369 protein-coding genes and 59 pseudogenes (2 of these 428 running past the window's edge) are annotated in these 459,846 nt (G+C 70.2%); 192 read left to right on the top strand and 236 right to left on the bottom strand.

Annotated features, from left to right (window positions below):
* Nucleotides 1–655, bottom strand: a pseudogene (gene ltaE, locus QEG98_RS07830) (low-specificity L-threonine aldolase); it reaches 370 nt to the left of the window's first position.
* Nucleotides 656–684: 29 nt separating this feature from the next.
* Here ltaE and nth point away from each other — a divergent pair.
* A complete protein-coding gene (nth, locus tag QEG98_RS07825; protein ID WP_141257836.1) occupies nt 685–1,440 on the top strand; it encodes an endonuclease III in 756 nt (251 codons plus the stop codon).
* Here nth and def read toward each other — a convergent pair.
* The 7 genes and pseudogenes from def to galU all read right to left on the bottom strand — a co-directional run bounded on the left by def (nt 1,394) and on the right by galU (nt 12,598).
* On the bottom strand, nt 1,394–1,927 hold the full coding sequence (def, locus tag QEG98_RS07820) for a peptide deformylase (protein WP_090484493.1): 534 nt from the start codon (nt 1,925–1,927) through the stop codon (nt 1,394–1,396). The two genes, nth and def, sit on opposite strands and share 47 nt — an antisense overlap.
* Before the next feature lie 89 nt (nt 1,928–2,016).
* A complete protein-coding gene (locus QEG98_RS07815) occupies nt 2,017–2,436 on the bottom strand; it encodes a hypothetical protein (protein WP_316566270.1) in 420 nt (139 codons plus the stop codon).
* Between the two features lie 40 nt (nt 2,437–2,476).
* A complete protein-coding gene (locus tag QEG98_RS07810; RefSeq protein ID WP_316566269.1) occupies nt 2,477–7,672 on the bottom strand; it encodes a response regulator receiver protein in 5,196 nt (1,731 codons plus the stop codon).
* 15 nt (nt 7,673–7,687) lie between these two features.
* Nucleotides 7,688–10,074, bottom strand: a pseudogene (gene priA, locus QEG98_RS07805) (primosomal protein N').
* Between the two features lie 134 nt (nt 10,075–10,208).
* Nucleotides 10,209–10,835 carry a glutathione S-transferase family protein gene (locus QEG98_RS07800; protein WP_316566268.1) on the bottom strand — a complete coding sequence of 209 codons (627 nt, stop codon included), beginning with the start codon at nt 10,833–10,835 and terminating at the stop codon, nt 10,209–10,211.
* Nucleotides 10,836–10,943: 108 nt separating this feature from the next.
* Nucleotides 10,944–11,699 carry a hypothetical protein gene (locus tag QEG98_RS07795; RefSeq protein ID WP_090484501.1) on the bottom strand — a complete coding sequence of 252 codons (756 nt, stop codon included), beginning with the start codon at nt 11,697–11,699 and terminating at the stop codon, nt 10,944–10,946.
* Nucleotides 11,696–12,598 carry a UTP--glucose-1-phosphate uridylyltransferase GalU gene (galU, locus tag QEG98_RS07790; protein WP_316566267.1) on the bottom strand — a complete coding sequence of 301 codons (903 nt, stop codon included), beginning with the start codon at nt 12,596–12,598 and terminating at the stop codon, nt 11,696–11,698. The genes QEG98_RS07795 and galU overlap by 4 nt, the downstream gene beginning before the upstream one ends.
* Before the next feature lie 60 nt (nt 12,599–12,658).
* Here galU and QEG98_RS07785 point away from each other — a divergent pair, with 60 nt between their 5' ends.
* Entirely contained in the window at nt 12,659–13,507 is an 849-nt protein-coding gene (locus tag QEG98_RS07785; RefSeq protein WP_316566266.1) for a hypothetical protein, read from the top strand.
* 1 nt (nt 13,508) lies between these two features.
* Here QEG98_RS07785 and QEG98_RS07780 read toward each other — a convergent pair whose 3' ends face one another.
* From QEG98_RS07780 to QEG98_RS07770, 3 genes are read right to left on the bottom strand one after another with little or no spacing between them, the layout of a single operon-like run.
* Nucleotides 13,509–13,805 (bottom strand): hypothetical protein, encoded by a 297-nt coding sequence (locus tag QEG98_RS07780; protein ID WP_316566265.1) that lies wholly within the window; start codon nt 13,803–13,805, stop codon nt 13,509–13,511.
* The gene (locus tag QEG98_RS07775) at nt 13,799–14,308 is read right to left on the bottom strand and encodes a hypothetical protein (protein ID WP_316566264.1); all 510 of its coding nucleotides are present in this window, start codon (nt 14,306–14,308) and stop codon (nt 13,799–13,801) included. Before QEG98_RS07775 ends, QEG98_RS07780 begins: the two co-directional genes overlap by 7 nt.
* Complete coding sequence (locus tag QEG98_RS07770) at nt 14,239–18,036, bottom strand: hypothetical protein (RefSeq protein WP_316566263.1); 3,798 nt, start codon at nt 18,034–18,036, stop codon at nt 14,239–14,241. Before QEG98_RS07770 ends, QEG98_RS07775 begins: the two co-directional genes overlap by 70 nt.
* A 78-nt stretch (nt 18,037–18,114) precedes the next feature.
* On the opposite strand from QEG98_RS07770, the gene QEG98_RS07765 reads away from it, so the two are divergent.
* Nucleotides 18,115–19,080 (top strand): glycosyltransferase, encoded by a 966-nt coding sequence (locus tag QEG98_RS07765; RefSeq protein WP_316566262.1) that lies wholly within the window; start codon nt 18,115–18,117, stop codon nt 19,078–19,080.
* A 4-nt stretch (nt 19,081–19,084) separates the two neighbouring features.
* Here the strand turns inward: QEG98_RS07765 and QEG98_RS07760 are convergent.
* Nucleotides 19,085–20,016: pseudogene (locus QEG98_RS07760) on the bottom strand (RluA family pseudouridine synthase).
* A 173-nt stretch (nt 20,017–20,189) separates the two neighbouring features.
* On the opposite strand from QEG98_RS07760, the gene QEG98_RS07755 reads away from it, so the two are divergent.
* Nucleotides 20,190–21,710 (top strand): peptidase M3, encoded by a 1,521-nt coding sequence (locus QEG98_RS07755; protein ID WP_316566261.1) that lies wholly within the window; start codon nt 20,190–20,192, stop codon nt 21,708–21,710.
* Nucleotides 21,711–21,728: 18 nt separating this feature from the next.
* Here QEG98_RS07755 and QEG98_RS07750 read toward each other — a convergent pair whose 3' ends face one another.
* From QEG98_RS07750 to QEG98_RS07735, 4 genes are all read right to left on the bottom strand, one after another.
* On the bottom strand, nt 21,729–22,076 hold the full coding sequence (locus QEG98_RS07750) for a hypothetical protein (protein WP_316566260.1): 348 nt from the start codon (nt 22,074–22,076) through the stop codon (nt 21,729–21,731).
* A gap of 225 nt (nt 22,077–22,301) precedes the next feature.
* Nucleotides 22,302–22,547 carry a hypothetical protein gene (locus QEG98_RS07745; protein WP_316566259.1) on the bottom strand — a complete coding sequence of 82 codons (246 nt, stop codon included), beginning with the start codon at nt 22,545–22,547 and terminating at the stop codon, nt 22,302–22,304.
* Complete coding sequence (locus tag QEG98_RS07740) at nt 22,499–22,873, bottom strand: hypothetical protein (protein WP_316566258.1); 375 nt, start codon at nt 22,871–22,873, stop codon at nt 22,499–22,501. Before QEG98_RS07740 ends, QEG98_RS07745 begins: the two co-directional genes overlap by 49 nt.
* Nucleotides 22,846–23,334 carry a hypothetical protein gene (locus QEG98_RS07735; protein ID WP_316566257.1) on the bottom strand — a complete coding sequence of 163 codons (489 nt, stop codon included), beginning with the start codon at nt 23,332–23,334 and terminating at the stop codon, nt 22,846–22,848. Before QEG98_RS07735 ends, QEG98_RS07740 begins: the two co-directional genes overlap by 28 nt.
* A gap of 455 nt (nt 23,335–23,789) precedes the next feature.
* Here QEG98_RS07735 and QEG98_RS07730 point away from each other — a divergent pair, with 455 nt between their 5' ends.
* The 3 genes from QEG98_RS07730 to QEG98_RS07720 all read left to right on the top strand — a co-directional run bounded on the left by QEG98_RS07730 (nt 23,790) and on the right by QEG98_RS07720 (nt 26,921).
* Nucleotides 23,790–24,317, top strand: a complete 528-nt coding sequence (locus tag QEG98_RS07730) for a DUF2058 family protein (protein ID WP_316566256.1) — start codon at nt 23,790–23,792, stop codon at nt 24,315–24,317.
* 137 nt (nt 24,318–24,454) lie between these two features.
* Nucleotides 24,455–25,216 (top strand): SDR family oxidoreductase, encoded by a 762-nt coding sequence (locus QEG98_RS07725; RefSeq protein WP_316566255.1) that lies wholly within the window; start codon nt 24,455–24,457, stop codon nt 25,214–25,216.
* Between the two features lie 139 nt (nt 25,217–25,355).
* Nucleotides 25,356–26,921: a PQQ-binding-like beta-propeller repeat protein gene (locus tag QEG98_RS07720; protein ID WP_316566254.1), complete on the top strand. Its 1,566-nt coding sequence runs from the start codon at nt 25,356–25,358 to the stop codon at nt 26,919–26,921.
* On the opposite strand, the gene QEG98_RS07715 is transcribed toward QEG98_RS07720, so the two are convergent.
* Together QEG98_RS07715 and QEG98_RS07710 are read right to left on the bottom strand one after the other, a co-directional pair.
* On the bottom strand, nt 26,918–27,982 hold the full coding sequence (locus QEG98_RS07715) for a methyl-accepting chemotaxis protein (protein ID WP_316566253.1): 1,065 nt from the start codon (nt 27,980–27,982) through the stop codon (nt 26,918–26,920). The genes QEG98_RS07720 and QEG98_RS07715 overlap by 4 nt on opposite strands.
* Nucleotides 27,904–28,443 carry a hypothetical protein gene (locus QEG98_RS07710; RefSeq protein ID WP_316566252.1) on the bottom strand — a complete coding sequence of 180 codons (540 nt, stop codon included), beginning with the start codon at nt 28,441–28,443 and terminating at the stop codon, nt 27,904–27,906. Before QEG98_RS07710 ends, QEG98_RS07715 begins: the two co-directional genes overlap by 79 nt.
* A gap of 748 nt (nt 28,444–29,191) precedes the next feature.
* Here QEG98_RS07710 and QEG98_RS07705 point away from each other — a divergent pair.
* Nucleotides 29,192–29,659, top strand: a complete 468-nt coding sequence (locus QEG98_RS07705; RefSeq protein WP_316566251.1) for a hypothetical protein — start codon at nt 29,192–29,194, stop codon at nt 29,657–29,659.
* Here QEG98_RS07705 and QEG98_RS07700 read toward each other — a convergent pair.
* On the bottom strand, nt 29,599–30,342 hold the full coding sequence (locus tag QEG98_RS07700) for a PP2C family protein-serine/threonine phosphatase (RefSeq protein ID WP_011551529.1): 744 nt from the start codon (nt 30,340–30,342) through the stop codon (nt 29,599–29,601). The genes QEG98_RS07705 and QEG98_RS07700 overlap by 61 nt on opposite strands.
* A gap of 399 nt (nt 30,343–30,741) precedes the next feature.
* Here QEG98_RS07700 and QEG98_RS07695 point away from each other — a divergent pair, with 399 nt between their 5' ends.
* Nucleotides 30,742–31,887 (top strand): hypothetical protein, encoded by a 1,146-nt coding sequence (locus tag QEG98_RS07695; protein WP_316566250.1) that lies wholly within the window; start codon nt 30,742–30,744, stop codon nt 31,885–31,887.
* A gap of 5 nt (nt 31,888–31,892) precedes the next feature.
* On the opposite strand, the pseudogene QEG98_RS07690 reads toward QEG98_RS07695, so the two are convergent.
* The 3 genes and pseudogenes from QEG98_RS07690 to QEG98_RS07680 all read right to left on the bottom strand — a co-directional run bounded on the left by QEG98_RS07690 (nt 31,893) and on the right by QEG98_RS07680 (nt 35,399).
* A pseudogene (locus QEG98_RS07690) lies at nt 31,893–33,183 on the bottom strand (choice-of-anchor X domain-containing protein).
* 24 nt (nt 33,184–33,207) lie between these two features.
* Nucleotides 33,208–34,095 carry a hypothetical protein gene (locus tag QEG98_RS07685; RefSeq protein WP_316566249.1) on the bottom strand — a complete coding sequence of 296 codons (888 nt, stop codon included), beginning with the start codon at nt 34,093–34,095 and terminating at the stop codon, nt 33,208–33,210.
* A 184-nt stretch (nt 34,096–34,279) separates the two neighbouring features.
* A pseudogene (locus QEG98_RS07680) lies at nt 34,280–35,399 on the bottom strand (aminotransferase class I/II-fold pyridoxal phosphate-dependent enzyme).
* Between the two features lie 112 nt (nt 35,400–35,511).
* Between QEG98_RS07680 and QEG98_RS07675 the strand changes: the two are divergent.
* Nucleotides 35,512–35,985 (top strand): TlpA disulfide reductase family protein, encoded by a 474-nt coding sequence (locus QEG98_RS07675; RefSeq protein ID WP_316566248.1) that lies wholly within the window; start codon nt 35,512–35,514, stop codon nt 35,983–35,985.
* 15 nt (nt 35,986–36,000) lie between these two features.
* Nucleotides 36,001–37,047 (top strand): SDR family oxidoreductase, encoded by a 1,047-nt coding sequence (locus QEG98_RS07670; protein WP_316566247.1) that lies wholly within the window; start codon nt 36,001–36,003, stop codon nt 37,045–37,047.
* Between the two features lie 25 nt (nt 37,048–37,072).
* On the opposite strand, the gene QEG98_RS07665 is transcribed toward QEG98_RS07670, so the two are convergent.
* The gene (locus QEG98_RS07665; protein WP_011551521.1) at nt 37,073–38,170 is read right to left on the bottom strand and encodes an MJ1255/VC2487 family glycosyltransferase; all 1,098 of its coding nucleotides are present in this window, start codon (nt 38,168–38,170) and stop codon (nt 37,073–37,075) included.
* Between QEG98_RS07665 and QEG98_RS07660 the strand changes: the two genes are divergently transcribed.
* Both QEG98_RS07660 and QEG98_RS07655 read left to right on the top strand, forming a co-directional pair.
* Nucleotides 38,169–38,546: a hypothetical protein gene (locus QEG98_RS07660; protein WP_316566246.1), complete on the top strand. Its 378-nt coding sequence runs from the start codon at nt 38,169–38,171 to the stop codon at nt 38,544–38,546. The two genes, QEG98_RS07665 and QEG98_RS07660, sit on opposite strands and share 2 nt — an antisense overlap.
* Nucleotides 38,547–38,682: 136 nt before the next feature.
* Complete coding sequence (locus QEG98_RS07655) at nt 38,683–39,597, top strand: LysR family transcriptional regulator (RefSeq protein ID WP_090484544.1); 915 nt, start codon at nt 38,683–38,685, stop codon at nt 39,595–39,597.
* Here QEG98_RS07655 and rsmB read toward each other — a convergent pair.
* Genes rsmB through QEG98_RS07635 form a run of 4 tightly spaced genes read right to left on the bottom strand, consistent with a single transcriptional unit; the run spans nt 39,591 to nt 43,399 of the window.
* The gene (gene rsmB / locus QEG98_RS07650; protein WP_090484547.1) at nt 39,591–40,907 is read right to left on the bottom strand and encodes a 16S rRNA (cytosine(967)-C(5))-methyltransferase RsmB; all 1,317 of its coding nucleotides are present in this window, start codon (nt 40,905–40,907) and stop codon (nt 39,591–39,593) included. The two genes, QEG98_RS07655 and rsmB, sit on opposite strands and share 7 nt — an antisense overlap.
* A complete protein-coding gene (locus QEG98_RS07645; RefSeq protein ID WP_316566245.1) occupies nt 40,904–41,827 on the bottom strand; it encodes a type II 3-dehydroquinate dehydratase in 924 nt (307 codons plus the stop codon). Before QEG98_RS07645 ends, rsmB begins: the two co-directional genes overlap by 4 nt.
* Nucleotides 41,828–41,849: 22 nt before the next feature.
* The gene (gene fmt, locus QEG98_RS07640) at nt 41,850–42,788 is read right to left on the bottom strand and encodes a methionyl-tRNA formyltransferase (protein WP_316566244.1); all 939 of its coding nucleotides are present in this window, start codon (nt 42,786–42,788) and stop codon (nt 41,850–41,852) included.
* Nucleotides 42,789–42,817: 29 nt separating this feature from the next.
* Nucleotides 42,818–43,399 (bottom strand): HAMP domain-containing protein, encoded by a 582-nt coding sequence (locus tag QEG98_RS07635; RefSeq protein ID WP_043611740.1) that lies wholly within the window; start codon nt 43,397–43,399, stop codon nt 42,818–42,820.
* Between the two features lie 103 nt (nt 43,400–43,502).
* Between QEG98_RS07635 and QEG98_RS07630 the strand changes: the two genes are divergently transcribed.
* Both QEG98_RS07630 and QEG98_RS07625 read left to right on the top strand, forming a co-directional pair.
* Nucleotides 43,503–45,098, top strand: coding sequence for a HEAT repeat domain-containing protein (locus QEG98_RS07630; RefSeq protein ID WP_316566243.1), 1,596 nt, complete (start codon nt 43,503–43,505; stop codon nt 45,096–45,098).
* 40 nt (nt 45,099–45,138) lie between these two features.
* A complete protein-coding gene (locus tag QEG98_RS07625) occupies nt 45,139–45,381 on the top strand; it encodes a hypothetical protein (protein WP_316566242.1) in 243 nt (80 codons plus the stop codon).
* A gap of 311 nt (nt 45,382–45,692) precedes the next feature.
* Here QEG98_RS07625 and QEG98_RS07620 read toward each other — a convergent pair.
* The 7 genes and pseudogenes from QEG98_RS07620 to QEG98_RS07590 form a co-directional block, all read right to left on the bottom strand.
* Nucleotides 45,693–45,776, bottom strand: a pseudogene (locus tag QEG98_RS07620) (hypothetical protein); the annotation flags it as partial.
* Nucleotides 45,773–46,498, bottom strand: coding sequence for an FUSC family protein (locus tag QEG98_RS07615; protein WP_316566241.1), 726 nt, complete (start codon nt 46,496–46,498; stop codon nt 45,773–45,775). The pseudogene QEG98_RS07620 and the gene QEG98_RS07615, both read right to left, overlap by 4 nt.
* Entirely contained in the window at nt 46,471–46,920 is a 450-nt protein-coding gene (locus QEG98_RS07610; RefSeq protein WP_316566240.1) for an FUSC family membrane protein, read from the bottom strand. The genes QEG98_RS07615 and QEG98_RS07610 overlap by 28 nt, the downstream gene beginning before the upstream one ends.
* Nucleotides 46,917–47,123 carry a hypothetical protein gene (locus QEG98_RS07605; protein ID WP_316566239.1) on the bottom strand — a complete coding sequence of 69 codons (207 nt, stop codon included), beginning with the start codon at nt 47,121–47,123 and terminating at the stop codon, nt 46,917–46,919. The genes QEG98_RS07610 and QEG98_RS07605 overlap by 4 nt, the downstream gene beginning before the upstream one ends.
* 256 nt (nt 47,124–47,379) lie before the next feature.
* On the bottom strand, nt 47,380–47,571 hold the full coding sequence (locus QEG98_RS07600) for a hypothetical protein (RefSeq protein ID WP_316566238.1): 192 nt from the start codon (nt 47,569–47,571) through the stop codon (nt 47,380–47,382).
* Between the two features lie 88 nt (nt 47,572–47,659).
* Complete coding sequence (locus tag QEG98_RS07595; protein ID WP_316566237.1) at nt 47,660–48,823, bottom strand: hypothetical protein; 1,164 nt, start codon at nt 48,821–48,823, stop codon at nt 47,660–47,662.
* Between the two features lie 97 nt (nt 48,824–48,920).
* Nucleotides 48,921–49,760 carry a metal-dependent hydrolase gene (locus QEG98_RS07590; RefSeq protein WP_316566236.1) on the bottom strand — a complete coding sequence of 280 codons (840 nt, stop codon included), beginning with the start codon at nt 49,758–49,760 and terminating at the stop codon, nt 48,921–48,923.
* A gap of 186 nt (nt 49,761–49,946) precedes the next feature.
* Between QEG98_RS07590 and QEG98_RS07585 the strand changes: the two genes are divergently transcribed.
* Together QEG98_RS07585 and QEG98_RS07580 are read left to right on the top strand one after the other, a co-directional pair.
* On the top strand, nt 49,947–51,803 hold the full coding sequence (locus tag QEG98_RS07585) for an HSP90 family protein (protein WP_316566235.1): 1,857 nt from the start codon (nt 49,947–49,949) through the stop codon (nt 51,801–51,803).
* Nucleotides 51,803–52,927, top strand: a complete 1,125-nt coding sequence (locus QEG98_RS07580) for a hypothetical protein (protein ID WP_316566234.1) — start codon at nt 51,803–51,805, stop codon at nt 52,925–52,927. The genes QEG98_RS07585 and QEG98_RS07580 overlap by 1 nt, the downstream gene beginning before the upstream one ends.
* A gap of 12 nt (nt 52,928–52,939) precedes the next feature.
* On the opposite strand, the gene QEG98_RS07575 is transcribed toward QEG98_RS07580, so the two are convergent.
* The 9 genes from QEG98_RS07575 to QEG98_RS07535 form a co-directional block, all read right to left on the bottom strand.
* Nucleotides 52,940–55,291, bottom strand: coding sequence for a Tex family protein (locus QEG98_RS07575; RefSeq protein ID WP_316566233.1), 2,352 nt, complete (start codon nt 55,289–55,291; stop codon nt 52,940–52,942).
* Nucleotides 55,292–55,350: 59 nt separating this feature from the next.
* Nucleotides 55,351–55,908 carry a GNAT family N-acetyltransferase gene (locus QEG98_RS07570; protein WP_141253498.1) on the bottom strand — a complete coding sequence of 186 codons (558 nt, stop codon included), beginning with the start codon at nt 55,906–55,908 and terminating at the stop codon, nt 55,351–55,353.
* Nucleotides 55,909–56,110: 202 nt separating this feature from the next.
* Nucleotides 56,111–58,336 carry an alkaline phosphatase D family protein gene (locus QEG98_RS07565; RefSeq protein ID WP_316567846.1) on the bottom strand — a complete coding sequence of 742 codons (2,226 nt, stop codon included), beginning with the start codon at nt 58,334–58,336 and terminating at the stop codon, nt 56,111–56,113.
* A gap of 164 nt (nt 58,337–58,500) precedes the next feature.
* A complete protein-coding gene (gene recA / locus QEG98_RS07560) occupies nt 58,501–59,592 on the bottom strand; it encodes a recombinase RecA (protein WP_090484573.1) in 1,092 nt (363 codons plus the stop codon).
* 112 nt (nt 59,593–59,704) lie between these two features.
* Entirely contained in the window at nt 59,705–60,313 is a 609-nt protein-coding gene (locus tag QEG98_RS07555) for a hypothetical protein (RefSeq protein ID WP_316566232.1), read from the bottom strand.
* Complete coding sequence (locus QEG98_RS07550) at nt 60,301–60,489, bottom strand: hypothetical protein (protein WP_316566231.1); 189 nt, start codon at nt 60,487–60,489, stop codon at nt 60,301–60,303. The genes QEG98_RS07555 and QEG98_RS07550 overlap by 13 nt, the downstream gene beginning before the upstream one ends.
* A 230-nt stretch (nt 60,490–60,719) precedes the next feature.
* A complete protein-coding gene (gene glmS / locus QEG98_RS07545) occupies nt 60,720–62,555 on the bottom strand; it encodes a glutamine--fructose-6-phosphate transaminase (isomerizing) (protein WP_090484575.1) in 1,836 nt (611 codons plus the stop codon).
* A gap of 107 nt (nt 62,556–62,662) precedes the next feature.
* Nucleotides 62,663–64,075, bottom strand: coding sequence for a bifunctional UDP-N-acetylglucosamine diphosphorylase/glucosamine-1-phosphate N-acetyltransferase GlmU (glmU, locus tag QEG98_RS07540; RefSeq protein ID WP_410478062.1), 1,413 nt, complete (start codon nt 64,073–64,075; stop codon nt 62,663–62,665).
* Complete coding sequence (locus QEG98_RS07535; RefSeq protein ID WP_011551501.1) at nt 64,075–64,281, bottom strand: hypothetical protein; 207 nt, start codon at nt 64,279–64,281, stop codon at nt 64,075–64,077. The genes glmU and QEG98_RS07535 overlap by 1 nt, the downstream gene beginning before the upstream one ends.
* A gap of 214 nt (nt 64,282–64,495) precedes the next feature.
* On the opposite strand from QEG98_RS07535, the pseudogene ggt reads away from it, so the two are divergent.
* The 3 genes and pseudogenes from ggt to QEG98_RS07520 all read left to right on the top strand — a co-directional run bounded on the left by ggt (nt 64,496) and on the right by QEG98_RS07520 (nt 69,319).
* Nucleotides 64,496–66,302, top strand: a pseudogene (gene ggt / locus QEG98_RS07530) (gamma-glutamyltransferase).
* A 3-nt stretch (nt 66,303–66,305) separates the two neighbouring features.
* Nucleotides 66,306–67,088: a TatD family hydrolase gene (locus QEG98_RS07525; RefSeq protein WP_316566229.1), complete on the top strand. Its 783-nt coding sequence runs from the start codon at nt 66,306–66,308 to the stop codon at nt 67,086–67,088.
* Nucleotides 67,089–67,646: 558 nt separating this feature from the next.
* Nucleotides 67,647–69,319, top strand: a pseudogene (locus QEG98_RS07520) (M3 family metallopeptidase).
* 111 nt (nt 69,320–69,430) lie between these two features.
* Here the strand turns inward: QEG98_RS07520 and QEG98_RS07510 are convergent.
* A complete protein-coding gene (locus tag QEG98_RS07510; protein ID WP_316566227.1) occupies nt 69,431–69,709 on the bottom strand; it encodes a hypothetical protein in 279 nt (92 codons plus the stop codon).
* Nucleotides 69,710–69,958: 249 nt separating this feature from the next.
* Here QEG98_RS07510 and QEG98_RS07505 point away from each other — a divergent pair, with 249 nt between their 5' ends.
* The 7 genes and pseudogenes from QEG98_RS07505 (at nt 69,959) to QEG98_RS07475 (ending at nt 75,070) form a co-directional block, all read left to right on the top strand.
* Nucleotides 69,959–70,186 carry a hypothetical protein gene (locus QEG98_RS07505; RefSeq protein ID WP_090484587.1) on the top strand — a complete coding sequence of 76 codons (228 nt, stop codon included), beginning with the start codon at nt 69,959–69,961 and terminating at the stop codon, nt 70,184–70,186.
* A 14-nt stretch (nt 70,187–70,200) separates the two neighbouring features.
* The gene (locus QEG98_RS07500; protein ID WP_316566226.1) at nt 70,201–71,148 is read left to right on the top strand and encodes an amidohydrolase family protein; all 948 of its coding nucleotides are present in this window, start codon (nt 70,201–70,203) and stop codon (nt 71,146–71,148) included.
* Nucleotides 71,149–71,307: 159 nt separating this feature from the next.
* Nucleotides 71,308–71,685 carry a response regulator gene (locus QEG98_RS07495; protein WP_011551495.1) on the top strand — a complete coding sequence of 126 codons (378 nt, stop codon included), beginning with the start codon at nt 71,308–71,310 and terminating at the stop codon, nt 71,683–71,685.
* Nucleotides 71,686–71,774: 89 nt separating this feature from the next.
* The gene (locus tag QEG98_RS07490) at nt 71,775–72,596 is read left to right on the top strand and encodes an ABC transporter ATP-binding protein (protein ID WP_020477755.1); all 822 of its coding nucleotides are present in this window, start codon (nt 71,775–71,777) and stop codon (nt 72,594–72,596) included.
* Nucleotides 72,593–74,247: pseudogene (locus tag QEG98_RS07485) on the top strand (hypothetical protein). The gene QEG98_RS07490 and the pseudogene QEG98_RS07485 overlap by 4 nt, the downstream one beginning before the upstream one ends.
* Nucleotides 74,248–74,285: 38 nt before the next feature.
* Nucleotides 74,286–74,600 carry an alpha/beta fold hydrolase gene (locus QEG98_RS07480; RefSeq protein WP_316566225.1) on the top strand — a complete coding sequence of 105 codons (315 nt, stop codon included), beginning with the start codon at nt 74,286–74,288 and terminating at the stop codon, nt 74,598–74,600.
* Nucleotides 74,591–75,070, top strand: a complete 480-nt coding sequence (locus tag QEG98_RS07475) for an alpha/beta fold hydrolase (protein WP_410477977.1) — start codon at nt 74,591–74,593, stop codon at nt 75,068–75,070. Before QEG98_RS07480 ends, QEG98_RS07475 begins: the two co-directional genes overlap by 10 nt.
* Nucleotides 75,071–75,134: 64 nt before the next feature.
* Here QEG98_RS07475 and QEG98_RS07470 read toward each other — a convergent pair.
* Nucleotides 75,135–76,392: pseudogene (locus QEG98_RS07470) on the bottom strand (vWA domain-containing protein).
* 134 nt (nt 76,393–76,526) lie between these two features.
* Between QEG98_RS07470 and QEG98_RS07465 the strand changes: the two are divergent.
* From QEG98_RS07465 to QEG98_RS07420, 10 genes and pseudogenes are all read left to right on the top strand, one after another.
* On the top strand, nt 76,527–77,426 hold the full coding sequence (locus QEG98_RS07465) for a histone deacetylase (RefSeq protein WP_316566224.1): 900 nt from the start codon (nt 76,527–76,529) through the stop codon (nt 77,424–77,426).
* 75 nt (nt 77,427–77,501) lie between these two features.
* A complete protein-coding gene (locus QEG98_RS07460; protein ID WP_228558094.1) occupies nt 77,502–78,218 on the top strand; it encodes a hypothetical protein in 717 nt (238 codons plus the stop codon).
* Nucleotides 78,219–78,458: 240 nt separating this feature from the next.
* A complete protein-coding gene (locus QEG98_RS07455; protein ID WP_090484601.1) occupies nt 78,459–78,836 on the top strand; it encodes a peptide chain release factor family protein in 378 nt (125 codons plus the stop codon).
* Nucleotides 78,837–79,076: 240 nt separating this feature from the next.
* Nucleotides 79,077–79,484, top strand: coding sequence for a pilus assembly protein N-terminal domain-containing protein (locus tag QEG98_RS07450; protein WP_316566223.1), 408 nt, complete (start codon nt 79,077–79,079; stop codon nt 79,482–79,484).
* On the top strand, nt 79,481–80,185 hold the full coding sequence (locus QEG98_RS07445; RefSeq protein ID WP_316566222.1) for a prepilin-type N-terminal cleavage/methylation domain-containing protein: 705 nt from the start codon (nt 79,481–79,483) through the stop codon (nt 80,183–80,185). Before QEG98_RS07450 ends, QEG98_RS07445 begins: the two co-directional genes overlap by 4 nt.
* Entirely contained in the window at nt 80,182–80,736 is a 555-nt protein-coding gene (locus tag QEG98_RS07440) for a prepilin cleavage protein (protein ID WP_316566221.1), read from the top strand. Before QEG98_RS07445 ends, QEG98_RS07440 begins: the two co-directional genes overlap by 4 nt.
* Complete coding sequence (locus QEG98_RS07435; protein ID WP_316566220.1) at nt 80,733–81,920, top strand: PilW family protein; 1,188 nt, start codon at nt 80,733–80,735, stop codon at nt 81,918–81,920. The genes QEG98_RS07440 and QEG98_RS07435 overlap by 4 nt, the downstream gene beginning before the upstream one ends.
* A gap of 5 nt (nt 81,921–81,925) precedes the next feature.
* On the top strand, nt 81,926–82,423 hold the full coding sequence (locus QEG98_RS07430) for a hypothetical protein (protein ID WP_011551483.1): 498 nt from the start codon (nt 81,926–81,928) through the stop codon (nt 82,421–82,423).
* A 34-nt stretch (nt 82,424–82,457) separates the two neighbouring features.
* Complete coding sequence (locus QEG98_RS07425; protein ID WP_316566219.1) at nt 82,458–86,945, top strand: PilC/PilY family type IV pilus protein; 4,488 nt, start codon at nt 82,458–82,460, stop codon at nt 86,943–86,945.
* Nucleotides 86,946–87,006: 61 nt separating this feature from the next.
* Nucleotides 87,007–87,428 (top strand): annotated as a pseudogene (locus tag QEG98_RS07420) (GTP pyrophosphokinase).
* Between the two features lie 98 nt (nt 87,429–87,526).
* Here the strand turns inward: QEG98_RS07420 and acnA are convergent.
* The 5 genes and pseudogenes from acnA to QEG98_RS07395 all read right to left on the bottom strand — a co-directional run bounded on the left by acnA (nt 87,527) and on the right by QEG98_RS07395 (nt 95,348).
* Nucleotides 87,527–90,256: an aconitate hydratase AcnA gene (acnA, locus tag QEG98_RS07415; protein ID WP_316566218.1), complete on the bottom strand. Its 2,730-nt coding sequence runs from the start codon at nt 90,254–90,256 to the stop codon at nt 87,527–87,529.
* Between the two features lie 167 nt (nt 90,257–90,423).
* The gene (locus QEG98_RS07410) at nt 90,424–91,686 is read right to left on the bottom strand and encodes a phospholipase D-like domain-containing protein (RefSeq protein ID WP_316566217.1); all 1,263 of its coding nucleotides are present in this window, start codon (nt 91,684–91,686) and stop codon (nt 90,424–90,426) included.
* Nucleotides 91,687–91,824: 138 nt separating this feature from the next.
* Entirely contained in the window at nt 91,825–93,396 is a 1,572-nt protein-coding gene (locus QEG98_RS07405) for an FHA domain-containing protein (RefSeq protein ID WP_316566216.1), read from the bottom strand.
* A gap of 6 nt (nt 93,397–93,402) precedes the next feature.
* Nucleotides 93,403–94,331 (bottom strand): annotated as a pseudogene (locus tag QEG98_RS07400) (helix-turn-helix transcriptional regulator).
* Nucleotides 94,328–95,348: pseudogene (locus tag QEG98_RS07395) on the bottom strand (helix-turn-helix transcriptional regulator). Before QEG98_RS07395 ends, QEG98_RS07400 begins: the two co-directional pseudogenes overlap by 4 nt.
* Nucleotides 95,349–95,546: 198 nt before the next feature.
* Here QEG98_RS07395 and QEG98_RS07390 point away from each other — a divergent pair.
* Complete coding sequence (locus tag QEG98_RS07390; protein ID WP_090484625.1) at nt 95,547–96,131, top strand: hypothetical protein; 585 nt, start codon at nt 95,547–95,549, stop codon at nt 96,129–96,131.
* Between the two features lie 16 nt (nt 96,132–96,147).
* Here the strand turns inward: QEG98_RS07390 and proB are convergent, their stop codons facing one another.
* Entirely contained in the window at nt 96,148–97,281 is a 1,134-nt protein-coding gene (gene proB, locus QEG98_RS07385) for a glutamate 5-kinase (protein ID WP_316566215.1), read from the bottom strand.
* A 122-nt stretch (nt 97,282–97,403) separates the two neighbouring features.
* On the opposite strand from proB, the gene hflX reads away from it, so the two are divergent.
* Nucleotides 97,404–99,056, top strand: coding sequence for a GTPase HflX (gene hflX, locus QEG98_RS07380; RefSeq protein WP_194858388.1), 1,653 nt, complete (start codon nt 97,404–97,406; stop codon nt 99,054–99,056).
* A gap of 47 nt (nt 99,057–99,103) precedes the next feature.
* Nucleotides 99,104–99,529, top strand: a complete 426-nt coding sequence (locus tag QEG98_RS07375; protein ID WP_011551472.1) for a hypothetical protein — start codon at nt 99,104–99,106, stop codon at nt 99,527–99,529.
* 7 nt (nt 99,530–99,536) lie between these two features.
* Here QEG98_RS07375 and QEG98_RS07370 read toward each other — a convergent pair whose 3' ends face one another.
* The gene (locus tag QEG98_RS07370) at nt 99,537–100,544 is read right to left on the bottom strand and encodes an NAD(P)H-dependent glycerol-3-phosphate dehydrogenase (protein ID WP_141590345.1); all 1,008 of its coding nucleotides are present in this window, start codon (nt 100,542–100,544) and stop codon (nt 99,537–99,539) included.
* Nucleotides 100,545–100,555: 11 nt separating this feature from the next.
* Nucleotides 100,556–101,083, bottom strand: a complete 528-nt coding sequence (locus QEG98_RS07365) for a hypothetical protein (RefSeq protein WP_316566214.1) — start codon at nt 101,081–101,083, stop codon at nt 100,556–100,558.
* A gap of 30 nt (nt 101,084–101,113) precedes the next feature.
* Between QEG98_RS07365 and QEG98_RS07360 the strand changes: the two genes are divergently transcribed.
* Nucleotides 101,114–101,344 carry a hypothetical protein gene (locus QEG98_RS07360; protein ID WP_316566213.1) on the top strand — a complete coding sequence of 77 codons (231 nt, stop codon included), beginning with the start codon at nt 101,114–101,116 and terminating at the stop codon, nt 101,342–101,344.
* Between the two features lie 569 nt (nt 101,345–101,913).
* Nucleotides 101,914–102,447: a hypothetical protein gene (locus tag QEG98_RS07355; RefSeq protein ID WP_316566212.1), complete on the top strand. Its 534-nt coding sequence runs from the start codon at nt 101,914–101,916 to the stop codon at nt 102,445–102,447.
* Nucleotides 102,448–102,471: 24 nt separating this feature from the next.
* Here QEG98_RS07355 and QEG98_RS07350 read toward each other — a convergent pair whose 3' ends face one another.
* Nucleotides 102,472–104,481 (bottom strand): c-type cytochrome, encoded by a 2,010-nt coding sequence (locus QEG98_RS07350; RefSeq protein ID WP_090484638.1) that lies wholly within the window; start codon nt 104,479–104,481, stop codon nt 102,472–102,474.
* Nucleotides 104,482–104,730: 249 nt separating this feature from the next.
* Here QEG98_RS07350 and QEG98_RS07345 point away from each other — a divergent pair, with 249 nt between their 5' ends.
* On the top strand, nt 104,731–106,260 hold the full coding sequence (locus QEG98_RS07345) for a sensor histidine kinase (RefSeq protein WP_316566211.1): 1,530 nt from the start codon (nt 104,731–104,733) through the stop codon (nt 106,258–106,260).
* Nucleotides 106,257–106,955 carry a response regulator transcription factor gene (locus QEG98_RS07340; protein WP_316566210.1) on the top strand — a complete coding sequence of 233 codons (699 nt, stop codon included), beginning with the start codon at nt 106,257–106,259 and terminating at the stop codon, nt 106,953–106,955. The genes QEG98_RS07345 and QEG98_RS07340 overlap by 4 nt, the downstream gene beginning before the upstream one ends.
* Nucleotides 106,956–106,962: 7 nt before the next feature.
* On the opposite strand, the gene QEG98_RS07335 is transcribed toward QEG98_RS07340, so the two are convergent.
* On the bottom strand, nt 106,963–107,661 hold the full coding sequence (locus QEG98_RS07335) for a class I SAM-dependent methyltransferase (protein WP_186817798.1): 699 nt from the start codon (nt 107,659–107,661) through the stop codon (nt 106,963–106,965).
* 152 nt (nt 107,662–107,813) lie between these two features.
* Here QEG98_RS07335 and QEG98_RS07330 point away from each other — a divergent pair, with 152 nt between their 5' ends.
* Nucleotides 107,814–109,511 (top strand): hypothetical protein, encoded by a 1,698-nt coding sequence (locus QEG98_RS07330; RefSeq protein WP_316566209.1) that lies wholly within the window; start codon nt 107,814–107,816, stop codon nt 109,509–109,511.
* A 78-nt stretch (nt 109,512–109,589) separates the two neighbouring features.
* On the opposite strand, the gene QEG98_RS07325 is transcribed toward QEG98_RS07330, so the two are convergent.
* The 4 genes from QEG98_RS07325 to QEG98_RS07310 form a co-directional block, all read right to left on the bottom strand.
* Nucleotides 109,590–110,174 carry a hypothetical protein gene (locus tag QEG98_RS07325; protein ID WP_316566208.1) on the bottom strand — a complete coding sequence of 195 codons (585 nt, stop codon included), beginning with the start codon at nt 110,172–110,174 and terminating at the stop codon, nt 109,590–109,592.
* 131 nt (nt 110,175–110,305) lie between these two features.
* Complete coding sequence (locus QEG98_RS07320; protein ID WP_316566207.1) at nt 110,306–111,097, bottom strand: hypothetical protein; 792 nt, start codon at nt 111,095–111,097, stop codon at nt 110,306–110,308.
* Nucleotides 111,098–111,304: 207 nt separating this feature from the next.
* Nucleotides 111,305–111,466, bottom strand: a complete 162-nt coding sequence (locus QEG98_RS07315; RefSeq protein WP_316566206.1) for a hypothetical protein — start codon at nt 111,464–111,466, stop codon at nt 111,305–111,307.
* A 35-nt stretch (nt 111,467–111,501) separates the two neighbouring features.
* Entirely contained in the window at nt 111,502–112,083 is a 582-nt protein-coding gene (locus QEG98_RS07310; protein ID WP_316566205.1) for a hypothetical protein, read from the bottom strand.
* Nucleotides 112,084–112,382: 299 nt separating this feature from the next.
* On the opposite strand from QEG98_RS07310, the gene QEG98_RS07305 reads away from it, so the two are divergent.
* Both QEG98_RS07305 and QEG98_RS07300 read left to right on the top strand, forming a co-directional pair.
* A complete protein-coding gene (locus QEG98_RS07305) occupies nt 112,383–113,747 on the top strand; it encodes a sigma 54-interacting transcriptional regulator (protein ID WP_090484653.1) in 1,365 nt (454 codons plus the stop codon).
* A 139-nt stretch (nt 113,748–113,886) separates the two neighbouring features.
* Nucleotides 113,887–114,531, top strand: coding sequence for a DUF3332 domain-containing protein (locus QEG98_RS07300; protein ID WP_140788322.1), 645 nt, complete (start codon nt 113,887–113,889; stop codon nt 114,529–114,531).
* Nucleotides 114,532–114,637: 106 nt separating this feature from the next.
* Here the strand turns inward: QEG98_RS07300 and QEG98_RS07295 are convergent, their stop codons facing one another.
* Nucleotides 114,638–115,213, bottom strand: a complete 576-nt coding sequence (locus QEG98_RS07295; protein WP_316566204.1) for a hypothetical protein — start codon at nt 115,211–115,213, stop codon at nt 114,638–114,640.
* Entirely contained in the window at nt 115,210–116,556 is a 1,347-nt protein-coding gene (locus QEG98_RS07290; RefSeq protein WP_316566203.1) for a hypothetical protein, read from the bottom strand. The genes QEG98_RS07295 and QEG98_RS07290 overlap by 4 nt, the downstream gene beginning before the upstream one ends.
* Before the next feature lie 134 nt (nt 116,557–116,690).
* Here QEG98_RS07290 and QEG98_RS07285 point away from each other — a divergent pair, with 134 nt between their 5' ends.
* Together QEG98_RS07285 and QEG98_RS07280 are read left to right on the top strand one after the other, a co-directional pair.
* Nucleotides 116,691–117,347, top strand: a complete 657-nt coding sequence (locus QEG98_RS07285; protein ID WP_316566202.1) for a gluconate 2-dehydrogenase subunit 3 family protein — start codon at nt 116,691–116,693, stop codon at nt 117,345–117,347.
* Nucleotides 117,344–118,996 carry a GMC family oxidoreductase gene (locus QEG98_RS07280; RefSeq protein ID WP_316566201.1) on the top strand — a complete coding sequence of 551 codons (1,653 nt, stop codon included), beginning with the start codon at nt 117,344–117,346 and terminating at the stop codon, nt 118,994–118,996. The genes QEG98_RS07285 and QEG98_RS07280 overlap by 4 nt, the downstream gene beginning before the upstream one ends.
* A 2-nt stretch (nt 118,997–118,998) precedes the next feature.
* Here QEG98_RS07280 and QEG98_RS07275 read toward each other — a convergent pair whose 3' ends face one another.
* Nucleotides 118,999–119,505, bottom strand: coding sequence for a hypothetical protein (locus QEG98_RS07275; protein ID WP_316566200.1), 507 nt, complete (start codon nt 119,503–119,505; stop codon nt 118,999–119,001).
* Between the two features lie 31 nt (nt 119,506–119,536).
* Between QEG98_RS07275 and QEG98_RS07270 the strand changes: the two genes are divergently transcribed.
* Nucleotides 119,537–119,968: a hypothetical protein gene (locus QEG98_RS07270; protein WP_244171347.1), complete on the top strand. Its 432-nt coding sequence runs from the start codon at nt 119,537–119,539 to the stop codon at nt 119,966–119,968.
* A 62-nt stretch (nt 119,969–120,030) separates the two neighbouring features.
* On the opposite strand, the gene QEG98_RS07265 is transcribed toward QEG98_RS07270, so the two are convergent.
* The 7 genes from QEG98_RS07265 to QEG98_RS07235 all read right to left on the bottom strand — a co-directional run bounded on the left by QEG98_RS07265 (nt 120,031) and on the right by QEG98_RS07235 (nt 130,987).
* Entirely contained in the window at nt 120,031–122,424 is a 2,394-nt protein-coding gene (locus tag QEG98_RS07265) for a hypothetical protein (protein WP_316566199.1), read from the bottom strand.
* Between the two features lie 11 nt (nt 122,425–122,435).
* Entirely contained in the window at nt 122,436–124,184 is a 1,749-nt protein-coding gene (locus QEG98_RS07260) for a VWA domain-containing protein (protein WP_316566198.1), read from the bottom strand.
* Entirely contained in the window at nt 124,181–126,160 is a 1,980-nt protein-coding gene (mtsD, locus tag QEG98_RS07255; RefSeq protein ID WP_316566197.1) for a cell-cell cohesion protein MtsD, read from the bottom strand. Before mtsD ends, QEG98_RS07260 begins: the two co-directional genes overlap by 4 nt.
* A gap of 33 nt (nt 126,161–126,193) precedes the next feature.
* Nucleotides 126,194–127,543 carry a cell-cell cohesion MYXO-CTERM protein MtsC gene (mtsC, locus tag QEG98_RS07250; protein WP_316566196.1) on the bottom strand — a complete coding sequence of 450 codons (1,350 nt, stop codon included), beginning with the start codon at nt 127,541–127,543 and terminating at the stop codon, nt 126,194–126,196.
* A gap of 170 nt (nt 127,544–127,713) precedes the next feature.
* Nucleotides 127,714–129,303, bottom strand: coding sequence for a calcium-binding protein (locus tag QEG98_RS07245; protein WP_316566195.1), 1,590 nt, complete (start codon nt 129,301–129,303; stop codon nt 127,714–127,716).
* A gap of 182 nt (nt 129,304–129,485) precedes the next feature.
* Complete coding sequence (locus tag QEG98_RS07240; protein ID WP_316566194.1) at nt 129,486–129,743, bottom strand: hypothetical protein; 258 nt, start codon at nt 129,741–129,743, stop codon at nt 129,486–129,488.
* A complete protein-coding gene (locus QEG98_RS07235) occupies nt 129,728–130,987 on the bottom strand; it encodes a hypothetical protein (protein WP_316566193.1) in 1,260 nt (419 codons plus the stop codon). Before QEG98_RS07235 ends, QEG98_RS07240 begins: the two co-directional genes overlap by 16 nt.
* Before the next feature lie 1,041 nt (nt 130,988–132,028).
* Between QEG98_RS07235 and QEG98_RS07230 the strand changes: the two genes are divergently transcribed.
* The 9 genes from QEG98_RS07230 to QEG98_RS07190 are packed head-to-tail and all read left to right on the top strand — an operon-like array spanning nt 132,029 to nt 143,324.
* Entirely contained in the window at nt 132,029–132,406 is a 378-nt protein-coding gene (locus QEG98_RS07230) for a hypothetical protein (protein WP_228556538.1), read from the top strand.
* Nucleotides 132,407–132,445: 39 nt separating this feature from the next.
* The gene (locus QEG98_RS07225; RefSeq protein WP_316566192.1) at nt 132,446–134,716 is read left to right on the top strand and encodes an AgmX/PglI C-terminal domain-containing protein; all 2,271 of its coding nucleotides are present in this window, start codon (nt 132,446–132,448) and stop codon (nt 134,714–134,716) included.
* A gap of 52 nt (nt 134,717–134,768) precedes the next feature.
* A complete protein-coding gene (locus QEG98_RS07220) occupies nt 134,769–135,404 on the top strand; it encodes an outer membrane beta-barrel domain-containing protein (protein WP_141590363.1) in 636 nt (211 codons plus the stop codon).
* Nucleotides 135,401–137,017, top strand: a complete 1,617-nt coding sequence (locus QEG98_RS07215; protein ID WP_316566191.1) for a hypothetical protein — start codon at nt 135,401–135,403, stop codon at nt 137,015–137,017. The genes QEG98_RS07220 and QEG98_RS07215 overlap by 4 nt, the downstream gene beginning before the upstream one ends.
* Complete coding sequence (locus tag QEG98_RS07210; protein WP_316566190.1) at nt 137,014–140,283, top strand: tetratricopeptide repeat protein; 3,270 nt, start codon at nt 137,014–137,016, stop codon at nt 140,281–140,283. Before QEG98_RS07215 ends, QEG98_RS07210 begins: the two co-directional genes overlap by 4 nt.
* Complete coding sequence (locus QEG98_RS07205; protein WP_011551443.1) at nt 140,265–140,774, top strand: hypothetical protein; 510 nt, start codon at nt 140,265–140,267, stop codon at nt 140,772–140,774. The genes QEG98_RS07210 and QEG98_RS07205 overlap by 19 nt, the downstream gene beginning before the upstream one ends.
* On the top strand, nt 140,771–141,406 hold the full coding sequence (locus tag QEG98_RS07200; protein ID WP_316566189.1) for a hypothetical protein: 636 nt from the start codon (nt 140,771–140,773) through the stop codon (nt 141,404–141,406). The genes QEG98_RS07205 and QEG98_RS07200 overlap by 4 nt, the downstream gene beginning before the upstream one ends.
* On the top strand, nt 141,406–141,918 hold the full coding sequence (locus QEG98_RS07195; RefSeq protein WP_316566188.1) for a tetratricopeptide repeat protein: 513 nt from the start codon (nt 141,406–141,408) through the stop codon (nt 141,916–141,918). Before QEG98_RS07200 ends, QEG98_RS07195 begins: the two co-directional genes overlap by 1 nt.
* Nucleotides 141,840–143,324: a tetratricopeptide repeat protein gene (locus QEG98_RS07190; RefSeq protein ID WP_316567844.1), complete on the top strand. Its 1,485-nt coding sequence runs from the start codon at nt 141,840–141,842 to the stop codon at nt 143,322–143,324. The genes QEG98_RS07195 and QEG98_RS07190 overlap by 79 nt, the downstream gene beginning before the upstream one ends.
* A gap of 267 nt (nt 143,325–143,591) precedes the next feature.
* On the opposite strand, the gene QEG98_RS07185 is transcribed toward QEG98_RS07190, so the two are convergent.
* From QEG98_RS07185 to QEG98_RS07140, 10 genes and pseudogenes are all read right to left on the bottom strand, one after another.
* Nucleotides 143,592–143,732, bottom strand: a complete 141-nt coding sequence (locus QEG98_RS07185; protein ID WP_316566187.1) for a hypothetical protein — start codon at nt 143,730–143,732, stop codon at nt 143,592–143,594.
* The gene (locus tag QEG98_RS07180; RefSeq protein ID WP_316566186.1) at nt 143,723–144,439 is read right to left on the bottom strand and encodes a permease; all 717 of its coding nucleotides are present in this window, start codon (nt 144,437–144,439) and stop codon (nt 143,723–143,725) included. Before QEG98_RS07180 ends, QEG98_RS07185 begins: the two co-directional genes overlap by 10 nt.
* 587 nt (nt 144,440–145,026) lie before the next feature.
* Nucleotides 145,027–145,827: pseudogene (locus QEG98_RS07175) on the bottom strand (heme ABC transporter ATP-binding protein).
* Entirely contained in the window at nt 145,824–146,912 is a 1,089-nt protein-coding gene (locus QEG98_RS07170; RefSeq protein ID WP_316566185.1) for an iron ABC transporter permease, read from the bottom strand. Before QEG98_RS07170 ends, QEG98_RS07175 begins: the two are co-directional and overlap by 4 nt.
* Nucleotides 146,909–147,810: pseudogene (locus tag QEG98_RS07165) on the bottom strand (hemin ABC transporter substrate-binding protein). The gene QEG98_RS07170 and the pseudogene QEG98_RS07165 overlap by 4 nt, the downstream one beginning before the upstream one ends.
* Nucleotides 147,807–148,895: a hemin-degrading factor gene (locus QEG98_RS07160; protein ID WP_316566184.1), complete on the bottom strand. Its 1,089-nt coding sequence runs from the start codon at nt 148,893–148,895 to the stop codon at nt 147,807–147,809. The pseudogene QEG98_RS07165 and the gene QEG98_RS07160 overlap by 4 nt, the downstream one beginning before the upstream one ends.
* Before the next feature lie 27 nt (nt 148,896–148,922).
* Nucleotides 148,923–149,579: an HmuY family protein gene (locus QEG98_RS07155; protein WP_316566183.1), complete on the bottom strand. Its 657-nt coding sequence runs from the start codon at nt 149,577–149,579 to the stop codon at nt 148,923–148,925.
* 33 nt (nt 149,580–149,612) lie between these two features.
* Entirely contained in the window at nt 149,613–151,628 is a 2,016-nt protein-coding gene (locus tag QEG98_RS07150; protein WP_316566182.1) for a TonB-dependent receptor, read from the bottom strand.
* Between the two features lie 130 nt (nt 151,629–151,758).
* Nucleotides 151,759–151,950 carry a hypothetical protein gene (locus tag QEG98_RS07145; RefSeq protein ID WP_194858393.1) on the bottom strand — a complete coding sequence of 64 codons (192 nt, stop codon included), beginning with the start codon at nt 151,948–151,950 and terminating at the stop codon, nt 151,759–151,761.
* Between the two features lie 111 nt (nt 151,951–152,061).
* A complete protein-coding gene (locus tag QEG98_RS07140) occupies nt 152,062–152,700 on the bottom strand; it encodes a hypothetical protein (RefSeq protein WP_090484710.1) in 639 nt (212 codons plus the stop codon).
* Nucleotides 152,701–152,768: 68 nt separating this feature from the next.
* Between QEG98_RS07140 and QEG98_RS07135 the strand changes: the two genes are divergently transcribed.
* The 3 genes from QEG98_RS07135 to QEG98_RS07125 all read left to right on the top strand — a co-directional run bounded on the left by QEG98_RS07135 (nt 152,769) and on the right by QEG98_RS07125 (nt 155,192).
* Nucleotides 152,769–153,599: an LEA type 2 family protein gene (locus tag QEG98_RS07135; RefSeq protein WP_410477975.1), complete on the top strand. Its 831-nt coding sequence runs from the start codon at nt 152,769–152,771 to the stop codon at nt 153,597–153,599.
* 11 nt (nt 153,600–153,610) lie between these two features.
* The gene (aat, locus tag QEG98_RS07130; RefSeq protein WP_316566181.1) at nt 153,611–154,315 is read left to right on the top strand and encodes a leucyl/phenylalanyl-tRNA--protein transferase; all 705 of its coding nucleotides are present in this window, start codon (nt 153,611–153,613) and stop codon (nt 154,313–154,315) included.
* Nucleotides 154,316–154,406: 91 nt separating this feature from the next.
* On the top strand, nt 154,407–155,192 hold the full coding sequence (locus tag QEG98_RS07125; protein WP_316566180.1) for a hypothetical protein: 786 nt from the start codon (nt 154,407–154,409) through the stop codon (nt 155,190–155,192).
* Between the two features lie 45 nt (nt 155,193–155,237).
* On the opposite strand, the gene QEG98_RS07120 is transcribed toward QEG98_RS07125, so the two are convergent.
* The 11 genes and pseudogenes from QEG98_RS07120 to QEG98_RS41740 all read right to left on the bottom strand — a co-directional run bounded on the left by QEG98_RS07120 (nt 155,238) and on the right by QEG98_RS41740 (nt 163,521).
* The gene (locus QEG98_RS07120) at nt 155,238–156,020 is read right to left on the bottom strand and encodes a hypothetical protein (RefSeq protein ID WP_316566179.1); all 783 of its coding nucleotides are present in this window, start codon (nt 156,018–156,020) and stop codon (nt 155,238–155,240) included.
* A gap of 16 nt (nt 156,021–156,036) precedes the next feature.
* Nucleotides 156,037–156,618: an imm11 family protein gene (locus QEG98_RS07115; protein ID WP_316566178.1), complete on the bottom strand. Its 582-nt coding sequence runs from the start codon at nt 156,616–156,618 to the stop codon at nt 156,037–156,039.
* Between the two features lie 13 nt (nt 156,619–156,631).
* Complete coding sequence (locus tag QEG98_RS07110; RefSeq protein ID WP_316566177.1) at nt 156,632–157,222, bottom strand: imm11 family protein; 591 nt, start codon at nt 157,220–157,222, stop codon at nt 156,632–156,634.
* Between the two features lie 4 nt (nt 157,223–157,226).
* Nucleotides 157,227–158,093 carry an AHH domain-containing protein gene (locus tag QEG98_RS07105; protein WP_316566176.1) on the bottom strand — a complete coding sequence of 289 codons (867 nt, stop codon included), beginning with the start codon at nt 158,091–158,093 and terminating at the stop codon, nt 157,227–157,229.
* Complete coding sequence (locus tag QEG98_RS07100; protein ID WP_316566175.1) at nt 158,090–159,208, bottom strand: hypothetical protein; 1,119 nt, start codon at nt 159,206–159,208, stop codon at nt 158,090–158,092. Before QEG98_RS07100 ends, QEG98_RS07105 begins: the two co-directional genes overlap by 4 nt.
* Nucleotides 159,205–160,527, bottom strand: a complete 1,323-nt coding sequence (locus tag QEG98_RS07095; RefSeq protein ID WP_316567843.1) for a TIGR02270 family protein — start codon at nt 160,525–160,527, stop codon at nt 159,205–159,207. The genes QEG98_RS07100 and QEG98_RS07095 overlap by 4 nt, the downstream gene beginning before the upstream one ends.
* 17 nt (nt 160,528–160,544) lie before the next feature.
* Entirely contained in the window at nt 160,545–161,081 is a 537-nt protein-coding gene (locus QEG98_RS07090) for a DUF6484 domain-containing protein (protein ID WP_316566174.1), read from the bottom strand.
* Between the two features lie 19 nt (nt 161,082–161,100).
* The gene (locus tag QEG98_RS07085; protein ID WP_090484727.1) at nt 161,101–161,565 is read right to left on the bottom strand and encodes a DUF4150 domain-containing protein; all 465 of its coding nucleotides are present in this window, start codon (nt 161,563–161,565) and stop codon (nt 161,101–161,103) included.
* A 73-nt stretch (nt 161,566–161,638) separates the two neighbouring features.
* Nucleotides 161,639–162,043 carry a hypothetical protein gene (locus QEG98_RS07080; RefSeq protein WP_316566173.1) on the bottom strand — a complete coding sequence of 135 codons (405 nt, stop codon included), beginning with the start codon at nt 162,041–162,043 and terminating at the stop codon, nt 161,639–161,641.
* Nucleotides 162,040–162,639 carry a hypothetical protein gene (locus QEG98_RS07075; protein WP_316566172.1) on the bottom strand — a complete coding sequence of 200 codons (600 nt, stop codon included), beginning with the start codon at nt 162,637–162,639 and terminating at the stop codon, nt 162,040–162,042. Before QEG98_RS07075 ends, QEG98_RS07080 begins: the two co-directional genes overlap by 4 nt.
* A gap of 103 nt (nt 162,640–162,742) precedes the next feature.
* A pseudogene (locus QEG98_RS41740) lies at nt 162,743–163,521 on the bottom strand (pilus assembly protein N-terminal domain-containing protein).
* A 54-nt stretch (nt 163,522–163,575) separates the two neighbouring features.
* Here QEG98_RS41740 and QEG98_RS07060 point away from each other — a divergent pair.
* Entirely contained in the window at nt 163,576–164,943 is a 1,368-nt protein-coding gene (locus QEG98_RS07060) for a hemolysin family protein (protein ID WP_316566169.1), read from the top strand.
* A gap of 45 nt (nt 164,944–164,988) precedes the next feature.
* Here QEG98_RS07060 and QEG98_RS07055 read toward each other — a convergent pair whose 3' ends face one another.
* The 5 genes and pseudogenes from QEG98_RS07055 to glgA all read right to left on the bottom strand — a co-directional run bounded on the left by QEG98_RS07055 (nt 164,989) and on the right by glgA (nt 169,364).
* Nucleotides 164,989–165,852 carry a hypothetical protein gene (locus QEG98_RS07055; RefSeq protein ID WP_316566168.1) on the bottom strand — a complete coding sequence of 288 codons (864 nt, stop codon included), beginning with the start codon at nt 165,850–165,852 and terminating at the stop codon, nt 164,989–164,991.
* Complete coding sequence (locus tag QEG98_RS07050; protein WP_316566167.1) at nt 165,830–166,366, bottom strand: hypothetical protein; 537 nt, start codon at nt 166,364–166,366, stop codon at nt 165,830–165,832. The genes QEG98_RS07055 and QEG98_RS07050 overlap by 23 nt, the downstream gene beginning before the upstream one ends.
* A 133-nt stretch (nt 166,367–166,499) precedes the next feature.
* Nucleotides 166,500–166,673: a hypothetical protein gene (locus tag QEG98_RS07045; RefSeq protein WP_316566166.1), complete on the bottom strand. Its 174-nt coding sequence runs from the start codon at nt 166,671–166,673 to the stop codon at nt 166,500–166,502.
* A 313-nt stretch (nt 166,674–166,986) separates the two neighbouring features.
* Nucleotides 166,987–167,895, bottom strand: a pseudogene (locus QEG98_RS07040) (serine/threonine protein kinase); the annotation flags it as partial.
* Nucleotides 167,896–167,930: 35 nt separating this feature from the next.
* A complete protein-coding gene (glgA, locus tag QEG98_RS07035) occupies nt 167,931–169,364 on the bottom strand; it encodes a glycogen synthase GlgA (protein WP_316566165.1) in 1,434 nt (477 codons plus the stop codon).
* On the opposite strand from glgA, the pseudogene pdxH reads away from it, so the two are divergent.
* Nucleotides 169,365–170,026 (top strand): annotated as a pseudogene (pdxH, locus tag QEG98_RS07030) (pyridoxamine 5'-phosphate oxidase).
* 8 nt (nt 170,027–170,034) lie between these two features.
* Here pdxH and QEG98_RS07025 read toward each other — a convergent pair.
* The gene (locus tag QEG98_RS07025) at nt 170,035–170,724 is read right to left on the bottom strand and encodes an SDR family oxidoreductase (RefSeq protein ID WP_141590390.1); all 690 of its coding nucleotides are present in this window, start codon (nt 170,722–170,724) and stop codon (nt 170,035–170,037) included.
* Between the two features lie 79 nt (nt 170,725–170,803).
* Between QEG98_RS07025 and hemG the strand changes: the two are divergent.
* The 5 genes and pseudogenes from hemG to QEG98_RS07000 all read left to right on the top strand — a co-directional run bounded on the left by hemG (nt 170,804) and on the right by QEG98_RS07000 (nt 174,246).
* A pseudogene (gene hemG, locus QEG98_RS07020) lies at nt 170,804–172,212 on the top strand (protoporphyrinogen oxidase).
* A 115-nt stretch (nt 172,213–172,327) separates the two neighbouring features.
* On the top strand, nt 172,328–172,450 hold the full coding sequence (locus QEG98_RS07015) for a hypothetical protein (RefSeq protein WP_020478232.1): 123 nt from the start codon (nt 172,328–172,330) through the stop codon (nt 172,448–172,450).
* Nucleotides 172,451–172,481: 31 nt separating this feature from the next.
* A pseudogene (locus QEG98_RS07010) lies at nt 172,482–173,541 on the top strand (sensor histidine kinase).
* Entirely contained in the window at nt 173,538–174,056 is a 519-nt protein-coding gene (locus QEG98_RS07005) for a LytR/AlgR family response regulator transcription factor (protein ID WP_316567842.1), read from the top strand. The pseudogene QEG98_RS07010 and the gene QEG98_RS07005 overlap by 4 nt, the downstream one beginning before the upstream one ends.
* Before the next feature lie 52 nt (nt 174,057–174,108).
* Nucleotides 174,109–174,246 carry a LytTR family transcriptional regulator DNA-binding domain-containing protein gene (locus QEG98_RS07000; protein ID WP_316566164.1) on the top strand — a complete coding sequence of 46 codons (138 nt, stop codon included), beginning with the start codon at nt 174,109–174,111 and terminating at the stop codon, nt 174,244–174,246.
* Between the two features lie 126 nt (nt 174,247–174,372).
* Here the strand turns inward: QEG98_RS07000 and QEG98_RS06995 are convergent, their stop codons facing one another.
* The 3 genes and pseudogenes from QEG98_RS06995 to QEG98_RS06985 all read right to left on the bottom strand — a co-directional run bounded on the left by QEG98_RS06995 (nt 174,373) and on the right by QEG98_RS06985 (nt 178,339).
* Nucleotides 174,373–175,134, bottom strand: coding sequence for a hypothetical protein (locus tag QEG98_RS06995; RefSeq protein WP_316566163.1), 762 nt, complete (start codon nt 175,132–175,134; stop codon nt 174,373–174,375).
* 203 nt (nt 175,135–175,337) lie between these two features.
* Entirely contained in the window at nt 175,338–176,756 is a 1,419-nt protein-coding gene (locus QEG98_RS06990) for a hypothetical protein (protein ID WP_316566162.1), read from the bottom strand.
* Nucleotides 176,757–176,851: 95 nt separating this feature from the next.
* Nucleotides 176,852–178,339, bottom strand: a pseudogene (locus QEG98_RS06985) (glutamate-cysteine ligase family protein).
* Nucleotides 178,340–178,480: 141 nt separating this feature from the next.
* Between QEG98_RS06985 and rlmN the strand changes: the two are divergent.
* Nucleotides 178,481–179,560, top strand: coding sequence for a 23S rRNA (adenine(2503)-C(2))-methyltransferase RlmN (gene rlmN / locus QEG98_RS06980; RefSeq protein WP_316566161.1), 1,080 nt, complete (start codon nt 178,481–178,483; stop codon nt 179,558–179,560).
* 306 nt (nt 179,561–179,866) lie between these two features.
* Nucleotides 179,867–180,250, top strand: a complete 384-nt coding sequence (locus tag QEG98_RS06975) for a hypothetical protein (RefSeq protein WP_020478233.1) — start codon at nt 179,867–179,869, stop codon at nt 180,248–180,250.
* On the opposite strand, the gene QEG98_RS06970 is transcribed toward QEG98_RS06975, so the two are convergent.
* Entirely contained in the window at nt 180,240–181,835 is a 1,596-nt protein-coding gene (locus QEG98_RS06970) for an adenylate/guanylate cyclase domain-containing protein (RefSeq protein WP_316566160.1), read from the bottom strand. The genes QEG98_RS06975 and QEG98_RS06970 overlap by 11 nt on opposite strands.
* Nucleotides 181,836–181,869: 34 nt before the next feature.
* Nucleotides 181,870–182,723: pseudogene (locus QEG98_RS06965) on the bottom strand (metallophosphoesterase family protein).
* A gap of 169 nt (nt 182,724–182,892) precedes the next feature.
* On the opposite strand from QEG98_RS06965, the gene gluQRS reads away from it, so the two are divergent.
* From gluQRS to QEG98_RS06930, 7 genes are all read left to right on the top strand, one after another.
* Complete coding sequence (gluQRS, locus tag QEG98_RS06960) at nt 182,893–183,840, top strand: tRNA glutamyl-Q(34) synthetase GluQRS (RefSeq protein WP_316566159.1); 948 nt, start codon at nt 182,893–182,895, stop codon at nt 183,838–183,840.
* 139 nt (nt 183,841–183,979) lie between these two features.
* A complete protein-coding gene (locus QEG98_RS06955; RefSeq protein WP_316566158.1) occupies nt 183,980–184,957 on the top strand; it encodes a hypothetical protein in 978 nt (325 codons plus the stop codon).
* A gap of 140 nt (nt 184,958–185,097) precedes the next feature.
* Complete coding sequence (locus QEG98_RS06950) at nt 185,098–186,762, top strand: patatin-like phospholipase family protein (RefSeq protein WP_316566157.1); 1,665 nt, start codon at nt 185,098–185,100, stop codon at nt 186,760–186,762.
* A complete protein-coding gene (locus tag QEG98_RS06945) occupies nt 186,735–186,935 on the top strand; it encodes a hypothetical protein (protein WP_316566156.1) in 201 nt (66 codons plus the stop codon). Before QEG98_RS06950 ends, QEG98_RS06945 begins: the two co-directional genes overlap by 28 nt.
* A gap of 28 nt (nt 186,936–186,963) precedes the next feature.
* On the top strand, nt 186,964–187,617 hold the full coding sequence (locus tag QEG98_RS06940) for an AgmX/PglI C-terminal domain-containing protein (protein WP_316566155.1): 654 nt from the start codon (nt 186,964–186,966) through the stop codon (nt 187,615–187,617).
* Nucleotides 187,618–187,657: 40 nt separating this feature from the next.
* On the top strand, nt 187,658–188,494 hold the full coding sequence (locus tag QEG98_RS06935; RefSeq protein ID WP_316566154.1) for a DUF4081 domain-containing protein: 837 nt from the start codon (nt 187,658–187,660) through the stop codon (nt 188,492–188,494).
* Nucleotides 188,495–188,522: 28 nt separating this feature from the next.
* Nucleotides 188,523–189,146 (top strand): tRNA-(ms[2]io[6]A)-hydroxylase, encoded by a 624-nt coding sequence (locus tag QEG98_RS06930; protein WP_141620396.1) that lies wholly within the window; start codon nt 188,523–188,525, stop codon nt 189,144–189,146.
* Nucleotides 189,147–189,150: 4 nt separating this feature from the next.
* Here the strand turns inward: QEG98_RS06930 and QEG98_RS06925 are convergent.
* Nucleotides 189,151–191,012 (bottom strand): annotated as a pseudogene (locus tag QEG98_RS06925) (SLC13 family permease).
* Between the two features lie 210 nt (nt 191,013–191,222).
* Between QEG98_RS06925 and QEG98_RS06920 the strand changes: the two are divergent.
* From QEG98_RS06920 to QEG98_RS06910, 3 genes are all read left to right on the top strand, one after another.
* Nucleotides 191,223–193,016: a phosphoenolpyruvate carboxykinase (GTP) gene (locus QEG98_RS06920; RefSeq protein ID WP_316566153.1), complete on the top strand. Its 1,794-nt coding sequence runs from the start codon at nt 191,223–191,225 to the stop codon at nt 193,014–193,016.
* A 142-nt stretch (nt 193,017–193,158) separates the two neighbouring features.
* Nucleotides 193,159–193,977 (top strand): hypothetical protein, encoded by an 819-nt coding sequence (locus QEG98_RS06915; RefSeq protein ID WP_090484776.1) that lies wholly within the window; start codon nt 193,159–193,161, stop codon nt 193,975–193,977.
* Nucleotides 193,977–195,407: an ABC transporter substrate-binding protein gene (locus QEG98_RS06910; protein ID WP_316566152.1), complete on the top strand. Its 1,431-nt coding sequence runs from the start codon at nt 193,977–193,979 to the stop codon at nt 195,405–195,407. The genes QEG98_RS06915 and QEG98_RS06910 overlap by 1 nt, the downstream gene beginning before the upstream one ends.
* Nucleotides 195,408–195,419: 12 nt before the next feature.
* On the opposite strand, the pseudogene QEG98_RS06905 reads toward QEG98_RS06910, so the two are convergent.
* From QEG98_RS06905 to QEG98_RS06880, 6 genes and pseudogenes are all read right to left on the bottom strand, one after another.
* Nucleotides 195,420–196,585 (bottom strand): annotated as a pseudogene (locus QEG98_RS06905) (pyridoxal phosphate-dependent aminotransferase).
* Nucleotides 196,582–196,860, bottom strand: a complete 279-nt coding sequence (locus QEG98_RS06900) for a hypothetical protein (protein ID WP_090486935.1) — start codon at nt 196,858–196,860, stop codon at nt 196,582–196,584. The pseudogene QEG98_RS06905 and the gene QEG98_RS06900 overlap by 4 nt, the downstream one beginning before the upstream one ends.
* Nucleotides 196,861–196,992: 132 nt before the next feature.
* Nucleotides 196,993–197,676, bottom strand: a complete 684-nt coding sequence (bioD, locus tag QEG98_RS06895) for a dethiobiotin synthase (protein ID WP_316566151.1) — start codon at nt 197,674–197,676, stop codon at nt 196,993–196,995.
* Nucleotides 197,669–198,843 (bottom strand): annotated as a pseudogene (bioF, locus tag QEG98_RS06890) (8-amino-7-oxononanoate synthase). Before bioF ends, bioD begins: the two are co-directional and overlap by 8 nt.
* Nucleotides 198,844–198,850: 7 nt before the next feature.
* Nucleotides 198,851–199,891 (bottom strand): biotin synthase BioB, encoded by a 1,041-nt coding sequence (bioB, locus tag QEG98_RS06885; RefSeq protein ID WP_011551374.1) that lies wholly within the window; start codon nt 199,889–199,891, stop codon nt 198,851–198,853.
* A 139-nt stretch (nt 199,892–200,030) separates the two neighbouring features.
* Entirely contained in the window at nt 200,031–200,300 is a 270-nt protein-coding gene (locus tag QEG98_RS06880; protein ID WP_090484785.1) for a GlsB/YeaQ/YmgE family stress response membrane protein, read from the bottom strand.
* Nucleotides 200,301–200,483: 183 nt separating this feature from the next.
* On the opposite strand from QEG98_RS06880, the gene radA reads away from it, so the two are divergent.
* A complete protein-coding gene (gene radA / locus QEG98_RS06875) occupies nt 200,484–201,851 on the top strand; it encodes a DNA repair protein RadA (RefSeq protein WP_090484787.1) in 1,368 nt (455 codons plus the stop codon).
* 82 nt (nt 201,852–201,933) lie between these two features.
* Here the strand turns inward: radA and QEG98_RS06870 are convergent, their stop codons facing one another.
* On the bottom strand, nt 201,934–202,479 hold the full coding sequence (locus tag QEG98_RS06870) for a dihydrofolate reductase family protein (protein WP_316566150.1): 546 nt from the start codon (nt 202,477–202,479) through the stop codon (nt 201,934–201,936).
* Nucleotides 202,480–202,787: 308 nt separating this feature from the next.
* Here QEG98_RS06870 and QEG98_RS06865 point away from each other — a divergent pair.
* Nucleotides 202,788–204,278 (top strand): annotated as a pseudogene (locus tag QEG98_RS06865) (ATP-binding protein).
* Here the strand turns inward: QEG98_RS06865 and QEG98_RS06860 are convergent.
* From QEG98_RS06860 to QEG98_RS06845, 4 genes are all read right to left on the bottom strand, one after another.
* A complete protein-coding gene (locus tag QEG98_RS06860) occupies nt 204,262–205,224 on the bottom strand; it encodes a methyl-accepting chemotaxis protein (RefSeq protein ID WP_316566149.1) in 963 nt (320 codons plus the stop codon). The pseudogene QEG98_RS06865 and the gene QEG98_RS06860 overlap by 17 nt on opposite strands.
* On the bottom strand, nt 205,137–206,051 hold the full coding sequence (locus QEG98_RS06855) for a hypothetical protein (protein ID WP_316566148.1): 915 nt from the start codon (nt 206,049–206,051) through the stop codon (nt 205,137–205,139). Before QEG98_RS06855 ends, QEG98_RS06860 begins: the two co-directional genes overlap by 88 nt.
* A 219-nt stretch (nt 206,052–206,270) precedes the next feature.
* The gene (locus tag QEG98_RS06850) at nt 206,271–207,014 is read right to left on the bottom strand and encodes a TenA family transcriptional regulator (RefSeq protein ID WP_090484799.1); all 744 of its coding nucleotides are present in this window, start codon (nt 207,012–207,014) and stop codon (nt 206,271–206,273) included.
* Nucleotides 207,015–207,244: 230 nt separating this feature from the next.
* Nucleotides 207,245–207,826 carry an NUDIX hydrolase gene (locus tag QEG98_RS06845; protein ID WP_316566147.1) on the bottom strand — a complete coding sequence of 194 codons (582 nt, stop codon included), beginning with the start codon at nt 207,824–207,826 and terminating at the stop codon, nt 207,245–207,247.
* A gap of 163 nt (nt 207,827–207,989) precedes the next feature.
* Here QEG98_RS06845 and QEG98_RS06840 point away from each other — a divergent pair, with 163 nt between their 5' ends.
* Both QEG98_RS06840 and QEG98_RS06835 read left to right on the top strand, forming a co-directional pair.
* Nucleotides 207,990–209,399, top strand: a complete 1,410-nt coding sequence (locus QEG98_RS06840; protein ID WP_020478237.1) for a sigma-54-dependent transcriptional regulator — start codon at nt 207,990–207,992, stop codon at nt 209,397–209,399.
* A gap of 173 nt (nt 209,400–209,572) precedes the next feature.
* Complete coding sequence (locus QEG98_RS06835) at nt 209,573–210,064, top strand: hypothetical protein (protein WP_316566146.1); 492 nt, start codon at nt 209,573–209,575, stop codon at nt 210,062–210,064.
* 574 nt (nt 210,065–210,638) lie between these two features.
* Here the strand turns inward: QEG98_RS06835 and QEG98_RS06830 are convergent.
* Nucleotides 210,639–211,175 (bottom strand): hypothetical protein, encoded by a 537-nt coding sequence (locus tag QEG98_RS06830; RefSeq protein ID WP_316566145.1) that lies wholly within the window; start codon nt 211,173–211,175, stop codon nt 210,639–210,641.
* A 95-nt stretch (nt 211,176–211,270) separates the two neighbouring features.
* On the opposite strand from QEG98_RS06830, the gene QEG98_RS41735 reads away from it, so the two are divergent.
* Entirely contained in the window at nt 211,271–211,945 is a 675-nt protein-coding gene (locus QEG98_RS41735; RefSeq protein WP_410477974.1) for a hypothetical protein, read from the top strand.
* On the top strand, nt 211,846–212,334 hold the full coding sequence (locus tag QEG98_RS41730) for a hypothetical protein (protein WP_410477973.1): 489 nt from the start codon (nt 211,846–211,848) through the stop codon (nt 212,332–212,334). The genes QEG98_RS41735 and QEG98_RS41730 overlap by 100 nt, the downstream gene beginning before the upstream one ends.
* Before the next feature lie 9 nt (nt 212,335–212,343).
* Here QEG98_RS41730 and QEG98_RS06820 read toward each other — a convergent pair whose 3' ends face one another.
* The gene (locus QEG98_RS06820; protein ID WP_316566144.1) at nt 212,344–212,721 is read right to left on the bottom strand and encodes a tetratricopeptide repeat protein; all 378 of its coding nucleotides are present in this window, start codon (nt 212,719–212,721) and stop codon (nt 212,344–212,346) included.
* On the opposite strand from QEG98_RS06820, the gene rsfS reads away from it, so the two are divergent.
* The 6 genes and pseudogenes from rsfS to QEG98_RS06790 all read left to right on the top strand — a co-directional run bounded on the left by rsfS (nt 212,720) and on the right by QEG98_RS06790 (nt 217,480).
* The gene (gene rsfS, locus QEG98_RS06815) at nt 212,720–213,289 is read left to right on the top strand and encodes a ribosome silencing factor (RefSeq protein ID WP_316566143.1); all 570 of its coding nucleotides are present in this window, start codon (nt 212,720–212,722) and stop codon (nt 213,287–213,289) included. The two genes, QEG98_RS06820 and rsfS, sit on opposite strands and share 2 nt — an antisense overlap.
* A 1-nt stretch (nt 213,290) precedes the next feature.
* Nucleotides 213,291–213,755, top strand: a complete 465-nt coding sequence (locus QEG98_RS06810; protein ID WP_090484809.1) for a 23S rRNA (pseudouridine(1915)-N(3))-methyltransferase RlmH — start codon at nt 213,291–213,293, stop codon at nt 213,753–213,755.
* A 63-nt stretch (nt 213,756–213,818) separates the two neighbouring features.
* A complete protein-coding gene (locus QEG98_RS06805) occupies nt 213,819–214,976 on the top strand; it encodes an RNA ligase RtcB family protein (protein ID WP_316566142.1) in 1,158 nt (385 codons plus the stop codon).
* Between the two features lie 242 nt (nt 214,977–215,218).
* Nucleotides 215,219–216,760 carry a 2,3-bisphosphoglycerate-independent phosphoglycerate mutase gene (gene gpmI, locus QEG98_RS06800; protein ID WP_090484814.1) on the top strand — a complete coding sequence of 514 codons (1,542 nt, stop codon included), beginning with the start codon at nt 215,219–215,221 and terminating at the stop codon, nt 216,758–216,760.
* Nucleotides 216,761–216,779: 19 nt separating this feature from the next.
* Nucleotides 216,780–216,905 (top strand): annotated as a pseudogene (locus tag QEG98_RS06795) (double zinc ribbon domain-containing protein); the annotation flags it as partial.
* A gap of 53 nt (nt 216,906–216,958) precedes the next feature.
* On the top strand, nt 216,959–217,480 hold the full coding sequence (locus tag QEG98_RS06790) for a ComF family protein (protein ID WP_316566141.1): 522 nt from the start codon (nt 216,959–216,961) through the stop codon (nt 217,478–217,480).
* Between the two features lie 18 nt (nt 217,481–217,498).
* Here the strand turns inward: QEG98_RS06790 and QEG98_RS06785 are convergent, their stop codons facing one another.
* A complete protein-coding gene (locus QEG98_RS06785) occupies nt 217,499–217,732 on the bottom strand; it encodes a hypothetical protein (protein WP_316566140.1) in 234 nt (77 codons plus the stop codon).
* A gap of 138 nt (nt 217,733–217,870) precedes the next feature.
* Here QEG98_RS06785 and QEG98_RS06780 point away from each other — a divergent pair.
* The 8 genes and pseudogenes from QEG98_RS06780 (at nt 217,871) to QEG98_RS06745 (ending at nt 231,857) form a co-directional block, all read left to right on the top strand.
* A pseudogene (locus QEG98_RS06780) lies at nt 217,871–220,573 on the top strand (ERAP1-like C-terminal domain-containing protein).
* A 144-nt stretch (nt 220,574–220,717) separates the two neighbouring features.
* Complete coding sequence (locus QEG98_RS06775) at nt 220,718–221,335, top strand: peptidoglycan-binding protein (protein WP_316566139.1); 618 nt, start codon at nt 220,718–220,720, stop codon at nt 221,333–221,335.
* A complete protein-coding gene (locus QEG98_RS06770) occupies nt 221,328–223,991 on the top strand; it encodes a hypothetical protein (protein ID WP_316566138.1) in 2,664 nt (887 codons plus the stop codon). Before QEG98_RS06775 ends, QEG98_RS06770 begins: the two co-directional genes overlap by 8 nt.
* 602 nt (nt 223,992–224,593) lie before the next feature.
* Entirely contained in the window at nt 224,594–225,910 is a 1,317-nt protein-coding gene (locus tag QEG98_RS06765) for a hypothetical protein (RefSeq protein ID WP_316566137.1), read from the top strand.
* Complete coding sequence (locus tag QEG98_RS06760) at nt 225,844–226,605, top strand: hypothetical protein (RefSeq protein WP_316566136.1); 762 nt, start codon at nt 225,844–225,846, stop codon at nt 226,603–226,605. The genes QEG98_RS06765 and QEG98_RS06760 overlap by 67 nt, the downstream gene beginning before the upstream one ends.
* Nucleotides 226,606–226,636: 31 nt before the next feature.
* Nucleotides 226,637–227,290 (top strand): hypothetical protein, encoded by a 654-nt coding sequence (locus QEG98_RS06755; protein WP_316566135.1) that lies wholly within the window; start codon nt 226,637–226,639, stop codon nt 227,288–227,290.
* Nucleotides 227,291–227,302: 12 nt separating this feature from the next.
* The gene (locus QEG98_RS06750; RefSeq protein WP_316566134.1) at nt 227,303–228,058 is read left to right on the top strand and encodes an arylamine N-acetyltransferase; all 756 of its coding nucleotides are present in this window, start codon (nt 227,303–227,305) and stop codon (nt 228,056–228,058) included.
* 141 nt (nt 228,059–228,199) lie between these two features.
* A pseudogene (locus QEG98_RS06745) lies at nt 228,200–231,857 on the top strand (DUF3857 domain-containing protein).
* A 52-nt stretch (nt 231,858–231,909) separates the two neighbouring features.
* Here QEG98_RS06745 and QEG98_RS06740 read toward each other — a convergent pair.
* Nucleotides 231,910–234,078 (bottom strand): bifunctional alpha,alpha-trehalose-phosphate synthase (UDP-forming)/trehalose-phosphatase, encoded by a 2,169-nt coding sequence (locus QEG98_RS06740; protein WP_316566133.1) that lies wholly within the window; start codon nt 234,076–234,078, stop codon nt 231,910–231,912.
* Between the two features lie 14 nt (nt 234,079–234,092).
* Nucleotides 234,093–235,244, bottom strand: coding sequence for a hypothetical protein (locus tag QEG98_RS06735; protein ID WP_316566132.1), 1,152 nt, complete (start codon nt 235,242–235,244; stop codon nt 234,093–234,095).
* Between the two features lie 193 nt (nt 235,245–235,437).
* Between QEG98_RS06735 and QEG98_RS06730 the strand changes: the two genes are divergently transcribed.
* The 6 genes and pseudogenes from QEG98_RS06730 (at nt 235,438) to QEG98_RS06705 (ending at nt 241,642) form a co-directional block, all read left to right on the top strand.
* Nucleotides 235,438–236,586, top strand: coding sequence for a sensor histidine kinase (locus QEG98_RS06730; RefSeq protein ID WP_410478061.1), 1,149 nt, complete (start codon nt 235,438–235,440; stop codon nt 236,584–236,586).
* Nucleotides 236,583–236,849 (top strand): annotated as a pseudogene (locus QEG98_RS06725) (response regulator); the annotation flags it as partial. The gene QEG98_RS06730 and the pseudogene QEG98_RS06725, both read left to right, overlap by 4 nt.
* Before the next feature lie 80 nt (nt 236,850–236,929).
* Nucleotides 236,930–237,934: a sigma-54 dependent transcriptional regulator gene (locus tag QEG98_RS06720; protein WP_316566131.1), complete on the top strand. Its 1,005-nt coding sequence runs from the start codon at nt 236,930–236,932 to the stop codon at nt 237,932–237,934.
* 575 nt (nt 237,935–238,509) lie between these two features.
* Complete coding sequence (locus QEG98_RS06715) at nt 238,510–240,867, top strand: hypothetical protein (RefSeq protein ID WP_316566130.1); 2,358 nt, start codon at nt 238,510–238,512, stop codon at nt 240,865–240,867.
* Entirely contained in the window at nt 240,777–241,250 is a 474-nt protein-coding gene (locus QEG98_RS06710) for a hypothetical protein (RefSeq protein WP_316566129.1), read from the top strand. Before QEG98_RS06715 ends, QEG98_RS06710 begins: the two co-directional genes overlap by 91 nt.
* A 74-nt stretch (nt 241,251–241,324) precedes the next feature.
* On the top strand, nt 241,325–241,642 hold the full coding sequence (locus tag QEG98_RS06705) for a hypothetical protein (RefSeq protein WP_316566128.1): 318 nt from the start codon (nt 241,325–241,327) through the stop codon (nt 241,640–241,642).
* On the opposite strand, the gene QEG98_RS06700 is transcribed toward QEG98_RS06705, so the two are convergent.
* From QEG98_RS06700 to speD, 7 genes are all read right to left on the bottom strand, one after another.
* Nucleotides 241,626–243,983 carry an arylsulfatase gene (locus tag QEG98_RS06700; protein WP_316566127.1) on the bottom strand — a complete coding sequence of 786 codons (2,358 nt, stop codon included), beginning with the start codon at nt 243,981–243,983 and terminating at the stop codon, nt 241,626–241,628. The two genes, QEG98_RS06705 and QEG98_RS06700, sit on opposite strands and share 17 nt — an antisense overlap.
* A gap of 193 nt (nt 243,984–244,176) precedes the next feature.
* Nucleotides 244,177–245,811 carry an FAD-dependent oxidoreductase gene (locus tag QEG98_RS06695; protein WP_316567841.1) on the bottom strand — a complete coding sequence of 545 codons (1,635 nt, stop codon included), beginning with the start codon at nt 245,809–245,811 and terminating at the stop codon, nt 244,177–244,179.
* Nucleotides 245,802–247,298, bottom strand: a complete 1,497-nt coding sequence (locus QEG98_RS06690) for a polyamine aminopropyltransferase (RefSeq protein WP_090484842.1) — start codon at nt 247,296–247,298, stop codon at nt 245,802–245,804. Before QEG98_RS06690 ends, QEG98_RS06695 begins: the two co-directional genes overlap by 10 nt.
* 45 nt (nt 247,299–247,343) lie before the next feature.
* Entirely contained in the window at nt 247,344–247,571 is a 228-nt protein-coding gene (locus QEG98_RS06685; protein ID WP_002635242.1) for a DUF350 domain-containing protein, read from the bottom strand.
* The gene (locus QEG98_RS06680) at nt 247,571–247,732 is read right to left on the bottom strand and encodes a hypothetical protein (RefSeq protein WP_020478251.1); all 162 of its coding nucleotides are present in this window, start codon (nt 247,730–247,732) and stop codon (nt 247,571–247,573) included. The genes QEG98_RS06685 and QEG98_RS06680 overlap by 1 nt, the downstream gene beginning before the upstream one ends.
* Before the next feature lie 32 nt (nt 247,733–247,764).
* A complete protein-coding gene (locus QEG98_RS06675; protein WP_316566126.1) occupies nt 247,765–249,660 on the bottom strand; it encodes a DUF4178 domain-containing protein in 1,896 nt (631 codons plus the stop codon).
* Nucleotides 249,657–249,965 carry an S-adenosylmethionine decarboxylase gene (gene speD, locus QEG98_RS06670; RefSeq protein WP_316566125.1) on the bottom strand — a complete coding sequence of 103 codons (309 nt, stop codon included), beginning with the start codon at nt 249,963–249,965 and terminating at the stop codon, nt 249,657–249,659. The genes QEG98_RS06675 and speD overlap by 4 nt, the downstream gene beginning before the upstream one ends.
* 285 nt (nt 249,966–250,250) lie before the next feature.
* Here speD and QEG98_RS06665 point away from each other — a divergent pair, with 285 nt between their 5' ends.
* On the top strand, nt 250,251–251,120 hold the full coding sequence (locus tag QEG98_RS06665; protein WP_316566124.1) for a lipase: 870 nt from the start codon (nt 250,251–250,253) through the stop codon (nt 251,118–251,120).
* A 3-nt stretch (nt 251,121–251,123) separates the two neighbouring features.
* On the opposite strand, the gene QEG98_RS06660 is transcribed toward QEG98_RS06665, so the two are convergent.
* Nucleotides 251,124–252,221, bottom strand: a complete 1,098-nt coding sequence (locus QEG98_RS06660; protein WP_316566123.1) for a peptidylprolyl isomerase — start codon at nt 252,219–252,221, stop codon at nt 251,124–251,126.
* An 88-nt stretch (nt 252,222–252,309) separates the two neighbouring features.
* Nucleotides 252,310–253,278, bottom strand: a complete 969-nt coding sequence (locus tag QEG98_RS06655) for a hypothetical protein (RefSeq protein ID WP_316566122.1) — start codon at nt 253,276–253,278, stop codon at nt 252,310–252,312.
* A 443-nt stretch (nt 253,279–253,721) separates the two neighbouring features.
* On the opposite strand from QEG98_RS06655, the gene QEG98_RS06650 reads away from it, so the two are divergent.
* The 4 genes from QEG98_RS06650 to QEG98_RS06640 are packed head-to-tail and all read left to right on the top strand — an operon-like array spanning nt 253,722 to nt 255,365.
* Nucleotides 253,722–254,213 (top strand): peptidylprolyl isomerase, encoded by a 492-nt coding sequence (locus QEG98_RS06650; RefSeq protein WP_410477972.1) that lies wholly within the window; start codon nt 253,722–253,724, stop codon nt 254,211–254,213.
* A gap of 2 nt (nt 254,214–254,215) precedes the next feature.
* Nucleotides 254,216–254,482: a hypothetical protein gene (locus QEG98_RS41725; protein WP_410477971.1), complete on the top strand. Its 267-nt coding sequence runs from the start codon at nt 254,216–254,218 to the stop codon at nt 254,480–254,482.
* 52 nt (nt 254,483–254,534) lie between these two features.
* Complete coding sequence (locus QEG98_RS41720) at nt 254,535–254,948, top strand: alpha/beta hydrolase (RefSeq protein WP_410477970.1); 414 nt, start codon at nt 254,535–254,537, stop codon at nt 254,946–254,948.
* A gap of 3 nt (nt 254,949–254,951) precedes the next feature.
* Entirely contained in the window at nt 254,952–255,365 is a 414-nt protein-coding gene (locus QEG98_RS06640; RefSeq protein WP_090484856.1) for a secondary thiamine-phosphate synthase enzyme YjbQ, read from the top strand.
* On the opposite strand, the gene QEG98_RS06635 is transcribed toward QEG98_RS06640, so the two are convergent.
* From QEG98_RS06635 to QEG98_RS06625, 3 genes are read right to left on the bottom strand one after another with little or no spacing between them, the layout of a single operon-like run.
* A complete protein-coding gene (locus tag QEG98_RS06635) occupies nt 255,343–256,368 on the bottom strand; it encodes a L,D-transpeptidase (RefSeq protein ID WP_316566121.1) in 1,026 nt (341 codons plus the stop codon). The genes QEG98_RS06640 and QEG98_RS06635 overlap by 23 nt on opposite strands.
* Nucleotides 256,332–256,628, bottom strand: coding sequence for an SH3 domain-containing protein (locus tag QEG98_RS06630; protein ID WP_316566120.1), 297 nt, complete (start codon nt 256,626–256,628; stop codon nt 256,332–256,334). Before QEG98_RS06630 ends, QEG98_RS06635 begins: the two co-directional genes overlap by 37 nt.
* Entirely contained in the window at nt 256,625–257,116 is a 492-nt protein-coding gene (locus QEG98_RS06625; RefSeq protein ID WP_316566119.1) for a hypothetical protein, read from the bottom strand. The genes QEG98_RS06630 and QEG98_RS06625 overlap by 4 nt, the downstream gene beginning before the upstream one ends.
* 532 nt (nt 257,117–257,648) lie before the next feature.
* On the opposite strand from QEG98_RS06625, the pseudogene QEG98_RS06620 reads away from it, so the two are divergent.
* The 3 genes and pseudogenes from QEG98_RS06620 (at nt 257,649) to QEG98_RS06610 (ending at nt 260,069) form a co-directional block, all read left to right on the top strand.
* Nucleotides 257,649–259,228: pseudogene (locus QEG98_RS06620) on the top strand (SDR family NAD(P)-dependent oxidoreductase).
* A gap of 19 nt (nt 259,229–259,247) precedes the next feature.
* Nucleotides 259,248–259,739 carry a hypothetical protein gene (locus QEG98_RS06615; RefSeq protein WP_026114148.1) on the top strand — a complete coding sequence of 164 codons (492 nt, stop codon included), beginning with the start codon at nt 259,248–259,250 and terminating at the stop codon, nt 259,737–259,739.
* 6 nt (nt 259,740–259,745) lie between these two features.
* Nucleotides 259,746–260,069 (top strand): TerB family tellurite resistance protein, encoded by a 324-nt coding sequence (locus tag QEG98_RS06610; RefSeq protein ID WP_316566118.1) that lies wholly within the window; start codon nt 259,746–259,748, stop codon nt 260,067–260,069.
* Nucleotides 260,070–260,084: 15 nt separating this feature from the next.
* On the opposite strand, the pseudogene QEG98_RS06605 reads toward QEG98_RS06610, so the two are convergent.
* Nucleotides 260,085–261,427, bottom strand: a pseudogene (locus QEG98_RS06605) (sigma-54-dependent transcriptional regulator).
* A pseudogene (locus tag QEG98_RS06600) lies at nt 261,424–262,851 on the bottom strand (sensor histidine kinase). The pseudogenes QEG98_RS06605 and QEG98_RS06600 overlap by 4 nt, the downstream one beginning before the upstream one ends.
* 810 nt (nt 262,852–263,661) lie before the next feature.
* Here QEG98_RS06600 and QEG98_RS06595 point away from each other — a divergent pair.
* The 6 genes and pseudogenes from QEG98_RS06595 to QEG98_RS41710 all read left to right on the top strand — a co-directional run bounded on the left by QEG98_RS06595 (nt 263,662) and on the right by QEG98_RS41710 (nt 271,840).
* Nucleotides 263,662–263,904: a hypothetical protein gene (locus tag QEG98_RS06595; protein ID WP_090484869.1), complete on the top strand. Its 243-nt coding sequence runs from the start codon at nt 263,662–263,664 to the stop codon at nt 263,902–263,904.
* 286 nt (nt 263,905–264,190) lie between these two features.
* The gene (locus tag QEG98_RS06590) at nt 264,191–264,781 is read left to right on the top strand and encodes a GAF domain-containing protein (protein ID WP_090484871.1); all 591 of its coding nucleotides are present in this window, start codon (nt 264,191–264,193) and stop codon (nt 264,779–264,781) included.
* A gap of 115 nt (nt 264,782–264,896) precedes the next feature.
* Nucleotides 264,897–266,297, top strand: a complete 1,401-nt coding sequence (locus QEG98_RS06585; protein WP_410477969.1) for a protein kinase domain-containing protein — start codon at nt 264,897–264,899, stop codon at nt 266,295–266,297.
* Nucleotides 266,294–266,728 carry a hypothetical protein gene (locus QEG98_RS41715; RefSeq protein WP_410477968.1) on the top strand — a complete coding sequence of 145 codons (435 nt, stop codon included), beginning with the start codon at nt 266,294–266,296 and terminating at the stop codon, nt 266,726–266,728. Before QEG98_RS06585 ends, QEG98_RS41715 begins: the two co-directional genes overlap by 4 nt.
* Nucleotides 266,729–266,813: 85 nt before the next feature.
* Nucleotides 266,814–270,579, top strand: a pseudogene (locus QEG98_RS06580) (tetratricopeptide repeat protein).
* A gap of 115 nt (nt 270,580–270,694) precedes the next feature.
* Nucleotides 270,695–271,840: a hypothetical protein gene (locus tag QEG98_RS41710; protein ID WP_410477967.1), complete on the top strand. Its 1,146-nt coding sequence runs from the start codon at nt 270,695–270,697 to the stop codon at nt 271,838–271,840.
* Between the two features lie 13 nt (nt 271,841–271,853).
* Here the strand turns inward: QEG98_RS41710 and QEG98_RS06570 are convergent.
* Nucleotides 271,854–272,644: pseudogene (locus QEG98_RS06570) on the bottom strand (isoaspartyl peptidase/L-asparaginase family protein); the annotation flags it as partial.
* 217 nt (nt 272,645–272,861) lie between these two features.
* Here QEG98_RS06570 and QEG98_RS06565 point away from each other — a divergent pair.
* Nucleotides 272,862–273,524, top strand: coding sequence for a type 1 glutamine amidotransferase domain-containing protein (locus tag QEG98_RS06565; RefSeq protein WP_316566117.1), 663 nt, complete (start codon nt 272,862–272,864; stop codon nt 273,522–273,524).
* A 52-nt stretch (nt 273,525–273,576) separates the two neighbouring features.
* On the opposite strand, the gene sufT is transcribed toward QEG98_RS06565, so the two are convergent.
* From sufT to QEG98_RS06530, 7 genes and pseudogenes are all read right to left on the bottom strand, one after another.
* On the bottom strand, nt 273,577–274,119 hold the full coding sequence (sufT, locus tag QEG98_RS06560; RefSeq protein ID WP_316566116.1) for a putative Fe-S cluster assembly protein SufT: 543 nt from the start codon (nt 274,117–274,119) through the stop codon (nt 273,577–273,579).
* A 14-nt stretch (nt 274,120–274,133) separates the two neighbouring features.
* Nucleotides 274,134–274,592 carry a Fe-S cluster assembly sulfur transfer protein SufU gene (gene sufU / locus QEG98_RS06555; protein ID WP_090484882.1) on the bottom strand — a complete coding sequence of 153 codons (459 nt, stop codon included), beginning with the start codon at nt 274,590–274,592 and terminating at the stop codon, nt 274,134–274,136.
* The gene (locus QEG98_RS06550; RefSeq protein ID WP_090484884.1) at nt 274,589–275,812 is read right to left on the bottom strand and encodes a cysteine desulfurase; all 1,224 of its coding nucleotides are present in this window, start codon (nt 275,810–275,812) and stop codon (nt 274,589–274,591) included. The genes sufU and QEG98_RS06550 overlap by 4 nt, the downstream gene beginning before the upstream one ends.
* Nucleotides 275,809–277,148, bottom strand: a pseudogene (sufD, locus tag QEG98_RS06545) (Fe-S cluster assembly protein SufD). Before sufD ends, QEG98_RS06550 begins: the two are co-directional and overlap by 4 nt.
* Complete coding sequence (gene sufC / locus QEG98_RS06540) at nt 277,145–277,927, bottom strand: Fe-S cluster assembly ATPase SufC (RefSeq protein WP_316566115.1); 783 nt, start codon at nt 277,925–277,927, stop codon at nt 277,145–277,147. Before sufC ends, sufD begins: the two are co-directional and overlap by 4 nt.
* 2 nt (nt 277,928–277,929) lie before the next feature.
* A pseudogene (gene sufB / locus QEG98_RS06535) lies at nt 277,930–279,349 on the bottom strand (Fe-S cluster assembly protein SufB).
* Nucleotides 279,346–279,863 (bottom strand): annotated as a pseudogene (locus tag QEG98_RS06530) (SUF system Fe-S cluster assembly regulator). The pseudogenes sufB and QEG98_RS06530 overlap by 4 nt, the downstream one beginning before the upstream one ends.
* Nucleotides 279,864–280,047: 184 nt before the next feature.
* On the opposite strand from QEG98_RS06530, the gene QEG98_RS06525 reads away from it, so the two are divergent.
* Nucleotides 280,048–281,232, top strand: a complete 1,185-nt coding sequence (locus QEG98_RS06525) for an ABC transporter substrate-binding protein (protein WP_316566114.1) — start codon at nt 280,048–280,050, stop codon at nt 281,230–281,232.
* 25 nt (nt 281,233–281,257) lie between these two features.
* Here QEG98_RS06525 and QEG98_RS06520 read toward each other — a convergent pair whose 3' ends face one another.
* The 10 genes and pseudogenes from QEG98_RS06520 to QEG98_RS06475 form a co-directional block, all read right to left on the bottom strand.
* Nucleotides 281,258–281,437 (bottom strand): hypothetical protein, encoded by a 180-nt coding sequence (locus tag QEG98_RS06520; protein ID WP_011551270.1) that lies wholly within the window; start codon nt 281,435–281,437, stop codon nt 281,258–281,260.
* A complete protein-coding gene (locus QEG98_RS06515) occupies nt 281,434–282,288 on the bottom strand; it encodes a hypothetical protein (RefSeq protein WP_316566113.1) in 855 nt (284 codons plus the stop codon). Before QEG98_RS06515 ends, QEG98_RS06520 begins: the two co-directional genes overlap by 4 nt.
* On the bottom strand, nt 282,288–283,361 hold the full coding sequence (locus QEG98_RS06510) for a hypothetical protein (RefSeq protein ID WP_316567840.1): 1,074 nt from the start codon (nt 283,359–283,361) through the stop codon (nt 282,288–282,290). The genes QEG98_RS06515 and QEG98_RS06510 overlap by 1 nt, the downstream gene beginning before the upstream one ends.
* A 35-nt stretch (nt 283,362–283,396) precedes the next feature.
* Nucleotides 283,397–284,974, bottom strand: a complete 1,578-nt coding sequence (locus QEG98_RS06505; RefSeq protein ID WP_090484900.1) for a TadE/TadG family type IV pilus assembly protein — start codon at nt 284,972–284,974, stop codon at nt 283,397–283,399.
* Nucleotides 284,935–285,717 carry a pilus assembly protein gene (locus QEG98_RS06500; RefSeq protein ID WP_316566112.1) on the bottom strand — a complete coding sequence of 261 codons (783 nt, stop codon included), beginning with the start codon at nt 285,715–285,717 and terminating at the stop codon, nt 284,935–284,937. Before QEG98_RS06500 ends, QEG98_RS06505 begins: the two co-directional genes overlap by 40 nt.
* Before the next feature lie 176 nt (nt 285,718–285,893).
* Nucleotides 285,894–287,435: a DUF4388 domain-containing protein gene (locus tag QEG98_RS06495; RefSeq protein ID WP_316566111.1), complete on the bottom strand. Its 1,542-nt coding sequence runs from the start codon at nt 287,433–287,435 to the stop codon at nt 285,894–285,896.
* A gap of 16 nt (nt 287,436–287,451) precedes the next feature.
* Nucleotides 287,452–288,277 (bottom strand): annotated as a pseudogene (locus QEG98_RS06490) (hypothetical protein).
* Nucleotides 288,278–288,310: 33 nt separating this feature from the next.
* Entirely contained in the window at nt 288,311–288,643 is a 333-nt protein-coding gene (locus QEG98_RS06485) for a hypothetical protein (protein WP_316566110.1), read from the bottom strand.
* Nucleotides 288,610–289,515, bottom strand: a complete 906-nt coding sequence (locus QEG98_RS06480) for a coproporphyrinogen-III oxidase family protein (RefSeq protein ID WP_316566109.1) — start codon at nt 289,513–289,515, stop codon at nt 288,610–288,612. Before QEG98_RS06480 ends, QEG98_RS06485 begins: the two co-directional genes overlap by 34 nt.
* A gap of 13 nt (nt 289,516–289,528) precedes the next feature.
* Nucleotides 289,529–291,574, bottom strand: a complete 2,046-nt coding sequence (locus QEG98_RS06475) for a plectin 1 isoform 8 (RefSeq protein ID WP_316566108.1) — start codon at nt 291,572–291,574, stop codon at nt 289,529–289,531.
* Nucleotides 291,575–291,973: 399 nt separating this feature from the next.
* On the opposite strand from QEG98_RS06475, the pseudogene QEG98_RS06470 reads away from it, so the two are divergent.
* Nucleotides 291,974–294,570, top strand: a pseudogene (locus QEG98_RS06470) (M16 family metallopeptidase).
* A gap of 32 nt (nt 294,571–294,602) precedes the next feature.
* Here QEG98_RS06470 and QEG98_RS06465 read toward each other — a convergent pair.
* Nucleotides 294,603–295,514 carry a hypothetical protein gene (locus QEG98_RS06465; protein ID WP_316566107.1) on the bottom strand — a complete coding sequence of 304 codons (912 nt, stop codon included), beginning with the start codon at nt 295,512–295,514 and terminating at the stop codon, nt 294,603–294,605.
* The gene (locus QEG98_RS06460; RefSeq protein WP_244171364.1) at nt 295,511–295,747 is read right to left on the bottom strand and encodes a hypothetical protein; all 237 of its coding nucleotides are present in this window, start codon (nt 295,745–295,747) and stop codon (nt 295,511–295,513) included. Before QEG98_RS06460 ends, QEG98_RS06465 begins: the two co-directional genes overlap by 4 nt.
* 169 nt (nt 295,748–295,916) lie before the next feature.
* Here QEG98_RS06460 and QEG98_RS06455 point away from each other — a divergent pair, with 169 nt between their 5' ends.
* On the top strand, nt 295,917–296,783 hold the full coding sequence (locus QEG98_RS06455) for a 50S ribosomal protein L11 methyltransferase (RefSeq protein WP_090484932.1): 867 nt from the start codon (nt 295,917–295,919) through the stop codon (nt 296,781–296,783).
* Nucleotides 296,784–296,907: 124 nt separating this feature from the next.
* Here the strand turns inward: QEG98_RS06455 and QEG98_RS06450 are convergent, their stop codons facing one another.
* Nucleotides 296,908–298,029, bottom strand: a complete 1,122-nt coding sequence (locus QEG98_RS06450) for a metal-dependent hydrolase (protein ID WP_316566106.1) — start codon at nt 298,027–298,029, stop codon at nt 296,908–296,910.
* 92 nt (nt 298,030–298,121) lie between these two features.
* On the opposite strand from QEG98_RS06450, the gene QEG98_RS06445 reads away from it, so the two are divergent.
* The 4 genes from QEG98_RS06445 (at nt 298,122) to QEG98_RS06430 (ending at nt 300,281) form a co-directional block, all read left to right on the top strand.
* A complete protein-coding gene (locus tag QEG98_RS06445) occupies nt 298,122–299,003 on the top strand; it encodes an AraC family transcriptional regulator (RefSeq protein WP_316566105.1) in 882 nt (293 codons plus the stop codon).
* Nucleotides 298,897–299,157, top strand: a complete 261-nt coding sequence (locus QEG98_RS06440; protein WP_316566104.1) for a helix-turn-helix transcriptional regulator — start codon at nt 298,897–298,899, stop codon at nt 299,155–299,157. Before QEG98_RS06445 ends, QEG98_RS06440 begins: the two co-directional genes overlap by 107 nt.
* Nucleotides 299,158–299,264: 107 nt before the next feature.
* Nucleotides 299,265–299,756: a DUF962 domain-containing protein gene (locus QEG98_RS06435; protein WP_090486952.1), complete on the top strand. Its 492-nt coding sequence runs from the start codon at nt 299,265–299,267 to the stop codon at nt 299,754–299,756.
* Nucleotides 299,757–299,765: 9 nt separating this feature from the next.
* On the top strand, nt 299,766–300,281 hold the full coding sequence (locus tag QEG98_RS06430) for a DUF962 domain-containing protein (protein ID WP_316566103.1): 516 nt from the start codon (nt 299,766–299,768) through the stop codon (nt 300,279–300,281).
* A 22-nt stretch (nt 300,282–300,303) separates the two neighbouring features.
* On the opposite strand, the gene QEG98_RS06425 is transcribed toward QEG98_RS06430, so the two are convergent.
* The gene (locus QEG98_RS06425) at nt 300,304–301,593 is read right to left on the bottom strand and encodes an adenylate/guanylate cyclase domain-containing protein (protein WP_316566102.1); all 1,290 of its coding nucleotides are present in this window, start codon (nt 301,591–301,593) and stop codon (nt 300,304–300,306) included.
* A gap of 188 nt (nt 301,594–301,781) precedes the next feature.
* Here QEG98_RS06425 and QEG98_RS06420 point away from each other — a divergent pair.
* Together QEG98_RS06420 and QEG98_RS06415 are read left to right on the top strand one after the other, a co-directional pair.
* A pseudogene (locus QEG98_RS06420) lies at nt 301,782–302,514 on the top strand (16S rRNA (uracil(1498)-N(3))-methyltransferase).
* A 110-nt stretch (nt 302,515–302,624) separates the two neighbouring features.
* A complete protein-coding gene (locus QEG98_RS06415) occupies nt 302,625–302,891 on the top strand; it encodes a GlsB/YeaQ/YmgE family stress response membrane protein (protein ID WP_316566101.1) in 267 nt (88 codons plus the stop codon).
* 688 nt (nt 302,892–303,579) lie between these two features.
* On the opposite strand, the gene QEG98_RS06410 is transcribed toward QEG98_RS06415, so the two are convergent.
* Nucleotides 303,580–303,756 (bottom strand): hypothetical protein, encoded by a 177-nt coding sequence (locus QEG98_RS06410; protein ID WP_316566100.1) that lies wholly within the window; start codon nt 303,754–303,756, stop codon nt 303,580–303,582.
* Nucleotides 303,757–303,838: 82 nt separating this feature from the next.
* Between QEG98_RS06410 and QEG98_RS06405 the strand changes: the two genes are divergently transcribed.
* The 5 genes and pseudogenes from QEG98_RS06405 (at nt 303,839) to QEG98_RS41705 (ending at nt 310,499) form a co-directional block, all read left to right on the top strand.
* The gene (locus QEG98_RS06405) at nt 303,839–304,675 is read left to right on the top strand and encodes an RDD family protein (protein WP_316566099.1); all 837 of its coding nucleotides are present in this window, start codon (nt 303,839–303,841) and stop codon (nt 304,673–304,675) included.
* 205 nt (nt 304,676–304,880) lie between these two features.
* Nucleotides 304,881–305,096 (top strand): annotated as a pseudogene (locus QEG98_RS06400) (hypothetical protein); the annotation flags it as partial.
* Between the two features lie 694 nt (nt 305,097–305,790).
* Nucleotides 305,791–307,551 (top strand): hypothetical protein, encoded by a 1,761-nt coding sequence (locus QEG98_RS06395; RefSeq protein WP_316568084.1) that lies wholly within the window; start codon nt 305,791–305,793, stop codon nt 307,549–307,551.
* A gap of 21 nt (nt 307,552–307,572) precedes the next feature.
* Nucleotides 307,573–309,103: pseudogene (locus tag QEG98_RS06390) on the top strand (sensor histidine kinase).
* A pseudogene (locus QEG98_RS41705) lies at nt 309,100–310,499 on the top strand (sigma-54-dependent transcriptional regulator). Before QEG98_RS06390 ends, QEG98_RS41705 begins: the two co-directional pseudogenes overlap by 4 nt.
* Before the next feature lie 7 nt (nt 310,500–310,506).
* Here QEG98_RS41705 and QEG98_RS06375 read toward each other — a convergent pair.
* The 5 genes and pseudogenes from QEG98_RS06375 to QEG98_RS06355 all read right to left on the bottom strand — a co-directional run bounded on the left by QEG98_RS06375 (nt 310,507) and on the right by QEG98_RS06355 (nt 317,977).
* Nucleotides 310,507–311,878: pseudogene (locus QEG98_RS06375) on the bottom strand (WS/DGAT/MGAT family O-acyltransferase).
* Between the two features lie 28 nt (nt 311,879–311,906).
* On the bottom strand, nt 311,907–312,791 hold the full coding sequence (locus QEG98_RS06370; protein ID WP_316566097.1) for a hypothetical protein: 885 nt from the start codon (nt 312,789–312,791) through the stop codon (nt 311,907–311,909).
* Nucleotides 312,792–312,811: 20 nt separating this feature from the next.
* Nucleotides 312,812–313,807: a class I SAM-dependent methyltransferase gene (locus QEG98_RS06365; RefSeq protein WP_140860935.1), complete on the bottom strand. Its 996-nt coding sequence runs from the start codon at nt 313,805–313,807 to the stop codon at nt 312,812–312,814.
* A 145-nt stretch (nt 313,808–313,952) separates the two neighbouring features.
* Nucleotides 313,953–314,747, bottom strand: coding sequence for an ABC transporter ATP-binding protein (locus QEG98_RS06360; RefSeq protein WP_316566096.1), 795 nt, complete (start codon nt 314,745–314,747; stop codon nt 313,953–313,955).
* Between the two features lie 131 nt (nt 314,748–314,878).
* The gene (locus tag QEG98_RS06355; RefSeq protein ID WP_316566095.1) at nt 314,879–317,977 is read right to left on the bottom strand and encodes an aminotransferase class I/II-fold pyridoxal phosphate-dependent enzyme; all 3,099 of its coding nucleotides are present in this window, start codon (nt 317,975–317,977) and stop codon (nt 314,879–314,881) included.
* A gap of 241 nt (nt 317,978–318,218) precedes the next feature.
* Here QEG98_RS06355 and QEG98_RS06350 point away from each other — a divergent pair, with 241 nt between their 5' ends.
* From QEG98_RS06350 to QEG98_RS06335, 4 genes are all read left to right on the top strand, one after another.
* Complete coding sequence (locus QEG98_RS06350; RefSeq protein WP_316566094.1) at nt 318,219–318,629, top strand: hypothetical protein; 411 nt, start codon at nt 318,219–318,221, stop codon at nt 318,627–318,629.
* 434 nt (nt 318,630–319,063) lie between these two features.
* On the top strand, nt 319,064–320,182 hold the full coding sequence (locus tag QEG98_RS06345) for a hypothetical protein (protein ID WP_316566093.1): 1,119 nt from the start codon (nt 319,064–319,066) through the stop codon (nt 320,180–320,182).
* A 96-nt stretch (nt 320,183–320,278) separates the two neighbouring features.
* Nucleotides 320,279–321,283, top strand: a complete 1,005-nt coding sequence (locus tag QEG98_RS06340) for a rhomboid family intramembrane serine protease (protein WP_316566092.1) — start codon at nt 320,279–320,281, stop codon at nt 321,281–321,283.
* Nucleotides 321,277–322,248, top strand: coding sequence for a hypothetical protein (locus tag QEG98_RS06335; RefSeq protein WP_316566091.1), 972 nt, complete (start codon nt 321,277–321,279; stop codon nt 322,246–322,248). Before QEG98_RS06340 ends, QEG98_RS06335 begins: the two co-directional genes overlap by 7 nt.
* A gap of 120 nt (nt 322,249–322,368) precedes the next feature.
* Here the strand turns inward: QEG98_RS06335 and QEG98_RS06330 are convergent, their stop codons facing one another.
* The 5 genes from QEG98_RS06330 to QEG98_RS06310 form a co-directional block, all read right to left on the bottom strand.
* The gene (locus QEG98_RS06330) at nt 322,369–322,737 is read right to left on the bottom strand and encodes a DUSAM domain-containing protein (RefSeq protein WP_316566090.1); all 369 of its coding nucleotides are present in this window, start codon (nt 322,735–322,737) and stop codon (nt 322,369–322,371) included.
* 4 nt (nt 322,738–322,741) lie between these two features.
* Complete coding sequence (locus QEG98_RS06325) at nt 322,742–323,059, bottom strand: hypothetical protein (protein WP_316566089.1); 318 nt, start codon at nt 323,057–323,059, stop codon at nt 322,742–322,744.
* A gap of 675 nt (nt 323,060–323,734) precedes the next feature.
* Entirely contained in the window at nt 323,735–324,100 is a 366-nt protein-coding gene (locus tag QEG98_RS06320; RefSeq protein WP_316566088.1) for a hypothetical protein, read from the bottom strand.
* Nucleotides 324,097–325,071 (bottom strand): acyl-CoA desaturase, encoded by a 975-nt coding sequence (locus tag QEG98_RS06315; protein ID WP_316566087.1) that lies wholly within the window; start codon nt 325,069–325,071, stop codon nt 324,097–324,099. The genes QEG98_RS06320 and QEG98_RS06315 overlap by 4 nt, the downstream gene beginning before the upstream one ends.
* Before the next feature lie 451 nt (nt 325,072–325,522).
* Entirely contained in the window at nt 325,523–326,680 is a 1,158-nt protein-coding gene (locus QEG98_RS06310; RefSeq protein ID WP_316566086.1) for a site-2 protease family protein, read from the bottom strand.
* A 212-nt stretch (nt 326,681–326,892) separates the two neighbouring features.
* Between QEG98_RS06310 and QEG98_RS06305 the strand changes: the two genes are divergently transcribed.
* The 7 genes from QEG98_RS06305 (at nt 326,893) to QEG98_RS06275 (ending at nt 332,532) form a co-directional block, all read left to right on the top strand.
* Entirely contained in the window at nt 326,893–327,033 is a 141-nt protein-coding gene (locus QEG98_RS06305; protein ID WP_316566085.1) for a hypothetical protein, read from the top strand.
* Nucleotides 327,033–327,617, top strand: a complete 585-nt coding sequence (locus QEG98_RS06300) for a Coq4 family protein (RefSeq protein WP_316566084.1) — start codon at nt 327,033–327,035, stop codon at nt 327,615–327,617. Before QEG98_RS06305 ends, QEG98_RS06300 begins: the two co-directional genes overlap by 1 nt.
* Before the next feature lie 9 nt (nt 327,618–327,626).
* Nucleotides 327,627–329,189 (top strand): acyl-CoA carboxylase subunit beta, encoded by a 1,563-nt coding sequence (locus QEG98_RS06295; protein WP_090484980.1) that lies wholly within the window; start codon nt 327,627–327,629, stop codon nt 329,187–329,189.
* 118 nt (nt 329,190–329,307) lie between these two features.
* The gene (locus QEG98_RS06290; protein WP_090484982.1) at nt 329,308–329,922 is read left to right on the top strand and encodes a hypothetical protein; all 615 of its coding nucleotides are present in this window, start codon (nt 329,308–329,310) and stop codon (nt 329,920–329,922) included.
* Nucleotides 329,923–329,960: 38 nt separating this feature from the next.
* Nucleotides 329,961–331,478, top strand: coding sequence for an acetyl-CoA carboxylase biotin carboxylase subunit (gene accC, locus QEG98_RS06285; protein WP_090484983.1), 1,518 nt, complete (start codon nt 329,961–329,963; stop codon nt 331,476–331,478).
* Nucleotides 331,479–331,502: 24 nt separating this feature from the next.
* Nucleotides 331,503–332,012 (top strand): biotin/lipoyl-containing protein, encoded by a 510-nt coding sequence (locus tag QEG98_RS06280; protein ID WP_090484985.1) that lies wholly within the window; start codon nt 331,503–331,505, stop codon nt 332,010–332,012.
* Between the two features lie 4 nt (nt 332,013–332,016).
* Complete coding sequence (locus QEG98_RS06275) at nt 332,017–332,532, top strand: YfbM family protein (protein ID WP_316566083.1); 516 nt, start codon at nt 332,017–332,019, stop codon at nt 332,530–332,532.
* Between the two features lie 18 nt (nt 332,533–332,550).
* Here QEG98_RS06275 and QEG98_RS06270 read toward each other — a convergent pair.
* Nucleotides 332,551–333,263, bottom strand: a pseudogene (locus tag QEG98_RS06270) (TSUP family transporter).
* 198 nt (nt 333,264–333,461) lie between these two features.
* Here QEG98_RS06270 and QEG98_RS06265 point away from each other — a divergent pair.
* From QEG98_RS06265 to yhbY, 3 genes and pseudogenes are all read left to right on the top strand, one after another.
* A pseudogene (locus QEG98_RS06265) lies at nt 333,462–334,273 on the top strand (hypothetical protein).
* Nucleotides 334,274–335,037: 764 nt separating this feature from the next.
* Complete coding sequence (locus tag QEG98_RS06260; RefSeq protein WP_316566082.1) at nt 335,038–337,065, top strand: J domain-containing protein; 2,028 nt, start codon at nt 335,038–335,040, stop codon at nt 337,063–337,065.
* Nucleotides 337,066–337,107: 42 nt separating this feature from the next.
* Nucleotides 337,108–337,398, top strand: coding sequence for a ribosome assembly RNA-binding protein YhbY (gene yhbY, locus QEG98_RS06255; protein ID WP_090484996.1), 291 nt, complete (start codon nt 337,108–337,110; stop codon nt 337,396–337,398).
* 52 nt (nt 337,399–337,450) lie between these two features.
* Here the strand turns inward: yhbY and QEG98_RS06250 are convergent.
* Nucleotides 337,451–338,757: pseudogene (locus QEG98_RS06250) on the bottom strand (neutral/alkaline non-lysosomal ceramidase N-terminal domain-containing protein).
* A 144-nt stretch (nt 338,758–338,901) separates the two neighbouring features.
* Between QEG98_RS06250 and purF the strand changes: the two are divergent.
* On the top strand, nt 338,902–340,290 hold the full coding sequence (purF, locus tag QEG98_RS06245) for an amidophosphoribosyltransferase (protein ID WP_316566081.1): 1,389 nt from the start codon (nt 338,902–338,904) through the stop codon (nt 340,288–340,290).
* Nucleotides 340,291–340,329: 39 nt separating this feature from the next.
* Here purF and QEG98_RS06240 read toward each other — a convergent pair whose 3' ends face one another.
* Together QEG98_RS06240 and wecB are read right to left on the bottom strand one after the other, a co-directional pair.
* A complete protein-coding gene (locus QEG98_RS06240; RefSeq protein WP_316566080.1) occupies nt 340,330–341,346 on the bottom strand; it encodes an RluA family pseudouridine synthase in 1,017 nt (338 codons plus the stop codon).
* Between the two features lie 100 nt (nt 341,347–341,446).
* Nucleotides 341,447–342,577, bottom strand: coding sequence for a non-hydrolyzing UDP-N-acetylglucosamine 2-epimerase (wecB, locus tag QEG98_RS06235; protein ID WP_090485004.1), 1,131 nt, complete (start codon nt 342,575–342,577; stop codon nt 341,447–341,449).
* 107 nt (nt 342,578–342,684) lie between these two features.
* Between wecB and kdsB the strand changes: the two are divergent.
* Nucleotides 342,685–343,419 (top strand): annotated as a pseudogene (kdsB, locus tag QEG98_RS06230) (3-deoxy-manno-octulosonate cytidylyltransferase); the annotation flags it as partial.
* Between the two features lie 288 nt (nt 343,420–343,707).
* Nucleotides 343,708–344,382, top strand: a complete 675-nt coding sequence (locus tag QEG98_RS06225; RefSeq protein ID WP_316566079.1) for a hypothetical protein — start codon at nt 343,708–343,710, stop codon at nt 344,380–344,382.
* On the opposite strand, the gene QEG98_RS06220 is transcribed toward QEG98_RS06225, so the two are convergent.
* On the bottom strand, nt 344,375–345,223 hold the full coding sequence (locus QEG98_RS06220; RefSeq protein ID WP_090485010.1) for an aldo/keto reductase: 849 nt from the start codon (nt 345,221–345,223) through the stop codon (nt 344,375–344,377). The genes QEG98_RS06225 and QEG98_RS06220 overlap by 8 nt on opposite strands.
* Before the next feature lie 109 nt (nt 345,224–345,332).
* On the opposite strand from QEG98_RS06220, the gene QEG98_RS06215 reads away from it, so the two are divergent.
* The 6 genes from QEG98_RS06215 to QEG98_RS06190 all read left to right on the top strand — a co-directional run bounded on the left by QEG98_RS06215 (nt 345,333) and on the right by QEG98_RS06190 (nt 351,467).
* Complete coding sequence (locus tag QEG98_RS06215; protein ID WP_316566078.1) at nt 345,333–347,099, top strand: ABC transporter ATP-binding protein; 1,767 nt, start codon at nt 345,333–345,335, stop codon at nt 347,097–347,099.
* A 307-nt stretch (nt 347,100–347,406) separates the two neighbouring features.
* Nucleotides 347,407–347,640 carry a hypothetical protein gene (locus QEG98_RS06210; protein WP_020478920.1) on the top strand — a complete coding sequence of 78 codons (234 nt, stop codon included), beginning with the start codon at nt 347,407–347,409 and terminating at the stop codon, nt 347,638–347,640.
* An 85-nt stretch (nt 347,641–347,725) separates the two neighbouring features.
* Entirely contained in the window at nt 347,726–349,366 is a 1,641-nt protein-coding gene (locus QEG98_RS06205; RefSeq protein WP_316566077.1) for a CTP synthase, read from the top strand.
* Entirely contained in the window at nt 349,363–350,199 is an 837-nt protein-coding gene (gene kdsA / locus QEG98_RS06200) for a 3-deoxy-8-phosphooctulonate synthase (RefSeq protein ID WP_011551215.1), read from the top strand. Before QEG98_RS06205 ends, kdsA begins: the two co-directional genes overlap by 4 nt.
* Nucleotides 350,200–350,230: 31 nt before the next feature.
* Nucleotides 350,231–350,806: a KdsC family phosphatase gene (locus QEG98_RS06195; RefSeq protein WP_090485016.1), complete on the top strand. Its 576-nt coding sequence runs from the start codon at nt 350,231–350,233 to the stop codon at nt 350,804–350,806.
* Between the two features lie 40 nt (nt 350,807–350,846).
* The gene (locus QEG98_RS06190) at nt 350,847–351,467 is read left to right on the top strand and encodes a response regulator (protein WP_020478919.1); all 621 of its coding nucleotides are present in this window, start codon (nt 350,847–350,849) and stop codon (nt 351,465–351,467) included.
* Nucleotides 351,468–351,562: 95 nt separating this feature from the next.
* On the opposite strand, the gene QEG98_RS06185 is transcribed toward QEG98_RS06190, so the two are convergent.
* Together QEG98_RS06185 and QEG98_RS06180 are read right to left on the bottom strand one after the other, a co-directional pair.
* Entirely contained in the window at nt 351,563–352,006 is a 444-nt protein-coding gene (locus QEG98_RS06185; RefSeq protein WP_090485018.1) for an Hsp20/alpha crystallin family protein, read from the bottom strand.
* A gap of 210 nt (nt 352,007–352,216) precedes the next feature.
* Nucleotides 352,217–352,411, bottom strand: a complete 195-nt coding sequence (locus QEG98_RS06180) for a CPXCG motif-containing cysteine-rich protein (RefSeq protein WP_011551211.1) — start codon at nt 352,409–352,411, stop codon at nt 352,217–352,219.
* Nucleotides 352,412–352,471: 60 nt separating this feature from the next.
* Between QEG98_RS06180 and QEG98_RS06175 the strand changes: the two genes are divergently transcribed.
* Nucleotides 352,472–353,326 (top strand): hypothetical protein, encoded by an 855-nt coding sequence (locus QEG98_RS06175; RefSeq protein WP_316566076.1) that lies wholly within the window; start codon nt 352,472–352,474, stop codon nt 353,324–353,326.
* A gap of 9 nt (nt 353,327–353,335) precedes the next feature.
* Here QEG98_RS06175 and serB read toward each other — a convergent pair.
* The 3 genes and pseudogenes from serB to QEG98_RS06160 form a co-directional block, all read right to left on the bottom strand.
* Nucleotides 353,336–354,534 (bottom strand): annotated as a pseudogene (gene serB / locus QEG98_RS06170) (phosphoserine phosphatase SerB).
* 73 nt (nt 354,535–354,607) lie between these two features.
* Nucleotides 354,608–356,188, bottom strand: coding sequence for a serine/threonine-protein kinase (locus QEG98_RS06165; protein ID WP_316566075.1), 1,581 nt, complete (start codon nt 356,186–356,188; stop codon nt 354,608–354,610).
* A 65-nt stretch (nt 356,189–356,253) separates the two neighbouring features.
* The gene (locus tag QEG98_RS06160) at nt 356,254–357,003 is read right to left on the bottom strand and encodes a TIGR02266 family protein (protein ID WP_090485026.1); all 750 of its coding nucleotides are present in this window, start codon (nt 357,001–357,003) and stop codon (nt 356,254–356,256) included.
* A gap of 105 nt (nt 357,004–357,108) precedes the next feature.
* Here QEG98_RS06160 and nuoE point away from each other — a divergent pair, with 105 nt between their 5' ends.
* The 7 genes from nuoE to QEG98_RS06125 all read left to right on the top strand — a co-directional run bounded on the left by nuoE (nt 357,109) and on the right by QEG98_RS06125 (nt 365,404).
* Nucleotides 357,109–357,597: a complex I 24 kDa subunit family protein gene (gene nuoE, locus QEG98_RS06155; protein WP_011551206.1), complete on the top strand. Its 489-nt coding sequence runs from the start codon at nt 357,109–357,111 to the stop codon at nt 357,595–357,597.
* A gap of 35 nt (nt 357,598–357,632) precedes the next feature.
* Complete coding sequence (nuoF, locus tag QEG98_RS06150) at nt 357,633–358,973, top strand: NADH-quinone oxidoreductase subunit NuoF (RefSeq protein ID WP_013935739.1); 1,341 nt, start codon at nt 357,633–357,635, stop codon at nt 358,971–358,973.
* Nucleotides 358,970–359,476, top strand: a complete 507-nt coding sequence (locus QEG98_RS06145; protein ID WP_141594091.1) for an NADH-quinone oxidoreductase subunit J — start codon at nt 358,970–358,972, stop codon at nt 359,474–359,476. Before nuoF ends, QEG98_RS06145 begins: the two co-directional genes overlap by 4 nt.
* A 73-nt stretch (nt 359,477–359,549) precedes the next feature.
* The gene (gene nuoK, locus QEG98_RS06140; RefSeq protein WP_090485030.1) at nt 359,550–359,852 is read left to right on the top strand and encodes an NADH-quinone oxidoreductase subunit NuoK; all 303 of its coding nucleotides are present in this window, start codon (nt 359,550–359,552) and stop codon (nt 359,850–359,852) included.
* Between the two features lie 22 nt (nt 359,853–359,874).
* Complete coding sequence (nuoL, locus tag QEG98_RS06135; RefSeq protein ID WP_316566074.1) at nt 359,875–362,103, top strand: NADH-quinone oxidoreductase subunit L; 2,229 nt, start codon at nt 359,875–359,877, stop codon at nt 362,101–362,103.
* Nucleotides 362,100–363,827 carry an NADH-quinone oxidoreductase subunit M gene (locus QEG98_RS06130; protein WP_316566073.1) on the top strand — a complete coding sequence of 576 codons (1,728 nt, stop codon included), beginning with the start codon at nt 362,100–362,102 and terminating at the stop codon, nt 363,825–363,827. Before nuoL ends, QEG98_RS06130 begins: the two co-directional genes overlap by 4 nt.
* A gap of 17 nt (nt 363,828–363,844) precedes the next feature.
* A complete protein-coding gene (locus tag QEG98_RS06125) occupies nt 363,845–365,404 on the top strand; it encodes an NADH-quinone oxidoreductase subunit N (protein ID WP_316566072.1) in 1,560 nt (519 codons plus the stop codon).
* Between the two features lie 77 nt (nt 365,405–365,481).
* On the opposite strand, the gene QEG98_RS06120 is transcribed toward QEG98_RS06125, so the two are convergent.
* From QEG98_RS06120 to QEG98_RS06090, 7 genes and pseudogenes are all read right to left on the bottom strand, one after another.
* The gene (locus QEG98_RS06120) at nt 365,482–366,315 is read right to left on the bottom strand and encodes a GNAT family N-acetyltransferase (protein WP_316566071.1); all 834 of its coding nucleotides are present in this window, start codon (nt 366,313–366,315) and stop codon (nt 365,482–365,484) included.
* Nucleotides 366,316–366,728: 413 nt separating this feature from the next.
* The gene (locus QEG98_RS06115; RefSeq protein WP_316566070.1) at nt 366,729–368,174 is read right to left on the bottom strand and encodes a sigma-54 dependent transcriptional regulator; all 1,446 of its coding nucleotides are present in this window, start codon (nt 368,172–368,174) and stop codon (nt 366,729–366,731) included.
* A complete protein-coding gene (locus QEG98_RS06110) occupies nt 368,171–370,663 on the bottom strand; it encodes an ATP-binding protein (protein WP_316566069.1) in 2,493 nt (830 codons plus the stop codon). The genes QEG98_RS06115 and QEG98_RS06110 overlap by 4 nt, the downstream gene beginning before the upstream one ends.
* A pseudogene (selB, locus tag QEG98_RS06105) lies at nt 370,660–372,574 on the bottom strand (selenocysteine-specific translation elongation factor). The gene QEG98_RS06110 and the pseudogene selB overlap by 4 nt, the downstream one beginning before the upstream one ends.
* 19 nt (nt 372,575–372,593) lie before the next feature.
* Complete coding sequence (locus tag QEG98_RS06100; RefSeq protein WP_316566068.1) at nt 372,594–373,337, bottom strand: phosphoribosyltransferase; 744 nt, start codon at nt 373,335–373,337, stop codon at nt 372,594–372,596.
* Between the two features lie 62 nt (nt 373,338–373,399).
* Nucleotides 373,400–374,431: a Leu/Phe/Val dehydrogenase gene (locus QEG98_RS06095; protein WP_316566067.1), complete on the bottom strand. Its 1,032-nt coding sequence runs from the start codon at nt 374,429–374,431 to the stop codon at nt 373,400–373,402.
* A gap of 34 nt (nt 374,432–374,465) precedes the next feature.
* Nucleotides 374,466–375,350 (bottom strand): Hsp33 family molecular chaperone HslO, encoded by an 885-nt coding sequence (locus QEG98_RS06090; protein WP_316566066.1) that lies wholly within the window; start codon nt 375,348–375,350, stop codon nt 374,466–374,468.
* A gap of 262 nt (nt 375,351–375,612) precedes the next feature.
* On the opposite strand from QEG98_RS06090, the pseudogene QEG98_RS06085 reads away from it, so the two are divergent.
* Nucleotides 375,613–376,284 (top strand): annotated as a pseudogene (locus tag QEG98_RS06085) (succinate dehydrogenase); the annotation flags it as partial.
* A 130-nt stretch (nt 376,285–376,414) separates the two neighbouring features.
* On the opposite strand, the gene QEG98_RS06080 reads toward QEG98_RS06085, so the two are convergent.
* Nucleotides 376,415–376,912 carry a single-stranded DNA-binding protein gene (locus QEG98_RS06080; protein ID WP_090485051.1) on the bottom strand — a complete coding sequence of 166 codons (498 nt, stop codon included), beginning with the start codon at nt 376,910–376,912 and terminating at the stop codon, nt 376,415–376,417.
* Between the two features lie 210 nt (nt 376,913–377,122).
* On the bottom strand, nt 377,123–379,369 hold the full coding sequence (gene dacB, locus QEG98_RS06075) for a D-alanyl-D-alanine carboxypeptidase/D-alanyl-D-alanine-endopeptidase (RefSeq protein ID WP_316566065.1): 2,247 nt from the start codon (nt 379,367–379,369) through the stop codon (nt 377,123–377,125).
* A gap of 185 nt (nt 379,370–379,554) precedes the next feature.
* Between dacB and dtd the strand changes: the two genes are divergently transcribed.
* Nucleotides 379,555–380,016 (top strand): D-aminoacyl-tRNA deacylase, encoded by a 462-nt coding sequence (dtd, locus tag QEG98_RS06070; protein WP_316566064.1) that lies wholly within the window; start codon nt 379,555–379,557, stop codon nt 380,014–380,016.
* Here dtd and QEG98_RS41700 read toward each other — a convergent pair.
* The 12 genes and pseudogenes from QEG98_RS41700 to QEG98_RS06000 all read right to left on the bottom strand — a co-directional run bounded on the left by QEG98_RS41700 (nt 380,013) and on the right by QEG98_RS06000 (nt 389,813).
* Nucleotides 380,013–380,853: pseudogene (locus QEG98_RS41700) on the bottom strand (hypothetical protein). The gene dtd and the pseudogene QEG98_RS41700 sit on opposite strands and share 4 nt — an antisense overlap.
* A 33-nt stretch (nt 380,854–380,886) precedes the next feature.
* The gene (locus QEG98_RS06050; protein ID WP_090485059.1) at nt 380,887–381,348 is read right to left on the bottom strand and encodes a PTS sugar transporter subunit IIA; all 462 of its coding nucleotides are present in this window, start codon (nt 381,346–381,348) and stop codon (nt 380,887–380,889) included.
* A gap of 433 nt (nt 381,349–381,781) precedes the next feature.
* Nucleotides 381,782–382,450 carry a ribosome hibernation-promoting factor, HPF/YfiA family gene (gene hpf, locus QEG98_RS06045; protein WP_090485061.1) on the bottom strand — a complete coding sequence of 223 codons (669 nt, stop codon included), beginning with the start codon at nt 382,448–382,450 and terminating at the stop codon, nt 381,782–381,784.
* Nucleotides 382,451–382,661: 211 nt separating this feature from the next.
* Nucleotides 382,662–383,546 (bottom strand): SDR family oxidoreductase, encoded by an 885-nt coding sequence (locus QEG98_RS06040; protein WP_316566060.1) that lies wholly within the window; start codon nt 383,544–383,546, stop codon nt 382,662–382,664.
* Between the two features lie 111 nt (nt 383,547–383,657).
* Nucleotides 383,658–384,443 carry a hypothetical protein gene (locus tag QEG98_RS06035; protein ID WP_316566059.1) on the bottom strand — a complete coding sequence of 262 codons (786 nt, stop codon included), beginning with the start codon at nt 384,441–384,443 and terminating at the stop codon, nt 383,658–383,660.
* A gap of 13 nt (nt 384,444–384,456) precedes the next feature.
* Nucleotides 384,457–385,107, bottom strand: coding sequence for a GNAT family protein (locus tag QEG98_RS06030; RefSeq protein ID WP_316566058.1), 651 nt, complete (start codon nt 385,105–385,107; stop codon nt 384,457–384,459).
* 63 nt (nt 385,108–385,170) lie between these two features.
* A complete protein-coding gene (rpoN, locus tag QEG98_RS06025) occupies nt 385,171–386,688 on the bottom strand; it encodes an RNA polymerase factor sigma-54 (RefSeq protein WP_140860826.1) in 1,518 nt (505 codons plus the stop codon).
* Between the two features lie 248 nt (nt 386,689–386,936).
* Complete coding sequence (lptB, locus tag QEG98_RS06020) at nt 386,937–387,680, bottom strand: LPS export ABC transporter ATP-binding protein (RefSeq protein ID WP_141588199.1); 744 nt, start codon at nt 387,678–387,680, stop codon at nt 386,937–386,939.
* On the bottom strand, nt 387,677–388,075 hold the full coding sequence (locus tag QEG98_RS06015; protein WP_316566057.1) for an LptA/OstA family protein: 399 nt from the start codon (nt 388,073–388,075) through the stop codon (nt 387,677–387,679). Before QEG98_RS06015 ends, lptB begins: the two co-directional genes overlap by 4 nt.
* A 68-nt stretch (nt 388,076–388,143) precedes the next feature.
* Nucleotides 388,144–388,302 carry a hypothetical protein gene (locus tag QEG98_RS06010; protein WP_316566056.1) on the bottom strand — a complete coding sequence of 53 codons (159 nt, stop codon included), beginning with the start codon at nt 388,300–388,302 and terminating at the stop codon, nt 388,144–388,146.
* Entirely contained in the window at nt 388,299–388,745 is a 447-nt protein-coding gene (locus tag QEG98_RS06005) for a hypothetical protein (RefSeq protein WP_316566055.1), read from the bottom strand. Before QEG98_RS06005 ends, QEG98_RS06010 begins: the two co-directional genes overlap by 4 nt.
* 116 nt (nt 388,746–388,861) lie before the next feature.
* Nucleotides 388,862–389,813: pseudogene (locus tag QEG98_RS06000) on the bottom strand (lysophospholipid acyltransferase family protein).
* Between the two features lie 17 nt (nt 389,814–389,830).
* On the opposite strand from QEG98_RS06000, the gene astB reads away from it, so the two are divergent.
* Nucleotides 389,831–391,153 carry an N-succinylarginine dihydrolase gene (gene astB, locus QEG98_RS05995; RefSeq protein ID WP_090485075.1) on the top strand — a complete coding sequence of 441 codons (1,323 nt, stop codon included), beginning with the start codon at nt 389,831–389,833 and terminating at the stop codon, nt 391,151–391,153.
* A gap of 28 nt (nt 391,154–391,181) precedes the next feature.
* Here the strand turns inward: astB and QEG98_RS05990 are convergent, their stop codons facing one another.
* Together QEG98_RS05990 and QEG98_RS05985 are read right to left on the bottom strand one after the other, a co-directional pair.
* On the bottom strand, nt 391,182–391,907 hold the full coding sequence (locus QEG98_RS05990) for a double-CXXCG motif protein (RefSeq protein WP_316566054.1): 726 nt from the start codon (nt 391,905–391,907) through the stop codon (nt 391,182–391,184).
* 31 nt (nt 391,908–391,938) lie between these two features.
* The gene (locus QEG98_RS05985) at nt 391,939–392,592 is read right to left on the bottom strand and encodes a TIGR02269 family lipoprotein (RefSeq protein WP_316567839.1); all 654 of its coding nucleotides are present in this window, start codon (nt 392,590–392,592) and stop codon (nt 391,939–391,941) included.
* 228 nt (nt 392,593–392,820) lie between these two features.
* Here QEG98_RS05985 and QEG98_RS05980 point away from each other — a divergent pair, with 228 nt between their 5' ends.
* Nucleotides 392,821–393,357 carry a YbaK/EbsC family protein gene (locus QEG98_RS05980; protein WP_316566053.1) on the top strand — a complete coding sequence of 179 codons (537 nt, stop codon included), beginning with the start codon at nt 392,821–392,823 and terminating at the stop codon, nt 393,355–393,357.
* A gap of 21 nt (nt 393,358–393,378) precedes the next feature.
* Here the strand turns inward: QEG98_RS05980 and QEG98_RS05975 are convergent, their stop codons facing one another.
* The 4 genes from QEG98_RS05975 to QEG98_RS05960 all read right to left on the bottom strand — a co-directional run bounded on the left by QEG98_RS05975 (nt 393,379) and on the right by QEG98_RS05960 (nt 396,653).
* Nucleotides 393,379–393,894, bottom strand: a complete 516-nt coding sequence (locus QEG98_RS05975) for a hypothetical protein (protein ID WP_316567838.1) — start codon at nt 393,892–393,894, stop codon at nt 393,379–393,381.
* The gene (locus QEG98_RS05970; RefSeq protein WP_316566052.1) at nt 393,804–394,469 is read right to left on the bottom strand and encodes a hypothetical protein; all 666 of its coding nucleotides are present in this window, start codon (nt 394,467–394,469) and stop codon (nt 393,804–393,806) included. The genes QEG98_RS05975 and QEG98_RS05970 overlap by 91 nt, the downstream gene beginning before the upstream one ends.
* Entirely contained in the window at nt 394,399–396,003 is a 1,605-nt protein-coding gene (locus QEG98_RS05965) for an O-antigen ligase family protein (protein ID WP_316566051.1), read from the bottom strand. The genes QEG98_RS05970 and QEG98_RS05965 overlap by 71 nt, the downstream gene beginning before the upstream one ends.
* A 101-nt stretch (nt 396,004–396,104) precedes the next feature.
* Nucleotides 396,105–396,653 carry a hypothetical protein gene (locus QEG98_RS05960; RefSeq protein ID WP_316566050.1) on the bottom strand — a complete coding sequence of 183 codons (549 nt, stop codon included), beginning with the start codon at nt 396,651–396,653 and terminating at the stop codon, nt 396,105–396,107.
* 174 nt (nt 396,654–396,827) lie between these two features.
* On the opposite strand from QEG98_RS05960, the gene QEG98_RS05955 reads away from it, so the two are divergent.
* Entirely contained in the window at nt 396,828–397,118 is a 291-nt protein-coding gene (locus QEG98_RS05955) for a hypothetical protein (RefSeq protein WP_011551171.1), read from the top strand.
* Nucleotides 397,119–397,576: 458 nt separating this feature from the next.
* On the opposite strand, the pseudogene QEG98_RS05950 reads toward QEG98_RS05955, so the two are convergent.
* The 3 genes and pseudogenes from QEG98_RS05950 to QEG98_RS05940 form a co-directional block, all read right to left on the bottom strand.
* Nucleotides 397,577–398,320 (bottom strand): annotated as a pseudogene (locus tag QEG98_RS05950) (acyltransferase family protein); the annotation flags it as partial.
* Between the two features lie 65 nt (nt 398,321–398,385).
* Nucleotides 398,386–399,684: a UDP-glucose dehydrogenase family protein gene (locus QEG98_RS05945; protein ID WP_090485087.1), complete on the bottom strand. Its 1,299-nt coding sequence runs from the start codon at nt 399,682–399,684 to the stop codon at nt 398,386–398,388.
* A gap of 105 nt (nt 399,685–399,789) precedes the next feature.
* Nucleotides 399,790–400,761 carry a nucleotidyltransferase family protein gene (locus tag QEG98_RS05940; protein WP_186817672.1) on the bottom strand — a complete coding sequence of 324 codons (972 nt, stop codon included), beginning with the start codon at nt 400,759–400,761 and terminating at the stop codon, nt 399,790–399,792.
* A gap of 180 nt (nt 400,762–400,941) precedes the next feature.
* Between QEG98_RS05940 and QEG98_RS05935 the strand changes: the two genes are divergently transcribed.
* Nucleotides 400,942–402,906 carry an FG-GAP repeat domain-containing protein gene (locus tag QEG98_RS05935; RefSeq protein WP_410477966.1) on the top strand — a complete coding sequence of 655 codons (1,965 nt, stop codon included), beginning with the start codon at nt 400,942–400,944 and terminating at the stop codon, nt 402,904–402,906.
* Nucleotides 402,801–403,856 carry an HYR domain-containing protein gene (locus QEG98_RS41695; RefSeq protein ID WP_410478060.1) on the top strand — a complete coding sequence of 352 codons (1,056 nt, stop codon included), beginning with the start codon at nt 402,801–402,803 and terminating at the stop codon, nt 403,854–403,856. The genes QEG98_RS05935 and QEG98_RS41695 overlap by 106 nt, the downstream gene beginning before the upstream one ends.
* Here the strand turns inward: QEG98_RS41695 and QEG98_RS05930 are convergent.
* From QEG98_RS05930 to QEG98_RS05910, 5 genes are all read right to left on the bottom strand, one after another.
* Nucleotides 403,760–404,194 carry a YciI family protein gene (locus QEG98_RS05930; protein ID WP_090485091.1) on the bottom strand — a complete coding sequence of 145 codons (435 nt, stop codon included), beginning with the start codon at nt 404,192–404,194 and terminating at the stop codon, nt 403,760–403,762. The genes QEG98_RS41695 and QEG98_RS05930 overlap by 97 nt on opposite strands.
* A 340-nt stretch (nt 404,195–404,534) precedes the next feature.
* Entirely contained in the window at nt 404,535–405,374 is an 840-nt protein-coding gene (locus QEG98_RS05925; RefSeq protein WP_316566049.1) for a nucleotidyltransferase family protein, read from the bottom strand.
* Entirely contained in the window at nt 405,344–405,577 is a 234-nt protein-coding gene (locus QEG98_RS05920) for a hypothetical protein (protein ID WP_316566048.1), read from the bottom strand. Before QEG98_RS05920 ends, QEG98_RS05925 begins: the two co-directional genes overlap by 31 nt.
* Before the next feature lie 42 nt (nt 405,578–405,619).
* On the bottom strand, nt 405,620–407,107 hold the full coding sequence (locus QEG98_RS05915) for an MraY family glycosyltransferase (RefSeq protein WP_316566047.1): 1,488 nt from the start codon (nt 407,105–407,107) through the stop codon (nt 405,620–405,622).
* 128 nt (nt 407,108–407,235) lie between these two features.
* Nucleotides 407,236–408,381, bottom strand: a complete 1,146-nt coding sequence (locus tag QEG98_RS05910; protein ID WP_316566046.1) for a glycosyltransferase family 4 protein — start codon at nt 408,379–408,381, stop codon at nt 407,236–407,238.
* Nucleotides 408,382–408,475: 94 nt separating this feature from the next.
* On the opposite strand from QEG98_RS05910, the gene QEG98_RS05905 reads away from it, so the two are divergent.
* The gene (locus QEG98_RS05905; protein ID WP_410477965.1) at nt 408,476–409,585 is read left to right on the top strand and encodes an acyltransferase family protein; all 1,110 of its coding nucleotides are present in this window, start codon (nt 408,476–408,478) and stop codon (nt 409,583–409,585) included.
* On the opposite strand, the gene QEG98_RS05900 is transcribed toward QEG98_RS05905, so the two are convergent.
* A complete protein-coding gene (locus QEG98_RS05900; protein WP_186817671.1) occupies nt 409,539–411,440 on the bottom strand; it encodes an LTA synthase family protein in 1,902 nt (633 codons plus the stop codon). The two genes, QEG98_RS05905 and QEG98_RS05900, sit on opposite strands and share 47 nt — an antisense overlap.
* A gap of 160 nt (nt 411,441–411,600) precedes the next feature.
* Nucleotides 411,601–412,623, bottom strand: a complete 1,023-nt coding sequence (locus QEG98_RS05895; protein ID WP_316566044.1) for an ROK family protein — start codon at nt 412,621–412,623, stop codon at nt 411,601–411,603.
* A gap of 194 nt (nt 412,624–412,817) precedes the next feature.
* Here QEG98_RS05895 and QEG98_RS05890 point away from each other — a divergent pair, with 194 nt between their 5' ends.
* Together QEG98_RS05890 and QEG98_RS05885 are read left to right on the top strand one after the other, a co-directional pair.
* A complete protein-coding gene (locus tag QEG98_RS05890; RefSeq protein ID WP_316566043.1) occupies nt 412,818–413,132 on the top strand; it encodes a DUF2780 domain-containing protein in 315 nt (104 codons plus the stop codon).
* On the top strand, nt 413,041–413,439 hold the full coding sequence (locus QEG98_RS05885) for a hypothetical protein (RefSeq protein ID WP_316568083.1): 399 nt from the start codon (nt 413,041–413,043) through the stop codon (nt 413,437–413,439). The genes QEG98_RS05890 and QEG98_RS05885 overlap by 92 nt, the downstream gene beginning before the upstream one ends.
* Here QEG98_RS05885 and QEG98_RS05880 read toward each other — a convergent pair.
* The 3 genes and pseudogenes from QEG98_RS05880 to QEG98_RS05870 all read right to left on the bottom strand — a co-directional run bounded on the left by QEG98_RS05880 (nt 413,384) and on the right by QEG98_RS05870 (nt 416,713).
* Nucleotides 413,384–414,283 carry a glycosyltransferase family 2 protein gene (locus tag QEG98_RS05880; RefSeq protein ID WP_316566042.1) on the bottom strand — a complete coding sequence of 300 codons (900 nt, stop codon included), beginning with the start codon at nt 414,281–414,283 and terminating at the stop codon, nt 413,384–413,386. The genes QEG98_RS05885 and QEG98_RS05880 overlap by 56 nt on opposite strands.
* A gap of 1 nt (nt 414,284) precedes the next feature.
* Nucleotides 414,285–415,235 (bottom strand): glycosyltransferase family 2 protein, encoded by a 951-nt coding sequence (locus QEG98_RS05875; protein ID WP_090485107.1) that lies wholly within the window; start codon nt 415,233–415,235, stop codon nt 414,285–414,287.
* Nucleotides 415,236–415,256: 21 nt separating this feature from the next.
* Nucleotides 415,257–416,713 (bottom strand): annotated as a pseudogene (locus QEG98_RS05870) (oligosaccharide flippase family protein).
* A 258-nt stretch (nt 416,714–416,971) separates the two neighbouring features.
* Between QEG98_RS05870 and QEG98_RS05865 the strand changes: the two are divergent.
* The 5 genes from QEG98_RS05865 (at nt 416,972) to QEG98_RS05840 (ending at nt 422,542) form a co-directional block, all read left to right on the top strand.
* A complete protein-coding gene (locus QEG98_RS05865; RefSeq protein WP_090485111.1) occupies nt 416,972–417,640 on the top strand; it encodes a class I SAM-dependent methyltransferase in 669 nt (222 codons plus the stop codon).
* Between the two features lie 9 nt (nt 417,641–417,649).
* Complete coding sequence (locus tag QEG98_RS05860; protein ID WP_316566041.1) at nt 417,650–418,798, top strand: glycosyltransferase family 4 protein; 1,149 nt, start codon at nt 417,650–417,652, stop codon at nt 418,796–418,798.
* Between the two features lie 414 nt (nt 418,799–419,212).
* Nucleotides 419,213–419,971: a glycosyltransferase gene (locus QEG98_RS05850; protein WP_410477964.1), complete on the top strand. Its 759-nt coding sequence runs from the start codon at nt 419,213–419,215 to the stop codon at nt 419,969–419,971.
* Nucleotides 419,972–420,134: 163 nt separating this feature from the next.
* On the top strand, nt 420,135–421,394 hold the full coding sequence (locus tag QEG98_RS05845; RefSeq protein ID WP_316566040.1) for a glycosyltransferase family 4 protein: 1,260 nt from the start codon (nt 420,135–420,137) through the stop codon (nt 421,392–421,394).
* Entirely contained in the window at nt 421,391–422,542 is a 1,152-nt protein-coding gene (locus tag QEG98_RS05840; RefSeq protein ID WP_090485119.1) for a glycosyltransferase family 4 protein, read from the top strand. Before QEG98_RS05845 ends, QEG98_RS05840 begins: the two co-directional genes overlap by 4 nt.
* Before the next feature lie 13 nt (nt 422,543–422,555).
* Here QEG98_RS05840 and QEG98_RS05835 read toward each other — a convergent pair whose 3' ends face one another.
* From QEG98_RS05835 to QEG98_RS05815, 5 genes are all read right to left on the bottom strand, one after another.
* A complete protein-coding gene (locus tag QEG98_RS05835; RefSeq protein ID WP_316566039.1) occupies nt 422,556–423,698 on the bottom strand; it encodes a glycosyltransferase family 4 protein in 1,143 nt (380 codons plus the stop codon).
* Nucleotides 423,667–424,998: a hypothetical protein gene (locus QEG98_RS05830; protein WP_316566038.1), complete on the bottom strand. Its 1,332-nt coding sequence runs from the start codon at nt 424,996–424,998 to the stop codon at nt 423,667–423,669. Before QEG98_RS05830 ends, QEG98_RS05835 begins: the two co-directional genes overlap by 32 nt.
* 198 nt (nt 424,999–425,196) lie before the next feature.
* Nucleotides 425,197–426,258, bottom strand: a complete 1,062-nt coding sequence (locus QEG98_RS05825) for a glycosyltransferase (RefSeq protein ID WP_316566037.1) — start codon at nt 426,256–426,258, stop codon at nt 425,197–425,199.
* A complete protein-coding gene (locus tag QEG98_RS05820; protein ID WP_316566036.1) occupies nt 426,255–427,505 on the bottom strand; it encodes a glycosyltransferase in 1,251 nt (416 codons plus the stop codon). Before QEG98_RS05820 ends, QEG98_RS05825 begins: the two co-directional genes overlap by 4 nt.
* On the bottom strand, nt 427,502–429,694 hold the full coding sequence (locus QEG98_RS05815; RefSeq protein ID WP_090485129.1) for a GumC family protein: 2,193 nt from the start codon (nt 429,692–429,694) through the stop codon (nt 427,502–427,504). Before QEG98_RS05815 ends, QEG98_RS05820 begins: the two co-directional genes overlap by 4 nt.
* A 205-nt stretch (nt 429,695–429,899) precedes the next feature.
* Between QEG98_RS05815 and QEG98_RS05810 the strand changes: the two genes are divergently transcribed.
* The 9 genes from QEG98_RS05810 (at nt 429,900) to QEG98_RS05770 (ending at nt 441,644) form a co-directional block, all read left to right on the top strand.
* The gene (locus QEG98_RS05810) at nt 429,900–431,246 is read left to right on the top strand and encodes a bifunctional glycosyltransferase/class I SAM-dependent methyltransferase (RefSeq protein ID WP_141588228.1); all 1,347 of its coding nucleotides are present in this window, start codon (nt 429,900–429,902) and stop codon (nt 431,244–431,246) included.
* A 460-nt stretch (nt 431,247–431,706) separates the two neighbouring features.
* Nucleotides 431,707–433,029 (top strand): hypothetical protein, encoded by a 1,323-nt coding sequence (locus QEG98_RS05805; RefSeq protein WP_316566035.1) that lies wholly within the window; start codon nt 431,707–431,709, stop codon nt 433,027–433,029.
* A 264-nt stretch (nt 433,030–433,293) separates the two neighbouring features.
* Nucleotides 433,294–434,013 (top strand): hypothetical protein, encoded by a 720-nt coding sequence (locus QEG98_RS05800; protein ID WP_316566034.1) that lies wholly within the window; start codon nt 433,294–433,296, stop codon nt 434,011–434,013.
* A gap of 75 nt (nt 434,014–434,088) precedes the next feature.
* On the top strand, nt 434,089–438,459 hold the full coding sequence (locus tag QEG98_RS05795; protein WP_316566033.1) for a pilus assembly protein PilY: 4,371 nt from the start codon (nt 434,089–434,091) through the stop codon (nt 438,457–438,459).
* Nucleotides 438,456–438,992: a hypothetical protein gene (locus tag QEG98_RS05790; protein WP_316566032.1), complete on the top strand. Its 537-nt coding sequence runs from the start codon at nt 438,456–438,458 to the stop codon at nt 438,990–438,992. The genes QEG98_RS05795 and QEG98_RS05790 overlap by 4 nt, the downstream gene beginning before the upstream one ends.
* A complete protein-coding gene (locus QEG98_RS05785) occupies nt 438,989–440,194 on the top strand; it encodes a PilW family protein (RefSeq protein WP_316566031.1) in 1,206 nt (401 codons plus the stop codon). Before QEG98_RS05790 ends, QEG98_RS05785 begins: the two co-directional genes overlap by 4 nt.
* A gap of 1 nt (nt 440,195) precedes the next feature.
* On the top strand, nt 440,196–440,780 hold the full coding sequence (locus QEG98_RS05780) for a Tfp pilus assembly protein FimT/FimU (protein ID WP_316566030.1): 585 nt from the start codon (nt 440,196–440,198) through the stop codon (nt 440,778–440,780).
* A 164-nt stretch (nt 440,781–440,944) separates the two neighbouring features.
* A complete protein-coding gene (locus QEG98_RS05775; protein WP_090485146.1) occupies nt 440,945–441,274 on the top strand; it encodes a c-type cytochrome in 330 nt (109 codons plus the stop codon).
* Between the two features lie 52 nt (nt 441,275–441,326).
* Nucleotides 441,327–441,644: a hypothetical protein gene (locus QEG98_RS05770; RefSeq protein ID WP_090485148.1), complete on the top strand. Its 318-nt coding sequence runs from the start codon at nt 441,327–441,329 to the stop codon at nt 441,642–441,644.
* 21 nt (nt 441,645–441,665) lie between these two features.
* Here the strand turns inward: QEG98_RS05770 and QEG98_RS05765 are convergent, their stop codons facing one another.
* A complete protein-coding gene (locus tag QEG98_RS05765; RefSeq protein WP_316567836.1) occupies nt 441,666–443,105 on the bottom strand; it encodes an ATP-binding protein in 1,440 nt (479 codons plus the stop codon).
* Between the two features lie 271 nt (nt 443,106–443,376).
* Between QEG98_RS05765 and mfd the strand changes: the two are divergent.
* Nucleotides 443,377–446,940: pseudogene (gene mfd / locus QEG98_RS05745) on the top strand (transcription-repair coupling factor).
* 82 nt (nt 446,941–447,022) lie between these two features.
* Here mfd and argE read toward each other — a convergent pair.
* From argE to QEG98_RS05670, 15 genes and pseudogenes are all read right to left on the bottom strand, one after another.
* A pseudogene (gene argE / locus QEG98_RS05740) lies at nt 447,023–448,164 on the bottom strand (acetylornithine deacetylase).
* A 74-nt stretch (nt 448,165–448,238) separates the two neighbouring features.
* Entirely contained in the window at nt 448,239–449,771 is a 1,533-nt protein-coding gene (locus tag QEG98_RS05735; RefSeq protein ID WP_410477963.1) for a hypothetical protein, read from the bottom strand.
* A 72-nt stretch (nt 449,772–449,843) separates the two neighbouring features.
* Nucleotides 449,844–451,232, bottom strand: a complete 1,389-nt coding sequence (hutF, locus tag QEG98_RS05730) for a formimidoylglutamate deiminase (protein WP_316566026.1) — start codon at nt 451,230–451,232, stop codon at nt 449,844–449,846.
* 67 nt (nt 451,233–451,299) lie between these two features.
* A pseudogene (locus tag QEG98_RS05725) lies at nt 451,300–452,786 on the bottom strand (hypothetical protein).
* A gap of 78 nt (nt 452,787–452,864) precedes the next feature.
* Entirely contained in the window at nt 452,865–453,350 is a 486-nt protein-coding gene (locus QEG98_RS05720) for a ferritin-like domain-containing protein (protein ID WP_316566025.1), read from the bottom strand.
* A 121-nt stretch (nt 453,351–453,471) separates the two neighbouring features.
* Nucleotides 453,472–453,783, bottom strand: coding sequence for a hypothetical protein (locus tag QEG98_RS05715; protein ID WP_141588242.1), 312 nt, complete (start codon nt 453,781–453,783; stop codon nt 453,472–453,474).
* Between the two features lie 81 nt (nt 453,784–453,864).
* The gene (locus tag QEG98_RS05710; protein WP_316566024.1) at nt 453,865–454,275 is read right to left on the bottom strand and encodes a hypothetical protein; all 411 of its coding nucleotides are present in this window, start codon (nt 454,273–454,275) and stop codon (nt 453,865–453,867) included.
* 76 nt (nt 454,276–454,351) lie between these two features.
* On the bottom strand, nt 454,352–454,960 hold the full coding sequence (locus QEG98_RS05705; RefSeq protein ID WP_316566023.1) for an integrin alpha: 609 nt from the start codon (nt 454,958–454,960) through the stop codon (nt 454,352–454,354).
* Nucleotides 454,903–455,874, bottom strand: coding sequence for a hypothetical protein (locus QEG98_RS05700; protein ID WP_316566022.1), 972 nt, complete (start codon nt 455,872–455,874; stop codon nt 454,903–454,905). The genes QEG98_RS05705 and QEG98_RS05700 overlap by 58 nt, the downstream gene beginning before the upstream one ends.
* Nucleotides 455,841–456,239, bottom strand: a complete 399-nt coding sequence (locus tag QEG98_RS05695; protein ID WP_316566021.1) for a hypothetical protein — start codon at nt 456,237–456,239, stop codon at nt 455,841–455,843. Before QEG98_RS05695 ends, QEG98_RS05700 begins: the two co-directional genes overlap by 34 nt.
* Nucleotides 456,236–456,724 carry a hypothetical protein gene (locus tag QEG98_RS05690; protein WP_316566020.1) on the bottom strand — a complete coding sequence of 163 codons (489 nt, stop codon included), beginning with the start codon at nt 456,722–456,724 and terminating at the stop codon, nt 456,236–456,238. Before QEG98_RS05690 ends, QEG98_RS05695 begins: the two co-directional genes overlap by 4 nt.
* The gene (locus QEG98_RS05685; RefSeq protein WP_316566019.1) at nt 456,682–457,080 is read right to left on the bottom strand and encodes an FG-GAP repeat protein; all 399 of its coding nucleotides are present in this window, start codon (nt 457,078–457,080) and stop codon (nt 456,682–456,684) included. The genes QEG98_RS05690 and QEG98_RS05685 overlap by 43 nt, the downstream gene beginning before the upstream one ends.
* Nucleotides 457,081–457,150: 70 nt before the next feature.
* The gene (locus tag QEG98_RS05680; RefSeq protein WP_316566018.1) at nt 457,151–458,005 is read right to left on the bottom strand and encodes a hypothetical protein; all 855 of its coding nucleotides are present in this window, start codon (nt 458,003–458,005) and stop codon (nt 457,151–457,153) included.
* A gap of 109 nt (nt 458,006–458,114) precedes the next feature.
* Nucleotides 458,115–459,644, bottom strand: a complete 1,530-nt coding sequence (locus tag QEG98_RS05675; protein WP_316566017.1) for a hypothetical protein — start codon at nt 459,642–459,644, stop codon at nt 458,115–458,117.
* A 14-nt stretch (nt 459,645–459,658) separates the two neighbouring features.
* Nucleotides 459,659–459,846, bottom strand: partial view of a DUF1501 domain-containing protein gene (locus QEG98_RS05670; RefSeq protein ID WP_316566016.1) — the final stretch only. 1,243 nt of this gene lie beyond the right edge of the window; 188 of the gene's 1,431 nt are visible here — the last part of the coding sequence; its start codon lies off the right edge, out of view; it ends in the stop codon at nt 459,659–459,661.

Here is a 459,846-nt window from a genome sequence, read left to right as displayed (position 1 = left end):
CGAATGACGTCCGCGCGCCCCGCCAGGGCCGAGCCCACCGGAGCGCCCAGGCCCTTCGAGAAACACACGGACGTCGTGTCCGTCAGCGCGGCCCAGGCGGACACCGGCACGCCCAGGGCAACACCGGCGTTGAAGAGCCGGCTCCATCCAGGTGGACGGCCAGCCCCGCCTTGCGCGCCGCCTCCACGACGGCTCGGAAGCGCTCCACCGGCCACACCGAACCACCACCCCGGTTGTGCGTGTTCTCCAGCGACAGCAGGCGCGTACGCGGGTTGTGGATGTTGTCCTCGCGCACGGCCGCGCTCACGTCCTCCGGCGACAGCAGACCGCGCTGTCCTGGCAGCGGCTGCGGCTGCACGCCCCACAAGGCGGGCACCGCGCCCCCTTCGTAGTGGAGGATGTGGCTGCCTGCTTCGGTGAGCACCTCGTCGCCCGCCCGGCAATGCGCGCCGATGGCCAGTTGGTTGGCCTGCGTCCCCGAGGGCACGAAGACGGCGGCCTCCAAGCCGAGCCGTTCAGCCACCCGTACCTCCAGACGGAGCACGGTGGGGTCTTCGCCATAAACATCATCCCCCACTTCGGCTTCGGCGATGGCGCGCCGCATGGCGGCCGTGGGCTGGGTGACGGTGTCGGAACGGAAGTCGATGCGCTTCATGAATCTCCCCGAATGGGTGCGTCCAACCGGTGCTTGGGCTCGCAGCCGGTGTGACATACAACGGCGCCGTGCCTGGACGTGAGACAGTCGCCGAGAAGCGAAAGCGCGCGTTGCTGGTGATGGACCGCCTGGCCGCGGACATGCCGGATGCCCGCATCGAGCTGGACTATCGGACGCCCCTGGAGCTGCTGGTGGCCGTCATCCTCTCCGCGCAGTGCACGGACAAGCGCGTCAACATGGTGACGCCGGCCCTCTTCCAGCGCTTCTCCAACGCCCAGGCCTATGCGGAAGCAGAACCGTCGGACGTGGAGCCCTTCATCCGCACCTGCGGCTTGTACCGCGCCAAGGCGAAGAACATCGTCGCGGCCGCCCGGTCGCTGGTGCAGGAGCACGCCGGGCAGGTTCCCTTGAAGCGGGACGCGCTGGAGAAGCTGCCAGGCGTGGGCCGCAAGACAGCGGGCGTGGTGTGCATCCACCTGGGAGGCGACGTGGCCTTCCCCGTGGACACGCACGTGAAGCGGCTCGCCTTCCGGCTCGGGTTCACCACGAAGGCGGACCCGGACAAGGTGGAAGCCGACATGCAGGCCGTGCTGCCGTCGGAGCGGTGGGCCCTGGGCCACCAGCTCCTGGTGTGGCACGGGCGGCGGACCTGCTTTGCCCGCTCGCCCGCGTGTGAGCGCTGCGTCGTCGCGGACCTGTGCCCGAAGAAGGGCGTGAAGGTCCAGAAGGACGCCAGCGCTACGGAGACGCCGGCGCGCTCACCTCGCGCTCGCGCGAAGTCTTGAGGCGCTTCATCCGCTTGCGGATGAACTCGCGCTTCAGGGACGAGATGTGGTCCACGAAGACGGTGCCGTTGAGATGGTCCGTCTCGTGCTGCACCGCGATGGATAGCAGCCCGTCACAGCGCAGCGTCTGCTCCTGACCGTCCGGGTCCAGGAACTTCACGGTGACCACGGCGGCCCGGTCGACATCCGCGGCCTCGCCAGGGATGGACAGGCAACCCTCGTTGTAGGTCGTGTCGCCTTCCATGGCGATGATCTCCGGATTGATCATCGCAATGGGCTTCAGCTCCGGCTGGCTGTGCGTGGTGTCCAGCACGATGACGCGCTGGAGCACGCCGATTTGCGGGGCGGCCAGGCCCACGCCTTCAGCGGAGTACATCGTTTCGAACATGTCCTTCACCAGCGTGCGGGTGGAGTCATCCACCTTCGCCACCGGCTTGGCCTTCTGCTTCAGGACAGGGTCGGGCCAGATGAGGATCTCACGGACCATGGACGCCGTCTTAATCTCACCGGAGCGGACGGGCAACCGCTCCGGGTGGGCCGCCCTGCACTCCCGGGAGGCCGTCCGTCCGACGGGCGTCAGTCGAGCAGGCTCCGGGCGTACTCCGCGCGCAGCCGGTCGTCTCCCAGGGCCTGGGCGGCCTCGGCGAGCACGGTGCGAATCTGCTGCGCACGGTGCTGGAGCGCCGGGTCGGGATGCCCCGCGAAGCGCAGCGGGTGGAACTCGGCGGCCAGCAGCTCGTAGGCGCGTTTGACCTCCTCCCCCGCCGAGCGGGCCAGCCCCAGCACCGCGAAGTAGTCCGCGTCTTGAATCTCCTCGAACTTGGCTTCCAGGCGCCGGACGTCCAGCTCCGGCGGCAGGTCGCCCGCGTCTTCATCCGTGGCGGGCTCCAGCGAGACGAGCCCCAGCGTCCGCGCCACCGCGAGCGACTTCAAGGCCGAGTCCTGCGGCAGCCCCGCGCCCAGGAGCAGCGCCTCCAGCGTGTGCTCTCCGTCCACCTGGGACAGGAGCTGGAGGTCCCGCGAAGGCAGGCCGAAGTCATCCGGGGCGGTGGATGTCGCCGCGGGTGACGCGCGCGCGCAGGCTCCCGGCGGCCTCCAGCAGGGATTCGGAGGTGAGGGTGTTGCGCAGGGCCTCGGCCAACAGGTGCAGCGGCGGACGCGTGGCGGCGGCGAGCGCCACCTCGTGCGGCGCCGGCTCCGGCACCAGGCGGTAGAGCGTCGAGGGCTCCGCCAGTGCGTCCAGGAAGACCTGCTCGGTGTAGCGCTGGACCAGGGGCACGGCTTCGGACTCCCGCAGGTAGCCCCGGCCCCGCAGTGCGTCCAGCAGCGCGGCCGTGGTGGCGCTGCGCACCAGCCGCAACTCGCCTTCCTGCCGCGCGTCGATGAGCCCGTCCGCGCGGGCCCGGTCGACCAACGACTCCCCCTGCGCGGAGGAGACGGCCCCCACAAGCGCCCCGTCCCGCAGCCAGAGGACGCGCAGGGCGTTCATCACCTTCAGCTCCAACCGCATCTCCATGCGGGCCTCGCAGAGCCGGAGCACCAGCTTCGTCAGGCCGTCCTGGGTGACGCTGCCACTGCGGGCCACGGCCAGCTCGGGTCTGCCGGGAGGTGCTTCCAGGGGCAGCATGGATGCTCGGGCCTGGGCGGCGGCTTCCTCCGCGTCTCGGAGCGCGCGCTCCTCCAGCTCCAGGCGCTCGCGTTCGGAGCGGGCCCGCTGTTCGGCGGACTCGGTGCGCAGTGCCTCCAGGGATTGCTCGAGGGACTCGCGTGCTTCACGCTCTTTCGCCAGGTTTTCTCGGACCTGCTGGTGCTCCAGGCGGAGCTCGGCGAGCTCCTCGGAGATTCGGGTGTTCTCCGCGAGGAGCCGGGACTCGGACTCGCTGCGGGCGCGGGACTCTTCTTCGAGCCGGGACTCCAGCGTCGTGCGCTGCGTTGCCTCCGCGTCCAGGCGGACTTCAAGGGCCGTTCGGTGGCGGCCTTCGGCCTTCGCGCGAGCGGTCGCTTCGGCTTCGGCCTGGGCGGATTGCTGGACGCGAGCTTCGGCCTCGGCACGGCGCTTCGCCTCGGCTTCGGCTCGGGCCTCCGCCTCCTCGGCGGACTTCAGGGCGGCTTCGGCGCGGGCTTCCGCTTCGCGCCGTGCCTGCGACTCGGATTCAGCCTGGGCGGCGGCGGTGACGCGGTGTTCTTCTTCCGTACGGGCACGTGCCTTCTCGGCGGCGAGGGACTCTCCTTCTCGCCGGGCCTGTGCTTCTGCTTCGGCGCGCTGCTGGGCCTCCTGCTCGGCGCGAGCTTCCGCTTCAGCACGGGCCTGCGCTTCGCGCTCGGCGCGGGCTTCGGCTTCCGCGCGGGCCTGCGCTTCACGTTCGGCTCGGGCTTCGGCTTCCGCGCGGCGCTCCGCCTCCGCGGTAGCCTGTGCTTCCGCCTTCTCGCGAGCCTGGGTCTCCGCCTTCGCTAGCACCTCGGCTTCGGCGCGCAACGTGGCCTCGTGCTCGGCACGCGCCTCGGCGGCGGCTCGCGCCTCGGCCTCATGGGAAGCACGCGTGTCCGCATCGGTTCGCGAGGACGCCTCGCTCTCCGCACGGACCTCGATTGCCGCACGCAACTTCGCCTCGCGCTCGGCGCGGGCCTCTATTTCGGACCGTGCGGCGACCTCTGCTTCGGCGCGGGCCTCGGCTGCGGCTCGCGCCTCGGCCTCGGTTTCCGCGCGGGCTTCGGCTTCGCGCCGCGCGACGGCCTCGCTTTCGGCTCGGGCCTCCGCAGCTTGCCGCGCGACGGCCTCGCTTTCGGCTCGGGCCTCCGCGGCTTGCCGTGCGGCGGCTTCGCTCTCGGCTCGGGCCTCCGCGGCTTTCAGCGCGACGGCCGAAAGCTCAGCTCGAGCCCCGTCGTCCTTCAATGCGGCAGCCGCGCTCTCAGCTCGGGCTTCGGCTTCGTGCAATGCGGCTACTGCGCGCTCAGCTCGGGCTTCGGCTTCGTGCAATGCGGCTACTGCGCGCTCAGCTCGGGCTTCGGCTTCTTGCAATGCGGCTACTGCGCGCTCACCCCGGGCCTCGGCTTCTTGCAATGCGGCTACTGCACTCTCAACCCGAGCCTCGGCTTCTTTCAGTGCAGCTGTCGCGCGCTCAGCGTGGGCTTCGGCCTCAAGTCGTGCAGCGGCGTCTTGCTCCGCTCGGGCTTCGGCCTCCGCCCGGGCCGCAGCCTCGCGGTCAGCCTGCGCCTCTGCGTTTGCACGTAGCTCCGCTTCTTGCTGAGCCCGGGCTTCCGCCTTCTCCGCGCGGGCCTCTGCGTTTGCGCGGGCCTCCGCTTCCTGTCCGGTGCGAGCATCAGACTCGGAGGTGATGCGGGCTTCCGCCTCCTGGCGAGCCAACGCCTCGGATTCAGCACGCGCTTCAGCTTCCACGCGCGCCGTTGCCTCAATCTCGGCCCGGGCTTCTGCCTCGGCACGCGCCGTGGCTTCAATCTCGGCTCGGGCTTCTGCCTCGGCACGCGCCGTGGCGATGAACTCAAGACGCGCCTCGGCGTCCACGCGAGCCGCGGACTCAATCTCCGCTCGGGCATCCGCCTCAGCCAGAGCCGTCGCGACCGATTCCAACCGGGCGTCGGCTTCGGCGCGCGCCGTGGCCTCAATCTCCGCTCGCGCGGAGGCCTCGGCAAGCGCCGCCGCCGCTGACGCCAGCCGTGCTTCGGCATCCACGCGGGCCGCGGATTCAATCTCGGCTCGGGCCTCGGCCTCGGCCAGCGCCGTGGCCACGGACTCCACACGGGCACCCGCACCGAGCTCCGCCTGCACACGCGCCTCGGCGTCTGCCAGGGCCCGAGCAATCCGTTCCGATTGGGCTTCCGCCTCCGCCAACGCACGCGCCGCCAGCTCCGCGCGAGCCTCTGCCTCCGCCTGTGCACGCGCCGCCAGCTCCGCGCGTGCCTCTACTTCCTCAAGGGCTCGCGACAGGCTCTGCGCACGCGTGTCCGCTTCGAGCCGCGCCTGGGCCTCCACCTCGGCGCGGGCCTCCGCGGCCTCGCGGGCACGGGCCTCCGCGTCGATGCGCGCTTCCGACACCGCGGTCAGGTCCTCGGCGGACTCGACCCGGCTTTCCGCGGCCTGACGCGCCTTGGACTCCGACTCGGCGCGGGCCTCCGAAACGACTCGCCCCGCGGCCTCCGACTCCAGGCGCGCTTCGAGCGCCTGCAATGCCTGCGTGCTCGCCGCGGCGCGAAGCTCCGCTGCCTCACGGGCCTGCGTCTCGGCCTCCGCGCGGGCCTCCGCATCGATGGCCCGCAGCTCCGCCTCCGCGCAGGCATCCTCGAACCGGCGGACCTGGGCCTCGACCTCGGCGGTGAGCGTCTCCGCTTCCTCGCGGAGCCGGACTTGCGCTTCCAACTCCTCGCGCAGCGCCGCGAGGTCGCCAGTCTCCTGCGCGTCGCCCGCCAGGGCCGCCCTGGCGGCGCCCCTGGACGAAGGCGACTCCTGGTGACGGAGCCCTTCCAGCGCCGCTTCGGCTTCCGCCCGCAGCAAGGACTCCCGCGAGCGCTCCTCTTCTTCCGCCGCGAGCCGCTCCTGGAGCCCCTGGACCTGCTGCTCGAGTTCGCGGCGCAGCGCAGCTTCCCGCTCCAGCGCCTCGGTGACAGAGCTCACACGCGCGTGAGCTTCCTCGAGCTGGCGCTCCGCCTCCTCCTGCTGGGCCTGCCACTGCGCCATCAGCGCGGGGACCGCGAAGCCTCCGGCGCCTGGGGCGGGCGTCTCGACGACGGGCGGCGCCTCTGGCGCGGGGCTCGAAGCCTCCGCGTCCGAGTCGAACCAATCCTCCCCGATGCTGCGAGGCTCCTCCTTCGGCGTCTCGGTGGACTCCGCGTCGAACCAGTCATCCCCCACGCCCGACGCCTGCGGCGCCTCGTCATCCTGGGACTGGGCTGACGCGGCTTTCAGCTCCGCCTCCAGCAACTCCCAGTTGGACGCGGAGACCGCCGCCGCGTCCGACTCCTCAGCGGCCTGTCCCGGCTCCGGCGTGCTTGCGGGTTCACCGAGCGCCGCCTCCGTGCCCCACGTGTCTTCCGTCTCCGATGACGGCGCTTGCGGCTCGACGTCCACCGCCTGCTCGGGCTCCGTGGACGGCGCCTCACCGGATACATCGCCCGCTCCATCCGCCCCTGAGCCCACGCGCCCCGCGTGCTCCATCTCGGGGTCCGGAGGCAGCTCCGTCCAGGGCGAACCCTCCGTGCTCACGGAGTCGAAGGAGGGCCCGCCGCGCATCGCGGCCAGCTCCGCCTCCGCCGCGGAGAGGGCATCCCCCGCCGGGGCCTCCGGCGTGTCGACGTCGAAGAACCCCTCATCGCCCAACCGAAGCGCCAGGGCCGCCGTGCGCATCGACGGCTGAGAAACAGCCTCCTCCGTCCAGGCCAGCTGTCCCACTGGCGGCGCATCCTCGGCCGGCGCGGCGTCCTCTCCCTCAAGCCCCGCGGACGCTCCCTGCGCGTCGCCTCCGGCCGGCTCACCGTCCACCGCCGAGCCCCAGTCCTGCCCCTGCGAAGACTCGCCCCACCCATCCGCAGAGTCCGGAGCCAGCGCCGAGTCGATGGAGGCCATCGCCTGGGCTTCCACCTCCAGGTGCGCCCGCTCCATGGCGGTGTCCAGGTCGCGCGTGCTCTGACGCTCGCGTTGCTGCGCCGCCTCGTGGGCGGAGCGCTCCGCGTCCGTCATCGCCGCCAGCTCCCAGTCCGTCTGGTGCAGCGGCGCCAAATCCCCGAAGAGCGCATTCGCCAGCGCGGGGTCGCCCGCCACCGAGGGTGGCGGGGTCGCGTGCCAGGACTCCGTCTCCGCCCCCGTGGCCTCCGAGACACCTCCACCCGACGGAGGCAGCTCCCGGTTCTCCACCACGTGCCAGGCGTCCGCATCCGCGGGGGCCTTGACCAGCGAATCCACCAGCTCGACGAAGGCCGCCCCTTCCAGAGGCAACTGGGCCACGGGGGCGCTGAAGCCGGGGATGGACTCGCCCAGGAGCAGCACCCGGGCCGACTTGCCATCCGGATGCTGGAGCAACTCCTCCAGCACGAGGTGGCCCCGGCCACTCTCCACGCCGGGCGCGAGCACGAGCAGCACGGGCAGGTGGTGCCCGTACGCAATGAGGGCATCCGCGGCGGAGGTGGCGAGGATGACCTCGTACCCTTCACGCGTGAGCAGGCGCCGCACGGCGGCGATATTGGCGATGTCGTCGTGGACGAGAAGGACCGGTGCGCCCATGGGGGGGCACCGAGTCTACAGCATGGCCCCCGGATCCACGTCGATCACGACCTTCACCGTGGAAGGAACATCGACCAGGGCCGCTTCCAGCCGGGCGAGCAGCGGGGCGAGCGCCGTATGCGTTGGCCCCTTCAAGAGGAGCTGCCAGCGCGTCTTGCCACGGATGCGGGAGATGGGCGCCAGGGCCGGCCCCAGCATGCGGACCCCGGCGGACGCAGGGGGCATGTGCCGGGAGACGAGGTTCCCCAGGGAGCGCGCCACACTGGCCGTCTGTTCGGGGTGCTCCCCCTCCAGGCGGACGGCGGCCATGCGTGAATAGGGAGGGTAGGCCAGCGCCTTGCGCCACTCCAGTTCTTGATTGGCGAAGCCGTCGAAGTCATGGGCCAGCACGCGCCGCACCGGCTCCGCGTCCGGATTGTAGGTCTGCACCAGCACCCGGCCTGGGTCCTTGCCCCGGCCCGCGCGGCCGGACACCTGGGTGAGCAAATGGAAGGTGCGCTCGGCGGCACGGAAGTCCGGGATGGAGAGGGACGTGTCCGCCATCACGACACACACCAGCGTCACGCCTGGAAAGTCATGCCCCTTGGCCACCATCTGCGTGCCCACCAGGACATCCAGTTCCCGGCGCGCGAACGAGGCCAGCATCTCCGTCAAACGCTCGGCGCTGCTGGCCGAGTCCCGGTCCAACCGGGCGACGCGCGCGGTGGGGATGCGCTCCAGCACCTCCGCCTCCACACGCTCGGTGCCGATGCCCAGCTTGAGCATGGGGCCCGTGCACTCCAGACACTGCTCCGGCACCGGCATGGCCAGGCCGCAGTAGTGGCACACCACCCGGTTCTGCGAGCGGTGGTGCGTGAGGCACACGTCACACTCGCTGCACTTGAGCGACAGGCCGCACACCTCGCACAGGAGGACGGTGCTGTGGCCCCGGCGGTTGAGGAAGAGGATGACCTGCTGCCCGCGGCCAATCGTCTCCGCCATCGCCTCCAGCAACGGAGGACTGAGGATGGGCGCCTCTTCCGTCACCACGCCCTCGCGCGGACGCTCCACGCGCAGGTCCACCAGCTCGATGGTGGGCATGGGCCGGTCATCCACGCGGTGCTTCAACTCCAGCAGCTGGTAGCGCCCGCGCTTCACGTTCTCCAGCGTCTCCAGCGCGGGCGTGGCCGAGCCCAGCACCACCACCGCGCCGGCCTGCTTGCCGCGCACGACGGCCGGTCGCGCGCCTGGTAGCGCAGCTTCTCCTCCTGCTTGAAGGACGGGTCGTGCTCCTCGTCCACGACGATGAGCCCCAGGTTGTCCACCGGCGCGAACACCGCCGAGCGCACGCCCACGGCAATCTTCACGTCGCCGCGGCGCAGCGCCTGCCAGTGGAAGAGCCGCTCCCGGTCCTTCAGCGCCGAGTGCAGCACCGCCACCTCCGCGCCGAAGCGGCTGCGGAAGCGGCCCACCAGCTGCGGCGTCAGCGCGATTTCCGGCACCAGGATGAGGCTGCCCTTCCCCAGCGACAGCGCATGCTCGGCCGCGCGCAGGTACACCTCCGTCTTCCCGCTACCGGTGACGCCGTGCAGGAGGAAGGGCTGGAAGGTGGCCGCGTCCAGGGCCGCGCGCAGCACCACGCCCGCCGCGTCCTGCTCCGGCGTGAGGTGGTCCGGACGGCCCTGAATCAGGCCCTCCTTCACGCTGGCCTCCACCGTCTTCTCCTCCAGCCGGGCGAAGCCGCGCGTGGCCAGCTTCTTCAGCGTCTCTCGTGCGCCTGGAATCGCGTGGGCGACCTCTTCCAGCGGCGCGCTGCCTCCCACGGCCAGCAGATACGCGAGCGCGGCGGACTGGGCGGGCGCACGAGACAGCTCCGGCGGTACCTCGTTGACGAGCGCCACCGCGAAGTGCTGCACGTCCGGCCTGGCTTCCTTCTCATCCACGGCCTTCGACAGGCCGGGCGGCAGCGCGCCGCGAATCACCTCACCCAGCGGATAGCGGTAGTGCACGGCCGCGAAGCGCAGCAGCGCGATGAGGTCCTTGGGCAAGGACGGCGAGTCCTCCAGCACGCGCTGGACGGCCTTGAGCCGCACCTTCTCGCCAGTCGGCGGGGAGGCGGGCCCCAGGTAGAAGCCCAGCGCCGTACCCCGGCCGAAGGGCACCAGCACGCGCTGCCCCGGCTCCAGGCGGCCCGCCAGCTCGTCCGGCAGGGTGTAGGTGAACTCGCCCCGGACGGGGCGGCCAACGGCGATGGAGGCCAGGACGGGAGTGCTCACTTCGGCGCGCACTGTAGCGGCGGCGGCGGGCTCGGACAGTTCCCGGCGGCTATTCACACCGGAGGTGCGCACCGCCCTGGAACCCCGCGTCGTGGGGGCCTTCGCGGGCGCCGCGTCCGCCCCGCTCCACAAGGGTCGCTGTTCCATGTCACTCCCTTCAACCACCACCCCGGCCCCATCCGTCCTGCTACCGGGGTCCACAGTGCGCGAAGGGTCTGACATTCCCCGCCGGGTCCCGCCCATGGGACGGAACCCGGCGTGTCAGGAGGCCACTTCCGGGCTCAGGCCCCGGTGACCTTCTTCCACGAAGGACGGCTCCGGACGCGCTCCCACCAGGCCGCCACGTTCGGGTGCTTGCCGACGAGCTCCGCGCCGCCCGCGGCGACGAAGAAATCCATGTAGGGCATCCACGTCACCTCGGCGAGCGAGAAGCCGTCTCCCGCCAGGTACTGCTGCTTGCCCAGCACCGGCTCGATGATGCCGAAGACGCGCTCGACGCCCTGCAGGCCCTCGCTGATGCGCGCCTCGTCCGGCGCGCCGCCGCCCATCACCTTCTTGAAGAGGCGCTCCCAGATGACCTTCATCGCGGAGGGCGAGAAGTAACACTGCTCCACGCTGATGAACTGCTCCATGCGCGCGTACGCATGCACGTCGGACGGCGTCAGCGAGGGCCCCGGCAGCTTGCGGTCCAGATAGCGGATGATGGCGCGCGACTCGTAGAGCCGGAAGCCGTCATCGTCTTCGAAGGCGGGGATGACGCCGAAGGGGTGGCGCTCCATGTGCGCGGGACTCTTCTGCTCCCCCTTCGTGAGGTCGACGAGGACGAGCTCCGCCTCCTGGCCCTTCTCCGCCAGGGTGGTGAGGACCGAACGCGTGGCAGTGCTCATCGGGAGGCCGTACACCTTCATGGGACATTCCTCTGCGTGGCGGGCCGGGGAAAATCCCGGCCAGGCGGGGCCAGACTCTTCATGGCCGCCGCCAGCGCCGCAAGGAATTCAGGAAAGTGGCGGCATTGACTACAGGGTGAAGAGCGAGTCGGGCAGGCTGGCCCGGTTGTCCCCCTTCAAGGCGGTGAAGCGCAGGTTGCGCTGACCGCCGCGCCACACCTCGATGGTGCGGGGCAGCCACTCCCCCGTGGCGGGCGAGTTGTAGTCCAGGAAGCGGACGTCCCAGGCCGTCCCCGACGCGTCCGAGTAACGCAACCGGGCCGGGCGGAAGGAGTCCTTGTAGACCCAGAACTGCGGGCGGCCCTCGGCCATGTCGCCGATGACGTAGGCCACCTCGCCGCCGAAGCGCGCCAGTCCGGTGCGCCCCGTCTCGATGCCCAGGTTCTGGAGGTGGCGAATCACCGCTTCCTTCAGCTCCTGCACGTTGCCGCTGCCCGTGGCGAGCAGCGGGCACACCTGCGCGACGAGCGCCGACATGGAGGGAATCTCGGTCCCCTGCACGCGACGGCGGCCACCCGACTGGACCACCGCGGACTGGGCGTTGCCGTCGGGCACGGAGGCCTCGAAGCGGCAGCGGCCGGGCACGCGGATGGACAGCACGCCGTCCCCCTGCACCTCCGGGCGGTCCGTGGGCGTCCCCAGCGCGGCGCCGGCCTCCTTGACGGCCGGACCTCCGAAGCTGAGGGAGCCTTCCACGCGCAACGTGGACAGCCTCAGCTCGGCGCGCTCCGCCGACATGCGGCGGATGATGGAGCTGCCGGGCAGCACGTAGGCCGCCGCGGCGAAGGAGACCAGGACAGCGAGGAGTGCAACGGTGCGCTTCACGGCTTCTCCGTCTTCACGACTTCACGCATGTACTCGAGCAGCCCGGCACGCAGGTCCGGACGCTTGAGCGCGTAGGCGATGTTGGCCTTCAGGTACCCCACCTTGTCGCCCGCGTCATAGCGCTGACCCTTGAAGCGGTAGCCGAGCAGCCCCTTCGACTGCTGGAGCGTGGCCAGGCCATCGGTGAGCTGGATTTCGCCGCCCACACCCGGCGTCTGGTTCTCCAGGATGGGGAAGATGTCGGGCGGCAGCACGTAGCGGCCGATGACGGCGAGGTTGGAGGGCGCGGTGCCCTTCTTCGGCTTCTCCACGATGCGGTCGATGCGCATGACGCCATCACCCAGGTCCGTGCCCGCGGCGATGCCGTACATGTGCGTCTCACTCTCCGGCACTTCCATGAGCGCGATGACCGCCTGGTTGTACTGGCGATACACGCGAGCGAGCTGGCGGATTCCCGGCTCCTCGGCGTCAATCATGTCGTCACCCAGCAGCACGCCGAAGGGCTCGTCGCCGATGACGCTCTTGGCGCACAGCACCGCGTGGCCCAGTCCCTTGGGCTCCTTCTGACGGATGCTGACGACGCGCACGAGGTCCGCGATGGCGCGCAGCTTGTCGGCCTCGGCCTCCTTGCCGCGCGCACGCAGCGTCGTCTCCAGTTCGAAGCCGATGTCGAAGTGGTCCTCGATGGCGCCCTTGCCGCGGCCGTTGATGAGGACGACATCCTCGATGCCGGCGGATACCGCCTCTTCCACGATGTACTGGAGCGTCGGCGTATCGACGATAGGCAGCATCTCCTTGGGAACCGCCTTGGTCGCCGGCAGGAAGCGCGTGCCCAGGCCGGCTGCCGGGATGACACACTTGCGGATGAGGGGCTCTACCTTCGAGGTTTTGGAGGCCATGAGGGCTGGGAATCTATTGATGGCCCCTGACCCCATCAAGGCGGATAGGATGGACTTGTCATGTTGCTCCGCGCCTTGGTGCTGATTGCCCTTTGTGTGTCCACTACCGCTCTGGCGCAGCCCGCCGAGGACCTTCGCGATGTCATGAGCGCACGCGCCTATGGCATGGGCGGCGCCTACCGGGCCCTGGGGCTGGGCACGGATGCCATCATGGGCAATCCAGCGGCGATGGTCCTCTACCCGTCCTACCGGGTTGAAGGCACCGGCGCGTGGGATACGCGGCGGAAGGAAGGATTGCTGGGCGTCTCCGTCGTCGACGCCGCCACGAGCCGCCTGGGGATGGGCGTGGACTACCACTGGGTGAGCGTGGGGCGCGGCGGCGCGCGCGCCAGTGCCCACCTCAGCTCGATGGGCGTGGGACTGCCCATCAGTCAGGCGCTCATGCTCGGCGCCACGGTGCGATATCTGCGCATGAGCGGCCAGTCTCGGTTCGCCAACTCCGTCACCGGCGACGCGGGGCTGATACTCCGGCTGTCACCGTCACTGATGGCGGGCGTCTCCGCGCACAACATCGTGGACACTGGCAATGACGAGCTGACGCGCTACTACTCGGCGCACGTCGGGGTGATGACGGGGCTGCTGACGCTCGCAGGCGACGTGCGCGCGGACTTCACGACGAACGACACCAGGACGTTCACGTACCACGGCGGTCTGGAGTACATCCTGGGCCAGATGTTCCCGGTGCGCGTGGGCTACTCCTACGACGGCTTCACGCGGACGTCGCAAGTCAGCACGGGGCTCGGCTTCATGTCCGAGGGCGGAGGCGGCCTGGACTTCGGCTACCGCCACGACCTGGGCGGCCCCAAGGGGCGCATGCTGGCGCTCACCATCAAGCTGAACACGAACTGAGTCAGCGCGGCGCCCGGAGCGGCAGGTAGCGCTCCGACGCGGCGAAGCGCAGCAGCTCCACCAGCTCCGCCTCGTTGCCCCGGCGGGTCCGCAAGACGGACAGCGCGGGACCAATGCTTCCGCAGGCCACCAGGCCCGCGCGGTTGGCGGAATCCCGCGCGGCATCTGCGAGCGCCGAAGCCTTGAAGTTCTGGGTGCCGGGCTCCAGCAAGGCCATGGCGCGCTCCAGGGCGCGCGGCGACAGGGACTCGCGCACCACGCGGGCCTCGGCTCCGGACGCACGCGGGTCCTTCAGCACGGTGGCCAGCAGCGCCAGGGCGCGGAGGAGCTGGCCCCCTTGAGGGCCCGGAGCGCGAGCAGGTCCGGCGACAGGGACAGCAAGGCGCGGCCCACGTGGAAGCGCAGCTCCGGGAGCGGCATGGGCTCACGCAGCAGGAGCCGGCCCACGAGGAGGCGTGGGTGGCCCGCGTGCACGGCGGTGAAAGGCGGGCCGTCGTCCTCTGCGAGCACGAGTTCGGGCAGGTGGACGTCCAGCATCCGCGCGGCGGTGTGCAGCGCGTCGAGCACGGCCGGTGCGCAGGGGCCCGCGGTGGCGCGCAGCAGCTCCGAGGAGCCGGCGGCGCGGCCCTCCGCTGGGAACAGGCGGCAGAGCGCGATTCCGGTGCAGGCCAGCAGTTCGCCCGAGGGCGTGCGCAGGCCAGGGTGGCGCAGGCCAGCGCGCTCGTCGGAGGTCAGCGGTGGACGCTGGCCGCGCGGCGCGGGAGTTTCGAGCCCGTCGAGCGCATCGGCGATTTCGCGCATGAGCGAGGCGCGCGCCGGGTCTCCTCGCTGGTCGAAGTACTCGGCGAGGAGTCGATAGGGCTTCGCGTCGAGCGGGCGCTCGCGGATGTGCCGGAAGGCATCGGGCTCGGTGTCCGGTGGCGGCACATAGGCGGGCGCGGGTGATTCGCGCGGGTCCATGACGCCGGGGACAGGCCGAGGAGGCTCGGGCGCCGTGGGTGGCTTCGCGATGAACGTGCGCCCCGGCACCGGGGCGGAAACCGTGCCCTCCGGGCGCGCGCGGACGACGCGGCGCACCGGGTCCATCCGGCCGGGCGGCGCTTCCCAGGAGATGACGCGGGTCTCCGGGACGGGGGCATCACCGAGGTCCATGACCTCACCCGTGATGAGGTCGGTGGCCCGAGGACGCTGGGCTCGGACCTCCGCGTCGCGAGAAGCGGGCCCTTGCTCCGCTTCGCTTCCGGACGCGGCGGCGCGTGGCGCGGCCTTGTCTCCGCGTGAGGACGCGGGGGAGCGTTGAGCAGCCGGCGCCTTGGGGGAGATGGCGGCGTCCGCGGACTCAGCGGGAGCGCGTGGCGGCGGGGCAGCCGTGTTGCCCGGGGATGAAGGCGGGTTGCGGGCCTCGCCCCTGGGGGACGACGCGGCTGCACGTGCTTCTGCCTTGGGTGGCGATGCCGCGAAGGCTTCCACTGGAACGCGCGGTTCGCCTTGCGCAGGCGAGACGGTGGCGCGCGCCGCGCCCTTGGGAAGCGGCGCATCCGCGGCCAGCGCACGCGGTTCACCTCGCGCCCCGGCGTCCACTCCAGACGGGGCCTCGCGGCCGGAACGGGCCTCCCGCCTCCCCTTCCGCCCCGAAGGGACGGGCTCCGGCGAGCCCTTGCGGCCCTGCTCCACCGCGGCGCCCGGGGAAGCTCTCCCGACTTCATCGCGGGGTGGCTCCACGCTTTCGGACGCGGGGGAGCAACCCCGATGTCCGTGGTGGACGCCTCCTCGTTGGCGAGGCGCTGGAGGTTTCCGGACGATTGCGTCAGCACCGGGGACGCCGCGATGAGTGGCGCACGGGGGCCGCTCGACTCACGGCGAGGAGCCGCGGAGCGCGGCGGCTCGGGAGGCGGCACTTCACGCTCTGCGCGCGCCTGCCGGATTCCCTCCGCCCGGCGAGCGTAGACCTGCGCGCGCTCGGGATTGCCCATCACGTCGCGCCACAGACGCGCGAGCCGGTCCCAGGTGCGCTCCCGCTCCGCCTCGTCCTCCATGGCGGTGGCCGCGTGTTCCAGGGCCCAAGCCGCCTCGCCCAGGTGGTCCCGCTCGAGGAGACGCTCCACGAGCATCAGCCACGCTTCCTTGTGGCCCGGCTCGTAGCGCACGGCCTGACGCAACTCCTCGAGCGCGGCATCGGCGTCGCCCTGGGCATCCAACGTGGCGACCAGCTCCAGCCGGGCCTGACGCGCGGCGGGCCCTCGGGCTTCGCGGGTGAGCTGCGCACGCAGAAGCCGGCTGAGCACCGTCGTGTCGCCGAGCTTTCGCGTCAGCGTCGTGAGCTGCACGCGGGCCTGCTCGCTGTCGGGACTCTCCGTGAGCACCTCGCTCCAGGCCCACTGCGCGAGCCGCCAATCGCTCAGCGACTCCTCCGCGACCTGGGCCAGGACGCGCAGCGCTTCCACGCGGTCCAGCGCACGGCGTGGTGCCGCCGCCAGTGCCACCCGGAGCCGTTCCGCGATGGACGGACGCTCCGCGTCCGACACGCAGCGGAGCATCCCCGCGAGCACGGGAAGCAGCCCCGGCGCGGAGGACTCCGCCGCCTCGAAGTCCGCGCGAGCCTTCTGCAGCTCGCCCATGTGGAGCCAGCGCTCGCCCCGCGTGAGCAGAGCCCCCGCGCGTGCGCGGCCAGCGGGCGCGCGCCGGATGGCCTCGTCCAACGCGCGGCGCACGAGGGACGCGTCCCCTCTCGCGGCCAGCAACCGCACCTGATCTCGAAGCGCGGCGCGGTCCCCCGTCAGCTCCACGATTTCCCGGTACATGCGCGCGGCGCCCGCGGGGTCGTGGAGCTCGTTCTCCATCACCTCCGCGAGGCGCGCCAACGCATCGGCGCGCAGGGACGCGTCCTTCGCCCGGTCCGCCCGCTTGAGGTAGAGCTGAGCCAGCTCGGCCCAGGCCCGTCGAGCGATGAGCTGGGCCTCGACCTTCCGCGAGCGGGGCAGCTCCTCGGTGTCTTCTTCCCGAGGCCCCGCGCTCGCCTCGGAAGTGCGGCCATTCTTGTTCGGTGCATCGCCAGAAGCCGACGCGAGCGCGGCCTCCAGCTCCGCCAACGACACCTCCATGGTGCCAGAGCGGGCATCCGGCTCGGGTGCGGCGCGGGACGTGATGGGAGGTGGCAGCGCCTCGGACGGGGGCGGGGTCTTCCGCCGCTCGCGCTTCGAAGAGGCAGGCGTCTGCTGGCGCGGTGGAGGACGCGATACGTCAGCGCCGACGAGAAAGGGCTGTGCCTCCGAAGTGACTTCACTTTCGTCGGCGTCGTCGAAGCGAGCGACCGGCGGGGGCACGGGTGCGTCGTCGTCTGGGGCATCGGCCCAAGGCACGGGCAGTGGCGCGCGCCCCGGAGCAAACGTCTTGGCCACACCTGAAGACGGGGGCACGGCGACGTCCCCTAGCGCGGGCATCTCCACTTCCGTCTTGCGCGCCTCGAATTCAAATGCCCTCGGTGGCACAACCACCGCCGGCATTTCCACGACAGTCTTGGGTGCTTCGGAAGCAGAGGTACCGCGGGGAGTCACCGCGGGGAGTTCCACCGCCGGCATCTCCAACACCGTCTTGAGCGATTCAGTGGGTGGCGCCTTCACGGGCGACGGACGCGCATCGGCATCGGGCAGCGCTTCGCTCCCCTTGGACGAAGCCGTCGCGCGCGCATCAGGCCCAGGCGGTGAGAGCGAACTCGACACAGGCCCACGTTGCTCCGAGACGGGCGGAGCTTCCGCCTGAAGCCCATCCGCGCCACGCTCAGGCAACGCGGCCGCAGGCGCTCCTCCACCAGCCTCTGGGAGCTGCGACACCGAAGGCTGCGAACGTGCCTCCGCCGCACCGACCGTGGAAGCTGGCGCGGAGAGCGCCCTCGCGGAGAGCGGCGGCCCCACCACGGTTTCGATGAGGTAGACGGCGTCGTCGTTCTCCCAAGAGGCAGTTACCTGCGCGCCTTCTCTCCGCGCTGGGAGCTTCGCCAGCACACCCCGCTCGTCCACATCCACCATCGGGGCGCTCGCACCAGCGACAGGCACCGCCTTGCCCTCGATGCGCGCACGCAGCACCTGGAGCACGCGCCGAGCACGCCGGTCCTCGGGCCATTCCACCAGGAGCGCTTCGAGCGCGGCGGCGGCACGCGGCAGTTGGTCCACCCGTCGCAGGACCCGCGCGAGCTGACGCCGGACCGCGCGCCTGCTGGAGACCACCGTCGGCGCCACCTCCAGCAGGGTGATGGCCGCAGCCTCGGTGCCCGCCAGCAGCGCCATGCGCACAATCCCGGCGGCCAGGCGCGGCGTCATCGGCAGGGTCCTGCTGGCGCGCGCAAGCTCTCCGAACGCGCGCGCGGCGGAGCCCTCTCGTAGCTGCCGGGCCGCGGACCGGAAGTGCCGGTCCACCACTTCGCTGACATCCTCCGCGGGATTGACGTCGGACGCGCCGGGCTGCAGCGCCTCCTGTCGGACCGCTGCGGGCTCCGGCGTGCCGGCGTTCCTGCCGTTTCTCACGCCACCCATGGGTGCGGCAGTCTACACACAACGATGCCCGTTCCGGCTGTTACTGTCCTCCTCCCCGCGCGAAACGCCGAAGCCACCGTGGCCCGCGCCGTCCGCAGCCTCTTGACGGGCACCCTCCGCGACCTCCGTGTGTTCGCGGTGGACGACGGCTCCACGGACGGTACGCGTGAAGTGCTGACCGACCTGGCGGCGAGCGACTCCCGCGTGGAAGTCCTTGACGGCCGGGGCCGTGGCCTGGTGGCGGCGCTGAACCTGGCGCTGCGTGAAGCCACCTCCCCCTACGTCGCCCGGATGGACGCGGATGACGAAGCCCTTCCCAAACGCCTGGAGGCAAGCCTCACCGCCCTGGAAGCGGACCCCGGGTTGGCCGGCGTGGGCACGGCCGTGGAGCTGTTCCGGGATGACAAACCCGTGAGCCCCTCGCTCCAGGCCTATGCCACGTGGCTCAGCGGGCTGACCACCGCAGAGCGACTCGACCGGGAGCGCTTCATCGAAAGCCCCCTGTGCCACCCTTCCGTCTGCCTGCGCCGGGACGCCCTGGTGGCCGCGGGAGGCTGGCAGGACGGCGACTTCCCGGAGGACTACGCGCTGTGGCTGGAGCTGCTGGACCGGGGCTTCGGGCTGCGCAACCTGTCCGAGGTATTGCTTCGCTGGCGCGACAGCGACGGGCGGATGACGCGAACGGACCCGCGCTATGCCGTCAAGCGCTTCCTGTGGACGAAGGCGCGCTACCTGACGCGAGGCCGTGGCCCCCTGGCGGACGGGCGCCCCTGCACGGTGTGGGGCGCGGGCCCGAGCGGCAAGACGCTGACGCACTTCCTCCACCAGGAAGGCGTCCGCGTGCGGCGCTACGTGGAGGTCCACCCTCGCAAGGTGGGCACGCGCATCCATGGCATCCCGGTCATCTCCCCCCAGGAGCTCGGCGCGCCCGGGGATGGACACCTGTTGGTGTGCGTGGGCGTCCGCTGGGCCCGCGCGGAGATTCGCGAGGACCTCATCGGACGGGGCTGGGTGGAGGGCCGCGACTTCACCTGCGCGGCGTGAGGACTCACTCGGCGCCACGAATGGCGCCCGAGGGCGCCGACACGCCAGCGGCCAGGAAGAACCGCATCAGGTCCTCCGGCACCGGCGCCTCGATTCGCAGCAACTTCCCCGTGCGCGGATGTCCCAGCTCCAGTGCCTGGGCATGCAGCAAGCACCGCGGTGCCTCCACGCCTTCCGCCCGGGCCGCGCCGCCGTAACGCGCGTCCCCCAGAATCGGAGCGCCCAACGCCGTCAGATGCGCGCGGAGCTGATGCGTGCGGCCCGTGTGCGGCAGCAGCTCGACGACACAGAACGCCGGCCCCGATGACAGCGTGTGGAAGTCCGTCAGCGCGGGTACACCATTGGCCGCCCGGGTCGCCCGCCAACGGCCAGGGCGCGACGGGTCCTTGGACAACGGCAGGTCCACCGTGCCCGACGGGGGCAAACCCGGCCCGGTGGCCGCGACATAGCGCTTTCGCGCCCGTCCCTCCCGGAACTCGGCCGCCAGCGCCGACGTGGCCTCCGCCGTCTTCCCGAACACCGTCACGCCGGACGTCTCCCGGTCCAGGCGGTGCACCAGCCCCGCGGGGCGTCCCAGCTTCGCCCCCACCAGGTCCACCAGGCTGTCCCCCACGCGCCCCTCGGTGGGCTGCGCGGACACGCCGGCCGGCTTGTCTACCGCGATGACGTCCGCGTCCTCGTACAGCACTCGCAGCTCGGGCGCGGGGGCGCCTCGGACAGGGGGCTCTGCCCGCCCTCCTCCAGCACCACCGTCACCACCTGCCCAGCCGTCAGCCGCGCATTCGCATCCCGGCTCCGCTTGCCCGCCACGTAGACGGCGCCCACCTCCACCAGCCCCCGTGCCCCCGGCTCGGGCAGTCCCAATTCATCCGCGATCGCGCGGGCCACGGCCTTCCCCACCAACGCCCCTTCCACCCGGAACGTCCGGCGCTTCATGCCGCCACCTCGCCCACCGGGCGGACGGCCTCCGCGTACGAGCCCGCGCCATGCGCCACGTGCTCCGGCACACCGCCCCCCATCCCTGTGTCCACCGCAGATGTCATGCGGCGGCACTCTACGCGCGCATCGCCCTTTCGCGCCGCCCGCTTCCTGTTACCTTTCGCGCCCCCATGGACCGTCCCCTGCACTCCGTCCGTACGCGGCTGGACGACTTCCTCGCCGAGCTCGCCACGCTGAACTACCGGCAAGGCGCCGGGCTCGCGCTGGATGTTTCCCCCAGCCAGCTCCACGCCGCCTTCCCCGAGCTGTCGTCTCCGGACACCTTCGCCGCCGCCAACGAGGCGCTCGCCAAGGCCCAATCGAAGAACGAGCCCCTCACCGTCCGCCGCATCCGACTGGTGCGTGAGCTGGTGGCCTCGCACGTCGAGGACGCGCTCGCCGCCCGTCACGTGGAGGCCATTGCCTCGCTGGAGGCCCAGGCCCGGCTGATGGTGGACGACCAGACCTACTCCTTCGGCGAGGCGCTGGGCCGCATTCCCCACGAGTCCGCCCGGGGCCGCCGCGCCCTGCTGGAGCGCGCCACCGGCGAGTTCCTCTGGCAGAACCGCACCCGCTACGGGGACCGGCGCGATGCGGCCCTGCACACCGCGGAGCAGCTGGGCGCGAAGAACTACCCCGCCCTGCGCCAGGACGTCACCGGCATCGACTTCGCCAGGCTGGCCGAGTCCGCCGCGACGATGCTCGCGCGCACGGAGGACGCCTACCGCGACGTGCTCGCCTACGTCCTCAAGAAGGTGGACCCGCTGCTGCGTCCACTGCCCGGCGGAGAGGCCCGCAGGCATGACTTGCAGGCCGCGCTCCAGACCCCGTGGATGGACGGCTTCTTCCGGCGCGAGGACGCCTTCCCCGCCGTGGTGCGCTGGCTGGGCGAGTGGGGCCTGACGCCCAACGCCGGGGGCCGCATCCGCATCGACGACGAGGCCCGGCCCGGCAAGTCACCGCGCCCCTTCGTCGCCGTGGTGCGCGTGCCGGACGACATCCGCCTGGTGCTCCAGCCTCGCGGCGGCATCGACGGGCTGGCCAGCCTGCTCCATGAGATGGGCCACGCGCAGCACCGCGCCCATGTCTCCGACACGCTGCCCATGGAGCTGCGCCGGCTGGGCGACGCGTCCGTGACGGAGGCCCACGCCGCCGTCTTCGAACGGCTGCTCCTGTCCCCCGAGTGGCTCAAGCGCTACCTGGGACTGCCCACCGTGGCCGCGCGGGACACGGTGCGACTGGCCGCCTTCCAGGCCCTCACGCTGCTGCGGCGTCACGCGGCCAAGCTGACCTACGAGCTGTCCCTGACGCAGCGGGGCGCCTCCACGGAACGCGCGGACGAATACGCCGACGGGCAGCGCCATGCGCTCTTCGTCGAGCCACACCCTGGCTTCTTCCTCCACGACGTGGACCCGCAGCTGTACGTGGCGCACTACCTGCGGTCCTGGGCCCTGGAGACCCAGCTCACCGCGCGCATCACGGAGCAGTTCAACGAGGACTATTGGAGGAACCCCGCGGCCGCCGCCTGGTTGAAGGGGCTGTACGCGCGTGGGGGCACTGACGATGCGGAAGGACTGGCCACGGAGACGTCAGGCACGCCATTGGCGTTGCCCGAGGCCGGGGAGCGCCTCGTGGCCATCCTCAACCGGTAGGGGACACCCGCGAGACGACTACTTCTTCTTGCGGAGCGCCCGGACAATCTTGTCCTTGGTGGGATTGGCGGCGGCATCCCGCGCGCGCGTGGCGGCGACGGGCTTGCTGCTGGCGGTGACCGCGGGCTTGCCACCCGCGCGAGCGCGCATCGCCTTCATCAGCTGCATCTCGATGAGGAGCAGCTCGTCGCCCAGCTCCTGGTTGTCACCAGCGGCACGGGGCAGCGGTGCACGGGTGCTGGAAGCGCCAGCACCGTGGCGCATGCGCAGAACCTTCTCCTCTTCGGCCGAAAGCGTACGCGCCTTCTCCAGCGCCGCTTTGACCTCCTTGGCCGTCACCGTGCTACTTCCGACCTTGCGCTCCATCGCCGCTCCCTTGCTGTGAAGCCCCGCTGAACATCCGAGCATGTCGGACGCGTCCGGGCCGCAACCGTCGAGGATTGTAGAGGACGCAAGAGTCAGCGCAAATTTTCTTCCAACATCTCGCTGCCGAGATGTAGCGCCGCCCCCTCCACCCCCGTCCGGGATACCCCGGAGTCCTGGCCGGCCGTTCACCAGGCAACGGCGCCCGGAAAGAGCGCCGGAACCACGTCAGGTGCCCTCTTCGTCCTCGGGCTCCGGGGCAGACTCCGGGCTGGCCGAATCCGAGTCCGAGGGCTTCTTGCGCTGGATACCGAAGCTGTCGAGCGCGTCGGCGATGCCCTGGGGCTTGTCCGCGTCCGGGAGGAAACCCTCGGGCGGCTGGAGCCGTGGGTCCTTGCCTACCTCGGTGAGGGCGGCCTCCAGCGTCAGGCGCAGCTCGGCCGCCTCGGGCGTCTTGTCCCCGGGCACACCCATGCGCCCGTCCAGCCGGGCCTTGAGGACCACGGAGGTGGCGGAATCCACCAGCACCTCGCCGTCCAGCGAGCGCGGCAGGCGATGGGCGAAGAAGTTGGCCCGGCGGACCGTCGTCTCGTCCGCGCCCCCTTCTTGGCCTGGGGCATGGGCGGCAAGGGCCGGGACGCCTCCGCCTGGGCGGCGGGGGCCAGCGTCACCACGTAGCGCCAGGCCGTGCGGCCCTCGTGGGTGACGGTGCCCTCGGGCGTCAGCTTGATGCGCCCCTGGAAGAGGCTGTCGAAGTCGCGGATGGCGCCAGTCAGCTCCGCGCGGGTGCGCTCGGCCATGCCTCGGTCGCGCAGGCGCTGGCGGAAGGGGCCATACCGGTTGCGGGCGAACACCTGCCCCCCACACGCATCACCTCCAGGCCCTGGTCCCGGGAGTTCTCCAGCACGCCGTGGAAATCCCCGCTGACCCCGCCCGGGCCGGCGCGGAAGGTGCGCGTCTCGGTGAGCTTCACGGGGATGGAGGCCTCGGAGGTCCACTCGTACCCCAGCGTCGCCTGGTAGCGGTGGGGGCCCAGACGCTCGGTCACCTCGGCGGCGTCCATGCCCAGGATGCGGCGCGCCACCTGGGGGTTGTCCGCGACGTCCTCGGGGGGCAGCTTTTCCTTCGCGGACGCCACCACCTTGGGCGGGTCCTCCGGCGAGAAGATGCGTGCCTTGGCCGCCTTGTCGACCGGGTCCGAGCAGCCGACGGCGGCCAGCGCCACGGCAAGGGTGAAGGCGGACTTCTTCAGACGGCTCACGACTCCTCCGGGAGGGTACGACCAGGCCGGCAAGTTACGTGGGGCATACACGAGCAGCAAGCAGTGGCTTGCGTGCGGCCGTGCAAGGGATAGAACGCCCAACTCATGCAGAACCTGCGCGACAAGCTATTGAAGGCGGGCCTCGTCACCGAGGACCAGGCCAAGAAGGTGGAGTCGAAGCCCAGCCAGGCGGAAGCCCGGCGGCCCGGACCCCAGGAGGGCGGCCGTTCAGGCGGCAACCGTCCTCCCCCCCGCCGTGATGACAACCGGACACCAGGCGGCCCGCCCCGAGGCGAGGGTGGAGGCCGTCCGAGTGGCGGCCGTGACGCCGGCCGTCGTGAGGGCGGCGGGCGTCCAGGCGGCGGCTTCGGGGGTGCCCCCGGCACGGCGGAGGTCCCCAGCACGGGCGGCCGGCCGCGGCGGCGGCGGAGCGGGCCATCCCCAAGCTGCCCCCCATGCCGGGCTCCAAGGCCTACCAGCGCGCCGAGTCCAAGCGGCAGGTGGAGCTGGACCGCGCCCTGCGCGAGCTGGTGCTGGGCTCCCAGGTCCCCGTCGAGGCGGGGGAGACGGCGTTCTACTTCATGACCCGCAAGGGCAAGCTGCGCCGGCTGGAGCTGAGCCCCGCGCAGGCGAAGCAGCTCGAAGAGGGCGAGCTGGGCGTGGTGGAGCGCCCCGAGCCCGCGCAGATCGAGCACTCGCTGGTGCCTTCGTCGGCGGCGGAGCAGATGTTCGCGCTGTCGAAGAAGTCGGTGCGCTTCCTCAACCGCAAGGAGAACCCCGTCGGCTTCATGAACGACGAGGAGCTCAAGGCCCAGCAGGCCGCCGAGGCGGCGGGCACCGCGCCCGAGCTGCCCGACGAGCCCGAAGGCGGCTCCGAAGCTCCGGCCGAGACCGCAGCCGAGGCTTCTGCCGAGACCGCGTCCGAGGGCGAAGCGGCCCCGACCGAGCCGAAGGCCCGCAGCGAAGAAGCCCAGAACGGCTGAGCCGGACACCGGCGTCTTCCCACCCTCCCCGTCCCTCGTGGATGTGGGGAGGGTGGCGCTGCCGCCCGTGGCGGCAGCGCCACGCGGCCTTGGCACGTCCTGCTGCCAGCATGAGGGGCCGGCGCTAGGCTGGTCTCATGACGACGACCTCCAAGACGGTGGTGGTAACGGGCGCGAGCCGAGGCATTGGCCGCGCGGTGGCGCTGGCTTTCGCGAAGGCGGGCCATGACGTGTGGGCCCTGGCGCGTTCGACGGAAGCGCTGGAGTCGCTCCGACAGGAAGGCGGCGAGCGCATCCGGCCGCTCGCGGTGGACGTGTCCGACGAAGCGGCGCTGGTTGCCGCGAGCCAGCGCATCCTCGCCGAGGGTCCTCCGCGCGTGCTCGTGAACAACGCGGGCATCACCGTCTCCGCGCCCCTGACGAAGACGCGCACCGAGGACCTGGCCCGCGTCATGGCCGTCAACGTGACGGCGCCTTTCCTCCTCTGCCGCGAGCTGATGCCGGCCATGGCCCAGGCGGGCGGCGGACGCGTCATCAACATCGGCTCCATGGCCGCGGTGCGGGGCGTGAAGTACACGTCCGCGTATTGCGCGTCGAAGCATGCGCTGCTGGGCCTGACGCGCGCGCTCGCGGTGGAGTACGCGAAGAAGCAGATCACGGTGAACATCGTGAATCCGGGCTGGGTGGAGACGGACATGTTCGCCGGTGCGACCTCGGCCATCAGCGCCTCCACGGGCCGCAGCGAGGAGCAGGCGCGCGAGGCCCTGGCGTCCATGAACGCCATGGGCCGCATCATCACGCCGGAGGAAGTCGCCGCGCTGTGCCTGTTCCTCGCGTCGGACGCGGCGGGCGGCATCACCGGCACGGCGTACGCCATCGACGGTGGCGAGCTGGGCTGAGACTTCACTCCCATTCCGCCTGACTGCCTGCCCGGCCGCCACCCGTGGCCGGGTGCGTTGCGCAGCGGGAATCCCATCCCCACTGTGCGCGACCACCCCGGCGACGAGCCGCGCGGTGGCCAGCAATCGGGAGGTGGGCGTGAGTGGACTGCGAAGCATGGTGCTGGGCGCGTGTCTGTGGGTGGGCTGTTCGTCGTCCGTGGAGGACGGAGCGGCGCCCACCCTCGAGACACCCGCGGATGTGACGCAAACGCCCACCCCTGGCGCTGAGACGCCCGCTCCGCAGGAGCCCACACCGGAGCCGCAGGTGCCGCCACCGGCGACATCGGCGGCGTGCTCCGGACCGGATGGCACGGCGCGACTCGCGTGGAGCTACGACGCCGCGTGGAACCGCACCGTGGACTTCCGGGGGACCATGGACGGGGACGGGCACACCTACTGGACGGAGTGCGAGAGCAGCTATTGGGTGGACAAGGACCCGAGCCAGCTGGCGTGTCAGCTCGTCTCCGTCACGTCTGAAGGGACCGAGCGCTACCGGCGCGACCTTCCGCCCCCGGGAGCCTGGGGCGTTCACACGGTGGCGGGGGGACAGCTCTTCGTCACGGGCCGGCTGGCCCTGCTCTCCGCTCGGGACAGCGCCACCGGACAGGAGCGCTGGAGCGTGTCCCTGGGGGCCGTGAAGGACGAAGACCCGCAGGCGCACCATGGGCTTCGCATCGAATCGCTCGTGCTCAGCCCGCCCTATCTGATTGCGCTGGTACACGACACGTTTGGAGACGCGGGCGCCGAGGACCTGCTCGTCGCGGTGCACGCGGAGACCGGCGCGGTGGCGTGGAAGGAGCCCGTGCCGCCCGTCCATGCGCCGCTGGTGGTGGATACGGAGGGCAACGTCTACGGCGGCGCCTCCGATGTCCTGGAGCAGCGGACGGACCTCTTCTCGTACGCGGCGGATGGGCAGCTCCGCTGGCGGACGCAGCGAACGGGCGTGCTCGAGCCCACGGCCGTGGACGGAGGGACGTTGATGCTGGGCCGCGCGGAGCTGGTGGACGCGGCCACGGGAGCGCCAATCGCCACGCTGGCGACCGCTTCCGCTGAGTCCTTCTATTACTCGCTGGGCCGCTCCAGCTCGACCTTCGGCCGCACGGCGATGCAGGCGGACCGGCTCCTGGTCCTGCCCGACATGCGGTGCACCACCGAGGGCTGCCCCACCACCACGCATCCGGGGGCACGTTCCTCTATGGGCTGGATCCTCGAGCGGCGCGGTGCGCTGGCACCGGGCCGTGGGCACCGGCCGATGTCACCGCTCCTCACCCAGCGTGGCTCGCTGCTGCTGGTGGACCGGCCCGTGGCCGAGACATGCGGCGAGCACGCCTGCACCGGTGAGGATGCCGCGCTCGGTTCGTTCCTGCGGGAGCTGGACCAGGACGGGAACGAGTTGTCCGCCTGCGCGCTGCTGGGAAAGGCGCCGTACATCACCCCGCCCGCGCTGCACCGGGGACGCGTGGTGCTGGGGGCCTGGACGAACTGGAATGCCAGCAATGACTGGACGCAGCGGATGAGCATCCGCGCCTTCGACATGACGGCGCCCGATGAGCCTGCCTCCAGCGGCTGGGTGAGCGCGGGCGGCGGCAATGCCCGCTCAGGCCAGACGAAGCCCACTGGCGCGGCGGCGCAGGCGCGCGCCCCAGACCGAAAAGCGCGCTAGAGCTGGTACCTGCCGACGATGGCGCTCAGCTCGGCGGACGCCGCGGAGAGCTGGATGGCGGACTGCTCGCTCGCGGCCATCCGGTCGACAATCTGGTCCGCCAGGTCGGCCATCGAGCTGAGCGCGGCGAACAGCTCCGCGATGCCCGCGTCCTGCTGACTCACAGCCTCGGCGATGCTGCGCACCGTCTTGCCGTTGCTCTGGATGATGCCCGCCAGCGAGCGGAGGCTCTCGCCCGCCGCGCGCACCTGCTCCAGGCCACCTTCCACCTCGCGCGCGCCGCCCTCACTGGTGCTCACCGTCTGCGAGATGGCCCGGCCGATGTCGCTCAGGATGGACTGCACGCGCGTGGTCGCCCCCGCGGACTGGTCCGCCAGCGACCGCATCTGCCGTGCCACCACCGCGAAGGAACGACCCGAATCACCACTGCGCGCCGCCTCGATGGACGCATTGAGCGCCAGCACGTTCGACTGGTCCGCCAGGTCCTTCACCGTGCGGGTGATGTCACCCACCTGCCGCGTGCGCTGGTGCAGCTCCGCGACGGTGCGGCCAATCTGCTCCACGTGCGACCGGATGTGCGTGAGCCCACCCACGCTGCCGGACACCGCGGCCTCGCCCGCCTCGCCAAAGCCACTGGCCTTGTCCGCCTCCCGCAGGATGACCTCCACGCGCCGCGCCGCCGCGCGCGAGGCTTCCTGGAGCTGCTGCGCCGCAATCTGCGTCTCATGCAGCGCCACCGCCTGCTGCGACACCGCCTCGTTCTGGACGGACGCGGACTCGGTGAGGTGCGTGGACGCCGTTTCGAGCTGCTCGGCCGAATGGCGCAGCGCCATCAACAGCTCGCGCAGCTGCGACATCAACTCCGAGAACGAACTGGCGAGCTGGCCAATCTCATCCTTCGAGCGCACCGCCAGCGTCCCGCGGAAATCCCCCTCCGACACCATCCGCGTGGTGGCCACGGTCAGCTCGCGCAGCGGCTCCATCATCCGCCGCACCAGCAGGAAGACGGCCGTGCCCGCCGCCGCCGTGACGATGAGGCCCAGCAGCACCACGAGCAGCATCGACGCACGGAACTGCTCCGCTTCCTTCCCCCGTCACGCGTGAGCAGCAGCTCCACGCCCGGCCCCATCTCCACCCGGCGCAGCCGCAGCGACACGCCATTCACCGACACCTCGTCCGGCCGGCCCTTCCCCTCCAGTGCCGCGAGCAAGGCATCCTCAGGCACCGCGCCCAGCGCGTGCGCCACCGGCTTCCCGCCCACGTTCAACACGCCCTCCACACCGCGCTCGTCACGCAGCGCCTGGAGCTCCACCTCGCCCAGGACCCGCCCCAGCACCACGTACCCCACGGTACGGCCCTCGGCCGTCATCACGGGCTGCGCCACGGCCTGATGGGGCACCTCATCCACCAGGATGATGCGCGCGCCGCCCTCCTTCACCAGGGCCTCCATCCCCGACAGTGCCCCGGGTGGCGTGCCCACGCGCACACCCGCCGCGGTGTCCACCGCGAGCAGCAGGTCCACGCCCAGGAGCGACTGCTGCGCACGCAGCGAGGCTCGAGATGCTCCCCGACCCCGGAGCCGCTCGACAGCACGGTCTGCAAGGGCGTGCTGGCCGCGGCGACGCGGGCCAGGGCCGTCAGCGAACGCACCTCCTGGGACAGGACGCGGCTCCACGCGGCTTCGTCTTGCGCCAGACGGGACGTGACGGCTTCGTGCGACCACGTCCGAAGCGACACGCCCGTGAGCGCGACGCTCAGCGTGGAGAGACAGAGGATGACCAGGGAGAGCGCTGCGGTCAGGCGCGCGGCAAGGCTGTGCGTCATTCGCGACAAGGCCAGGGGATGGGCGGGGGGCGCCCAGTGGGGGATGGCGAGCCTACCGCGACAGCGCCCGGCTGTTGAGCGAGGAACAACAGGTGGCAGGAATGACCCGGCAGCCTGTCTCGCATGACACAAATCGAGACCTACACCGATGTCGTGCACCTACGTCCTCGGCGTCGACGCGCGCGGCCATGGACACTCACCCTGGCGTTGCATTGACCGGTGTGGAAGCGGCGCGATTGCGTGCGTGTCATGCGCTCGACCTCCATTCCAGCGGCACTGGCCCTGCTTGCCCTCGCGCCCAGCGGACTTCGCGCGGAGGAGGCCGCCGGAGAGGCGCGCGCGAAGGCCGAGCCGCCTCACACGACGCGCAACTTCGGCAACCTGCGCGTGGGGGCTCCACGGCGAACGGCAATGGCCGACCCGACCTGTGTCTGGAGTTGTCCCCCGTGGCGTTCCTGTCCGTGGAGAGCTGTGGCACGGGGAGCGGGTTCCTGCACGGCGACCCCGAGCCGGAGGTGGCGCACTTCCGCGCCAAGCTGCGGCTGGCCAGCTTCGACGTGGAGCGCTGGGGCACCTTCCAGCCCTTCCTCGCCGGGGGCTTCGCGGAGGCCCAGGTGGGCCGCGACGACCCAGGGTTCCAGTTCAAGGGGACCGACCGACGCCGCGTGGCCACGGCAGGGCCCGAGGGGGCCTCGGGCTGCGCTTCCTCCGCCCGCTGGCCGCGGGCTTCGAGCTGGTGGGCGACTTCAACTTCAGCCTGGCGTGGATGCCCCACGCCCCCGAGCTCATCCAGCCCGGGAACACGTGGCTGCCGTCCGCCAGCCTCTCCTTCGGCGTGGGCTTCTGACGCGCCTCACGCTTCCGCGACGCGCAGCACCACCGCGGTGATGTTGTCCTTGCCGCCCGCCTCGTAGGCGTCCGCGACCAGCGCGTCGCAGACCTCGCGCGCGGAGGACATCGTCAGGCGCTTCATCAGGCCCTCCACGCCCAGCGGCTCATAGAGCCCGTCCGAGCACAGCAGGAACACATCACCCGGCTCCGTCTGAAGCCGCTGCACAGTGGGCTCCGCGTTCTCCGTGCCCAGCGCGCGGGTGATGAGGTGGCGCAAGTTGCCCGAGCCTCCCGGCGGCTCCATGCCCGCGTCCCGCAGCTCCTCGATGAGCGAGTGGTCGCGCGTGAGCGACTCCAGCTTTCCGCCACGCAGCCGGTACAGGCGGCTGTCGCCCACGTGCGCCACCGCCGCGCCGTGCTCGCTCACCGCCAACGCCACCACGGTAGACGCCATCTCCCGCAGCCGGCCCACGCGCTGCGCCTGGAGGTTGCGCTGCGCCAGCGCCGAGCACGCCGCCAACAGGTTCTCTTCACGGCTGCGGCGAGGGTCCGGCACCGTGGGCCACGTCGAATCCCGGTCCTGCCCCAGGCGCAGGCCAAAGCCCACGAAGGTGTCCACGACACACCGGCTGGCGACTTCTCCCCCCTCTTGTCCGCCCAGCCCATCCGCCACGACGAACAGCCCCAGCTCCGGTGCGACGCAGAACGCATCCTCGTTGTGCGGCCGCCGACCGATGTGGGTCTGTCCCGCGCTGTCCATTCTCATGACTGCCTCCTCGGGCCTCCCACCAGCAAGCGAGAGGCCAGCGTCCTTCCCCCCGACGGACGCAAGGAACGGATACTCCGGTTCTGGGGATTCCTGGGAAGGGACCGCCACGGCGCCGTGACAACCACCCCTCCCCCGTCCACTGGCAGACGCTGCAAGTGCCCTCCACCCGTCAACAGCCCCCAGAGCGTGGGGTCACGACCCCACACCTCCGCCTGGCACCTGGGCCCCGTCCCCCCAGGGGGCGCTTGCCCGCCAGGACGCTCCCGTCAGGGTGCGCGAATGCCATGACAACGAAACGAGGAACCCAGCATGCCCGGGCCTGTTCCCTGGCAACTTCTCCGGTGACGAGGCGACAATTCCGATGCGGCCCGGTGTGCGCGCCGCAGGGAGCCTTTGATGTCGTCCATCCGCCGCATCACCGCGAGCATCTCCAGCGCCATCTCCCGCGCCCGGCTCGACACGAGCCTGGAGTCGGTGTCACCGCTCGCGCCCCGCGAGCCGCTGCAGCCGATCCCCGCGGTGCGGCGTGGCTATGCCGATGAGAGCGAGTTCCAGGCGGAGGTGGATGACCTGGACACGTCGCTCGCCGCGCATGCGCCGATGCTGGCCGGTGTGGACGCCGCGAATGCGGAAGCGCCCGAACACCTGCGCGTGTTCGCCGGCGAGAGCTCCTTCGAAGCGGCTCCGCCGCGGTATTCGCAGTTGCTGGGCTCGCAGCTTCCCGCCGCGCTCGGCGCGCCCCGGGAGCCGGTGAGTGGCGCGGCGCACCGGCCCTCCTTCCGAGAGGCCAGCGCCCAGGACATGGGCAGCGACCTGCTCTCGCCGGAGGCCGCCGCGTGGGAGTTGCAGAACCGGGACACCTCCACCGCGCCCACGCCCATGGAAGCGGAGGACGTGCTGTTCATGCTGAATGGCCCCGGTGCCGCGGCCGACCTGGAGCCGCCGCTGGAGCTGGGACTCGAGGACATCTTCGAGGAAGCCCCGCGACTGCAGGCCGCGGAAGACGCGCTCTTCATGGCTGGAGTCGATGACGCTTCAGCGGCCATCTCCGACGCCGCGGAGACCCAGCAGCCGAGCCTCGCCGCCGCTCGCTCCGGCGCGCCGGTGAACTTCGCGACCGAGGCCGCGGGCATCGATGCCGTTCCCGCCGACATGATGACGGCCGCGGCCGGTGACGCACGCGTGGATGATGCGCCCGCGGGCTACGCGCTGGGCAGCGCCTACGCGGCCACCTACGGGCAGCAGTTCGCCGTGAGGCAGGCGCTGGACCCGGCGGTCAGCCCCGCGGGGCCGGACGAGTTCCTCGCGGACCCGAATGACTTGAACATGCTGCTGCCGGAGGAGCCGTCCCTGGACGATGCCGCCGTGGCAGGCGTCCTGGGCTCCATCTCCGCCAACCCCGCGGCGGCCAGCGCGCCGGTGGCCGCCACCTTCGCCTCACAGGGCGTGGAAGTGGTCGCGGAGGCGTTGGAGCCGGAGCTGCGACCCGAGGCGAACCCTAGCACCACCGAGGCACCTGCGCCCGAGAATCCGCGGGCCTGAGCCCCTCACGGCCTGGGCGGCGCTTCTTCCTGGTCGATGCCGTCGAGGTACGTCTGCGTCTCGATGACCTCCCGGTTCAACTCGTCCAGATAGCGCCTCCGCTCCGGACTCTGCCACTCCGCGGCGGAGAAGGACGTGGAGGGATAGTCATTCGTGGTGTGCACGTACCCGCGCAAGCTCGTCATCAGCTCGCGATCCGGGTCTCCCCGCTCCTTGAGGAGGAAGCCCTCCACGTCGCGCAGCTTCAGGGGGAAGGTGGGCACTTCGTCCAGCACCAGGTTGCCGGCGATGGTGAGCTTCACCTCCTGCTCGCCGCGCTTCAGCTCCTCGTTGAAGGACACGTGCGCGAAGGGCATGCCGCTCTCGTCATCCACGCGGCCCGCCACCACGTACCGTCCGGCCTTCTGGACCTGAATCCCGAGGTAGAGCTGAAGCGAGCCTTGCTCCAGCACCTCCCGCACCCGGCCCGTGAAGAGCGCCGGAGGCGACGGCGTGTACATGATGTCGAAGAACGCGGTGCCCTCCGCGCCTCCCGAGCGCACCTGCACGTCCACGCGCAGCGTGCCCGAGTAGATGGGGAACCCCTGCTTCGACGGCTGGAAGCGCCCGGTGAAGGTGCCATCTCCAGAGAGCGCGTCGCCCGCGGCGCCGTCGTCCGAGAAGACGAGGGGGACCGCCGGCATGCCACCCGCGCCGGCATGTGCTCGGCCTCGTGCGCGGAGGCGGACACCACCGGCAGGGCCTGGGCATGCGGCGCGCGTCCTCGCAGCCGACGAAGAAGTGCACCACCTCGTCGCCGACGACGAAGACGCGGTCCTGCTTCAGCCGGAGCTGGATGTCGGAGCCGTCCTTGTTCAGCGGGCGCGTGCGCTCCGGCTCCGCCATCTCCATCTGGTCCGGGTGCTCACTGGCGGGACGCGACTCCGGCGGATAGCGCGTCGCCTTCATGTACGACTCCAGCGTCTGCTTCGCGCGCGCCAGCCGCTGCGCCCACAACTGGCGCCGCGCGTCCCGCTCCGCTTCCTCCGGGCTGCGGGCCGGGTCCTGCACGGCCACTCCTGGCACGCGCCCCGTCGGCCCGCCCAGGCCGCCTCCCGACTTCCGCGGCGCGGGGTTCGGCATTCCAGACGGCGAGGACGCTTCCCATGCACCGTCCTCGCCGGAGGACTCCGGGCCGGCACCTGCTTCCATCCACCACCACCCCACGCCCCCCAGCACCAGCGGGATGAGGGGAATGGCCCACAGGGCGCGGCGCATCCGGGACGCGGGGGCGGAAACGGTGCCAGTCGGAGTCATGTCGCTTCTTGCGGTGGAGGGGGCTCAGTACGCGTAGGTGACCACGTCCTGGCGAACCGGCGCGATGATGCCACCCCAGTTGCCTCCGGCGTAGTGGTTGTACGCCTCCCGGTCGTCGCGCAGCTCCACCGTGTGGTAGCTCCACTTCGCGCGCCCGTCGCTGGTCGCGGCCGTGCCCAGGTTCAGGGTGCCGCCACAGAACCAGTCACCGGGGTTGCACTGCGAGCTGCCCGCGCTGCCCGAAACGCCCCCCGTCGAGTGGTACGACACCGCCTCATCGTCCTGGCCGGGGAGCACGCCGGAGTACAGCGTGCCCTTGGCACCCGCGAACATGTAGAACCACACGTTGCGCGTGGTGTTGTGGTTGTACATGGAACGCGCGGTGGTGGTGACCAGGTCGCTCACCAGCGGCTCATTCACCGCCCACTCGCCAATGTCCGCCAGCTCGCTGCCGCCGCCCGCGCCCGACGCCACGTTCACCCAGCGGATGTTCCAGCCCGTCTGCTTCGCGCCGCCGCTCACGTTGCCACACACGCCGCTGGCGTTGGGGGTCGCGTTCTTCACCTCGCGCTGCGAGCCGCCATACATCGACAGCGCGTAGCCAATCTGGAGGTTCCCCGCGCTGTGCGCGGCGACGTAGCACCAGTTGTCCCCCGTGCAGAAGCAGTCCAGCGCGTCGCGGATGCGGTAGTTCTGCGAGCCGATGCGCTCACGGCCGTCCCAGTTGACGGCCTTCTTGTTCACGCCCGCCGCGACGCTCGCGGAGCCCCAGTAACTGAAGTCATTGTAGTTGCCGGGCTGCGTCGTGCCGCCGTTGCGGCCATGAATCCACAGCGTGTAGTTGGCTGCGGCGGCCTCCGTGCCCGCCAGCATCGTTGCGGCGACAATGACCGTACCGAAGAACTTCTTCATGTTGAGCGCCTCCAGCGCTGCATAGGGGGTACCTGCCCGGCGGGGGACCAGGCGGCGGGGCGTACTGTAGAGGCGCGGTGTGTAAAAGGTCGAGGTCACGGAAACCGTGAAGTGCGCGCGAAGACTGACGCAACGCATCACCCCGTGGACTCCCTTGAGGGAGGTGACACTCGAGGCGGCCGCGTCAACGCGATGTGTCGACCACGTAGCGCTCCAGTCGTTCCAGCGCGTCGGGCAGATTCGTGCGGCCCAGCCCCAGGCGGAAGTGGTTGCCGGGGAAGTCGTAGACGTCTCCGGGCAGCAGCAGCACGCCTTCGCGCTCGCGCAATTCCTCGGTGAAGCGGGCCACGGGCGTCTCACGCAGCAGCCTGGGAAAAGCCACGCTGCCCGCGCGCGGGCGCACCCACTGGAAGGTGTCCGGATGCCGCGCGAAGAAGCCATCCAACAGGGAGAGGTTCGCCGCGAGCAGCTCCCGGCTGCGCGCCAGCACCCGCGCCTTCGCGCGCAGCGCGATGAGTGACAGCACCTCGCTGGGCGCGCTGTTGCAGATGGTCGTGTAGTCCTTGTAGGCCGCGCAGCGCCGCAAGAGCTCCACGTCACGGCAGGCCAGCCACCCCACGCGCAGCCCCGCCAGGCCGAAGGCCTTGGACATCACCCCCAGGCTGATGCCGTGCGGCGTGTGGCTGGCCGCGGGCGGCAACGTGTCGCGCGTGTCGTACTCCAGCAGCCGGTACACCTCATCGGACAGCAGGTGGATGCCACGCTCGCGCGACAGCTCGCACAGCGCGTCGAAGGTGGCCCGGTCCAGCAACGCGCCCGTGGGGTTGTGGGGAAGTTCACCACCAGGAGCCGCGTCTGGGGCGTCAGCGCGCGGCGCAGCGCATCCAAGTCCAATGCCCAGCCGTCCTCCTCGCGCAGGCGCAGCAGCGTCACGTCCGCGCCCGTGGCGCGCGCCACCTCGTGCAGGGACTGGTAGCCCGGCCGGTGACGACGGCGTGGTCCCCGGGGCCCAGCAGCACGTTGATCAGGACGAAGAGCGCCTCCTCCGCGCCGGCGAAGGTGAGCACCTGCTCCGGAGAGAGCCCGGGGTACAGGGCGGCAATCTCCTCGCGCAGCGCGGGCAGTCCGGTGGATTCGGTGTAGCCCAGCGTCAGCCCCTCCCAGCGGGCCCGCTCGTCCGGGCCGGCGAGCGCCAGCAAGTCCGCCATCCGCCAGCCCTCGATGTCCGAGGAACACAGCAGGTACGGCGCCGCGAACTCCCAGCGCGCGAAGTACCGCTCCAGCTTGAAGTCGGGGATGCGCATGCCGTGAGTGTCTGCCTGCTTCGCGGCCTGCCGTCCAGCGGCGCCCGGAAACGGCCCCGCATGCCTAGCTTGAGTCGCGTCCTTTCCGAACCCTGGCCTTGTTGGAGCCCCTATGCCCACGCTCGACATTCCCATCACCCTGCTGGACCCGGACGGTGGGTGGATCAACACGCCCGTCCATGTCTCGGAGCTGGATGAGCTCCCCGTCCTCCTCCACTTCTTCTCCGCCAAGCAGCGCGGCGCTGACGAGGACATCGACGCGGTGAAGCGCATCATCGCGGAGTACGGTGCGCGGGGGCTGAAGGTCATCAGCGTGGATGTCACCCACTCCGACAAGGAGCTGCGGGACACCAACGCGGTGGAGGCCTTCGCGCGAAAGCACGGGCTCTACCACCCCATCGCCGTGGATGACGGCTCCATGGCGCGGGCCTACGACGTGACGGACACGCCCGCGTGGCTCGTGTTCGACGCGGACTCCGGCCGGCTGCGCCACCACTTCTCCGGAAAGAACGCGTCCCCCCACGTGCGGCAGGTGCTGGAGCGCTTCATCCAGGCCAGCGCCGCGGCCCCCTCTCCCGCCCCCTGACTCCAGGAGTCCACCATGCCAGCTCACCGCAAGGATTCTGACTCGTCCCACATCTCACTCGGCACCCTGGCCGCGGCCGGCATCGGCGCGGCGCTGGGACTGCGCCGCATCCTCCGCTCCCGATTCCAATTCAAGGACAGCACCGTCCTCATCACGGGCGGCTCTCGCGGCCTGGGGCTGGTGCTGGCGCGACAGCTCCTGAAGGAAGAGGCCCGGGTGGCCATCTGCGGCCGGGACGAGCAGACGCTGGAGCGAGCCCGCGAGGAACTGGAGCGCACCGGCGGAGAGGTCTACGCCATCCCCTGCGACGTGCGAAATCCGGTGCAGGTGGAGGCCATGGTCTCCGCCATCCACGAACGCTGGGGCGCGGTGGACGTGCTCATCAACAACGCCGGCGTCATCCAGGTGGGACCGCTGGAGTCCATGACGCTGGAGGACTTCCAGGAGGCCATCGACACACACCTGTGGGCGCCGCTGTACACCACGCTGGCCGTGCTGCCGGAGATGAAGCGGCGCGGAAAGGGGCGCATCGTCAACATCGCCTCCGTGGGCGGAAAGGTGAGCGTCCCCCACCTGGTGCCGTATTCGGCCAGCAAGTTCGCGCTGGTGGGCCTGTCGGACGGCCTTCGCGCGGAGCTGCGCCAGGACGGCATCGTCGTCACCACGGTGTGTCCGGGGCTGATGCGCACGGGCAGCCCGCGCAACGCGTACTTCAAGGGCAACCACGAGGCGGAGTACGCGTGGTTCGCCACCGGGGACTCCCTGCCCCTCACCTCGCTGAGCGCTGAACAGGCCGCACGCAAGATTCTGGACGCGTGCCGGCGGGGTGACGCCGAGGCGCTGCTGGGCGCACCGGCGAAGCTGGCCGCCGTGGGCCGCGCGCTGGCCCCCAACCTGACGGCCGCCCTCACCGCCTGGGCCAACCGCTTCATGCCCCAGGACAGCAGCCAGGACCGCTACAGCGGCAGCCAGAGCGAGACGCCGCTGACCCAGTCCTGGCTCACCGAGCTGACGCGGCGCGCGGCCGAGCGCAACAACGAGACCGAGGTGCCGCTGCACTGACGGCCCCCGGCGGCGAACGCGGGCGCTAGTCCTGCGCCCGCTCCATGGCCCAGTGGCCACGGTGCTCGTAGGCCAGGGCCAGCTGTTCGCGCAGGGCGGCCAGCATCCGCGTGTTGCCGTCCTGCTCGTACCCCTGGAGCGCCTGCTGGCAGCGGGGCACGCGCGTGAGGAACTCCTTCACCGCGTCCACCGTCAGCGCCTTCACGTACATGCCGTACCCCAGCTGCTCCAGGTACAGCGCGTTGATGACCTGCTCGAACTGCCCCTCCAGCGGCACGCTCAGCACCGGCTTGCGCAGGTACACCGCCTCGCTCATCAGCGTGAAGCCGCCGCTGGCCACCACGCCCCGCGCGGTGCGCAGGTCATCAATGAAGCCCTTTTCACTGAAGGGCCGGTACGTGAGGTTGCCGTCCACCAGGTCCTCGGTGATGTCGCGGCGCAGCCCGTACACGCGGCAGGGGATGCCCGCGGCCTTGAGGATGTCCGGCAGCGCCGTGTTCGTCGTCGACGTCTGGTACACGAGCAGGTGCTCACCGGGCTCTGACTTCGCCTCCAGGATTTCGGGGCGCAGAATCGACGGGGCGAGCGTGGTGCGCCGCTTGCGGAGCTCCGGGTAGAAGAACGTGGTGACCAGGTAGTGGAAGGCCCCCGGCAGCTTCGCCTTCACGATGGCGCGCGACGTCTCGAAGCTGTCCTCGTGGCCCGCCAGCAGCGCCGGCTCGTGCTTGCACCGGTTGATGACCTGCATGTTGTCCACGCTGATGACGGGCAGCCGGTGATTCCGGGCGAACATGTAGCTGAACGACTCGAAGTCGCTCACCACCACGTCCGGGCGGAAGCCGTCCACCAGCTCGAAGTACTGGCGGATGTTCTGCGGCCAGCCCTTCACGGCGCCCGTGAGGTTCTGCAGCACCGTCTGCCACTTCTTCACCGAGTTGCCCTCGTACGCGAGTGTCAGCCCCCAGATGCCGTGCACGTTCTGGAAGCGTTTGGCCAGGTAGTCCTGGGCCCGGCCGGAGACGACGATGTGGACCTCGTGCTCCTTCGTCAGTTCCTCGAGGAGGACGCGGGAGCGCGTCGCATGGCCCATGCCTTCGCCGACGACACCGTAGAGGATTCGCATGCCCGGCAGCATACGCGCCCGCCACGCCCCCGTTGAGCCGCCACGCCCTCGCGGCTATAGCTGCCCGCATGCCCTCCTCTCCGGAGCCCTCCTCCCCCAGCGGCCGTCCCTGGGCCGCTCCGCGGCGACGGGCCTGCTGGGCGGCTTCCTCCTGGGCGGCCTGGGCCTGCTCGCCGTGGGCCTGAGCAACAGCTTCGCCGCCCCGAGCTGCGATGGCCTCACCGGCCCCGAATGCCAGCTGTTGACGGACGCCACGCGGGAAGTCGGTCGCACCCAGCTGCTCGCCGGGGGCGCCCTCACCGCGCTCGCCGCCTCCCTCTTCGTCCTGTTCCGCCCGCGCCCTCCGGCCCCACCCGAGGGGCCCGAGCAATCCTGAGCCCCGTCCGCAATCCTCCTGTCGTCCGATGAGTGGCCGGAGGCCGCCCTGGCGGGTTAGGTAGTTTGGCGGCCAAGTAAAGGCATTCTAATTATCTCTGGCCTAATCATTGGATTTGAGGGTAGGAGATGACCTTATGCAGCTCGAATCCTTGAAGATGTTCTGCGACGTGGTCGAGACAGGCTCATTCTCCCGCGCCGCGCAGCTCAACCACGTCACGCAATCCGCGGTGAGCCAGCAGATTCGCGCGCTGGAGAACCGGTACGAGCAGAAGCTGCTGTCGCGCAGCGCGCGCCAGGTGACGCCGACGCCTGCCGGGGAGCGGCTGTTCCGCGGGTGCAAGGAAATCCTCGCCCGCTTCGCCGAAGTGGAGCAGGAGATTCGTGAGCAGGCCGCCGAGGTGGCGGGCACCACCACGGTCTCCACCATCTACTCGGTGGGGCTGCACGAGCTGAACTCGGTGCAGAAGCAGCTGCTCAAGTCGCACCCCAAGGTGAACATGCGCCTGAACTACCGGCGCAACGACCAGGTGTACGACGACGTGATTCTGGGCGCGGCGGAGATTGGCATCGTCGCCTATCCGCAGCCCCGCGCGGGCGTGGACATCCTCCCCTTCCGCGACGACAAGCTGTCGGTCGTCTGCGCCCCCGGCCACCCCTTCGCCACGAAGCAGAAGGTGAGCCTCACCGCGCTGTCGGGCGTGCCCTTCATCGCGTTCGACCGCGAGGCACCCACGCGCAAGGCGCTGGACCGGCTCTTCCGTGAGAAGAGCATCGACATCAACCCGGTGATGGAGATGGACAACGTGGAGACCATCAAGCGGGCGGTGGAGATGGGCCTGGGCGTGGCCATCCTCCCCATGTCCACGGCACAGGGCGAGGTGAAGGGCGGCACCCTGGTGGCCAAGCCCTTCGCGGAGGGGCCGGTGTCACGCCCCATTGGCCTGCTCATCCGCAAGGGCAAGTACCTGGACCGCGCGTCCGCCGCGGTGTTGGAGGCGTTCAAGGCCGCCTCCAACCTGCCGCCCGCCGACGAAGCGGAGCGTCAGTAGAGCTTTCGGAGGCGCGCGGCGAAGAACCCGTCGAAGCCCTCCGGTCCCGGCAGCGTGCGCAGGTACGCCTGGGACAACGGCAGCTTGAGGCCGGGCAGCACGGGTGGCTCGGCCGTCCACTCCGGGTGGCTGCGCAGGAACATCTCCACCTGGTCCTGCCCCTCCTGCGGCTCCATGGTGCACACCGCGTACACGAGCAGCCCCCCGGGGGGCACCGCATCCTGGCAGTTCTCCAGGATGCGCCGCTGGAGCGTGGCCAGCCGGGCGATGTCCTCCTCCTTGCGGCGGTAGCGCAGCTCCGGGTGGCGGCGCAGCGTGCCCAGCCCCGAACACGGCGCATCCACCAGGAACGCGTGGAACTCTCCCCACTCCTCCGGGAAGGGCTCCGCGGCGTCGTGCGCGTAGGCCTTCAGGCGCGGCTGCAGGCCCAGGCGCCGGGCCTCCGCTTCAATCTTCCGCAGCTTGTGCGCGTGGAGGTCCACCGCCACCACGTCATGGGACTGCGCCTGGTGACAGGACTTGCCGCCCGGCGCGGCGCACGCGTCCAGCACGCGCGCCGTCTCCGGAATCGCCCCGTAGACGCCCACGAGCTGCGCGGCCTCGTCCTGCACCTGCCACAGGCCCTCCGCGTAGCCGTACACGTCCTCCACGCGGCCCACGGACGGCAGCGTGATGCCCACCGGCGACACGGTGGTCGCCTTCGCGTCCACGCCCATCTCCTGGAGTTGGGCGAGCAGCGCGTCGCGCGTCACCTTCGCGGTGTTGGCGCGCACCACCACCGCGGGCGCCTGGTTGTCGGCCACCAGCATCGCTTCGGCGCGCTCGCGGCCGAACTGGCGCAGCCAACGCTCCACCAGCCACTGGGGATGGCTCTCCCGCACCGACAGGTGCAGCGCCACGTCGGACGCGGGCGGCAGCGGCGGCGCGGGCAGGGCCGCCAGCTTGCGGAGGATGGCGTTGGTGAAGCCCGCCGCGCGCGTCAGCCCCACTTCCTTCAGGGCCTGCACCGTCTCCGCCACCGCGGCGCGGGCCGGCACGCGGGTGTGGAATATCTGGTAGGCACCGATGCGGAGGGCCGCCAGCACCTTGTCCTCCAGCGCGTCCAGCTTGCGGTCGGCGAAGCGGGTAATCGCGTAGTCCAGCGCGAGCTGCCGCCGGGTGGCGCCGTAGGTCAGCTCGGTGACGAGCGCCGCGTCGCGCGGGTCCTTCGGCGGCGACTCGGACAGCTGCGTGTCCAATACGACGTTGAGGTAGGCATCCGTCGCGCGGACACGCGCGAGGACCTGGATGGCGAGTGCGCGGGCGTTCATCCTTCGTCGAGCCGGGTCAAGAGGTCCACGAGCTGCTCATCCGAGAGCCGCGTCGCGGGCAGGTTGGAGAGGGTGAGGCTCTGGAGGCTCTCCTCCAGCAGCTCACGGTGGCCATTCTCCGCCGGAGCGCCACGCTGCACCGCCTGATACTGGGAACGCGCCCAGGCGGCCAGCTCGGCGGAGGAGAGCCGTCCCGAAAGCCGGTCAGAAATCTTCTGGCGCACCAGCGCGCGCGTGAGCAGGTCCGCCGCGGGGGTGAGCCCCTTGCCGCCGCCGCGCCCCAGCGTCTTCGCCTGACGGGCCGCGCGCAGGTCCTCCACGGGCGCCAGCTTGCGGCCCAGCGTCTTCGTGGGCCCCGCCGTCTTCACCGCGCGGGCCAGGGACTTCGCCGTCTCCGACGAGCCGTCCTTGCGCGCGGCGCGCTCGAGCACGGTGATGGGCGTCACCTTCGCGCCCTTGGAGGCGCTCCCCTTCTTCTTCCCCAGGGGCTTCTTCGACTCCGGCTTCTCCGTGGTGAAGACGCCGCTGCCGAAGGTATCCAGGGCCTGGAGGTAGGGCTCGAAGCCGGGCCCGCCGTGAATCTGGAGCACGCAGGCCTCCCCCACCACGGATTCGCGGGCCGGGGGCTTGAGCAGCACCTCGATGGCGGGCAGCCCGGCGGCCTCCAGCCCCTCCTTGAGGCAATAGGAGCCGAACAGCCCGGCCGGGTTGATGATGATGCCGTCCAGCTCCTCCAGCTCCGCGCCGAGCGTGTCCAGCAGGTCGCCTTCGTGGTTGGACTGCACCACCGTCAGCGCCTGCCCCAGCTCCTCCGCCCGCGCGTGCAGCGCCGCGTCCAGGTCCTCCAGCCGCCCCCCGGACGAGCCATCCCGCACGCCCAGCAGGTTCAGGTTGGGTCCGTGCAGTACCAGCAGTCTCATATGGCCATCACCCGTTCTCCCATCAGCCCGCGACGAAGGGCTGGCTGCCCGGCGCCAGCTTGTGCCCCTGCAGGAAGTCCGCGGCGCGCATCACCCGCTTGCCTTCTGGCTGGAGGTCCAGCAGCACCAGCGAGCCTTCGCCGCATGCCACCTCGATGCCGTCCGGGCTGGACGCCAGCACCGTGCCGGGAGCCCCACTACCACCACTGGCCTGCGCGCGGTGGACCTTCAGCAGCTTTCCGCCCAGCGTGGTGAAGGCCCCGGGCCACGGCGTGAAGGCCCGCAGGCGCCGCTCCAGTTCCACCGCGGGCTTCGTGAAATCCAACCGGCCCTGCTCCTTCTCGATGATGGGGGCCAGCACCATGCCCTCGGAAGGCTGCGGCACCGGCTTCAGCTCCCCGCTCAGGTAGGCCGGCAGGAACTCGCGCAGCACCTCGCCGCCCAGCGCGGCCAGCTTCGGGTACAGCGAGGCGCTCGTCTCGTCCGGGGCAATGGCCATGCGCTTCATCGCCAACACCGGACCGGTGTCCAATCCTTCATCCATCACCATCAGCGACACACCCGTCTCCGTGTCGCCGTGGGCAATGGCCCACTGGATGGGCGCGGCGCCCCGGAAGCGCGGCAGCAGCGAGCCGTGCACGTTGACGCAGCCGTGGGTGGGCAGCTCCAGCAAATCCTTGGGGAGGATGCGGCCATAGGCCGTCACCACGCAGACGTCGGGCGCGTACTGGCGCAGCTCCTCCGCGAAGGGCGGCGTGCGCAGCTTGGTGGGCTGGAGCACGGGCACGCCGCGCGACAGGGCCAGCTCCTTCACCGGCGGCGCCGTCACCGTGTTGCCGCGGCCCTTCGGCTTGTCGGGTTGGGTGACGACGGCCACCACGTCTCCCAGTTCGAAGCAGGCGGCCAGTGAGGACACCGCGAACTCGGGGGTGCCCATGAAAACGATGCGGGGTCTGCTCATGGTGTTGCGCTTCTCCTGCGCCGGGCGACTCAGGCCACGGACTTGAAGGTGCTCCCGGTGGGAGTGTCCACCGCCTGACGTTTACGCGTGTGCAGGGCGCTCAGGGTGCCCAGCGCCTCCAGGGCCTCGGGCGTGGTGGCCACCGGTCGCAGGGCCTCCAGCACGGTCTCCAGCGCGTAGGCCTCATCCGCCTCACGCTCCCGGATGCGCGTCACCGCTTCGGTGAAGCGGTCGAAGAACTGCTTGAGCTCGTCCCCGCGCCGCAGCGGTCGCATCCGGGGATAGCGGCCGGCCGCCAGCGCCGCGACATACAGGCTCATGACGTGGACGGGGCCCGCCACCCGGTGGGTGAAGACGAGGCCGAAGAGGCCCATCGCCACCGCCGTGCCCAGCGCGCCCACCGCCGTCAGCCACAGCAGCGTCTGCCCACCGTCCAGCCCCAGGGCCGTGGATGACACGTGGACGCGGTGCGCCAACAGCCCGAACACGAGGATGCTGCCGGCACCAATCCCCGCCAGCAGCAGGATGTATTTGAGCTGGAAAGGGCGGTCCAGGATGTACGTCCGGCGGACGTGGCTCGGGCGCACCGTCTTTTGATTGCCATCGGACATGTCGTTGACCAGCGTACCCCAGGTGCCTGGGGCGGTTTGCTTCCTTCCTTGCGCGAGGTTTACACGGAAGACAGGACAACCTCGCAGACGCAATGGAGACCGCATGACCCGCTCTCTGACCGCGTTGTGTATTGCGCTCTCGTTCCTGATGTTGGCTGGGTGCAAGGGGGACCCAGCGACCCCGGAGTACTGGGAGTCAGGCATTCAGCAGAGCCGGAGAGCGGAGGACCGCATCCGCATGGTGGAGGCCATGCGTTCGTCCGGGAAGATGGACGAGCGCTTCCTGCCCATGCTCCACGGGCAGCTCGGCACCGAGCGCAAGCCGGAGGTGCGCGCCGCGCTGGCCCGCGCGCTGGGAGACTTGAAGCATGCCTCTTCGGTGGAGCCGCTGACGAAGGCCCTGGACCCGGCGGCGGGCGACATGCCCGCGCAGCTGGCGAACAAGGCCATTGTCGCGACGCTGGGAGCCATTGGTGACCGCAGCGCCATCCCCGCGCTGGTGCCGCTGCTGCGCGCGAAGGACAACTACACGCGCATCGAGGCGGTGCAGGTGCTGGGCGACATGAAGGCGAAGGAAGCGGTGGAGCCGCTCATCACCCTGGCCACGGACGACACCGTGGAGCCCTTCCTCAACAAGAAGGCCATCGAGGCCCTGGGTGACATCGGTGACGGCCGCGCGGCGCCCGCGCTGGTGCGGATGCTGACCAAGGAGCGCAAGGGCAAGTCATTCTACGTGGAGAGCTCCTTCGCGCTGTACCAGCTGGGCGCGCCCGCGGCGGACGCGCTGCTGCAGGCGTTGGAGGGCCAGGACGCGGACCTGCTGAAGTGGGCGAAGTCGAACGGCGTCAACCCCGCCAGCTACGCCATGAAGGCGGCGACGGTGCTGGGCGACCTGCGGGAGAAGCGGGCGGTGGCCACGCTGTTGAAGCAGCTGGCCTTCACCAACACGGACCCGCAGATTCAGGCACTGGTGCGGATGCAGGCCGCGGACGCGCTGGCGCGCATGCGCGCACAGGAGGCGGTGAAGCCGCTGGCCGGGCTCGTGTCGGAGACGGACGCCGCCGTGAGGGATTCCTACGTGAGCGCCCTGGTGCGCCTGGGCGGACGCGACGCGCTGCCCGCGCTGGAGAAGGCCGCGGGCACCGGAGACTGGTACGCGCGCGAGTTGGCGGTGAAGGGCATCGCCATGCTGGGTGACGCGCGCGAGCTGCCCTTGCTGCAGAAGCTCGCCGCGGCCGAGCCGGCGCGGACGGCGGCGGACTGCAAGCAGGCGGAGGACGAAGGCTGCGATGACGCGGCCGCGCTGGGCAAGCAGCGCGCGGACCAGATTGCGGGCCAGTCCAAGCTGCTGGAGGCCGCGCAGGCGTGCGCGGACAACGCGGGCTGCTGGGTGCAGCGCATGGAGAAGGCGGAGCCGCGGATGCTGGAGCGCGCGGCGCTGGAGGTCGGCCGTTCGGGCGCGGCCGAGCACGCGGGCGTGCTGGCCTCGCGACTGGGAGAGCGCGACACCGAGGCCCGTCTCGCGCTGGTCCTCGCGGTGGGCTGGCTGGTGGAAGGCTCGCAGGACGCCGCGAAGAAGCTGCGCGAGGCGTCCCTGCCCACGATGCGAAAGCAGCTCGCGGACGAGCAGGGCAACACCCGGTTCGTCAGCGTCAACGAGGACCTGCGGCGCCTGGTGACGACGCTCGACCGGCCCTGACGCCCTCCTTGAGCCGCAGCGGCGGGACACGCTCCGCCGCGTGGTGCAGCACGGTGAGCTGTCGCACGAGCCGCTCCACGTGCGCGCGCGACAGTGCATCCGCCCCACCCGCCGGAACCGTGGCGGGCATGGGCGCGGGCCGGCGTTGCTGCTCCATGGCCGCCGCCAGCTCGTCCAACACGCCCCCGGCGAAGCGCACCACCTCGGAGAGCTCCCGGGGGACTCCGGGTCCGCGCGGCTGGCGGCCAGCGTCGTCACCGCCGACGTGAAGCGCCGCGCGTAGACGAGCAGCGCCATCACCGGCTCCAGGTCCTTGGCGGGTCCGGTCCACTCGCTCAGCAGCCGCTGGAAGGACGCCTCCGCCGCCAGCAGCGCCAGGCCTATCTTCCGCCGGGCCTCGCGCACCGCGGGCTCCGCGTCCGAGTGCGCGGCGGCCACCGCCATCAGATATTCGCGGTCCGCGCGCAACGCGAAGGCCACCTGCTCCGGCAGGCGCAGGTGCTCCGGGCTGGGCCACAAGAGCCGCATCCCCGTCAGCGCAATCAGTCCGCCCAGCAGCGTGTTGACGATGCGCACCCCGGCCAGCTCCCAGTCCCCGGACTGGAGCTCCGCCAGCAGCACCAGGGCCGGAGTCAGCAGCACCTGGAACGCGGACAGGCTGAGCGGCTGGATGCTCATCGCCACCGCGAACAGCACCCCGATGGCCAGCAGGATGATGGCCGGGTCCTCACCACCGCCACCAGTCCCGCGGCCAGCGCCGCGCCCAGCAGCGTGCCCGCGATGCGCTGCAGGCTCCGCTGGAACGTGATGCCCGCGTAGGGCTGCAGGACGACGGTGACGGTGATGATGACCCAGTAGCCGTGATTCAGTCCCAGCGCCCCGACGAGCGCGGTGGCCAGCGCGGCCGCGACGCCCAGCCGCAGCGCGTGACGGAAGATGACGGAGCGGACGTTGAGATTCTCCCGCAGCGGCTCCAGGAGGGCCTGCCGCGGCGCCGCCTCCACCCGCCGCGCGGGCAGCGCCAGGGCGTCCGGCACGGGCGTGCGGCCCTCCAGCCGCGCCGCCACCTCTACCGTCGCGTGGGAATAGTCCCGCAGGCGGTCCAGCAGCGTGTGCACGTATTGATAGCCAGCGCGCACCGGCTCCGGCACGTCGCCCGCCGAGTCCAGCGCCGCCAGGGCCCGCTTCACCCGCTCGGCGTTCCACACCGGCTGGGCGCTCACCTCCGTCCCCTTCTCCAGGGCAAACCGGACGCGGCGCAGGTCCGCGGACAGCTCCGCCAGCGCGCGCTGCACCTCCGCTCGGAGCGCGTGATAGCGGGGCACGGCGGGCGCCACCTCCAGCATCTCCTTCAGCGCGATGAGCGTCACCATCATCGAATCCGCGCCTTCGGCCAGCACCAGCAGCTGTTCGCCCCGGCCGCTCTCCCCGCCCGGCCCATGCGCGTGGAGGCCAGCATGGTGCGCGCCTGTTCGATGAGCTGACGCATGCGGGCCTGCCAGGGCACCTCCGGCAGGACACCCGCGGGGGCGGACGCCGCCCCTTCGAGCGGCCAGCGCCCCACCTCTTCCGCGTGGTCCGCCAGCGCGTCGTAACACCGCGCGATGGCCAGGCGCGCGGGCCGGTAGGGCACCAGCGGCCACAGCATCAGCGCGAGGAACATGGCCCACGCGCCGCCCACCAGGAACAAGCCGGAGCGCAGCAATGCGTCAGCCACGTCGTTGGCGGGAAGCGCGAGCGACACCACGAAGTAATTGGCGAGCACCACGCCCATCAACCCCGGCGTGTCCCCATACGAGCGGGCGAAGCCACACGCCGTCACCCAGAACAGCGTGGCGATGACGGCGGCCCACGCGGGCAGGTGCAGCGCCGCGGCCGGCCCACCACGGAGCCCAGGAGCGTCATGGCGCCCATGGCGAGCGCGCGGTCTCTGTAGGGCCCGCCCCGGTCCACCAGGGCAACGAAGAGCGCGGCCATACCAACCCACGTGGCCGCGGGAAGGTGCAGCAGGGCCGCGACGGCCATGGGGCCACCCACCGCGAGCGCGGCGCGCACCCCGCGCCATACGCGGGACGGCCCGGCTCCACGCGGAGGAAGGCCTGGAGGTGATGACGGAGCGGACTCATCTCGCGAGCAATCCCAAACCACTCCGTCCTATGTCACAGGTCCGCGCACGCATCGACGCTTCCGTGGAACCACTCCACGAAGGTGGTGTCCAGGTGCGAACGCGGCCGGGCCCGTTCCACCGGATGGACGGAGGGCGAGCAGCCAGGGGCCCGCGTCAGCCGGCCTCTCGCTCCGGGCCCACGCCCTCGAAGTCCTCCTCGACGGGCGCGGCCTCCTGGAAGGCGCTGGGCAGCAGGCTGAAGGGCAGCACCTTCCCCAACGCCGCGAGCAGCAGGATGCCGCCGGGCGCCGCGAAGATGGCCAGCGCGGGAATCGCCTTGGCCACGTCGACGAGCTGCGCGCGCATGCGCTGGCGCTCGTCGCCCGTGAGCGCCGGCGCCGGGCCGCCTTCGTCAGCAGCACCGCCAGGTCGCCCGTCTCGCGGACCTCCTGCATCAGCCGGTAGAAGTTCTTCTCCAGCGTCTCCTGGATGCCGGCCACCAGGTCCTCACCCATGGCGCCCGCGGCGTCCGACACGGTGAAGACGTCCACGATGGCGCGGTGGCGGGCGTAGAACTCCGCCATCTCCAGCTCCAGCCGGTGCAGCTCCACGTCCGGGACCTGGAGCGCCTGCGCCAGCTCGCGGATGAAGACGCGCTCGCGCCGCGTCTTGCGGCCATCCACCAGCGCCGCCAGCAACGTCTGCTCCAGCAGGAAGTGGCGCACGTCCACGCTGCGCACCGGCGCACCACGTCCCGCACCGGGCGGCGGCGTGCGAAGGACTGCTTCACCGCGGCCTTGAGCTCGGACGTCATCGCCGCCGGCAGCCGCAGGGACTCCACCTGCCGCAGGATGGCGCGGCGCGCGGGCAGGCCCGGCACCCGGTCCACACACGCAAGCCCCGTCAGCACGTCCACCAGCAGCGCCTTCTGCCGCGCCGCGAAGTCCAGCCGCCGCTGCGCCCGCTCCCGGTGCAGCGCGCCGCGCGAGAAGTAGTCAATGGCCTGTCGGCAGAACAGCTGCGCGTCCGCGTACTGCGCGCCGTTGTGCAGCACCAGCCCGTATACCGGGTCCCCCGCCAGCACGGGCGAGCGCTTCACCAGCGACGCTTCCACCTTCGCCGTCAGTCGCCGGGACACCGGACGCCCCGAGGCAATCGCCGCGTCCACCGTCTCCGCCAGCTCCAGCTCTCCGGTGAGCACCGCGAACAGGACCAGGAGATGCTCGGTGCGAACGGCCGTTGGAGTCCCCACGAGCCGGCCCAATTCCAGCGCCATCAGCGCCAGCGTCCGCACCACGGCGTGGAAGAGCTGGTCCTCCAACACGCGCGCCTGGAGCTCGGTGGGCTGCGCCACGTCCGCCGCGGAGGGTGCGTCCGCGGGCGTGCCGTACAGCAGGCCACTGGCGCGCAGCGTCCGCCGCAGGTACGCGCGGGCGCGGGCCCGCCCGGAGCCCAGCGGCGGCGCGGACGGAGCCGGCGCGCCCGCCTCGAAGGCGACCGTCTCCGTCAGGAGTGGCAAGAGCCACCCCGCCTTGGTGAAGTCCAGCACCGGAACACTCCTGGAGCGCCAGGCAAGGCCCATGCGCGGCACGAAGAGCGGGATGTAACCCAGGGGCATCCCGGTTTCCACTCGGCCACGGGACAGGGTCAAGGCCCGGAAGTCAGCGGGCGTAGAACCGCCACTTCTACCGGACCCAACCATCCGCGCCCGGGGCCTACAGCGCGGTCGTCGCGCCGGGCTCCGGGACCACCACCTTGGCCGTGTTGCGCAGCTTCTTCAGCTCGCCGGTCAGCGCGTCCGGGGTGCCCTGGAGCAGCGGGAAGGTGCCGTAGTGCATGGGAATCACGCTCTTGACCTTCAGGAGCCGCACCGCCTGGGCCGCCTCCGCGGGGCCCATGGTGAAGTGGCCGCCAATGGGGAGCAGGGCCACGGTGGGCTTGAACTGGGTGGCGATGAGCGACATGCCCTCGAAGGGTCCGGTGTCACCCGCGTGGTACAGCGTAGGACCCTTGTCGATTTCCAGCACGTAGCCCAGGGGCGCGCCCGCGTACTGCGCCGGCGACTTCGGGTCCGCGGCGTAGCTGCTGGAGTGGACCGCCTCCACCAGGTGGAGCGTGACGTCCTTCACCTGGAAGGTGCCGCCCGCGTTGGCGCCCACGGACTGGGCCTCCGGGAGCCCCAGCAGGTTGATGAGCTCGAAGGAGCCATAAACCTTGGCGCCCGTCTTCTCGGCCAGCGCCTTGGCCTCGCCCACGTGGTCGAAGTGGCCGTGGGTGAGGAGGATGGCGTCCAGCGCCTCCGGCTGCGCGGCGCCCTTCGGGGCCTTGGGGTTGGAGAGCCAGGGGTCGATGGCAATCACCGCGCCGCCCGGGCTGCGAATCACGAAGGCCGCGTGCCCCCACCACGTCACCTCCGTCTTGCCGCGGCTGGCCGCCGCCGGGGCCTTGGAGGCCGCGACCTTGCCGGGCGCCGGGGTGCCCTGCGCCGCCGCCGTCCCGCCGAAGGCCATTGCCGCGCCCGCCACCACTGCCATGAGCTTCGTCCGCATATCCATCCACTCCTGCTTTCGAGGTGAAGACCTGCCGCCACCGTGGTGACACGTCCCCCACGGCCGGATTGCCACCTGACACTGACCGGGCGGCCATTCAAGGGCCTGCCATGGATGCCCAAGTGCGCGCCGCGTCTCAAGCTCGATTCGGCTGTCGATACGACGGGGGGCGTGCGCTAACGTCGGCGGCACGTGGACCACCGATTTCAAGTCAGCCTCCGCGGGGTCATCGACCTCCTGTCTCATCACCTGTACAGCTCCCCGGGCGTCTACGTACGCGAGCTGCTCCAGAACGCGACCGATGCCATCCGCGCCCGTCAGCTCCTGGAGCCCGGCCACGCGGGCACCGTCCGGCTGGAGCTGATGGAAAAGCAGGACGGCAGCCCGCCCACCCTGCTCTTCACCGACGACGGCGTGGGGCTGACCGAGGACGAAATCCACCGCTTCCTGGCCACCATCGGTGAGTCCTCCAAGCGCGAGGCCCTGGAGGCCCGCCGCAACGACTTCATTGGCCAGTTCGGTATCGGCCTGCTGTCCTGCTTCATGGTGTGTGACGAGCTGCTGGTGGTGACGCGCTCGGCACGCGGCGATGGGCGCACGTTGGAGTGGCGGGGCCGGCACGACGGCACGTACGCCGTGCGGCCCTCCGAGCACCCGCTCGCCCAGCCCGGCACCCAGGTGTTCCTGGTGGCCCGCCCGGACATGGCGCACTGGTTCACCGCCACGCGGCTGCGAAACCTCGCCAGCCACTACGGCGGCCTGCTGCCCTTCCCCATCCACCTCACCACGGACCAGGGCACCGAGCGGCTGGACACCTCCGGCGCCCCCTGGCGCCGCGAGTACGACAGCGCCTCGGAGCGGCGCAAGGCGCTGCTCGCCTACGGGCGCGAGCTGTTCGACACGGACTTCGTCGACTGCATCCCCCTGCGCTCCACCGCGGGAGACGTGGACGGAGTGGCCTACGTGCTGCCCGCGTCGCCGCACTTCAACTCACGGCAGAAGCACCGCGTGTACCTCAAGCACATGCTGCTGTCGGAGAGCGCGGAGAACCTGCTGCCGGACTGGGCCTTCTTCGTGAAGTGCGTGGTGAACGCCAACGCGCTGCGGCCCACCGCCAGCCGGGAGTCCTTCTACGAGGACGACGCACTCGCCGCGGCGCGCGAGTCCCTGGGCCAGTCCCTGCGCGGCTACCTGATGGAGCTGGCGCGTGAAGACCCACGCGCGCTCCAGCGGCTGATTGCCCTGCACGGGCTGAGCGTGAAGGCGCTGGCGCTGGATGACGATGACTTCTACCGCCTCATCATCCACTGGCTGCCCTTCGAGACGTCGATGGGGATGATGACGCTGGCGGACTACCGGCGCGCGCACCCCGTGGTGCGCTACACGTCCACGCTGGACGGCTTCCGGCAGATTGCCCAGGTGGCCGGTGCCCAGGGCCTGTGCATCATCAACGCGGCGTACACGCACGACACGTCGCTGCTGGAGAAGCTGCCGCACGCGGTGCCGGACGTGCAGGTGGAGCCCTTCTCCTCCGCGGACCTGCCGCAGAGCTTCGAGGAGCTCACCCTGGACGAGCGCGAGGCCACCTTCCCGCTGCTGCGCATGGCGGAGAACGTGCTGGCGCCGTTCCGCTGCGGCGCGGTGGTGAAGAAGTTCTACCCCGCGGAGGTGCCCACGCTCTACAGCTCGGACGCGGAGGGCGCGTTCCGGCGCGACGCCGAGCGGGCCCGCGAGGAATCGGATGACCTGTACGCCGGTGTGCTGGACAGCGTCATGGCGGCCTCGGGCAGCGAGCCGGCGCAATTGTGCTTCAACCTCCACAACCCGGTGGTTCGGCGGCTGGCCGCCGTGGCGGACCGGGACATGCTGAAGCTGTCGGTGGAGATGCTCTACGTGCAAGCACTGCTCTTGGGACACCATCCGTTGAACGCACAGGAGATGGTGCTGCTGAACCAGGGCCTGTTGGGCCTCATCTCCGCGCAACTGGGCGGGGATGGCGGGCGCGGCGGCGAAGGCAGCGGCGGCGCGGGTCCCCGGGGGCTGCACTGATGAGCGGTGACTGGCGCGAGCAGGTGGAGTCGCTCTTCGCCCAGGCGGACGGCCTGGCCGAAGGCGAGAGCAAGGTGCGGCTCCTGGAAGAGGCGGTGCGACTGGCGGACACGCACAAGGACGTGGGCATGGGCTACCGGATGCGGGATGCCCTCATCGACGCGGCGACCTTCGGCGGCTTCCCGGACAAGGCGCTGGTGGCCTTCGCGTGGTGCCGGGGACAGCAGAAGAAGGACCCGAAGCGCTTCGACCCGGAGGAGATGTTCTGGAAGCAGAAGTGGGTGGTGGGGCGCATCAAGGAGTTCCCTCACATCACCCGCAAGCAGATTCAGGACGCGCTGGACGACGTGGAGCAGTGCTTCAAGGCCACGGACTCCGGAGTGCGCGCGGTGCTGAAGATGCGCTACCAGGCCGCTCGGGAGATGGGTGACGCCGCCGAGGAAGTGGAGCGGCTGTGGAACGCGTGGCTGGAGGCGCGCCGCGACCACCTCACCGACTGCCGCGTGTGCGAGCTGGACGACGAACTGGACCACCACGCCGACAAGGGCGAATGGCAGCAGGTGCTGCGCAAGGCGAAGCCCATCCTGGACGGCCGCAAGTCCTGCGCGGAGATTCCGCACCTGACGCTGGGCACGGTGCTCTACCCGCTGTTCAAGCTGGGTGAGCTGGAGCACGCGCGCGAAATCCACCGCCGCGGCTACGCCATGGTGACGAAGAACCGCGAGTTCCTCTCCACCGTGGGCGAGCACATGGAGTTCCTCGCCCTGACGGACAACCTGTCGCGCGGGCTGACGCTGCTGGAGAAGCACCTGGGCTGGGCGCTGGACCACCCGAGCTACCGGGACCGCTTCACCTTCTACGCCGCCGCCGCCTTCCTGCTGGAGCGGGTGCTGGCCGCTGGAGACAGGGACGTGGTGAGCCTGCGGCTGCCGAAGACGTTCCCCAATCACCAGGCGGATGGCGGCTACGACGTCCGGGCCCTGCACGCCTGGACGCTGGGGCAGGCCCGGGACATCGCGAACCGCTTCGACACGCGCAACGGGACGGACCGGTTCGCCAGGCTCCTGGCGCGCAACCAGGTGCTGGCGTGGGAAGTCCGTCCCTTCCCCATCGACGCGAAGTGAGGCGACGCCCCGTCAGCGCTTGAGCTTGCTGAACGGGTTGTTGAACGGCTCCGGGCCCTTCTTCTCACCGGGCCCCGAAGCCGGCTTCGGCCCCGGGCCGGAGGCAGGCCGGGCGCCCTGACGAGGCCCGCCGCTTCCGCCGCCGCGCTCCGTCATGCGGCCCGGCCCCGTGGCCCCGCCGACCTGGGGGCGGCCCGACGGCTGCGGCGCTCCACCCTCCTGCACCGCGCGCACGGAGAGCGCCAGCCGCTTGCGCGCCAGGTCCACGGTGAGCACGCGCACCGTCAGCCGGTCGCCCACCTTCACCACTTCGGAGGGGTCCTTCACGAAGCGCGTGGAGATTTGCGACACGTGGACGAGGCCGTCCTGGTGCACGCCCACGTCCACGAAGGCGCCGAACGCGGTGACGTTCGTCACCACGCCCTGGAGCACCATGCCCTCCTTCACGTCCTCCAGCGAGCGCAGGTCCTCGCGGTGCTGGGGCGCGGTGAAGTCGCCGCGCGGGTCGCGGCTGGGCTTCTCCAGCTCCGCCAGGATGTCCTTGAGCGTCATCTCGCCCAGGTCCGGGCCCAGGTAGCGCTTCGGGTCAATCTTGCGAACCAGCTCGGCGTTGCCCACCAGCGCGCTCACGGCCACGCCCAAATCCTTGGCCATGCGCTCCACGACGCCGTAGCGCTCCGGATGGACGGCGCTGGCGTCCAGCGGCTCCGTCCCGCGCACGCGCAGGAAGCCCGCCGCCTGTTCGAACGTCTTGGGCCCCAGGCCGCTCACCTTCAGCAGCTCGCGCCGCGTGGTGAAGCGCCCCTTCGACGCGCGGTGCGCCACCAGCTTCTTCGCCAGGGACGGCCCCACGCCGGACACGTGCTCCAACAACTGCGGAGACGCGGTGTTGACGTCCACGCCCACCGCGTTGACACACGAGTCCACCACCTCACCCAGCTTCTTCTTGAGCAGCCCCTGGTCCACGTCGTGCTGGTACTGCCCCACGCCGATGCTCTTGGGGTCGATCTTCACCAGCTCCGCCAGCGGGTCCTGGAGGCGCCGGCCAATGGACACCGCGCCGCGCAGGCTGACGTCCAGGTCCGGGAACTCGTCGCGGGCCACCTCGGAGGCGGAGTAGATGGACGCGCCCTGCTCGCTCACCGACACCACGGGGGTTTGCGAGCCCATCGCCTTCAGCGTGTCACGCACGAAGGCTTCCGCCTCGCGGCTGCCCGTGCCGTTGCCCACGGCGACGAGCTCCGGCTGGTGCTTCTGCACCACCGCGGCCAGCAGCTTCGCCGCGCGGGCGCGCTCGTCCGCGCCGCGCTCCGAATAGAGCGTCAGCGTCTCCACCACCTTGCCGGTGACGTCCACCATCGCCAGCTTGGTGCCCGTGCGCAGGCCCGGGTCCAGGGCCAGCACCGCGCGGGCGCCCGCGGGCGGCGTGAGCAGCAGGTGGCGCAGGTTCTCCCCGAAGACGCCAATGGCCTGCCGGTCCGCGCGCTCCTTCAGCTCCGCGCGCAGCTCCGCCTCCAGCGACGGGCCCATCAGCCGGTCCCAGCTGTCCTCCACGGCGGCGCGCAGCTCCTGTGAGAAGAGGGCCTGCGGCTTCGTCACCACGCGCCCGGCCAGCAGGCCCTTCACCTCGTCGTCGGGCAGGGAGAGCTTCACCTTCAGCACGCCCTCTTCCTCGCCGCGCAGCAGCGCCAGCACGCGGTGCGAGGGGGCCTGGGACAGGGGCTCCTCGTGGCCGTAGTAGTTCTCGAACTTGGTCGTCTCGCCCTTCTTCGCGGGCACCACGTTCGAGCACAGCGTGCCCCGGCGCGCGCTCACCTCGCGGGCCTCGCGGCGCAGGCCGGCGTCCTCGGCCACGCGCTCGGCGCAGATGTCGCGCGCGCCCGCGAGCGCGGCGGCCTGGTCCGGCACGTCCTTCTCCGGGTTGACGAAGGGGCGCACGCGCGCGGCCACGTCCTCGCCGCGGCGGCCGTCCTGCTTCCACACCAGGTCCGCCAGCGGCTCCAGCCCGCGCTCCCGGGCAATGGCGGCGCGCGTGCGGCGCTTGGGCTTGTAAGGAAGGTAGAGGTCCTCCAGCTCCGTGCGCGTCCTGGCGGCCTTGAGCGCCTTCGCCAGCTCCGGCGTCAACTTCCCCTGCTCCTCGATGGAGCGGAGGATGGTGTCGCGCCGGGAGTCCAGCTCGGCGCGCTCGGTGGCCCGGTCGAAGAGGGTTTGAATCTGGACCTCGTCCAGGCCGCCCGTGACTTCCTTGCGGTAGCGCGCGATGAAGGGGACCGTGGCTCCGTCCTCTTGCAGCGCGAGGGTCCGGTCCACCTGCTCGGGCCTGAGGCCCAGCTCCTGGGAAAGCTCAGCGGCGTAGGGATGCATGACGCCGCTTCTATAACCCGGGCCCCACACTGCTCCCAGAGACCGGTCGTCCGAAGCGCTCAGCCCGCGACGAACGCCGCGCGCCGGGCGTCCCACTCCGGGCGCAGCAGGCCCCAGAGTTGCTGGTCCCGGCGTTGCCCCTGGAACAGACAGTGCCCGCGCAGGGTGCCTTCCATCGTGAAGCCCAGCTTGCGCGCCACGCCCTGAGAGCCCGTGTTCTCCGCCAGCGTCGTCAGCCACACCCGCTGGAGGTAGGGCAGCGTGAACAACTGCTCCAGCATCAACCCCACCGCGCGGGAGCCCAGGCCCCGGCCGTGGTGCGCGTCCGCCATCATGTAGCCCAGCTCGATGCGGCCATGCGCGCGCGACAAATCCCGCGCGGACACCGTCCCCACGAGCTGCCCGTCCGCCTCCACGAACCACCGGAAGCTCCGCGCGCGGGGCTCACCCAACGCGCCCGCTTCCAGGATGCGCCGCAGGAGCAGCTCCCGCGTGTCGTCCTCCGTGTCCACGAAGCGCCGCGCGCCGGGGGCCGCCCGCATGGCCAGCCAGAAGTCCACGTGCTCCGGCCGGGCGGGAACGAGTCGGACATCGGAAACGGGAGCACCGGGCAACATGCCTCGCTTCTAGCGCGCCCCACGCCGCGGCGCAGCAATCAAGGAGGTCCGCGCGAACCAGGACCGGAACCGCCTGCGCCATGCACCTTGCCGGCATTCCACCGGGCGCGTCCCACCCTGAAACGGCCGAGGGCCGCGGCCTGGAGCACGTGGCTCCCGGCGCGGCCCTCGCTCCTCACCGAACAGGTGAGGCCTTCTCTCCTCAGGCGGAGGTGATGGTGCCGTCCTTGATGACGAAGTCGCGGCGGGTGAACTTCGCCGTCAGCTCGGAGGGCTGGCGCAGCGAGTAGTCCTTGGTGATTTCCGTGCTCGGGATGAGGTGGAAGGCAGCCTTCGCCTCGGTGCCGCCGACCTCCAGCACCACGAAGCCGTGGGCATCACCGTTCACGAACGCCATGCCGGGGTGCGCCTCCTTCAGCGACTTGTCCAGCTCCGTCACGATGTACCGGTACACCGTGCTGCCGGTGGAGAAGCCCGCGCCGATGACGGCCAGACCCGCCAGCTCCTTGATGGAGCCGGAGGAGATGCCCGGCGTCGTCAGCGCGGGGATGCCGGACTCCACGGACGCGAAGGACGCGTGGATGTCGCCGGAGATGAACAGCGCGTTCTTCACCTGGCTGTCGCGCAGGAACTTCAAGAACTCCTGCTTCTTCGTGGGGAAGCCGTCCCACTGGTCCACGTTGAAGTAGAAGTCCTGGCGCAGCGTGGGGTCCGGGACGTCCGCCTTGTCGCTCAGCTTGAACACCATGGAGGTGAGCGAAATCGAGGAGACGATGATCTTCCACGCGTTGTCCGCCTGCACCGACTCCTGGAGCCACGCCTGCTGCTCGTTGCCGAAGATGCCCTCCGAGGCTCCCGCGGAGCCCATGTACTTGATGGCCGCGTACAGGTCGAAGATGGGCTTCACCACGACGTAGCGCGAGCCCTGGATGCCGAAGAGGCCCGTCTTGCCCATGTGCGCGTAGGCCAGACCGCGCGGCGCGCCCGTCGCGGGGATGAGCGGAATGGCCGACTCGCCCGCCGCCACACGCGCCTGGTTGACGGCGTTGAGCACCTGGTTGACATAGAGCAGCGCCAACCCACCGGAGACCCAGGAGGCCGCCTTCTCGGACGCCTCTCCCGGCGTGAGCCCGGCGGCGACGGCCTGCTGCACGTACACGCCCGTGAGGATCTGCTTGTAGGGCGCCAGCTCCTCGGCGTCGATGTTCACGTACGCGAACATGTCGGACTGCAGCTGCGCCTGCGTGGCCTCCGGCAGGGACGACAGCACCAGGGCCAGCTGCTCGGCCGGCACCGCTACCTTGCCCGGGTACGCGTCCTCGGGGATGAGGTGGTCCGGGCGGTACGAGCGCGTGTCCGTCACCAGCAGCTTCAGGTTCCGGCCGAACTCGAAGTCGCGGTAGATGCGCGTCGGCTGGGCCACCACGGCGTTGATGTCGATGGCGCCCGCGTTGCTCGCGCCGTGGTCCATGGGGATGTACTCGAAGAAGGCCTGCTCCGCGTTGCGGCGGCGCTCGGTCTGCTTCTCGTTGGTGCGCTCGTCCGTGTACGTGGCGACGTCGCCCCAGCAGTCGTCGGAGAACTCGTGGTCATCCCACGTGATGATGAACGGGTAGCGCTCGTGCACCTGCTGGATGACCTTGTCCCTGCGCAGGGTCTTGTAGAGGTCGCGGTAGTTGGACAGCGAGTTGGCCGCGTAGAACGCCGTCAGGCCCGTGCCCTGGCGGAGCGCCTTCTCCGGCTCGCTGAAGACGATGCCGCGCCCGTCCACGGACTGGAACGACGCGTCGCCCGTCGTCTCGTAGACGTAGTCGCCCAGGAACACGACGAAGTCGAGGTCCTCGTTGAGCTGCAGCAGGTGCTGCCACGCGTTGTAGTAACGGCCGATGTAGTCCTGGCAGCTGGCGAAGACGAACTTCACCGGCACGTCGTCGCCCGCGGCCGGCGCGGTGCGGGTGCGGCCCGTCACCGTGGAGTACTTCTGACCGTTCGCTTCGATGGTGAAGCGGTAGTAGTACGTCGTGCGCGCCGACAGGTTGGTGACCTTCACCTTCAACGCATGGTCGAACTGCGCCAGCGCGGTGAACTGCTGGTCCAGCACCACGCTGCTGAACGACTCGCTGGTGGATACCTCCAGCCGCACCTGCGTGTTCGCCCCCGCGTTGTCCGGGTCCACCGCCCGCACCCACAACACCACGCTGTCCGGACGCGGGTCACCCGAGCACACGGACTGCGGGAAGTACTTCTCGCCAGCATCCGACGACGTCTCGTCGTCGGAACATCCGAACGCAGTGGTCGCGGCAACGGCGACGACGGCCTGGAGGAAACTGCGGCGTTTGAATCGATCGAACAAGGCGGGACTCCGGGTTGCGCGGGTTAGGAGACAGGGCCGCGAGTCTAGAGCGCTCTTCCACTCAGCAGGAAACATCCCCACGGAATGAAACGACAACGCATCGTGTCACCCACGCCCGGTGCGAACCCACGCGAAGGACGCCGGACACCAAGCAAAAGGGCCGCCCACCTCGCGGCGGACGGCCCTTTGACTTTCATGGCGAATCGCCACCATCCGGGGAAAACGCCCCGGAGACGGGACTACTTCACGGCCTTCACGCGGCCGCGCTTCTCGCTGCCACCTTCGGCCGGCGCGGACTCGTCCGGCGCCGCGGCTACGGGCGCACCCGACTTGCCGATGCCGTACTTCTCCAGCACGCGGCCTTCGATGTCCTTGGCAATCTCCGGGTGCTCGCGCAGGTAGTCCTTCACGTTCTCCCGGCCCTGTCCGATGCGCTCACCGTTGAAGGAGAACCAGCTGCCGCTCTTCTCCACGATGTTCTCGTTGGAGGCGAGGTCGATGAGGTCGCCCTCACGGGAGATGCCCGTGCCGTACATGATGTCGAACTCGACTTCCTTGAACGGCGGCGCGACCTTGTTCTTCACCACCTTCACGCGGGTGCGGCTGCCCACCACGTTGTCGCCATTCTTGATGGCGCCGATGCGGCGGATGTCCAGGCGCTGCGACGCGTAGAACTTCAGCGCGTTACCGCCCGTCGTCGTCTCCGGGTTGCCGAACATCACGCCAATCTTCATGCGAATCTGGTTGATGAAGATGACGCACGTCTGGCTCTTGGAGATGGTGCCCGTCAGCTTGCGGAGCGCCTGGCTCATGAGGCGGGCCTGCACACCCATGTGCGCGTCGCCCATCTCACCCTCGAGCTCCGCCTTCGGCACGAGCGCGGCCACCGAGTCCACCACCAGCACGTCGATGGCGCCCGAGCGCACCAGCATCTCCGCGATTTCCAGCGCCTGCTCACCGGTGTCCGGCTGGCTCAGCAGCAGGTCATCGGTGCGCACGCCCAGCTTGCGCGCGTAGCCCACGTCCAGCGCGTGCTCCGCGTCCACGTAGCCGCAGATGCCGCCGCGCTTCTGCGCTTCGGCGACGATGTGGAGACACAGCGTCGTCTTACCGGACGACTCCGGCCCGAAGATTTCGATGATGCGGCCCTTGGGCACGCCACCCACGCCCAGGGCGATGTCCAGCGAGATGGAGCCCGTCGGGATGGCCTGAACGTCTCGCATCAGCGGCTCGTCGTTGCCGAGCCGCATGATGGACCCCTTGCCGAACTGGCGCTCCACCGCGGACATCGCCAGTTCGATCGCCTTTTCCTTCTCCTGATTCACGGCCATTGCTCGTAGCTCCTTGTATTGGCGAGCCACCCCGGCTCACCTGAACGCGCTTTTAGTACGCGATGGGTAGACCCTAGTCCACCCCTCTGACATCCGTGCTGCATCCTGCCGGTCAGCCCTCGCGGAGGGCAGCCAGGAAGGCGGCCACCAGCCCCGCCAATCCCACCCACAGCCCCATGTCGGCCACGCCCAGGACCGTAGACACCGCCCCGGCCAGGGACACCAGGGTCAGCATCAGCAACCCCACGCGGTACACGGGCGTCCGGGGCGGAGCAAGCCACAAGGCGGCCATCGCCAGCAGGGACAGCCCCACCTGGGAGGTGAGCAGGCTGGCGTCCCCTTGGCGGAACAGCGCTTCATGGACGACTTGCGCCCCGATGCCTCCCACCAACACCGCCATGCACGCACCTGGCTTCAGGCGGTGCGTCTTCCGCTGCAGGGTGTTGGCGCGCAGGTGCGCCAGGTCCTCGGGCTGGACTTCCAGGGCGTAGGGGAAGCCCAGGGACAGCAGGGCCTCCACCGCGGCCGCGCGGCAGGTGCGTCCCTTCGCATCCACCAGTCCGGTGAGCCGCCCGCTCTCCAACAGCCGCAGGAAGGTGTCCGCCACCAGCCGGTCTCCGCCCGTCCTGGCCATCCGGGACAGCTGGAGGTTCAGCCGCGCCGCCACCAGGGGACGCTCCGCCTCCGGCACCCGCCGGGCCTGCTCGGTCAACACCAGCACCGGCAGGGGATGTCCAACGGCGGCGTGGGCGTCCCCCGGAGCAGAGGAACCGGCGTGGCGTCCAGCGGCGCGGGCTCGGGCGGCGCCTCCCACGGCGCGACCTCCCCCAGTGGCGCCTCGTCCTCGTCCTCCATGGACCGCTGCGTGAGCGGATGTATGCGAGGCGCGTCGGACACGGAGGAAACTGTAGCCGCGGCCCCCGGAGCGGTTCAAAGCGACGTGCCCCCGCAACTTTCACCGGACAACGGGCGAGCCGGAGCAGGCGTTGAACGAGGCCTTGTCCGACATGCGCGCCCGGGAGCGCGGCCTTCGCCAGGTGCCGCTCCCTCACGCGGAAACGACGAAGCCCGAGCCCCCTTCGCGGGAGCCCGGGCTTCTGGCGCTTCAGGTCGAAGACGCGCGGCGGCTACTCCACCGTCACGCTCTTGGCCAGGTTGCGCGGCTGGTCCACGTCGTTCCCGCGCAGGTCCGCCACGTGGTAGGCGAGCAGCTGCAGGGGGATGGTGGCCACCACCGGCGCCAGCAGCGCGCAGGCCGCCGGAATCCGGATGACCTGGTCGGCCAGCGTGGCCACGTGCTCGTCGTCCTCGTCGATGATGGCAATCACCTTGCCACCGCGCGCGCGGACCTCCTCGATGTTGCCGATGATTTTCTCGTACGCGACGTGCGGCTGCTTCGGCGCGATGACCACCACCGGCATCTTCTCGTCGATGAGCGCGATGGGGCCGTGCTTCATCTCACCGCCCGCGTAGCCCTCCGCGTGGATGTACGAGATTTCCTTCAGCTTGAGCGCGCCCTCCAGCGCCACCGGGTGCATGGGGCCGCGGCCGAGGAAGAGGAAGTCCTGCGCGTTCATGTACTCGCGCGACACGCGCGTCACGGCCGGCTCGCACTTGAGGACGTCCTCAATCATCTTCGGCACCTTCGTCAGCTGTGTCAGGTGCTCCTGCGCCGCCGGCACGGACAGGGTGCCACGCATGCGGCCCAGCTTGACGGCCAGCAGGTACAAGGCCACCAGCTGCGTGGTGAACGCCTTGGTGGACGCCACGCCAATCTCCGGGCCCGCGTTGGTGAGCACGGAGAAGTCGGCCTCGCGCGTCATCGCGCTGCCAATGACGTTGCAGATGGCCATGGCCGTGGCGCCGCGGGCCTTGGCCTCCTTGAAGGCCGCCAGCGTGTCCGCCGTCTCGCCCGACTGGCTGATGGCGATGGCCAGGTGCGTGCCGTCGACGATGGGGTCGCGGTAGCGGAACTCGCTCGCCAGCTCCACCTCGACCGGCAGGCGCGCCAGCGACTCAATCATGTGCTTGCCCGCGACACCGGAGTGCCACGACGTGCCGCACGCGAGGATGGTGACCTTGGTCAGCGAGCGGACCTTCTCCGCCGACAGGTTCCAGCCCTCGAAGTGGACGTCGCCTTCCGACAGGAGCATCCGGCCGCGCAGCGTGTCCGCGACGGCGCGGGGCTGCTCCCAGATTTCCTTGTGCATGAAGTGCTTGTGGCCGCCCTTCTCCGCCATCATCGGCGTCCAGTCGATGCGGCGGGTGGGCCGGTTCACCTTCTGGCCCTGGCGGTTGAAGATGTCCACGGCCGCCGCGGTGATGACGGCCAGGTCACCCTCTTCCATGTAGACGAAGTCGCGCGTGTGCTCGAGCAGCGCCGGCACGTCGCTGGCCAGGAAGTTCTGCCCCTGGCCCAGGCCCAGCACCATGGGCGAGGCGTCCTTGGTGCAGACGATGCGGCTGGGGTCGCTGGCCGTCAGCACGGCCAGCGCGTAGGTGCCCTTCACCTGGGCAATGGCCGCGCGCACCGCGTCCGGCAGCTCCAGGCCGCGCTCCAGCTCTTCGGAGATGAGGTGCGCGAACACCTCCGAGTCCGTCTCCGAGGAGAAGACGTGCCCACGCGAGCGCAGCTGCTCCTTGAGCGACAGGTGGTTCTCGATGATGCCGTTGTGCACCACCGCCACGTCCTTGTACGTGTGCGGGTGCGCGTTCTCGTCGGAGGGACGCCCGTGGGTCGCCCAACGGGTGTGCCCGATGCCGATGTTGCCTGGTGGCTGGTCCGCCACCACCCGGTTCTCCAGGTTGCGGAGCTTGCCCGTGGCCCGCACGACGTTGAGCTTGCGCTGATTCAGCACCGCAACGCCCGCCGAGTCATAGCCACGGTATTCGAGCCGCTTCAGGCCCGACACCAGGATGGGGGCTGATTCCTTGTCACCGACGTATCCAACAATCCCGCACATAGTTGCACCTCTCTCTCACGCCCACGCCCGCCGGAGCAATCCGCGGGATTCCCCTACATCCCTGCCGGGCAGCGTTCTGCCTGGTACCCAAGCAAGAGCCGCGCCGACTACCCCGCCCGCGCCTTCGCCTGCCGCGCCTTCTTGGTGGCCACCCAACCTTCCTTGGTCACCTGTGGCGTCCGGGACACAGCGAGGCTCCCTGGAGGCACATTTTTCGTCACCGTGGTGCCCGCGCCGACATACGAGCCGTCGCCGACCTTCACGGGCGCGACGAGCTGGGTGTCGGAGCCGATGAACACACCATCCCCCAGCTCAGTCAGGTGCTTGTTCACCCCGTCATAGTTACAGGTGATGGTGCCCGCCCCCACGTTGCACCCGGAACCAATGACAGCGTCCCCCAGGTACGTGAGATGGTTGGCCTTCGAACCTTTTCCGATGCGGGCCTTCTTCGTCTCCACGAAGTTGCCCAGATGCACGTCCTCGGCCAGCTCCGTCCCGGGGCGCAGCCGCGAGAAGGGGCCAATGACGTTGCGCTCCCCCACCCGGGCCTCTTCCAGCACGGAGTAGGGCTTGATGAGGGTGCCGTCCGCCACGGTGGAGGCGTGCAGCACGCTGCCCTGGCCAATGGTGCAACCCTTGCCCACCACGGTGCCGGCGGCCAGCGTGACGGAGGGACCGATTTCGGTGTCGGGCCCCACGGTGACGCCTTCCTCGATGTAGGCGGTGGCGGGGTCCTGTAGCGAGACGCCGGCGCGCATGTGCGCCTCGTTGATGCGCTGTTGCAGCACGCGCGCGCGGGCGGCCAGCTCCACCCGGTCATTCACGCCGGCCGTCTCCGTGGCGTCCGCCTCCACCGAGCCCACCGGGCCCCGCTTCGCGGCCATCTCCACCAGGTCGGTGAGGTAGTACTCGCCCTGGGCGTTCTGCGGCTTGATTTCCGCCAGCGCCTTCCAGAGGAAGTCCGCGTCCACGGAGTAGATGCCGGCGTTGCACTCGCGCACCGCGCGCTGCTCCGGGGTGCAGTCCTTGTGCTCCACGATGCGCGTCACCTTGCCACCGTCGCGGATGACCCGGCCGTAGCCCGTGGGGTCCTCCAGGGTGGTGGTCACCATGGCCAGCTTTCCGCCCGCCTGGTCATGGGCGGCCAGCAGCGCCTCCAGCGTCTCGCGGCGCAGCAACGGCACATCGCCGTAAAGGATGAGGACCCGTCCGGAGTACCCCTTCAGGGCCTCCTCCGCGGAGCGCACCGCGTCCGCCGTTCCGCGTTGCTCGCGCTGGAGCGCGAAGTGCAGGGGGGCATCCGGGAAGAGGCCTCGGACGGCCTTCTCCACCGCTTCCGCCTGGTGGCCCACCACGGGGACCACCGACGTGGCGCCCAGTTCAAGGGCCCGCTTGAGGGGATACGCGCAAAGGGGCCGACCGAGGATGGGGTGAAGGACCTTCGCCTTCTCCGACTTCATCCGCGTGCCCTTGCCCGCGCACAGCACCACCGCCGCCAGAACGCTCATGCGGCGGAGAATTAGGGACAGCCAATCGAGTCGTCAACCGCGCGTGGATCAGAAGGCGTGACGGTGTCCACCGGCCGTGCCTTCGCACTGACCGAGACGCACAGGGTGTTGCGCTGAATCGTGATGCCGAAGCTGGGCTTCAAGAAGACCGTCACCTCGGCCGCGGTGGGCGCGGCGCCAGGTAGGGCCTTTTTCTCGGGTATGGCTTGCGTGCTCATACGCTCCCCCGGACGCGATTCATGATGGGACCAGGATGCACGCCGCCGGAGAACAATCCAAGAGGAAAAATGTTGTCAGGCTGAAATCCTGGTCCTGACCATACGGTTCGTGCATACCGGGACACATGTAGTCCGTCTGGTCCCCTGGCGTCGCCGGACTGGAGGGTAGGCTTTTGTCGCCCGGGTAACACATCACCCAGGACGAAAGCCAGCGATGGACTGTTCAGACAGCGCGAGGAGGGCTGAACCCGTGAAGGACACGAGCTTCCGCGGTGCGGTGCTGAAGCGAGGGCTGCTGGCCGCGGTGATGATGGTGGCGTGTGTGGCGCAGGCGGCGCGGCCCTACCGGGGCGGCGCGGTGGCCACGGCCTACCCGCAGGCGAGCGCGGCGGCGTTGGAGATGCTGGAGAAGGGCGGCAACGCCACGGACGCGGCGGTGGCGGCGGCCTTCGTGGCGGCGGTGGTGGGTCCCTACCACTCCGGCGTTGGCGGCGGCGGCTTCGCGCTGGTGCACGACGCCAGGAGCGGCGACACGAAGGTGTTGGATTTCCGCGAGGTGGCCCCCAAGGCGGCCACGCGTGACATGTACGTGAAGGACGGCAAGGTGGTGCCGGGCCTGTCCACGGACGGCGCGCTGAGCGTGGCGGTGCCGGGCGCCGTCGCGGGCTACCTGGAGCTGCTCAAGGCGCACGGGACGCTGAAGCCGGCGGTGGTGCTGGCGCCGGCCATCGCGGCGGCGCGCAAGGGCATGTGGGTGACGCCGCGCTACCGCACCATGGCGGAGGGCCGGCTGGCCTGCCTGAGCCGGGACGCGGAGGCCTCACGCGTGTTCCTGGTGAAGAACGCCCAGGGGCAGTGGGAAGCCCCGCCCGTGGGGCACGTCATCCGCCAGCCCGACCTGGCGCGTACGCTGTCCTCCATCGCGAAGGGGGCGCCAAGGCCTTCTATGCGGGGCCGGTGGCGAAGGCCATCGCCACGTCGGTCCAGGCGGGCGGCGGCATCCTCACCCAGGAGGACCTCGCGGCCTACAAGACGCGGAGCGCCACGCCCCTGGAGGGCACGTACCGCGGCCACCGCATCCTCACCATGCCGCCGCCGAGCGCGGGGGCGTGGCCGTCATCCAGGTGCTGACCGCGATGGAGCAACTGCGTCCCCAGGGCGTGACGTTCCGCGACGCGGAGGCGCTGCACCTCTACGCGGAAGCCGTGCGGCGGGCCTACGTGGACCGCGCGAAGTACCTGGGGGACCCGGCCTTCGTGGACGTGCCCCTGGCGCGGCTGGTGTCGCCCGGCCACGTCGCGGACCTGGCGGGCTCCATCGACCCGAAGAAGGCCACGCCCAGCGCGTCGCTGCTGGCGCCGAAGGAAGGCGTGCGGGGCTCCACGCTGACGGACGAGCCCACCATCCTGACGCCCGAACCGGAGAAGAAGAACACCACGCACATCTCCGTCATCGACAAGGACGGCAACGCGGTGGCGATGACGACCACGGTGAACTACGGCTTCGGCGCGTGCGTGGTGGCCAAGGGCACCGGCGTGCTGCTCAACGATGAGATGGATGACTTCGCCGCGCAGCCGGGCGTGCCCAACGCATACGGCCTGGTGACGGGCGAGCCCAACGCCATCGCACCGGGCAAGGTGCCGCTGTCCTCCATGGCCCCCACGCTGGTGTTCGCCAAGGAAGACCCCCGGCGCGTCATGCTCGCGGTGGGCAGCCCTGGCGGCTCCACCATCCCCACCACCGTCATCCAGGTCATCAGCAACGTGGTGGACCACGGCATGGACGTGGCGCGCGCGGTGAATGAAGGCCGCGTGCATCACCAGTACCTGCCCGACGAGCTGTGGGTGGACAAATGGGGCCTGGAGCCGGCGACGCTGTCCGTGCTGGAGGCCAAGGGCCACAAGGTGCGCCGCGTCGAACAGTGGGGCGACGCGGAGGCCGTCTACAGCGACCCGAAGACGGGGCTGCGCTTCTCCGCGAGCGACCCGCGCAACGAGGGCGCCGCCCTGGGGCAGGATTGAGCAGTGCCCACCCCACCGCCCATCTTCGACGCCCACCTCCACCCGGAGAGCCTGAGCGACCAGGATTTGGAGTCCATGCGCTTCTTCGGCGTGGAGCGGGCGCTGGTGGTGGCGCACCACTTCCCGGAGCCCACGTCCAAGGCGCTGCTGCGGCACTTCGACGACCTGGTGGAACGCCAGCTCCCCCGGTTGGAGCGTCTGGGCATCCGCGCCTACGCGGCCCTGGGTGTCCACCCACGCTGCATCCCCCGGCGCGGCTTGAGCGAGGTGTTGTCCGCGCTGCCTGACTACTTCCAGGGCGGGCGCGTGGTGGCCCTGGGCGAGACGGGCCTGCACACAGGCGGCGAGGAGGAAGAAGAAGCCTTCCTGGAGCAGCTCGCGCTGGCCCGCAGCCTCAAGCTGCGCGTGGTGGTGCACACCCCCACCACGGACAAGGAGCGCCACACGCGGCGCATCCTCACGCTCCTGCGGCAGTCGGGCCTGCTGCCCTCGCGCGCACTGGTGGACCACGCCAACGCCCGGACGGTGCGCACCATCCTGGAGGTAGGCCACTGGGCCGGGCTGACGCTGCACCCCGAGGCGCTCAAGGCCGAGCGCGCGGTGGTGCTGGTGCGGCGGCTGGGCAGTGAGCGGCTGATGCTCAACTCCGACGCGGGCGACGGCGCCGGGGACATCCTCGGCCTGGCGCGCGCCGCCAACCTGCTGACCAAGGCCAACCTGTCCGCGCGCATCGTCCGCCGCATCACCCACGAGAACGCCGCTCGCTTCTTCCAGGTGAGCGGCTGACGCTCGCGCGGCGCCGTACCGCCACCGTGGCCGGCGCCCGTTGCCCCGGGTCTGCCATCCTCCGGGGCGGAATCTTGCGATGAAACGGCGCGCTCTTCGTCATTCCCATCAGGAGCACGCAGCGGAAATAGGCCGGTCCCCCGCACGTTGCCCCCTCACCCGCGCTGGGAGTGGCATTTGCACCGCTTGGTCGTCTTCGTCGTCAGCCTCGCGCTCGCAGGCTGCGCTGGCTCGTCCTCCGCCCAGCGCCCTGCGTCATCCACCGAACCTCCGGTGCCTTCCGCGCCGAGCCCCTGGAGCCTGACGCAGGACGCCAACTGACCGCCCCCCGGGCGCTTCCTGGCGGCCTGCCTGTGCGATGTGCAACGGGCCTCGGCGCGCATCAACGCCTTGCTGTCACTGCCCGAGCCCCGGAACGTGGAGGCGGCCCTCACCGCCTACGACGACGCCATCGCACTGCTGGATGACGCCAACGGCCGCGCGGGCATCGGCGCCAACACCCACCCGGACGCCGCGTTCCGCGCGGCGGCGGCGCGCTGCGCCCAGGCCGCGGATGGCATGCGCACGGACGTGTCGCTCAACCCCCACGTCTACGCGGCCCTGGCCGCGCTGGACCTGAGCGGGCAGGACACCGCCACCCAGCGCTGGGTGGACCTGGTGCTGCGAAACTTCCGGCGCGCGGGGGTGAACCGGGACGAGGCCACCCGCGCGCGGCTGCGCGAGCTGAACGACGCCCTCACCCAACTGGGACAGGCGTTCAGCCAGCACATCCGCGAGGACGTCCGGCACGTGGACGTGGCCCCCGAAGCGCTGGAGGGCCTGCCCGACGATTACATCCGGGACCATCCGCCCGGGCCCGACGGCCGGGTGCGCGTCACCACCGACGCCTCCGACGCCCTGCCCGTCCTGACGTACGCGCGCGACAGCAGCGCACGCGAGGCGCTCTGGCGCGCGGGCCAGCAGCGCGGCCATCCCCGCAACCTGGAGACGCTGACACGCCTGCTCCAGACGCGTCACGACCTGGCAACGCTCCTGGGCTATCCGAGCTGGGCCGCCTACGCGTCCGAGGACAAGATGGTCCGGCACCAGCACGTGGCCGAGGACTTCATCGAACAGCTCGCCACCGCCACCACCACGCGCGTGCAGGACGATTACACCGCGCTGCTGGAGCGCAAGCGGCGCGACGTGCCCGGTGCGTCCCGCGTGGAGCCGTGGGAGCAGACCTACCTCAAGGAACAGGTGCGCGCGGAGCGCTACCACTTCGACTCGCGCGAGCTGCGGCCCTACTTCGAATACACGCGGGTGAAGCAGGGCGTGCTGGACATCACCTCGCGGCTCTTCGGGCTCACCTACCGCCGCGTCCGGGATGCACAGGTGTGGCACCCAGACATCGAGGCCTGGGACATCTACGAGGGCCCCACGCGCCTGGGGCGCTTCTACCTGGACATGCACCCGCGCCCGAACAAGTACGCCCATCCGGCGCAGTGGGACCTGGCCACCGGCCGCGCGGGGAGGACGCTTCCCGAGGGCGTGCTGACGGGCAACTTCCCGCGTCCCGGCGCCCACCCCGCGCTGCTCCAGCACTCCCAGGTGCAGACGTTCTTCCACGAGTTCGGTCACCTGCTGCACCACGTCCTCGGCGGCCGGGCGCGCTGGGCCGGCCTGTCCGGCTCGCGCACGGAGCGCGACTTCGTGGAGGCGCCCGCCCAGGTGCTGGAGGAGTGGGCCGGCGCCCGGAGTCACTCCAGACGTTCGCCCGGCACGTCGTCACCGACGAGCCGCTGCCCACGGAGACCATCCTCCGGATGCGGCGCGCGGACGCCTTCGGCAAGGGACTGTGGCTGCGCCAACAGCTCTTCTACGCGGCCGTCAGCCTCCAGCTCCACGCGAGCGACCCCGCCGGCGTGGACACCACCGCGCGGGTGAACGCGCTCCAGGAGCGCTACATGCCCTTCCCCGCAGTGGACGACACCTATGCCCATCTCTCCTTCGTCCAGCTCGACGGCTACTACTCCTCCGCGTACTACGCCTACCTCTGGTCGCTCGTCATCGCCCGGGACCTGCTCACGCCGTTCCTGGAGCACGGGCTGATGGACAGCTCCACCGCCCAGCGCTACCGGGACACCGTGCTGGGTCCGGGCGGCTCCCGTGACGCGGCGGACCTGGTCCGGTCATTCCTGGGCAGGGACTACGGCTTCGAGGCGTACACCCGTTGGCTGGACGACGCCTGACGCTGCTCGTCAGGGCCTGTAAAAACCAAGGGCCCCACGATGTGAATCGCGAGGCCCCTTGGGTTGTGAATCCGTCAACCCGTTGACACTCCGCTCACGCGGCGTCAGCGCTCAGTGCACCGCGGGTGCGGACACCGTCTGCTCGGGCTGCAGGGTGATGCCCTGGGAGCCCGAATCGAAACGGACCTGCACGGGGACGCCCTGATAGCGGTACTGCGCCAGGGAGTCAGCCGCCTCGTCGAGCTGGCGCTGATAGCGCTCCTCGAGCTCCACGGCGATCAGCAGCATCGTCTCGCCCGCGTCCTCGACGCCCGGGCGGTACACCTGGCACCGCTGGAACCGCGCCCAGCGACCGTTCTCCATCTTCACCAGCTCGCCGTCGTAAGCCATGCGCAGCTCCTCTGCCGTAAATCCAACGGAAAGCAATGTAGGGCCGGATTAACTCCGTGTCATCCCCCCACTTGAAAATTCGTCAAAAGCCTGAAACTCCAAGGGGTTATAAGCACAATTGGCGGGCATCCAGGCGAGCAGCCAGGGCAACTGCTCAAAAATGTAAATTGAGCGGGCCGTCAACGTGGTTAAGGCCGGCCTCGCGGGGCGGTGGCACGGGAGCAGTGCGTCACCTATGCTTTGGGGGAGATGAAGCTGCCCGGACTGTTCCGCAAAGAGCGCACCACCATCCAGGCTGCCGACGCGCAGGACCACGCCGAGCGGCTCCTCGCCGAGTCGCTGCGCATGCTGGGCCAGGTCTGCGCCAAGGTCGCGGACGCCATCGAGGCGCAGCGGCTGTCCCGCCAGGGGTACACGCACAACACCTACCTGCGACGGACCGACGGCGACGAGGACGACACCGTCAAGAAGGCGTAGACGGGTGGCTCGCCATGGCCACCGACTCCGACGCTGACGTACCCGTCCCCTGCCTGGCCTCCGCGCCCACGTGGCGGGACGCTGGCATCCGCATGCCCATGCCCGCCCTCCAGGACACGGAGGGCCCCCGCCTGCCCGAAGGGCTGCCTCCCGTGGTGGACGCGCACGTCCACCTCTTCCCGGACCGGGTGTTCGACGCGGTGTGGCGCTGGTTCGACCAGTACGGCTGGCCCATCCGCTACAAGCTGCACACGCGGCAGGTCGTGTCCTTCCTCCTGTCGCGAGGTGTCCACCGGGTGGTGGCGCTGCATTACGCCCACCGGCCAGGCATGGCCCGCGCGCTCAACGCCTACGTGGCGGAGGTGGCCCGGGAAGAGCCGCGTGTGCTGGGGCTCGCCACCGTGCTCCCGGGCGAACCCGATGCCACGGCCGTGTTGGAAGAGGCGTTCGACGCGGGCCTGTGTGGGGTGAAGATTCACTGCCACGTTCAATGCTTCTCACCTGACGCGCCGCACCTTCACGAGGTGTATGCCGCGTGCGCGAAGGCGGGCCGCCCGCTCGTCATGCACGCGGGGCGGGAGCCCTCCAGTCCCCACTACCCTTGCGACACCTACGCGCTCTGCGCCGCGGAGCGGGTGGAGCGCGTGCTGAAGGACCATCCCACGCTGAAGCTGTGCGTGCCCCACCTGGGCGCGGACGAGTTCGACGCCTACGCGCGGCTGCTCGAGCGGTACGACAACCTCTGGCTGGACACCACCATGGCCCTGGCCGGGTACTTCCCCGTCCCCATCCCCCGCCGCGCGCTGGAGGTCCGGCCCGAGCGCATCCTCTACGGCACGGACTTTCCCAACATCCCCTACGCATGGGACCGTGAGCTGCGGACGATGCTCGGGATGAAATTGGATGACGCGGTACTCGCGGGCATCCTGGGGCAGAATGCACTCCAGCTGTACGGAGCGTGAGCCCCGTGGCCCCCCGGCCCCGGATGCAAGCCTCGTCCTCACGGGCCGTTCGCTGTTGAAAAGCATCGGGGCCCCTTCCGGAATGGAAGAGGAGTTCCCATCATCCTGCCCATAGAATTTCGCGGCGCCACACCCAGCCGCAGCTTCCGAGGCCCTGCCATGTCCCACATCCTGGTCGTCGATGACGACGCGAGCCACCGCACGCTCATCTGCGATGCACTCGAGGAAATGGGCTATCCCACGGTTCAAGCGGCCAACGGTCGTGAGGCGCTGGACCTGCTGGAGGGAGACATGCCCTCCGCCGTGCTGCTCGACTTGCGGATGCCAGTCATGAGCGGCTGGGGATTGCTCGACGCACTCAAGAAGATGCCCCGTGCGCGGGGGCTGCCCATCATCATCATCTCCGGCTACGGCTTCGAATGGGAGGCCGAGCTCGTGGGCGCCGCGGGCTACATCTCCAAGCCCGTGGACCTGGACAAGGTGCGGATGACGGTTCAGCAGATTGCCGGTCCGCCTGAGATGTCGCTCGTCCACTGAGACGGCACCGTAGGGCCAGCGGGCATCCCCCTGTTGACGGGTGGGGATTGTCCCCCGGTGCCGGGCTCGGGTGAGATGGAGGACATTCCATGATGCCCTCTCCCACTGATGACCTGGCGGTCGACGCCCGCGGACTGCAGAAGCGCTTTGGCGGCTTCAGCGCGCTCAACGGCCTGGACCTGCAGATTCCCCGCGGCGCCTTCTACGCGTACCTGGGCCCCAACGGGGCCGGGAAGTCCACCAGCATCGCCTTGCTGACCGGGGTGTACGGTCCCGACGCGGGCTCCATCCGCATGCTCGGGGTGGACGCGGTGGCCAGGCCCATGGAAGTGAAGCGCCGCGTCGGCGTGGTGCCGGAGGAGCTGAGCCTCTTCGAGCGGCTCACCGGCCGGCAGTACCTCACCTTCTGCGCGCGCATGTACGGGCTGGACGGCGACGAGGCCGCCGCGCGCGCCACCGAGCTGCTGGAGCTGACGGAGCTCACCTACAAAGCGGGCGCGCTGGTGGCAGAGTACTCCAAGGGCATGCGCCGGAGGCTCGCCATCGCCGCGGCGCTGATCCACGCGCCGGAGCTGGTGCTGCTGGATGAGCCCTTCGAGGGCATCGACGTGCTGGCCGCCGGCGTCATCCGCGAGCTCCTGCGCGAGCTGAGCCGCCGAGGGGTGACGCTGCTGCTCACCACGCACGTGCTGGAAATCGCCGAGCGGCTGGCCACGCACGCGGGCATCATCCGCGGCGGCCGGATGCTGGACCAGGGGCCGGTGGGCTCGCTGCTGTCGCGTTACGAGTGCCCGTCGCTGGAGGCGGTGTTCGAGAAGCTCATCTCCGTGCCGGCCTCGCGCAACGCGCGCCTGTCCTTCTACGGTGAGGCGCCCGCGTCCGTGACGCCGCTGCGCCAGGAGACCGCATGAGCCGCCCCGCCGTGCCCGGCTTCTTCCGGCACCTGTGGCTGCTGTGGGGGCTGCGCTTCGACATCGGGTTGAATCAGGGCCCCGGACGCAGCCGGCTGCTCGCGGTGGCCGCCTTCGCCGCGTCGAGCGCGCCGGGCCTCTTCCTGGGCCTGACGTTCTTCGCGCTGATGCGGCTGCGGCCCATCGCGGAGAGCGACGTATGGCCCTACTTCATCCTCAACCTGCTGTGCTTCGTCACCTTCTCGGTGTGGGTGACGTGGCCACTGTTGTCCGCGGGTGTGGATGACCACTCCGAGCTGAGCCGCTACGCCGCCTTCCCCATCTCCCCCTTCCGGCTGCTCATCGCGTCGACGGTGGCCAGCCTCTTCGAGCCGCGCGCGCTCGTCTTCTACGCACCACTCACCGGGGCCGCGCTGGGCTTCGCGTCCGTCTACGTGCTGTACATGCCGTGGCTGGCGGTGGTCCTCTACGTCCTCTTCGCGCTCCTGTGCGCGGCCTGGAGCCGGGTGGCGCTGTACGCCGTCATCAACGTGCTGAGGGAGAAGCACAGCGCGGAAATCATGGGCGGAGGACTGGCGCTCTTCCTCCTGGGCGCGTCGTTCATTCCGCCCATCGACACCTCGTGGCTGACGGCAGTGGGCGAGGCGGGCGTGGACGCGCTGGACATGTCCCTCATCATCAACGCGGCGGTGGCGCTGGGCCGCGTGCCCCCGGGTCTCTTCGGAGACGCGCTGGCGCAGCTCGCCTGGCACCGGCCCCGGGTGGCCATGCTCGAGGCGGCGGCGCTGCTCTTCTTCGCGGGCGTGGGCATGGCGGTGGCCTACGCGCTGCTGATGCGCTTCCACCGGCAGGCGGGCCGCGCGGGGGCTCGCGCAAGGACTCGGGGGACAGCAACCCGTTCGCCACCACGCGGACGCGCTACACCACGCTGGTGACGCGCGAGGCCCTGGACCTGTGGCGCAACCCGCGCGCGCGGCTGCTGGCGTCGGTGCCCTTCATCCTGGCCATCCTGCTGAAGCTGCTGTCCGGAAGGGACTTGTTCGTGTTCCTCCTGGGCGGCTCGGCGGATGCGTGGCTGATGGGGGGCCTGTGCATCTACGGCGCGGTGGTGATTGCGTCCACGTTCTCCCAGAACACCTTCGCGTACGACGGACAGGGCTTCGCGGCCTTCCTGGCGGCGCCCCTGGACCTGGCGGACGTGCTGCGCGCGAAGAATCAAGTGCAGGGCGCGGCGGCGCTCGGGATGGCGGCGATGGTGGCGCTCTTCTACCGGGTGTACTTCGGCTTCGGCACCGGGCTGGACATGCTGTGCGCCATGGCGGCCGTGGGAGCCGTGGTGCCCATGCTGCTGGCCGCGGGCAACTTCCTGTCGCTGTACTTCCCGGTGAAGTTCCACGCGAGCCTCAAGCGGCGGGACAAGGTTCCGCTGACGGCCTCCATGCTGGGCATCCTCGCGGCCAGCGCGGGCTGCATGCCCTTCGGCTGGGCGCTCAAGCTGGCGGGCAAGGAAGGGCCCACGTGGCACACGGCGGCGATGATTCTCCTGGCCGCCGCGTTGAACGTGGCGCTGTATCGCGGGGTGCTCCCCCTGGCGCTGCGGCTGCTGGAGCGGCGGCGTGAAGTGGTGCTCCAGGCGGTGACGCGGGAGTAGCGCGCGCGGCCTTCCCGGGGGTGATAGACGGAGGGGCCATGCCCATCGCCGAGCTGAACGGACAGGGAATCTACTTCGAGGACTCCGGTGGAAACGGCCGGCCCATCATCCTGGGCCATGGTTTCCTCATGGACCACCGGATGTTCGACGCGCAGGTGGCGGCGCTCGCTCCCGAGTTCCGCGTCATCCGCTGGGATGCCCGCGGCTTCGGGCAGACACGCTGGGACGGCAAGCCCTTCACGCCGTGGGACTCGGCCGCGGACTGCGTGGCGCTGCTGGACCACCTGGGCATCGAGCGGGCCGTCGTGGGCGGCATGTCCCAGGAGGCTACAGCGCGCTGCGCGTGGCGCTGAAGCACCCCGAGCGCGTCCGGGCGCTGGTGCTGATGAGCACCCGGGGCACCAACGACGACGCGCCCACCCGCGCCGCCTACCAGCAGTCCGCCGACATCTGGGAGACGCAGGGCCCCATCGACCCGCTGGTGCAGGGGCTGGCGCAGGCCATCATCGGGGACACGCGCTACTTCGACACCTGGCTGCCACGCTGGCGGCAAATCCCCGGCGGACACTTCGCCAACGCCATCCGCTCGCTCATCGACCGGGACGACATCTCCGGGCGGCTGACGGAGATTCGCTGCCCCGCCATCGTCTTCCACGGACTGGAGGACCACGGCATGCCCCCGGTCCACGGCGAGCACCTGCACCAGACGCTGCCCGGCAGCGTGCGCTTCATCCCGGTTCCCGGCGCCGCGCACGCGGCGAACATGACGCACCCGGAAGCCGTCAATCCAGCGCTGCTGGAGTTCCTGCGCGCCCACGCCTGACACGCGAAAGCCGCGGACGCCTCCAAGCGCGCCCGCGGCTTCCTGTCCCCCGCTTCGCTGACGCTCAGTAGGCGATGTTGTAGCGGGCGGCCTGCGCCTTCACGCCCTTCATCACGTTGGCGTCGAAGGCGTCCTCCTTCTCGGGGGCGTTCTTCGTCAGCCACGCCTCGCGCTCCGCGGCCAGCGTCTCCGCCTTCTTCTCCAGCGCCTTCTTCTCCTCGGAGAGCGCCTTCACCTTCGCGACCTGCGCCTCCTTGGACATGCCCTTGAGTTCGGAGGAGCTCGTCCGCTTTCACGCCATCCAGCGCGGACGGCGCCTCCACCAGGTCCACCGCGCCGCCCACCGCCTTGGGCGCGCTGCTCGCGGGGGCGCCCGCGGCCCCACCTCCGCGCGTCTTCTTCATGTAGCTGATGCGCTCGGCCGCAGCCTCCGGCGCCAGCGCCCCCATGGAAGCGGCGCGCGCCATGTTCTCCGCCTGGACCTCCCTGCGACCCGTGTAGAGCGTCTTGGTGGCCAGCTCCGCGTTCACCTTCGCCAGCTCTGCGTCATACGGCGTGGCGACGGCGACCATGCCACCGCCCTGGTCAATGGAGTCGAAGGTGCCGTCCGTCAGCTTCGCCACGAACCGCCACGACGCCTCCGTCTCGGCATCCCCGCCGCACCGCACGGTGTTCACGACGATGTGCTTCTCCCGGGCCTTCTTCGCCCAGTGCTTGAAGTCCCAGTCGTCGTTGCGCTGCGCCGGGGGCGCGTCCCCCACCAGGAAGATGGCCTTCATCACCTCGCGGTTCTTGCTCCAGGACAGCTTGGACACGGCCTCGCCCAGCCCGCGCCCCACGTGCTCGGGCGTATCCCCGCCGCCCCCCGCCTCGAACTTGCGCAGGTTGGCGAACACCGTGTCCAGGTCGTCGCTCAGGTCGAAGCGCTTCGTGACGTAGTCGTCGCCCACGTCGCGGTAGGCCACCAGCCCCACCTTCAGGTGCGGCGTCGGACGGCCCTGCGCGATGCGCGAGGCGATGGAGTAGATTTTCCGCTTCGCCCCCTCCAGCAGCCCGCTCATCGAGCCCGTCGTATCCAGCACGAACACCACTTCAATCTCCGGCCGGGCGGCGGCGGGGACCTGCTGCTGGGACGGCGCCGGCTGCGCGGGCTTCTGGTTCGGAGCGGGCTTCGCCTGAGCGGCCGGCGTCGTCGTCTTGGCGGGCGCGGGCTTCTCCACGGGCTTGAAAATCGGGCTCTCTTCGGCCAGGGACAGGGCAGCGGACAGAGCGGTGACGAGCGCGGCCGACAGCGCGGCGCGCGACAGGGACTTGCGGTCCATGGCGTTCTCCAAGGGGAAGGACGACGGCGAGGTTCGAAACGAATGACTCCGCCCCCGGGTCTACGCCTCCGGTCGATTTCTCACGCGCGCCGCCGGTTGCACCCGCCCGGCCCTGGCGTTAGGGCTCCCTCCGCGTGCGCGTCTTCCATTCGGACAGCTACGAAGTCCCGTTGCCTCCCGGCCACCGCTTCCCCATGGAGAAGTACCGACTGCTGCGCGAGGTGCTCCTGGAGCGGGGCGTGCTCTCCCCGGAATCCCTCACCGAATCCACGCCCTGCCCACGCCAGGACCTCGCGCGCGTCCACACGCCCCGCTACCTCGACGCGCTGTCCCAGGGCACCCTCACCGACGCCGAGCAACGGCGCCTCGGCTTCCCCTGGTCCCCCGAGCTGGTGCGGCGCTTCTCCGCCGCGGTGGCGGGCACCCTCGACGCCGCCCGCGCGGCGCTCCAGGACGGCATCGGCGGCAACCTCTCCGGCGGGACGCATCACGGCTTTCCGGACCACGGCGAGGGCTTCTGCGTCTTCAATGACATCGCGGTGGCCATCCGCGCGCTCCAGGCCTCGCGCGACATCCGCCGGGCCGTGGTGGTGGACCTGGACGTCCACCAGGGCAACGGCACCGCCGCCGTCTTCACCGGCGACGACTCCGTCTTCACCTTCTCCATGCACGGAGAGAACAACTTCCCCTTCCGCAAGCAGCCCTCCCACCTCGACGTGGGCCTGCCGGACGGAACGGGAGACGCGGCCTATCTGGACGCGCTCGCCCTGCACCTTCCCGAGGTGCTCGACAGCGCGGGCGCCTGCATCCTCTTCTTCCAGGCGGGCGTGGACCCGCTCACGGAAGACGCGCTGGGACGGCTGTCCCTCACGCACGCCGGATTGAGAGCGCGCGACAGGCTGGTGCTGGAGGCGGCACGCCAGCGAGGCATCCCCGCGGTGCTCACCCTGGGCGGCGGCTACGCGAAACCCCTGTCCGCCACGATTGATGCACACGTGGGCACCTATGAAGTGGCCCGTGCGCTGTTCCGCTGAGCCCGCCTGCTCTGGAGCGGCTTGCCCGGGTGCCACGGTGGACGGATGCTGGCACGCACCAGGAGATTCAAGAACATGACCCCATCCCTCCGCCGGTCCCTCATCGGGGGCCTGTTCCTCGTCGGCAGCGCGCTCGCATTGTCCTGCGGCAGCGACGGGCCCTTCTTCCGCATCGCCTTCGACCTCCCCGACACCCTCACCGCCATTCCGGGCGAGAGCCTTCCGGTGGACATCACCGTGCGGCGAGAGGGCGACGACCAGAGCGCGTTCCGCCTCAACCTCCAGAATGCGCCCGAGGGCGTGACGCTCACGCCGGAAATCGTCCTGCCCGAGGGCGAGCCCAGCGTCACCGCGACCGCCACCTATTCGGTGGCGCAGGACACGCAGGCCCGGGGCATGATGCGCGCCCTGCTGATGGCCACCAACGCCACGGAGACGTTCGCGGCCAGCGCCAACATCTTCCTCGTCATTCTTCCGCCCCCCGTGGCCCAGCCGGACTTCTCCGTCACCATCGAGCCGCGCCAGCTGGACCTGTTCGCCGGTCAGAACGAGAAGGTGCGCATCACCGTGACGCGGGCGGAGGGCTTCACCGGCCCCGTCACCGTCGCCCTGGAGTCGCCCACCCGCCGCATCAGCATGCCCACCGTCACCATCCCCGCGGACCAGACGTTCGTGGAGCCCTACATCGACACCGACCGCGGCATGACCCGCGTGCCCGTCGCCGCCTCCATCACCGCCACCAGCGAGGACGGACGGCAGGCCAGCACGGGCACCACCATCAACGTGCGCTAGCACCACCTCGCGAGGCGCACGCCGCAGCCCTCCAGAGCGGCCCACGGCCCCGGGGCCCCCCCACTGGCATCAGGGGGCCTCGTCCCGGAGCCGCCTCATGCCCGAATCCATTCGAGAGCCCACCCCGGCCAACCTGAAATCCCCCGTCAGACGGATGACGGAGCCCCGTCCAGCGCCGGGGCCTGCACGCACGACAAGCGGTGCACGAAGGGGCCTGGGAGGGATACCTTGAAGACAGCCATGAGCATTTCACCCACCCGCCGGCAGGCCGCGCTGGACGCCCTCAAGCTGGACGACGAGTCCCTCCTGAAGGCGTGTGAGGTGGACTACTTCATCGCCTCGGGCCCCGGGGGCCAGCACCGCAACACCACCGCCAGCGGCGTGCGCCTCACGCATGCCCCCACCGAGCTGTCCGTCAGCGCCACCGAGCGCCGCAGCCAGGCGCAGAACAAGGGCGTGGCGCTGGAGCGTCTGCGCGAGGGACTCAAGGTCCTCACCTTCGTGCCCAAGGTGCGGCGGGCCACCAAGCCCACCGCCGGCTCCAAGCGGCGGCGCCTGGAAGGCAAGAAGCGCACCTCCGAAAAGAAGGCCCTGAGAAACAGCAAATCCGGCTGGTAACCCAGGGTCCATTCGGACTCCAGTCACCCTGTCGCCGGACAGTCAGGGTGCGCCTAAAGTTTGCGGGCTCGCAGACGTTGCGAGGTCATTTGCTGCTCGCAGGGACCTCCTCCTGGGAATTTGCCATGGAGTGTCGGGGACTTGGCTCACCAGGCGGGGAGGCACGAGGTGTGCAAAGACACCCGCGTGTCTCCATTGCCCCAGCCCCCAGGGGTCATTGTGCCCGCAGGACATTCCCCCATGCCCTTGCTCACGGTTTTTCCGACGCCTTCCCAGAAGTACCGTGCCCGCGCGCCCCGCTGGAAGCTGTGGGCGCCCCTGGCGCTGACGCTGGCCGCCTCCGCCGCGTGGGCCCAGGACGCCGCCACCGCCCCCTCCGCCGCCGCGCCCGAGCCGGACTACGCCGTCGAGGCGAAGAACGCGCAGCCGTCCGGCCTGGTGGTGAAGGTGGAGCCCCTTCATCAGACGCAGTTCATCGTGGAGAACGCCGAGCGCGTGAGGGTCCAGTCCTCCGCGGTGGTCGAGGCGTCGCTCGGTGAGCCGAATCAAATCATGGTCCAGGGGCTGAGCCTGGGCGTGTCCGAGGTGCTCGTGTGGCGCCAGGGCAGCAGGCAGCCCCTGAGCGTGCGCGTGGAGGTCGCCAAGTGAGCCGGCGCGACGCACGCGGAATGACGCTGCTGGAGGTCAGCATCGTCCTCGCCATCATCGCGGTGCTGGCCGCGCTGGCCTACGCGGGCTACGCGCAGCTCAGCGCGCGGGCGGGGCCGCAGAACGCGGCCGCCGACCTGTCCGGCGCGCTCGCCGAGGCCCGGGCCCGCGCCGTGGACCGTCAGGCCGACGTGTGGCTCATCATCTACCCGGACATCAATCCGGAGGGTCAGGCCGGCGCGGGCAATGGCGCCTGGTTCCTGCTGGAGGACCGCCTGCGCGACTTCGGGGCCGCCGCGGGCGCCGGCGGACAGCTGAGCTTCGACACCTTCTCGCCCCCGCTGGCCATCCAGCCTTCCGCGGACCAGGGCCGGTTGATGGACTCCATGTACCTGGATCGCTACTCGCAGCGCACTGTGCGCTTCGGCGCCAGCGGCAACCTGGAGTGGACCGGCATCTTCGAGGGCCTGGCCCCCACGGACTGCTTCTGCAGCGGCGCGCCGCGGCGGGGCGCCATCGTCTTCCGCAGTGACGGCTCCGCGCGCTTCGTGAACGGCGCGGGCCAGCCCGTCATCCCCGCCGGCAACGGCACCGTGAATCGGGCCGCGTCGCTGGCCCTTCTCTCCACCGACGGGCAGCGCGAATACCTCTTCGCCGTCTCCGCGCCCGTTGGCTTCGTCGACATGAGGGTCAACAAGTGAGGCGCCTGAATCCCGCATCCCGCCGAGCCCACGTGCGCGGCGCCACGCTCATCGAAGGCATGGCGGCCGCCGCCATCCTCGCCATGGGCATCAGCGGCGTCTTCGGCGGGCTCATCTTCGCCAGCCATCAGAACGCCGCCGCCAACCGCCTGTCGCAGGCCAGCGCCATCGCCTCGCAGGTGCGCTCCGGCCTCCAGCTCCAGGGGCGCGCGCGCCTCTTCGCGGACACCGGGCCGCTGTCCAGCGCGCGCTGCGCCGGCGCCGCGGAGACGCTCGAGCTGGCCGGCGGCCTCTCCACCCTGCCCGACGCCTGCGTCGTGGACCTGGACGCCTTCGAGACCGCGGCCGGAGACCCGCTGCTCCGCGTGGTGCCCGGCTATTCGCCGGAGGAGAGCGAGCACTACCGCCGCGTCCTCGTCTGGACGCCGGCGCAGGCCATCGACTCGGTCGCGGTGGTGGTGTCCTTCCGCAGCGCCGGCCAGCGCCGCTACGTCAAGCAGTTCGTCGCGCTCTACAACCCGGCGGAGAACGGCGCGGGGGTGGAGCTGTGAACAACCCCAGGACACACGCGCGCCGCGGCTTCACGCTCATCGAGTTGCTGGTCGGCATCACCGTCTCCTCGGTGGTGCTGCTGGCGGTGGCGGGGACCATCATCGCCGTCAACAACATCTTCCAGAACAACACCGTCTCCAAGACGGCCGTCGAAGGCAGCCGCGTCGGCACCGACTTCCTCAACCGCACGCTGCGCTACGCGGGCTATGGGCTGGACCCCGCCATCGCCTTCGGCTTCGACACGGTGGGCCTGCCGGAGGCCCGCAAGGACAACTACACGGAGGAAGTGGCGGACTGGGGCAACTTCGTCACCGACGACCTGGCCTTCCGCTACCGCGACCCGATGTTCCTGCGCCGCGGCCAGCTCGCCAACATCGACGCGGAGCCCTTCCAACTGGCGCTGGCGCCCGCCGCGACCTTCGGCCAGCCGCTGCGCCAGGGGCAGGCCATGCTCATCGCCTGTCCAGGCGGTCAGGACTACTTCCTCGGGCGGCTGGCGGCGGACGTTGCCGCGGATGGCACCAGCGCCACGCTGAACATCGCGCTCGCCGCGGGCCTCCCGGGCGATGTGCCCAGGTCCTGCATGACGGACACCGGCCGCATGCCCTTCGTCATGCTGGTGCATGAGAAGCGGCTACGCGTGGAGGCGTTCGGCGGGCGCCCGTACCTGGTGTTGAAGCACGGCTGGGCGGCCAACGCCGACTTCGACCCCATCGCCGTGGACGTGGAGTCCTTCCAGGTCAGCTACCAGATGAACCGGCCGCCCGCGAACTCCGCGTGCTGCGCCGGCCTGCCCGCTCCCGACGGAGCCGTGGGCAGCGGCATGGCCTGGGTGCTGGGTGACGAGGACGCCGTCGTGCTGCCCAAGAACGACGACCAGGTTCCCGCGCCCACGTACAGCACGCCGTACGACGCGCCCCTCCGCTACAACATGAACCCGGCCAACATCCGTTCGGTGGGCGTGGGCCTCACGGTGCGCTCGGCGCGCCCGCTGCCTTCCGGCACGAAGAACCAGGGCCGCAGGCTCTTCAACGCGGACCCCGTGAATCCCGAGGACATGTTCTTCCGCACCACCGTGGAGACGTCCGTCCGCATTCCCAACATGACGTCCCGCGCCTTCTTCATCCCCGAGCTGCGCGCCGAAGGCGTCGCCGGTGACATCAAGAACGTCTGGGGAGGCTAACCATCATGACCCACTTCGCCTCACGCCGGGGCAGCGCCCTGGCCATCACCCTGATTGCCCTGACGGTGCTGCTGCTGCTCGTGGTGGGCGCCATCACCTTCACCGGCCGCAACCAGTCCGCCGCCGTGGCCAAGACGCGGAGCGACCGCGTGGAGGCCTGCGCGGAGACGGCGCGGCGCTACCTGCTGTCGCGGCTGAAGGTCTTCGGCACCGGCGCCGTGCCCGTCACCAGCATCAGCCTGGAGCAGGTGCTGCAAGACGACCAGGTCGTCGCCGACAGCAGCGTCATGCGCACCGCCCACCTGGGTGACACCGCGTCGGCGCCCACCGCGGCGGTGCTCGCCTCGTCCTCGTTCAGCAGCGGCAAGGACCAGGTGAGCGACGCGGCCAACACCCTTCGAGAAGGCACGGCCGGCGGCAGCTACTACCGCGTGGTCGTCATGTGTGACGAGCCCGGAGGCCGCCAGGCCGAGACCGAGTTCGTCTTCCGCTTCGGCATCTGACCCCTTCCGCCCCCGTCCTTCCCCGAGCCCCCCCATGAAGGCACTCTTCTCCACCCTGACAGCCCTGTCCGTGCTGCTGGCCGCCCCTGGCGCGCTCGCGCAGGACCCGGCGTCTTGCAGCCTGCAGTCCACCTCTCGCCTGGACGCGCTGCTCAACCCCGCGCGCGGCAGCGACGAGCGCTTCTTCACCAGCCCCAGCGGCCCGCCCAACATCCTAATCATCCTGGATACGTCGGGTTCCATGGCGTACTGGCCCATCGCCTGGAGCAACAACGACAACCAGAGCTATACCAAAAACAGCTCCGGCGCCTTCCCCGGCTGCCGCCAGGCCAACATCGACGAGCTGAACTACGACGCCAACGTCGCGTACCCGCGGATGTGGCTGTCGCTGACCAACCAGGACTCGCCCTGGTTCGTGCCCACCAACTACTACCGCTTCGATGGCAACGGCAGCACCACGCAGTCCAGCTTCGGGATGACCCGCAACCCGGTGAAATTCAACGAGCCGCCGCCCAACACGGTCATCAGTGGCACCGCGGCAGAGGCGTGCGCCCAGGTGGTGGACTCCGGCAACAACACCACCCAGGCCGCCGCGCGCGCCGCGTGCGCGCAGTGCCTCGCGACGAAGGGCTACTTCCAATACACGCAAGAGAAGCGCGTGGCTTCCGGCAACTTCCTCAACTTCTATTCGCCGCGCGGCCACTCCGCCGTCAACGTCATCAGCCAGGTGCTCAAGGACTCAGAGCGCACGCGCTTCGGCGTGGTGACGTTCTCCGCGAGCAGCGAAGCCACCGGCACGGTGAAGTGGAGCGGCCAGGACGTGGTGCGCTTCGAGCGCTTCGGTCCCAGCTGCGGCGACTCGCTCAGCGGCGCGAAGCGTGAAGATCACCGCAACAACCTGCTCATCAAGATGCGGAACGGGCTGCGCTTCAACACGGGCACGCCCCTGACACAGGCCATGTGGGGCGCCAGCACCTACTTCCGCTCCGCCGGGAGCGACCCGTTCCCCGGCTGGTTCGGCAGTGACTACCTGCGCGACTCGGGCTTCAACGACGAGGCCGCGCCCGGACAAGCCGCCATCTGCTTCACCTGCGGCTTCAACGCCATGATTCTGCTCACGGACGGAGAGCCCAACGAGCCCGACAGCGACTCCGCCCAGGTCCCTGTCCAGGTGCGCAACCTGGAAGTCCCCTGCTCCAACTGCGCCGCGGCGGGCCAGGGCGCCAAAAGCGGCGACTCCAACAGCCACATCCACCGCATCGCCAAGTGGATGTGGACAAACGACCTGCGGCCAGAGCTCGCCGGGTCGCAGGCGGTGGCCACCTACACCGTGGGCTTCGCGCTGACGAACACGCGAGCCATCAACCTGCTGCGCGTCACCGCGGACGCGGGCGGCGGGCGATTCTACGCGGCCACCAACTCCAGCCAGCTGAAGACGGCGCTCCAGGCCATCGTCGACGACGTGCAGAACCGGAACATCGCGTTCGCCGCCGCGGCCATCTCCTCGTTCCAGACGGGCAGCTCCACGCTCAGCGCGCTGATGCCGCGCATGTCGCCCGCCTCCGGTGACAGCGCCTGGCGCGGCGACTTGTGGCGCTTCAACCAGTTCAACGAGTTCGTGGAAGGCGTCGACAAGAACGGCGACGGCGACATGGACGACATCTTCGTCGTGGACCGGGACGGGGACATCGTCGTCGAGGACACATCCGGCAACTTCGTCAAGGACGGAGGCAGCACCCCGGCCAACCAGTTCTGGGAGGCGCGCCGCGCGCTGCTGGCCCGGGCACTGAGCAGCCGGAAGATCTACACGGTGACGGACAGCAACCAGGACGGGCGCATCACCGCCGCGGACAACACGGCGACGCCCATCGAGTTCACCGTGGAGAACCGCGAGGTGCTGAAGAGCTACTTCGGCATCCTCGGCACCCCCGTCTGCCCGAAGGTGCTGTCGCTCAGCCCCCTGGACATCGACCCGGGCACGTTGATGACGGGCCTCCGGCTGACGCCCCAGCAGGCCGCCGCGGCCATGAGCGTCGCGGTGCCCGGCTTTGGCAACCTGACGCAGGCGCAGACCTGGTTGAACGACATCTGCGTGCGCACGCTCATCCAATACGTGCGCGGCCAGGACCTGGCGGACGAGGACGGCAACGGCAACCGCACCGAGGTGCGCCGCTCCGTGCTGGGCGACATCTTCCACTCCGCGCCGGTGCTGGTGGACCCGCCCATGGACAAGTTCCTGTGCAACCTGGGCATGAGCAACCAGTGCACGCGCACCCTCTACAGCCAGCAACTGGGCGTGTCGCCCACACCGCTCGCCACGGAGAGCATCAGCCGCTGCGGCAACACCGTGGAGGTGGACGCGTATGACGCGTACCTGCACCGCTACCGCCGCCGCGACAAGCTGGTGCTGGTGGGCGCCAACGACGGCATGCTGCACGCCTTCCGCGACAGCACCGCGAGCAACGACAACTGCGAGGGCGGCCTGCCCATGATTGAGTACTCGCCCAGCAACGGCGAGGAGGAGTGGGCCTTCATCCCGCCCGACCTGCTGTCGCGCCTGCACGAGATGGCGGCCGGCCACCAGTACTACGTGGACGGCGACATCATGGTGCGCGACGTGTGGGCGGACGGCTCGGACGGCTCGCAGCCGGACGGCATCAAGCAGTCCACCGAGTACCACACGATGGCGGTGATTTCGGAGGGACGCGGCGGCGTGCACTACCTGGCACTGGAGCTGCGCGCGGACTCGGGCACCGGCCGCTTCGGCGCGCCCCGCATGCAGTGGATGTACCCGCAGCCGAACTCCCCGGAGGCCGCCCTCTTCGGCAAGACGCTCTTCTCGCTCAGCCCCAAGCCGCCGCCCATTGGCCCCGTGCTGGTGGAGGCGGGCACCGCGGCCGGTCCCGTGTCCCGCTACAACGTGGAGACCCAGGAGCGGTGGATGGTGGCCCTGTCGGGCGGCTGGTCCCCCGGCCAGGAGAAGGGCCGCGGCATCTACATGGTGGACGCGTGGTCCCCCGAGGTGAATGGCCGCACCGACAACCTGTGGTGGAAGTTCGAATACGACCCGAACGCCACCGGCGAGCAGCACGGGCCCGCGCGGCACCTCACGCACAGCGTGGCGGCGCCCGTGGCGCTGGTGGACTACGGCGTGGCGGGCAACGTGCAGCAGGACGGCTTCTTCGACACGGCCGTCTTCGGTGACATGCGCGGCCAGCTGTGGGTGGCGCGCATGTCCGTGCCCGGCGCGCTGGACCCGAGCACCCGGCTCATCCGCAACTGGAGCGCCGCGCGCGCCTTCCAGATGGACCGGGACGCCGTGGGTCCGTCGGGCGGCCAGGGCGACAGCCTCACGCGCACGTGGCCCTTCTATTACGTGCCCTCCATTGGCATCCAGCCGGGCACGGGCGCCATGCGCGCGCTCGTCGGCACGGGTGACCGCTACGCGCTGCTGGATGACCAGGCCGGCATCTGCCGCTTCGACAACCCGCAGGCCTGCGCGCGCTACGGGTGCGGCAACGTGGAGGTGGACTACCGCGTGGACCGCATCGGCGAGAACATCACCCAGTCGCGGCACCAGTGGACGCAGCGGGGACTGGCACAGTCCACGCTGACGCGTGGGACGGCCTCGCAGCCCGCCTGTGGCGACCCGGGCCAGACGGTGGTGTCGGCCCGGTTCACCCGGCACGAGGCCCGCTCCTGCCCGGGAGCCCCCCAGGACTACACCTCCATGAGCCCCGCGCGCGTGGAGTGCGGCAAGGACGCCGAGGGCCACTTCCGCTGCCTCGACGTGAGCAACGTGGCGCCCAACTTCGCGGACCTGGAGCTGACCCGCACCGTCAACGCCATTGGGAAGAATCGCTTCTACGGCGTGCGCGTATACGGCGTGGCCGGGCAGACGTTCGCCGAGGATGCCACCGCTGTTTCCGCGGACGGCCCCATGACGGCGAGCCAGTTCGACGCGGAACGCCTGAGCGACCGCACCAGCGACAACGACACCAGCGGTGACCTGGTGGACGTGACGAACATCACCTGCGACGCGTCCGGGGCCTGCTCCGCGACGGGCGCCACGCCGGAGAGCCCGGGGTGGATGTTGGAGTACACGGACAACCACACCCACAAGACGGCGGGCGGCGCGGCCACGGTGGCCAGCTGCACGCTGTGGAACGTCATCTACCCGTCGCAGGACGGCGAGGTGTGCAGCAGCACCGCCGCCCGGGCCCGCTTCTACCAGGCGGACTTCCTCAGCGGCCTGCCCAACTGCGCCGCGTCCTTCGAGAACGCGCGCTACCAGGAGCGCGCGGTGCTGTCACCGCCGCCCGAACCCGCCACCGCGGTGATGATTTCGCCCACGGGTAGCGTGAAATACAGCGCCGTCATGCAGGAGCCCGGACAGCGCCAGGCCACCTCGGTGGACGTGTCGGAGAACAGCGAGGTGCTCCAGAACGTGTACGAGCTGCCCCTCACCCAGGAGCAGCACGCCTGCCGCCACCAGAACGCGGCCAGCTGCCTGCCGCCGTGACGGCGTGAAGGCCCGCCCTCCCCGCTCGCCTGGGGAGGGCGTCTGGCGTTAGAAGACGGGCATGCCCGCACTCGAAGACGCCATCGCGCTCGCGGTGGCCGCGCATCACGGCCAGCGAGACAAGGCCGGCCAGACATACATCCTCCACCCGCTGCGGGTGATGATGCGGCTGGACACGGATGAAGAGCGCACCGTGGCCATCCTCCACGACGTGGTGGAGGACACGCCCTACACGCTCGAGCGCCTGCGTGAGCTGGGCTACCCGGAAAACATCCTGGGCGCGCTGGATGCGCTCACCCGCCGCCAGGACGAGACGTACGAGGCCTTCATCGAACGGCTGCGCCCGCTGGCGCTCGCCCGCCGCGTGAAGCTGGCGGATCTGGAAGACAACATGGACGTGCGGCGGCTGGCCGCGGTGACGCCCAAGGACGCCGAGCGCCGGCCCGCTACCGCGCCGCCTGGGCCCGCCTGCGCGAGCCCTAGAAGACACGACGGCCCGGAGCGCCACGGGGGCGACTCCGGGCCGTAGTGCTACCAGCGCCCGCCGAGGAAAGCAGGGCGCCGGTTCCTTCCTCTCCGCGCTAGCCCTTGGCCAGCTGGCGGAGCACGTACTGCAAGATGCCGCCGTGGCGGTAGTAGTCGAGCTCGTTCGGCGTGTCGATGCGGCACACCACCGTGAACTCCTTGGTGCCACTCTCGCCCGTGGCCTTCACGGTGAGCTTCTTCTGCGGCGCCAGGTCCTGCGCCACGCCGGTGATGTCGAACTTCTCGTGGCCGGTGAGGCCCAGCGACTGCGCGTCCTGGCCCGCCTCGAACTGGAGCGGCAGCACGCCCATGCCCACCAGGTTGGAGCGGTGGATGCGCTCGAAGCTCTTGGCGATGACGGCCTTCACGCCCAGCAGCATGGTGCCCTTGGCCGCCCAGTCACGGCTGGAGCCGGTGCCGTACTCCGCGCCCGCCAGCACCACCAGCGGCGTGCCCTCCGCCTGGTACTTCATGGACGCGTCGTAGATGCTCATCCGCTCGCGCGTGGGGATGTGGACGGTGACGCCGCCCTCCACGCCCGGGACCAGCAGGTTCTTCAGGCGGATGTTGGCGAAGGTGCCGCGCACCATCACCTCGTGGTTGCCGCGGCGCGCGCCGTAGGAGTTGAAGTCCTTGGGCTCCACGCCGTTGGCCATGAGGTACTTGGCCGCCGGGCTCGTCTTGGCGATGTTGCCCGCGGGGGAGATGTGGTCCGTGGTGACGGAGTCACCCAGCAGCGCCATCACGTGCGCGCCATGGATGTCCTGCGTCGCCTTGGGCTCCTTCGGCAGGTTGTCGAAGAAGGGCGGCTTGCGCACGTAGGTGGACGTGTCGTCCCACTGGAACGTGGAGCCCTTGCCCACCGGCAGCTGCTGCCAGAGCGCGTCGCCCTCCATGGCGTTGGCGTACTGGCTGCGGAACTGCTCCGGCTTCACGGAGGTGCGGATGACCTCCTGAATCTCCTCGTTGGTGGGCCAGATGTCCTTGAGGAACACGGGACGCCCGTTGGGGTCGTTGCCCAGCGGCTCGTTGTCCAGGTCCATGCCCACTTCGCCCGCCAGCGCGTAGGCCACCACCAGCGGCGGGCTGGCCAGGTAGTTCATGCGCACGTGCGGGTTGATGCGGCCTTCGAAGTTGCGGTTGCCGGACAGCACCGCGGCGACGACCAGGTCACCCTCGGTGACGGCGTTGGCCACGGGCTCCGTCAGCGGACCGGAGTTGCCGATGCACGTCGTGCAGCCGTAGCCCACGATGTGGAAGCCCACGGCCTCCAGGTACGGCAGCAGGCCGGCGTCGCGCAGGTACTCGCTGACGACGCGGCTGCCCGGGGCCAGGGACGTCTTCACCCACGGCTTCGGGTTGAGGCCGCGCTCCACGGCCTTCTTGGCCAGGATGCCCGCGCCCACCAGCACCGCCGGGTTGGAGGTGTTGGTGCAGGACGTAATCGACGCAATCACCACCGCGCCGTGGCCCATCTGGTAGCTCTGGCGGCCGTTCTTCACCGTGACAGTCTGAGCCAGACGCTCGGGAGGCACCGCGGCGGCGGCGGCCTTGCCCTTGCCACCCTCCTCGTCCTCGCCCTTGCTCTTGCCGGCCGACAGCATCTCCACCAGCGACTTCTCGTAGCCGGACTTCATGTCCTTGAGGGGCACGCGGTCCTGCGGGCGCTTGGGGCCGGCGAGGCTGGGCACCACGGTGGACAGGTCCAGCTCCAACGTGTCGCTGAAGATGGGGTCCTCGGCGTCGTCACGCCGCCACAGGCCCTGCTCCTTGGCGTAGGCCTCGGTGAGGGCCACCAGGTCGTCCGGACGGCCGGTGAAGCGCAGGTAGTTGAGGCTCTCCTCGTCCACCGGGAAGAAGCCGATGGTGGCACCGTACTCGGGCGCCATGTTCGCGATGGTGGCGCGGTCCGGCAGGGACAGGCTCTTCAGGCCGCTGCCGTAGAACTCCACGAACTTGCCCACCACGCCCTTCTTGCGAAGCATCTGCGTGACGGTGAGCACCAGGTCCGTGGCGGTGGCGCCCGCGGGCAGCTTGCCGGAGAGCTTGAAGCCCACCACCTGCGGAATCAGCATCGTAATCGGCTGGCCCAGCAGCGCGGCCTCGGCCTCGATGCCGCCCACGCCCCAGCCCACCACGCCCAGGCCGTTGATCATCGTGGTGTGGCTGTCGGTGCCCACCAGCGTGTCCGGGTACACGGTGCTGCCCTGGCGGAACGTCACGTGCGCCAGGAACTCCAGGTTGACCTGGTGGCAGATGCCGATGTCCGGCGGAACCACGCCAAAGCCCTTGAACGCGCTCTGGCCCCAGCGGAGGAACGCGTACCGCTCACGGTTGCGCTCGAACTCCAGCTCGGCGTTCTCCTTGAACGCGGCGGACGTCGCGAAGGAGTCAATCTGCACCGAGTGGTCGATGACCAGGTCGGCCGGGTTGCGCGGGTTGATCTTGTCCGGGTTGCCGCCCATGGAGGCCAGCGCCTCACGCATGGCCGCCAGGTCCACCACCGCGGGCACGCCCGTGAAGTCCTGGAGCAGCACGCGGGCGGGGTGGAAGGAGATTTCCACGTCCGGGGTGGCCTTGGGGTCCCACGCCAGCATCTTCTCCACGTGCTCGCGCTTCACCACACGACCGTCCTCGTGGCGCAGCAGGTTCTCCAGCAGGACCTTCAGCGAGAACGGCAGGCGGTTCACCGCCGGGTGGGATTTCGCCAGCTTGCCCAGGCTGAAGAGGTCATAGGTGGCAGAGCCCACCTTGAGCTGGGACTTCGTGCCGAAACTGTCGGTCATGTGTGTTGCCGTCCTTCCTTGCGCGGGATGCGGGAACTTCTAGGCCCCCCGTTGACGCGTTGCAAAGGGTTCCTGCGAGCGCATTGAGGGTCGGACGCTTCGAGCCGCGGATGTGCAGCCCCGCTCATCGGAACCATGCGGCCCGCTGAGGGGCGGACCGGTGTGGCTCAAATGATTTTGCGAAGCAGAGACAGGGCCCGCTCCAGCAGCTTCTGCCACAGGGGCCGGCGGCGGAACTCCGCCAGCGTCACCTCGCGGCAGTCCCCGCAGTCGCCGCGGAAGGAGTCCTCCAGTTGCTGTCCCAAGCGAGGGTCGGCGAAGACAGCGTTCACCTCGTGATTGAAGGCCAGGCTGAGGCGCTCCAGGTTGAAAGAACCGATGGTGCCCCACACCCCGTCCACCACGGCCGTCTTGGCGTGCAGCACGCCGCGCTGCCACTCGAAGATGCGGACGCCCGCGCTCAGCAGCCGCTCGTAGAAGGCCCGGGCCATGAACTCCAGGATGGGGTGGTCACTGCGAGCGTTGAGCAGCAGATGGACCTCCACCCCACGCCGGGCCGCCTCGCGCAGCGCCATCACCATGCGCCGATCCGGAATGAAATAGGCGGCGGCCACCAGCACGCTGCGCCGGGCCCGGCGGATGGCGTGCAGGTAGGCCCGGTGGATGCTTCGCCGACTGGACAACACCGCCAGCCCCACCGTGCCGGGCCGGGGCGGTGGGTTGCGCAGGCGCTCCAGCCGCCGGGTCAGCCGGTGGAAGCGGCCCTGGAACATCATCCGCCACGTGGCGGAGAAACACCGCTCCAGTTCGTGGACGGCCGGCCCTTCGATGCGCAGCACGTCATCCCGCCACGCCGCGCCAATCTCCGCGGGCGCCCAGTGGGCGGAGATGTTCACCCCCCCGGTGAAGGCCACCTCACCGTCCACCACCAGGATTTTGCGGTGGTCCCTCCGCAGCAAGTGCCGCAGCCCGCGTGACAGGCTGAAGGGCTTGAAGGCGCGAATGTCCACACCCCGCGCGCGCAGCCCGGCGAAGAAGCTCCGGCGGCTCGTCCAGGAGCCCACCGCGTCGTACAACACCTTCACGTGCACGCCGCGCTCGGCCGCCTCCGCCAGCGCCTCGCCGAACAGCTCGCCGACGGCGTCGGAGACGAACATGTACGTCTCCATGCGGACGTAACGGCGCGCCCCGCGGATGGCCTCCAGCATCGCCGGGTAGGCCTCCACGCCGTCGCGCAGCAGCTGGCATGCGTTGCCCTGCACCACCCCGTGGCGGCGCGGCAGGTAGTAGCGCGACAGGAGCAGCCCGGAGGCGTTGGGGCTCCACACCGGCCCATGCTCCGGCACGGGCCCTGGGGGCGTGGGCGCACGCCGCGGCGCGCCCGTGTCCACGTCCCCCGACTGCTCGGTCAACGCCTCCTGGTCACGCATGGCCTCCCAACGGTGCGGATGCCCGCGCGACCCGGCAACCCGAGCCGCCTCGCAGCCTATCTTCCAGTGCCAGCCGGTGTCCGGAAGCCGACGGGACAACCCCGCGACTTCACGGACACCGGAAAGCCGTGGCGCGGCCTAGAGGCCGTACTCCGCGCGCTTGGCGTCCGCGCGAGTGGCGCACGGCTGGTCGAACTCCGGGAAGTACTCCTTCACGTGGTCCAGGGTGGCGGAGGCGCTCTTGTAGTTGCCCTGGTTGTAGTAGCCCTCCACCTCCAGCAGCAGCTTGGAGCAGGTGCGGTCCAGCTCCTGCTGCGCCGCCTTCATGCGCTCCTGGGCGTCGTAGTAGAGGTCGGGCTTCGGCTCCGGGTGGGCCTCCAGCATCAGCCACGACACGCGGAAGGACTTCCACGCCTCGTAGCGGTTGCGAGCGCCGATGTCCGGCGTCTGGAAGTGCTTCAAGCCCCGCTTGTGGTACTCGGTGGCCTCGCGCACCAGCTCCTCCGGCAGCAGGTCCGGCAGCAGCGCGCGCTCCACCCAGATGTTCCAGATGACCCACGGGTCTTCACCCGGCGGATTCTTCACGTTGTCGAAGATGATGCGGTTGGGCTCGCCCTTCTTCAGGTGCTGGGCCGGAATCATCAGTTCGATGGAGCGGTCCTGGCTGGCCAGCGTGTCGGGCGGCACCTTGCCCACGTCCACGCCGTTGACGCTCACCACGACCTCGTCCTTGGAGATGCCCTGGGCCTGGTAGTGGAGGATGACCACCGCGCGCGTGGCGGCGGTGTACTCCCACTCGAAGACCTTCATGTCCGGGCGCTCCCACGTCACGCCCGGCCCCAGGCCAAACGAGTCGCGGATGGGCTGGCCGGTCAACATCGAGGGCTCCTCGCCCACCGGCTGACCGTCGTCGCCGCTCAGCACCAGCCAGTAGAGGACGCCGAACAGCGCGAGCACCATGGCCACGCCGCCACCGATGATGCCGGTGCGCACGCCCTGGCTGGCGTCCGCCCAGAAGAGCTTCGCGCTGGACACCACGCCGGGGGACTCACGCCGGATGCGCGCGCGCTCCGCTGCGGACAGGCCACCGCCGCCCGACGCGGACGGCGCCGGACGGGCCCGGGCCGGCGGAGGCGAACTGGACGGCCGCTTCGCGGGCGGTGCCGCTGGCGCCGAGCGCTCCATGGCCGCCGGCCGTGAGCCGCTCTGCCCCTGGGACACGGGGCGCAGGGCCTGCAGGTTGGAGCGGGTGGCGCCCTCGCGGATTTCGTTCAGCTCTTCCTGGTCGGCACCTTCCGGGGCCAACGCGACACCCTTGTTGCGCTGCCGCTTCAGGGAATCCAGGGAAACGATGCGCGTGCTGCCATCGCCTTCCTGAGCGCCGGCGGGAAGCTCTTCTTCGCCCGTGGCCGGCTCGTCCGTCAGCATGGCGAAGATGAACGTCACCGGCCCCAGGGTCAGCTTGTCGCCGTCCTCAAGCACCTGCGTCTTCACCGGACTGCCGTTGACGAGCGACCCGTTGGCGCTGCCCTGGTCCTCGACGGCGTAGACATCACCGTCGAGGAAGATGCGGCAGTGGCGCCGGGACACACCCGGGTCGAACAGCGCGACGTCGCAATCCGTCGAACGGCCGATGAGAACGGAGTCCTGGTCGAAGACGAACTCCTTACCGGCTTCTCTACCCTCGGAGATCGTCAGCTGGAAAGGCATGGGGGGTTACAATCCTACAGAGGCCCGCGCCGCTCGGGCAACGGCCGCGCGCGCGGAGGCCGGTTCCATGACCTGAGCCTCGCCACCGAAGGACAGGACCCACTGGGTGAGCCAGCGTTCGCTGTCCCCCGCCACCAGCACCTCCACGCCCCCGTCGGAAAGCGGGCGGGCGTCCTGGCCGAAGCGCTCCTTCACATAGGGTGCGGCCACGGGGAGAAGCGCACGCGCACCGAGGAGTCCGTCAGCCCCCGCGCCGGGTTGGGCACGTCCGCCCGGGCGTCCGCGGGCGGCTGGAAGGACACGTCCGTGACGAGGATGTCCTCCATCCGGTCCAGGCGGAACAGGCGCGCGTCCTGCCGGGTGTGGCAATAGCCCTGCAGATACCACTGCCCCCGGTGGCTGAGCAGCTCGTAGGGGCGCACGGTGCGCGGCTCTGGCGACCGGCCGGGGCTGGCATAGCCGAACGTCACCTCCAGGCGCTCGATGATGGCCCGGGTGAGCGGCCCCAGGGCCTGGGGTGCCTCGGTGGACGCATCAATCTTCCGGTACATCTCCCGGTAGCGCTCGCGGGTGGCGGGCGGCAGCACGCGCTCCAGCTTCTGGAGGGCGCTCTGCAACGCGTCCCCCGTGGCCGGCCGCAGCAGCTCCGCCGACGCGGCCAGCGCCGCGGCCTCGCCCGGCGTCAACCGGGGCGGCGCGAAGAGGCGCTGGTCCAGGTCCACGTAGACGCGGTCGTTGTCCACGTAGATGTCGATGTAGTCGTCCGGGTTGAAGGGCGGCCGGCCCACGCAGGTGAGCAGGTCCAGCTCCTCCAGCAGGTCCTCGCGGCTGATGTTGAGGGCGCGCGCGAGCGCGTCCACCGTGACGCCGGGGTGCTTGGAGACGTAGGGAACCAGGAACAGCAGGCGGCGGAGCCGCTCGTGGACGTTGCTCATGCGCTCACCTTGTCCAGCGAATCGTCGTGGCACGACACGATGCGCGAGGCCATCTCCCGCAGACGCGCCTGCGCCCGCTCCGGGCCCTCCACGCGGCAGTCCGGCCCCAGCGCCGGCAGAAGCGCATCAGGCCGTCCACGAACGTGACCGGCAGCCGCGCCCGCACCGCCCCTCCTCCGCCGGCTCCAGCGTGGCGCCGGGCAACAGGCCCGCGGCCCGCGAGGCGAGCGTGCCCGACAGGTGGAGCGCCACCTCCACCTGCTCATGGAAGCGGTGCTGCCACGGGAAGTACGCCACGTGGGCCTCCAGCGAGAAGTCCGCCGGCACCTGGAAGTCCGGTGTGCGCGGGCGCGCCGTGTTCACCTTGAGTTCGCGAATCCGGTGGACGTGGAAGGTCCGCAAGTCCTTGCGCAGGTGGCAGTAGCCCACCAGCGTCCAGGCGCCGCGGCGCAGCGCCAGGCCATACGGGTCCACCCGCCGCTGCGTGGTGCCCGCCTGCTTGGGGCTGGCATACGTCAGGTCCACCCACTTGCGGGCCGCGCACGCATCCCAGAGCTGCTCCAGGCGCGCGGAAATCTCCTTCTCCTGCCCCTCATGCACGGAGCCCAGCTCCATGCGCACCCGGGGTGTGGGGAGGGATTGACCGGCGAAGAAGCCAATCTTCCGCAGCGCGTGCGCCAGGTCATCCCGGCCCGGGAAGGCCCCCGACGCCAGCGCCGCGGAGCCGGCGGCGTAGAGCACGGCCAGCTCCTCCTTGGAGAGGTCCGCCTCCGGGAGGTAGTAGGCGTCCCGGTCGACGATGTAGCCGTCCCGGCGCTCGTCGTCTCCCTGCACGTACGTCAGCGGAAAGCCCAGCTCCACCAGCTCCGCCTTGTCGCGCTCGAACTTGCGCTCGGCGGCATCATCGGAGCCGCCGTAGTCACCAGGGAAGTGCTCGCGCAGCTCGGCCCAGGAGATGGGCTCGCGTGCGTCGAGCAGAAGGGCCACGAGGTCGAGGATGCGTTCAGTGCGGTCCATTGGAGAGGGCGGCGACGATGCCGGGCGGACCCGAGAGGGTCAAGAAGTGGACGTGTGGGTGGGAAACAGGTGAGAGGGCCGCTCGCGTCCGGCGAGATAGCCGGACGCGCCTGAACAAACAAGCAGGTAATCACCTGTACGCATGGTTGTACTCATTGCGGCTGGCAAGGACTTGGGCGGGGGGCTCGCACTGCGGGCATGATCTGGGTTATTGCTGCTCCATTCCGTGGAAGTGGAAGCGACGTGGACGGGCCTGCCTGTCCGGATGCCGCACGGCCGAAGCGGCGAGCGGAGCCTCCGAAGGGACTCACGATGAGCGGCATCACCCTCGTCCGTAATGTGGTGGCCGGGTTGGCGATGTTCGTGGGCTTCACGAGCATGGCCGCGCCTGCGCCCGTGCGCGCGGAGCCCCTCTACTTCGCCGTCGAGGTCCGTCGTGACGGGCGGCTGGTGGCCCAGCCCAAGCTGTTGGGCGAGACGGGCCGAACCCTTCGCGCCGAGCGCCGCCGTCCGGGAGCGCCCCTGCCGGACTACCGGCTGGTCCTCACGCCCAAGGCCGAAGGCCAGTCCTTCCTCCTCCAGCTCGACCTGCTCCTGCCCGAGGCGAAGGGCCACTCCGAGCTGGCGCTGCTCCACGGCCAGGAGCGCAAGCTCCAGCTTGGCCGCGTCCCCGGAGAGCTCGAGGTCTCCCTGCTGCTGATGAAGGTGGACTCGCCGGAGTTCCGCGCGCTCATGCAACTGGGCGAAAGCGGCGGCAAGTCGGTGTCCACCTCGTCCATCTGACCAGCGCCCTGCCCGGCTACAGCACGGCCAGGTCGTCGCGGTGCACGGCCTCGTCGAGGTAGCGGTAGCCCAGCACCGCTTCGATGTCCGCCGTGCGATGTCCGGCGATGCGTCGCAGCTCGTTGGCGTCGTAGGCCGCCAGCCCCCGCGCGAACACGGCCCCCTCCGCGTCCACCAGGTCCACCGGGTCTCCGCGCCCGAAGTCCCCCTCCACGCCGCGCACGCCGCTGGGCAGCAGGCTGCGCTTGCCGGTGACAATGGCCTCGCGCGCGCCGGCATCCACCGTGAGCGTCCCACGTGCGCGCAGGGCATGGGCAATCCACGCGGCGCGGGCACTGCGGCGGCTGCCGGTGGGCTCGAAGTGGGTCCCCACGTCCGCGCCTTCCAGGACGGCGCGCAGGCGGCCGGGCACGGCGCCGGACGTAATCACGCAGTGGATGCCGGAATCGGACGCGCGCGCGGCCGCCCGCACCTTGGTGCTCATGCCGCCCGTCCCCACCCCGCTGCTCGTGCCGGTGGCGAGCGCCAGGACCTCGGGCGTCACCTGCATCACCGTGGCCAGCAGCTCCGCGCCCGCGTCGCGCCGGGGGTCTCCGGTGTAGAGGCCCTCCACATCCGACAGCAGGACGAGCGCATCGGCATCCACCACGCCGGCCACCAGCCCCGCCAGCGTGTCGTTGTCACCGAACTTGAGCTCGTCCACGGAGACGGTGTCATTCTCGTTGATGACGGGGACGACGCCCGCCGTCAGCAACCGCTCCAGGGTGTGCTTCACGTTGAGGTAGCGGCGGCGCTCCTGCACGTCCTCGTGGGTGAGCAGCACCTGGGCCACTGCCTTCCCATGCGCGGCGAAGGCCTCTTCGTAGGCCTGCATCAGCCGGCTCTGCCCCACCGCCGCGCACGCCTGCTTGCCCGGGATGTCGCGAGGGCGCGAGGGCAGGCCCAGCCGCTCGACCCCCAGGGCAATGGCCCCGCTGGACACCACCAGCAGCTCGCGGCCCTGCGCGGCCCACAACAAATCCTGGCCCAGCGCATCGAAGTGCTGACGGTTGAAACGTCCGGTGGCGTTCGTCAGCGCGTTGGTGCCGATTTTCACCACCACCCGCCGGGCGGAGCGGAGGGCGGTGCGTCCCGTGGAAATCGAACTCACGGGGCGTCAGCGTAGGTCAGAAATGGAAGACGCGCGCGTCCGGCGTGTTTTCCCCACAGCGGCAGTCATAAAGTCGTACGAAAAAGGTGGGGGCCCCAATGCCTCCGCCAGGAGAGCACGGTTTGAAGGAAATCTACGGCAACACCCTGGGCCTCAAGTCGAGCGAACAGCACCGGTTGCGCAACACCTTCCGCCGGCGCGTCCCACCGCACGAAATCGTGTCGCCCGAGCTTGCCCGGCATCTCACCGAGCTGTCGCGTGAGCTGAACCGGCAGGTGGGTGTGCTCATCAACCGGAAGGGAGAAATCGAGCACGTCATCGTGGGCAACGCCCACAAGCTCGAGCTGCCGGACATCGGCCGCGCCCGCGCGGGCCAGGTGCGTCTGCGTGGCCTCCGCCTGATCCACACCCACTTGAAGAGCGAGCCGCTCACCAAGGACGACCTCACGGACCTCGCGCTGCTGCGCCTGGACTGCGTGGCGGCCGTTGGCGTGGGCCACGAGGGCCTGCCCGGCGTCCTGCACTACGCCTACCTCATCCCGGAGAACGGCTCCGGCGACTTCTGGCACGTCGAGACGCTGCCCTCCGTCCACGTGGCGCAGCCGGACCTCATGGACACGCTGGGCGCGCTGGAGGAGGAGTTCAACCGCAAGGCGGCGTCGCGCAAGGTGGGCGGCCGGGAGAAGGCCATCCTCGTGGCGGTGTGCCTGGACGGCAACCGCGCCCTGGCCGAGTCCAGCCTCGCGGAGCTGAAGGAGCTGGCGCGCACCGCGGGCGTGGAGGTCATCGACTCCGTGCTCCAGGTGAAGCGCGAGGCGGACCCGCGCTACCTCATCGGCCGCGGCAAGCTGGAGGATCTCAACCTGCGCTCCATGCAGTCCATGGTGGACCTGCTCATCTTCGACAAGGACCTCACCCCGTCCCAGGGCCGCCACATCGGCGAGGCCACCAGCCTCAAGGTGCTGGACCGCTCACAGCTCATCCTCGACATCTTCGCGCAGCGCGCGCAGAGCGCCGAGGGCAAGCTCCAGGTGGAGCTGGCACAGCTGAAGTACCGGCTGCCGCGGCTGGTGCAGAGCGACGACTCGCTCAGCCGGCTCATGGGCGGCATTGGCGGACGTGGCCCAGGCGAGACGAAGCTGGAGATCGACCGCCGCCGCGTGCGCGAGCGAATCACCCACCTGGAGAAGCGCATCGACGCGATTGGCCGGGAGCGCAGCGTGCGCCGCGCCCAGCGCAACCGGCGCGAGCTGCCCGTCATCTCCATTGTCGGCTACACCAACGCCGGCAAGTCCACGCTCCTCAACGCGATTACGAACGCCGAGGTGCTGGCGGAGAACAAGCTGTTCGCCACGCTGGACCCCACCAGCCGGCGGCTGCGCTTCCCGCAGGAGCGGGAGGTCATCATCACCGACACGGTGGGCTTCATCCGGGACCTGCCCAAGGACCTGGTCGCCGCCTTCCGCGCCACGCTGGAGGAGCTGTACGACGCCAGCCTGCTGCTCCACGTCGTGGACGCGGCGGACCCCGCCCGCGACGAGCAGGTGGAGGCGGTGGAGAACATCCTCGAGTCGCTCGACTTGATGGAGAAGCCGCGCCTCATGGTGTGGAACAAGGCGGACCTGCTTCCGCCAGACGAAGTGGCGGCGCTGCTGCGCACCCGGGGCGGCGTGGCCATCAGCGCCGCGACGCGCGAGGGCCTGGCGACGCTGCTGGCCAAGGCGGACACCACGCTGTTCGCCGAAGGCGCCACCGAGGCCATCGGCGCCGTCTGAGGCCGCGGTTGCCGCGCAGGCACGGCTCCCCGTAGAGTCGGGGAGCCGTGTCGACTCCATCGCTCACACCCCTGCTGCTGGCCCAGGCTGACTACGCGAAGCCTGTGTCCTCCCTGTCTCCGAAGTACTTTGAGCTGCTGGAGCAGAACAGCCACATCATCTACCCCGTCCTGGCGATCCTGACGCTGGTCATCATCGCCGCGGGCGTCCTCCAGGCGTGGCGCACGCAGGACCTGGACGGCCTCCAGAAGAACGAGTTCAAGCGCGCCATCGTCAACGAGCTGCGCCGCAACATCAGCGGCATGCCCGGTGACTTGCTGGCGAAGTCCGTGGGGCTGGACCGGCTCAAGACGAACCGCCTGCTGGAACAGATGCAGCAGGAGGGCCTGGTGGTGAGCCACACCAACTCCCAGCGGCTCACCGTGTGGCGCGTCCGCGGCGCCACGCCGGACGCCGCGCCGCGCCGCTACTGAAGGCCGCTCAGACGCCCGCCAGCTCCGACTTCGGCTGGCGCGTCATCAGGTCCACCACCGCCGTGCGCGCGCTCTTGCCCTCGTGGGCAATCAGGTACACCTGGTGGCAGATGGGCAGCTCCACGCCCGTCTTGAGCTCCAGTTCGTGCGCGCTGCGGGCCGTCTTCACGCCTTCGGCCACTTCCTTCATGTCCGCGAGGATGTCCGGCAGCTTGCGGCCCTTGCCCAGCTCCATCCCCACGTGCCGGTTGCGGCTCAGCTCGCCGGTGCACGTCAGCACCAGGTCCCCCATGCCGGACAGACCGGAGAGCGTCAGCGGGTTGGCGCCCTTGCGCACCGCCAGGCGCGTAATCTCCGCCAGGCCGCGGGTGATGATGGCCGCGCGCGCGTTGTGGCCCATGCCCAGGCCGTCCGCCATGCCGGCGGCAATCGCGATGACGTTCTTCAGCGCGCCGCCGTACTGCACGCCCACCACGTCCGTGGAGGTGTAGCTGCGGAACGTCTCCGTCTGGAGCGCCTTCTGGCAGCGCAGCGCCACCTTGTCCCAGTGGGAGGCGATGGTCACCACCGTGGGCATGCGCCGCGCCAGCTCCTTGGCGAAGCTGGGGCCGGACAGCACCGCGAGGTACGGGTGGAACTCCTCCGGCAGGCAGTCCTCCAGCAGCTCCGTCATCGTCAGCAGCGTCCCGTTCTCGATGCCCTTCGACACCGTGACGATGGGGACATGGCGCGGCAGGTACGCCTGGGCCTTCGCCACCACCTCGCGCGTGGCGTGGCTGGGCGTGGCCAGCACCACCAACTCCGAGCCCGCGAGCGCCTCCTGGAGGTCATTCGTGGCGCGCACGCGCTCCGAGATGGGGATGCCCTTCAGGTAGGTGGGGTTCTCGTGCTGCGTGTTGATGGCCTCCACGACGGAGGACTCACGACCCCACAGACGAACCTCCTCGCAATTGACCGCGAGCACGTTCGCCAGGGCGGTACCGAAGGAGCCGGAGCCGATGACACTGCCACGCATGAAAGACCTCGCTAGAAACCAGTCACGACGCCAAAGGTGATGACGGGCATGAAGTCCGTCTCGTCAGGCCGGGTCCGGATGTCCCCGCCAATCGTCAGAGCGTAGGACGTTTTCTCACTCACGGGGATTTCCGCGCCCAGCCGCACCGGAAAGGCGCCGGACAGCTCGACGTCAGGGGGCAGGCCGCCCAGCGGCACCCCTTGAATGGGCTCGGTGTCCAGCGCCATCAGGTAGCGGACGTCCAGGAACAGTCGCGGCGAGCGGGCGCCCGGGAACTGGAGGTTGCCGACGATGCCGGGCAGCACGTTCCAGTTGCGGCGCCCGCTGTAGTAGCGCGCGCCCCGGTCCTCCACGCTCGCGGGCCGCAGGAAGAAGGCGTGGCTGCCCTCCACCGCCACGCCCACGCTCCACCGGGGCCCGCCGTCGAGCACCATCCACCGCGCGCCCACGCGCAACTCGTTCATCAACCCGTAGGCGCTGTCCACGCCGGCCAACACGTCCACGCGGCGATGGACGCCCACGGCGACTCGCGCGGACACGATGGGAAAGCCCAGGGCCGGCCCACGGCCATGCCCCCTGCCCCCACCGTCTGGGCGCCGAGCAGGCTCACGCGATTGGGGACGGGCGGCGGCCTGACGGGGGCCGGCGGCGTCCGGGGCGCGGGGATGGCGGCCTCGTCGACGGGCACCAGCGGCGGAACCTCGGGCAGCTGGGGCAGCGTGGCCGCCTCCTCTGCCTCGGGGACAGCGGTGGCGCCCGGGAAGGACTCCCAGGCCGCGTCGTCCGGAGCTTCGTTGTGAGCAGGCGCGGGGACCGGCCGGGTTCCGCCCAGGAGGTGTCCGGCGCCGGGTTGCGCGGAGGCGCCCCAGGAGACTCCGCTGGCGCAGAAGCCGCCGCGGGCGCGGTTCCCGAGGACACACGTGCCGGTGCCCCGCCCCCAGACGCAGGCGGTCCTGGCTGGGACGGCGCGGATGCTTTCGACGAGCCCGCCGATGGGACACGCGCCTTCGAAGCCTCGGCGCCCGACACCCTCGACTGCGACGGCACGACAGCCGGGGGAGCGCCCTCCGCCGGACGAGCCTGGACGTCTCCCACCAGGGCAAACACGAGCAAGGGCAAGGAGGGGGCGGAGCGCATGGTGGGAAGCCTCAGCTTAGTCCGACGGGCGTATAAGGCACGAGGCAAGCCCGCTCGCTCGGAGGCCAAGCGGGGCCGGCGTCCGGAAGCGGTCAGCGACATGCGGGAAACGTCGCCGCGCGAGGCATCCTCCGGTCTACCATCCGCGCCGCTTCGGCAGGCGCACACGGGAGTCACACGGGATGAGGGCTGGAGGGCGCGCGGCATTGTTCATGGCACTGGCACTGGCGGCATGCCGGAGCCGACCTTCCGACACACCCGCGGTGGACGCGGGCACCCCAGCGCCCCCGCCGAGCGCGCGGCGCTCCCCGACTGCGAGGTGCTGCTGTCCGCGGACGACCGCGAGCTGATGCTCCCCGGCTTCACCATGAAGCAGGAGCGCGCCTGCCCGACATGTGGCCCGCTGTGCAGCTTCCGCTCGGACGCGGAGCCCGGCCTCGCCGTCTCCATCACCTGGGACTGCAACGCCCGCTACGCCCAGTCGGACATCCACGAGTTGATGGCCCCGACGCTCCAGGCCGGCGGCGTGGAAGTGCCCGCGCTCGGCCGTGCCGCGGTGCGGCGCGCGCCCGCCCAGGGCATGTCCCAGGTGCTGGCCTGGGATGACGACACGGACTGCGCGGTCGTCGTCACCTGGCTGGGCGGTGAGACGGAGCGGGCCGTGGAGGTGGCGCGCTCGGCGCTCATCGCCACCAGGCCCGCCGTGCTCGACGCGGGGACACCCGGTGCCCCCAAAGAAGACGCGGGGGACTCCGGCGAGCCCTGAGGCCCACCGGACAGATTCCGTCCCCTACAGCGTGAGCAGGTACTCCACCAGGTCGTCGACCTCTGCGTCGGTGAGCTGCGCCGTCACGCCGTGCTGGTTCGACTCGCGGCCCTGCATCAGCCGGTCCTTCAGCGACACGGCGCTCCCGTCATGCAGGTACGGCGCGGTGCGGGCCAGCCCCAACAGCGACGGCGTGTTGAGCCCCTGCTTGCGCACCACCGGGTCATCCTGGAGCGGCCCCGAGGTGACGAAGGTGCCCACGTCGGCCTGCGTGTTGAGGGTGAAGTGCTCCCCTCCGTGGCAGGTGTCACACGCGGCCTTGCGGAACACGGCCTCGCCGCGTGTCTGCGCGTCGGTGAGGACGTCGGCCCTGTGCGGGTTGTCCGGCGCGGGCAACACGTCGATGAAGTCGGACAACTGCGCCACCATGACGCCGTCCAACACCGTCCCACCCATGCGGTGGCGCACCGTCGCGTCGAGGAAGTCGCGCATGGTGGAGAACTCGCCGCTCCAGTGGAACGGCCCCGTCTTCGTCATGCTCCGGCCCGCGAGGCTGGGCGTCTGACGAGGCCCGTCCGGGAAGCCCCAGACGTGGCCGTCCTCGCGGCCATCGGGATGGCAGCTCGCGCACGACGCGCCCACCGAGGTACTGGCCATGCGCGAGTCCAGCGCGCTGAAGAACAGCTTGCGGCCCGCCACCTCGTTGGGCCCCAGCACGTCCCCGGCGATGGGCAGCGGCGCGCCGTCCGTGCGGATGTTGGCGGTGCCACCCGCGCCGTCGCTCACCAGCGTCGTCACCGTGTGGTCGAACGCGTTGTAGACGTAGGCCTTGCGCCCATCCCGCGTCATCGCGATGCCGGTGGGGCCGGAGCCCACGCGCACCAACTGGCGCACCGTGCTGCCCAGGCCCGACCTCAGGTCCGAGCCCGAACGGCGTCCCGTGGGGATGATGGCGACATTGTCCGTCTCCCGGTTCACCACGAAGGCCCACAGGCCCGTCGGGTCCACCACCGCCGCCACCGGCCCCTGGATGGGGTGCGTCGACTCCGGGCTGATGATGGTGGAGGGCGGGAAGTCCGGTGACAGGTCCGGCGGCGGACGGCACCGGTCCAGGTCATCCACCCGGGGCGAGCCCGTGTCCGTGTCGAAGGTGACCAGCCCCGGCGCCACCACGCCGCCCGTGTTGCAGGGCCCACCACCGCCGTAGAGCGAGCCCCCGCTCGGCGGAGTGGGCGTCCCGTCTGGAGACAGCGGGTCCTCCCGCGCCCACATCACCGTCGCCAGCGCGCGCTCTCCATCCGGCGTCACCGCGACGCTCGACATGCTGCGCGGCTGGAAGCGGATGTCCGCGGCCGGGGGCAGCGGCGTCAGCCCGTCTGGGGACGCGGCCACGTGGTCCCGGACATTGGCGCGCGCGTACAGGTCCGTCTGCTCACGCACCACGCGGGGCCGGTCCGCGTCCGTCAGGTCCACGGAGACCAGGTCGCCCTGGCGGAAGCGGGTGATGAGCGCGCGCTTGCCGCCCTGCGCCAACGCGATGCCTCGGGGCTCATCCCCCACCGGCAATTCCCAGCGCACCGACAGCGAGCGCGTGTCCACCGCCATCAACGAGCCGTGGCTCGACGTCGCCAGCGCGGCGCTGTTCACCACGTACAGCGTGTCTCCGGCGGGCGACACCGACAGGCCCACGGGCTCCACGCCCACCGCGATGCGGGCCGCCTCGTTCCAGTCCCCCCGGCGGATGACGGACACGCTGCGCGAGCCGCGGTTGGAGACGTAGACGGTGTCGTCCGGCCCCACCGCCACGCGCTCGGGAAGGAGGCCCACCTTCACCTCGCCCACCTTTTCACGACGCGCCGTGTCCACCACGGCGAGGACGCCGTTGTCCGAGTCCACCACGTAGAGAAAGGCGTCATCCCGGCTGAGCGCCACCGAGCCCGACGCCTGGGTCCAGGTCGCCTGGGCATCGCGGTCTTCGCACGCCGGAAGCGCGAGCATCGAGGCCAGCACCGTGGCCAGGACCGTCCGTCTCATGGAGGGGTTCCCTTCCTCGCGGCGGCCCGTCCCACCCACCAGCCACCGGGCGGCCGCGTCCTGAGCGGGGAAGAAGGCGGCCGGCCCACGTCGCACGCCTGCCCCGCGGCCGCCCATGCTTGCACCAGAACACCCCCGAAGTCGATGATGTCCGCACACACTCCGGGTGAGTGGTGGACACTCCCTGTCGCGGGCGCGGATGAAACGCCACGAGCGTGTAGCGCCGGGTAGGGGTAAAGGAGAGGGGCCGTGACCCGCACTCCGCCCCGATTCCTCAACTTCCGGCGCACGTTCGCGCTGCTCATCGTCCTGGTGGTGGTGCCATCCGCCGGCCTGTCCGGCTTCGGGGTGGTGGCCATCATCAACGAGCGCGCGGCCGTGGAGAAACGGCTGGAGGCCGCCTGGCGCGGCACGCTGGAGTCGCTGTCGGAGGAACTGCCGGGCATCCTCGCCTCGGCGAGCCTGGAGCCGGTGAATGGCCAACTCCAGTTCATCCTCCCCGACGGGCAGCCCGTGTCGGAGCCGGACGGCGCCTTCCAGTTGGAGGACGGACAGGTCCGCACCCGGGACCCCCAGCTGGCGGAGGCGCTCACCACCGTGGTGCCCGAGGCGGGCGGACTGCCCACCGAGCCCACCGTCTTCTCGCTCACCGCGGGCGGGCGCGCGGTGCTGGTGGCCGCCGAGCGACGCGGCAGCGTGGTGCACGGCGTGCGGCTGTCGGTGCAGCAGCTGGAGGCCCTGCTGGCCGAGCGCGTGGACCCCCGGGCCGTGTCCAGCGAACCGGTGCGCTTCGCCCTGCTGCCCGTGCCCCGGGAGCCCTCCGATGGCGGGCTGATGGGACGGCTGGTGTCCGAGGTGGCGCAGGCGCGCGCCAGCGCCCTGGGGCCCACAGGGCTCGCTGAGCGCGTGCTGTCTTCGCCCCTCCAGGACTTCCGGCTGGTGGTGCTGCCCACCGGCGAGGACCCGGTGGCGCGCGCGTCCACGCGCAACCGCGTGCTGTACGGCGTGCTGCTGGGCGTGTTCTACCTGACGCTCACCTTCGGCGTCGTCTACACCGGCCGCGCGCTCTACCGAGAGGCGCAGCTGTCGCGGATGAAGACGGACTTCGTGTCGCTGGTGAGCCACGAGCTGCGCACCCCCCTCACGTCCATCCGCATGTTCATCGAGACCCTGGCCCTGGGGCGGCTGAAGGACCCGGCGCAGATGCAGGAGGTGCTCACCCTGCTGATGCGCGAAACGGAACGCCTGTCCATCTTCGTCGAGCGCGTGCTGGACTGGGCGCGCATCGAAGGCGGGCGCAAGGTGTACCAGCGCGAAATCGTGCCGGTGTCGGAGCTCGTGAACGCGGCGGTGGAGGCCTTCCGCACCCAGCGCATGGAGGACGGCGTGGACCTGACGGTGGAGGTGTCAGACGGCTTGCCCGCGCTGGACGTGGACCGGGCCGCGGTGGCCGGCGCGCTGCTCAATCTGCTGCAGAATGCCTACAAGTACAGTGGGCCGGACAACCGCCGCATCACCCTCCAGGTCCGGGGCAGCGGCAAGGGCGTGGACCTGACGGTGGAGGACAACGGCGTGGGCATCGCTCCGCAGGAGCGCAATCGCATCTTCGAGCGCTTCTATCGCGTGGACAACCTGCTGACGCGCAGGACGGAAGGCAGCGGGCTGGGGCTGGCCATTACCCGCCGCATCATCGAAACCCACGGAGGCCGCATCTCCGTGCAGAGCGAGCCAGGCAAGGGAAGCCGGTTCACCATCCACCTGCCGGCGGGGAAGGCATGAGCGACAAGACGCGGAGCATCCTGGTCGTGGAGGACGACCTGTCCATCCTCACGGGCCTGTCCATGAACCTGCGCTTCGAGGGCTACGAGGTGCTCCAGGCCCAGGATGGCCGCACCGGGCTGGCGCGCGCGCTGGACGAGTCGCCGGACCTGGTGGTGCTGGACGTCATGCTGCCGGAGCTCAATGGCTTCGAGGTCCTCAAGGAGCTGCGTCAGCGCGGCCGGGACACGCCCGTCGTCGTGCTCTCCGCCAAGGGCATGGAGACGGACAAGATTGTCGGCCTCAACCTGGGCGCGGACGACTACGTGGTGAAGCCGTTCGGCCTCCAGGAGCTGCTGGCCCGAATCAAAGCCGTGCTGCGCCGGCGCTATCCGTCCGCGGGGGCGGGCTCGCCGCCGCCGGTGACCTTCGGCGACGTGAGCGTGGACATGGCCGCCCGCACGGTGGCACGCGCGAGGACGCCGGTGGAGCTCACCGCGCAGGAGTTCAAGCTGCTGGCGCACTTCCTCACGCACCCGGGACGCACCTTCACCCGCGAGGAGCTGCTGTCGGGCGCGTGGGGCTACCACTACGAAGGCAGCGCCCGCACCGTGGACAACTTCATGCGCCAGCTGCGCCTGAAGTTCGAGCCTGACCCGGAAGCCCCCCGCCACTTCCTCACCGTGCGCGGACTGGGCTACCGCTTCGAGCGCTGACGGGCGCTCACGGTCCGGCGATGCCGATGTGGCGCGAGTCCTCCAGGTCGAAGGGCTTGCCGTCGAAGCGGCCGTAGCGCTCGCGCGGCACCAGCCCCGCCGCGGTGAGCGCCGCGTCCAGCTCCTCCGGCGTGAAATGCCGCAGCTTGAGGCGGCGGATGGGGCTGGGCCTACCGGGCGCACGCCGCTCGCGCAGGTGGAGGGTGAAGAGCGGGCGGCGAGGCTCCAGGCCGGCGCTGGGCGCCTCGTCGTCTCGGGGGAGCACGGGCTCGCGGGGCGTGTTGAGCACGTCGTAGACGAAGGAGCCATCCGGCGTGAGGTGGTGACGCACCGTGGCCAGCAACGCCTCCAGGTCGTCCTTTCCCGGCATCAGCCCCAATGCGTGCTGGGGCGCGAGCACCAGTGGGAAGCGCTCGTCCAGGCGCAGCGAGCGGAGGTCCGCCACCTGGAAGCGCGCCCTGCGTGAGACGTCCTCGGGTTCCGAGTGTCGCCGTTCCTCGGCGGAGCGAATCATCACCCCCGAGGGGTCCACGCCCACGGCGTCATAGCCATCCCCCGCCAGCGCCCACACCACCCGGCCATTGGCGGCTCCCAACACCAGCACGGGCCCGCCATGCTCGGCCGCCTGGCGTGTGTAGAACAGGAGGTCCGGCTCCTGAGCGACAAGAGAAAGTGGCATCCGGCCCCGCGCGTCATGACCACGCATTTGAGGAAGGAAGTAGCACGAATCCGGCCTCGCCCGGGACAGGCACGTACGCACGCTGGGAAGCGGATTACCCACATCGTGTCCGGCGCCCGACGGACACACCCCGCTTCAAGGCTGCTCGTGCTGGCACCGTCCTTGCGAATGAACGGGGATTGAACACGACGACCCACTTCGGGCCGGTCGGCTTTTCAGCGGGGAACGGTGACGAGATGAAGCGCGGATGGGGATGGGCGGGCGCGCTCTTCGTGGCGGGTTGGGTGTGGACGGGCTGTGGCTCGGGGGGTGACACGACGGGCACCGAGGGCTTGGACATCCCGCCCTCGGAATTCCCCCAAGCCCCGGAAGGTGATGCAGGCACGCCGGACGCGGGCACGCTGGACTCGGGGACACCAGACGAGCCCGACGCGGGAGAACCGGATTCGGGCACGCCGGATGACGACGGTGGCACGCCGGATTCGGGGACGCCGGACGACGACGGTGGCACGCCGGACGGGGGCCCCGTGGAAGTGCCCCTGCCCACGCCTTCCGCGGCGAACTGGGAGTTCTTCGGCCGCGAGGCGGGCGGCCCCCGCTTCGTCCACGGCGTGAGCGCGGACGCATCCGGTAACATCTGGGTGGCGGGCGGCGAAGAAGGGCTCTTCCTGATGAAGAAGGGTGAGCGCACCTTCCGGCGTTACACGATGGCGGAGGGCCTGCGCCCGTACGGCTACATGCCGGACGGCAGCGCGCCGCCGGGACCGAAGTACCTCAAGGTCATCTCGGTCGCCGGCGCTTGGAACGACACCGTCTTCGTCGGCTACGAGGGCATGCCGGGCGACGGCGCGCTCCACTGCGAGAACAACTGGGACAGCAACGTGCCGGACCCCGCGCGCTACAAGAGCGGTGACGCCGACCGTGTCTCCCTGCGCGCGGACGGCACGCTCGACGTCGTGCACTACGACATCTTCTCGGGACCGAACGTCGTCGACGCCGAGCTGCGAGGCCGCGAGAAGCTCTGCAACATCTGGCGCATCGCCTATGACGCGAAAACCAACAGCGTCTGGTTTGGCGCCAACCACGGCTTCGCCCGCGGTGATGCGGACTACCGGGGCGACCCGACGTGCAACGGGCAGTTCCACTGCTGGGGCGTGGAGGAGCACTCGCACCCGGGCATCAACGCGTACATCTACACGAACCCCACGGCGGACCGGGCCCAGTACGGAGAGGACCGGAGCCGGTGGAGGGTTCAGCCCGCGCTGCTCACGGATGCGTACTGGGGCCTGGGCGTGCGTCCGGACGGCGACGTCTGGGTCGGCGGCGCCAACCGGACGACGCGCTACTTCTACGGCACCGTCGCGAACGATTTCTGGGAGGGCCAGACGCGTACGGAGTCCCGGGCCTACGCATGGAACCGCATCGACATCTGGAAGGACGCGGTGGGCGAGGAGAACTACTCCCGTCCGGAGCAGCGCACGGATGACCTGGTCTCCGGCATCGCCGTCGTGGGCACCTCCGCTTGGGTGGGCTCCTTCGGCCACGGCCTCGCGGAGCTGAACGACAGCGGCCAGGTGGTGCGCACGCTGAAGAACGAGCTGGCCGCGCCGCACGTGGCCAGCGTGGCGGCGGACCCGGCCAACGGCAGCATCTGGGCCGGTCACAGCTGGGGCGGCGGCCTCTCCCGTGTCCGGGGCGGCTCCGTCTCCCACTACGGCCTCTCCGTGCTCGGGCGTGAGCTGTCCAGCATGCGCGTGCCGGACATCCAGGTGGACCGCTCCGGCCCGCGGCGCCGCATGTTGGTGGCCTTCCAGGGCGCCACGCTGAGCGATGGCACCGTGATGCCGGGCACCATCGGCATCTACTCCGGGGATTGAGCGGTCCTTCAAACGGAACGTGGACGGCGGCCGGGCTTCTTCACGGGAGTCCGGTCGTCGCCTGTTCTTGACTCGTGGCTACTTGTACCAGGGGTACGTCAGATTGGAGGGGAGCAGGAAGGCCCAGCCCGCGTCGATGACCACGGGCCCCTTGCCGGGCTTGCCATAGACTTCCACCGGAACCTTCGTGACACCCTCGTCGTAGGGGTAGGCCATCGGCATGTCCCCGGTACGCAGACGCACGTCCCGCAGCGCCACGCGATGTTCCTTCACGTTGTACAGCGTGGCCACGAAGCGAACGCGCTCGTCGTCGTCGCTCGGCACTTCCTCGCGAAGCACGGTCATCAGCATCGGGGTCCGCTCATCCGCATTCACGCTTCGAATGAGCTTCCGCGTGTAGCGCGACCCACGCCAGAGGACCAGCAAGCCCGAGATGAGCAGGATGGCGCCCCAGGCGAAGAACGAAACGAGCTCCGTCAGCTCGTCCCGTCCGGCGTCCATCAGCTGGTGTCGTTGGGACCACCCATAGAGCATCAACACCGCCCCCACGAGGGCCATCACGACGCCTATCCGGCGGGTCGACGACAGGTCCTGTCGCAACAAGGCAAGCAGCGCGTCACGGTTCAACTGCGCGGTCCTCGTCAGGGAGCTCGCGTTCGGCATCGTGCCAGGCCTCCGGAATCAATGCCCAGCGTCCTAAGCCAGTCAGCCTGCCGGCGATAGCGCGCGATGAGCGTTTCGGGGGCTTTCCGGGCCGGGAAAGACGGAGCGCCACCCGCGCGCCACCCACGCCGTCAGTCGGCCACGGCCCACAGCCCCACGGTGCCATCCCCCTGCCCCCACGCCACGAAGCGCCCGTCGGGGGAGAAGACAGCATCACTCGTCTGGAGGTCGTCGCCGTCGCTGGCACGGAAGAGGACCTCTCCCGTGTCGAAGTGGTGGAGGGCGAAGCCCCGACCGTCGTGAGCGGCGGCGAGCAGTTGCCCCTCCGGGTGGAAGGCCAGGCTGTAGGCGTAGCCATAGAAGCCCGGAATCGTCCGGACGAGGCGGCGCTCCTCCGCGTGGATGACGGCGACGTTCTCCGTGAGGCCCCCCACGACGAGCAGGGGCTCCCAGGGATGGAACGCGACACTCCAGGCCGTCGACGAATTGAAGGGCATCGTCCACGGCGGCCCTCCCGACGCCACCTCCCACAGCCAGAGGACGCCCCGCTGGTCATCGGTCCACTGCGTGGCGGTCGCCGCGGCGAAGCGGCCATCCGCCGAGAGGGCGCACGCGGTGACGGAGAACTCCCCCTCCGGCCACGGCAGCTCTCGAACCGGACGCCAGGCGCGGACATCCCAGAGAAGGCCCGCTTCCTCATCCATCACCGCGAGCAGATGGGAGCCGTCCCTGGACGCACAGAGCGTGGTGACCGCATGGGGCAGGAACTCCTGGCGCTGGAGAGAGCCATCCCTGGCGGACAGGGCCTTGAGGCTTGGCCGCCAGAGTCCCGAGGGCGACAGCGCCGGAGCGCCGATACAGAGCACCAGTTCCCCCACCGCCACGGCGGGAGCGCCCAGGAGCGGCAACTCAGTGTCCATCACGGGATGGTCCGACACCGTCCTTAAATCCCACCACCGTAGATGTGCGGGGTGACCGTCCTTTGCGACCAGCACCGCGCCTCGGGAGTCGAAGCCCAGTCGCTGGCCCGAGGAGTAGGAGACGCGCACGGGGCCGAGCTGCCGCACGCGACTCAGGCGCGCGGCGTTGGCCGGGGTGATGATGGGACGTAGGGAGGTCATTGGCCTTCTCTAGGGGCAGGTCCCCGTGCTGTGGTCGGGGATGCACTCGGGGAGGTGATAGTTCATGGAGTACTCGGTGTCCTTGTCCGAGCGAGGGGCGGGGATGGAGCCGCCGCGAAGTTCCAGGCGCACCATCGAGAACGGCGCGACCAGGGCCGCGGCGTCGTGCACGTATTGAGCTGCTGCAACGAGAGGACGGCCGCTTCCTATTGGTACCAGGGGTACGTCAGGTTGGCCGGGAGCAGGAAGCCCCACCCCGCATCGATGACGATGGGTGCTTGGCCGGGCTTGCCATACACCTGCACCGGTACTTGGGTGACACCTTCCTTGTATGGGTACTGCAGCGGTTTGTCCCCCTGGCGGAAATGCACGTTCCGGAGCACCACGCGCTGTTGCTCTGGGCTGCACAGGGTGGCGACGAACAGGAAGTGCTCGTCATCTCCCGGCACTCGCTTGCGCTCCACCGTCATCAGCAACGACGTCCGTTCATCGGACTCCACGCTTCTCACCAACCTCCGCGTGTAGCGGGGCGCCAGCCAAAAGGCGGCCAGACCGATGACAATCAAGAGACTCCCCCAGATGGGGAGCTGGGCGCTGAACGGCCATCGGAACCTTCCGGAATCGAGCGCCCGCTGGAACGATGACGCGCCGTAAAGCACCGCCAACGCCCCCAACGCCACGCCCACGCTGGCCCAGCGGAAGGAGCCCGCGAGGCGCTGTCGCAGCGCATCAATCAATTCGTCACGATTCTCCTGCACGGGATTCACCTTGGGACGCGCATCCGTCACCACAGAGGACCTCCAGGTTCACTGACCCGCGTCCTAAGCCGCTCCGCTTCGTGCCGATAGACTCCGTCGACCGCGCACCGGCCCTGCCGGGCGTGCAAATTCCGCCCGTCGCGGGCCAGCGGACTTCCATGAGCCGCCGTGCGGCGACGCCGGGCTGCCCCGGTCGCCTTCGTCACGCCCCGGGAGCCCGCCCCGCCCACCTCCGACCGGTCACCGCCTGGCCGGCTGCCGGGCGGGCATCATCCTGAGGGACAGGAAGTCACCACGAGGCGCGAAGCCGTCTAGAATCCCCGCCGGCCATGCCCGCCCTGCCCCCCGCCCCCATCCCCTCTCACACCGTCATTGGCGCACGGACTCAAGGGGAACGGCTCTCCGCCCAGCTCTTCCACCTCGTCCTGCTGGACACCGAGCGCGCCGGCACCGTCTTCCCCCTGGCCAATGAAGCCCTCCGCGTGGGCAAGGCCCCGGACAATGACGTCGTCATCGACCACCCCACCGTGAGCCGCAACCACCTGGTGGTACGTCGCCAGGGAGACCGCTTCCTCGTGCAGGACCTGGGCTCCACCAACGGCACCTTCCTCGACGGTGCCCAGGTGCGTGAGGCCTTCCTCCGCCCTGGCGCCCTGCTGGAGGTCGGCGACGTGCGCCTGCGCTTCAGTCCCCAGGTCTCCCCGGTCCAGGTCGAGCCCATCCTGGAGGACCGGCTGGGCGACCTGGTGGGCCGCAGCCTGCCCATGCGGCAGATTTTCGCGCTGCTCCAGCGCATCGCGCCCACCGACTCCACCGTGCTGCTGGTCGGTGAGACGGGCTCCGGCAAGGGCGCCGCCGCCAAGGCCACCCACAAGCTCAGCCCCCGCGCGGGCGGGCCGCTCGTCGTCTTCGACTGCGCCAGCGTGTCCGACTCCCTCATCGAGAGCGAGCTGTTCGGCCATGAGAAGGGCGCCTTCACCGGCGCGGTGAGCCAGCGCATCGGCTGCCTGGAGCGCGCCAACGGCGGCACCCTCTTCCTGGACGAAATCGACGACCTCGCCCTGGACCTCCAGCCCAAGCTGCTGCGCGCCATCGAGGACCGGGAGTTCCGCCGGCTCGGCGCCTCCACCCCCATCTCCTTCGACGCGCGCATCATCGTCGCCAGCAAGAAAGACTTGTGGGCGGAGACGCAGGCGGGCCGCTTCCGCGAGGACCTCTACTTCCGCCTCTCCGTCTTCACCGTCAGCCTGCCCTCGCTCCGGGACCGCAAGGAGGACATCCCCCTGCTGGTGGATGCCTTCGCGGGCGAAGGGCTGTGGCCCCGGCTGCCGGAGAAGATTCGCGAGCAGTTCACCGGGCACACCTGGCCGGGCAACGTGCGCGAATTGCGCAATGCCCTGGAGCGCGCCCGGCACATGGTGGACATTCCGGAGCTGGCCGGGGACACCCTGCTGCGCGAGTTCACCCGCGAGGCCCCCGCCGCCGCCGGGGACTCCCTTCCGGTGGAGTTCACCGGCCCCTTCAAGGTCTGCAAGGACGAGCTCATCCGCGCCTTCGAGCGCGAGTACCTCACCCGGCTGTTGGGCCGAGCCAAAGGCAACATCGCCCGCGCCGCCCGCGAGGCCGAGCTGGACCGGAAGCACCTGTACTCGCTGCTCCACAAGTACGGACTCGTTCAGAGCGAGACGGACTGAGGCCCCCGCAGGCGTCTGGCGCGTCGGACTGGCAAACAGCGGACGGAGTGTGGAAGGGGCTCGTGACAGCAGTGCGAGCCGTGGCATGTTCGCGGCGCACTGGGAGTCAAGCCTCCCCCCTTCTAGGAGACGTCAAAGAATGAAGCGTCCGTCCCCCTGGCTTGCCATGCTGTTCGCCGGTTTCATGTCCATGCACGCCACCGGCTGCTTCGGCCAGTTCCAGCTCACGCAGAAGATCTGGAACTTCAACAAGAACATCTCCGGCAACAAGTTCGTGCAGTGGCTGATGTTCCTCGTGCTCACCATCATCCCCGTCTACGGGCTGGGCGCGTTCATCGACGCCATCGTCATCAACAGCATCGAGTTCTGGACGGGCAGCAACCCCGTCGCCAGCGTCGATGGCGCGCCGGAGACCACCCGCATCGTCAAGCTGAGCCCCACCGACACGCTGCGCCTGTCGCGTGACGTGGAGACGGGCGTCATGCGCATGGAGCTGGCGCGCGAGGGCCAGGAGACGATGGTCCGCTACTTCGAGCCGCTCGAGGACGGCATGGTGGTCCGCGACGACGCCGGCGCCATGCTCATCCAGGCCCAGGAGGCGACGGACGGCGCGGTGGCGGTGACGGATGCCGCCGGCACCACGCTGACGGTCCACGCCCGTGACGCGCTGGCCGTGGCCCGCCGCGTGTACGAAGAGGGTGGCGCGCAGGCGCTCGCGCAGCACGCCGTGGCCCAGGCCTCCGTGTCCCAGGGCCTGGCCAGCAACACCTGCGTGGCCCAGTAGTCAGCACGTCCGCAGCTCACTGTTCGGAAATGTCGGGACATTCGCGGCACCCAAACCCCCGACATTTCCGAACAGCAGCCTGACTGACGCGCTCCGGCCCCTCCCGCTATTCGGGAGACGTGCCCGCGTCGGGAGGAGGAACGCCGCCATCGAGCAACTGGCCCGGCTCCGGGCCGAAGCTCGCGTCCTGAGCCACCACGGAGAAGGTTCCCTCCAGGTTGCGGCCAGCGCCAAAGCCATCACCCCGGCTGAAGGACATGGAGAAGTCTCCGCGCGTGGGTTCGCCCGGGTTGCCTCCAGACTCCAGCTGCAAGTCACCCTTGTTCACCGGCCCGAAGACGCGCGCGGGCTCGCCCGCGTTGAGGTGCACCACCGTGGCCCGCGCCTGTCCCGACGGCGTGGTGCCCGCGAGGTTCACCTTCGTCCCGGGACGCAGGTCCAGCCCTTCCGTGGACACGGTGAGGCGGACGACCAGGTCCACGTCCAAATCATTGTTCCGGTAGTAGCTGACCTGGAACGCCTCCGGGTTGCGCAGCACCTCCACGCGGGACACCTCCAGCGGGAAGAGCTCGGACACGCTGCCGCCCAGCGAGTTGTCCGCGAGGCCGCATGCGGCCAGCCCCGCCCCGGCCATCAGGGCCGACAAGCTCACGGCAGCGAGCGTGCGGGCCGCGCGCATCATCGCTCCACCGCGAGCTTCAGCACGCCCTTGTCCTGCGCCACCACCGGCGCCCGGTACAGGACGACGCGCTTGCCATTGGACAGGTACGCCAGCTTCGGCGACCAGCCGCCGCCCGCGTCCACCAGCGTCTCCCGCCAGTTGCCCTGGATGCGCGTGGAGATGACCAGCGCGTCGTCGTTCGGGTTGCAACTGGTGTCATTGCGACCGGACTCGGCGGCGCAGATGTAGAAGGCGATGGACGGCTCATGGTGGACCGGGTCGAAGGCCAGTGACGGATACCAGCCGCCCGTCCCGTTGTTGAACACGGGGTCCGGCATGGACCAGTCTCGCTCGGACGTGCAGGAAGTCGCGGAGGCGTCAGCGCATTCCGTGTACGTCAGCGCGTTCGAGCTCCTGTTCAAGACCGCAATGCCAAACCCCTCGACCGAGTCATGCGCCAGCGAGGCTCCGAGCTGCGTGTTGGGGACGGCCTGCACCCGCACCGGCGCCGTCCAGGTGAGCCCGTCCGCGTTGCGCCGCTGAAAGTGCACGTCCGTGCCGGTGGCCTGCGCTGCCTCTGGCGCCTTGTCGTGCACCAGTGCCGGTTGGGTCCCCGCCATCACCATGGAGATGTGGCCACCGTAGCCCAACTTGTTGTCACCGGAAGACACCGCGACGCGGCGCTGCCAGTTCGTGGGACCACCGCTGGCAATCTCCAGGTCGCTGGCCCCGAAGTCCTGGTTCTGGAACTGCCCGCTCTGCCCATCCCGGTAGGCGACGATCGCCTCGCTCCCATTGAACACAATGGCGGGGTTGAGGCCGACGAGGTAGCCCACGTCCGTCGTGGGGTTGACGGGCTGCGCCTCATTCGATTGCCGCACGACGATGCGCTCCGTCCACGCGCCGGAGGCGCTGCGATAGGACACCGCCAGGTCGCTCTGGAACCAGAACGAGGAAGGATCTTCCCGGTCGCCGCCCAGGTACGTCACCACCGGCTGGCCGTCCGGTCCGAAGGCCACGGACACACCGTACACACGCTGCACGGTGGCGATGCGCTCGGCCGCGCCGAGCTGCCCGCCGTCGAACTCGCGGTACATCAGGTCCATGTTCTCCACGTTCTCCCGCATCGTCCCGTTGCGGACGAAGTACGCCATGCCGATGCGGTCCTGCGGACCCACGGCCATCGCGATGGAGGAGATGGGGTCGAACTGGCCCTCGCTCGAATCCACCACGAACTTCGCGAAGGGCGAGGTGTCGATCGGACCGCCGTCGGGGTTACCGCCCGCGTCAGGGGGCGTCGGGTTGCTGTCCTTGCCACACCCCAGCGCGAGCACCAGGCCCAGAGCCCAGGCATGCCGTTTCATGTGCCACTCCTCGTGTGTTGTCGGCCCTGCACGTCGTGGCGGCATCCTACGCCAGCGCCGCGCGGCGGGGAGCCACCGCGCATGTTTCATGAAGCCAGCGCGAAGCGCCTGCGTGCGCTAGGCTCGCGCGCCGTATGACACGTGCGCATTCCAATCGGGGGCGCCTGTCCCGGCGCTCCCTCATCCAGCGGCTGACCTTCCTGGGCGGAGGCGTGGTGTTGCTCGGCCCCGCCTGCAAGCGCTCTTCCGAATCCCAAGAGAAGACGCCCCCCGCGGACACCGGCCCCCTGGCGGCGAAGCAGGACGGCCAGGCCCCGCGCACCTTCTCCTCCTTCGAATACGCGGTGGTGGCCGCCGCCACCGAGCGCATCCTCCCGCGAGACGAAGACCCGGGCGCCCTCGACGCGAACGTCCCCGTCTACATCGACCGCATCCTCCAGACACCCGAGCTGGAGCCCGTGCGCGAGGACTTCCTCTCCGGCGTAGCGGCCCTGGAGCGCCGTGCCCAGCGCATGCACCAGAAGGGCTTCGCCGCCCTGACGGCCGAGCAGCAGGACGACCTGCTCACCCTCTTCAAGGACAGCCCGCCCCGCAGCGGCGAGGCGCACTTCTTCGAGCTGCTGACGGTGATGACGCTGGAGGGCTTCCTCGGGGACCCGTCCTACGGCGGCAACCAGGGCAAGGTGGGCTGGCGGCTGATGGGCTTCGACACCGTGGGCACCGTCGCCTCCGCGCCGCCTGAAGGCTACGACGGGCCCAAGTGCCTACGTGAGTGTGGGGTCCACCGATGAGCCTGCCCGAGGTGGACGTCTGCATCATCGGCAGCGGCGCGGGCGGCGCGCCCATGGCGCTGGAGCTGGGCCGCGCGGGCTTCAAGGTGGTGCTGCTGGAGAAGGGCCCGCACTACCAGCCCAAGGACTTCATCCACGACGAAATCCTGAACAGCCGCCGGAACTTCTTCATGCCGGTGCCGTGGGAGGAGCCGCACCTGGTGCGCCAGGGCGCGAAGGGCCGCTACGAGAAGACGAGCGCGGCGTGGACGGCCAACTGCGTGGGCGGTGGCACCGTCCACATGAGCGGCTTCTTCTACCGGCTCAAGCCGGTGGACTTCCGGCTGCGCTCCACGCTGGGCGCCGTGCCCGGCAGCACCGTGGCGGACTGGCCCATCTCCTACGAGGAGCTGGCGCCCTTCTACGACAAGGCCGAGGCGGAGCTGGGCGTGTCCGGCGAGTCCGTCCCCCACCCCTTCGCCGAGCCGCGCAGTGGCCCCTACCCGCTGCCGCCGCTGGACGTGCATCCGGTGGCGAAGGAAATCGACAAGGCGTGCGGCGCCATGGGCTGGCATTCCCTGCCCACCGCGCGCGGCATCCTTAGCAAGCCCTACCGGGGCCGGGCGCCGTGCTCATACTGCGCGCTGTGCGGCAGCTACGGCTGCGAGACGGGCGCGAAGAGCGGCACCAACGCCAGCCTCATCCCCGCCGCCGTGGCCACCGGCAACGTGGACCTGCGCCCCGGCTGCATGGCGCGCACGGTAGAGGTGGACAAGCAGGGCCGCGCGCGGAGCGTCGTCTACCTCGACGCGGACGGCGTGACGCGCGAGCAGCCGGCGAAGGTCATCGTCGTGTCCTGCACCGCCGTGGAGAGCGCGCGCCTGCTGCTCAACTCCACCTCCAGCCGCTTCCCGAAAGGCCTGGCCAACGGCAACGGACTGGTGGGGCGCAACCTCACCTTCAGCTCGTTCGGCGAATCCCACGCCACCTTCCGCCTGTCGAAGCAGTCCGCCGCGCGGCCGTGGCTGAAGGACCCATCTCCCTTCGTCAACCGCAGCCTTCAGGACTTCTACCTGATGCCCAACGCCCAGTTCGGCTTCCGCAAGGGCGGCACGCTGGGCTTCATGTGGGCGCACCCCAATCCCATCCACGCGGCGGTGGGGCTGGCCGGCAAGGGCGAGAAGGCCCTCTTCGGCAAGGCGTTGAAGGACAAGATGCGGGAGTACCGCGACTCACGCATCCTCCAGTTCGAGGTCTACGCCGAGTTCCTCCCCACCGCCGGCACCTACGTCAGCGTGGAGGACGGCGTGAAGGACCGCTACGGCATCCCCGTGGCGGCCATCACCGTGGACCGGCACCCCATGGACCTGGCGGCCACGCGCTTCCTGGTGGAGCGCGGCGAGGAGGTCCTCCTGCGCCTGGATCCGGATGACGTCCGGCGCGGCACCACCAGCGGAGAGACGTCCATCCTCCAGCACGGCACCTGCCGCTTCGGCGACGACGCGGCGACGTCCGTGCTGGACCGCCACTGCCGCGCCCACGAGGTGCCCAACCTCTACGTGGTGGACGGCAGCTTCATGCCCACCGGCGGCAGCGTGCCGTCCACGCTCACCATCAGCGCCAACAGCTTCCGCGTGGCGGACCACCTGGTGCGCAAGCTCAAGGGCTGACGCTAGCGATTGCGCAGCGGCGTCACGTCCACCTTGATGATGTAGCGCGCCTGCATGTCGGACTCGAACTCGATGAGGTGGTCGCCCACGCCGGTGAGCTCCGCCTCCTCGGTGAAGGCGCCCTGCCGCTCCATCACGTCCAGCACCGCGCGGCCTTCCGTGGCCCGGCGGATGCGCGCACGGCAGCCCTCTTCGTGGAACTGCACCACGGTTTCACTGCCCGCCGCGGTGACGTCCTCCAGGAAGAGGCTCACCTTCACGGTGGAGGCTTCCTTCAACTGGACGATGAGCTGCTGCCGGCCAGGGAAGCGGCCTTCCGAATAACTTTCCGAACCGAGAATACAGCCCGCCACGCGGTCGCAGACAGGCCATGCCGCGCCGCAGGAGTCCTTCACACGCGCGCCGATGAAGTCCTCACGCGTGCCGTCGCAGCCTGCCCAAAGCGACGCAAAAAGCAGCACCGCTGCTGCCTGGGCCTTGCGGCCAAACACTGTTACAACCGGCGTCATCTTCAGACCCTCATGCGAGGCGTGTATGTCCATGCGACTGCGTACCCGTTGGCTCCCCATCATCTTCTTCGCCCTGGCTGGCTGTGGGGAGGAGACGGAGCTTCCCCAGGCGCCCACACTCTTCATCGACCGCGCGGCGCTGACGTTCAACCGCGAGTTCAACCACGGCACCTACGTCGGGCAGACGACCTACAACTCGCTGGCCATCCAGAACCGCGGCCTGGACCCGCTGGACATCACCGCCATCACCCTGGCGGCGCCGAGTGTCTTCACCCTCCAGCTTCCCGAAGGCTTCACCCCGAACACGCCCCTGCGGTTGGAGACGTATGACCGCGCCTACCTGACGGTGGCGTTCATGCCCACCGATGACGTGGAATACGACGGCACGATTACCATCGAATCCAATGCCGCCAACGCCGCCCAGCAGGTCATCACCCTCAACGGGCTGGGCGTCGCGCCCTGAAGTCCTCGCGGACCACCGCGTGACGGGCGGGAGCCAGCGCTCCCGCCCTGACGCCACCCGCCTCATGGCTGGTAGGTGAAGTTGCAGCCCCCGGCGTAGTTCTGGATGACGCCGCCATCTCCGTCCGGCGTCGTCCCACCGTCGGTGACGACCGGGCACGACACCGTCGTCCCGCCGTCCACCGGGTAGCTCTGCGGATAGTCCCCGTGGCCGGTGCGCAGCGTGTAGTTCACCCGCTCGTAGTCCAGCCGCTCCGACGCCGTCACGTCCACGCGCAGGGTGCCGCCGCGGATGAAGCGCCGCTCCAGGCAGCCGCAGGCATAGGGCGCCAGGGTGACGACGGTGGAGTTGGGACGGTCCTCCAACTGGTAGAGCGGCTGCAGGCTGCTGGTGCCCGCGTTGGACGGCGTGTGCCAGGCGCGCAGCGCGTCCGAGCGGTAGCCCAGCGTCAGCGGCCCCCGGTTGCCCGTACGCACCGGCGTGCAGGTGCCGACACCGGCGTCCGTCGCATCGCCGTCACAGAAAGTGAGGTCCAGCGCCAGTCCGTGCGGCGTGCCACCGTCGGCCAGCTTCGCCACCTCCCACTGGAGCAGCCACGTCCGGTCCTCCGGCGGCGGCACCGAGGGCAGGTCGAACACATACGAGTCCGTGTCGGAAGGCACGGCGTCGTAGTCCAACGGGCCGCGCACCCCGAGCCCGTTGACGCGGTCCGTGCCGCTGCGCAGCCGGCCGTGGCCGTGCGACAGCTGACCCGTGACGGAGAACTCCGCCGTGTCGGGCGGCGACGGGAAGGCCGTGGTGGACGCCAGCGTCCGCGCCACCGGCGCCTCCGCGCCATTGACGTAGCGAGACAGCTCGTCCGCGTCCTCCGCGTCCCAGCTCACCTCCAGGCGGTAGTCCTTGTCGTCCACCCACGAGCCGTTGTCCTGCACCAGGAAGTAGTACATCAGCGCGGCGTCATGCGCCGGAACCGGGATGACACCCCGGAAGTTGCTCAGGCCGGTGAAGCGCGAGTTGCCCACGGCCTCCTCGCGAGACGAGTGCAGACACATGGGCGCGGGCAAATCCGTGCGCCGGCAGAAGCGATCCACCAGACCCCGGGCGTCGGGGTTCTCCGAGAAGTCGCGCGGGCAGACGGCGGCGTCGGTAGCGCAGCTCTCCCGCGACTCGTTCAAGGGGCCCCCGGTGGCGACCAGGGTGAACACGTGCACCACGCGCGAGGCCGTCACCGGCATCGCGGGGAAGCGGCCACCCGTATCCAGCGGCACCAGCCGGTAGCGCAGCAGCGTGGGGGTGCTGAAGGCCGGCAGCCGCACCGAGTACCAATCCTGGTCGGAGATGTAGCCCAGGCGGCCGGTAAAGGAGACGGAGGAGCCGGTAGCGCCGGGCGTGGCGGCGCTCAGGTTGCGCGTGGTGGCACGCTGCGCCCGGTCGTTATCGGGCACCGTCGGGCGCTGCGGGTCCGGCCGGTCCTGCGGGTCCTCCTCCTCCAGCACGCGCACCTCCACCTCATAGGGCTGCGTGAGGTCGCCCTGCGCGGTGTCCCGGTCATTGGTGCCGCGGTAGCCCTTCACCACCAGCGTCCACCGCCCCGCGTGCTCCACCTTGACTTTGCGCGCGGTGGCCAGCTCGCCGCCGCGCACCTGGGGCAGCACCACGCCTTCGTCTTCCTTCTCCGCGAAGCCCGGGCGCCGCAGCTCGTAGGACAGGCGCCAGTTGGGCACGAAGTCCAGGTCGGGCGCGCTGACGTGCACGTAGGCAATCTTCCCCTCCGCCAGGTCGAAGGCGTAGTGGTCCACGTCGTTGTCCGTGGCCAGGTAGCCGGTGGAGGCGCCCATCAGCATCTCCCCGGACTGCGTCAGCACCAGCGGCGTGGCCGTCTCGTGCGTGTCGTTGGGCTCCTGCTCGTCCGGGTTCTGGTCGATGCGCACCGTCAACCGGTACTTGTTACGCGCGTCGAAGTTGGGCCGGGACGGCACGTCTGGCGCGTCCTGCACCAGCACCAGCAGCGTCTGGTTCTCCATCCCGTCGCGCAGCGGCAACACGATGTCCACCGGACGGGGCGCGCCCTGGGCGTGCTTGTCCTCCTTCCTCGCCAGCGAGCCCTCCTTCCCGTCCGGCAGCGGCCCCATGATGGTGACGGACAGATTCACCGCGGTGCTGGACGCCAGGTACGTCCCGTTGACGTTCAGCAGCGTTCGGGCGTTGGTGCCGGGCGGCAGGACGACGCGGTACCAGTCCTGGTCACCGGCGCGCGGCTCGCTGTCCAGCGCCAGGAAGCGCTCCAGCGGCTCGCCCGGCTTGAGCTCGCATTCGGGCCGCGTCAGCGCCTCCTCGCGCGAATTGCACAGGTCCTCCACCACGGGAGTCCCCGCGTCGGGAGTCTCGCCTCCTCCAGACGAACAGGCGGCGAGGACGAGCAACGCGAGCGGCAACAGACGAACAGAGGTGGGCATGGCGTCGGTTCTCAAGGCGTCGAGGGCACGTCGTCGGGGCGGCCGGGGCAGCCGTCGACGAGCTGCTCGGGTTCCACGCGGATGACGCCATCGGCGGGCGACTTGATGCCGCCCACCGGGTAGCGCACGTCATTCACGCGGAAGGTGCGGACAAGCGTCCGGGCGGTGGGGTCGTCTCCGGGCACCATGGCCACGGACATCGCGATGTCGTTGAAGCCCGCCCCGCGCTGCACCACGCCCGCGTCGTCCGCGGACGCCATCGTCGGGGCCAGCAGGACGTTCTCCACGCGGAAGCGGTAGCACTGGCGGCCCAGGTTGTCCGGCGGGCCGTCCGCCTCGAAGGCGTAGCGGTAGCCATTCACCGACAGGTCCGCGGTGTCCACCACCAGCGGCCGGGTGTGCATCCGCAGCTCCATGCGGTTCGTCAGCCCGTCGTTGTCCGGGTCCTCGTCCAGGTCGTTGCTGGCGCCCTGCGTGCCGCCCAGCCACTCCATGCCGTCCGGCACGCCGTCCCGGTCACTGTCCGCCAGCGTCGCGTTGGTGCCCACGAACTGCTCGTCGCAGTCCAGCAGGCCGTCGCAGTCCGAGTCCACGCCGCGCAGCGCCGGCGGACACCCGCGGTCCAGCCCGCCCCCGTCCGGCAGGGCTTCCTGCGTGGGGTTGAAGTCCACGCCGCGGTCGCGGAAGTACACCTCCACGCCGTCGCTGAAGCCGTCCCCGTCCGTGTCCACCTTGTGCGGGTCCGTGCCCAGCTCCAGCTCGCGCGCGTCCGTCAGGCCATCACCGTCCGAGTCCGCCTCGCCCACCGGGCTGCCCGGCGGCGCGGAGAAGTTGAAGGCCACCATCTCCTTCACGATGAAGGCGCGGCGCACCTGGCCGAAGGTGAAGTCCAGGAAGTTGATGGGCTCGTTGTTGCGGAAGTCGCGGAAGTTGCCGCCGCCCAGCGTCGCCATCTGCTCCAACCGGTCCGCGTTCTGGTTGATGATGAGCAGCGGACAGCCCCCGTCACCCGACAGGTCACACACCGAGGACACCGGCTGCGTGGGGTTGAAGACGTGCACGGTGTTGACGCGCACGTCCTCCACCAAATCCCGCAACTGGCGGATGCGCACCACCGCGTCACCCCGGAGCAGCTCGTCATCCTGGTCGTTGGTGGGCTTGCCGTCCGACAGGAAGATGACGGAGTAGCGCGCCTGCGCCAGCGCCTGCGCACCGCCTGGGTCCAGCCGGCTGCGCGCGATGTCCGTGTTGATGAGCGAGTAGATGTCCGACAGCGGCTTGACGAAGTCCGTCGAGTCCCGGTTCGGCGAGGTGTCGGGGTTGCGGAAGGTGAGCAGCTGCTCGGACAGGCGCCGCAGCGTGGCGTCATCCATGGAGGACACCTGGACGAAGCCGTCCTGGGGCGGGTTGCCCGGCTGCTGCGTGAGGAAGGCCGTGGTGCTGCCCGCGAAGAGCATCACCGCCAGGTGCACCTCGGGGTCCCTGGGCAGGTTCTGGATGAGCTCCACCAGCGCGGTGGCGCGCGCGCCGTCCGGGTCGCTCACCCGCATGGACTGAGAGGCGTCCATGGCGACCACCAGCTTGATGGGCCGCACCACCTCGTTGCTGCCCACGGTGCAGAAGCGGCCCTCCAACGTCACCGCCCGGTCCACCGGCACTTCCGTGTCACGGCGAGGGTCGTACAGATAGGAATCCGTACACGCCACCACCATCGCCACGGCCACCAGGACGCCCGCCAAAACTCGGACAACGCGGCTCACGGATTGGCGCTCCCCGAGGGTGGGATTCCGACGCAGTCGTTCTGGTTGTTCCACGGGTTGCTCAAGGTATCGGGCCGGCGGAAGTCAGCATCCTCGAAGGCCAGCTCCGGCCCCACCGGGACCCGCACGCTGGGCGGCGCATACTGCGCCCAGGCGCAGGCGGTGCGCCACACGCCGTAGTCCGTGCTCACGCCACTCTCCGGCGCCTCGGCGAACCACACCTTGAAGAGGTTGTAGCCCTGCTTCACGCCCGCGCGGTCCGGCGGCGTGACGAGCTGCAGGTTGGACACGGTGAAGTCGTAGCAGAGGCTGCCGTCGGGACGGACCTCCGCGATGCGCGTCTCGTACTGGTAGCCGAAGCGCTCGTGGAAGGCCTTGTCGCGGCGCGTGGGGTCACTGCCCGCACGCAGCTCCTGGGCGTCCGGGATGCCGTCACCGTCCGTGTCCAGGCCCGACACGCTGTTCTCCAGCGGGTTGAGTCCCCAGCGCGCCTCCAGGCCATCCGGCACGCCGTCTCCGTCGCTGTCCACGATGCCGGTGCGCGTGCGCAGGTAGTCCTCGGCGAACTGGGACAGGCCGTCACCGTCGGTGTCCCGGCAGACGCAGTTGGGCGTCAGCGGCGAGGCCGGGTTGCACCCGCGCGCGTCCAAGTCATTGGCGGCGCGGAAGCCCTGGTCCTCGCGGCGGTACTCGAAGCCGTCACCCAGGCAGTCGCCGTCGCTGTCCGCCACGAAGGTGTTGGTCTTCAGCGTGAAGCTGTTGTCGATGGAATCCGGCACCCCGTCCCCATCACTGTCCAGCACGCGGCCGGTGTCTCCCGGCGCGGAGCTGAGCGACTCCACCATCAACGTCTTCATCACGTTGCGCGAGGCGAACGACGAGTAGTCCAGCGCCCCCAGGCCCAGGTTGGAGATTTCGCCCGTGTCGTTGAACTCCTGGTACACGCCGTTGCCGATGTCCGCGAAGCGCCGCAGCAGCCACGCGGCGATCTTCTTCGCGGCCTCCGGGTAGCGCGCCGGCTCCACGCCTGGGTACACGCCGTAGATGTCCTGGCAGATGGGGCCACACGCCCGCACCGCTTCCTGGTTGAAGAGCAGCACCGTGTGCATGCGCAAATCGCCCACGTTGTACTGGTCCTTCAACTCCATCAGCCGCCGCACGTAGCTGAACAGCTGGTAGTTCTGGTTGCGGTCCGTCCCCACCTCGAACCCGTCAATCTGGTCCGTGGTGTTGGTGAGGTTGCAGAAGTCGCGCAGCGAGTCCGCCCACGTCAGGTCCGGGTTGTCCGGGTCGGCGTAGACGCTGAGGTTGTCGGTGGCCGAGCAGCGCGGATACGGCGTGCCGTCCGTGAGGAAGACGACGACGTAGCGCGTGCGCGGCAGCAGCTCCGGGTTGGACTGCGCCACCGCGTTGATGTCGCTGGAGATGAGGCTGTAGGCGTAGGACAGGGCGCCCTGGTAGTCGGTGCCCTTGCCCAACTGGCTCTGCAGGCCCTCGATGTAGCTGTCGATGTTGTTGTCCGGCCGGGCGAAGCGGTCCCCCGTCGTGGTGGGCGGCCAGACGTTGCGCACGTTCGTTTCAAAGGGAGCGACGGACACCTGCACGTTGCCGCCCTGCGCATTCACTTCCCGGAACTGCTGCACCAGCCGCTTGAGGGCGCGCACGCGCGCGGGCTCGGTGACGCCCTCCGGGATGATGTCCAGAATCTCCCGGCGCTGGCAGAAGCCGTTGTCGAGCTGCGCGCCCGGCGGGTCGGAGACGCACATACTGCCCGACTCGTCGATGACCACCACCACCTTCACCGGGAAGCCGGAGGGGCTGGGCGGGCGCGTGCACACCCGCCCCTCGAGCGTCAGCCGGTCATCGAGGTTGGAGAGCGCATCCACCCTCGATTCGAGCATGGCGTCCGAACAGGACCACAGGCCCGAAGCCAGGAGGCCCGCCGCGAGCAGCGAGGTACGAACGAAGCGGCGCATGCGGAAGGGACCTCCTGGAGGGGGACGGCGAGGTTACTGCTGGGGACGGCGGCGGCGCATCAGCACGCTGAGCAGCGCGGCGCCTAGGGCGGCGGCGCTGAAGCCGGCGGGCACCGAGCTGCAGTTGTTGCCCTCCTTTGAGTCATCCCCCACGAGCACCGTGAGGGTGGAGGTGGACACGCGCTGGTCCGGGAAGACGCGGTCGGAGAAGGCCAGGCGCGCGGTCAGTTGGAGCTGGTACTCGCCCTTCTTGTCCGGGACGAAGGTGGGCACGCTGCCGTCGACGTACATGTACTGCCAGTCGCGGCTGAGCGTCACGGCGCCCTGCGGACGCTCCACCACCGAGATGGAACCCGAGGGACGCTTCACCACCACCCACTCGTACTCCATGGCCGCGCCGTTGCGGTTGGCGAACAGCGGCGGACGGATGGTGACGCCGGCCTTGTCCGTGCGGAACAGGCCACCGGCGCTGACGGTGAACGGCGACTTCGGGTCCAGGCAGTCGTCGGGGCGCTCAGGGTTCGTCACCAGGCAGTAGCGCGTGTCGCACGCGTCGCCAATGCCGTCGCGGTCGTCGTCGCGCTGGTCGCGGTTTTCGACGGCGGGGCAGTTGTCCTGCGTGTTCAGCACGCTGTCGCCGTCGATGTCGGGGTCGCACGCGTCGCCCACGCCGTCACCGTCCGTGTCGCGCTGGTCGGGGTTGGGCACACCCGGGCAGTTGTCGCTGCTGTCGGAGATGTTGTCGTTGTCCGCATCCACGCGGCACAAGTGAGCCTCTTCGTCCTTGATGATCTGGTCGGGGTTGTAGACGCGGGGGCAGTTGTCGTCGCCGTCCAGTTCGCCGTCACCGTCGTCGTCCAGGTCGCAGACGTCGCCCAGGCCATCACTGTCCAGGTCCTCCTGGTCCTGGTTGGGCGCCAGCGGGGGGTTGGGCACCAACGGGCAGTTGTCCTGCGCGTTGGCGACGCCGTCGTTGTCCTGGTCCGGGTCGCAGTCGTCGCCGATGCCGTCGCCGTCCGCGTCGCGCTGCTGGAAGTTGGAGAGCGACGCGCAGTTGTCGCAGGCGTTGCCCACGTCGTCGCCGTCGTCGTCCGCCTGGTCGCGGTTGGAGACGAAGGGACAGTTGTCGCGGTCATCCGCGCGGCCGTCGCCGTCCGCGTCGTCCGTGTACGACAGCGTGTCGCCGTCGTCCGTGTAGTTGACCCACACGCTGCCGCCCGCGCCGCAGCCACAGCCACCGCCGACTTCCAGCGGCATGCCGCACCGGTCGCCCAGACACTCCGGGTTGTCGGGGTTGTTGTTGGACTGCGCCAGCGCCCCCGTGGGGCCGAGGACGAGGAAAGCCCCCAGCGTGAGGGCTGAAACGAAACGAGCGCGTGTCATGGTGACTCCTTTCAACGCCGGACGCCTAGCAAGGAACGATCCGTACCAGACACTTGGGAGAAGCCCTGGAATGTCAGTGAGTTGGGCACGAGCAGGGACGCGTCGAACAAAAGGTGTGGGGGGCACTCCCCAGTGAGGGCGAGGGGTGGACCCCACATCCAAGGAGGGCTTCAGGTCCCCGGGATGAAGGTGTCGGGCTCCAGGGGGATGATGCCCGCCGGCAGGCGGCCCCCCTCTTCGCTGTATTGGATTTCCTGGATGAGGAGCGAGCCGATGCCCGCGCCCCGTGGATCATTGTCCCGGCCAGCCTGGAGGTAGAGGTACACCTCGTTGGTGCCCGCCTTGATGACTTCGCCTGGGATGAAGGGGTGTGGCCGCTCGCGGGTGGGGACGACGGTGACGTTCTCCACGCGCACCTGGTAGCAGCTGCGGCCGTCCGCGGTGGGCGTGGTCTCCACCAGTTCGTAGCCGTAGCCGCGCTCGCGGTGGAAGTCGAGGTCGGCGCTGAGCGGGTCTCCGTGCGCCTCCACCTCCGACACGTTGGTGATGCCGTCGCGGTCCGTGTCGAGCAGGTCCTCGGGGATGAGCGGGTTCGTCATCACCAGCGCCTCCACCAGGTCCGGAAGCGCGTCCCCATCCGTGTCACCGATGCAGGCGTTGGTGCCCAGCACGCGCTCCTCGCAGGTGTTGAGCCGGTCGCCGTCCTCGTCCAGGGACACGTTGCAGCCGTTGATGACGTCCGGCTGGAGCGGGTCCAGGCCCATGCGGACCTCGACGCCGTCCATCAACCCGTCCTGGTCCGTGTCCTGGCGCCCGGGGTCGGTGCCCATCAACGCCTCATCCTCGTCGGGAAGGCCGTCCCCGTCGCTGTCGACGAGCACCTGCCCGGCGCGCACCACCACGTTGCGGTTGTAGGCGAAGAAGCGCTTGAGCTTGAGGGTGTTGGTCCGCGCGGCGTACTGGATGTTGGTGAGGGTGCCCGACAGGCCCGCCGCGTCCGTCTCCAGCGGCTCGGTGCCACCAGCGTTGGCGATGGCGGCCACGTGCTGGCGGGTGATGGGGTCTGGCGTCTCGCCGCGCACGTAGATGGGCTGCACCACCACTTCGCCCGCGCTGAACTGCGAGGCCAGCGCCTTGATTTCGCCGGTGACGGCGGTGAGCTCACACTGGCTGCACGCCGACGTGTTGCCCAGCGCGCTGCAACGCGAGTCGAGCCCCACGTTGAAGGCCGGGTTGGCGCAGCTGGTGTCCTGGCTTCGCACCACGACGACGATGACGTAGCGCGTGCGGGCGACCTCGCCGCGGCAGGACGTCTGCATGTCGCCCGACAGCAGCGTCTTGGCCAGCCTCAGGGCGGCGCGGACGCTCACGGGGCCGGACTCCTGGTAGGTAGCGTAGCGCGGCAGCGCAGCCTGGAAGTCGGACGCGTCCGAGAAGCTGCCCAGCAGGCCCGTCGCCACCGTGTGGTACGCGACGAGGCCGAACTGGACGAAGGGACCGGAGAAGCGGCTGGAGAGCGTGGACAACGCATCGGTGGCGTAACCCACCACCTCCCGCTCGACGCCTTCGCCGCCCTGGAGCGCGAAAATCACCTTCGTGGGAAAGGCCTCGCCGCCCGCGAGCGGCACGCAGACGGTGCCGGCGAAGCTGGCGCGGTCCTTCCCACCAGGGCCACGGCCATTGAGCGCGTAGAGGCCCGCGTCGGAACACGACAGCAAGAGCACGGGAATGAGCCAGACGGACCGCGTGAGGGCGCGCATCAGTCCGATTCTACACCTTAGGCCCCGGTGACAACGCAAGCGCTGGTGACACGAAGCCTGCAAGCGCCGCGCAAGTGACACAGCACGGACCGACAATTCGGTCCCCCGTGGAACGGGCGCTGAGACACCCGGAGGCGCCGTGACTCCCGGTGTCCTCCGGGCATGGACAGCCAGGTGACGGCCTACAGCGTGAGCAGGAACGCCAGCAGGTCATCGCGCTCCTCGGACGTCAGCGCGCTGGCGTGGCCGTGCTGGGGCCCAGACGTCTCCAGCAGCGCGCGCAGCGCGAAGCGCGTCTCCACCACGAGCCGGTTGTCCTTCACCCCATAGCCCGAGGTGGCGCTCGTCAGCAGGGGCCACACATCCCACGCCCCCACCAGGGACGGCGTCGCCGCGCCGGGCACCAGGTCCTGTTGCTCCAGCCTCAGCGGCAGCGCCACCGGCGTGCCCACCTCGAGGTACCGGCCCCGCGTGGCCGGTCCTGGTCCAACGTATAGAGGGGCGCCGGGTGACACGTCATACAGGCGCCCTTGCCCTCGAACAGCGCGCGTCCTCGCGCAGGGCGCCCCACCCTCCCGTCCGGCAACACCACCGACTCCAACGGTGCGCCGTCTTCGCCGCGATGGGGATTGGGCGGCGTGACGAGGAGCGCGTTGAAGAGGGCCAGCGCCTCCACCTCCGACGGCGACGGGTCCGGGTTGCGGAAGCGGTTGCGCGCGCCCACGAAGCGCACCGTGTCCACGAGACTGACGTGGCTGGCGGGCGTGAAGTACGGCGGCGTGTCGCGGCTGCCTCGCAGCGTCGTGGAGCGGTAGATGCGGTTGGGCTGCGTCTTCTCGTAGAAGATGCCTCCCGTGTGGCCCTCGATGTGACAGCCGTCACAGGTGATGCCCGTGCGTCCCAGGTCCGCGTAGTAGAGGACCTGCCCCAACCGGCGTTTGGCCTGCGCGCGAGACGCCTCCACCGGAAGCTGACGCACCACTCGCGCCTTGCCCGCCTTCGCCTCGCGCACGTCCACCACCGCCACCGTCCGGGTGAACCGGTTGAGCACGTACAGCGTGCGCGCGTCGGGTGACAGCGCCAGCGCGCTGGGGCCCGAATGGAGCTCCTCGCCCGCCCTGCCCCGGACATCGAAGTCCTCTGGCGGCCGGATGCGCGGCGTACCGTCGGGCGGTGCCACCGCCACCTCCTGGAGCACCGCGCGCCGGGCGGGCGCGTCCCCCGACACCAGCGCTCGCGCATCCAACACCCGCACGAGCCCCAATCCCACGTCCGCCGCGTAGAGGAGTCCCGCGCCGTCGTCCAGCGCCAGCCCCTCCGTGCCGCCCGCGCCGAAGCCCCGGTGCCGCACGTAGCCGCCCCGCGAGGGCTCCACCACCGACACACCGCTGTTCGCGCTCACCTCCATGCGCTGGGGATTGGGCCCCACGTTCGGCCCCAGGCTCGACATGAAGACGTGCCCCAGCCGCTCGCTCGCCACCAGGAAGCGCGGCGCCTTGCCGCCCATCACCTGCTCGCGGAAGCGCTCGGTGTTGCCTCCGACGATGGACACACCCGGCCCCGGCGCCACCGTGGAGACGAGCGCCCCGTCCTCCTGCCGCAGCAATTCCAGCTGCCCTGTCTGGAGACTGCCCACCGCCAGCAGGTCCTTCCACCGCGCCAGCGCCCGAGGGTTGGGGTCCACCGGCGCCGACCAGCGTACGCGCCCGTCCGCCAGCGACAGCGCCTGCACCGGTCCCGCACACGCTCGGCCACGAAGGCCACGCCGGCTCGGCCATCCACGGTCAGCCCTTCCGCCCCCAGCGGCGCGGGCAGCACCCGAGGCGCGGCGTCCAGCGCGTCCAGCGCATACAGCCACAGCTCCGGCTGATACCGGTGCGCCACGCCCAGCCAGGGCCTGCCGTCCGAATCCGTCCAGGCCGCCAGCGCGGAGGGACCGTCTCCCGTGGCCAGCCGCGACACGCGCCCGGTGTCGACCTCCAGCGCGAACAGCGTGTCGGTGGGGGGCGAAGTGATGAAGAGCGTGCGCCCATCTGGCGCGGGCACCATTGCCGTCAGGTCGGTGAAGGCCGCGTCGTTCACCACCGTGAGCCGCGCCGCGCCCTCCGACTCGGCGCCGTCCGCCCCGACGAGCCGCGCCTCCACCACCGCTTGCGGCGCATCCTCTGGCAGCCGGAGCCCCGCGGGCAGCCGTGCATAGGCGTGCGTGGCGTCCACCACCGTCAACGGCAGGCGCAGCGACAGCGGAGGACCCAGCGACAGCGACAGCCCCGGCACCAGCCGTTCCCCCTGGATGGAGAGCGGCTGGGATGTCTCATTGCTCGTGAGCCGAGGCCCCACGGACGACAACACAGGGCGCGCTGCGGCGGATACCGGAGCGGGTGCGGCTGTTTCACGGAGCCGATGCACCACCACGCCCGTGGCGACCATCGACACGCTCAGCACCGCCAGCACCGCACGCCTGCGATTCCTGCTCATCCGCGCCCGTAGCATCCGCGCGAGAGCATCCCCCATCCCCCGGCGAACTCGAAACGCAGCACCGCACGCCATCTTTCCAGCGTCCCGGCAACATCCCCACGTCACCGTGGTGGACGCGCCCCACATGGGGTGGAGTGCCCTCTACACCTGGGTGCGCACGGCGTCACATGCGCGCGCCGGAGTGTGCGTTGACAGCTCGGTACACGCATCGCTTAACCTGTTGATGATGCGACGCTTCCTCCTCTGCATGGCTGTCGCCCAGCTTCTCGGCGTCGGCACGCTGGTGGCTCCGGCCGAAGCCTGGGCCCAGAGCCGCGGCCGTACCTCGCGCCAGGCGAAGTCCAAGGCCGCCAAGAAGGCGGCCTCCAAGACGCCGCCGAAGATCGAGACCAAGGGCTCGTCCGTAGTGGACCCCGTGACGGGCGACGCGGCCACGGCCTCCTCCAACGCGCTGCCGCAGCGAGGCCCGGCGCGCATCGACTTCGATGACCGGCTCATCCAGGGACAGACGAACAAGTCCGGAGCCGTGTACCTCTATGACCGCAAGGAATTGAAGACGCGGTCGATGATCCGCGAGCGCGAGAGCTTCCGCTCCGAAACGCTCTCCACGGTGTACGACCCCTAGGGCAGCACCGCCCCCCAGCCCTTGAATGGAGCGTCACCGTTGAGCGGCCAGCCCAGCGTCCTGCAAGTCGTCATCCTCCGCGACGGTCTCCTCGTGGGCACCGAGGTGTTCGTCCCGGGCACCTATGCGCTCGGCTCGGATCCATCCTCCGACCTGCGCCTGGATGACCCGTCCGTGGAGCCGCGACACGCGCTGCTCTACTTCCAGAACGGCCGCGCGGCGGTGCAGGACGCGAGCTCCAGCACGGGGCTCTTCGTCAATGGCCACCGCGTCTCCGCCTGTGAAATCCGGCCGGTGGATGAGGTCCTCTGTGGCCCCTTCATCCTGAAGACGCGCGTGCTGTCTCAGAAGCCGCAGGAGGCCAAGCCGCAGCCGCCGCCCGAGGTCGCCGCGCTGCTCGGCGCGGCCCAGGCGCCCACGCCGTTCGCGGCGCCACCGCAGGTCGCCGCGCCCGCGGCCCCGCCTCCCTCCGCCGCGCCCGCGCGGCAGCTCCGCCCGGCCACGGCGGTCCCGCCCGTGTCCACCGCCACCATGCCCGCCGCGCGCGTGCCGCAGCAGGTGGCCGCGGTTCCTCCCGTTCACGTGGCGACGCAACTGGCCTACCCCACGCCCGCGCAGCCCGTGCCCGCGGTGGCCGTGGTTCCGCCCGTGACGCAGCAGGCCGCCGTCCACGCCGCTGGCGGCCACGCGCATGGACTCCCGCAGGCGCAGCCCGCCGTCATCCCCGTTCCTGGAGCGAAGCAGGCTCCCGCGGGCGTCCCGGCGAGCACCGTCCCCTCGGCCCGCCGCCGGGCCGCGCCGGAGCCGGCCCCCGCGACCAACACGGGCCTGCAGTTCGCGGACGAGCTGATGGCGGACCTCGCCCTCGATCCGCTCCCGGAGCCCACGGGGCCGCTGCTGCAGGAGCAGCGCACGCTGGCGCGGCCCACGCATGCGCCGCGCATCGCGCCCGGCAAGGGCGCAGCACAGCTCTACCTGGAGCTGTACTGGGGCGCCATCCGCCGCGACGCGCGCCGCTTCGCGCCGGACAAGAAGAAGCCGGTGCAGGCCTCGCTGGACCTCGAGGGGGCCATGCCCCTGTGGGGTTTCACGCTGCCGGAGGGCGCGCCCTTCACGCTGGCCGAGCCGCTCAACAACGCCTTCCGCCTCTTCGTGCCGCCGGGCACCGACGTGGAGAAGAGCGGCGGTGATGGCCGCTTCACCCCCGTCACCGGCGCGGCCCTGGAGTCCGACGGCAGCCGCCGCTTCCTCACGCTGCGCGAGGGCACCGCCGCGCGCCTGACGCAGGGACAGATGTCCCTGGTGGCCTACGCCGCGCCCAAGCCCGCGCGCGTCTTCGTCAACCCGCTCAAGGGCCTGCCCTGGCTGACGCTGACGTGCCTGGGCCTCTTCGCCTCCGCCATGGCCGCGTTCCTGGTCATGAAGCCAGACCAGCCGGAGGTGGCGGACTTCCAGCACAAGAGCCTTCCGCCCGTGGCGCTGCGCCTCATCGCGCCCGAGCCGAAGAAGAAGGAAGAGGTGAAGAAGAAGCTGGAGGCCCTCCAGGAGAAGGTGAAGAAGCCCACCAAGGAGAAGGTGGCGGAGAAGGCCCCGCCCAAGCCGGCGGAGAAGACGCCACCGCCGCCGAAGCAGCCCGAGAAAGCGGTGGCCGCCGCCACGCCGCCGCAGAACAAGGCGCTCAAGGCGCTGGCCAAGCTGTCCGCCGCGGGCCCCGCCACCAACGATTTGCTCGCCGCCGTGGACAAGCTCGGCAGTGGCCCCGGCAGCAAGAACGCGAAGAACTCCAACTACAAGCTGTCCGGCCTCATCGGGAAGGCCCCCATCGCCAACGCGGGCCTGGGCACCTTCGGGCTCGGCGGCGGCGGCAAGGGCGGCGGCGCCACGCTGGGCGCGGAGCTGCTGCGCGGCAAGGGCGGCGGCGGCATCGGCGCGCTGGGCGCGGGCGGCGTGGGCAAGGGCAAGGTGGGCGGCACCGTCACCCGCGCCACGGCCCGCAGCATCGCCTCCACGCAGGGCACGGTGGACCGCGAGGCGGTGGCGCGCGTCATCAACAGCAACCTGCACGAGGTGCACGGCTGCTACGAGCGCGCGCTGCTCAAGGACCCGGGCCTTGCGGGCAAGGTGGTGCTGGAGTGGACCATCGGCGCGAACGGCCGCGTGGTGGCCGCCAAGACGAAGTCCTCCACGCTGCGCAATGCCTCCGTCGAGTCCTGCATCCTCTCCAAGCTGAAGTCGTGGACGTTCCCTTCCCCCAAGGGTGGCGTCGTCATCATCACCTATCCGTTCCTCTTCAACTCGGTCGGCTACTGACGTGGCCTCAGTCCGCGCGTCCGTTCCCGTCCTCCCCCAGGAAGCCCCCACCGTGCGATACGCCCTGCTCATCCTCTTGCTGCTGACGCCCGGACTCGTCCGCGCGCAGGCCGAGGCGCTGGAGAATCCCGGCGCAGTGTCCGCCATCCAGGAGCGGCGATTCCGGATGCACCACGAGCTGCTGCTCGGCGTCGGCGTGCTGCCGGCCAACGCCTATTACAAGGGCCTGGTGGGCACCGTCGGATACACGTACCACTTCACTGACACCTTCGCGTGGCAGGTCGGGCGCGGCACGTACAGCTACAACCTCCAGACGAGCCTGCGCCGCCAGCTCGAGCGCGACTTCAACACGTCCCCCAACGCCGCGGCCTTCCAGGACCAGGTGCAGTGGATGGTGGGCTCGGACCTCATCTGGAGCCCGCTCTACGGGAAGATGGCCTTCCTCAATGAGTCGGTGCTGCACATCGAGGCCTTCCTGCTGGGCGGCGGCACGGTGGTGAAGCTCGACCGCGACGGCGGCTTCCGGCCCGCCGTCAACGTGGGGCTCGGCCTGCGCCTCTTCACGGGCAAGACGCTGTCGCTGCGCCTGGACGTGACGAACAACACCGTCTTCACGGGCGCCACGCGCGTCATCCAGGTGCCCCTCATCCAGCTCGGAACCGCGTTCAACTTCGGCGCCACGGAATGACCTCCCGCTCGCTCATCGCCGCGCTCACCAGCGCCGCGCTCCTCGTGTCTCCAGCGCCCGCCGACGCGCAGTCTCCGGCCGCCGCGCAGCCCACGTCCACCGCCCCCGCGGCCGCGCCCACCCAGGGCACACCTCCGGCGGGAGCCAAGGCCCCCGGTGACGCCAAGGCCGACGCGCCCGACGCCGGCAAGTCCACCGCGAACGCCCCAACGGCGGGCGCGGAAGCCCCGCCGCCCGCGCCACAGAAGGTGGACCCGGGCGTCTTCGACAAGGCGCTCAAGGACTACTTCGACGGCAAGCCGCGCGACGCCGCCGGGCCGCTCCACGCCTGGCTTCAGGCCACACCCAAGACGGACGAGAACTACGCCTGGGGCCAGTACTTCCTCGCGCGCAGCCTCATCGACCTGGGGCTGACGCACGCGGGCGCCTCGTATCTGGCCCGCATCGCCCGCGAGCGCTCCAACCCCAACGTGTTGCCGCGCGCCCTGGACACACTCAAGGCGCTGACGGACCGGCCGCACGACGAGGTGATGATTGACGAGCAGGTGTTCGGCGCGCTGGACCTGGGCTTCCTCCCGGAAGACACGGGCGCGTATGCGCACTATCAGCAGGGTCTGGTGGACCTGCGCGTAGGCAACGAGCGCTGGGCCAACACCCACTTCGCCAAGCTGGCGGAGACGAGCCCCGAGGCCAGCCGCGCGAAGTTCGCGCTGCTCGTCACCCGGCTGAAGCAGGTGAAGGAGCCGTCGGACGAAATCATCTCCGACTTCCTGGCGCTGTCCGAGGACGAGAAGCTCACCCGCGAGGCGCGCAACGAGGCGGCGCTGGCGGTGGCGCGCCTGCGCTACGAGCGCAAGGACTTCCAGGGCGCGCTGGAGGCGTATGACCGCGTGAAGCTGCCCGAGCTGGACCCGGGCCGCGCCAGCCTCTACCTGGAGGAAGCGTGGACCCGCTACAAGCTGGGCGAGCTGCGCGCGTCGCTGGGCATCCTCACCACGCTGGACGCGCCGTCCTTCCGCGACGAGTTCCTGCCGGACAAGTACCTGCTGCGCGCGCTCATCTACCGCGACTTGTGCCACTACCTGCCGGCCAAGCGCGCCGCCAAGGAGCTGACGCGGCGCTTCGCGGACTCGCTGGAGGCGGTGCGCAACCGCGAGGACCTCACCCAGGACGTGCGCCTGCGCCGCGCCGCCAACGCCCGTGGAAGCACCCAGCGCGCCGCGCGCTTCCTGGAGACGTTGGAGTTGGAGGGCGAGCGGCTGGGCCGCTACGCCGGCAGCTTCGGCGACCGGCTCTTCTCGCACCTGACGAAGCTCTATGACTTGTCCCGCGCCGAGGCGGTCCGCGTCCATGACGCGCGGCTGGCCGAGGCCGTCCGCCAGGAAGCGGACACGCTGCTGCGCGCCGCCGAGCAGGTGCGCCTGATGGAGTACGAAGTGGGCCTGAAGCTGTACGAGCGCGTGAAGAAGGGCGCTCGGATTGTCGCGCCGGAGGACGAGCAGATTCTGTCGCCCACGCAAACGGCCTACCGTTTCGACGGCGAGTACTGGAACGACGAGCTGCGCTCCTACCGGGTCCGCATCGACAGCCGCTGCATCGAGGAGACGCCATGACCGGCCACCTAACGGGCCTGCTTGCCGCCGCGATGCTCGCGGCCGCCCCGGGTGGCGCTGGACGTCCCGGCCCGGGCATCAACCCGATTGTCTCCAAGGCCAAGGAGCGCGACGAGCTCATCGCCAAGCTCAAGCGCGACATCTTCAAGGTGGACCGCGCCATCGGCGAGACGGAGCGCCTCATCTCCAAGAGCCGCAACGCGCCCTACCTGCCGGACCTCCAGTTCCGGCTGGCCGAGCTCTACGTGGAGAAGAGCCGCTACGTGTACTACCTCCAGGCCGAGTCGCGGCCGGAGGGGGCCAGCGGCGCCATCGTGTCCCCTGAGACGCGGCTGCTGAAGCAGAAGGCCGTACAGATGTACTACCGGCTGCTGCGCGAGTATCCGGACTTCAAGGACGGCGACCAGGTGACGTTCTACCTGGCGCACGAGCAGCGAGAACTGGGCCAGTTCGACGAGATGCTCAAGACGCTCGGCGACCTGACGCGCAAGTTCCCTGGCAGCCCGCTGCGCCTGGAGGCGGAGCAGATTCTGGGCGACCACTTCTTCGACAAGGCCGACCTGGGTGAAGCGGAGAAGCACTACCAGGCCATCCTGGAGGCCCCGCCTTCGCCCGTGCACGACCTGGCCCGCTACAAGATGGGCTGGATTCGCGTGAATCAGGCCAAGCACGCGGAGGCCGTCACCTTCTTCGAGGCCGCGGCCGCCAGCGCGCCGCTGCCCGGCGTGGACGTGAAGAAGGCGCTCAACGTCAAGCGCGAGGCCCTGCTGGACCTCGTGTACAGCTACACCGAGGCCAAGCCCCCCAAGGGCGCGCTCAACTACTTCGAGAAGCTCAGCGACAGCCGCGCCACGTACGCGCTCGCGCTGGACAAGCTGGGCAACCGCTACTTCATCAAGCAGCAGTACGAGTGGGCCATCCCCGCGCTGCGCAAGCTGATGGAGATTCAGCACGACCCGGAGCTGGACCTGGAGCGCGGCCAGAAGCTCTACGACGCCATCAAGGCCTCCAAGGGCAAGGTGCTGCCGGACCCCGAGGACCTGCGAATCCTCGTGCGCGCCGCGGTGCAGAGCAAGACGGACCCCGAGCTGGCGGAGGCCGAGCGCAAGAAGCACCTCGTGGAGCTGGAGGAGATGGCGCGCGACCTCTCCACCCTGCTCCACGTGGAGGCGCAGAAGAAGAACGACAAGGCGCTCTACGTGAGCGCGGCGGAGGCCTATCAGGCGTACCTGGGCCTCTTCCGGCCCGAGCAGCACGTGCGCACGATGATGAAGAACCGCGCGGACGCGCTGTTCTCCGCCAACGCGTACCCCGAGGCCGCGCGCCAGTTCGAGGAGCTGGCCCGCTACCAGGCGAAGGCCAAGGACGCGAAGGGTGAGGAGGAGGCGCTCAACGCCGCGCTGCTGGCGCACTTCTCCACGCTCAAGCCGGAGGAGGCGCAGACGCGCAACGCCTTCGAGGTGGCGGACGCGCGCCAGGCCATGAAGCTGCTGGGCGCCGACTTCGTGTCGCGCTACCCCCGCAGTGAGAATTCCCTGGTGGTGAAGTTCAACATCGCCCGCGCCTACTACGAGGACGGCGAGTACCCGAAGGCCGCGGAGCTGTTCACCGCCTTCGCGCTGAGCCACCCGCTGCACAAGGAAGCCCCCATCGCGGGCAACCTGGCGCTGGACAGCCTGCGGCAGCTCAACGACTTCAAGGGCCTGGATGAGACAGGCAAGAAGCTGCTGGGCGCGCCGCTGCCGGCCAGCTTCCGCGCGGACGTGCAGAAGATTCTCACGCAGAGCCGCGCCGAGGCGCTGGATGAGCTGGCCCTGCAGAGCGCCCAGGAGACGGGCGACGTCATCCAGGGCCTGGTGAAGGTCGCCGACGAGAACAAGAACTCCGACATCGGCGAGAAGGCCCTCTACGGCGCGTTCACCGCGGCGCGCGAGAAGCGTGACATGCAGGCCCAGCGCGAGCTGGGCACGAAGCTGGTGCAGGACTACCCGAAGAGCCAGTACCTGTCGGACGTGCTGCTGACGCTGGGCCGGCACGCGGCGGAGGCCGCGGCGTTCGGCGAGGCGGCGGGCTGGTTCGAACAGGTGGGCCAGAAGCTGGGTGGCGACTTCGCCGCCGTGGACGGCTGGCTGGCCGGCGCGCGGCTGCGCATGGCGCTGGGCGAGCACAAGGAGGCGGCGCGTGACCTGGAGGCCGCCGCCGACATCGCTGGCGCGCGCAAGGCGGACATCCTGGTGATGCTGGCGGAGACCCGGCTGAAGCAGAAGGACTACGCCCGCGCGAAGACGGCGGCCGAGGCCGCGCTGAAGCTGGACCGCCACAGCGCCGCCGCGGCGGCGGTACTCGCCGAGGTGCAGGCCACCACGGCGCCCACCGCGCCCGCCGACGCGCTCATCGCCACCCTCACCACCGCGGTGCAGGGCCCCAACGGCGGCACCGAGGAGGCGGCGAAGGGCCTGTGGTACCTGGGCGAAATCCTCTACCGCGGCTACAAGGACTTGCCGGCGGACCAGGTGGAGGAGAAGGTCGCCGCGCTCCAGAGCATGGAGGGCATCTACACGCAGGCCGCGTCGCTGGGCTACGCCGAGTGGGCGGTGGCCTCGCTGTGGAAGCTGGCGCTCGCATACGGCCACATCGCGGACGTGGTGGAGGGCACGGCCGTTCCCGCGGGCCTCTCCGCCGCGGAGGCGCAGCAGTTCCGGGCCGCGGTGAAGGAGCAGGTGACGCCGCTGAAGGCGCGCTCCGACGAAGCGTTCAAGGCCTGCTTGTCCCGCGCCGAATCCCTGGAGGTCTTCAGCGCCGCGGTGGTGGGCTGCCGCGCTCGCACGGAGACGGCGGCGCTGCCGGTGCCTCAGCCGGGCACACCCACGCAGCCGGCGTCGCTGGAGGAGCTGCGCAAGAAGGCCGAGCGCACGCTCAACGCGGAGGCGCTGGAGGCACTGGGTCTGGCCTACCTGGACGCGCGCCAGTACGGCATGGCGCAGCTCACCCTGGGCCGCGTCACGGAGCTGCAGGACACGCGGGCCTCGGCGCACTCCGCGCTGGGTCTGGCGCTGCTCCACATGGGTGACGCCATGGGCGCGCGCGAGGCCTACGGCCGCGCCATGGACTCCGACCCCACCTTCGGCAAGGCGCGCCTCAACCTGGCCGCGCTGCGCTGCCGCTTCGGTGACGTCGACGGCGCACGCCGCGAGCTGGCCGTGCTCAAGGACGTGGCCTCGCTGGGCGGCAACGACGTGGATGGCGGGTGGAAGGCATGCAAGTGAGGCCCTCGCGTGCATCGTGGCTCGGCGTCCTGCTCACCGCCATCCTCTGCGCTTGTGGCGACGAGGGCGGGCGGCTGGAGGGCAGCGTGACGTCGCTGCTCGACCTACGCTACGACCGCGCGGAGGCGCAGCTGGCCGAAGGTGAGCTGGCGGTGAGCTTCGTCACCCAGCAGGGCACGGGCACCAACACGGTGCTGAAGGTCAGCGCCCGGGTGCAGGACATGCTCCCGGAGGGCTACACCGGCTCGCTGGACGTCAACCTGGCGGAAGTCCTGGCCAACGGCGCCCAGCGCGGCGCCATTGGCCGCAACGTGCTGGATGAGCCGGCGCGGACCTTCCCGGAGCTGCGGGTGGGTGGGCTGAAGGTGAAGGCCCTCCCCAGTCAGCAGGGCCAGCGCATCTCCGGCGAGTTCCACGTCACGTTCGTCAACGGCACCCACACCTATTCCGGGCGCACCATCTTCGGAAGCTTCGAGGCGACGGTTCCATGAAGCGCTTTGTCCTGCTCACCCTCCCCCTGCTCTCCGCGTGCGGCGCCAGCTACAACCTGCGCGTGCCCGACTCGATGGAGAAGAAGCTCCCGTACGAGGCGCGCATCGAGCTGCTGGAGGCGGAGAACAACCTCGCGCTCGCCATCGACAGGGTGGACGAGGCCGACAACGAGATTGGCCGCGCCCGCGACAACATCCGCCGCGCCCGCTCCCGCCAGGAAGCCGCGGAGGATGAGGTGGACCGCGCGTCGGACGAGGTGTCTCGCGAGGTGGCGAAGCTGGCCATCGCCGAGGCCGAGGCCCGCGTCGAGTACCTGCGCGCCCGGCAGCGGCTCAGCGTGGGCCTGCGGGACGTGGAGCGGCTGGCGCTGCGCTGCGCCTTCGCCGAGTTCGAGCTGGCCCGGCTGCAGGCCGCCCGGAAGGCGAAGGTCGAGGGCAGCGAACGGCTGGACCCGAAGGAGTTCGAGGAGCAGGTCTCCGAGTGCAAGGCGGAGGTGAAGGAGGAACGCGCCGAGCTCGCTGGAGACGAGAAGGAAGAGAAGACGGCGCGGGAGGCGTGGGAGGCGAAGAAGGCGGCGCTCGCGAAGAAGACCTTCGACGCGCGCGCGAGTCCCTACGTGGAGAACCTATAATGAAGACTGCCAGCTTCCTGGTGCTCCAGCTCCTCACCGCGCAGGCCGCCGAGCCCGACTCGGCCACGCTCGAGCGCACCGCCGCCGTGGAGAGCGCGCGGTTGGCCGAGTCCCCCGACGACGCGGATGCCCTGTACCGCCTGGGCACCGCCTTCCTCGCGCTCAACACGCCGAAGAAGGCCGTGGCACCCCTGAAGAAGCTGGTGGCCCAGGAGCCGGACCTCATTCCGCCGAAGCTGGCCCTGGCCCGCGCGCTGCGGCTGTCCGGTGAGCCGGAGCAGGCGCGCACGGTGCTGGACACGGCCATCGCCGCCTTCCCCGAGGAGTCCACGCTCCGGGCCGAGCGCGGCCTGCTGGCGCGCGTGCTGGACGAGCGCGACGTGGCCATCAGCCAGTACGCGGTGGCGGTGGAGCTGGCCCCCAGGACGCGGAGCTGCGCTTCAACCTGGGCGAGGCCCTGCAGCGCGCCAGCCGCACGGACGACGCCATCGAGGCCTACCGTGAGGCGCTGAAGCTGGACGCGAAGCTCAACGTGGCCCGCGTGAATCTGGGCAAGGCCCTGGCGGAGAAGGGCCTCAACGGCGAGGCCAAGGAAACGCTGCGCGAGGCCACCCGGCAGAAGCTGGGTGACACCGAGGCGCACTACAACCTCGGCGTGCTCCTCATGCGGGAGAACGACCTGGACGGCGCCATCGCCGAGTACCAGCGCACGCTCGCCGCCGCCCCCAAGCACGCCAGCGCGCACAACAACATGGGCGTGGCGTTCAACGAGAAGGGCGACCCGCGCAAGGCCACCGACGCCTTCCTCAAGGCCATCGCCGCGGACCCGAAGTTCGCCGAGGCGCACTTCAACCTGGGGTTGGCGTACTACCAGCTCGGTGACTTCGCCCGGGCCACGAAGGCCTTCGAAAAGGCCGTGGTGTTGGAGCCGCAGCGGTCCAGCGGGCCGTACACGCAGCTGGGCCACCTGTACCTGACGCAGGGCAAGAAGAAGCAGGCCGTGGAGGCCTTCAAGACGGCCATCGAGAAGAGCGCCGAGGACGGGAAGAAGACGACGGAGGCGTACCAGGGCCTTGCTCGCGCGTGGCTCAGCCTGGGCAAGGCGGACGAAGCGGTGGCCACCCTGAAGACGGCCGTGGGCGCCTTCCCGAAGGACGCGAGCGCGCGCGCCGCCTATGGCGAGGCCCTGCGCGCCAAGGGTGACTTGGATGGCGCCATCGCCGAGTACGAAGAGGGCGTGAAGCTCGCCCCCACGCCGGAGAACCGGCTGGCGCTCGCGGATGTGTACGCGCAGAAGCGGGTGGGCGCGAAAGCACAGCCGCTCTACAAGGCCCTCCTGGACGAGGACCCCACCAATCGCGCCGCGAAGCTGGCGCTCGCGGACCTGCTGCTGGCCATGGGCGACTATGTGGCGGCGGAGGGGCTGCTCAAGCCCAAGGACGGCGAAGAGGCCGATACCGCGGCGCTGGCGAGGCTGGGCATCGTCCACTCGCGACGCGGGCGGCCGGAACTGGCCGTGTCGGAGCTCGAGGCGGTGGTGGCGAAGGATCCGGCGCAGTTGGAGGCTCGCGCGGAGCTGGGCTTCATCTACCTGCGTGGCGGCGACGGCGCGAAGGCGAGGAAGGTGCTGACGTCCGTGCTGTCGGTGGACCCGCGCCACTCGCTGGGCCTGCTGTACATGGGCCACACGCTGTACCAGCAGGGCAACACGAAGGGCGCGGAGAAGTCCTTCCGCAACGCCGTGCAGGCGGACCCAAACTTCGCCGAGCCGCACAACGCACTCGGGCAACTGCTGGAAGCGACGAAGCGCATCGACGAGGCAAAGGACGCCTACAAGATGGCCGTGCAGTTGCAGCCGGACCACCCGGATGCGAGAGACGCGCTGAAGCGGCTGACGGCGTCCGCGCCCAAGCCGTAGGCCGCTCGCGGAACGTCTCGCCGCAATGCATGCGGCGAGATGGGCAGAGGGTGTGCACTCCCACGCCATAGGCCGCTCGCGGGACGTCTCGCCGCAATGCATGCGGCGAGATGGGCGGAAGGATGTGCACGCCCACGCCGTAGGCCCTCGCGGGGCGTCTCACGGCAAGGCCTGCGCGCGAGATGAACTGACCGCGCGCGAGCCCACATCAGCGTGGACAGATGAGCGCATGGGCATCGCGTCCGCGCAGTCCTGCGTTGAGCCCACCTATGCCGGCACGCCGAGCAACAACGCGCCCACGGCGACGAGCGCGGCGCCCGACAATTGCCGTCGGCCCAGGCGCTCACCCTGGAGCGCCGCGAGCACCAGCGCGAAGGCGATGGAGGTATTTCGAAGCGTCAGCACCACGCCTGCGCCTCCCCCGCCAGCGCCGTCAACAGCAGGCCGAACGACAACGCGGAGATGAGCCCCGCCGTCAGAACGAGGCCCGGTGCGAGCAAAGCCTCCCGGCGGAAGGCAGCCCACCCCTGCTGGCGGCCCCGCTCCAGGATGAGCACGGGCAGCGCGACGAGCAGGCCGGTGGCGAACAACGCAGGAGGCTGCGCGCCCGTCCCCAGCGCCATCTTGTAGCTCAAGTGGTAGCCCGCGATGCCCACCGCCGACAGGGCCGCCCACGCCACGCCCGTCCCCGTGGACCCCGAGGAACGGGACAGGTTCATCACCGCCAGCCCAACGCAGAGCAGCGCCACGCCCGAAACCGTCCACGGGGACACCGCCTCCCCCAGCCACAGCACGGACACGGGCCAGACGAGCAGCATCGCGCCGCCACGAGACACCGTGTACGCGAGCCCGAGTGGCGCCTGACGCAGCGACCGCGCGAGCCCCGCGAGGTAAACGCTCTCACACACGCCCGCCCACAGCGCCCAAACGAGCCCCTCCGTGCTGGAGAACGCGGGGCCACGCATCCCCAGCGCCCAGATGCCACTGGCCAGGATGACCACGGAGATGACGCTCACCACGCCCACTTCCGGATTGGGATGACGCTTGAGCAGCGCGTTCCAAGCCGCGTGCAGGAACGCGGACGACAACACCAGCACCAGCGCAGCGGTCTCCAATGCGGCTCCTCGACGACGACCCTCGCCCGTGACTACTCCAATCCCCGCGCGGGCGCAGCGCCCCCTTGGAGGCAGTTCGCGAGCTCGCTGTTCGGAAATGTCGGGGGTTTTGACCGACCGGCTCAAAAGTCCCGACATTTCCGAACAGCGACCTGCCAGCCTCGAACCCGCCCCCCTTGCGGTCAGGGCACCTCGTCCGTAGTGCCAGTAGGCGTGCCGTCCCCCGTCATGAGCACGGCGGGCAATTCAGGTCCCGTGGGCACAGGCTGGGGCTCCATCGGATTCACACTGCGGCCCGTCCTGCTCCGGCCCGCACGCCAGCACGAGGATGCCCAGGCACAACACCACCGCTTCGAAACGCAATGCGTGGCACCTCCGCGCCCGCCGAACGGGGACGGGGTGACGAGGCACGACACGTGGGAGCACCGGGCAGGCCACTGCTTCCCTGCCCGTCTACCGCCAGCGAGGGGAAACGGCGCCCCCCACGGGAAAGGCCCTGGGCCATCACGCGCGGTGTGGAGGGGCACCGGGCGCCCAGGGCGTTTCCCGCGGGGAGCTGAATCCAGCGAGCACGGCTCCATCCGTGCTCAGGGAGTCAGCGGCGCGCGGCCCTCCGGGATGACCAGGGGACCGGGCGAGCCCGGCCATTCGACGACCTGCACGCGCAGACCGAAGACGCGGGCCACCAACTCCTGGGAGAGCACCTGCGCCGGTGCGCCCAGCTCAACCACCCGGCCCTCGGCGAGCACGGCCATCCGGTGCGCGTATCTCGCGGCCAGATTGAGGTCATGCAGCACCGCCAGCACCGCGCCCCCGCCTGGGCGAAGCGCGCCGCGGCCTCCAGCACGAGGTGCTGGTGGGCCAGTCCAGACTCGCCGTCGGCTCGTCCAGCAGCAGGTAACGGTGTCCGGATGCCAACGGTTCGGAGAGCTGAGCCAGCACCCGCGACAGCTGCACACGCTGCCGCTCGCCCCCCGACAGCGTGAGATACGAACGTGAAGCCGGTGCCGCGTGTCGGTGGCATCGAGCGCCGCCACCGCCGCCGCCAGGTCCGCGCTGCCCTCAGCGCGGCTCGAATGGGGACTCCGTCCTAGCAGCGCCACCTCCAGCGCCGTGAAGCCGAAGCCCAGCGACGACTCCTGGGGCAGCACGCCCAGCCGCATGGCGCGCTCCCGCGGCTTCCAACGCGACAAGGGAATGCCGTCCAGGAGCACCTCGCCCGTCGAGCACCGCAGCTCGCCCGACATGGCGGACAGCAGCGTGGACTTGCCCGCGCCGTTGGGTCCCACGACGGCCAGCACCTCACCGGGCTCCAGCGTCAAATCCATGGGCCCCAGCGTCCGCCCACGGCCACGCCACACCTCGATGCCACGAACCTCCAGGCTCATGCGGCCCCCTTGCGCGACAGCAGCCCGATGAAGACGGGAACGCCCAGCACGGACGTGAGCGCGCCCACGGGCAGCTCGGCGGGAATGGCCGCCGTGCGAGCCAGCAGGTCCGCGCCCACCAGCAGCGAGGCCCCCAGCAAGGCGGATGCACTGAGCAGCCGCCGGTGGTCCGGTCCCAGCGCCAACCGCAGCAGCGCGGGCACCAGCAAGCCGACGAAGGCGATGACGCCGGTGACGGACACCGCGGCCCCCACACCCAAGGCCGCGGCGAGGATGAGCCGACGCTTGAGGCGCTCGACATCCACGCCCAGGTGCCACGCCTCACGCTCCCCCAGCAGCAGGAGGTTGAGGGTGCGCGCCTCACGCAGCAGCAGGCCCAGGGCGATGAGCAGCGGCGACGTGGCGGCCCCCACCACGTCCCAGGACGCACCGCCCAGGCTGCCCCAGGTCCAGAAGGTGATGGAGCGGAGCTGCGCGTCGGTGGCCATCTGCGTGAGCAGGCCGATGCCCGCGCCCGCCCCCGCGCTGACAGCCACGCCCGCCAGGAGGATGCGCGCCGTCTCCGTGCGACCGCCGCCCCCACCCAGCCGGTGCGCGAGCAGCGTGGCGCCCAGCGCGCCCAGGAAGGCCGCGCCCGGCACCGCGAGCATCCGCAGCGAGCCCAGGTGGGCGCTGAGGGCCACGTCCATGACGATGGCCGCCACCGCCCCCAGCGCCGCGCCGCTGGAGGTGCCCAGCAGGCCGGGCTCCACCAGCGGGTTGCGGAACAACGCCTGCAGCGCGGCACCACAGGTGGCCAGCACCGCGCCCACCATGATGCCGAGCGTCACGCGCGGCAGGCGGATGGACAGCAGCACCGCCTGCTGCACGGACTCCAGCTTATGGCCGATGTCCAGGCCCACCTGTTCCAGCAGACTGCCCGCCAGTGCCAGCAGGGGCACCGGCACCGCGCCCACGGCGAGCGACAGGAGCACCACGCCCAGCAGCAGCGCCGTCAGCAGCAGCCACGGACGCGGGGCTGCTGGCTGGATGGGCTCCTGGGTACGGTAGGTGGCGGAGACGGGCGCAATCTCCGACGCACTCATTTGCGGCCCCGAGCCGGGGACGTGTACCCATCCTGCAAGCGGCTCACGGCCTTGCCCAGATGAGGCCCCAGCCCCATGAAGTGGACGTCGTCCACGGTGATGAGGCGCCAGCCGCGCACCTGCGACAGGCCGGGCGTGCGCGACAGGCCCTCCTCACCACCCACCGGCTCCAACGAGCTGGCCGGCATGAGGATGAAGTCCGGCGCCGCTTCGACCACCGCCTCCGCCGTCAGCGGCTTGTGGCCCGAGTAGCCGGCGATGGCATTCACGCCGCCCGACAGCGTGACGAGCTCGCCCGCCGCTGTCCCTGCGCCCGCCACCATGAGGACGTTGGCCCCGCGCGCGTACAGCGCGAGGACCCGCGGCGGCTTCGCGTCCTTGCGCGCCGCCGTGCGCTCCCGCGCCTTGCGCAGGTCCGCGTCCAGCTGCTTGACCAGGGCCTCACCCTGCTCGACCTTGCCCAGGCGCTGCGCGAGCGTCCGGATGCGCTCGCGCGTGGCTTCGACGGTGTGCTTGTTCGGCAGCACCACCACGTCCACGCCCACCGTCTTGAGCTGCTCGAGCACGCCCGGAGGGCCGCCTCCTCGGACGCCAGCAACTGCGACGTCCCCAGCGCGACGATGGCCTCCGATGACAGCGCCCGCTGGTAGCCCACCTTCGGCGACTTCCGGGCGACCTCCAACGCCAGGCTGGTGTCGTCCACGCCCACCACCTGCCCGCCCGCGCCCAGCGCGAAGACGGTTTCGGAAATGGCGGGGCCGACGGTGACCAGCTTCGCCGCGTTGACCGGGGCCTTGGCCGCGGCCGCCGCCTGAGGCTTCGCGGGCGCCGGCGCCGCCGCGTGCGCGAGCGAGGCCACCGCCATGAAGACCCACGACAACCCGGACGCGCGGCTCATCGCGATACCTCGCTCGCGGGCAGCGCCTTGGCCAGCTCCTCGGCCAGCGCGCGCCACTCGGGCGACTCGGGCTGCCCCGGCTTCCGCTTGCCGAAGATGAGCGCGATGTTTTCCCCCGCCTCGTTGAACAGCTCCAGGGACGTGACGACGCCGTCCCGCGTGGGCTTGCGCACGACCCACGCCGAGTGGACATGGTCCGCGCGGACGTGGAGGTTGAAGTCCGCGTCCAACACGTTCATCCACGGGCCCATCGGCTTCACGTTCTTCACCGGGCCGGTGTGAATCTGGATGCAGCCGGGGTTGCCCACGAAAATCATGATGGGCAGCTCCGTCGCGGACGCCTTCTCCAGCACCCACGTCAGCGAAGACGTCGCCACCGGGGTGGTGAGCTCCGGCTCGGCCAGGCGGAGCGCCTGGGTGCGCGCCACGCTGAAGCGGTTGAGCAGAATGAAGAACTCATGCGTGTCCTGGAGCGCGCGCCAGCCGGAGCGCAGCCCCTCCGCGTCAATCTCACTGTCGGGCTTGGGCTCCGCCGCGGGTGTGGCCGGGACGATGCTGAGCACCGGCGACTGGTCCGCGTGGGTGAACTCCTTCACCAGGGTGTCGAACGTCTCCTCGCGCCCGGCCTCCTCCACGTAGAGCTTGTGGACGGCCGTCCCTGACGCGTCGAAGAACTGGAGGCTGCGGCGGATGCCATCGCCGTGCGGCTCGCGGATGGCGAAGCCGAAGCTCCAGCGCGTGAAGAACAGGCGCAGGTCGATTTCCTCATCCAGCACCAGCCCCTGCTTGCCGTGCAGCTCGATGTTGCGCCAGGTGCCACGCTTCTCGTGCACGGCATGCGCGTTGCGAGTGAGCGACATCACCCGCCCCAGCGACTCGAAACGAGGCAGGAGCGCATCCAGCCGGAGGTCCAGCCGGACGACGCTCTCCCCAAGTCCCGTGGCGAGCAACTGCGCTTCACTCACCCCCAACTGCTCGGCGGCGTCACGGATACGAGTGCGAGGCTGCTCCTCGCGGAGGGTCTGCCAGCGCTGGCGCAGACGGGTGGACTCGGAAACGACATCAGAGTTCGCGGTCTGATTCATGTTGGACACCTGGAAGTGGAAGGATGCTCAGTACGAGGACGGCTGCGTCACGGCGCTGCCGCTGGAGGCGGGGCCAGGCACCTTCGCCCAGCGGAGCGACAACATCCCCGGCGTGCCCGCATCGTCGTAATAGGACTGCATGGCGACCTTGAAGTAGTCACCAGCGTCGGAGCGGACGACGTACACATTGCGACGCGCCGTGAGTGCGTGCGTCGTCATGTCATAGGCGTACCACCCGTCGCCCTGCTGGAAGGCGCTGTCCGGGTCCTCGCCCCGGTCCGGGCCGTCCTCGGAGTCCGCGACGTAGCCGTCCGCCGGCGCCTGCGTCACCGCCGCGAAGTCCGTCTCGAGGAGCACCGCCACCGCCACGTTGCCGGTACCACTCACGCCGCCCCGGGTGCGGACGTTGAAGCGGTTGAAGGCCAGGTCCCAGACAGTGTCCTCGGAGGCGCTCACCTGCGCGCCCTTGTCCAGGTCCAGGCCAATCCAGTCCGCGCTGCTCGTCGCGTTCACGGTGGTGGTGTACGAGCCGTCATCGTTGGCCACGTGATTCACGTGGGAGCCATCCGTCGGCTGGCTCTCTGGCGCCAGCTCGAGGTCATCGCCGCACGCGGACAGGGAACCGGCCAGCAGCAGGGCGGCGGCGCGGCCCAGGAAGGAGGAACGGAGAGAGAAGCGGGACATCGGGACTCCTTGAGTGAGAGGTGGAAGGGAGCGTCAGAGCCGGGCGGAGATGCCGGCCTGGATGGCGCGAGGGGGAATGGGGAGGTCGGTGGGGTTGCCCGCGTTCGCGAGGTTGGTGCCCAGCACGAAGAACTGGAGTTCCTCGCGCACGCGCCAGCCCAGCCGGGCATCCACGGTGACGTAGCGCTTGGCGTCGTACGGGTTGGCGATGCCGTCACCGTCCGTGTCCGGATAGAAGGGACGCGGCCCCACGAGCGCGCCGCGCACCCAGGCCTCCAGGCCCGACGTCCGGTGACGCCAGGTGGCCTGCGCGGTGAGGCGATGGCGCGCCTGTCCTTCCAGCGCCAGGCCCGTCTCCTCCGAACGGCCGTCGGTGAGCGTGTAGCCCAGCTCCGCGGAGATGCGACCAGGGAGCTGCTGACGCACGCCCAGCTCGCCTCCGCGCACGCGCGCACGCGCGATGTTCACGTAGGTGAAGAGCTGCTGCGGACCGACCATCTCCGTGGAGACGCCAATCATGTCCTGAAGGCGGTGCTGGAAGGCGCTCACCCACAGGAGCGAGGACTCCGCGGGCTTCACCTCCACCGACAGGTTGAAGCTGCGCGAGCGCTCCGGACGCAGGTCCGGATTGCCGTGCACCCGGTAGCCCACGCTGGGGTTCTCGAAGTCGAGCAGCATCTCCTGGAAGCCCGGCGCCCGGAATGCCCAGCCGTAGCTGCCGCGCAGCGTGAGCCAGGATGTCGGGTCCATGCGCGCCGCCAGCCGGGGCGTCACCGCCGTGCCGAACTGCGTGTCCGTGTCCACGCGCGCGCCCGGCACCAGCGTCAGCTTCAAGCGCGGCACCAGGGTCCAGTTGTCCTGCACGTAGATGGACGCGCGGGCGCGCTGGCCGGTGCCGTCTTCGCCCAGCCGGTCCGCCTGCAACCATTCGCCGAGCAGCTCCGCGCCCGCCACGAAGGCGTGGGCGTCCCCCAGCTTCGCGTCCAGTTGCGCGCCCAGCCGGCCCTGCTGCTCGCGCGTGTCCTCGATGGTGTCCAACGCGTTGGAGCGGCGCTGGTCCCTCAGGTAGCGCCGGTTGAACCACGCATAGGCGCCATCCACGCGCAGCGAGGCGTTGTTGGACAGCGTCCACCGGGGAGACAGGCGCACGGAGAGCGAGTCATCCCGACTGGCGCGGTCGAAGATGGCGCCCGTCACGCCCACGTCCACGCCGCGCTGCACCCGGCGTGCATAGGTGGCGTTGGCCTGCAGCGCCGTGCCCTCACTGACGCGCAAGTCACCGCCCGCGGACGCGTCGATGCCATCCAGGCTGCTGCCCGTGGTGCCGATGCTCGTCGGGTCCAGGAGGTACGCGTCCCGCCGCGCCAGACCGCCGCTCAGACGCAGCCCCCAGTTCTCACCCTTCGCCTCGCCGGTGGCGTCCAGCTCCAGCCGCTGCATGGAGCCGTAGGAGGCGCGCAGCTCGGCGCCCAGCGGACGGCGGGCACGACGGGTGATGAGGTTCACCACGCCCGCCACCGCGTCGCTGCCGTAGAGGACTGACGAGGGGCCCTTCACGATTTCCACCTGTTCGATGTCCTCGGTGGACAGGCGGGACAGGTCCACGCTTCCGGCCACCCGGCCGGCCACGCGCTCACCGTCCACCAGCACCAGGACGTACTCCGCCGACAGGCCCTGCAGCTGCACCGTGGCGCCCGCGAACGTCTGGACCACCTGGAGCCCAGGGTGCGCGGCGAGCAACTCCGACGCGTCCCGCGCCCCGCTGGCCAGGATGTCCGAGCGGGTGATGACCTCCGTGGCCACCGCCGAATCCTCGAGCCGCTCCGGCGAACGCGACGCCGTCACCACCGTGCGCGCTTCCGGCAGCGCCTCCGCGTCTAACGCGGGCTCCAGCCCCGCCTCGGCCTGGACCACCTGCGCATCGGGCGGAGCCTCTACGGTGGAAGCCTCGCTGGAAGCCACCTCGGAGGAAGGCGCTTCACTGCCACCGCCCCACGCCGTCCACGGCACGGAACAGGCCACGAAGAGCAAACACCCACGCCACGCCATGCTGCGTCCTCCGGCGCAAGGCCGGGGGCCTTTTGCGGAAGGCCCTGTAGGGCGCTGGGCTCAATGGCCTCGGGCCTCAGGAAAAGACCTCACTGCACCGGGCCTGCGCGGCCCGGGACCGACTCACACGTCAGCGGACGGCGCCGCTCACCTGCGCACCACCACCGCCTCCCGGCGGCGTTCGCTCCAGGGGCACCACCTGCGTCCGGTGGCAGCGGCGGCACTTGAGCTCCACGCCCTCCGGCACCAACCGCGCCAGCAGGCTGCCGCACATGCAACGCAGCTCCTCCGCCCCGCCTTCACCGTGGCAACCGTCGCGCATCACCGCTCCTGGCTCGAAACGCCGGCGACGATATTGATACTGATTATCAAAGTCAAGCGACTGGTGAAAAAACCACCCCAGTGCGAATCAGGGTGTGCGGGAGCGCGCCGCTCAGTGAACCTTGGAGCGCGCGGAGGTGTCGCGAGCCAGACGCACCTTGGGCGTCACCATGCGAGCGACACCGGAGTAGAGCTGTTCCTCGGTGTAGACCTTCCGCACCCGGCGATGGCTGCCGGGGTGGTAGGCGGGACCGGGCCGTTCCAGCCACTGAAGGATGCGCACCTCGCCGGAGTGGGCCATGGCGGCCAGCAGCTCCGGGGGGCACAGCTTGAGGTAGCGGCGCACCAGCGGCTTGAGCTTGCGAGAGAAGTTGCGCCCCAGCACGGCATGGCGCCGGCCGGAGTGCAGCGTCCCGTCGAAGCGGCGCGACAGGTGGAAGAGCTCGTGAATCACCGTCTCCACGCGGGCCTGCGCGGTGGACCCCCGGAAGAAGAGCGGCCGAAGGGTGACGCAGTACAGCATCCGCTTGCCCCGGATGCGGATGATGGGCTTGCGGCGTCCGGTGCGGTCCGTGCTCTTCCCACCCCGGAAGCACAGGGGCTTCACGGTGCCCCGGGAGGCGCGGCGGGCCTCACCGGCCACCACGAGGATGCGGCCGGCCTTCACATGCCCGAACTCCGGCATCTTCGCCGCGATGTCCCGGATGAGAGAGCGGAGCGTCTTGTTGAAGTTGGGGCGGCGTTGGGCCACGGGTGGTGGACAGTCTAGCGGAAAAGCCCTTGAGAGGACTCCAGGGCGTGGCCACATTGTCTAGCGTCATGCGCTTGCCCTCGCCCATGTTCCGTCTGGCCGTGGTGCTTCTCCTCTGTGCGGGGTGTGCTTCCGCCCCCACCCGGCCCTCCAGTCCCGCCGTCCTCACCGCCCAACGGACCGTCGTCGCGTCCCAGGGCCTCACCGACGCCACCCTGCGCTTCGAGGCCCAGGTAACCAGCCCCGGGGAGGGGGTGGTGGAGCGCGCCGACTACGAGCTCGTCGCCGATGGCCAGGTGGTGAAGACGGGCACCGCGAAGCTGGACGTGGCGCTGACGCCCGGCGAGCCCACGGACCTCTCCTTCGAGGAGCGCGCGCCCTACGTGAAGAACGAGGACGACCTGGCGCGGCTGAGCGCCCAGGGAGGCACGCTGCTGCTCGCCCTGCGCGGCACCCTCGTCGTGCGCTCGGGAGACCAGGAGCAGACGATTCCCTTCGCCGCCAGCCGCGCGGCGCGAGTGCCCCGGCTGCCCACGGTGGTGGTGGAGGAGTTGGACGGGGCGCGCTACTCGGATGAGGAGGTCCAGCTCAACCTCCGCCTGGGCGTGCGCAACCCCAACCCCTTCCCGCTGCGCCTGGAGGGCCTGACGTGGACGGCGTCGGTGGCCGGCAAGACGCTGGACAGCGGCACGCTGGCACAGGCGGACACCGTGGACGCGTCCGCCACGGGCGTGTACCCGGTTGAACTGGCGGTGACGAAGGACACCTGGGGCCCCGAGGTGAAGGCGCTCATCTCCAAGGGGCTGCTGCCCTACGGGGTGACGGGTGAGGTGACGGGCCCGCTGCTGCGCGTGCCGTATTCGCTCACGGGCAAGGTGAAGCTGAACGTCTCCCGGTAGAGTGGGACGCCGTGCCCATCTACCTGTTGAGTGACGAGCACCCGGAGCTCTTCCCGCCCCCGGAGCGCGCCGACAAGAGCGGCGTCGTCGCCGTCGGCGGTGACTTGCGTCCGGAGCGGCTGCTGGCCGCCTACGCCCACGGCATCTTCCCCTGGTACAGCGAGGGAGACCCCATCCTCTGGCACTCGCCAGACCCGCGCTTCGTGCTGTCGCCGGACAAGCTCCACGTGGGCCGCTCGCTGCGCAAGACGATGGCCCGCGGCGTCTACGAGGTGCGCTACGACACCGCCTTCCGGCGCGTCATCACCGAATGCAGCCAGGTGCCCCGGCCCGGACAGACGGGCACCTGGATTACCGAGGAGATGATGGAGGCCTACGTCACGCTCCACGAGGCGGGCTTCGCGCACTCGGTGGAGGCGTGGGCGGAGGGCGAGCTGAAGGGCGGCCTGTACGGGGTGTCCCTGGGCGCGGCCTTCTTTGGAGAGAGCATGTTCGCGCTGGCCCCGGACGCCTCGAAGGTGGCCTTCGTCACCGCGGCGAAGCGCTTCCAGGGCTGGGGCTTCCAGCTCATCGACTGCCAGGTGGAGACTGAACACCTGGCCCGCTTCGGCGCGGAGAACTGGCCCCGCAGGCGCTTCCTCACGGCGCTCGCCCGAGCGATGAAGGAGCCCACCCGGCGCGGGAAGTGGACGGAAGGCGCGGCGGCCGGCCCCTGAGCGCCCGGCGCTTTCGAAATGGCGCGGGCCCCTTTGAATATCGGAAGCGGCGGGCCGTCACGGCCCCACGCCACCGCCAGAGGAGCCGCCCATGCGATGGAGTTCCGCCCTGTTGCTGCCGCTGTGTCTCGCCACCACCGCGTGCGGCACGTCCGCGAAGCACCAGGCGCTGCTCGAACGCCGCGACGCCATCCGGCTGGCGGACGTCGAGCGCGAGGAGGGCGCCCGGGAGCAGTACCGCAGCAACTCAGGCTTCCAAGACACGCGCTGGGGGATGACGAAGGACGAGGCCATGACCGCGCTCCCCTTCCACGCCCGGGTCATCAATGCCTGGGGGGACGTGCACGTCGCCGACGTCGTGGTCGGCCGCCGCGCGGACGCCTACTACGTGTTCGCCCAGGGACAGTTGGCCGAGGTCACCCTCCACTTCCGCGCGCCGGGCGCCGTCCGCGACAACTTCAACGCGGTGGCGGAGCTGCTCACCATGAAGTACGGCAAGCCCGCGTCCAGGGAGGACTCGGCGCTCGACGCGGAGGGGCGCCTGGCGCTGGCGCAGATGGCCAACAACCTCTCCGAGGCCTCGGCGAACTACCACGCGTGGCGCTCCGGCGTGCAGCCCAGTGGCCCCGCCGTGGACAACTTCGGCCGGCAGATGGAGGCCAACGCGAGGACGGACGCCGCCCTCGCGGTTCACGAATACCTGCTGCGGAGCACCTGGACCGAAGCCGAAACGGAGCTGCGGCTCACCGGGAGCCAGGAGCCCGGGGCGCGCAGTCTGACGCTCACGTACACGAGCCAGAGGCTCAAGCCCTACCTGTCCAAGGAACTGGCCGTCCGCGACCAGCAGCGCAAGGTGGAGCAGTCGCGGGAGCTGTAGCCGCTCCACTCTGGAGGCGCCACGGGCGGGGACGCACCGCGGCGCTCAAGGACCGAGCGAAACGACCCAGTCCCCGGCGTACTGGGACGTCATGGGCGTGCGGGCCAGCGGCGGGCAGTATTGGAAGTGCTCGTCGAAGCTCGCGATGTCCGCGCGCTCGGTGAGCCTGAGCCAGGCGAGCCCCTCCAACCAGATGGCTCGCTTCGGCGCGAAGCGTGTCACGGGGGTCGTGAAGAGCTTCGCGCGCTTCTCGATGTCCTCTCCATGCACGAGCACCGCGTGCTTGAACGCCTCGGAGAAGGTGTCTGCGTCACCCTCGAGCAGGGCTCGGGCACAGGCAACCCGGTCCGTCTCTGTCTCGAGCCCCAGTCCCTCCAACGCCTCCACCCTCGGGATGACGACGTCCCTGGTACCGGGCGAGACCAGCGAATGGAAGAGCTGGGCGCGTGCGTGCTCGGAGCGGTACTCCTCGTCCGGAAGCCACCGCGTCTCGGAGAGCTCCGCGACCTGTCGCGCCAGACTCCAGTGTCCAGCCGCGACGGCACCGAGCAGAGGCTCTATGTGTCGCGAAGCAGGGAGCGCCCACTGCTTGAGGCGGCAATGCGTGAGCAATCGCCTCCAGTTCTCGGCGGCTCGGCACAGGTTCAGGAAGAAGCCCTGCGGGTCGCCATCCACGAGAAGGGTGGCCACGGCCACGACGTGGAAGTGGACACAGAGTTCATCCACGGTCCGCACGAGGGCATCTCGGCTCGCGGTGGGTTCGACCTGACGCATCAACTGGAGAATGGCCCGCCCGGAGTCCTCCCGCAGTGCCGCAAGCTTTGCCACGCTGCCTCCTCCAGATTCAGGCGAACATGTCGTCGAAGCCTTCGGCGGGATGGGCCCTGAAGCCTGTCAGCCCCGCCTCTTCGAATGCCTGCTTGGTCCGGTCCGAAATCAGGATGAGCTCCATCATGTTCCGGGCCCGGAAGATATCCGCTTTCGGGTCGACCTTCCCCTGAGTCAGCACCAGATTGCTGACATGGCTAATCTCCCGAGAGAGAGCACTGGTATCATAGATGGACTTCTCCATATCAATGGCCTCTTGCGAGCCCAGGATATTCAGGATGCCATAGCCATCAACCACCGGATTCCATTGATGGTCGCACATGACAATCGGAAGAAACTCCATATTGTCGACCTGCAGGTCGTCCAACACCTGCTTCACGCGTGACGACACCAGCAAAACACCCACGGTGTTTCGCACGAAGTCATAGAGCTTACGACGGTCCGGAAAGTGGTCCGAGAACGACACCCTCCCCCCAGCAGGGAAGCCCCGGGCAAGTGGCTCGCCCGTGCTGAACTTCCAATTGGTCGGACTGTCCTTTGGCAAAGCATCAACGATGGCTCCATCGGACGACTCAGCCCTCAATACCCAGTAGTTCATTGACCAGGGTGACTCATGCAAACATGTCGCTAAAACCTTCAGCAGGATGCACCCGGAAGCCCGTCAAGCCGGCCCTTAGAAAAGCCTCATGGACATGATCGGACATCAGAACGAGTTCCATCATGTTTCGAGCTCGAAACAGCCCGGCATTGGGGTCTAGCCGTTCATGAGCCACCACCAGACTGCTCAGACGGGCAATCTCCTTCTTCGTAATGCGGTCCATCCTGTACTTGGACTTCTCCATATCAATCACCTCCTGAGATCCCAATACATTGAGAATTCCGTAGTCCTGCGACACCGGATTCCACTGATGATCACACATGGATACCGGAAGAAACTCGACGTTATCCACGCGCGCTTCCTTCAGGATCTCATGCACTCTGGAGGAGACCAGCAGCACGCCCAGCGTGTTTCGGACGAAGTCATACAACTTCCGTCGATCGGGGAAATGGTCTGAAAAGGAGACCTTTCCCCCCAATGGAAACTGTCGCTCCAGCCGCTCCCCCTTGTGCATTTTCCAATTTTCGGGACTGCCCTTGGGCAATGCATCAATGACCGCGCCATCCGCGGACTCCGCCTTCAAAACCCAATAGTTCATATGCATCACCCTACCAAAGGCTACCCCACTCATAGTGGGTTGTTCCGTCCTTGTTCGCGTATCGCACGTGCTCTGAGCCATTCCCAGTGAACCGGACGCCAGAAACCTTCGCCATGACAATGGCCCGGCTCAGTCCAACAAGAAACTCCCAGAAGTCTTCCTCAAGGTCCTTCAATTCCTCGAATGCCGCCTCAGGCAGATCGCCGTGAGGCTCACCCGAATCAATGACGTCCTGGAGACGCTTGGCCACCTTCCGCATCTCATCCATGACCCGCATCGTGTAGGACTCGTGGTCGCTCGGATGGCAGATGAGGGAATGGACCGGGACGGCCCAGTCTTCGGCCGGAAGATTGATGATGTTGTGCCCGTGATTGATGTTGTACTCGGACATCAGCAACAACCGAATCTGCTTGTACGTGAAGGCCGGCTTGCCGTCCTTCATCATGTAATAGAAGGCCGACCCCGGCAGCATGTGGTGAGCTTCCCAGGCGTACGGATACTGCTGGGTGTACGTGGGGTTGAAGTTCTCCTTCGGCCCCCCTGGAAACTCCGCCCGCTCCTTCACCATGTCCCGGACTTCGCTCAGGTGCGCATGGTCGAAGTTGCGGTACACCCCCCGGCCGTCATGGGCCTTGAGGTAGGTGTAGCCTCGGCGGGCATAGTTATCGCCCTTGGCCAGCACCCCATTCAACGACGCGTTGGGGTCCAGATGTCCGTCAGGAGCGGGCTCCGCCTTCTTCTTCGGCTTGCTCTTCTTCGCCTCTTCCTTGGCCGCGGCCCGGGCAGATTCCTTCCGAGCCAGGTTGCGCTTGTAGATGCCATTGAGCCTGCGGGCCATTTCCGTATTGGGATTGTGCCGGGTGTCACCGGTTGTCATGGCAGAGCTCCTCTGGACGGATGCGCAGCAGTGGTTCCTATCAAGACGGCGCCTCGGCCGGAATCGTCCGCACTGGCGAAGACAAGGCTCACGGAGGAAGGCGCATCGCCGCGTTGCAGTCCCCTGACCGCGACACAAGCGCTGACCGCGCCCATCGCGGCCCCCACGTCCCCAAAGCCGATGGAGGGATACCAGGCCGGAAGTCCCCCCAGTGAGGCGTCCAACGCCCGCAGGTGCAGCAACACCATCCCCCACTCCCGCGCCCTTCCCTCTTCTCCGTTGTGGTCGCTCACCAGGAGCGGCCGGGCACGAAGGGCCCCCGCGGCTGCGAGCACCGCCTCGGCACATGCCGCCAGGGCCCGCCCATCCGATGGCTTGTCAGAGCCTCGCGGGTGCGGCTCTTCTCCGAGCCGCACCGCGTGCAACATCACCTGGGGCTCGCCCGTCGAACGTTGCGCGGGCCCATCGGTGGTCAGCAACAAGGCCGCGCCCGCTTCCCCAGGCGTCAAGCCCACGGGCTGCTCCGGCGTCTTCAACCGTCGCCCATCCGCCAGCGCATGGAGCGTCGGCTCTTCGACCAGGCAGTCCACCCCCATCACCAGGCATGAGCGAAGCCCGCCGTTCCGCAGCGCCGCCTGGGCCGCATGCAGCGCCCTCGCGAAGGCCACGTGCCCACCACCAAAGAAACGCCTGGGCCCGGGCCATTCCAGGCCCATGTTCCGCAGGCTCGCCTCCAACACACGACGCCCCAGCGCCTCCACTCGCAGCGCCTCCGTGGCATCCGGCTCGCCCAGGTCCAGGCCTCGCTCCCACGGGTCCGGCAGCGCCAGATAGACGCCGGTCTCCGGCCCGAGGCCCCGCAGGTCCACGCGAGTGCCCACATCCTTGAGCACCTCGCACGCCAACGCCACCAGCCGACCGACGCCCGAGAACCCGAACGTCGCCACCGGGAGCGCACAGATTGTCACGGGCCGCGGCGCCTCATCACCGGGGTGGGCGACGTCCACGTCGGGAGACGGCGAGGGGCGCAGCAGATTGGCCCGGAACGCAGCGCAGGCGGGAATCACCGGCCCCAGGCATGAAGCCATCCCCAGGGCCTCGACGAACACCTTCATTCCCCACCCCACGCGCCCAAGCCTCCCTCCAACGACTGGGCAAAACGCGCAGGCGGCAGGCGCCTCGCGGCGTCCTCTTCCGCGCGCTGGGTCCGTGTCCAAGCGCCCACGCCCAACCCCAGTGCGCCCCGGGTCCGCAGGGCCACAGCCCACCAGAGCGACCGGCGGCGATACATCGACCCTTCTCGTAACGCGTCGAGCAACGACTCCTGTCCCAAAGGCCGTCCCCGCACGTAGCGCACCGCCGGCTTGAACCGGGAGGCGTGCTCGGCCCACCACGCCTCCACCCGGGGCACATCCGGCAGCGGGAGGTCTGCTTCCGGCGCGAACTCCACGGCCGCCTCCGCGTCGCCCGACTCCACGGCCGGAGCCACCGCGGGAACCTCCATGCCTGTCACCAGCGAGAACGACTCCGCCGCCAGGCGCGCCCATGACGGCTCGCGCATCGCCTCCAGACAGGCCCGAGCAGTCTCGACCGTCCCCACCAGGCCGACCACCCTCAAGGTCTCCGTCCCTCGGACAGCGTCTCCCAGCCCCTCCAACAGCAACTTCTGGGCATCCGGCCCACCCGCCACGGCCAGCGCTCGCAAGGCCATCTGACGGTGCGGCCCGCCCTCCAGGACCTGACGGCGGCATTCCCACCACGCCAGTCGACTTCCCGCCAACAGCCCTGCCTCCAGAGCAGCGCCAGAAACCTCGGCGGAGGGTGAGCGCAGTCCCAACTCCAGCGTGGATTCGGACAACCGGACGGGCCAGGAGCGCAGGCAGCGAAACGCGGCGGCCCGCACCTGGGCGGCCTCATGCGTGAGCGACGCCTCCAGCGCCGGCCCAGGGTCCACTCGCCACGCCCCCAAAATCTCCAACAGTGTCGCGAGCACTCCAGGTGAAGGCGATGCGTCGACCATGGGCCGCAGCCATGACTCCAGCCCCCGTCCGCCGGCACAGAGGAGCGCGGCCTGGATGCCCGCGCACGGGCCCTCCTCCCCCGCCTGGAGCACCTCGAGGACACTCCGCACAGCCGCCTCCAGGGCGTCTTCCTGAAGCAGCAGCCCGAGCGCGGCGCACTCCACCCTCCCAGGCTCGTCCGCTTCGGCCAGGGCGGGAACGAGCAGCCTCGTCGCGGCCTTGCGCCCCGCGAGCACGAGCGCATCCACATGGGCGAGGAGTCGCGCCTCCACCCCGGCGACGTCATCGAGGACATGGTCCGGCGCCACGCGGGCACGCTTCCACTGCCGCCACAGGAATGCCGCCTCGTCGAGGTGTGACGCCAGCATCTCCCAGGAGATGGGGAGCGCGAGGTGCCGGGGCAACGGGTTCATCACGTCATGCCCCCTGTCTAGTTGATCTGCGTCTTGCCGCCACGAAGGCGCAGCACCTGGCCCGCGTCGACGAGCACATGCTCACCCCGAAGCAGAATCTGACCATTGCGCCGCAGGACCAGGCTGGACCTGCCGCAGCGAAGCTCGAGCTCCTCGGTCGCGCCGTCCAGAAGCCCCTCGATGGGGACTCGCTGGCCGTTGGCGACGATGGCGACCTCTCCATCCTCGCGCTCGCCATCAGGAGCTTCGAGCATGGCATCCAGGAGGGGCGTCTCACTGCGCGGCTGGAGCAAACCGAGCACGATGGGGCACGTCGGAGCGCCCCGCTCGAAACAGAGCACCGCCTCCTGCCGCGCCTCTATCGCCCGAAGCAGCGTGGCCTCATCCACCGCGACCGCGAGCCGGGCCTCCAGCGGCCCATGGTGGTTGCCCTCGAAGTCCACCTGCACCGTGCCCATTCGCCCCCGTCCGACGACCCGGCCGATGAGGTTTCCCAGGATGGGCTCCTCCACCCGAGAAGGCGGGCGCCCGGCGTCCTGTTCGTGTGAGGCCATGGGATTTCGCCCCCTCGCGCTACATCTCTTTTTCGCAGACCAGGCAGTTGCACTTGCCCGAGCCCTGGCCGGCCGCCATCACCGGTGGCTGCATCAGCGGGAACGGAGGCGTGTTCTTGTCGTTGTGCAACATCAAGTCGAAGGCCCTCGCCACGTTCTTTCCCTCGACCTGAACGTCGAAGGAGAAGTTGACGAACTCGGCCTTGCCCTGGGTCTTGCCAGAGACCACACCGCCCCCCGCCGTTCCCGCCTCATCCCCCGTGCTGGTGCTGAAGTTGGAGTCCTTCACGCACAAGGGGTTCCCCTCTACCGCCACCGTCTTGCTGCCCTGCGCGGTATCGGCGGAGCGCGCCACGTTCGGGTACGGCAGCGGAATGGGGCCCGCCGGGCTGGGCGTCTTGCAGACATCCGGAAACGCCACGGACACGCCGTTGGAGTCCTTGGTCACCACGGACATCTTGTTGACACCGACCGTATTGGCCATGGCGCCCCCCTTCCCAGAACACAGGAGTGGGAATCATCCCCCGGTTCGATTCAGGGACTCAACCCCGACGCCCCTACTTCTTGCACGGTGACAACGTGCGCTTCGCGTACGCCAGCTCCTCCTCCGTGGGGCTGCCGTAGCGCACCGTCTTCGGCGCCGCCTTGGGCTTGCCAGCGTCGTGGACGTTGAGCACGCCCAGTTCGCGGCTGAGGACGGTGCGCAGCCCGGTGCTGTCATAGAGCGCGCCGAAGAAGGCCCCGCCGGAGCGCATCGGAAGCGGCGCCAGCGCCCCCGCCGGCCGGAGCAGCAGCGCGGTGTGGTCCTCCGTGGCCCACTCGCAGGGGTCCTTCTTCCCGTCGCGCTTCATCCACGACACCGCGATGTCGAACACGGCGCTGCCGTCATCCCACCGGCTGCTGAAAATCTCCCACTTGCGCTGGCACTCCGGGGCCTCGCACGACGCGCGCTCGGGAATCACGTCCGACAGCTCCAGGGGCAGCCCCGGCCCTCGTCGCTGGTGGAGTTGTCGTCGGCGCGGCGCAGCTTGCAGCCGGTGGGCGCGTCCTTCTGGCGCAGCGCCACCGGCGTGCCCGACAGCCGGCCCGGGGGCAGCACGTCGCAGTCCACCTGAAGCTCGGACATGAGGTACGTCTTGCGGTCCGCGTCCGTCCCCATCCGCACCGCCCACCACACCACGGGCACCGCGCGGCAGGCCGCCGAATCCGCCTTGCCGAACACCCACAAGGGCACGGACGGGTCCGGCGCGCCCAGCTTCCGGACGTCCACATCCTCTGGCACCAGCTTCACGCCAGAGCGCTCCCGCTCGCTCTCCAGGAAGAAGCGGTCCTTCGACTCCGGGATGATGGCCTGGTGCGCCAGCCAGCCGGAGCCCGTCAGCCCCACCAGGTTGCGCGCCGTGAAGGGCACCACGTCCGGGCGCTTCGGACAGCCGCGCTCGGGCTCGGCGGCCGGAAAGGTGTCCACGTCATCGAACTGCGCGGACGCCACCAGGGGCATCAGCAGCGCCAGGCTCGACACCCACGCCTGCGCGGTCAACCGGACTGCCAAACGCATCGGGCTCCTCCACGAAGAAGCGGCCGCGGCCGGCTGAGGCACGCGGGCGAAAGAGGGAGCCTCCCGTCATACCGCAAGCCCGCGACACGCCAAGCCGAAGCCCTCAGCGCTTGCGTGACTTCTTCGGCGGTGGCAGCACCTCCACCGGAATCTCACGCTCCGCCTCCACCGCGGGCGTGGCCGCGTCCGGCGTACCAGCGTCGGTAGGCTCGGGCGGCTTCACTTCCTGAATCTGGTCGTCCAGCGGCACCCGGCCCACGGAGCGGTGGAACAACTCCCACAGCGCCTTGCGGTGCACCTCCGGCGAGCCCGCGCCCGACACCACCACGCCCGCGCCGCTGTAACGAGCCTCCAGCCCCAGCGGCTTCAATCCCTCTCCCAGTGAAGTGAGCTGCTCCTGGAGGACGGGGAGCTCGAAGGTCAGCTCCAGCTCCCGGGCCACGAAGGCGTCTGTCTTCAGCAGCTCCAGCAGCGCCAACCTGCACGCGGAGTCCTTGACCGAAGCACTGAGGGAGCGCTCCGCGCCGCTCGTCGCGTTCAGGTCCGGACAGGCCTTGCGGGCCGCGGCCGGCGGGGCGCGGGGTCCTCCGGCGGCGGCGAACCCACCGTGAGGCGCCACACGGCGAAGCGGCCCCCTGCGTACAGCAGGAGCAGCGTCCGTCCCGCCTTCTGCCCAGTGAGCAACAGTTCATTGCTCCCAGGCAGCAGCTCCGCGTCCGCCACGGAGGCGTCCGCCACCTGGACCCAGTCCACGGTGTCGAGCTTGTGGAAGCGTTCCTTCCCGGGCTCCAGGGGGACGACCAGGTCCACCGGCCACGCATGTGCGAGCGCCGGGACAAGAAGGGCCAGGAGTGCTCCAACGACGTACATGCGAGCGGACATCAGGGCTCCAGCGCAGTGGTATGGACCCTTAGCACGGGATAAGAACAGGGCTCTATGCCTACCTGGACCCTCTGGGTCGCCTGCCTGGCGCTGAGTTTCGTCAGGGCCCTTGTCGCCGCTTCGGAGTCCGCGCTCTACGGCGTGTCCGACCTGCGAGCCCAGGAGCTGGCGAACACGCAGCCGGGCCGGGCGACGCGCCGGGTCCTCCGCCACAAGACGGACCGCGAGCCCGTGGCCACGGCGCTGCGCCTGGGCATGGTGCTCAGCGGCTTCCAAGCCGCGGCCATTGGCGCCTTCGTCCCGCCGCGCATGCTGGACTTCAGCCGCTACGGCGAATCCGCGTGGCTGCCGGTGGCCACCGTCGCCGCGGGCGCGCTGCTGGTGGGCGTGCTGGCCACACTCATGGAAGTCACCATGCGCGGGCTGGCCAACGGCAGCCCGGAGCGCTGGGCCCTGCGGCTGTCGGGCTTCACCTCGCTGCTGGTGACGGTGCTCTACCCGCCCATGCGCGTGGCCATGGTGGTGCTCAACCTGATGGCGCGCACCTTCGGCCGCACGCTGCGCTTCGAGCCACCGCCGCCGCCGCTGGAGGAGCTGGAGAAGCTGCTGGCCGCCCAGGCCGCGAAGAACGAGGTCGACAAGAGCGCGCCGCAGCTCATCCGCTCCATCTTCGAGCTGTCCGACAAGCGCTGCCGCGACGTCATGGTGCCGCGCACGGAGGTGGTGACGGTGGACATCACCATCACCCCGGACGAGCTGCTGCGCCTGCTGGCGGAGGAGAACCACTCCCGCATCCCCGTGTACCGGGACGACGTGGACCACGTCATCGGCGTGCTGCACGCGCGCGACATCATCCCCCTGCTCCAGCACCCCGAGCTCATCGTCCTGCAGGACATCATCCGCCCGGCGCACTTCGTGCCGTGGATGAAGCCCATTGGCGACCTGCTCCGGGACATGCAGAAGCAGAAGATCCACATGGCCATCGTCGTCGACGAGTACGGCGGCTTCATGGGTGTGGTGACGCTGGAGGACATCCTCCGCGAAATCGTCGGCGACATCGGCGACGAGTTCGAAGTGGAGGAGAAGCAGGTGGAGAAGCTGGCGGACGGCAGCTTCCTGGTGGACGCCGCGCTGGAGGTGGACGCCTTCACGCAGACGTTCGGCTTCCCCCTGCCCGAAGGCGACTTCGACACGCTGGGCGGCTTCCTCTCCTCCATGGCGGGCCACCTGCCTGACGTGGGCGAGCGCTTCGCCTACAGCGGCTGGCAGTTCGTCGTGGCGTCCAAGGAAGGCCCCCGCATCGACCGGGTGCGAATGTCGCGCGTGAAGTCTGGCCTCACCAAGGACGGCAAGGCCACGGAGTCCCGCGACGGGCTGGTGCGCGAGCACGGCCGCGAGGAACAGGCCTCCGCGAAGAGCTGAGGCCCCGAGCGGCACCGGCCCCGCTCCGGGGCCGGCCTTCACCCACTACTGGGACCAGTAGCACTCCAGCGTCTCTCGCGCGGACTTGCCAATCAGTTCGCAGTTCTCGAAGCGGGCGCGCTCGCTGCCCCCGAGCTGCTGCCCGTAGCGGTCCGCGAAGCGCCGGAAGTAGGCATCCGGAAGCGCCTTGGAATCGAGCCGGAATTCCGCCGGTGGGGCGCGCTCGAGTTCCAGCCGGAAGGCAATGCCCCGCCCGGCGACGAGCCGGCGGATGCTGGCCTCATCGGTGATGGCCTGCTCCACCAGTTCGTTGAGCGGCTGCCCCAGCGACACGGTGCCGTCCTCGCCGGTGCGCCCGGTGCGCCGCGCGGCGCCCAGGGAGACGCTCCAATGCAACGGGCCCTCGAGCGCGAAGGTCCGCTCATCACAGCGCTGGGAGCGCTCCTCTTCGACCTCGCCAGTGACGACCTCCTCCTGGCTGACGTCCTCGTCGGTGAGCGCCGTCACCAACGGGTAGATGGAGGCGAGCGCCAGCACCACGCCGAGCGTCATGGTGATGTCGACGTCGTCATCGGACGAGCCGTCGGACATCGCCATCAAGACGCCGCCACCTCCGAGCATCGCGAGCCCACCGAGCAACGAGCCCATGGGCGGGCTGGTCGTCGTGTCGATGCGCTTCTTGCTGAACTCGGTGGAAATCTCGGTGCAGGTGGTGCGCTTCACCGCGACGCGGCCCACGTAGGACGCATCCACGACGCTCTCCAGCGTGTCGCGGTGGGTCTCTCCCAGGGACGCCTCTCGCAGGCGCTCGCCGCGCACGTACTCGGATGTCGTGCTGCAACCCGCCTGGGAGAAGAGCAACGCCGCCAGCCCCGCGGCCCCGAACCTAGAAGAGCCGGTTGCGCGCATCTTCCATCGCCCCACAAAGCCGCGAGTAGTGTTCGAGCGCCCGCTCCAGCCGCAGGCTCTTGTCGACGTCCGTCTGCCGCCCGGGGACGAAGTCCCGCACCGACGTCACGGAGAGGTCCACATAAGGCAGGCTCTGGAACTTGCCGGTGGGCTCTGCGCAGTAGCGGTTCTCCGCGCTGCACTTGCGGAACATGGAGTACGTCCCGCTGTGCTTCTCCTTCACACGAAGCCGGAGCGTCGCATCGTTTCCGCCGTTGAGCCGGATGACCTCGATGGGCAGCAGCAAGCCGCGCAGGTCGACGATCTCCGTCCGCTCACGGGGCTTGTCCAGCACCATGATGCGGCAGTCCTTCACCGTGACGTGCACCTCCGAGTCGTTCCACGCCTCGATGTGCTCGCGCAGCCACGCCTCCGTCTGCGCCTTCGTTGGGTCGACCTTGCGCGAAGGAGCCGGAGGCTCAGGGGGAGGCGACTTCTCCGCGGCCAACACGCTGGTGGAGCCCAGCAACGCCAAGGAGAGGGGAAACATACATTGTCGGAAAAGCGACATGGCCAGCACGCTGGCACGTCACACCTGCCGCCGGCAACGGACAACTACCATGGCACCGCATGGGTAGCGTCCACCCCACGCGTGAGCGGCGGCGGCCTCAGTCCCCGTCCAGCGGCGGCACCCAGGCCAGCGGCAGCACGCGCTCGGACTTGAAGGGCGCGCGCCGCTCGGTGCCGCCGAAGCGCAGCACCACCCCGCCCTCCACCTGCACCCGCCGGGGCACCGGCTCCGGCCCGCCCGTGGCGCGCGCGCTGGCCAGCGGGAAGAGCACGCGCAGCGGGCGCTCCCATCCGCCGCCAGGGGCGCCGCCACCTGCTGCGTACCCACCGCCACGCGGCGCCCATCCACCCGCAACGTGAAGTCCACCGCGGCCAGCGTGGCCGCGTCCGAAGCGGGGTTCGTCACCGCCGGTCCAGGTCCAGGACGCCGGTGCCGTCCTGCCGGAAGTCCACCTGGAAGCCCACCACGCGCACCGCGTCTTCATAGGCCCGCGGCCGGAAGGGCACCGAGCCCAGACACCCGGACACGGCGAGCCCGCCTCCCAGCAGCCCCAGGATGACGGCGCGGCGCGAGCGCATCTCAGCCCCCAGCAGCGGCTGGAGCGCCTCCACCGTCAGCGGCCAGCCCGCGCGGCGGGACAGGGACTCCAGCGCCTTGATGAACTCCGCCGCCGTCTGGAAGCGCCGCGCCCGGTCCGCGAACAGCGCCTTGCGCGCCACCTGCACCGCGTAGTCCGGCAGCTCCGGAGAGGACGTCAGCAGCGGCACGCGTGCGTCGCGCACCTTGTGCATCAGCTCCGCCTCGTGCTCCCCGGCGAAGAGGCGGCGGCCGGACCACAGCTCCCAGAGGATGATGCCCACCGCGTACAGGTCCGTGCGCGCGTCCACCGGCAGGCCCAGCACCTGCTCCGGGCTCATGTAGGGCAGCGTGCCGCGCAGCGCGCCGGAGTCGCCGCGCATCAGCCCCTCCACCTCCGCCACGCCGAAGTCGGTGAGCTTCACGTCGCCGTTGATGCCCAGCAGCAGGTTGGCCGGGTTCACGTCGCGGTGGACGATGGTGGCGCCGTTCTCCCCCACCTTGGCCCGGTGGATGTAGTCCAGCGCCTTGAGCAGACACCAGGCGATGTAGCAGGCGGACTCGGGCGGCATCGCCGCGCCGGCCTTCACCAGCAGCTCCTGCATGTAGCCCAGCGTCCGGCCACTCACGAGCTCCTGCACCATCAGGTAGTCCGGCCCCGCCTTGAACAGGCGGTAGGTGCGGACGATGTTCGGATGGCGCAGGCGGACCGTCAGCTTCGCCTCGTCAACGAAGGCTTTGACGTAGGCAGTGTCGCTGCGAAACGACGGGTGCAGCCGCTTGATGACAATCTCGTCCGGTTCACCCGGTGAGCGCTGCGTGGTGACCCGGGCTCGCGCCTGGTACACCTCCGCCATGCCGCCCACCGCCAACCGGCCGACCACCTCGTAACCACCCAGGTCCGGAGCATCCGCCACGGCACAACATTACTGCGAATTTCCGTCCGCACCCACTATTCCGCCACCAGGTCGTGGAAGAGCGCCTCGTAGCGGCGGCCGGACGCCCCCCAGGAGAAGTCCTTCTCCATGCCCCGGCGGCGGAACTCATCCAGGCGCGACGGGTCCGCGTAGAGGGCCAGGGCGCGGCGGATGGCCGCCAGCAGGGCGGACTTGTGGAAGGCCTCGAAGAGGATGCCGTTTCCGTCCAGCCCTCCCTCCACCGTGTCCACCAGCCCGCCGGTGGCCCGGACGATGGGCACCGTGCCGTAGCGCAGCGAATACATCTGGTTCAGGCCGCACGGCTCGTAGCGACTGGGCATGAGGAAGAAGTCCGCCCCCGCCTCCACCAGGTGGGAGAGCCCGGGGTCGAAGCCGATGTGCACGCCCACCTGCTTCGGGTAACGGGACTGCAACGCGAGCAGCCCTTCCTCCAGGGGCCCTTCGCCACTGCCCACGCCGACGACGCGGATGTCCGCGTGGAGCGCGGCCGGCAGGGCCTCCAGCAGCAGGTCCATGCCCTTCTGCCACGCCAGCCGGCTGACGAAGCCGAACACCGGCGCGGGGCCGTCCTCCAGTCCGAAGCGGGCCAGCAGTTCGCGCTTGCACACGGCCTTGCCGGACAGGTCCTTCAGTCCGTAGCGGGCCGGGAGGAAGGTGTCGTCCTCCGGGTTCCACTCGTGCGTGTCCACGCCGTTGAGGATGCCGTGGAGCCGGTGCGCGCGGTGGCGCAGCAGGCCGTCCAGCCCGTAGCCCTGCTCCGGCGTCTGGATTTCCCGCGCGTAGGTGGGGGACACGGTGGTGAGCGCGTCGGAGAAGACGAGCCCCGCCTTCAGGAAGTTCACCGTGTCGTGGAACTCCAGCCCGTCATGGGCGGTGAACAAGTCCCAGGGCAGTGCCAGGTCCCCCATCACGTCCTTGGGGAACTGCCCCTGGTAGGCCAGGTTGTGGATGGTGAAGACGCTCTTCGCGTGCGCCAGCGGCCCCGTCTGGAAGCCGCGCCGCAGCGCCACCGGCACCAGCCCCGTCTGCCAGTCGTTGGCGTGGATGATGTCCGGGATGAAGCGCAGCCGCTGCGCCGCCTGGAGCGCGCCCACGCTGAGATAGGCGAAGCGCCGGTGGTTGTCGGCGAAGGCGCCCCCCGCGTCTCCGTAGAGGCCGTGGCGGTTGCCGAAGAGGAACGCGTTCTCCAGGAAGAGCACCTCCAGGCGCTCGGACACGCGGGCGGAGAGGATGGGGCCCGACAGCTCGCCGAAGGGGAAGCGCAGCAGCAGGGACTGGCCCGTGGGCTCCAGCCGCTCCGCGCCTCGCAGGTCCCGGTAGCGCGGGGTGATGACCTTGACGTCATGGCCCAGCGAGGCAAGCGCGGCGGGGAGAGCCCCGGCCACGTCCCCCAGGCCCCCCGTCTTGGAGAACGGGGCCACCTCCGAGGAGATGAAGAGGACATTCATGTGCGCACATTGACGTGTGTGCCGGATGAGTCAACCGCGAAGGTGCACACCTGCCGCGCGCCCCTTATGTTGCACCGCGTGATGATTCCTCCAGACCCCATCCAGCGCTTCGCGCAGCTCTTCGAGCGCGCGAAGCAGGCCATCGCGGTGGACCCCAACGCCATGGTGGTCGCCACCGTGGGGGATGACGGGCGCCCCAGCGCGCGCGTCGTCCTGCTCAAGGACTTCGATGCGCGCGGCTTCGTGTTCTACACGAACCACGAAAGCCGGAAGGGCCGCGAGGCCCGCGCGCATCCCTACGCGGCGCTCTGCTTCTACTGGCAGCCCTTGAGTGAACAGGTGCGCGTGGAAGGCCGCGTGGAGCGCGTCACGGACGCGGAGGCGGACGCCTATTTCCAGAGCCGCGTCCGCGGCAGCCGGTGGGCGCGTGGGCCAGCCTGCAGAGCCAGCCGCTGGCGACTCGCGCGGAGCTGGAGGCCCGCGTGGCGGAGGTGGAGCAGAAGTACGCCGGCCAGCCCGTGCCGCGCCCACCGCACTGGTCCGGCTTCCGCGTGGTGCCGGACCGCATCGAGTTCTGGCACGCCCAGGAGAGCCGGCTCCATGACAGGCACGTCTACCTGCGCGAGGACGGCGGCTGGCGCACGCAGATGCTCTACCCATGAGGGCACGGCTACCAGGGCACTTCGGTCCCCTGGTAGTCGAAGAACCGGCCGCTGTGCTCCGGGTTCAGCCCGTCGATGACTCGCAGCATGCCGCGCACCGAATCCGGCGCCGGCAGCGTGGCGTCCGGGCCGCCCATGTCCGTCTGCACCCAACCGGGGTGGAGCAGCACGGTGACGAAGCCCTCCGGGCGCAGGTCCGTGGACATGGAGCGCACGGCCATGTTCAGCGCGGCCTTCGACATGCGGTACGCATAGGCCCCGCCGTCGGTGTTCGCCGCCAACGAGCCCATCCGCGAGGTGACGTGCGCCACCCGCCGCAAGGCGCCTTGCCGCAAGCCCGGAAGCATCGCGCTGGTGACACGCAGCGGCCCCAGGGCGTTGATGGTGAACGTGCGCGCCATGTCCGCGTAGTCCACGTCACCCAACGCACACCACAAGCCGGAGACACCGGCGTTGTTGATGAGCACGTCCACGGGGCCGGTACACACGTTGGTGGCGAACGCGCGCACGCTGGCGTCGTCTCCCACGTCCAACGCATGGATGCGCAGGCGGTTGCCCGCCTTCTGTTTCAATGGCTCCAGCCGCCGTGCTCCCTCTGGCGACCTGACCCCGGCTTCGACGGTATCGCCCCGCAGCAGGAGCTGCTGGACGAATTCGAAACCAATCCCCCTGCTCGCTCCGGTGATGACGTAGCGCATGCATGGCATTAACGCGCTGAATGCCTTCCGCTGGCAAAACACGCGCGTTGACGACCGGGGAGTGCACGCTGGTAATCGCATGCACCACATGCAGAGGACACATCGGATGAATGTCGCCGTCGTGGGAGGTGGGATTTCGGGGTTGGCCATCGCGCACGGTTTGCGTTCGCGCGGTACGGCTGCCGTGCTCCTGGAGACATCCGCACGTCTTGGAGGCGCGGTGGGCACGCATGCGCGGGCTGGCTACCTGGTGGAGCAGGGCCCCAACAGCTTCCTGGACCGCGAGCCCGCGACGCGAGAACTCGCGGCGGCGCTGAACCTGGAAGGTCGAATCCGGGTCGCCGACCCTTCAGCGAAGCGTCGCTATGTCTACACGCGAGGCCGACTCCGGTCGGTGCCGGCTTCGCCTCCGGCGTTTCTGGCTTCGGACATTCTTCCGCTGGGCGCGCGGCTGCGGGTCGCCGGCGAGCTGTTCTCCCGCCGCGCGCCGGAAGGCACGGACGAATCACTGGCCGCGTTCGGCCGCCGCCACCTGGGCCGCGCGGCGACGCGGGTGCTGCTGGACGCGGTGCAGACGGGCATCTACGCCGGTGACGTGGAGCAGCTCAGCGTCGAGGCCACCTTCCCGATGCTGGTGAAGCTGGAGCGCGAGCACCGCAGCCTCATCCTGGGCGCCATCCGCGCGAAGAAGACTCAACGCCAGGCGCTGCCCGCGGGGGCGCGCCGAAGCTGTCAGGCGCGCTGAGCACGTTCGACGGCGGCCTCCAGGTGCTCATCGACGCGCTGGCCGCATCGCTGGGTGACACAGCGCACGTGAGCGCACGGGTGGAAGGCCTGACGCGCGTGGATGGCGGATGGAAGCTCGCCGTCGAGGAACATGGACGCCGCGCGGAGCTGACCGCGAACCACGTGGTGCTGGCGGTTCCCGCGTTTGTCGCCGCGCAGCTGCTGCGCCCCCTGGATGATGCGCTAGCGGAGCAGGTGTCCCGAATCGAGTACGCGCCCATCGCGGTGGTGCACCTGGGCTTCGACGTGGGCACGCTTCCGGCACCGGACGGCTTCGGCTTCCTGGTGCCCTTCGAGGAGAAGCGGCGGCTCCTGGGCGCCATCCACGCGTCCACCACCTTCCCCTTCCGTGTCGAGGGCGGCCGCGTGCTCTACACCTGCATGGTGGGCGGCGCGCGTCAGCCGGACCTGGTGAAGCGGGACGAAGCAGCGCTCGCGGCGCTGGCGATTGAGGAGCTGCAGTCCCTGACGGGCGTTACGGCCCGGCCCACCTTCACGGAGGTCTTCCGCTGGCAGCGGGGCATCCCCCAGTACAACGTGGGGCACCTGGCGCGGATGGCGGGCATCGACGCGGCGCTCCAGCGCTGGCCCGGGCTGCACCTGGCGGGCAACGCCTACAAAGGCATTGGCCTCAACGACTGCATCCGTAACGCGGCGCGGCTCGCGACTGCCCTCGCGGACGAGGAAAGCGTTCGGAAATAGCGACTGCGACCGCTCGTTGTCAGGGAGCGACCGCTCGGGCCGGAGGCGTCAGCGTAGACCAGGAAGACGCGTCAGACTGGCAGTGCATGCTTGTCGGAGTCAGGAGCCCCCCGCCATGTTCGCCCTCCCCTCCCCCGTCCTCGTCGTCGCCGCCATCGTCCTCTTCCCCGTCGTCCTCGCCGGCAGCATGCTGCTGGACGCCTTCGAGACGGAGCTGGAGGAGCGCCCGGCGCAGTGACGCGGCCGGCGGTGTAGGCTCCCGCTGGCGCATGCTGGGAACATCGGAAGGCTCCATCGTCCGCGCCACCCTGCGGGCCCTCGTGGAGCCCCGACGGCTGCTGCCCATCCTCGTCGTCTCCGTCGCGCTGATTACCGCGCAGGTGCGCTTCAGCCACGCGCCCCTCTGGGCCGCGTTCGGGCTGGGCCTCCTGATGTGCCTGCTCTTCATCGCGGTGGCGCCTGTCTCCTACCGCGTTCTCTTCCCGGAAGGCCTGGACCTCAGCCATGGCGGCATCCGGCTCCTGCTCTACGCCACCGTGGGCAGCGGCGTGGTGCTCACCTCCGGCTTCGTGCTGCCGAAGCTCCTGGGCATGGGGCCCACCTTCCTCACGCAGCCCACCAACCTCGCGGTGTGCGGCGCGCTCTTCCTCGTGGGGGGCTGGGGCCTGGGCCGTGACATCGGCTTCGAGGAGAGCCTCACCCGCGAGCGCGCCCGCGCCGCCCGCTTCGCGCTGGAGGCCGAGCAGGCCCAGCTCCTCGCGCTGCGCAGCCACCTGGACCCGCACTTCCTCTTCAACACGCTCAACGCCATCGCGGAGTGGTGCCGTGAGGACGGCGCCGTCGCGGAGACCGCCGTGCTGAGGCTGTCCACCATGCTCCGCTCCGTGCTCGCGGGCGTGCGCAGCGCCACCGGCCCCTGACCCAGGAGCTGGAGCTCATCCGCACGCTCTTCGACCTGCACCTGCTCCGCGACCCGGACCTCTTCCAGCTCACGCTGAACATCCCCGCCGGCATGGAGGAGATTCCCGTCCCGCCGCTCGTGCTGCTCCCCTGGCGGAGAACGCGGTGAAACATGGCCCCGCCGCGGGCCACCGCGGCCCTCTGTCCCTGGACGTCACCGCGCGGGGCCACGAGGTGGAGGTCGCCATCGAGAACCCGGGCCCCTCCCGAGGGCCGCGTGAGGGCAGCGCTGGCCTGCCCACCGTGGAGCGCCGCCTCGCCCTGTCCTATGGCGGCGCCGCGCGCCTCGTGCTCGACAGCGGCGAAGTGCGCACCCGTGTCACCGTCACCCTGCCCCGCGCGGGCCCCCAACCTGGAGTCCTCACCTGAGCGCCCCACTTCGCGTCCTCATCGTCGATGACGAACTGCTCGCCCGAAAGCGCCTGACGCGGCTGCTCGCGGCGCTCCCGGACACGGAGGTCTGCGGCGAGGCCTCGGACGCGGATGGCGTCCTTTCCGCCGTGCGCGCGGGCGGCGTGGACGTGGTGCTGCTGGACATCCACATGCCCGGCCTCAGCGGCCTGGATGCCCTGGCCCTGCTGCCGGAAGGCGGCCCGCGCGTCATCCTCTGCACCGCCCACGCCGAGCACGCCGTGCAGGCCTTTGAACATGGCGCGGTGGACTACGTGCTCAAGCCCGTGGAGCCCGCGCGCCTTCAGAAGGCCCTGGAACGCGCACGCGCACGCGGTCCGGCCACATCATCCACGGGCACGGTCAGCAACCCACCGAAGCCACCGGCACGCCCGTCCGCGGCCTGGGCCGCCTGCCCATTCCCACGCGGCAGGGCATCGTCCTGGTGGATCCCGAAGCCATCTCCCACGCATCGCTGGAGGACGAGCTGGTGACCGTGTTCACCACGCAGGAGACTTCCTCACCGACTTCACCCTCAACGAGCTGGTGGAGAAGCTGCCGTCCGAGCACTTCCACCGCGTCCACCGCCGCGCGTTGCTCAACCTCACGCACGTGGCGCGACTGGAGCCGCTGGACACAGGTGGCTACCGGCGCGCACGCTGCGAGGCCACGCGGTGGAGGTGAGCCGTCAGTCCGCGCGCGAGCTGCGGCGCATGTTGGGCCTGCGTCGCGGCGCCGAGGACGAGGGCTGAAGAAAGACAAAGGCCCGCGCTCCGATGCATCCGCGCGGGCCCGACTGCGGGTGACGACCTACCTCACGCGCACTTCGACGCTGATGACCTGGCCACCCTCGTTGCGCGAGAAGACGACGGTGCCGCGCTCCGTCCAGACCGGCCCGAAGCCCGTGCCCAGGCTGTAGGCCGTGGCGACGTCGTAGTTCCTGTCGAAGGTGATGACGCGCACCTCGCCGTCCTCGCCCGGCCGCAGGCTGGTCGTCGTGTAGACGATGATGCGCCGGTCCGCATCCCACTCCACGGTGCCGCCCAGCGCGGGGTTGGGGATGTAGGCCGAGCTGAGCTGCGAGGTGCCCACGTTCGTCAGCTGCTTCAGGTCCTTGCCGTTCTCCTTCACGAGCCACAGCGAGGGCACGCCCGAGCGCCGCGTGGACTGGAACAGCACGTTGCGCCCATCCGGCGTCCACACGGGCTCGCTGTCATCGAAGCCCTGCGTCACTCGGACCGACTTGCCCGAGTTCGCGTTGAGCACGTACAGCTCCGAGCTCCGCACCACGTCGCCCTCGCGGTATCCATCCGGCAGCTTCGCATACGCCACGCGGCTGCCATCCAGGGACACCTCGGGCGCACCGGTGCGCTCCGCCACCAGGTGCGAATCGCCCTGGTGGTCCATGCGAATGAGCTGAAGCGAGGTCGTCTGATACACGATGATGCGCCGGTCGGCGGACTCGGACGACGGCTCCACCAACGACTGGGACGCCACGCCAGGGGACTCGGCGTCCGCGAGCGCCTCCGCCTCCGCCCCACCGCACGCGGCGAGCAGCAGCGAAGAAGCCATCCACATCGCAAGGTTCCTACGGGGACTACGGCAGCGGACGTCAGTCGGATGCATACGGTCCTCTGGGTGGAATCCACCTACCAGCGCGGGGTTGACAGGTTTTACAGTCCGCGCTCACGGGTATTCCAGGTCAGAACACCATAACAACCCGGACCGTCATAAATGCTACCCGCCGACTGGACGCGACACCGCCCCACACCGCGTCACGGTGACGCGAAAAGTGCGGGAACCTGGGTCGCATCCGCGCCAAGGATGTCTGAGAGGACCCGGGACGCCTGAATGGGGACGGCGATGCCCGCGCGCGCGCACCGCGCGGCTTCGTCCAAGGTGAGCGAAGGCGTGGAACAGTAGGACTCACGCCAGTGCTCGGCGAGCTGCCGGGAGAAGGCCACGCGCAGGGCCTCCACCTTCGCCTCGAGCCAGGCTTCGGCCAGGGTGAAGTTCGGCCGCTGGGGCCGCACGTTGCCTTCCCTGAAGGTGACGTCGTGCTCGTGGCCGGACTCGGAGAGCTGGTCCTGCAACGTCACGGTGAAGGGCCCGCGCCGGGCGTCCAACACCACGGACGAAGCCACCGCGACGTGGTGCGCCTGCGACAGCCGCAGCGCGTGGTACTCGAAGGTCCTGGGGACGTCGCGGTACCGCGTGACGGGCACGGAGTAGGTGTGCGTGTGCTTGGTGTACTTCGTCACCTTGCGCGTCTTCGTCTTGCCCTTCGAGTCGGTGTACTCCTCCTCCGCCTCGTAGGGCTCCTCGATGGTCTCCGTGCGGTCCTCGTGGTCCGTGTACGGCACGCTCTCCGTCCACGGCGCGGTCAACTCCACGGGGTGGCTGTCGCGCTGGGTGACGAAGCGTCCCTCCAGGCTGAACACCGGCCGCGCCGAGCCTCCCGGCGCGAACCAGGGCGAGGACTCGAAAGCCTGGGTGAGCCGGGCCTCCAACTGCGCCTGTTGTGCCTCGTCCAGGCCCTCCACGGTGCCCGTCCAGGAAGGCGGGCCGAACAGCTCGGGCGCCGTCGCTGGGCGCGGCGCGTACTCCCGCCAGTGGCCGCAGTAGCGGAACACCAGCTCGCGCCAGTGCGGGCTGTCATCCGTGCTGGTGTCCCGCAGCCGCTGGCAGGACGTCTTGCCACTCTGGAGCACCAGCCACTCCATGTCGCGGGAGATGAGGGCCAGCTCGCGGTGCGCCAGCAGCGGCTGCTTGCGCCGCAATGTCTGCTCCGCCGTGAGCGCGTGTCCCTGGCGCGCGGGGTTGCCGACGAGCCGCTGGAGATGACGGCGTGTGCCATCCACCTCCTCGCGCAGGGAGCTCTCCAGGCCGCCATTCAGCTTCGAGTTCCATGCCGTCCGGTGGTTCAGGAAGCGCAGGAGCCACGCCTCCGCTTCTTCGTCATCCCCTTCCAGGCGCGCCTCCCGCGCGTTGCTCAGCAACTGCGCCAGGGCGCGCGAGCGCAGGCCCTCGCGCGCCAGGAGGAGCTCCTGGTCATAGGGGCTCTGCCGGATGAGGTCGTCGTAGATGGCCGCGGCCTCCACGAACATGCCCTTTTGGGCCAAGGAGTCCGCGCGGCCGCGCAGGGTGGTACAGGCACACAGGACCAACAAGGAGACGAGGAGGAGCCGGGCCATGGTCACGAAAGCGCGAGTCGCGTGCGTCCGGTGACGGACGAGGCGGCGGGATATTCACGGCGCGCAGCGCTTTACCGCACACCCCGGGCGACAGGCTACTCGACCGGCCATGTATGGACAGGCGCTCCGGATTCGGAGCGCTGGAGGTAGCGCTCCAGCATCGCCGCCAGGGCGTCCTGCCGGGGCATTTGCGACTCCAGCCGCGCCAGCATCTGCCGCTGCCATGCCGCGCCCGTCTGTCGCAGCGCGACGCGCTGTTCGATGATGCCCAGCAGCGTGTCCGCCTCCTCCGCGTCCACGCCCGCGCGAACCAGGCCCTCCCGGGCTTCGGGGAGCAGCCGCTTCACCAGCTCCGTCGCCGCCATCGGCTGCGGACTGGGCGCCGTGGAGGAGGGCCACAGCAGCTCCGCGTCCAGGCCCTGCCGCGCGGCGCGGATGAAGTTGCCGTACGCGTGGACGAAGGGCAGCGCGGGCAGCAGCGCATCCACGCGCTCGGCCAGCGCCAACGTGAGGCCCAGCAGGAAGGCGCCGTTGGCCATCATGTCCACCACCGTGGGCCCGGCGGGCAGGGCGCGGAACTCGATGCGCAGGTGGCCTCCGTCCTTCGGGTCGTAGATGGCGCGGTTCCAGCTCCACACCGTGCTCTGGTGCAAGCGCAGCTCCTCCAGGCCCGGCACCTCGCCCGCCGCCACGCGCTCGCGGAGGGCTCGTCGCCCGACACCGGCAACAGCGGTGGATGCAGCGCCACCGCCTCGGCGAACAACTCGTAGGCGCCCTCGCGCACCCAGCCATGGCCGAACGACACGCGCGCGTGGGGCTGAAAGCCGCCTTCTCCGGGCTCGCCCCGGTCGTCCACCGCTTGCCGGAACAGGGCCACGCGCGTCTCGTCCCACAGCTTCCGTCCCAGGAAGAGCGGCGAGTTGCCCGCCGCCGCCAGCACCGGCGCCGTGGCGAGCTGCGCCGCGTTGTACATGCGCGCGAAGTCACCCGGCGCCACGCGCAGGTGGTACTGGAGCGACGTGTTCGCGCCCTCCAGCGTCACGTCCTTCCAGGTGAGCGACAGCGCCTCCTCCTCCCCCGAATCGATACATGGAACGGCGCGGACCGGCGCTGACGGATGGCGGTGGACATGGCGCGATAGCGCGGCTCGCTCGTGAGCGCGCCGCTGCCCAAGTCCGCCTCGCGCAAGGTGGGGAGGATGCCGATGACGGCCACGCGCGCGCCCAGCGTGGACGCGGCCCGGCGCACCGCGGCCACCGCGCTCTCCACCTCCTGGCGCAGCGCACGGAAGGCTCTGCCGGCCAGCGGGCACGGACGCAGGTTCACCTCCAGGTTGAAGGCATCCAGCTCCAGCGTCACGCGGGGTCTTCCGCGCGCGCCAGCACCGCTCGGTTCACCGGCAGTGGGAAGCCCAGGCGATCCACGAGGTACAGCTCCAGCTCCGCGCCCACGGTCGGCGCGCCCACGCCGAACCCCGGACGCGCCAGGAGTGCCCGCAGCGCCTCCAGGCTCTCCGCCAGCCGCCGGGAGAAGCGCTCGTGGTCCTCCGGACGGAACTCCTCCTGATGGATGGCCATCCCCATGAAGGTTCAAGGTAGGCATGGCCGCCTGCCCGGCCACCCGGTACCTGCCAGGCCGCCCCGCAGGGCAGGGTCAATGTCCACGAATGGCAACGGGCACGGGTAGGTACGCCCGCGCCCGGTGTGTTATCTCGGGGCCTGGTCATGCCGTCCGACACGTCCGCCAACCTGTACGATTTGACGCGGCCCGCGCTGGGGGCGCTGCTCTCCGGTTGGGGCTTCGGCCCCTACCACCGCGACCAGCTCTGGACCGCGCTGTACCGCCGGCACGCGACCACTTTCGACGAACTGGACGGCCTCAAGCCGGAGCTGCTGCGCATGCTGCGCGAGCACACGCGCCTGGGCCAGCTGGCCACCCATCACGAGTCCTTCAGCAGCGACGGCCTCACGCACAAGCTGCTGCTGCGCCTGGACGACGGGCAGACCATTGAAACCGTGCTGATGCGGTTCAAGGGCCGCGCCACGGTGTGCATCAGCACGCAGGCCGGCTGCGCCATGGGCTGCGTCTTCTGCGCCACTGGGCAGATGGGGCTCTCACGCCACCTGACGCCCGGCGAAATCGTGGGGCAGATACTCCACGTCAACCGCATCCTGCGCGCCTCCGGTGAGACGCTGCGCAACGTCGTCCTCATGGGCATGGGCGAGCCGCTCCACAACTACGAGCACACGATGTCCGCGGTGGACGTGCTGGTGGATGCGCTGGGGCTCGCCATGGGCCCACGCTTCATCACGCTCAGCACGGTGGGCGTCGTGCCCGGCATCCGGCGGCTCGCGGATGAAGAGCGCCCCATCCACCTGGCCGTCAGCCTCCATGGCGCCACCGACGCCGAACGCGCGGCGCTGGTCCCCGCTGGACGCCGCTGGCCCCTCGACGAGCTGATGGACGCGTGCCGCTACTACAGCGAGAAGCGCAAGCGCCGCATCTTCTTCGAGTGGACGCTCATCTCCGGCCGCAACGACACCGCCGAGCACGCGCACACGCTGGGTCAGCTGCTGCGCGGCATGGACGCGCACGTCAACGTCATCCCCCTCAACCCCACGGTGGGTTACGACGGCGGCCCCAGCCGTCCGGAGTCCGTGCGCGCCTTCCAGGACGTGCTCGCCTCCTACGATGTGCCCAGCACGGTGCGTCAGCGCCGGGGCATCGACATCGACGCGGGCTGTGGCCAGCTCAAGGCCACCGTGGAACGACGTTCACGCCGTTCACTTCCCACCAGCGCCTGACGTATTCCTGAAGGTCCCAAGCCTGCTGTCCGCCCAGGCCCCGGGTACGAGCGCACTGTCTCGAACGTCGAAGCGCCCGAGCGCCGCGCGAGGAGAGCTCACGCTCGCATGCCCGCCACACCGCGGGCCCTTCGCGCGAAGCGCACGCGCCATGACGCGAAGGTCCATCCGTCAGGGTCCTGAGTTACACCCCGAGCGGTGCGCCGTGTCGGTGGCGGACGCCCATGTCGATTGCGGGTGGTGCCCCTTGCACGCGACACGGCCATGGGCACATTCTTTCCATCGGCTTCCCCGGGGAGGTGGGCGATGCTTTCCATCCAGGAGCACGCAACGGTGGATGAGGCGAGCAGTGAGCTGCTCGACTTCGTTCTCGAGCCGTACAACTGGCTGTCACTGCCACGAACAGGCATGGACCCGGCAGCATGGCCCGGGCAGAACACGCTCTATCAGCGCCGCGTGGGGTCGCTGCGCATCTGCGCGTCCGTGGACGTGGCGGCCACGCTGGACGTTTTCCTGCACATCGCCTTCCGTGCACCGGGCCTCACGCCAGTGAAGGCGGCGGACCACCTGGAGAGCTTCCTCAAGCAGCGGCTGCCACTGACGCCCAACTCCGAATGGCAGGTGGAGGTGGACGAGCGCCGGTGGATTCACTTCTCGCGGCGCTACGCGGGCCCTCACCTCAAGGCGTGAGCGGCTCCAGCCGGTAGTGGCGCAGCGGCTGCGCCACGTTCTTCACGGGCGTCTCCGTCAGGGGCCCGAAGCGCAGGCCCTGGAAGAAGGGCTCATCCGAGCCCACCAGCGCGTCATGCACGCGGTCCATCACCAGCGTCTCCCGGAAACCCGCCAGTGACTGGAGGCGGGCCGCCTGGTTCATGCCGCTGGAGAAGGCCGTGTACTGACGGTTGGGTCCGAAGAGGCCGCAGTTGGCGTGCGCCAGGTTGACGCCCACCGCCACCCCCAGGCCCGGCAGCTTCACGCGCTCACACAGCGCCGCCACGTCCTCGTGCGCGCCCAGCGACGCGGTGAAGGCCTGGATGTCACACGCGGCCCGCACCGCCGCCTGCGCGCGCTCGCGTGGCCTGCTCTTGAAGAAGGGCGGCCCGAAGAGGCCGATGACACAGTCACCGACCATCTTGTCGAACACGCCGCCGTGCTCCCAGATGCAGCCCACGGCGCGCTGGCTCCACTCGTCCACGAAGCGGCCGATGTTGCGCGGGCTGTCGAAGCCCTGCTCGCAGATGCGGGTGAAGCCGTTGATGTCCGCGAAGAGGATGCCCACCTCCTGGTCCTGCGCCCGCAGGTACTGGGCGTAGGCGGGGTCGTGCAACAACGCGTCGATGATGGCGTTGGGGAAGAACTGCGACAGGTGGATGCGCTCGCGGTTGTAGTCCTGGAGCCGCTGACTCAGCGTGGACGCCAGCACCCGGATGAGGTCCATGGCGTAGGCGGAGAAGCCGCTGTCGTTCCACACGACAATCTTCCCCAGCGGGCCCTGCGCGGCGGCGCCGGAGATGAGCACGGCCTCGGTGGTGCGGCCGGAGAAGAGCCGCCGCAGCGTGGACGCCTCGCTCAGGAGCAGCCGGGGGCCGTGCTGGCGGATGGCCGCCTCCAACCCCGCATGGGGCTGCTCGCCGCTTTCGAACTCCAGGTGCCCGTTGCGATAGGTGCGGTAGTGCAGCACGTGCGGCTGCACCGCGTCCCGGTACAGCAGCAGGAAGCCTGGCAGGCGCACGCGCTGCGCCAGCGTCAACACGGTCAGGTCCATGCCCGCTTCGAAGACGGGGTTGGCCAGATGGCTGTTGCACTGGAGGATGAGCTGGTGCTTCTCCGACGCGGTGTGCACCAGGCACAACACCGTGTCGAGCTGCTCCGCCACGGTGTCCAGCACGCGCAACAGGCGCGCGGAGGAATCCGGCGCGGTGGCGTCGTCCGCGAAGAGGAGGCCGAACACACCCACGCGCGTTCCCGCCACGTCCAGGGGCTGGCTGACCAGGGTGTCCGCCCCCAACCGGCGCACGCCCATGGCACCTTCCAACAGCGCGCCGGGGTGACGGTCGCTCCAGTCCCCCGCGTTCCACGTCTGCTCCACCAGCTCCTCGTCGCGCGTGGTGATGGCCACGGCCTTGGCGCCGGTGAGCGAGAGCACCAACGGGAAGCAGCGCTTGAAGGTCTGCGTCAGCGTCTCACGCCCGCGCAGGCTCTCCTCCAAGGCGTCATCCACCGCGCGCTGGAGGGTGCGCAGCGCCTTGTACTCCTCCAGGGTGATGTCGGTCATCGGCTGCCCTTCTATCGCCGCCCGGGCGGTGCTGTCACAGGGCGGGCGTCTGTTGCTGGCCGCCGGACACCTGTCCGTCCGCCACGTCGATGAGCCAGTACCCCTCGTGTCCAGATTCGGTGGAGGAGCCCGCGCCAAAGACATGGGGCCGGTCGGCGGTGGCGGGGTGGTGGTAGCGCCGGTGGATGTGGCCATGCAGCACCGCGTAGCGCGGGCCCGGCAGCAGCTTCAGCAAGGCGTCCGCGTCCCGGAGGCCATGGTGCCAGCGGTCCGGTCGCCCATGGGGATTGAGCGGCGCGTGGTGCACCACCACCAGGATGGCGCGACCCTCCAACCGGGCGTCCTTCAGCAGCGCGGCCAGGCCTCCGAGCTGGGCCTCGCCGATGACGCCGTAGGACAGGCCCGGCGTGCGCGGCACACGGGCGGACAGCAGTCCCACCACCGCGGCCTCGGTGCCCAGCAGCCGGACGAAGGGAAAGGCGCCCTCACGGCGGTACTCCGGCAGGTCGCTCTCCAGCAGGTGGCCGAAGTACTTCGCGAAGCGCCCGGTGCGGTGGCTCCCGGGCGTGAAGACGTCGTGATTGCCGGGGATGACGGTGCAGCGGCGGGGTCCTCCGCCAGCGCGCCCAGGGACTGGCGGGCGCCGCTGAACTCAGCGTCCAGCGCGTACGCCGTCAGGTCGCCGGAGAGGATGAAGTGGTCCACCTGCGCGGCCTGCGCGTCCCGGGCAATGGCGGCCAGCGCCTGGGGCGCGCGCGCGTACCGCCGGGCGCGGCCTCCCACGGTGAGCTCCGCCAGGGCCATCCAACGTCGCCAGCCCAACCGGTGCAGCGGAAGCGCGAAGTAGTCCTCGGTGATGTGGACGTCGGAGCAGTGGGCGATGCGCATCGAGGGGTTTTCCGCCAATCACGGCGAACGTAGCACCCACCCCCGGGGGCGTCGACGAAGCAGGCCACGGGCACTGCGGCGGGCCCCCGCGTCGGTTATGGTCCCCCGCGACGATGATTCGCTCCGCGTGCCCGCACGCCCTCCTGCCCCACGGACCTCGGGGGCGCCCATGAGCCAGGTCCGAGGCCGCTTCGCCCCCAGCCCCACCGGGCGCATGCACCTGGGAAACATCCGCAGCGCGCTGCTCGGCTGGCTCCAGGCGAGGGCGGCCCATGGTCGCTTCCTGCTGCGCATCGAGGACCTGGACCGCGCGCGCTGCAAGCCGCAGTACGTCGACGACCTGCTGCGCGACATGGAATGGCTGGGGCTGGACTGGGACGAGCAGCCCGTCTTCCAGAGCCAGCGAGACGGCCTCTACCGCGACGCCCAGGCCCGGTTGGAACAAGCAGGGCGCGTGTATCCCTGCTTCTGCACACGCGCGGAGATTGCACGGGCCGCCAGCGCGCCTCACGGACTCTCCGACGAAGGCCCCCGCTACCCGGGCACCTGTGCGCACCTCACCCGCGAACAGATTTCCGAGCGCGCCCGCACGCGCGCGCCCGCGTACCGCTTCCGCGCGCGCCCTGGCGAGGTCCGCTTCGTGGACGGCTTGCAGGGTCCGTACTCGCAAGACGTGGACGCGGTGGTGGGCGACTTCGTCGTGCGGCGCAACGACGGCGTGGCCAGCTACCAGCTCGCGGTGGTGGTGGACGACGCGGCCACGGACATCACCCATGTGCTGCGCGGGGACGACCTGCTCTCCTCCACGCCCCGGCAGCTCCAGCTCTACACGTCGCTGGACTTGCGCGCGCCCGAGTTCCTCCATGTCCCGCTGGTGCTGGGCGAAGACGGCAAGCGCCTCGCCAAGCGCGAGGGTGCCTTCGCGCTCGCGGAGTTGCGTGAGCGAGGTGTGCCCCCCGAGCGGGTGCTGGGCCTGCTCGCCTCATGGAGTGGATGGGGAGACGGTGGCCCCATGACGCTGACCGAGTTGGTGCACAGCTTCCGTGCCGACAGGCTGCCGTGCGCGCCCGTGGTCGCGGGTGAAGCCGCGCTCCGAGAAGCACTCGGCCTGGGGTGAGCCCGGGCCCCGGCATCCTCCACGGGGAGCCATCCGGAAACGGCGAAATCGTGCGTCCGCTGCCCCATGCCCATGTTTACCGCGAACATGAGCGCCTTCTCCGCTCGGGGCGCTCTCAGGCATCAGGAGGGGCAGCACCATGGCAGCCATCGTCGAAAACCAAGCGCCCGGCGACATCTCCGCCGTCGCGGGCAACCCCTACAAGCTGAGCTGGGGCGCCATCTTCGGCGGCGCCTTCGTCTCATTGGCCCTGTCGATTCTCCTGTACTCGCTCGGCCTGGCACTCGGGCTGTCCTCCGTGGACCCCAACAACCCGGCCAGCGCCCGGTCGGCGGGCATCGGCACCGGCATCTGGAGCATCATCGCGCCCCTCATCGCCCTGTTCTGTGGCGGCTTCGTGGCCGCGCGCTCCGCGGGCCGGCTGGACAAGGGCGGCGGCGCGCTGCACGGCGCGGTGATGTGGGGCCTGACGACGCTGGTGGGCACCACCCTGTTGGGCATGCTGCTCTCCTCCGTGGTGGGCACCGCGTTGCGCGCGGGTGGCGCGGTGATAGGAGCCACCGGCGCGGCGGTGACAGGCGCGGCTTCGGGAGGAGGCCAGGCCGCGCAGGCCTTCGGCTTGGACGCCAATGACGCGCTCGGCCCCATCAACCGGCGCCTCCAGGCGGAGGGCAAGCCGACCATCACCGCCAACCAGATCCAGGCCGCTACGTCCGATGTCCTGAGCACCGCCCTGCGCACGGGCAACCTCGACCAGGAGGTGCTCGTCACCTCCATCGCGGACAACACACGTCTGTCTCGCCAGGACGCGCAGGAGGTCGCAGGCAGGGTGAGCGACCAGTTCACCGCGTTCCGGGGCAAGGTCGGCCAGGTGGGCCAGCAGTTCCAGCAGGGCGCGCTGCAGGCGGCGGAGCCCACCAGCCGGGTCTTCTGGGGCATCTTCGGGTCGCTCCTGCTGGGCCTCATCTCCGCGATGCTCGGCGCCACGGTGGGCGTGAGCCGCCGCCAGCGCATCGCGGCCGAGGGCGCCGTCATCACCACGCCGCCCACCCGCCCCACGGAGCCCCCCTGCCCCGCCGCGAGGTGTATCCGTAGGGGAAGGTTGGCGTGGCCGTGAGCGCCGTCCCCGAGGGCTCACGGCCGTCGCCTTCCACACACTCCGCGCCACGCCCGCACGCGCGCATGCGCTAACATCCTCCCTGACGAGGCGGCGGGCCCAGGCACGCGGTGGCGTCGCGCGCCTTTCGGGGGACTCCCATGAACCGGAGCACCACGTACCTGCTGTGTCTCACCGCGCTGGCCACCGTCTCCAGCGGCTGCTTCCTGCGCACGGGCTACATCCTCGACGCGCTGAACACACCCGGGGACCCGCAGGCGGCGCCGCTGCCCGTGCCCATCCAGGAGCGCGCGGCGCGCATCACACGCACGCACCTGGTGGACGCCTACGCCGCCCCCGCCGAAGCCGCGCGCTGGATGTCCGCGATGGGCAACGCGCCCCAGCCCATCCTCGAGCAACTGGACTGCCTGAAGCAGAGCGCGGGCGGCAGCAACAGCGCGTGCTACGAGCGCTTCCTCAAGACCGCCATGGAGTCGCCGCAGTGGGGCCTGCCGTCGCTGCCCACCACGGTGGACCCCGCCGCGCCCTCACCGCGCGAAGTGGACGCCGCGCGCTTCCTGGCCAACACGCTGGGCATCGCCGCATCGCTGGTGGCCCTGCGTGATGCCCAGGGGGACCGCGTGCCCATCCAGGTGCTCACCCGCGGCATCCGCGAAGGCGCCGAGTCCGCCGCGCAATACGTCAGCGTCCGCAAGTGGAACCGCACGCTGGGACGCCCATCCAACGCCATTGTCCTGAGCGGCGGCGGCGCCAATGGCGCGTTCAGCGCGGGGGCCATCTGGCGGCTGCTCGGCGTGCTGGAGCAGTGCCGCGGCAAGCCCGCGCCGGAGGGCTGTGGAGACGCGCGCATCGACCTGGCGGCGGGCAGCAGCACCGGCGCGCTCATCAGCACGCTGGTGGACCTGTTCCACACGCCGGGCCACGAAGAGGCCGCGCGCCAGCTGCTCGTCAGCAACTACACCTGCTCGGTGGAGTCGGACCTGTACTGCGTCAACAACACCTGGATTTGGAAGATTGCCTCCGACCTGCGCGGACTGGTCCAGTTCGACGGCATCTACGGCAAGCTGCGCGCGGCGATGGTCCCCGAGCAGCTCACCAACGGCACGGAGCTGGTGGCCGTCTCCGTGGACTTCGACACCGGTGACGTCTTCGGCATCAGCGACCAGGACCCGGCGAACCTCGACCCGAACGCCACCGAACAGCAGCGCGTGGAGGGCATCATCAACGGCGTCGTCGCCTCCATCGTGGAGCCCGTGCTCGCAGACCCGGTGCCGTGGCTGCCGTCACACACCGGGAGGATGAAGGGCTCCTTCTTCGACGGCGGCGTGCGCTCCGGCCTGCCGCTGCTCCAAGCCGTTCAGCGCGGCGCCGAGCGCGTGCTGGTCATCTCCACCGGCAGCGTGGAGCCGTCACCGGAGCACCCGCCGGACAACGCCGTCAGCGTGCTGATGCGCACCATCGACCTGTTCGTCGCCCAGCCGCGCGTGGGTGAGGTGCAGCAGGGGAGATGGCCGCCGTGGGCCGGCGCTTCGCGGAGCACAACGTCTGCGTGGAGCGCCTGGCGAACGTGGCTGACGCCGCCAGCGTCAACGCCTTCTGCCGCCGCACGGGCCCCGGCTTCGTCCCGCGCGAGCCCGGGGCCCTCAAGGCGGCCACCAGCATGTGGCTGGGCTCCGCCCGCTTCGACCAGGTGGCCTCCAGCTGGCGTTCGTCGTGGATGTTCCGTCCGGACTCGCAGCTCCAGACGGCCAGCGGCTACGGCTTCTCGCCGGAGGTCATGCGGCCGCTGTTCAAGGAAGGCGTGAAGCACTTCCAGCAGCGTTGCCATGAAGTGCTGCGCCTCTTCGAGATTCAGGGCACGCTGGCCGCCTCGGAGTGCGACAAGCCGGTGGACGACGCGGTGGCGGAAGCCGAGGCGCGGTTCGCTCCACTGGCCCAGTGCACGAAGGGCAAGCCCGAGCAGCGCTCGTGCAAGTGAGCCCTGGAGGCATATCCTCCTGGCGTCCATGTCCGACCGGTCGTCCCTCATCCGTTGGCTCGTCATTCCCGGTGTGAGCCTGGGCGTGCTCATCCTGAGCGCCGCCCTCTCCTACTGGCTGACGCGCCCCGTCCACGACGCGCCGCTGCCCGTCGGACCGCCCCCCGCCGACGAGCTGCCCGCCCCGCAGCCGCCCGGCACACGCATCGCCCCCACGCCCGGCCTGTCACCGCCCAGCGTCACACCTCCACCGGTGCAGCCTCCGCCCGGCTTCCCGTCCTCGCGGACCGACGTGCCCGCGCCGCCCGCGGCCTCGGGGGACCCACGGCGCGTGGTGGAGGTGGAGCCGGTGGTCGAATCCACCACCGGCCGCATCCACGCCGACGACATCCGTGCCGCCATCCAGGCAGTGACTCCGCTCGTGCAGCAATGTTTCGAGGACGCGGCACAACGCAACCGGGGTCCGCAGACAGTGAAGCTGCGCTTCACCGTGGAGGCGGGCAACGAGGGCGGGGTGATGAGCGCGGGCGAGTTGGTGTCCAGCACCATCCCCGACCCCTTCGTGCAGGCGTGCGCGCTGGACTCGCTGCTGGACGTCCGCTTCCCGGCGCCCTTTGGCGGAGGCAAGGCGACGGTCGTCTACCCCTTCGAGTTCCGTGTCCCTGGGGAGACTGGCCGGTAGGGCCCGGTTTTGCGTAAGGTGCCGGAGCCCCCGACCCTTCATGCCCGTTACCGTCGAACAGCTTGGTCCCCATGACGCGGAAGCCCTTCGGGGGCTTTTGTCGAAGGACCCGGTCCACAACCTCTACCTGCTGGGGTTGCTGGAGGAGTTCGGCGTCGCCCCCCGTGGCAGGGTGCCCTTCGCCTTCTACGGTCGCTTCGACAGCCAGGTCCTCACCGCCGCCGTGTTCGTGGGCGGCGACGGCGGGCTGGTGGTGCCCAGCGCGAGCGATGCGGGCGCCACCAGCGTCATCGCAGACGCGCTGTCCTCGCGCCTGACGCTGCGCTCCACCGTGGGCGACAAGTCGTCGGTGGACGCGTTGCTGCGCAGCCTGGCCCCAGGCAAGCCACGTCTGTCGCGCACGCAGCGGCTGTTCAGCGTGTCGGCGGATGACCTGGGCCCCTTCACCAACCCGCTCTTGCGGCTGGCGAAGGAAGAGGACCTGCCCCGGCTGCTGCCGCTGGCCCAGGGCTACGTGCGCGAGGTGCACGAGCGAGACCCATTGGCCGAGGACCCGCGAGGCTACGAGGCCCGCGTCATCCAGCGCGTGCGCCAGCGCCGCACCTACGTGTTGGAGGAGAATGGCGCGCTGGTGTTCAAGGTGGATATCGGCAGCCGCTCCCAGTACGGCGCGGAGCTGGAGGGCCTCTACACGCTGCCCGCCGAGCGCAAGAAGGGCCACGCCCTGCTGTGCCTGGGCCAGATTTCCCGCCACCTGCTGTCCTCGCTGCCGCGGCTGACCCTGCGCATCGACGAGCGGGACGAGAGCACCGCCCGCATCGCCCGCAAGGTCGGCTACCTGGCCGGCCGGACGTGGCGGCTCGTCCTGGTGGAGTAGCCGCCGGCCGCGTACAGTCCGCGCCCGCATGAGCCGTCCCACGCCTTCCCGCCGTCCCCTCTCTGGAGAGGGCCCCGTCATTCTTCACGCCGCCACCGACCCGCGCTGGCTGCCCCTGGCGCTCGAGCGGTTCGACGAGGTGCTGGTGGACCATGCCCACTGCGAGAAGAAGGCCGCCGCCAACGCGCTGTCCATGCTCCAGGCCTACCCGGACCTGCCGGGGCTTCCCTCGCAGATGGCGCGGCTGGCGCGCGAGGAGAGCGCTCACCTGGCCCGCGTGTTGGACTTGATGGCGGCGCGTGGCCTCACGCTGACCAAGGACGCGGGAGACCCCTACGCCCAGGGCCTGCAGAAGCTGATTCGCACGCCCGCCGCCGAGCGCCGCATGGACCGGCTGCTGGTGGCCGCCGTCATCGAAGCCCGCTCCTGCGAGCGGCTGTCCCTGCTGGCCGAAGGCCTCACCGACCCGGCCCTGGCGCGCTTCTACGGCGAGCTGGCCCAGTCCGAGGACGGCCATCAGTCCCTCTTCTACCGGCTGGCCGTCACCGCGTCCGAAGGCGACGAAGCCAGCGTGAAGGCGCGGCTGGAGTGGATGCTGGAGCGCGAGGCGCAGGTCATCACCGACGTGGGGCTGCGCGCCGCAATCCACTGAGCCGTCACGGCCCCGTGGGCGCCCGGAGGCCCTCGGCCGGACGATGCGCCACCGGCGCCGGTGAGGCGCCCTTCTCCAGCGGCCACGCCCAGGGCACGGCCACCGTGAGCAGGACGACCAGCACCGCGGTGAGCGGCGTGCCCAGGCGGAAGAAGTCCGTGAAGCGGTAGTGCCCCGGCCCGTACACGAGCACGCAGCTGGGCTCCAGCGGGGTGATGAACGAACAGCTGGCCGCCAGCGTCACCGCCATGGCGAAGGGCCGCGCGTCCACGCCGAGCTGCTGCGCGGCGTTGATGGCCACGGGCAGCACCACCAGTGCCGCGGCCTGGTTGCTCATCGGCGCGGACAGGACGATGGTCAGCACCATCAGCACCACCATCACCATGCGTGGGCCCCCAATGCGCCCAACGCCGCCACCCTGTCTCCCACGAACGCGCCCGCGCCGCTCACCTCCATGGCCAGCCCCAGCGCCATCATGGAGCCGATGAGCAGCACCACGCGCCAGTCCACGCGGAACGCGGTGCGCGGGTCCACGCAGCCAGTGGCAATCATCAGCAACATGCCGGTGAGGCCCGCCACCGACAGCGGCACCACGTTCAGCGAGCCCGCCGCCAGCGCTCCCAGGAACAGCACCACCGCCAGCAGCGCCTTGCCGTAGCGCGGCGGCTGGTACTCGTGGCCGCTGAGCACCGTCAGGTTGCCGCCCCGCGCCAGCTCGTCCACCCGGTCGCGCGCGCCGCGCAGCAGCAGCACGTCTCCCACCGACAGCGGCAGCATGGACAGCGAGCGCTCCCCGAAGGTGCGGCCCAGGAGCTGGAGCTTGGTGACGCGCTGGATGGCGGGCTTGCGGTGCAGGGCCAGCGCCACCAGGCCGTAGCGCTCCACGAAGAGCGTCTCCTTCAAGCTGCGCCCCACCAACGGGCTGTCGGGCGGCACGCTGGCTTCAATGAGGATGGAGTCCTTGTCGTGCAGCTCCTCGTCGGACAGCCGCACGTCCGGGCGGATCTGGATGCCGCGCAGGTCCTTCACCCGCAGAATCACCTCGCGGTTGCCCTCGATGAGCAGCCGCTCGTCGCCGCGCAGCCGGTACCCCGGCACTGCGGACAGGGCCACGCCGTCGCGGATGATGCCGATGACGCGCAGCCCCAGCCCCTCCGAGATGTCCCCCAGCTCCTTGCCCACGTAGCGCGAGTCCGGGGGCAGCACCGCCTCCGTGAGGTAGTCGCGCAGCGTCCAGTCCTCCATGGCACCGCGGCCCTCGCGCGCCGGCAGCAACCACGGCGCCAGCAGCACCACCCCGAGGATGCCGACAATCGCCAGCGGCAGCCCCACCGGCGCCAGCTCCGTCACGCCGATGCCCGGCATGCCCAGCCGCTGCATCGCTGCGGACATCACCAGGTTGGTGGAGGTGCCGTAGAGGAACACCATGCCGCCCAACATGGAGGCGTACGCCAGCGGCAGCAGCACCTTGCTCTTGGGCACCTTGGCACGCTGGGCCGCGCCGATGGCCACCGGCAGGAAGGCCGCCGTCGTCACCGTGTTGGAGATGACAGAGGAGAAGGCCGCCACCGCCACCATCATCGCCATGACGAACGTCTGATGGCCGAAGCGGGCGAAGAAGGCCAACCGTTGACCCACCAACTGAACCACGCCCGTCGATGCGAGCCCCTGCGTCATCGCGAGCAGCGTGAAGATGAAGATGACCGTGTCGTTGCTGAACCCCTCGAACGCCTGCACGGGCGTGAGCACGCCGGTGAGCGCCAGCAGGCACACCACCACGAGCGAGCTGACCTCGATGGGAAGCGTGTCGAACGAGAACAGCACCAGCGCGACGACGACAACACCCAGGACGATGGCGATGGTCATAAGGCCCGCCCCAACCTGTATTCGCTGCGCTGATATGGCGAGTGCCGTGGCGCAGTGCGCCGTTTACTTCTGGATGACCAGCCGCTGATAAGTGGAATTAGGAGGGGCCTGTTCGGTACCAAGGCGGGTGACCGGTCGCGGGTTGCATTTATGCCCCCCTTCCAGAACGTTTGGGGCCTGTCTCCAGACCTGAACCACGAGGACGAATTCATGGCTTCGACGCAAGTTGCGGCGGAGGGCCAGCAGGCCCCCACGAAAAACCCCACGCTCCTGGCCTGGGTGGCCAAGATGGCCGAGATGACCCAGCCAGACAGCATCGTCTGGTGTGACGGGTCCGAGGCGGAGAAGAAGCGGCTGACGGACCAGGCGGTGAAGGAGGGCATCCTCATCCCGCTGAACCCGGAGAAGCGCCCCAACAGCTACCTCCACCGCTCCAACCCGAACGACGTGGCGCGCGTGGAGCACCTCACGTTCATCTGCACGCCGAACAAGACGGACGCCGGCCCGACGAACAACTGGATGGAGCCCGAGGCGGCCTATACCAAGCTGGGCAACCTGTTCACCGGGTGCATGAAGGGCCGCACCATGTACGTGGTGCCCTACGCCATGGGCCCCATCGGCAGCCCCTTCACCAAGCTGGGCGTGGAGCTGACCGACAGCATCTACGTCGTGCTGAACATGCGCATCATGGCGCGCATGGGGAAGCAGGCGCTGGACATGCTGGGTGACAGCGACGACTTCAACCGCGGCCTGCACAGCACCGGCGACGTGGACCCCGACCGCCGCTACATCTGCCACTTCCCCCAGGACAACACCATCTGGAGCTTCGGCTCCGGCTACGGCGGCAACGTGCTGCTGGGCAAGAAGTGCCTCGCGCTGCGCATCGGCAGCTACCTGGGCCGCGAGGAAGGCTGGATGGCCGAGCACATGCTCATCCTGGGCGTCACCAGCCCCAAGGGTGAGACGACCTACGTCGCCGCCGCCTTCCCGTCCGCGTGTGGCAAGACGAACTTCGCGATGATGATTCCGCCCCCCGAGTACAAGGGCTGGAAGATTGAGACCGTCGGCGACGACATCGCGTGGATGCACCCCGGCAAGGATGGCCGCCTGTACGCCATCAACCCGGAGGCCGGCTACTTCGGCGTGGTGCCCGGCACCAACTACAAGACGAACCCCAACGCGATGGAGTCCATCGCCAAGGACACCATCTTCACCAACGTGGCGCTGACGGCGGACGGCGACGTGTGGTGGGAGGGCAAGGACGGCGAGGTCCCCGACGAGCTCACCGACTGGCAGGGCCGCCCCTGGAAGAAGGGCAGCGCGGAGAAGGCGGCGCACCCCAACAGCCGCTTCACCGCGCCCATGTCCAACAACCCGGCGCTGAGCCCCAAGGCCAACGACCCGATGGGCGTGCCCATCTCCGCGCTCATCTTCGGCGGCCGCCGCTCCAACACCGTTCCGCTGGTGCTCCAGGCCTTCAACTGGACCCACGGCGTGTTCCTGGGCGCCACCATGGGCAGCGAGACGACGGCCGCGGCCACCGGCAAGGTCGGCGTCGTGCGCCGCGACCCCATGGCCATGCTGCCCTTCTGCGGCTACCACATGGGTGACTACCTCCAGCACTGGCTGGACATGCAGAAGCACATCGCCCAGCTGCCGAAGATCTTCCAGGTCAACTGGTTCCGCCAGGACAAGAACGGCAAGTTCATGTGGCCGGGCTTCGGCGAGAACATGCGCGTGCTGGAGTGGATCGTGAACCGCGTCCACGGCCGCGTCCCCACCCAGGAGACGCTGCTGGGCTGGGTGCCCCGCGCCGACCAGGGCCTCAACCTCAATGGCCTGGACCTGGCCTCCGACGTGGTGACGGAAGTCACGTCCATCAAGGAGGACGAATGGAAGGCTGAGCTGAAGAGCCAGGAGGTCTTCTTCGAGCAGCTCGGCACCAAGGCGCCGGACGCGCTGATGCTCCAGCGCAAGCTGCTGATGGCGCGCCTGGACCACTGAGTCCCCGCCTGCCTGTCGCAGGCTGAACCCCCGGGGCCGCCTCCCGCTCGCACCGAGCGCGGTGGGCGGCCCCTCCATTTTTCACAGGAAGTAATAGTCAGCGCTTCGACCTTCCCGGAGCTCCGCGCTAGGCTCTCAGGTCATGAGACTGGCTTTCGTGTTGTCGGTGATTCTCGCGCTGGCGCCACCGGTGGCGTTCGCGCAGCGCGGAAAAAATGCAGCGGCCCTCATCAAGGACGGCGAGCGGCTGTACCAGGCAGGCAAGTACCGCGAGGCGGCGGATGCGCTGAAGAAGGCGCATGAAGCCCAGCCCCACCCGCGGCTCATCTACAACATCGCCATCTCCCTCGAGAACGCGGGAGAGCTGCGCGAAGCGGTGACCTGGTACCAGCAGTACGTCGGCGCCACCGACGGCACGGACCCGACGCTGCTCAAGCGCAGCGCGCGCAGCATCGACCGGCTGCGGGTGCTCATCGAGAAGGAAGACCAGGTCGCGGCCGCGACCAACGCCGAGCGCCAGCGGCTCCAGGACGAAGCGGACGCCGCGCGCCGGCAGGCGGAAGAAGAGCAGCTCGCGGCCCGCCGCGCCGAGGAGGAGAGCCGGCGCCAGCAGGAGGCGGAGCTGCAGCGCGCGTTGACGTCCTACAAGCGCCAGCGCATCGGCGCGTTCGCCGCGGCGGGCGTGGGCGCGGCGGGCGTGGTGGCGGGCGTGCTGTTCGGCATGCAGGCGCGCGACGCGCGTGAGCAGTTCGACGGCGCCACCCGGGTGGAGACCAAGGAGGAGTTCGCCGACAAGACGCGCAGCCGGGCGCTGCTGGCGGACGTCGGCTTCGGCGTGGGACTGGCTGGTGTCATCACCGCCATCGTCCTCTACCCGAAGGATGGCCCCCCGGTTGCGGGGGAGATTCGAGTCACGATGGCGCCCAAGGGCGCCGGAGCAGGAATGGCGGTGAGCTTCTGATGCGCGCGCTGCGATTGATGATGACGGGAAGCACCCTGCTGATGGCCGGGTGCAGCTTCACCACCGCCAGTGGACTGACCGAGTGCGAGACGTCCTCGGACTGTGAAACCGCGCAGGTGTGCACCGCTGGCTACTGCCTGCCGCAGCCAGAGGGCTGTGGAGTGGTCTACGGCCCGGCCTCCGCGGCCAACGCCATTCCCCTGGGCGCCACGGTGCCACTGAGCACCTCCGACGGCCCGGACGAGTCCGAGGTGCAGGCGCTCAACGCCATCAAGCTGGCGCTGGACGAAATCAACCAGCGGGAGGGCGTCAACGGCCGGCCCTTCGTCCTCCACATCTGCGACACGCGCTCGGAGCCGAACCGCGCCGCCGAGCAGGCCCAGTGGCTGATGCGCGAGCGCCAGGTGCCGATGATCTTCACCTCCAGCAGCGCCCAGGCGCTCGCGGTGTCCTCGTTCACCGTGCCCAACGGCGTGCTGATGATGACGTACAGCGCCACCAGCCCGGACCTCGCCGCCATCAACGACCAGAACGGCACCACGGCAGGCCTCGTCTGGCGGACGGCCCCGTCCGACGTGCTGCAGGGCCGCATCATCGGAGACCTGCTCCAGGGCAACATCCTGGTGAACGGCGCCCCGCTCTACGACAGCATCTCCAAGGTCGGCATCAGCTACGTGAATGACGCCTACGGGCAAGGCCTCTTCGGCGTGACGCTGGGGCGCATCGACTCCACCCAGCGGACCGTGACGTCCGCCCAGTACACCCGCAACAGCGCCGACGTCTCCAGTGTGGTGCAGCACATCACCACCAGTCTGCCGGATGTCGAGGTCCTCATCGGCTTCTCCGAGGACAACGCGCGCATCATCAACCAGACGGCCACCGCGGGCCGGACCACCCAGCGGTGGTTCTTCACCGACGCCGGCAAGGACCGGGGCCTCTTCACCGCGCTGGGCGCCAACGAGGCGCTCGTGGACGATGCCTACGGCACGTCTCCGGCGCAGGCCCGTCCAGACCTCGTCTATCAGCTGTTCGCCCAGCGCTTCCGCTCCGCCTTCAACCAGACGGACCCGGGGCAGTACTCCTTCACCGCGCACGCGTATGACGCCATGTACCTGGTGGCGCTCGGCGCCGCGTACGCCGCCGGTCCCGACGTCAACACCCCGCAGGCCATCACCGGCGCGCGCATTGCGGATGGCCTGGCGCTCGTGACGCCGGGCGAGGCAGGCACGTCCCTGAACTTCAACCTGGGCACGGAGGGCTTCGCGGGCGCTCGCGCGGCCATCCGCAATGGACAGGTCATCAACGTGACGGGCGCCAGCGGCAACCTCGACTTCGACGCCACGGGCGAGGCGCCGTCCGAGTACGAGCTGTTCCGCGTGAAGGACGGCGGGTTCCAGACGGTGCAGCTCATCGCACCGCCCACGGAGTGACGTGACGGGGCCTCAGGGCCTCAACATCCGCGCGAGCACCTCGACGGCGGCGGCGAAATCCTCGGGCTGGGGCAGCAGCGACAGCACGAGGAAGGCGCCGCCGCCGAAGTCGTAGAAGTAGCCCGGCTGCACCCGCACGCCCGCGTCCAACAGGGCCAGGCAGGTGGCCTCCTCGCCGGGCGCCCTCGGAATCCGCACTACCGCGCTCCACCCGCCCTCCGCCGGCACCACGTCCCAGCGGGCGTCGCGAGGCCGGGCCGCGAGCAGGCGCTGGCGGTTGCCCTTCACCCGCTCCAGCACCGCCGCCTGGAAGCGCGGCGCATGGGCCAGGAGCGCGGGCAGGGCCCGCTGCACGGGCGTGCCCACGGGCAGGTACGTGTCCCCCACCCAGTCCAACCGGGCCAGCGCCTCGTCACGGAGCGCCGCGGGCCGCCCACGTGCGTCCACGCCAGCTTGAGCCCGGGCAGCCCCGCGGACTTGGAGAGGCCGGAGAGGGCGAAGGTGAGCATCGGCAGCGCGCGCCCCGCCACGGTGGCCACGCGCCCGGGCGCAGGCGCCCATGCGAAGGGCGAGAAGACTTCGTCGCAGACGAGCGCCAGCTGGCGCCGCGCGCACACGTCCGCCAGCGCCGCCAGTTCACCTTCGTGCAGGAAGTGGCCGGTGGGGTTGCCGGGGTTCACCACCAGCACCGCGCGGGTGCGCGCGTCGCACGCCGCAGCCACCTCCTCCGCGTCCAGGCCGAAGCCATGCACGCGCGGCAAGGCGTAGGAACGCGTCTGGACGCCCTCCAGGCGCGCGAGGTGCTCGAAGAGGGGGTAGCAGGGGGCCGGGACGAGAACGTTGTCCCCTGGCTCGCACAGGAGCTTGAAGAGCCAGCCGTAGGCTTCACTGGTGCTGGAGGTCAGCAGCAGGTGCGCTTCGGAGACCTGGGCGCCCCGCGCCGCGAAGTCCGCCACCAGCGCCTGTCGCGCGGAGGCGAGCCCCAGGGACTCGGGTTCGTAGGTGAAGGCGTCGTCGGGGGCCAGGAGCGCCGCGTCCGGCAGGGGCAACCCCACACGCGTGGGGTTGGATTCCGTCAGGTCCAGGAGGGGGCATCCGCTGGCGCGGAGCCTCTCGAGCGCCAGTGCCAGCGGGTTGGGTGTCCGTGCGAAGTCCGTTCGCGCGGAGAAGCGGCTCACAGGCCCGTTTGCAGCATGGCGTTCGCGACACGACGAATCAGGTCGCGGCGAACCTCCTTGCGGCAGTGCTCGATGGCCTTGTCGTGAGGCCGGGGAAGTTGAGGGTCGCGCGCGCGCAGAGCGGTCCGGAGCACGAGTTCCACCTTGGAGGGCTCGATGTGAAAGAGCCGAGGCCCTTCCTTTTGCAGGAAGTAGGAAAGCCCCCTCTGGTCGATGAGCTTCTTGTAGAACCGCCGGACGTCCGCGAGGAACGTGAGATCGATGATGTCCGCCATTCGTGAGGCGTTCTCGCGCGGAAAAAACGGCACGTCCATTTCACGGCCGCATGTCCCGAAAACTTGCGCAACCTGTAGCACTGGCCCTCGGAACGAAACGCGCCGGAGGCCGATTTTCCGGCCTCCGCGCGTTCAGGGCAGCAGCGGCCGCAGCGCGCGGCGAAACGCGGCATGGCGGCGCCGCGCGTCGGGAAGATAGGGCACCGGTCCCAGCACCGGGACGCCGTGCCGCGCCTCCAGGAGCCGCTGGTTGTCGCGCTCCGAAACATCCTTCGCGGATGTCCCGCGCGACAGCAGCACGGCCCGCACGGGAATGCGGCGCGCGGCCAGCGCCTGGAGCGACAGCGCGGTGTGGTTGAGCGTGCCCAGGCCCGCGCGCGCCACCAGCAGCACCGGCAGGCGCAAGGTGGCGATGAGGTCGATGACGTCGTGCTTCGAGTCCAGCGGCACGAACAGGCCCCCTGCCCCCTCCACCACGGCGTTGCCCCCGCACAGCCGACGCCACGCGGCCAGCGTGACGTCCCAGTCGGGCTCGCGTCCCAGGCGGCTGGCGGCCACGCCGGGCGCCACGGGCAGGCGGAAGCGGTGAGGACACACGTCATCCACGCTCAGCGAGCTGCCCGCCGCCGCGCGCAGGGCCAGCGCGTCCGCGGGTGCACGCGGGGACGCGCAGCCGCTCTCGTAGGGCTTGAAGCCCTGGGGCCGCAGCCCCGCGTCCGCCAGCAGCGACAGGAGCGCGCACGACGCCTGCGTCTTCCCCACGCCGGTGTCCGTGCCCGTCACGAAAATCTGGAACGGCTTCCCACGCTCAGCCACGGCGGACTCCCACGGTGCGCAGCGCCTCCAGCGCCAGGTCCACGTGGCCCACGGTGTGGGAAGCGGACAGGCAGAAGCGCAGGCGGCTGGTGCCCTCGGGGACGGTGGGCGGGCGGATGGCCTTCACCAGCACGCCCGCCTCGCGCAGACGGCGCGCGGCGTCCAGCGCTCGCTCGGGCTCGCCGAGGATGATGGGGAACACGGCGCTGCGAGGCTCGGCGCGCACGCCCAAGCCGCGCAGGCCGTCCGCGAAGCGACGGATGTTGCGCCACAGCCGCTCGCGCAGGTCCGGGTCGCCCTCCACGGCGTCCACGGCGGCCTCGGCGGCGGCGCACAGGTGCGCGGGCAGCGCGGTGGAGAAGACGAAGGGCCGCGCGCGGGATACCAGCAGGTCCGCCACCTCGCGTGAGGTCGCCACGTACGCGCCCATGACGCCCAGCGCCTTGCTCAGCGTGCCCATGCGCAGGTCCACCGCGTCTTCCAACCCCAGCTCATCGCAGAGGCCCGCTCCGCGTGCGCCCAGCACGCCGGTGGCATGCGCTTCGTCCACCATCAGCGCGGCGCCGTGGGCCCGGCACGCGGCGACGATGTCGCGCAGCGGGGCCACGTCTCCGTCCATGGAGAAGACGGTGTCCGTCACCACCAGCTTGCGGCGCGCGGGCGTCTCCGCCAGGGCGCGCGTGAGCGCCTCCACGTCCGCGTGGGGATAGACGCAGACGCGGGCGCGTGACAGCCGGCAGCCATCCACGAGCGAGGCGTGGTTGAGGGCATCGGAGAAGACGGCGTCTTCGGGCCCCACCAGCGCGGGGATGATGCCGGTGTTGGCGGCGTAGCCGCTGTTGAAGAGGCGCACGGCCTCCGCGCGCTCGAAGGCGGCCAGCCGCGTTTCCAACCGGTGATGCGCGGCGGTGTCGCCCACCACCAACCGGCTGGCACCGGTGCCCACGCCGTAGCGCTCCACAGCGGCCAGCGCCGCGGCACGCACGGTGGGCGACGCGGCCAGCCCCAGGTAGTCATTGGACGAGAAGTTGACGAGCGTCTCGCCCCCACGCGCACCACGGGCCCCTGGGGAGAATCCAGGGGCTCCAGGTAGCGGCGCAGGCCGCGCTCGGACAGGGCCTCCAGGTCCTCCCGGGCCCACGCCGCCGCGACGGCTTCATCACTCACGGTGGGCTCAGCCTTCCTGACGCGGCTCCAGGGGGCGGATTCCCGCCTTCTCCAGCAGGGCCATGTCCTGGGTGTACTCGGGGTTGCCGGTGGTGAGCAGCTTCTCGCCGAAGAAGAGCGAGTTGGCGCCCGCCATCATGCACAGCAGTTGCGCCTCTTCGTTCATCTGCTGCCGGCCCGCGGACAGGCGCACCATGGACTGGGGCATCAGGATGCGCGCGGTGGCGATGGTGCGCACCATGTCCACCGTCTCCACGCGCTGCTGCTCCTGGAGCGGCGTTCCCTCCACGGCCACCAGCGCGTTGATGGGCACCGACTCCGGGTGGTGCTCCTGGTTGGCCAGGGTGCGCAGCAGGTTGCAGCGGTCATCCACCGACTCGCCCATGCCGATGATGCCGCCGCAGCACACGGAGATGCCGGCGTCGCGCACGCGGTTGAGCGTGCGCAGGCGGTCTTCATAGGTGCGGGTGGAGATGATGTCGCCGTAGTGCTCGGGCGACGTGTCCAGGTTGTGGTTGTACGCGGACAGGCCGGCCTCGCGCAGGCGCTTCGCCTGGCTCTCGGAGAGCATGCCCAGGGTGGCGCACGCCTCCATGCCCAGCGCGCGCACGCCGCGCACCATCTCCAGCACGCTGTCGAACTGCGGACCGTCCTTCACCTCGCGCCACGCGGCGCCCATGCAGAAACGGGTGGCTCCGGCGGCACGGGCCTTGGACGCGGCATCCAGCACGTCCGGCACGGCCATCAACTTCTCCGCCTTGACGCCCGTCTTGTAGCGAGCCGCCTGCGGGCAGTACGAGCAGTCCTCCGGGCAGCCGCCCGTCTTGATGGACAGCAGCGAACAGAGCTGGACCTTGTTGTCCACGAACACGGCCCGGTGGACCGTCTGGGCCTTGTGCACCAGGTCCAGCAGCGGGAGCTCATAGAGGGCCCTCACCTCCGACAGCGACCAGTCATGGCGCACGTCCACGCCCGCCGGTGGCGGCGCGGCGACGTGGGCGTGACCGGAGAACTCGCTCTCGCTGGAGACAGTGGCGGTATCAGGCATGGGCTCCTCTACGGACGGATGAGGGCCCGAACGTGCGTGGACCCCGGAAAGTTGTCAACGCCCGCGAGCAGGCTGGTTGACGACTCTCCAGGGTCCATCTCCCCCAAGAGGGGCTCAGCGCGTCAGCTGACGCGCGGCACTAGACGTGGACGCGGCGGCCCCTGCCTGCCAGGCCCACCAGGAACAACACCAGGAGTGCGCCCAGGACGGAGAACAGGAGTCCCGTCGGGTGCAGGTCGAAGATGCGGCCATCACTGCGGAAGAGCGAGGCGACGAAACCGCCCACGAAGGAGCCGGCGATGCCCAGCAGCGTGGTGGCGAGGAGCCCCATCGACTGGTTGCCCGGCATGAGCGCGCGGGCAATCAGACCCGCGAGAAGGCCAATGACCAGAAACGCGATAATCCCCATGACTACCTCCCTTGCTTGTTTAGCGACGCAGGGTGCGACGCCCACCTGGGAGCAAACCTGGGTTGCCCCACCCGTTCGTACAACTTGGCACCGGGGGGCTTGACATGGCGCCTGCCTGCTCTGCGGGCATGCCTGCCTGCAAGGTCGCAAAAACGTCAGGGTTCCGCGCTATTCACCCAACCCATGGCGAAGGCGAAGACGCACTACACCTGTCAGGCGTGTGGATACAAAACGGCGAAGTGGCTCGGGAAGTGTCCGGACTGTGGCGCGTGGAGCTCCCTGCTGGAGGAGACGGACCCGAAGGCGGATGAGCGACGTCCGGCCTGGGGTGCCTCGGGCGGTTCGGCGCGGCCCATGCTGCTCAAGGAAGTGAGCGGCGAGACGGAGACGCGCCGGCGCACAGGCATCGCCGAGTTCGACCGCGTGCTGGGCGGCGGCGTGGTGAGTGGGTCCATCGTGCTGCTGGGTGGCGATCCGGGCATCGGCAAGTCCACGCTGCTGCTGGCGGCGTTGGACAGGCTGGCGCGTCACGGACCGGTGCTCTACGTCTCCGGTGAAGAGAGCCTGCGACAGACGAAGATGCGCGCCGAGCGGCTCCGGGTGGAGGGAGACGCCATCCACCTGTTCGCGGAGACGGACGCGGAGCGGGTGCTGACGGCAACGGAGGCATTGAAGCCCCAGGCGCTGGTGGTGGACTCCATCCAGACCATGTACCTGCCGGAGCTGGGCAACGCGCCCGGCAGCATCACCCAGGTGCGCGAGGTGGCGGGCCGGCTGATGGCATACGCGAAGCGCACGGGGGTGCCCACGTTCCTGGTGGGCCACGTGACGAAGGAAGGTTCCATCGCGGGCCCGCGCGTGCTGGAGCACATGGTGGACACGGTCCTCTACTTCGAGGGCGAGCGGGGCCACCCGTTCCGAATCCTGCGCGCGCACAAGAACCGCTTCGGCTCCACGAACGAGATTGGCGTTTTCGAGATGAAGGGCGCGGGGCTGGTGGAGGTGTCGGACCCGTCCGCCCTCTTCCTGTCGGAGCGGCCGGTGGGCAAGTCCGGCAGCGTGGTGACGAGCACGCTGAACGGCACGCGCCCACTGCTGGTGGAGGTGCAGGCGCTGGTGGCGCCCACGGGCTACGGCACCGCGCGGCGCACGGCGATTGGCGTGGACGGCAACCGCGTGGCGCTGCTGGCGGCGGTGCTGGAGAAGAAGGAGGAGATTCCGCTGGTGGGCTGTGACTTGTTCGTCAACGTGGCGGGCGGCATGCAGCTCACGGAGCCGGCGTGTGACCTCGCGGTGTGCGCGGCGCTGGTGAGCAGCCTCCAAAACCGGCCGTTGGACCCGAAGACGCTGGTGCTCGGCGAAGTGGGCCTCGCCGGAGAGGTGCGCGCGGTGGGACAGGTGGAGCCGCGACTGGCGGAGGCCGCGAAGATGGGCTTCCAGCGCGTGGTGCTGCCCGCGGGCAGCGCGCGGCGGCTCGAAGACGCCGGTCCGAAGATGAAGATTGTCGGCGTGGAGACGCTCGGCGACGCGCTCGTCGCGATGTTCGACTGAGTGGTGCTCGCCGCGCGTGGGCCGGAGGGAGCGCATCCAAGCCACACGGACACGCTCCCTCCCGAGGCACCGCGAGCCAGGCCTATGGCCGAGGCATCACGGCGTAGCGCAGCAGCACGACGCCGTTGGCGTAGACCTTGGTGGACTTCAGGTCCAGGTCCACCACCTGCCGCAGCGAGGCCACCAGCGGGATGCCCGAGCCGAGTATCAGCGGGTTCATCTTGAGCAGGACCTCGTCGACCAGCCCCTCGGCGAGCAGCAAGCCGGCGAGCGCGCCACCACCGCTCAGGTAGATGTCACCGCCCTCCTGCGCCTTCAGACGCCGGACCTCGCCCACCGCGTCGTCCGACACCAGCTTCACCCGCGGATTCGGGCTCTCCTTCATCGTGCGACTGAAGACGTAGGTGTCCATGTTCGGATAGGGGTCCGTCACCCCCACCTTGAGGCCGCCGTCATACGTGCGCCGCCCCATGAGCACCGTCGCATAGGTCGCCAGCGACGCGACGTAGTCCGCGACGTGCTCGCTGTCCTTGATGAGACGGTCCTGCATGAAGGCGCCGTACGTATCGTCCTCGTGGGCGATGAAACCGTCGACGCTGGTGGCAACGTGGTACTTGAGCTTTCGCATACGTGTTCTCCATGCCGCGCGCGCGATGGCGCCGGTCATTCAGGTTCAGGAAGACGACTGGGAAACACAGCGGGGCCCCACGCATCCGGACAGCAGCCCACGTCAACGCCACGGCACATCGGCCGGAGCGGCAAGGGCAATCACGGAAGCCTGGGTTAGCGAGCGAAGGTCATGGGACAGCGCCGTGAGGCGCCACATATAAAGTACGCACACGAACGCGCCCTCGGCAACCCCCATCCGAGCAGGCAGCAGCACACAGCCGCGTCCCCGCGAGGGAGACGCGGCTCGATTAGAGTCCCGCCCCGGACATGCCCCACGTTGCCCCACACACTTCGCGATGGCGTGACGCGCTGGGCTCGCTCTCCGCGCGGCTGCTGGTGGCGTTCCTCGTGCCCACCCTGCTCTTCGTCGCGGTGGCGGGCACCGCCGTCTACCAGCTCGCGCGCGTCATCCTGGAAGAAGAGCTGGGCACCAGCCTCAGCGGCATCGCCGCCGCCACCGCCACCCAGGTCCATGGCGAGCGGCTGCTGACCATCGAACCCGGCGACGACGTGGCGAGCACCCGCACGTGGCGCAACTTCGTCCGCACCTTCGAGAACATCGCGGAGGCCAGTGGCGTGCGCCGCGTCTACGCCGTGGACACGCAGGGCCGGATGCGCGTGGACGTCGGGGGCGGGCTCCCGGTGGGCGCGGAGATGCCGGAGCTGGCGCGCGACAGGCTGGAGCTCACCCGTGTCTTCGCCGGGGAGCGCGCCGCCAGTCAGGTGCTCTTCACCGGCTCGGACGGACAGCGCTACAAGACGGGGTATGCGCCCATCCTGTACGAGGGCCGCGTGGTGGGCGCCGTGGGGGTGGAGGCCAGCGCCGCCTTCTTCGGTCCCCTGCAGCGACTGTCACGCACCTACGCCATCATGGGCGCGGTGGCACTGAGCGCGCTCGCCGTCATCGCGTTGGTGACGGCGCGCGGTCTGGCCCGGCCGCTGCGGCGGCTGATGGCGTCCGCGCTGCGAATCGGCCGGGGCGACCTGACGACCCCGGTGCCACCGGAGCCCACGCTGGAAATCGGCGTCCTCGCGCGCGAGCTGGAGGACATGCGCGGCGCCCTGGAGAGCCGGGACCGTCAGTTGAAGATGATGCTCGCGGGCGTGGCCCACGAGGTGCGCAACCCCATTGGCGGCATCGCGCTCTTCTCCGGAATCTTGAAGGAGGACCTCCAGGCCGGCGCCCACGCCGACGCGGGCGCGCACGTGGAGCGCATCCAACGCGAGGTCGCCTACCTCCAGCGCATCGTCGAGGACTTCCTCGCCTTCGCCCGCGAGCAGCCCCTGGCCCGCGCGCCCGTGGAGGCCCCCACCCTGCTCTCCGTCGTCTGCGAGCTGATGGCCGCCGAGGCCAGCGCCCGCGACGTCACAGTGGACATCGACGCCTCCCCGCGGTGCTGGAAGCCGACGGCAGCCTGCTCACCGCGGCGCTGGTCAACCTGGTGAAGAACGCGGTGCAGGCCTCCCCCGGGCGGGCGCGTGCAGGTGTCCGGCGCGTCCAACGACGGCCACTACACCATCCAGGTCCGCGACACGGGCCCTGGCGTGCCCGGCACGGCGCGCGAGCGCATCTTCGAGCCCTTCTTCACCACGCGCGAGAAGGGCACCGGCCTGGGCCTGCCACTGGCGCACAAGATTGCGCTCGCGCACGGCGGCGCGCTGCGGCTGGACTCCGCGCCGGGCGACACGCGCTTCATCCTCACGCTGCCGCTGGGTGGGAAGCAGGGACACGGCGCTTCCGTCACCCCGCCGCGTTGAACTGCCGCGCCATCCGCGCCACGTCGTCGGAGACGACCCTCAGCGTGTCGGTGGCCTCCTGTGTGGACTCCAGCCGCTTCAGCGTGGCGTCCATGAGCTGCGACAGGTCCGCGATGGCGTCGAAGATTTGCGTGAAGCCGGCATCCTGCTGCGTCACCGCGGCGGCAATCTGCCGGGCCGCGGTGGAGTTCTCCTGGGCGATGCGAGACAGCTCCCGCAGCGAGTCCCCCGACGCCCGCATCTGGTCCAGGCCCGTGCCAATGGTCTGCACGCCGGCCTCCCCCATCTTCGCCGCGTCGCGGATGCCCGTGCTGACGTCCTGGAGGATGCCGCGGATGCGCCGCGTGGCCTGGATGGACTGGTCCGACAGGCCGCGAATCTCGCGGGCCACCACTGCGAAGCCCCGCCCCTGCTCACCCGAGCGCGCCGCCTCGATGGCCGCGTTGATCGCCAGGAGATGGGACTGGTCCGCCAGGTCCTTCACCGTCTCGGTGATTTCGCCAATCTGCGTGGTGCTCTGGGCCAGCCGCGTCAGCCGTTCCTGGATGCCGTCCACCACGCGGCGGATGTCCGCCAGGCCGTTGAGACTCCGCTCCACGGCGGCCTCGCCCTGCTGTCCCAGGGCCTCCGAGCGGCGGGCCACTTGAAGCACCTCCTCCGCTCGCTCGACGGCCATCAGCGACGTGCGCCGAATCTCCTCCGACGTCATCTGCGCCTCGTGCAGCGCGGACGCCTGACGGACCAGGCTCTGCTGGTGCTCATCGTGCGAATCCCGGAGGTGGCGTCCCGCGCCGCTCAGCCGCGTGGCGGAGGCATTGAGCGACAGGGGCAACTGCCGCAGGCGGACGAGCACCGCGTTCATGCCAGCCGACAAGTCCCCCATCTCATCCGTGGACACCCAGGCGGGCGAGACGACGCGCCCCGCGGACAGTGACTCGATGGCCACGCCCACCGCGCCCGCCGCGTGCGCCGGCGGCGCGCCAGCATCCAGGTGGTGACGGCGGGAATCGCCAGCAATCCGCCCACCCAGGCCAGCCCGAACGCCAGCTCACCCGCCAGCATGCCGCCCATGCCCATCAGCGTCTCCGCCGAGCCGTGCGCGCCCTCCGCCACCAGCGCATTGCGCAGTTCGTCCCGGACGCCTTGCAGCTTCACCAACACCACGCACCCGCTCAGCACCAACGCGCAGAGGCTGGAGCCAATGAAGGTGACGGGCATGAACCAGGCCTGCCGCGGCCAGAAGAAGCCGCCGCCCTTGAGCGCCAGCGTCGGGTCCTTGCGCTGCTCCTCCAGCGCCAGCGGCAACAGCAACCGCTCTAGCGTGACGCTGATGGGAAAGCCCAGCACCACGCCGAAGCAGATGCCGATGAGCGTGCCCACCACGACCAGGGACAGGTCCTTCTTCCACAGCAGGCACACGTGGAGGCTGAACCAGAGGCCTCCCAGCGTCCACGCGCCCCACGAGGCTGCAACCGCGGCGCGCCACGGCAGGCGAAGGATTCGCTCCAGCCGCGCGCCGGGCGTGTCCTCCGGCCGCTCCCGCAGCGCGCCGTTCACCAGCACGTGCATCACGAACGCGGGATAGGCGATGCCCAGGCCCACGATGATGGGTGGCAGCACCCACGCCACCGCAATCAGGCCCGACCAACCCGCCACGCCCATGGCCATGCCATTGAGGTACGCGGCGATGGGCGCCACCGGCAGCACCCACAACATGAACACCTTGAGCGCACGTCCCCGGTACTCCTGGATGACCTTGTCTGCGGCATTCATGTGGCACATCCCCCCGAGACCATGGGCTCACACCCCGAGGAGAGAGCCGGAAGTCCTCACCCGCAAGTACGGCACTCTCCGCGCGAAGCGGACAGGCCGGTCATCCGGAAGCTGCCGCCTTCCGGACAGAGCACATGACACACGGGGCCCGTGAGCCCACGCGGGGCCTCGAGGTGTGCGGGAGGCGCACCGGAGGGCTGTGCGCTGGTGTCGCGCGATTCAGTCGTTGCAGCACGCGTGGAGCGCGGCGGCATACATCTGCAGCGACTTCCTGGCCGCGGCCTGGACGCGGGAGGGCTCGCCGGTGTCCGCGTCGGTGGACAGCTTGATGATTTCCAGCGCCTCCTCCGGGTGCTGGTCGTCATAGCGCGCATGAACCTTGAGCCACATCATCGAATGCGCGTCGATGCGCGCGCCGTCCTCGGCATAGGCGCGGAAGGGTTCCACCACCTCCCGCGTCCACACGCCGGTGATGCCTTCCACCGCCCAGTTGGACGCGGCCACGCCTTCGGCCAGTGTCCCGTGCGCGCAGGTGTCGAGCAGGAACTCATGCAGCGCTCGCACCTCCGGCAGGGGCCGCAGGGTGAAGACATCTTCCGGCGCCAGGCCGATTCCGCGCATCCAGTCGATGAACCACTCCGCATGCTTCGCCTCCACGCCCAGGTTCTGCAGCAGCCAGCGGCGGGCGCTCGCGTCACCGGGACGCTGGCCGTAGGTCGTCTTCGCCAGCGACAGGCCCATGTATTTGGGGAAGGACTCGACGATGAGGAAGAAGTGGGACAGCACCCGCCGCCAGTGACGCAGCGGTGGACGCTGGCCGTCAGCCGTCGCGCGGAACAACGGAGGCCAGCAGGCCGCGTTCCACTCGTCGCGCACGGACTCCAACATCGACTCCAGCCAGCGCGGGTGCGCGGTGGGCGTGAGCACAGGGGGACTGTAACGGTGGGGCGCGGCGGACGACATGGGCACGGCTCCTGGCTTCCCGACAGGTGACAGGCCGACATGGCCTCCCTCACCCGCCCAAGCAGGACGGCATGGTTGCAATCGCTTTCCAGCGGCACCATCGGCCCAAAGGCAATCAGGCCGTGTTTCCCATATTTTGTTTCAAATCCGGGTGCGGGCGCGCGCGCTCGGTCCGCGAAGCCACAGTGCCCCTGACCCCGAGGCCGTGCGCGCTTCCGCTTTCGAGCGCTTCAGGGCGCGGTGGCCACCACGTGCCGGGCCTTCGCCAACATGCGGCGCAGAGGCGCTTCGTCCGCATGCGTCATCGCTTCGTCCCAGGAGAGCCACCGTACGCCGAAGGACTCCGCCGGGTCATGCACCAGGGCGTCGGGGTTCTCCGCCACCACGAGGAAGCGCACGTCCAGGTGGTGGTGCTCCGGCTCGTCGCGGCGCGCGGGGATGGTGTGAATGTCCACGTCCAGCGGCCGGGGCGCGGCCGGGTGCAGGGACACGCGGCATCCCGTCTCCTCACGGGCCTCACGCAGCGCAGTGACCTCCATGTGGCCCGCGTCCGTGACATCCGCGTGTCCTCCGGGTTGCAGCCAGCGCTGGAGCTTGCGGTGATGCAACAGGACGACGCGCGCGCCCTCTGGGTCCACCACCACCGCGCTGCCCGTGAAGTGGGCCTCCAACTGCTCGCGGGAGAAGGGCCGTGCCAGGGAACGGGCGAAGTGGCGCATGCGCTCCAGGTCCTCGCGCTCCTTCACGTCCTCGGGGACGTGACGCTCGAGCAGGGCCAGGAGGGACGCGGCGGAAGAAACTTCGGATTCCATGCCTCCCCGTACTGCTCCCGGCCAGGCGGCGCCAGCACCTTCGCACGCCCGTGACATGTGACAACCTCCTGAGCCGGTGGAGCGAGCCGGTCCGGATGTGCTCTCATGCGGCGGCTCCAGGAGGCGGGCCGGCCTCGGGTTGCAGGGAGAATCGACTCACGCCATGGCGCGAATCCTCGTCATCGACGACCACGACACGCTGCGTGAAGGGATGGCTGTCACCCTCACTCGGGCGGGCCACACCGTGTCCGCGGTGCGCAGTGGGCAGGACGGACTGGCCGCATACCGCAAGGCGCCGTTCGACCTGGTCGTCACCGACCTGAAGATGGACGGCATGGACGGCATCGAGGTGACGAAGTCGCTCAAGGCGCTGGATGCCGGCGCCGTCGTCATGGTGGTGACGGCCTTCGGCACCATCGAGACCGCGGTACAGGCGATGCAGCAAGGCGCCTACGACTTCATCACCAAGCCCTTCCCGCCCGAGGTGCTGCGCGCCAAGGTGGACAAGGGGCTGGAGCTGGCCTCCACGCGCAAGCAGGTGGAGCGGCTGACGGCGCGCACCGCCGCGCACGACACGGACGCGGCCCTCACGCACGGCAGCCTGGTGGGCGACAGCGAGCCCATGCAGCGGCTGGTGTCCCAGGTGCTCAAGGTGGCGCAGAGCGACGCCACGGTGCTGGTGCGCGGAGAGAGCGGCACCGGCAAGGAGCTGGTGGCCCGGATGCTCCACCAGCGCTCCCCGCGCCGAGATGGCCCCTTCATCGTCGTGCACTGCGCGGCGCTGGCGGAGACGCTGCTGGAGAGCGAGCTGTTCGGGCACGAGCGCGGCGCCTTCACCGGCGCGGTGAAGCGCAAGCTGGGGCGCTTCGAGCTGGCGGACGGCGGCACGCTGTTCCTGGACGAGATTGGCGAGATTCCCGCCTCCGTGCAGACGAAGCTCCTGCGCGTGCTCCAGGAGAAGGAAATCCAGCGCGTCGGCGGAGAGGACACGTTCAAGGTGGACGTGCGCGTGGTGAGCGCCACCCACCGGGACCTCCAGGCCGAGGTGAAGGCCGGACGCTTCCGCGAGGACCTCTACTACCGCCTGCACATCGTTCCGGTGGTGCTGCCGCCCCTGCGCGAGCGGCCCGAGGACATCTCCCTGCTGGCCCGGCACTTCGTGGCCAAGCACGCCATGCGCGTGAACCGGCGTGTGATGGGCTTGGACGACAGCGCGCTGCGTGCCCTGGCCCGCCACGCGTGGCCCGGCAACGTGCGCGAGTTGGAGAACGTCATCGAACAGGCGCTCGTCTTCGCCGAGGGTGAGCAGCTCACCGACCTGGACCTGCCCTCACACCTCACTGCCAGTGGCACCCCGCGCGTCGAGGCGGGCCTGCCAGTGCTCCAGGGCGACCGCCCCCTGCCCGACATCCTGGAGGATTTGGAGCGTCAGCTCATCGCCCGGGCCTATGAGAAGGCCAGCGGCGTGAAGACGGAGACGGCCCGTCTGCTAGGTATCAAGACGTCCGCGCTGTACTACAAGCTGGAGAAGTACGGCTTCCTCCCCAAGGGGACGCCTCCCGAGGAGAGCTGAACCTCGAAAATCTGTCACCCGCCCCCGCCCCCCATGACTTTTCACCGGTATCCCACCTCCGCCCCTGTCCCCCTGGATGCTCCAGGTGTCCGGAATTGTTGGGCGCCGAGGGGCCTCGACCTCCGGGGATGGGCTGGCAGGCTGGCACTCACCTTGCTCTGGGGCTGTCGCTGATGAATCTCCGCCCCCTCGCCCTCCTGCTGAGCCTGCTGCTGGCCATGCCCGGTCAGGCCGCGTCTGGGCTGGAGGCGGTGCGGGGACGGGCCCAGTCGGCTCGCGCGGAGACGCGCTCGCTGCGGGGGCAGCAGCAGGCCCTGCGCGACGAGCTCAACGGGCTGGCGGCACGCATCGAAACGCTGAAGGCGCAGCGCCAGGGGCGGCTGATTGCGGGGACGGAGCTGGAGGACGCGCTGCGGCGTTCGCAGGAGCTGAGCGGCCAGCTCACCGGGCTGGCGCAGGCCGTCGTCGCGGCGGAGGGCGAAGCGGAGCGCGCCCACCGGCCCTGCACACGGCGCTGTCGGACGAGCTGTCGCGGCTGCTCGCGGCGTGGGAAGGCACTGCGGACCGGGGCCAGCGGGAGACGTTGTTGGAGGCGGTGCGTTCGGTTCGCGCCGAGCGGGAAGCCATCCGCGCAGCCCTGCCCGCGTCCCAGGTGCCCTCGCTGAACAAAGCCACCGCGGGCGGTGATGACCCCGAGGATTTGCTGGCCCAGGCGGACACGCTCCGCGATACCCGGGACAAGGTGCGCGAGCGACTGAAGGCGCTGCGCGGCCGCATCACCGAGGTGCGCGAGGAGCGCGACCTGGACCGGCGCATGAACGACTTCCTCGGCGAGGAGTCGATGTTCGACGACCAGGACCGGCGGCTGCGCCTGCGCATGGGGAGCGACCGGGCGCTGCAGGTGGAGCGCTCCGTGCCGGCACCAGTGCGCCGAACTTCCAGGGTGACAGTCCCGACGATCCGCCCCCCAACGTGGGCGGACGCCCCGGTGAAGGTGTCGAACCGGGCCGCCCCCTATCCGGCGCAGGTGTCTGCCCGGGCCACGGACCGGCGGCCCCAGGTCGAAACGCAGCGCGCCCAGGACCGGCGGCGGGCGGCCCCGTGGACCTGGCGGCGATGGAGGCCGAGGCCACGCGGCTGGAGACGCTGGCCAGGGAACTGGAAGGCCGCGCCACGAAGCTGGAGCGGCGCGCGCAGGAGATGGGCGTCCCCTGAGGGACGCGCCTCCCGGCACCGGACCTACAAGAGCCCGGTCTCCACCTGGAGCTTCACCACCGCCTGCAGCCGCACCTCGCGCGCCGGCATGAGGCCGCGGCCGCGGATGATGATGCTCATGGACGGCGCGGAGACGAAGGGCTGCAACTCCACGTTGTCCACGCGCAGCGACAGCACGGGGTTGGGCGGCCTCAGGTCCAGCGCGGACACGTCCTGGCGCGCCGCGATGCGCGCCTCCCGGTCTCCCGCGCGGGCATAGAACTCTACTGAGTCCAGGAAACGGAGGTCCTGGTCATTGGGGCTGAGGACCTTGAGCGTGAGGGACTCCACCTTGACGGACGTCACCTCGCCCTTGTGAATCCCCTGGTTCTTGAAGTCCTGGTTCTTGTCGAAGTCCATCCCCGCGAAGCTGCTGATGGCGGGAAGGCCGTTGAGGGGCGTGTCGACGCCAGGCGGGCCCGCGGGCACGGTCGACTCCCCTTTCACCTCGGTGGTGAAGGAGGAGGAGGCGCAGGCGGACAGGCCCAGGCAGGCCACCGCGAGAAAGGACACAAAGCGCATTCGCCCAATGTAACGGGCCGCCGGGGGCGTCGTCACCGGTGGGAGCGACTGGACGGCCGCCCCTGCCCTCCGGCGACGGAGTATGGTCGCGCGCCGTGGTCCGCTCCTTCGCGCCGCTCCTGCTCGTCCTCGCCATGCTCGCCGCCGGCCGTGCGCCCGCGGCCGAGTGGGAAGGGGCACTGAGGGGAACCGGCCGCCTGCTGCTGGACACCAACGCGCCCCGGGACTTCTCCGACCAGCTCACCCCCAGCCCTGAGCGGGACTTCGCCCTCAGCTTGCTGGGCTCCGCCGAGGGGCGCGGCTCCTTCGAACAGGCTCAACTGGTGGGCCGCTACGAGCTGGGCACGCGCGCGTACCTCCTGTACCAGGACGAGAACACGCTGGTGCAGTCAGGCGCGGTGGAGGCGTCACACGCGCTGGGCACGGCGCTGGGAATCGGCCTGGAGGGCCACGCGAAGGACCGGCGGGGGGGCTCGCGCTCGTACTCGGACCTGGGGACCACCGCGTTCCTGGAATACGCCCCGGACGTGCGACTGGCGCTGCGAGTGCGGGCAGGCGCCCGGCGATTCGTGTACCGGCCAGACCCCACCGCCAACTTCGGCGGCCCCGAGGTGGGCGTGCTGGGCCGCTACCGCTTCGACCGGCGGCACAGCTTGTCCGTCTTCGGAGATTGGAACTCCCGGCGCTTCGGCACCCCACCCCGGGCACGCCCACCGGGGACGGGGGCGGCTCGGGGCTCCTCGCCGGCCGGCGTCAGGATGCAGCCCTGACGGCGGGAGCGTCGTACACCTACCGAGGCCCGCTGGCCCTGGGGCTGACGTACGCCTTCCAGGAGAACTCCTCCAACAGCTACGGCGAGACGATTCGCCGGCACCGGGTGTCGGCCAATGCCGGCGTCCGGTTGCCCTGGCGGGTGACCCTGCTGGCGCAGGGCTCGCTGGGCATCATCCAGTATCCGGACGGCATCTATCTCTCCCCGGAAATCATCCTGGTGGAAGAGGACGAAGGGCAGAACTCGCTGTCGGTGAAGCTGGCCCGGCCGCTGACGGAGTCGCTGGACCTGGAGGTGACCTGGGGCATCTGGAGCACCCGGCTGCCTCGCAACTCGCTCACCTACACGCGCCAGGTCTTCAGCACCGGCTTCACCTGGCGCTACTGAGGGCGCGGCCTACGACAGGTCGGCGATGCGCTCGTCGATTTCCTCGGCGAGCCCCGGGTGCCCCTGGGCCAGGGCGTGCTCCCGGGCCCTGCCCAGCACCTCGCGCGCCTTGTCGGACGCTCCTGCCCCCGCCCAGGCATCCCCCAGGGCCACCATGGCGGCCGCATAGGTGGGGTCCAGCCGGACGGCCGACTCCAGGGCCTGGGCGGCCTCCAGGTACTGCCGCCGCTCCAGGTACAGCTTCCCGAGGGAGAAATGGCTCATGGGGGAGTCCGGGAAGTCCACCACCATCTTCTTGAACTGTTCCAGCCTGGCGTCGCTCATGGACACCAGCAGATAGAGGACCGCTTCCGTGTTGCCAAGGGTGCGGTAGGGTGCGCCGCACATGGCCACGAAGAAGAAGACGACCGCGAAAAAGACCACCACCCGGGCCCCGGCGGCCCGGAAGAAGACGGTATCGGGCAAGACGCCCGCGAAGAAGAAGGCCCCCGCAGCCAAGAAGTCGGCGGCGAAGGCCCCCGCCAAGGCGCCCACCAAGGCCCCCGCGAAGAAGAAGAAGGCGAAGCTCCCAGTTGCCCCACCCCAGAAGGTGGGCCCCGCGGAGAACCCGGCCGCCAAGGCGCTGGCGCACCGCATCGGCAACCTGCTGGTGGACAAGAAGGCGCAGGACGTCGTCATCCTCGACGTGCGCGGGATGACGTCCTACGCGGACTACTTCGTCATCGCCTCCGCGGAGACCGACCGCCAGGTGAGCGCCATGGCGGAGAACGTCCAGGTGCAGCTCAAGACGGGTGACGAGCCCCTGCGCCCCATCGGCACCGAGGGCTTCGAGACGGGCCAGTGGGTGCTGCTCGACTACGGCGAGGTGGTGGCGCACCTGTTCCTCACCGACCTGCGCGCGCACTACGACCTCGAGGGCCTCTGGGCCGACGCGTCTCGGGAGAAGCTGGCCTGAGGTGAAGGTCCGGCTCCTCTCCATCGGCAAGGACCGTTCGGGCCTGTATGAGCCCGCGGTCCAGGAGTACGCCAAGCGCCTGGGCCACTACACCCGCTTCGAGCTGGTGGAGCTGGCGGAGGCCAGCGGCAAGCGGCTCAAGCCCGGCGACGCGAAGGCCGCCGAAGCCGAGGCGATTCTCTCCAAGCGCAAGCCGCAGGACTGGCTGGTGGCCCTGGACGAGCGCGGCTCACTGCTCGACTCCGTCGAGCTGAGCCGCTACGTCGGCAAGGCGCAGACGGGCGCCAAGGACCTGCTGTTCATCATTGGCGGGGACGAGGGGCTCGACGCACGCGTGCGGGACGCGGCGAACCTCACGCTGTCCCTGTCGAAGATGACGCTGCCTCACCGGCTGGCGCGCGTGGTGCTCATCGAACAGCTCTACCGCGCGTTCACCATCCTCAAGGGCGAGCCGTACCACAAGTAGGCGGCCGGGCATGGGGCCCGGCGCCACCGTCAGGCGCGGCGCACAGGTGCCGTCAGCCCGGGCATGCGCACTGACGCCTCCTCTGAAACGCTCCCCACTTCCGCGCCGCAGGCGCCCGTGCGTGTCATCGCCTCCGCCCAGTCCTGGGTGGAAGGCGAGGCGGTGCGGCAACTCGAAGCCATGGCCCGCTTGCCAGGCATGAAGCTGGCGGTGGGCCTCCCGGACCTGCATCCCGGCAAGGGGGCTCCGGTGGGCGCGGCCTTCACCTCCGAAGGCTTCCTCTATCCCTATCTGGTCGGCAGTGACATCGGCTGTGGCATGGGCCTGTGGAACGTGGACCTGCTGGCACGTAAAGCCAAGCCCGAGCGTTGGGCAGGCAAGTTGGACCTGGAAGGCCCGTGGACGGGTGACACGGAAGGTTTCCTCCAGGAGCACGGCGTGAAGTCCTCGGGCTACGAGGCCGCGCTGGGCACGGTGGGCGGCGGCAACCACTTCGCGGAGTTGCAGCGGGTGGACGCGGTCCATGACGCGAAGGTCTTCAGCGCCCTGGGCCTGGAGGCGGACCGCTTGCTGCTCCTGGTGCACTCCGGCTCGCGTGGCCTGGGTGAAGCGATTCTCCGGGCCCACGTGGACCGGCACGCGGCGGGCGGGCTCGCGGACGACTCACCCGAGGCGCAGACCTACCTCACGCGCCATGACCACGCGGTGGCCTGGGGCCGGGCCAATCGGGCCCTGGTGGCGCGGCGGATGCTGGACGGCATCGGTGCGATGGGCCAGCGAGTCCTCGACGTGTGCCACAACAGTGTCACCCCTCGGCGTGACACGGGACGGACGCAGTGGCTGCACCGCAAGGGCGCGGCGCCGTCCGACGAAGGGCCGGTGGTGATTCCCGGCAGCCGCGGCGCACTGAGCTACCTGGTGATTCCCACCGGTGAGAGCCACGCCAGCGCGCACAGCCTGGCGCACGGCGCGGGCCGCAAGTGGACACGCACGGCGGCCCGGGAACGGATGCGCGAACGCTTCACGGCGGAATCGCTCACCCGCACCGCCTTCAAGAGCCACGTGGTGTGTGAGAACAAGGACCTCCTCTTCGAGGAGGCGCCGCCCGCGTACAAGCCCATCGACCGCGTGGTGACGGACCTGGTGGAAGCGGGGCTGGTCCGAGTGGTGGCCACCCTGGCGCCCGTCCTCACGTACAAGACGCGCGCCCGGCCGGAGTAGGGTCCCCGCATTCTTCGTGGGCTCCCTGGACGACGAGGCATTGGCGCGGCGCTCACGCTGGCACCCCTGCTGGATGCCCGGGAGGCGGGCTACCGGACAGCCACCCTCCAGGCGTCCGCGCAGGGCCAGGGCGTCTATTCCCGGCTGGGTTTCGTACCCCAGGGGACCTTCCGCGAGTATCAATAGACGCGCTCGCTTTTTGTCCTCTCCCGTCTGGCGCCTGCATGGTTAGGGTTCGGAGCATGACGCCCGCGCACAAGGTCCTGCTCTGCATCCTGGATGGTTGGGGTATTCGCCAGGAGCGTGACAACAACGCCATCGTCCTGGCCGGCACGCCACACCTCGACAAGCTGGCGAGCCCCTACCCCTTCACCGAGCTGCAGACGGCGGGTCTGGCCGTGGGCCTGCCCGAGGGGCAGATGGGCAACTCCGAGGTGGGCCACACCAACATCGGCGCGGGGCGAATCGTCTACCAGGACCTGGTGCGCATCAATCGCGCCGCGGAGTCCGGAGAGCTGGCGCAGAACCCCGTGCTTCGCGCGGCCCTCGACGGAGTGAAGGCGGACGGCAAGGCCCTGCACCTGCTGGGGCTGGTGTCACCCGGCGGCGTCCATTCGTCCATGGACCACCTGTTCGCGCTGCTCAAGGCCGCGAAGGAACGCAACGTGGCCCACGTCTACGTGCACGCCTTCCTGGACGGGCGTGACACGCCGCCGCAGAGCGCGCTGGGCTACGTGGAGGAGCTGGAGCGCTTCCTCCACGAGACGCACACCGGCCGCATCGCCACCGTGACCGGGCGCTTCTACGCCATGGACCGCGACAAGCGCTGGGACCGGGTGCACCAGGCCTACGAGGCGCTGGTGTTCGGCCGCGGGCCCAAGGCACCGGACGCACTGAGCGCCATCCGCGCGGCCTACGCGGAGAAGGTCACCGATGAATTCGTGAAGCCCACGGTGCTGGCCACCGGTGACGGCACGCCGGTGGGCCGCATCCAGGATGGCGATGCGGTGCTCTTCTTCAACTTCCGCGCGGACCGGGCGCGGGAGCTGACGCAGGCCCTGGCGTTCCCGGAGTTCAAGGAGTTCGACCGGGGCGGGCTGCGGCTGGGTCGCTACGTGTGCATGACCCAGTACGATGAGACGTTCAAGCTGCCCGCGCTCTTCGAGCCGGACCAGCCGCAGGACATCTTCCCGGAGCTGCTGTCACGCCAGGGGCTGCGCCAGTTCCGCACGGCGGAGACGGAGAAGTACGCGCACGTCACGTTCTTCTTCAACGGCGGACGAGAGGTCGTCTACGCGGGCGAGGACCGGCACCTGGTGCCCAGCCCGCGCGACGTGAAGACGTACGACTTGAAGCCGGAGATGTCCGCCTACGAAGTCACGGCCGAGCTGGTGAAGCGGCTCGACTCCGGGAAGTACGACTTCGCGCTGGTGAACTTCGCCAACCCCGACATGGTGGGCCACAGCGGGCGGCTGGACGCGGCGATGAAGGCGGTGAAGGCGGTGGATGAATGCCTGGGCGCGCTGGGCAAGGCGTGCGAGCGCAACGGCTGGGTGCTGGCCATCTCCGCCGACCACGGCAACTGCGAGCAGATGGTGGACCTGGAGACGGGCGAGCCCCACACCGCGCACACGCTCAACCCGGTGCCCTTCCACCTCATCCACCCGGACTTCCGAGGGCAGAAGCTGCGCCCGGGCATCCTCGCGGACATCGCGCCCACCCTCTGCAAGGTGATGGGATTGCCGCAGTCCAAGGAGATGAACCGTCAGGGCCTGCTGCCGTGATGCGCGCGGGGCAAGGCCCGTGCTGAAGGCCCTGCTGGACGTGCTCTATCCCCCTTCGTGCCTCGCGTGCACGAAGGTGCTGCCGGGCCCCGAGGGCTTCTTCTGCGAGATGTGCGACACCGCGGTGGAGCGGCTTCCCCCCGCGTGCTGCCGCACCTGCGCGGAGCCCGGCGCGTTTCCCGGGGACACGTGTCCCCGATGCCGCGCCACCCCGCCGCCCTTCGCTCGCGCCTGGGCGCCCTTCGCGCACGAGGGCCCCTGGCGCGCGCCATCCACCGGTTCAAGTACGAAGACCACCCCAATCTCGCGGGCCCGCTGGGGGCGCTGCTGGCGGACGAGGCGCGAAGCTTCCTCAGCCGTGCACCCGAGCTGGTGGTCGCGTTGCCGCTGCACACGCGGCGCTATCACGCGCGCAAGTACGACCAGGCGCAGTTGCTGGCGGGCACGCTGGCGAAGGCCACCGGGCGCAAGGCGCCCGTGGGACTCCTGACGCGGCACCGCGAGACACAGCGGCAGGTGGGGCTGAGCGAGGCGGAGCGGGCGAACAACGTCGCGGGGGCGTTCGCCGCGTCTTCCCGTGTCTCGGGGCAGCGTGTGCTGCTGGTGGACGATGTATTCACCACCGGAGCCACCGCCAGGGCGGCGGCCTCGGCCCTGCTCGAAGCGGGCGCCGTCCAGGTGGAGATGCTGACACTGGCGCGGGCCTTCAGCCTGGAGTGAGTGGACGACGCCCGACGGCTACTTCTGGGCGGCCCGGACCCGCGCCAGCTCAGCCTGGAGTTCGGCCACGCGCCGCTCCGCGTCTTCTCTGCGCCGGGACTCTTCTTCTCGGCGCCGGATTTCATCTTCTCGCAGGTGGGCCTCCTCATCCGCGCGCTGTTCCAGCCAGTTGATGCGCTCCCGCATCCGGACGATGAGCTCATCGGACTCCATCAAGAGCGCGTTGCCAGCCCAGAACCATGATGCCTTCATCAACACGGCATCCCATGACGCGGACGCTCAACGCACACGGCCCCACTCTCCGCCTCTCAGGAAAGAGCCGCGTTCATCAGCGACTGGCCACACGCAAGGACTTCGGCCCGAGGGCCGACTGGAGTTACCGTCAAGCCCATGCGCTCGCTCCTTCCACTTGCACTCGCGGTCGCCGTCCTCCGCTGCGCCCATGCGCCCGAGGCGCCCCCCGCCGCTCCCGTGGCCACCGCCCCTGAATGGCCCGAACCCCAACCCCCGCGCTGCGGCTGCCCGACTCGGTCCGCCCCACGCGTTACGCGCTCGACCTGAAGCTGCTGCCCGCCGAGCCCACCTTCTCCGGCAGCGTCAGCATCGACGTGGACGTGAGCGAGCCGGTGCGCCAAATCTGGCTGCACGGACAGGACATGGAGTTCTCCCGGGCTCGCATCGAAACGGGAGGCCGCACGCTGGAGGCCCGCGCCGTCACCGCCAGCGAAGGACGGCTCGGTCTGCTGCTGCCCGAGACAGTCCAGCCCGGCAAGGCCCGCATCCACATCGCCTTCACCGGCAAGGTCGACCGCGAGCGCAGCCAGGGCCTCTACGCCGTGGAGGAAGGCGGCGAGCCCTACCTCTACACCTTCTTCGAGCCCGTCGACGCGCGCCGCGCCTTCCCCTGCTTCGACGAGCCGGGCTTCAAGGTGCCCTGGACGCTGCGCATCACCGCCAAGGAGGACCACGTCGCGCTCGCCAACCACCCCATCGTCTCGCGCGAGAAGCTGCCGGACGGGCTGGCGCGCGTCACGTTCGCCGAGAGCAAGCCGATGCCCAGCTACCTCGTGGCGTTCGTGGTGGGCCCCTTCGACGTGGTGGACGCGGGCACCGCGGGCCGCAACGCCGCGCCGCTGCGCTTCATCGTGCCGCGCGGCCGGGGCGCGGAGACGGCCTACGCGGCCAGCGTCACGCCGCGCATCGTCACGCTGATTGAAGACTACTTCGACATGCCGTACCCGTACGAGAAGCTCGACGTCGCGGTGGTGCCGCGCTACTGGGGCACCATGGAGCACCCGGGCCTCGTCGCGCTCGGGCAGCCGCTGACGCTCATCCGTCCCGGCGAGGAGACGCTCGCGCGCCGCAAGTGGTACGTGAACATCGCCAACCACGAACTGGGGCACTACTGGTTCGGCAACATCGTCACCTGCCAGTGGTGGGACGACATCTGGCTCAACGAGTCGCTCACCTCGTGGCTGGACCGCAAGACGGTGGACCCCTTCGACACGAGCTGGGGCTTCGGGCTGGAGCAGAGCACCCAGTCCACGCTCTTCGCGTTGGACACGGACGCGCTCGCCGCCACCCCGCCGGTGCGCAAGCCCGCCAACACGCATGACGAGGTGCTGGGCTCATTCGACAACGGCACCACGTACGCCAAGGGCTCGGCCATCATCGACATGTTCGAGGCGTGGCTCGGCGAGGAGCGCATGCGCGACCTGCTGCGCGGCCACATCAAGAAGCATGAATGGGGCGTGGCCACGTCGGAGGACTTCGCCGCCACGCTGTCGGCCGCCGAGGGGCCGGACCTCGCGCGTGCCTTCCGCAGCTTCATCGACCAGCCCGGCGCGCCGCGCATCGCCGCCGAGCTGCAATGCCAGCCGGGAGCCCCCGCGAAGCTGAAGTTCACGCAGGAGCGCTACGTCCCGGCGGGCTCCACCGCCAGCAAGGACCAGACGTGGTCCGTGCCGGTGTGTGCGCGCGGGCTCCGGCAAGACGTCCGAGCGCACGTGCACCATGCTGACCGAGGCCACGGGCGAGCTGGCGTTGCCCGGCAAGAGCTGCCCTTCCTGGTTCGTGCTCAACGCGGGCGGCACCGGCTACTACCGCTCCGGCTACACGCGCGAGCAACTCAACCGCGTGCTGGCCGCGCCCACGGAAGCGCTGACGGTGCGCGAGCGGCTGACCCTGTTGGCCGACATGGAGGCCGGGGTGCGCCGGGGAGACCTGCCCCTGGGCGACGTCCTGCGCTACGTGCCCACCACGGCCAAGGCGGACCACCGCCTCATCATGCAGCGCGGCGCCCGGCTGCTGACCTTCGTGCACGTGGACCGGCTGTCCGACGACGAGCGCGCGCGCTACCAGAACTGGGTGGCCGCGATGTACGGCCCGCGGGCCCGCGCGCTGGGCTGGGAGCCCAAGCCCGGTGACGACGACGCGGTGAAGTCGCTGCGACCCAACCTGCTGGGGCTGGCGGCGCTGCGCGGCGAGGACCCGGCCCTGGTCCGGGACGCGAACCGGCTGGCGAAGGCGTGGCTGGCGGACCGGAAGTCCGTCCACCCGGAGGCCGTTCCCCTCGCGCTGATGGTGGCGGCTCGGAACGGAGACAAGGCCTTCTTCGACACGCTGGTCGTGCGCGCCCGCGCCACGGAGGACCGGACCGAGCGCAGCCGCGTCTTCACCACCCTGGGCGCCTTCCGGGACCCGGCGCTCGTGCGCGAGGCGCTCGCGCTGGTGGCCGGCAGCGAGTTCGACGTGCGCGACACCCAGTCCATCCTCACGGGGGCCTTCTCGATGCCGCAGACGCGGGCGCTCGCCTGGGCGTTCTACCAGGAGCACTTCGACGCGCTCGCCAGCCGGATGCGCTCGGACGAAGTCGCCGGGCTCATCGGACTGGTGGGCATGCTGTGCGACGAGAAGACCGCCGCCGAAGCGGAAGCCTTCCTCACCCCCCGCGCGGCGAAGCTGGAGAACGCGTCTCTCGCCCTCACCCGCGCCATGGAGTCCATCCACCTCTGCGCCGCGTCCAGCACGCTGAACGCGCAGAGCGTCAGGGACTTCCTGAAGGGCCAGCCGAGCCCCGCGAAGCTCCGCTGAGCGCGCGACACGCCTCCCGTGCGCGTCATCGCGAAACGCATCTGCGTTCCGTCATGACGCGCACGGCGGCGGTGATTGCCCCCCGTGGCAGGGGTCCACTCCAGCCACGTCCGGCACACGGGCTGCACTCAGTCCGCCGGACCCATGCCTCGAACGTACACAGCACAAGCGGGCGACTGCGTCTCCAGCATTGCCCACGCGCACAACCTGAGTCCGCAGCGCGTCTGGGAAGCGCCCGAGAACGAGTCCCTGCGACGGGAGCGGACGAGCCCCCATGTGCTCAAGCCCGGCGACACGGTGACGCTCCCGGACAAGGAAATCCGGCAGGTCCCCTGCGCGACGGGAAGGACGCACACGTTCAGGCTCAAGGGCATCCCGGAACGCTTCCGCCTGCGACTGCATGAGGACGGTGCGCCTCGGACGAAGGTGCCCTACCGGCTCGTCATCGGGGACGTCACCCACGAAGGAGAGACGAACGCGCAGGGCCTCATCGAGTGCGGGATTCCTCCCGGTGCCCGAGAGGCGACGCTGGAGGTCGGCGGCGAGGAGTACACGCTGTCCCTGGGGACGCTCCAGCCCGTGTCCACGGAGGAGGGGCTGCGAGCGCGACTGGTGAACCTGGGCTTCCTCGAGGACGAGTCCAGCGAGGAGGACGCGCTCTCCGAGGCGGTCGCGAGGTTCCAGGCCGAGTACGGGCTGATGCCCTCCGGCACGGTGGATGAGCAGACCCTACACAAGCTGCGGGAGGCGCACGGTGCCTGAGACCACGCCCCCTGCTCCAGGGCCCAAGCGCCGCCGCCTGGGCCACGTCGCACGCGGCGGAGAAATCAACACGCTCAACATCCGGTTTCCCGGCCGCTACTACGCGTTCGTCACGGAGCGGGAAGGCGCGGACGACGACCCGCTCTACCTGCGGCTGGAGTGCGTCGAGCGCGACTGGATGGACCGGGTCTGGAACGAACTGGAGAAGCAGTTCGACCCGGGCGACTTCCTCCGCTTCTTCAATGCCGTCATCAACGGCCGGCGCTTCGAGGACTTCTACGATGCGCTGACGCTGGAGCAACTCAACCTCTTCTACGTCGTCTATTACTGGTTCCTGCGGCGGGTCATCGACGACGGCAATGACTCCGCCCCGGTGTCCGTCTTCGAGTTCGAGCTCGCGCCCGGGGACCCGCTGCGCGATGACCTCTACGAGACGGACTGGTTCCACCTGGAGCTGCAGGCGGCGCCGGCCAGCACCCGCCCGGACGGGCTCTTCGTGCGGGCGGGCAGCGTGCGTCGCGCGGGCGTGCACACGGTGCGGGGCTTCACCCCGGACACGGACTCGCCGCCCGCGGAGCGCTGGCTGCGGAGCTTCCTGCGGGTGGAGGATCGCTCGGATGGCGGGCTGACGCAGGGAGCCCTCAAGGCGCTCCACTTCCCGCTGCCCGCGCCGCCACCACCACCGCCTCCGTCTCGTCCAGGAGGCCCTGGCGGCTCCGGGGGCTCCGGCCCGATTCCCGAGCCGCCCGTGAAGAACCCCTTCGCCATTCCTTCCGCGCCCCTCCCCATCCCGGTGACGGCCCGAGTCGCCACCCCGGCGCTGGCGCGGTGGATGCGCGCCGCGGCCCGCCAACTCTCCCAACAGGTGCGCGCCTTCACCGAGGAGGTCGCGGACTTCTTCGATGACTGGATGCCGCCTCCCGGAGGGCCCGTGCTCGCATTCGCCGGAGCCGCCGGCCCTACGCTGACTTCACGAGCGGTACCCAGGGAAAGGTCGCGGCCAGGTGCTCCACCGCCCACGGCCCACGCCTACGTGGGTGATGGCGCGCCCAATCCGATGGATGCGTCCGACCCGAACCGCTTGTTCGCCCCCTTCGTGGGGCTGTTCAACGTGGGCCAGGGCGCGTGCTCGGTGCTGTACGACAACCAGGGGCGCGCCATCGTCTACTACGACTTCGGCAGCCCGGCGAACGGCCAGCAGGGGACCTTCCCCATCATTCCACTGGGGCACTGTGTGGGCCCCTGCATGTGCAACGGCCCGCTCATCATCCTGTCCCACTGGGACATGGACCACTGTGATTTGGGGCGCTACTACCCGGAGTCCTTCCGCTGCCGGTGGCTCGCGCCGCAGCAGCACATGGGCACCGTCGTGTGCCGCGACACGGTCGCGCGCGTCGTCCACGACGGTGGCGAGTTCTACATCTGGGCGGCATCGGGGCGGCCTGGAACAGCCGCGAATCCGCGCGGCACGCCGAGCTCCTGGAACCGCCCAGGTGGCAGTCACATGCGGTTTCCCTGGGGCTTCGTCGAACGCAACTACCGCGAAGGCGCGCAGAACCCGCTCGCCAGTGGCTCGGACCCGCGCAACAACTCCGGGCTGGCGCTGTATGTCTGCGTGCGCGACGCGGCCGTTGCGGCTGCTGTCGCCGCGGGCCCCGTGGCCACCGACGCCAACAACCTGGGGGGCAATGGGCGAGGTCTGGTCACCATCGGCGGAGGCGCCCCTCCGGGATGGGTGGGGGCCGCGTTCGCGGGGCCCAACCTTCCTGGCATTGGAGGCGGCCTGGCCGCATTTCTCGCGGCGATGGGGCCGGCTGGTGGCAACCCCAATCCCGCGGCCCTCCACGCCCGGCGACAGTCGGCCGCCGCCACCGCGGCGGTGGGCCCGGGTGGTCCAGGCGCCGGTCTCACCGCGAGACAGCGGCTGGTCATCGCGACGCTGGCCGTGGCGCACCCCGCGCTCGCTGCCGCCACGGCGGTGGCGCTGGGCCGGGCCGCGGAAGTCGCCGCGGACGCCGTGGCGGTCGCGGGCGGAACCCTGCCCCAGATGGCGGCGGCGGCGGGCGCGGCCGTCATCGTGGCGAGCGGCGCGCCGGGCACGGCGGTCGCCACCTTCACGGCCATGGGGACAGCGGCGGCGGGCGGCGCGCCGCTGATGCCCGGGAGCGCCGGGGCCCTGGCGTTGGCCCATGTGCAAGGAGCCATCGTCGGTGCACCTGCCGCCTCCCCGTCACGACGGCGGCGAATACGGCGGCCGGCATCGTGCCACAGGGCGGCGAGGCGGTGCGGGCCGCGGTGGAGGCCGTGGTACGCACCCACGCCCCCGCGCCGCTCCCCGGCCTGTCGCTGGAAGGCGCGGTGGCCCGCGCCGCTGGCGTCAGCAACCCGGCCGCGGTCTGCAAGGCCCTCGCGCCCCCGCTGCCACCGACGCTCCAGGGAGAGGCGCCCTTCCACGCCAACGAGCGGTTCGTGCTCCTCACGGGCGACGTCAACTACCAATACATCCCCGCGCAGCGGCGCCCCTTCGCCGCGCCCGGCGGCGGAGCTCCCGGAGGCGCGGTGCCGCTTCCCTACGCCCCCACGGCCCACCCGCCCGTCGTCGTGGGCCTCACCGCGACCCACCACGGATCCAACAAGGTGGGGGCGAACGACCTGAATCCCGACAGGATTCCATGGGCCCCCAACACGCTGCCCACCCGTGCGGCCGCGGTCGCGCACGCGGCGTCAGCGCTTCCCAATCCCAACATCCGCCGGGCCGCGACGGCCGCGGCGGCCGCGGCGGCGCTCCCACCCCCATTGCCCGCGAACCTGGCGAACCGGCCGCCGCGGCGGAACGCGCCGCCTTTGCCGCCTCCGCGGGGGCCTTCACCCCGCTCGTGGTGGCCCGTGCAGCGGCCGCGGCGGTGGTCCTGGAGAACGCCGTCCCGAACACGCCACAAGCGCAGTTCGACCATTTGGGAGCCGTGTCCGCGGGCCCCCGCCCGCTGTGCCCGCGCTGGTCGGCGCAACGGCGGTGGCCTGGGGCCTGGTGACGGCCGCGTTGGGCGGTGGCGGTGCGGCGGCGGTGCCAGGACTGGGCCCCGTGGTGGCGGTGCCTGGAGGCCCCCAGGTGGTCAGGGCGGCCACCGAGGCCGTCCTCATGGCCAGGGGCTCCCCAACGCCCACCGCACCGCATCAGCGCGCAGAGCCGTGGAGCAAGCGCACGTCGGCGCGAGGCCCGGAGCGCCACAACCCGTCCTGCAGGCCGTCGCCGCGGCCGTGGCCGTTCGGCGGAGCATCGCCCAAGGCGGAACCATCTCCGTCCCGACCGCCACCGCCATCGTCCAGGCCTCCCGCCTGAGCATCACCACCGGCGCCGGGGGCACCGTGGCGGCCCTCGCCGGAGCGGGGATTGCCAACCTCCCCGCGGTGACCCATCCCTATTTCGCCACCGCTGTCGCCGCCATTCCCAACCCGCCGCTGGCGGCGGTCCAGGCCGCGCTGGGGCTCCCGCGGAGCGTGCCCATCGACCCGGCGAATGCCCCCTTCGCGGTGGCCAACGCCTTCGCCCCCTCGCCCGTCCTTCCCGAAATCATCCTGGATGCCCTGCTGTCTCGCGGCCAGTCGCTCCCAAAGTTTCCGCTCGCGTTGGTTGAGATTGCCGCCGCCCTCGCGGCCATCGGGCCCGGGGCCTCTCTCTCCGAAGTGGCCGCGGTCGTCGAGGCGGCGCGCGCAGCGCAAAATGGTCAGGCGGCGGGCGCACCTCCCGCCGCCGGGCTCGCGCACGCGGCGGCGGACCGCATCGGCTATTCCTACGGCGTCGCCATCCAGACGGGCGGCGTGGCGGCGGCCCCTCCCTTCGCGCACCGCTATCTCTCTCAGGGCGTGGGACATCCCGCCCACCTCGCCATCGACAAGTACCAGCGCCGGGGTTGGGCGGTGCGCCGCAACACCAGCATGCACGCGGACCAGAGCGCACAGCCAGACAACAGCCCTCGCGGGCACCATGCCTTGGGGTGGGAGCTGGCCCCGCCCTACGAAGGACCGCTGCGTCCGGCCTCCGCCGCCACAGGCACCCTTTCGCGGACCTGCCATGGCTGCAAGGAGGTCGCCGCGGCCCGAGCCGCCGTGGCCGTGGGAGCGGGAACAGCGCCAGCCACCGCCGTGGCCACCGCCATCGGCGTGGTCCCCGCCGCGGCCGCCGCCACGGCCCCCGCGGCAGGTCCCGTCAACGCCGCGCAACTGGGCCGGCTGGGCGTTCCAGCCGCGCGAGCGGCCCGTCGGAGCCTGGAGCCCGCCATCGCGGCCCGGGCCGCCGTGCCCTTCGCCAGGGCAGCGGTCGCGGGCGTCGCCGCGGCCCATGCCACGAGCGCATGCATCCTCGTGACCCAAGCGGTCCTCGTGGCCGGTGGCCCGCCGCCACGGCGCGAGGGGCCGTCGTCAGGGGCGGGCCTCTCTCCCCGGCGGCCGCGCTGCTCGGGGGCGTCCCGCCATCGGCCGCCGAGGCCGTCACGACGGCCCGTGCCGCGGTGCTGGCCTCCCCACTGGTCCTGCCCTCGGCGGACCTCGCCGCGGTGGTGGCCGCGCTGGCGGTGAGCCTGGGAGAACCGCCCCTCACCGCTGTCGCCGCGACCGTGGCGCTTCCCTTCCTGGGAGGCACGGCCGCAGCGGCCCTCAACGCGGCCAACGCGACGGCCGCCGGTGTCGGGATTGATGACTTCGCGGCGGCCATCGTCGGAAGCGCCCATGCCTGCGCGTTGGGCGCGAACCTGCCAGCGCCCGTCGCCGCCAGGGTGGCCGCCATCTCCGCCATGGTCGGAGGGGCCCCACTTCCCGCGAGGCTGGATGCGGTGGCCAACGCCATCTCGGCGGGACCTCCCGTCGCGGCGCACCACGCCCTCCTCCTGAGCACGGTGGGCAGCACGCCTCCGGCCATCGCCGCGGTCGTCGCGGCGGCAGCGAGCATGGCCCACGCGGGCGTGACTCCGCCAGCCGCGGCGGACGCGAGCACCTGTCATGCCGCCGCGGCCGCCACCGTGCCGGGCATCGCCCAGGCCGCCGTGAATGTCTGCGCCGCCACGTTCGCGGGCGGCGCCATCCACCCCACCCCAGCCGCTGTCGCGGGCCTCGTGGCTGCCTCCACGCCGACAGCCGCCGCCGCCGTGACAGCCGCGTCTTCCGTGCTGACAGCCACTGGGGCGGCCCCCGGCGCCTGGGGACGCCGCCGTCTGTTACGCCTCGGCGGCAGCCGCCGTCACCGCTGCGATGGGAGGCGCCGCCGCCGCCGCTGAAGCCGCGGCCAACACCCTCGCGGGCGCCCTCGTGCCTGCCGTCGGCAACACCGCGGTGACGGCCGCCACCGCCGCGAATTCCAGCGAGGAGGCAGCCGCGGCGGTGGCGGCGGCCGCCGCCCTCGTCACGGCGGATGCATTGACGCTGCCGACCGCGGCCCAATCGGCGGCCTGTTACGCGGCGGCCGCGGCGGCCGCGGGTGTTCCGGCGCTCGCGGCGAACGCGGCGGCTGGGACCCTTGCCCTGGCCGGCGTCACCGCCGCCACCGATGCCAACACGGCACTGGTCGCGGGCGCCACCCCGCTCGCATGTGCCACCGTCGCCGCGGCCATGGTCGTCACCCAGCTCGCCGTGGGCGGCGCCGCCAATCACCGCGCGGTCGCGGCCGCGGCCAGCGCTTCAGCCATCGGCGTTCCCGCGGGGCCAGTGGACCAGGCCGCCCAGAGCCTCAGCGTGGGCATGGCCCATCCCATCTCCGTGGCCATCGCCGAGTCCGCGTCGATGCGGGCTTCGGACGCATCGGAAGAAGCCGCCGCGGCCATGGCCACCGTCCGGGCGCTCGAGCCTCGGAGCGCCCCCTGGCCGCCGCGGCAGCAGCCAGTGCGGGCGTACCCGCCGCGGACGCCGCCGCCACGGCCGCCATCCGTCTCTTCAATGTCTGACCCGTCTGCGCCCCCCGCGTGACACAGTTGCCCCATGTTCGACGTCGCGCGCTACCTGGAGCGAATCGGCGTGGGGGCGGAGCAGTCCCTCACGAGGCTGCACCGGGCCCACCTGGAGGCCGTGCCCTTCGAGAACCTGGACATCCACCTGAAGCGGCCCATCCGGCTCGACATGGACGCCCTCTTCGAGAAGGTCGTCGTCCAGCGGCGCGGCGGCTTCTGCTACGAGCTCAACGGCCTCTTCGCCCGGCTGCTGACGGCGCTGGGCCACCGGGTGACGCTGCTGTCCGCGGGCGTGGCCACGGCACCGGATGGCAGCGCCTACGGCCCCGAGTTCGACCACCTGGCCCTCCAGGTGGAGGATGAACAGGGACGCTGGTTGGCGGATGTCGGCTTCGGTGAGTGCTTCACCGAGCCCCTGCGCCTGGACACCCACGACGTCCAGGTGCGCTCCGGCCGCGCGTACCGGCTCTCACCGGAGGGCGACGACCTCATCCTCTGGAGTGAGAAGCCCTCCGGATGGGAGGCGGAGTACCGCCTCTCCCTCGTGCCCCGCCAGCTCGCGGACTTCGAGGGCATGTGCCGCTACCACCAGACCTCCCCAGACTCCATCTTCACCCAGCAGCGGCTGTGCACCCGGGCGACGCCAGAGGGGCGCATCACCGCCAAGGAGGGCACACTCGTCCTGACCCGGAGCGGGGTCCGGACGGAGCAGCCTCTCCCCGACGAAGACGCCCTGCGGCGCGCGCTCGTCGAACACTTCGGCGTCATCCTCCCGTCCCTGGAGTAGTGCGTACCTGTCCCCACCCCATCCTCCATCGTACGATGGCCAGGCAGGGGAAGCCCCAGAGGGGTTCGCCTGTTCATCCGCGTCGACGCCCCTGCCCGGGGCTGGCGCCCCTTACCGCAAGCCGTCCACCCAGGAGAACGGATGTCCCGCTTCACATTGCTGGCCGCAGTCCTCGTGCTCACCTGCCCGTTGTGGGCGCAGGCGAAGCCGGCCGCGGATGAGACCGCTCGCGTCCATGCGGCCGAGGCGATGAAGCAGGCCTCCTCCCCCCGAGGCGCCGCCAGCCTGCTGCGGATGCACGCGCTGGTGGACGAGGTGGAGGACCTCACGCCCCTGCTGAGCACCTACGCCTACGTGGCCTCCCGCCGCACCTCGGACCCGAACACCCGCGCCACCGCGCAGATGCTCCTGCTGGACACCGAGCGCGCCCGGGGAAGGCTGGTGCGCGCCAACGAGGTGAAGCAGTGGCTGGGCTACGTGGGCGACTACTACGTCACCGGCGGCTTCGAGAACGAAGGCAAGGCCGGCTGTGACACCGACTTCGGCCCCGAGGCCGCCAACCTGGACCTGTCCGCCACCTACCCCGCGGCCAAGGGCGGCAACACCACCTGGCGCAAGCTGACGGCGAACACCGCGGACGGCTACATCGACCGGCCACCGCCATCCGCCCCAACCGCGAGGCCGTGGCCTACGCCGTCACCTGGCTGGAGTCCTCCCAGGAGTCGCGCGTGGCGCTGGGCGTGGGCACGTCCGGCGCGTTCCGGCTGTGGGTGAACGGGCAGCTCGCCGCGAAGGAGGACCGCTACAACCTGCCGCGCCCGGACCAGTCCCGCGTGTCCGTGAAGCTGCGCAAGGGCCTCAACCGCGTGCTCGTGAAGGTGTGCCAGGAGTCCGGCCCGCTGGGTTTCTACCTGCGCCAGGAGTCGCCCACCGTGCGCGCGACGCTGCCGGCGAAGGCGCCCGCCCTGGAGAAAGGCACCGCGCCGCAGCCCCAGCCGCTGCCCACCCTCACCTCCGCCCTGCGCGCGATGGTGGAGAAGAACCCGGATGACGCCGCGCTGCGCGGCGACTACGCCCGGGTGCTGGGCTTCTTCCGCGCGTATGACGAGCGCGAGCACACCGCCAGCGCCGAGGCCGCGCGCGCCGCGGAAGCAGCCCCAAGGACGCCCGGCTCCAGTTGCTCGCCGCCCATGCGCAGCGGGATGACCTGAACGAGCGCCGCCGCTTCCTGGAAGCCGCCATCGCCGCCGACCCCGCCATGCCGGAGGCGCGCGTGGCGCTGGCCGACCACGAGCTGGACCGCGGCCACCCCGAGCGCGTGCAGCCGCTGGTGGCGCCCGTGCTGGAGAAGACGCCGGATGACGTCAACGCGCGGCTGGTGCTGGCGCGCGCGCATGAAGCCCTGGGCGAGCGCCCCAAGGCCCACGCCCTGGTGGAGGAGACGTTCCGCCTGCAGCCCCGCGTGCCTCGCGCGGTGCGCGCCGCGGCCCAGGTGTCCCGGCAGCTCGACCGCAGCCGCGAGGCCATGGACCGGATGCGCGTGGTGCTGGCGCTGCGCTTCGACGACACCACCACGCGCCACATGCTCGCCACGATGCTGGCGGAGGCCGGGCAGGTGGAGTCCGCCCAGCGCGAGTACGCGCAGCTGGTGAAGCTCAACCCCTTCGACAATGGCTCCCGCGTGCGGCTGGCGGAGCTGAAGGCCAGCAACGGCGCGGTGGAGGAAGCCGTCGCCCTCTTCGCCGAGGCCCGCGCGCTGTCCCCGGACGAGCCGGAGGTCTATGAGCGCGAGGGCCGCGCCCTGCTGGCCGCGGGCCGCCGCGAGCCGGCGCTGGCCTCGTTCGAGCGCTCGCTGGCGCTGCGCCCGCAGAACCCGGGCCTGAAGGAGGCCCTGCGCACCCTCAAGGGCGAGAGCACCGGCACCGGCATGCAGTACCTGGTGGACGCCCAGGCGCTGGCCAAGGAGTCGGAGGCCTACGTCCACGAGGACGCCCTCTACCTGGTGGACAACACCTACGTGCGCGTCCAGCAGAGCGGCCTGTCCAGCCGCCTGCACCAGACGGTGGTCAAGGTCTTCAACTCGCGCGGCGTGGACGCGTTCCGCACCATCCCCGTCACCTATTCGCCGGACCGCCAGGAGGTGCGCGTGCTGCGCGCCCGCGTCATCAAGGCGGATGGCTCCGTGGTGGAGAGCTACGGTGAGAACGAGCGCAACATCAACGAGCCGTGGACGGGCATGTACTACGACGCCCGCGCCAAGATTCTCTCCTTCCCCTCGCTGTCGGCGGGCGACACGCTCGAGCTGACGTACCGCCTGGACGACACCGCGCAGGACAACCTCCTGTCGGACTACTGGGGTGACGTGGAGAGCGTGCAGGGCGTCTACCCGAAGGTGCGCTTCCAGTACCTGGTGGACATGCCGCAGGCACGGCCCCTGTATTGGAACAAGAGCAAGCTGACCGGCGTGGCGAGCGCGCAGGAGACGCTGGACGCCGGCCGCGTGCTGTACCGCTGGAACGCCAAGCACGTCGCCAAGGTGGTGCCGGAGCCCGGCATGCCCGGCTGGGCGGAGGTGGCGCAGAACCTCCACGTCTCCACCTACCAGACGTGGGAGCAGGTGGGCCGCTACTGGTGGGGCCTGGTGCGCGACCAGCTCCAGCCCAACGCGGAGCTGCGGCAGACGGTGGACCAGGTGCTCCAGGGCGTGGACCGGAAGAATGAGCTGGCGGTGGTGCGCGCCATCTACAACTTCGTGGTGACGAACACGCGCTACGTGGCGCTGGAGTTCGGCATCCACGGCTTCAAGCCCTACCGCGTGGACCGGGTGCTGGCGCGCCGCTTCGGCGACTGCAAGGACAAGGCGAGCCTCATCCACTCCATGCTCCAGGTGGCGGGCGTGGAGAGCCGGTTGGTGCTGCTGCGCATGCGCAACCTGGGCTCCATTGGCGAGGAGCCCGCGAGCCTGGCGGCCTTCAACCACGCCATCGCCTACGTGCCCAAGTTCGACCTGTACCTGGACGGCACCGCGGAGTTCCACGGCGCCAACGAGCTGCCCAGCGCGGACCGGGTGGCCAACGTGCTGGTGGTGGAGCCCAACGGCAAGAGCACCTTCCTCACCACGCCGGAGGCGAAGGCGGCGGACAACGCCACGCGCATGTCGCTGGACGTGACGCTCCGCGCGGACGGCGGCGCTGAAATCACCGGCTCCAGCTCCGTGGGCGGGCAGCACGCGCCCGACTACCGCCGCGCCTACCGGCCGGAGGCCACGCGCAAGTCCACCTTCGAGCGCGCCTGGGCGCAGAGCTTCCCCGGCCTCACCGTGCACGAGGTGAAGCTGAGCGACACCACGCGGCTGGATGACGACGTGGCGCTGGACTTCAAGATGAGCATCCCGCGCTACTCGGAGGTGCTGCCCAACGGCATGCGCTTCCTGCCCTTCGGCACCGGGCGCACCTACCAGCAGGCCTATGCGTCGCTGGCCCAGCGCCGCTTCGACCTGGTGATGTCCAGCCCGTGGACCAACGGTTTCCTCCTGCGCTACGCGCTGCCCGCTGGCTGGACGGTGGCGGAGCTGCCCCAGGCCGTGGAGGAGACGACGAAGTTCGGCCACATCAAGCTGAACTACCGCCTGGAGGGCGGCAAGCTGGTGGCCGAGGGCGAGGTGGCCCTCACCACCGCGCGCGTGTCCGCGGATGACTACCCCGCGTTCCGCGAGTTCCTCGGCCGCGTGGACCGCGCCTTCGGCCGCCGGGTGTTCATCCAGAACGCGGCCAACCGCACCGCGTCCTCGACGCCGTAGCGAACGCGAGCAGGCCCGCGCCCGCCGATACTCCGGCGGGCGCGCGCGGTGGTTACGGCTCCAGCAGTCCCGCCAGCAGCGCGCGGACCTCGTCCGGGCCCTTCAGCCGGAACGCCGCGCGCGTGGGCTTGTTGCCCGCGTGGATGGTGAGCCCGCCGGGCGGAATGGATGCGAAGAGGTCCTCGTCCGTGCGGTCATCGCCGATGGCCACCACGAGGGCGCCGGGCGCCGCGTCCTTCGTGGCCTCGCCCACCACGCGGCCCTTGTGCACGCCCTGCGGACGAATCTCCACCACCTTGTCCCCGGGGAGGATGTCCACGGACTGCCCGGCGAACTTCTCCGCCAGGTAGAGCCGCAGCTCGCGGGACTGGATGGCGCCGAACTCCGCGTCCACCAGGCGATAGTGCCACGCCAGCGACGCTGTCTTCTCCTCCACGAAGGAGCCCGGCACGCGCGCGGAGAAGGTCTCCAGTTCGGGGCGCACGCGCTCCTTCCAGTCGAACGTCACGCCCTCCAGCATCCGCCACGCCTCCCCTGGCGCCGGGCGGGACCACAGGCCGTGCTCGGCATACAGGCCCATGGCCAGGTCGCCCAACCATTCCTCCAGCGTCTCCTTGGGCCGGCCGCTGACGATGCTCACCGAGATGCCGGGCCGGGCCACCAGCTTCGCCAGCAACTCCTTCAGCGCCGCATCCGGCGCGGCCAGCTCCGGCCGGGGCGCGTAGCCCACCAGCGTCCCGTCGTAGTCCAGGAGCAGTTGCAGCCGCTCCGCCTGCTTCATCTGCGCCAGCGCCTCGGGCGCGCCCGCCTCGGCGCGCACGTCCACCGCGGGCAGCGACTGGAGCCGGTCGAGGAAGGAGGACGTCCACCAATGCACGTCCCGCGACTTCACCTGCTTGCGCAGCGTGTGCATGCGCGTGCGGCGCTCCTCCTCCGCCATCCCCAGCGCCTTCTCGATGGCGTCCGCCATGGCGTCCACGTCGTAGGGGTTGACGATGAGCGCGCCCCCCAGCTCCGCTGCGGCGCCCGCGAACTCGCTGAGCACCAGCACGCCGTCGTCGTCCGGACGCGCCGCGCAGAACTCCTTCGCCACCAGGTTCATCCCGTCCCGCACCGGCGTGACGAGCATCACATCCGCGCCCCGGTACAAGCCCACGAGCTGCCGTTCATTGAATGAGCGGTAGAGGTAGTGCACGGGCACGTTGTGCACTGTGCCGTAGAGCCCATTGATGCGCCCCACCAGCTCGTTTACCAGCTCGCGGTAGTTGGCATACGCCTCCACCTGGGTCCGGCTGGGCACCGTCACCTGGATGAACCGCAGGCGGCCACGCCACGCGGGCGTGCGCTCCAGCACGCGCTGCACCGCCAGGAGGCGCCGCGGAATGCCCTTGGTGTAGTCCAGCCGGTCGATGCCCAGCAGGATGCGCTGTCCTTCAGAGGACCGGCGCAGGTTCGCCACCTCCTCCTGCATGCCGGGCTCGCTCGCAATCGATTCGAAGGCCTGCGCGTCGATGCCCATGGGGAAGGCGCCCACGCGCACGTCGCGGCCCTCCCAGATGATACGGTCGATGTCCGTGTCCAGCCCGAGGTGCCGCAGCAGCGCCCCGGAGAAGTGCCGCACGTAGCTCACCGTGTGGAAGCCGATGAGGTCCGCGCCCAATAGCCCCTTCAGCAGCTCACGCCGGCGCGGCAGCGTGCTGAAGATTTCCGACGACGGAAACGGGATGTGGTGGAAGTAGCCGATGCGCGCGCCGGGCAGCCGCTGGCGCAACATGCCGGGCACCAACATGAGCTGATAGTCGTGAACCCAGATGGTGTCCCCGGGCTCGTAGTGCTTCGCCACCAGGTCCGCGAAGCGCTCGTTGACCTTGCGGTACACCTCCCAATCACGGTCCTGGCGCGGAATGCGCTCCAGCATGTAGTGGCACAGCGGCCACAGGACGCGGTTGGAATAGCCTTCGTAGTAGCGGCTCACCTCGCTGGCGGACAGCGTCAGCGGCACGCAGCGCAGCTCCGCGAGCTGGGCGTCCACGCGGGCGCGTTGGCTTTCCGACAGGCGGGAGACATCCCCGGGCCAGCCAATCCACAGCCCCCCCGAGCGTTCGTGCGGACGGCGAAGGCCGGTGGCCAGGCCTCCCGCGCTGCGGACCACGGAGACAGTGTCCTTCTCCACCTTGACGGTGACAGGGAGCCGATTCGAGACGAGTAGGAGTCGGGACATAGGCCCCTCCTGCATTAGTCACTCCGTGCAGGAATGGCCATGGTCGAAACGGGCTTCATGCCAGATGGTGGCCCCTCGTGTCGGGTGGCCATCGGTGTCCAGCCCAGTCGCGACAGCAGCGCGGGCTGCCGGCCCGGCTTCCACACGAAGGCATCCAGCACATAGTGCGTGGCCTGCGGCAGCGCGAGCAGCGGCACCACGAGCGACAACACGTCCGGCGGCAGCGTCACGTAACTCTCGCCGAAGAGCGCTCCGTGTTCGCGCCACACGACCTGGTCCCACAGGAACTCCTCCGCCAGGGCCAGCGCCACCAGGAACAGCAGGAAGCCCGGCAGCCCCGCGCGCAGCAGCGCCGCCCCCGCGCCGTAGCCACCCTCCTCCAGCCGTCCCCGCGCATAGCGGAAGAGCAGCGCGAAGTAGGGAACGCCGTGCAGCACCACGTTCATCACCGTGAACGTGAAGTCGTCCCGCGCGACGACGATGCCGCCGAACCACGCCACCCACGTCGCCACCACCAGCAGCACCTTGCCCGCCTGCACGCCTTCGCCGCGCACCACCCGCGCGGCTTGGAAACCGGCCCACGCGAAGAGCACCCCCGCGTGAAACCCCAGCCCCACGGTGCCCGCCCAGGACGGCAGGCCCGACAGGAAGTCCCCGGGCACGAACCACCAGAAGCCGCGCGGCAGGTTCGCATGCCACCAGATGACGGGCCCCAGCGTCGCGGCATAGACAGCGGCGGTATCCAGGCGGCGCTCCAGCGGGGAGACGCGCGCCTTGCGGCCGTACAGCGCCACCCAGCCGTACTGCTGCCGCACGAAGTGGCTGAGCGCGACATAGGCGAACAGCGTCCAGAACGTGCCCGGCGACACCAGGTAGGCGAGCACACCCGTCACATAGGCTGCCAGCGGCGCGCCCAGGTAGAGCCCGGGGCGGGTCCGCAGTTCGTCCGGGTCCAGGTAGGTGCGGAACAGCGTGGACCAGACGTGGGCCACGTCCACGCAGACGACGAAGAGCAACCATGCCCACAGCGGCGTGCCGTCCGCCACGCCCAGCCAGGGCGCGGCGAGCACGAAAGCCACGGAGACGAGCGCGCTGCCAGCGAAGACGGACAGGTCCACTCCCGGACTGAACAGCCAGCCCTGGGAGGGCGCGAGAAGACGGGGCATCGGAGCCATGCAGCCTACCAGAGTCTCCGCGCCAGGGACTCGGCACCGGGCCCACGTCCGGATGCGGTATGAACCGTCCCATGCACGCCGCCGCGCCCACAGAGGCCCGCACGCACGGAGACAGGGTGGGCCTTGAACACGCCGCGGACCTTCCGCTGCCCCTCCGCGCTTCCGGCGACGGCTGCTGGCGGTGATGCTGCTCGCCGGTTGGGTGCCGCTGGTGCTGCTCGGCGTGCTGGCACAAGCCGCGCTGGAGCGGGTGCTGTCGGTGTCCATCGCCCCGGTGGAGGGCGTGCTGGAGGAGGTCGCCTCGGAGCTGGCGCGGCGGGAGCTGCCGCAAGACTCGCTCAACGAGGCGCGGCTCAACCTCGCGCAGGCGGAGCTGGCGCGACGAGCCCTGGTGCGCCGCGTGCCCGCCTTCATCACCGCGCTGGTCCTCATATCGGGCGCGGCGCTGACGGTGGCCGCGGTGCTGCTCGGGCGGGCCCTCACGCGTCCGGTGCGCACCCTCACGGAAGGCATGTGGGCCTATGCGCGCGGCGACCTCTCCGTGCGGCTCGCCGCCCCCGAGCCTCCACGCGACGAGCTGCAGTTCCTCCTGGGCCAGTTCAACCGCATGGGCCAGGAGCTGCTGTCGCAGCGCGAGCGGCTCAAGTCCGCGGAACAGATTGCCGCCTGGCAGGACGTGGCCCGCGCGCTCGCGCACGAGCTGAAGAACCCCCTCACCGCAATGAAGTTGTCGCTCGCGCGTCTGAACCGGACGGATGCGTCCACGCCCCACGACACCACCCGCATCACCGAGGCCGTGGCCCTCCTCCAGGAGGAAGTGGACCTGTTGATGCGGATGACCCAGAGCTTCTCCACCTTCGCGCGCCTGCCCGCGCCGCGCTTCCAGGACGTGCCCCTGCGCCCGCTGCTGGCCGAGGTGTGCACCCTGTACGCGAGCACGTCCCCCGTGCCCGTGGAGCTTCGACCTGGCGCGGAGGCCACGCTGCGCGCGGACCCGGATGGCTTGCGTCGCCTCTTCGGCAACCTGGTGAAGAACGCCACCGAGGCCTCTTCCACCAGCGCCGCGCCCGTCCACGTCACACTGGCGTCGCCGCAGCCGGGCACCGTGTGCGTCACCGTGGCGGATGGAGGCAGCGGCGTCCCCACCGTCCTCGAAGGCCCGGCCCTCACGCGTGGCCTCTTCAGCACCAAGCCCGGCGGCAGCGGCCTGGGCCTGCCCATCTCCCAGAAAATCGTCCACGAGCACGGCGGCAGCCTGCGCCTGGAGCCCGCGCCCGGAGGCGGTACGCTCGCGCGCGTGGAACTGCCCCTCACCCCGCCACCGTCCCCATGAAGCCCGGTCCTCGCATCCTCATCGTCGATGACGACTCTGGCGTCCTCAGGGCCCTGCGCGGCCTCTTGAGCGATGAGGGCTTCACGCCCGTGGAGGCCCGCTCCGCGGCGGAGGCCTCCCAGCTGCTCGACGCGCCCGAAGGTCCCCCGGCGATGATGCTGCTCGACCTGCGCATGCCGGGCGAGACGGGCCTGGAGCTGCTCGCGCGCCTGCCCCGGCCCTTCCCCGCGCCCGTGGTGGTGCTGTCCGGAGAGGCGTCGCCCGCCGAGGCCGTGCAGGCGCTGCGGCTGGGCGCGACGGACTTCGTGGAGAAGCCGCCCTCCCCGAGCGGCTGCTCACCGCCGTGCGAAACGCACTGGCGCTGGGCTCGCTCCAGGAAGAGCGCGAGCGGCTGCTGGACGCGCTGGCCCGCCCCGGCCACCTGGTGGGTGACAGCCCTGGCATGGTGTCACTGCGCCAGCTCATCGCGCGCGTGGGACCCAGCGACACCGCCATCCTCATCACCGGCGAGACGGGCACGGGCAAGGAACGCGTGGCGCGGGCGCTGCACCTCGCCTCGGGACGCAAGGGCCGGCTCGTCGCCGTCAACTGCGCGGCCATTCCCTCCACCCTGCTGGAGAGCGAGCTGTTCGGCCACGAGAAGGGCGCATTCTCCGGTGCGCTGTCGCGGCGCGCGGGCCGCATCGAACAGGCGCACGGCGGCACCCTGTTCCTCGACGAACTGGGCGACATGCCACTGGAGCTCCAGGCCAAGCTGCTGCGCGTCCTGGAGACGAAGGAAGTGGAGCGGCTGGGCGGCAGCCTGCCCGTCCCGGTGGATGCGCGCGTCGTCGCGGCCACGCACCAGGACCTCGCCCGCGCGGTGAAGGAGGGCCGCTTCCGGCAGGACCTCTACTTCCGTCTCAACGTGATGCCCCTTCAGGTGCCGCCCCTGCGCGAGCGGCCGGAGGACCTGCTCCCCCTGGCCCGCGCCTTCGCGGCGGAGTTCGCGGGGCCGCAGGTGCCACTGGTGCTCGCGCCCGGCGCGGAGACCTCGCTGCGCGCCTATGCGTGGCCGGGCAACGTGCGCGAGCTGCGCAACCTCATCGAGCGCCTCAACCTGCTCCGGGGAGAGGGCCCGCTCACCCTGGGCCCGGAGCTCGTCTCCGCGTCCCAGGCCACCGCCGTGGCCAGCCGCCCCTCCCTGGGACAAAAGAGCTACCGAGAACACGTGGAGGACTTCGAGCGCGAGCTCATCCGCGCGGCGCTCCAGGAAGGCGAAAGCATCGCCGGGGCCGCGCGGCTGCTGCAGGTCGACCGGGGCAACCTCTACCGGCGCATCAAGGCGCTCGGACTCCCTGTCACCTGAAGCCCCGCTGGAGTGCAGCTGATCTGCCCCCGATTTTCGGACCAGCCGCAACCACGACCCCGGTACCGAAAACGCCCCCACGCCTCCAGGCGGGTGCCGGACGGCCGCACGCAATCGCCGCTGGCGATGTCAGTACCACATCACGACTCGACATCCGGATGTCTCCATGACATCGACCTGGCTGCTCGGTCCTCGTTCTTTCAGGCACTTGCCCGACGCCTCTGGGTGGAACGGCCCGTGCTCTCCCTTCGTGCATGAACCGCTTCGCGCTCCTCATTTGTCTCCTCCCCGCGCTCGCAGTCGCGCAGCCAGCCCCTGCACCTGAGCCACGCTCCGACGCGCCCTCATCCGCTGAAGCCGCTCCGTCGCAAGGTGAAACGGGAAACAACCCGCAGTCAGAGCGTGCGGAAGGCGCAACCCCTGCCACGGACAACCAGGAGGCTGGCGGCAAGCCACGCTCCCCCACGACCGACGCCCGAGGCGACACCCCAGCGGACACGCAGAAGTCCTGCCCCGACGACTTCGAGGACGACGACGCGGGAGACACCCGCGTTCTGGCCCCGCTTCAGCTCGCCGTGGATGGGCGCTCGCTCACGCCCGGCCGCATCGAACTGCACGGGCTTCACTGGCTGACGGATGCGCAGGTGCGCGCCTTCATCGGTGCGCCCCGTGCGGATTCAGGGGCCCTGCTGAGCGGAAGGGACGTCCACCTGTTCCTCCGGCGGCTCGCTCGCTCGGGGCTGTTCGCCCGCGTGGAGCCGCGCGTGCGCGTGGCCGAGGCGCCGCAGCCGGCGGTCCTCGAAGTCCACCTGGAGGAGAACCCCGTCGTCTCCGCCGTGGAGGTGAACGGGCTCCAGGACCTGCAGGCCACCGAGATTCTCGAGGAGCTGCTCTGGCTCCCGCACCGGTTCCCCACCGAGGACGAAGACGAAGAGTCCTTCACCGCCACGCTGCGCGTAGACTCCCGGCGCGGCACGCTCTCCGTCGTCCGTCCCTGCCCGCCTCGCTATCCGCCCCGTGACTGGGTGGCCCGGCTGGAGCGCGGCACGCTGCACCCTGGCATCTTCCTGGGCGGCGTCGCCCACGGTCTGGAGCGCACGCTGAAGCGCCTGCGTGACGACGGCTACATGCTCGCCAGCCTGTCCGCGGTGTTGTCGCCGGACGGCAAGCTGATGATGACGGTGGATGAAGGCCGGCTCGAGTCCATCGAAGTGCGCGGCGTGGACGCCGACATCGCCGCGCGTGTCCAGGACGCGCTGGACCTGAAGCCTGGCACCGTGTTCCTCCGCAGTGACGCGAAGCGCGCCGTGCGGCGGCTGACCTCGCGGCTCCCCTTCCTGGAGCCCGCGGACGCGAACGACTCCGACAGCCCGCGTTCTCAGCGCGCCCACATCATCGAGACGCGCGAGCCGGACGGCACCCGCGCCTATCACACGCAGGAAGCACCGCGCGCGAAGCCGCGCCACCGGGAGCAGGTGGAGTTCGAGCTGAACTGGAAGCAGTTCGCCGACTGGTGGGACGACGTGGACTCGGCCGACAGCATCACCCTCGAGGGCAAGAAGCTGGTGGTGCACCTGCGCACGCGGCGGCCGGACTTCGACGTGGACCTGCTTCCGATGCACACGCAGGTGACGGGCTTCTCGCCAGGTCTTTCGGGGCGGCTGCGCCTCTGGGATGCGAAGGACCGCGCGCACCTCACCGTGGATGCCGCGCTCACCATCCCGCTGCGGTGGGGCGGCCAGTATCTGCCGGATGACCCGGAAGGCACGCAGCGCCAGCGGCGCATCAACATGCTCGGTGGGGCGAAGCTCCAGGTACCGCGGGTGGGGCTCGCGGAGCTGGGCGCGCAGGTCTACGACTTCACCGACACGCTGGACCGGTGGCGGATGGGCGACATCGACTCGTCGCTCTACTCGGCCCTCATCAACCGGCCGGACCGCGACTACTTCCGCCGCAAGGGCCTCACGGCCTTCGCCACCTGGCGCTGGGCGGACGACTGGCTCGCGGGCGCCGAGTACCGCAACGACCGCTACGAGTCGATGCGCAGCTTCACGCCGCCCTTCTCCCTGTTCCGGAACGACTCGGCCCCCTTCCCCAACGCGCCCGTCACCGAGGGCCGCTTCGACTCCGTGGTGGTGCGCATGGAGTACGCCAGCAACGTGCCCGCCGCCGCGTCCGTGGGCTCGCTGTTCCGCACGCCGGAGACGTCGCTCTTCGACCGGGATGGCGACTGGGAGAGCCGCGCCTCACTCCGGGGCCTGCTCACGCTGGAGGTGGGCAACGGTCCGGGGAGCGCGGGCGGTGACGCGCGCTTCTGGAAGCTGGTGAGCGACATCGCGATGGAGGTGCCCACCGGCTGGGACACCGGCCTGTCGCTGCGCGTGCGCACCGCGGGGGCCACCGTCTGCCCGAACAGAAGCGCGAGGCACTGGGCGGATGGACGGCGCTGCGCGGCTTCGGCTTCAAGGAGTACCGCGGCGACGTGTCCGTGCTCACCAGCGCGGAGTACCGCTGGAGCGCCCTGGGCCTCTTCGCGGACCTGGGCACGGTGCGGGCGGATGACGCATGGACGGATGCACGGCTCGGCCTGGGCGCCAGCCTTCACTTCGGAGACAACGTGCGGATGGACGTCGCGTGGCGCACGGATGAGCGGGCCACCGCCACGCCCGAGGCCCGGCTGCTCTTCCAGCGGACCTTCTAGAGACGCATGGACTGGCCACGCAAACACGTGGGACGCGGGCTCGGCACGGCGCTCCTCGCCGTGGCGGGCCTGCACGCCCCCACGGTCCATGCAGAAGAGCCGCGCACCACCTGCACCGCCACGTTGGCCGGACGGCGCGTCATGGTCCGTTCCGAAGCCTTCGACTTCGTCTCGCCCGAGCTGGACCGGTTGGTGCGACTGGGCATGGCGGGGAAGCTGGAGGTGGAGCTGACGCTCTGGCAACGCCACACTGTCTGGTTCGACGCGCGAATGGACACCGCCCGGCTGACGCAGGTGCTCGCCTTCTCCAAGGGCGCCTACGTGCTGGATGGACGCCCCTTGCCGGAAGGACCGTCCTCACTGACGCTGGAGCGCGTGGCGTGGACCTTGGAAAAAAGGCCCGAGCCCGGCGCGCGCTATGAAGTGCGCATCAGCGTCCGCCTGCACGTCGTGACCGCAGCGAGCCTGGGCCGGGTGGCCGCGTGGCTCACGCAGGGGAAGCAAGCGCCTGGCGACGAAGGCAACACCCTCACGGGCACCGTGCTGCTTCGCTCGGTGGCCGAGGACCTCGCCCGCGGCGCCAGTGCGCGCTGTGACGTCACCCGGCCGCCCTGAGCCACGGCCGCGCCGCACATCCGTCATGAACCCATCGAGCGCCCGGCCACCAGGCCGAGGCCAGGAGTCCCGTCATGCGACGTTGGCTGTCCTTGCTGTTCGCCCTGGCCGCTGGGTGCACTCCGGCGCCGGCGCCACCCGCGTCCCCTGACCGCGACGTCCAGGTCTTCGCGCCTCCGGGCATCGAGGCCCGGGGGAGCCGCGTCCCCGTCCTCTACGTGGAGGCGGAAAGGGCGCTGTACTTCCCCCAGGGCGTCGGAGGCGGAGGCTCACGGTACCCGGTGGTGCCCAGCCCGGCCGAGCTGCTGGCCCTGGGGCGACGCACCGACATCATCATCGTCACCGTCGCCCCAGGCCAGTCCACCGCTCACGCGGCTATTGCCGCGCCATGACCGTGTTCGCCTCCGTCGCGGCGTCGTGGACGTGCTCGCCCGACACGTCCACCACCACCTCCGTCAGCGTCCCGCCTCTGAACGCGAAGGGCGGTTGGTACCGCTGACTCACCGGCGAGTTCTCGTCTCGGCCGCACGTGAGTCCCTCGCCCAGGCTGATGAGCAGCGGCATGGTCTCCGAGATGTCACGCTGCGCCACCAGGTCGCCGTTGATGAAGAGGCGTCCCCGTCCCGGCGCGCCCCGGCCCGCGGGCAGGTCAGGCGTGCCCGTGGGCTGAAACTCGAAGCGCAGCTCCGCGTGTCCCTTCGGCACGTCCACGGAGGACTCCAGGTGGAACTCCTTCTCTCCCACGAAGTTGTAGACGTAGTGCAGCTTGCCATCCTTGACGAAGAGTGAGTACCCGCCCGTCAATCCACCGTGGCAGAGCAACACGCCCTCGACGCCGTCCTCCACCTCCACCCGCGCGGTGATGGCGTGGGCGCGGTTGAGGACGTGCACCGCCACGTTCTCCGGCGCGGGTGAGGTGTGGGGCCGGTAGACGTAGCGCTCCCGCTCCCGCGAAATCTGTGGCCGCTCGACGGCGAAAAGGGCGACGGACGGCGTAATCAACGGGAGCACGTCGTACCGGCCCGCCTCGACGTACCAGCGGGCAATCATCTCGATGAGCTTGTCGCGCTCCTGCGCGGCCACGTTCCGCGTCTCCGAGCAGTCCTCCGCCACGTGGTACAGCTCCCAGCCCTCCGTATCGAACTCGCGCAGCCTGGCTTCGGTGAGCTTCAGCATGCCGAACGGCTCGTGCGACTCCGTGAAGGACGGTCCGGGGAACGGGCACACCGCCCGCCATCCGTCGTGGTACAGGGCCCGGTGACTGAACATCTCGAAGTACTGCGTGTGGTGTCGGCTCTCCGCGTCCGCGTCGTGGAAGGAGTGCTTGAAGCTGACGCCTTCGATGGGTGACTGCGTGACGCCACAAAGCTCTGTGGGCGGATCGATGCCCAGGCAGTCCAGCACCGTGGGCACCATGTCGATGGCGTGGCAGTACTGCGAGCGAATCTCGCCCCGCGCCTGGATGCCTCGAGGCCAGTGGACGATGAAGGGGTCCGTGGTGCCACCCCGGTACGTCTCGCGCTTCCACCGTTTGAAGGGCGTATTGCCCGCCCAGGCCCAGCCCCAGGGATAGTGGTTGAAGTGGCGCGGTCCGCCCAACTCGTCCAGCGCCGCCAGGTTCTGCTCCAACGACTCCGGCGCGTTGTTGAAGAACTTCAGCTCATTGACGGAACCATGCAGGCCGCCCTCCGGACTGGCGCCATTGTCGGAGATGACCATGATGAGCGTGTTCTCCAGCTCCCCGCTCGCCTCCAGTGACTGGATGAGCCGGCCGATGTGATGGTCCGTGTGCTCCAGGAAGCCCGCGAACACCTCCATCATCCGCGCGTAGAGCCGCCGTTCCTCCGGAGACAGGCTGTCCCAGTCCTGCACGTCCGGGTCATGGCGCGACAACCGGGTGCCCGGCGGCAGCACGCCTGTCTCGAGCTGACGCCCGAAGACCTTCTCGCGGTAGGCATCCCAGCCGTCGTCGAACTGGCCCTTGTAGCGGTCCGCCCATTCCCGGGGGACATGGTGGGGCGCATGCATGGCGCCGGTGCAGAAGTAGAGGAAGAAGGGCTTGTCGGGCGCCACCTGCTTGGCGTCGGCAATGAAGCCGATGGCCCGGTCCACCAGGTCCTCCGTCAGGTGATAGCCCTCCTCGGGTGTCTTCGGTGGCCGGACCTGATGATTGTCGTGAACGAGGTCGGGGTAGTACTGGTTCGTGTCGCCCCCGAGGAAGCCGTAGTACCGCTCGAAGCCGCGGCCCAGGGGCCAGCGTGAGTAGGGCCCCGCGGCGCTCGTCTGCTCCGCGGGTGTGAGGTGCCACTTGCCCACGCAGTAGGTGTTGTAGCCGTGCCCGGCCAGCATCTCGGAGAGGAAGCCGTTCTCGAAGGGGATGGTGCCGTTGCGGCCGGGGTAGCCCACGGAGATTTCGGTGATGGCCGCCATGCCATTGGAGTGGTGGTTACGGCCGGTGAGGATGCACGAGCGCGTGGGCGAGCAGAGCGCGGTGGTGTGCATGTTGTTGTAGAGCAGCCCGCCCTTCGCCAACCGGTCCAGGTTGGGCGTGCGGATGGGCGAGCCATAGCAACCGAGCTGACCGAAGCCCGTGTCGTCCAGGACGATGAAGAGGACGTTGGGTGCCCCCGGCTTCGCGCGCAGCGGCGCGGGCCAGGCAGGCGAGGACTCCTCATCCGTCCGGCCGATGACACCAGGGAATGGCGTTCCGGGAAGGTATTCCTTGAGCGACATGGCGCGGCCTCCACGAGGACGCGCGGGAATGAACGTGCCGCGGGCCCTCGTGGAGGGAGATGCACATGGGGACCGACAATGCCCCCTGTCCTTCAGGCGGGCACGAGCAGGCGGAACACCGCATGCCAAGGGCGCTCACCGCGTCAGAAGAACGCCCCCATGGGCGCATGGAATGGAACGCGGCGGCCGGCGGCTACAGCCAGCTCACCTCACGCCGGCCCAGCTCCGCCAGCACGCGCTCCGCGGCCCGCACGCCAAACCAGTTCGCCTCTTCAAAGAGCCCCATGCCGCCCAGGTCCGAGTGCGCGAAGTGCAGCGAGTTCCCCAGGCTCTCCCCCGCGGCCTGCTTCGCCTGCCCCCACATGAAGCCCGGTGCAGGCCGCACCATGGCGTGGCCCCAGCGCTGGACCTCCAGCCGCTGCGCCTGCCCGGCGATGCCAGGGTGCGCGGGCAGCATGTCCGCCATCACCAGGGCCTCCCAGTCCGCGTAGCGGGCCGACAGCGCCTTCTCCCGCTCGGCCTTCACGTCCGCGCCGTCCATGGGCAGGTACCAGGTGAGCACCGTGGGGCCCTGCTCGTCCTGGCGCAACGTCTGGTGCGTGGCCACCACGTAGCCCAGGCTGCGGCTCTCATAGAAGACGTTGTCCCAGGCCAGCGGAAAGCCCCGCGAGCGCGGCGGCGACGACAACGTCAGGTTCGCCACCACCCACGGCCCATACGCGAAGCCACTCAGCCACGCCGGACGCTCCCGCCGCCACGGCGCCACCACGTGCGCGGCGATGAAGCGCGGACACGCCAGCACCACCTGCCGCGCCAGGAAGGCCCGGGGCTTGCCCGAGCCCGCCTCCAGTGCGTCCACACGGCAGCCGCCCTCCACGGGCTCCACGGTGTGCACCAGCACGTTGCGCTCCACCGCGCCGTTCGGCAGCGCCGACACGAGCTGCCGCACCAGCCGGCCATTGCCTTCGGGCCAGCTCAGATAGCCCTCGCTGCGCTCCCCATTCCCGTCCTGCCGCGCGGTGAAGTACCAGATGCCGGCCCAGGCGGAGACATGCTCGGCGGTGGTCCCGAAGTCGTCGCGGCACGCATAGTCCACCACCCACTTCAGCCGCGCGGAGCGGAAGCCCTCGCGCTCCATCCAGGCCGCCATGCTCAGCGCGTCCAGCGCCGTCCACTCGGCGTCGTCACTGGACAGGCCGGAGGGCACCGCGAAGGCCCGGCGCCCCTTCGCGTCTCGCGCGGAGGCGAAGCCGTTCATCCGCGCCTCGAAGCGCCGCAGCTCCTCCAGGTCCTCCGCGCTGGCGCCCGCGTGCAGGTAGAGCCCTTCGTACCAGTGGCCCCGGTAGAAGAAGCGCTCCTCCGGCTCGTGGATGAGCAGCGACTCCTCGAAGCGCGGCCGGCCCGCGTCATCCACGTCGGTGACGGCTCCCATCTCCCGCAGCAGCCGGACGACAGGGCCCCGGTCCTCCAGCGGCGCCGGCAGGTAGTGCGCGCCCCATGGGTACGCGGAGATGGCGTTGTGCCCGGAGCGAGACGTGCCTCCTGGCTCCGCCTCCAGCTCCAAAACGCGCACGCCTCGCACGCCCGCGCTCGCCAGCCGCCAGGCCGCGGACAGGCCCGCCACGCCCGCGCCCACCACCAGCACCTCCACGGGCTCCACGATGTCCGCGCGGGGCAGCGGCCCGCCGCGCAGCCGGTGCCCCAGCTCCACGGCCTGGTCCACCACCGCGCCGGGGACACGCTCCCGCGGCCCCGACTTCCGGCACGCACTGGCCGCCACCGCGGAACCGAGGAACGCGGCGACCAGCTCCCGCCGCGTCAGTTCCACCGCTGCCACTCCGCCTCGTAGTAGTGCACCAGCACCTGGTTGTTCAGCCGGTTCACCTCCACGGGCAAGGGCCCCATGTCCGGAGGGAACTGGGTGAGTGACGCCATCGTCGCGTCGTCCAGGAAGAGCAGCCCTTCGGGCAGCGGCCGGTTCCGGGCGGGCGGCTCGTGCGCAATCAGCACGTAGCCCCACTCACCGAACGACGGCACCAGCGCGTGGTACGGCTCCGTCCAGAAGCCCGCGGCCCTGAGCGTCGTCTCCACGCACCAGAAGGAGCGCCGGGCGAACAGCGGGCTGGTGCTCTGCACCACCGCCACGCCGTCCGGCGCGATGCGCTTCTTGAGCAGCTTGTAGAAACCCGTGGTGTACAGCTTCCCCAGCGCGAAGTTGTTCGGGTCTGGGAAGTCCACCACCACCACGTCGTACTGCGCGCCGCCCTCGGAGAGGAACTGCATCGCGTCCCCGTTGACCACCCGCATCCGCGGGTCCGTCATCGCGTGGCGGTTCAGCTTCGCCAGCTCCCCGTAGTTCGTCGCCAGCCCCGTAATCGCCGGGTCCAGGTCCACCAGCGTGACGGAGCGGACCTCCGGGTAGCGCAGCACTTCCCGCGCGGCCAGGCCGTCCCCTCCGCCCAGGATGAGCACGTTCTCCACCTTGCCCGCGCGCACCATGGCCGGGTGCACCAGGGACTCGTGGTAGCGGTACTCGTCCAGGCTGGCGAACTGGAGGTTGCCGTTGAGGAACAGCGAGAAGCCCCGCTTGCCGCGCGTGAGGATGATGCGCTGATACGGCGAGCTGGACGCGTGGACCACGTCATCCGCGTAGAGCTGGTCCTCGTAGAAGGTGGTGAGCCGGTCGCCCATGACGAAGCCCGCCAGCAGCAGCACCGTCAGGCCCACCGCCTTGACGCGCAGCCGCAGCGGGTTGCCCAACAGCGGCGCCAGCAGCCAGGTGCTCCACAGCGCCACCGCCGCGTTCAGCACGCCGAACAGCAGGGATGTGCGCACCAGCCCCAGCTTCGGCACCAGCAGCAACGGGAAGGCCACGCTGGCCGCGAGCGCCCCCACGTAGTCCAGCGACAGCACCTGACTGATGAGGTCCTTGAACTTGACCTGGTCCTTCAGGATGCGCAGCAGGAGGGGAATCTCCATGCCCACCAGCGCGCCAATGGCAATCACGCTGCCGTACAGCGCCACCTGGAACAGGTCCGTCAGCGTGAAGGTGAGGAACAGCACCGGCGCGCAGATGCCGCCCAGCAGCGCCACCGCCAGCTCCACCTCCACGAAGCGCTGCGCCACCCCGCGCTCGATGTAGCGCGACAGGTAGCTGCCAATGCCCATGGCGAACAGGTAGCCGCCAATGACAGTGGAGAACTGGGTGATGGAGTCGCCGAGCAGGTAGCTCGCGAGCGCCCCGACGACGAGCTCATAGATGAGCCCGCACGTCGCGATGACGATGACGGTGATGTACAGCAGCGTCTTGTTCACGGCGTCACTTCACTTCGCACAGGCATGGGCGCGCGGCGCGCGCCTTCATCCGCTGATGGCCGCGGCCACGATGATGGCCAGACCGATGATGAAGGAACCGATGACGATGCCCACCGCCGTGTTCTGGTCGGCCTCCAGCTCCTTGTGCACGTCGAACGGCATGATGAGGCGGATGACATAGAAGCCCGCCACGAACACCGCCAATCCGATGAGCGAGTAGATGATGCTCGCCAGCACACCCTGAACGCTGACCACCACGCCAAGTAACAACATCACTTCCCTCCCATGTAGCCGCCAGTCCACAGCAGGACGCCGCCCGGCCCACGCCGAACGTTGCCCGGTACCTTGTCCCGCTCTTCCTTCGTGAAGGGGGACCAGCCCGAAATCGTCAATGCCGCGTAGCCCAGCAGCACCAGTCCTCCAAACCACTTCATGACGCGCCTCCGTCACGTTTGACGACTCAAACCTAGACGTTGCTCTCCGCCCAGCGCCGCGTCTCGAAGCTGTGCGAGCGATACAACGCCACCACCGGCCCCACCACCATCAGCCCCAGCGCGAAGCAGAACCAGCTCGAGTTGGGCGTGTCGTGGATGAGCTTCACCCGGTACGTCATGGGCCGCGGCCGCCTCGGGTTCGCCGCGAAGCTCGCCGTCGTGCGCAGCGCGTACTTCCCGGCGGGCACCGGCGACAGGTAGGTGCTGGTGGACATGTTGCTTTCGGTCCACTCGCCGTCGCCGTCGTTGCCGCGGTAGTAGCTCAGCTCTTCGTAGAAGAGGACCACGTCGTTCGTGTCCTGGTTCACCAGGTCGCCCTGGATGCCCAGCCACTCGTTGAAGGGCGTGCCGCTGATCTCCACGCGCATGTTGCCGCGCTTGGGTAATTCGAAGGGCTCGCTGAAGTGCATGGCCGCGGGCGTGCCTGGCGCGGCATCCGGCGGTACCACCACCGCCTCCTCCAGGACGACCGTCTTCGCGGCGGTCAAGGACAGCACGGCCGACAGCACGAACAACGCCAGTACCCAGAGGCCCGTCCAGACGAAGACGGAGCGCAGGCCCGACTGGTGCGGGTTCGGCTGGCTGGGGGCGATGCCCTCCCGCTGAGGCATCGGCTCCTTCAAGCCGAAGGCCTCCTTCACCACCTCGGGCTCCAGGTACTCGCCGTGGGTGTACGACACCTCGTCGTCCGTGGCGTCCACGTTCACCGAGTACGGCGCGGCGACGTACTCCGACGCCTCGGCCCGCTCGCCCACCCTCACCGTCCAGTAGAACTCCCCCAACACCTTGTCCGTGACCGCGGTGACGTGCTGGAAGCACTTGTAGCGGCGGTGCTCATAGAAGGCGGCGACGTCGGGCGACAGCGACACGTCACCCGCGGGCAGCGGCTTCAGGAACACCCAGTGGCCGTTGGAGTTCATCAGCCAGACGAAGCCGCGCGACGCGTTGTAGAGGAGGAACTCCTCCCACGGGTAGCGCACGCCCTCCACGGTGCACGAGCGCTCCAGGTAGCCGATGCAGATCCACTCCGCGCCATCCAGCTTCCCCTTGGTTCCCAGGGGGATGATGAGCGGCCGGCTCGGCTTCTCCAGCATGCGCAGGAAGGACAGCTTGCCCTGGCGCGCGTCCAGCAGCGCGCCGCAGTAGGGACACGCCACGCGCAGCGTCTTGTCCGGCGCGCGCAGGTCCAGGTTGCCATTGCACTGCGTGCAGCGCGCCTGCTGCAGCTCCACCTTGCGCACGCGGGGCCGGAGCTGCCCGGCCGGGATGCCCAGCTGCTCCAGCTTCAGCGCCTCGCCGACAAAGACCTCGGGCGAGTGCCCACGCGTGCCGAAGTCGAGCGTGAGGAAGGCGCCCTTGGGGCCCGTGGCGTCCACGTACCAGGCGTCCTGCGTGGGGTCCACGTCGCTGGGGAGCTGACCCGCGGCGGCCACCACGCGGCCATGGCCACGCTCCTCGATGACCCACGCGCGGTTGCGCAGGTGCAGCCGCTCTCCCGGGTGCAGGTCCTCCAGCACCACGCCCTCTTCGGGCCCCATGTCGAACATCAGGTGGAAGGCGCCCTCGGACTCGCTGAGCCACCCGGTGCGGCCGTCCGCGAACTCCACGTACCACTCGTCCCACGGCCCCGCGCCGTGGTCCTTCTGCAGGTGACCGACGATGGTGTACGCCACCTTGCGGTAGCGCCCCTCCGCGCGGAGCTGCAACGGCGAATCGGTGGGGACGATGCTGCCAATCTTCCCGTGGGACTCGAAGTCCAGGCCCTTGCGAGCCACCACCGTCTGGCAGTAGCCGCACACCACCACCTGCGCCGACCCGGCGGTGAACTCCACCATCGCACCGCACGATGGACACTTCCCCTGCGTCACGCCGTCACCCCTCGCTTCAGCTCACGCACCACGCACGCCGTCGCCCCCAGATGGCGCGCCAGCAGCGCCTCGAAGTCCGGACGCGGGCGCTCACGGCAGCAGTACACGTTGAGCGCGGCGAACCCGTGCTCCGGAAACGTGTGGATGCCCAGGTGGCTTTCGGCCAGCAGCGCCAGCCCGGTGATGCCACCAGGCTCCGGGAACACGTGCCACTGCGGCTGGCCCACGACCTTCAGGTCCAGCACGACGATGAGCTCCTCGAAGAGCGCCGCCAGTGCCGCCGCGTCCTTGAGGCTGCCAGGCACGCAGCCGCTGGCGTCAACCAGCCATTCCTGTCCGGTGGTCAGCTTCGAAATCCTCCCGTCCGCGGACGTCTTATCACGGGCCTTCCCTCCCGTCCGGCCTCATGTCACCCCCTGGAACGAACAGCACCTCGTTGGCGCCCGCCTCGGGCTTCCCGGTACGCTGCCTTCCAAGATGACGCCGTCGCAGACCGATGCCCCACACGCTCCGTCCCCCCCCGCCCCAGCCCCGAGCGCCATCACCCGGCTCGCTCGCACGCTGCGCGGACTGCCTCCCGCCGAGCGCTGGTGGGGCCCTGGCTGCGCGGGTATGGCCGGCTGGCTGAAGCGGGCGGCGCAGTCCCTCCCCCCGAGGACCTCACGCCCCGCTTCCATGCGCTGCTCGCGCGCGTCCGCCAGGGGCTGCCGGTGCTGCCGGAAGAGGCCCGGCGCCACCAATACGTGCTGGTGCGCGGCATGCTGGGAGACGAGCTGCCCGGCTACCTGCTGGACAACGTGCAGCGGCTGGAGCGCCGGGGACTGAGCGTGCGCGAGGCCGCGGTGGACACCGAAGGGCTGCTCGCGGACAACGTGGCGGTGCTCCGCGAGGTGCTGCGCGACGCGGAGTACTTCGGCCGCAGCGTGGTGATGGTGGGACACAGCAAGGGCGGCGTGGAGTGCACCGCCACGCTGGCGCTCTACCCGGAGCTGCGCCACGTGGTGCGCGCGGTGGTGACGCTCCAGGCGCCGTATGGCGGCTCATCCATCGCGCACGACCTGGCCACCACGCCCCGGCTCCGACGGCTCATCGACTTCGCCTTCCCGCTGCTGTTCCACGGCGTGTCCCGCTCCGTGGAGGAGCTGTCCTATCCCCAGCGGCAGGCCTTCATCCAGCAGCACCCCTACCCCGCCGACATCCCCACCGTGTCGCTGGCCACCTCGCGGCTGTCGCGCACCTCCACGCTGTACCCGCTCCAGCGCTACCTGCACGAGCGCTACGGGTACCAGGCGGACGGCATGGTGACGGCGGTGGACGCGGAGGTGCCCGGCGCGCGCGTGGTGCGGCTGCACGACATGGACCACGCGGAGGCCGCGCTGCGCGGCCTGCCGGGCCTGGTCCGCTACCACCCGGGCGACCTCACCGAGGTGATGGTCGCCCTGGCGTTGGAAGCGCGCTGAGCCTCACGCCGCGGCGGGCGTCAGCGTCACCTTCTTCATCACGTGGTCGATGGTGGAGAAGCGCAGCGCCATCTCGTACAGGCGGCGAGCCAGCGCCTCGTCCTCCTTCACCGCCACGCCCAGCTCCTGCCGGTTGACGCCCGTGAGGTTCGCGAGGTCCTCCAGCATGGCGTCCGTCGCCGCGCGGTCCGGCTGGATGCCGTCGCGTTCGGCGATGGCTCGCAGGACCAGCGCCAGCGTGATGCGGTACGCCGCATCCATGCGGGTCAGCGGATCCTGCAGCCACCCCTCCAGCGCTTCCTGAAGCTCGTCGGGCTGGAAATCCTTGCGCTGGAGGATGGGCCGCTCGGCCTCCGCCCAGCGCTGGCGAATCTCCTCGTCCACCAGCGCGGCGGACAGCTCCACCGGCGTGCGGTCCACGAGCACGTCCATGACGCGCTCCTGGGTCAACCGGTCGACGTCGGCGAGCCGCTCCTGGGCCAGTTCGTCCCCCAGCTTGCGCATGACGTCCGTGATGGAGCCCATGCCCAGCCGTGACAGCAACTCCGGCGAGTCATCGTCCAGCAACTTCAGCGCTCGCGCCGCCTTCACGCTCACGAGGAAGCGGGCCGGCTGCCCCCGCAGCGCCTCCACGGGATAGGTGTCCGGCAGCGTCAGCTCGATGCCGACCGACTGACCCACCTTCGCCCCCGCCAGTGATTCGAAGAAGCCGGGCAGCCCCGGGTCCGCCGCGACGCGCACCCACCAGTTCTCCCGGACAGAGAAGGGCATCAGCCGGTTGTTGGCGAAGCCCAGCACGTCCACGAGCGCGTCGTCCTCGAGCGCCACATCCTCGCCCGGCTGACGCTCGCGGACGTCTGCGTGCTGGCGACGGAGCGCATCGAAACGGTCCACGAGCTCCTGCTCCGTCAATGGCGCAGGCGCCACCTGAGCCACCGACACCCCCTCCAGGGAAGGCGCCTCCACCGTGGGAAGCTCCACCGGCTCGGTGCTGTCGAGCTGCAGCGCCGCCGGCATCTTCTTCATGATGCCGAGCGCATGAAGCTCGGCCAGCGAACGGGCATTCTTACGACCGCCCTGCGAATCGTCATGGGTCGTCATGGTCTCTCGCTCCGTCCCCCTCGGATAGCACAACGCTCCGGGAGGACCGAAGCCCCCCGGAGCGTTGAGATTGACGACGCGGCGCTTCCTAGAAGAAGGAGCCGATGAAGCCGGACACGGTGGAGACGGCCGCACCCACCTGGCTCACGACCGGGATGTTGGTCGCGGCGGCGATGGACCCCAGCGCCGTCACTCCAGCGGTAATCTTCTTTCCAGCCGAAGCGTTGGGGTCCGTGATGGTGTTCACGGCCGCCACGGTATCCGCCGCGGCGATGGCGACGTTGAGGCCCGGGGTGAAGCGGCCCGCGGCACGCGCCACCGCGGTGCCACCGCCCTGCACCGCGGCGCGCGCGGCGGTGCCAGCGGTGCGGGCGGCGCCCTCGAGTCCGCGCTCGGCGACCTCGGCGGCCGCGCGGCGCACGACCTGACGCGACGCACCTTCCAGCGCGGTGTTGGCGGCGGTGGTGGCCACGCGGTTGGCGGCGGCACGCGAGGCCTCCGGGGCCGCGGCGGTGAAGGCGGTGCGAGCCGCGTCGGTGGCAGCGCGGTAGTTGCTGACATTGCCCGCGAGGCTCAGGCCATCCCGCGCCGCCATCAGCCCCGTGGAGAGCGTGCCCGAGGCGGTGCCCACCGCCTCACGGACGTTCGCTTCGGTCGGGTTGCGAAGCGCATCGCGCACGTCACGGAACGTCTCGATGGCTCCGGTGGGGAGCTGCGCCACGTTGGCCGCGAGGCTGACGGCACCGGCGCCGCGCGCGAGGCGGGTGTTCGCCCCTTCGACGACGGGGCCATTGCCACCCGGCAGGTTGACGGGGCCGAAGCGGCGGGGCCCGAAGGCGTCACGCACCTGCGTGGCGACAGCGGCATCCGAGACAGAGCGGAGCCCCGTGGCGGCCTGCGTAACGCGGTTGTGCGCGTCCTCGAACCGGTCGGACTGCCCGGGACGGGCCTCCGCGCGCGCCGGAGGAGGAGGCGGCGGAGGCGGCGGAGTCGGACGCGCCGTCACGGGAGGCGGCGGGACGGGACGGGGCTCATTGCGGCGAATCGGAGGCGCCATGGAGTGTGCTCCTACGGGAACTTGAAGGGCTTTTTTGTAGCGTTACCCGGATCATCGGGCTTTCTGGCTCTTTGTTGCGTCCAGACTCACAGACTTTACCGATTTTCACTCCCGGTATCTGACAGATGCCGGCCGATGACCCCGTAAGCCCCTGGAATCCATTGGAAAAGGGGCTAAGGTCCGCGCGCCATGCGGACCCAATTCCTGACGACTGTCCTCCTCTGCCTTACCCTCACCGCCTGCAAGGACTCCGACAAGAAGGAATCCATGGGGGGTGGTACCCCGCCTTCCGCGACGACGCCGGCGAAGCCCACGGCGCCTTCCGCCGCCGAGGTGCCGGCCGCGGCGCCCCCTCCGAGGCCGCCTCGGGTGAATGGACGAAGAAGGTCCAGGCGGGCCAGGACGTCTACGCCACCCTCGAAACGAACCAGGGCGCCATCGTCGTGCGCCTCTTCTCCAAGGATGCCCCCAAGACGGTGGCCAACTTCGTGGGCCTGGCCACGGGCGAGAAGGCCTGGACGGACCCGAAGACGGGCCAGCGCGTGGAGGGCAAGCCGCTGTACGACGGCGTCATCTTCCACCGGGTGATTCCGGGCTTCATGATTCAGGGCGGCGACCCCACGGGCACCGGCCGCGGCGACCCGGGCTACCGCTTCGAGGACGAGTTCCAGAGCGGCCGGACCTTCAACAAGAAGGGCCTGCTGGCCATGGCCAACGCCGGCCCCGGCACCAACGGCAGCCAGTTCTTCATCACCACCTCCACGCCGGACTACCTCAACAACCGTCACACCATCTTCGGTGAAGTGGTGTCGGGCTACGACGTGGTGGAGAAGATTTCCAACGTGCAGCGCGACCCGCGCGACAAGCCCCTGGAGCCGGTCGTCATCCAGAAGATCGCGATGAGCGACCAGGCCCCGGCCGGCAGCGGGAACTGACGATGGAACGCGCCCTGCGCCACGTGGCCACACGGCTGGGTGAGCTGGACTGCCACGTCATCGACGCGCTCCCCGAGGGCGCGACGCCCGAACTGGTCGTCGTCCTCTCCCATGGCCTGGGCGCGCCCGCCACCGACCTGGTGCCCCTGGGGCCGGAGTTGATGGCGTTCCAGCCGGCGCTGGCGGACCGCGTGCGGTTCGTCTTCCCCGGCGGGCCCATGGCCTGGGCGCACGGAGGACGCGCCTGGTTCCCCTGCCCGACGCAGTGATGCGGGGGAGCAGCGCGACTGGGAGCAGTTCGCGCGCGACGTGCCGCCGGGCATGCCCGCCGCGCGCCGGGCGCTGATGAGCACCGTGGACGCGCTCTGCGCCGCGATGAAGCTGCCCTACGGGCGCATCGTGCTGGGCGGCTTCAGTCAGGGCGGCATGGTGTCCACGGACGTGGCCCTGCGCCTGGATGAGCCGCCCGCCGGGCTGTGCATCCTCTCCGGCACGCTGACGTCGGAGCCGGAGTGGCGCCCCCGCGCCCAGGGCCGCACGGGGCTGCCCGTGTTCCAGGCCCACGGGCGCTACGATCCGCTGCTTCCCCTGGACAGCGCCGAGCGGCTGCGGGACCTGTTCGTGGCGTCGGGCCTCACCGTGGACTTCCACGCCTACGACATGCCGCACGCCATCGTCACCGAGGAACTGGAGGCCCTGGCCGCGTTCCTCGCCGCGCGACTGGGAGGACGCTGAGCCATGTTCCACGCGAAGGAGCTCACGGTGTCCAGCCGGGGCCGCGGCTTCACCGACATCACCGCGGACGTCCAGCGCGCCGTCGCGGAGAGCGGCGCCCGCCAGGGGCTGTGCACCGTGTTCCTTCATCACACGAGCGCGTCCCTGCTGCTGTGTGAGAACGCGGACCCGGACGTGCGCCAGGATTTGGAGTCCTTCTTCTCGCGGCTGGTGAAGGACGGGGACCCGCTCTTCGTCCATGACGCGGAGGGGCCGGACGACATGCCCGCGCACGTGCGCACCGTCCTCACGCAGAACGCGCTGAACATCCCCGTGAAGGACGGCCGCGCGGACCTGGGGACGTGGCAGGGCGTCTACGTCTGGGAGCACCGGACCTCGCCGCACCGGCGCCGCGTCACCGTGTCCGTGGTGAGCTGACCGCTACGGCGCGCCCCCGCGTCGCGGCGACCGCCACCTTGCGCGGCTTGCCCGTCGGCCGGGCCTGACCGCGGATGCGAATCCACGAGCCCGGCGCGTCCTCCGTCGCGTGGACCATGGACCAACCGACGGGCACCTGCGGCGCGGCCCAGGCATAGAGCGCTCGGGCGTCCTTCGGCGACAGGTTGACGCAGCCGTGGCTCATGGGCTGGCCGAAGCGGTCGTGCCAGTAGGCCGTGTGCAGCGCGTAGTCGTCCTGGAAGAACATGGTCCAGGGCACCGTGGCCACGCGGTAGGTGTCGTTGCCGGCGGTGCCGCTGCCTGTCATGTCGGCCTCCGCGAATTTGATCCAGATGCGGAACAGGCCCTCCGGCGTGTCCGTGCCCTGCTTCCCGGAGGAGATGAGCGTCGCGTACACCGGCCGCTCGCCTTCGTAGGCCACCAGCACCTGGGCATCCAGGTCCACGTCCAGCCAGCGGGAGCCGGGCTCCACCTGCGGCGGCGCGTGTGAAAACCAGGCGACGTGCAGGTCGTCTCGCGCCACCCATTGGTCCTCCGCGATGCTCACCCAGTGGCCGTCCTCGGACAGCTCCTTCACGGCCACCAGCGTGCGTGGAGGCAGCACCGTTTCGCGGGCGGCCTGCGCGTCTGGCGCGGTCCGCACTTCCACGGCGGCGGAGGGACGCGTGCGGGACTGGGCCCAGGCGAACGTCGGCGGCAGCTCTGCGATGGCCTCCTCGTTCACGCCCTCGAAGGAGGAAGGCCGGTACTCGCGCAGCACCCGCGCCTCCAGGTACTGGCCGTCGGTGGTGCGCCAGTACGTCCTGCGGCGGATGCGGACCTGCCCGCGGAGCTGCACCGATACGGAGCCCTTCAGCAGCACGCCCTTCCGCCGGGCGCGCGCCAGGGCGAGGCTGGGATAGGCGCGCACGCGCTTGCCTACGACACGGGCGTAGATGCCGGGCGTCAGCTCGCCCTCGCGCAGCTTGGGGAGTTCGCGCACGCGGGTTCGCGGAAGTTGGGCTCCAGGTAGCGCTCGCAGACCCAGCCGCGCGGTTCAATCTGAATCCACGCCTCGCAGTCCGGGCCGCGCACCGCCGTTTCGCCCTGCCAGCGCACGCGCATGTCCTGCGCCACGGTGCCCAGTGCCGGTGCGTCCTGCCGAGGCTCCTGGCGGACCACGATGGAGCGGCGCACCCGCAGCGAGCCCGCGTCCGGAGCGAAGGGCACGGCGTACGTTCCTCCGTCCTCCGCGCCGCTCACGGGCGCAAGTCCTGGGTCGACGTCTTCGAGCACCAGCCCCGTGTCCTCGAGCGGCTCGCCGTCCGGGCCGAGCACCAGCTCCTCGCCCGGGTGCAGTTCGTCCGGGATGACAGTGAGCTGCTCGGGCAGGGGAGTTCCTCTCCGCCCGGCGTGTCCTCTTCCTCCTCGGACTGGGCAAGGTCGTCCAGGGCCGGGTCGATGGTCAGCGCCGGCACCTCGTCGCGCGCCTCGGCCGCCCCATCGTCATGCGTGCGGCGCGGCGGAGACAGCGCCGCCTCGGCCGAACCATCAACGCCGCCGTCAGTCCCCGCATCCGCCGCGGTGCGCTGCCACGCCGCGAACAGCGCATCCGCGGCCGTGCGCCGGGCATCCGAGGGGAGGTCCCCAGGAGCGTTGGCATCGGCGTGAGGTGCGCGGACCTCCACGCCGTCCCCTGGCGTCCCTGGGCCCGCGCCGCCGTCGAACGGCGCGGCCCTGGATGCCGACACAGATACACTCGGTGTGTCACCGCGTTCCTCCGCGCCCCGGGGCGCGGTCACTCTCGCCAGGGAGGCATCGGGCGAGGTGTCCTCCGGGCCGGGAGGCGGCGTGCAGGCGATTCCAGGCAGCAGCAGAACGAGCGGAAGCCAACGGCGCATGGAACTGACACGGTACGGAGGAGCGGCGGCACACTCAACGTCGGCCACGGTGCGCTCGCCTGCGTGCGGCTCCGTGTGAGTGGGCATTTCGTGCCATCTCAGCGGCCCTTGTCACACGCAGCGGAAATGACGGTCCGCGGCCCATGGCGCGCGCCGGGCTCGCGCTCATCATCCCGCAGCGGGCCCAAGCGACGCGCCCGTGAAGACAGCGCCCGCGAATCACCCCGCACGCAGGCCAAGGCGGCGCGCCGGTGAAGACAGCCCCCGGAAGCCCGCAGCATCCCCGAGCACGGCGGCCGGGTGCCCGTCTCCCCTGCCGCCGGGCCCCCTCCCCCTGCCCCTCTTTCCACCCGCCCCCTTCGGAAGATATGCAGCGGGGGAGATGAAGCTCGCCGAGACTGCTCCGACCCCCGCTCCCGAAGCGCCGCCCGCTGCCCCCTGTCCCTGGACGAGGTACGCCGCATCACCCAGCTCCTGGAGGCCATCAGCGAGGACCGCTTCCTGTTGGCCGGCCTCCCCGAGGAGGACCGCATCGCCTTCCTGAGCGCCGCGGGCCGCGTGCTGCACCCGGACCGCGACACCAAGTCCCGGATGGCGAAGGCGCTGCGCCGAGACAGGAAGAAGACGAAGCGCGAGCACGACCGCGCCATCCGCGCCACGACGGAGATTCGCACCCTGCGCCGCTCCGCCATCTTCACGGTGCCGGCGCTGCCCCCACCGCCCCCGACGGAAGCAGGGCCCGAGCGCATCCTCGAGCAGCCCCGCCGCTGCTACGTCTGCAAGGCCGAGTACCGCAAGCTGCACTTCTTCTACGACGCGATGTGCATCGAGTGCGCGGACTACAACTACGCCAAGCGCACCCAGCGCGCCGACCTGAACGGGAAGGTCGCGCTCATCACCGGCGCCCGGGTGAAGATTGGCTTCCAGGCCTCGCTGATGCTGCTGCGCTCCGGCGCGCGCGTCATCGCCACCACGCGCTTCCCCAACGACGCCGCGAAGCGCTACGTCCAGGAGCCGGACTTCGCGGACTGGGCGCACCGGCTGCACATCCACGGGCTCGACCTGCGGCACGCGCCCAGCGTGGAGCTCTTCGCGAAGTACATCGAGCAGACGCACGAGCGCCTGGACATCCTCATCAACAACGCCGCGCAGACGGTGCGCCGGCCTCCGGGCTTCTACGGCCACCTGCTGCCGGGAGAGATGCGCCGCGCGGACGACCTGCCGGCGGCGGCGCGCGCGCTGCTCGCGGGCCATGACGCCTGTGTCGCCACGGTGCAACCGGCCGCCCTGGGCGCGGGCAACGCGGGCGGTTCGGAGCTGGCCACCACCTGGCGCAGCAGCGACCCGGCGCTGGGCATCCACTCCTCCGCCGCGCTGTCCATGCTGCCCTACAACCTGGAGCAGGAGGGTGACGAGCGCGCCCTCTTCCCGCAGGGCCGGTTGGACGCGGACCTCCAGCAGGTGGACCTGCGGGACATGAACTCGTGGCGGCTGCGGCTCGCCGAGGTCCAGACGGCGGAGATGCTGGAGGTCCACCTCATCAACGCGGTGGCGCCCTTCATCCTCGTCGGAAAGCTGAAGCCGCTGATGCTCAGGGACCGCTCGTCCCCCGGCCACGTGGTGAACGTCTCCGCGATGGAGGGCAGCTTCTCGCGCGGGACGAAGACGGACAAACACCCGCACACCAACATGGCGAAGGCGGCGCTCAACATGATGACGCTGACCTCCGCGCCGGACTACGCCCGCGACAACATCTACATGAACGCCGTGGACACCGGCTGGGTCACCGACGAGGACCCCGCGCAGCACGCGGAGCGCAAGGTGCAGGAGCTGGACTTCCAGCCACCGCTGGACATCGTCGACGGGGCGGCGCGGGTGGTGGACCCCATCATCGCCTCGGAGAACAGCGGCGAGTACGTCTGGGGCAACTTCTTCAAGGACTACCGTCACACCGCGTGGTGACACGCGGACCGGGGGCGACATGGCAACCCGCAGTCTCCGCTTCGAATCGTACGTGGAGGTCACTCCCGCTGAAGCCTGGGCGTGGGTGACGTCGATGAAGGGCATCTCCACGGAGATGCACCCGTATCTGCGGATGACGGCGCCTCCGGGCGTGGCGAGGCTCGAGGACGTGCCCTTCGAGCCGGGCCAACCGCTGTTCCGCAGCAAGCTGCTGCTGGGCGGCGTGCTGCCGGTGGGCTGGTCCGACGTGACGCTGCGCGAGCTGGAGCCGGGACGCCGCTTCGTCGAGGAGTCCCCCATGAGCACGATGCGGCAGTGGCGGCACGAGCGCCGCATCATCGAGGCGCACGCCGGCGTCGACATCATCGACCAGCTCGACTTCGAGCCCCGCTTCGGCGGCCGGCTGGCGGAGGCCTTCATCCGGCGCCTCTTCGAGCACCGCCATTCGGTGCTCCGCCGCGCGCTGACGCCGTCAATAGGTGGACGGGCGTCCCAGGAAAAGCCAGCCTAGCGGGACATGAGCCCCGAAAAGTTCCACGTCGAAGTCCTCAAGCTGCTGCTCCAGGTCGCCACCGTCGATGGCCGCGTCGCTCACTCCGAGATTCGGCACATCCTGGACACCGCGCGAGGCATGAGCGTGCCCCTGCAGGAGCTGGCCGCGCTGACGCGCTGTCTGCAGAACAACGAGCCCCTGCCTCCGCCGAACATGGGCATCCTGCGCACCAACCCCTCCGCCGTCATCCAGGAGGCGAAGGCGCTCATCGCCAGCGACGGCAGCGTGCACGCGGCCGAAATCGAGCTGCTGCGGCAGATTCGGGAGCTGCTCGGCGTCAGCAACTGACGTCCGCCGCGCGCGCTACGACTCGGCTTCCGGGGCCTCCAGCAGCTTGTAGAGCGTCTTGCGGTCCACATCGAGCAGGCGCGCCGCCTCGCTCTTGTTGCCGCCCACGTGCTGGAGCACCTGCGCGGCGTAGCGGCGGGACAGCTCGGCCAGACTCGGCATGTCGCCCGCCGGCCCGCCATCTTCGGGGTGGACGCATCCCCGATGGGCTCCGGGAAGTCCTGGGGTCCCAGGACGCCCGTCACGTTGAGCGCCAGCGCCCGCGCCACCACGTTCTCCAGCTGCCGCACGTTGCCCGGCCAGTCGTAGGCCGCCAGGCGCGCGTTCGCCTCCGGCGTCACCACCGGCCGCACCCCGCCGCGGGCATGACGCCCGGCGAAGTGCTCCACCAGCGCGGGGATGTCCTCGCTCCGCTCCCGCAGCGGCGGCAGGTGCAGGTGCACCACGTCCAGGCGGTACAGCAGGTCCTCGCGGAAGAGGCCTTCCGCCACCCGCGCCTTGAGGTCCTTGTTCGTCGCCGCCACCACGCGCACGTCCACCTTGACGGGGACGCTCTCACCCACGCGGCGGATTTCGCCCTCCTGCAACACGCGCAGGAGCTGCGACTGCACCTTCATGCCGACGTCGCCAATCTCATCCAGGAAGAGCGTGCCGCCGCTGGCCTCCTCGAAGACGCCTCGCCGCGCGCCGGACGCGCCGGTGAAGCTGCCCTTCGCGTGGCCGAACAGTTCGCTCTCCATCAGCGATTCGGTAATCGCGCCGCAGTCCACGGGGATGAAGGGCCCGTTCATGCGCGGCGAGCGCTTGTGCAGCGCGCGCGCCACCATCTCCTTCCCCGTGCCCGTCTCGCCCGTAATCAGCACGGGCACGTTGCTGGCCGCCGCGCGTGCCACGTGCTTGTACACCTCCAGCAGCGCCGGGCTGCGGCCCACCAGCATCAGCGAACCGCGCTCCACCTGCTGGCGCAGCGAGCGGTTCTCCTCCACCAGCCGCTTCTGCTCCAGCGCCCGGCGCGCCACGCGCAGAATCGCGTCCACGTCGAAGGGCTTCGCCAGGTAGTCGAAGGCGCCCTGCTGGATGCTGTCCAGCGCGCCCTCGATGTTGCCGAAGGCTGTCACCACCACCACGGGCGTGTCCGGCAGCTGCGCCTTCACCTCATGGAGCACCTTCAGCCCGTCGCCCGGCTCGGGCATGGCCATGTCCGTGAGGACCAGGTCAAAGGCGCCCTCCGCGATGCGCTCGGTGGCGCGGCGCGGGTCCGGAGCCTGCGTCACCGCCCCCAGCGGCCCCAGCAAGCGCTGGAGCAAATCGCGGGCCTGCGGGTCATCATCCACGACGAGGATGCGGGCTGAGCTCATGTGCCGACCTTGCGTATTCCGGCGGAAGCAGTCGTTGTCTGAGAACCGCTGGTGCCCGCCGCCGGGCGCACCACGCGGGGAAGCGCACCACCACGTGCGTTCCCTTTCCTTCTTCCGAGCGCACCACCAGCGTGCCGCCGTGCGCCTCCACCACGCGCTTGGTGGTGACCAGCCCCAGTCCGTGGCCCGGCAGCCCGCGCACCTCCGGCGCGCGGAAGAAGGGCTGGAACAGCGAGGCCTGGGTGCCCGGCGCCATGCCGATGCCGTTGTCCACCACCTCCAGCACGGCCATGCCGTCCTCGGTGGCCACGCGCACCTTCACCCGGGGTCGGGCCGGCCCGCCGAGTACTTCACCGCGTTGGTGAGCAGGTTTCGCGCGCTCACCTGCAACAGCTGTCCGGGGCAGTCCACCGCCACGCCGGGCTCCAGCTCCCGCTCCAGCGCCACGCCCTGCGCCGCCGCCGTCTGCGCCACCTCCAGCAACACGGTGGTGACGGCCGTGTCCAGCTCACCCACCGTACTCTCGCCGCGCGTACCGGCGCGGCAGAAACGCAGCAGCGCCTCGATGAGCTCGCCCATGCGAACAGCGCTGGACTCACACTGCGCCAGCATCTCCAGCGCGCCCGCGTCGTTCACCGCGCCGGTGCGGCGGATGAGCGTCAGGTAGCCCTTGAGCGGCGCCAGCGGGGAGATGAGGTCGTGCGCCACGCGCCGCGTGAAGGCGTCCAGCTCCTGGTTGTGCCGGCCCAGCTCCTCCAACTGGCCCTGGATGATGGCCTCCTGGCGCTTGAGCAGCGAGGTGACGCGCCAGCCCACCAGCGACGACAGGAGGATGGCCAGCAGCGTGGCACCCGCGCCCAGGGCGGTGTTGCGCACGCGCAGGTCCTCCAACCGGTTCACCAGCCTGCGTGCCTCGGCCGCGTTCTCCTCCTCCAGCGCGCCGCCCAGCGCGTCCAGCTCCGCCGCCAGCGGGCGGATGCGCTCGGCCAGGTGGCGCCGGGCCCGCTCCGCCTCGCGACGCTGTGAGAAGATGGCCGCCGCGCGCACCGGTCCGCCAGCCCCTGGCACGCGGCGTTGAAGCGGTACCACAGCGCCTTCTCGCCCTGCGGGAGGTTGCGGGTGTACGCCTCCGACGAGGCGCGGATGTCCGCGAGAATCTGCTCCATCACCGCGTCCGCGGCGCGGCGCTCGGCGTCACCCGTGGCGCGGACATGCGCCTCGATGGCGGCCTCCAGCGACAGCGCGTCCACGCGGATGCGGCCAATGGAGCCGGCCCGCTCCAGCGCCTCCTGCACCAACCCGTCCACCTGGCTGCCCGTGCGGACCTCCGTCCACAACGTGAAAGCGGTGACGGCGGACAGCAGGACGACCACGAAGAAGAAGCCGGCCCGGTAGCCGCGGATGGGGATGCGGGAGCTCGCCACGCCGTTCCTCTATCACGAGGCCGGCGCCGCGCGTCCGGCGGGACGTCAGGGCACCGTCGGGGCGACGTTTCCGGCCGCCGGGGGGCAGCCGGCTGGGGCGGATTGTTCAACCGCCGCCGTGCACGCTCCAGCGCGGACTCGTACCAGACGTCCGACAGCTCCTCGTGCATCTCCTTCAGCTCCTTCAGCTCGTTGACCTCGCGCTCCAGCGCCAGCAGCTGGGTGTTGTGCTCCTCCAGCGCGTGCCGGTCCGCCTCGGTGCGCACCAACTCCTCCAGCAGCGCCGCGCGCGCCTGCTCCGCCTCCGCGCGCTCCAGCCGCACCTGCTCCAGCGCGGACTCCAGCTGGGCCATGCGCAGCGCGAACGCCTCGGCGCGCTCCCGCTCCGCCTCGTACTCGCGACGCCACCGGTCCGCCTCGAGGACCTGGGCCTCCAGTCGCTCGAGCGGAATACCCGTCGCGCAACCCGTACCCAGGACGGCCAACGCTGTCGCGAAACAGAGGAACCGCATGGACCATCTCTCCCACACCATGACCACGCGACATGCGCGGCGAAGGTGCTGGGCCGACACCCTGCAACCAGATGACGCGTGCAGCTTGCTCAAGTGCTCCGTCATCGTCAAAGCAGCAACTGCCCGTCTGGGGAGCCTGCCCCCATTGTCGGAGCTCCAACTGCGGAGTTTCTCCCCACGGACATCCCCGCAAGACACCTGCTCTCCCTCTGACAACGCTCCTGGCACGCCGCCTGCTCAAGCCCTCGCTCGCTGGGACGGCGCAATCTCGCGTCGTCGTTCGTCAACGGAGCTTTTCATGAAGACCGTGTTCGCCGCCGCCCTCCTCGCCGCCGCCACTGCGTTCGCCAACACCCCGGCTCCCGCCGAGCCCGCTGCCGAAGCCAAGCCCGCCGCTGCCGAAGCCAAGCTCGAGGCCGCCGAGGCGCCCCAGGCCGAAGAGGCGAAGGCCGAGGCGGCCCCCGAGGCCAAGCCCACCAAGAAGGCCACGAAGTCGGCGAAGAAGGCCGCCAAGGCCACCTCCGCATCCGAAGCCAAGTAATCAAGATTTACGGCTTTATAGCCAGGGCGCGGGGGTACCTCTTCCAAGGGAGGTACCCCCGTTGTCTTTGCGGGTCCATAAAAACCCGTCTTACATCGATTTCTGAGATACCCTCTCGAAACGCCTATCGAGGTCGGAGAAAACCCATCCGGGTCAGGACTTTCGCACGCCCGTCAATCCATCCAGTGAACGTGAGATTTGACAGAAATAGAAGAAACCTGCTTAATATGACTTCAGAGAATCACTGACTGTCCCGGATAGGGACGGAACTCAAACGAGCGCACCAATGATCGAAGCCTTCTCGAAGGTGTCGGAAGCCTCGAAGCTGCTGCTGGAGAAGGGCCTGGGCCCGAGCACCGGCATGGAGGCGCTGCGCATGGTGGGCCACGCGCTGGGCGTGGACCGCGCGTACATCCTGGAGAACCGCGTGCAGGGCACGTACGGCCGGTTCATCACGGACATGCGCCACGCCTGGGCGGAGCCGCCCACGCCGTCGCCGCTGGCCAACCCGGTGATGCGGGCCTTCTCCTTCCGCGAGTTCGCGCCGGGCTGGGTGGACATGCTGGAGGCCGGCATGGTGGTGGCGTGCCCCACCCGTGACGCGCCCCCGACGATGAAGGATTTGTTGGAGCGCCAGGGAACGCAGTCCATCCTCCTGTGCCCCATCAACCCCTCCCGGCAGCAGTGGTGGGGCATGGTGGCCTTCGAGGACTGCCGCCGTCCCCGCGCCTGGAAGCCGGAGGAAGTGACGCTGCTCAAGTCCCTGGCGCGCGCGGTGGCGGCGTCCGTCCGACATGGGCAGATGCGCTCCTCCCTGGACCAGGTCCGAAACAGCCTGCGCCAGGCGGTCAACCGCACCCCAGTGTCCAGCCCCTGAACGGCAGGCGGGCGGGGCGCCTGGCGGCTTGCCGGGGGGCAATACCGACCCGTGCATGAGCGGACATTTCCAACGCCGGGTTTCTGCTACCCTGGCCGCCCCTTCGCTCACCGCCATGTCCTCAATCGACCCCACCGCGATCAGCCGTCCGCGCTCGCCGGACATCATCAGCGGCTACCACCTCGACAAGCTCGTCGGCAGCGGAGGCATGGGGGAGGTCCACAAGGCTACCCAGCTCTCGCTAGGCCGCACGGTGGCGGTGAAGCTCCTCAATCCCGAGCTGGCGAAGGACCCGTCCTTCATCGCGCGCTTCCAGAAGGAAGCCGCCGCGCTCGCGGCCCTGAGCCATCCCCACATCGTCTCCATCGTCGACAAGGGGAAGACGGACACCACCTACTACCTGGTGATGGAGTTCGTGGACGGCCCGTCGCTGCGGGAGCTGATTCGCGAGCCGCAGCTGGACGTCATGGGCGCCCTGCGGCGCATGCTGCAGATCTGCCGCGCCATCGAGTACGCGCACGGCCGCGGCGTCATCCACCGGGACCTGAAGCCGGAGAACATCCTGCTGGACCAGCAGGCCGGCGGCATCGCCAAGGTGTCGGACTTCGGCCTGGCGTCCTTCCTGGAGGATGCCAGTCCCTCCTCGCGCTACGCGCTCACGTCCACGCACGTGTCCATGGGCACGCTGTCGTACATGGCGCCCGAGCAGCGCGTGGACGCGAAGAGCGCGGACGCGCGCGGACATCTTCTCGCTGGGCGTCATCCTCTACGAGTGGCTCACGGGAGAGGTGCCGCTGGGCACGTTCGACCCGCCGTCACGGCGCAAGCCGGGGCTGGACTCGCGGCTGGACGCCATCGTCACGCGGTGCCTCAAGCCGGACCCGGAGGACCGCTACCCCTCCGTCACCACGCTCATCGCAGACCTGGAGCTGCTCGTCCCGGGCAGCCTGCCGTCCCTGGCGCCGGTGAAGCTGACGCACCTCCAGCGCGTCCGCCAGGGCGTGCGCAAGGTGGTGCGCATGACCCTGCAGGCCGCGGCCGTCCTGCTGGTGGTGGCGGCGCTGGCCGTGCTGGGCCGGGAGTGGCTGCGCAGCGGGGAGAAGCCCGTGCCGCCGCAGCCCGGCGCCGCGCTGAACGCGGACCTGGGCCCGCCATCGCCCCGGTCCATGCCCGGCCGGCTGGAGACAGGCTCCGAGAAGCGCACGGTGTCGGTGGGTCACGGCCCGGATGCGCCGTCGCTCCTGGTCGCCGGACGGCCGGTGGAGGCGGAAGAGAAGGCCATCATCTTCCCGCCCGTGGAGGAGCGCTCGCAGTCGCGCGTGGGCCGTGCCCGCGTGGACGTGGTGGGGCTGGACGGCGACATCGCCGTGCTCAGCGCCCGCGTGCGTGCGGACGCGCCGCCGGACACCTGGAAGCGCCGCGCCTACGTCATGCTCTACGGGCCGTCGCTGCAGGCCCCCTCGGCCGCGCTGCTGCTACAAGGCAGCACGGGCCGCTACGTGGCGCTCATCCATGACGGCGCGGGCGCGCCGCTGCGGCTCGAATGGGCCCTGGGCGAGCGCCGCGGCACGATGCTGGGCGGCGTCGCCGGAGGGCGAGGCCGCGCTGGAGCTGCGGGTGGACGCGGACGGCGTCATGCAGGGCTACGTCGGCAAGGGCAAGGACCAGCGGGCCATTGGCGAGCCGCTCAACCTGGGTCCGGGCTGGATGGAGCACTTCGGGGACGCGCCCGTGCCCGCCTTCGGCTGCATCGAAGGCACCTGCCGCGCGGAGGGCTTCCTCTACACCGTGCGGCGCGCGCCGCCTCCGGGGACGACGGCGCCCGTGCCCGACGTGCCGGTGGCGAAGGCCGTGGTCGCCGCGGTGCCCGCCAAGCGGCCTGCTCCGCCGCCCCCGAAGAAGCAGCCCGCCAAGGCCCCCGTGAAGAGCCCTCCCAAGCGACGGTAGAGCGCCCGGCAGCACGCGCCCCGGACATTGCTGCGCAGGGGAATATGGCCACGGCCGAGGGATTGCACTATCCCTGGCTCCTCCTATGCGCACCATTCGACTCGGCTTCGCCGCGCTCGCACTCGTCACGGCCCTCACGGGCTGCCACCGTTCCACTTCCACGGCGACACCGCGCGTCCTCGAAACCGCCGCGGAGCAGGCGCAGAAGGGCACCCAACAGGCCCGCACGCTCGCGTTCGCGGGCTTCCACGCCCTGCTCGTCGCGGGTGACGCCTCGCTCGCGCAACAGCGCTTCGATGACGCCATTGCCCGCGACGCGGGATGTCTACGCGCTGGCCGGTCAGTCGCTGATGGCACGCCGCGCGGGCCGTCCCGACCGCGCCTGACGGCGTCACTGGAGCTGGTGGCGCGCGCGCCCACGCACCCGCTGGCGGCCGTCGCGGCGCGCCACGTGTTGGACTCGGTGGGCACGTCGCGGGCGCTGGATGACGACATCCTCCTCGGCGTGGAGCGAGCGCTGGCGGCGGGCGCGACGGGCGAGGCCGCCTATCTGATGCGCGGCGCGCGAATGTCGGTGGCCGTGGTGCGCGGCGACGCGGAGGCCCGCGACGCGGCGATGCAGCAACTGGGCGGGGTGAGCGAAGTCTCGCTGGTGGGGCCCTTCTCGCCCTTCCACGTGCTGGCCTGGGACGAGCGCACGCCCGTGAGTCAGAATGGCTCGCTGGCGGGCCCCCTCACCGGCGCCTTCGGTCCGCTGCCGGTGCGCACGGTGCGCGCCCCCGACGGGCGGATGGACCTGACGGGCGAGCCCGGCCAGGGCGACCTCTACGTCCAGGCCTTCGACGCGGACGTGACGGAGCCGGGCCTCTATGTGGCTCGCACCGTGAGCGGCACCTCGCATCAGGTGCTGATGGACGGGGCTCCGCTGATGGAGCGCCGGGCCTGGGAGCGCGCCACCTCCACCGTCACCGCGCGCGCCGTGCAGCTGCCCGCGGGCAAGCACCGCTTCGTCGTGCGTCAGCTCAAGGGCGGCACCTCCGGCCTGCTCACCTTCGCCCTGCTGCGCGTGGACGGGCGCCCGTCCGGCGTGCGCTTCAGCGCGGCCACCGGCGCGGCGCCGCAGGCCTGGGGCAGCAAGGTCGAGTTCTCCGACGAGACGCCCGGCGTGTTCCCCACCACGGAGGGCTTGAAGACGGCCCTGCACGAGGAGGCCGGTGAGCTGCTGGCCGTCGTGCTGGCGGTGCGGGACGGCCTGCAGCGGGACGCGGACGGCGCGCGGCGGCTGATGGCCTCGGTGGACGCCAACACCCCGGCCCTGCTGTGGCTGCGCGCGGAAGTCGCCTCCGCGGACCGCACCGTGCCGTCCAAGGTGGCTCGCGGCCGGGCCACGCGTGACCTGGAGTCCGTGCTGGCCAAGGACCCGGGCAACGTGGCGGCGCTGCTGCTGCGCGCGGAGCTCTTCCTCGATGAGGGCCAGCCCACCTCCGCCATGGACATGCTGAAGACGGCGTCCGAGGTGGCCCAGCCCGCCGGCCACCCGGTGTTCATGCTGCGCGCGCCCGCTGGCGCTGGAAGTGGAGGCCCTGGCGGAGGAGTCACACCGCGGCGCTGGAGGCCCAGCCCGGCCTGTGCGAAGCGCTGACGCTCCAGTACAGCTGGCCCGCCGCCGTGACGCGGCGGAGCGGAGCGACACCCTGGCGGCGTCCCTGAATGGCTGCCCGGGGACGGTGGTGCGCGGCCGAACACGCGCGCACGCGCGGCGACATGGAGACGGCGACGAAGCTGTACAGCGAGCTCCAGTCCCGCGACCCCAGCAGCATCAGCCTGGCCAACACGCTGGCCAACCTCTACGTGTCCAAGCGCCGCTTCGACGACGCCACCGCGGTGCTCCAGAAGCTGGCGGCCGTGTGGCCTCGCAACGCGGAGCTGGTGAAGCGCATGGCGGACGTGCGCGAGTACGCGGGCCAGCCGGCCGAGGCGCTCAAGCTGCGCGAGAAGGCGCTGGCGATGGCGGGCGACGACCTGACGCTGCGCCGCACGGAGGAGCGCGCGAAGACGGGCCGCGAGTTGCTGGAGGCGTACGCCGTGGACGGACGCGAGGCCATCCGCGCCTACGAGGCGGAGCCCGTCAGCGGCGGCAGCGCGGCGGCCTTCGTGCTGGATGCGGCGGCGGTGCGCGTGTACCCCGACGGCAGCATCGTCAACCGCATCCACACGGTGCAGAAGGCGCTGGAGCAGTCGGGCGTGCAGGAGATCGCCGAGGTGAACGTGCCGCGCGGCGCGCAGGTGCTGGCGCTGCGCACGCTGAAGGCGGACGGCCGGGTGCTGGAGCCGGAGAACATCGAAGGCAAGGACACGGTGAGCCTGCCCGGCGTGGCCGTGGGTGACTACGTGGAGGTGGAGTACCTGCTCGCGGAGCCTCCGCGCGGCCCCGCGCAGCCGGGCTTCACGGCGTCCGCCTTCTACTTCCAGATTGCGAACCAGCCCAACGCCTGGGTGACGTACACGGTGGTGGCGCCCAAGGGCGTGGGCATGAAGGTGGACGCGCACGGGATGAAGGTGCCGGAGCCCAAGGTGGACGGCGACCTGGAGGTGTTCCACTTCGAGACGCGCCGCGTGCCGCCGTTCATCCCCGAGCCGGACGCGCCGCCCTCCGCCAACGAGTACCTGCCCTTCGTCATCGTGGGCGCGGGCGACACGGGCAACGAGAGCCTGGTGAAGCTCTACGGCGATGCCTTCCAGGAGCGCTGGCTGCGCACGGCGGAAGTGGACGCCTTCGCGCGCAAGGCGGCGGAGGGCAAGTCCGGCCTGGACGCGGTGAAGGCGTTGCACGCGGCGGTGATGCAGCGCTTCTCCGGCCGGGACGCGAGCCTGAGCCAGACGGCGGCGTCCACGGTGGCCCAGGACCGGGGCAGCCGGCTGACGGTGATGAAGGCCGGCCTGAACGCGCTGGGCATCCCCTCGCGGGTGGTGGCGGTGCGGACCTTCAACACCGACCCGTCGGCCTACACCTTCCCCAGGACGCGCTGCTGCCGTACGCGGCGCTGCGCGTGGAGGTGCCCGGCGCCGAGCCGGTGTGGGTGGACACGTCCGTGCGCTACGGCCCCTTCGGCGAGCTGCCGGAGCTGGCCATGGGCGGGCGGGAGGCGTGGCTGCTGCCCGAGCCCGGCCTCCCGTTGCAGAAGGTGCAGACGCCGCCCCTGAAGGAAACCCCCGGCAAGGAAGTGAAGCTGGCGCTGAACCTCGCCGAGGATGGAACGCTCAGCGGACAGGGCGAGGAGACGTACTCCGGCTTCGAGGCGGCGCAGATTGCCGAGGCCTTCAACCAGCTGTCGGCGGAGAGCCGCAACCAGGCGCTGCAGGGCGCAGTGGCGCGGTACTTCGGCGGTGCGTCGCTGTCGAGCGTGAAGCTGGAGAACCAGGAGCAGGTGGGTGCGCCCTTCGTGCTGCGCTATGAGTTCACCGTGCCGCGCTTCGGGCGGATGGAGGGTGGCCAGCGGATGGCGCTGGGGCCCCTCACCTTCCCCGCGCAGCTGGGCCGGCGGTTCGTGCAGCTGAGCACGCGCCGCACCCCGCTCTACATCGACACCACCGAGGCCAGCCGCACGCAGGTGACGCTGTCCATGCCCAAGGGCTGGAAGCTCGCCGACCCCCAGGCCTCGCTGGAGGCGAACAACGCCTTCGGCCGCTTCACCCGGTCCGAGAAGCAGGACGGCTCGACGCTCAGCGTCACCGAGTCGCTGCGCGTGCCGCGCAACCGCGTCATGCCTGGCCAGTACGAGCTGTTCTCCGGGTTCACCGGAGACGTGGACCTCATCCAGACGCGGGAGCTGGTCCTGGTGAAGCCCTAGCCGGGGGATGAATAAAGCCGGACGGCACCGCGTCTTTTTCTACACCGGCCCCGCACTGGGGAACGCTCAGGGGGCCGGTGGCAGAATCTGTCTGGTAACCCACGGAGATGACGCGATGACTCCTCGATGGTGGGCTTGTCTGGTGACCTTGCTGGCGGCGCCCATGGTTCACGCGCAGACCGCGCCGGTCCCCGCGTCAGAGCCTGGATATTCCGAATACGCGTACGACGACACGGAGTTCGAGGACGAGGACACGGCGCCCATGGCGCCCTACGCCCCGCCCCAGCTCCCCGCCGAGAATCCCTCCGGCCGGCCCTTCACGGGCGCCGTCTGGGCCTCCGGCCACTGGTACTGGGACGGCAACGAGTGGCGCTTCAACGCCGGCACCTGGCTGGCGCCCATGGACGGCTACCGGTTCATCAACGGCTACTGGGAGCCGGACGGCCGGATGTGGCGGTGGGTATCCGGCGGCTGGGCCCGCCATGACTCCCCGGTGGTGGAGATTCCCATCGCCGTGGCGAGCGAGGAGCTGTCCACGCAGCAGGCGCCTCCGCCGCTCCGCGTGGAGCACGCGCCGCCGCCGCCAGCCCACGTCTGGACGCCCGGCTACTGGTACTGGGCCGGCGCCAACTATGTGTGGGTGGACGGCATGTGGGCCGCCCCGCCCCGTCCTGGGCTCGTCTACGTGTCGTCCCGGTGGATGCGCCGCGGGCCCTCCTGGTACTTCTCCGCCGGCGGCTGGGCCACCCGAGGCTCGGTGCGTGTCACGGTGCCTGTCTACCGCCACGCGCACATCACCGTGGCGCGCCGGCACCCGCACTACTTCACGCACTCCTGGCGCCGCTACCCGGCGGTGCGCCACCACGTCTACCACCCCGGGAACCACTACCGGCGTGGCCCCGGCCCGGTGCGTCAGCACTACCGTGGCAACAACGGCAATCGCTGGGGCAACGGCAACTACCACCGGGCGTCGCCCGGCGGGAACGGGGGCGGGGGCCATCACCGCCGCGAGGGGAGGATCACCGCCGCCGATGGGGGACATCGCGGCGGCCTGACGCCCCACGGCGCGCGCAGGAGGCAACCCCGAGCGCGTCCCGGATGGCGGCCGCCGTGCGCTGCGCGCCAGCGATCCGCCGCATCCCGGAAGATGGCCACGGACCTTCACCAGCACGTCGTTGATGACGACGTCGGCCCTCGCGGCAACGGCACGTTCTGTATTCCACGCGGGCGCAGATGTCGCGCGCCACCGTGTAGCGAATGAAGAACTCGCCATGGCCGGTGGCGGACACGGCGCAGCGCGCGTCCGCGTACGTCCCCGCGCCGATGATGGGCGAGTCCCCCACGCGGCCGTAGCGCTTGTTCGTCATGCCCCCGTGGACGTGGCCGCGGCGAGCGCGCCCGTCTGGTCCAGGGCCACGGCGCCCACGGTGCCGAACTTGTGGTCCCCGCTCACCGGGTCATACCCCGACGGGAGCGAGGAGGACGGCTGCCGCGAGCGCTCCTTCTCCAGCGCGCGCTGGAGTCCCTGCCAGCGGTCCTCCGTGTAGAAGTACTTCGGGTCCACCAGTTCCACGCCCTGCGACTTCGCGAAGGCCTCCGCGCCCTCCCCCACCATCATCACGTGCGGCGACTGCTCCATGACGAGCCGCGCCAGCGAGATGGGGTTCTTCACGTGCCGCAATCCCGCCACGGCGCCCGCCTTGCGCGTCGTGCCATCCATGATGGCGGCATCCAGCTCGTTGACCCCGTCGTGCGTGAAGACGGCGCCCTTGCCCGCGTTGAAATAAGGAGAGTCCTCCAGGATGCGGACTGCGGCGCTCACTGCGTCCAGCGCGGAGCCGCCGCCGGCCAGCACTGCGTGTCCCGCCTGGAGGGACCAGGTCAGCGCGGCGCGGACCTCCGCCTCGCGCTCCGGGGAGAGATTCTCCCGGGAGATGACACCCGCGCCGCCGTGGATGACCAGCCCCCACTTCGGCTTGGGCGCGGGCGCGTCACGCGAGGTGGGCTGCTCGCTGTCGGTGCGAGCAACCACGGTACTGGCACAGCCCAGAGGAGAAAGCAGCATCACGGCACCCACGACGAGCGCACGACGGAGGGGAACGGAAGCGGCGGACATTCGGAGACCTCCAGAACACTCCGTCGGTAGCACGCCCTCCGAGGAGGCACAACGCGGGGCCTGGAGAGCCAGGGCTTCCCTGCCCGCCTCCCCCGGCATGCGCGTGCCCAGCGGGAATGCACAGTGTCGAGACGACAAACCGTTCTGACACAGCGAGGTGTGCGCGATGAAGAAGCTGAGAGGGTTGCGAGTGGCCGTGCTCGCGGCGGATGGCTTCGAACAGGTGGAGCTGACGGCACCGGTGAAGAAGCTGGAGCGTCAGGGCGCCGAGGTGACGATTGTGTCCCCCCACAAGGGTCGCATCCGCGGGATGAACCTTCTCATTCCAGGGAAGAAGGTGAGCGTGGACGCGTCCCTGCGTGAGGTGAAGGCGGCGGACTTCGACGCGGTCCTCCTCCCAGGAGGTTTCGTGAACCTCCTGCGGCAAAGCGCGCTCGCGCTCGACTTCGTCCGCGACGCCGACGCGCTGGACATGCCCATGGCCGTCATCTGCCATGGCCCCTGGGTGCTGATTTCGGCGGGGCTCGTGGAGGGACGGGCGCTGGCCGCGTGGCCGGGCATCCGCGACGACGTGCGCAACGCGGGTGGCCGCTGGGTGGACGAGCCGGTGATGCGCGATGGCAACTGGGTCTCCAGCCCGGGACCGCGACAGATGTTCGCGTTCATCAAGGGCATGGTGGAGCTCTTCGCGGAGAAGATGCCGGAGGTCTCCGCTCGTGCGCCGATGGTGCCCGTGCGCCGTGCAGCGCCTTCCCTGTGGCCGAAGCTGCTCGCGGGAACGCTGGCCACCGCGGCGCTCGGAGTGGGCGCGCGGCTCGCCCTGCGCTGAGACGTTTGCCGGCCCTTGGCGAAGCAGCTCGCCGAGGGCCTTCGTCCCGCTGCTACATCCAACCGAGCTGGAGCCGCGCCACGTCCGACATCCGCTCCTGCCCCCAGGGCGGGTCCCAGACGAGCTCCACGCGCGTCTCCGCCACCCCAGGCACCGAGCCCACCTTGGTGCGCACGTCCTCCACCAGCACCGGCCCCATGCCGCAGCCGGGCGCGGTGAGCGTCATCTGGATGTCCACCCGCTGCCCGCCTTCCGGCAGCGGCTCCGCCTTGCACGCGTACACCAGGCCCAGCTCGACGATGTTCACCGGAATCTCCGGGTCGTACACCGTGCGCAGCTGCTCCCAGACCTGCTCCTCGTTGAACTCGCTGGGGTCGCCCGCGGGCTTCTCCTTGGGCGCGTAGTCCTCACCCAGCGCGCCGCCGTCCTTCTCGTCGACGCGGAAGAGCTGGCCGTAGGGGTCCTGCACCGTGATGTTGCCGCCGAGCGTCTGCGTCACCCGCAGCTCGGAGCCCGCAGGCAGCACCACCCGGTCTCCGCTGGGGATGATTGTCGCGGACACGTCGCGCTCCAGCACCGCCATCATTCCTCGCATGTGGCCCTCCACCCCTACTCCGTGGACACGGCCTCGCCGCGTCCCTCCAATGCCGCGCGCAGCGTGTGCCAGGCCAGGCTGGCGCACTTCACCCGCGCGGGAAACTCACTGACGCCGGACAGCACCGCCAGCTTGCCCAGCGCGTCCACGTCCACCGACTCCGGACCTTCCGTCACCAGCTTGTGGACGCGCTCGAAGAGGTCCTCCGCCTCCGCGCGCGTCCGGTCCTTCACCGCCCCCGTCATCAACGACGCGGACGCCTTGGAGATGGCGCAGCCCTGGCCCTGGAAGGCCACGTCCTTGATGACGCCGCCCTCCACCTTCAGCGTCACCACCAGCTGGTCACCGCACAGCGGGTTGTGGCCCGCCGCCTCCGCGGTGGCGCCCTCCACCACGCGGTAGTTGCGCGGCCGCTTGGAGTGCTCCAGCACGACCTCTTGATAGAGGTCCTTCAAGTCATCCGGTGCACTCACTGGAACACCTCCAGGACCTTGTGCAGGCCACGGACGAGCGCGTCCACGTCCTCGCGCGTGTTGTAGAGCGCCAGCGACGCCCGGGACGTGGCCGGCACCTTGAAGTGCTGCATCACCGGCTGCGCGCAGTGGTGGCCCGTGCGGATGCAGATGCCCTCGCGGTCCAGGATGGTGCCCACGTCGTGCGGGTGGACATCCGCCAGCATGAAGGACAACACGCCGGACTTCTCGCGCGCCGTGCCCACCATCCGCAGCCCCGGCACCGACTCCAGCGCCTGCGTGGCGTAGGCCAGCAGCTCCCGGTCGTGCGCGGCGACGTTCTCCATCCCCAGCGCCTCCAGATAGCGGATGGCCGCCGCCAACCCCACCGCGCCCTCCAGGTTGGGCGTGCCCGCCTCGAAGCGGTACGGCACCCGGTTGTACGTCACCTTCTCCATCGTCACGGAGACGATCATGTCGCCGCCGCCCTGGTAGGGCGGCATCGCATCCAGAAGCTCCTTGCGGCCGTACAGCACGCCGATGCCGGTGGGGCCGAACATCTTGTGCCCGCTGAAGGCGTAGAAGTCGCAGCCCAGGTCCTGCACGTCCACGGGGAAGTGCGTCACCGCCTGTGCGCCGTCCACCAGCACGGGGATGCCCTTCGCGTGGGCCCGCCGCGTGAGCTCCTTCACCGGCGCCACGGTGCCCAGCGCGTTGGACACGTGCGTCACCGCGAGGATGCGCGTGCGCTCCGTCAGCAGCGCGTCCACGGCGTCCAGCACCAACTCGCCCCGGTCGTCCACGGGGATGACCTTGAGCACGGCGCCCGTCTGCTCGCACAGCATCCGCCAGGGGACGATGTTGGCGTGGTGCTCCATCTGGGTGATGAGCACCTCGTCCCCGGCGCCGATGTGCTTGCGCCCGTACGTCTGCGCCACCAGGTTGATGGCCTCGGTGGTGCCACGCACGAAGACGACTTCCTTCACGTCCCGGGCGTTGATGAAGCGGCGCACCGTCTCACGCGCGCCCTCGTACGCCTCCGTGGCGCGCTCGGACAACACGTGGACGCCGCGGTGCACGTTGGCGTTGTCGTGCTGGTAGAAGCGCACCAACGCGTCGATGACGGCCTGCGGCTTCTGCGCCGTGGCCGCGCTGTCCAGGTACACCAGCGGCCGGCCCCGCACCTCCTGGTGGAGGATGGGGAAGTCCTTGCGGACCTGATTCACGTCGAAGCCGCTCATGCCGTCACCTCGCGCTGCGCCGCGCCCGGCAGCTTCGAGGCCAGGAGCGCTTCGATGTTCGCGCGCACAGGGCCAGCGGGCACCGCCTCCACCACCTCGCGAGCGAAGGCGTAGGTGAGCAGCCGCTCCGCCTCTGCCTGGGGCACGCCGCGCGAGCGCAGGTAGAACAGCGCCTGCGCGTCCAGCCGCCCCACCGCCGCGCCGTGCGCGCACTTCACGTCGTCCGCGAAGATTTCCAACTGAGGCCGTGCGTCCGCCTGCGCCGACTCCGACAGCAGCAGGTTGCGGTTCTGCTGCCGCGAGTCCGTGCGCTGCGCGTCCTGCCGCACGCGGATGAGCCCGTGGAAGGTGCCGCGTGAATGGCCATCCAGCACCCCCTTGTACAGCTCGCGGCTGGTGCACCGGGGCACCGCGTGGTCCAGTGCCGTGCGGTTGTCCAGGTGCTGCGCGCCCTGCCCCACGTACAGGCCATTCAACGTCGCGTCGCCACCCTCGCCCGCGAAGGCCGCGTGGACCTCGTTACGCGCCATGGCCCCACCAAAGGCGAAGGCGTGCGAGGCGAAGCGGCTGTCCCGACCCTGCCGTGCATGGAGCGCGCCCACGTGCAGCGCCGCGTCCGCCTCCACCTGGACCTTGTAGTGGTGGAGGCTGGCGTTGTCGCCCAGCGTCACCTCCGTCACCGCGTTGGTGAACGTCGCCGCCGAGCCGCGGGGCCCGCGCTGGCATACGTCTCCACCAGCGTCGCTTCGCTGCTCTCCCCCGCCACCACGAGGATGCGCGGGCTGGACAGCACCGGCGCATCACCGCGCGTGAGGAACACCACCTGCACGGGCACCTCGCTCAGCGCGCCCGGTGCCAGCTGCAGCAGCACGCCCTCTTCCAGCAGCGCCGCGTTGAGCGCGGTGAAGGCGTGCTCGTTCGCCAGGGCCCGCTGCCCCAGCAAGGACTCCAGCAGCTCGCCATCCTCACGCACCGCGTCCCGCAGCGGCTTCAGCGTCAGTCCGCGCGGCAGGCCCGCCACGGACGACAGCTCCGGCGCCAGCCGCCCGTCCACGAACACCAACCGGGGCCCCGGCAGGCCCAGCCGCTCCACCACCGCCGACAGGTGGGCGGTGTCCCGGGACACACCCGTCCGTGGAATGAACGTTCCTTCCGCGATGGCCCCCAGCCGGGAGTACTTCCACGCCTCGTCACGCGTCGTGGGCAGGCCCTGTCGCTCGAAGTGGGCCAGGGCATCGGCACGCAGGCGCTTAAGCCACTGTGGCGCGGACGCCTGCTCGGGCGCCGCCTGGAAGCGCGTGGCCACGTCCAGGTAGTGCGCCAGGGCGGCCGTCATCGCCGTGCCTCCGCCGTCGTCTTCTTTCCACCGTCCAACCCCAGCCAGCCGTAGCCCTTCTCCTCCAGCTCCAGCGCCAGCTCGCGCCCACCGGAGCGGACGATGCGGCCCGCCGCGATGACGTGCACCTTGTCCGGGACGATGTAGTCGAGCAGCCGCTGGTAGTGCGTAATCAGCAACATGCCGCGCTCGGGCGAGCGCAGCGCGTTGACGCCGCCCGCCACCGTGCGCAGCGCGTCGATGTCCAGGCCGGAGTCCGTCTCGTCGAGGATGGCCAGCCGCGGCTCCAGCACCGCCATCTGGAAAATCTCGTTGCGCTTCTTCTCGCCGCCGGAGAAGCCCTCGTTCACCGAGCGGTTCATGAAGGCCGCGTCGAGCTGCACCAGCTTCGACTTCTCCTTGGCCAGTTGGAGGAAGTCCATGGCGTCCAGCTCCTCCAGCCCCTTCGAGCGGCGCTGCGCGTTGAGCGCGGTGCGCAGGAAGTGGATGTTGCCCACGCCCGGAATCTCCACCGGGTACTGGAAGGCGAGGAACACGCCCGCGGCGGCGCGGCCCTCGGGCGACAGCTCCAGCAGCGGCTTGCCGTCGAACAGCACCTCGCCCTGCGTCACCTCGTAGCCGTCACGGCCCGCCAGCACGCTGGCCAGCGTGCTCTTCCCAGAGCCGTTGGGGCCCATGATGGCGTGGACCTCACCGGGGGCGACCTCCAGGTCGATGCCCTTGAGGATGTCCTTGCCCGCCACGCGGGCGTGCAGGTTGCGAACAGTCAAAAGCGCCATGCCTACCCCACGCTCCCTTCCAGGCTCACTCCGAGCAACTTCTGCGCTTCCACCGCGAACTCCATGGGGAGCTCCTTGAACACCTGGCGGCAGAAGCCGTTGACGATCATCGACACCGCGTCCTCCTGCGAGATGCCCCGCTGCCGGCAGTAGAAGAGCTGGTCCTCGCCAATCTTCGACGTGGACGCCTCATGCTCCACCTGCGCCGACGCGTTCTTCACCTCGATGTACGGCACCGTGTGGGCGCCGCACTTGTCACCGAGCAGCAGCGAATCGCACTGCGTGTAGTTGCGCGCGTTCTCCGCGCTCTTGAGCACCTTCACCAGCCCGCGATACGTGTTCTGCCCGCGGCCGGCGGAGATGCCCTTGGACACGATGGTGCTGCGGGAGTTCTTCCCGATGTGCACCATCTTCGTGCCCGTGTCCGCCTGCTGCATGTGGTTGGTGAGCGCCACCGAGTAGAACTCGCCCACCGAGTCATCCCCCTTGAGGATGACGCTCGGGTACTTCCACGTAATCGCCGAGCCCGTCTCCACCTGCGTCCACGAAATCTTCGCCGCCCGGTGCGCGATGCCGCGCTTGGTGACGAAGTTGTAAATGCCGCCGCGCCCCTCCGCGTCGCCCGGGTACCAGTTCTGCACCGTGGAGTACTTGATGGTGGCGTTGTCCAAGGCCACCAGCTCCACCACCGCGGCGTGAAGTTGGTTGGTGTCGCGCATGGGGGCCGTGCAGCCCTCCAGGTAGCTCACGTGGGAGCCCTCCTCCGCGACGATGAGCGTGCGCTCGAACTGGCCCGTGTCCGCCGCGTTGATGCGGAAGTACGTGGACAGCTCCATGGGACAGCGCACGCCCTTGGGGATGTAGACGAACGAGCCGTCGCTGAAGACCGCCGAGTTGAGCGCGGCGAAGTAGTTGTCCGAGTACGGCACGACGGTGCCCAGGTACTTCTTCACCAGCTCCGGGTGCTCGCGCACGGCCTCGGAGAACGAGCAGAAGATGACGCCCGCCTTGGCCAGCTTGTCCTTGAACGTGGTGGCCACCGACACCGAGTCGAAGACAGCGTCCACCGCCACGTTCTGCAGCAGCTTCTGCTCATGCAGCGGAATGCCGAGCTTCTCGTAGGTGCGCAGAATCTCCGGGTCCACCTCGTCCAGGCTGGCCTTCACCGGCTTCTGCTTCGGCGCCGAGTAATAGCTGATGGCCTGGTAGTCGATGGGCGCGTAGGTGACGGCCTGCCACGAGGGCTCCTTCATCGTCTTCCAGTGGCGGAAGGCCTTGAGGCGCCAGTCGAGGAGGAACTCCGGCTCACCCTTCTTCGCGGAGAGCCGGCGGATGACGTCCTCGTCCAGCCCGGGGGGAAACGTGTCCGATTCCACCTGGGTGACGAAGCCGCGTCAGTTCCTGGAGGGTTTCGGTGCTCATGAGCGAACTCCTGTCGCGGAAGCGGAAGGGGGGTGGCCAGCGGCCGGGGAAGGCGCCGGGCGAGAGGGTGTCCCCAGGCCCACGAGGCGCTCTGGCACGCGGGGCGCGGGGGCGATGAGGTCCGCCAGCGTCAGCCGCCCCAGGGCCTCCTGGATGGCGTCGTTGATGAGGCGCCAGTGGCCCCGCACCTGACAGACGGACTCCAGCTCACAGGGCGCACCCCCGGAGGTGTGGACGCCACACTCCGTGAGGGCGACCGGCCCCTCGAGCGCGGCGACCAGTTCGGCCAGCGGAAGCTCATGGGCCGGGCGTGCCAGTCCGTAGCCGCCGTTGGCGCCACGGTGCGACACCACGAGCGCCGCCTGGAGCAGGCTCTTGAGCACCTTGCTGGCCGAGGAAGTGGCACGCGCGTGCGCGCCGCCAGCTCACGGGTGGTGCGCGTGTCACCCTCCGCGCGAGCCAGCTCGGTCATCAGCACGATGCCGTAGTCGGTCATCTTGCTCATCCGGAGCATGGGTGCGGGTGTCTCCTCTCTGGGTCCAGGCGCCGAAAAACCTCGGGCCACTGGGGACCTCATATGTAATCAGGACCGTTTCAGTCCACATTGCAATTTGAATCCCTCCCTGAAGCGCCGCTGGTTGGAGGGCGGGGGGGAGAGGGATAGGGTGACACCACCGTCCCCCGGAGGAACCTTGCCGATGCGCCGTCCCCTGATGCTGCTCGCGACCCTGGCCCTGGCCGTGGTGGCCTGCGAGAAGAAGAACGCGCCCGCCGCGCCCTCGCCGGAGGGGCAGGCGACCGGGGTACCGGCCGCTCCGGTGGACTCGAACACGATTCTGCTGGGAGAGGTCGGCAGCCTCACGGGGAGCGAGGCGACCTTCGGGGTGTCCGCGCGCAACGGCATCGAGCTGGCGCTGAACGAGGCCAACGAGGCGGGCGGCGTGAAGGGCAAGAAGCTCCAGGTGCGCGTCTACGACAGCCAGGGCCGGCCGGAGGAAGGCGCCCAGGCCGTGACGCGGCTCATCACCCAGGACAAGGTGGTGGCGATTCTCGGCGAGGCGGCCTCGTCGGTGTCCATGGCCATGGCGGAGAAGGCGCAGGCGGGCAAGGTGCCCATGGTGACGCCCACGTCCACCGCGCCGGAGGTGACGCAGAAGGGCGACTACATCTTCCGCGTCTGCTTCATCGACCCCTTCCAGGGGCTCGCCATGGCGAAGTTCGCGCGGGAGAACCTGAAGCTGTCCCGCGTGGCGGTGCTGCGCGACAACAAGAGCGCGTTCTCCATGGGCCTGGCGGACGTGTTCACCGCCAGGTTCAAGGAGTTCGGCGGCGAGGTGCCGGGCGACGAGAGCTACTCCAAGGGCGACACGGACTTCCGCGCGCAGCTGACGTCCCTCAAGCGGCTGAAGCCGGACGCCGTCTTCGTTCCTGGCTACTACACGGACGTGGGCATCATCGCGCGGCAGGCGCGTGAAATCGGGCTCAAGGTGCCGCTGCTCGGCGGCGACGGCTGGGACTCCGACAAGCTGTACGAGCTGGGCGGCTCCGCGCTGGAGGGCAGCTACTTCGCCAACCACTACTCGCCGGACAACCCGGACCCGCTGCTCCAGAAGTTCCTGGCCCGCTACAAGGCCACCTACGGCAGCGTGCCGGACAGCGTGGCCGCGCTGGCGTACGACGCGGCGCGGGTGACCATCGACGCCATGAAGCGCGCGCCGGACCTGAGCGGCCCTTCGCTGCGCGACGCGATTGCCGCGACGAAGGAGTTCCCGGGCGTGACGGGCAGAATCACCCTGGACGCCAACCGCGACGCGGTGAAGGAAGCCGTGGTGCTCAAGGTCTCCGGCGGCAAGGCGGAGTTCGTCACCACGGTGACGCCGTAGCCTTGGGCGCCCAGGCCCCCGTGCCTCAGATGGGGGCCTGGATGACGTAGTAGATGGAGTTGAAGTAGCGGTGCAGCGCGTTGAGCAACTGCACCAGGAAGGGCCACCCCATCGTGCTGAAGCCCAGCAGGGCCGCGGTGACGATGGCGTACTCCACCATGGACTGGCCGCGGGCGGACCGCGACGGACGCAGGGACTTCCTCATGGGGCAACGCTCCGGCGTAGCAGCGTGAGCTGGACCTCGACTCCCGGGCCCGGCGAGAGGCCGCGCAGCACCGCGCGGCCGCTCACGGACTCCTTGAGCACTTCGAAGGCGATGCCGTTCGGCGCCACCGGCGTGAGCATTCCCACCTGCCAGCCGCGCTCACGGAAGAGGGCACCGTAGCGCTGTGCCGCCGCGTCCGGCGAGTCCGCCTGGAGCTGGCCCGTCACCACGTGGTGCGAGGCGCCCTCCAGGTTGAAGTTCACGGTGCGCGTCTCCGCGAGTTCGCCGGGCACGGGAAGCCAGTCGGGCACGGCCGCCGCCCGCGCCAGCATGGCGCCCACCGCCGGCGGAGACGAACACCAGCGTCTCACCCCTTGCGCCAGCGTGGACACCAGCCGCACCTCTTCCGTGGCGGGGCTCCAGTAGCCCACGTAGCCGCCCGTCTCTCCGTGGCGTTGGTGCAGCACCGGCAGGCCCTTGGCGAGCAGCGCCTGGGTGTAGTGCTCCAGGACCTTCGCGGGCGCGTCCTGCGTGGAGAACCACGCCACCGCCATGGGCGCCCCGGGCCCCAGGTAGTCGGCGGCGAGCGGTTCGGGGCGGGTGGCGTTGGGGTACGGCGGGAAGTGGACCAGTGCCCGCTGGAGGATGGCCTCCTCCGCGGGCGTGCGCACCCACCCGCGGGAGGATGTCTCCACGTCGGTGCCCAGCTCCGGCGGGCTCCATTCCTGATGGCTGTCGCTGCCCCGGTAGACGGCGTGCTCCCATGAGAAGCCGATGAGACCGCCCACCACCGCCACGGAGAAGAGCAGCGCGGGAATCCGGACGACGGGGCGCGAGGCGGCAACGGGCATCAGCACGACTCCGACCTCGCGCAACCCAGGTACCAGTTGCCACGCGCCTCGTAGGAGCGCTGGTTGTTGTTGCGCCCCCAGTCCTGCCACTCGTTGCTGAAGTAGCCCTGGCGGCCTCCCTGCTGCTCGATTTCCTCCACGGCGCCGTCACCACTCTGGTCGGGCTTGATGGCGAGGCTGGGATTGCGAGGATCATCCCCAGGCGTCCTGTAGCTCTGGGATTCCAGCCTCAGGCTGTCATGGAGGAGCCCCGAGCTGATGGCCTGGCTCACCAACCGCTCGGACGCGCTCGACATGTCCGTGAAGCCGCTGTTGTCCTCGTTCTGATAGAGCTGGGTGACGCGCTCGTGCATCCCTCGCCCGCCCGCGGTGCCCGGCCGCACGTCCGCGTGCTCCGTGAGCGCCCAGGTGTCGGTGAGGATGGCAATCTGCTCCCAGGGGAGCAGATAGACGTTGTCGCCTCGGGCATGGCCCTCCGGGAGCGTTTCGCCCGTTGCGTTTCGGTGGATGCCGTTGGCCCGCTCCTGCTTCTCCTTGGCCAGCTTCACCTCGGAGAATTCAGGCAGGAACGACTCCGGCAGGAGATAGTTCTGGACGCCCAGGCGCGCGGAACAACGGATGAGGCCGCCCCGCCCGAAGGTGTCCATGAAGGACTGGTGGAGTGAGACGCCATACGCGCCCACGGCCTGTGCATCCAGGGTGCAGTACACCTGCCGCGCGCCAGGATTGAGCCAGCACGCATGGGCGACGACGTCCGTGTGGTGGTCTTCTGAATCGGGGTCAGCGCTACACTCCGGACCCTTTCCTGGGCCGTAGCTGTCGATACCTGACTCGTGGTCGCAGTACATGTACCGCGAATAGGCCTGCGCCATCTCGAAGCCGGAGAAGGCCTCCGTCGTCGTCCCCCCGTCCTCCGTCGCGACGCTCTCGGGCTCCTTCTCATAGTCCAGGACGGTGTAGTCCCAGGCCGTGGACAGGGAGGTCTCCTGCGAGTCCAACATGTGGCGCAGCAGGTCGAAGAGGAACAGCGAGTAGAGGAACACGGGGACGATGACGAGCATGCACACCGCCATCTCCACGGCCGCGGCACCTCGCCTGGATGCGCGCTTCACAGGGACACCCCCGGGACCCGCGCCAGCCGGGACGCGTCCGTGTTGCCTGCCGCTTCCAGGACCTCCGCGGCCTCGTCGGATGAGATGGGGTGCAGCTTCGCGCGCCAGTAGGGACTGAAGAGGTTGGGCGCCTCACGCCAGCCATTCGCGCCGAAGCGGTGGTAGTAGACGAGCGCCTTGGAGAGCGCCACGCCCTCCTGCGCCGCGAGCGTCAGCGTCGCGGTCCCCTGCGCGCCATGATCCAGCTGAATCTGGGCCGACGCGTTCAACTCCCAGGGCGCCCGGCTCGGGTCGCCGACCCGGAGTCGCCGCGTCAGGTAGCTGTACACGCGCGGCTGCCCCCAATCCCTGCCAGAGGAGGGGTTGGCTCGGAACTTCATGAAGCAGTTGCCCGACCGGGCGCAGCCCGACAATGCGTTGGCGTTGACGCCCTCGAAGTTGTGCGAGCCCGAGTGCGCGCCACCCGGGGTATGGTCACCGCCGTTGGCATCGCTCCAGACTTCCGCCTCGTAGTCGGTGGTCGACGTGAGCTGGTGCTCCCAGGTGTTCCGAATCGCCCCTTCCTCTCGCGCGGCAACCGTCGTCCCCTGATTACCGCCTTGCCTCCCGCCGTCGTTGACCTGGCTTTTGTCCTGAACCGACTTCGCCGTTCCCTCGTGGGAGGTCACCGTGTACAGCTTCTTCTGTGCGATGTCCCGAAGGTCCCGGATGACGTCGTCATGCAGGTACGGGGGCTTGGCAACCCCGCGCGCTCCGGTCTTTCGTGCCGCTGGCCAGCCAGAACGGGTGGCGTTGGAGATTTCCGTCATGACCCTGGCGAGCGCTTCGGGCGAGGCGTTCTCCACGCTCCCCCGGCAGTTCATCCCATCCACCGCGCAGTTGAATTCATTCGCGTTGAGCCCCCCCACGGCCTGCGGCAGCGCACCGACCTCCGGCGCGGTGTAGTCCGCCAGGAGCGACAGGCCATGGCTGCGGCCATCCTGGATGGCCTGGAGCGTCTGGGAATGCGCCTCACGCTGAGAGGCATGCAGGTTGTCCACCATGACGTCGAGCCCTCGAATCGCGGCGTTGAAGCTGGACTCCAGGGCACGGACCTTCTGGTCGTACTGACGGCCCGCGTTGGCGAACTCAGTCGCGATCTTCGTCGCTTCCATGGCGTGCAGGCAGTGCTCGTAGCACCCCTTGCAACTGCACATGATTTTCTCGCGCCTTGCGAACTCCTTGAAGTTCGCCTCCGAGGCCCGCATCATCGAACCCGTCACGCTCGCCGCCGCCATGTATGCGTGGAGGCTGTTCATCGCGACGTAGGAAGCCGCGATGGCCCGGTTGCTGACTGCATAGTAATTGAGCGACCGCGCCTCCAGGACCGCCATGGAGTACGCCAACGCGTCGCTGTGCTGCTGCAAACCCATCTTCTGGCGCAGCGCATGTGCGAGGTTGAAGCTCAGCGTCACCATCAGCGCGAGCACCAGGAAGGACAGCGCTCCCAGGACAATGGATTGCCCTCGCTGCGCGCGTCTCCTGGCCGAGGCGCTCACGGCGCCTTGCCTTTGTAGGAGAATGGGAAGACGCATTCGTTGCTCCCTGGGAGGGCTGCCCGGTTGAGGAAGAAGTTGGACTGCATCCGCATGGTGTAGGTGGCGCGAATGGGGGTGATGTAGATTTTCTGCGCAGCCGCCTGCTCCAGGAGGGACTCCGTGCGGTCCGGTTTGTCGCCCTGCTTCTTTGGGTCGGTAGGCTTGCGATACATTCGCAGTTCCTTCCGCAGCTCGCGGCCACGGGTGGATTGGTAGATGACCCAGTCCGCGAAGGGGATGAACATCCGGTAGTTGAATGTCACCTGGACGCGCAGCTTGGTGCGGTGGCTCTCCTTCCAGCCCGTGGGCGCGGTGTTCCGGGGGTCATCGAAGTCCAGCTCCGGCCCCCCTCCGCCGACGTCGCTCCGCGTGGGGCCGCAGACGGTGACCTGCGCGTGTTTCAGTGACGTACCGGGAATCTGGTTGCCCGACACGTCACGCCACTTGGCCTGGAACTCCGCCGCGCTGCCCACCGGGGGGATGTAGGCCCCCCGCTGCCCGGGCACGCTCAGCATCGGCATCAGCACCGCGAGCGCGGCCTTCTCCATCTCCTCGACCTTGGCGCTGTTCAGCGACCCAGCCCGCACAGCCTTGTAGGCGGCGTACTTGGTCAGCAGCCGCGCCTGGTGCATCAGCCCCAGCTGGAGGATGCCCAGGATGAGGAAGACGAACAGGGGAAGGACAATGGCAGCTTCGACGGCCGCCTGGCCCGACTGATTCCTCTCACGAATGCTGCCCATGGCGCCAAAGACTACCTAGCGCCCCCCGCAAAAAGGAAAACCCAGGCCCCTCCCGGCCCGCAAATAATGACATCCAATGTTAGGCGCCAGACAGACGCCACCCGCGGGGACTGGAAATGGCCCCAAACCCAACACCAGACAAACCCTGTCAGGCAGGCGGCCAGACAGGGGCTTGCCTAGCGCCGCCGGACAATCTCCTGGATGAGTTCGACGTAGCGGCGGTTCTTCGGGTTCAGCTTGAACGCCTTGCGGAACGCGTCTTCGGCCTGCCCCCACTGGCCTTCGCCCTGGGCCACTTCACCCAGGAAGGCCCAGCCCTCCTCCAGCGTGGGCTCCTGGCGCAGCACCTCTTGCAACTCCTGCTGCGCCAGCCGTCCGTGCGCCTCCGGCTTCATCAGATAGCGCGCGTAGGCCCGGTAGGCCTGGTACAGCGGCTTCGGGTCGATGTCGCAGGCGTACTCGAAGTACTCGAAGGCCCCCGCGTGGTTCCGCGCGGCCAGCCGACGCTTCGCCTCGTCGAACTGCGTCGTCGCGTCCAGCAAGTCCGTGCGGATGCGGAACTGTTCGGCCGTGGTGGGCCGCGTGCCCCGGTCCTTCTCCCGATGCGCCGCGCGCCGCTTGCGCCACAGCAGGTTCTGCTCCGCGTCCGACAGCGCGCCAAACGCCTTCGCATGGGCCGCCAGCAGCACCTCCGCCTTCTCGCGGAGCTCCGGCGTGTGGAAGCGCAGGGGCGCGTAGCGGTCCGCCAGTGCCAGGAAGGCCTTGCGCAGCGGCACCGGCTGCACGTCCTCGGGCACGTCCAACAGCGCGAAGGGGTCCTTGCTCCGGTGCGACATGAAGGCGCTCACCAGGGCATTGCGCGCCGCCTCGTCCTCGTCGGAGAACGGCGTCCCCTGCGGAGCGGGCGCCGCCACCGGAGGCGCCACCGGCTCGGACGCGGGCGCGGCGGGCGCCGTCCCCTTCCCCGCGCTCAGCCGGGCCGCCTTCGCGTCCACGTCCTCCACGAAGCCCGCGACCTCCAGCAGGCACAGCGCGTACAACCGCCGGAGCACCACCTCCGTGTCGAACCCGGTGCGCTCCATCAGCTCACCGAAGGTGGGGCGCAGCCGGAGTGCCTGGAACAGCCGCGCGTCCTTCGACGACAGCTTCAGGCCCGCCTCCGAGCCCGGCATCTGCCCGAAGCGGCGCTCATCCGTGAAGGTGAAGTGCGTGGCCACCGCGTCGAAAGGCATCACGTTGGCCACGCCCGTGAGGATGAGCTGGCCCGTGTTCGTCCGCACGCTGGCGTCCGGAGGCTCCACGTCGGCGATGAGCCGGTACTTCGCGTCCACCCAGCGGAAGCAGTCCAGCAGCTTGTGCGCCAGGTTCGCCTGCAATTGCTTGTACAAATCGAAGGGACTGATGAGGCCCTTCTGCACCAGCAGGCCGCTGAGCGGCACCTCCGCGGAGATGCTCTCCGCCAGCGCCTTCTGGTAGTCCGTCTCCGACAGCTTGCCCTTCTCCACCAGGTACTTGCCCAGCGTCTCGTGGAGGAGGTTGGACTGGCACGCCACCGGCGCGCCGTCCTCGAAGACGATGCGCTTCTCCCGCTGGCGCACCTTCAATTCCAACGTGCAGGTGCGCTCCTCCGCCATCAGCGCGTGAAGCAGCAGGGGGAACGGCGTTTCGGCCAGCACTCCCTCCCGCTGGCGGAGGACCTGCGACGGCGTGGGGAACATGGGCGAGAGCCTAGCGCTACTCGCCCTGGTACTCCTCCATCCCCGACGCACTGGGTGGCGCGCCATACACGTCGTAGCCGTAGCGGCCGCCGTAGCCTCGCTCCGGGGTCATTCCGAACCGAGGCAACATGGACGCCAGCAGGCCCAGCACCAGGGCCACGGCCGCCGCGTACATCAACGGCCGGCTGGGCCGCGCGCGCCAGGCCCTTGCGCTCCCGCCGCCGCTGGAACCGGGGCGCCACCACGTATTCGGACCAGGCCTCGCGCATCCGCTTCGCGTCGTCGCCACGGCCCGCCCGGCTCAGGGCCTTGGCCAGCAGGTAGCGGCCTTCCACCGTGCCGTGTCGCACCTTGCAGTAGCGCTCCAGCGCCTCCACCGCGCCCGGCACGTCGCCGCGCTTCAGCCGGAAACGGCCGCGCTCCAGGTCGATGGCGCCCAGCTTGTGGTCCGGGTCCAGCTTCGCCGCCTCGTCCAGCAGCAGCTCGCCGCGCTGCGCGTCCCCGGCGCCCAGGTAGGCCACGCCCAGCAGGTACAGCGTGTCCACGTCCTCGTCGCCCGCCTCCAGGTTGGGCTTGAGGATGTCCACCGCCTCGGCGTAGCGGCGCTGTTCCACGCGGATGTCCGCCAGCTCGTGCCGCGCGCGCCGCTCATGCGGGTTGGTGAGGATGGTGCCCGCCAGTTGCCCCGCGCGCTGGAAGCGCTTGAGCAGCCGCACCGGGCTGGGCAGCACCTGCCACGTGAAGCGGTCCGCCACGAAGATGATGACGATGATGAGGCCCAGCGACAGCAGCGGGCTGCCCGTCAGCAGGGTGAGGAACAGCCACAGTATCCACTTGCTCATACGCCTCTCGAAATCCGTTCCAGTGGACGCCGCCTAGAGCAGCCGCGCGCACACGGCGCTGTGGACGTCCGCGCCCTTCTCCGTCAATGCCAGCCGCCCGCCCCGCAGCGTCGCGAAGCCGTGCGCCACCAGCCGCGCGACTTCCGCCCGACGGGGCTCCACCGGCTGCCCATATCGCTCGCAGACGGCCTCCCAGTCCACGCCCGACACCAGCCGCAGGCCCATGGACAGGCGCTCCGCGAAGAGTTCCTCCGGGCCCAGCGGCTCGCGGCCTTCCTCTGGCAGCCGTCCCGCCTCCGCCTCCACGAGGTAGCGCTCCGCGCTGCGCAGGTTCACGTACCGGTGCGGCTGGGGCGACAGCAACATGCCCGTGGCCCCCACGCCCAGCGCCGGTACTCCCCGCCCGTCCAGTACAGCGCGTTGTGGCGCGAGCTGAACCCCGGCCGCGCGTGGTTGGACACCTCGTAGCGGTGCAGCCCCGCCGCCCCGTACACCTCGCGCACCACCCGCGCCATGTCGACCACGGTGTCGTCGGGCGGCAGCTCCAGCTCGCCGCGCTTGAGCCGCTTCGACAGGGGCGTGTCCTCCGCCAGCACGTCGCGCTCCACCGTCAGCGCGTAGGTGGACAGGTGCTCGGGGGCCAGCGCCACCGCCCGGCGAGCATCCGCCTCCACCTGCGCCACCGTCTGCCCGTGCACGCCATAGATGAAGTCCATGGCCACCACCGGGAAGGCCGCGCTCCGGGCCGCGTCCACGGCCCCTTCCACCATGGCCGCGTCATGCGCGCGCCCCAGCGCCTTGAGCGTCTCCGGCTGGAAGGACTGCACGCCCAGCGACAGCCGGTTCACCCCCGCCGCGCGGTAGCCCGCGAAGCGCTCCGCGTCCGCGCGCTCCGGATTGCCCTCCAGCGACACCTCCACGCCGGCGCCACCCGCAGCCTCGCGGCGATGCCGTCCAGCACCTGGGCCACGTAGCGCGGGTGCCACAGGGACGGCGTCCCACCGCCCAGGAAGATGGAGTCGAGCACCTTCCCCGCGAGCGAGGCTCTCGGCGGCCAGCCGGGTGTCCAGCTCCGCCAGCACCGCGCGGGCGTAGCGCTCCTCCGGCACCTGCCGCGCCACCGCCACCGCGAAGTCGCAGTACGGGCACTTCGCGAGGCAGTACGGGAAATGCAGGTACAGCCCGAAGCGGGCCGCCGGCATTCCCGTGAGGGCATCCACTGGCGCGTCGAAAGGCATGAAGGAAAAACCTCTACCTCTTGCCCTTCAATTGCGCCTCCAGCCGGGCAATCTTCGCCTTGTAGCCCGCCGCGTTCTCGAGCGCTGCCTCGGCCGCCACCAGCTTGCGCTTGAGGTTGGCCGCGTCCGCCTTGAGCTGCTCGCGCTCCGCCTCCCATTCCGCTGACGCACCCGCGCTCTGGGAGGGAGTCCCCGGCTGCTCGGCCAGCTTCGCCTCGAGCGCCCGCCTCGCCTCCTGCTCTGCTCGCAGCGAGGCTTCCACGTCGGCCCGCTTCTGCTCCTCGGCCTTCAGCGACGCCTCGATGCGCGCCAGCTTCGCCTCGGTCGCAGCGCGCGCCGCGTCCGACTTGCCTGCCGACGCGGCCTGGGCCTTCGCGCCTTCCAAGGCCCCCTCCATCATCTTCAGCCGGCCCTGGAGGCGCTCCACCTTGTCCGCCTCGGCGCGCGCGGCCTCCAGCTCCTCGGTGAGCGAGGCCACCTGCGCCTCGGCGCCGCCCTGCCCCACCGTCAGCGACTCCACCTGGGCCTCGGCCTGGGCCGCCTTCACCTCTGCATCGGTGCGCTCGGCCTCCGCCGCCTCGCGGCGTGCACGCTCCAGCGCCAGCGCCTCCTGGGCCTTCGCCACCTCTGCTTGCAGCCGCACCAGCTCCGCCTCGCGTTGACCGGACGCCGCCTCCAGCATGGACACCCGGGCGGCCAGGCCGACGCGCTCAGCGTCCTTGGTGGCCGCCTTCAGCTCCACCGCGGCGAGCTGCTCCTTCCACGACGCATGGTCCGCGTGCGCGGCCTCCACCGCCGCCGTCAGCTCCGACACCTTCGTCTCGGCCTGCTGCACCGCCTCGCCCAGCGCCGCCGCGTCCGCTTCCATGCGGTCGCGCAACGACACCTGCTCCACCTCGGCGGCCTCCAGCGCCTCCTTCAGCGCCGCGGCCTCGCCCTCCGCCAGCTGCGCCCGCTCGCTGGCCTGTGCCAATCCCTCTTCCAGGGCCAGTGAGCGCTCCTCGGCCTTCGCCGCCTCCGCCTCCAGCTTCGCCTTGAGCTGGGCCAGCTCCGCCGTGCGCACCTCCAGCGCCTGACGCAGCGCGGGCAGCTCCGCGGCCTCGGTGGTCCGCGCGGTGAGCGCCGCGCGCAGGCCCACGATTTCGGCATCCTTCAGCGCCAGCGAACGCTCCAGCTCCGCCACCTGCTCCTGCAGGGTGCGCAGCCCGTCCTCCACCACCGCCAGCTGCTTGCGCGCCTCGTCGCGCTCGGCCTCCAGCGTGCCCGCGCGGCCCTGGGCCTCCTCCAGCGAGCTCTTCGACCAGTCGCTCTCGCTCTCCAGCGCGCTCAGCCCGGACTGGGCCTCCGCCAGCGCGGCCTCCAGCTGCGCGGTGCGCAGGCCCAGCGAGTCCTTCTCCGACGACGCTGCCTCCAACTCGGAGGTCAGCCGCTCCACGTCGGCGATGGCCTGCTGGTACTGCTCCTGGACGGCCTCCAGGGCGCCCTGGGCCTCGGACTTCTCCGCGGCCAGCTCCGCCACGCGGTCCTGGGCCAGCGACAGCGCTTCCTTCGCGCCAATCAGCTCCTCGGCCACGGCGCCACGGGCCTCGCGCTCCTCCTGGAGCTCCGCCGTCAGGCGCGGCACATCGGATTCGACCTCCGCCAGCGCGCGAGACAGGTCCTTGCGGTCCGCCTCCACCGCGGAGAGCTCTTCCTGGAGGCTGGCGAGCCGCGACTGGGTCTCCGCCTCCGCCCGGGCCAATTCCTCCTGGAAGGCGGAGACACTGGCCTTCGACTCCGCCAGCTCCTTGCGCGCCAGCGTCAGCGACTGCTTCACGCCGTTGAGCTCGCCGTCGCGCTCCGCGTACAGCGTCCGGGCCCGCGCCAGGGTCTCCGTCTTCTGGCGGACCACGGCCCGGAAGTACTCCAGCTTGTCCTCGGGCGAGCCGCCCATGGGCATCCGGATTTCGGGCGGCTCACCGAATGGATCAGGCCCGCGGCGCGGCGGGCGGGGCAGGGCAGCGGCAGCCGGGGACGCGGGCGCCTTCGGGGACGCGGGCGCTCCCGTGCCCTTGGGCACGGCGGCCAGGGGGCGGCCGGACGGCGCGGCGGCAACGGAGGCGGAGCGGCGGGCGGTGGAGCCGAGGGCGGTGGCTTTGGCAAGGGCCTGGAGGCCACGGGGGCGGGGGCGGCGGGGGCCACCGAGGCACCAGTGTCTTCCAGGTCCAGGCTTTCGCGCAGGTCCGCGAGCGGATCCACCTCTTCCGGAGGTGACGGCATGGGCGGGCGCAGGTTACCCCCCGAACGGGCTCACGACCAGAGACGCGTGGGCATGTGCGCGTCCGAAGTCCATCCATCCGGTCGGACGGCAGCCGTACAGTCCCCTCGACGCCGGGGCTCCCGGGCGTTAGCCAGTGAGGGAAAACATCACACCTCGCCTTGCCCTCCCAGTGGGCCGGTGACAGCTTCGGAAGTTTCTATGGCCATCCGCTACGCGCTACCCAACGGGCTTACCGTCGTCTTCGAGGAGCAGCACGCCGCCAAGGTCGCGGCCTTTCAGGTCTGGGTCAAGGCCGGGAGCGCCGACGAGCGGCCGGACAGGACTGGCCCACCTGCACGAGCACATGCTCTTCAAGGGCACCGAGCGGCGCGGCCCCGGTGAGGTCGCCCGGGACGTGGAGTCCCATGGCGGCGAAATCAATGCCTGGACCTCCTACGACCAGACCGTCTACCACATCGTCATCGCCAGCCAGTTCGCCCGGATGGGCCTGGACATCCTGGGCGATGCGGTGCGCCGGTCGGCCTTCGACGCGGACGAGCTGTCGCGCGAAATCGAGGTGGTGTGCGAGGAAATCAAGCGCAGTCAGGACACGCCGTCCCGCCGCGCCTCGCGCGACCTCTTCTCCACCGCCTACCAGGTGCACCCCTACCGGCTGCCCGTCATCGGCACCGACGAGAGCGTGCGCAGCTTCACGCGGGAGAAGGTGCTGGAGTTCTACCACCGCCACTACACGCCCAAGAACCTGGTGCTGTCGGTGGCGGGAGACTTGCGCGAGGCGGACCTGCGCGAGTGGGTGGACGACATCTTCGGCGGCGACTGGGGCCGGCCGTATGAGGGCCGGGTAGCGCGCGCCCCGGAGCCCGTGGCCACGGGCCGGCGCATCCTGCTGCGCCCGGACGAGGTGAAGGAGGCCTACCTCCACGGCCTTCGGGATTCCCCAGGCGGACCATGAGGACGTGCCCGCGCTGGACGTGCTGGCGATGATTGCCGGCCAGGGGGACGCGTCTCGGCTGGTGCGCGAGGTGAAGCGCCGCCACAACCTGGTCAACGACATCCACACCTTCGCGTATACGCCCACGGACCCGGGCCTCTTCTCCGCGTCGCTGACGCTCCAGCCCGCCAACGCCGTCCGGGCGCTGGAGGAGACGGCGCGAGGGCTGGCCACGCTGCGCGCCACGCCGGTGACGGCGGAGGAGCTGGCCACGGCCAAGGCGCTGGTGGAAGCGGAGGCCGTGTACCAGCGCGAGACGGTGCAGGGCGTGGCCCGGAAGATGGGCTTCTACCAGTCCGGCATGGGCAGCCTGGAGGCGGAGGCCCGCTACTACGAGGCCGTGCGCAACCTCACGCCCGAGCACCTGCGCGCCGCCGCCGAGCGCTACCTGCGCTTCGACCGCGCCGTCGTCACCGGCCTGCTGCCGGAGGGCACGCCGCTGACGGAGGCGCAGGTCCACGAGGTGCTGGATGCCGTGGACCGCGCGCCCGCCGCGGCGCCGCCCGAGCGCAAGCCGCGCAAGGTGGCCGTGAGTGACTCGCCGGTGCGCATCCTGAAGGGCACGAGCGCTGGCCCCAGCGACATCATCACTGAGAAGCTGCCGTCGGGCGCGACGATTGTCGTGCGCGTGGAGCCCGCGGTGCCGCTGTTCGCCATCCGCGCCGCCTTCGCGGGCGGTCTGCGCTACGAGACGCCGGAGGACAACGGCATCACCACGCTGCTCACCCGCAGCATCACGCGGGGGACGCCGACGCACGACGCGGAGGAGGTCTCCGACCTCATCGACGCGTACGCGGGCAGCCTGGGTGGCCAGGGTGGGCGCAACTCGGTGGGCCTGCGCGGTGAGTTCCTGTCGCGCCACTTCGAGCCGGCCTTCCGCCTCTTCGCGGACTGCCTGCTCAATCCCTCGTTCCCGGAGGCCGAGGTCGCCCGCGAGCGCACGCTGCTGCTCCAGGACATCCTCACGCGCGAGGACAAGCCGTCCAGCGTGGCCTTCGACCTGTTCAGCAAGACCATCTACCGCACGCACCCCTACCGGATGCCCACCACGGGTGAGCAGGCGTCCGTGGAGAAGCTGACGCCGGAGCTGCTGCGCGCGTGGCACGCGGCGCACATGGACCCGTCGCAGCTGACGCTCAGCGTGGTGGGCGACGTGAAGGTGGACGAGGTGATGGCCCTGGCGCGCGAGTACTTCGGCGCGTCGCGCGGCAAGGCGGCCCCGCCGCCGAAGGTGTCGCTGGAGGCGCCCCTGGAGGGGCCTCGCGAGGCGAAGAAGGTGCTGGCCCGGGCCCAGGCGCACCTGGTGCTCGGCTTCCCGGGCATCCGGGTGGGCGACCCGCAGCAGCACGCGCTGGAGGTGCTCTCCACGGTGCTGTCCGGCCAGGGCGGGCGGCTCTTCGTGGAGCTGCGGGACAAGCGCTCCATGGCGTACAGCGTCAGCTCGTTCGCCATCGAAGGCGTGGATCCGGGCTACTTCGCCACGTACATGGGCACCAGCCCGGAGAAGGTGGACGCGGCGCTGGCCGGCATCCGCGCGGAGCTGGAGCGCGTGCGCGACGAGCCCATCCCCGCCGAGGAGCTGGCGCGCGCCAAGCAGCACCTCATTGGCACGCACGAGATTGGCCTGCAGCGCAACGGCTCGCGCGCGGCGCTGCTGGCGCTGGACACCTGCTACGGCCTGGGCCTGGAGAACTTCCTCCACTATGCGGACCACGTCGCCAAGGTGACAGCGGACGACGTGCGCGAGGTGGCGCGCAAAATCATCAACTTCGACCGCAGCGCGCTGGCGGTCGTCGGTCCGTAGCGACGCGGTGTCCCTCGGGAGGACACGCCCCCCTAGAGGGCGGTGCTCCCGAGGGCGCCTTCGATGGCTTCGAGCAGGGGCTGTGCCGGAGCGCCCGGAAGCATCGTGCAGCCCCGCGCCAGCTCCCGCTTCATCCGCAGCCGGTCCGGGTGTGAGCGCGCTTCTCCGGCCAGCGCCTCCGGGTCCACCGGCGTGGCCAGCAGCGTCGCGCAGGTACGGAAGGTCTCCAGCCGGTCCAGGTCCTCTTCTTCCAGCGTGACGGGCGTACCATCCAGCGCCAGTCCGACGAAGGACAGCCGCCGAATCTCATCCGCCGTCAGCACCAGCGCCCCGTTGAGGGTGAGCCGGAGCGGAGGCTGCGGGTCCGGTCCTCCCGCCAGCTCCACCACGCCGTCCACGGGCTTGGGTTGGCAGGGCACCTCGCGCAAGGACAGCAGCTCATCCGCCTTGCGCGTCTCCCGCGTCTCGCCGCTGCGGGAGAGCTGAACGATGCCGGCCACCACCGCGGGCACACCGGCGATGAGCAGCCCCAAGCCCCACCCCGTGGCGACGTCGCGGCTGGAGGCGCCGTAACGGCCCTTCTCATCGATGGCGGAGCGGTTCGGCGTGTCCGAGAACAGCGTGCGTCCCACCAGCAGCGTCCCGCCCAGCACCGTGAGAATGCCTCCGGTGCTCACCGCCGCCGCCGCGCCCGTGTTGCTGTGCGTGGAGATGATGTCCTCCGCGTACTCCCCATGCTGCTCGGTGCGGCAGATGTCCGACGAGGAGAACGCCAGCGTGAGCTGGGGCCACTGCACCTGCGTCGTGGCGAAGGGGATGCGCTCGTTCAGCGCCTTCTCCTGGGAGTAGGTCCGCAAGAGCGGCCCGCGCTCCGTCCTCCGCTCCACGTCCAGCGGCGCGCACCCCACCGCCATCACCAACACCGCCGCCCCCAGACGCTTCATGGTTGGCCCTCCCGGAAGAAGCCCGCGACGTCCGGGCACTCGGTGAGAAACCGCGTCGCGTCCGCACAGGTCGGGGGGTGGTCCGTGGACATGCCCCAGCTCAGCAGAGGCTCGCGGCACTCCAGGACGCGCTCCCGCGAGGGAGCTGCGAAGGCAAAGGCGTCGCCCTCGCAGCCCGTCCGCTGGAGGAGGGTGGCCTCGCAGCTCAGCCCCAGGTCGAGCTGCACCGCCACGCTGGGACAGGCTACCGCCGACCGGCAAAGCCGGACGACGACATCCCGACAGACCGCGGCATCCGGCGCGTCCGGACCCGAGCAGGCAGTCAGGCAGATCAGGGGCCACCAGCGAATGAGGCGTCTCACGGCGCTTCCACGCTAGCCACGCTGGGATTAAAGGGCCCGCATGTCCCAGACCTATCTGTCACTCACAGTGGAGTTGCCCGAGGAAGCGTCCGAGGCCGTACAGGACCTCCTCCACGAGTCGGGCGCGCTGGGCCTCGAAGTGCGGGACCGCGAAGCGCCCCTCATGCCGGGCGTGCGCGGACCGAACCCTGGCGAGGCCATCATCATCGGCTACTTCGACGAGCGCGACACGGCCGAGTCCGCCCGTGACGAGGTGGCCGCGTCCTTCCCCGAGGCGAAGCTCACATTGGATGAGCAGCCCCAGCAGGACTGGAGCAACGAGTGGAAGTCGCTCATCAAGTCCGTGCATGTGGGCAGGTTGTGGGTCGGTCCTCCGTGGGACAAGGCGAACGCACCCGCGGGCACCGTGCAGCTCGTGATTGAGCCGAAGATGGCCTTTGGCACCGGCGACCACCCGACGACGTCCCTGTGTCTGGCCGCGGTGGACGCGTACATGGCCGAGCACCCGGGCGCCTCGGTCCTGGACGTGGGCACCGGCACGGGCGTGCTGGCCATCGCCGCGAAGAAGCTGGGCGCGGGCCGCACCGTGGCCACCGACAACGACCCCATCTCCGTGGAGCTGGCGCAGGAGAACCAGGCGGAGAACGGCACGCCGGACATCGAGGTCTCCGGCAAGGAGCTGACCCAGGTGGAGGGCACCTTCGACCTGGTGCTCGCCAACATCCTGGCCAACACGCTCATCGAGCTGGCCCCGCTGATTGTGGCGAAGACGAAGGACCGGCTCGTGCTGGCGGGTGTGCTCTCCCACCAGCGCGCGGACGTGGAAGCCGCCTACCGCAACCTGGGCCTCACCGTGCTGACCGGCGCCACCCAGGGCGAATGGGTGCGCATCGACCTGCAGCGCTGAAGTGCGTGGCGCCGTCCCCGTGAGGCATGCGCGGGGACGGCGACCCTAGGGTGCCAGGCATCGCTCGCAGGCGCCTGCCTTGACACCGCCCCGCCCGGCATCGCGAGCGGCGAAGGACATGCCCCTACGGCCGTTCGACCCGGACGGGGCGCAGCGCACCATCCAGCACCACCACCGCCGTGCCCAAGCCGCCGCTCTGCATCCGGGAATAACGGACGTCGCGGATGGTGACGCTCCATCCATCGGCGCGCTCATCCACCTGATACGTGGGCAAGCGCAGCCAGTTCGCCAGCCCTCGAATCTGCGGCGCCGACAACGCGGCCTGGATGACAGGCCCGGGCTGGGCTTCACGCGGCACGCTGGCGTCACTGATGCGAAAGCGGCCCGCGTCACCCGCCAGGAAGTCGGCTCGGACGAAGTGGTAGCGGTCCGGTCCCAAGGCGATGATGTCCCGCACGAAGGGATTGGCCGGCAGCGGTCCCGCGATGGCGCGCTCCACGGGGAGGTTCTGCGAGCGAAGCCATTCCAGGGCACGCGGCGCGGCCACCTGCGAGCCCAAGAAGATGGCGCCCAGGTAAAGCAACAGGCCCACGCCGCAGACCCGGGCCACACGCTGCGCGGAGAGGACGTGGGTCCCACGCAGCCGCAACCAGAGGATGGCGACCACGCCCGCGGCCCACATCACCTTCGCGGGCCATGGGACGAACGCGGGAACCATGATGAGCGCGGTGGAGGCCACGCCGAGCACCACCCACCCCGCAGCGGACCTGCGCGTGCGCGCATCCGCCATGATGACGGCGGCGCCCGCAAGCAGCCACACCCACGGGTCGATGATGAAGAGCGCGTCGCCGTAGAACCACGTCCCGTCAAAGGGCATCAGCAGCCGGACACCATACGTGTTGAGCCAGTCGAGTGCGGGGTGGCTCAGCACCGACAACGTGGACAGCAACAGCAACGGCCCGAAGCGAGCCGGCGGCAGGTCCGGATGCCTGCGCCTGCGCACGCACCGGTCCCAGAGCAGCATCAATCCCGTGAGCACGAAGGGCCACAGGGCCAGGGCGAGCACCCCGTGCGTCCAGCCCCGGCGCCAGTAGAGCGACGCATCCGAGCCCGCCAGGGTGACGAGGCCATCGACATCCGGCAGGTTGGCGCCGATGACGAGCGTCGCGGTGGCCAGCGGCGTGGTGCGCTTCAGCCCCGCCTCCGCCATCCACGCACCGACGAGCGAGTGAGCCAGATTGTCCATGCCCCCACTCTAGGCCTGCCCGCACCGTCCAGCGCCGCTCCAGGGTGGTGGGCCCCGCGCCCGAGACACGGTAGCGTCGCGCCCGCGTGGAGATGCAGCCTCCTTCCCGGCCACCAACCGACGTCCGCTCCCAGCTCGTGGGGCCGATGCTCGCCTACCTGCGCGCGACGGGGCACGACCCGTCCCCGCTGGTGGAGCGCTTCGGGCTGCCCGCCAACGCGAGCGCGCTGCCCGAAGTCACCCTCCCGCTGGCCACCCTGCACGCCTTCCTCGACGCGGCCGAGGCCCTGTCCGGAGACGCCTTCCTCGGCCTGCACGTGGCGCAGCGAGTCCCGCGCGGAAACTACGGACTGGTGGAGTACATCGCCCGGGCCTCCCCCACCGTCCGCGACACCTTCCGCGCGCTGGCCCGGTACATGGCGCTGCTGGAGCCCGCCTGGCGCGCCTCCTTCCAGGACGCACCGGACGGCAGCGGCACCTTCGTCTACGGCATCCCCGGCGAGCCCCTGGCCTACGGCCGCCACGCCAGCGAGTTCGGACTGGCCCTCTTCGTCCATGTCGGGCGCCAGCTCACCGAACACCCGTGGAATCCGCGCCACGTCTCCTTCGCCCACCCTGCCCCCGCGGACCTCCGCCCGCTCGAGCAGCACTTTGGCGTCACCCCGGCGTTCGACGCGGGCCGCAACGCCCTGACGCTGGACGCGGCCACGCTGGCGCTGCGCGTGGTGGACGCGGACCCCGTCCTCCTGTCCGTCCTGGAGCGCGCCGCTGGCACCCCGCCGCCGAGCCACCGGCGGCGCCCCCCGCCCCTCTTCCTGCAACAGGTCCGCGACGCCCTCCGCGCCTCCCTGCGGGAGGGCGCCGCAGATGGGCGACGTGGCCCGGCAGCTCCACGTCAGCCCCCGCACCCTCCAGCGCCGGCTCGCCGAGCACGCCACGTCGTTCCAGGACGAGGTCGACGCAGTGCGCCGTGAGCTGGCCTTCGACTACCTGAGGGACGCGCACCTGGGGGTCAGCGAGGTGGCCTTCCTCCTGGGGTACTCGGAGCTGAGCACCTTCGACCGCGCCTTCAAGCGGTGGACGGGCATGACGCCCCGCGTCTGGCGCGAGCGGCCCGAAGCGGGCTGAGCCCGGGTGGCGTGCTCGGCCAGGAGATTGGCGTCCGCGGCCAGGAAACCCAGCGCCACTTCCCCTACGCTGCGGAGCATCCACACCCCTTCGCTTCCGGAGGACGCATGCTCAAGCCCCATGTCGTCGCCCTCTTCGACGAGTACTACTCCTCGCATCAGCACCCGACGAACCGGCTGACGCACAAGATCGCCATCCCGCTCATCGTGCTCCACATCGTCGCGATGCTGGACTGGGTGCACCTGCTGGCGGTGCCCGCGATTCCCGGCGGCTCGCTGACGCTGGGCATGGTGGTGTTGGCCCTGGCTGCCGTCTGGTACCTGCGCGCCGACGTGAAGCTGGGCATCATCGTGGTGCTCTTCATGGCCGCGTGCTTCCCGGTGGGCCGGCTGATGCCCACGTGGAGCGTGGTGGTCATGGCCGCGTTCGCGTGGCTGGTGCAGCTGGCCGGACACAGCGTGTGGGAGAAGAAGTCGCCTTCCTTCCTCACCAACCTGGTGCACGCGCTGGTGGGCCCGCTCTTCTTCGTCGCGGTGCTCCTGGGGGACTACGTCCTCAAGCCGCAGCAGCAGGCCGCCACCACGCCGGTCCGCGCGTAGTCCCACGCCATGACGAGCTTCGCCGACAAGCTGCGCGTCTGGTTGCCCCTGCATGAGAACGGCGTCAGCCGCGCCGTGCACTTCGTGGGGACCTACATGTTCATCTTCGCGTTGCTCGTCCCGCTCAGCTTCGTCCGGCTGCCCGTGGGTGACGCGGCGCTCACGGCGGCGCACGTGCTGCTGCTCGCGGTGGTCCTCTACGCCGTCTCCCTGGAGTGGACTGCGGGGCTGCTGATGGCGCTGCCCCTGGCGCCCACGCTGCTCGCCGCGGAGGCCGTCGTCGCGAGGTTTCCGGTGGGCACCGCCGCCGCGGTGGCGGTGGGCGTCATGGCCGTGCGCTTCGCGCTCGTCGTCGGCGCGCACGTCGTCTTCGAGAAGAAGACGCATGGCCTGTCCCTGGGCGGGCCCCTGCTCTTCTTCATCGAGCCCGTGTACCTGCTCACCGTGGCCCTGTTCTCGCTGGGCATGAAGCAGACGCTGCGGGCCGAGGTGACGACGGCCCCCGGCGTGTCACAGCCCGCCTGAGCGCCCACGCCGCGGCGAGGCGCTACGTGCCCGCCGCGGCCTTGAGCACGGGCGCTACGTCCTCATGGGTGCGCGGGCCGTGCAGGGAGTACACGACAACGGACTCTCGCCGGCCCTTCACGTGCGCTTCGCCCAGGCGCTCGCCCGTGAAATGCCCGCCGCTCATCTGCCACGTCCGCTCGCTCACCAGGATGTCCACGCCGTGGGACTTGGTGAGGCCCTCCACGCGAGACGCCAGGTTCACCGCGTCACCGATGACGGTGTACTCGTGCTGCTCAGCGCCGCCGAGCATGCCCGCCGCCACCATGCCGGTGTGCAGCCCGATGCCGATGCGCAGCGGCGGCAGACCTCGCTGCACGCGCTGGGCGTTGATGTCCTCCAGCTTGGCGCGCATGTCGAGCGCCGCCCGCATGGCCAGCTCCGCGTGGTTCTCACGCGCATCCGGAACGCCCCAGCACGCGAGCATCCCGTCGCCCAGGAACTTGTTCACGATGCCGTGGCGCGCCATGACGATGTGGGCCATGTGCCCGAAATAGTCGTCCAGCAGCTCCAGCACCTGCCCCGGGTCCAGCGTCTCGCTCAGGGTGGTGAAGTCGCGGATGTCGCTGAAGAGGATGGTGACGTCGCGCTGCACCGGCTGGAGGGAGTCATCCCCCAGTTGCATCACCCGCTCCACCACCTGCCGGGGCAGGAAGCGGGACAGGCCGTCGCGGCGCCGCAAATTGAGGAACATGCCACCCACTTCCGAGTTCGTCAGCGCGATGAGCGCGCCCAAGGCGGCGTAGCAGATGAGGACGAAACTGATGCGCGCCACCGAGCCATGCCCCGTCATCCACGCGAGCAGCGCGTAGGCGCCGCTGGACAGCACCGTGGATAACAGCACGTGCCACCACGAGTAACGCACCACGGAGAACGCCAGCACCATGCCCAGGCTGGCGCACAACATGCCGGCATCGAAGACGCCGGAGATGCGCCAGGTGTGCCACGCCATGAAGGAGAAGAAGCTGGTGTCCGCCAGCGTCGTGGGCACGGGCAGCCACCGGGCCCGCTTCGGGTGCGGCTTCTGGAGCAGCAGCACGGCGATGGCGACGACGGAGAAGAGCACGTACGCGGCCATCGCCTGCAGGCGCACGCCGTCCACCGGTGCCGAGTACGTCTCCCCTCCGCCCCAGGCGATGACGACCTGGCTGACCGCCATCAGCAACACCACCAGGACGCGGACGATGGCCACGCGGCGCTCGCCCTGAAGCGAGCTGGTTGCCAGCACCACATCTTCGTTGGAGTGTGATGTGGCTTTGTCGCTGCGACGCATGGTGACGAGCACTGCCCGCTATCGTGCCTCAACTCCCCCACGGACAGCGAGGACCCTGGGCTTCCGCAGTCAGCACATCTTTTGCGCACGCCAGGACGCGTACGGAGCAACTGTCTGCCAACCTGACACCTTGAAGTCGGTGGCCCCCAGGGTCAGAGTCCAGCCCCCCGCGCTCTGGAGAAATCGCCTTGGTCCGCCTCTTCGCCCCGTTGCCCGAGCCCGCTCCCGCCGAAGTGGAGCTGACCGGCGAGCGTCGTCACTACCTCCTGCATGTCCTGCGGCTGGAGGAAGGCGACGCGCTGGAGGTCTTCGACGGGAAGGGCCGGGCCTTCGAGGCCCGCGTGGCCCACGTCACGCCAGATGTCGTGCGCGTGACGTTGGGCACCGCGCGCGTGGCCCCCGCGCCGCGAGGTCAGCATCCTTCAAGGCCTGCCCAAGGGCGACAAGCTGGAGCTGGTGCTCCAGAAAGGCACCGAGCTGGGCGCCACCGCCTTCCATCCCGTGGCCACGGCGCGAAGTGTCGTGAAGCTCGAACCCAAGCGCGCGGAGGAGCGCACCTCCCGGTGGACGAAGATTGTCGAGGAGGCCGCGCGGCAGTGCCGCAGGAACGACGTGCCACGCGTGGTCACGCCTGCCCCACTGCTGGATGCGGCTCGCTCGCTGACCGCGGGCACCGTGCTGCTCGTGCTCGACGAGGAAGAGTCGGCCGTGCCCTTGGGCGAAGCGTTCCGGGCCGCGGGCGCGGGCACCGCCGTGGCACTGGTGATTGGCCCCGAAGGGGGGCTTGCGCGTGAAGAAGTGGATGCCTTGATGGCCCTGGGCGCGCGGCCAGTCACCCTGGGCAAGCGCATCCTCCGTACCGAGACGGCGGCGCTCGCGGCGCTGGCGGTGATGATGCACCTGGACGGCGAACTCGGGTAGCAGGGGGGCGGCCGACCGCACGGAGTGGGCGGTTCACACTGTCCGAAGATGATTCCTACGTTTCTGCCGTAGGGGACCTCAGGGGGACCCTCAACACAGGAGAGACACTCATGGGGATCATCGCATTCATCGTCATCGGCCTCATCGCGGGTCTCATCGCCCGCGCCATCCTCCCCGGGAAGCAGAGCATGGGGCTCATCGCAACGACCTTGCTCGGCATGGTCGGTTCGCTCGTGGGCGGCCTTGTCGGTTCGCTGTTCCATCGTGATGGTCGGCTCTTCGACCTGAGGCCTTCAGGCATCATCATGTCGGTGATTGGCGCAATCGTCGTGCTCCTGCTGGTGGGCGCAGCCGGACGGCGACGGGTACATGCCTGAGAGTGAAGGACTCTCCACGCGACGTCCCCCCGTGGGATACGCGCATGACACGGTGATGAGCCCCTGACGGTCCTTCGAGCAAGGGACCTCGGGGGCTCGCACTTTTCTTGCCCCCGGCTCATGGCTGTCTTTTCATGTAGCAGTCGTCCAGCCGGGAGGAGTCCGTTGTCCAAGTGCTTGAAGTGCGGTGCCATGCTTCCACCCGTGGGTGAGTGCGCGGCCTGCGACACCGTCACTGTCCGCTCACCCGGAGTGCCCAGCCTCCTCGATCGCGACATCCGCATCGACCGCCGCACGGAGCAACGCGAGGAAGAGCTATCGACGCTCCCGGGTACACCCGCGTTCGCCGACCTGGCGCAGCATGCGCCGCCGCCGCCCCCTTCCGTCGCCCCCTGTCCACGCCGCTGCCGGGCCCCGCAATGCCTCGCGCGGCGCAGCCAGCCGCCACGCCCCGGCCGCTGCAACAGCCGGGTGCCGCCGCCCTCCGCGCCGCGCAGCCGGGTGCCGCGCCCCAGCAGGCCGGTGCCGCTCAGCCGGGTGCCGCTGCGCCTTGGGCCGCCGCGCCTCAGCAGGCCGCGCCCCGCGCCGCGCAGCCCGGTGCCGCCGCGCCTCAGCAGGCCGGAGCCGCTCAGCCGAGTGTCGCCGCGCCTCGCGCCGCGCAGCCCGGTGCCGCCGCGCCTCGTCCCGCTCAGCCCGTAGCCGCGCCCCAGCAGGCTGCCCCCGCGCCGCGCAGCCCGGTGCCGCCGCGCCTCAGCATGCCGGCGCCGCACTGCCCCACGCCGCGCAGCCGGGTGCCACCACGCCCCAGCAGGCCGCACCTCGGTCCGCGCAGCCGGCGCTGCACCTCCGCATGCGGGAGCCGCACTGCCTCACGCCGCGCAGCGCCCGCCTCAGCCGGCGCCGCCGCGCCTCGCGCCGCTCAGCCCCAGCCCGCGACGGGTTCTCCCATGACGCCGGCCTATGGAACGCCGCCGGTGGCGCCCGCGCCGCGCCCGCAGGCCCCGGCACAGCTGGCGGCCCCTGCGATTGCGCCCGTTGGCCTGCCCCACATGGAGCAGGCGGCACCTCCCGCGGGCCTGCCCCGCATGGAGCAGGCGGCGCCTCCCGCCGCGTCCACTTCCGGACTGCCTCGCATGGAGCACGCGGAAGCCGCCTCTGCGGGTCTCCCGGTGATGGAGTCCCCGGCCGCGGCCCCTTCGGCCCTGCCGAACATGGAGCCGCTCCTCCCCGGCGTGTCCGTAGGGGTGGCGCGCTCCGAGGCCATCAAGGCGCCCCCGTCCAAGGCCCAGGTCACGTCCGCCTCGGGCGTCACGGAAGTGCGCGCCCGCCCAGCCTCCCTGTGGCGGCGGCTGCTCTCCTTCACCATCGACACGGCGGCCATCGCCGGCGTGGCGGCGCTCTACCTCACCCTGGCCTCGTCTGTGACGGGGCTGAAGACGCCGGAAGCGGGGCTGACGGGGCTGGATGCCTTCGTGGCCTGGCTGCGCGCCTTCCACACCATCCTCCTACCCGGGTTTTTCCTCGTTCTGGTGCTCGCGCTCGTATACTGCGCGGTGGCGGCCTTCCTCTGGAATGGCCGGACGCTCGGGCGGCTGCTCCTGGGGCTTCGGCTGGTGGACACACATGGGATTGCCCCGGCACCGGGTCGAGCCATCGTGCGCGCCCTGCTTTCCGGCGTGTCCTTCGTCTTCTTCCTTGGTGGCTTCTGGATGGCGCTTTTCGACCGGCGCGGGCAGACGCTTCATGACAAGCTGACGTCCACCTTCGTCGTTCAACCGAGCTGAACCACCGGCTCATTGTGCCTTGCGGCCGCGGCCGTAAGATGCCGCGTCCTACATGCCCGCCCGTCTCGCCCAGCTCCTCGTCTCACGCATGCTTCTCACGCAGGAGAGGGCGGGGGAGGTGCTGCGTCAGCACCAGACCCTGGGCGGGCAGGTGGACTCCGTGCTGTTGGAGCAGGGCATCGCCAGCGAGGCGGACGTGCTCGCGATGCTCGGAGAGGTCTCCGGCTTCATGCCGGTGAACCTGATGGACTTCGAGCCCAATCCCGAAGTCGCCTCCTTCATCCCGCCCAAAATCGCCGAGCGACTGTGCGTCGTCCCCCTGTCCCTGGACGGAAACACGCTGCACGTCGCCAGCGGCTACCCGGTGCCCAAGAAGGAGCTCGACGAGGTCGGCTTCCTCCTGGGCAAGCCGCTCGAGCTCTGGGTGGCCACCGAGGTGCGCGTCCGCGAGTGGGTCTCCACCATCTACCGCCAGCCCCTGGCCCTGCGCTTCGCGAAGCTCGCGGCGGCGTTGGATCCGGAAGCCCAGGCGGCCCCGCCGCCACCGCCGCCCGCCGCGGCCATGGAAGAGGAGTCGCTCACCACGGACATGGTGGAGCGGTTGGCTCGCTCCGTCGCGCAAGAGCCCCTCGCCGTGGAGACCAGCGCCGCGCCCCAGGCCGCGACCCCTCGTCCCGAGGCCCCCGCGAGCCCCCAGCGGCCGCCCCCGCCTCCGCCGGAAGCCCTCACGCCGGGCCCCGAGCCCCTTCCGCCGCCAGGGCCTCCCGCCTTCGTCCGGGCACCGCTGCGACTGAACATGCCGCAGGCCGAAGCGCCCGCGCGTCCGGCGCAGCGTCCCAACCCGCAGGCCGCGCAGATTCCGGTGCTGCCCTTCACGCCAGCCCCGGGCACGGCGCCGTCCAGCGCGAATCCCCCCACGCCGGCGAGCCCCCTGCGGCGACGCTCCCTCCCAGCGCCCCCGCGACGACGCCCGCCCCCAAGCCGGCGGCTCCCTCCACCCCTCCGGCCCCGACGGGAGCACGCGCACCGGCGCAGTCCGGCACGGCAGCCCCTGCTTCGGGACAGCCCCCGGTGTGGACTCCGGCCCAGGCCGGCGCCAGCGGCACGCCGCAGGTGTGGCCCCCGCGCCCGCACAACCGGCCGCGCCGCCCACGCTCCATTTCGCCACGCCGGTGGCGCCGCCGCCGAAGCCCGCGGCGGCTCCGCGCAGCGAGCCCGCGTTCCTCGTCTTCCCCAACCCCGGCGCCGCGCAGAACACGCCGCAGCCCCGCCCCAAGCCCGCCGCGCTGGAGAGCCGTCCCTCTGCCCCGCCCGCGAGCCAGGACGTGCCGGACTGGACGCTGGCCCAGGCGCGCGCTGCACTGAAGGAAGCCACCAAGGACCGCGACCGCCTCATCGACGTCGCGCTGCGCTTCGGCCGCAGGACCTTCGACTACGTCGCCTCCTTCGCCGTGCTGCGGGGCGGCGCCACGGGCCTGGAGGCTCGCGGCGAGGGCATGGCGGGAGAGCAGCTCACGCAGGTGTCCATCCCGCTGGATGCCAGCAGCGTCTTCCGCACGGTGGCCGTCACCCGCGGCAGCTACGCGGGTCCGCTGCCTCCGGACGCGCTCACGCGGCACTACCTGGAGCTGTTCGGACGCCAGACGCCGCGCACCGTCTTCCTGTACCCGGTCGAGGTGAAGGGCCGGCTGGTGGCCATCCTCTACGGTGACTGTGGTCAGCGGCCCATCAGCCAGCGCCGCCTGTCCGACTACATCCTGTTCTGTCAGGACCTGCCGGCGGCCTTCCAGGAGCTCATCCTCTTCCGCAAGCAGCGCGTGTCGGAGCTGCGCGCGCCGGACGAGGTGGAGCTCACCATCGACGTGGACCTGCCCGTGGCCACCGCGCCCGCGCCGGCCCCCGCGGTGGTCGCCGGCCTGGGCTGGAGCCCCTTCTTCGGCCGTGGCGCCACCGGCAACATGGGCCGCGCCGCCGCGCTGCCGCCGCGCGCGCAGTCACAAGAGGAGCGCCCGCCGCCGGACTTCGCGCCGCTGCTGCGCCGCCTCACCGGTCCGGACGCCGCGCAGCGCGCCAACGCCATGGCGGAGCTGGCGCGCTCGCCCGAGGCCAGCGCCCGGGTGCTTGCCCAGCACTTCCCCGGCCCCACGGCCTGGAGCCGGCTGCCCGTGGTGGAGCTGCCCGAGGCGGACGAGCTGGGGCCCATCCCCGGCGCGCTGTCCCGGCTGGGCCGCCCCGCCGCGCAGGCCGTGTCGCCGCTGCTGGACTCCCAGGACGCGGACACGCGCTACTTCGCGCTGCTCACCGCCGGCAACCTCCCCTACGTGGAGCTGGTGGACGGCGTGCTGCGAGGTCTGTTCGACCTGGAGCCGGACATCTCCAGCGCCGCGCGCGTGGCCGCCGCCGCGCTCAAGCAGCTGCCCCGGCTGGACGCCGCCCTGCGCGACCTGCGCCACGAGCTGAGCAGCCGCGACCCGCTGCGCCGCTCGCTGGCCGCGCGCGCCCTGGGCACGCTGCATGACCGCGACGCGATTGAGGGCCTCATCCGCCTCACGGGCGGCGACGACGAGATGTGCGCCCAGGCCGCGGCGGAGGCGCTGCGGGAAGTGACGCGCGCCACGCTGGGATTGGACCCGCGTCAGTGGTCGGCGTGGTGGGCGGAGAATCGCAGCCGCCGCCGCGCGGACTGGCTCGTCTCCGCGCTGCGCCACCGCGAGTTGGACGTGAGGCTGGCGGCCATCGAGGAGCTGAGCCGCGCGCTGCACGACACGCTGGGCTACTACGCGGATGCCCCCGAAGCCGAGCGTGAGCAGGCGGTGCGCCGCTGGGAGGCCGCGGCGGTGGAGCCGGCCAACGCGCGCCGGCTGGGCATGCTCTAGTCCCCTGCACCGGAGCGCCCCATGACGGGTGGGATGTGGATCAGCCTCCTGGCCTGCGCGGGCCAGCTCGCCTTGGCGGGCCGGCCCTGGTGCGCGTGGGCAAGAGTCCGTTGGCGCTGCCGCTGTCGCTGCTGTCCATCGCCCTGTCGACGTGGAACTTCTCCGGCTTCGCGCTGGTGCGCGCGGACGAGGACGGCTGGCGGCTGGTGGGCTTCACCGCGGGCCTGATGACGGTGCCGTGCGCGCTGCACTTCATCCTGTCCTTCGTGGGACGGCGACGAAGCCTCGCCTGGGCCATGTACGGCGCCTATGTCCTCTTCGGCGTGTTGGCGCTCGCCATGCTGGTGGCGTTGGGCGCGCCCATGCTGGAGGCGCACCTGCTCACGCTGCGCTTCGGGCTGCTGGTCTCCGCGCTGGCCATTCCCATCCTCGGTGGAGGCTTCGCGCTCCTGGGCTTGCACGTGCTGCGCTCGCGACACCCGGACGAGCGCGCCCGCGCGGGCCTGGTGCTGTGGGGGCTCACGCTGGTGGTGGCCCTGCTGATGACGGAGCTGGCGGCGGAGCTGGGCCTGGAGGTGGTGCGGCTCGGCCACGTGGGCACGCTCCTGGGCTTGCCGGTGATGGCCACCGCGGCGCTGCGCTTCGGCCTCTTCGGAGACGACCCGGGTGCGCCCCGGCTCGCGCTGCACGCGGCGGGCATCGCGGGGCTGGGGGTGCTGGCCTATCTCGCCGTGGTGCGGCTCTTCGTCGCGCAGGCGGGCACGCTCATCATCTGCACCACGGCGGTGACGTTCGCCCTGGTGGCGGCGACCCGCCGGGGCGTCACCGCCTACGTCAGCCGGAGCGAGCGACTGGAGCGGCTGGCCACGCTGGGCCGCTTCTCCGCGCAGATGGCGCACGACCTCAAGAACCCCATCGCCGCGATGAAGGGCGCCGCGCAGTACCTCAAGGAGGAGCACGCGCGCGGGCGTCCATGGGACGGACACGGCGAGTTCCTGGACCTGCTGCTGGAGCAGGTGGAGCGCCTGGACCGGGTGGTGGACACGTATCAGCGGCTGGCGCGCGTGGAGCCCCTGCCCAAGCCGGTGGACCTGCGCCGGCTGGTGGAGGGCGTGCTGTCGCTCCAGGCCTTCGCCAGCCCGGGAAAGGTCGTCATCATCCGGGAGCTGGCCGCTGGCCTGCCCCCTGCGCGGGAGACCTGGACCTGCTGGCCAACGCCCTGGAGAACCTGGTGCGCAACGCCTGCGAGGCGATGCCCGGAGGTGGCACCCTCACCGTGCGCGCGCTGCGTGACGGTGCCGACGTGGCCCTGGAGGTGGAGGACACCGGCGAGGGCATGGACGCTCGAACGCGCGAGCGTGCCTTCGACGACTTCTTCACCACCAAGGCCTCGGGCAGCGGCCTGGGGCTGGCCTTCGTCCGGCGCGTGGTGGAAGCGCACGGTGGCGAGGTGCTCCTGACAAGCCGGGAGGGGCGCGGTACGGTGGTCCGGATGCGGCTGCCCGTCACGGACGCGAGCCTGGGCGGCGCAGGCGTGGGAGAAGCCGCTTGAACGAATCATTGAGAGGCACGGTGCTGCTGGTCGACGACGACCCCGCCGTGGCCAAGGTGCTGGGCGCCCTGCTGACGCAGGCGGGCCTGACGACGCATGCGGCGCGCGACGGGCAGGAAGCCCTGGCGCTGCTGGCGAGCAAGCCGGTGGACGTGGTGGTGAGCGACGTGCGCATGCCGGGCATGGATGGCCTGCAGGTGCTCGCGGAGGTGTCGCGCGGCTGGCCGGACGTACCCGTCATCCTCCTCACCGCGCACGGCACGGTGCCGCTGGCGGTGGAGGCGATGAAGGCGGGCGCCGCGGACTTCGTGCTCAAGCCCTTCGACCGGGAGGAGATTCTCTTCACCGTCCGCAAGGCGCTGCTGCGCGCGCAGGGCGAGGAGGCGCGCCAGCAGGTGCGGCCCACGGGAGGCTTCATCGGCCGGAGCCGGGCCATGGCGGACGTGCAGGCCGTGCTGGCGAAGGCGGCGGCCGGTACAGCCACGGTGCTGCTGCGCGGCGAGTCCGGCACGGGCAAGGAGCTGGCGGCCAAGGCCGTTCACGACGCCAGTCCCCGGCGGGATGGCCCCTTCGTGAAGCTGCACTGCGCGGCGCTGCCGGACACCCTGCTGGAGAGCGAGCTGTTCGGCTACGAGAAGGGCGCCTTCACGGGCGCCGCCACGCGCAAGCCCGGGCGCGTGGAGCTGGCCCATGGCGGCACGCTGTTCCTCGACGAGGTGGGCGACATCTCCCCCGCTGTCCAGGTGAAGCTGCTGCGAGTCATCCAGGAGCGCGAGCTGGAGCGGCTGGGCGGCACGCAGACGGTGAAGGTGGACGTCCGCTTCGTGGCGGCCACACATCAGCCCTTGGAAGAGCGCGTGAAGGAAGGCCGCTTCCGCGAGGACCTCTTCTACCGCCTCAACGTGGTGCCCGTGTGGATACCGGCCCTGCGCGAACGCCCGGACGACATCGAGCCGTTGGCCCTGCACTTCCTGGAGGTCCACGCGAAGACCAACGGGCGCCCCCCCTTCACCCTCATGCCCGACGGGCTCGCGGCGCTGCGGGCTCAGCCGTGGCCCGGCAACGTACGGCAGCTCCAGAACTTCCTGGAGCGGTTGGTGGTGCTCTCCGACACGCAGGTGATTGGCGGGCGGGAAGTCCTTCAAGAGCTGGCGCGCCAGCCAGGCACTGCCCCGCCCCCTTTGCCGCGACACCTTCCGTCAGCGGCCTGGAAACGCCAACGGTGCCTGTCACGGACTCCGCCCGAACCCTGGAGTCCCAGCGCAAGGAGATGGAGCGCCAGGCGATGGTGGATGCGCTCAAGCGCGCGGGCGACAACCGAACGCTGGCGGCGCGGCTGCTCGGTATCAGCCGGCGCACGCTCTACAACAAGCTGGAGGAGTACGGGCTGCTGTAGTCAGCCCTCAGTCACGCTCGGTCGCGAGCGCATCCAGCTCCTCATGGAAGGCCTGGATGAGCGCATGCGGGTCGGTCACCCGGCCCGCGTCCGCCGCCACGCCCACCGTCACCTGCCCCGCGTAGCTGAAGAGGCTCACGCCCAGCCCCAGATGGCCCGTCTGGGGAACCCAGAACGTCAGGCCCTCCAGCCGGCTGCCCGCCAGGGACACCGCCGCGCGCGGGCCGGGCACGTTGGTGGCAATCAACGATGCCTTGGAGCCGAAGGTATCCACCACCCACCGCTCCAGCGCCGCTGGCGTGTACCCCAGCAACTCCAGCGCGCCGAAGGTCAGCACCGCCTCCGGCGAGCGCTTCAGCCGCTCCATCCGCCGCACCAGCTCCTGCAACCGGCGCTGAGGCGTGCCCAGTTGCACGGGCAGCCGAAGGAAGACGACGCCGAAGTGGTTGCCCAGTTCACGAGGCACGGGCACGTCGAGAGGCCGCAGATTCACCGGCACCAGCGCGTGCAGGTCCTCGGGTGGCTCCCCCAGCGACTCCAGGTAGCGCCGCAGCGCGCCCGCCACCGCCGCCAGCAGCACGTCATTCACCGTGCCGCCCAGCGCGCGGCCCACGGCCTTCACTCGCTCCAGCGGCACCGGGTCCGACCAGGCGGCGCGCTTCTGCGTCCCCAGCGGCCCCCGCAGTGACGTGCGCGGATCCGACGGAATCACCAACAACTTGCCCATGGCCGCGGCGCCCCGAGCGCCCTGCACCAGCAGGTCGCCCACGAGAATCGGCTCCGCGGCCAGCTCCGCGCCCTTGCGCCACACCGCGCGCGCGGTCCCCGCCACCGCCCGAGCCCCGCGCACCCAGCTCGCGAGCCCACCGGTTGAAGGCCTCGACGCGGGCTCGGGCGCCTCGGCGGCCATCTCCGCCTCCGGCCCATCCGTGAGCGTCAGCAGCACCCGCGCCAGGGCCATGCCGTCCGCGAGACAGTGATGCAGCCGCGCCAGCAGCACATCGCGCCCGTCCGCGGCCGACATGACATGGAACTGCCACAACGGCCGGGAGCGCTCCAGGGTGTGCTCATCCACTCCCCCACCAGCGACTCCAGCGCGGCGCGGTCCCCGGCGGGGGCACGTCGAGCCGCGACAGGTGCCAGTCCAGGTCGAGCTCGGAGACCTCCTCCCACTGCGGCAGGCCCACGAGTCCCGCCACCGCGCGCTGGCGAAAGCGGGGGTAGCGCTCCACCAGCCGCTCCCGCACCACCGTCTGCAGCCGCTCGAAGTCCAGCCGGCCCTCGAACCAGAGCACGGCGGTAATCATCATCAGGTTGGCGGGTTCCTCCATGTGGAACCACAGCGCGTCCACACTCGACATCCGCTCCTGCGCCGCCATGTCTCACGACCTCCCGGTGAAGGCCGTTCTACTTCTTTCCGCTCTCCGGGGTCGCACGTTCGAACTGGAAGGTCTGCTTCGTCTCGTCGTCCACCATCAACGTGAGGACGCCTTCCTCCAGGTCCCAGACATAGGCGTTCCCCCGAAACTTGAGCTTCGGTCCCGTCAGGGGAATCACCCGCTTGTCGCCACACACCGGGCCCACCGCCTGGCCGTCCCGCGGGCGCAGCCGCACCCGGTCCTTGCCCGACACGTCCAGCGTGCCCCAGGCGCGCACCACCAGCGAGTTGCCCAGTCCCAGCGTCGCGGCCTCCAGCGAGGTGCGCAGCACGAAGCAGCCCGACGGCGTCACCTGCAACGAGCGCGCGTAGTCCGAACGAGGCTTGGCCTCGATGCGCTCCTCCCGCACGGTTTCGTCTTCCGGCAGGCTGGCGGCCACCAGCGTCCAGGTCCCCACCAACGCCTTGGGAGGCGCCGCCCCTGGTGCCGTCACGCCCTCGCACGGCGCCGGGACTTCCTTCTCGGGGCTGGGTGGGGCGGGCTCGAAGGAGCGCTGGCAGATGGGCAGGCAGGCCTTCGGCCCACATTCGGTATCGTTCGGCGCGCAGCCCGCCTTCTGGGTACACGACTTGAGCCGCTCCAGCGCCTGCTCACAGTCCTGACGCATGCAGGTGTCGACACACTCGGCGTCGATGCACTCGGCCACGCAGGCCCAGTTGGTGGCGCCGCACACGCCGGCCACCGTGCGCGGACGCTGCGGCGAGGACGGCTGGGCCGCGGCTGGAAGCGCGGCGCCCAGCGCCAGGAACAGGACAGAGAGGAGTCGAGAAGAGGACATGCCTCGACGCAAGCTAGCCACGCCCTCCGCTCGCGCGGACCCTCCCCACCGCGGGAGCTGTCCACCCGCCAGCACTGCGGGTGGCGACTCTGCTCTCAGGTGAACTGCCAGCGCCAGGTGCGCACGTCGGCGTGCTCCACCATGTCCAGCTCGAAGGACAGCGTTTCGAAGCGCTCGAACTCCCGCGAGTCCACGCGCAAGAGCATCATCCCCGCGTAGTTCTGCCCTCGCAGCGGCGACACGTTGAAGGACAGCTCCGCGTCGAAGGCCACCTTGTAGAAGAGGCAGAAGCCGTCCACGCGCCCCTCGTCCACCACGGGCCGCGAGAAGCGCACGCGGTGCGGCAGGCCGTCGGCCACCATCGTCTCCAGGTCGAAGGCGAAGGCGGGCTCCGGGTCGCACAACAGATGGTCCACCTCGTAGGAGCGGATGACGCGCGTGAAGTAGGACGGGTTCATCGCCTCGCGCAGCGTCTGCAGGCAGCTGTAGTCCACGCTGGGGAAGCGCTGGCTCCAGATGAAGGGGATGCACGCCTCGTCCCGCAGCTGCACCGGCTCCACGAAGACCTCGAAGCGGTTGGGCAGGATGCGGCCTCCGGGCTTCAGTACCCGGTTGCGCAGGTCCAGGATGCGAGGGACCAGCCCCGCGTCGAAGAGGGCGTCGCCCAGCAACTCATGCAGCAGGACGTCCACCTTCTCCGGCATCTGGTACTGCCAGGGCTGCGCGCGCACGAAGTCGATGCGCTCCAGCCCGTTGCGGCGCGCCACCCACTGCGCCGTGTCCAGCAGCCGCGAGCCATCCACCGCGTACAGCTTCTTCGGCTGACGGCTGGCCGCCAGGAAGGTCCGCAAGCCCGTTCCGGTGCATGCATCCATGACGACCTGCCCGGGCCGCACATACCGCTCGCACGCTCTCCGCCATGCCTCCACCCGCTCCGGGTCCGCGAGCGCGAAGTCCTGAGGCGCCGGACTGGACAGGGACAGACTGTCCGGCACGACGTTGCGCGGTAGCTGGGACACGAGCGTCGAATGGCTGAGCCGTGAACGCAGGTCCATCAATGCCTGGCGAGGCATGTCGAGCAGATTGGGCATGTGGCATCCCCCCGGATGCGTGGGTCCTTCGGACGGGCCTCCCGGCGCGACCACGCACCGGGATTTCTTAACATGCTTGACTTACAGGTTCAGCGCCATCCAGCGAGGGGACGGGATGAGTGTCCCCAGGTGAACAGCCTCGCGCTCAATGCAGCGGCGGTGACGTGTGGCCGGAAGCGCGCGCACGGCGCGACAGCCAGTCATGGAGGAAGGCCTGGACGGCCGGGTGTTGGGACTGGCGGAAGGCCTCGGGCGGGGCGTGTTCGATGATGCGTCCTTCATGGAGCAGCGCCAGGCTGTCACCCACCTGGAAGGCGGTGGCCACGTCCGGGGTGATGACGAGCGCCGAGGCATGGAGCCGGTGCTTGCCGGTGAGGATGACGTCCACCACGGACTGGGTCCTCAGCGGGTCCAACCCCGCGGTGGGGTCGTCATAGAGAAGGATTTTCGGCTCCAGCACCACGGCGCGAGCAAAGGCGGCGCGCTTGAGCATGCCGCCGGAGAGCTCGCCCGGGCGCTGCTTCGCCGCGTCCTCCAGGCCCACCAACGCCAGCACGCGCTGCACGCGCTCACGCACCTCGCTCTCCACCAGATGGAGCCGCTCGCGCAGCGGGAAGGCGACGTTGTCCTCGACGGTGAGCGAGTCGAAGAGCGCGCCGCCCTGAAAGAGGATGCCCATCTTGCGGCGCACGCGCTCGAGCCCCGCGGCATCCAACCAGGCCAGCTCCTCGCCGTCCACGCGCACCGTGCCGCGGTCCGGGCGCAGCAGGCCGTCCAGGTGCTTCATCAGCACCGTCTTCCCGGAGCCCGACACGCCCAGCAGCACGCACGTGGTGCCCGTGGGCACCACCAGGTCCACGCCCCGCAGCACGTGCTGGGCGCCGAAGGACTTGTGGACGTTCATCATCTCGATGGCATTGCGCTGCGCCGGCTCGGCCATCCCACGCCCCCAGGTCCCGGCGCCGCTGCCAGGAGGCGGAATTGTGACGGCCGCCCCCATCTGCTCGCGACCCGCCTTTCAGTCGGAGGCAAGCGATGGGCCCCGGACAGTGTCCGTGCGGGGCCCGCGCCTCAGGACTCGGACGGCCCGCCGCGCAGCTTCGCGCCGAAGCGCAAGAGCTGCTCACGCGCCCGGAGCAGCGCGTCCCGTGGAATCGAAAACACGGCCCGCGCCCGCTCCGGATCCCCACACCACGGGCCGCCATTCAGGACGACGTGCGTGTGCTCGTACACCACGCGAGGAAGGTTCTCCGGCGTCAGCCGCACCCCGTCAACCTCCTGCCCCAGCCATGCCGTCATCCGAGGCGACAAGAAGAGTCCGCCCGCGTCCCCCGCGTCCGAGCGCCCATCCCCTGGCAGCGCTCCGGCCAGCAGCTCACGCTTCTCCGCCAGCTCCCGCCGCATCTTCACCAGGAAGGACCGCAGGGTGCGGTGCCGTGCGGGGTACAGCAGCTGGCCATCCGGACTGCGGGCATATGCCGCATACAGGTACGCCGCAGCGCGCGCCGTCATCAGGTGGAGCACCCCAGGGCCGCTGTCACGTACCGCCGCGGCCAGCGCCCGGTCCTTCGTCGCGAGCCACCCCACGCGGAGCCCACCGGCCGCGAACTCCTTGGACAGCCCTCCCAGCAGCACCGTGCGGGCGCCGATGCCGGGCACCGCGCCTTCCAGCGTCACGGGGCTGGGAACCGTCTCCGCAGTGGGGCTGGTGAGGTTCACCAGTCCGAAGATTTCGTCCGAAATCAGCAGACAGCGCTGCTCCACCACATAGGTGGCCAGGGCCACCAGCTCCTCGCGGGCCAGGTAGACACCGGAGGGGTTCGACGGCTGCGACACGACGATGGCATCCGGCACGCCGCCACCGCCCTGCCCTCGCCGCGCCAACAGCCCCGACAGTGGCCCCTGCTCCACGTCACACCCCGCGGAGACGAAGGTGGGCGGCAACACGCCGTAGCACGGCGTCGACACATAGACGCGCGGCGTGCGTCCCAGCCGCTGGCGCAGCGCCACGCCCAGGTGGTGGATGAGCGGCCACACGCCCGGCGCCACCGCCAGCTCGTCCGGCGCGTAGCGCACCGCGCGCGACTCCAGCAGGAAGGCCGACACCGCCTCTGCCAGTCCTGTCTGCGGTGCGGGCTCGCGCGGCGCGACACCGGCGGCGATGAGGCCCTCCACCAAGGGAGGCGGCAGCGGCCCTTCGTTCTCTCCGTAATCCAGACGCACCAGCTCCGCGTCGTCCTCGCGGAACACCTTGGGCGCGAATGCGGGGAAGGTCATCAACCGCGCCATCCGTCGCGAGCGGGGCAGCGTCACCACCGGAGGCCTGCGCGGCGCGGGCGCTTCCGGCTCCGCGAAGGAGATGCGGAACGACAGCAAGTCAGCGAAGGTGCGCTCGTAGAACGCTTGCGCCAGGGTGCTGATGCGCGAGTACGTGACCTCCGCCGCGGCTTCCAAGTCTCCCCGCAGTGGCTGCGGCACCGGCATGAGCAGCGTCAGCTCCAGGTCCGGCCACACCGCGTTCTTGATGAGCCCATAGAGCACCACCAGGTTGGGGGCGTGGGCCTCACGGGCCAGGAACTCGAAGAGCGTGTGCGGCTCCACGCCGCCGGTGATGTTGAAGAAGGCGCTTTCGTCCAACACCACCCAGATGCCCCGGCGCGCCGCCTCCGCGACGATGTCGCGCAGCACGGACAGGTTGGTGCGCTCCCCCTTCTCCACCGTGAGCAGCACCATCTTCACGTCGAACGCGGACAACAGCCGGCGAATCTCCGCCAGCGACGTGTGTGTCACCGTGGCGCGCACCCCCGCCTTCTCCAGCGCACGGGCGTAGAGCGGATGGAGGTTGCGCGACACCAGCACCTCGTCCCCCGCGTCGCAGGTGGCCATCAGCAGCGAGTACACCGCCTGCTCGCGCTCGGGCGCGACGAAGACCTCCTCTTCCGCCAGCCGCAGCCCGAAATACCGGTCCAGATAGCGCACCACCTGCCGGCGGAAGGACGCGTCGCCCGCCTCGTGCGCGTAGGGCATCAGCGGGCCCCGCGCCAGCCGCGCCGCCAGGTCGGCGACGAAGCCCAACTGCTCCGCCGACGCGGCGCCCAGGTCCAGCTCCTCCTGCAACGCAGAAGCACCCAGCGCGCGCAGCGCGGCCCGCAGCGCCAGCGTCTCGCGAGGCAGCGCCAGCCGCGCCTCCCACACCGCCACCTCGTGCCACACCGGATTCCCAGCCTGGAGCCAGCCCAGCGCGGTGGCCGCCCGCAGCGGCTCCGGGCTGCGCGCTTCCATGAAGAACTCGAACTCGCGGCCGGTTCGCTGCTCCAGCGCCACCAAAGGACGGATGTCCGTGTCCGCCGCCTGCATCACCCGGCGGGCCACCCGCACGTGCGTGTCGAAGCCGCGGCGGGTGAACATCCGCTCGATGATGACGCGCCCTGGCCTGCCCGCGAGGTTGAGCAGCAGCCGTCCGGTGGGCGACAGTCGCTCCGGCGCTTCGTCCAGCAATCGCGCGATGAGTCCGAGCCCGAAGTGGTCCTCGTAGACGTTCTGCAGCGTGCAGTAGTTGGACAAATCGTAGAGCGCCTGCTCGTCGGCCTGGGACAGTTCGGAGGGCAAATCCTCCTCGCCCCGGAGGACCTGCGGAATGCAGCCCACCACGAAGTCCCATGGGGCATCCGAAGGTATCCCGCGCAACAGGTCGCTCTCCCCGAAGGACAGGCGCGACGCCAACGACTCGTCTCCGTTGAGCCACGCGTTGCAGCGCGCCACCACGGGCGAATGCGGATTGAGGTCCGCGCCATGCACGTGCGCCAGCCGGGTGAACTTCGCCAGCGCGATGCAAATCCATCCCGAGCCCGCGCCGACCTCCACCAGCCGCTTTCCCGCATACTCATCCAGCGGGACGCTCAGCAGGCCCTCCAGGAAGGTGTAGGCCCACGCCTCCGGAGCGAAGATGGACGGAAGCAGGAACAACTCCAACCGCTCCTGCGAAGCGCCCACCGTCACCGTCACCGTCACCAGCCGCAGTGGCGCCGATTCGGGTTGGTGGCGAGACAGCTCCGCCAGCTCGCGGAGCTCGGCCAGCGCGCGCGGGCGCCTGTCCGCATGGGACAGGTCCTCGGACAGTGCGCGCAGCAGGTGAAACGCCTCACGGGGTGTGGAGGGGTAGGTCGGCATGGCGCGAGGACTGTTTCGAGCCCCCCGCCCCCTGTCAACGCTGCGATGGCGCCCGGATGAAACCCTTTGGCGCCCTGGGGTGAGTCAAGGAAATGCCGACTCGCCGTAATAAAGGGCAGCAGCAACGAGGCCCGCCGCCGCCGCGCCGGGCGGGCTCGGAAGCAGCACGCGCGGTACCGACGGAGCAGCATCCATGTCGCTCATGCCTGTGGATGGACCCCGTAGTGGAGAGGGGGCAGTGATGGAGATGAACGTCTCGAGGCCGGTGCTTGCTGGGGGATTCTGGAAGAAGCGCACGCAGCCGGTGAAGCGCGCCAAGGACGCGTCGCTGGTGCGTTGGGAGTCGCAACCGTGGCGCCGTCAGTTGCGCGACCCGGCGGAGTACGAGCACCCGGTGGCGCGTGCCGCGCTGGTGCAGGCGCTGCTGGCGGAAGGTCTGACGATGGACGCGGACGCGGCGCGCTTCGCGGGAACCAGCGAGGACCGCGACTGCATCAGCATCGCGCAGGTGCTGCGCTTCGCCGACTCGCTCGTGCTGCGCATGGCGCTGGCGTGCACGGATGACCACGTGCTCCAACTGGTGCATCTGCGCCGCGACGCCGAGGACCTGGCGGAGCGGATGATTGAGTGGGCCAACGCCGGCCGTCTGTAGGCCGGATGCGGCACAGCAGGCAGGGACATCGGCCCGGTGTCGTGGCGTGACTCGCCGGAGGTCGCACGCTGGGGCGGCGTGCGGCGCGGCGCCTGGGCCACGGTGAGGGCCAGAGCCCCTGCGAGTCCCTCCTTGACAGCCTGGGAGCCCGGCTGTTCTCACGGAGACATGCTCTCCTCGCTCGTCCTGGCCGCCACCCTGGCAACGGCCCCCGCTCCCCGTGCCGCCGCTTCGGCGAAGACGCTCGTCCATGTGCCGAAGGTGGATGCGCTGACGGGCCTGGCCGCGTTCCTGGAGCGTGCGGGTCAACACGCCGCGCTGCTGCGTCCTCGGCGTGGCGGACGGAGCTGCATCCCTTCCTCGCGGTCGACCCCACGCGGCCCCAGTCCCTGTCCGAGCTGGGCCTGGATCCAACCGGTCCGGCCACCGTGTCCATGCGCAACGATGGCCGCGTGTCCTGCATGCGGGTGGCCGACGCCAAGGTGTTCCAGGCGAAGGCCGCCGAAGCCATCACCGCCGCGGGCGGCGCCGAAGCGAAGCCCACCACGCGTGGAGGGGTGACGACGGTGCATGCCGACCGCGACATGGGCGGCAGCATGGGCTACGCGATGAAGGGCAAGGAGGTCTGCGCCTTCGGCGCCATCGAGCGCGGCGGCGCGGACCTGCTCAAGGAGTCCGTCCGGCTGGTGGGCAAGGCGCCCGCGCGAGATGCCCGGCTGGGCAAGGTGCCGGGCGTGGCATTCGTCGTGTCGGGCAACACGGTGGTGGGCCTGGACGGAACGGCCAACGCGCTGCAGGTGGAAGGCGTGACGACGAAGTTGCAGCTGCCGGTCTTCCAGGCGCGAGGCACCAGCCCCTACGCGGCGATGAATTCGGAAGGCCTGCTCTCCTCGCGGGCGTCCATCTCTCCCATGGGGGTGTTCCAGACGGTGGACACGATGCGCTCCACGCTCCAGGTCCTGTGCCCCACGTGTCCGAAGGAGCAGATGGTGTCCATGGCGAAGGCCGTGACGAAGCAGCTCACGGGCCACATGTTGGTGAACATGGACCACGTCCAGGTGCGCGGCTCCCTGCGAGCGATGTCGACGCGCTTCTTCGCGGTGCGCCAGGCCGTGGCCGCCGAGGTGAAGGACGTGGCGGCGGTGAAGGCCGCGCTGGCCCCGCTGGGCAAGCTCCCGGACGTGCTGGTGCTGGAGGACGGCTGGAAGCTCCCGCTCAAGGGCGGCAACGTGTTCGTGCGCATCAAGGGCAAGCAGCTCGTCCTGGGCAACGAAGAGTCGGTGACCCAGGCCACGCTGGCGGCGCTGACGGAGACGGGCACGAAGACGGAGCACCCGGTGGACTTCGCCGTTGACCCCAAGCGGGTGGCGCGAGGCCTGGCGCAGATCTCCCTGACGGACATCCTGGCGGATGAACTGCTCGCGGCCCTCTTCGCGGCCAGCTCCGAACTGGGGCCGCTGCTGGCGCGCAGCGAGCGCATCACCGGGTGGATGGACGCCGCCCCCGGTGGCGCCCACCGCGTGTCCCTGACCTGGCCGCTGCCTCCGCAGTAGACGCTCGAATCTGAAGCGGCGGGACGGAGTGACGCGCCGTTGCGAGCCTCCGTCGTGATATGTCAGTCCCTCAAAGCACGAGGGGGAAACCACGCCATGATGCTGTTCCTGCCCCTGGGGGTGGACAACACCGAGCTGGAGCGTCTGCCTCGGGTATCCATCACCATCGCGGCCATCTGTATCGTGGCCTTCTTCATCTCCTGGGTCGTTCCGTCCAATCCCCTGGGCGTGGGTGAAAACGAGCTGCGCTCCTTGCTGGAGCAGTCGCTCGAGCACCCGGACCTGGAGTTCCCTCCCGCGTGTGCGGAGCGGTTGCTGTCCGATTCGGGCCGGAGGCTCGTGCGCAACATGCACCAACGCGCCACGGAATCCGACGGAGCGGAGAGCGTGACGAACCGGCAGCAGGGACTGAATGAGCGCTGCGAGGAACTCATCGCCCAGCACGACTCGAGCCTGCTCTCGCGATTCTCCCTGGTGCCCGCGCGGGGACTCGCCCAGCCCGGCTGGCTCACGTACATGTTCCTCCACTTGGGGTGGATGCACCTGCTGGGGAACCTGCTGTTCTTCTACGTGACCAGCCTGCTGCTCGAGGATGCCTGGGGCCGGCCACTGTTCGCGGGTTTCTACGTCGTGGGCGGGCTGGTGGCGGGCGTGGCCCACTATGCCATCGACCCCTCATCGGAGTCGGTGATGGTGGGTGCCTCCGGCGCCGTGGCCGCGTGCATGGGCGCCTTCTGTCTGCGCTTCGCCCAGCGACGGGTCCGCATCGGCTACTTCGTCTGGCTGCTGAAAATCTTCCGCGGCACCTTCCCCGTTCCCGGTTGGGTCTGGGGCGGCCTGTGGTTCGGCAACGAGGTGCTGAACTACTACCTCCTGGGCAACAACACGGGCGTCGCGGTGATGGCCCACATCGGCGGTTTCGTCTTCGGCTTCGCGGGCGCGTCGCTGCTGCGCGTCACGCAGTTGGAAGAAAGGGTGGTGGCGCCCGCGCTCGCCGCGAAGCAGGGCGGATGGGTGGCCGACCCGCGGCTGGCGGAGGCCCAGGAGGCGCTCGACCAGGAGACCGCACGGCCGCACGCGCGGGCTTCCAGCGCTTGCTGAAGACCCAGCCGGACCACACCGACGCATTGCTGTCGCTGGGCCGCATGGACCTGGAGGACGGCAAGACGCAGGCCGGCACGGCGCGGGTGGAGCGGGCGCTCCATACGCTCGCGGGTCGCGCCTCCACGGACGCGCTGTGGTTCGCGATGGAGCCATTGGTCTCGCTGCTGCCCATCGACGCGCTGCGGCCCGCCTCCGCGTGGAAGCTGGCGCAGGCGCTGGACACGGAAGACGCGCCGCCGGCCTCGTTGGAGACGACAGAAGCCCTGTACAGCGTGGCGGGCGGGGGCGCGGGCATCATCGCGGTGCGCGCGCTCATCCGCGCCACGGAGCTGCGGATGGCGCATTACAAGGACCTCGAGCGGGCAGCAGGCTACCTCGCGCGCGCCAAGCCGCTGTTGACGGGAGAAGCTGCGTCGGCGGGTGACCGGGTCCGGGAGCTGGACGCCGAAATCACGCGGGTGCTGGAAGAGAACGCCTGGAAGAAGCGGGACGCTGCGCCAACGCCCACCGTGGACACTCCCCCCGCGCCGCCGCGCATCTTTCCCTGCCGCATCGTGAGCATGACGGACATGGCCCTCACCGTGGAGGCCGCCAATGGCCAGCGCCGGACGATGGCCATGGCGGAGGTGCTGGCGATTGCCGTGGGCATGCTGCCCGTCGCCGGACCGCCGGGGACGCCTCCGCGTCAGACGGTGCTCACCGACCTGGTGCTCTCCTGGGGGAGCGCCAACGAAGGAGCGCGCGTGCTGCGGGTGAACGTCGCGGGGCTCGCGCTGAACCACTTCTATCCAGGCGTGGCACCCCGTGAGGCCTATGCGCGATTCCTGGCGGACATGCTGGAGCGCACCAACGCCAACGCGCTTCCGGACGCCTCCTCCCTGAAGCAGGGGCAGTACCCGCGCTTCAACAGCGAGGCGGAGCTGAGCCAGCACTACTACGGCGGGAGCGCGGCAGCGGCCTGAGCGCGGCGGAGGGCCCCCGCCCACGACGCCTTGTCAACGGGCCTCGAAGCCAGGCATGGCGCCCGTGAAGAATCCGCTTCTTCAGCGCGACTGAGAGCCTGTCCGAATGTGACAGGCAACTCACTCCATGTCTTCCAGGGCCAACTCGGCCTGCTCCCGATAGAGGGGCACCTGCTCCACCGCGAGCACGTCTTCCAGCAGCGCGCGCGCGCCAGCGGCGTCGCCCGCGTCCCGAAGCCGGCGGGCCCCCGTCAGCGCGCGCATGAGACGTTGCGAGCCATCACGAATGCGGCGGCGAGTCTCGTGAAGAAGCGCTGTCGCCGTGGCAACGCCCGCGACGGCGGCCTGTGCATCCTCTTCGGGAATGCCCACCTCTCGTGCCGAACGGAGGAGCAAGGCGCGCACCTCGGCCGTCAGCGACAGCGCCTCACCGGCCTCCACGCGACGCGCCAGTTCACGCACCGGGTCCCAATCAATCGACTCGGCCATGGACTCACTCGCCTCCCTTGCGACGGCGGCACTTATCCACGGGCCATTCGTGTTGCCCTTCGCAATACCGGAAGCAGTCGTAACAAGAGCCTGACCAGCCCTGCTCCTGACACTGGGCGTAGGCGTCGATGCACACCTGCTTCCACCCGGGGATGGCTTCTTCGCTGGCCTCGGACGCGGACTCGACGGCCTTCATCGGAACCAGGTACTTGCTCGCCTCCGAGGCCGTCAGCCCGCAGCGCTCAGGCGTGGCCGGGTGCGTCTTCACGCAGCAGCTCACCGTCGAATCCATGGGGCCGCACTGCGCCTGGGCCAGGTACACGGGCTGACGGGCCGCTGTGGAATGAGCGCTCCCGCCACAGCCCAGCGCCGAGAGAACAATGCCTGCCAGCGGGCCCCACATCGCACAGCAATGCAAGGATGGCTCGTTTTCCATGAATGACAGCTTACACACGCTTCGTACATGGACAACCCTCCTTTCACGCCGCCAGCCTCCGGGCTCGCTCACGGCAATCATCCGAAGCCACAGCTATTGAGGGCACATCGCCGTGGCCCGAGCCCGTGAGGGCACCGGGCGGCGGCCTCCTCTGAAAGTGTCCTGGATGCCGTCCTGCGCGCCCCATATGCAACGCACCAGGTAGGCACCGCAAGCAGAGACTCACCGTGGCGGGTTACCGTTCCATGGCGCATCCCGAGTGTTGGGATGCCACCATGGACCTCACGCTCGCCCCCCTGCGCGCACATTCCCTCCGGGCTGCGTGCTCAAGATGAGAGCCAGACCCACTGGGGCCTCGCCGAGACGTACGCGACCTGCTGCGCTGCACCTGCCGACGATCGCGTGGCGGCCCACGCAAGAGTGGGCGTGCACACGCGCGCGGTTCAGCCAGACGTTCGATGACAGCGCCGCCGACGGCGGCATCCGCCACAGCCAGCGCATCGTCGACGAGTCGTTGCTTTCGAGCGGGAGTGACCCGCCTTCTTCTTCGGCGTCGCGGGCCTACCAGTAGCGGCGGGGAGGCGCGGCGGGCAGAGGAGGCGCGGGCAGGGGCTCAAGCATGCCGCACTTCAACAACCGCTCGACGGCGTCCTTGACCGCCTTCGCGGAGGTGGCGCAGTCCTCGAGGTTGCGTGCCGCCTCGGAGACGGTGCGCCCGCCCGCTTCGAACTCCACCAGGTAGAGCCCGTCCTCCGCGGCAAGCCCGAGCGCTGCGCCCCACTTGGCCCGAGCCGCGTCGAATTGGGCGCGGCCGCTGCCGGATCTGGCCGCCTCAATCACGGCGGAATAGGAGGCCACGGCCTCCGTGCCCTTGGCCGAGAGCCGGAACTTCTGCGCCCGCCCGTACCGAACCTTCTCGTCACTCATACCGCTCCCTCGATGGCTGGCTGTCCCATCCGCTTGAGCCAACGCACGTGGCTCTTCAACGCCGCACCGACGCTCTCGTTCGCCCGGTAGCGAATGCCGTGCCTCCGGCAGGTGTCCTCGACAATGCGCGAAAGCGCCGGGTAGTGCAGATGACACACCCGAGGGAAGAGATGGTGCTCCACCTGGAAGTTCAGCCCTCCCAGGTACCAGCTCACCAGCGAATTGCCGCGTGCGAAGTCCACTGTCGACGCGATCTGATGCGTGGCCCAGTCACGGGAGAAGGGACGGTTGGCTTCCGGCGGCAGGGAGAAGTCCGCTTCCTCCACGCAGTGCGCCAGCTGGAACACGGTGGCCAGCGTCAGCCCGAGCACGAACGAGGCGAGCGCGTAACACAGCGCGACCTGCCAGAGCGGGTGGAAGAACAACGGCAGCGCGATGGCCCAGCCAAAGAACAGCAGCTTCCCGCCCAGGGCCCCGGCCAGCTTCAGCCCGCCGGGACGCGGCATCTTCTGCCGTCCCACCCGTCCGGTGACCAGGTCCTTGAAGTCATCGACGAAGTGCCACTTCATGGGAAGCAGCGCGTAGAGCCCCCAGATATAGGCATGCTGGAAGCGATGCGCCGTGTGCAGCCGCTGGCCAGGAGCCAGCCGGCACAGCGGCTGGATGTCGATGTCCTCATCGAGCCCGACCACGTTCGTGTGGCTGTGATGGAAGATGTTGTGCTTCCAGCTCCACACATAGGACGAACCACCGATGACATCGAGCGTCCACCCGAGAATCCGGTTGATGCCCCGATGCACCGAGTAGCTTCCGTGGTTGGCGTCGTGCTGGACGCTGAACCCCACGCCCGCGATGGCCAGCCCCAGGGACACGCACCCGGCGACCGCCCCCCACGGGCCTGAGGCGCCCAAGAGGAGCCAGAGATAAGAGGCCGCGAACCAGCCCAGGATGACCACCGTCTTCGCGTACATGCGCGGGAGGTCACGAGGCGAGCGCCCGCTCGCTCCCAGATAAACCTCCACCCGCGCCCGGAGGTCCTGGAGGAAGGGCCCCGACTCGAGAAACTTCGCCTTCGTTGCTTGCGACAACGTCCACCCGCTCTCACGCCGCCAGGGTCACCGCCGGAAGAACCTGGAGTCGCGCTGGGAGGATCCCGCCGCGGCCATCGCCTGCCTGGTGCCGAAGGTCCATGTAACACATCGCCAGAGTGGACTGTTCCGGCGGTGCTGGGCCTCCTCCAGATTCAATCGCCCGCCACGGCTGAGACGCGCGCCTGGCATCGAGGTGCGCTCGCGGACACCGCCGGAGCCGCTGTCGGCCAAACGACACCGCGTACCGCGCCCCCGCGGGAGGCGTCCGACGCGCTCGCCCCGTCGGAGGAGGATGCCACCGAGCCAGCACCTCAACCTCACATGAGTCCCGTCACACCGGCCGCTCCTGCCGCCACCGCCGCTCCTGCTGACCACTGCGCTCCTCGCGCGCCTGATACAGCGCCATACCGCGCTGCACGTCGTTCACGTCGAGCGTCCCCGCCAGCGCCCCATCCGCCTCCACCACGACGAGCTGGGGCATCTCCTCCTCGGCCATGCGCCGCAGCGCCGTCCACCCATCCTCATCCAGCCGCACCGCCACGGCGGGCACCATCACCTCGCGCGCGGTGCGCGTCATCCGCTCCGAATCTGGCACGCCCCGCACCGTCTCCAGCGACACCTGCCCCACCGGCCTTCCGTCCTCCGTCACCGGCAGCAGCAACAGTCGATCACGCCGCAAGTCCCACAGCGCCTGCTCCAGCGACGCCCCCGCGTCCACGCCCACCCGGCGCGGCGTCATCAAGTCGGCCACCGGCACACGCTCCAGCGTCGTCTTCATCCGCACCTGCTGCGCCTCCCCCTGCGCGCCCATGAAGATGAAGAACGCGATGACGGCCAGGAACGGGTTGAACGACAGCACCGCCCACACACCGAACAACACCGCGAACCCACGTCCCAGCCAGGACGCCACCTGCGTCGCGCGCACCATCCCCAGCCGTCCCGCCAGCGACGCGCGGACGATGCGCCCCCCATCCATGGGGAACGCGGGCAGCAGGTTGAACACCCCCAGGAACAGGTTCAGGCTGGCCATGTAGAAGAACGCGAACTGGAGGTTGAACGAGCGCACCTCCTGAAGCAGCCACGTCGCGCCGCCGAGCAGCACCGCCAGCAGGATGCTCGTCAGCGGCCCCACCGCGGCCATCAGCGCTTCATCCCGGGGACGCGGCGGCGCCTCCGTCAACTCCGACACACCACCCACCATCATCAACGTAATCGAGCGCACCGTCCCGCCACGGCGCAGCGCGTACACGGTGTGCGCCAGTTCGTGAATGAACACGGACGCGAACAAGCCCACCGCCACCACCAGCCCCCACAGCACGGGCGAGCCGCCGAGTCGCTCTGGGGGGACTTCCGCCACCTCCGCCGCACGCCGGAAGGCGCCGCCGAATAGGAACGCAAACAGCGGAAGGACCAGCAACAGCGAGAAGTGGACGCGGACGGGAATGCCGCGGAACGAGCCGATTTGAAAGGAACCTCGCGCGGCGCGCATGGCGGCCCTCCTATGGCTTCAACCTCCGTCCCCTCCGCGCGGCGCGCACGGACCTGGGGGCGGCCCGGCCGGCTGCCCGCCCCCTGAGTGTCCGCTCCTCGGCCTTCGAGATGTCCGCCCGCGAGCACGGCCGCGGCCACCCCGCCCCGCCCTTGCGCCTCCCACATACGCTGGACGGGGCGGCCCCAGCGTCCCCCCACCTTGGAGGCACCATGTGGAATCCTGTCGCGTATGCGTGGACGGCATGGCGGATGGCACGGGCCCTCCGCGACCCGGAGAAACTCCAGGACGTCCTGGGTCTGGCCCCCGTGCTCGCGCCCCCGTGGCGATGCGGCGGCTGGTGGAGCGCCTGATGAGCCACGCCTCTGCGGCCCAGGCCTTCATCGAGCGCCCGCGCGTGGGCCTGCTCCACCTGGCCGCGCTGCGCGCCCTGCCCGAACACACCCTGGGACGTGCCTTCGTCGACCACCTGGAGGCAAACCAGGTGAACCCTGACGCACTGCCCTACCTGGAGGCGCGGACCGACGAGGAGTACGTGCGAGCGCACCTGCTCGAATCCCATGACGTCTGGCACGTCCTCACCGGCTTTCCGACGAGCGTGGCGGGCGAGCTGGGCCTCCAGGCCTTCAGCCTGGCCCAGGTGGGCAGCCCCTTCGCGCTGGGCATCCTCGCGGGCGGCCTGACGAACACCCTCCTCTACGCGTTCTCCCAGCGCGAGGAGCGCATGCGCGCCATCGTCCGGGGCTGGCTGCTGGGACAACGGGCCCGGCCGCTCTTCGGGGCACCGTGGTGTCAGATGTGGGAGTCGCCCCTGGTGGAGGTCCGCCAGCGCTACGGCCTGGACCTGGAGGCGGTGGATGCAGTGCTTGACGACCCCATGCGTCCGGCCATGGAAGTCAGGAATCCAGGCAGCGCGTCCTCGCCCCAATCATGCTAGACGCGCCCCATGGACCAGACTCCCGAGAAGGACCCCCTCCGCGCACGTCTCGAGAAGATGGAGAAGCAAGCCGAGCTGGGTGGCGGCGCCGACCGCATCGCCAAGCAGCACGAGTCCGGCAAGCTCACCGCCCGCGAGCGCATCGACCTGCTCCTTGACCCCGGCTCCTTCTGTGAGCTGGACAAGTTCGTCACCCACCGCTCGAACGAGTTCGGCATGGGCGACAAGAAGATTCCAGGCGACGGCGTCGTCACCGGCTACGGCACCGTGGAAGGCCGCAAGGTCTTCGTCTTCGCCCAGGACTTCACCGTCTTCGGCGGCTCGCTGTCGGGCGCCTACGCGCAGAAGATCTGCAAGATCATGGACCTGGCCACCCGCGTGGGTGCGCCCGTCATCGGCCTGAATGACTCGGGCGGCGCGCGCATCCAGGAAGGCGTGGAGAGCCTGGCCGGCTACGCGGACATCTTCGTGCGCAACACGCTGGCCTCCGGCGTGGTGCCCCAGATTTCGCTCATCATGGGCCCGTGCGCGGGCGGCGCGGTGTACTCGCCCGCCATCACCGACTTCATCATGATGGTGAAGGACACCTCGTACATGTTCATCACCGGCCCGGACGTCATCAAGACGGTGACGCACGAGGAGGTGTCGAAGGAGGCGCTGGGCGGCGCCGTCACGCACAACCAGAAGTCCGGCGTGGCCCACTTCGCGGCGGAGAACGAGCAGGCCGCCATCGTGATGACGCGCGAGCTGCTCTCCTTCCTGCCCTCCAACAACCAGGAAGAGGCGCCCGTCCAGCCGTGCGAGGACGACGCGTTCCGGGCCGAGGAGTCGCTCAAGACGATTGTCCCGAGCAACCCCAACAAGCCCTACGACATCAAGGAAGTCATCAAGGCCATCGTCGACGACAAGCACTTCTTCGAGGTGCAGGAGCACTTCGCGAAGAACATCGTCATCGGCTTCGCGCGCATGAACGGGCGCAGCGTGGGCGTCGTCGCCAACCAGCCCGCGGTGCTCGCTGGCGTGCTGGACATCGACGCCAGCATCAAGGCCGCGCGCTTCGTGCGCTTCTGCGACTGCTTCAACATCCCGCTCGTCACGCTGGTGGACGTGCCCGGCTTCCTCCCCGGCACCGACCAGGAGTGGGGCGGCATCATCACCCACGGCGCCAAGCTGCTGTACGCCTACGCCGAGGCCACCGTCCCCAAGGTCACCGTCATCACCCGCAAGGCCTACGGCGGCGCCTATGACGTCATGGCGTCCAAGCACATCCGCGCGGACATGAACTTCGCCTGGCCCACCGCCGAAATCGCCGTCATGGGCCCCGAGGGCGCGGTCAACATCATCTTCCGCAACGAGCTGGCCAAGGCCCCGGACGCCGCCGCCGAGCGGGCCCGGCTGACGGCGGACTACCGCGACAAGTTCGCCACCCCGTTCAAGGCGGCCGAGCTGGGCTACATCGACGAAATCATCCGTCCGGAGGAGACGCGCGCGAAGCTCATCCGCGCCCTGGAGCTGCTGAAGGACAAGCGCCAGGAGAACCTCCCCCGCAAGCACGGCAACATCCCGCTCTAGGTTTCTTCCAGCCCTCGCCTGCCCGCCCTCTGTCGCCAGCAGGGCAGGCAGGCGCGCGCGAAGGGGGAAATTTGGGGGTGACGAACGGGCTTACAGGGGCCAGGAAAGGAATCTCATTTTGCCCCACCGTCGCCTCATCCTCTTTCTCTCCGACGTCGAAGGAAACCTCACCGCCCTGCGCCAGACGCTCAAGCGCGTCTGCGAAGCGGTGGACCTGGCCACGCCCGAGGTGAAGTGGGTGGAGCCTCCGCCAGAGGGGCTGGCCGATGCGGGCTGGCACGCCGTCGAGTTGGAGCTCCCGCCCGCCCCGGGCCGCAAGGCGCGCAAGTCCGAGCAGCCCTTCCTGGAGGAGCAGCTCGACGCCATGAGTCAGGCCCTGGCGCAGGACTTCCGGGACCGGGCGCTGGGCCTCTTCGTGGACCGCGAGCACAGCTACGCGCGCTCCTGCATCAGCGGCCCGGGCCGCCCGTCCAAGGCCGTGGAAGGTGAGGTTCTGGACGTCATCCGGCAGGCGGCGCGCTGGCTGGACGTGGAGACGGGCATGCTGGCCCGCCTCTTCGGCGGCGGAAACGCGGCACGCAACCTGTTGGCTGCGGCGGTCGACTTCGGCAACGAACCTGGACGGTCGGGTCCGCCCGCCCCGCCGGAGCCGGACGAGGACGACCGCTTCGTGGAGGCCAAGCTGACACAGGCTCGCGCTTACATGGAGCAGTACCTCAACACCCGGAAGTAGAGGCGGCAAACAGGGTCGCCCCGTGCTAGACGGGCCCCATGCCCAAGATCCGCAAAGTGCTCGTCGCCAATCGCGGCGAGATCGCCATCCGGGTGATGCGCACGTGCAAGGAACTCGGCATCGCCACGGTGGCGGTGTACTCGGAGGCGGACCGCTCCGCCCTGCATGTGCGCACGGCCGACCAGGCCATCTTCGTGGGGCCCCCGCCTTCGCGTGAGAGCTACCTGGTGCAGCAGCGCATCCTCGACGCCGCGAAGCAGGCTGGCGCGGATGCCATCCACCCCGGCTACGGCTTCCTCTCCGAAAACGCCGCCTTCGTCCGCGCCTGTGAAGCCGAAGGCCTGACGTTCATCGGGCCGCCCGCCTCCGCCATGGACTCCATGGGCGAGAAGACGCGTGCCCGCGCGAACATGATCAAGGCGGGCGTGCCCGTGGTGCCCGGCACCACCGAGCCCATCCCCTCCGTGGAGGAGGCGCGCGCCTACGTGGAGAAGATTGGCTTCCCCGTCATGCTCAAGGCCGCGGGCGGCGGCGGTGGCAAGGGCATGCGCAAGGTGGAGCGCATGGAGGACTTCGAGTCCTCGTGGCGCGCCGCCAAGAGCGAGGCCCTCAACGCCTTCGGCAACGACGCCGTCTACATCGAAAAGTACCTGGAGAAGCCACACCACGTGGAGATCCAGGTCTTCGCGGACCAGTACGGCAACACCATCCACCTGAACGAGCGCGAGTGCTCGGCGCAGCGCCGGCACCAGAAGGTGGTGGAGGAGACGCCCAGCCCCATCCTCTCGCCGGAGCTGCGCGCGAAGATGGGCGAGGTCGCGGTGAAGGCGGCCAAGGCCGTCAACTACGTGGGCGCCGGGACGGTGGAGTTCCTGGTGGACGTGCACCGCAACTTCTACTTCCTGGAGATGAACACCCGCCTCCAGGTGGAGCACCCGGTGACGGAGTGGGTGACGGGCCTGGACCTGGTGGCCATGCAGATTCGGGCCGCCGAGGGCGAGAAGCTCGGCCTCACCGAAGCCCCCACGCCGCGCGGTCACTCGATTGAAGTCCGCGTGTACGCGGAGGACCCGAGCCGCAACTTCATGCCCAGCCCGGGCAAGATTACGTACCTGCGCGTGCCGGGTGGACCGAACGTGCGTGACGATTCGGGCGTGTTCCCCGGGTACACGGTGCCCAACGTCTACGACCCGATGATTTCCAAGCTGTCCGTGTGGGCCCCCACGCGGCGCGAGGCCATCGCGCGCACGCAGCGCGCGCTGTCCGAGTACGTGGTGAAGGGCATCACCACCAACATCCGCTACCTGAAGGCGATTCTGGCGCACCCCGAGTTCATCGAGGGCGACTACGACACCAGCTTCCTCACCCGCCAGCACGATGCACTGCTGGGCGCGGAGGACCCGAAGCTGAGCGAGATGGCGCTGCTGGCCAGCGTGGTGCACACGTACCAGAAGGACCAGAAGCGCGCGAAGACGCTGCCCGCCGCCGGTGGCGGCCAGGGCGGTGGCAACGGCGGCGTCTCCCCGTGGAAGCTGGCGCTGCGCACGCGCCGCTAACCCTCAGAGCTCGGAAGGACTTCCATGCGTTACTTCACGAAGCAGCAGGGCCAGAAGGAAGCGGTTCCGGTGGACCTGGAGCCCCTGGGGAACGACCAGTTCAAAATCACCGTGGGCGCCACCACGTACCAGGTGGACGCGCTGGCGCTGGAGCACGGCACGCTGTCCATGCTGGTGGACGGCCAGTCGTACAACGTCGAGTTCGAGGAGAACGGCGACGAGCTTGGCGTGCTCCTGCGCGGCCAGGTGAACCGCATCGACGTGGCGGATGAGCGCCGGCTCCGGCTGCGCGCGGCCAACGCGGCCTTCTCCGTGGAGGGCAAGCAGCTGGTCACCGCGCCCATGCCGGGCAAGGTGGTGAAGGTGCTGGTGAAGGTGGGCGACGAGGTGAAGGAGGGCCAGGGCCTCGTGGTGGTGGAAGCCATGAAGATGGAGAACGAGCTCAAGAGCCCCAAGGCGGGCAAGGTGACGGAGCTGTTCGCCAAGGAAGGCACCGCCGTGGAGAACAACGCCAAGCTGGTGGTGGTGGAATAGCTCCATGGAGATGCTCTGCACCCTGCGCAGCGCCACCGAGGCCCAGCGCGTTGCCCTGCTCCAGGCCCCCGAACGGCTGGAGGCCTTCGTCGACGATGACGAGGACTTCGGTGACCCGAAGGGCTCGGCGTTCCTGGAGCTGGACATCGGCGAGGCGTGGCATGGCCTCCAGTACCTGCTGACCGGAACGCCGTGGGAAGGCAGCGCGCCGCTGGACTTCCTGGTGCGTGGCGGCGAGGACGTGGGCGACATCCCTTCCGAGGAAGGCACCGCGCGCGTCTTCACGCCGGCCCAGGTGCAGGCCCTGGCCACGGCGCTGCAGCAGGTGACGCAGAAGACGCTGCGCGCGCGCTACGACGCGTCCACCATGCAGGCCCAGGACATCTACCCCGGGACCTGGGACGAGCCCGAGTCCGAGGTGGATTTGCTGGAGGAGCTGCTCTCCTACTTCGAGGAGCTCCAGAAGTTCATGGCCGCCGTGGCGAAGCGCCGGGAGGCGCTGTTGGTGCACATCGGCTGATGGCGGGGTGACGGCTGCTCAGGCCGTCACCACGTCGTGCCCCAGCTTGAGCACCAGGGCCAGCACCACGCCCAGCACCACCTTGCGCACCAGTTTGTCGCCGCCCTTCACGGCCAGGTGCGCGCCCAGGTAGGCGCCCGCGAACTGGGCGCCGGCCATGGGCAGCGCCACCTTCCAGAGCACCACGCCCTTGAAGGCGAACAACGCGACGGAGGCGAGGTTGGAGGCGAAGTTCACCACCTTCGCGTCCGCCGACGCGCGCGCCAGGCCGTGTCCCAGCAGGGACGAGAAGGCCACGATGAGGAACGTCCCCGTCCCCGGTCCGAAGAAGCCGTCGTAGGTGCCGATGGCCAGCGCGATGAGCGCGCCAATGGCCCGGCGCGCGCGGGCGGCCCGGGCTCCGGCATGTCCCCCGGACGCGGCGACTTGCGGAAGGCGAGGAACACCGCCACCGCGATGAGCAGCACCAGCACCAGGGGCTTGAGGACTTCGGGCTTCACCAGCAGCACCAGCGCCGCGCCCCCGAAGGCCCCACCCAGGCCGAAGGGGAACGTCACTCGCGCCAGGTTCCCATCCACCAGCCCCGCGCGGGAGAAGCGCACCAGCGCGGCGAACGAGCCGAAGACGGACTGTCCCTTGTTGGTGCCCAGCGCCACGTGGGGCGGAAGACCCGCGGCCAGCAGCGCGGGGACGGAGATGAGCCCGCCACCTCCCGCGATGGCATCCACCATGCCGGCAATCAGCGCGGCCACACACAGCAAGATGAGGTGCAGCGCACTGACGTCCACGTCCACCGGGGTGAACCTCCTCGCGGGCGGCGCCTGGGTACCACGGGCCCGGCCCGCCGCCCATGACCGCCCGCTTCTTGCGTCATCCCCCTCCTTGGGCGTCAATGCCGGGACGACTCCACTCCCCCCGCCGAGGTCCCCGTGCTCGCTTCCTTCCTCACCGTGCTGGCGCTCACCCTGGGCTCGGTTCCGACTCCGCAGGACCCTTCCGCGCCGACGTGCCGCGCCATCGACGGCAAGGTGTCCTGCGGCTATGGGTGCAAGTCGGACGGACAGCGGGTGCGCTGCGCGCAGACACCGCAGGGCCACTGCCAGGTGATTGACGGGCAGGCGGTCTGCTTCGACCCGCCGGCCTACGTGCAGAAGGCCTATGGCGCGGCGCTGCCGAAGCCGGAGTGTCAGAGCATCGACGGGGTGGTGGCGTGTGGCTACAACTGCGCGACGCAGCCCGGCCGGGTGAAGTGCGCGCAGTCCCCCGCGGGCGTCTGCCGGGGCCGGGGCGGCGAGGTGGAGTGCTTCGACCCGCCCGCCGTGGTGTTCGCCGTGTACGGCAAGGACACGCCCACCGCCCAGTGCCACAGCAACGCCATGGAGCTGACGTGTGGCTATGGCTGCATCAACGCCTCGGAGGAGTGCGCTGCGCCCGGACGCCCGCGGGCGTGTGCAAGCTGGCCAGTGGCCGCATCACCTGCTTCGACCCCTCCCCCGCCGCCCTGTGCGCCTGGAAGCGCGAGCTGCCCGCGCCGCAGTGCAAGAACACCGAGGCGGGCCCGGTGTGTGGGTACAACTGCACCACCGCCTTCTCGAAGTCGGCCTGTGCGTCCACCCCGAACGGGCTGTGCAAGGTCTTCGACAGCGAGGTGTACTGCTTCGACCCGCCCGCTGAACAGAAAGCGGACGCGGCGTGTCTGGCAGCGCTCGGGCTGGCGGCACTGGATGGCGCGGCGCCCTGAGTCGAAGTAAGGGGCTCGCGCCCCGGCGCGCTGCTTTGATGCGACGGAGGACAGCGGTAGGGTTCGCTTTTCTCGCAGGACGAAGGAGCAAGGCCGCGCATGGCGGAGGGTGAGGTCCGGCAGTACTGGGTCCGCAACGACAGGGGCACCATGTGGGGGCCCCTCACCCTGCCGACCATTGAACTGCTCATCGAAAGCGGCTCCATCCAAGGCCGGCTCCAGATGTCCGAGGACGGGCTCAACTTCGCCTTTCCCTGGCGCTTCCCGGAAGCGCGCGAGGTCGTTCCCCGCGAGCTGTGGGGCCCGGGCGCACCGCCCGTCTCCGCGGCGGAACAGGCCGCACCGGGCGCTCCCATGGGCATGGCCCCCGGAGCCCCCGTCATGGCGGGGCGGTGTCCGGCCCGCAGCAGGCCCCGGTGTCGCGCCGAGTGCGGGCCCCGGTGCGCCCATCGCGGGCCCAGGTGTCCGCCCTCGCGTGGCGCCCATCGCGGGTCCCGGTGTCCGGCCCGTGGCGGGCCCTGGCGCGGCCCCCATGGCGGGTCCCGGCGCGGTCCCTATGGCAGGCCCTGGCGTGGTCCCCATGGCGGGCCCTGGCGCGGCCCCCATGGCGGGTCCCGGTGCTCGGGCCACTGTGGACCCCGCGCGGCGTCCCGTGGCGCCCGCCCAGCAGGCCCGTCCTCCCGGAGCGGTGCCACCTCCGCCCGTGGCGGGAGCCGCGCGTCCGCCGAGCGCTCCCCGCGAGCCCGGCCCCGGCGCCCGCCCCCGTGGCGGTGCCCGAGGTGGAGGGCGATGACGCCGCACCGGAGATTCCGGCCCTCGGCCGGCTCGAGCAGCTCTCCCCCATCCGCCTCTATGGCCGCATCGCCGCGCGGGAGCAGACGGGGCTGCTGTCGCTGACGCTGGCGGACCGCGTCGTCCAGATTCACTTCCGCAAGGGCAACCCGGAGTTCGTCGACTCGTCCCATCCCGAGGAGGCGCTCGGGCCGTCACTGGTCGCGGCGCGGCTGCTCACGCCCGAGCAGCTTCGCCAGGCCGAGCCCACGCTGGAGCGGTTTGGCGGAGACCTGCTCACCGCGCTCTTCGGTCTGGGACTGCTCCAGCCAGCCACCGCCTTCGCCATCCTGGCGCAGCGCGCGGGCGGCATTCTCTCCAGGGGCCTGCGGGCTGAGAGCGGGACGTTCACCTTCGAGCTGAAGGACCTGTCCTCGCACAAGGCGATGCCGCTGGGTCACCGCTGGGCCGTGCTGAGCGATACGGTGCGCCGGATTCCCTCCGCGGACCTCAAGCGCCGGCTGACCCCGGTGCTCCAGCTTCCCATCATGAAGTCCGGTGGCGTCGTGGCCGCGAGCGAGCTGCGCCTCACGCCGCACGAGGTCCGCGCGCTCACGGTCATCGACGGCGTGCGCTCGGTCGCGCAGTTGCTGATGGACTTCGCGCAGGACGCGGACCACCTGCTGCGGCTCGCGTTCCTGCTCAAGGAGCTGGACTCGGTGTCGTTCGCCGGACAGGCCAGGACGGCGCAGGATGTGGGCCCACGAGCGCCCGGTGCCGGAGGTGCCCAGCCCTCCACGGGTGCCGCACACGCCGCGGCCCCGAACGCCGCCGCGCAACAGCGCCCCGCTGGAGCCGCTCCGAACGTCGCGGGAGGTCCGCAGCCCGGCGGGGTGGCGCAAACCGCCGGCGCCGCGCCCCAACGCTCCGTGGCAGGCGCGCCGCCCGCGGCAGGTCCCGGTGCCACGCGCCCCGCGGGCGTGGCACCAGCCGCCGGCCCCGGAGCGCCCGCGCCCATCGCGGGCCCGGGTGCCACCGCCGCGCGCCCGCCCGTTGCCGGTCCCGGTGCCACCGCCCCACGCCCGGCAGGCACGGCCCCCGCGGCAGGCCCCGGTGCCACCGCCCCACGCCCGGCAGGCGCGGCCCCAGCAGCAGGCCCCGGTGCCACCGCCCCACGTCCGGCAGGCGCGGCCCCAGCAGCAGGCCCCGGCGCCACCGCCGCGCGGCCCCCGGTCGCCGGGCCCGGCGCCCAGCCCCGTCCCCCGCCGTCACTGTCCGCGCAGGGCGCTCAGCGCCCAGCCGCGCCCGCCGCCGCTGCGACGCCCGCGAATGCACCAGGGGCTGAAGAGATTCCCGCCCTGCGCCAGCTCACGATGGCGATGAAGCAGCAGAACCACTTCCAGCGGCTCGGGCTGACGGAGCAGACGAACTCCAGCGCGGTGAAGATCGCGTACTTCCGTCTGGCCAAGCTCTACCACCCGGACACGCTCCCGCAGGGGGCGCCGCCGGAGCTGGAGAAGCTGAAGGCGGAGGTCTTCGCGTATATCGGCGACGCCTACCGCACCCTCTCCGACGACAGCAGCCGCGCCAGCTACATCGAGGAGCTCAAGAGCGGCGGCAGCGGAGACGGGGTGGACATCAACGGCATCCTCATGGCGGAGGAGCTGTTCCAGAAGTCCTGCATCCTGGTGAAGGCGCGCAAGTTCCCGGACGCCGTGCAGATGCTGGACGAGGCCATCAAGCTGAACCCGGAGGAAGCGGAGTTCTACGCGTGGCGTGGCTACGCGCGCTTCTTCACGGCGGCGGACAAGAAGGCCGCCCAGCCCGAGGCCTTCCGGGAAATCCAGAACGCCATCCGACGTAACGAGCGCTGCGCCCCCGCGCACTACTTTCTGGGCGTCATCGCCAAGCTGTGTGGTGACGGCCAGGGCGCGCTCAAGCACTTCAAGCGCACCGTGGAGCTTCAACCGGACCACATCGACGCGCAGCGAGAAGTCCGCATCGCGTCGCAGAAGAAGTAGGGTGCGCCCCCCTTACCCGAAGACACGAAGGAGAGAAGGAACGTGCCGCTCACTGGGAAGCAACGCCGCCACCTGCGCGCGCTAGGACACCACCTGGAGCCGGTGGTCATCGTCGGTCAGGCCGGCGTCACCGAGGGTGTCATCGCCGCCATCGAGCAGGCGCTGCAGGACCACGAGCTCATCAAGGTCAAGATCAACGAGGGCCCGGAGACGCGCCAGGAAGCCGCGGCGCGCATCGCCGAGGGCACCCAGGCGGAGCTCGCGCAGCTGCTGGGCCGCACCGCGCTCGTGTTCAAGAAGCGCAAGAAGGACTCCAAGTTCGAGAAGTTCTAGCCAGCCACGAGCCGGCCGCGCCGCGGAAGGTCCTCCGCGGCGCCCGGCCGCCTCAAGGTGTGAAGCCCGCCGCCCCGGCCACGAACTCCGCCGCCACGCTCAGCCGCTCCAGCAGCTCGGGCCCGAAGTACTGTCGCCTGGACTCCCCCAGTCTCCCCTGCACGTTCGCCGCCGTCTCCACGTAGCCCACGTAGCCATCCGCCAGGCTCAGCACGCCCGTGGCGCCGGTCCTCTGCAGCAACTCCATGCCCGCGGCCACGGGCTCGCCCGGCACCGCCACCAGCTTCAGCGGCCCCAGCACCAGCGCGCCCACCTCCGCCAGACGCGGCGCGGATTCACACAGCAGGTTGTCCCCCGCCGCCCGCGTCAGCGCCGGCACCAGCCGCGAAGCGTCCGGACGTGGCATGGCCGCATCAGCGCGCGCCAGGGACAGCCGCACGGTCTCCCCACGGGTGACAAGGGCGCATCGCCGGCCAGCTCCGCCAGGGCATGCGCGAAGCCCGACACCCGCTCCAGCCCCTGCCCTTCCGAGTACGCCACCGTCGCATTGCCCCCCGCGCCCTGCAGCAACAGCGTCACGCCGCTGCCCGCCTCCTCGCGCAGCGCGCTGAGCCGGCCGGGGTAGTCAGGGTCGACGTAGGCGCGGCGACGCGGCACCATCGCCGGGTGCGCGGAGTAGAGCAGCAGCTCCGCCACCGGGCCCTCCTGCCCTCGGAACACCGCGCGCGTCATGACGCCATCCGGCTTCTCGCCACCGCTGCGGGAGATGACGAACTTCTGCTCCCGCGCCTCGCCGACCTCCAGCGACACCGGGGCGAGCGACGCGGCCGCCTGGGCCAGTGCGTCACCCGCCGCCATGGTGATGGCATCCACCACGTCTTCCCGGTAGCGCCCGGTGCCGGACACCTGGGCCACCCACCGCGAGTCATACCCGCCCAATGACGAATGCGTGTGCGTGGCCAGGACCAGCACATCCTCCAGCCCCGAGGCCCGCGCGCGCTCACGCACCCGCGTGGCCAGCACGTCCGGAACGAGGAGCAGGTCCAACGACACCAGCCCCACCTGTGTCCCTCCCGCCTCCAGCACCACCGCGCGCGCGTGGAGCGGCACGTCAGCCTGCTCCGCCTCGGGCCGTGGCGGCGTATAGCCGGCCACCACCACCGGGAAGGGCGGCGAAAGCGCCACCTTCGCCGCGCCCGCGCGCAGCGGCCCTTCGCCATGAACCTGTGACACAAGGACTGGCGCGCGTTCGGCCCAGCTGCCACACCAGTTCCAGGACGCCAGCGAATACGCAGCGCCCACGGTGAGCAACATCAGGGGAAACAGGGAACGCCAGCGGACCCATCGTGAGGATGCCATGCGGGAACCAGACTACCCGCAGGGCCTCGCCTTTGGGACGCCTGACTGCCCACATGAAACGACTCTGGCGTCGGGTGGAATACCCACCAGAGGGGCATGCGTTCCTGTTCCGCTCACCGCTCGAAAGGAGTAAGGCAGCGCGCCATGTGCGGCATCTTCGGAATCGTGGGGCACGCCGAGGCCTCCAACCTGACGTACCTGGGGCTGCACGCCCTCCAGCACCGCGGGCAGGAGTCCGCGGGCATTGTCGCCTCTGACGGGATGGGGCTGCGCGCTCACCGGCAGATGGGACTCGTCGCCGACATCTTCGACGCGCCGGTGCTCGCCGACCTGCCTGGGCAGGCGGCCATCGGCCACGTGCGCTACTCCACCGCTGGAGGCAGCGCCCTCAAGAACGCCCAGCCGCTCTTCGTGCAGTACGCGGGCGGACAGTGCGCCATCGCGCACAACGGCAACCTGGTGAACGCGACCGAGCTGAAGCAGCAGCTCGAGGCCGACGGCGCCATCTTCCAGTCCGACGCGGACACGGAAGTCATCCTGCACCTGCTGGCGCGCTCCAAGCAGGCGACCTTCGAGCAGAAGCTCGTGGAGGCGCTGCGCAAGGTGACGGGCGCCTACAGCCTCCTGGTGCTCACGGAGAACAAGCTCGTCGCGGTGAGGGACCCGCACGGCATCCGGCCGCTGGTGCTGGGGCGGATGAAGGAAGGCGCCTACGTGCTGGCCAGCGAGTCGACCGCGCTGGACCTCATCGAGGCGGAAATCGTGCGCGAGGTGGAGCCGGGCGAGCTGCTCGTCATCGAGAACGGGCTGCTGCGCACCAGCAAGCCCTTCGCGGAGCCGCCGCGTCAGGCACGCTGCATCTTCGAGCACGTGTACTTCGCCCGGCCGGACTCCACGCTGTTCGGCAGCAACGTGTACGAAGTGCGCAAGGAAATGGGCCGTCAGCTCGCGAAGGAGCAGCCGGCGCCCTCCGCGGACCTGGTCATCGCGGTGCCGGACTCGGGCGTTCCGGCGGCCATCGGCTTCGCGCAGGCCAGCGGCATCCCCTACGACGTGGGCCTCATCCGCAGCCACTACGTGGGCCGCACCTTCATCGAGCCGCAGCAGTCCATCCGCCACTTCGGCGTGAAGCTGAAGCTGTCCGCGGTGCGGCAGGTGCTCAAGGGCAAGCGCGTGGTGGTGGTGGACGACTCCATCGTCCGCGGCACCACGAGCCGCAAAATCGTGAAGATGATCAAGGCGGCGGGCGCGGTGGAGGTGCACCTGCGCATCTCCTCGCCGCCCACGAAGTGGCCTTGCTACTACGGCATCGACACGCCGAGCCGTCAGGAGCTCATCGCCGCGACGCACAGCCTGGAGGAGATTGCCACGTACGTGACCGCGGACTCGCTCGGCTACATCTCCCAGGAAGGCCTGGGCCGCGCGGTGGGCGACCCGGAGCGCGGCAGCTTCTGCACCGCCTGCTTCTCCGGCAAGTACCTCATCGGCGACTTCGGCGAGCAACGCGCCGAGCCCAGCAAGCTCACCGCCTGACGTCACCACCGGCTTCACGCCCCTGGCCCCCTGCCTGCTTCATTCCGGGCTGGGGGCCTTCGCGTTTCGGGCCGGCAAGGCCACGGGCCGGCCTTCGATGAAGGCCGTGAGGTCCGCCGGCAGGGGCGCCTCGAACGCCACCGCCTGGCCAGAGCCCGGGTGGGGGAAGGCGATGCGCGCGGCGTGCAGCGCTTGCCGGGGCAGGCGCAGCCGCGGCCACGCCTCGGGCTCCAGACAGTGCTTGCTGAAGCGGTCGAAGTAGCCGGGGTCTGGCCCGTACATCTTGTCGCCCACGAGCGGGAAGCCCACGTGGCGCAGGTGGATGCGAATCTGGTGCTGGCGCCCCGTCTCCGGAAAGCAGCGCAGCAGCGCGAAGGGCGCGCCGTCCCGCGTGAAGCGCTGGAGCACCTGGAAGCGCGTGCGGCTCTCCTTGCCCTCCACCGGGTCGATGCGCACGGCGATGCGGATGAGCTCGGTGCCCTCCGCGATGGGCGCATCCACGGTGAACGTGTTCTCGGGCGGGTGCCCTTCGCAGAGCGCCAGGTACTCCTTGTGCACGTCACGCGAGACGAACAGCCGCCCCAGCACCCGGCAGGACTCCGTGGTGCGCCCGCAGACGACCAGCCCGCTGGTCTCCCTGTCCAACCGGTGCGCGGGCTCGGCGAAGCGCTCACCGAAGCGCTCCCGCAGGAGCGTGACGAGGGTGCCCTTGTGGTAGCGCGCCGTGGGGTGGATGGGCAGGCCCGCGGGCTTGTCCAGCACCAGCAGCCAGTCGTCCTGGAACACCACGGGCAATTCCGTGGGCGTGTCCGGCTCCTCGCTGGCGCGGCGGCGGATGCGGAAGGCCAGTCCCGGGTACACCGGCGTGGACGGCTTCAGGCGCCGCTCCTCGCAGATGACACCCCTCAGGATGACGCCCTGGAGCCGCTCCCGCGTCATCCGGCGGAGCTTCTCACCCAGGTACTCATCCAGCCGCCAACCCGCGTAGTTCGGCTCGACGACGTAGCGGATGTCGACGTAGCCCTCGGGGGCTTCTTCCTGCGGTGCGCTGTGCATGGGCCTGCCGGCGCTCTACCACGGCGGGCCCTCCTGCACAGGCGGGGACGGACGAGCAGGCGGGCCCACGCAGTGCCGGGCCCCCACCCGTCATCTGCCATCAGGCCGAGGCCGCCTGAATCGGCCGGTCCTCGACGCCCAGGAAGCTCGCGAACAGGTCCGCGATGCGCTCGGCGGCGCGGCCATCCCAGAACTCGGGCACGCGGCCCTGCTTGCCTTCCCCATCCAGCACGCGGTCGGCGGCCAGACGAATGCGGACCGGGTCGGTGCCCACCACCTCGTTGGAGCCTTCCTCCACGGTGATGGGGCGCTCGGTCTGCTCGCGCAGGGTGAGGCACGGGATGCCCATGGCCGTCGTCTCCTCCTGGAGGCCGCCGGAGTCGGTGAGCACCAGGCGCGCCTTCGACGTGAGCGCCAGAAAGTCCAGGTAGCCCATGGGCTCCACGGGCCGCAGGTTCGGCGTGCGCTCGAACCACGTGTTCAGGCCATGCTCCGAAATCACCTTCCGCGTGCGCGGGTGCACCGGGAAGATGACCGGCAGGCGCGTGGCGACGTGGGCCACCGCGGACAGGAGGCCGCCCAGAATCTTGGGGTCGTCCACGTTGGAGGGCCGGTGCAGCGTGCACACCGCGTAGCCGTGGGGGATGAGCCCCAGGTCCTTGAGCAGCGGCAGCTTGTCGGCCTTCTCGCGCGAGGCGAAGAGCGAGTCGATCATCACGTTGCCCACGAAGTGGATGCGGGCCGGGTCGGTGCCTTCCTTGAGCAGGTTGGCGTCCGCGTCACGTGACGGCGTCAGCAGCAGGTCCGACAGGCGGTCGGTGACGAGGCGGTTGATCTCCTCCGGTTGGTGTGGCGAGTAGCTGCGCAGCCCCGCTTCGACGTGTGCCAGGGGGATGCCCAGCTTCGACGTCACCAACGCCGCCGCGATGGTGCTGTTCACGTCGCCCACCACGGAGACGAGCGCCGGAGGGTGGGCTAGGAAAACCTTTTCCAGCTCCACCATCATGCGTGCCGTCTGCTGCGCATGGCTGCCCGACCCGATGCCCAGATGGACGTCCGGGGCAGGCAGGCCGAGGTCGGCGAAGAACACGTCGCTCATCTTGGCGTCGTAGTGTTGCCCCGTGTGGACAAGGATTTGCTCCAGGGGAGTACGCTCGGCGATGGCGCGATAGATGGGCGCGACCTTCATGAAGTTCGGACGCGCCCCAACGATATGAATGACCTTCTTCATGTTGCGACCAAAGCTAGGCACTGGAGCCGCGCTGGCCAGTGTCCCATGATGCGAATGTCCAATCCCGGGGGCCGGCAATCGTCGCGAACCTGATAGACGGAGGGGTCATGCAATCTTGCCGGACCGTTGCAGTCATTCCCGCCCGACATGCCAGCACCCGCTTCCCGGGCAAGCCGCTAGCAATCATCGCCGGCCGAACAATGATTGAGCACGTCTGGCGCCGCTGTCAGGAGGCCCAGGCCTTCGACGAGGTGTGGGTTGCCACCGATGACGACCGCATTCGCGCCGTCGTGGAGGGCTTTGGCGGCAACGCGGTGATGACGAGCCCCGCCTGCGCCACGGGGACGGATCGGGTCGCCGAGGTGGCGCTCGGCCGTCCAGACATCGACATCTGGGTGAACGTCCAGGGAGACGAGCCCCTGGTGGACCCCGCCGCGCTCCAGCGGCTGGCGGGCCTCTTCCAGGACGCGTCCGTGCGGATGGGCACCCTGGTCCGCCCGCTCGAAGCGGACGAAGCCGCCAGCCCGCACGTGGTGAAGGCGGTGCTCGCGCTCAACGGCGACGCGCTCTACTTCAGCCGCAGCCTGGTCCCCCACGCCCGCGAGCCGGGCACGCCCGTCCAGCGCTGGGGCCACATCGGCCTCTACGGCTACCGGCGCGAGGTGCTGCTGTCGCTGGCGAAGCTGGCGCCCACGCCGCTGGAGGACGCGGAGAAGCTGGAGCAGCTCCGCGCGCTGGAGCACGGCATCCCCATCCGCTGCGCGAAGGTCACCTCGCACACGGTGGCCGTCGACCTCCCCGGTGACGTGGAGAAGGTGGAGGCCCTCATGCGCGCGCGAGGGGCTGACCATGGGCTTCCTCAAGAACGTGTTTGGCGGTGGCGCGGCGAAGGCGGACGCGGAGTCCTCCGCGCCTGACGCGGCGCCCGCGACCGCGCCAGCCACATCCGCCTTGCCCGAAGCGGGAACCACGGTCCCCGCCGTCGGCCCAGCGGGCGCGCCCCATGCCGCCGAGGCTCGGGAGCATGCTCCCGCGGAAGCCCCCGGCCCGAAGCCGCCCCGAAACCACCCGCGCCTCCGAAACCGCAGCGCGCGCAAGAGACCCGCAAGCAGCAGCAGGAGGACGAGGACATGGAGGGCGTTCAGCGGCTGTTGTCGCGCAAGGTGGAGCGGGTGCTGGAGCAGTTGGGAACGCTCGCCACGCGGGCGCGCTCGGGCGAAGAAGTACCCACCATCACCGTCACGCTCCACCTTGCGCACGGTCATTCGATGACGGGCGAGGTGGTGGACTACGTGCCCCGCGAATCGGTGCTGATGGCCCTGGGCAAGGAGGGGCTGCGCCGCTCGGAGTCGGTGGCCTACGTGGACCTGTCCACGGTGGTGGCGGTGGCGGTGGGCAACGCGGAGAAGCTGCTGGAGCTGACGCAGCTCGTACGGCCCAACCCCACGCGGCAGGACGTGGCGACGCTGCTGGAGAAGCTGCCCCACGCCCTCACCGAGCAGTTCTGGCCGGGCGAGGCGTCCCTGGGCGGCAAGCCCCTGCGCTTCGAGGTGGACTGGGTGGGCCTGGACGACGAGCCGGGCCGCCGCGCGCTGGAGTCCGCCGTGAATGTCACCAGCCATGCCTTGCGCGCCCTGGCCCAGGAGCAGGGCCGCGAGGTGCTGCGCCGCATCACCACCGTGCGCTTCCTCAAGGGCCGCGACACCCGCGCCGCCGTGGAGGGCGAGACGGGCACGGTGACGGTGGGCCCGGGTGAGCCCACCGTGTCCGCCTTCCGCAAGGCCTTCGCCGCCGGCATCAGATGACGGGCAGCGACGCCGGCTCGTGCCCCAGCGGGAAGGCCGCGTCGAGGTGGGCCAGCTCGTCGGCGGTCAGCGTCAGCGACGCGGCGGCGGCGTTGTCGCGTGCGTGGGCTTCCCGGCTCGCCTTGGGGATGGCGAACAGCGACGGCCCACGCACCAGGAACCGGAGCGCCACCTGGTACGGCGTGACGCCGTGCGCGCGGGCGATGGCGCCCAGCACCTTCCCACCCCGGCTGTCAGGCCGGGGAAAACGGCCGTTGCCGAAGGGGCTGTAGCCCACCACCGCCACCCCGTGGGCTTCGCACCAGGGCAGGACGGCGTGCTCGATGGCGCGCTCCTCCAGGTGGTAGAGCACCTGGTTGCAGGCGATGCGCCCGGGCCCCGCGAGCGCGAGCGCCTCCTCCAGGTCCTCCACCCCGAAGTTGCTCACGCCCCAGGCGCGAATCTTTCCATCCGCCACCAGCTTCTCGAAGGCGCGCACCGTCTCCTCCAGCGGGTGCGAACCCGGCCAATGCAGCAGGTAGCAGTCGAGGTGGTCCGTGCGCAGCCGCTTCAGGCTCCGCTCACAGGCGGCGAGCGTGCCCGCGTAGGAAGCGTTGGACGGCATCACCTTCGACACCAGGAAGACGTCGCCGCGCCGGCCCGCGATGGCCTCGGAGACGATGGACGCCTCCACCTTGCCGTGGCCGTACAGTTCAGCGGTGTCCACGTGCGTCATTCCCAGGTCCAACCCGGCGCGAAGGGCGCGGATGGCGCCTGCCCGGTCGTCCTCCTCCATCTGCCAGGTCCCCTGGCCCAGGACGGGCACGGACACCCGTGTGCTTCCGAATGGACGCTGCTCCATGGCACTCCCCCTGACTCGGCGTATGACTTGCTTCGAGAGGATTAATACCGCTTCAACGCACACGCAGGCGTCCGGTGCGCAGGTTGGAAGCTCGCGTTAGTCTCCGCCGGTGTCTTCCCCCGCGAACGATTCGAAGAGCAGTGCCTCCCCTGGCGTCACCGTCCGGCGCCTGCTGAAGCTGGCGCGCCCGGAACTGCTGCCACTGGCCGCGGGCACCTTCTTCCTCCTCATCAGCAGCGGCGCCACGCTGGCCTATCCCCGCGCCATTGGCGACCTGGTGGACCAGGCCCTCAACGCGCGCGACCGGTATGTGGTGGACCGGCTCGCGATGCTGATGCTCGCCGTGTTCACGGTGCAAGGCATCGCCATGGCGCTGCGCATCTACCTCTTCACCAACGCCGGCGAACGCGTGGTGTCGCGGCTGCGCAAGGACCTCTTCCGCGCCCTGCTGTCCCAGGAGGTGGGCTTCTTCGACTCGCGCCGCACGGGCGAGCTCACCAGCCGGCTCTCCTCGGACACCACCGTCCTGCAGACCACCGTCACGGCCAACGTGTCCATGATGCTGCGCTACGTCGTCACGGCGCTGGGCGGCGTGGGCCTGCTGCTCTACACGTCCGTCCAGCTCACGCTGGTGATGCTGGCCGTCATCCCGCCCGTGGCCATTGGCGGCGTGTTCTACGGGCGCCGGGTCCGGGTGATTTCCCGTCAGGCCCAGGACGCGCTCGCCGCCAGCGGCGAGGTGGCCGAGGAGGACCTGTCCGGCATCCGCACCGTGCGCTCCTTCGCCGCGGAGCGGCACGAGGTGGAGCGCTACAGCGTCGCCGTGGAGCGCTCCTTCACGCTGGCCAAGAAGCGCGCGCTCCAGACCTCCGTCTTCATGGGCGTGGCCTCCATCGCGGGGTATGGCTCCATCGCCGCGGTGCTCTGGTACGGCGGCCGGCTGGTGGTGGACGGAGGCCTCTCCGTGGGCGAGCTCACCTCGTTCCTCATCTACACGATGCTGGTGGCCTTCTCGTTCAGCGGCATCGCGGAGCTGTGGGCGGACTTCATGCGCGCCAGCGGCGCCGCCGAGCGCGTCTTCGAGCTGCTGGACCGCAAGCCCGCCATCAGCGCTGGCGGCCAGCAGCTCACGGACCTGCGCGGGCACGTGCAGTTCCGCGGCGTGCACTTCGCCTACCCCAGCCGTCCCGACGTGCCGGTGCTCCAGGGATTGGACCTGGAGCTGCGGCCGGGCGAGGTGGTGGCGGTGGTGGGCCCCTCCGGCGCGGGCAAGTCCACGCTGGCCTCCCTGCTGTCGCGCTTCTACGACCCACAGAACGGCGAGGTGCTGCTGGACGGCCACCCGCTCACCTCCCTGGAGCCGGAGTGGCTGCGCCGCAACATCGGCATGGTGGCGCAGGAGCCCCAGCTCTTCTCCTGCTCCATCGCGGACAACATCCGCTACGGCCGGCCCGGCGCCACCGACGCCCAGGTGGAGGAGGCCGCCCGGGCCGCCAACGCCCACGCGTACATCGAGCGCTTCCCGGAAGGCTACGGCACCCAGGTGGGCGAGCGCGGCGTGCAGCTCTCCGGTGGCCAGAAGCAGCGCGTGGCCATCGCCCGGGCGGTGCTGAAGGACCCTCGCCTGCTCATCCTGGACGAGGCCACCAGCGCCCTGGACGCGGAGAGCGAACACCTGGTGAAGGACGCGCTGGAGCGCCTGATGAAGGGCCGCACCACGCTCATCATCGCCCACCGCCTGTCCACCGTGGCCAACGCGGACCGGGTGCTGGTGCTCGACGGCGGCGTCGTCATCCAGAGCGGCACCCACGCCTCCCTCATGAGCCAGGAGGGCCTGTACCGGCGCCTGGTGGAGCGGCAGTTTGTCGCAGCTTGAACGCCCGGTGCCCACACGGCGCTCGCCACGCACCCCGCGACAGTGGCGCGCCCCCAGGCTCCCGATTAAGTCTGGGGCTCCGAAAGGAGGTGATGCCTTGAACGACAGCAACTCCAAGGCGTCCACCTCCGCTTCGCGGGCCTGAAGAGGCTCCGAGGCGGTGGCGGATGCTGGCAGTTCCGGGCCCGTTCCCCGCGAGGGGGACGGGCCTTTTCGCGACGGCTCGGGAATGCCAGACCGCCCCTCCTGTTCGGAGCGCGCCGGGGGGAGAGGCCGACTCAACACGTTTCATCCGGGAGTTTCCGCCGTGTCCATCACTCCATGCCCCAGCCCGCTGCCCACCGCCCTCCGGGACGAGGAGTCCGTGGACGCGCAGCGCAACCTCTTCTGCCCCAACTATGACGCCTGCCTGCACCTGGTGGTGAAGCGGGGCTGGGAGGGCTGGAGCTGCCGGAACTGCGATTTGCGCAAGTTCCGCGTCGGGCAGCCGAACGCCCAGGAGTTCGCGGTCGCCCGGCCGGGTGCTTGGGACGGCAACTGACGCCGCCCGCGCCTGCCCCAGCGGGCGGCCGTCCATCGGAAACAGAATAATTGACGCATCCCTGCCTCAGTAGGCAGAACGGGACATGCGCTCCAAGAAAACCAAGTTCATCTTCGTGACGGGCGGAGTGGTCAGCTCCCTCGGCAAGGGTCTCGCCTCCGCTTCGATTGGCGCCCTGCTGGAGAACCGTGGGCTGGCCGTCACCCTCATCAAGCTGGACCCCTACATCAACGTGGACCCGGGCACGATGAGCCCGTTCCAGCACGGCGAGGTGTTCGTCACCGAGGACGGCGGTGAGACGGACATGGACCTCGGCCACTACGAGCGGTTCACCAACGCGCGGATGAGCCGGCTCAACAACTTCACGTCCGGCCGCATCTACCACGCGGTCATCATGAAGGAGCGGCGGGGCGAATACCTGGGCAAGACGGTCCAGGTGATTCCGCACGTCACCGACGAAATCAAGTCCAGCATCCGCCAGGCGGCGCAGGACGCGGACGTGGTCATCGTGGAGGTGGGCGGCACCGTGGGCGACATCGAGTCGCTGCCCTTCCTCGAGGCCATCCGTCAGATGCGCTACGACGTGGGCAGCGAGAACGTCGTCTACGTCCACCTCACGCTGCTGCCGTACATCGGCGCGGCTGGCGAGGTGAAGACCAAGCCCACGCAGCACTCGGTGATGAAGCTGCGGGAGATAGGCATCCAGCCCGACTTCCTTGTGTGCCGCACCGACCGCGAGGTGCCCCGCGAGCTGAAGGACAAGATTGCCATGTTCTGCAACGTGGACACGCGCAGCGTCTTCACGTCGCCGGACGTGCGCAGCACCTACGAACTGCCGCTGGAGCTGCACCGCCAGGGCCTGGATGAGCGGCTCGCGGAGGTCCTCAACATCTGGAGCCGGGCGCCCCACCTGGAGCGCTGGGAGAACATCATCCGCAAGGTGTACGAGCCCGCGCGCGGCCAGGTCCGCATCGCGATTGTCGGCAAGTACGTCAACCTCACGGAGAGCTACAAGAGCCTCAACGAGGCGCTGCTGCACGGCGGCATCGCCAACGACGTGAAGGTGAACCTGCACTTCGTCGACAGCCAGGAGGTCGAGGAGCAGGGCGCGGAGAAGCTGCTGGCCGGCGTGGACGCCATCCTGGTGCCCGGCGGCTTCGGCGTGCGCGGCACCGAGGGCAAGATCGCCGCCGTGCGCTACGCCCGTGAGAAGAAGGTGCCGTTCTTCGGTATCTGCCTGGGCCTGCAGATGGCCGTGGTGGAGTTCAGCCGCGGCGTGCTGGGCCTGGCCTCCGCCAACAGCTTGGAGTTCAACGAGCACACGCCGCACCCGGTGGTGACGCTCATGGAGAGCCAGGTGAAGGTGCAGGACAAGGGCGGCACCATGCGCCTGGGCAGCTACGCCTGTGCGCTGAAGCCCGGCTCGCTCGCCCACCAGCTCTACGGGCAGGACACCATCCAGGAGCGCCACCGCCACCGCTACGAAGTGAACAACGCGTACCGCAGCAAGCTGCAGGAGGCGGGGCTGGTCATCTCCGGCTCCAACCCCGAGCTCAACCTGGTGGAGATGATTGAGCTGGCCGACCACCCCTACTTCGTCGGCTGCCAGTTCCACCCTGAATTCAAGAGCAAGCCCTTCGCACCCCACCCCCTCTTCTCCGGCTTCATCCGCGCGGCGCTCGCCCAGCGGGACGCGAACGCGGCGGCCGGCAAGGTGACCGAATGAGCGCCCCCAACCCCATCGAGCTGTGTGGCTTCAAGGTCGGCCAAGGCCAGAAGCTGTTCGTCATCGCCGGCCCGGACAGCATCGAGTCCGAAGACATGGCCCTGCGCCATGCCTGGATGCTGAAGGAAATCACCGGCCGGCTCGGCGTGCCGTACGCCTTCAAGTGCTCCTACGACAAGGCCAACCGCACCAGTGGCAAGTCCTTCAGAGGCCCGGGTCTCAAGGAAGGCCTGAGAATCCTGAAGAGAATCCGGGATGAAGTGGGCGTTCCCGTCCTCACGGACGTCCATGAGACGAGTCACGTCGGGCCAGCCTCGGAAGTTGTGGATATCATCCAGATACCGGCCTTCCTGTGCCGGCAGACGGACCTGGTGGAAGCCGTGGCGCGTACGGGCAAGGGCGTGAACCTGAAGAAGGGACAGTTCGTGGCGCCCAAGGACATCGTCCACTCGGCGCGCAAGGCCTTCGAAGCGGGCAACCCCAACGTGCTCGTCACCGAGCGCGGTTCGACCTTCGGCTACAACAACCTGGTGGTGGACATGCGCGGCTTCGCGCAGATGCGCGACGCCGGCCTCGCCGTGTGCTTCGACGCCACCCACTCCGTTCAGCTCCCCAGCGCCGGAAACGGTGAGACGGCGGGCGAACGCCGCTTTGTATCACTGCTGGCCCGCTCCGCCGCAGCCGCCGGGATTGACGCGTTGTTCACGGAAGTCCACGAAGATCCGGATCGTGCCCTGTGTGACGGTCCCTGTTCGCTGAATCCACAGATGTTTGAAGACGTGGTACGAAACGTGCTGAGCATCCGCCGGGTGTTGGGACACGAGCCGGGTTGATGTGTCGGCAAACAAGGGAGTCGAGCAAGCCATGGTGACGGACGCCCCTTCCAGACTGGCAACGGAAGAGCTGATGTCCCGTGCTGCGCGCGTGCGGCTGCTCGTCTTCGACGTGGACGGGGTACTTACCGACGGCGGCCTCTACTACGGCCAGGACGGCGAGCTGATGAAGCGCTTCGACGTCAAGGACGGCCATGCGCTCGTCATGGCCCGGCTGTCCGGGTTGCCCGCCGCCATCCTCACCGCCCGCACCTCCGGCATCGTGGAGAAGCGCGGGCGGGAGCTGGGCCTCGCGGCCGTGTTCCAAGGCCGCCGTGACAAGTCGGCCGCGCTCAAAGAGCTGGTCACCCAGTTGGACGTGCCCCTGGACGCCTGCGCGTACATGGGTGACGACCACAACGACCTGGGTCCACTTTCAATGGTGGCTCTTTCCGCTTGTCCTGCGGATGCGGTCCCCGAAGTGCGCCGCGAGGCACACTTCGTTACCCAGAGTCCTGGCGGCCGAGGGGCCGCTCGCGAACTCGTGGAGCTGTGTCTCAAGGCCAGTGGCCGCTGGGACGACGCAGTGGGTCTGATGAGAGGGACTGATAGGCGCGGTACTCTGTGAGGTTGAAGAAAACCCGTGTTCAAGGTAGGTGAATAGTTCCATGGGCAGCGGAATCATGCAGCAAGAGGGGAGTACGGCCATGACGGACCAGCTCTACACGACGCACGACATCAGTCGTTTGCTTCAGGTGGATCCGTCCACGGTGAGCAAGTGGATTGACCGTGGCATCCTGATGGCGTTCAGGACGCCGGGTGGCCACCGCCGCGTGCGGTCGGCGGACCTGCGCACGTTCCTCATCACCCACCAGATGCCGGTTCCCGAGGAGCTCGGCAGCGGCACGGTGCGCCTGCTCGCGGTGGATGACGAGCGTCCGGTGCTGGACGCCATCAAGCGCGCGTTCAAGCCGTTCGCGGCCCAGGTGGAGCTGCAGACGACGACGAGCGGCGTGGAGGCGTTGCTGCTCGTGTCCGAGCAGAAGCCGCACGGGATGATCATCGACCTCAACATGCCGGACATCGACGGTCTGGAAGTCTGCCGCCGCATCCGCGCGCGCAAGCAGATGGAGGGCGTGCGGCTCATCACCATGACGTCCGCGCATACGCCCGAGGTCGTGGAGCAGTCCAAGCAGGCCGGCGCGTTGGCGTGCATGGCGAAGCCGCTGGACGTGCAGCAGGTGCTGGAGCTGTTCCGCGTTCCGCTGGCGCTCAGCGCCAAGCGGTAGGACAGGCAGGGCTTCCGCCTTGCTCGCGGAAGCCCTGGCAGGGATTTCAGTGGGAGGCAGGTGACCTCCCTGGCCCGCGGTGTGCGCCCGCGGCTTCAGCCCTGGACCTTGACTTCGATGACGCGGGGCTTGGACTCCTCGCGCCGAGGCAGGGTCAGCGTCAGCACACCCTGCTCGTAGCGAGCCTCCACCCGGCTTGCGTCCACCGTGTCAGGCAGCGCGAAGGAGCGGGCGAACGTCCCGAAGACGCGTTCCTGGCGGCGCACGTTGACGCCCTCCGCGCGCGGCTCGGCCTTGCGCTCGGACTGCACGGTGAGGATGTCCTTCTCTACCGTCACCTGGATGGCCTTCGCCTCCAGCCCGGGCATGTCCAGTTGGAGCGTGAGGCCGCTTTCGGATTCGGTGATGTCCGCGGCCGGCGTGCGCTCACGCGGGGCCTGGCGCCACATGGGCTGCGTCAGCTCGCGGAAGAGCGCGTCGACATCGCGCATCAGCGGGTTCACCACGACGGCGGAGTTGAACGGATTGCGAGTCTGCATGGTCGTCTCCTGTTCGTGACGTCCTCGCGGACGCACGGCATGAATGAGCCTGGGTTGTTCTGGTTCGCGGTCGCCGCGGTGCCCCCCACCGGAGCTCCAGCGCCGCCTCACAAGACTCAAGAGAACCATGCTTCGGAACGTGTCAAGCAACGCCCCGGCGCCTTCACCGGCGCCACGTTTCACGCCCGCCCGCCTGCCCTCCAGGCCACCTCAGTCGTCGTCGCGGCCAAGGTGCACGGCGAAGCTCTCCTCGTCGCGGGACACCTGCACCGTCCAGGGACGGCAGCACACCGGGCAGTCCTCGATGTACGTCTCCGAGGCCACACCAATGGGGTCCACGGCGACCTCCACTTCCTCACCGCAGTAGGGGCACAGCTGGGCGGCGGATTCCGCGAAGGGCTGCATGGCTGGGTCTCCTCATCACGGACTCAGCGTCCGCGCATCTAGACGGTAGAATGCCGAGCCATGGCCTCTCCTTCCCGGAATCGCATTGGCGACATCCTCGTCAAGGCACGCGTCATCGACGACTTGCAGCTGCGCAGCGCACTGGCCACCCATGACCAGTGGGGCGGACGTCTGTCACGCATCATCGCGGACCTGGGTCTGGCCACCGATGACGTCATCACCGAGGCCATCTGCCAGGGCCTGGGAATGCAGCGCATCCAGCTGGGCAACGTCACGCGCGACGCGGGCGCGCTCTCACGCGTCGACGTGAGCCTCGCCGAACAGAAGGCCGTCTTCCCGGTGTCGCTCAAGGACAACGGCAAGACGCTGGTGCTGGCCATGGCGGACCCCACGGACCTCGGCACCCTGGACCAGGTGGCGGCGAAGAGCCGCGCACGCGTGGTCGTCATGGTGGCGGGCGAGCGTGAAATCGAACACGCCATCCTCCGCCACTACCGTGGCCAGGAGCCCGTCGTCAGCACGCGCTTCGGCGGCAACACGCGCCCGAGCAGCTCGGACGCGCCGGAGGACGAGGACGAGTTCAAGGTCGTCGACATGAGCGGCAACACGGTGGTGAAGCGCATCGCCGACATCACCCCGCCCGCTCCCGCCGCGGCGCCTCCGCCCGCGCCCCGCGCGCCGGAGCGCGCCCCCGCCCCAGGCGCTGGCGCTGGCGCCAGCGCCGCGGACATCCTCGACGAGATTCTGGCGGGTGGCACGCCCGCTAATGAGTGGACGGACGAGGACCTCAAGCGGCTGCAGACGGTGCAGCAGAACCAGGAGAAGAGCTCCAAGATTCTGCGCGCGCTGCTCGAGCTGCTGCTGGAGAAGAACCAGCTCCAGCAGCGCGAACTGGCGGCGCGGATGCGGCTGTAGGGCGCGCCCTCAGCCGGCGCCGGAGCCCGCTTCCAGCAGCTCGCGGCCGGTGAGCCCCAGCAGGTACAGGATGCTGTCCAGGCCGCCCGCGGAGATGGACGTGTCGGCCGCGGCGCGCAGCTTGGGCTTCGCCCGGAAGGCGATGCCCAGCCCGGCGCGCTCCAGCATCAGCAAGTCGTTGGCGCCGTCTCCCACGGCGACCACCTGGTCCAGCAGGATGCCTTCCGCCTGCGCCAGCGACTCCAACAGCTCCGCCTTGCGCTGCGCGTTGACGATGCGGCCCACGGTGCGGCCGGTGAGCTTCCCGTCCTGAATCTCCAACTCGTTGGAGTACGCGAAGTCGATGCCCAGCCGCGCCTTCAGCGCCTCGGCCGCCACGGAGAAGCCGCCGCTGATGACGGCGGTGCGGTAGCCCAGCCGCTTGAGCACGCGCACCAGCGTCTCCGCGCCCTCCGTCAGCGGCAGGTTCGCCGCGAGCTGGTGGACCACGGATGCATCCAGGCCCCGCAGCAACGCCACGCGCTGACGCAGCGACTCGTCGTAGTCCATCTCGCCGTGCATGGCGCGCTCAGTGATGCGCGACACCTGCTCGCCCACGCCATGCACACGCGCCAGCTCGTCGATGACCTCGATGCGGATGAGCGTGGAGTCCATGTCCATGACGACCATCCGCTTGCCGCGCCGGAACAGGCTCTCGCGCTGCAACGCCACGTCGAACCCGCCCGACTGCATGGACAGCTCCAGCAGCGCGTGCTTGAGCGCGTCAGGTGGCTGGCCCGGCGGCAGGCTGATGTGGATGTCCACCGAGCCCAGGCGCGGCTCGCTGAGGCGCGTGATTCGCTCCACGTTGGCGCCGTGCCCCGCGAGCACCTGCGTCAGCGCATGAAGCTCCTCGCGCCCAGGGCGCGGCCCACAGCGGTGACGACGTGGCGCGCGGACGCGGCGGGCGTGGCGGGCGCCTCCACCGCCTGGAAGTCCAGCGCCACGCCCAGCGTCTGCGCGGCGGACAGCAGCGTCTCCAGGGTGCCGCTCGCCGGGGGCAGGCGCACCAGCAGGCAGAGCGTGAGGCGCCCCTGCACCACCACCTGCTCCACGTCGAGCAGTTCGGCGCCAGCTTCCGCCAGCAGGCCGGTGAGGCGCGAGACGATTCCGGGATGGTCCTTCCCGGTGACGGTGATGAGCACGCTTTCGGACAGGGGCGGAGTCATGGCGCCACGGAGTGTGGCAGCCCCCATCGTGCGCGGCGAGCCCCGAGTGCGCCGGGGCCCGGCCGCTCGTCCGTCACTCCTTCGGCGTGTCCGAGGAGATGACGAGGTCGCCCTTGGCGAGGAACTCCTTGTCCGGGAACGCCTGGTAGAAGTCCTCCAACATGGCGTCCACGTCCGGGTAGCGCTGCTCGCGCTTGTCCTGGGTGGCCTTGTCGAAGAGCTGGTCGAGGCCGCTGGGGGCCTCCGGGTTGACCTCGGAGGGCAGCGGCGAGCGGCGGCCCGGAATCTGCCCGGTGAGCATCTCGTAGAGCAGGATGCCCAACGCGTAGACGTCCGCGGAGGCGCCCGGCTCCTTGCCGCCCCGGTTCATCAGCTCCGGCGCCATATAGGCCATGCCACCCGTGCCCACGAAGACCTGGGGCATGCCCTTGGTGGCGTCCACCTCCACCACGCGGCCCAGGCCGAAGTCGGCCAGCTTCGCGTTGCCGTACGTGTCGAAGAGCACGTTCTCCGGCTTGATGTTGTGGTGCGTGAGGCCCGCGGCGTGCGCGGCCCGCAGACCATAGGCCATCTGCAGGAAGGCGCGCAGCGCGAAGGGCACTGGCACGCCGTTGCCACCACCCGCGTCCAGCCGCTCACGCAGGCTGCCCTGCATCAACTCCAGCACGAAGTACGGCCGGGCGGCGTCCACGTTCTGATCCACCACCTGGACCACGCCCGGGTGGCGCACCTGCGCCTGGGCACACAGCTCCTTCTTCAGGCGCTTGAGCACCTCGCCGCGCTGCAGGAAGGAGAAGTAGCCGAAGATGTCCTTCAGCTCCTTGAGGCAGATGTCCAGGCCCAGCGCGGTGACGCGCCCTTTGAAGACGGTGCCCAGCGGCCCGGTGCCGATGGGGTCGAACTTCTGGTAGCGCAGGTCCAGCTCGGCGCCCTTCGGAGCGGGAGCGGCGGGCGCTGCTGCAGCGGCGGAGGTGGAAGCGGGGGGAGGAGACATGGGGGCGGCGGCAGGCGCGGGAGAGGTGGGGGACGGCGCGGGGGTGTTCGACGCGGTGAAGGGCCCCTGGACGATGACGGTGGCCTCGCGGCGGGGCTCGGCGGCGGCCTCCGCGCGGGGCGCCGGGGCTGACGGCGGCGGCATGGGGATGGCCGCGGACGGCATGCCCAGGTCCAGCGCGGGCATGGCCGAGCGCGAGCTGCGCACCGGCGGCATGGGCGGCGGCGCGGGCGGGCCGGAGGGCACGGGCGGCGCGCCGTCGACCTCGGCCTCATCCAGCAGGAGCTCCGGCGGAGGCGGAGGAACCATCAGCGGCTCGTCCCCACCGGCCCCCTCCAGGGGCGCGTCCGCGGCGGCGGCCAGCTGATCGGCGAAGAACTCACCGACCTCCACGGAGAAGCGCTCGTTCAGCTCCCCACCCGCCACCTGCTCACCCTGGTCGGTGAGCTTGAGCTGGGCCTCGCGGTCCATGGCGATGTAGTGGAACTTGCGCAGGAAGAAGAAGTAGTTGTCGAACTCGAGCGACACGGATGGCTCAAGTGCGGCCTTCACGTCTGCCAGCTTGTTCGAGCGTCCAAGACGGCCGTTCTCCCTCAGGTTCCGGAGGATGAACAGCGCCTCGCCACTGACGGTGTCGCGATTGAGGGCGGGCTTCTGCATGGGGAAGCGACTCTATGCCGTCCCCACGCCGTGGCTCAACGGATGACTGGCGGTAAAACGCGCCCCTACTTGATGCGCAAGAGCTGCTTCACCGTCTCCAGGACTTCCACGAAACGCACCGGCTTGCGCAGGTAGATGTCCACGCCCAGTTGCATGGCGCGGTCCTGCGCCTCCTTGCCGCCGGCGGAGATGGCGATGATGGGGATGGTGCGCAGCGCTTCTTCCTCGCGCATCCGCTCCACCAGGGCGAAGCCGTCCATCACCGGCATGTAGAGGTCCGTCATCACCAGATTGAAGCGGTCCTCGCGCAGCATCAGCAGCGCGTGGTGCCCGTCCGGCGCGAAGTGGACCTCCAGGGGGACCTTTCCGTGCAGCTCGCCGCTGGCCAGCTTCTTCAGCACGTAGCTGTACATCTCGATGATGTGCGGGTTGTCCTCGACGATGAGCACACGATACCCCTCGTGCTCTGCGTGGGACGCGTGGCTGTCTGCTCCTGCCGCACTCAAGATGTCACCCAGTTTCCGCCGGTCCTGCTCGCGCTCCACGCGAACGCCGACGCCCGCGGGCTGATCGGGGCCCGCTGGCCGCATCCAGGCCACGGTTCCGCTGACTTCTACCGGATCCAGCAGTCCCGGGAAAGAAAGTGCGAGCCGGACCTCGTCCCCCATGACGAAGGCCTGGTCCGTCTGGACGAACAGGCCCTCGTGGGACAGGTTCTCCGTCACGTCGCGGGCCTGGCGCCCGTCCGTGTAGTCCACTCTCAGCACGGCCGGGACGCGGGGGTGCTGGCGCTTGTCCTCTGGACCCGGGTTCATAACAAGGGCTTGAAATCGCTCGGCAATTTGCTGATGGCAACCCAGTGTAGCTTCGAGGGTTTATGTTGACAACGTAGCCATTGGGGCAATACGTACCGGCCCGCCATGGCGGAGCCCCTGTTCACCTCTGAAGAGCAGAAGAAGTTCGACGCGGGAATCGCGGAGATCATCTCCCACTACCCCCCGGATCGGAAAAGCGCGGGCATGCTCCCAGCGCTGCGTCTGCTCCAGGAAATCAAGGGATGGCTGCCCCCGGAAGGGTTGCGGCTGGTGGCGAAGCATCTGGAGGTCACTCCCGAGCGGGCCATGGAAGTGGCCAGCTTCTACGTGATGTACCACCTCAAGAAGCCGGGCAAGTACGTCATCGACGTCTGCACGAACCTGTCCTGCTCGCTGTGGGGCGCGGAGAAGATGCTCGCCTACCTGGAGGAGAAGCTGGGCCTCAAGGCAGGTGAAGCCAATGAGAAGTTCACCTTGCGAGAGACCGAGTGCCTGGCCTCGTGCGGTACTGCGCCCTGCCTGCAGATCAACGAGGATCACCACGAAAGCCTGACCCAGGCGAAGCTGGATGCCATCCTCGCCAAGTTGAGCTGAACCCCCACCCTTCTTAGGCTTAGGACGTCATCGACATGGCCTCTACGGCAAAGGCGATCGAACCGATCATCTCGGCGGCCTGGGGTAAGCCTCAGTCCTGGACCCTGGACAGCTACCGCAAGCGGGGGGGCTACGAGGCGCTGAAGAAGGCGCTCCAGATGGAGCCCGCCGCCATCATCGACGAGGTGAAGAAGTCGAACCTCCGCGGTCGCGGTGGCGCCGGCTTCCCCACGGGCCTCAAGTGGAGCTTCGTCCCCAAGGACAGCCCCAAGCCCAAGTACCTGGCGGTCAACGGCGACGAGTCCGAGCCGGGCACCTTCAAGGACCGCTACATCCTGGAAGATGACCCGCACATGATGCTGGAGGGCATCGCCATCGCGTCCTACGCGCTGGGCGTGCACACCTGCTACGTGTACCTGCGCGGCGAGTTCAAGTTCCCGGCGGAGCGCACGCAGGCGGCCATCGACGAGGCCTACAAGGCGGGCATCTTCGGCAAGAAGGTCCTGGGCAAGGACTACGAGCTGAACTGCTACCTGGTCCGCGGCGCGGGCGCGTACATCTGCGGCGAGGAGACGGCGCTGCTGGAGAGCCTGGAAGGCAAGAAGGGCTGGCCCCGCCTGAAGCCGCCCTTCCCCGCGGTGGTGGGCCTCTTCGGCTGCCCCACGGTGGTGAACAACGTGGAGACGCTGGCCAGCGTGCCCGCCATCTTCCAGCAGGGCGCGGAGGCCTACGCGAAGCTGGGCACCGACAAGTCGGGCGGCACGCGGCTCGTCTGCCTCTCCGGCACGGTGAACCGGCCGGGCGTGTACGAAGTGTCGATGTTCACCACCCTCTCCGAGCTCATCTTCGACGACAAGTACGGCCGGGGCATGCCCGCGGGCCGGAAGGTGAAGGCCGTGATTCCGGGCGGCTCCTCGGCGCCGGTGCTGGGCGCGGACGAGCTGGACGTGGCCATGGAGTTCGAGGCCCTCAAGGTGAAGCAGACCATGGCGGGCTCCGGTGGCGTCATCGTCATGGACGACGCCACCTGCATGGTGCGCAGCCTGTGGCGCGTGGCCCGCTTCTACGCGGAAGAGTCGTGCGGCCAGTGCACGCCGTGCCGTGAAGGCACGCCCTGGCAGACGCGCCTCTTGCGCAAGATCGAAGAGGGCCGCGGCGAGCCGGGCGACATCGACATGCTGTCCAACGTCGCGTCGTCGATCGCCCCCTACCCGCCCATCGGCCTGGGCAACACCATCTGCGCGCTCGGCGACGCGGCGGCGCTGCCCACGCACTCGTTCCTCATGCGGTTCCGGGACGAGTTCGAGGCTCACATCCGTGAGCACCGTTGCCCGTTCGGCGACAAGCCCTGGGGTTCGTTCGGAGACTGGTCTTGAACATCGAGCTCATCCTCTTCGGGGCGTTCGCGCTCCTGACGCTGCTGTCGGCTGGAACGGTCATCTTCGCGCGCAGCCCCATCAATTCGGCCATGGCGCTGGTGTCCACGTTCTTCTTCATGGCCGGCATCTACGTGCTGCTGTGGGCGCACACGGTGGCCGTCATGCAGGTGCTCGTGTACGCGGGCGCCATCATGGTGCTCTTCCTGTTCGTCATCATGCTGCTCAACCTGGGAGAGTCGTCCACGCGCGGCAAGCCCACGGTGGCCCGCGTCGCGGGCGGCGCGGCGACGGTGGGCCTGTTCGTGGTCCTGGCCATCGTCCTCCTGAAGCTGCCCGCCGAGCCGGCCACGCTGAGCACGGGAGCCCAGGCCTCCTTCGGCACCATCGCCACCATGGGTCAGGTCATCTTCACCCAGTGGCTGTTCCCTTTCGAAGCTGTGAGCTTGCTGCTGCTGGTGGCCATGGTGGGCGCAGTCGTCGTGGCCAAGTCGCGGATCTGATCGCCCATCCCGGACAACTTTTCTGTGCTAGATGGCGGCGCAGGCAGCCGCTCGCGAGGCCCCGAATCGGCCCATGGTTCCCATCACCTACTATCTCCTGCTTGCCGCCGCCCTGTTCTGCATGGGCATGTTCGGCGTGCTCGTTCGCCGCAACGCGCTGGTCGTCTTCATGAGCGTGGAGCTGATGCTCAACGCGGCCAACCTCACGTTCGTGGCCTTCGCGCGCATGCGCGGTGACGACCTCGGCCACGTGTCCGCCTTCTTCGTCATCGCGGTGGCGGCGGCGGAAGCCGCCATCGGTCTGGCCATCGTCATCGCCGTCTTCCGGAGCCGGGGCAGCATCCTGCTGGAAGACCTCCGGACGATGAAGCACTGATGCCCCCCCAGGAGCCACTGTCATGACTCTCGTCGAATTCTTCCGGGCGGCACCCGTGGCGCCAGACATCCTGGCGCCCTCGCTCTGGCTCATCATCGCGCTGCCCCTGCTGGGCGCGTTCATCTGCGGTGTGTTCGGCAAGATGATGGGCCGGGCCAACGTCCAGCTCGTCGCCTGTGCGGCGGTGGCCGGCTCCTTCGTCCTGAGCCTGTTGGCCTTCTGGGCCACCAGCCACCACAACCCCGAGACGGGTCGGCTGGCGGCCATCTTCCCCAACCCGTTCGGCATCGAGCGGGACTTCGTGCGCTACGCGCTCGCGTACGACTACGGCACCTGGTTCTCGGTGGGCGACTTCCGGGTGAACTTCGGGCTGATGGTGGACCATCTGTCCGGCATCCTGCTGCTCATCATCACCGGCGTCGGTTTCCTCATCCACCTGTACTCCACCAGCTACATGGAGCACGACGCCGCGTACTGGCGGTTCTTCGCGTACCTGAACCTGTTCGTCGCGGCGATGCTGACGCTGGTGCTGGCCGACAACCTGATCCTGCTCTTCGTGGGCTGGGAGGGCGTCGGCATGGCCAGCTACCTGCTCATCGGCTTCTGGTACGACGACCCGGCCAAGGCCTGGGCCGGGCGCAAGGCCTTCGTCACCAACCGCATCGGTGACTTCGCGTTCCTCATCGGCACCTTCCTGCTGGTGCTGCTGGTCTCCGCCTTCACCCAGCAGTCGAACGCGGCGGACTACAACACTGCCGGCACCACCGCGCAGCACTACACGGCCGCGCTGGAGCAGAAGGGCCCGGTGACGTTCAAGGGCCTGGAGAAGATGGCCGAGGGCCTGGTGGACGGCTCCGCGGACAAGGTCGACCTGAGCACCCCCATCGAGGCGGGCCCGCTGGAGGGTTACACCTTCGGCGGCGTGATGACGGCGGCCATGCTGCTGTTCCTCCTGGGCGCCGCGGGCAAGAGCGCGCAGCTGCCCCTCTACGTCTGGCTGCCGGACGCCATGGCCGGCCCGACGCCGGTCTCCGCCCTCATCCACGCCGCGACGATGGTGACCGCCGGCGTCTACCTGTTCAGCCGAATGTCCGCGCTGCTGGTGCTGAGCCCCACCGCCATGGCGACCATCGCCATCATCGGCGCGCTCACCTCGCTGCTGGCGGCGCTCATCGCCTTCGCGCAGGACGACATCAAGAAGGTGCTCGCCTACTCCACGGTGTCCCAGCTGGGCATCATGTTCATGGGCGTGGGCATGGGCATCTTCTGGGCGGCGGTGTTCCACCTGATGACGCACGCCTTCTTCAAGGCCTGCCTCTTCCTCGGCGCCGGCAGCGTGATGCACGGCAACGGCGACGAGACGGACATCAAGAAGCTGGGTGGCCTGCGCAAGGAGATGCCCTGGACCTGGGCCACCTTCCTGGTCGCCACCCTGGCCATCACCGGCATCATCCCGCTGTCCGGCTTCTTCTCGAAGGACGCCATCCTGCACGGCGTGCACCACAACCACCTGCAGGGCCTGGAGTGGGTGTCCAGCCTCGTCTACTACCTGGGCCTGCTCATCGCGGCGTCCACCGCGTTCTACATGACGCGCGTGTACCTGCTCACCTTCGAGGGTCCCCGCTCGAAGGAGGCCCGGGTGGCCCACGCCCATGAGAGCGCCTGGCAGATGACCCTGCCGCTGGTGGTGCTGGCGGTCCTGAGCGTGGTTGCCGCGCGGTACGCGTTCGGCATCGACTTCCTCAACATGACGGCGCAGCCGGTGCTCGACAACTTCCTGAGCCCGGTGTTCAGCGCGACCAAGCGCATCACCGACGCCAGCACGCTGGTGGCGCTGGACACCAGCCGCCCGCAGCTGGTGCCGGACTACCTCAAGGCCTGGGCCGTGGCCCTGGCGGGTGGCGGCGCGGCGGCCTTCCTCTACCTGCGCTACTTCCCTTCGCGCGTGGGTCAGCCGGATCCCGCCTTCATCCGCGCGGTGCGCCCCCTGGCGCTCAACAAGTTCTACGTGGACGAGCTCTATGAGCTGATTGTCATCCGTCCCGTGAAGTTCATGAGCTTCCTCCTCTTCCGCGTGGTGGACGCGCTCGTCATCGACACCGTGGCGGTCCGCGGCACGGCGTGGGTGACGGCGCGCGTGGGCAGTGCGCTCCGCTACGTGCAGTCGGGCGATGCCCAGGCCTACGCCGCTGTGATGGCCATCGCCCTGTTGGGCGGGATGGCCTACGCCCTCATCCAGGTGATGCAATGAGCTTCTTCGACAACCACCTGCTCAACCTCGTCGTCTTCCTGCCGCTGGTGTTCGCGGCGCTGGTGGCGCTGCTGCCGGCCGGCGAGAGCGGCCAGATTCGCACCGTCACGTTCATCGCCATGGTGCTGGACCTGGTGTTCGGGGTCTGGGCCTACATGACGTACGTGCCGGGCGGACCGGAGTTCCAGCTCGAGTACCGGGCGCGTTGGTTCGACCTGTTCGGCACCAGCTACCACATTGGCGTGGACGGCCTGGCCGTGAGCCTGCTGCTGCTCACCGTTTTCCTGGGGCCCCTCGTGGTGCTGGCGTCCACCACGTACATCAAGTTCCGCATCAAGGAGTTCCACCTGGCGCTGCTGGTGCTCCAGACGACGATGCTGGGCGCACTGGTGTCGCTGGACGTGCTGCTCTTCTACATCTTCTTCGAGGCCATGCTCATCCCCATGTACCTCCTGGTGGGTGTGTGGGGCGCCGAGGACCGCCAGATGGCGGCGGTGAAGTTCTTCCTCTACACGCTGGCCGGCTCGCTGCTGATGCTGGTGGCCGTCATCGCCGTGTACTTCATCAGCGCGCCGGTGGGTGCCCGCTCCTTCGACTACGCGAGCATCTACAACGGCCTGCTGGACGCCAACCGCCAGCTCAGCGCCTGTACTGCAGCGGGCACGTGCGACTCGCTCACGGGACTGGCCGCCACGCTGCATACCTGGGGTCCGTGGCTGTTCGCGGCGTTCGCCATCGCGTTCGCCGTCAAGGTCCCCATGTGGCCGCTGCACACCTGGTTGCCGGACGCGCACGTGCAGGCGCCGGTGGCTGGCTCCATGATTCTGGCCGGCGTCACCCTGAAGATGGGGACCTTCGGCTTCTGGCGCTACGCGATTCCCTTCTTCCCGGTGGCCACGCAGCAGGCGCGGCCCTTCCTGGCCACGCTGGCCGTCATCGGCATCGTGTACGGCGCGCTGATGTGCCTGGCGCAGCGGGACATCAAGAAGCTGATTGCGTACTCGTCGGTCAGCCACCTGGGCTACTGCATGCTGGGCATCCTGGCGATTACGGCCGAGGGCGCCACGGGCAGCGCGTACCAGATGCTCAACCACGGTGTGTCCACGGGCGCGCTGTTCCTCCTGTTCGGCTACCTGTACGAGCGGCGCCACTCGCGCCTGATGGCGGACTACGGTGGCATCGCGAAGGTGATGCCGGTGTTCACCGCGGCCTTCGTCATCATCACCTTCTCCTCCATCGCGGTGCCGGGTACCAACGGCTTCATCGGTGAGTTCCTGGTCCTGCTGGGCACCTTCAAGAGCGACCTGGGCGAGGCCGCGGGCAACCCGCACCTGACGGCGGTGTTCGGCGCCTTCGCCACGCTGGGCGTCATCCTGGGCGCCGCGTACATGCTGTGGATGGTGCAGAAGGTGTTCTTCGGTGGAATCACCCACCGGGAGAACCAGCACCTGACGGACATGAACCTGCGCGAGGGCCTCACGGTGCTCCCCTTCATCGTCCTGGTCGCCGTGATGGGTCTGCAGCCGCAGCCCTTCCTGGACCGGCTGGAGCCGTCCACGGACCGCTTCCTGGCCCGCGCCCGCGTGGGCACGCCGGGGGCCGAGTTGCAGGAGGACCGGCTTCGGGTAGAGGTGATGTCCCTGCCATCCCGTCAGGTTGTCGCCGCGCCGTCCGCGCCCGTTCCGTTGGCCGCCGCCCCGGCCGTTCCCTCGCCGCGGCAGTAGCCGCCTGAGCTTCCGACATGAACCTGCCCAATCTCAGCCTGGCAGACTTCCTCCCGCTGCTGCCCGCCATCATCATGGTGGTGGGTGCCTCCATCCTGCTGCTGTCGGAGGTGTTCCTCTCCACGACGGCGTCGCGCGCGTACCAGGCGGTGCTCACCGTGGTGACGGCGGTGGCGGCAGGCGCCATGGCGCTGACGACGATGTTCGAGCCACCCCAGGAGGTGATGCTCGGCTTCGGCGTGATGGACCCCTTCTCCAGCTTCCTCACCTTCGTGGTGTGCGTGGGTCTGGCGCTGGCGACCCTGAGCTCGGTGAGCTTCCTGCGCAAGCGCGGCGCGGAGCGCGGTGAGTTCTACGCGCTGATGCTGTTCGCCTCGGCGGGCATGAGCCTGCTGGCGATGTCGAACGAGCTCATCACGCTCTTCGTCAACATCGAGGTCCTCTCCCTCTCCACCTACGCGCTGACGTCGTACCTGCGGCGTGGCACGCGGCCGAGCGAGGCGGGCTTCAAGTACTTCATCCTGGGCGCCTTCTCGTCCGCGGTGCTGCTCTACGGCGCGGCGCTGCTGTACGGCGCCACCGGCACCACCCACCTGACGGCCATGGCCGGTCCGCTGTCCACCGCCATGTCGTCGCAGCCGGGCCTGGTGTACGCGGGCATCATCCTGGTGATCACGGGCTTCGCCTTCAAGGTCGCCGCGGTGCCGTTCCACATGTGGACGCCGGACGTCTACGAGGGCGCGCCGACGCCGGTCACCGCGCTGATGAGCGCGGGCGTGAAGGCGGCCGCCTTCGCGGCGATGGTCCGCGTGTTCTTCATGGTGGGCAAGGGCGTGGACCCGGAGATGCTGCTGAGCCTGTTCTCCGTGCTGGCCTTCCTCACCATGGTGGCGGGCAACCTGCTGGCGATTCCGCAGCGCAACGTGAAGCGCATGCTGGCGTACTCGTCCATTGCCCACGCCGGCTACCTGCTGGTGGGCGTGGCCGCCCTCTTCGTCACCGGCCCGGGCGAGCAGTTCCGCCTGCTGGGTGCGTCCGCGCTGACGGGCGGCACCCCGCTGGACCTGGCCCGCGCGGAGGCGCTGCGCGGCATCCTCTACTACCTGCTGGCGTACACGTTCAGCGCGGTGGGCGCCTTCGCCATCGTCTCCGTCCTGGAGCGTCGCGAGGACGAGGAGAAGGGCACCGCCTGGGACCTGGAGCGCTTCAGCGGGCTGGCGCAGCGCAAGCCGGGCTGGGCCTTCGCGATGGCGGCCTTCATGCTGTCGCTGGGTGGCATCCCGCCCACCATCGGCTTCATGAGTAAGCTGCTCATCTTCCAGGCCGCCGTGGACGCGGGCCTCATCGGCCTCACCATCGTCGGCGTGCTCTCCAGCGCGGTGGGCATCTATTACTACCTGCGCGTGGTGGTCTACATGTTCATGCGGCCGGTGCCGGAGGGCGCGCAGGCGCTCGAGAAGAGCTGGTCCACCGAGCTGGCGCTGGTGCTGTCCACCGCGGCGGTCGTGATTCTGGGCATCATCCCCGGTCCCATCATGGGCTGGCTGGAGCAGGCCAGCAGCATCTTCGGCCAGTAGCCTCCCGCCTCCGCTGTCACACCCCGCCCGCCCCGGCTTCGCGCTCGGGCGGGCGTCGTGTTTTCAGCGCCCCTGATTCAGGGCGCCGCGTCCACCAGCGAGCCGCGAAGCTCCAGCGTCTCGAGGCGAGTCTGCGCTCCCGCCGCGCGGAGCAGGTGCACCAGGGGCGCGTCATCCGCCACCGTGACATTCAGCGCGGACACGCCCTCCTCCAGCCGGCCGAAGGCCTCTTCGAGCAGTGTCCGCGCATGCCCGGGAGACACCGCGAAGAAGGGAAACAAGCTGGGACCGGGGCGCAGGTCCATCATCCCCAACCACCGGCGCGCAGGGACTTGAGGGTCGATGAGCCCCAGCAGCCGGTGCGAGTCACTGGCCGCGGAGGCCGCCAGCTTGCCGGGAATCATCCCGAAGGCCTCCGTCAGCGCGCCGCAGTCCTCCAGTGACACCGGCACCACGGCCCCGTCCGGTGACGCGGGGGAGCGCCGCCGGTGGGCCCGCGTCACCCGCAACGTGGTGGCCTCGCGCGCCGGCCGCATTCCCAGCGAGGTGTAGAGCTCGAGCGCGGGCGTGTTGTCCCGCTTCACGTTGAGGACCCAGCGGGTGCACCCATGTGCGCGAAAGTGCCCGGCCAGGTGCGTCATCATCCTCCGCCCCAGTCCCTGCCCCCGGGCGAACGGCGCCACCACCAATTGCCTCACGTACCCGAAGTCCCCCAGGACGTTCGTCACGGCGTAGGCGCCCACACCCTGGGGACCTTCGGCGAACAGGGAGCGCTGAGCGATTTCCGCCGCCCACACGGGCTCAGGCGGCGGGGGCTCATCCACCCCGAGTTCAAGAAACAGCCGGGCAAAGACAGCGTGGTCTTCCAGCCGACCGGGACGCAGCACCCACTGAGATTCAGAGGAACCCACCTGCACTTCCTTTCGTCGCGAGCCGAGGCAGCTACGAACGCGGAAAAGAAGGCGGCCCGACACCCCAAAGAGGTGCCGGGCCGCGGGTCTTCTCAAGGTGACTCACCGGAAGTGCTGAAGGGGTGGGGGGGAACCGCCTTCAGCCTCGCTTCGATGTGTCCCGCGGATTCCTTTAGCAGTCGCCGTGCCAGCAGCCTCGCGGGGAGAAACTCTAGTTTTCTCAAGCACTTGAAGAACTAGCTGACGCTGCCCCTGCCCTGCCGCTCCATTTCATGACTGCAATGGAGTTTCAGATGTGAAAAAGACGAGTAAATCTAGCTACTTACCTTTTTCACCTATGAACCCGTCCATTTCGGATCTGAATCCATGGCCGCGGGAAAGTTACATGGGTGAGTCTTCCTCCTACTCCAGGGCTATTCCCGGGCCAGCTCACTGGGAGGTCGGAGGTTGAGCCGCTTCATCTTCCGCCAGAGCGTGGTGGAGGAGACGCCGAGCTCATCCGCGACGCGCGCCAGGTCCACCCCGTGCCGCTCCAGGGCCTGGGTGATGGCGTGGCGCTCCGCCTCTTCCACCACCTGGGCCAGCGTGGGCCCGGCGCTGGCGTTGCGCCCGAGCGCCCCGCCCTGCCCGTCCAGGAAGGCGACGCTGGGGGTGCCATGGGCCGGCGTCATGCGGCCCTGCCGCACGGGGAAGTCCTCGGGCAGCAGCTCATCGCCCTCCGCGAGCGCGGCGGCCTGCTCCACCAGGTTCTCCAGCTCGCGCACGTTGCCGGGGAAGCCGTAGCTCATCAGGTGAGACACCGCGGCGGCGGAAAGGCGCTTGGGATTGGGGCTGCGGGCATTGGCCCGCTCCAGGAAGTGCTCCGCCAGCGCAGGCACGTCCTCCAGGCGCTCGCGCAGGGGCGGGACGCGGAGGGCCACCACGTTGAGGCGGTAGTAGAGGTCCTGCCGGAAGCGCTTGTCGCGCACCTCCAGCTCGATGTCCCGGTTGGTGGCGGCGACGATGCGCACGTCCACGCGCAGCGCGGTGGACTCACCGACGCGGCGGACCTCGCCCTCTTGCAGCGCGCGCAGCTTGGACTGGAAGGTGGGGCTGGTCTCCGTCACCTCGTCGATGAAGAGCGTGCCGCCGTCCGCCTCCTCGAAGAGGCCCCGGCGGGACTTCACCGCGCCGGTGAAGGCGCCCTTGGCGTGGCCGAACAGCTCGCTCTCCAGCAGGGATTCGCTGATGGCCGCGCAGTTGACGGGCACGAAGGAGCGGGCCTTGCGGCGGCTGTGCGCATGGAGCGCGCGAGCCACCAGCTCCTTGCCCGTGCCGCTCTCGCCCTGGATGAGGACGGTGGCGTCGCTCTGCGCCACGCGCATCAGCCGCGTGGTGAGCTCGCGCATGGCGGCGCTGCGCCCCACCAGGGCGGACAAGCCGTGGCGCTGGTTGAAGTCGGTGGTGAGGTTGTCCACGTCGCGCAGCAGGCGCGCGCGCTCCAGGGCGCGCTCCACGCGGTAGCGCAGCTCGCTCTCCTTGAAGGGCTTGGTGACATAGTCGTAGGCCCCCAGGCGCATGGCCTCCACGGCGCTCTCGATGGAGCCGAAGGCCGTCATCATGATGACCTGGAGCCGGGGTGCCACCTCCAGCGCGCGCCGCAGGAGCGTGAGCCCGTCCATGGGCTCCATCTTCAGGTCCGTCAGCAGCAGGTCGATGCTGCCGCTGGCGAGCTGGGCCAGGGCTTCCTCGCCGGTGGCGGCCTCGAAGACGGTGTAGTTCTCCGCCCGAAGCAACAGGGCGGTGGTGGCGCGCATGTTGCGCTGGTCGTCCACGACGAGGAGCCGTCCTCGGGTCGGCGGAGTGTTCGCGTCGGTCATGGGAAGGACGGAGGCTGCGAGAACGGCAGCCGGAAGGTGAAGGTGGTACCGCGCCCCGGAATACTGTCCACGGCGATTTCGCCCCGGTGCTCCTCGAGGATGCGCCTGACGACGGCCAGGCCCAGGCCGGTGCCCTGGGCCTTGGTGGTGAAGAACGGCTCGAAGACGCGGTGGAGCAGCTCGGCGGGGATGCCCGGGCCCTGGTCCACCACGTCGATGCGCAGCTGCTCGCGCCCCGCGTGGGCTTCACGGCGCGCGCGAACCTGCACGAGTCCACCCTGCGGCATGGACTGGATGGCGTTGACCGCCACGTTGACCAGCGCCTGTCGGATGAGGCGGCGGTCCATGGGCACCGGCGGCAGGCCGGGCTCCACGTCGGATTGGATGCGGATGGAGCGGTCCGCGCCGCCGCCCTGCATCCGCGCGGCCTCCAGCGAATCCTGGAGCACGCGGCCCAGGTCCTCCTGCTGGAGCACCGGGTCCCTGGGACGCGTGTAGTCCAGCAGGTCACCGACGATGCGGTTGAGCCGGTCGCTCTCCTCCCCCAGGATGTCGAGCAACATGGCCGCGTCCCCGCCCGGCACCAGCAGCCGGCGCAGCGAGGCCACCGCGTTGAAGATGACGCCCAGCGGATTGCGCACCTCGTGGGCGACAATCGCGGACAGCTCGCCCAGCGCGGCCAGCCGCTCACGCTTCACCATCTCCGCGCGCGTGGCGGCCAGCTCCGCGTAGCTGGCCCACAGTGACTCGTACAAGCGCGCGTTGGCGATGGACAACGCCAGCTGGCCACACGTGGCCTCCGCCAGCTCGATGAGCTCCGGACCGAAGGCGCGCGGGCCCCGCGTGTCGTCCACCACCACCACGCCGATGAGCTCCTCGCGCGAGGTGAGCGGCAGCGCCAGCAGCGCCTTCTCGTCGAAGCGGTGCGCGAGCTCCGGGTTGAAGCCTCCGTCCGCGGCGGACACGTCCTCCACCGCGATGGGCCTGCGCTCACGCGCCACGCGCGCCGCCAGGCCGTCTCCATGGAGGGGCAGCACCACCGTGCGGAAGTAGTCGCGGTGCGCGATGGAGGCCGCGGCGCCACGCAGCAGCCGGGCGCTCTCGTCGTACAGCAGGATGTAGCAGTTGGACACGTCCAGCAGGCGGACGAGGAAGTCGGCGGCCACGTCCAGGATGCTCGACGTCTCCAGCACGCCGGACGTGGTGCGCGCCAGATCCAGCAGGAGGCGCGTCTCGGCCAGCTGGCGCGAGGACTCGGCCCTCAGCCGGCGCTGCTCCAGCAGCGTCACCAGCAACTCCGACAGCGTGCCCAGCAGGCGCAGGTCCCGCTCGTCGAAGGGCCTCCCCGGCGCGCGCAGCACCTGGAGCCTCCCGCACACCCCGCCGCCGCGAATCAGACACACCGCCGCGCCCGCCCCCAACCGCCCTCCGGACTGCTCCACCAGCGGGGCCTCGTCCGCGGACGAGGACAGCGCGCCCTCCGCGCCACACGACAGCACGCCCGTGAGCCGGCGCGCGTCCGCCGCGTCCTGAAAGCCCACGTGTGAGGACAGCATCAGCGTGGCTTCGGGAGGCGTCGAGAGGTGAAGGGCCGCGGCGTCCGCCTGGAGCAGTGAAGCGACGCGCTCCAGGAAGTCCTCCTGCGTGGGCGGAGACGGCTGCGCGACGAAGCGCGCCATCTGCGCGACCGCCTCCATCTCCCAGCGGCTGCGCGCGCTCTCCGCCTGCACGCGCGCGTCCGCCAGCGCGGCGCCCACCACCTTGGCGAAGAGCATCAACACCGAGCCATGGTGAGGCGCCACCCAGTGGCCCTCCACCCACAGCACCTCGGCCTGGGGGCCGCCCACGGGCAAGTAGACGTGGGTGGGTGCGGCCTGGTCCGAGCCACCAAAGACGGGGCGCCCGTCCGCGAGCGACTCCAGCCCCAGGCGCGCATCCTCCGGCAGGGGCTCCCCATCCCGAGCCAGCAGGCCCTCGCCGTCCCAGCGCAACAGCCGGGCCCGGAAGCCCGCGGCCTCCAGGCCCTTCAGGGCGACACGGCGGACGGCGTTCTCCGAGTGCGCGGACACCAGCCCCGCGGAGGTCTCCACCAGCCGCTCGGCCACCGACATCTCCGGCGGCCGGTTCTCCATGGGCACGCAGTTGAGCAGCAGGCCCCCGCCCCCGCGCTCCAACACGAAGCGGGACGCGGTGACGGCCACCTCGCGCGCCACGCCACCCGCGCAGGGGACCTGGAAGAGCTGGGAGCCCTCATGGAGCGGCGCACCGGCCTCCACCCGCCAGTAGCGCTCGACCACGCGGCTGCGGTCCTCCGGCTGGATGAAGTCCATGACGGAGCGGCCCTCCACCTGGGCGCGTTGCAGGCCGAGCAACGCGACATAGGCGTCATTGGCCACGAGCACCCGTCCCTCCACCACCGCCAGCATGGGGTTGCGGAAGGTGTCGACGAGGACGCGAAGCCCTGCCTCGCTGTAGCGCTTGGTACTCATCCGCGACGCAGCACCCGCTTCTCTCCTACCCGGAGCGTGACCTTCTCCCGGTCGAAGTACTCGGACAGGGGGATGACGAACTTGCGGCTTTGCCCCACCATCTCCTTGAAATCCTGGGTGGTAATCTCCTTCTTCTCGCGCAGGTGGGCAACCAGGCGCTCGCGCAGTGACGCCAGCGCCCCGGCCGCGAACCACAAGCCCTCCGAGACGCGCACCGCCGCGCCCTCCACCACCATGACGCCCAACAGCTCACGCAGCCGGGAGGCGGGAAGCTGGAGCTTCTGCTCCAGTTCGGGAAGCGAGGAGGCGCCAGGGCCGCGGCGGACAGCTCTGCCGCCAGCCGCGCCCGAGCGGCGGTGTCCCCCAGGCTCAGCGTGCGGCCGCGCCCCTTGAGGCGTACCACGTCCCGCTCCAGTTCCACCCGTCCTCCTTCCACCAGGGACTGCAACACCCGCTGGAACGCCCGCGCGTCCAGCGCCGAGGACAATCGCTGCCGCAGCTCCTCGCGGGACAGGCCTTCGCGAAGGGGTCGCGCTCATGGAAGGTGGCCAGCAGCGCCAGGGCGCGGCCCTGCAACGCCTCGAAGACCTCGCCGGAGAGGTACAGCCGCCGCTCCCGGTCGATGAGGAGCGCGCCACCCCGCGCCCCCAGCAACTCCAGCGCGCGCGTGAGGACCCGGGGCCCCAGCGCCGAGCGGCCGAACAGCTCCGGCTGCGTCAGCCCGCGATAGCCCGCCTGCCGCAGCAGCCAGGCCACCTGCCCCGCCGGGTCCGCCTCCAGCAGGGGCGCCACCGCCGACGCGCCGCCTTTGCGCCGCTTCGGCGGGGAGAGGGACAGGATGCGGCCTCCCGCCACCGTGGCGCCTCGGCCCGGAAGGGCTCGCGCGCCGCGCAGGATGAAGCGCTGGCCCACCAACGCCCCCACGGAGGCGCCCAGCCGCAGCTGCGCCAGCGTCGTCTCGCCGGGCTCCAGCCGCTCCACATCCAACAGCGCCACCGTGGCCTCCACCTGCGCGGTGCCCAGGTGCAGCAGCAACTTCGAGCGACGAGGCAACGGCGACGGAGCCGCGGGCAGCAACGTCAACTCGACGTCGAGCATGCGCGTCTCCGGCAGCTCGCCCGCGCGCACCAGCACCATCCCCCGGCGCAGCGCCTCCGGCTCCACGCCGGCGAGGTTCACCGCCGCGCGCTGTCCCGCCTCCACGACGGACACGGCGTCGCCATGCCGCTGCACCCCGCGCACGCGCAGCGGACCGGGCAACCCAGGCAGGAGCGACACCGCGTCATCCACCGCCAGCGCTCCCGACAGCAGCGTGCCCGTCACCACCGTGCCAAAGCCCTTGATGGTGAACACACGGTCGACTGGCAAGAAGGCGGGGCCCTCCGAAGGCCGCTCGGGCAGCGCCGCCGCGGCCCGGGTGAGCGCGGCGCGGAGCGCGTCCACTCCCGCACCCGTTCTGGCGGAGCAGGCCACCACGGGCGCCGACTCCAGGAAGGTCCCCGCGGTGAGCGCGGCCAGGTCGGCCTCCACCAGCGCGCGCCACTCCGGGCCCAGCTCCGCCAGCGTGTCCGACTTGGTGAGGGCGATGACGCCGGCCCTCACGCCCAGCAGCCGGCAGATGTCCAGGTGCTCGCGCGTCTGGGGCATCACGCCCTCGTCCGCGGCCACCACCAGCACCACCAGGTCCACGCCGCCGGAGCCAGCGGCCATGGCCTTCACGAAGCGCTCGTGACCCGGAACGTCCACCACGCCGGCCACGGTGCCGTCATCCAGCGTCAGGTGGGCGAAGCCCAGCTCCAGGGTGATGCCGCGGCGCTTCTCTTCCTTCAGCCGGTCGGTGTCGATGCCGGTGAGCACCTTCACCAGGGACGTCTTGCCATGGTCGATGTGGCCCGCCGTCCCGACAATCATGGCGTCACCGCGCCAAGGCTCATGCGCCAGCCTTGTCCGGGTCCTCGTCGAAGCGCGCGTCGCCGGTGGACGGCTCGTAGTCCCAGGGGAAGACCATGAGCGAGGCGGTGGAGAGCGCCGAGTAGTCCGGCGAGAAGCCACCGGGCTTCGTCACGAGGCACGCGGTGGCCACCTTCTTCGCGCCCGCCTCGCGCGCCAGAGCGGTGGCCAGCTCCAACGTGTCACCGCTGGAGGCCACGTCATCCACAATCAACACGCGGCGGCCCTTCAGCTCCGCGGGCATCTCCCCGGCGAGCTGCGGCGTCTTCGACGTACGAGGCGCGGCGCTGCCCCGGTCCCTGCTCCGGCGGCTGATGCGCACGGGGAAGAACGGGCAGCCGAGCGCCCCCGCCAGCGCGCCGCCCACGAAGACGCCGCCGTGGGCCACACCGACCACCACCTGGGGTTCGAAGGTCTCCTTGATGGAACCCGCGAGCTGCTGGACCGCGCGGTCGAACTCCTTCCAGGACAGCTCCTTCACGCCGCTGGACGCGGACCGGCCTCGGGACTGGTCCTTCCCCGTCGGCTGGCGCGGGGCCTCCACCTGCGGCGCCAACACGACGTCCGCGGGAATGGAGACGAGCTTCTCCGCCTGGACCGCAGGGGACTTCTTCGTAGAGGCCTTCTCGGTGGACCTGCTCTGCCGTTTGGTCGCCACGGCGCTGAACTCCGGCTGGGGTGTGTGCGGCCCCGTCATACTCCGAGGGCCGCACGGTGGCCACATCCGGCCACACCCCAGACGTCGCCTTTGTCTCGCGGCAATACACGCACTGCGTGCGTGAGCGCTCAGCCGGCCAGCCGCTCCTCGACCATCCGGTCCGCCACCTGCTCGGGGCGCAGGCCGGATTCCTTCGCGCGGGCCAGCACCGTGTCGATGGTGTCGAAGATGAGGGAGGCGCGGGCGTACGCCTTGTCCCGGTCATACCCCGCCCACTCCTGGGCCACGTTGATGAGGCCGCCGGCATTGGCCGCGTAGTCGGGCACGTAGAGGATGCCGCGCCGGGCCAACTGCTCGCCGTGACGCGACGTGAGCAGCTGGTTGTTGGCCGCGCCGCACACCGCCTTCACGTTCAGCAGCGACAGGGTGGTGTCGTTGATGGCGCCGCCCAGCGCACAGGGGGCGTAGATGTCCGCCTCCATCCGATGCAGTGCGTCGGCGTCCACCGCCGTGACGCCGTACTGCGTCACCGCGTGCTGCACGCTGGCGGGGTTGATGTCGCTCACCCACACCTTGGCGCCGCGCTGGTGCAGCTCCTTCACCAGGTACATGCCCACGTGGCCCACGCCCAGCACGGTGACGCGCAGGCCCTTCAGGTCCGGGCTGCCGAAGACGTGCTTCGCCGTGGCTTCCATGGCGCGCGCCACGCCATACGCCGTCACCGGCGACGGGTCTCCGCTGCGCTCCTTCAGCCCAACGACATACTTCGTATGGCGGCGCACGTGCTCCATGTCGTCGGGGCTGGTGCCGCTGTCCTCGGTGGTGATGTAGCGCCCGCCCAGGGACTCCACCGCGCGGCCGAAGGACTCGAAAATCTTCTCACGGTCGAAGCTGCCGCGCGGCAGCATGATGACCGCCTTGCCGCCGCCGTGGGGCACCCCCGCGAGCGCGGCCTTGTATGTCATTCCGCGCGCCAGCCGGAGCGCGTCCGCGACGGCTTCCTCCTCGCTGGCATAGGTGGACAGCGCGCGAGTGCCGCCCAACCCCGGACCGAGCCGCGTGTTGTGCATGCCCACAATGGCACGCAGGCCCGACTTCGAATCACTCAACAGGTGGACGGCTTCGTAGCCGCCCTCAAGCAACTGCGTGAAGTAGCTCATGGCGCGCGGCAAGTACCGTCGCGCCTCGTGCAAGTCAAATGGCGCCGCGCTCCAACATGCCGCGGATTTCGTCTCCAGGAATGACATAGCGCGTCGTGCAGAACTGGCACGTCGCCTCCGCCTGCCCTTCCTTCTCCAGAAGGTCCGTCAATTCCTCACGTCCCATGGCCAGGAGCGCGCGCAGCACGCGGTCCTTGCTGCACGAACAACCGAAGCGCAGCGGGTAACGCGACATGACCTCGAAGTCGGGCTCCGGCAGCAGCGCGCGCAGCACGGCCGCTGCCCCCGCCTCGCCGTGCGCCTGGAGCGAGGGCACGAAGTCACGGCGCAGCCGCTCCCCCAGCGCCGCGAAGGCCTCCATGTCCGCGCTGGGAAGCGGCTGGACGAGCAGGCCGGCGACGCGGCCCAGCGGCTCCGCGGCCCCGCCTTCCGGCAGCTGCGCCAACAGCACATGTGACGGGAGCTGATCCGACTGACGGAAGTAGCGCTCCAGATCGGCCGCCAGGTCGAAGGCCTCCAGCTCCACCGCGGAGCGGTAGTACTCGCCGCCGCCCAAATCCCGCAGCACGGACAGGAAGCCCTTGTTCCCCAGCACGGGGCGCCAATGGTACTGCCCGTCGTTCCCGGAGTACTCCACGTAGGTGTTCTTCACGTACCCGCGGACGAGCCCGGACGTGTCCCCATCCACGAAGAGGCCGCGCAGGGGGCCGTCACACTCCACCTGGATGTTGATGCGGGCGTCGCCCTTCTGCAGGGCCCCCATCAGGGCAGCGGCGGTGAGGGCCTGCGACAGGAGCACGGCGGCGGCGGGCGCGGTGCCATGGGTGGCACGCGCCTGGCGCGACAGCTCCGTCGTGGTGGCGAGCACCACGCGCAGGTCCGTGTTCTTCAACATTCCACTGAGAAGCTCGTCGGACATATCGATGGCAACTAGCGTGCCCGAGCCCGCATTGCCCGCCAACGACAGAAGGCGGGGCCCCCTGCGCCCGGCAGTAGGGCAGCAGTGGGGACCGGGGTGACGCATAAGGTCAGCCTTATGCCTCCGTGTGGGTGTGCTGGCATGCCGGGGTGAGGAAGAAATCCAGCCCGGGCGCTGGACCGGCTATAAACCGCCGTCCGACTGTCACTTGCCCTCGACCGTGGACGCGGCAAGACGCCCGCGCACCGCCGCTGGAGATTCGATGAGCACCCAAGCCGCTGCCGCAGTAGAAACGAAGACACCGCTCCTCAAGTCCCGCCTGGGCTCGTTCCTCGCGGTGGTTCCCCTGTCCATCTGGGTCGTCAACCACCTGTGGGACAACCTCTCCGCCTTCAACGGCGCGGACGCCTGGCAGAAGTCGGTGACGACGTACGCCAACCCGTTCTCCCAGGTCTTCACCTTCCTCATCGTCCTGCTGCCGCTGCTGATGCACACCGGCTGGGGCCTGGTGCGCCTGTTCAGCTTCCGGCCGAACAACGCCCGCTACAACAACTACGGCAACCTCAAGTACATCCTCCAGCGCATCACCGCGGTGGGCGTGCTGGCCTTCCTGGGCGCCCACATCTGGCTGGCCTTCCTCTACCCGCGGCTGGTGCTGGGTCACCCGGAGGCGTTCGACGACATCGCCCGGGAGATGCACCACCACGCGCCCACCCTGGTCGTCTACCTGCTGGGCACCCTGGGCACCTCCTACCACCTGGCCAACGGCCTCCAGGGCTTCGCCATGGGCTGGGGTCTGCTCTCCAGCGAGCGCTCCATGCGCAAGTTCGAGCCGGTGGTCATCATCCTCTTCCTGGTCCTGACGGCGATGAGCTGGGCGGTCATCTACGCGCTCTACACCGCGGGCGCCGCCTTCAGCCCCGTGGGTGCCACCCTCCGTGACGCGGCCCGGGCCCGGCGCTCCCGGGCCTGGAAGTCCAGGCGCACGAAGCACACCGGCCGCCCCCGAGACTTCCGGGGAGCGGCCGGTTTCATTTCCAGGGCGCCGCTGGCGTCAGCCGGGCCTAGAAGGGGATGTCGTCGTCGCCGTTGCCGCCGCCATGGCCACCGCCCATGTCGTCCGGAGGCGGCTGACCGTAGTCGTTGTTGTCTCCCCCTCGTGGCTGGGAGAACTGCCGGCGGCCACCGCCCCCGCCCCCGCCGCCCATGCCGTCTCCGGCGTCACGGCCACCACCGCCGAGGAACGTCACGGCGTTGGCCACCACCTCGGTGGTGTAGTTCTTCCGGTTCTCCTTGTCCGTCCACTCGCGCGTCTGCAGGCGGCCCTCGACGTAGCACTGCCGTCCCTTCTTCAGGTACTCGCCGCAGAGCTCCGCGAGCTTTCCCCAGACGACGATGCGGTGCCACTCGGTCCGCTCCTGCTTCTGGCCATTCTTGTCGACCCAGCTCTCGCTGGTGGCGATGCGGAAGTTCGCCACCGCCTGACCGCCGGGAGTGAACCGGACCTCCGGGTCCGCCCCGAGGTTGCCGATGAGGATGACCTTGTTCACGCCTCCAGCCATGACTGCATTCCTTTCTCACGAGAACCGGTCCACCGAGGACCGGTTACACCCCGGACGCACCCGCCGGGTTTGATTCCCACCTATAGCAGTGGGTACTGACACCCAGCCAGAAAGCCGCCTTCTTCCTGGGTGTCGTACGCCCGCCTGCCACCCGGCCAGGGAGGCAGGCCCGGCCGGAGGGAACTCGCGAGAAACACAGCGGATTCCGGCCTACCCGCCCGGGCGGTTGTCGGCGGTGGAGGACTCGGGCGCGTTGCCCGCGGGCGCCACCATCTGCACGGGGGTGAAGCCCTCCGGCGTCTTCGCCGGGGCCTTGGCCTCCGCCACCTTCTGCGACAGCGTGGAGTCCAGCCCCTTGGCGAAGGACGCCAGCCGTGGGTCCGAAGCGCCCAGCGTGCGGCGCAGCGACTTCCAGAAGGGGTGGTCCGCCTGCCCCGCCTGCACCAGCCCCCGCGCCAGCAGCGTGGTGCACGCGTCCCGGTCACTGGCGCTGGCGGCCCGAAGCGCCACCACCAGCTCCTCCGGCGCGGTGCGGGCCACCTCGCCCAGGGCCTCGGCCATCTCCGACTGGGCCTGGGCGTCCGAGCCCGCCGCGCCCGCCAGCTCCAGCACCCGGGCCAGCGCCTCGGCGTTTCCGCCCGCCGCCAGCTCCACCATGCTGCTGACGCCCGGCACCTCCACGGACAGCACCCGCGCCACGTCCTTCAGCCGGCCGTAGACCTCGGCGGTGGCCGAATAGCTGTCCAGCAGCGTGCGCGCGCCCAGGTAGTCGTGCGGGTTGGACTGGTAGAGGCTCTCCGCCAGCACCGCGCGCACGGCCGGGTCTCTCTCGCTGCGCCACGCGGTGCGCAGGAAGCCGATGTTGCGCTGGTCGCGCTGCGCGCCCAGGTCCAGGTACGTCTTGATGCGAGCGGCCACGTCGTCCACGGCGCCCGAGGGCCGCCCGCTGTCCGCCAGCGCGGCCACCGCCGTGGACGGCCCCAGGCTGGAGCCGGTGGCGGCCACCGCCGCGCCCAGCGCGTCCAGGCCCGCGACGATGGGACCGGCGCGGCCCGCGAAGTCGTTGGCCATGATGGAGAAGGTGAAGCGCTCCCCGCCCGCGCTCGTCACGTAGCCGCTCAGCGCGGACACGCTCTCCAGGGTGCCCGTCTTGGCGCGCAGCCGGCCCACCGCGTCACTGCCCTCGAAGCGGTACTTGAGCGTGCCGTCCTTGCCCGCGATGGGCACCGACGACAGGTACTCCGGCGAGAAGGGGAAGCGCTGCACCATGTGCCGCAGCAGCTGGTTGAGCTGCGTGGCGGAGAAGCGGTTGGCGTCGTTCAGCCCGCTGCCGTTCTTCATCACGTAGGTGCCGCGGGGGATGCCCACGTCGCGCTCCAGGAACTGCTCCACCACGTCCACGCCCTTGGTGAAGGAGCCCGGCGAGCCGCGCAGCTCGGCGCCCATCGTCTTGAGGAGCTGCTCGGCGACGAAGTTGCTGGACAGCTTGTTGAGGCGCTTGAGGAGCACGTCGAACGTGTCCGACTGCGACACGTGCAGCATGCGGGCCTTGGTGGACGTCTTGCCCAGCTTCACCTTGCCCTTCATCTTCACGCCGCGCGTCACCAGCATCTGCTTGAGCGACTGGCCGAAGTACATGGGCGGGTTGTCGATCTTCTTCCAGACGCTGACGGCGCCGCCGCGCTCCCCCGGGAGCTGGCCGCGCACGACAATCTTCTGCTGGAGGCCGGCGGGGTCCGACGTGACGGACACCCGGCGCGCGCGCCGAGGCCCGGTGGTGAGCTGGTTCTCCACCACGAAGTAGTCGCTGGGCGGCTCCATCTCCACCACGCCCTTGGCGCCCGGCGCGTTGCCGGGCCGCAGGTAGATGGCCACCGCGTTCCAGTTGAGGCTCACCGCGCCGGTGGGCGCCATGTAGGCGCGGTCCGTGTCCTCCTGGTCATAACCGGGCGGCGTGCGCTCGGCGTCGAACCACGAGTCATCCACCACGATTTCGCCCACGTCGCGCACGCCGGCGTGCCACAGCTCCGCGACGATGCCCCACAGGCGCTCCGTCGTCATGGACGGGTCGCCCTTGCCGCGCACGTAGAGCGTCTTCACCTTGCCGTCCGCGCCCAGCTCCGGCTCCACCAGGAACTCGGTGTCGTAGCGGAACTCGGGCCCCAGCGACGCGAGCGCGGCGGCGGACGTCACCAGCTTCACGTTGGAGGCGGGGTTGAGCAGTTCGTCGGCGTTGTGGCTGAACACCACCGCGCCGTCGTCCAGGCTCTGCATGAGCACGCCCATGCGACTGGCCTTCAGTGGCGCGCGCTGGAGGACCTGCAGCAGCGCGGCCTTGAGGGCCTCGCGGTCCGCGCGCTTCTCCGCTGGAGCGGGCGCGGCGTGCGCTGCGTGAGAAAGCGACAGGAAAATAATGGCCGACACGGCCAAGATGGAGCTGGCTCGATGGACCTGCACACTCTCTCCGGGGAAGTCAGGTGCCATTATGCGGAACGGGGCAAAAGACGGGCAAGGGTGAGTGGCTGCGTGAGTCCACGTCTGGGCGCTCGCTCTTCCAGCAGGCGGAAACCTGACATTCCAACTGTAACGGCGTGACTGACGCGGGCCCCCGGTCAGACACGCGTGTCCACGAGGTGACTTCGATGAGAGCGGTGGTGCAGCGCGTGCTGGAGGCGTCAGTGACGGTGGAGGGCCAGCGCGTGAGCGACATCGGCCCGGGCCTGCTGGTGCTGCTGGGCGTGGGCAAGGGCGACGCGGAGGCGGACGTGGCGTGGATGGTGGAGAAGCTGGCCACGCTGCGCATCTTCGAGGACGCCGCGGGGAAGATGAACCTGTCGCTGGAAGACACGTCCCGGCAGCTCATCGTCGTCAGCCAGTTCACGCTCTACGGCGACGCGCGCAAGGGGCGCAGGCCCAGCTTCATCGACGCGATGGAGCCCGTGAGCGCCAAGGCCCTCTATGAGCGCACCTGTGAGCTGCTGCGCCAGCGCGGCCTGAGCGTGGGCACCGGCATCTTCGCCGCGGACATGAAGGTGGCGCTCGTCAATGACGGCCCCGTCACGCTGCTGCTGGAGAGCCCCGGGGCAGCCGCGCCCAAGGGCTAGATTCGGACGCCGGAGCCCTTCGTCACCAGCGCCGCCAGCCCCTGCTTCGCCAGCGCCGCGCCGCGAAGGTGCGCGGTGAGGGCGCCCAGCTCGCGAATCCAGTTGGCCGCGCGGGGCCCCAGGCCGGAGAAGGCCACCGTGAGCGGCGGCGGCTGCGGCTGCTTGCCCAGCCAGTACGCCAGCACCTCCTCCTTCTCCGGCAACGACGGCAGCTTCATCCGCGCCTGCTCGCGGGTCAGGAGCCGCTCCAGCTTGCGCGGCAAGTTCACCTGCCAGTGCGCCACCTTCTTCGCCGGGCGCCGGCCCAGTCCGCGAAGGCGTAGCGTGTGCCGGGGAGTATTCGCCCCGACCCTGGGTGGTGAACACCGTCCGGCGGGAACTCCGGGAAGGGCTCCCACAGGCCCGCGAGCAGCGAGGCCAGCCCCACGTCCTCACGCGGCCGGAAGCGGAAGCGATCCCTGACGTCGCGCGAGCCCCGCGCGTCCCAGTAGGGATAGTCCGCCTCCTCCACCATCAGGGCCGGTGCAGGGCCTCGTCCCAGCCGTCCGCGTAGCCCGCCTCCGCATCACCGACCTCCCAGCCCGCGGGGCCTTCGGTCCAGTGCAGGAAGACGAGCCGGTCCACCAGGTCCGCCCAGGGGTCCGCGTCCACGGAGCCCACGCCGCCGGGCAGCGCCGTGGAGAGCATCCGCTCGCAGAGCATGCGCGCCTGACCATCCCCCAGTTGCTCCTGCAGGGACTCCAGCGCGCCGGGGGCATCCCCCATGGCCCGCTGGAAGAAGGGCAGCAAGTGTTCGTGGAAGAAGCGGTCGCTGATGGGTCTCAGGACGACGTCCATGGTGCGGATGTTCCCCCCGGAACGCACGCCCACTCAAGGCCGTGCGTCTTCCTGGACGATGAGGGCGTGGATGTCCGCGGCCGTGGGCGCCTCGAGGATGGCGGCCCGGAAGCGCGGGTTCTTGAAGAGACGGGAGATGCGGGCCAGGGCCTTGAGGTGGACCCCCGCGCTGTTCTCCGGCGCCACCAGGGCGAAGAACAGGTGGGTGGGCTTGCCGTCAATGGCCTCGAAGTCCACGCCCGCACGCGACACGCCGAAGGCGGCCTGGAGCTGCCCCATGCCCGGCAGCTTGCCGTGGGGGATGGCCACACCCTCGCCGATGCCCGTGCTGCCAAGCTTCTCGCGCTCGCGCAGCACCTCCACCAGCCGGTCCGCGGTCAGCAGCGGATGGGCGCGCACCAGCGTGGCACTCAGTTCTCGCAGGACTTCAGGCTTCGTCCGCGACTGCATGTCGGCGATGACGGCTTGGGGGCTGAGGAACTCGGCGATTCTCACTGACGCTCCCGCGCTGGCGCTCCTGGTTGGCGGCAATTACTCCCCACCCCTCTTTAGCGCAAGGGTGGCCTGTCTGGATGCGCGCTCTCCGCACTCACTGCGCATCATGACGCGGAAGGGAAACCCGTCCCACGGGAGGTAGGGACTTCCCATGAAGCGTCTGTTCCTGTCGACTGTCATCGACATCGCGTCGAGGGCGACCGGCGCATGCTCGCCGGGTGGCCCCCACCCGCGTCCAGGCTCCCTTCGGAAGCGGCCTGGTGGACCGCCCCGCGGCGGGACGTGGGCGCGGGGCCCCATGGGCCCCCCACCGACGCCCTCCAGCACGCGGAGGCATTCGAATCAGCGTGACGCGGCGGACTTCCCGCCGTCACACGCCGTCACCCCACTTCACCGGGTGACGGCGCGCGGAAGGTCAGCGGTCAGCGACGGCTCAGGTCCCCGTGGCGGCGATCGCCGGGGCGTGCGGCTCGATGAGGCCGTACTGGCCATCCTTGCGCCGGTAGACGATGCACAGCGACTCCGACGCCACGTTGTGGAAGACGTAGAAGTCGTTGTCCATCAGGTTCATCTGCATCACCGCATCATCCACGGTGAGCGGCTTGACGGTGAGGTGGGTGGCACGCACCTCGCGCGCCGCCTGCGACGAGGCCGCGGGCTGCGCGGGCACGACGGCGGCGGGTTTCGGCGCATCTTCACTCGCGGAGGCTTCGGCCAGCGACGTCAGCGTTTCCACGTCCGGGAGCTCGAACACGGCGTGGCGGACCCGGAGCTGCTCCACCAAATCATGCCGGTGGTGGACGCGCTCACGGCCATGGTGCGACTTCAGCTTGTCACGGTAGCGCCGCAGCTGGCGCTCGATCTTGTCCATCGCCAGGTCGATGGACGCGTACATGTCATCGCTCTTGTCGCGGCCCCGAAGGACCCACGCGCCGGAGTGGATGGTGATGTCCGCATGGTGGAGGTGGCGTTCCAACGACAGAACCACATGGGCCTCGCCGGCTCGGTCCAGCAACCGGTTCACCCTTTCGACCTTCTCGCGTGCGTACTCCTTGAGGGAATCGGACGCTCCGAACTGACGGAAGGTGATGTTGAACTGCATGCGTGGCTGCCTCCTAGGGTGAGAGGTGAGCTCCGTGACGGATCTGAAACTTTCCCAGCCCTGGAAAGCAACCCGCCCCACCAGGTTGCCTGTTCCCGGACACACCGCCCGTCCGAGGCAGGACATCCCGCCTGCACCTCGCGTCACTGGCAATGGCCCCTGTTTGGAACCATGCCAGGACGCGCCCGGTGACATCACGCGCCGCGTCAGCTCACGCGAGCAGCCGCCCGCCCGTCACGCCCAGCACCTCCGCGTTGACGTAGCGGGACTCATCCGAGGCGAGGAACACGTAGGACGGCGCCAGTTCCGCGGGCTGCGCGGGGCGGCCCATGGGCGAGTCCTTGCCGAATTTGGACGTCTTCTCCGCATCGAACGACTGAGGGATGAGCGGCGTCCACACGGGGCCCGGCGCCACGGCGTTGACGCGGATGCCCCGCTCAATGAGTTCCCGTGCCAGGCCCTTGGTGAAGTTGACGATGGCGCTCTTGGTGACGGCGTAGTCGAGGATGGCGGGCGAGGGGTCATACGCCTGGATGGAGCTGGTGTTGATGATGGTGCTCCCCTCCTTCATGTGCGGCAGCGCGTGGCGCACCAAGTGGAACATCGCGAGGATGTTGGTGCGGAAGGTGCGCTCCAGGCGCTCGGGGTCGAAGTCCTCGAAGCGCTCCACCGCCTCGCCCTGGTACGCGGCGTTGTTGACGAGGATGTCGATGCGCCCGAAGCGCTTCACGGTGTCCTCCACCAGCTTGCGGCACTGGGCCTCCACCGACAGGTCACCGGGCAGCAGCAGGGCCTTGCGCCCCGCGTCCTCCACCACGCGCTTCACCTGCTGGGCGTCGTCCCCTTCACTGAGGAAGGACACCGCGACGTCCGCGCCCTCGCGCGCGAAGGCCGTGCACACCGCGCGGCCAATGCCGCTGTCGCCGCCGGTGATGAGCGCCACCCGGCCCTCGAGCCGGCCCAGTCCCTTGTAGGACTGTTCGCCGTAGTCAGGCTCCGGGGCCATCCGCCCCTCGTGGCCGGGGTGCGGCTGCGACTGCTTGGGAAAGGGCGGCTTGGGGCCGGCTTCACGCGGGTCAGGGTTCTTCTGGGCCATGTCTGGGTCCTTTCCGGAAGGAAGTACCCAGGCACGGTGGGGGTGGCGGTACCCAGCGGCAATCAAGCCCGGGATGTTCCGGGCCCGCTCCCCCGCCCGCTCCCCAGCCCCTCACTGCACGTTGACGACCCGCTCCTCGGAGTGGAACACCGTCGCCTCGCACGTGGCGACGCCCGTGCACTCCAGCACCTCGCCGGGCGCGGTCGCGCTCAGGGTGAGCAGGTGGGCGGCGACAGGCGTCGTCGGCAGCAGGGTGAAGCGGACGACCGACTCTTCCTGCTCCGTGGGGATGGTGGCCGTGGCGCTCCCTCCCTCGCGCAGCAGGGTGGCCGCGGCGCGGCTGGGGACCTCGCCCTCGGGCAACCACCGGAACGAATACTCCTGGCCGCGCGTGAGCCGGTCCTCGGCGCCGGGGCCCTGGAAGGAGAAGAGGCGCTTGGCCTTTCCGTTCTTCAGCACCAGGGTGATGGTGTGCGTCCCGTCCTGGAGGACGATGCGGGCGTCCGCCATGGGCTCCCGCACCCAGACGTTGGGGTCGAAGTCGTAGTAGGCCCGCGTGGGCACGCACACGTCGCGGCCCGCGGTGCCGTCCACCCCGCCCCGCTCCAGTGCCATGGGCTGGCCGTTGAAGGTGGCCGTGACGCCCTCGCGAAGCTCGGTGCACCGGTCCCCTTCCGCCGCTTGCGAGAAGGTGACGGTGACGCGGTGGGCGCCCGGCTCGTCCACGCCCTCGAAGATGTCCACGTCCGACTGGGACAGCGTCAGCGTCCGGTCGGAGAGTCCCGCCAGGTCCACGACTTCCGAAGTGAGGCTGCTGCCACAACCCGACAACAGGCCCACCGCGACGAAGGCCCCCGCCGGGATGCGAAGAAGGTTGCGACGAAGAATGGGATTCATGCGCCGCCGCACCCTATACCCGCGCCCCGCCGTCCGCGAGCAGCCCTTCCAGCCGAACCTTCACTTCCGGCCACTCCGTGTCGACGACGCTGTAGTACGCGCTGTCACGCACCACACCGCCGCGCACCAGCTTGTGGTGGCGCAGCACCCCCTCGAAGCGAGCGCCCAACCGCTCGATGGCCACCCGCGAACGCGCGTTGTGCTTGTCCGTCTTGAACTGCACCCGCATGACGCCGAGCGACTCGAAGGCGTGCCGCAGCAGCAGGTACTTGCACTCCGTGTTGATGCGCGTGCGCCACACGCGGCGGCCCAGCCACGTGTAGCCAATCTCCAGCGTCCGGTGGTCGCGCTGGATTTCGAGGAAGCGCGTGGTGCCCACCGGCGCGCCCGTCCGCCGCTCGATGATGACGAAGGGGCGCTCGCTCCCTCGCTCGGCCGCCTGGCAGGCGCTGTTGATGAAGGCCGCTACGTCCGCTTCGGTCCGCAGCACGCTCGAGAACCAGGTGAAGATGTCGTCCTCGCACAGCGCGGCCAGGGCCGGCGCATGCTCCAGGCGCAGCGGCTCCAGGCGGACGTCGTGCCCTTCGAGCGTGACGGGCGGAACGACGAGGGGGACGCAGTCACGCCGGTGCACGGCGGAGTCGGGAGGGAGGGTCGCGCTCATGGGACGCCCACTCTGCCCACCCGGGCGCGCCGTCGACAAGCGGCGCGCCCGAACAGCCGTGACTCAGTAGTACCGCTTGCGCTTGCTGCTGGGGAGGATGCCCAGCACCTCGCGGTACTTGGCCACCGTGCGGCGGGCAATCTCGGTGCCCTGCGAGCGCAGCAGCTCGACGATTTTCTGGTCCGAGTACGGGTTGCGGGCGTCTTCCTGCGCCACCAGCTGTTTGATGTGGTGCTTCACCGCCTCGCTCGCGGTGTCCTCACCGGAGACGCGGGCGATGGACGAGTTGAAGAAGTACTTCAGCTCGAAGATGCCCTGCGGCGTGTGCACGTACTTGCTGGTGGTGACGCGGCTCACCGTGGACTCGTGCATGCCGATGTCCTCGGCCACGTCCCGGAGGATGAGCGGCTTGAGGTGGGCAATGCCCTTGTCCAGGAAGTCCCGCTGGAACTTCACGATGCTCTCGGTGACTTTGTAGATGGTCCGCTGCCGCTGGTGGATGGAGCGGATGAGCCACATCGCGCTGCGCAGCTTGTCCTGGATGAAGTCCTTCGTCTGACCCGGGCCCACCGCGCCCGTCTTCAGCGCGTTCCGGTAGGTGCCGGAGATGCGCAGCTTGGACAGGCCGTCATCGTTGAGCACCACCGTGTAGTCGTCCCCCATCTTGTAGACGAACACGTCGGGGGAGATGTACTGCGCGTCGTCCCCGCTGAAGTTGCGGCCCGGCTTCGGGTCCAGCTTCGGGAGCAGCCGCACCGCCCCCACCACCTCTTCCAAGGTGACCTTCAGGTCCTTGGCGATGGCGGGCAGGTTCTTGCTCTCCAGGTACTTCATGTGCCGCTTGATGATGAGGCCCAACAGCGGCGCGTGCGGCTCCCGGATGCCCTGGAGCTGGATGAGCAGGCACTCCTGCAAGTCACGGGCGCCGCAGCCGCGCGGATCCAACATCTGGATGCGCCGCAGCGTGCGCTCCGCGACGTGCATGGGCACGTCCGCCTCGTTGGCCAGGCGGATGAGCGGATCCCCGTCCACTTCCGGCAGCTTGAGGTAGCCGTCGTCATCCAGGTTGCCCAGGATGAGCATGGCGATGCGGCGCTCGGCGTCATTCAGGCGCAGCGTGCCCAGCTGCTCCTGGATGTGGTCGACCAGGTCCGCCTTCTTGACGAGGTTGGCCTCGAACGACGGCATGTCGTCCGTGGCCACGTTGCCCTTGTTGGAGGCCGTGGTGGGCTCATTGAACTGGTAGCTGTTGAGGTACTGCTCCCAGTCGATTTCCGGGGGGCCCTCCCCGTCCGCCTTGAACTCCGTGGCGGTGTCGCTGGTGGCCGCGGGCAGGTCCACGTCCCGCGGCACCTCCATGTTGTCCGCTTCCAGGGAGGCTTCCCCGGGTTCCTTGTCTCCTACATCTCCCGGCGCTTGCTCGTCTGGTTGCTCCAGCAGCGGGTTCTGCTCCATCTCCTCGCGGACCTGCTCGAGCAGTTCCATGCGAGACAGTTGGAGGAGCTTGATGGCTTGCTGCAGCTGCGGCGTCATCACCAGCTGCTGGGCAAGCTTCAGGCTTTGTTTCAGTTCCATCGCCATGAGACGGGGTCTCCCGGGTTGATTCGGTCCCTCTGGACAGAGGACCACCATCAAAGACCGTGCCAACGTAACAAGGAGCCCTGACTTCGTCTAGCCCCGAAACGCGGGTCCCTTGCTTGCATGCTCAGAATTCCACAAGGAATCCAGGGGCTTAAGACCACTCAGTGTGTCACATGCACGTTGACAGGTCGACGCAAAAGCGGGGCCAACCCATTCTAAGCACGCCTCTGACAGGTGGCCAGCCGTGCTCAGAGCGCTTGTTGGAGGCGGAACCGTTCCCCCAGGTAGACGGCGCGGGCCTTGGGGGACGCGGCGATCTCCGCCGGGGTGCCCTCTTCCAGGATTCGCCCCTGTGCGATGATGTACGCACGATCACAGATACCCAGGGTGTCCTGGACGTTGTGGTCGGTGATGAGGACGCCCAGCCCGCGTTCACGGAGGAGGAAGATCTGCCGCTGGAGGTCGCCCACGTTGATGGGGTCCACGCCAGCGAAGGGCTCGTCGAAGAGGATGAAGCGGGGCTGGGGGATGAGGCTGCGGGCAATCTCGGCGCGCCGGCGCTCGCCGCCCGAAAGGTCTCCCCCCAGGGACTCCCCGACGTGCGTGAGGCCGAACTCGTCCAGGAGGGTGTCGGCGCGCTGCTCGCGGGCCTTGGCGTCCAGGTCCTTCTGGAGCTCCAGGACGGCCAGGAAGTTGTCGCGCACCGTGAGCTTGCGGAAGACGGAGGCTTCCTGGGGCAGGTAGCCCACGCCCCGGCGAGCGCGGCGGTGCATGGGCAGGTGCGTGAGGTCCTCGTCGCCAATGCGCACGCGTCCCGCATCCGGAGACACCAACCCCACCACCATGTTGAAGCTGGTCGTCTTCCCCGCGCCGTTGGGCCCCAGCAGGCCCACCACTTCCCCGGGGGCCACGCTGAAGGACACGCCGGCCACCACCTTCTTGCGGCCGCGGAAACTCTTCTCCAGGCCCTCGGCGATCAGCCTCGCGCTCATCGAGCCGTGCCTCCCTGGGCGGAGGGGGCCGTCCCGGAGGACGGGGCCGGACGGGGCGCGGACTGCCGCCCCTTGCGCCTGGCCGGGGTGGGGTTGGAGGGCAGCGATTCGAAGACGATGACGGCGTTCTCCACCTCCAGCCGCTCGTTGCCCAGCGTCAGCCGGACCTTCGTCCCGCGCATGTGCGTGGTGCCCTGGTGGGCCTCGGGCGAGCCCGTCACCACCAGCACGCCGCTGGGCACGTCGTATTCGGCGCGCTCGCCCTTGGCCATGCGGTCGCCGTCCACGGCATGCACCCCGCCGGTGCACACCACCCGCGTCACCTCGCGTTGAGGGGTGTAGTTGGCCGTCATCCGGTCGCACTTCAGGTCGAGCGTGCGGTGCTTCACCTTCACGTTGCCGGTGAGGGTGGCCTGGGACTTCTGGAAGGTGACGTGGTCGCCGTTGATTTGAACGGGCTCCGTCAGCTCCTTGCCGCCCAGGGGGCTCGGGGCGCGGGTCCCCGTCCCAGCGGTGGGGGCAGAGCCCCCACGGCGGCGGGAGGCGTGCCCTGCGCGGGGGTGGCGGCGACCGCGGGCGCGGGCTGCGCGACGAAGAAGGCCATCACGAGGAACTCAATCACTCTGGCGCTCCCAGCACGGACTCCACCGAGCCCGCGAAGTTGAACGTCTCGTCCGGGAAGAACAGCTCGAAGCGGTCCGCCCGCAGCCGGTAGTCAGGTCCCTTCACCGTCACCCCCTCGTTTCCATGCGCCCGCTCCGTGGTGGCGTCGTACGTCAACCGGGGAGTGCGGGCCTCCATGCCCTTCCCGGTGCGGATGATGACACCGCCCGAGGCCACCACCTGCTTGGACGCGAGGCTCCCCTCCATATTCGGGGCGCTCACCTCCACGCCCCCCTCCGCCCCTGGGGGCGCTGCCTGGGAAGAGGAACCCGGCGGAATCCGGAGGGTGGCGTCGGTGGCCCACACCTCGCCGGTGGTGCGCTGGTAGGACACCTGCCGGGCCGTGCCGGAGCGGATGAGCCGGGCGCCCTCGAAGGACTCCAGGCGCGCGCCGTGCAGCACCACCTCCGGGGAGGCTGGCCGCCGGACGCACCCTCGCCGGAGCCCGGCTTGCAACCGGGGGCGAACACCAGGATGACGAGGCTGGCGGCGAGCAGGCGAGACACAGGGCTTCCTTATCACCCGGCGGATGCGGGCGCCGCCTCCGGAAGTGGGACGTCCTCGCTCACCGGTGGACGCGTCTTCCAGCGCTGGTGCATCCACACCCACTGTTCCGGCGTCCGCCGGATGGCGGCTTCGATTCGGCTGGACAGGGCGGCGGTGAGGGCCAGGGCGGCCGCCTCGCGGTCCGCGTCCTGCGGCACCGGGACCTCTTCCATGGACAGGCGGTACCCCGCCCCTTCGCGGTGGCAGAAGCCCGTCACCACCGCCGCGCCCGTGCGGATGGCCGGTCCGCGGCGGCGCGCGGGGTGGCGGCCAACTGCCCGAAAAAGGGCACGAAGAGGGACTGCACCTTCGTGTCCTGGTCGATGAGGATGCCCAGGATTTCGCCGTTGCGCAGGGCGCGCAGCATGGCCCGGGCAGCGCCTTCCTGGCCGCGCCAGATGCTCCGCACCCCGCCGCGAGCCCGGAACTGGCCCACCAGCTCCGTCAGCCGGGGGTCGGTGGTCTCCTTGGCGATGCTCTGGCTGGGGTAGCCGGCGCGCGCCACGCGGCGGGCGAGCAGCTCCCAGTTCCCCACGTGCCCGGACACGAAGACGACGCCGCGCCCCCGGGCCAGGGCCGTCTCCAGCACCTGCCGGTCGGCGTCCGGCCAGGCGACCAGGCGCTCCAGGGCCTCGTCCAGGGCGCCCGTGCAGGCCACCTCCAGCGCGGCGGCGGCCGGTGGCGGAAGGCGTCGCGGGCCAGGGCCTGCCGGTCCGCGTCAGACTTTTCCGGGAAGGCCACGGAAAGGGACTTGAGAGCCTTGCGGCGCTCCCCTCCGGCCAGGGTGTAGGCGAGGGCGCCCAGACGCGCACCCAGGCTCCGGGCGACGCCCAGGGGCAGAGGTTGAAGGAGCAACAGGACGCCACGGATGAGCACGTAGCGGAGGAAACGCTTGAGGCGCTTTGCTAAGGGTGGACGCTCCACGAGGCGTTCAATATCCCATGCGCGAATACAACTTCGACGGGCTCGTTGGGCCCACCCACAATTACGGCGGCCTCTCGCCCGGCAACCTGGCGTCGCAGAGCCATGTCGGTGAGCCCAGCCACCCCCGGGACGCGGCCCTCCAGGGGCTGGAAAAGATGCGCTTCGTGTCCGCCCTGGGGGTGGGACAGGCGGTGCTGCCGCCCCAGCCGCGCCCGTCCCTGCACGCGCTGAGGGCGCTGGGCTTCACGGGCTCGGACGAAGAGGTCATCACCCGGGCCGCGCGCGAGGCCGAGCACCTGCTGCGCCTGACGTCCAGCGCGTCCTCCATGTGGACGGCCAACGCGGCCACGGTGGCGCCCAGCACGGACACGGCGGATGGCCGGGTGCACCTGACGCCGGCCAACCTGTCGCAGATGTACCACCGGGCCATCGAGGCGGAGACGACGCACTCGGTGCTGCGCGCCATCTTCTCCAGCGAGAAGCACTTCGCGGTGCACGCGCCGCTGCCGGGCAGCGGGCACTTCGCGGACGAGGGCGCGGCCAACCACACGCGGCTCGCCACGCCCGGGCACGCGGGCGTCCATCTGCTCGCCTGGGGCCGCAGCGCATGGCAGGACGTGCAGGGGCCCAGCCGCTTCCCCGCGCGGCAGACGCTGGAGGCCAGCCAGGCGCTGGCCCGGCTGCACCAGTTGGACGCGAAGTCGGTGCTCTTCCCGCAGCAGCACCCCGAGGGCATCGACGCGGGGGCCTTCCACACGGACGTGCTGGCGGTGGGCAACGAGCGGTTCCTGATGCTGCACGAGCTGGCCTTCGTGGACCACGCGGGGCTCCTGGCGGTGCTGCGCGAGAAGCTGGGCCAGGACTTCCGCGCGGTGGTGGCCACGAATGCCGAGCTGCCGGCGAAGGACGCGGTGAAGGCGTACCCGTTCAACTCGCAGGTGCTGACGCTGCCGGACGGCACCATGGCGATTGTGGCGCCGATAGAGAGCCGGGAGACGCCCGCGGCGCGGCAGTTCCTGGAGCGCGTGGTGGCCGAGGACACGCCGGTGAAGGCCGTGCACTACCTGGACGTGCGCCAGTCGATGAACAACGGCGGCGGACCGGCCTGCCTGCGCCAGCGGGTGTGGCTCACGGACGAGGAGCGCGGGGCCATCAAGGCGGACGTCTTCTACACGCCCGCGCTGCATGACTCGCTGGCCGGCTGGGTGCGGCGGCACTACCGCGAGGTGCTGCGACCCAAGGACCTGCAGGACCCGCAGCTGGCGCGAGAGACGATGACGGCGCTGGATGAGCTGACCCGGATTCTCAACCTGGGCAGCGTCTACGACTTCCAACGCTGAGGCGTAAGACGACCGCTGAGCTTCCGGCTCAGCGCGCGTCCAGGGGCTGGAAGGTGACGCCCTCCAGCTTCAGCCGGTCTGCCGCGACCACCATGCGTTCGGTCGCGATGACGAGGGTGGGGTAATCCCTCAGCCGGAACAGGTCCACCTCGACGGGCAGCGTCTCCCGAGCGAGCCAGTATGTATCTGGCAGGCGCTCACTGGCCTCGCTTCCGCACTTCGCGCAGGTGGGCGCACGGGGATGCACGAAGCAGTCGGGATGCAGCCGGCCATGAAGCGCCAGTTGCAACTCGCGGAGCACTGGAGGGTTCTTCCCTCGGAAGGTCACGTCGAGACGACACCCGGTGAGTCCCCGGAGGCCTTCGCCCCGCAACACCTCCAGCGCTTCGTCGCGAATGACGAGCGTCCAGTCCTGCAATGCGAGCTGCCCGAATGCCCCTGTCGCCGCGCCTGTCAGGGGGCTGAGCCGGGTTCCGGGCTCCAGGACCGCGCCCTCGGGCGCCAGGGGCCTGACACGCTCGCGCAGTTGGGCAAAGACCTCGAAGGGGACGGGCCAGGGGTCGGAGAATGGCTTCAGCTCAGCCTTCGAGAAGCTCGACAGGTCGACACACGGATACTGCAAGCCCGCCCAGCCGCCGCCCACCCCACACTCCGTGCAGGGCTCCACGCCTGGGAGGCCCCACTTGTGCGCGGCGCGACTCAGGTTTCCCGTGAAGCGTGACGTCGTGCTCGCTTCGACTCGGTAGAACCTCACGCCCTCGCACTCCTTCTCCTGAGAATCGCCTTCATAAGGCTTCTATCCGAGGCCCACGCATTCCGGGGGCAATGGGCATGTTGTAGGGCACGACCGGGCCGGATAGCTCGAAACGAAAGGCGAGTTCGACCGCGTGCCGCATGATGACATCCCGCGATGGGGGCCGGGGATTGGCCACCACGAACTGGCGCCATGCGTTGTTCCACGCTCCTCCCGGCCCCATGCCCTTCCCGCTGTGAATCTGCCGGTGAACGTGCTCGGGGACGACCAGGGTGAACTGGTGGATGTCGATACCCGCCGCTCGAAACCACGCCGCGAGCCGGGGTTCCTGCGGAAAGAGGTGATGTTTGATGAGCTTGCCCTGCGGTCGGGGTATCGCGGGGATGAGGACGGGAGAGCGCCGCGCCAGCGGAGCCATCGCGAGAGGCCGTGCGTCCCCTCGAATCCCTGTACGGCGCTGCCACCAGTTTCGGTAGGTGCCCGTCCCACGGAAAGCGGGGCTGCCCGTCGCCTTCTCGACCGCCCCTACCCTCGGTGCATGCGTTACGACGTCGTCCGCCACGTCCTCGCACCGGAAGAGGCCGCAATCACCTTCATCACAAACCAGGACGAGGCAGCGCGGCTCGCTCGATGCGCTGCCCCCGTCGACATCCGCTTGCCACTTCGCGGCTTCCCACTCACGCATCACGAGAGAGGACGCCGTACTGCACGCGAGCGCGCCCAGAAGGAGGCAGCAGAGCGTCAGGAGCCGTAGCGACCCGTTCATGGCGGCTCAGCCTATCCGAACGCCCGGCCGCCCTACGGACGGGCGGACGGGCGCTCCGTGGTCGGCTGTATGCCCGAGTATGGCAGGCGCCCGTGGTCGGACGCGCTGGCGGTCATCACCTTCTTTCTAGAGGAGGTGAGATTCCCCATGATTCCCGAAGCGATACAGCACTATCTGCGCCGCAACGGGGTGCGTTTCGAGCGGTACTGGCACCCGCGTGCCGTCAGCGCTCAAGAAGTGGCCGAGTCGCTGCACGTCTCCGGCTGGCGCGTGGCCAAGTCCGTCATCGTGATGGCGGACCGGCAGCCATGGATTGTCGTCGTCCCCGCGGCGGGCACCGTCGATTTGAACCAGGTCCGAGACATGCTGGGTGCCCGGCACGTCCGCCTCGCGACCGAGCCGGAATTCTCCGGCCACTTTCCCGACTGCGAGGTGGGCGCGGAGCCCCCCTTTGGTGAGCTCTACGGACTGCCTGTCGCCGTGGATGAATCCCTCAGCCTGGCGGAACGACTGCTCTTCCGCGCGGGCTCCCACGAGGAGTCGCTCGAGCTGCGCTTCCAGGACTTCGCCACCTTGGAGTGGCCCCTGGTGGCCTCCTTCATCGAGAAGGAGCAGCAACTCCAGGCCCTCAACAACACCGGCGCGCCCAGCCGCTCCCGTGAGGAGGCACACGCCCACGTCTGAACCGGAGCGAGGCCCGGGCGCCTAACGCGCGTCCCGAGCCTCGCCATCCACACCCGGGCCGCGCAGCAGGTACTCCAGCTCCGCCTCGCGCGGGTCCTCCGACAGCGCCTTGCGCCGCGAATCCACGCGCTCGCGCTCCGCGCCTTCCAGCCGCGCCACCCAGGCCTGTGCCTCGGCCCGCGCGCCCTCGGGAAGATGCCGCATGCCCTCGTGGACCGAACGCGCCGCCGCGTCATAGCGACGCAGCGCCTCCTGGGTCCGCGCCACCGCGAAGAACGCATCCGCGCCGGGCACGAGCCGGGCCGCCGTCTGCCGCCGCTCCAGTGCGTGGGAGAGCAACCCCTCCCGCTCCAGGCACGCCGCTTCCATGGCCAACAACCGCGCGCGCTGGGCGTAGTCCGTGATGAAGGGCGCCAGCGCCTGGAGCGTGTCCTTCGCCCGCCGCGTCAGCCCCGCGTCCAGTTGCTGCGCCGCCAACTGGAAGGACAGCGCCACGTTGCCCGGAAAGCGCGCCAACAACTGCTCCAACGCACGCAGGGCCTCCTCCCGCTTCCCCTGCGCCCGCAGCACGTCCGCGCGCAGCAGGTGCGTGTCCAGCGCGTCCGGCGCCGGCGCTCCACCTGCGCCCGCGCGGCCTCCGCCGTCTCCAGGTCCCCTCGGAGGATTCGCAACCGGGCCTCGCGCGCCCACAGCGCCGCGGCTTCCGGCTGACCCGCGAAGTGCTCCCGCGCCCAGCCCGAGTAGTCCAGCGCCAGCGCCAACCGCCCCGGCGTGTTGGCCAGCGCGTCCAGCAGCCGCACCGCGGTCGCCGGCGACTGCGGCGTCAGCACCATGAGCGAGGCCAGGGTCTCCGCTTGCGGCAGGGCCTCGCCCAGCAGCACGGTGGCATCCCCGGCCTCGTGCGCCAGCCGATACTCCAGGAAGCCCTGGGCGCTCCGGCCCAACGCCAGCAGCGCCCGCGCCGCCACCCGGTGGGAGCTGGCATCCAACGGCGCCAGGTACAGCGCCCGGTTGACCAGGGCCAGCGCCTCCCCTGCCCCCTCACGCCCTCGCGCCGCGTGCGCCGATGCCACCAGCCGGTACAACAGGTAGTCCGAGGGGTGCTGGTCCACCAGCGCCAGTCCCCGCGCGTGGACCTCCCGCGCGGATGCCCCCGAGGTGACGAGCCGCGCCAGCTCCGCCTCCGCGTCGCCCAGGCGATGACGTCCGGGCACCAGCGCCACCAGCGCCACCAGCGCCACCGCCGCGAGCGCCAACCCCGTCCCCAGCACCGCGCCCGAGGGCCGCGCGCACCACGCCTTCTCCTCGACGGCCCGCTCCCGGGGACGCGCCACCGCGCCCAGCGCCACCAACGCCGCTACCGCGCACGCGGGCAATTCCAAGCTGAAATCGAAGAGGTCGTGCAGCGCCAGCGCCGCCACGCCCGCGAGCGCCGCCGTCCACCGTCTCCAGCCCCTCACGGCGCAGCAGCCGCAAGAAGCCCCAGACGGCCACCGCCAGCAACACCAGCCCCAGCGCGCCCAGCTCCGCCGCGACCTGCAACACCGCGTTCTCCGGGTGCGTGAAGGTGTTGGGATTGGGCTCCGACTGGTAGCGCGGAAACGCCGCCTCGAAGGCGCCGCGCCCCATGCCCAGCACGGGAAACGCCCGCGCGGCGTCCGCCAGCATCGGCCATAGCGCCACCTTGGACTGGCGCAGCTTCTCCACGCTGTCCGCGGTGCGCGCCTCCGCCCACAGGCTGTCCGCCGCCGTGTACGCCCCCACCATCAGCACGCCCAACAGCCCCAGCAGCGCCGCGGCGCTCCGGGCCCATACCGGGGGCGCCCCTTCACCGGACGCGCGGCGATTGCGAAGCAGGAACAGCGCCAGCAGCGCCTGTCCGAAGGCGAAGAAGGCAATGCCTCCGCGCGACAGCGACAGCACCACGCCCAGCCCCGACACGCCCGCGGCCAGCGCGTATGGCAACGCTCGCGACCGCTGTCCGCGCGTCAGCGACAGCCCCACGCCCAGCGTGGACGCCAGCGCGAGGAAGCCGGCCAGGTGGTTCGGGTTGCCAAAGGGCGTCACCAGCGTGGGCCGCGCGTGCATCCAGTGCATCAGCCCGAAGAGGGACTTCACGCCCAGCAACGCATGGCCCAGCCCCACCACCGTGAGGCCCGCGCCGGTAAAGACCACCGCCGCCAGCAACCGCTCCCGGCTGCCCCGCGAGCGAGTCACCTGCACCGTCGCGAGGAAGGCCAGCAGGTAGGCCAGGTGCTTCGCCAGCTCGCGCCAGGTGGCGGACGGGTCCAGCGACACCGGCCGCGCCCGCTCCAGCCCCAGCGGCACCAGCGCGAACTCCCGCAGCGCGGCCGCCTCCGGACTCAGCAGGCGCAGGACACCGTCCGGCAGAGGCACCAGTTGCACCGCGCACAGGCCCGCCCCCATGGCCAGGGGCACTGCCAACAGCGGAACGCGCAGCGACTGGCCCTGCCGCTTCGCCCCTATCGTCGCCAGCACCGCCGCGGCGCCGGACAACAGCACCAGCGGCCCCAGCAACCACCCCGCGGCGCCGCCCAACGCCAGCGGACACACCACGACGAGCGCCGCCAGCGCCGCCTCGGCGAACAGGGTGAATCGAGAGGCACTGCGGGAAGCGCGGGGCATGCGGGATTGGCCGGGTGAGTATCACAGCACCCGCGCCCCTCGCCCGCCACCCCGCCCCCAGGACGAGCCGCCAGGAGACCGGACGTGCACGAAAGGTGACATCAGAAGGCGAAGGCGACCAGCGGGATGCCGGCGCGCGGCGTCCACTGCCGCGTCTGCATGGCCCCTCGCGCGTCCCGGCGGGCCTTCACGTCGCGCAGCTCATCCTCCAGACGGATGCGCTCGCGAACCAGGCTTTCCCGGTGGGCCCGGTTGACACCCGCTTGCTTGGAACCCGTGACGATGCCCGCGATGAGCAGCCCTACCCCCGCGACTCCGCCCAGCGTCGTGCCCACCCCCAGGGCCAGCAAGGTGCCGGCGTCGTCGTCATTCGACGAGCTCATGCCGACGATGATGAGGGGAATGCCCAATAGCAGCAGCGGGGACAGCACGTAGCCCGAGTACGCCATCACCAACGACCCCGCGGGCCAGTTCGTGTCAACGGAGCGAATCTCGCTCTGGAGCATCGCGATTTGCTGCGTCAGCTCGCGAGCGCGGGCATCCAGGTCCTCCGGCAGGGGCGGCGGCGTGGACGTCCCAGAGACGTCCGGCGCCTCCTCCGCCGGGACCTGGGCCACGAGGAGCCGGGCGGACACGGGCCGCTCGGACACGGGCGTCAGAAGTGAGTGGGACGTCGAAGAAGTGGACGCGGTGGCCAACAACGCAGCGGCGACGATTGACAACATGTGTGGCGCTTCCCCCAGGTGTGGAGCAGGCGGGCGACCCTAGCATCCGCCCAGGCACGAAGGACTCGAAGCCAGCTTGCATCCAGGGGACCTTCTGGCATGTTCGCCGCAGCCATGCGCCGCTTCATCGTCACCGCCGCCCTCCTCTGTTCCGCCCTGTCCGGCCTCACCGGCTGCAAGGGCGCCTGCCGCGAGCTGTCCGAGAAGCTGTGCGACTGCTCCATCAACTCGGTGGAGAAGGAGCTGTGCCTTCGCCGCGCCTCCCAGGAGGAGAACCGCGTGGAGCCCACCGCCGAGGACGAGGCCGTGTGCGAGGAGCGCCTGGCCGGCTGCGACTGCCGCGCCATCGAGACCGACGAAGGCAAGCGCGCCTGCGGCCTCTCCCGCTGAGGCGGCCCACCTGACCGGAGGCTCCGGGCGCCTGTGCCCTGGACGCCACCCGTCTCGCTTGACGGCGCCAGCCCGCCGCTCAGGTCCCCGACACCACCGGTTTCCCGGGCTCGCGCGGCGCCCCTCCACCCAGGGCGCCAGCGCGGCGCGGACGCGTGAGCGCAGCGGTGTCTCCACGGCGCGGTGCACCCACAGCGACGCGGGCACGCCCAGCAGCAACACGGTGGCCAGCAGTCCTTCGGGCGTGCGCAGCTCCACCCAGGGCGACACCCAAGCCCCCAGGCCCTTGGCCGCCTCCGACACCGGGTACTGGAGCAGGTAGAGCGCGTAGCTGGCGCCCCCAGCTTCACCAGCGTGGGCCGTGACAGCAGCCAGCCCAGGGCGCCTCCGCCCCGCGCCAGCCCGTACACCAGCAGCCCCGACGCGGGCGCCAGCAGGCCGTTGTGCATCAGCGGGTACGGCACCCTCGAGCCCGCCGCGCCCGCCGCCACCAGCAGCGCCGTCCCCAGCGCCGCCAGCACCGCGCCGGAGCCCTTCACCCCTCCCGCCGCGCGCTCGCGCACGAAGCACCAGCCCAGCAGGACGCCGAAGAGGAACTCCGGCAGCCGCGCCAGCGGGTTGAACTTGAGCGCCATCAGCCAGGGCCCTGACGCATGCACGTCCACGGGGCCCGGGCCGTCCGGCAGGAGCGCCAGGTACAGCAGCGGCGGCAGCAGCCCCAGCACCCACGCGCCGCCCAGGGCCACGGGGAGCCACGCGGGCTTGAGCCGGGGCAGCCCCTTCGCCAGCCGGGGAAAGAGGCCGTAGAAGCAGGCCTCCACCGCCACGGACCAGCCCGGCGGATTCCAGTACAGCGCGAGCCGGGGAACCCAGGCCTGGAGCAGCGCCAGCGTCGCCACCCCGCCCACCGCGAGCTTCGCGGCGGCCACCTTCCAGCCGTTGTCCGCCACGGACGCGGCAATGGTGGTGGGCGCGGACAGGAGGAACGTCAGCACGTAGACGGGATACACGCGGGCGACGCGCGCGGCCCAGAAGGCCCGGGGCGACGCCTCCATGCGCCCGTCCGCGTCCAGGTAGTTCCAGGCGAGCACGAAGCCGGACAGGACGAAGAAGACGCCCACCGCGGCGTAGCCCGCGCCCACCCAGTTCCGCAGCGCCTCCGGCGCCGTACCCAGACACGGCGCCGCGAAGTGGAACGACACGACGTGCAGGGCCGCGACGAAGCGCAGCCCCGTCAGCGCGTCGAGCGCCCTGCTCCCACTCACCGCTACCGCCGGCCGATGCCGTAGTACGTGAAGCCCAGCTCACGCATGCGCGCCGGGTCGTACACGTTGCGGCCGTCGAACACGACGGGCGACTTCATCAGCGTCTTCATGCGCTCGAAGTCCGGGTGGCGGAACTCGTTCCACTCCGTCACCACGAAGAGGCCGTCCACGCCCTCCAGCGCCTCGTAGGGCACGGAGGCGTAGCGGATACGGTCACCGAAGACGCGCCTGGCCGTGTGCGGAGACACCGGGTCGTGCGCAATCACCTGGGCGCCCTTGCCGATGAGGCCCTCGATGACCTCGATGGACGGCGCCTCGCGCATGTCGTCCGTCTTCGGCTTGAAGGCCAGACCCCACACGCCGAACTTGCGGCCCTCCAGCGAGCCGTAGTGCTTGGCCGCCTTGTTCACCAGCAGCTTCTTCTGGCGCTCGTTGGTGCGCTCCACCGCGCGCAGCAGGTCCAGCTCCAGGCCGTACTCACGCGCGGTGGCCACCAGCGCCTTCACGTCCTTGGGGAAGCAGGAGCCGCCGTAGCCCACGCCCGGGAAGAGGAACGGATAGCCGATGCGCTTGTCCGACCCCAGGCCCTTGCGCACGAAGTCCACGTCCGCGCCCACCTTCTCGCAGAGCGCGGCGATGTCGTTCATGAAGGAGATGCGCGTGGCCAGCATTGCGTTGGCCGCGTACTTCGTCAGCTCCGCCGAACGCGTGTCCATGAACAGCACCGGGTTCTCGGTGCGCACGAAGGGCGAGTACAGGTCCGCCATCACCTTGCGGGCGCGCTCGGAGTCCACGCCAATGACGACGCGGTCGGGCTTGAGGAAGTCGTCCAGCGCGGCGCCTTCCTTGAGGAACTCCGGGTTGGAGACGACGTCGAACTCGATGTCCGTCACCTTGCGGATGGCCTCGCGCACCTTGTCCGCGGTGCCCACCGGCACGGTGCTCTTGTCCACCACCACCGTGTACTGCTTCATCGCCTTGCCAATCTGCTCGGCGGCGGCCAGCACGTACTGGAGGTCGGCGTCGCCGCTCTCACCTTCCGGCGTGCCCACGGCGATGAAGACGACCTGGGCGTTGGTGACGGCCTCCGTCAGGTCCCGGGTGAAGAACAGGCGCTTCTCGCGCACGTTCTTCTTGATGAGCTCCTCCAGGCCGGGCTCGTAGATGGGCACCTCGCCCGCCTGGAGCATGCGGATCTTCCGCTCGTCGATGTCCACGCACGTGACGTCGTTACCCGAGTCGGCGAAACAGGTGCCCGCGACCAGTCCGACGTAGCCGGTTCCGATGATGGCAATACGCATTGAGGGAGCCCCAGTGAATGTCTCTTGAAGGACTCATACGCCGGGAGGGAGTCCGAAAGAAAGCCCATCCCCCCCTCACCGGGACTCCTCTGCGAGCAGCCGGGCTTACTGGCCCGTGAGCAGGCGGCGAACGCGCTCCATCCCCTTGAGGGCCGAGGTCCGGCCGGGGGTGCATACAGGACCCACCACCGTCCGCTCCAGCAGCTCCCGCGTCGCCCGGCGCAGCGGCGGCAGCGCGGCGGTGGCGTCCGCGGCGGCGTCCGGGAACAAGCGCGCGACAATCGACAGGGACGTGTAGAGGGCCCGCTCCAGGCGCCACTCCGCGGCCCGGGCCAGCAGCACCGGCACATCCAACGGACGCGAGTACACGCCGCCCATCCACTTCGCGCCGGTGACGAGCTCGCGCAGGTCGATGAAGGACAACCACGGCACCGCGTACCCATGGCGCGCATGCTCCAGCGCCACCAGCAGCACCGCGTCCTCCAGCTCCGGGCGGTAGAGCGAGGAGCCATACACACGCATGGGCTTCGCCCGCTCGAGGATGCCCGCCGTCTGTTCGCGGCGCTGGGGGCCCAGCACGTCCGAATAGAGCAGGATGACCGTGCGCCCGTCGGACACCACCTTCGTGGCGCCGCTGTTCTCCGTGTCGGGCTCTGGGGCGAACTCGTGGTGGGACAGGAAGCCCGAGAAGCCGTCCACGTCCATGCGCTTCATCAGGATTTGCAGCTCCGGCACGGGCCGGAAGCCCACGTGCGGATAGAGCGAGTCCGCGAAGGACGCGGCCCCCATCAGGACCAGCTTGCGTCCCTCCAGCGCGCCCACGATGCGCTTGAAGTTCACGAGCTTCATCACGTTGTCGTTGACGGAGCCCTGATAGATGCTGAGCAGCTTGTCCCGCGCCCACTCCGGCGCGTTGCCCGCGCCCAACCGGTACTCCAGGTTGTAGGCCGCCAGGGGCGCCAGGCCCTGCATGATGGCCCAGTCCACATACTCATCCCAGGGCGCCCCCCGAAGCGCGCCACGCGGCGGGTCGAACGAAGAGAGAACTCGGAAGGTATCGAGAAGACCGGCGGACATGGGGCCCCCTTTAACGGTCCGGACGCATGGCCTGCAACGTCCGGATGGCGTCACGCCCGATCGCCAAGAGGTGAACAGCCGACACGGGGCGGCCTTCCAGGGTGGGTCCCCAAACCGGTCCGAGTGAATACCTGGGCCGCCCGGTACGTCGCGGGCCGGGCAGGCTTTCTGGGAGGCGGCATGTCGCAGCAGGGATGGTCGGACGGGCGTCCGGGCCGTTGGCTCACGCTCGGAGCGCTCGGATGGGTGGCGTGCACAGGCACGACACCCGAGGAACCTCCGGCATTCGACAACACCACGGCGGTGGAGTCGGAGGCCCGGTGCGAGGTGCGGCCGCCCTTCGAGCCCCACTTCGAGCCCGAGGTGGAGTGGGCGTGGACGGCCAGTCCCCTCATGCCCACGCATACCAACGCGCAAGCCACGCCCGTGGTGGTGGACGTCAACGCGGATGGCGTCCCCGACGTGGTGTTCAACAGCTTCGAGGGCTGGAACTTCAAGACGAACGGCGTGCTGCGCGCCATCAGCGGCGCGGACGGCTCGGACCTGTGGGCGGTGACGGACCCGGCGTACCGCACCCGGGGCTCGGCCAGCGTCGCCGCGGGCGACATCGACGGCGACGGCAAGGTGGAGCTGTGCACCGTGCCGGAGAGCGCCCAGGGCATCATCTGCTTCGAGCACACCGGCGCCTTCAAGTTCCGCGCGGACGGGCCCCCACTCGACTGGGGCGGCGTGTCCCTGGCCGACCTGGATGGAGACGGGTCGGTGGAAATCATCGCCGGCAACCACGTCTACGACAGCAGCGGGACGCTCCGGTGGGTGGGGAGCGACGGCGTGGGCAGCCCGGCCAACGACACCGGACCGCTGGCGTTCGCGGTGGACCTGGACGGGGACGGGCTCCAGGAGGTGGTGAATGGCCGCGCCATCTACCGGCATGACGGCGCGCTCAAGTGCAAGGCGGCGGAGCTGGGCCACGGGCTCGCGGGCGTGGGCAACTTCGACGCGGGCCCCGAGGGCGAAATCGTCGTGGTGTGGGACGGCCACGTGTCCTTGATGGACGCGAACTGCCAGGTGAAGTGGACCGTGCAGCACCTGGGCGGCGGCGTGGGTGGACCTCCGAACATCGCGGACTTCGACGGGGACGGGCAGCCGGAGATTGGCGTGGCGGGCGCGTCCCACTACGCCGTGTTCGAGCCGGACAGCACGGTGAAGTGGCTGAGCCCCACGCAGGACCACAGCTCCAACCGCACCGGTTCCTCCACCTTCGACTTCGAGGGCGATGGCCGCGCCGAGGTCGTCTACGCGGACGAGACGGCGCTGCGCATCTACGACGGCGTGACGGGTCAGGTCCGCTTCGAGGCGCCGCACAGCTCGTGCACCGCGTATGAGAATCCGGTGGTCGCGGACGTGGACGGTGATGGCAACGCCGAAATCATCGTCGCGCAGAACACGGCCTGCGGCTACGGCGACTTCCAGGGCATCCGCGTGTACCGGGACCGCAAGGACGGCTGGGTGAACACGCGGCGCATCTGGAACCAGCACGCCTACTCCGTCACCAACGTGAATGACGACGGCACCCTCCCCGCGCGCCCGGTGAGCAACTGGCTGGCGCCGGGGCTCAACACCTTCCGCACCAACAGCCAGGGCACGGGCACCGTGCGGCCCTTCGCGGCGCCGGACCTCGCCGTCGGGCAGGTGACGGCCACGTGCACGGGCGAGGGCGCGGTGACGCTCGGCGCGCGGGTGCGCAACCAGGAGACTCGGCGGCCTCGGCGGGGGTCCAGGTGGCCTTCTACCAGGACGCGGTGGGTGAAGGAGGCACGCTCCTGGGCGTGGCCACCGTGGGGCACACGCTGGAGGCGGGCGCGGAGGCGTCCGTGGAGCTGGCGCTCAACACCCCGGAGAGTGGCTGGGTGCTGGTCTACGCGGTGGTGGATGACGACGGCACCGGCAAGGGACGTGAGCTGGAGTGCCGCGAGGACAACAACGTCGCGTCGGCGCAGCTCAAGCTGGCGTGCGCGCCCAACGAGCCTCCGGTGGCGATGTGCCGGGACGTCGTCGTGGAGGCGGACGCGCAGTGCCACGCGTCGGCCAACGTGGACCACGGCAGCCATGACCCGGACGGACAGCCGGGCCCCTTCACGCTGACGCAGACGGCGCCCGGGCCCTTTGGCCTGGGGCGACATGCCGTGACGCTGACGGCCCACGACGGTGAGGACAGCGCGATGTGCCAGGCCACGGTGAAGGTGGTGGACACGACGCTGCCGTCCATCCGCTGCCCGGCGCCGCAGGTGCTGGAGTGCGTGGCGGGCGGCGCGGAGGCGACCTACACCGCTCGGGCGGAGGACAACTGCGGGCCGGTGTCGGTGACGTGCACGCCGCCGGATGGCTCCCGGTTCCCGCTGGGGCGCTCGGTGGTGGACTGCAACGCGGTGGATGGCTCCGGCAACGCGTGCGGCTGCGCCTTCTCCGTGACGGTGCGGGACACGCGAGCGCCCGTGCCCGGCGCGTCCCTGGGCAAGCGGCTGTGGCCGGCGGACCACCAGTACCGCACGGTGACGCTGGCCGAGTGCGCGGCGCCCGCGAAGGACGCGTGCCTGGGAGACCTGTCGTTGGAGCGGTACGGCCGCATCGTCCGGGTGACGGCGGATGAGTCCGAGGACGTCGCGGGCATCTGCGACGGCGCCACGTGCGACGACATCGACGTGCGGGTGAATGCCACCTCCGTCCAGCTGCGCGCAGAGCGCGACGACGCCGGGGATGGCCGCGTCTACACGGTGTACTACGTGGTGGAGGACCCGTCCGGGAACCGGGCCGACGGACGCTGCACCGTGGAGGTGCCGCGCGATTCGGCCGGCCAGCAGGTGCACGACAGCGGGCCGAAGTACTGCGTGGGCCAGGGCTGCGCGCCGGCCTGGGCGGCAGCCCACTGTGCCCGTGAGGTGAGCGGAGCAGGGGCGTGGAGCGGCGTCGCTCCACCGCCCCGCTTCCGCCCCGCGCATCAGGCGCCGCGACGCTGGTCCAGCTCGGCGCGCAGCTTCTCCTCTTGGGCGCGCAGCTCCGGCGTGAACTCGGCGCCCAAATCGTCCAACTCGTAGAAGGGGCGGATCTCCAGGTCCGACTCCTCTCCGGGCATCGGGTCCGGGCAACGGCGCGCCCACTCCATCGCCTCCTCCATCGACTTCACCTGCCAGACCCAATAGCCAGCCACGAGTTCCTTCGTCTCGGCGAAGGGACCGTCGATGACTCGCTTGGTGCCGTTCGAGAACCGGATGCGCTTGCCTGCACTGCTCGGCTTGAGGCCGTCTCCGTCGAGCAGCACCCCGGCCTTCATCAGCTCCTCATTGAACTTGCCCATGTCCGCAAACAGCTTCTCGCTGGGCATCACACCGGCCTCGGAGTTCTTCGTCGCTTTCACAAGCACCATGACCTTCATCGCATCGTCCTTTCGGTTGGGGGGCACCGCCCCGTTCTGAAATGGCGACGAATCAGCCGAACGCGGATCGACACGGCCCCCAGAAAATCGACACGGCGGCCGGGCCCTGAAAAATCCAAGCAAATTCAGGCCTCTACGAAACGAAGCCAAGAAGCCCTCTGAACGCGTTCTGGCCCCCGCGGCGGCATCCGCCCAAATGACCGTGGCCCACGGACCGAGTCGCACGGCGGGAGATGTGGCCGCTCCTTCATGAGGCAGGTTCGCATGAAGACGCTGCCTGGCGCGCTGGCGGTGGGAGTGCTGGCTGGCTGCGGCGGCGGAGGCATGCCACGCCCCCAGCTCAGCCCGGACGGCGCAGCCTCGCCCGCACGGCGTTCCGTGCTCGCCGGACGCCATACCGCGCCACGGAGCCCATCCGTGGCGCCAGCAGCAGCTTCGCCGCCATCCACCCGGCCCGGCCATCCAGCAGCGACGCCCCCAGCAGCCGCGCGTCGGAGAAAAAGCGCCGTGCGAGCACTTGCTGCCAGCGAGGCGGAGCCAGCGCCGCCAGCACTTCGTCCGGCACCGGCGCCGCCAGGAGCCTCCGCGCCACGTCCCACGCATACCAGGCCGCATGCGGGAAGGCCGTGCCGCGCGCCCGCTCCACCACCATCCGCCAGTCCAGCCGGATGTCCGCTAGCGCAAGCAGCTTCAAGTCGAAGAGCCACGCCAACCGCTGCAACGCGTGGTTGCTCGCATGCAGCGCCAGGTAGACAGCCTCGTCCTCGGGCCGCAGCCACCGCACCGCCCGGCCATCCACCGCGCCCGTCTCCGCCCGCGCCAGCAGCGCGTCGCCCTCCAGCGCCTCGCCCCATCCCGCGAGCGCGCGGTAGTGCAGCTCCACCAGCCCCGCCGGCCCCGCCAGCTCCAAGTGGTGAGAGTCCTCTTCCCCGTGCCGGGCGCCGTCGTCCCGCCGCACCGAGAGCCCCACGCGGGCTAGCGCCTGGACCGCGGCGCCCACATCCGCGCGCGCCACCAGCAGGTCCACGTCCGTGGTGGCTCGCTGCAACGGGTCCGGATACAGCCGCAGCGCCAGCCCGTACCCCTTGAGCAGCACCGGCACCTGCCCCACCGTCGCCAGTGCGTCCAGGCTTCGCAGCAGCAGCGTCTTCACGCGCAGCGCCCGCGCCGCGTTCCCCAACGCTTCCCGGCGCAGGGACGCACTCGCGGCTCGGGCAGCACCCAGCCCGCCCGTTCCACCGCGTGCGCCACGAAGCCCACCAGGCCGTGCCCTACCGCCGTGTGGACCAGTCCGTCCGCCTCCGCGCCCTCCGGAGCGGCGCGCACCGGGGCGTCCGGCCACGCCCTCAGCAGCGCATGGAGCGCGCTTGCCCCCGGGGACATCGCCCCCCGGACTGGCGCGAGACGGCGCTCGCCCGTCTGGCATCACTTCCTCATCGCGACCAGGCGTCCGGGCTCAGCGTCGGCCCGGGGCCGGAGCCGCCCGGCGCTCTCCGCCACCGCGTCCGCCACCTGCTCCAGCGCCAGCTCCTCATCGCGGTTGATGGCGGCCCGGCCATCCCGCCACACCAGCAGCATCGCGCCCAGCACCTCGCCGTCGGCCTCGAGGGTGATGCGGACCTCGAACGGCATCCCCGAGCCCGCGGGCCGCTGGGCTTCGAAGACGACGTTGTCCGCGAGCCCCGTGGGACGGACGCGCTGGAAGTGCAGCTCCTGGCGCGACAGGCCCAGGGCATCCGCCAGCGGGCGCACCGCGTTCCACACCGCCTCCAGCGAAGGCGACGCGCGCACCGCGCGGGTGACGTCCTTCACCATGGTCCGCAGCCAGAGGTTGCGCTGACGGACCTGGCGCATGTCCCTGGCGCGGCCCAGGTCCAGGTAGCCCAGCCGCCGCATCAGCAACACGATGAGCACGCCCATGCCACACAGCAGCATGGCGCTCTGCGCGCTGCTGGCGAAGCTCAGCGCCAGCGCCACCAGCATGAAGAGGCCGCACAGGCCATACAGCACCAGCACCGTGGCGCGGTGGCTGAGCACCAGGTGGCTCATCAGCCGGTGATGGATGTGCTCCCGGTCGGCGCTGAACATCGGCCGCCCCTGCAACGAGCGCCGCACCATGGCCAGCAGCGTGTCCATGATGGGCAGCCCCAGCGCCATCACCGGCACCAGCATGGCCACCGCCGTGCCGCTCTTGGTGCTCGTCTTGATGGACACCGCGGCCAGCACGAAGCCCAGGAACATGCTCCCGGTGTCCCCCATGAAGATGGAGGCCGGGTTGAAGTTGAACACCAGGAACCCAAGGATGGCGCCCGCCAGCGCCGCCATCAGCAATGACAGCAGCACGTCGCCTCGCGACAGCGCGAGGATGAAGTTGGTGCCGACGCCGAAGAAGGCCACACCGCCCGCGAGCCCATCCAGGCCGTCAATGAGGTTGAGCGCGTTGACCACGCCCACCACCCACAACACGGTGAAAGGCAGACTCAACGCGCCCAACACCAACTCCGGGCCGAACGGGTTGGCGATGACGTCGATGCGGAACCCCATGGCATACAAGCCGAACGCCACCGTGAACTGGACAGCGAACTTCAGACGGGCGCCCGCGCCCCGCAGGTCGTCGTAGAGGCCCAGCGCCACAATCGCCGCGCCGCCCAGGAACAGGCCCGCCACCAGCTCCGTGTGGGAGCGGAAGTGGTACCCCACGCCAGAGTCCACCAGGAACAACGCGCACAGCGGCGCGAAGAATCCACCGACGATGCCCACCCCGCCCAGCCGGGGAATCGGCCGGACATGGACCTTCCGGCTGGAATTCGCCTGGTCCAGCCAGCCCCACGCCAGGGCCCGGTCGCGCACCAGCCGCGTCAGCGCCAGTGCCACCAGCAGCGAGACGACGAAGGCGACCAGAAGCGTAATCATGGGGCGTGCACCTTCCGCGCATCGTGGCGGCCGGCGGCTCCACGCGTCAATGCATGCGGGAGTACGATAGGTTTGTGAAGCAATGGGCTCTTGCGTCCGCCCGCAGTCCGACCAGGCAAGCGCCCTTTCTAGACGGTCCGCGGCGAGCGGAGAAGCGACTCGTAAAGGATTGACGTGCGCTCGGCGATGTCCCGCCACGTCATGTCCCGCACCGCTACCTGCGCGGCTTCACGCAACCGGAGCAGGCGAGCGCGATCCTCCGCCAGCGAGCGCAGCGCCGCCACCTGCGCGGCGACGTCTCCCATCGGTACCAACCACCCCGTCTCGCCGTCACGCACGACCTGGGGCGCCACACCCACCGGCGTCGACACCGGCGTGAGCCCGCTGGCCATCGACTCCACCAGCGCCATCCCGAAGCCCTCCGAATGGCTGGGGAAGAACAGCACCTCTTCGTCCCGCAGCAGGCGCGGCAGCTCGGCGCGTGGATAACGAGGCACCACGCGCACGTGCTCGCGCGCCCCAGCGGGAAACGCCGCCAGCACCTCCGCCTCCGGGTTGCCCGTGCCGTACAACGTCAGCGTGAAGGACACGCCTTCGGCATGCAGGTGGGTGGCGGCGGCCACCATCTCCGCGCGCCCCTTGAGCGCCAGCCAGCTCCCCACACACGCCACCCGCAGCGGCGCACCGGGCGCGGAAGGCGTGGGCGAAGGCAGCCCCTGGAAGGCCACATCCAGCCCGTGGGGAATGACACTCAACCGACGCGCGGGCACGCCCAGCCGTTCCGTCGCGTAGGCGACATCCTGAGTGTTGAGCAGCACCGCATGGTCCGCGCGCAGCAGGGTTTGGCGCACCTCCCAGAGGCGATAGCCGCCATGGTACAGCGGGTACTTCCAGCTCAGCGACAGGTGCCCCGCACGCGCGTCGGCGCGCAGCCGTTCGGAGAAGGTGTGCTCCAGGCCGTGGCTGCGCGTCACCAGGGCATGGCGGGCCCGCGCCCCCGGACGACCCAAGCGCATCCAGGGCCACGCATCCCCGGTGGTGATGTCCAGCACGTCGTACCGGCTCGCGGCCCGCAGCAGGTGCGCGGTGAGCATCCAGGGGAACCGCAGCTCGTGCACCGTCGTGTGGTGCCGCAGGCCGGGATAGGCGTCGTCGTAGCTGAAGTAGTCCACCTGGCAGCCCCGCGCCGCCAGCGCCTGCCCCAGCGCGAGCGTCACCCCCGGCGCCCCCATGTCCGGGTTCAAGGGATGGTGGATGCCAAGCAGGATGCGCATGGGAAGGTGGCGGACTTCTAGAACACCCGGAGGTGGCCTGCCTGCTTTTCATGAATGAGCGGGGTGGGCGAGAATGGCACCGTTCTCCATCCCCATGCCCCGGCCTTCCGCTCCCACGTTGCAGGCGAGCCTCGACTCGCGCCGCAACAACCTGGACTTCCTGCGCTTCGCCGCGGCGTCGTGCGTATTGCTCAGCCATGCCTTCCCCCTGGGCGAGGGCAAGGGGACGGTGGAGCCGCTGGAGCCCTTCACCCGGGGACAGTTCTCCCTGGGACGGCTGGGCGTCGCGGTGTTCCTCATCATCAGCGGCGTGCTCATCACCCGGAGCTGGGAGCGGACGCCCGACGCGGCGCGCTTCATCTGGGCCCGGGTGCTGCGCATCTTCCCCGGGCTGGGGGCCATGCTGCTGCTGACGGTGGGGGTGCTGGGGCCGGCCTTCACCCGGCTGTCCCTGGGCGACTACTTCACGGCCCCGGACACGGCCCTGTACCTGCTGGGCAACTTCGCCCTGAACTGGCCCCAGTGGCACCTGCCGGGCGTCTTCGGGGCGAACGCCTATCCCCACGCCGTCAACGGCTCGCTGTGGACGCTGAAGTACGAGGTCGGCTTCTACCTGCTGACGCTGGGCCTGGGCCTGACGGGCCTCTTGCGCAAGGGCATGGTCATCTTCGGCCTCGTCGGCGCGGCGGTGGCCACCTTCGTCACCGGACGGCTGGGCTTCTGGCCGGAGCTGTACCTGTACTTCGGCGGCGGCGTGGCGCTGTACCAGTTGCGCGAACACGTGCGCATGAGCCCCTGGGTGGCGGCGGCGTGCGTGGTGGGGTGGCTCATCACGGCCCGGCTCGGATACGGCTGCCGCATCGCCACCGGCCTGCTGGGCGGATACGTCGTGCTGTACCTCGCCTTCCGGCCCATGGGGGCGCTGGCGGACTTCGGGCGCCGGGGCGACCTGTCCTACGGCGTCTACCTCTACGCCTTCCCCGTGCAGCAGGCCGTCAGCACCCTGCTGGGCGGGCCCACGGCGTGGTGGGTGAACGCGGCGGTGGCATTCCCCTGTGTGCTGCTGCTGGCGGCCCTGTCGTGGCGGTGGGTGGAGCAGCCCGCCTTGCGGCGCAAGGACAGGCTCCCCGCGTGGGTGAGGCGTCCGGCGGCCTCCGTCACAGCGGTTCCGAAGACGCCGTCCCGGCCGGCTGGGCCGCACTGAAGTTGTCGCCCGCCAGCCGGTCATACGTGAGCAGGCGGTAGCGCCGCATCCAGTCCTCCCACGAGCCCGGCTCCTGGGCCTTGGGGACCTTGTCGCCCGCGGGCAGGTATTCGCCGGAGGCGTTGCGCAGCAGGTCTCCCCGAACCACGGGCAGCACCTTGGACAATTCGGAGACGAAGGCGAAGAAGCCCGGAGGCCGCAGCCCCGCCGTCTCGAGGATGCGCGGGGTGAGCATGCTGATGCTCAGGTGGATGTCCTGCCGGGGCACGGGGAAGTTCGTCCAGAGGACGACGGGGACCTCCGCCATGCGCTCGCGCTGCGCGTCCGTCCAGGGCTCCTGGAAGTAGCCGGCCTCGCGATAGGTCGCGTAGTCCGAGCCCAGCATCGGCAGGTGGTCCCCGAAGAGCACCAGCAGCGTCTTGCGTTTGCGCGCCTCCAGCCTGCGCACCAGCCGCTCCACGGCCGAGTCCATCTGCCGCAGCTTGTGCACGTAGTTCTTCAAGAGCAGCCGGTTGTCCGGCGAGAGCTTCTCGCCCTGCACCTCGATCCGCTCCTCGCCGGTGAGCGGCAGGTTGTAGGGCCCGTGGGTGGACATCGTCACGGCCATGATGAACCGCGGCTGACGCTCGTCGGAGAGCTCGTGGAGGATGTGGTCGACGACCTCCTCGTCCGACACCCAGGGCCCTTCGAGCCGAGGGGAAGTGAAGTCCGTGAGCGACTGGAACGTGTCGAAGCCCAGCAACGGATACACCACGTCGCGGCTCCAGTAGAACGCGTGGAACGGGTGGATGGCCACCGTCTGATAGCCCGCGCGGCGAAACAGCGACGGCAGCGCGTCCACGGGCCGCATCACATAGTGCTGGTAGGGAAACGCGCCGTCCGGGGCGAACGACGAGGACATGCCCGTCAGGAGCTCGAACTCCGCGTTGGCCGTGCCACCACCGAAGGCCGGGCTGATGAGGTTGCCCGAGCTGTGGCTCCCCATGAGCGACCGCACGAAGGGCAGCGGGTCCTCGCTGAAGGGGATGCCCAGCCGCGTCGGGTCCCAGAGCGATTCGGCCATGAAGACGACGACGTCCACGGGCTCCTGGGGCGCGGCGGGCACCACGCCCGGAGGGACACCCAGGGCCGCGTGCACCTGCGCCTGGGAGTACTCACTGCCCGGCTCCAGCCGCAGCCCCTCCCAGTTCCAGAGCATCATCAGCGTGAGCCCGTTCATCTGGAAGTTGGAGCGCTGGTCCCACACCTGGTCGTAGATGCCGAAGCGGTTGAAGACGCGCCGCACGGGCAGGTGCTGCTGGAAGATGATGACCAGCAGGTACGCCACCGCCGCCAGCGCCAGGTTGCGGCGTCCGGCCTTGGGCAACGGGTACCGGGGCGTGCCGCGCGCCACCGCGCGCCACATGACGGCGAGCATGGCCACCAACAGCAGACACGAACCAATGGCCGCCACCGCGCCGCCGCCGGGCAGCAGCGTGGGCGCCAGCGACGTCACCTGCCGCCACTCCAGGAAGTCCCAGGGCATCAGCGGCCGGTCGATGAGCTGCACCTTCCGGATGTGCAGGGTGACGGTGAAGAGCATCGCCGCCGCCACCAGGGCCCCCGAGATTCCCACCCGGTTCGTCACCGCCCACAGCAGGCTCGTCACCGCGGAGATGACTCCCACGCTGAGGAGCATGGAGTAGACGTTGCGCTGGGTGATGCCCTCCAGGCCCGCGGACGAGAAGACGGCAATGGTCAGCTCCATGGCCCCGACGAGCACCGCCGAGGCCAGGATGACGCCCACCAACGGCCACAGGTTGGAGGGGGGCCGCTGGAAGAACAAGGTCTTGGGAATCCGTGCGCGACGTGCCAACGACAAGTGCCTCCAGGAGCCGACCAGGGAGCGGGAGGGCGCGGAGACTACCTGACAGGCCCCCGGGCGTTCCATGCGCCTGGGGTCGGGGTCCTGTCGGCTACCACACTGCGTGCGGGAGGGCGTCCGGCGGAGCGCCCCATGCCCTGTGTCCCCAGGCTCACGTCATGGGTGGCTGGGCCAGCAGCGCGGCGCCAATGGCACCGGAAAGTTCTCCCAGTTCCGCGACGCGCACGGGCGGCTGGCGCTCGGGGACGAAGATGTGCGGGCGCATGGCCTCGTGGATGCGGCCAGCGAATTCAGGCCCCAGCCGCGTGCCCAGGCCTCCGCCCAGGACGACTGCCTCCACGTCCAGCAGGTTGATGGCGGAGGCGAGCCCCACGCCCAGCATCCGCACCGCGCGGCCGATGAGCCACGTGGCCAGTGCGTCCTCCTGCGCCAGCGCCCGGGCCCAGAGGCTGCTGGTCAACCGGGTGCGGCCCTTCTTCCGCATCAAGTCGAAGAGAATCGTCGTCTCGCCCTGGCGCACCGCCTTGTGCGCACGGCGCTCCATGGACGCGCGGCCCGCGTAGGCCTCCAGGCAGCCGCGCCGGCCACAACCACAACGGGCCCCGCCCGGCTTCACCACCATGTGGCCCACCTCGCCCGCCGCGCCCCGGCCTCGCCAGGGCACTCCGTCCAGCACCAGCCCACCGCCCACGCCCGTTCCCCACCAGACGCCCAGCAGGGAGCGATATGCGCGGCCCGCGCCCAGCCGGTACTCCGCCGCCACCGCCACCTGGACGTCGTTGCCCAGCACCACGGGCCGGCCCACCCGCGCGCCCAGGTCCCCCGCCACCGGGTAGGGCGTACTCCAGCCCTGGCCCACGTTGCTGACATGTCCCAGCGTGCCCTCGTTGGCGTTCACCGCGCCGGGCGCGCCCACGCCCACCCCCAGGAGCTGACAGGACGTCAGGCCCGCCGCGTGCGCCGCGCCCTCCAAGGCGTCGTGGATGGCGCGCACCACGTCGCCGGGCTCGCCGTCGGCGGGCGTGGGCTGGCGCATCTTCCCCAGGACGGTGCCGGCGCGGTCCACCACCACGGCCTCGATTTTCGTCCCGCCCAGGTCGACGCCGCCCCAGCACTCCAGGGTGTCGCGCTCCGCCGCCTTCCCTCGCGAGCCCACCGCGTTCGCCTCCCGCATGACACGCCTCCCCAGCGAAGATGCGCAGTCCGCCACGGACCGGGTGAAGGCGGCGGGGAGGCAAGGGAGCGGCCGGCCCGCGTGCCGCCCGGCCTGTCCGTGAGCAACGATTCCCTACCAACGCTTCCACGGCGCCTCGCGGGGCCCGCTAGAAAGGCGCTCCACACGGACGCGCGACAGGAAAGGGGCAAGGGATGGACCTCATCGGACAGCTCTCTCAGCAGCTCGGAGTGAATGGAACGCAGGCCCAGGGGCTGGCGGGCTCGCTGCTGAAGCGGGTGCAGGGCACGGTGCAGGAGAAGCTGGGCCCCGACGCCGCGAACCAGATGGGCCAGGCCATTCCGGAGATGGAGACCGGCAGCAGGCCCCCAGCGCCACGTCCGCGCCCCAGACGGCGCCGGATGAGGGGGCGGGCTGATGGGCGCGCTGGGCGGCCTCATGTCCGGCCAGGAGGGCGGCGCGGGCGGCATGCTGAGCGCGCTGGGTGGCGCCGCGGGGCAGGCCGGTGATGTGGCCGCCGTGGTGTCCCTGCTGGGCCGCTTCAACATCGACGCGAGCAAGGCGTCCCTGGTGGCGCCCCTGCTGCTGAACTTCCTCAAGTCGCGCCTGGACCCCGCGCTCGTGGGCCGCATCCTCTCCGTGGTGCCGCTGCTGGCCGGCGCGGGCGGTGGTGGCAACACGCCCGGCGGTGGCGGCCTTGGGGGATGCTGGGCGGGTTGCTGGGCGGCGGACGCTGAAGCCCCGCACCGTCAACGGCCCGTCACGCGCTGGCGCAAGGTGGTGGCCAGCGCCCACAGCGGGAAGCCCAGCACGTAGCGCCAGCGCGGCGCCTCCAGGTGGAGCGGCAGGCCGCGCCGGTACAGGTCCAGCGCCGGTCCACGCGGCGCTGGGACAACAACCAGTGCGTCACGTGGCGCAGGCTGTAGAGCAGCATCTCCAGCCGCTCACGCCTGCGGGCCGTGCCTCCCGGGTAGCGCCCCAGGCGCTCCTGCTCCAGGAGATACCGCGTGCCCCGGTAGCCGGACTCCAGTGACGTGGACGTGGAGCCCACGTGCTGCCGGTAGCCCACCACCACGGGCGCGCGCACCCAGGCGAAGCCCGGGTCCGTGCCCAGCCGGTACAGCAGGTCGTAGTCCTCGCCACTGATGCGCAGCGGGGTGAAGCCCCCACGCGCCGCAGCGCCTCCGTGCGCACCGCCAGCACGCACGCGGTGCGTGGCGTCCGGTCCTCCGCGCTGGCCGTAGTCCGCGAAGCGCAGCACCTGGAGCGGCTCGCGGCTCACCGTCGCCAGGGTTTCGGCCCGGGAGAACAGCGCCGCCGTGCCCAGCACCAGCGACGTCCCGTCCGCCTCGAGCACCTGCCGGTACGTGGCCAGCGTCCAGGGGAACCACACGTCGTCACTGTCCAGGAAGGCCACGTAGGTGCCCCGGGCCTCCTGGATGCCCAGGTTGCGCGCGGTGCCAGGGCCCGCGTTGCGCTGGCTGAGCACGCGCACCTGTTCGCCGTAGCGGGCCAGCGTCTCCAGCGTGTCGTCGGTGGAGCCGTCATCCACGACGAGCACCTCGAAGTCACGCTCCTCCTGCGCGAACACGGACGCGAGCGCCGCCTCCAGCAGCCGGGCCCGGTTGTACGTGGGGATGATGACGGAGAAGAACGGCATGTCACACGCGGGCGCGCAGGCCCATCTGCGAGATGCCCAGGAAGGTGGCCAGTTGCTTGCGGTACTCCGGCAGGCTCATGCGCCCGCGCAGCAGCGTCTGCGTCAGCACCGCTGAGTTGTACGGCAACGTCCCCACCAGGATGGCCCGCATGGCTGTCTCGTGCAGCCGGCCGTGGTGCTTTCGGAAGTACGCCAGGCGCGTGCGCCACAGCTCGATGCGCACCTTGTCCGCCCCGGTGTCGGACGGACGGAACGAGCGGCTGGTCAGGTGCGTAATCACCGCCTCCGGGCAGAAGGCCACCTCCCAGCCCGCCTTCCAGGCCCGCACGCACCAGTCGGTGTCCTCGGTGTTGCCCAGCGGGGACATCTGCTCGTCGAGCAGGCCCACCTCCGCGAGCGCCTCCTCGCGCACCACGATGCAGGCGCCCAGCACCCAGCTCACGCGGGCCTCGTCGTGGCCGTACTGCGCCGGGTCGATGGCCATCGCCTTGAGGAAGTGGAGGGGACGCGGCAGGAAGACGATGTCGAAGAGCTGCCCGGCCAGCGACATGGGCCGGAAGGTGCAGTTCTGGATGGTGCCGTCCGCGTTCAACAGCCGCGCGCCCGCCATGCCCACGCGCGGGTTGTCATCCATGAAGCGCACCAGCGCGTCGAAGGCGCCCTCGTGGACGATGGTGTCGTCATTGAAGATACAGAAGTGACGGCCCCGGGCCTGGCGCAGCACCTGGTTGTGGTTGGCGGAGAAGCCCTTGCGTTCCGTGTTGAAGAGCCAGCGCACCTGGGGGAAGTCGCGCCGCATGGCGTCCACGCCGCGCCCGTCCGTGGCGTTGTCGACAATCCAGACCTCGAAGGAGCTGTCGCGCGTCGTCGCATACAGCGTGCGCAGACAGTCGTGCAGCAACTCCGGATTGCTGTGATTGACGATGGAGATGACCAGGTCGGGCTTCTTCATCGGGAACCTCCGCGTGTCTGCTCACGTCGACGCCGGGCTCACCGGAGCTGGCCTCGCGGCCCTCCGTGCCCGGATGAATTCGAGAATCTGCCTCAGCTCGCCCAGGAGTGGCAGCGTTCCCGGCAGGCGCTCACGGGCCCACACCAGGATGGCGAACAGCCCCGCGCCCACCAGCGCCTGCGCCACCACACCCTCCTCCACCAGCCGCGGCGCCGCCAGACACGCCCCCAGCAGCACCAGCCCCAGGGTGATGAAGGGCTCCACCACCTGCCGCACCAGCCCTCGCATCGACGGGTTGAGCCGCGCCACCAGCCACGCCGTCACCCACACCTCGGCCAGTCCCACCACCACGCCCGCGGGGCCCATGCCCTCCAGGCCGAAGCGTTGGATGGCCCACGTCCCCAGCCCCCACTTCGCCGCACCCACGCCCACGACGACGGCCAGCCGCTCCCAGGGCCTGCCGCCCGCGTTCTGCGCCGTGGCCAGCAGCCCCACCAGGGTGGTGAGGATGCACTCCATGCTGAACCACTGCACCAGCACCACCGCGGGCAGCCACCGCGTGCCGAAGAAGAAGGGCACCGCCACGGGGACGGCCAGCACCGCCATGGGAATGGCGAGCAGCAACACCGAGGACAGCCGGCGCAGCGACGTGCGCAGGTACTCGGCGAAGCCCTCCGGGTCATCCTGCAACCGGCAGTAGGCGGGGAAGGCCACGCGGTTGAGCACCACGCTCAGCATCATCGGCGTGGAGGCCAGCGCCCAGGCCCAGTTGACCAGCCCCACCGCCTCCTTGCCCAACAGGTGCCCCACCACCAGCGGCACCCAGCCCGCCACCATCGCCGCCACCAGGGGCGGAAGCTGGAACGCCAGCCCGAAGCCCAGGAGCCGCCGCAACACGTCCACGCGGAAGCGCCCCTGGGGACGCCAGGGGATGCCCACCAGATGCACACCAGCCCCACCCCGCCACGCACCAGGCCGCCCAGCGCCAGCGCCCAGGCCCCGAAGCCCAGCGCCGCCAGGGAGATGGTGGTGATGACCTGCACCACGTTTTCAATCAACTCGGCGCGGGCGATGACGGGGAAGGCCAGCTGGCGCTCCAGCGCCATCAACGGAATCACGCGCAGCGAGGACAGGAACAGGCCCAGCGCCAGCGCCCACACCATGGGCACCGCGCCGTCGCCCAGCGCATAGCCGCGCGTCAACTGGGGGGCCAGCAGACAGACGGAGGCCACCACGACGGCGGTGAGCGCCTGGTGGCACCAGAAGATGGTGAAGGTCTCATCCCGCGTGGGCTCGTGCGGCTGACGGACCAGCGCCGCGCTCAGGCCCAGGTCCCCCAGGAATACGCCCAGGGAGGCCGCGTAGGACACGATTCCAAACAGGCCGTAGTCCGACGGAAAGAGCAGCCGGGACAGGAACAGCGCGCTCACCACGCGCAGCCCCTGGGACGCCACGGTCCGCGCCGCCAGGACGAACATGCCCTTCAGGGCGCGCGCCTTGACTTCGACGGCGGTGGCTTCAGGCGCTGGGGTCGCGTTCATGGTGCGGAGCGGCCCGCTCCGGGTGTCCTGGGCAGGGCCAGCGCGCGGGAACGCGCGGGAACGGAAATGCTAGCGACAGCGCGCAGGGCCTACAAGCAACGCGCGTTCCCCGCACGGCGGGATGCCCCGCTCGCCTGCCTGGACACCGCGCCAGGGTTGCCCTTCCCGAAGCGCCGGGGCTACGGTCCGCCCACAATGCGTCCCGGTGGAAACATCTTCCAGTTCCTGAAGCGCGAAGTCCTCGTGGGCGAGCACGAGGTGCTCCACCGCACGCTGAAGGAGGCGCTGGTCGGCATCTGTGACAGCGTGCTGGACATCGGCTGTGGCTCGCGCTCGCCGCTCCACAGCTTCTCGAACCTGCTCCCGCACACGGTGGGCGTGGATGGCCACCCCACCAGCATCGAGCGCAGCCGGGCCGCGGGCATCCACCGCGAGTACCACTGCATGGACCTGATGGAAGCGGGCCAGCGCTTCGGTCCGAAAAGCTTCGACGCCGTCGTCGCGCTGGACGTCATCGAGCACTTCGACAAGCCAGACGGATTCCGGCTGCTGGAGATGATGGAGTCGCTGGCGCGCAAGCGCGTCATCATCTTCACGCCCAATGGCTTCCTCCCCCAGGACGAGTGGGACAACAACGTCCACCAGGTGCACCGCTCCGGCTGGGAGGTCTACGACTTCGAGCTGCGCGGCTACCACGTCACCGGCATGAGCGGCTGGAAGCCCCTGCGCGGTGACTACGCCCTGCCGCGCATCCGGCCCTTCCGGCTGGGCAGCCGCCTGTCCATCCTCACCGAGCCCTTCGCCACGCGCTGGCCCCGTCACGCCTTCCAGCTCCTCGCCATCCGCGACATGGAAGTGTCCTGACGCCGCGCCATGCCTCCTTCGCGCACCGCTCCCGCCTGGCATGTCCTCACCGGCGAGTACCCGCCGCGGCCCGGCGGCGTCGGTGACTACACCCGGCAACTGAGCCGCGCGCTCGCCCGTGCCGGGCAGGAGGTCCACGTCTGGGCTCCCGGTGAAGGTGGTGTCCGCGACGAGGACGGCGTCACCGTGCACCGTGCCCCCGACCTCCTGACGCCCAGGGGACTGCCCGGCCTGTCACGCGGGCTGGATGCGTGCCCGGGGCCCCGGCGCCTGCTGCTCCAGTACGTCCCCCATGCCCTGGGGTTGAGGGCGATGAACGTCCCCTTCTGCGCGTGGTTCGCCGCGCGGCGGCACGACGCGCGCTGGGTCTACATCCACGAGGCGGTACATCCGTGGAGCCCGCGCGGCCCCTGGCGCCACCACATCCTGGCGGGCACCACGCGGCTGATGGTGCGCCTGGTGGCGAGCGCCGCCAACCGCGTGTTCGTCTCCATTCCCCAGTGGGCGGAGCACCTGCCCGCTCGCGTCCGGCCCCACGCGGCCTGGCTGCCGGTTCCCAGCAATCTGCCCGTCGATGTCTCCCGTACCGCCGGGGACGCGCTCCGCGCGGAGTTGGGTGAGGGGCCCTGGCTGGGACACTTCGGCACCTTCGGTCGTCTCACCGCTGAGCCCCTGGAGGCCGCGCTGGTGCCGTTGCTGCGCGGTGAGGGAACGCGCCGGGCGTTGATGCTGGGCAGAGGCAGCCGCGCCTTCGTCGAAGGCGTGGAGACGCGCCACCCCGAGCTGCGAGGCCGGCTCGTGGTCAGGGACTCGCTCGCGCTGGACGACATCGCGGTGCATCTGACGACGTGTGACGTGCTCCTGCAGCCCTATCCGGACGGCGTGAGCACGAGGCGCACCACGGTCATGGCGGGCCTGGCCCTGGGGCTTCCTGTCGTCACGAACACCGGGCACCTCACGGAACCGCTGTGGCGCGAACACGGCGCCGTCGCATTGGCCGAAGGCACGGCGCCCGCCGCGTTGGTGGAGCGCGCCGAGGGCTTGCTGTCGAGCGCGGACACGCGGCGGGAGCTGGGCCAGCACGCGGCCCGAATCTACCGCGAGCACTTCGCGCTGGAGCGCACGGTGGAAGCGCTGCTGCGCGCCGGCCCGACATGACGCCCCGCCACGCGACACCCCAGACCGCGGCCCGGCTGGCGCTGCTGATGGACCCGCGCGAGGAAGGCTGGCCCAGCATGGACTGGTGGGCGAGGCCCTCCTGGCGGGACTTGCCGAGCATCCCTCCGAGGTCCACGCGACGGCCGTGCGGCCAGACATGCCCGCGGTGCTGCGGCGGCTTCCCCGAGCAGGCGCGCGCAACGCGGCGTTCAACGCGGACCGGCTCCTCACCCGCTTCGGCCTCTACCCGGGCCGTGCGCTGCTCGCCCGGGGGCGGCACGACGCCTTCCACGTGGTGGACCACACCTACGCGCAGCTCGTCCACGCGTTGCCCGCGTCGCGCACCGGTGTCTACTGCCATGACCTGGATGCGTTCCGCTCCGTGCTGGAGCCTCGGCGCGAGCCGCGTCCAGCGTGGTTCCGCGCCATGGCCCGTGCCCAGCTCGCGGGACTGGAGCGCGCGGCCATCGTGTTCCACAGCACCCAGGCGGTGCGCATGGAGCTGCTCGCGCATGGCGTGGTGCCGGAGTCGCGGCTCGTCTGGGCGCCGTATGGCGTGTCCCCCGAATACCGCCCGGAGCCCACGCCCGGAACGCCCGATGCCAGCGAAGCCGTGCTCGCACCACTGGGGGCCGGCCCTACCTGCTCCACGTCGGCAGCGCGATTCCTCGCAAACGGCTGGACGTGCTCTTCGCCGTGTTCGCCGCGCTTCGCGCGCGCTACCCGGAGCTTCGGTTGGTGCAGCAGGGCGGCGCACTGAACGGCACACAGCGCGCGCAGGTGGAGGCGTTGGGTATTGGCGATGCGTTGCTTCAGCCTCCTCGGCAGGAACGGGCCACGCTGGCGGGCCTCTACCGGCGCGCGACGGCCGTGCTGGTGACGAGCGAGGCGGAGGGCTTTGGGCTCCCCGTCATCGAGGCGCTGGCCTGTGGTGCCCCCGTGGTGGCCAGCGACCTGCCCGTGCTTCGGGAGGTCGGAGCAGCAGCCTGCACTTACTGCCCCGTGGGGGACGTGCCGGCGTGGGTGGAGTCCGTGGCCGCGCTGCTCGCCGGCCATGACGCACAGCCCTCGCGCGAGGCACGGCTGACCCGCGCCTCGCGCTTCACCTGGGCCGCGCATGCACGTACGGTGCTGGACGCCTACCTGCGGCTGCTCGGTACCTCCACGCCGTGAGGTCGGCAGGCTCCGCCCCACCCGGAGCGTTCCGCTCGCCCTTGGCGATACGGACATGCCCAGGGTCATCGCGCGAACACAGTGCGCGGCGGCGTTGCCAGTGCCGCAAGCCCCAGCAACGTGCCTTGACCCGGGGAGAGGTGTTTGCTTCGGTCCACCCGCCGTGCGCCTCCTCTTCCTCAATCCCGTGGGCATCCTTGGTGGAGCCGAGCGCGCGCTCCTCGATTTGATGGCGTGCCTGAAGCAACAGGACTCAACGCTGTCGCTCCACCTGCTGGCCGGAACCGCGGGGCCGCTGCTCGACGAAGCGCGCGCATTGGGCGTGGATGCGCGGCTGCTGCCATTGCCAGAGCACCTGTCCACGCTGGGCGACTCCGCATTGCGAGGCCACGGTCCACTGGAAGCGCTGCGCTTCGCCCGTCGGCTGGCGCCCACATCCGGACTGCTGGTGGACCATGGACGCGCGCTCCGCCGGGACGTCGCCGACATCAGCCCCGACCTGGTGCATTCCAACGGCATCAAGACGCACCTGCTCAGCGCCGCCACCGCGGGCCTGCCCTTGAAGCGGGTGTGGCACATCCACGATTTCCTGGGCGAACGGCCCCTGGTCCGCCGCGCGCTGAGGCTGCTGTCGCCCCTCGCATCGGCGGCCATCGCCAACTCGCGGGCGGTGGGCGACGACACGCGCGAGGTGCTGTTCCGAGTGCCCGTGCACGTCGTCTACAACGGCGTGGACACCACGCACTTCTCCCCCGGCCCCGCGGACGGCGCACAACTGGACCGGCTGGCCGGTCTACCCGAAGCCCCCGAGGGCACGCTCCGCGTGGGACTGGTGGCCACCTATGCCCGATGGAAAGGCCAGGACGTCTTCCTCGAAGCCGCGGCGACGCTGACGCGCCTGTACCCCGCCCTGCCCGTGCGTTTCTACCTGGTGGGCGCGCCGCTGTATCAGACGCCCGGCTCGCAGTTCTCCGAGGATGAACTGCGCCGGCTCATCACCTCACGCGGCCTGGCGGAGCGCGTGGGCCTGGTGCCCTTCCAGTCCCATCCAGCCTCCGTGTACCGGGCCCTGGACGTCTTCGTTCACGCCAGCACCCGCCGGGAGCCCTTCGGCCTCACCATCGCGGAGGCGCTCGCCTGCGGGCGGCCCGCCATCGTCTCCAGCGCGAGCGGCGCGGCGGAGGCACTCACGAATGGCACGGACGCGCTGCTGATACCGCCGGGCAATGTGCACGCGTTGGTCCAGGCGATGCGAACGCTGTTGGAGGACGCGGCCCTGCGAGCCCGGCTGGGCACGGCCGCGCGACTCACCGCGGCGGCGAGCTTCTCGCGCGAACGCTACGCGAGCGAGGTGCTCACCCTCTACCGCACGCTCGTGCGGAGCAGTCCCCCATTTGAAAGCCGTGGAGCCCCCATCCCTTGAAGCAGTCACGTCGGCTCATCACCCTCTCCCACTCCTACGTCGTCGGCCTCAACCGGCGCCTCGCCAACGAGATGGTGCGCGTGGGCGCGGGTGCATGGGATGTCACCACGGTGGCACCCCGCTTCTTCCACGGCGACCTGAGCCCGCTCGCCCTGCGACTCGAAGCGGACGAGCCCGCCAGGACGGAAGGCGTGCGCGCCTTCTTCAGCCGCTCGCTCCACACCTTCCTCTACGGTCCGGAGGTGCGTGCGCACCTCGCGCGCGGCGCGGACCTGGTGCACGTGTGGGAAGAGCCCTATGTGCTGGCCGGCCTGGAGCTGGCATTGCTCACGCCGCGTCGCATCCCGCTCGTCTTCAGCACCGCGCAGAACCTGTCCAAGCGTTACCCGCCGCCCTTCGCCCAGGCAGAGCGCTTCGTCGTCCAGCGCGCTTCCGGCTGGGTGGCCTGGGGTGAAACCGTGAGGGACAACCTCCTCACCCGTCCCGGCTATGCGGAGCGTCCCGCGCGCGCCATTCCCATGGGCGTGGACGCGGACCTGTTCCAACCGGATCGCGCCGCGGGCGAGTCCTTGCGGCGCGAGCTCGGGTGGGAGACCTCAGGCCCACCCGTGGTGGGATTTCTCGGCCGCTTCGTCCCGGAGAAGGGCGTGCCCCTGCTGATGGCTGCGCTCGACGCGCTCGACACCCCGTGGCGCGCGCTCTTCGTGGGCGGTGGCCCGATGGAAGGTGCGTTGCGTGACTGGGCGGCCCGGCACCCCCAATCGGTGCGAGTCCTCACCGGCGTGCCCCACTCAGGCGTGCCACGCGCGCTCAACGCCATGGACATGCTGTGCGCCCCCAGTCAGACGACGCGCCAATGGCGGGAGCAGTTCGGCCGCATGTTGGCGGAGGGCTTCGCGTGTGGCGTGCCCGTGCTCGGCAGTGACTCGGGCGAAGTCCCGCGCACCATGGACGATGCGGGCATCGTGTTGCCGGAGGCGTCTGTGTCCGCCTGGACGCAGGCGATCGCCAACCTGTTGGAGAGTCCCCAGCGCAGAGAAGAACTGGCCACACGGGGCCGAGAGCGCGCCGTCACCCGCTTCTCGTGGCCGGTGGTGGCGAAGGCACACCTGGACTTCTTCACCGAGGTCCTGGAGCGGCGCGGCTGACGAAGCCGGCGCCTCAGCCCTCGCGCTCCACCGTGTCCACGATGGCCTCCGCCATGGTGTCCCAGGTCTGCGCCCGGAGCGTCTCCGACAGCGCGGCCACATGAGGCGACCAGGCCGCGGCGTGCTGGCGCCAATCCTCCAGGCGCCGCACCAACGCGTCCACGTCATCCGGCGCGTCCAGCAACAGGCCCGACAGCGCCTCCGGGTAGCGCTCCGCCACGCCCGCCGAGCGGCTCACCAACGCAGGCAGCCCGGCACACAGCGCCTCGTGGACGTTCAGCCCATATGCGTCATACCGCGTGGGCGACACCAGCACGTCCGCCGCCGACAGCAAGCGCGCCACGTCGTCACGGAAGCCGAGGAACTGGATGCGCTCCCCCAGTCCTCTGTCCGCGGCTTCGCGCTCCCATGCATCCCGCTGCGCGCCCGAGCCCACGACCTTGAGGTCCACGCCCCAATCCGCACGTGCACACAGCCGCAGCCACGCCTGGAAGAGGGTGTCGAAGCCCTTGCGACGGTCGCCCAACGCGCCCACGAAGAGCGCCACGGGCCGGGACTCGGGCCACCCCAGGGACGCGCGGACCTCACGGCGCGCCTCGGCGGTTACCGGGCGAAAGCGCTCCGCATCCCCACCGAGATAGATGACACGCACCCGGGACGCAGGAACGCCCGTGGCAGCCACCACATCATCCCGCGTGCGCTCCGAGTTGGCGATGATGACGCGCGCGCGCCGCAGGGCCTGCCGCTCCGAACGCACGTAGTACCGGTGGCTCACGTGGCCCTTGAGCTGGCGCAGCACACCGCCGCTGGGCTCGGAGGCATAGGCGCCGTGGACGTAGTGGACCCAGTTGGCGGACGCCACCGGGCAGTTGCCCCCATTGGCCACCACGCGGCCGCCCTCGGCGCGGGTACGCAGCGCCCAGGCCCGGCCCACCGCGCTCAGCAGCGGTTCGCCGAGCAGATACGCATTGGCGGGCTTGGGCACTCGCACGAAGCGCACATTGGGATGGCGCAGGAGGACCTCCGCCACGCGGTGTGCCACCAACCGGACTGGGTACCCCTGCTTCGCCAGCCAGAGCGCCAGCGCCAGGTTGGCCCGGTCCATGCCGCCGGTATCCACGAAGTCACCGGCGATGAGGGTGTACGGTCTTCGCATGGGCCAGGGCGCCGAAGAGCGCCGCGTTGAGCAACCAGAACTCCATGCCCGTCTGGCTCATGAAGAACGGATAGCTGAAGGTGAGCGCGAAGGCGCCCAGGTTGTACGCGAAGAGGACGCTGCCCCACAGCCAGAACTCGTCCTGCGGACCGTCACGCCTGCGAGCGACCCGGAAGGCCCACAGCAGCGACATCAACACGCCCAGCGGGTAGAACAGCACGCCCAGGATGCCGCCGTCGTAGACCCAGGCGGTCCACTGGATTTCCGCCCACAACGGCGGGCGCTCGCGGTCGCTGTTGTCGCCGAAGTAGGCATTCGTCATGCCGTAGCGGCCCAGGCCCGCGCCCAGCGGATACTCAGGCAGCACGTCCGCGAAGGTCCCCGTCAGGAAGTAGCCGCGGTTGCGGTGGTACACCTCGTCGGGGCTGGCCGCGAAGAGCGAGGCCCAGCGATTCATCACCGCGTCGCCGCCCACCGCCACGGCCCAACCGAAGGTGGCCACGCCCGCGGTGCCCACCACCGCCAGCAGGGCCAGGAACCGTCCCACGCGGCCACTCACCAGGAGCACCGCCGCCAGGGCCACCAGACACACCACCAGCATGACGGCGGTGGCGCGCACCTGCGACAGGTAGATGCCGAAGAGCCCCACCAGGATGCCGCCCACGCTCAACACGCGCGTCAGCCCACGACGGGATGACAGCAGGAAGCCGCCGCCCAGCAGCACCGCGTAGAAGCCGCCAGTGGACGCGCCGCCCGGAATGTCCGTCAGCCCCATGGGGCGGAACACGCGCACGCCGTCCGAGGTCTCGAACTTGAGGCTGCTCACATAACCTTCGCCCTGGCCCTGCACCGCGGCGGACAGTGCGGGCTGGAAGCGTCCGGGGAAGTAGACCTGCAGCACGCCCACGCCCGCGCTGGCCGCGTTGAAGAAGAAGAGCAGCGCGAGCGTGCGACGGAACGTCTTCGGGTCGATGGCCAGCCGGGTCACCCACAGCAGTGGCGCGGCGATGGCGAGCTGGATGCCCAACTGCGCAACCGCCGCCAGCGGGGCACCGGTGCCAGGATTGAAGAGCTGGAGCGCGGTGATGCCCAGCGCGGCCAGGATGAAGGGAAGCGCCGGGTGCTTCAGACTCCGTCCCCGCACCAGCGCCAGCAGCACCAGACTGACGCCGAAGGCCAGCACGCGCACCGCCACGCGGAGCGGCGCGATGGCCTCCACCAGCAGCGCGAGCTGGCAGCAGATGAGCAGACCGACGAAGAGCGGCACCAATCGGCTCGACGCCAGCAGTCCGCCGCCCATGCGCGCACCTCGAGCGACGGGCGCGGTGGGCGCGGCTCCTCCGGAACCGCCTCCAACGCGGCCCCCGGTGCGCGGCGCACGTACCGGCGCTTCAGCACGCCGGGGCCCTGAAGCTGGGGCGCCCTCACACCGGCACCGCCTGCTCGGACAGCGCGCGCAGCGCCTCCTCCATGCCGCGAAGGAAGCCTCCCGCATCGCTCAGCGCCGCGGCACGCGCGGGCCCCGCCGAGCCCAGCCGGGCACGCGTCTGGGGGTCCTCGATGAGCCGCCCCAGGGCCAGGGCCAGTGACTCCGGCTCCGGGCGGACAAACACCCCGCAGGAGGCATCCACGATTTCCAGCGCGCCCCCATCGGCGTGGTCACCACGGGCAGGCCCGCCTGGAGCGCCTCCACGAAGACCAGACCGAACGCCTCCGGCCTCGAGTTGGGCTGGCAGTGGATGTCCGCGGCGCGCAGCAGCCGCGACACGTCCGAGCGCTGCCCCAGGAGTCGCAGCCGCCCCTCGATCCCCAGGTGCTTCGCCTGCGCCCGCAGGCCCTCCAGATAGGCTTCCTCGTCCGGACGCTGAGCGCCGCCAGCGAACCAGACGCACCAGCCCGGCACCGCTCGCAGCCGGCCCAGCGCCTCCAGCAACAAGCGCTGGCCCTTCCCCTCCTGCATCCGGCTGGCGTGGAAGATGACGGCGTCCCCTTCGGAGGCCCCCAGCTCCGTGCGCACGCGCGCGCGCTCGGACGCCCCCAGCGCCGGCGGTGGCATGGGCAGCGGACAGTGCGTCACATGCCAAGGCACCTGGGGATAGACGGACACCAGCGTGCCCGCGGCGAAGCGGCTGTTGGTCAGCACCAGGTCGGGCGGCGTGACACGCGCCCACCGCTCCAGCCAATGCTGGCCAGTCAGTGCGTCATGCTGGAAGAAGGCCAGGGGAACGCCAGCCGTGCGCACCACGGGCCCGAACAGCGCCTGAGGCCAGATGGCGTGGCAGATGACGACGTCGTAGCGCCCGCCGCGCAGCAGCTCGCGCAGGACGCTCCGCGCGCGCCACACGGACCAGGGCCGGCCTGTCTTCGCGGGCCCCAGCACATGCACCTCCACGCCCGCGTCGCGCAGCTCCCGAGCCAGCCGGCCCTCGAAGCAGAGCGCGAAGGCATGTGACAGCGACGGGCGAAGGTTCCGCTCGCGCGCCATCGTGTGCAGCAGCGTCTCGATGCCACCGTAGAGGTTGCCGCTGGAGATGTGCAGCACGCGCAGGGGATGGCTCATACGCTCCCCGTCAAGCGCAGCAGCGCCACGTCGGGCGCCATCACCGGCGCGGGCCGGCCCAGCGCCTCCGAGTACAGGGACAGGCTGCGCCAGGCCATGACGTCATGCCGGAACTCCGCCACGGCCCGCTCCCGGGCCTCGCGCCCCAGCCGCTGCGCCAACCCGGGCTCCTCCAGGAGTCGCCGCGCCGCCGCCGCCAGGGCCTCCGCGTCGCCGACCGGCACCGTCAGCCCCGTCTGCTCATGCAGACTCACCCACGCGACGCCCGAGTGCGGAATCGCCGTGTTCAGCACAGGCAGACCGCTGGCCATGGCCTCCACCTGCGACAACCCATACGCCTCGCTGCGGGCATTGCCACAGAACCAGAGCGCGGTGGCCGCGTGCAGCGCGCCGACCAGCGAATCCGGAGGCAGATAGCCCGCCCACGTCACCCGGTCCGCGACGCCCAGCGCGCGCGCCCGGCGTCGAGCCTCCGCCTCCAGCGGCCCCTGCCCCACCACCACCAGCCGCCCCGGCACCCGGCGCAGGGCCTCCAGCGCGGTGAACAGGCCCTTGTAGTAGACGAGCCGCCCCACCATGAGCCACAGCGGCGCGCCCGCGGCCTGTGCCCGCCAGTGGGCCTCCGCCTCCCGCGCGGCGGCGCAGGGATGAAGGTACGGCGCCAGGTCGAGCCCCAGCGGCAGCGCCCGCACCTTGCCGCGAAAGGCGCGCAGCAGCGGTGAGCCCGAGACATAGGCCTCGCTGGTGGCCAGCACCCGCCGGGCCCGCGCGTAGAGCAGCGCCTCGAAGGGCTTGAAGAGCGCGCCCGCCACCCTCTGCCGGATGACGTCACTGTGGTGGGTGATGAAGACAGGAGGCAGCCGGCGCGCCACATCCAGGGCCAGCACCCAGGTCGGGTTGGGTGTGTGCAGGTGCACGATGTCCACGCCCCGCGACAACGCGCGTCCCAGCATGCGCGGCAGGTCCGGCATCGCGTCCATGCGCGCGACGGAGGCCAGCCGGCCCAGGCGCGTCACGCGCACCGGTCCGTCCCACGTCTCACACGTGGGACTGCGGCCCTGGAACTCGTGGCTGGTGCCCGCGCCGTCCGCGGCATGGTTGGCGCACAGCACCTCCACCTGCGCGCCGAGCGCCGCCTGGGCGCGCGCCAGCGTCTGCACGTGGGCTTCCATGCCGCCCGACGCGGGAGGATAGAACTTGCCCAGGTGCAGCACCCGCAAGCCCGCGCCCGCTGATGGCGCGTTCACGACTGCGCCACCCCATCCTTGGAGTCTTCCGCGTACTGCCCGTAGCCCTGGTAGCCCAGATACGAGTCACCGTAGCGCGGCGCCGACAGGTCCACGTCGTTGAGGATGGCGCCGTACATGCGCGCCTGCACGTCCGCCAGCGAGCGCAGCGCACGCCGCGCCGACTCGCGGTTCGTCTTGGCCGCCTTCAGCACCAGCACCACGCCGTCGCACTTCGTGGCCAGCACCGCCGCGTCCGCCACCGCGTTGATGGGCGGGCTGTCCAGGATGACGCGGTCGAAGCGCTCGGAGGCGGCCTTCAGCAGGTCCGTGAAGGCCTGGGTGTGCAGCAGCTCCGCCGGATTGGGCGGCAGCGGTCCGCACGGCAGCACGAAGAGGCCGGGCACCTCGGTGCTCTTCACCGCCGCGTCCAGCGTGCCCTCACCCACCACCAGCGAGGAGATGCCCAGCTCGTTGGGCACTCCGAAGGCGCGGTGCAGGCGCGGCCGGCGCATGTCCGTGTCCAGCAGCAGCACCCGGTTGCCGCTCTGGGCCATGGCCACGCCCAGGTTGATGCAGGTGGTGGACTTGCCTTCCTGCGGCCCGCTGGACGTCACCACCAGCGTCTTGAACGGGTTGTCCGGCGACATGAACAGCAGGTTGGTGCGGATGGCGCGGCAGCACTCCGCTGCTGTCGACTTGGGTTCGCGGTGGACGTGCAGGTCCCGCTCGCGTGGCGCCTTGCTGCCGTCCAGCCGCGGCATCACGCCCAGGAAGGCCAGCCCCAGCCGCTCCTCCACGTCCGCCTGCGTGGCCACGCTGTTCTCCAGGAGCTCCAGCAGCAGCACCACGCCCAGGCCCGCCAGCAATCCCAGCACCAGCCCCACCGCCAGGTTGCGGCGCACGTGAGGCTTCACCGGCACCAGGATGGGCCGCGCCGGGTCCAGCACGCGCACGTTGCTGGTGCGCAGCATGCCTGACAGCTCGATGTCCTTCAGGCGTCTGGCCACCAGTTCGTAGAGGCGCTGGTTGTTGTCCGAATCGCGCTTGAGCCGGTCGAACTCGATGGCCTTCTTGTTCACCAGGAATGCCTCCGACTTCTCCGCGTCCAGCAGGCGCACCAGGTTCTTCTCCTGCGCCACCGACTCCGCCAGCGACGTCTCCGCGCTGCGCACCACGTTGCTCAGGCTCTTGAGGAAGTCCTCGCGCACCACCGACAGCTTGCGGTTGCACTCCAGGAGCTTCGGGTGCTCGGCCAGGTAGCGCTCGCCCAGCTCCGCGCACGTCATGCGCAGCTCGGTGTAGCTGCGCCGCAGGTCCTGGATGGGTCCGTCCGAGGCGCCCGACAGCGCCTCCGCCCACGTCTCATCCTCCGGAGATGCCTTGCGCAGCCGGTGGATGGCCTCCACCCGCGCCTGCTGAGCGGCAATCTGGATGCGCACCTCGGTCAGCTTCAGGTTGAAGCTGTTGATGCGCTCACTGACGATGCTCATCCTCGACTCGAGCGACGTGGACAGCATGTCCGCGTCCTTCTTGAAGTCGTAGACGGCCAGCTCGCTCGTCTTGGACTGCGACTCCAGCTCGGCCAGACGAATCTCCAACCAGTCGCGCGCGTCCTCTGTCGTCCGGAGCTTGAGGGCCAGGTTCTCCGCCATGTACGCGGCGGCCACCTCGTTGGCCAGCAGCGCGGCGCGCTTGGCGTCGAAGTCATCCACCGCGATGTTCATCACCCGCGAGTCCCTCGCGGGAATCACCCGGATGCGCGACTGGACCAGCGCCACCGCGTCCGCGCCCTGCATCGCCTGCAGGCGGGCCTTCTCGTCGGTGATGTGCGCCAAGCCCAGGAAGTCCGCGTCCGTGGACAGGCCCAGCTTGTCCACCACCCGGCCCGCCACCGCGCGCGAGGTGATGATTTGGCTCTGGGTGGCGTAGTACTCCTTGTTGAACCAGTAGTTGCTGCGCTCCTCGCCCATCACCTCCTTCACTTCCCCATCCAGGAAGCGAGGCGCCATCACGTCGATGATGAGCGAGGCGCTGGCCGAGTACACCTTGGGCTGGCGCAACGTGTGGGCGGCCGTGAGCGCCGCCACCACCACCGCCACGCCAAGGACGACCCACTTGCGGCGCCACACCGCGCGCACATACTGCATGAGGCCCGCGGGCGTCAGGCCACCAGCGCCGCCGGCGGGGTCGAAACCGGTTCCATCCACGTCACGTCTCCCTGCTGTCTCCAGAGCGACTCCACGGCCTGGCGGCACTCCGCCGACCTACACCCACACGCTTGGGGACCGCGACGAGCGTGCCGTGTCCCCGCGGGGTTGTCCATCGTTCCGCGGTCGCCTGGATGCCCTCCATCCACGCTTCTTCGCGGGCACTGACGCGCATGGCCGAGCCGCCTGTGCTAGTCAGCCCGGCGTGACGCCACCGCTTTCCTTCGTCCTCCCCTTCTCGCCCGACACCGCGGCTGCCGCTTCCCGCTTCGCCCAGGCGTTGCCTCCTGGCGCGGAGGTCGTCCTCGCTGGAGAGGGCTCCGTCGACGCCGCCTCCTCGCCCAACGTGCACGTCCTCACGGTGCCGGGTGGCAAGGGCGCGGCCATCCGCGCCGCGCTGGAGAAGGTGTCGGGCGCGGTGACGGTGCTGCAGGATCCAGACACCTCGTATTCGCAGGACGTCTATGACGCGCTGGTGCGCCCCATCCAGGCGGACACCGCGGACGCCGTCTTCGGCCTGCGCACGGCGCAGGGGCTGGCGCCGGAGCTGCTGGCGGACCGGGCCCTGGGTCACGTCACCCGCTTCGTCACCGACGTGCCGCTGACGGACCCGCTCACCGGTCTGCGCGCCTTCCGCACCGAGGCGCTGCGCTCCGTCACGCTCACCAGCGACGACGACGCGGTGGACGCGGAGCTGGTGGTGAAGCTGGCCGCGCAGTTGTTCCGCCTCACCGAGGTGACGCTGCCGCCTGGCGCGGTGCCTCGCCGGACGCCCGCGGCACACCTGTCCCGGCTCAAGACGCTGGTCCGCTACGCCACGGTGCGCGACGACGCGGACAACCAGCACGAGGGCTACACCACGCTGGAGCGCATGGACGGCGCCGTCCACTACAACCAGTGGCTGGGCCGCCGCTTCCGCGAGCACCTGGGCCGCCGGGTGCTGGAGATTGGCGCCGGCATCGGCACGATTACCCGCGAGCTGGAGTCGGGCCTGGAGCTGCTCATCGCGCTGGAGGTGGACCGCTTCTACGTGGACCGCCTGAAGAACCTCTTCCGCGGCAAGCCGCACATCCGGCCGTACCTGTCCGACGTGGCCCTGGCGGACTGGGAGTCACTCAAGACGGAGCGGCTGGACACCATCGTCCTCTCCAACGTGCTGGAGCACATCCCGGATGACGCGTCCGCCGTCCGGCGCTTCAAGCAGATTCTGGCGCCCGGGGGCCGGGTGGTCATCCTGGTGCCCGCGCTCCAGCAACTCTTCGGCGCCATCGACGAGGCCGTGGGCCACTACCGCCGCTACACGCCCTCCACGCTGCGCGCGGTGCTGGAGGAGAACGGCTTCCAGGTGGAGACCCTGGAGTGGATGAACCTGGCCGGCCTGCCGGGATGGTTCGTCAACAGCCGCCTGCTGCGCCGCCGCTCGGTGCCCAAGCTCCAGCTCAAGCTCTACGACACGCTGGCGCCCCTGATTGCGCGGGCGGAGTCGCACGTGAAGCTGCCGGTGGGCATGAGCCTCTTCGCCGTGGCCCGCGCCACCGGCGGCGACGCGTGAGGCACCGCCGCCACGCGTGACACCCCGGCTGTCCATTGAATCGCAGCCGCCTTCCGAGGCGGCCTCGCCCGAGAGCAGGGCCCCGCCGCCATGAACTCCACGCCCTTGCCCGCCGCCGCGCCCCGGAGCCCACCACGGCCCCCACTCCCGAGCGCCAGCCCCTGCCATCCCGAGGCGCGCCGCGCGCCGTATGGGCCGCCCTGGCGGCGCTGTACGTGTTGCTGTTCCCGTACCACCCGGGCCTGCGCTCGCCCAACGAGCTGTGCCGGCTGTGGCAGACGCGCTCGCTGGTGGAGTACGGCACCCTGCACATCAACCAGGCGCTGCACGATTACGGCAAGGTCGGTGACCTGTCCGTGAAGGACGGGAAGTACTACCCCAGCAAGGCGCCGCTGCTGTCGTTCGCCGCCGTGCCCTCTACGCCGCGCTGCGCGCGGTGGGCGGCGGCCACCGGCATGCCGTGCCGGAAGTCCCCCTGGTCTTCTTCTCGCGCCTGTTGCTCACCGTGCTGCCCACGCTGGGCCTGCTGTGGCTGGTGCGCCGCTACCTGCGCGCATCCCTGGAGCCGCTCGTCGCGGACGCGCTCACGGTGACGTATGGGCTGGGCTCGCTGGCCTTCAGCTACTCGCTGCTCTTCATGAGCCACCAGACGACGGCGGTGCTCCTCTTCGCCAGCTTCTACGCGCTGTGGCGCTGCGCGCGTGGTGAATGGCGCGAGCGGGGCTACGTCCTGGCGGGCGCCTTCGCGGGCGCCACCGTGGCCGCCGAGTACACCGGCGCGCTGGGCGTGCTCGGCCTGGTGCTGTACGCGGTGCTCACCATCGCCTTCCAGGACGCGCCCGCGCGTATTCGCTGGGCGCGCCTGGGCCGGGCCGCGGGGCTGGCCACGCTGGGCGCCCTGCCCTTCCTGGTGGCGCTGATGGCCTACCACCAGGTGACGTTCGGCCACCCGCTGACGAGCGGCTACAAGTACCTCAACGATGCGGGCTACCAGCCCTGGCACCTGGGCGGCTTCCTGGGCATCCGCACGCCGGACCCGCGCGCCTTCGCCCTGTCCTTCTTCTCCCCGCTGCGGGGCCTGTTCACCCTGGCGCCCTTCCTCCTGCTGGCGCTGCCGGGGCTGGTGCTCGTGTGGCGCCGCCGGAGCCAGTCACCGGAAGCCCGTGCGCTGGCGTGGCTGAGCCTGGCCCTGCTCCTGGGCTACACGTACTTCACCTCGTCGTTCTCCTACGACTCGTGGGGCTGGACGACGGGGCCGCGTCACCTCACCGGCCTGGTGCCCTTCCTCCTGCTGCCCGCCGGCCTCTTCCTGGAGCGCCTGCGCGCGGCCGGTCAGGGCGCGTGGGCCCTGGGCGTGGCCGCGCTCCTGTGCGCGGTGTCCATCGTCGCCACCGGCGTGGCCACCTTCATCAACTACATCCCCGATGACGTCTCCAACGCCGTGGGCGCCCTGGCCCTGCCGCTGCTGCGTGCGGGCTACTTCCCGCCCGGCGTGCTGACCTTCTTGGGGCTTCCGACGGGACTGGCGGGTGGGGTGCTGGCGGGGCTGCTGCTGGGCACCGCCGCCTGGGTCTTCGTCAGCCTGGCGCGGAAGCCCGGCCAGACATGGCCCGCGGCGCCCGCGCTGGGAGCATCCCTGGCGGTGCTGCTGCTGCTGGGCACGGCGCATGTCTTCACCAGCCGGCATGACACCGCGGACCGCAACGCCGTGCGTTTCCTCAAGTCCGTCTGGTTGAACGCCCCGGAACGTGACGTGACGTTCTGGCCTCGCGGGCGCGGCTGAAACACAACGCTCCGTGAGACTGTCACGGAGCCACCACCCGTCTCGCCCTCTGGGATGAGCCTCACGGTCCGTCCCACTTTGTCGCTGACTCGCAAGTTTTGCGAGGTCCGCAATTCGTGTCGTGTGATTCCGTGTCAGGCTTTACCCAGGCCTCTGGCCAAGCGGCTGGATGCATTGACATGGCTGCATCGCGAGAGCGGGCCTGAGGATTGCTGAGACAGACACCTGCGCTTCCCTGCTGCCCTTCAGGGCAAGGAGTCCCCGGTGCGCTGTCATCCGACCCGCAAGCCCGCACACGCCTCTGGCGCGAGGAGAGGGTTCACCCTGCTGCTGGCGCTGGGCCTCATCGCGCTCGTCACCGCGGGCGTGCTCGTGTCCCTCCGCGCGGTGAGCACGGAGAGCACGCTCCAATCCCATGAGCGCCGCTCGCGTGAAGCCCTCTTCGCCGCCGAGGCGGGCATGGCCGAAGGGCGCGCCGTCGTCCTGGCGATGATGAACAACCCCGTCGCGGGAGGCGTTGGCAGCTACAGCCAGGACGTCCTGCAGCGCCTGCAGGTCGTGGCCGAGCAGGGCCTGCCCGACGTCGCCGCGGGCGGCGTGCCCTGGCGAGAGCTCATTCCCCAGACGCCGTACACGCTGGCGCGTGGCACGGCCATCGACGACACCGTGCCGGGCGCCTCCGTCGAAATCAACGACGTGGAGGGCGAGCCCATCCGCGCCTACCCGGAGGCTCGCAGCGTCTCCTTCCGCGTCTTCGTCGTGGAGGATGACGACGACGCCGACCGCAACGCCGACGCCAATGGCCGCATCTGGCTGGTGTCGGTGGGCGAGGTCCAACCCCCAGGCGCGGGCCTCCCCTACCGCACCATCGTCCGCTCACTCCTGGAGCACAGCAGCACCCCGGGAGGGCTCGCGTGCGGCTACGGCATGAAGATGGGCTGCCGAGGCAACGGCACCTCCAGCAGCGGCCTTCCGACATTCTGATTCCCAAGCCTTCGACCGCAATCCGTTGCACCTGAATCGGGCGGCCCTGAAGCACCGGCCGCCAGGGGGGACATCATGCGCTGGACTCGAACCTGGATGGCCGCGGTGGCCGTGGCCGCCGCGGGAGCCGTGCTCGCCCAAAGTCCCGGCGGCGACACGGGCAGTGGCGGCACGGATGGCGGCGCCAGCAGCCTCGCGCTGTGCATCGACACCACGGACCAGGACAAGCAACCCGACTTCAGCAGGGACGCGGGCATCCCTAGCGCCATCATCGTCACGGATGACAACCCGCCCAAGCTGCGGCTCAACACCAACCTCAACGTCCTGGACCCGGAGAAAATCATCCTGCCCTTCGAGCAGGAGCTCACCGCGCTCATCGTCGATGACCGCGCGGGCAGCGGCGCCTCCAGCACGCTGGGCTGGTTCTATTACGACGAGCTCATCGACGCCGAATACATCGACGACAACGGCACGCGAGAGAACTCCGATGACGACCGGCTGCTGGACAAGAACAACAACGGCGTGCCCGACTTCCACGAGGACCTCTACAACCTCAACCCCACGCGCTACATCGGCGTGGAGCCCCGCTGCCCCAACCGGACCTTCACCCACCAGCGCTGGGGCGACGCGGGGACGGTGACGCTGCGCGAGCCCGACCTGCTGATGGGCCCGTGCAACTCCGGCAGCAACTACGCCGCCAATACGGGGCCTCGAAGGTGGCAGGGGCGCGCTGACTACCCCACGCGGCCTTCGACGGGCGGCGTGGTGGGCCGCCCGGTGCGCGACTTCACCAACGCATTGTTCGCCTATGACCCCTACCACGGGCGAGACAACCTGCGGCAGAGCGCGGTCACCTCCGGCATCATCGACACGTACTTCAGCGACCAGGGCCTGTTCCCGCACATCCCGAACCTGCTGGAGCCCCGGCATGCCCTCAACGGGAACAAGGGCATCGGCAACCTCGTCTTCCTCTCCACGGACGACGACGAGACGTCGTGCCACGAATCGGAATCGGCGGAGTGCTTCGCGCCACGCCAGGGCTGGACGCTCGACGGCAACGGCCAGTTCATGCGCACCGGCACGGCCTGGGACAAATCCGATGAGGCGGACGGCATCCCCGACTACAAGGCCAGCGCGTTCGACAGCGCGGGCCGCCTCATCACCGGCAAGAGCACGACCGCCGCCATCACCAAGGCCGAGGACCAGGTCGTCCCCATGGGACGCCTCGCGGGCCGGCGTGAAATCGTCTTCTTCCTCGTCACCTATGTGGAGCAGGTGTACGGCCCGGCCACGGATTCGTGCTTCATCACGCGTCCGACGACGGATGGGCGCGAGGTGCAGTGCGACCTTTGGATGCACGGCGACATCAACGTCTTCTTCACCAAGACGCCGCTCAACATGGACCTGCACCAGGGCAGCGACCCGCTCGTGGTGAGACAGAAGAACCTCCGCACCAACTGGCTGAATCCCGTGGTGTACCCCCGGCTGGAGAACGACCCGGCCTATGGCGGCGTCGTCTTCCCGTTCGACCAGACGCAGGATGTCCCCTCCGTGAACCGCCGCGCGGCGCACACGATTGTGGGCGCGCCGCGTGACAACCCCCTGGTCTGGATTCTGGGCTGGGAAGACCAGAACGCGGGCGGTGACCGCACGTACAGCGACATCGTCATCCTCATCAACAAGCAGAACAACGGCTCCTACCGCTCCGACGTGGTGTCGGACATCGCTCCGGACATCTCCCTGGACTTCACCATCACCGAGGTGACGTTCACCGTGGAGGACCAGCCCTACTACGCGGCGGATGGCGGCGGCGTCGCGCCCTGCTCGCTCTCCGTCAAGCTGCCGGACGGCGGCACGGGCCAGCGCAGGCCGGACATCAGTTATGACGTGGCGCTGGACTGCAAGGTCTGCCAGGAGCCCTGCAACACCTCCAATCCCACGTACATCCTCAACGACAATCCGAACTGGCTCCGGGTCCCCATCCCGGACAGCGACGGCGGCGTGCGCAATGAGACGGCCGTCCTGCAGGACTTCCTGGAGCAGGGCCGCGTGGGAACACAGCTGTGCTGGCGCGCGGTGATGGAGAGCCCGGGTGAGTCCTGCCAGCCCACCATCCACAACATCAACGTCTCCTACAAGGCGCAGCGCAGCGGTGAATACGGCCGCGCGTCGCTCATCCCCATGGCCAACGCCGTCATCCACGGCGTCTATGAAACGCCCGGGCGCGCCTGGGTCGCCGATGGAGGCGTGGACCAGGTCTCCATTCGCACCTACGACAACCGTCCAGACACCATCGACCGGGGCCACATCTACCTGAAGAAGCTCTACGAGCCCGCCACGCTGGTGCCCTATGAGCCCACCCAGGAGGTCTGGGACTCCGGCAAGTGGATGCGCGACCTGATGCGCACGCTGGAGACCCGTCCCGGCGAGCCGCTCGACACGCGCAGGCTCGTCACGCTCAATCCGGCGAATCAGCAGGCCATCGACGTGAAGGACCTGATGGCGCGCGCCAACACCACCAGCCCCGTCTTCCCAGACACCTACTGCACCCGCCGCAACGGCAGCGTGTACCTGTATGACCTGGACGGCCGCAACGGCTGCACCGCGGATGACCGCGTGGCGCTGCGCGACTGGCTCTACGGCTGGGAGGACCGCCAGTCCTCGGTCATCCGCAACCGGATGCGAACCTGGCCGCTGGGCGGCGTCAACCTGTCCACGGCGGCCGTCATCGGGCCGCCCAACGTGCCCGCGTGGCTGCTCGAAGGCCGCAACCTGGACGCGGAGCGCCGGAAGTTCACGGAGAACTTCAGCGCGGCCAACACGGGCCGCCCCACGGTGACATACGTGGGCACGACGCAGGGGTACCTCCATGCGCTGGGCACGGGCTACTTCCGCACGGGGGATGACCCCTGCACGCCAGGCCGCGTGGAGTACCAGGGCTACTTCGGCCGGGCCGGCAGCTGCGCCAGCGGCCAGGACTACGGCGCGGGCAACGAGCTGTTCGCCTACCTGCCCTTCAAGCTGCTGCCCTACTACGTGGAGAACTACCGCCGCGCCAACGACGCGTACTCCACCGAGCGCGCCACGATGGACGCCACGCCCTCCGTGGCGGACGTGGACCTGCGGAGCGACGACTACCGCCCGGACACCGGCCACGACCCTCGGGAGACCGACGAGGCCTGGCGTCCCCGCCCCGCCCGGAACGAGGGCGCGAAGACGGTGCTGGCCAGCGCCACGGGCCCCAAGCAGAGCGTCTTCTTCGCGCTCGACGTCAGCAACCCCACGGACTCGAGCTATCCGTCGCCCCTGTGGGAGTTCGACATGAAGCGGGACCGCTTCACGTCCGCGGGCATTCCGTGCACCAGCACCGGCAACGGCTGCAACCCGCTGCCGGCGCTCTTCACCGGCGCCACGCCCAAGCCCGACACACGCGGTTCGCGCCATGCGCCCTCGCTGGTGCGCATGGACTTCGGCCAGGCGGGCGGCAAGAAGTGGGTGTCCATGTTCGGCACGGACTATTCGCCTGAGTCCGGCACGGTGGGCACCGTCTACCTGATGGACCTCAAGACGGGCCTGCCCGCGCAGGTGACGGGCAACAGCGCGAAGGCGCGGCTGGCGGGCGTCGTCACGCTGGGCACCACCGCGGACGCGAATGAAGGCATCGGCGGAGAGCCCATCCCGCTGGACGTGAATGGCGACGGCAACGTCGACGTCATCTACGTCCCGTCCACCTCGGGGAAGATCTACCGCATCAACCCCACCTACTCGAACACCGGGACGAACACGCCACTGGGCAAGGTGCTGGCCTCCTGTGTCGTCGCGGACGCGCAGGCCGTGCCCGGCATCCGCAATCCCACCAGCCAGCGCATCTACTCCACCATCTCCGCGTCGGTGGTGCCTGACAGCGGCTCCCGCCGGGTGCGGCTGTACTTCGGCACCGCCAACAACCCGGACATCGCCAACGAGCCGGACGACACCGCCAACCCGCGGCCCCGCTATCACCTGATGGCCTTCGAGGACCGCGACCCGGTGCCCGCCACGCGTCCAGGGGCCAACTGCCCCGCGCACCTCGAATGGACACGCGAGCTGGGCGAGGGCCAGGTCGTCTGGGGCGGCGTCTCCACCACCCAGGATGGCGTCTTCACCACCAGCGCCGTGGGCCGCGCCGCCAGCGCGTGCGACCTGGACAGCACCACCAGCGGCAGGGTCTACGCCTACAGCACCTCGGGCAATGCGCTCGCGGGCAACGACACCCCCATCGACGGCCACGGCACGCACGCGCCCGTGCTCTATGACAATCACCTGCTCATCGTGAAGAACGGACAGGTGCGCGCGCTGGGGAGCGGGACGTACAACAACCCCACCTCGGAGTCGCCGCGAAGCAGCTCCCGGGTCCTCATCTGGGACGTGCAGTCCGGCTCACGCGTCCAGGAGGTGGTGCCATGAACCGGCGCAGGTTCCACGCCCATCCGCGCGGCCTCAGCATCCTGGAGACCATCGCCACCGCCGCGGTGCTCATGCTCGGCATCCTGGGCATCATGCTCACGCTGGGCACCGCGTCCCGTCACAACCGCCGCAACAACAACCTGAGCCAGGCGAGCCTCATCGCCGAACAGGAACTGGAGCGCGTGGTCAACCTCCGCTGCGTGGGCGAGCCGCTGAACGACCCCTGCGTCAACATCAAGCAGCTCGACAACACGAGGCGCGACGTGTGGTGGTCCGCCAATGGCCGCATGACGGAGACGCCGCCCCTTCCAGGCGCGACGCCGCAAATGGCCTACACGCTGACGCTGGACGTGGACCCACCCTTCGAGGGCGCCGAGACAGGCGAGCCCGCGCTGAACCGCGCCATCCCGCTTCCCCACGCCAGCAACCTGGCCCTGCACCAGGTCGTCAACGTCCGCGTCACCGTGAGCTGGATGGAAGAGCCCGGTGCGCCCCGCCGCGCGGTGGCCCTGCAGACCCGGATGGCGCCATGAAGCGACTTCGTTCGACGACGCCGCGCGGCTTCACGCTCATCGAGCTGATGGTGGCCGCATCGATGTCCATGGTGGTGCTCGCCACCGCCATTGGCGTGAGCGTCCATCTCCAGCGCCGGGGCCTGCTGGAAGAGCGCATCATGGAGACACAGAACAAGGGCCGGGCCGCGCGTGACTTGATGGCGTTCGGCGTGCAACGGGCGGGCGCGGGCATCGGCAGCGTCTCCCTCACCGGCGGCCGGACTCCCGCCGGCGAAGCGGACCTGTTCTACGCCGTGTGGGCCCGGCCCCAGGCCACCTTCCCGGATGACGCCACCTTCGTCCCACCCACCAACGCCGCGCTGCTGTCGGATGCCCTGGAGGTCTGGGAGACGGACCCGGCGCGCATGGTGCTGCTGGAGCAGTGTCCCTTGCCGGCGACCGCGGCCTGGTTCGAGGACACGCTGTGCATCGGAGGCCTGCCGCCCGCCTTCCTGGACAATGCGGTCATCGCCGTGGTGTTCCCGGGCACGGAAGACGAGCGGGGCTGGGCCTGCGTGGGACAGGTGACGAACCTCGTGGACGAAGGCGTGGAGTGGACGCCCGCCATCCCAGGCCGGCCCGCGCCCGCCGACGGCAACTGTCATCCCGATGCCGTGACGCTTCCCGAGTCGCCCTGGCTTGGCATACGGGAACCGCGCGAAGGAGGCATGTACCTGCTCCCGCTCACCAGCCGCAGCTACCGGGTGAACTGGCCCGGCGGCACGCCCGTGCTGGAGATGGACGCGGATGGGCCCCTGGGGCCCGCGGGCTACACCGCGGTGTCCCAGGACATCGAGCAGTTGCAGGTCCGGCTGGGCGTGAGTGCCCCCAACGCGCTCCCCGGCGCCCCCGTGCGCTTCTTCCCGGACGCGGAGACCGGGCGCCCGGAGCTGGCCACCTGCACCCAGGCCACCTGCGCCGCACACATCTCCTGGACCTGGGATGCGGGCGTGCCCGTTCCGCCGGACCGCGGCCCGGGCAGCGCGGGTGACGAGCTGATGCGCCACATGCGCGTGGTGGAGCTGTCCATCACCGCGCGCTCGCAGCGCGCCGAGCTGACGGGGAACGAAGCGCCCGGAGCGCGAGACGGCGAAGGCAACCTCCGGGATGGCTACAAGCGCCGGCACAGCGTCATCCGCCTGGCGCCTCGCAACTTCGCGTTCGTGGGAACGGGGGGCTGACATGCGGCCACGCAACCGAGGCATGACGCTGCTGGAGGTGATGGTCGTGGTGGCCCTGGTTGGCCTCTTCGCCACCCTCTCCGTGTCCAGCTTCCAGGGCATGACGGAGCGCCAGCGACTCAGCGCCGCGCAGCGCGAGTTGGTGCTGATGATGCAGGAGGCCCGTCAGAAAGCACGCGCGACCCACCAGCCCGTGCGGCTGGGCACGCGCGTCATGGATGAGCAGGGCGTCCAGGTGACTCGCATGCGCTGGGAGGCACTGGCGTGCAGTGATGCCTGGGGCACGGTGTGTCCCATGCCCGCGTGCCAGGAGAACGCCTGCGGCGTGGGCGGCTGCGAATGCGCGGAGCTGGGGCCGGAGCTGGTCATCCCGCCGAAGCTCGACGTGGACCTGCTGGTGGGCCTGTGCTGGCTGGGCAACCCCGGCACCGGCGCGCCCGTCGTGGCTCCGCCGGCGCCCGGCGGAAGGGTGTGCGAACAGAACGCCCCGCTGCCCCCGACGGAGCGGCTCGTCCTCCTGCGCAACGGGGGACGCTCGAAGCGCCGGACTGGAAACCGGAGCTGGTATTCCAGGCGGATGGCCTGACGGCGGCCGTACGCCCCATGGATTGTGACAAGCACGCCTCCACCCCAGGCTGCCTGTAGGCGGCGTCCGCGCCGCCGCCGTCGCGCGTGCGAACGGGTCCCTTCGGCGTATGCTCAGGGGCCCGGGCCCAGGCCCGGCATGCCGTCCGCGAGGAGCCCCCGACGATGATGAAGCGGCTGGTCCTGGTCCTGAGCCTGAGTGGAGCCACTGGCGCCCACGCGGACGCCGTGGCCGACGTGTGGAAGGCGAAGTGCACCGTGTGTCACGGCGGTGACGGCAAGGCGCAGACGAAGATGGGCCAGAAGGAGTCCATCGGCGACATGAGCCGGCCCGCCTGGCAGCAGTCCCGGACGGACGCCGACATCCGCAAGGTGATTGCCGACGGCGATCCGCGGAACAGCAAGATGAAGCCCTTCAAGGACAAGCTTACCCCAGCGCAGATTGACGCACTGGTGGGATACATCCGCACCATGAAGGCGCCGACGGCCCCTTGAATTTCCGTTCGAGGCCGCGCGTCATCCCCCGCAAGAGAAACGGAGCCCCCCCATGAAGAACCTCACCGTCGCCGTCGTCTTCTGCCTCTCCATGGCCAGCCTGTTCACCTCCCTGCGCGCGGACGCGCTCTCGTCGGTGCACATCGAGAAGGGGCTGTCCCCGGCGCAGTCGCTGTCCCTCCGCCCGGATGACGGGAAGGGCGGCGGTGACGACAAGGGCGACAAGGGCGGCGGTGAGGAGGACGAGGAGGAGTACCGCAAGCGCCGCTACGCCGGCCTGTCCCAGCAGGCGGCCATGGAGCTGGTGGACCCGGGCGCGCTGACGGACGTCATCCGCCTGCAGGCCGCCGTGAAGTTCGGCCAGCGCTAGCAGCAGGCCACGGGCCGGGCCTCAGGCAGACTTGCCTGGAGGCCCGCCCAGCGGCCGGGTGACGCGAGGCAGCGTCACCGAGAAGCAGGTCCCCGTGTCCGCCGACGACGCCACGTCCAGCCAGCCTCCGTGCGCCGTGACGATTTGCGACACGATGTAGAGCCCCAACCCCAGGCCCTGGTGCTTCGGCTTCGGCTGACCCGGCTCGGGGGGCACCCCGTGGAACGGCGAGAAGAGGCGCGGGCGCAACGACTCGGGGATGGGCGGCCCGCCGTTGTGGACCTCCACGCGCTGGAAGAGCGAGTCCTTCGCCGCCAGCCGCACCCGCACCGAGCTCCCCTCCGGACTGTGTTGAAGCGCGTTGCCCAGCAGGTTCGACAGCACCTGTCCCAGGCGCTCCTCGTCCCAGATGCCGCGTGACTCGCCGTCCACCTCCAGCCGGACGCAGCACTCCGGATGCGCGGGCTCCAGTTCGGAGATGATGCGCCGGCACACGTCCTCCATGCACACCTCATGGGGACGCAGCGGGATGCCACCTGCCATGCGGGCGCGCGTGAAGTCGAGCAGCTGTTTCACCAGCCGCGCCATCCGCTCGGCGCTCCCGTCGATGCGAGCCACCACGCGCCGGACCTCCGGGGGCAGCGTGTCCCGGGCCAGGAGGGCCGCGGAGGACAGCCGCACCGCGGCCAGTGGATTGCCCAGGTCGTGGCCCAGCACGCCGATGAAGCGCTCCTGGAAGCGCGCCTCTTCCTCGCGCTCCAGCTCCTGGCGCCGCCGCGCGGTGACGTCCCGGCAGATGGCGAACAGGCCGTACACGGTGCCGTCTCCGCGGCGAAGCACGCCCTTCGTCGTGTGCCAGATGCGGTCCGTCCCCGGGCCGCCTTCCGCCCCTTCGTACGTGGCCGTGTGCCCGGAGCTCATCACCTCGCGGTCGTGCGCCAGCGTCGGCGCGGCCCGGTCGGCGCCCAGCAGCTCCGCGTCCGTGCGGCCCAGGATTTCGCGCGGGGCCCGGTGGAAGGCGCTCGCGGTGGCGGGATTGATGAGGATGTACCGGCCCGACACGTCCTTCACGTAGATGGCGTCGGTGGCGCTCTCGATGACGGCGTGCAGCAGGTCATGGTCGCGCCGCAGGGCTTCTTCCGCGGCCATGCGCTCGGTGAGGTCCTCCAGGAAGAGCACCACGCCGTCGTCATACGGGGATACGCGCGCCAGGAGCCACACGGTGCCCATGGGCGACTGCCGGGACACCCGCGCGATTTCTGGCGCGCGGCGTGTCACCACGCGGACACACGCACTGAAGAGGCCACCGTCCCACGCCCACGGCGCTTCCTCCAGCAGCCGGTTGTGCACCAGGCTGCCCTCTTCTCCGCCGAGCCAGCGCTCCGCCTGCACGTTGGCGGAGACACACTCGAAGTCGACGATGCCGCCGACTGCGGAGCGCACGCTCCGCAAGACGACCACCGCCTCGGAAAGAGGTTCGTCCCCTTCGGTGCCCTGGCACCTGTTGATTCCACGGCCAGATGACATGTCGGCGTGGCCCCCGATGCTGCCGTTGTGAGCCACCCTAACCCCGCAGCAGGGGGTGGGGCCAACCGGTCCCCGGGGTGGCTTAACAGTGCCCGAGCTAACCAGAGCTTCCGATTTCTCCTGTTTCGCTCGACAGCCGAAGCGCTCCGTCGTTGACCTGACAGGGTGAGACTCCTAATTACCCTGGGGCCCTCAGGGTCCACTCATGGACACTTCCTTCACACAGACGCAGGACGGCGGCGCGGCGGGCGACCCTTTCGCCCAGGTGGTTGACGGACTTCGGGCGGGGCAGCGCGTCCGGACGCAAGGGCTCAAGGGGCAGCGCGCGGGCATGTGCTCGCCCGCTTGCATGGCGCGCTGAGAGCGCCGCTGGTCTGCGTGGCGGTGGACGAGGAAGCCGCCGACGCGCTCGCCGCCGACCTGTCCTTCTTCCTGGGCGGCCAGGGCAGCCTGTTGGCGCCGCGCGTGCTGCGGCTGCCTGCGGACGAGGTGCTGCCCTACGACGAGGTGTCTCCCGACGCTGCGGCCGTCACGGAGCGGCTGGGCGCCCTCTTCCATCTGGGGCAGGGCACGCGCTTCCCCGCGCTGGTGTTGTCGGTGCGCGCGCTGCATCGCAAGGTGCTGCCGCTGGCGGTGATGCGCGCGCTGGCCGCGCGGGTGGCCGTGGGGCAGGACTTCGACCGGGACTCGCTGGCGCGCCGGCTGGTGCGCATGGGCTACCAGAACAGCCCCTTGGTGGAGGACGTGGGCACGTTCAGCGTGCGCGGCGACCTGCTGGACGTCTTCAGCCCCTCTACGACAAGCCCGTCCGCCTGGAGTTCTTCGGCGACACCATCGAGTCCATCCGCGCCTTCGACCCGCAGTCCCAGCGCACGGTGGACGCGCTGAAGGAAGTGGACCTGGTCCCCGCGCGCGAGGTGCTGCTCACCGACGAGACGCGCCCGCGCGCCGAGTCCGCCGCCCGCGCGGTGGCTGACCGCATCAACCTGCCCACCATCAAGCTGCGCGAGCAACTGGACGCCCTGCGCGAAGGCCTGCCCGGCTTCGGGATGGAGGGCCTGCTGCCCGGCTTCTTCGAAGGCGGACTGTCCACGCTGTTCGACTTCCTGCGCGACTGGAGCCCCGAGGCGCCCGTCATCTACCTGGACGACCCGCTGGGCCAGGACCGCGCGGCGGACACGCTGTGGGAGGAGCTGGAGCGCTCGCACGGCGCGGCCGAGGCCCGGCAGGAGCTCATCTGTCCGCCGCTGGCGCACTTCCTCTCCCGTGAGGACGTGAACCAGCGGCTGCAGTCCTTCCGCGTGCTGGAAGGCGGTGGTCTGTCGCTGGCGCAGACGGAGCGCCCGCCGGTGCACTTCAGCTTCGGCGGCACCCAGGACCTGCGCGAGGCCATCCTGGCGCACCACGGTGAAGAGGGCGCGCTGTCCCCCTGGTGGAGCGGCTGGAGCGCTGGCGCGAGCTGCGCGTGGCCTGCGTGGTGGCGTGCGGCACGCTGAGCCAGGCGGACCGGCTGAAGCGGCTGCTGATGGACCGCAACGTGGTGGTGAAGGTCCACACGGAGCCGCTGGAAGACGCTGTGGCGCTGTACGAGCCGTCCATCCGCGCGCACCTCTTCACGGGCGAGGTGAGCCACGGCTTCGTGGATGGACCGGGCGGGCTCGCGGTGCTGGCGGACGAGGAGATTTTCGGCGCGCGCGCGCGCCGGCGTCCCAAGCGCAGCAAGAAGCTGGACGCGTTCGGCTCCGGCTTCGGGGACCTGAAGGAAGGCGACCTCATCGTCCATACCGACTTCGGCATCGGCCGTTATGCGGGCCTGACGAAGATGGAGGTCAACGGCGTGCCCGGGGACTTCCTCGTCCTGGAGTACGCGGGCCGGGACAAAATCTACCTGCCGGTGGGCCGCATGCGGCTCATCCAGAAGTTCTCCGGCGGCGACCCCACGCAGGTGCAGCTGGACAAGCTGGGCACCACGAGCTGGGAGAAGACGAAGAAGCGCGTCAAGGAGCAGCTGCTCAAGATGGCGGCGGAGCTCCTCCAGATTGCCGCCGCGCGCAAGGCGCACCCCGGCCATGCCTTCAGCGCGCCGGACCGGTACTTCGCCCAGTTCGAAGCGGACTTCGAGTTCGAGGAGACGCCGGACCAGGCCAAGGCGATTGAGGACGTGCTGGCGGACATGCAGAAGCCGGAGCCCATGGACCGGCTCGTCTGCGGCGACGTCGGCTACGGCAAGACGGAGGTGGCCATGCGGGCCGCCTTCAAGGCCGCGCTGGACCGCAAGCAGGTGGCGGTGCTGGTGCCCACCACGGTGCTGGCGCAGCAGCACTTCCTGTCCTTCAAGAAGCGCTTCGCGGACTACCCCGTCACGGTGGAGGTCATCTCCGGGATGAAGAAGGCGCCGGAGGTGCGGGAAATCCTCAAGCGCGCCAAGGAAGGCAAGGTCGACATCCTCATCGGCACGCACAAGCTGCTGGGCGGCGAGGTGGCCTTCAAGGAACTGGGCCTGATGATTGTCGACGAGGAGCAGCGCTTCGGCGTGAAGCAGAAGGAGTCGCTGAAGAAGTGGCGCTCCCAGATTGACGTGCTCACGCTGACGGCCACGCCCATTCCCCGCACGCTGCACATGAGCATGTCCGGCGTGCGCGACATGAGCATCATCGCCACGCCGCCGCAGGACCGCCGGGCCATCCGCACCTTCGTGATGAAGTACGAGGACACGGTGGTGAAGGAGGCGATTGAGCGCGAGGTGGCGCGCGGCGGACAGGTGTTCTTCGTCCACAACCGCGTGGAGTCGCTGCCCTCCATCGAGACGCAGCTGCGCGCGCTGGTTCCCCAGGTCAGCATCGGCGTGGCGCACGGGCAGATGGGCGAAGGGCAGCTGGAGAAGGTGATGCTCGCCTTCACGGAGAAGAAGTACCAGGTGCTGCTGTGCACCAGCATCATCGAGAGCGGCATCGACATCTCCAGCGCCAACACGATGATTGTGAACCGGGCGGACCAGTTCGGCCTGGCGCAGCTCTACCAGCTTCGTGGCCGCGTGGGCCGGTCCAAGGAGCGCGCGTATGCGTACTTGCTGGTGCCGTCGCGGCGCGCGGTGACGAAGGACGCGCAGCGGCGCCTGGAGGTGCTCCAGAACTTCACCGAGCTGGGCGCGGGCTTCTCCATCGCCAGCCATGACCTGGAGATTCGCGGCGCGGGCAACCTGCTGGGCGACAAGCAGTCGGGCGCCATCGCCGAGATTGGCTTCGACATGTACGCGCAGCTCCTGGAGGAAGCCGTCGCGGAGATGCAGGGCCAACCGCCCAAGGTGCAAATCGAGCCGGACGTCACGCTGCCCATGCCAGCGCTCATCCCGGACGACTACGTCAGCGACGTCCACCAGCGGCTCGTCTTCTACAAGCGCTTCAGCCAGGCCAGCCACCCGGACGAAGTCACGGACCTGCGCGCCGAGCTGGTGGACCGGTACGGCGAAGCCCCGGACGAGGTGGACCACCTGTCCGAGCTGACGCTGCTGAAAATCGACATGCGCGACCTGCGCCTGCGCGGGCTGGAGGTGGGCACCACCCGGCTGGTGGTGACGCTGGGCGCGGACGCGCTGCTGGATGGCCCCAAGGTGGCGGGGCTGGTGCAGCGCTCCAAGGGCGTCTACCGCCTCACCCCGGACATGAAGCTCATCGCCCGCGCGCCACAGGGCGCCAGTGGCCAGGACCTCATCTCCGAGGCCAAGAAGGTGCTGAGGGATTTGAGCCACTGCGCACTGCCGCAGGCGTAGGCGCGGACCTCGGCGGCCGTTCCGCCGCCGAGGCCATGCGCTGAGGCGTGTGCTTCCGCCCAAGCGCAGCAGTCACTCAGGCTCAGCGCCCGCCGCAGAAGTGGGCCACGGCGCGAGCCAGGACGGCCTCGCAGCGCACCAGGTCTTCCACGGGCACGTATTCGCCCGTCTGGTGCGCTACGCGGATGTCGCCAGGGCCGAACACCACCGCCTCCGCGCCCAGCTCCGTCATCTGCGGCGCCTCCGTCCCGAAGGACACCGTCTCCGGCGCGTTGCCGCTGGCCTCCGCGAGGAAGCGCACCACCTCCGCGTCCGCCCGCGTATTCACACCCCGGTCCGTGCGCACCACGCGAATCTGCGCCTCGAAGGCGGGCTCGTCCCGCACCAGCTCCTGGCGGATGGTCTCCAGCAACTGCGACACGCGCTCCGGCGGCTGCCCGGGGATGGGCCGCCACTCCACGACGAAGCGGCAGGCGCCGGGAATGACGTTCTTCGCCTTGCCGCCCTGGATGACGCCCACGTTCACGGTGGTGAAGGGCGGCTGGAAGCCCTCGTCGAGGTCCTCGCGCAGCACCGTCAGCGCCGGTGCTCCAGGCGCTGGAGGAAGCGGCCCGCGCGGAAGATGGCCGACGCGCCCGAGTCCGGGTACGCGCTGTGTCCTTCCTTCCCCCGCACCTCCACCTCCGCCAGGCAGTAGCCCTTGTTGGCGCGCACCGGAATGAGGCGCGTGGGCTCGCCGACAATCGCGTGCCGCGCGCGGCCCAGTCCCGCCTCCACCAGCTTCTTCGCGCCCGTCAGACCGACTTCCTCGTCCGCGGTGAGGACCACCATCAGCGGGGCCTTCAACTGCTCGGCGTTCAACGCCGCGTGCAGCGCGCAGGCGATGAAGCCCTTGGTGTCACACGCGCCGCGCGCATAGAGCCGCCCGTCCTTCTCCGTCAGCCGCAGCGCGTCCGTCCAGGCCGCGTCGTAGGGCACGCAGTCGGAGTGCCCCACCAGGGCCAGCGCGGCGCGGCCGGAGCCGGAACCGCCCTTCACCGCGACGAGGTTCACCTTCTCCACGCCCGCGTCATCCAGGAACTTCTGGCGCTCCGCGCTGAAGCCCGCGGCCTCCAGGCGCGCCTGCGCGTAGTCGATGAGCGGAACGTTGGGGCGGAAGGACGTGGTGTCCATCGCCACCAACTCCGTCAGGGTGGCCCGCAGCGCGGGCAGCGTGTCACTCATGGGTAAGACCTCCAGGGACGGGTCATGCCACGGCACGCCAGCCCCCGGAAGGCCCTTCCCTCCCCCATGTCTACTCAGCGAACGGACGCCACCTGGGGCGCGGCCTCCTCCAGCGGAGACAGCGAGTTATCCCCCGCTCCAGGCCGTCCCAGGCCCTTGTGCACCGCGGGCGCAGCCGCGTTCACCGCCCCCACGTAGAAGACACCGTGGTAGCCGTCATCGTTCGTTCCGCCCCACGTGTGCACGAAGAAGCGGTCGCCGTTGTCCCGCCCCTTCGCGTCACGCACACCGCAATCCAGCCGGTCCTTCACGCCCTTGCGGTCCACCGCGCAAATCCACGCCGACCCGCTGTTGTACGCCATGTCCAGCGCCACCACGCTATCGAGCTCGTCCTTCAACACCAGCCCCATCGGCCGGAAGGACTTGTCCCACGGCAGCCCCTTCTTCGTGCGCGAGTGGATGTTGCCGGACAGGACGATGTGGAAGCGCTGGGGGCCCGACTCCACGTGGTGCCGAACCGTCGCCGCCATCGCGTCCTCGCGCGCCTGCCCCTGCATCGTCGGGTGGTCGAAGACGAACACATCCACGTCCAGCCCGCGCGAGCGCAGCTGGCGCAGCTGCTCCAGCATGTTCGCCACCGCCTCACTGCTGCGGCCGTCCGGGTACGGGCTGCGCCAGAACGGCGCCTCCATCAGCTTCAGCCAGTCATCCTCCGCCCCCGCGCTCTCCAGGAACGCCCCCACGCGCGTCTGGCTCTCCAGCGGCAGCTCCAGCCCCACCGTCACCGGCATGCCAGCCACCGCCACCTGGCATGACGCCTGCGCCACGAAACGCGGCACTTCCTGCGTGCCGTGCATCTCCCCCAGCAGCAACGTGCCACCTGGCTTCACCTGCTTGCCCAACCCCAGGATGGGCAGGCCACATTCAAAGGCCATGGCCTCCGCGCCCGCGTTCGCACTGGGCGTCGTCGCCACCTGCACCGGCTTGGGCGCGTTCTCTTCCTTCATCAGCTTGGGCGCGATGGAGCGGAACACCCGCCACTCCATGACCAGGTCCCGCGAGCCCTGCCCCGAACCCGCGTAGAAGGAGTTCTCTCCCTGGGGCGCGGCGAGGCGGGCCTCCCAGTCCTCGACACTGAGGATAGGGTCGGAGGAGACAGCACCCGAGCCCGCGTTGACGTCTTCGGCGCGGTCCCCGTGGCCTAGCCGTCCTCCCACGACACGGCTGGATCCCCAATCAATCTCCCGGCCCGGAGGACTCAGTGCGGTGCTGGAGCTCTTGGTGATGCGGATGATCCACAGCTTGCTCTTCGTCGGCGTCTCGCGCTTTCCCAGCACCATGTACCGGTGCCAGAAGCTCGAAATCTTCGAGCCGCCGAACTCCTGGCGCCAGTCCGTCTCCAGCACCAGGCTCCCCTTGTCCTCCTTGAAGGGCAGCTTGTTCTCCGTGAAGAACTGCCGCACCTCGGGCCAGACTTCTTCCAGGGGCCGCTCGTAGATGGCCTCGCCATCCGGGATGAACAAGTCACTGTAGGTGCTTCCCTGCCGGGCCGCGCAGCCCACCTGGAAGCACATCAACGTCACCACCGCGAACCACTTCGCGCGCATCGGCCCCTCCGGGAATGAACTCCCGGGGGGAACGTGCCGCGCCCCAATGCCATATCGGAGAAGAACCGACGCTCAGGCGTACAGCCCACGAGACAACACCTGGAACGCGCGGCCACTCTCCTCCGCGAGCGCATGCCTGCCCTCACGGACGACCTCGCGTCCGCCCACCACCACATCGCGCACCGCCGCCTTCTCCGCGCCCAACACGATGGCGGGCAGCAGCGATGCGGGCAAGGCGCCCACGAGCGACGGATGGTGCAGGTCCACCGTGAAGAAGTCCGCGGGCGCGCCCGCCTCCAGGGCGCCCGTGGCGAGCCCCAGGCTCCGCGCGCCGTCCACGGTGGCCATGTCCAGCAGCCGCGCCGCCAGCCCATCCATGGCGCCTCCGCCCGGGTCCAGCACGGCGCGCCGCAGCCGAGACAGCCGCAGGTGCCCTTCCAGCTGTCGCGCCTCATCCAGCAGGTCCACCGTGGCCTGGCTGTCCGAGCCCAGGCTGATGCGCGCGCCCGCCTTCACCAGCGCATCCGCGGGAACGATGCCGTCGCCCAGGTTCCGCTCCGTGGAAGGACACGCGCACACCGTGGCCTCGGCCCGGCCCAACAGCGACACCTCCTCGTCCGTCAGGTGCACCCCGTGGACCGCCGTGAAGCCGGGCCCCAGCAAGCCCAGGTCCGCCAGCAACTCCACCGGCCTGCGGCCATGCTCCGCCAGACAGGCTTCGATTTCCTTCGGCTGCTCCGCCACGTGCATGTGGACGGGCAGCCGCCGCACGGACGAACCCGCGAGCGCCGCCAGCCACTCCCGAGGCACCGCGCGCACACTGTGCGGCGCGAGCCCCACGCTGACCGCCGCGTCGGAGCACACCTCGCGGGCCAGCGCCTCAACCGAACCCAGAAACGTCTCCACGTCCGGGTCGATGAAGCGGCGCTGCCGCGGATTCGCCGCCACGCCGAAGCCCGCACGGGCGTACCCCACGCGCAGCAGGCAGATGCGCAACCCCACGTCCCGCGCGGCGCGAATCACCGCGTGCGCCAATGTGTTGCGGTCCGCGTACGGCGTGCCGTCGGACTGGTGGTGGACGTAGTGGAACTCCCCCACGGTGGTGATGCCCGCGAGCGCCATCTCCACGAAGGCCTGCCGCGAGGCGACGTAGAGGTCCTCCGGGCTCAGCGACTCGGCGGCGCGGTACATCGCCTCGCGCCAGCTCCAGAAGTCGTCCGCCTCCCGGCCCGATGCCACGTACTCCGTACGCCCGCGGATGAGCCGCTGGAACGCGTGGGAGTGTCCGTTGACGAGCCCCGGCAGCAAGGCCCTTCCCGGCAGCGCGACGGTGCGCGCTCCTGCGGGGACGGATTCTGGGGCCAGGATGCGGCCGTCGGCGCTCACCGCGAGGCCGCGCCCTTCGTGGAACCGGCCGCCCGTGTAGAGGAGCTCCGGCTGATAGACAGTGATGTCGCTCACGCCGGCAACTTACGCCAGCGCCACGGGGCGCGCAGCAGCCGCGGCGCGCCCCGTGAAATGCCAGACGTCAGTGGAGCGCGAGCGCCGGAGTCCGGTCTTCCGTCGGACCCCCGAGTTGTCTCCCCCACCCGGACGTCCCAGCCCCTTGTGCACCGCCGGCGCCGACGCGCTCACCGGCCCCACGTAGAAGACACCGTGGTAGCCGTCGCCATTGGTGCCTCCCCACGTGTGCAGGAAGAAGCGGTCGCCGTTGTCCCGGCCCTTCGCCTCGCGGATGCCGCAGGCCAGCTGGTCCTTCACGCCCTTGCTGTCCACCGCGCAAATCCACGCCGACCCGCTGTTGTACGCCATGTCCAGTGCCACCACGCTGTCGAGCTCGTCCTTCAGCACCAGCCCCATCGGCCGGAAGGACTTGTCCCACGGCAGCCCCTTCTTCGTGCGCGAGTGGATGTTGCCCGACAGGATGACGTGGAAGCGCCCCGGGCTCGACTCCACCTGGTGCCGGACCGTGGCCGCCATCGCGTCCTCGCGCGCCTGCCCCTGGGCCTTCGGGTGGTCGAAGACGAAGATGTCCACGTCCAGTCCGCGCGAGCGCAGCTGACGCAGTTGGTCCAGCATGTTCGCCACCGCCTCGCTGCTGCGGCCATCCGGATACGGGCTGCGCCAGAAGGGCGCCTCCATCAGCTTCAGCCAGTCATCCTCCGTCCCCGCGCTGTCCAGGAAGGTGTCCACCCGCGTCTGGCTCTCCAGCGGCAGCTCCAGCCCCACCGTCACCGGCGTGCCGGCCACCGCCGTCTGGCAGGACGCCTGCGCGATGAAGCGCGGCACTTCCTGCGTGCCGTGCATCTCCCCCAGCAACAGCACCCCACCCGGCTTCACCTGCTTGCCCAGGCCCAGAATCGGCAGGCCGCATTCGAAGTCCATGGCCGCCGCGCTTCCCTCCGCGTCAGGCGCCATCGCCACCTTCACCGGCTTGGGCGCGTTCTCCTCCTTCATCAGCTTGGGAGAGATGGAGCGGAACACCCGCCACTCCATGACCAGGTCCCGCGAGCCCTGCCCCGACTCCGCGTAGAAGGAGTTCTCCCCCACCGGCGCATCCAGCCGATCCTCCCAATCCTCCACGGAGAGGCCCGGGGCCGAGGAGCCACCTCCCGCCTTGTCACCGATGATGCGCGCCACACCCCAGTCCAGCTCACGGCCCGCCGGGGCCAGCGCCTTGTTGCGGCTCTTGGTGATGCGGATGATCCACAGCTTGCTCTGGGTGGGGGACTCGCGCTTGCCCATCACCATGTAGCGGTGGAAGAAGCCGGACACCTTCGAGCCACCGAACTCCTGGCGCCACTCCGTCTCCAGCACCATGCTGCCCCGGTCTTCGCGGAAGGGCAGGTTGGCCTCCGTGAAGTACTTGCGCACCTCCGGCCACATCTCCTCCACCGGCCGCTCGTAGATGGCCTCCCCATCCGGGATGAAGAGGTCGCTATAGGTGCCAGCCTGATGGGCACAGCCCGTCATCAGGCCCGCCAACACAACCGCCGCGAAGACCACCGAGCGCATTCGTCCCGTCTCCTCGTAGAGCCCCAGCGGGAGCGTAAACGAGGACCGGGCCCCGGCATATCGGCCCGGCAGGGCGGCTCAGGCGGGGGCTTCGGAGCCTTCCTCGGTGATGGCGCGTGCCCGCTCCCAGGGGCGTGTCCGGACGGCGTCGCGAATCCACATCACGTGGCGCCGCTCGTCCTCCCGGTGCTTTTCGATCAGCGTACGGACCTCGGGGCGCCAGTCGAAGCGCAGGGCGACGTCATAGGCGCGGTTGGAGAACTCCTCGTTGCCAAGCATGGCCACCAGCGCAGCCTCGGTGCCCATCATGCTGGACATCGCCGTCAGGCTCACCATCGCAGTTCCCTTGAGGTCCAGGCGCAGCTCTAGCGGCGTCCCGCCCGCCTCGTGGATGAGGGCGTTCAGGTCCTGTACGTGCCGGACGTGGTCGATTCGGAATCCGTTGAGCCGCTCGCGGACCAACGGTTCCGGAATCCGGGCCAGGGCCGCGTCGTAGGCACCCACGGCATCCGCGTCGAGCTGGGCCAGGCTGCGCAGCCGGGCCACTTCCGATTTGTCGGCCATGTCGAACTCCTGCGCTAAGGGGCTCGGGCAATGTGAGAAGGCTGTTCCCGCAAACCAACCCACCTCCTGGACGCGCTGACTGCCCGCCCCTGGGGCAGGCGGACAGCCAGGGCCCAGGTCTTCAGGCATGCACGGCGTCAGAGGGCGCGCGCGGCTGGGTGGCGTGCTTCCTCCGCGCGGCCCTGCGGTGCTTGAGGACAATCACGGCCCCCAGCACCGCGCTCAACAGCATCAGCGCGTTCGTCACCACGAAGACCCAGTTGCCGACCTTCCAACTGTAGAGCGTGAACCCCACGGAGGCCGTCATCTGCCCCACGAAGAGCCACTTGGACACACCCTCGCTCGAGCCTGACTTCCACTGCTTGTGGACCTGGACAGTGATGGTCAACAGCAGGACGAATGAACTGAACCAACCCAGGGCTTCGGCCCCCATGCACCCTCCTGGCCACAGACGATGTGCATGCGCCCTGCCGTGTGCAGCACGCCCGTCACCCCACCGGACCGCCCACCGCGCTCAGCCTGTCCGCGCCGCCGCCTCGCGGTGTCGCGCAATCCATGCCCGCGCCTCTTCGGCCGAATCCACATAGGCCGTGTCGAGCCGCATCCCACCGCTCAGCATCGCGCCCACCATGAGGCTCTTGGTGGTGGCCTTCTGCTCCATCGCCGCGCCGATGTAGACGACGCCCAGGAACCAGCCCGCCTGCGCGTGGTCCACCAGGTAGCGGCGCGACTCCGCACTGAGGTGCGAGTCCGTGATGTCCGCGGCCAGGTAGAAGCGCTGCGCGTCCGCCATCTCCCGGTACACGCCACACGACCAGACCGACGTCTCCAAGGTGATGGCGCCCCGGAAGCGCGCCCAGAGGATGTCCGGCGCTTCAAACCACGCATGCTGCTCGCCGTGACGCCACTCCCGGTTCAGGCTCATGGGCCTCCTACGCTGAGACAGGCGCCAGGATAGCCCCGGCCCCAGCGTGGACCCAACAGCCTCCCGGTGCGTACCGTCAGAAGCCGAGCGGCAACACGAAGGCCGTGCCGTTCTGCGTCCCCGTCCGGTAGCTGCGCGGCGCGCCGATGACGAGCATGGGCGGCGAGCTGCCGCTGCCCGGCATCATCGACATCGCCTGCCCCAGCGCCGAACGCTCCGAGCCATCTCCCACCACCATGAGGAACGGTGAAAGCGCTCCCTGCTGGCCAACCCCGCCAGCATAGAGAAACACCGCGCCACCGCCGTCGGACGCCTCGGAGGCGCCTGGCGCGCTCACCAGCAGGTCGGGGATGTTGTCGCCCGTGAGGTCCGTGCCGCCCACCAGCCGCGCGCCGAAGTTCACCGCGCGGTGGCGGTGGACCAGGACAACGGGGTTGAGGCCGTCACCCAGCGCGCCCACCACCAGCGGCGAGCCCGCGGACTGGAGCGCCTGCATCCGGTTCACCAGCACCGTCTTGTCGAAGAGCAGCACCACCGGCTGCGTCACGCCGTTGAAGGGCACGCTGGTGGCGCTGATGGCCACGAAGTCGCGCGTGTCACCCAGGAACCGGCCCGCGCGCGTCATGCTCAAGCCCAGGCCCATGTTGGTGAGCTGCACCTCGCTGTCACCGGCGATGCGCCACACGGTGGCCGTCCGGCGCCCGCCGCAGCGCGAACCGCTCGCGTCGAAGCCCAGCAGGATGGCCACGCCCGACCGCGAGCCCTCCGCGTAGCGCCGGCCAGCTCGTCACAGCCGTCACCGTTGAGGTCGCCCAGCGACACCGGCGCGAACGTTTGAATGTCCATGGACGGCATCGTGTAGACGGGCTCACACATCATGCTCAGCTTCGCCAGCGACGCGTCCTCGGGCGCGCGGCCCAGGAACACCTCCATGCCGTCGTTGCGCAGCAGGCCCACGTCCTGGCGGCCATCGCCGTTCAAATCAAACCCGCCCACCACGCCGCGCCCGATGCCGGTGCGCCGGCAGAGTGCCTCTGGCTCCAACGTACAGTCCGCGATGACGTTCGGCGCGAACAGCCGGTACGCCGGCTTGAAGCTGCCGTCCGGCTGTCCCAGCGACACCAGCGCGCCGCCCACCGACTGGGAGCCACTGGTGACACACGCGGCGGGCACTGACGTGTACGTGTTGTTGAGCTCGTTGTTGGAGCTCGTGGTGCCCGTACCCGGCACGTAGAAGTTGGACGCGCCCACCACCAGGTCTGGACGCCCGTCGCCGTTGAAGTCGGAGAAGGCCACGTCAACGCCCACGTTGCGGCCCGCATGGTGCGGCGAGGGCAGGCCCTCCTCCACCACGGTGGCCTGCGCGGGCGCCGACACGTCGTGCACATAGGCACGGCCAATGGTCAGGGCGTTGCCGTCATTGCTGGTACCGGGGCCGGACCAGCCCGGCGCGCCCGTGAGCACCAGCGGACGGCCCTGCGGGCCCTGAGCAATCGCCACCGCCTCGCCGAAGCGCTCCACGCTCGGCTTCGCCGGCACCCGGACGCTGGTGCGCGTCCACTCCGTCACCGACGCGCCTTGACGGTGGTACAGCTCCACGCTGCCGGTGAAGGCCCCTGAGCCGAAGAGGACCGGCCCGCGAAGGCCACCAGCGACGGGTTCGCCGCGGGGCCCCAGGTCGCCAGCCCCGAGCCCAGCGTGTCCGACACCGCCGTCCCGTTGATGACCGTCAGCGGCCGGTTGAGGATGCTGCCCTGCGTGAGCGTGGCCAGGGGATAGACGAGAATCTTGCCGCTCCAGCGCAGCGTGCCGCTCCCCACACCCGAAGGCGCGGACGCGTACGGCGCGCCCAGGAGCAACTCCAGGCCCGGCTCACCGTCGACGTCCATCACCGCCCAGCTCCGGCCCGCGTTGATGCCGCTGGCCTCGCCGTAGATGCGAGCGAAGGCCGCCTCGCGCGTCACCTGGGGCGGCCGGTTGGCGGCTCGCCGGTGGCGGAGTAGCCCGTCAAGTCGAACAGCAGCGCACCGCCCGAATCACTGCCGGACTGCAGTCCTCCGCTCGAGCGCAGGTCCGGCGAGTCCGCCCGGTCCGCCACCGCCAGCAGCAGCGGAGGCCGCGTGCCCTCGGCGGGGATGACGCCCAGCCGCCACGTGCCCTCGTTGCTGTCCGCCGTGTTGGCCGGCAGCACGTACACGTCCGGCGAGGCCCGGAAGCGCGCGCCTTGCGCACGGGCCAGGAAGACGGAGATGGCCATCTGCGCGCCCGACACCGCTCCGGACGTGTTGTACCGGGACACCCGGCTCAGCGCCGCCAGGTCCACCAGGCCGTCCCCGTTGAGGTCGCCCGTCACCAGCGCGCGGCCCAGCTCGGTGCTGCTGCGCGACACCAGGGCGCCATCCTGCGTCAAATCCCAGCCGCCCAGCCGCACCGTGGGAAGGTCCGGCACCGGCGAGCTCCGCGTCGACGCGTAGATGTCCACCGTGCCGCGGTTGCGGATGGCGTTGGTGGGAGCCGGTCGCCCAGCGGCGAGCCCACCACCACGTCCAGGTCACCGTCGCCCTCGAAGTCCGCGATGGCCATGCCCGAGCCGAACGCCGCGTTGCGGAGCAGGCCGGTGAGCTGCTGGCGCAGCGGCGCCGGCGCCCCGCTTCGGAAGGTGTAGAGGTACACCGCGCCGGCGTTGGTGACGGCCACGTCCGCACCCGGCGAGGACACCAGCAGCTCCGCGCGCCCGTCCCCATCCAGGTCGCCCGCGGCCAGCGCATCACCGAACTGCGCCGTCTCCGTGGTGCCGGTGAGCACCCACGTGGGCTCCGTCGGCAGGCCGCCGCTGCCCCCTTGAAGATGAACACGGCGCCGCCCGACGGCTCGTTCAGGTCGCTCTCGCGCTGCCCCACCGCCGGTCCAGGTGGCCGTCACCGTCGAAGTCCGCCGTCACCAGGGTGGCCGCGTCGGACAGACGGCCGTGCGGCAGTCCCGGCCGCGTCAGCTCGTCCAGCACGCGCACCGACACCCGCGCCGTGTCCCCGGTGAAGGGGTCCACCGCGTTGAGCACCGCCACGCCGGCAGCGCCGGGCTCGATGGTCAGCCGGCCGCCCGCCAGCGTCCCGGGGCCGGACTCCTTCGTCCAGTTCACCCGGTCACTGCCACCGCGCGTGGCCAGCGGCACGGACGAACCCGAGGGCACGGCGAGGAAGGCCGGCGCTCCGGTCAGCCGGGCATTTGTGCGGACCTCGTACTGGAGCACCGCCTCGTCTCCCGACTGGGTGTCGCGCACGGTGATGACGTCCAGGCCCTCACGCGTGCCGGCCGTGTAGAGGCCACCAGGCGACAGCGTGGCGCCGGAGCCGTCGGCCGACAGCAGGTACATGGCCGAGCCCAGCACGCCGTCCGTCTCCACCTGGAAGGAGGTGCCCGGCCGCAGCTCGGCGCGCACGGGCGCGACGTTGAACGTCGCCGCCACGCTGACCTGCGCGGTGGCGCTCACGCCCGGGCAGCGCGCGTCCTCCACCAGCAGCGTGTCCGTGCCCGGCGTGCGCCCCGCCAGGAAGCGGCTGCCCACCAGCTCACCCGAGGAGCCTCCCGGCTCCAGTAGGTAGGTGTAATGACCGCTGCCGCCGGTGGCCACCAGGGCCACGGGGCTCGACACACGCACGCGCGCGGGGTGCGCGGTGAGCGTCAGCGCGGCCAGACCCATGCACTGGTCCGTCGGGTGAGGCTGCGCCACGCGCGCGGGCGCAGGCTCATCCGAGCAGGCCGCGGCAAGGAGCGCGAGGAGGGGGCCGCGCGGGTCAGTCGGGACATGTCAGGTACCTCGAGGGAGACTGCGCGTTGCTTCAGGGCCTGGCGCCAGAGGAGGCCCAGCGCTGGATGCGGGAGATGAGCTCGGGGTCCATGGGACCGTCGGCGGGCATCCGCTGGTCTCTCACGGCTTCGGTGATGATGGGCGCGTTGGCCCGCCACAGCTCATAGCTGTCGAGCGAGCGCGCCGCGCTGGAGGTGTTGTGGCAGTTGCGGCACCGCGCCTCGTGGATGGGGCGGATGTCCTTGTCCCAGCTCAGCGGCCCCGACGCCACGGGCGCATAGTCGAACGGCACCGAGCGCTGCGCCTCCGAACCATCCGCGTAGCGCGCCACCACGGACAGGACGTAGCGGCCGGCCTCCAGCGACGCGAAGGAGTAGGCGCGGTGCGTCCCGTCGGCCTCCAGGCCGCCCAGGCTGTAGTCCGGCCCCTCCGTGGGAATCTCCGAGTTGCCCAGCTGGTAGACGACGCTCTCGGGCGCTCCGCCCGGCGGCATCACCGCGCGCACCACCAGCCCGTCATTCACCAACTGCATGCCCTGGTAGAGCCCCCGGAGGCGCGGCACCAGCACGTGGCTCAGCGCGACGGACACCCCGCCCTGCTGCACCCAGACGCTGCCGCTCTCGTCCGCGGCGATGAAATGGAAGTCCCCGGCGCCGGCGTCCTTGGCCGCGCGCCAGACGTTCGCGTCCGCGTCGTACTGGAGCAGCGAGCCGCCCGTCTTCACCCACAGGAAGCGGCCCGAACCCATCAACCACTGCGGCTTCTCCGGCAGCTCCACGCGGCGCCAGCCGTCCTTGCCCCGGCGCAGCAGGGACTGGTTGGTGAGCGCCCACAGCTCACCGGCGGTCCCCACCGCGGGCCCGATGCCCGCCAGGGCCTGCAGCGACTCACCTTCCGCCAGGGGCGCGCTCGTGGTGTGCACCCGGTAGTGGGTGGTGCTGAGGGCCACCGCGACGCTCAGCCCGCCGTCGTGCAGGAACCACACGCCGGGCAGGTTCTCCGGTGAAGGCGCCGCCGCCAGCGAGGTGATGGCCTTCACCGACACGCCGTCCACCTTCAACTCCGCCAGCGTGCCCTCCTGCAGGCGGAACAGGCCGCGCGTGTGCGCCAGCCACACCGCGCCGTCCGCGGACTGCGCGGTGGCGATGACGCCCTGCCCCAGCGCGTCCCGCCAGGGCGGCGCGATGAGCCACCCCGACTCCGCCATGAAGAGCCCGGTCTGCGTCTCCACCAGGGCGCTGTGAGGCCCCAGCCGGAAGACGCCGAGGATGCCGCCCGCCGCCACCTCATTGTCCGGGTGTGGCTCCAGCGCCCCGTACGCGCCGTCCAGCCGCAGCCGGACGAGCTCGCGCGAGGCGGTGGCGAAGACACCCCCGCCCGCCTGGTCCGCGAAGCCGGAGACCGGTGCCAGGGCCGTGACGGCTGGGACCTGGACCGGCTGGAAGGGCGTCGGCTCGGGCTTGTCGAGCGGAAGCGAACGGTCCTCCCCGCATGCCCCCAGGACCACGAGCGAGAGCAGGGAGAGGACGGCGGAGGCGGAAGCCCTCGGATGGATGCGCATGCGAAATGGACGGCTCAGGCGAGAATGGGACGCAGCGGTTCAACGCGGGTGATGCTGTAGTCCAGCCCCGCGGACGCCAGCACCGTGGCGATGACGTGCTCGGGGAGGATGTTCTCGCCGTTCGGGTCCGACGCGCCGTTGCGCAGGTCGAAGGTGCCCGGCGCCATGCCAATGTCGCCGCTGCGGCCGAACACGAAGTTGT

Origin of the sequence: Myxococcus sp. MxC21-1, assembly GCF_032612255.1 — a bacterium.
Lineage (GTDB): Bacteria > Myxococcota > Myxococcia > Myxococcales > Myxococcaceae > Myxococcus > Myxococcus virescens.
Note: the sequence above shows the minus strand (reverse complement) of the source record. Positions and strands in the feature narration are given on the sequence as shown.

What these genes read in the sequence shown, in the direction of transcription:
- def (WP_090484493.1), bottom strand. Translation starts at nt 1,927, where the DNA reads ATGGTCCGTGAGATCCTCATCTGGCCCGACCCTGTCCTGAAGCAGAAG.
- QEG98_RS07810 (WP_316566269.1), bottom strand. Translation starts at nt 7,672, where the DNA reads ATGGGCGCACCGGTCCTTCTCGTCCACGACGACATCGCCAATATCGCC.
- QEG98_RS07800 (WP_316566268.1), bottom strand. Translation starts at nt 10,835, where the DNA reads ATGAAGGTGTACGGCCTCCCGATGAGCACTGCCACGCGTTCGGTCCTC.
- galU (WP_316566267.1), bottom strand. Translation starts at nt 12,598, where the DNA reads ATGGCCTCCAAAACCTCGAAGGTAGAGCCCCTCATCCGCAAGTGTGTC.
- QEG98_RS07785 (WP_316566266.1), top strand. Translation starts at nt 12,659, where the DNA reads ATGTTGCTCCGCGCCTTGGTGCTGATTGCCCTTTGTGTGTCCACTACC.
- QEG98_RS07775 (WP_316566264.1), bottom strand. Translation starts at nt 14,308, where the DNA reads ATGCGCGAAATCGCCGATGCGCTCGACGGGCTCGAAACTCCCGCGCCG.
- QEG98_RS07770 (WP_316566263.1), bottom strand. Translation starts at nt 18,036, where the DNA reads ATGGGTGGCGTGAGAAACGGCAGGAACGCCGGCACGCCGGAGCCCGCA.
- QEG98_RS07755 (WP_316566261.1), top strand. Translation starts at nt 20,190, where the DNA reads ATGGACCGTCCCCTGCACTCCGTCCGTACGCGGCTGGACGACTTCCTC.
- QEG98_RS07750 (WP_316566260.1), bottom strand. Translation starts at nt 22,076, where the DNA reads ATGGAGCGCAAGGTCGGAAGTAGCACGGTGACGGCCAAGGAGGTCAAA.
- QEG98_RS07745 (WP_316566259.1), bottom strand. Translation starts at nt 22,547, where the DNA reads ATGGGTGTGCCCGGGGACAAGACGCCCGAGGCGGCCGAGCTGCGCCTG.
- QEG98_RS07740 (WP_316566258.1), bottom strand. Translation starts at nt 22,873, where the DNA reads ATGGCCGAGCGCACCCGCGCGGAGCTGACTGGCGCCATCCGCGACTTC.
- QEG98_RS07730 (WP_316566256.1), top strand. Translation starts at nt 23,790, where the DNA reads ATGCCGGGCTCCAAGGCCTACCAGCGCGCCGAGTCCAAGCGGCAGGTG.
- QEG98_RS07725 (WP_316566255.1), top strand. Translation starts at nt 24,455, where the DNA reads ATGACGACGACCTCCAAGACGGTGGTGGTAACGGGCGCGAGCCGAGGC.
- QEG98_RS07715 (WP_316566253.1), bottom strand. Translation starts at nt 27,982, where the DNA reads ATGCTGCTCGTGGTGCTGCTGGGCCTCATCGTCACGGCGGCGGCGGGC.
- QEG98_RS07700 (WP_011551529.1), bottom strand. Translation starts at nt 30,342, where the DNA reads ATGAGAATGGACAGCGCGGGACAGACCCACATCGGTCGGCGGCCGCAC.
- QEG98_RS07695 (WP_316566250.1), top strand. Translation starts at nt 30,742, where the DNA reads ATGTCGTCCATCCGCCGCATCACCGCGAGCATCTCCAGCGCCATCTCC.
- QEG98_RS07685 (WP_316566249.1), bottom strand. Translation starts at nt 34,095, where the DNA reads ATGAAGAAGTTCTTCGGTACGGTCATTGTCGCCGCAACGATGCTGGCG.
- QEG98_RS07675 (WP_316566248.1), top strand. Translation starts at nt 35,512, where the DNA reads ATGCCCACGCTCGACATTCCCATCACCCTGCTGGACCCGGACGGTGGG.
- QEG98_RS07670 (WP_316566247.1), top strand. Translation starts at nt 36,001, where the DNA reads ATGCCAGCTCACCGCAAGGATTCTGACTCGTCCCACATCTCACTCGGC.
- QEG98_RS07660 (WP_316566246.1), top strand. Translation starts at nt 38,169, where the DNA reads ATGCCCGGCAGCATACGCGCCCGCCACGCCCCCGTTGAGCCGCCACGC.
- QEG98_RS07665 (WP_011551521.1), bottom strand. Translation starts at nt 38,170, where the DNA reads ATGCGAATCCTCTACGGTGTCGTCGGCGAAGGCATGGGCCATGCGACG.
- QEG98_RS07655 (WP_090484544.1), top strand. Translation starts at nt 38,683, where the DNA reads ATGCAGCTCGAATCCTTGAAGATGTTCTGCGACGTGGTCGAGACAGGC.
- rsmB (WP_090484547.1), bottom strand. Translation starts at nt 40,907, where the DNA reads ATGAACGCCCGCGCACTCGCCATCCAGGTCCTCGCGCGTGTCCGCGCG.
- QEG98_RS07645 (WP_316566245.1), bottom strand. Translation starts at nt 41,827, where the DNA reads ATGAGACTGCTGGTACTGCACGGACCCAACCTGAACCTGCTGGGCGTG.
- fmt (WP_316566244.1), bottom strand. Translation starts at nt 42,788, where the DNA reads ATGAGCAGACCCCGCATCGTTTTCATGGGCACCCCCGAGTTCGCGGTG.
- QEG98_RS07635 (WP_043611740.1), bottom strand. Translation starts at nt 43,399, where the DNA reads ATGTCCGATGGCAATCAAAAGACGGTGCGCCCGAGCCACGTCCGCCGG.
- QEG98_RS07630 (WP_316566243.1), top strand. Translation starts at nt 43,503, where the DNA reads ATGACCCGCTCTCTGACCGCGTTGTGTATTGCGCTCTCGTTCCTGATG.
- QEG98_RS07605 (WP_316566239.1), bottom strand. Translation starts at nt 47,123, where the DNA reads ATGGCCGTCGCGGCCCTGCTGCACCTTCCCGCGGCCACGTGGGTTGGT.
- QEG98_RS07600 (WP_316566238.1), bottom strand. Translation starts at nt 47,571, where the DNA reads ATGCGCGCGCAGCTCGTCGACGTGGCCAAGGCGATTCCCGCGCTGGCC.
- QEG98_RS07595 (WP_316566237.1), bottom strand. Translation starts at nt 48,823, where the DNA reads ATGCCCCTGGGTTACATCCCGCTCTTCGTGCCGCGCATGGGCCTTGCC.
- QEG98_RS07590 (WP_316566236.1), bottom strand. Translation starts at nt 49,760, where the DNA reads ATGGATATGCGGACGAAGCTCATGGCAGTGGTGGCGGGCGCGGCAATG.
- QEG98_RS07580 (WP_316566234.1), top strand. Translation starts at nt 51,803, where the DNA reads ATGAGCGGTGACTGGCGCGAGCAGGTGGAGTCGCTCTTCGCCCAGGCG.
- QEG98_RS07575 (WP_316566233.1), bottom strand. Translation starts at nt 55,291, where the DNA reads ATGCATCCCTACGCCGCTGAGCTTTCCCAGGAGCTGGGCCTCAGGCCC.
- QEG98_RS07570 (WP_141253498.1), bottom strand. Translation starts at nt 55,908, where the DNA reads ATGTTGCCCGGTGCTCCCGTTTCCGATGTCCGACTCGTTCCCGCCCGG.
- QEG98_RS07565 (WP_316567846.1), bottom strand. Translation starts at nt 58,336, where the DNA reads ATGTTTCCTGCTGAGTGGAAGAGCGCTCTAGACTCGCGGCCCTGTCTC.
- recA (WP_090484573.1), bottom strand. Translation starts at nt 59,592, where the DNA reads ATGGCCGTGAATCAGGAGAAGGAAAAGGCGATCGAACTGGCGATGTCC.
- glmS (WP_090484575.1), bottom strand. Translation starts at nt 62,555, where the DNA reads ATGTGCGGGATTGTTGGATACGTCGGTGACAAGGAATCAGCCCCCATC.
- QEG98_RS07535 (WP_011551501.1), bottom strand. Translation starts at nt 64,281, where the DNA reads ATGAGCACGCAAGCCATACCCGAGAAAAAGGCCCTACCTGGCGCCGCG.
- QEG98_RS07510 (WP_316566227.1), bottom strand. Translation starts at nt 69,709, where the DNA reads ATGGCTTACGACGGCGAGCTGGTGAAGATGGAGAACGGTCGCTGGGCG.
- QEG98_RS07505 (WP_090484587.1), top strand. Translation starts at nt 69,959, where the DNA reads ATGAAGCTGCCCGGACTGTTCCGCAAAGAGCGCACCACCATCCAGGCT.
- QEG98_RS07500 (WP_316566226.1), top strand. Translation starts at nt 70,201, where the DNA reads ATGGCCACCGACTCCGACGCTGACGTACCCGTCCCCTGCCTGGCCTCC.
- QEG98_RS07495 (WP_011551495.1), top strand. Translation starts at nt 71,308, where the DNA reads ATGTCCCACATCCTGGTCGTCGATGACGACGCGAGCCACCGCACGCTC.
- QEG98_RS07490 (WP_020477755.1), top strand. Translation starts at nt 71,775, where the DNA reads ATGATGCCCTCTCCCACTGATGACCTGGCGGTCGACGCCCGCGGACTG.
- QEG98_RS07480 (WP_316566225.1), top strand. Translation starts at nt 74,286, where the DNA reads ATGCCCATCGCCGAGCTGAACGGACAGGGAATCTACTTCGAGGACTCC.
- QEG98_RS07460 (WP_228558094.1), top strand. Translation starts at nt 77,502, where the DNA reads ATGACCCCATCCCTCCGCCGGTCCCTCATCGGGGGCCTGTTCCTCGTC.
- QEG98_RS07455 (WP_090484601.1), top strand. Translation starts at nt 78,459, where the DNA reads ATGAGCATTTCACCCACCCGCCGGCAGGCCGCGCTGGACGCCCTCAAG.
- QEG98_RS07450 (WP_316566223.1), top strand. Translation starts at nt 79,077, where the DNA reads ATGCCCTTGCTCACGGTTTTTCCGACGCCTTCCCAGAAGTACCGTGCC.
- QEG98_RS07430 (WP_011551483.1), top strand. Translation starts at nt 81,926, where the DNA reads ATGACCCACTTCGCCTCACGCCGGGGCAGCGCCCTGGCCATCACCCTG.
- QEG98_RS07425 (WP_316566219.1), top strand. Translation starts at nt 82,458, where the DNA reads ATGAAGGCACTCTTCTCCACCCTGACAGCCCTGTCCGTGCTGCTGGCC.
- acnA (WP_316566218.1), bottom strand. Translation starts at nt 90,256, where the DNA reads ATGACCGACAGTTTCGGCACGAAGTCCCAGCTCAAGGTGGGCTCTGCC.
- QEG98_RS07410 (WP_316566217.1), bottom strand. Translation starts at nt 91,686, where the DNA reads ATGCGTGACCAGGAGGCGTTGACCGAGCAGTCGGGGGACGTGGACACG.
- QEG98_RS07405 (WP_316566216.1), bottom strand. Translation starts at nt 93,396, where the DNA reads ATGCCTTTCCAGCTGACGATCTCCGAGGGTAGAGAAGCCGGTAAGGAG.
- QEG98_RS07390 (WP_090484625.1), top strand. Translation starts at nt 95,547, where the DNA reads ATGATCTGGGTTATTGCTGCTCCATTCCGTGGAAGTGGAAGCGACGTG.
- QEG98_RS07370 (WP_141590345.1), bottom strand. Translation starts at nt 100,544, where the DNA reads ATGCGTGGCAGTGTCATCGGCTCCGGCTCCTTCGGTACCGCCCTGGCG.
- QEG98_RS07360 (WP_316566213.1), top strand. Translation starts at nt 101,114, where the DNA reads ATGCCCCCTGCCCCCACCGTCTGGGCGCCGAGCAGGCTCACGCGATTG.
- QEG98_RS07355 (WP_316566212.1), top strand. Translation starts at nt 101,914, where the DNA reads ATGCCGGAGCCGACCTTCCGACACACCCGCGGTGGACGCGGGCACCCC.
- QEG98_RS07350 (WP_090484638.1), bottom strand. Translation starts at nt 104,481, where the DNA reads ATGAGACGGACGGTCCTGGCCACGGTGCTGGCCTCGATGCTCGCGCTT.
- QEG98_RS07340 (WP_316566210.1), top strand. Translation starts at nt 106,257, where the DNA reads ATGAGCGACAAGACGCGGAGCATCCTGGTCGTGGAGGACGACCTGTCC.
- QEG98_RS07335 (WP_186817798.1), bottom strand. Translation starts at nt 107,661, where the DNA reads ATGCGTGGTCATGACGCGCGGGGCCGGATGCCACTTTCTCTTGTCGCT.
- QEG98_RS07325 (WP_316566208.1), bottom strand. Translation starts at nt 110,174, where the DNA reads ATGCCGAACGCGAGCTCCCTGACGAGGACCGCGCAGTTGAACCGTGAC.
- QEG98_RS07305 (WP_090484653.1), top strand. Translation starts at nt 112,383, where the DNA reads ATGCCCGCCCTGCCCCCCGCCCCCATCCCCTCTCACACCGTCATTGGC.
- QEG98_RS07300 (WP_140788322.1), top strand. Translation starts at nt 113,887, where the DNA reads ATGAAGCGTCCGTCCCCCTGGCTTGCCATGCTGTTCGCCGGTTTCATG.
- QEG98_RS07295 (WP_316566204.1), bottom strand. Translation starts at nt 115,213, where the DNA reads ATGATGCGCGCGGCCCGCACGCTCGCTGCCGTGAGCTTGTCGGCCCTG.
- QEG98_RS07290 (WP_316566203.1), bottom strand. Translation starts at nt 116,556, where the DNA reads ATGAAACGGCATGCCTGGGCTCTGGGCCTGGTGCTCGCGCTGGGGTGT.
- QEG98_RS07285 (WP_316566202.1), top strand. Translation starts at nt 116,691, where the DNA reads ATGACACGTGCGCATTCCAATCGGGGGCGCCTGTCCCGGCGCTCCCTC.
- QEG98_RS07280 (WP_316566201.1), top strand. Translation starts at nt 117,344, where the DNA reads ATGAGCCTGCCCGAGGTGGACGTCTGCATCATCGGCAGCGGCGCGGGC.
- QEG98_RS07275 (WP_316566200.1), bottom strand. Translation starts at nt 119,505, where the DNA reads ATGACGCCGGTTGTAACAGTGTTTGGCCGCAAGGCCCAGGCAGCAGCG.
- QEG98_RS07270 (WP_244171347.1), top strand. Translation starts at nt 119,537, where the DNA reads ATGCGACTGCGTACCCGTTGGCTCCCCATCATCTTCTTCGCCCTGGCT.
- QEG98_RS07265 (WP_316566199.1), bottom strand. Translation starts at nt 122,424, where the DNA reads ATGCCCACCTCTGTTCGTCTGTTGCCGCTCGCGTTGCTCGTCCTCGCC.
- mtsD (WP_316566197.1), bottom strand. Translation starts at nt 126,160, where the DNA reads ATGCGCCGCTTCGTTCGTACCTCGCTGCTCGCGGCGGGCCTCCTGGCT.
- mtsC (WP_316566196.1), bottom strand. Translation starts at nt 127,543, where the DNA reads ATGACACGCGCTCGTTTCGTTTCAGCCCTCACGCTGGGGGCTTTCCTC.
- QEG98_RS07245 (WP_316566195.1), bottom strand. Translation starts at nt 129,303, where the DNA reads ATGCGCGCCCTCACGCGGTCCGTCTGGCTCATTCCCGTGCTCTTGCTG.
- QEG98_RS07230 (WP_228556538.1), top strand. Translation starts at nt 132,029, where the DNA reads ATGGCTGTCGCCCAGCTTCTCGGCGTCGGCACGCTGGTGGCTCCGGCC.
- QEG98_RS07215 (WP_316566191.1), top strand. Translation starts at nt 135,401, where the DNA reads ATGACCTCCCGCTCGCTCATCGCCGCGCTCACCAGCGCCGCGCTCCTC.
- QEG98_RS07210 (WP_316566190.1), top strand. Translation starts at nt 137,014, where the DNA reads ATGACCGGCCACCTAACGGGCCTGCTTGCCGCCGCGATGCTCGCGGCC.
- QEG98_RS07200 (WP_316566189.1), top strand. Translation starts at nt 140,771, where the DNA reads ATGAAGCGCTTTGTCCTGCTCACCCTCCCCCTGCTCTCCGCGTGCGGC.
- QEG98_RS07195 (WP_316566188.1), top strand. Translation starts at nt 141,406, where the DNA reads ATGAAGACTGCCAGCTTCCTGGTGCTCCAGCTCCTCACCGCGCAGGCC.
- QEG98_RS07170 (WP_316566185.1), bottom strand. Translation starts at nt 146,912, where the DNA reads ATGAGTGCGTCGGAGATTGCGCCCGTCTCCGCCACCTACCGTACCCAG.
- QEG98_RS07160 (WP_316566184.1), bottom strand. Translation starts at nt 148,895, where the DNA reads ATGAATCAGACCGCGAACTCTGATGTCGTTTCCGAGTCCACCCGTCTG.
- QEG98_RS07155 (WP_316566183.1), bottom strand. Translation starts at nt 149,579, where the DNA reads ATGTCCCGCTTCTCTCTCCGTTCCTCCTTCCTGGGCCGCGCCGCCGCC.
- QEG98_RS07150 (WP_316566182.1), bottom strand. Translation starts at nt 151,628, where the DNA reads ATGGCGTGGCGTGGGTGTTTGCTCTTCGTGGCCTGTTCCGTGCCGTGG.
- QEG98_RS07145 (WP_194858393.1), bottom strand. Translation starts at nt 151,950, where the DNA reads ATGCGCGACGGTTGCCACGGTGAAGGCGGGGCGGAGGAGCTGCGTTGC.
- QEG98_RS07135 (WP_410477975.1), top strand. Translation starts at nt 152,769, where the DNA reads ATGCGCTTGCCCTCGCCCATGTTCCGTCTGGCCGTGGTGCTTCTCCTC.
- QEG98_RS07125 (WP_316566180.1), top strand. Translation starts at nt 154,407, where the DNA reads ATGCGATGGAGTTCCGCCCTGTTGCTGCCGCTGTGTCTCGCCACCACC.
- QEG98_RS07115 (WP_316566178.1), bottom strand. Translation starts at nt 156,618, where the DNA reads ATGAACTACTGGGTATTGAGGGCTGAGTCGTCCGATGGAGCCATCGTT.
- QEG98_RS07110 (WP_316566177.1), bottom strand. Translation starts at nt 157,222, where the DNA reads ATGCATATGAACTATTGGGTTTTGAAGGCGGAGTCCGCGGATGGCGCG.
- QEG98_RS07105 (WP_316566176.1), bottom strand. Translation starts at nt 158,093, where the DNA reads ATGACAACCGGTGACACCCGGCACAATCCCAATACGGAAATGGCCCGC.
- QEG98_RS07100 (WP_316566175.1), bottom strand. Translation starts at nt 159,208, where the DNA reads ATGAAGGTGTTCGTCGAGGCCCTGGGGATGGCTTCATGCCTGGGGCCG.
- QEG98_RS07095 (WP_316567843.1), bottom strand. Translation starts at nt 160,527, where the DNA reads ATGAACCCGTTGCCCCGGCACCTCGCGCTCCCCATCTCCTGGGAGATG.
- QEG98_RS07090 (WP_316566174.1), bottom strand. Translation starts at nt 161,081, where the DNA reads ATGGCCTCACACGAACAGGACGCCGGGCGCCCGCCTTCTCGGGTGGAG.
- QEG98_RS07085 (WP_090484727.1), bottom strand. Translation starts at nt 161,565, where the DNA reads ATGGCCAATACGGTCGGTGTCAACAAGATGTCCGTGGTGACCAAGGAC.
- QEG98_RS07075 (WP_316566172.1), bottom strand. Translation starts at nt 162,639, where the DNA reads ATGCGTTTGGCAGTCCGGTTGACCGCGCAGGCGTGGGTGTCGAGCCTG.
- QEG98_RS07060 (WP_316566169.1), top strand. Translation starts at nt 163,576, where the DNA reads ATGCCTACCTGGACCCTCTGGGTCGCCTGCCTGGCGCTGAGTTTCGTC.
- QEG98_RS07055 (WP_316566168.1), bottom strand. Translation starts at nt 165,852, where the DNA reads ATGCGCGCAACCGGCTCTTCTAGGTTCGGGGCCGCGGGGCTGGCGGCG.
- glgA (WP_316566165.1), bottom strand. Translation starts at nt 169,364, where the DNA reads ATGAATGTCCTCTTCATCTCCTCGGAGGTGGCCCCGTTCTCCAAGACG.
- QEG98_RS07025 (WP_141590390.1), bottom strand. Translation starts at nt 170,724, where the DNA reads ATGCGCTACGTCATCACCGGAGCGAGCAGGGGGATTGGTTTCGAATTC.
- QEG98_RS07015 (WP_020478232.1), top strand. Translation starts at nt 172,328, where the DNA reads ATGTTCGCCCTCCCCTCCCCCGTCCTCGTCGTCGCCGCCATCGTCCTC.
- QEG98_RS06995 (WP_316566163.1), bottom strand. Translation starts at nt 175,134, where the DNA reads ATGGCTTCTTCGCTGCTGCTCGCCGCGTGCGGTGGGGCGGAGGCGGAG.
- QEG98_RS06990 (WP_316566162.1), bottom strand. Translation starts at nt 176,756, where the DNA reads ATGGCCCGGCTCCTCCTCGTCTCCTTGTTGGTCCTGTGTGCCTGTACC.
- rlmN (WP_316566161.1), top strand. Translation starts at nt 178,481, where the DNA reads ATGCCGTCCGACACGTCCGCCAACCTGTACGATTTGACGCGGCCCGCG.
- QEG98_RS06975 (WP_020478233.1), top strand. Translation starts at nt 179,867, where the DNA reads ATGCTTTCCATCCAGGAGCACGCAACGGTGGATGAGGCGAGCAGTGAG.
- QEG98_RS06970 (WP_316566160.1), bottom strand. Translation starts at nt 181,835, where the DNA reads ATGACCGACATCACCCTGGAGGAGTACAAGGCGCTGCGCACCCTCCAG.
- gluQRS (WP_316566159.1), top strand. Translation starts at nt 182,893, where the DNA reads ATGAGCCAGGTCCGAGGCCGCTTCGCCCCCAGCCCCACCGGGCGCATG.
- QEG98_RS06955 (WP_316566158.1), top strand. Translation starts at nt 183,980, where the DNA reads ATGGCAGCCATCGTCGAAAACCAAGCGCCCGGCGACATCTCCGCCGTC.
- QEG98_RS06950 (WP_316566157.1), top strand. Translation starts at nt 185,098, where the DNA reads ATGAACCGGAGCACCACGTACCTGCTGTGTCTCACCGCGCTGGCCACC.
- QEG98_RS06945 (WP_316566156.1), top strand. Translation starts at nt 186,735, where the DNA reads ATGCGGCCGCTGTTCAAGGAAGGCGTGAAGCACTTCCAGCAGCGTTGC.
- QEG98_RS06940 (WP_316566155.1), top strand. Translation starts at nt 186,964, where the DNA reads ATGTCCGACCGGTCGTCCCTCATCCGTTGGCTCGTCATTCCCGGTGTG.
- QEG98_RS06935 (WP_316566154.1), top strand. Translation starts at nt 187,658, where the DNA reads ATGCCCGTTACCGTCGAACAGCTTGGTCCCCATGACGCGGAAGCCCTT.
- QEG98_RS06930 (WP_141620396.1), top strand. Translation starts at nt 188,523, where the DNA reads ATGAGCCGTCCCACGCCTTCCCGCCGTCCCCTCTCTGGAGAGGGCCCC.
- QEG98_RS06920 (WP_316566153.1), top strand. Translation starts at nt 191,223, where the DNA reads ATGGCTTCGACGCAAGTTGCGGCGGAGGGCCAGCAGGCCCCCACGAAA.
- QEG98_RS06915 (WP_090484776.1), top strand. Translation starts at nt 193,159, where the DNA reads ATGAGACTGGCTTTCGTGTTGTCGGTGATTCTCGCGCTGGCGCCACCG.
- QEG98_RS06910 (WP_316566152.1), top strand. Translation starts at nt 193,977, where the DNA reads ATGCGCGCGCTGCGATTGATGATGACGGGAAGCACCCTGCTGATGGCC.
- QEG98_RS06900 (WP_090486935.1), bottom strand. Translation starts at nt 196,860, where the DNA reads ATGGCGGACATCATCGATCTCACGTTCCTCGCGGACGTCCGGCGGTTC.
- bioB (WP_011551374.1), bottom strand. Translation starts at nt 199,891, where the DNA reads ATGCCTGATACCGCCACTGTCTCCAGCGAGAGCGAGTTCTCCGGTCAC.
- QEG98_RS06880 (WP_090484785.1), bottom strand. Translation starts at nt 200,300, where the DNA reads ATGGGGATTATCGCGTTTCTGGTCATTGGCCTTCTCGCGGGTCTGATT.
- radA (WP_090484787.1), top strand. Translation starts at nt 200,484, where the DNA reads ATGGCGAAGGCGAAGACGCACTACACCTGTCAGGCGTGTGGATACAAA.
- QEG98_RS06870 (WP_316566150.1), bottom strand. Translation starts at nt 202,479, where the DNA reads ATGCGAAAGCTCAAGTACCACGTTGCCACCAGCGTCGACGGTTTCATC.
- QEG98_RS06855 (WP_316566148.1), bottom strand. Translation starts at nt 206,051, where the DNA reads ATGAATGCCGCAGACAAGGTCATCCAGGAGTACCGGGGACGTGCGCTC.
- QEG98_RS06850 (WP_090484799.1), bottom strand. Translation starts at nt 207,014, where the DNA reads ATGTCGTCCGCCGCGCCCCACCGTTACAGTCCCCCTGTGCTCACGCCC.
- QEG98_RS06845 (WP_316566147.1), bottom strand. Translation starts at nt 207,826, where the DNA reads ATGGAATCCGAAGTTTCTTCCGCCGCGTCCCTCCTGGCCCTGCTCGAG.
- QEG98_RS06840 (WP_020478237.1), top strand. Translation starts at nt 207,990, where the DNA reads ATGGCGCGAATCCTCGTCATCGACGACCACGACACGCTGCGTGAAGGG.
- QEG98_RS06835 (WP_316566146.1), top strand. Translation starts at nt 209,573, where the DNA reads ATGAATCTCCGCCCCCTCGCCCTCCTGCTGAGCCTGCTGCTGGCCATG.
- QEG98_RS06830 (WP_316566145.1), bottom strand. Translation starts at nt 211,175, where the DNA reads ATGCGCTTTGTGTCCTTTCTCGCGGTGGCCTGCCTGGGCCTGTCCGCC.
- rsfS (WP_316566143.1), top strand. Translation starts at nt 212,720, where the DNA reads ATGGCCACGAAGAAGAAGACGACCGCGAAAAAGACCACCACCCGGGCC.
- QEG98_RS06820 (WP_316566144.1), bottom strand. Translation starts at nt 212,721, where the DNA reads ATGTGCGGCGCACCCTACCGCACCCTTGGCAACACGGAAGCGGTCCTC.
- QEG98_RS06805 (WP_316566142.1), top strand. Translation starts at nt 213,819, where the DNA reads ATGCGCACTGACGCCTCCTCTGAAACGCTCCCCACTTCCGCGCCGCAG.
- gpmI (WP_090484814.1), top strand. Translation starts at nt 215,219, where the DNA reads ATGACGCCCGCGCACAAGGTCCTGCTCTGCATCCTGGATGGTTGGGGT.
- QEG98_RS06790 (WP_316566141.1), top strand. Translation starts at nt 216,959, where the DNA reads ATGCCGCGCCACCCCGCCGCCCTTCGCTCGCGCCTGGGCGCCCTTCGC.
- QEG98_RS06785 (WP_316566140.1), bottom strand. Translation starts at nt 217,732, where the DNA reads ATGAAGGCATCATGGTTCTGGGCTGGCAACGCGCTCTTGATGGAGTCC.
- QEG98_RS06775 (WP_316566139.1), top strand. Translation starts at nt 220,718, where the DNA reads ATGCCTCGAACGTACACAGCACAAGCGGGCGACTGCGTCTCCAGCATT.
- QEG98_RS06750 (WP_316566134.1), top strand. Translation starts at nt 227,303, where the DNA reads ATGTTCGACGTCGCGCGCTACCTGGAGCGAATCGGCGTGGGGGCGGAG.
- QEG98_RS06740 (WP_316566133.1), bottom strand. Translation starts at nt 234,078, where the DNA reads ATGTCCCGACTCCTACTCGTCTCGAATCGGCTCCCTGTCACCGTCAAG.
- QEG98_RS06735 (WP_316566132.1), bottom strand. Translation starts at nt 235,244, where the DNA reads ATGCCCCGTCTTCTCGCGCCCTCCCAGGGCTGGCTGTTCAGTCCGGGA.
- QEG98_RS06730 (WP_410478061.1), top strand. Translation starts at nt 235,438, where the DNA reads ATGCTGCTCGCCGGTTGGGTGCCGCTGGTGCTGCTCGGCGTGCTGGCA.
- QEG98_RS06710 (WP_316566129.1), top strand. Translation starts at nt 240,777, where the DNA reads ATGGTCCGTTCCGAAGCCTTCGACTTCGTCTCGCCCGAGCTGGACCGG.
- QEG98_RS06705 (WP_316566128.1), top strand. Translation starts at nt 241,325, where the DNA reads ATGCGACGTTGGCTGTCCTTGCTGTTCGCCCTGGCCGCTGGGTGCACT.
- QEG98_RS06700 (WP_316566127.1), bottom strand. Translation starts at nt 243,983, where the DNA reads ATGTCGCTCAAGGAATACCTTCCCGGAACGCCATTCCCTGGTGTCATC.
- QEG98_RS06685 (WP_002635242.1), bottom strand. Translation starts at nt 247,571, where the DNA reads ATGTTGTTACTTGGCGTGGTGGTCAGCGTTCAGGGTGTGCTGGCGAGC.
- QEG98_RS06680 (WP_020478251.1), bottom strand. Translation starts at nt 247,732, where the DNA reads ATGAAGTGGTTTGGAGGACTGGTGCTGCTGGGCTACGCGGCATTGACG.
- QEG98_RS06660 (WP_316566123.1), bottom strand. Translation starts at nt 252,221, where the DNA reads ATGACGACCCATGACGATTCGCAGGGCGGTCGTAAGAATGCCCGTTCG.
- QEG98_RS06655 (WP_316566122.1), bottom strand. Translation starts at nt 253,278, where the DNA reads ATGGCGCCTCCGATTCGCCGCAATGAGCCCCGTCCCGTCCCGCCGCCT.
- QEG98_RS41725 (WP_410477971.1), top strand. Translation starts at nt 254,216, where the DNA reads ATGGAACGCGCCCTGCGCCACGTGGCCACACGGCTGGGTGAGCTGGAC.
- QEG98_RS41720 (WP_410477970.1), top strand. Translation starts at nt 254,535, where the DNA reads ATGCCCGCCGCGCGCCGGGCGCTGATGAGCACCGTGGACGCGCTCTGC.
- QEG98_RS06640 (WP_090484856.1), top strand. Translation starts at nt 254,952, where the DNA reads ATGTTCCACGCGAAGGAGCTCACGGTGTCCAGCCGGGGCCGCGGCTTC.
- QEG98_RS06615 (WP_026114148.1), top strand. Translation starts at nt 259,248, where the DNA reads ATGGCAACCCGCAGTCTCCGCTTCGAATCGTACGTGGAGGTCACTCCC.
- QEG98_RS06610 (WP_316566118.1), top strand. Translation starts at nt 259,746, where the DNA reads ATGAGCCCCGAAAAGTTCCACGTCGAAGTCCTCAAGCTGCTGCTCCAG.
- QEG98_RS06595 (WP_090484869.1), top strand. Translation starts at nt 263,662, where the DNA reads ATGAAGACCGTGTTCGCCGCCGCCCTCCTCGCCGCCGCCACTGCGTTC.
- QEG98_RS06590 (WP_090484871.1), top strand. Translation starts at nt 264,191, where the DNA reads ATGATCGAAGCCTTCTCGAAGGTGTCGGAAGCCTCGAAGCTGCTGCTG.
- QEG98_RS06585 (WP_410477969.1), top strand. Translation starts at nt 264,897, where the DNA reads ATGTCCTCAATCGACCCCACCGCGATCAGCCGTCCGCGCTCGCCGGAC.
- QEG98_RS41715 (WP_410477968.1), top strand. Translation starts at nt 266,294, where the DNA reads ATGACGGCGCGGGCGCGCCGCTGCGGCTCGAATGGGCCCTGGGCGAGC.
- QEG98_RS41710 (WP_410477967.1), top strand. Translation starts at nt 270,695, where the DNA reads ATGACTCCTCGATGGTGGGCTTGTCTGGTGACCTTGCTGGCGGCGCCC.
- QEG98_RS06565 (WP_316566117.1), top strand. Translation starts at nt 272,862, where the DNA reads ATGAAGAAGCTGAGAGGGTTGCGAGTGGCCGTGCTCGCGGCGGATGGC.
- sufT (WP_316566116.1), bottom strand. Translation starts at nt 274,119, where the DNA reads ATGCGAGGAATGATGGCGGTGCTGGAGCGCGACGTGTCCGCGACAATC.
- QEG98_RS06550 (WP_090484884.1), bottom strand. Translation starts at nt 275,812, where the DNA reads ATGAGCGGCTTCGACGTGAATCAGGTCCGCAAGGACTTCCCCATCCTC.
- sufC (WP_316566115.1), bottom strand. Translation starts at nt 277,927, where the DNA reads ATGGCGCTTTTGACTGTTCGCAACCTGCACGCCCGCGTGGCGGGCAAG.
- QEG98_RS06525 (WP_316566114.1), top strand. Translation starts at nt 280,048, where the DNA reads ATGCGCCGTCCCCTGATGCTGCTCGCGACCCTGGCCCTGGCCGTGGTG.
- QEG98_RS06520 (WP_011551270.1), bottom strand. Translation starts at nt 281,437, where the DNA reads ATGAGGAAGTCCCTGCGTCCGTCGCGGTCCGCCCGCGGCCAGTCCATG.
- QEG98_RS06515 (WP_316566113.1), bottom strand. Translation starts at nt 282,288, where the DNA reads ATGCCCGTTGCCGCCTCGCGCCCCGTCGTCCGGATTCCCGCGCTGCTC.
- QEG98_RS06510 (WP_316567840.1), bottom strand. Translation starts at nt 283,361, where the DNA reads ATGGCGGTGTGCATGCTCGTCATCGTCCCCGTGTTCCTCTACTCGCTG.
- QEG98_RS06505 (WP_090484900.1), bottom strand. Translation starts at nt 284,974, where the DNA reads ATGCGTCTTCCCATTCTCCTACAAAGGCAAGGCGCCGTGAGCGCCTCG.
- QEG98_RS06500 (WP_316566112.1), bottom strand. Translation starts at nt 285,717, where the DNA reads ATGGGCAGCATTCGTGAGAGGAATCAGTCGGGCCAGGCGGCCGTCGAA.
- QEG98_RS06495 (WP_316566111.1), bottom strand. Translation starts at nt 287,435, where the DNA reads ATGTTCCCCACGCCGTCGCAGGTCCTCCGCCAGCGGGAGGGAGTGCTG.
- QEG98_RS06485 (WP_316566110.1), bottom strand. Translation starts at nt 288,643, where the DNA reads ATGTTGCTGTCGCCCCAGCCGCACCGGTACGTGAACCTGCGCAGCGCG.
- QEG98_RS06480 (WP_316566109.1), bottom strand. Translation starts at nt 289,515, where the DNA reads ATGCCTTTCGACGCGCCAGTGGATGCCCTCACGGGAATGCCGGCGGCC.
- QEG98_RS06465 (WP_316566107.1), bottom strand. Translation starts at nt 295,514, where the DNA reads ATGAAGCGTCTGGGGGCGGCGGTGTTGGTGATGGCGGTGGGGTGCGCG.
- QEG98_RS06455 (WP_090484932.1), top strand. Translation starts at nt 295,917, where the DNA reads ATGTCCCAGACCTATCTGTCACTCACAGTGGAGTTGCCCGAGGAAGCG.
- QEG98_RS06450 (WP_316566106.1), bottom strand. Translation starts at nt 298,029, where the DNA reads ATGGACAATCTGGCTCACTCGCTCGTCGGTGCGTGGATGGCGGAGGCG.
- QEG98_RS06445 (WP_316566105.1), top strand. Translation starts at nt 298,122, where the DNA reads ATGCAGCCTCCTTCCCGGCCACCAACCGACGTCCGCTCCCAGCTCGTG.
- QEG98_RS06440 (WP_316566104.1), top strand. Translation starts at nt 298,897, where the DNA reads ATGGGCGACGTGGCCCGGCAGCTCCACGTCAGCCCCCGCACCCTCCAG.
- QEG98_RS06435 (WP_090486952.1), top strand. Translation starts at nt 299,265, where the DNA reads ATGCTCAAGCCCCATGTCGTCGCCCTCTTCGACGAGTACTACTCCTCG.
- QEG98_RS06430 (WP_316566103.1), top strand. Translation starts at nt 299,766, where the DNA reads ATGACGAGCTTCGCCGACAAGCTGCGCGTCTGGTTGCCCCTGCATGAG.
- QEG98_RS06425 (WP_316566102.1), bottom strand. Translation starts at nt 301,593, where the DNA reads ATGCGTCGCAGCGACAAAGCCACATCACACTCCAACGAAGATGTGGTG.
- QEG98_RS06415 (WP_316566101.1), top strand. Translation starts at nt 302,625, where the DNA reads ATGGGGATCATCGCATTCATCGTCATCGGCCTCATCGCGGGTCTCATC.
- QEG98_RS06405 (WP_316566099.1), top strand. Translation starts at nt 303,839, where the DNA reads ATGACGCCGGCCTATGGAACGCCGCCGGTGGCGCCCGCGCCGCGCCCG.
- QEG98_RS06365 (WP_140860935.1), bottom strand. Translation starts at nt 313,807, where the DNA reads ATGCCCAATCTGCTCGACATGCCTCGCCAGGCATTGATGGACCTGCGT.
- QEG98_RS06360 (WP_316566096.1), bottom strand. Translation starts at nt 314,747, where the DNA reads ATGGCCGAGCCGGCGCAGCGCAATGCCATCGAGATGATGAACGTCCAC.
- QEG98_RS06355 (WP_316566095.1), bottom strand. Translation starts at nt 317,977, where the DNA reads ATGCCGACCTACCCCTCCACACCCCGTGAGGCGTTTCACCTGCTGCGC.
- QEG98_RS06350 (WP_316566094.1), top strand. Translation starts at nt 318,219, where the DNA reads ATGGAGATGAACGTCTCGAGGCCGGTGCTTGCTGGGGGATTCTGGAAG.
- QEG98_RS06345 (WP_316566093.1), top strand. Translation starts at nt 319,064, where the DNA reads ATGCGCAACGATGGCCGCGTGTCCTGCATGCGGGTGGCCGACGCCAAG.
- QEG98_RS06340 (WP_316566092.1), top strand. Translation starts at nt 320,279, where the DNA reads ATGATGCTGTTCCTGCCCCTGGGGGTGGACAACACCGAGCTGGAGCGT.
- QEG98_RS06330 (WP_316566090.1), bottom strand. Translation starts at nt 322,737, where the DNA reads ATGGCCGAGTCGATTGATTGGGACCCGGTGCGTGAACTGGCGCGTCGC.
- QEG98_RS06320 (WP_316566088.1), bottom strand. Translation starts at nt 324,100, where the DNA reads ATGAGTGACGAGAAGGTTCGGTACGGGCGGGCGCAGAAGTTCCGGCTC.
- QEG98_RS06315 (WP_316566087.1), bottom strand. Translation starts at nt 325,071, where the DNA reads ATGTACGCGAAGACGGTGGTCATCCTGGGCTGGTTCGCGGCCTCTTAT.
- QEG98_RS06310 (WP_316566086.1), bottom strand. Translation starts at nt 326,680, where the DNA reads ATGCGCGCCGCGCGAGGTTCCTTTCAAATCGGCTCGTTCCGCGGCATT.
- QEG98_RS06305 (WP_316566085.1), top strand. Translation starts at nt 326,893, where the DNA reads ATGTGGAATCCTGTCGCGTATGCGTGGACGGCATGGCGGATGGCACGG.
- QEG98_RS06300 (WP_316566084.1), top strand. Translation starts at nt 327,033, where the DNA reads ATGAGCCACGCCTCTGCGGCCCAGGCCTTCATCGAGCGCCCGCGCGTG.
- QEG98_RS06295 (WP_090484980.1), top strand. Translation starts at nt 327,627, where the DNA reads ATGGACCAGACTCCCGAGAAGGACCCCCTCCGCGCACGTCTCGAGAAG.
- accC (WP_090484983.1), top strand. Translation starts at nt 329,961, where the DNA reads ATGCCCAAGATCCGCAAAGTGCTCGTCGCCAATCGCGGCGAGATCGCC.
- QEG98_RS06280 (WP_090484985.1), top strand. Translation starts at nt 331,503, where the DNA reads ATGCGTTACTTCACGAAGCAGCAGGGCCAGAAGGAAGCGGTTCCGGTG.
- QEG98_RS06275 (WP_316566083.1), top strand. Translation starts at nt 332,017, where the DNA reads ATGGAGATGCTCTGCACCCTGCGCAGCGCCACCGAGGCCCAGCGCGTT.
- purF (WP_316566081.1), top strand. Translation starts at nt 338,902, where the DNA reads ATGTGCGGCATCTTCGGAATCGTGGGGCACGCCGAGGCCTCCAACCTG.
- QEG98_RS06240 (WP_316566080.1), bottom strand. Translation starts at nt 341,346, where the DNA reads ATGCACAGCGCACCGCAGGAAGAAGCCCCCGAGGGCTACGTCGACATC.
- wecB (WP_090485004.1), bottom strand. Translation starts at nt 342,577, where the DNA reads ATGAAGAAGGTCATTCATATCGTTGGGGCGCGTCCGAACTTCATGAAG.
- QEG98_RS06225 (WP_316566079.1), top strand. Translation starts at nt 343,708, where the DNA reads ATGGAGGGCGTTCAGCGGCTGTTGTCGCGCAAGGTGGAGCGGGTGCTG.
- QEG98_RS06220 (WP_090485010.1), bottom strand. Translation starts at nt 345,223, where the DNA reads ATGGAGCAGCGTCCATTCGGAAGCACACGGGTGTCCGTGCCCGTCCTG.
- QEG98_RS06205 (WP_316566077.1), top strand. Translation starts at nt 347,726, where the DNA reads ATGCGCTCCAAGAAAACCAAGTTCATCTTCGTGACGGGCGGAGTGGTC.
- kdsA (WP_011551215.1), top strand. Translation starts at nt 349,363, where the DNA reads ATGAGCGCCCCCAACCCCATCGAGCTGTGTGGCTTCAAGGTCGGCCAA.
- QEG98_RS06195 (WP_090485016.1), top strand. Translation starts at nt 350,231, where the DNA reads ATGGTGACGGACGCCCCTTCCAGACTGGCAACGGAAGAGCTGATGTCC.
- QEG98_RS06190 (WP_020478919.1), top strand. Translation starts at nt 350,847, where the DNA reads ATGGGCAGCGGAATCATGCAGCAAGAGGGGAGTACGGCCATGACGGAC.
- QEG98_RS06185 (WP_090485018.1), bottom strand. Translation starts at nt 352,006, where the DNA reads ATGCAGACTCGCAATCCGTTCAACTCCGCCGTCGTGGTGAACCCGCTG.
- QEG98_RS06180 (WP_011551211.1), bottom strand. Translation starts at nt 352,411, where the DNA reads ATGCAGCCCTTCGCGGAATCCGCCGCCCAGCTGTGCCCCTACTGCGGT.
- QEG98_RS06175 (WP_316566076.1), top strand. Translation starts at nt 352,472, where the DNA reads ATGGCCTCTCCTTCCCGGAATCGCATTGGCGACATCCTCGTCAAGGCA.
- QEG98_RS06165 (WP_316566075.1), bottom strand. Translation starts at nt 356,188, where the DNA reads ATGCAGAAGCCCGCCCTCAATCGCGACACCGTCAGTGGCGAGGCGCTG.
- QEG98_RS06160 (WP_090485026.1), bottom strand. Translation starts at nt 357,003, where the DNA reads ATGAACCCGGGTCCAGAGGACAAGCGCCAGCACCCCCGCGTCCCGGCC.
- nuoE (WP_011551206.1), top strand. Translation starts at nt 357,109, where the DNA reads ATGGCGGAGCCCCTGTTCACCTCTGAAGAGCAGAAGAAGTTCGACGCG.
- nuoF (WP_013935739.1), top strand. Translation starts at nt 357,633, where the DNA reads ATGGCCTCTACGGCAAAGGCGATCGAACCGATCATCTCGGCGGCCTGG.
- nuoK (WP_090485030.1), top strand. Translation starts at nt 359,550, where the DNA reads ATGGTTCCCATCACCTACTATCTCCTGCTTGCCGCCGCCCTGTTCTGC.
- nuoL (WP_316566074.1), top strand. Translation starts at nt 359,875, where the DNA reads ATGACTCTCGTCGAATTCTTCCGGGCGGCACCCGTGGCGCCAGACATC.
- QEG98_RS06130 (WP_316566073.1), top strand. Translation starts at nt 362,100, where the DNA reads ATGAGCTTCTTCGACAACCACCTGCTCAACCTCGTCGTCTTCCTGCCG.
- QEG98_RS06125 (WP_316566072.1), top strand. Translation starts at nt 363,845, where the DNA reads ATGAACCTGCCCAATCTCAGCCTGGCAGACTTCCTCCCGCTGCTGCCC.
- QEG98_RS06115 (WP_316566070.1), bottom strand. Translation starts at nt 368,174, where the DNA reads ATGACCGACGCGAACACTCCGCCGACCCGAGGACGGCTCCTCGTCGTG.
- QEG98_RS06110 (WP_316566069.1), bottom strand. Translation starts at nt 370,663, where the DNA reads ATGAGTACCAAGCGCTACAGCGAGGCAGGGCTTCGCGTCCTCGTCGAC.
- QEG98_RS06100 (WP_316566068.1), bottom strand. Translation starts at nt 373,337, where the DNA reads ATGTGGCCACCGTGCGGCCCTCGGAGTATGACGGGGCCGCACACACCC.
- QEG98_RS06095 (WP_316566067.1), bottom strand. Translation starts at nt 374,431, where the DNA reads ATGAGCTACTTCACGCAGTTGCTTGAGGGCGGCTACGAAGCCGTCCAC.
- QEG98_RS06090 (WP_316566066.1), bottom strand. Translation starts at nt 375,350, where the DNA reads ATGTCCGACGAGCTTCTCAGTGGAATGTTGAAGAACACGGACCTGCGC.
- QEG98_RS06080 (WP_090485051.1), bottom strand. Translation starts at nt 376,912, where the DNA reads ATGGCTGGAGGCGTGAACAAGGTCATCCTCATCGGCAACCTCGGGGCG.
- dtd (WP_316566064.1), top strand. Translation starts at nt 379,555, where the DNA reads ATGAGAGCGGTGGTGCAGCGCGTGCTGGAGGCGTCAGTGACGGTGGAG.
- hpf (WP_090485061.1), bottom strand. Translation starts at nt 382,450, where the DNA reads ATGCAGTTCAACATCACCTTCCGTCAGTTCGGAGCGTCCGATTCCCTC.
- QEG98_RS06040 (WP_316566060.1), bottom strand. Translation starts at nt 383,546, where the DNA reads ATGGCCCAGAAGAACCCTGACCCGCGTGAAGCCGGCCCCAAGCCGCCC.
- QEG98_RS06035 (WP_316566059.1), bottom strand. Translation starts at nt 384,443, where the DNA reads ATGAATCCCATTCTTCGTCGCAACCTTCTTCGCATCCCGGCGGGGGCC.
- QEG98_RS06030 (WP_316566058.1), bottom strand. Translation starts at nt 385,107, where the DNA reads ATGAGCGCGACCCTCCCTCCCGACTCCGCCGTGCACCGGCGTGACTGC.
- rpoN (WP_140860826.1), bottom strand. Translation starts at nt 386,688, where the DNA reads ATGGCGATGGAACTGAAACAAAGCCTGAAGCTTGCCCAGCAGCTGGTG.
- lptB (WP_141588199.1), bottom strand. Translation starts at nt 387,680, where the DNA reads ATGAGCGCGAGGCTGATCGCCGAGGGCCTGGAGAAGAGTTTCCGCGGC.
- astB (WP_090485075.1), top strand. Translation starts at nt 389,831, where the DNA reads ATGCGCGAATACAACTTCGACGGGCTCGTTGGGCCCACCCACAATTAC.
- QEG98_RS05985 (WP_316567839.1), bottom strand. Translation starts at nt 392,592, where the DNA reads ATGCGTGAGTGGGAAGCCGCGAAGTGGCAAGCGGATGTCGACGGGGGC.
- QEG98_RS05980 (WP_316566053.1), top strand. Translation starts at nt 392,821, where the DNA reads ATGATTCCCGAAGCGATACAGCACTATCTGCGCCGCAACGGGGTGCGT.
- QEG98_RS05965 (WP_316566051.1), bottom strand. Translation starts at nt 396,003, where the DNA reads ATGCCCCGCGCTTCCCGCAGTGCCTCTCGATTCACCCTGTTCGCCGAG.
- QEG98_RS05955 (WP_011551171.1), top strand. Translation starts at nt 396,828, where the DNA reads ATGTTCGCCGCAGCCATGCGCCGCTTCATCGTCACCGCCGCCCTCCTC.
- QEG98_RS05945 (WP_090485087.1), bottom strand. Translation starts at nt 399,684, where the DNA reads ATGCGTATTGCCATCATCGGAACCGGCTACGTCGGACTGGTCGCGGGC.
- QEG98_RS05940 (WP_186817672.1), bottom strand. Translation starts at nt 400,761, where the DNA reads ATGTCCGCCGGTCTTCTCGATACCTTCCGAGTTCTCTCTTCGTTCGAC.
- QEG98_RS05935 (WP_410477966.1), top strand. Translation starts at nt 400,942, where the DNA reads ATGTCGCAGCAGGGATGGTCGGACGGGCGTCCGGGCCGTTGGCTCACG.
- QEG98_RS41695 (WP_410478060.1), top strand. Translation starts at nt 402,801, where the DNA reads ATGTGCCGGGACGTCGTCGTGGAGGCGGACGCGCAGTGCCACGCGTCG.
- QEG98_RS05930 (WP_090485091.1), bottom strand. Translation starts at nt 404,194, where the DNA reads ATGAAGGTCATGGTGCTTGTGAAAGCGACGAAGAACTCCGAGGCCGGT.
- QEG98_RS05920 (WP_316566048.1), bottom strand. Translation starts at nt 405,577, where the DNA reads ATGTCCCCGGGGGCAAGCGCGCTCCATGCGCTGCTGAGGGCGTGGCCG.
- QEG98_RS05915 (WP_316566047.1), bottom strand. Translation starts at nt 407,107, where the DNA reads ATGATTACGCTTCTGGTCGCCTTCGTCGTCTCGCTGCTGGTGGCACTG.
- QEG98_RS05910 (WP_316566046.1), bottom strand. Translation starts at nt 408,381, where the DNA reads ATGCGCATCCTGCTTGGCATCCACCATCCCTTGAACCCGGACATGGGG.
- QEG98_RS05905 (WP_410477965.1), top strand. Translation starts at nt 408,476, where the DNA reads ATGCCCCGGCCTTCCGCTCCCACGTTGCAGGCGAGCCTCGACTCGCGC.
- QEG98_RS05895 (WP_316566044.1), bottom strand. Translation starts at nt 412,623, where the DNA reads ATGCGGGAGGCGAACGCGGTGGGCTCGCGAGGGAAGGCGGCGGAGCGC.
- QEG98_RS05890 (WP_316566043.1), top strand. Translation starts at nt 412,818, where the DNA reads ATGGACCTCATCGGACAGCTCTCTCAGCAGCTCGGAGTGAATGGAACG.
- QEG98_RS05885 (WP_316568083.1), top strand. Translation starts at nt 413,041, where the DNA reads ATGGGCGCGCTGGGCGGCCTCATGTCCGGCCAGGAGGGCGGCGCGGGC.
- QEG98_RS05880 (WP_316566042.1), bottom strand. Translation starts at nt 414,283, where the DNA reads ATGCCGTTCTTCTCCGTCATCATCCCCACGTACAACCGGGCCCGGCTG.
- QEG98_RS05875 (WP_090485107.1), bottom strand. Translation starts at nt 415,235, where the DNA reads ATGAAGAAGCCCGACCTGGTCATCTCCATCGTCAATCACAGCAATCCG.
- QEG98_RS05865 (WP_090485111.1), top strand. Translation starts at nt 416,972, where the DNA reads ATGCGTCCCGGTGGAAACATCTTCCAGTTCCTGAAGCGCGAAGTCCTC.
- QEG98_RS05860 (WP_316566041.1), top strand. Translation starts at nt 417,650, where the DNA reads ATGCCTCCTTCGCGCACCGCTCCCGCCTGGCATGTCCTCACCGGCGAG.
- QEG98_RS05835 (WP_316566039.1), bottom strand. Translation starts at nt 423,698, where the DNA reads ATGCGAAGACCGTACACCCTCATCGCCGGTGACTTCGTGGATACCGGC.
- QEG98_RS05830 (WP_316566038.1), bottom strand. Translation starts at nt 424,998, where the DNA reads ATGGGCGGCGGACTGCTGGCGTCGAGCCGATTGGTGCCGCTCTTCGTC.
- QEG98_RS05825 (WP_316566037.1), bottom strand. Translation starts at nt 426,258, where the DNA reads ATGAGCCATCCCCTGCGCGTGCTGCACATCTCCAGCGGCAACCTCTAC.
- QEG98_RS05795 (WP_316566033.1), top strand. Translation starts at nt 434,089, where the DNA reads ATGCGCTGGACTCGAACCTGGATGGCCGCGGTGGCCGTGGCCGCCGCG.
- QEG98_RS05790 (WP_316566032.1), top strand. Translation starts at nt 438,456, where the DNA reads ATGAACCGGCGCAGGTTCCACGCCCATCCGCGCGGCCTCAGCATCCTG.
- QEG98_RS05785 (WP_316566031.1), top strand. Translation starts at nt 438,989, where the DNA reads ATGAAGCGACTTCGTTCGACGACGCCGCGCGGCTTCACGCTCATCGAG.
- QEG98_RS05780 (WP_316566030.1), top strand. Translation starts at nt 440,196, where the DNA reads ATGCGGCCACGCAACCGAGGCATGACGCTGCTGGAGGTGATGGTCGTG.
- QEG98_RS05775 (WP_090485146.1), top strand. Translation starts at nt 440,945, where the DNA reads ATGATGAAGCGGCTGGTCCTGGTCCTGAGCCTGAGTGGAGCCACTGGC.
- QEG98_RS05770 (WP_090485148.1), top strand. Translation starts at nt 441,327, where the DNA reads ATGAAGAACCTCACCGTCGCCGTCGTCTTCTGCCTCTCCATGGCCAGC.
- QEG98_RS05735 (WP_410477963.1), bottom strand. Translation starts at nt 449,771, where the DNA reads ATGCGCGCGAAGTGGTTCGCGGTGGTGACGTTGATGTGCTTCCAGGTG.
- QEG98_RS05720 (WP_316566025.1), bottom strand. Translation starts at nt 453,350, where the DNA reads ATGGCCGACAAATCGGAAGTGGCCCGGCTGCGCAGCCTGGCCCAGCTC.
- QEG98_RS05715 (WP_141588242.1), bottom strand. Translation starts at nt 453,783, where the DNA reads ATGGGGGCCGAAGCCCTGGGTTGGTTCAGTTCATTCGTCCTGCTGTTG.
- QEG98_RS05710 (WP_316566024.1), bottom strand. Translation starts at nt 454,275, where the DNA reads ATGAGCCTGAACCGGGAGTGGCGTCACGGCGAGCAGCATGCGTGGTTT.
- QEG98_RS05675 (WP_316566017.1), bottom strand. Translation starts at nt 459,644, where the DNA reads ATGCGCATCCATCCGAGGGCTTCCGCCTCCGCCGTCCTCTCCCTGCTC.